The sequence below is a fragment of the Bradyrhizobium erythrophlei genome, assembly GCF_900129505.1.
GTDB lineage: Bacteria > Pseudomonadota > Alphaproteobacteria > Rhizobiales > Xanthobacteraceae > Bradyrhizobium > Bradyrhizobium erythrophlei_D.
Genome location: NZ_LT670818.1, coordinates 6352277 through 6805210 on the forward strand (window position 1 = coordinate 6352277; position 452934 = coordinate 6805210).

Genomic DNA, 452934 nt, shown 5'->3' on the forward strand with positions numbered 1-452934 from the left:
ATCGGCGAGGCGGTCTTGATCTGATTATTCGCGTCCTCTGCGCGAACACCTGGCGAAAGTGCAAGGGTCGCAAGCGAAACGCCGAGCAGCCCAAACCTGCGCGCAAGCGCTGTTTTCAACATGGCTTTCTCCTGTTGGATTTTGGAAGTGACGACAACAGGAGCGTTCTTATGCGGCGACGATGACGGGCATTTACCGATTGCGTGACATATCCGGAAACATTCGCAGCGTGAGGCCGCCGCCGAGCATCAGACTGTATGTTCGCCTGGCGAAATTGGCGCGGTTTCAGATCGTCATTTCAGCGCCTTGAGCCAGAGGCCGATTTCACACGCCGCGACATTGGCCTGCTGCAGCAGCTTGCCCATGGTGAAGAAGCCGTGGAACTGGCCGGGAAAATGCCGGTACGTCACGGCGACGCCGGCTTCCTTCAGCCGATCGGCGTATTCGTCGCATTCGTCGCGCAGGGGATCGGCGCCCGCGGTCAGCACACAGGCCGGCGGCAGGCCGATCGGCGTCGCGGCGCGCGCGGGCGAGGCGCGCCAGTCCTGCACGTCGGCGGTGCCGTTGAGATAATGGTCGCGGAACCACTTTATGACGGTATGCGTGAGCAGGATGCTCGTCTCCGGCTCGCTGTGCGAGGGATGCGTCATGGCAAAATCGATCGCCGGATAGATCAGCACCTGGCCGGAGATCGCTGGCCCGTTGCCGTCGCGCGCGGCGATCGCCACCACGGCGGCGAGATTGCCGCCGGCGCTGTCGCCGCCGACCGTAAGACGCCCGGCATCGATGCCGAGCTCATTCGCATTTTCGGCGATCCACTTGGTCGCGGCGATGGCGTCGTCGACGGCGGCAGGGAATTTGTGCTCGGGCGCCAGGCGATAGTCGACGGAAATGACAATGAGCTCGCCTTCGTCGGCGAGTTTGCGGCACACCACGTCGTGGGAATCGAGATCGCCGATCACCCAGCCGCCGCCGTGAAAGAACACCAGGCACGGCGCGAGGCCGCCCGATAACCGCGGCGCTTGCGGGGTGTAGACCCGCGCCGGGATGGATCCGTGCGGCGCGGGGATCGAAAGCGGTTCGACCGATTTCAGTTCGGGCGGCTCGGGATTGGTGACGGGCCGGCCGGCCAGATAGAACTCGCGGGCTTCCTGCGGCGTCAGCGTTTCGTAAGGCGGGCGGCCGGCTTCCTGAAATGCCTTGAACACGGCGGCGGCATCGGGATCGAGGGTCACGGGCATGATGGGAAGACCTGTTTGTTGATACATTCTTGTCATTCGGGGCGCGCATTGGCGCGGACTTCGATGTGCAATTGCACATCGGAGAATCTCGCGCTGATAAGCTCTGGATTCCGGGTTCGACGCTTTCGCGTCGCCCCGGAATGACATTCCTTTAGCCAGCGGTCCTCGCGCCATCGACGGTGTAGGCGGAGCCCGAGACATAGCTGGAATCGTCGGAGGCGAGGAACGCCACGATAGAGGCGACCTCGGAGGGCTGTCCGAGCCGGCGCGCCGGGATCCGCTCCACGATCCTGTCGTTCGGGACCGGCGCGTTGCCGGGATTGCGGCCCTGGATGATCGAACTCAGCATCCGGCTGTCGATCAGGCCGGGGCAGACGCAGTTCACCCGCACGTCCGTGCCGGCGCATTCCAGCGCAGCACTCTTGGTGAGCCCGATCACGGCATGCTTGCTGGCGCTGTAGACCGCGATATCGGGCGAGCCGATCAGTCCCGCGATCGATGCGGTGTTGATGATGGAGCCCTTGTTCTGCTTCAGCATCACCGGCAGCACGTGCTTCAGCCCCAGGAACACGCCGACCACGTTGACGTCGATCACCTTGCGAAACGCTTCGAGCGGATATTGTGTGATCGGCCTGATGTCGCCCTCGACGCCGGCATTGTTGTAGAACACGTCGATGGCGCCGAATTTGTCCGTAGCCGCGCGGACATAGTCGGCGACCTCGTCCTCGCTGGTGACGTCGGCCGCAATCGGCAGCGCCTGCGCCGAGGCCGGCAAATCCCTGATCGCGGCTTGGAGGTCGGCTTCCCTGCGGTCGACGGCAACGATGCGCGCGCCGCGTTCGGCCAAGAGCCGAATGGTCGCGGTTCCGATGACGCCGGCCGCGCCGGTGACGACGGCGACCTTGCCATCCAGACGAATTCGATCGGGCATGGGTTTCCTCTTGGCTCGTCCGGTTTGGTCCGGATTTTTTGGGATTCGGCGGGGGGCGCGCAAACCTTGATCGGCGCCGACTATTTCATCCCCGGCGAGGCCTGACCAGTGGTTCGGGGAGGCCAAAACCCGCCCTTTCCCCGCCGTATTCGCCGTGTTAACCGGGTGGCCTGGGAGCGGCGCATAAGCCTGTACTCTGTCGCGAGCCCGATTCGCCTGCTAAAGCCGCGAGATGTTTCGAACCATTACGCTAGCCGGTTTTGCGGTCCTTCTGGCCGCCACCTCGATCTCGCTTGCGCCACCGGCGCGCGCGCAGATTGGCAATATCTTTTCGGATCCGGCGCCGCGTCCGCCCGGGAATGTTCCCCGCGGCAACCAGCAGCAGCAGCAGGCGCCCGACGACGAAGAGGAAGTGCCGGAATTGCCGCAGGGAAGGGTGCTGCCCGCGCCCAACCGGCCGCTGCCGGGGCAGAACGTGCCGCCGCCCGGATCGGTGCAGTCGCAACCGCTGGCGCCGCCCCCCGGCACGTCAGTCGTTCCCCAGAACGTCCCGCCGGGCATCGCCGTGGCGCCGCCGCAGCCCAACCAGGGCGTCGCCGTCGCCCCTCCCGGCGCCAATCCGTTGCCGGGCCAGAAGCAGCCCAAGAGCGTGCCGCAGGCGCCGGCCACCCTGCAGCCGGGCGACGAGGTCGTCACCGAGCCGCCGGCGCAGAAGATCGTCAACAAGAAGGCGAGCTTTTCGGGGCTGGACAAGATTACCGGCCGCATCATCAATTTCGACGAGGATATCGGCGAGACCGTCCAGTTCGGCGCGTTGCGGGTGAAGACGGACGCCTGCTACACGCGCCCCGCCACCGAGGCCGCCAACACCGACGCGTTCGTCGAGGTCGACGAGATCACGCTGCAGGGCGAGGTGAAGCGGATTTTTTCGGGCTGGATGTTCGCGGCGAGTCCCGGCCTGCACGGCGTCGAGCATCCGATCTATGACATCTGGCTGACCGACTGCAAAATCCCCGACACCACCATCGTCACTGCGGCGCCGACCGAGCCGCCGAAGCCGGCATCGGCGCCGCCGCCGCCCGCGCAGAAGCGCGCCGCACCGAAGCAGGCCCCGCGTCCGCCGGCGCCGTTGCCGCAGCAACAGACCCAGCAGCAGCCGCCCCCGCCGCCGCAACCCCCGCCGCAGCAGCCCGGCGGCCTGTTCGGGATTTTCAGGTAGCCGAAGCCGCCAGAGCACCCCGCTTCGGCGCGGGATAGCCAGTGCGCCGGATTTGCCGCAGCCTGCGTTTGAGGAAGATCAACCCGGCGGCTTGCAAGACTGTCTTGGATGCCTGCTATCCTTTCAACCGATCCCGGACGTTTCCGGAAGAAGGCCGCCTGAGGCATCACGCAACGTTCCGAATCCTTTGCTGCACAATTCTGACGAACCCCTCGGGGTTATCTGGAGTTATGACAACAGCTCTAAATATGCCGCCTCGTTTTCTTACCAAGACATATTGAGCAAACGGTCGATTCATTAAATGGAGAGATGGCACGATCCATAGTCTGGCGAAGGAAATAATACTTATACCAGCCTTCAGAAGGGCTGACCGATGATGGCCCAGTCGCGGGCCGCGATCGAGGTGATGCGCCCGGTTTCGGCGAGAAGTTTTCGCCAGGCGTCTTGGCAGGCGTCGAGGATATCGGTGTAGGACGCGAACACGCGGTTGGCGAGATAGGTCTGTCGCAGATACTGCCAGATGTTCTCGGCTGCGTTGAGCTCCGGACAGGCGGGTGGCAGCGGCACGAGGGTGACATTGGCAGGTGGCTTTAGTTTGCGCGTCGTGTGCCATCCGGCCTTGTCGAGGATCAGCAGCGCATGCGCGCCGGGCGCGACGGCCTTGCCGATGGCGTCGAGATGCGCCTGCATGGCCTCGGTGTCGGCTTGCGGCATGATGAGGGCGACGCCGGTGTCGCGGCTCGCACAGACGGCGCCGAACACATAGGCGTTCTCGTAGCGCTGATCCTTGGGCTGCCGCGGCCGTGATCCCTTCTTGGCCCATTGGTAGACGAGGCTGTTCTTCTGGCCGACCCGCATCTCGTCCTGGAACCAGACCTCAATCGGCGTTTCCGGGGCGAGTTTGGTCACGATCGCCGCGACCTGCGTAGGAAAGTTTTTTTAAATGCCGCGATCGTCTCCGGATCCTGCACGGGATGGCGCGGCCGGGCGCTGATGTGCGAGAAGCCGAGCTTCTTGAGCGCGCGCCCCAGGCTCACCTCCGACAGATCGACACCGAAACGCTGTCCGAGAACACGCTTCAGGTCGACGCAGCGCCAGCGTACGACCCCATCCTTCTCCGGGTCGGGGCCGGTCTCGACGAGCTGCTTCAATGCATCTTTCTGCTCGTCGGAGAGCTTCGACGGCCGCCCGGTCGGCTTGATGTCGATCAGACCGTCAGGCCCGTACTGGTTGAAGCGGTGCGGCCAGTCCCGCAGCGTCTGCCGGTCCATGCCGCCGATCCGGGCCGCCTCGGTGCGGTTCATCCCGTCGCGAATCGCCGCCAGCGCCAGCAGCCGTCGCGCCTGCGCGGCATCCTTCACCTTCGCCGCGAGCCGACGCAGCTCATCCGCCTCGAAATCCTCCCGTAGACCGACCGCCGCGCCCATCGCCGACCTCCCGAATCAATCCAGTCGGTCATAAATGAATCACGCCGGCGCCAGCTTTTCAAAAAAGAGTCAGACCTTCCGAAGGCTGGTATTATATCCGAGATATCGTCGAACGAGGATTTCCAGACGCGGAAACATCCGAACAGTGTGTACTCTATCGAATCGCCCGTAATTCTGTATTTCCCAAGAAGAGGTCCGGCAAGCTGGCTGCTGCCCAAAACGATTACCAGCAAGGCGAGGATGGCAAGAATAACTTGGCCGGTCGTTGTCATTTTTGGAGCGCCGGAAACACGGTAGAGTTTATTGGATGCGTTGAGACTGACACTCCGCCGCCGCCGACGCGAGTAAAAAGCGAAAGTGGCTTTTATGATCGCTCCTGACCAAGATGCGCTGCACCGCGTCCGCAGTACGATGCTGTTCACTCGCGCGTGGCAACAATCCCCAGGGCCCGTTCGCCGCTGATGGGCGGATCGAACGGCAATCTGCAAAAATCCGCTTCGCCCATGATCGCGCGGTCGAGCAGGGCGGTGTAGCGGCGGCGCGGGATCTCGATCGCGCCAAAGCTGCGCAGATGCTCGGTGACATATTGCGTGTCCAGGAGTTCGAAACCGCCGGCGATCAGCCGCGCCACCAGATGGACCAGCGCCACTTTCGAGGCGTCGCGGACGCGATGAAACATGCTCTCGCCGAAGAAGGCGCGGCCGAGGCTGACGCCGTAGAGTCCGCCGGCAAGATCGTCGTCCTGCCAGACCTCGACGCTGTGGGCGTGGCCGAGTTCGTGCAGACCGACATAGAGATCCCGGATGCGCTTGTTGATCCAGGTGTCGTCGCGGCCCGTTTGCGGCGCGGCGCAGCCGGAGATCACCGCCTTGAACGCCTTGTTGATGGTGACGGTGAAGGCATCGGAACGCACGGTGCGCTTCAGCCGCGAGGAGACGCGAAAACTGTCGAGCGGTATCACGCCGCGCAATTCCGGCTCGACCCAGAACAGGGTCGGATCGTCGGCGCTCTCGGCCATCGGGAAGATGCCGCAGGCGTAAGCGCGCAGCAGGACTTCGGGCGTGATCTCGGAGGCGGCGGAGTCGCGTGACGTCATGGCCGGCAGAATAGCAGGGGGAGGGCCGCTCCGGCTAGCTCGCCGAGCTGCAGCCGGGTTGCGGCGCTGGCTTGCTGATCCGGCGGAACCGCAGCACGATCCGGGTGCCGGCATGGTCCGGATCGCGTTCGACGCTGGCCTCCAGCTTGGAGGCCATGGCGCTGACGATGCGCTGGCCCATCCCTGTCGAACGCGGATCGATCTTGACGTTGAGGCCGACGCCCTCGTCGGCAATCGACATCACGATATCGTCGCCCTGCGCGGTGAGGTCGACGTGAATAGGCCCCGCGCCGTCGGGATAGGCGTATTTGACGGCGTTCATTACGAGCTCATTGACGATGATGCCGATCGCGACCGCCCGGTCCGGATCGATCTCGACCGGCTCGGCCTTCAAGGTCAGCCGCGACATCCGGTTGCCCTCGGCGGAGCGCCGAAGATCCTCGAGCAGGGCATCGAGATACTGGTTGAGCAGCACGTTCTTAAGGTCGTGGGAGGTATAGAGCCGGCGGTGAACCTGCGCCACCGCGGCGACCCGCCCCATGGCGTTGGTGAGCGCCGCCTTGACGTCCTCCTGGGTGGTCGAATTGGCCTGCAGATGCAGCAGCGAGGCGATGATCTGGAGCGAGTTGCCGACGCGGTGGTTGACCTCGCGCAGCAGCACCTCGCGCTCGGCAGCGAGCGCGGCATAGCGGTCGCGCGAAGCGTGGACCTCGGCCTCCGCCTCGTCCCGCGCTCTTTGAATCTGCGCCTGGCGCAGCGCGCCCTCGACCGCGACCTGCAGCAGCGGGATGAAGTCGCCCTGCGCGTCCTTGACCAGATAATCGGCGGCGCCGGCCTTCAGCGCGGTGACAGCGATCGAGGAATCCTGCGCGGCCGTGACGAACACCACCGGCGGCGCATTGGGGATCGCCATGATCCGCTCCAGCGTTTCCAGCCCGTCGAGGCCGGGCATGAATTGATCGAGCGCGACGACGTCGATGCCGCCCTGCTGCAGGCGCTCCAGGCCCTCCGCGCCGTCCCGGGCATGCACCACCTTGAAGCCGAGCCGCATCAGGCCGCGGTCGACCAGCCGGGCGAGCCCCGCATCGTCGTCGATATACAGCAGAGTTGGGATCGGAGTTGTCATGTGGCGGCTGACGGAACCTGGATGACGGAGAAGAACAGGCCGAGCTGGCGAATGGCGTTGGCAAAACTCTCGTAGTTCACCGGCTTGGTGATGTAGACGTTGCAGCCGAGTTCATAGCAGCGCTTGATTTCCTGGGAATCGTCTGTGGTGGTGAGCACCACGACGGGGGCGCACTTCAGATATTTATTCTCCTTGACCCGCCGCAAGATGTCGATGCCGGTCATATCGGGCAGATTGAGGTCGAGCAGGATCAGAAGCGCCTTGCCCTTGTGATCGATCCCAGAGCCGTCGCTGCCGAACAGATAGCTCACGGCCGCCGTGCCGTTGGTGAACGGCAGGATGTCGTTGTTGACGCCGGACCGGCGGATGTTCCGCTCGATCAGCCTTGCGTGGCCCTCGTCGTCCTCGATCATGATGATGACAACTGGTTTGTTCATGTATCTCTATTCCGGTTACTGGCTGCCCATTGGATAGGCAGCGTGATCGTGAAGGTGCTGCCGTTGTTAAGCTCCGATTCTACCGACATGGTTCCACCGAGGCGACGCACCAGGGCGCGAACATGGGCCAGCCCGATGCCCTGTCCCGGCCTGTCCTGGGTACCAGCGCGACGAAACAGGTCGAAAATGCGCTGGTGGTCCTTGGGGTCGATGCCGCGTCCATTATCCGCGATCTCGAAGATTGCAAATCCCAGCTTGGTGCGGCCGCGGATCGTGATGTCGCCGGGCACGCCCGGCCTGAGGTACTTTAGCGCGTTGTCGATCAGATTGGAGAATATCTGTTCCAGCGCGAGGCGGTCGGAGACGATGTCGGGCAGCGGCTCGATGCGAATCTGGGCCTCGGCCTCGGCGGCCTGATGCGCCACCGTCGTGACGATGGCTTCGATCAGTTCGCGGGTATCAATCCGCACCGGCTCGAACTCGCGCCGGCCCTCGCGGGTGAGGTTGAGGATCGCCGATATCAGCCGGTCCATCTTGGCGATCGAGGATTTGATGAAGCCCAGAGCTTCGGAGAAATCCTGCGAGAGCTGCTTGTCTTCTGCCTCGAGCGCCGGCTCGGCGTCGCCCGTAAGCACCGGCACGGGGGCTGCGCCCGCAGCATGGCCGAGCGCGGCGATCCGCCTGAAGATGTCGGTGCGCAATTCATCGAGCTCGCTGGTGAAGCCCATGATGTTGACCAGCGGCGAGCGCAGATCGTGGCTCACGATATAGGCGAAGCGCTGGATCTCGTTATTGGCCTCGCGGAGGTCGGCGGTGCGCTCGTCGACGGTTGCCTCCAGATTGAGGTTATTGTCGCGCAACAGGGTCTCGGCCTCGTCGCGCGCGCGCGCCGAACGGCGCACCAGGAAGATCGAGATGGCGGCGAGCGCGATCACCAGCGCCGAGCCTGCGATGGTCACCAGCGAGGCCAAAGTCTGCGTTCTATCGGCGTTGGCGGTGCGCCGTGCGAACAGCCGCTCCTCTTCGGCGCGCATGGCTATCGCAACGTCGCGAATTGATCCGGAGGTGTCGCCCACGGCGGCCTCGCGCACCAGCGCCACCGCGCCGGCGGGCTGGCCCTGTTTGACGAATTCTAACTCTTTGGCGAACTGGCTGAGCCGGTCCTGGACGGCCGTCCGCAATTTGCCGACATTTTCGACCTGAACCGGATTGTCGCTGGTCAACTGCCCGAGCTTGTCGACGTCGGGAATGATGCCCGCCACCGCCGCGTGGTGGTCGCTCAAGAACTCCGGCCCGAGCGTCAGCAGGTAGCCGCGCGCGGCGCTTTCGGCCCGGCGAATTTCCAGGAGCACGGCGTTGATCTGGTTTTCCACCTCGATCGTGTGCACCACGAGGCCGTTGTCTTCGCGCGCCTGGTTGACCAGAACGACGGAGGTCGTGCTGATCGCGACCAGCACCAAAAATCCCGCTGCAAGCAGCAGGATTTGCCCAATGGCGCGCCGGCGCGCAGCGTCAGCCGTCACAACAATCTCGCGTCACGAGCTCACGGAATTCAAGCAGTCCCCCGGATGGGAAAGGCCCTCCCAACCGCCTAAACGCCGGTCCGGGCAATGGGTTCCAGCCCCCTGGGCTATTTTTCCGTGATTACGGCTTGGCCTCCGCCTGGCCGGCCAGATACTGCTCGAGCCAGTGGATATGGTAGTCGCCGTCGATGATGGCGGGCTCGCGGACCAGCGCCCGGAACAGCGGCAGCGTGGTCTCAATACCCTCCACCACCATCTCGTCGAGCGCCCGGCGCAGCCGCATCAGGCACTCCTGGCGGGTCTTGCCATGGACGATCAGCTTGCCGACCAGCGAATCATAGTAGGGCGGGATGACATAGCCCTGATAGACCGCCGAATCGATCCGCACGCCGAGTCCGCCAGGCGGGTGGTATTGCTGGATCTTGCCGGGCGAGGGCCGGAAGCTGACGGGGTTTTCGGCGTTGACGCGGCATTCGATGGAGTGGCCGTTGATGACGACCTCTTCCTGCGTCACCGGCAGGTCGCCGCCGGCGGCGATGCGGATCTGCTCCAGCACGAGGTCGATGTCGGTGATCATCTCGGTGACGGGATGCTCGACCTGGATGCGGGTGTTCATCTCGATGAAGTAGAATTCGCCGTCCTCGTAGAGGAATTCCACGGTGCCGACGCCGAGATATTTCATCTCCTGCATCGCCTTGGCGCAGGTCGCGCCGATCTTCTGGCGCGCCGCGGCATCGAGCGCGGGCGAGGGGCCTTCTTCCCAGACCTTCTGGTGCCGCCGCTGCAGCGAGCAGTCGCGCTCGCCGAGATGGATTGCGCCGCCGCGGCCGTCGCCGAGCACCTGGATCTCGATGTGGCGCGGCTTCTGCAGGTATTTTTCCAGATAGACCGAGGCGTCGCCGAAGGCCGACTTGGCTTCGTTGGAGGCGGTCGACAGCGCCAGCATCAGGTCCTCTTCGGTCTGCGCTACCTTCATGCCGCGTCCCCCGCCGCCCGAGGCCGCCTTGACCAATACCGGGAAGCCGATGGTCTTCGCGATCGCCATGGCGTCGTCGTCGGGGCCGACCGCGCCGTCCGAGCCCGGCACCACGGGTATGCCGAGCTTCCTGGCGGTCTTCTTGGCCTCGATCTTGTCGCCCATCAGGCGGATGTGTGCGGCCTTGGGTCCGATGAAATGCAGATTGTGCTCGGCGAGGATCTCGGCGAAGCGGGCGTTTTCCGACAGAAAGCCGTAGCCGGGATGCACCGCATCCGCGCCGGTGATCTCGCAGGCCGCCAATAGCGCGGGCACGTTGAGATAGCTGTCCTTCGACGGCGGCGGCCCGATGCAGACGCTCTCGTCGGCCAGGCGCACATGCATGGCGTCGGCGTCGGCGGTGGAATGCACCGCGACGGTGGCGATGCCGAGCTCCTTGCACGCGCGCAGCACGCGCAGGGCAATCTCGCCGCGATTGGCTATGAGAATCTTGTCGAACATGGCATCCCAAGTGGCGAGTAGCGAATGGCGAATGGCGGGAGCAGGATTATTCGCTATTCGCTACTCGCCATTCGCGCTCTTACTCAATAATCACCAGCGGCTCGCCGAATTCGACCGGCTGGCCGTCCTCGACGAGAATCTGCGTCACGGTGCCCGCGCGCGGTGACGGAATCTGGTTCATCGTCTTCATCGCTTCGATGATCAGCAGCGTCTGTCCGACCGTCACCTTGGTGCCGACTTCGATGAAAGGCTTGGCGCCGGGCTCCGACGCCCAATAGGCGGTGCCGACCATGGGCGAGGGCACCACGCCCGGGTGCTTGGCGAGGTCGGCCACGGCGGCAGGCGTTACGGCCGCTGCCGCCGGTCCGGCCGCGGCGGGCAGATAGCCCACAGGCACCGACGCCGCGATGCTGACGTTGCGCGCGACCCGCACCCGCAGGCCGGCACGCTCGATCTCGATCTCCGTGAGACTGGTTTCGTCCAGCAGCAAAGCGAGTTCGCGGATGAGCGCGCTGTCGTCGCTCCTGGCGTCGCTCTTTGGTTTTGCGGCTGTCTTGTCGTCAGGCTGGCGCGCCATGATCTGGATCCGGAACTTTCTTGACGGGGATTGGGGGCGGAGATGTCAGGCTTTTGCCTTGGCGCCGATCTTGGCGGCAAGACCAGAGATCGCGAGGCGGTAGCCGTCGATGCCGAAGCCGCACAGCGTCGCGAACGCGGCGCGCGCGGTGAAGGAATGGTGACGGAAACTCTCGCGGGCGTAAATGTTGCTGACGTGCACTTCGACGGTGGGAATCTTCACCGCCACCAGCGCGTCATGCAGCGCGATCGAGGTGTGCGAATAGCCGCCGGCATTGATGACGATCCCGGCGGCCCTCTTGGCATGGGCCTCGTGGATGAAATCGATCAGTTCGCCCTCGCGGTTGGACTGCCGGCAATCCGCCTTCAGCCCGAACTGCGCCGAGGTGTCGGCGCACAGCTTCTCGACATCGGCGAGCGTCGCATGGCCGTAGGTCTCGGGCTCACGGGTCCCCAGCAGATTGAGGTTCGGGCCGTTAAGCACGTAGATCGTCTCGGCAGGGCTCTTGTCGGCAAGGCTTTTGGCCATTCAAATCCCGGCAATGTGGGCTGTGGGTGGCCGGGGTTATAGGTAACAACCGGTCCAAGGGGAAGCCTTTAGGGCGTCCTGGGCCACCCTCAAATGCCTCATCCAATTCATAAAAACCTGTGCAGAACCTGCGGAAATCGCTGGTTAACCAAGGTTAAAAGCAGGCCGGGCCTGCCCCAGGCTCGTGGTCGCCGCCGATTTCCCGAACCGCTGCGCGAAACGAAAAGGAACGGGGCAGGCATTGTTGCCCGCCCCGAACTTGTCGCAGCGGCTGGATTTAGGCTTCCAGCACGGCCACGATCTCGAGCGTGCGGGGGTTCACCACGATGATCTGATCGCGGACCAGGAAGAATTCGTAACCGCGCCACTCCGGATAAACCGTCACGACTTCGGCCGGAAGCGGGTGGAACGATACGTCGCGTGGCACGCGGCCGCCGATCGAGATCGAGAAGTTGACGTTGTTGACGGGCGCGACGTGCTGGTCACGGATCACGGTGGTGATCTTGGTGCGCTGCTCGGTCGACAGCTTCGCGCCGGCGCCGGCCTGACCGGTGGTGGTCTGCGACCTGGTTTCGCTGCCCTTCGTTTCCGCATTCATCCTGCTGTTGCGGTCTTCGCGGCCCTCGGCCTTCATGTTGCCGCCGCGGTCCTCACGGCCTTCGGCCTTCATGTCCTTGGCGCGATCGTTATCCGAGCTCATGCTCTTCGACTTCTGCATGTCCTCGGCGCGATCGTTCTTGGTACCAGAAGGCGATTTCTGCTCGGACTGGGTGGCCTTCATGCCCGACGCAGACCTGGTCGCGTCAGGGGATTTCGATTCCGTGGATTCGTGGCTCATCTGGCCCGCGGAAGAACCGGCGGAAGACGGCCCCGACGACGGCGCGCTCTGCTGCATGGTGGAACCACCCGACGATCCCTCGCGGTTCATTCCGGTTCCCTGCGCATTGGCGAAGCCGGTGCCGGCGATCAGTGCCAGCGCGGCGACCGAAATCATAAAGCGATTACTCATTTGAATTTCTCCTCACGTGTTTGCATTGCCCACGCTGACAACGAAGTGAGTTGTGTCCCGTTCCGCACTATTGGCGGTTCCTTCACGTTTGTTTCTTGAACGCGTGATGAACGGGTTCGCCGCAGATGTGCGCAAACAAAAAGGCCGGCTGAAACAGCCGGCCTTCAATCTGAGAGTCTCAGCTGAGTTATAATCGCTCAGCAGGTCGCCTTGCCGCAGCGGGCGAGGCCGATCTTTTCCTTCAGGCCGTCGAGGCCGACCGCGCCGACCACGATCTGCTTGCCGATCACGTAGCTCGGCGTGCCGTTCATGCCCATCGCCTCGGCGAGCTTGAAGTTTTCCTCGATGGTGGCGCGCACTTCCGGGCTCGCCATGTCCTTCTCGATCCTGGCCGTGTCGAGGCCCGCGTCCTTGGCGGCCGCCATCGCGCGCGCCTTGTCGGCCGGACCACGGCCGCCGAGCAGCTTCTGGTGGAAATCGAGATATTTCTTGCCCGAGGGATCCTGCATGCGCACGGCGACCGCGACCTTGGCGGCCTCGACCGAACCTTCGCTGAGCACCGGGAATTCCTTCAGCACGACCTTGAGCTTGGGGTCGGTCTTCATGAGATCGAGCATGTCGGCCATGGCGCGTTTGCAGTAGCCGCAATTGTAGTCGAAGAACTCGACGAAGGTGACATCGCCGTCCTTGTTGCCGAGCACGACGCCGCGCGGGGAGTTGAAGATCGTCTCGGCGTTGGCGGTGACGCTGGCTTCATGCTTCTCGGCATCGGCGGCGGCCTGGCGCTTGTTGAGTTCGGCCATCGCCTCTTCCAGTACCTCCGGATGCGCTATCAGGTAATTCCGGACGATGGTCTCGATGTCGCCGCGCTGGGTATCGGAAAAACTCTGCGCGGAAGCGGCCACCGGCAAGGCGCCGAGGGCGAGCGCGAGCAGCGCGGGAACGAGCAAGCGGAACGAAGGCATTGGCAAAATCCTCTTTCGTGACAGCCGGCTTCGAAACCGAAAGCGGCCTGGTGTGTCTCTAGTTGCTCTTCTGGCCGGGCAGCGGCTTTGCTGCGACGATGTCGTCGGCCTTGACCCATCCGGGTGTGCCGACGGCGAAACGGGTCTTGGCGCGCGCGGCGAGTTCGCGCGCGGTCTTGTTGTCGCCGCGAAGGAAAGCGGCCTGCGCCGAGGCGAGGTCAGCCTCTGCGTAATCTCCCTTTCGGCCATAGGCCATGGCGAGCTGCATATACCCCAGCGGCGCCTCGGTCTCCCGTGCCACCGCCGCACGCAGAATCCCGATCGCTTCGTCAGTATAGGCTTTATTATCGGTGGCCACGAGCGCCTGCCCAAGTAACATCTCGATGAGCGGTGAGTGGTTCGAGAGCGCGACCGCCTTGCGCAGGGGAGCGACGGCCTCGCCGGGCTTGCCGCCTTCCAGGAGCGCCTGGCCGCGCAATTCATAGAAATAGGGATTGTTCGGCTGCAGCTGGATCAGCCCGTCGATCTGGGCAAGCGCGGTGCGCAGGTCGCCGTGCAAATAGGTCGAGATCGCGTGCGCGTAGCGCGCGGGCAGGCTGTCGTTCGACATCGGATAGCGCCGATAGACGGTGTCCTGGCGTTCCATGAAGGCCGAGATCTTGGCCCGCACCATGTCATGGCGCATTTGCTGGGCAGGATCGTCCTTCTTGTCCCAATAGGGACTCGAGCGCGCCAGTTCCTCGAGGCCCGCGACGCGGTCGGCAGGCATCGGGTGCGACTGCAAATAGGGGTCGGCGCCGTGGGCGGCGAACAGGCTGTCATTGGCAAAGCGCTTGAAGGTTTCGTACATGCCCTTGGGGGACTGCCCGGTCGCGGTCAGAAACTTCACCCCGGCGCGGTCGGCGTTTTCCTCCTGCGCGCGCACATAGGAGATCAGATTGCGCTGGATCATTGATTGCGGCCCGGCGATCGCAGCGGCCCCGGCATTGGCCATGCCGTTGCTGCTGCCGCTTCTCGCGCCCGCCACCATCGCACCGGCGCCGAGCAGCATGGCGATGATCATCTGGGTCTGGGCCTGCGCCATCTGCTCGCGCATCTTGGCGAGATGGCCGCCGGCCAAATGCCCGGTTTCATGCGCCAGCACCCCGATCAGCTGGTTGGGGGTCTCGGACTGCATGATGGCGCCGTAATTCACGAAGATACGGCGCCCGTCGGCGACGAAAGCGTTGAACGCACCGTCGTTGATGATCACCGCCTGGATGTTCTGTTTTTCCAGACCCGCGACGCGCAGGATCGGGCGGGTGTAGTCGCGCAGCAACTGCTCGGCCTCGGTGTCGCGGAGCACCGGCGGGGCTTTTTCCTGCTGCGCCAGCGCCGCGGACATCGGCGCGAAAGCCAGCGCCGCCGCGGTCACGATCGCGGTCAACTTGGAGCTTTTTTGGCGTGGCGCGAGGCTGAGCAACATGACGATCTTTAAAACGATTGGCGGCGGCCCGGATACGGGTTATGCCCTACCAAACCGTGGAATACGGCTAGTCTGGGGCACGGGGCTCATTAGCAGATATCGATGCTTGAAGCGACACTGGGAGACCGCGCAAGGAACCTGGTGACGGCGTCCGGGCGCAGCGATGTCCCGCCGTTCATGGTGATGGACGTGATGGCGGCCGCAGTCCGTATCGAGGCCGCCGGCGGCCATGTCATTCATATGGAGGTCGGCCAGCCCTGGGCTCCGGCACCGAAGGCGGCGATTGCAGCCGCCCATGCCGCACTGGATAGCGCGCGGATCGATTATACCTCCGCGCTCGGTATTGCCTCGCTGCGCGAGCGCATCGCCCGGCATTACCGCGAGACCTACGGCTGCGCGGTGGATTCGTCGCGAATCATTGTCGCCACTGGATCCTCGGGCGCGTTCATCCTGGCCTTTCTGGCCATGTTCGAGCCGGGCGACCGGGTTGCGGTCACCGTGCCCGGCTATCCGCCGTACCGTCACATTCTCACCGCGCTCGGCTGCGAACCGGTGTTGATCCAGACATCGAGCGAAAATCGCCATGCGCTGACCGGCGAAGCCTTGCTCGCGGCGCACCGCAAGACGCCGCTGAAGGGCGTGTTGGTCGGAAGTCCGGCCAATCCCACGGGCACGATGATGTCCCGGGAAGCGTTGAGCGGCCTGATCAACGCGGCGGAAAGCGCGGGCATCCGCTTCATATCCGATGAAATCTACCACGGTCTCGACTATGCGTTTGCCGCGGTGACGGCGGCCGAACTCTCGCCGCATGCGCTGGTGATCAACTCGTTCTCGAAATATTTTTGCATGACCGGCTGGCGGGTCGGCTGGATGGTGGTGCCGGAGCCATTGGTCCGCCCGATTGAGCGGCTGCAGCAGAATCTCGCGATTTCGGTGCCGACGCTGTCGCAGATCGCCGCGGAAGCGGCGTTCGAGGGAATTGGAGAGATGGAGGCCGTGAAGCACGGCTACCAGGAGAACCGCCGCATCCTGATCGATGGCCTGCCGCACGCCGGCCTCACCAAATTCCTGCCGGCCGACGGCGCGTTCTACCTTTACGCCGATGTCTCGGCGTTCACCTCCGACAGTTTCGAATTCGCCAAGCAGATGCTGGAACAGGCCCATGTCGCGGCAACCCCTGGCATCGACTTCGATCCCATTCATGGCCATCAGTTCATCCGCTTTTCCTACGCGCGTTCGGCCGAGGACATGCGGGAGGCGGTCGCGCGGATCGCGCGGTGGCTCGGTCGCCGCGGTTAAAATCGGCTGCGATCTTGACGCTCGTCATTGACTCCGCCGAACCAATTGATCTCAGCTGTGGGCGAGTAACGGCCATTTGCGCCAAAGCGGGGCCGATCCAAAAGCTTGCAGGGGAGTAACGTCATGTCGGCAACAATCGCAACCGCGGTATCAGCGCCCGCGGCAAAACCCTGGTACCGGGTGCTTTATGTTCAGGTGCTGATCGGGATCGTGCTCGGCGCCCTGGTCGGCTGGCTATGGCCCGGCCTGGCGACCGATGACTGGATCAAGGCGCTCGGCGACGGCTTCATCAAGCTGATCAAGATGGTGATCGCGCCGATCATCTTCTGTACCGTGGTATCAGGCATAGCGCATATCCAAGATGCCAAGAAAGTCGGTCGCATCGGCGTCAAGGCGCTGGTCTATTTCGAGGTCGTCTCAACCTTCGCGCTTGTCATCGGGCTCTTGGTTGGAAATCTGGCGCGTCCGGGCGCGGGCTTCGGTGGCTCGATGGCCAATGCGCAGGCGGTAGCCGGTTTTGCCAAGCAGGCCGAGGCCCAGAAGAGCGTCGATTTCTTCCTGCACATCATTCCCGATACCGTCGTCGGCGCCTTCGCTGCGGGCGAGATCCTGCAGGTTCTGTTGTTTTCAATTCTTTTCGGCTTTGCCGTGATGAGTCTTGGCGAACGCGGCAAAAACCTGCGCATATTTGTCGATGAGACGGCGCACGGGGTTTTCGGCGTCATCTCTATCATCATGAAGGCTGCGCCGATCGGCGCTTTCGGGGCCATGGCCTACACGATCGGCAAGTTCGGCACCGGCGCCATCCTGAATTTGATCGGTCTTATCGCGACGTTCTATCTCGCGGCCGGGCTTTTCGTGTTTGTGGTACTGGGCATCATCGCGCGCATGGTCGGCTTTTCGATCTTCAAGTTCCTTGCCTACATCAAGGACGAATTGCTGATCGTACTCGGTACCTCGTCGTCGGAAAGCGCGCTTCCGTCATTGATGGAGAAGCTGGAACGGCTCGGTTGTTCCAAGTCGGTCGTGGGTCTGGTGGTGCCGACCGGATATTCGTTCAATCTCGACGGCACGAATATCTACATGACGCTCGCTACCCTGTTTATCGCACAAGCGCTCGGTTTTGATCTCACGCTTGGTCAGCAGATCACGATCCTGGTGGTCGCGATGCTGACCTCGAAGGGAGCATCCGGCGTCACCGGCGCCGGCTTTATCACGCTCGCGGCGACGCTCGCCGTCGTCGACCCGCGCCTCGTGCCCGGCATGGCTATCGTTCTGGGCATCGACAAGTTCATGAGCGAATGTCGTGCTCTCACGAACCTTTGCGGCAACGGCGTTGCTTGCGTCGTGGTCTCGGCGTGGGAAGGTGAACTCGATCGCGAAAAGCTGCGCGCCCGTCTCGACAGGCAGATCGATCCGTCCGACATGGAGACCGCTGTTACGACGGACTAGCTTCGGGTGGAATCGATAACTCGGTGAAATCCGTCACGCCGCAGTGAAGGTCCGAACCTTGTTGAAACTAGAGAATTAGCCATCGCATCGTCGTCGTCGGGAGCGGAAAATGGCTCTCCTAAAACGAGAATTGTATCGTCAGTTGAGAGGCCCAGAGGTTACCCACGCGGATCGTTCGACGCTTGTCTTCGACACCGACAAGAAAAGTTTATATGTCGAGCGCGAGGTGACGCATTTGGAGGTGAAGATTGGAGGTACAGTCGAGTATCAGGCAGACACAATGGATATCTCGGATTACCTGAAGCAGGGCGGGCAAACCGCGGGCCATCGTGAGCTTTGGCGCTTGCTAAGAACAATCTTCGACGAGCGCGCCGATCCCGACGAGTGATCGAATAAGGTTGGGCATCCAAGGGTAGGTTTGCGTGGCAAGCCCTTGATGCAGATCAAGCGAGCTGCAACTTGATATGCTATAGAGCCACCGCGTCATTTTGTATGGGGAGTGCTGATCATGACCCATATTCTGTCTGTAGAATGGTTGCCCGCTTCAATTGCGCCAACTGACGACGACCTTGAAGTCTGTGTCATGGACTATGATGGTATCGTCCTCGCGCTACCGTATCCGTGCCACAAAAAGGGAGCCGAGTGGGTCGATGCTTCAAACAAGAAGCACATCGACATTCAGCCGACGCTTTGGCGCAAATGGGCTGAGAGCCGCTAGATCGAGAGCCCAAGCTTCCGTTCTCAGGTTTGCGTTTTCCGCTTGAAATGCGGGCTTCCAAGGGGGCACCAGCGGGATCGCCTTACGACCGCTGGCGCCCAAAACGATGGCGCTCCGGGTGCCCGCGACTTTTTTCGACGACGGACATTGAGGTCGCGACCTCGCCTCAACCCCGCTTGATCAGCCGGAAAGCCTCCTCGAGCAGATGCGGGGTATGCTTTCCCGGCGAAAACCGGCAGGCGCGGTCGAAGTAATCCTTCAGCGCCGGCCGGAACGAAGGATCGGCCACCTTGTCGATGATGATCGCGGCCCGCTGCTTCGGCGCCAGGCCGCGCAGGTCGGCAAGCCCGTGCTCGGTCACGATGATCTGCACGTCGTGTTCGGTATGATCGACATGGGTCACCATCGGCACGATGGCTGAAACGGCTCCAGCCTTGGCGGTCGAGGGCGTCATGAAGATCGAGAGATAGGCGTTGCGGGCGAAATCGCCGGAGCCGCCGATACCGTTCATGATGGAAGTGCCGCGGATATGGGTCGAGTTGATGTTGCCGTAGATATCGGCCTCGATCAGCCCGTTCATGGCGATCACCCCCAGCCGCCGGATTACCTCGGGATGGTTGGAGATTTCCTGCGTGCGCAGCACGATTCTGTTCCTGAGGCTGTCTAGTTCGCGGTTGAACAGGATCGCCGCCTCCGAACTGAGCGACAGCGCGGTAGCGGACGCGAGCGCCATCTTGCCCGAGCGGATCAGGTTCAGCATGCCGTCCTGCAGCACCTCGGTATAGGCGGTCAGCCCGGTGAACGGACCGTCTTCGAGTCCCGCCATCACGGCGTTGGCGACGTTGCCGACCCCGGACTGAATCGGCAGCAATTCGGCCGGCAGCCGGCCGCGGCGAACCTCGTGGCCGAGAAATTCGAGAATATGTCCGGCGATCGCCTTCGAGGTCGCATCGGGCGCGGAGAAGGTGGTGTTGCGATCCGGTGCATTGGTCTCGACCACCGCGATCACCTTGGCGGGGTCGCAGCGAAAATGGGTCTCGCCGATCCGGTCGCCGGGCCCAAGGATGGGGATTGGCTTGCGGTGCGGCGGCAGCCTGGTGCCGTAATAGATGTCGTGCATGCCCTGCAGCGCCGGGTTCATCCCCGAATTGACCTCGAGAATGATCTTGTCGGCCTGATCCAGCCAGGTCTTGTTGTTGCCGATGGACGTCGAGGGCACCAGGCTGCCGTCCGGCAGGATGGCGGTGACCTCGACCAGGGCGACATCCAGATGCCCGAGAAAACCGAACCAGACGAACTGCGCGACATGGCTGAGGTGGATGTCGATATATTCCATCGCGCCGGCATTGATGCGCTCGCGTGTAATCGGATCGGACTGGTAGGGCAGGCGCAGTTCGATGCCGTTGACCTTGGCCAGCGCACCGTCCAGTTCGGGCGCGGTCGAAGCACCGGTCCAGACGCCGATCCGGAAGGTTTCGCCGCGCGCGTGGGCGGCCTCGATCCGGCGCGCCAGCGCCAGCGGAACGGCCTTCGGATAACCCGATCCGGTAAAGCCGCTCATGCCCACATTCGCGCCATGCGGCACCAGCGCCGCGGCGTCCTCGGCCGACATGATCTTGGAGCGAAGTTCGGCCGACATGATCCGCGAACGATCGATCGTCATGAAAATCCTTGAGATGGACAAGAGATGGCTTCGCTCGCTTGACGAACTTGCGCATCCCTGGCCTCGCTGGCAAGGCGGCCGTTTGACGGATATCAACGCGGTTCGCGACGCTGTTGGGACGAGGCGTCAGCCCTCTGCCGGAGCGAGCGCGTCCCCGCGGTCGGCTTCCGGGCTTTCGCTTGGCGCCGATTCGCCGGCGGCCCGAAAGGCATAGACGTCCATTCGCAGGATCGAGTAGGTCGCACTTGCGTGCAGCCGTTCGGCGCGCGCTCTCTCTCCGCCGGCGCCCAGCACCGCGTATAACGGCAAAAGGTGCTCTTCGCTCGGATGGTTCTTGACCGCGAACGGCGCCTGTCGCCGGTAGTCGAGCAGATCCTCGGTTCGACCCGTGGTCAGTGCGGAATGGAACCAGTCGGCGAAAGCGTTGACCCAATCCGGGGCCGGATCGTTCGGCCCGTGGCCGCGAAATTCCGACAGGTCGTGCGTCAGGCTGCCGCTGCCGATGATCAGCACTCCCTCCTGGCGCAGCGGCGCCAGGGCGCGCCCCACGCGAAGATGGTGCAGGGGTCCGAGATGCGGCTGCACCGAAAGTTGCAAAACCGGAATGTCGGCCTGCGGATACATTAGCAGCAGCGGCACCCAGGCCCCGTGATCGAGGCCGCGGCTGCGGTCGATCCGGGAGTCGATACCGGATCCGCGCAGCAGGTCGGAGACTCCTGCGGCAACCGCCGGCGAGCCGGGGGCCGGATACTGCAGCTCGTAGAGCGCCCGTGGAAAACCGCCGAAATCGTGGATGGTGTCATTGCGATCGGCGGCGCTGATCGTCGGAACCTGTGTCTCCCAATGCGCCGAGATCACGAGGATCGCCTTGGGACGCGTCAGCATCCCGCCGAGCTCGCCCAGGAACGACCGCGCCGGCGTGTCGGTGAGTGGCAGGGTCGGTGCACCGTGCGACACGAACAGGCTTGGCAATGGCAAGGTCATGACGGTTCCTCGAGCGGCGCAGGGCAGGGATACCGGCCCCGTTGTGCTCAATGTGGGTGTGCGCCGGTGAGTTTACCGAGGGGATTATCGGCGCCGGAGAAGCGCAGCGCAAAAGCGCCGTCGCCGAGCAATGCCTGGACGATCAGCGCGATACTCCAGAACGCCGGATATTCCCAGCCGCCGTGGGGGTTGGTGAAGAAGAAGCCGGCCGCGCCGTGCACCGTGAAGATGGCGCCGAGCAGGATCGGCAGGACGACAATCGCTGCGATGCGGGTCCACAGCCCGAGGATCAGCGCGATGCCGCCAAGCACCTCGACGGCGATGGTGAGATAGGCCAGTGCGGGCGGCAGCCCGACGCTGTCGAAGAATTTCGCTGTGCCGGCCGGGGTGAAGACGAAGAACTTCAGGCCGGCATGCGCCAGAAAGAGAACTCCCAGGCTGAGGCGCAGCAGGAGCGTCGCGTAGGGGGCGGTTCGGGAATCAATCATGGCTGTCTCCAAGTTAGGTCGGCCCATATGATCTATTCCTGATGGGGTGATAACCTGGTAATATGGAATGATAGATCACCCTGACAGAGTGAAGTAATCCATGTTGGACCGGCTGACGGGCCTTGAGGTCTTCGCCCGGGTGGCCGGCGCCGGCAGCCTTTCCGCCGCCGCGCGGGCGCTCGGCATGTCGCAGACCATGGTCACCAAACACATCGCCGCGCTCGAGGGCCGGCTGGGCGTCAAGCTCTTCCACCGCACGACGCGGCGGCTTTCGATCACCGAGGCCGGGCGCAACTACCTGGAATCCTCCGCGCGCATCCTGGCGGAACTCGAAGCCGCCGATGCCGCGGTCGCGGCGGATCGGGTCGAGCCGAGGGGATTGCTGCGGCTCAATGCACCGGTCTCGTTCGGCACGCGGCAGATCGCGCCGCTGCTCGCGGAATTTGCGGCGCGCCATCCGCGCGTCACCGTCGAGCTTGGCCTCAACGACCGGCTGGTGGACCTCGTGGAGGAGGGCTGGGACCTCGCGATCCGCATCGGCAATCTCTCCAGTTCAAGCCTGATTGCGCGGCGAATTGCACCGTGCCGTATCGCGGTATGCGCGGCGCCGTCTTATCTCAAATCGCGCGGCACCCCGCGCACGGTGGCGAGCCTCGCGGATCATAATTGTCTGGGTTATACGCTGTCGCAACGGACTCCCATCGATCGATGGGTGTTCGGCGCCGGCGCCGATTTCAGCGTCCAGATCTCGGGTAATCTGCGCGCGAACAATGGCGATGCGCTGCGGGCGGCCGCGATCGCGGGACAGGGGATCATCCACCAGCCGACCTTCATCGTGGCGGACGATCTGCGCGCTGGCCGACTGGTTGCGCTCACTTTGGACCAGCCGAATGTCGAACTGGGCGGCATCTATGCCGTGTTCCTGCCGGATCGCCATCCGCCGGCGAGGGTGCGCGCGTTCATCGACTTCATCGCGGGCCGGTTTGCGCCGGAACCCCCGTGGGATCGTGAGCTTGCTTCGCCACGCGGACGCGGCCGTGCGACGGGATGAGATTTGCGCAACGGAGCAGGGGGCGTCACAGGCCCCACTCCGATCTTTGCGGCAAGAACCGCCCGGACTTGCCGGGCGGCCTTGTTCATTTCACGCGGGCGGCGACTATTCGCCCTCAGTGCCGATCGCATAGGCGGTTTCGCCGTGAACCGCGTCGTCACCCACTTTCAGGGTGGCCTCGTCCATGCGCAGCGGCACGATGAAGCCGATCACCTTGAGGATGATGAAGGTCGCGATCGCGTTGTAGACGATGATGAAGGCGGCGCCTTCCGCCTGCAGTACCAGCTGCTGGGCGTTGCCATAGAGCAACCCGGTGATGTTGACGCCGGGCGCTTCCTTGTCGGTGCCGATATACATCAGCATATCCGGATTGGCGAAGATACCGGTCAGCAGGCCGCCGGTGAGGCCCGCTACGCCGTGGGTCGAGAACACGCTGAGCGTATCGTCCACCTTCATCATGAAGCGGGTCTTCTGCAGCTTGTTCATGGCGAGCCAGGGAATGATGCCGGCGATGACGCCGATGCTGATCGCTCCCATGCCGTCGACATAGCCGGCGGCGGGCGTGATCGCGACCAGCCCCGCGATCATGCCGTTGACCGCACCCAGCACCGATGGTTTGCCGTAGGCGATCTTGTCCAACACGGTCCAGACCAGCAGCGCCACCGCGGTGCAGGTGTTGGTGTTGAGCACCGCCGCCCCGGCGTCGGCATTGGCGAAATAGGGATCGCCGCCGTTAAAACCGTTCCAGCCGAGCCACAGGATTCCGGCGCCGACCAGCGTCATCAGCAGGCTGTTGGGCGGGAAATGGTCGCGGTCCGCCTGTAGCCGCGGACCGATCACCCAGGCAGCGACGAAGCCCGATGTGCCGGCGGCAAGATGGATGACATAACCGCCCGAGAAATCCGCGACCCCCATGCCGGCGAGCCAGCCGCCACCCCACAGGCTGAACGCGCCGACCGTATAGACCAGCGTCATCCACACCGGGCAGAAGATCATCCACGCGGTGAAGTTCATGCGGCCGAGCACCGAACCGGCGAGGATGATGACGGTGATGGCGGCGAACACGAACTGGAAGAAGATCAGCGTCGCCATCGGGAAGGTCAGCGCCGGCATGCCGGCGGCGGCCGCCGGAACGCTTGCCTGACCGGTGATAAAGGCCGCCGATGTCGCAAGCCCCGGCGTGCCGAGGAACGGGAATAATTGCGGCCCGAACGCCATGTTGTAGTCGAAGAGAATCCAGACGACCAAGACGGAAGCAAACGCGTAGATCGCCATGAAGGCGGAGTTGATCGCCCATTTCTTCTTGACGATGCCGCCATAGAGAACCGTCAGTCCGGGAATACTTTGCAGACCGACGAAGGTTGCAGCTGCGAGCTGCCAGGCGTTATTTCCAGTGTCGAGCCATTGTGGTGATGGTACGAGTGCCATGAGCGTTCCCCAATTTTTGAACGAAGCTCAGTCCGTGCAACCGGCCGCACGGACCAGCACATAAAAAAACGCAAGGATTATACCATCTGTCGCAGGCGCACCTTGACGTTGAGTGATATGAGTTTTCCAGTGTGCGCCTTGCCGGACGCGCCGCTGAATTGATTAATAAATGTGCATTTGAACAACGGATAGGCAAACAAGCGCGAGGGGGCGATCGATGGTGCTGACCCGGCTGGCGGCGGCAATTGGCGTATCGGCGGTGGCGATGATGGCTGCCGCGCTCGGCGGCGCTGCGGCGCAGCACGGCGAAGCCGCCACGACCTGCACCAATGTCGCAAGCGGCACCAATTGGCAGATCAGGATCGACTACGACCGAGCTACCGTCGACTCCAATCCGGCCCGCATCAGCGACGCGCAGATTTCGTGGCGCGACGCCGGCGACGGCGGCAATTACACGCTTGACCGCAAATCCGGAAAATTGACCGTCATCCTCGCGTCGAGCACCGGCGGCTCTTTCTTCTATCACCGCTGCAAGCTGGAGAATTGAGGTCGCGCGGCTGTCGCGGAAATGGGAGCGGCGGCAATGGCTCAGCGGGTTTCCGGCGTCAAGGCAAGTGTCGGCTTCGTTTCGGAGACCGGGCCGCGCAAACGCAATGAAGATTTCGCCGGTGCCGTTTTCGGCTCCGAACTGCCCGAGCCGCGCCGCGACGTGGTGGCGGCGCTATCGGATGGCATCGGCAGCACCAAAGGCGGACGCGAGGCGGCCGAGATCGCGGTGCGCGGTTTCCTGGACGGATTTTGCGATTTGCCGGAGACGATGGAGGTGCGGCGCGCCGCCGCCATCGTGCTGAATGCGCTCAACGGCTGGATCTATTCGCAAGCGCATCGCGATCCCGAATTGTCGGGGATGGGATGCACTTTCACCGCGCTGGTGCTGCGCGGGCGCGTCGCGCATGTGCTGCATGTCGGCGACAGCCGCGCCTACCGGCTGAGCCGCGATCGCCTGACCTGCCTCACGTCGGACCATGTTCGCCAGGGCGGAAAAGGCGGCGGCCGGTCGAACGTCCTTACCCGCGCGCTGGGCGTCGAGACCGAACTGCGGCTGGACTACGGCACGCAGCCGGTGGCGCAGCACGATCGCTTCCTGCTTTGCAGCGATGGCGTGCACGGCTATCTCGCCGATGAGTTCATCGCCGGGATCATGCAGGAGCGCGTCTCCTCCGAGGATACCGCGCGAGCCCTGGTCGCGGCCGCGCTCGATGCCGGCAGCGCCGACAATTGCACCGCTCTGGTGCTCGACGTGGTTGGACTCGCAACCGCCGAGACGGCCGACATCGGCGCCAACATCGCGCAGCTGCCGCTGGTCCCGGTACCGCAGGGCGGCGAGACCATCGATGGCTTCGTGCTCAAGGTGCTGCTGTCCGACGGTCGCTACACCCGTCTATTCGGCGCGGAGGACGAGGTCGAGGGCGGCGAGGTGGCGTTGAAATTCCCCAAGCCGATGGTGGCCGGCGTGGACGCCTATCGCGCGGCTTTCATTCGCGAGGCGTGGGTGGGTGCGCGGGTGAACAGTCCCTGGCTCGGCCACGTCATCGAACTTCCGCCGGGACGGCAGAGCTGCCTCTACACGGTGATGCCGCTCTATCAGGGCGAGCTGCTGGAGACCCGGATCGCGCGCCGGCCCGCGCTCGGTCTGGAGGAAGGACGCCAGATTGCGATCAAGCTGGCGCGGGCGGCGGCGGCGCTGCACCGCGTGGGCATCGTGCATCGCGACATCAAGCCCGACAACGTCATCCTCGAAAGCGGGGGATCGCTCAAGCTGATCGATCTCGGCGTGGTGCGCGTCCCCGGCATGGAGGACGCCCCGCCCGAGGACATTCCGGGCACGCCCGCTTATATGGCGCCGGAAATGTTCGACGGTGAAGCCGGCAACGAGGCCACCGACATTTACGCGCTGGGCGTCACCATGTTCCGCGCCTTCACCGGCGAATTTCCTTATGGCAATCCGGACGCCACCAGCCGGCCGCGCCGGGACCGGCCGGCACACCTTTCCGCTTTGCGCCCGGACCTGCCGGCCTGGCTTCAAGCCGCGATTGGCCGCGCCATCGCCAGGGATCCCGCGGATCGTTTTCGCGACATGGCCGAGTTTGCCGTGGAGATCGAGGCGGGGCCGGCGCGCGCGCCGGTCGCGGTCCACAGGCCCCGGACGCTGTACGAACGCGAACCGCTTCGATTCTGGCAGGGCGTGGCCGCGCTGCTTGCGCTCGCGCTGCTGCTGTCGCTATGGCGGCGTTGACGGCATGATGCGCCGCAACAACGACTTGCTGCTCAATATGACCGGCTGCGGATTGTGTGCACGTTTAGTTGCCATTTGGTCCGGGCGGGCAGATGCTCTGGGCCGCGGGCACAATGGAGAGCAACATGAGCAAGGCCAGTCTCGACAATCGTCACCGCAACAAGGATGGCGAAATCAGCCACAAGCACGGAAACACCCTTGTGGGCACGTTGCGCAAGATTTACGGGCAGGGCTTCGCAGCCGGTTATCCCGAATCCGAGAAGTTGAGCGCAGTTCTGCTGCAGCTGAACGAGACCTCGCTGAGCCAGCTCCGTCGCGATCACGAGACCGGCCATCTCGAGCACAAGATCGCGCACGCCACGAAGTAGCGCGTGATCGAAATGGCGAGGACCCTGCTTTCGATAGAGGATTTGCAGGTACGTGCACTTGCCGAACTCCGGAAGCAGCCTGGCTGCGCAGGGGTTCGCGTGATCGCGATCAACCGCGTCGCGGACAAGCGGGCTGAAAACAACTGGTCGATGTGCGTGTTGTCGGCGGGCGCCGCCGATGCCAACACGGCAGCAGGCGCAGCGCTCCATGTCCAGCGCGCCTTGCGCCGCGACTACGATCTGACGGCGGATTAGGAACCCCGACGCGCCCGGCGATCAGTCATTGAGTGCGATCAGTCATTGAGATGGAAATGCCGCCGCTTCTCGCGCAGCACGCAATTGATGGCGCGATCGGCGGTTTTCTTGTCGGCTTTGCCGTACAGGGTTACCCGCACCGAAAAACTGCCGGGCGCATTGTCCCGGATGATCTGGATGCCGCCAATGGTCTCGCAGCCGGGCCACTGCCTAACGGCCTCGAGGCACTCCTTTCGGAGAGCGCCGTAGCTCAGTCCGAGCGTTGCCGACTTTACCAATGATGCGCCCCACAGCGGACATGGCCAAGCGTTATCAGCTCATTAGATTTGCACGTACGCACGCCGGTTCAATATTCGACATGCAAAAACCGCCCGGTTTGGCCGGGCGGTTCTTGCATTTTTTAAAACCGGAGAGGCCGGTCGTCTTATTCGCCGTTGCCGAAGCGCCGCGACCACCACCCGGCGCGTCGCGGCTGGGTCTCCGCGGCCGTCTCGGCGGCCGGCTGAGCCGGCGGCGGGACGGGGGCAGGGGCCGGCACCGGTTCGGCGGGCTGGCTGTGGCTGACGGACGCCGGCGCCGCCGGCTGCGCATCGACCAGGAAGCTGACCTTCTCGCGCACGGTGGAACGTCGCCGTGCCGCGGCCCTTTCGGCTTCCTGGGCGGTCTCCGCCTCGGTGGCCGTCGGGACCGGCTCCTGGTGGCCACGGTCCGCCGGCGGGTGCTCGGAAGAAGGTGCAATGGATTCGGATTCGGGCTGCATCACCGGCAGGGTTGGCTGATATGAACCGCCACCGTCGAAATCGGCCACGGCGCTCGAGGCTTCCGGCGGCGATGCCGGCCCGAGTTCGTCCGCGATCGATCCGGCGAGACCATCCTCGGGCCCGCCGCGCCGGCGGCGTCCACCACGGCGTCCGCGACGGCGGGGCCGCCGCTCGCCATTCGGCGCCTGATCGGTGCGGGCCTGGCCGGGCTGCTCGTCGGATTCCTCGTCGTCGGTTTCGCCGTCTTCGGCAATGACGTCGGGGACCGCAGCGGCTTCGAACGGGATGCGCGCGGCTTCATTGTCATCGCGGGCAGGTCCGCCCTCGCGCGGCTCGCCGGGACGGCCGCGCCGCCGTCGCCGCCGCTTGCGCCTCGGACCGCCATCGCCCGCCTCGGCTTCGCTGCCACCCTCGTCGCCGGAGGCAGCCTCGTCGGTCAGGCCTTCGGACTCGTCGGTTTCCACTTCCGATTCGGTTTCGATGTCGAACGGCTCTTCGTCGTCATAGGCTTCCTCGACCTGCGCCGGATAGGCCGCGACCTGCGCCGCCAGCAGCGCCTTGGCGGCTTCCAGCGTGTGAACCTGTTCGCCGCGATCGATGATGAACGACTGCTGGCCGCTGACGGTCGGATCGGCGATCACCGACAGCGTCACCTTGAAGCTGCTTTCGAGATCGCGCAGATGGCCGCGCTTGTGGTTGAGGACGTAGAGCGCCACGTCGGTCCGGGTGCGCACCACGAGATTGTGGGTGGCGCCCTTCATCAGGATCTCTTCGAGCCCGCGCAACAGCTGCAGCGCCACCGAGGATACCGAGCGCACATGGCCGCTGCCACCGCATTGCGGGCAGGGCTCGGTCGAGCTCTCCAGCACGCTGGCGCGGATGCGCTGGCGCGACATTTCCAGCAGGCCGAAATGCGAGATCCGTCCGACCTGGATCCGCGCGCGGTCCTGCCGCAGGCAGTCCGAAAGCTTGCGCTCGACCGAACGGTTGTTGCGCTTCTCGTCCATGTCGATGAAGTCGATGACGATCAGGCCTGCGAGGTCGCGCAGACGGAGCTGCCGCGCGACTTCCTCCGCCGCCTCGAGATTGGTCTTGAGCGCGGTATCCTCGATGTGATGTTCGCGGGTCGAGCGGCCGGAGTTGACGTCGATCGAGACCAGCGCCTCGGTCTGGTTGATCACGATGTAGCCGCCGGAACGCAATTGCACGGTCGGGGAGAACATGGCGTCGAGCTGGCTCTCCACGCCCATCCGCGAGAACAGCGGCTGGCCGTCGCGATACTGCTTCACCGCGCGCACGTTCGAGGGCATCAGCATCTTCATGAAATCGCGGGCTTCCTGATAGCCGGCTTCGCCGGCCACCAGGATCTCGTCGATTTCCTTGTTGTAGAGATCGCGCAGCGAACGCTTGATCAGCGAGCCTTCCTCGTAGACCAGCGTCGGCGCCTGCGACTTCAGGGTCATGTCGCGCACGGTTTCCCACATGCGGATCAGATATTCGAAGTCGCGCTTGATCTCGGGCTTGGTGCGGGACGCGCCGGCGGTACGCAGGATGATGCCCATGCCCTCGGGCACGTCGAGATCCTGCACCACTTCCTTCAGGCGCGAGCGGTCCTGGGCGGATGTGATCTTGCGGCTGATGCCGCCGCCGCGCGCGGTGTTGGGCATCAACACTGCGTAGCGGCCGGCCAGCGACAGGTAGGTGGTCAGCGCGGCGCCCTTGTTGCCGCGTTCTTCCTTGACCACCTGCACCAGCATCACCTGGCGGCGCTTGATGACTTCCTGGATCTTGTACTGACGGCGCGGGCGGAAGGCGCGGTCCGGCACTTCTTCCATGACGTCGTCGCCACCGACGGATTCGACGACTTCTTCCTCGGCCTCGTCGCCTTCGTCCTCATCGTCGTGGTTGTCGTCGCCATGCGGCGCTTCGGCGTGGTCCGCCGCAGCGGCTTGGCCGTCCGCGTGTTCGCCAGCCTGTTCGGCGCGGGCGTCGTCGGCATAAGCTGCGTTTTCGAGCGCGTGCGCTTCATGATGTTCATGATGCGCGTTTTCTTCTTCCTCTTCCTCGCGCGCTTCAGCCACGGACGCCTCGACGGCGGCCGTATCGGGCAGGGTCACCGCCGCCAGCGTCTCGCTCGGATGGGTTTCGGTGCCCTGGTCATCGGCGTGACCGTGCTCGTCGTGCGCATGCTCGTGATCATGATGGTCATGGTCGTGATGGTGATGGTGATCATCATGATGCTCGGCATCATCCTGATGTTCGGCGTCGGCATGGTGATGCTCGGCGTCGTGGACGTGACCGTTTTCGGCGTACGGGCTTTCGGCGTGCAAGCCCTGGTGTTCGTGACCTTCCTGGCCTTCATGCGGCTGGGCGGTCTGCGACGGCTCGCGGCTCGCGTTCTCGACGATCTCGCTCTGGATGCGCTCGCCACTGCCGCGGCGGCGCGAATTGCGGTGGCGCGGGCGGCGGCCCCGGCTGGAGCGGTTCTCGCTCTCCTCTTCGGCCTCGCGATGGGCGCGCTCGTCGGCCTCGATCAGCGCCTGACGGTCGGCGACCGGTATTTGATAATAGTCAGGATGGATTTCGCTGAAGGCGAGGAAGCCGTGGCGGTTGCCGCCATATTCGATGAAGGCCGCCTGCAGCGACGGCTCGACGCGCGTGACCTTGGCGAGGTAGATATTGCCGCGCAGTTGTTTGCGCTGGGCGGTCTCGAAATCAAATTCTTCGACGCGATTGCCGCGGACCACGACAACCCGGGTCTCTTCCGGGTGGGTAGCATCGATCAACATTTTGTTGGGCATTTTGGAGCTCATGACGGCGGCGGGCGCGTATCACGGTAAGCGCGTATCGCGCCGCCGGGTGACGCGACGGTCCACCTGATTCGGGGGTGAGGGGAAGGCCAAAACGCAACCCGGGGCGCCCGTCCGAACCGGATCCGTGCGGAGCAAGGCGACGCGCGGAGCTTTCGCTCCGCGTCGGCGCGGTTCTTCCGTGGATCCTGGTCGGCAACACAGTCTGGCGCATCAAGCGTCGGCCCGTCTAAACGTGGGCGGCAAAGCGCCGCCTTATTCTGTCGCTGAAAGCCCGGCGTGGCGCCAAAGCGCTCGCCGGCTGTTCGCATATCCAGCCGTTTCAGGCCCGGATAATCGGTTCTGCCGCATCTCGAAGCCGTCCCTGGAACAAGATGGTAACCTGGGACCGGACGCCGCTCGGGCTCGAAACCGCCGCTCCTTGTCAGCCGCGCGCTGCGCCGGCTTCGGAGGGATCGGAAAGACGCTGGAATTCTCAAATGCGAGAGTTCCGGCGCTGCACCGGGAGGCTGAACACGACACAACCGGGAGTTTTAGCCGTCAGCCCCCTGTACATACGTGGATTGGGTCCCACGTGCAAGGGAAGCCTCTTGCGGCGTCGCGGTGCGGCAACACTCTGCCCTATTCCGCAAAATTGCGTTAAGCTTCGATTAACCCTGTAGTTCTATTGCGGTAAGAGGCTGCTCGGAGGAACGGAATCGTTGGCGGGCCGCGTAAATCATGGTGTTTTGCTGGGGTGCACGTTATTGTGCGCCGCAGCATTGCTGTGTTCCGGCGGAACGATTCGCGTCGCCAAAGGGGCGTCGTCCAGCCCCATCGGAACGGCCGGTGTTCCGGTTGCCTCGGACGCCCGGCTGGCCGGTGACGCCAAACAGACCCGTTTCGTTCTCGATCTCGACAGGACCATTCAGTTCCGTGCCTTCGCGCTGGCCGATCCGTATCGGGTGGTTGTGGATATTCCCGAGGTCAGCTTTCGCCTCCCCGCCGGGGTCGGCGCCGCCGGGCGTGGGCTGATCAAGGCCTTCCGCTACGGCTTGGTCATGCCCGGCGGTTCGCGGATCGTGTTCGACCTGACCGGCCCGGCCCGGATCGCAAACTCCTACGTGCTGGATGCCGCCAACGGCCAGCCGCCGCGGCTGGTACTTGAGTTCGAAGAGGTCGATCGCACCACCTTCGTTCAATCGCTGGCGCCGGAAAGCCGTCCCGAACTGAAGCCCGCCATCGCGGATGCCGCCGCTTCCGTCGCTTCCGTCGCCGCACCGGTGGAAGCCGCCGCCCCGGCCAAGCCCATTGCCGGTGCGGATTCGCGGCCGGTGATCGTGATCGACGCCGGCCATGGCGGCCTCGACAACGGCACGCAGGCCTCGGGCGAAAGCGAGAAGAACCTCGTGCTCGGATTTGCGCTCGCGCTGCGCGACCGCATCGAAAAGAACGGCAAATACCGGGTCGTCATGACGCGCACCGACGATACCTTCATCCCGCTCGACGACCGCGTCAAAATCGCACGCAATCAGTCGGCATCGCTGTTTGTTTCGATCCATGCCGACGCGCTGCCGCGCGGCGAGGGCGATGCCCAGGGTGCAACCATCTATACGCTGTCCGACAAGGCCTCCGACGCCGAGGCTGAACGGCTGGCGGAGGCGGAAAACAGGGCCGACGCTATCGGCGGGGTCAATCTGACCGAAGAGCCGACCGACGTCGCCGACATCCTGATCGACCTGGCGCAGCGCGAAACCCGCACATTTTCAAACCGGTTCGCGCGTCTGTTGATGAGCGAGATGAAGAACACGGTGCGGATGCACAAGCATCCGCTGAAATCGGCCGGCTTTCGGGTGTTGAAGGCGCCCGATATTCCCTCGGTGCTGGTCGAGCTCGGCTATGTCTCCAACAAAGGCGACCTCGAGCATCTGGTGTCGGACAGCTGGAGGTCCCGCACCGTCGGATCGATGGCGCAGGCCATCGACGTTTTCCTGGCCAAGCGCGTCGCCAGGGCGGGAGCCACGAACTGATGGCCACCAACTGAAAAGGACATCAAGGGGCGTGGCGAAAAGCCCTAGTTTGGCCACAGCGACCGTCCTATAAAAAATCGTCGAGACGTTCCGGGAATCGTTCAAAAACCACTCCCGGACGAGATATCATGTGCTTCCCGGCGGAATGGTCGATCGTTCCACCGCAGATGCTGAAGAAATGCCGGTCGTCACGGCGCACGGGCTGAACGGATAGTCGACAATGCGCTTGCTGGTGCGGTTCTTGGGTTTCCTGTTCGCAGCCGGAACTGTCGTGTTCCTGGTGGGCGTCGCCGCTACCGCCGGGCTGATCTGGCATTTCTCCAAGGACTTGCCGGATTACTCGCAGCTTCAGGATTATGAGCCGCCGGTGATGACGCGTGTTCACGCGTCGGACGGCGCGCTGCTCGGGGAATATTCCAAGGAACGGCGGCTGTATTTGCCGATCCAGGCGGTTCCAAAGCTGGTGATCAACGCGTTCCTGGCGGCCGAGGACAAGAATTTCTACGAGCATGGCGGCATCGACTATTCCGGCATGGCGCGCGCGGCCGTGCTGTACGCGCAAAATTACGGCTCCAACCGCCGTCCGCAGGGCGCCTCCACCATCACCCAGCAGGTCGCCAAGAACTTCCTCCTGACCAACGAAGTGTCGTTCAGCCGCAAGATCAAGGAAGCCTTGCTGGCGATGCGGATCGAGCGCGCCTACTCGAAGGACAAGATTCTCGAGCTCTATCTCAATGAAATCTATCTGGGGCTGGGCGCTTACGGCGTCGCCGCCGCGTCGCTGGTCTATTTCGACAAATCCGTGAACGAACTCACCGTGGCGGAGGCGGCCTATCTCGCCGCGATGCCGAAGGCGCCGGGCGCGCTGCATCCCGTGCGCAACCACGACCGCGCCGTCGAGCGCCGCAACTATGTGATCGACCGCCTGCTCGAAAACGGCTGGATCAAGCAGGCTGATGCCGACAAGGCGCGCAAGGATCCGCTGATTGTCACCAGCCGCACCAACGGCGCTCACATTTTCGCCGGCGAATATTTTGCCGAGGAGGTCCGCCGCGACATCTTCGAGCGCTATGGCGAAAAGAAGCTGTACGAGGGCGGCCTGTCGGTGCACACCACGCTCGATCCGAAGATCCAGATAGAGGCGCGCAAGACCATGGTGGCGGGCCTCGTCACCTATGACGAGGCGCAGGGCTGGCGGGGCGCGCTCAGCAAGCTCGATATCACCGGCGACTGGGGCGTCAGGCTTGCCGACCTCAAATCGCTGTCGGATGTCGCGCCGTGGCGGATGGCGGTGGTGCTGGAAACCAGTGACCAGTCGGCCCGGATCGGTTTCCAGCCGGGCCGGGAACTGGGCGGTGCGGTCGCGAAGGAACGGCAAACCGGCATCGTCACGCTCGATGGCGTCAGATGGGCCAAGGCCGCATCGGGACCGGCGAAGGGCAAGACGCCGAACGCGGTGTCGCAGGTGCTTTCGCCGGGCGATATCATCTATGCCGATCCTTTGATCGGAAAAGACGGCAATCCGGTCGACGGCCAGTACCGGCTGCGGCAGTTGCCGGAAGTTTCCGGCGCGATGGTGGTGATGGATCCCTGGACCGGCCGCGTACTGGCGATGGTCGGCGGATTCTCGTTCGACCAGAGCCAGTTCAATCGCGCGACACAGGCCTATCGGCAGCCGGGCTCCTCGTTCAAGCCGATCGTCTACTCGTCGGCACTCGACAACGGCTATACGCCGTCGACGGTGGTCGTCGACGCGCCGATCGAGATCGACCAGGGACAGGGCGCCGGTGTCTGGCGTCCAGAGAATTATTCGGCCGGCAAATACCAGGGGCCGACGACGCTGCGTAACGCGCTGCGGCTGTCGCTCAATACCGTGACGGTGCGGCTGGCGCAGGACATCGGCATGCCGCTGATTGGCGAATACGCCAAGCGTTTCGGCGTCTATGACGAACTGCCGAATTATCTGTCCTATGCGCTCGGCGCCGGCGAAACCACGGTCATGCGGATGGTCACGGCCTATTCGATGTTCGACAATGGCGGCCGGCGCGTGAAGCCCACCTTGATCGACCGGATTCAGGACCGCTACGGCCACACCATCTTCAAGCACGATGCCCGCGAATGCCGCGGCTGCGACGCGCCCGGCGGTTGGAAGAACCAGCCCGAGCCGCAACTCGTCGACCGCCGCGAGCAGGTGCTGGATCCGATGACGGCCTACCAGATCACCTCGATGATGGAGGGCGTGGTGCAGGCCGGCACCGCGACGGTGGTGAAGGAAGTCGGCAAGCCGATCGCCGGCAAGACCGGCACCACCAACGATCAAAAGGACGCCTGGTTCGTCGGTTTCTCGCCGGACATCGTGGTCGGCATCTATATGGGCTACGACAAGCCGCGCAACCTCGGCAGAACCGCGACCGGCGGCCACCTGGCCGCGCCGATCGCCCGCGACTTCCTGAAACTCGCGCTCGCAGACAAGCCGGCGGTTCCGTTCAAGGTGCCCGCCGGCATCAAGCTGATCCGCGTCGACTCCAAGACCGGCATGCGCGCCGGCCCGGGCGACAGCGGCAGGACCATTCTGGAGGCCTTCAAGCCCGGCACCGCGCCGCCGGATAATTACTCGGTCATCGGCGTCGCCGATGCCGACGGCCGGTTGCAGCAGCCTTCGCCGGACGCAGATCGCAGCCTGTTCCGTCCCGGCACCGGCGGTCTCTATTAAAGTACAATCCGCACGATCGGAACCTCTGGCGCGTCGATAGCCGCGCGGAGGAGAGCGCCGGTCGCACCCAGGGTTAAACGGATATTCACTGATGCGCTTCCTCGTACGGTTCTTGGGTTTCCTTTTCGCCGCCGGAACCGTCGTGTTCCTGGTGGGCGTCGCCGCTACCGCCGGGCTGATCTGGCATTTCTCCAAGGACTTGCCCGATTACTCCCAGCTTCAGGATTATGAGCCGCCGGTGATGACGCGCGTCCATGCGGCGGACGGCGCGCTGCTCGGGGAATATTCCAAGGAACGGCGGCTGTATTTGCCGATCCAGGCGGTTCCCAAACTCGTCATCAACGCGTTCCTGGCGGCCGAGGACAAGAATTTCTACGAGCATGGCGGCATCGACTATTCCGGCATGGCGCGGGCCGCATTGCTCTATGCGCAAAATTTTGGCTCCAACCGCCGGCCGCAGGGCGCCTCGACCATCACCCAGCAGGTCGCCAAGAACTTCCTCCTGACCAACGAGGTATCCTTCACCCGCAAGATCAAGGAAGCCTTGCTGGCGATGCGGATCGAGCGCGCCTACTCCAAGGACAAGATCCTCGAACTCTATCTCAACGAAATCTATCTCGGCCTTGGCGCCTACGGCATCGCCGCCGCATCGCTGGTCTATTTCGACAAATCCGTGAATGAGCTCACCGTCGCGGAGGCGTCCTATCTCGCCTCGCTGCCGAAAGCGCCGGCGGCGCTGCATCCGGTCAAAAATCACGCCCGCGCCATCGAGCGCCGCAACTATGTGATCGATCGTCTGCTGGAGAATGGCTGGATCAAGCCGGCCGAGGCCGAGATTGCCCGCAAGGATCCGCTGATCGTCACCAACCGCACCAACGGCGCGCACATTTTCGCTGGCGAGTACTTCGCCGAGGAGGTCCGCCGCGACATCTTCGAGCGCTATGGCGAGAAGAAACTGTACGAAGGCGGTCTGTCGGTACGAACTACGCTGGATCCGAAGCTTCAGGTGATGGCGCGCAAGACCATGGCTGCCGGCCTGGTCAATTTCGACGAGGCGCAGGGCTGGCGAGGCGCGTCCAGCAAACTCGACATATCAGGCGATTGGGGCGTCAAGCTTGCCGACGTCAAATCGCTGTCGGATGTCGCGCCGTGGCGGATGGCGGTGGTGCTGGAAACCAGTGACCAGTCGGCCCGGATCGGTTTTCAGCCGGGCCGGGAGCTCGGCGGCGCGGTCGCGAAGGACCGTCAAACCGGCAACATCACGCTGGATGGGGTGAGATGGGCGAGGGCGGTATCGGGCCCGGCGCGGGGCAAGACCCCCACCACGGTTTCGCAGGTGCTTTCGCCGGGCGATATCATCTACGCCGACCCGTTGATCGGCAAGGACGGCAATGCGGTCGAGGGCCAGTACCGGCTGCGACAGTTGCCGGAGATTTCCGGCGCCATGGTTGCGATGGATCCGTTGACCGGCCGCGTGCTGGCGATGGTCGGCGGGTTCTCGTTCGACCAGAGTCAGTTCAATCGCGCGACGCAGGCCTATCGTCAGCCGGGCTCGACCATAAAGCCGATCGTCTATTCGGCCGCGATCGACAACGGCTATACGCCGTCGGCCATGGAGGCCGATGCTCCGATCGAGATCGATCAGGGACAGGGCGGCGGTGTCTGGCGTCCGGAAAACTTTTCGGTCGGCCATTATTTCGGACCGACGACGCTGCGGAATGCGCTGAAGCATTCCCTGAACACCGTGACGGTGCGGCTGGCGCAGGACATCGGCATGCCGCTGATCGGCGAATACGCCAAGCGCTTCGGCGTCTATGATGAATTGCCGAACTATCTGTCCTATGCGCTCGGCGCCGGCGAAACCACCGTGATGCGCATGGTGACGGCCTATTCGATGATCGCCAATGGCGGGCGTCGCGTGAAGGCGACCCTGATCGACCGCATCCAGGACCGTTATGGCCACACCATCTTCAAGCACGATGCCCGCGAATGTCGTGGCTGCGATGCCCCCGAGGGATGGAAGAACCAGCCCGAGCCGCAACTCGTCGACCGCAGGGAGCAGGTGCTGGACGTGATGACGGCCTACCAGATGACCTCGATGATGGAAGGCGTCGTCCAGGGCGGAACGGCGACGGTGATGCGCGAAGTGGGCAAGCCGATAGCCGGCAAGACCGGAACCTCCAACGAAGCAAAGGATCTCTGGTTCGTCGGCTTCTCGCCGGATCTCGTGGTCGGTCTCTATCTGGGCTATGACAAGCCTCGCAGTCTGGGCAGAACCGCGCAAGCAGGTCATACCGCCGCTCCCATTGCCCGGGATTTCATGAAGCTTGCGCTCGCCGACAAGCCGGCAATCCCGTTCAAGATTCCGGCCGGCATCAAGCTGATCCGGGTCGATTCCATGACCGGGATGCGTGCGGGCCCGGGCGCCAGCGGCAAGACCATCCTCGAAGCCTTCAAGCCCGGTACCGGGCCGCCAGACAACTACGCGGCGATCGGCGTCGCCGATACCGACGGCTTGCAGCCTTCTCCCGACGCGGACCGCAGCCTGTTCCGTCCCGGGACCGGCGGGCTCTATTGAAGGACGAGGGCATAAGCCGGTTCGCGCCAGGAAAACGCGCGAGCCGATTGCGCTTTGCGGCGTCCGCCGCTACATCCCCAGATCAATCAATTGGCGGCCCGAGGGCCGCAGATCAGAGAAACCATGCGCGCCGAAGTCGAACGTCTAGTCGAAGAGATCAAGCAGTCAGTCGGGCTGCTGAGGAGGCATCTTTGACGTCGATGCATCCACGGCACGTCTGGCCGAGCTGAACAAGCTCGCCGAAGACCCCAATCTCTGGAACGATCCCCAGAAGGCGCAAAAACTGATGCAGGAGCGGACCTCTCTGGAGGATTCGCTGCAGGGCATCGGCAAGGTCGAGCGCGAGCTCGAGGACAATGTCGGCATGATCGAACTCGGCGAAGCCGAGAACGATTCCGGCGTCGTCGCGGAAGCCGAGACCGCGCTGAAGAACCTCAAAAAGGAAGTCGCGCGCCGCGAGCTGGAGGCGTTGCTTTCGGGCGAAGCCGACCGCTTCGATTCCTATCTCGAGGTTCACGCCGGGGCCGGCGGCACCGAGAGCCAGGACTGGGCCGAGATGCTGCTGCGCATGTATACGCGCTGGGCCGAAAAGCACGGCTTCAAGGTCGAATATCTCGAGGAGACCCAGGGCGAGGAGGCCGGCATCAAGTCCGCCACCATCCAGATCTCGGGCCACAACGCCTATGGCTGGCTGAAGACCGAGGGCGGCGTGCACCGGCTGGTGCGGATATCGCCGTACGATTCGAACGCGCGCCGCCACACCTCGTTCTCCAGCGTCGCGGTGTTTCCGGTGGTCGACGACAGCATCAAGATCGACATCAAGGAGTCCGACGTGCGCACCGACACCATGCGCTCGGGCGGCGCCGGCGGCCAGCACGTCAACAAGACCGAATCCGCTGTGAGACTGACGCACATCCCGACCGGGGTCGCCGTGGTCTGCCAGGCCGGACGCTCGCAGCACAAGAACAAGGCGCAGGCCTGGGACATGTTGCGCGCGCGGCTCTACGAGATCGAACTGAAGAAGCGCGAGGCGCAGGCCGCCGCCGACCAGGCCGCCAAGACCGAAATCGGCTGGGGCCACCAGATCCGCTCCTACGTGCTGCAGCCCTATCAGATGGTGAAGGATCTGCGCACCGGCGTGCAGACCTCGGACACCTCGGGCGTGCTCGACGGCGACCTCGACGAATTCATGGCAGCGACTTTGGCGCAGCGTGCGTTCGGCACCTCGCCGGGCGCGGTCGAGGATGTGGATTAGCACATGCCGGCGCCAGAGACGGAGGACCGGATGAAGCGGGTCGCGTTTATCGGCCTCGGGCGCATGGGCCACGGCATGGCGGGTCGCTATCTCGATGCCGGGTTTGACGTCGCGGTGTGGAATCGGAGTAAGGCCAAAGCGGAGGATTTGATCGCCCGCGGCGCGCGCTGGGCGACCTCGCCGGAGGATGCCGCCATCGATGCCGATGCGGTCGTGACCATGGTTGCCGACGACGCGGCCTCGCGCGCGGTGTGGTTGACCAAGGACGGCGCCGCGGCGACCATGAAGGCCGGAAGCATCGCGATCGAGTGTTCCACTGTTTCCCATGAACACGCGCTTTATCTCGCCCGCGAGCTTCGCAGCCGGGGCCTGATCTATATCGATTGTCCGGTCACCGGACTGCCGGACGCGGCGGCGAGCGGAAAACTGACGCTGCTGGTCGGTGCCGAGCCCGCCGACCTCGAACGCGCGCGGCCCTTCCTGGTGCCGCTCTCGAGCACGATCCGGCATTTCGGCGCGATCGGCACCGGCACGGTCTACAAGCTCATCAACAATTTGATGGGCGCGATCCAGATCGCCGGCATCGCCGAGGGCCTTGCGATCGCCGAGCAGGCGGGCCTCGACATGAAGCTGGTGCTGGAGGCGGTCGAGACCGGCGTCGCCGCCAGTCCGCAGGTGATCCGTCATTCCCGGCGGATGGCGGCGCGCGATTTCGCAGGCGCGACCTTCACGGCGGCGCTGCGCCACAAGGATGCCGCCTACGCGGTGGCGCTCGCGGAGAGCCTGTTGTCCGGCGCGCCGCTGATGGGACGCGCCGCGGTCGAGGCCTACGCGCGGGCCAAAGCCTATGCGCCCGATGACGACGAAGCAAAGATGATCGAGATCGTGTCGCGCCCGAAATAGACACGCGGAAATCGGGTGGCGGGACGCGCCGCTTCCGGTTAGGGGTGACCCCGATCTCGAACCCATGAGCCGACATTGAAACCCAGCGATCATCGGATTGACGGCCGGGATTGGGGGCTGCTCGGGATCCTGTCGGTGCTCTGGGGCGGCTCGTTCTTTTTCAACGGCGTTGCGCTGAAAGAGCTGCCGCCGCTGACGCTGGTGTTTCTTCGCGTGGCGCTCGCGGCGCTGATCCTGCTGCCGGTGCTGTGGGCCTATCGGATCGATTTCCCCCGCGGGTTCTCGGGCTGGCAACCGTTTTTCGGCATCGCGCTGCTCAACAATGTGCTGCCCTTCTCGCTGATCGTGATGGGACAGACCTATATCCCGAGTGGCCTCGCCTCGATCCTGAACGCGACGACGCCGCTGTTCACCGTGCTGGTGATGGCCGCCAGCGGCGACGAGAAGCTCCTGATGCGGTGCGTCGCCGGCGTGCTCGCCGGCCTTATCGGCGTGATCATCCTTCACGGGCAGGACCTCGACTTTGCCAACAGCCAGGGTGTCGGCATTCTGCTCTGCCTGGCTGCGGCCTTTTCTTACGGACTGTCCGCGCTCTATGCGCGCCGCAAATTATCGAATTCGCCGCCGCTGGCGGCGGCGACGTTCCAGCTGCTGGCATCGAGCCTGATGATGGCGATCGTGGCTGGCCTGGTCGAGCGTCCCTGGCAATTGTCGATGCCGGGCGCAACCACATGGCTGGCGATGGCCGGCCTTGCGGCTTTGTCGACCGCGCTCGCCTATATCGTGTTTCTTTCAGATCCTGAGACGGTCGGGCTCGAGCAACGTCATGCTGGTGACGCTGCTGATCCCGGTGACGGCCCTGCTGCTCGGTTATCTCGTGCTGGGCGAAAGCATTTCCAGGCGCGAGATCGTCGGTGCCGTCGTAATCGGCAGCGCGCTGCTCCTGATCGACGGCCGCATTCTCGATTTCGTTCGGCGCCCGCTCGCCGTTCGATAGCGTCCACCGCGGCGCAACCCGCGGAGCCGCCCCAGGTAGCGCCGTCGCCGGCGTTATTGTTCGTAGGTGCGCACGCCGGCGGCACCGGAGTCTGTCCGGATTATGCGCCCCTTCTTGCCATCGGCGGCCACGAAGACGTCCCAGTGCGCCGTGCCGCCCGGTTGACCATCGCCCTCCATCCTCGCTAAGCAGCAGACGACGGGATTGCAGCGGGAGTAGGCCGGTCACCGGCGGTCGCCGCGAAGCCTGCCGTCATGCATCAATCATCATTAGCGGCAAGCAACGCCGGCCGTTTCGTCAGGCGGAATAAGCCGATGCTTGCATGCGCGCGGCCGACTTGCGAAGCTCCCAAAAAAAATCAAGACCTCAAGGGGAGAGAACGATGCCGGCTCGTAAGCGACGCCTGATGGCGATGGCGGTGGTTGCCGCCGCTGCCGCTGCAATGACCGCCACCGCCGCGACCGCGCAAAAGAAATACGATCCGGGCGCCAGCGATACCGAGATCAAGATCGGCAATATCATGCCCTATAGCGGCCCCGCGTCATCGTATGCCGTGATCGGCAAGACGGAGGCTGCCTATTTCGACAAGATCAACGCCGAGGGCGGCATCAACGGCCGCAAGATCAAGTTCATCAGCTATGACGATGCCTATAGCCCGCCCAAGGCGATCGAACAGGCGCGCAAGTTGGTGGAAAGCGACGAGGTGTTGCTGATTTTCCAGCCGCTGGGAACGCCATCCAACGCGGCGATCCAGAAATACATGAATGCCAGGAAGGTGCCTCAGCTCTTCGTCGCCTCCGGCGCCACCAAATGGGGCGATCCGAAAAACTTTCCGTGGACCATGGGCTGGCAGCCCAACTACCAGAGTGAGGGGCGCATCTACGCCAGATACATCCTCGACCATTTTCCGAACGGCAAGATCGTGGTGTTCTGGCAGAACGACGACGCCGGCAAGGATCAGGTCAAGGGCTTGCGCGACGGTCTCGGCGACAAGGCTGCCATGATCATCGCCGACAAATCCTATGAGGTCAGCGATCCCTCGATCGATTCGCAGATCGTCGCGCTGCACGATTCGGGTGCCGACATCTTCTTCTCCTGGGCCGCGCCGAAGGGATCGGCGCAGGCGATCAGGAAAGTCGGCGAACTCGGCTGGAAGCCGAAATTCTTTCTCGCCAATACTGCGACCTCGGTGGCCGCGGTGCTGAAGCCGGCCGGGCTCGAATTCGCCAAGGATATTATTTCAACCGCCTATCTGAAGGATCCGACCGATCCTGCCTGGAAGGACGATCCGGGCGTCAAGACGTGGCAGACCTTTATGGACAAGTATTATCCCGACGGCGACAAATTGAACGCCAACAACGTCTACGGCTACGTGCTGGCGCAGAACATGGCGCAGGTGCTCAAGCAATGCGGCGACGATCTGACGCGCGAGAACGTCATGAAGCAGGCGGCCAACCTGAAGGATTTCTCGACCGACATGATGCTGCCGGGCATCAAGGCCAATACCAGCCCGAGCGATTTCTTTCCGATCGAGCAGATGCAGCTGATGCAGTTCGATGGCCAGGCCTGGCGGCTGTTCGGCGACGTCATCAACGGCGAGGTTGGACACTAGCGGGCGGGTACGGCCGTCTAGCCCGCGGCCAGCCGCACGCCGGCGCGTAGGAATTTCTGCGGATCGACCGCTTCGCCGTCGATCCTGGTTTCGTAATGCAGATGCGGTCCGGTCGATCTTCCGGTCGAGCCGACTTCGCCGATCACCTGGCCGATCTTGATGGGGTCGCCGACCTTGACGCCGATTTCGGACAGATGGCCGTAGCGGGTCGACAGGCCGTTGCCGTGACTGATCTCGATCATGCGGCCATAGCCGCCGCTCCATCCTGCCGACACCACTTTGCCGTTGGCGGTGGCGCGCACGGGATCGCCCATGGCGGCGCGGAAGTCGAGGCCGGTATGCATGGCCGGGCGGCCGAGGAACGGATCGCTGCGGATCCCGAATCCACTGGTGAATTCGACCTCGCCGATCACCGGCTTGCGATAGGGCACCAAAGCGAGCGTCCGGTTGAGATGCTCGACCTGGGCGCGGTTGATGTTGATTCGGTAAAGCTGGCGCTCGAAGGCGCCGGCATTGGCCGCAAGCTTGACCGGAACGAAGGGGCCGCCCATCGGCGCGCGCGGCGTCGCGGCTTCCAGTTGCGCCAAATCCAGGCCGAGATCGCTGAAGACGCCGCGCATCCGGCGCATCCGCGAATCCATGCCGTCTTCGACCGCGTTGAGTGCCGCCATCTGGCGGCTCTCGACCTTGTCGAGCGAGGTCTGCAGGCGAACCAGAACGTTATCCACACCCTGGACCTGGGCGAACTGGTTCGGTGGGATGGCAGGCGCGACCGGCGCGCGCGATTCCAGCCGCGCCTCGCGGTCCGGCGGCGCCACGAAGGTCACGGTATCTGAGATAGGCGACGGTTTCGGCGTGCCCGAAGGTGCCGGATCATTGGCCGCGGGGCCCCGCGCCGTTGGCTTGATCGATCCGGTTACGGCGACGTCGGGGATGGCGCCGAGCGCCGTGGCGCGCGATTCCAGCGCGGTCTGGCGCCGCATGATCTGGTCGAGTTTCTGGTCGAATTGTTCCTGGTCGAGCAACTGGCGGCTGGTGGTGCGGTCGACCTTGGTGCGCAACTCCGCGATGCGGTCCTCGTAGGCGTATTGCATCTCCGCCTGGCGGGCGATCAGCCGCGTCAAGACATCGTCGCGGAAAGCAAAATAGGTCGCGGTCGCTGCCGACCAGATGCCGAGCACGGTCACCGTGCCGACCACAATCCAGAACACCACCGGCCCGAACCGGACCTGTTTGCCAGCGTGCACCAGCGTATAGCCATCCTGCGCCGGCGCGACAGCAACGGTAGCCGCGGGAACCGCGGCATGGCCCGGCACGTGACGGCGGGCGGATGCCTTTCCGTGGTCATGGGAGTGGTGGTGAGGGTACTCGGAATAGTGACCGGAACGGTACGACATCAGCACTCCCGCGCCGGTCGGATATGAGTTCCGTACGGCCTGATCTGCGGAGGCGATTTGACCTTCTCATGGTTAATTTTTAGCGAATGGAACCCTTCAAATATTATGACCCTCGTGCCGCCGCGAGCACCTCGTCGGCATGGCCGTCGACCCTCACGTTACGCCAGACCTTGAGGATCCGGCCATCCCTGCCGACCAGAACCGTGGTTCGAAGAATACCCAGGAAGGTCCTGCCGTACATGGATTTTTCGCCCCAGACCCCGTACGCCTCCAGCATCTGATGCTGCTCATCCGATGCAAGAGGTGTGGCGAGTTCATGCTTGTCCCGGAACGCCTCCTGCGCCTTCGGCGGGTCGGCGGAGACGCCGAGGAGGGCGGTTTCGGCCTCGGCAAAGGCGGCCGACAAGCGGGTGAAGTCGATGGCCTCCTTGGTGCAGCCCGGGGTGTCCGCCCGTGGGTAGAAAAACAGCACAAGCTTCTTGCCGGCATAGTCGGACAGCGAGACGGTGCCGCCGCCATCGCGCGGCAAATGGAAGGCGGGCGCCTTGGCCCCCTCGACCAGACCGGATTTTCCGGCGGCCGGTGTAGCGATGGCTTGTGCCGGCGGCTTGCTCGCAGCCGGACTGGCGGCCTTGGCTTTGATTGGCGCCGCTTTCGCCGCCGCGAGAGCTCTCGGCGCGGGAGCTGTCTTTGGTGCAGGCGTATTTGCTGCGGAGATCTTGGGCGCAGGAGGCTTGGAGCCGGCGGATTTTAATGCTTTTAAGGGCGCCTTCTGCGATGCTGTCCGGGTCGCGTCGCCTGTTTTCTTTATTGCTTTCTTGGTCGATTCGCTCGCCTTGACCTGCCGGCTCTTGGTTCTCTGTGTTTTCGCCGATTTCGCCGATTGCGCGCGGGCGGCTTTCCCGGAGGCCGCCTTTTGCGGGGCCGCCTTGGGAGATTTCTTGCGCGTTTTCTTGGACATACGCCTTCCTTTCGTCGCTTTCGGCGGATCAATCATGGGCTATTACGGGTCTTGCCTTGGCGAACCGGAATCAGGTCGGCTGCTGGGCAAGTCTGATGGCCTCGGAATAGGGTTACAAGGAACTCGACGCAACACCCGTCCGCTCGTTGACCGCGCCGCTTGGGCCGGATGACGAGTAACAGTATTAATCGAGGATTGGCAGCGATGCCGGCACAAGAGCGCTCGTTGGGGATCGACGGGCGAGGCCTTGGCAGGGATCAATGTCACACTCAGTGCCAGCACCGAGAGGCAATGGCTAGCAATTCGTCGCCCCAAGGTTCCAGTCCGCGTGCTGACGTCCCGCCCTCGCAATGGGATGATGCCGGTTGGGATCAGGACCATGACGAGGCGGCGTGTCATCGCGCACGCCGGCTGCTGTCGCGATCGAATTCCGGTCTGCATCGGCTCGGTGATGTCCTCGCAGCGGTGCGACGCTGGCTCGCCGGCGAACGCTGGGTGAAGCGCCTCGCCGCCGTGATCGCGGCCTTGGTAGTGATCTTCGCAGGCTGCTTCGGCGCGCTTTGGTGGCGGCTCGGTGCCGGCCCGATCAACCTCGAAATGGCCACGCCATGGCTGGCGACGGCGATCGAGGAAAATATCGGCCACGGCAACACCGTCGAGGTGGGTGGCACGCAAATCGAGCGGGCGGGGCGGATTCGCATCGCGGTTCGCATCCGCGACATCATTGTCCGGGATCGCGACCACGCCATCGTGGCGAGCGCGCCGAAAGCCGAGGTGAGGCTGTCGGGCGCCGCGCTGCTGATGGGACGGCTTCGCGCCGAAAGCCTCAATCTGGTGGATGCCGTGCTTGCGGTGCGTATTACGCCGGATGGCAACGTGACCGTTTCCGCCGGCGACAACGCCAAGCCGCTGGCCACCGGCGTTGCCTCGAAAAAACAGGCTGGCCTTGCGCCGACCTTTCCGCGTCAGACGCCGGTCCCGCCGCCGGGCGCCGCCGCTCCCTCGTCACCCCAGGCGCAATCCGTTCCTGCCGCTCCCGCCGCGCCAGCTCCCGACAACGCGCAAAGCGGCCTGCTGGCCGGCCTCGATTGGCTCGACAGTTTGAGCCTGACCGGACTGGACGGGCAGAACCTCAACGAGATCGGCCTGAAGAACGGCAGCCTGATCATCGACGATCAGCAGCGCGGCAATAAGTGGAATTTCGAAAACATCTCCTTGAGTCTTCGCCGGCCGAGCACCGGCGGCGTCGCGTTGAGCCTCGGCGAGGAAGGCAGCCGCGCCTGGTCGCTTCGCGTTGCGGTGGGAGCGCCCGAGAACGGTGTGCGCTCGATCGACATTCGCGCCGACAAGCTCTCCACCAGCAATATCCTGCTGGCTCTGCGGATGAAGGACCTGACCTACAGCGCGGATTTGCCGCTCACCGGCGAGTTGAAGGGCGAACTCGGCCGCGACGGCCTGCCGACCTATTTCAGCGGCAAGCTTACCGCAGGCGCGGGCACCATCATCGATAGCGACACGCCCGATTATCCAATGGCGATTGATTCGGCGGAGGTCAGCGTCGAATGGGATTCCGGACGTCGGGTGCTGGTCGCGCCGTTCAAGATCATTTCCGGCGCCAACCGGATCACGCTGCTCGCCCATCTCGAGCCGCCCAATGACAGCGTTACCGATTGGCATCTCGGATTTTCCGGCGGCACCATTGTGCTCGCCGAAATCGACCCCGACCAACCACCGCTGATTTTCAACCGCATCGCGATCGGCATGCGCTTCGACACCGACAAGCGGCGCGTGCTCCTGACCCAGGCCGACATCAGCAACGGCGAGATCGGCATCGCCGGAACTGGCAGCATCGACTATTCCGGAGAGCCGCGCCTGACGCTCGGTTTCGCAGGCACGCCAATGTCGGCATCCGCGCTGAAGCGGATCTGGCCGACCCTGATCGTTCCGGAGGTGCGGCAATGGGTCATCGAGCGCATCGAACGCGGTTCGCTTCAGCGCATCGAGGTTGGCGTCAACTCGCCGGTCCGCAACCTTTCGCGGCGCGGGCCGCCGATCCCCGATGACGGGCTTGCCGTCAACATCGCCGCCAGCGGCGTCACCGTGCACCCCGTGGACGAAATGCCGTCGGTGCACGACGCGGATATGAAAGCGCATGTGACCGGCCGAACCGCGACCGTGACGATCGGACAGGGAGTGGCCGATACACCGGCGGGGCGTAAGCTCAACATTTCGGATTTCGTGTTCGAGGTGCCGGACATGGCGCCGAAGCCTTCGCCGGCCAAGATCAAATTCCGGGTTGACGGTCCGGTGCCGGCGGCGGCTGAAATTCTCGCCTCCGACCGTCTCAGCGATCTCTCCGGCACCCTGGTCGATCCCAATTCCAGCAAGGGCACCGTTTCGGCTGCCATCACGCTCGGTTTGCCGGTCAAGGGCGAACTGACCAAGGCCGACACCAATTATGCCGTGTCGGCCGATCTCAACGGATTTGCCGCCGACAGACTGGTGATGAATCAAAAGCTCGAAGCCAGCGCACTCAAGGTCGTCGCCAACAACGCGGGATATCAGGTCAAGGGCGACGTCAAGATCAACGGGCAGCCGGCCTCGCTAGACTACCGCAAGCTGGCCGAGGGCGATGCGGATATCAAGCTGCAGGCCACGCTCGATGACGCCAGCCGGGCCAAGCTTGGAATGGATCTCGGCCCCGCCGTCAGCGGCGCGCTGCCGGTCAAGCTGACCGGCAAGATCGGCTCCGACAGCCGCCTCGGCGTTGAAGCCGACCTCACTGCCTTGAAGCTCGACAACATCCTGCCGGGCTGGGTCAAATTGCCGGGCAAGACCAGCCGGGCCGTTTTCAACGTGGTGCAGAAGCCGCAATCGACCCGTTTCGAGGATATCGTCGTCGACGGCGGCGGGCTATCGATCAAGGGATCGCTCGAGGTCGACCAGAACGGTGACCTCCTCAACGCGAACTTCCCGACCTATTCGCCGTCCGAGGGCGACAAGACCACGCTGAAGGCCGAACGCGGTCCCGACGGCGTGGTGAAGGTGATGATGCGCGGCGATGTGTTCGACGGCCGCGGCTTCCTCAAGTCCGCCATTTCGGGCAAGGAAGGCGACACCAAGGGCAAGGCTAAGAGCGTCGATTTCGATGTCGACCTCAAACTGGGGGCGGTCGCCGGCTATTTTGGCGAGGCACTGCGCAGCGTCGACTGCAAGATGTCGAGACGCAACGGTGTCACCAAATCCTTCACACTGACCGGCAAGCTTGGACGCGATACGCCGCTCACGGCGGATTTACGCAGCCGCCCGCAGGGCAAGGACGTGATCTATCTCGAGACCAATGACGCCGGCGCCTTCTTCCGCTTCACCGACACCTATTCCAAGGCGATTGGCGGCCAGCTTCAACTGGCCATGGACCCTCCGTCAGTCGAACCCAGCACAAAAGAGGGACTGATCAGCGTCCGCGATTTCTCCGTCAAAGGTGAGGCTTCGCTCGACAGGGTGGCCGCGGGCGGCCAGACCGGCCTGCAGAACGGCGTTACCTTCTCGCGGCTGCGCGCGGAATTCACCCGGCAAAACGGCCAGCTCACGATCCGCGAGGGCGTCGTCAAGGGCCCGATGATCGGCGGGACCATCGAAGGCAGCATCGACTACCCCGGCAATCAGGTGCGCATGAGCGGCACCTTCGTGCCGATGTACGGGCTGAACAACATGTTCGGCCAGATTCCGATCGTCGGACTGTTTCTCGGCGGCGGCAGCAACGAGGGGTTGATCGGCGTAACCTACGAGATCGTCGGCACGCCCGGCCAGCCGGTGCTCCGGGTCAATCCGATTTCGGCAATGGCCCCCGGCGTGCTCAGGAAGATCTTTGAGTTCGGCACCGGCAAGCAGAGCACCCCGACCGAATTCCCGCCCACCACCAACAACTGATCTGCACGTCGTCGTTGAAGCCGTTGAAGATCGATTTTGCGCTATTTCCGATCGTTGGGCGAATCGACAACCACGCCTTCGCAAACGATGTCGCCCGCGATCAGCCTGAATTCGAGCCGGTCATATTCGCGGCGTGTCGCGCCCGGCTGCAACGGCAGCAATTCGGCGCTTCCCTGAATATTCAGCGCGCCCAGTCCGGCCCACATCTTTATTCCGGTCTCCGCCCAGCGTCGCCGGATCAGCCGTTCACGCGCGGACAGGCTACACGCCGGCGCAAGCGGAGCTTCCGCAGACATGGCGGACGCCATAACAGGCGGCTCGGATGCTTCGCTCGGATCCGGGGCTTCGTCGGCAATCGCATGGGCTTCGTCAGTGATCCCAGGGGTTTCCTCGGTTACCTCGGGGGCTTCGTCAACAATCTCACGGACGCCGTCAGTGACCCCAGCAGGGGCTTCGTCGGTAGCGTCGGGGGCCGCGTCAGCAACTCCAGGAATTTCGTCGGTGATCCCAGGGGCTTCGGCAGCAACCGCAGGGGCTTCGTCGATAATCTCGGGGATTTCACCTGCGACATCCGGGACATCGCCGACAAACTCGTTGACGAGCGGTTCGTCGCTCTTTCTTCTGCCTCGCAGCAATGTAGCAAACCGAACAAACGCCTTCCGCACCGGCGCAATGTTGCGCAGTACGGCTGCAAGCTTCGCTAGGAGCGGGAAGGGCCTCGACAGGTATTCAGCGTTCGACATTGCATGGACTCAAGGGACGCAACAAGCCGCCCATGGTTAAACATCGCGCTGATTCGGTCTACTGCAGCGATGCTGCCGTTTTCCTTGCATTCGCACCGGCCTGTGAGAATATCGCCCCGCATCGACCGCGGCAAGACGGTTGGGCGAGACAGGGAAGGGTCAAGAATGTTCACGGCGATGGCATGCGCCACTGTGGCGCTGGTTGTTTTGATCGAACGACGACGCCAGGGTTTCAGCGGCAGTCCGGTCAGCGCGGTAAGCACATCTCGCGAACGGTCGCGATTTGCTTACTACGTACCCCTTGCGATCCTGGTCGCGTTCGGCCTCGTCACGGATCGGATACCCTGGTAACCCATCCCGGCCCGAAGGCCCGTCGGCCTCCGATGCGATTCAACTAAATCAGACGACGGACTGGTCGTCTTGTTGGTGCATGACCGGCGGGCGGACACGGCGCTTGTCCCGACAACATGCCTCCTTAAGCCGCGCGCACGCCAGCCAGGAAGACGTTGACCTCGCCGGACAGCTGTTCGGCCTGCTTGGAGAGATTGGAGGCCGCGGTGAGGACGAGGCCGGCGGCGCCGCCGGTTTCGTTAGCCGCGGCACTGACCCCGCCGATATTCGTCGTCACATCCTGCGTCGCTTTTGCCGTCTGCGTGACGTTGCGCGCGATCTCCGCGGTCGCCGCGCCCTGTTCCTCGATCGCCGAACCAATCGCGGTCGCGATCACGCTGACTTCCTCGATCGTGGCGGTGATGCCCTGGATCGCCTCGACGGCTTCCTTGGTCGCGCTCTGGATCTGGCTGATGCGGGTGCCGATCTCCTTGGTGGCTTCGGCGGTCTGGCTTGCCAGGTCCTTGACCTCGGCGGCGACCACCGCGAAACCCCGGCCGGCCTCGCCGGCGCGCGCGGCTTCGATGGTGGCATTGAGCGCGAGCAGGTTGGTCTGTCCGGCGATATTCGAAATCAGCTCGGCCACATGCTCGATCTGCTGGGCGCCGTCGGCGAGCGCGCGCACGATGGTGTCGGTGCGGCGTGCGTTGTCGACCGCGCGGGTGGTGATATTGGCGGACTGCGCGACCTGACGGCTGATCTCGGAGATCGAGGAGGATAATTCCTCCGCGGCGGCGGCGACCGTCTGCACGCGGTCGGAGGCTTCCGTGGCTGCGGTCGAGACAATCGTCGCCTGCTGGTTGGTGCGCGCCGCCGTGCCGGTCATGGATTGCGCGGTGGATTCCAGTTCGGTCGATCCTGACGCCATCAGTCCGACCAGCCGGCCCACGGAAGCGTCAAAGCGGTTGGCGAGCGCGATCAGGGCTTCGCGCTTCTCGTTTTCGGCCTGCTGCTTGCTTGCGACCTGCTCGGATTCCAGTGTCCGCGCCGTCATGGCGGTCTGTCGCAGCATCTCCAGCGTTTCGGCCATGCGCCCGATCTCGTCGCCGCGTTCGGTCTCCTCGACGGCCTGGTCCAGCGATCCGCCGGCAATGCTTTGCATCCGGTTCTTCTGCCGGTCCAGCGCTCCCAGGATGTCACGGGCGATCAGCCACGACAGCAACGCCATCAGTGCCAGGACGGCGCCGCCGATTGCGCCAAGCCGCATCAGCAATGCATTCACGTCGGCATCAAGATCATCCACATAGAGCCCATAGCTCATGATGACGTTCCACGGCGCAAAGTGGCGGACAAAGACCATTTTCGGAACCGGGACAGTCTGGCCGGGGCGGGGGTACAGATAAGAGGTGGTTCCGCCGTCGGGGCTGCTGCGGGCGGCTTTGATTTGGGCGTCCGCGATCACCACGCCGTTGGAGTCGATGGCGCCGGTGATTTTGCCCTCGAGCTGGGGATTGGCGCCATTGAGCAGCAGCGAGGTGTCGGCGTTATAGACGACGGGATAGGCCTGGCCGTTGCCGAACGTCATCTTCCTCGCGCGCTGGCGAAACTGGGCCTGCGCCTCGGGGAGCGTCATCTTTCCGGCGGTGACCTCGTCCTGCAGTGTCTGGGCGAGGCCGAACAGCATATCGACCCCGGTGTGCAGTTGGGCGATGCGGTCCTCGCGCATGCGGCTCTGGCTCAGCGAAGCCGCCAGCGCGACGATCGCGCAAACCGCCAGCGCCGCCAGGATCACCATGCTCGCGAGCTTGGTACGGATCTTCAATCGGCTCAGCAGATTCATTTTTCGCCCCAGGATCTGTTTCCAAAGGGGATATCAGGTAGTCTTTTACCAAACATGAATGGGGGCTGCGGTTCGGGCCCAAGCGGTTGATGTCACGCGCCAACCGAGGCGACGGGCGTATCTAGCGCCGCAGCGCCGGCACCACCAAGAACGGGATCATGCCCAGCAGCACGCTCGCCAGCGAAAATGCGATCAGCGGATTATAGCTGTGGGCCCAGTCGTGGATCAGGCCGCCGCCCCAGGAACCGAAGGCCGATCCCAGCCCGCTGCCGAACGAAATGGCGCCGTAGATCGTGCCGATGTGTTTGCCGCGAAAGATCTTCATGGCGGTGGCGCTCAGAAGCGGACCGCGCGAGCCGATCATGCTGCCGAAACAGATGACAAAGCCCGACAGCAGCCAGAAGTTCGGATACCATTGCAGCAGCCACAGCATCACGATGCCGGCGATCGAGACGGCATAGCTGAACAGCACTGACGGCCTGCGGCCGATGATGCCGTCGAGCCAGGAGACGCCGAGCATGCCGAACAGCAGCACGATGCCGGAAAAGCCCCAGGCGGTCGCTGCCTGCAGCGGCGGGAAGCCGGCCTCGATCAGATAGGCCACGACCTGCGGCGAAATCGCGTACATGCCGATGGCGGTGAAGAAGAAGGTCGAGAACAGCGCCCAGAACGCGTGGTGGCGCATCGCGCTCAGAAGCGTCCAGCCTTCGTCGGCGACGTCGGCGGCGGCGCTCCTGGCCAGATGCGGCGCGCCGGTGGAGAACAGCCGCCACGGCAACAGCAACAGCGGCACCAGCAGGAGCAGCGAGGCGATGCCGAAAATCTGATAGGCGTCGCGCCATCCGAGATGCTCGATCAGGAGTTGCGACGCCGGCAGCAGGATCAGGACACCCGCGCCGGTGGCGGAATAGACCACGGCCATCGCGGTCGGCAGACGCGGCCCGAACCAGCGGCCGAGCAGGATCGAATTCGGAACATTGCCGATGAAGGCGATGCCGGTGCCGACGCAAAGCCCGAGGCTCACCTGGAACTGCCAGAGATGTTGCGAATGGGCGGCGACCAGGAACGCGCCGCCGAGCAGCAGCAGTCCGAGCGAATAGACCGATCGGGGTCCCGAGCGGTCGAACAGCCGGCCGATCAATGGCGCTGCGAGGCCGCCGGCAAGCGCGGTCAGCGAGTATACCGAGACCACCTCGGCGCGGTCCCAGCCGAAACTCTCCGAGATCGGCTTCAGGAATACGGTGAAACTCTCGCCGAGGCCGCGGCCAAACACCGACAGCGTGAAACACAGCGCCAGTACGTTGAGCGCCACGCGCGCCGGCTTTGCCGGCTTGGCGGCGATTTCCTCCACGGACGTCTTATCCATGCGTGCAAGGAGCGCGTTTCCGCGTCCACGAGCAAGCGTCAAAAGCGAATGCGGCTATGCAGGCTTGAGCAGGACGTGACGCTTCTTGCCAAGCGACAGCTTGATCACGCCTTCCGGTGTCAGATCGGCGGTCTTGAGGACCATCTTCTCGTCGGTCACGGCGACGTCGTTGGCGCGCAAACCTCCACCCTTGATCTGCCGCCGTGCCTCGCCGTTCGAGGCGACGAGGCCCGCTTTGACGAACGCCGCCAGCACGCCCAATCCGGCTTCGAGTTCGCCGCGCGGAATTTCCACGGAGGGAAGATTTTCTGCGACGGCGCCTTCCTCAAATGTTTGCCGGGCGGTCTCGGAGGCCGTGTTCGCGGCGTCGCGGCCGTGCAGCAGAGCGGTCGCCTCCGTCGCCAGCACCTTCTTGGCCTCGTTGATCTCGGAGCCTCCGAGTGCTGCCAGCCGCGCGATCTCGTCCATCGGCAGGATCGTGAACAGTTTTAGAAACTTGACCACGTCGGCGTCTTCGACGTTTCGCCAGTATTGCCAGAAATCGTAGGGACTGAACTGGTCGGCGTTGAGCCAGACCGCGCCCTTGGCGGTCTTGCCCATCTTGTCGCCCGAGGCCGTCGTCAACAGCGGCGTCGTCAGCGCGAACAGTTGCGGCGTCCCCATGCGGCGGCCGAGGTCGACGCCGTTGACGATGTTGCCCCACTGATCCGAGCCGCCCATCTGCAATCGGCAACCGACCCGGCGCGACAGCTCGACGAAGTCGTAGGCCTGGCAGACCATGTAGTTGAACTCGATGAAGCTCATCTCCTGCTCGCGTTCGAGGCGCAGGCGCACTGAGTCCATCGTCAACATGCGATTGACCGAAAAATGCCGGCCGATATCGCGCAGCATCTCGATCCAGTTCAGCCTGGTCAGCCATTCGGCATTGTCCAGCATGACCGCATCGCTGGTGCCGGAGCCGTAGCGCAGCACCTTGGCGAAGACGCCGCGAATGCTCGCCTTGTTGGCTTCGATCTCCGCGACCGAGCGCAGCGCGCGGGATTCGTCCTTGCCGGAGGGATCGCCGACCATGGTGGTGCCGCCGCCCATCAGCGTGATCGGCTTGTTGCCGCTCTGCTGCAGCCAGTGCAGCATCATCATCGTCAGGTAATTGCCGATGTGCAGCGAGGGCGCGGTGCAATCATAGCCGACATAGGCGATCGCCTCGCCCTTGGCAGCGAGCGCGTCGAGGCCTTCAAAATCGGAACATTGATGGATGAAGCCGCGTTCCTGCAGCACATTGAGAAAATCCGATTTAAAAGCAGTCATTTGTGTGCGACTCTGATCATTCTAATTTCAGGGTATTTTCGGGGTTTTGCGGAACCCTGAGGATACAGGCTGCCGCTGGGACGCGCGCTGTGGCATTATAAGAAGTGCTTGTTTGACGCAAGCAGGGCGTCAGGGCAGCAGGAAGCTTGCGAAGGCACCATGGCGACAATGTTGACGGCAATCGGTCTGATGAGCGGCACCTCGCTCGACGGGGTCGACGTCGCCTTGATCGAGACCGACGGCAGGCGGGTCAAGGCGTTCGGACCGTCCGGCTACCGGCCTTATACCGACAGGGAACGCAGCCTGTTGCGCGAGGCCCTGACGGAGGCCGTCAACCTGAGCCAGCGCGACGCGCGGCCGGGGGTCCTGCGCGAGGCCGAGCGCGCGGTCACGGTTGCCCATGCCGAAGCCATTGCCGCCTTTACCGCGCAGAACCGGATCGACTCCGGGGATATCGATATTGTCGGCTTTCACGGCCAGACCGTGCTGCACCGCCCGCAGCAGAAAATGACGGTACAGATCGGCGACGCCGCGGCGCTCGCCAAGGCGATCCATATCCCGGTCATGCATGATTTCCGCGCCGCCGACGTCGCCGCCGGTGGGCAGGGCGCCCCCTTCGTGCCGGTCTATCACCGGGCGCTCGCCCAATCGCTCGATCGCGAGGGCCCGATGGTCGTGGTCAATATCGGCGGCGTCTCCAACATTACCTATATCGACGGCGCCGACACTCTGATCGCCTGCGATACCGGCCCCGGCAACGCCCTGCTCGACGACTTCATGCTCCGCACCATGAGCCAGCCGTTCGATTGCGAGGGCCGCACCGCCGCGCAAGGTGCGGTGGACGTGGCATGGGTCGTTCGCGCCATGGAGCACGGGTTTTTCGCGCTGCCGCCGCCGAAGTCGCTCGACCGCAACGATTTTGCCTCGCTGAAGCTGCCGCCGATGTCTCCGGCCGACGGCGCGGCGACGCTGACCGCCTTCACCGCCGAAGCCATCGCCCGGATCGCGCCGTTATTGCCGAAGGAGCCGCTGAGCTGGATCGTGGCCGGCGGCGGCGCCCGCAACCTCACCTTGCTGCGGATGCTGCGGGAGCGGCTGGCCCCCGCCACCGTCGAGGCGGCCGAAGCGCTCGGCTGGTCGGCCGACGCCATCGAGGCGCAGGCCTTTGGGTTTCTGGCCGCGCGCGGCCTGAAAGGCCTGCCCCTGAGCTATCCCGCCACGACAGGGGTGCCGATCCCGATGACCGGCGGGGTGATCGCAAGGCCGTGATCAATTGCCGTTGATGCCGGTACCACGCGCTTGACGGATTCATGCAGATGCATTTAATTAAATGCATCTGCATGAACAGCGAGATCCACCATGGCCGCGCCGTTAAAACTGATCAGCCATAAGCTCTGTCCCTATGTGCAGCGCGCGGTGATCGCGCTGACCGAGAAGGGCGTGGCCTTCGAGCGGGTCGATATCGATCTTGCCAACAAGCCGGACTGGTTTTTGGCGATTTCGCCGCTCGGCAAGACGCCGGTGCTTCAGGTCGGCGATATCCCGATCTTCGAGTCCGCGGTGATCCTGGAATATCTGGAAGAGACCCAGCCAAACCCCTTGCATCCGGCCGATCCGCTGCGCCGCGCGGAGCATCGCGGCTGGATCGAATTCGGCTCGACGGTACTCGCGGATATCGCGGGCTTCTACGCGGCACCTGACGAAGCGACATTCACCGCCAAGACGTCGCAACTCGAGCAGCGCTTTGCGCGACTGGAGGCGCGTGTCGCCGCCGCGCCGTGGTTCGACGGCGAACACTTCTCGCTGGTCGACGCCGTGTTCGGTCCGGCGTTCCGCTATTTCGATGTATTCGATGCCATCGGTGATTTTGGGATTCTCTCTGACAAGCCGACGCTGGCGCGCTGGCGCAAATCGCTCGCGGCGCGGCCATCGGTGCGCTCGGCCGTCAGCGCCGATTATCCAGCGTTGCTGCGCGCCTTCATCGAGCGAAGGAATTCGTGGCTGTCAGCGTTGCAGGCGCGCGCCGCGGCCTGACTGCAAAGCCGGAATCGTGTCGCGGGAGCGAACCACCAGTGTCATCGCCCGGCTGGCCGGGCGACCCAATATTCCACACACGATGGTGACTAGCCGAAAGGCCGCAGCGTACTGGATCACCCGCCTTCGCGGGTGACGACGGCGTGAATTCTACCCGACGCTCACCGAACGTTGGCGAGCCGCATGTCGAGATAGCCGGTCACCGTTTCCATCAGCGGCTCAAGCTTGCCGTCGAAGAAATGGTTGGCGCCGGGGATGATCTGCTGGTCGATCACGATGCCCTTCTGGGTCTTGAGCTTCTCGACCAGCGTGTTGACGTCCTTCGGCGGCACCACGGCATCCTTCTCGCCATGCACGATCAGGCCTGAGGACGGGCAGGGCGCGAGGAAGGAGAAGTCGTAGAGATTGGCGGGCGGCGCGATCGAGATGAAGCCTTCGACCTCCGGCCGGCGCATCAGAAGCTGCATGCCGATCCAGGCGCCGAACGAGAAGCCGGCGACCCAGCAGGCGCGCGCTTCCGGGTTGATGGTCTGCGCCCAGTCGAGCGCGGAAGCCGCGTCGGATAGCTCGCCGGTGCCGTGATCGAACGATCCCTGGCTGCGGCCGACGCCACGGAAATTGAAACGCAGTACGGAAAATCCGCGATGCGCGAACGCGTAGTAGCACTGGTAGACGATCTGGTGATTCATCGTGCCGTGAAACTGCGGATGCGGGTGCAGGATCATCGCGATCGGCGCGTTCTTCTGTTTCGCCGGGTGGTAGCGGCCTTCGAGGCGGCCTGCGGGGCCGGTGAAAATGACTTCAGGCATTGGTGGTCCTTGGCAAGATCAACCGACTTTTGCGGGCCCCATCTGCGGACGAAACCTCGCGGAAGATGAAGGGGTTGATCAGACGTCGTTGGGCGTTGCGCGAACGGCGCCTGGTGAACTGGAGGCCGCGTTCTAGCATGAGGCGAGGGGCAAAAAGCAAGGCTTTTGTGCACCGGGCGCCTTGCGCGGCGGCGCGGCGACCCAGGATTAACGTTTTGCGCCGGCGGGAGAATTTCCCGCGGCCCGGTGTCCGGGCGGCCAGCCGCCGCAGCCGGCGCCGCTAGCGGCGTGCCGCGTTTGTGCTTGCTACCGGCGCGGGATCGGCGGCGAGCGCTTCGATCGAAGCGACCGCGTGGCGGTAGCGGCGGCTGCCGGAAATAGCTTCACCCGTATCGAGCATCAGTTCGAAGTCTCCGTTCGGGCCGGCCTTAAGCCCGGTCACGCGGGAAAGGTTAACCAGCCGCGTCCGGTGCACCCGCACGATGTTGAATTTTGTCAGCCGCGCTTCCTCAGCCGCAAGCGTTCCCCGCACCAGGTGGGTGCGGCTGTCGGCCATGCAATATTCCACATAGTTTCCCGCCGAGCCGATCGTCACGACGTCGCGCGGTTCGATGCGGATGCGCGACGACCCATCGCGGAGCCAAACCATGTCTGCCGCCACGGATGCAGAGTCCGCTTGCGGTGTTGTGACGACCGACCGGGCTTGCGGAGCTGCGCGGCGGCTATCGATCAGCCACAGCGCGCCCCCGATCAACAGGCAGGTCATGACGTCCTTGCGGAATTCATAGATCAGGGTCGCCAGCGAGAAGTGAAAATCGTAAGTGCCACCGGCCAGGAACATCACCGCCTTGCGAAGGCCGACCATGCCGGCGATGTGCAGGCTCGAGAAGGCAATAATCGCGGCCACCGCAAGGCCGAGGCGAAGCGGCCATCGCGACACGTCGCGCATCCGCCGCACCGCGAAGAACAGTACCGGCGCGACCGCGATGATCGTGACGATGCTCGACATCTCCCAGAATAGCGGCGTGCGGAAATTATAGACGGCGCCGCGCCAGGCGGCGTCTTGCGCCGCGGACAACGCATTGACGACCCCGATACCCAGCGAGATCGCGGCAACCACGCCATAGAACAGCCAGTCGACGCCGGATATCGCGCGAAGCCCGCCACCGGTCACAGCGGGACTGACCTCGTCCTGGCTGGTTCGGTTCTGGTCCCAAAACGGACCGGCGCTGGACCTTTCCCGCGCATGCTTGACATCACTCATGCTGTTCATCACGCGTTCGGGGAGCGGCCTATGGAGCGATGGATTATATCACGTTCGCTCGGCAATGCTCCGAACGAGAGGCCCGCCTGTCCTGGAAGTTCCATATCGGGGATCGCACATCAAGTGTGTGGCGTCCGGCCCGTGCAATCGGCACCATGATTTGCGGTTCAAGGAAAAGTGCTAAGACGGCCCATGCCCGATTGCGTCTATCTCGACTGGAATGCGACGACCCCGCTTCGTCCCGAAGCGCGGGGGGCGATGGCTGCGGCTTGGGATCTCCCGGGCAATCCGTCCTCTGTTCATGAAGAGGGCCGAAAGGCCCGCCGGCTGGTGGAGGATGCCCGCGCGGCGGTCGCCGGCGCCGTCGGCGCGCTGCCGCGCGATGTGGTGTTCACCTCGGGTGGAACCGAGGCCAACGCGCTGGCGCTGACGCCAGGGCTGCGGCGGAAGTCCGGGCTTGCCGTCCAGCGGCTGGTGGTATCGGCAATCGAGCACGCCTCGGTGCTCGCCGGCGGGCGGTTTGCGTCCGAGGCGATCACTGCGGTCGGCGTATCCGATTCCGGCCTTCTGCATCTCGATCGTCTGCGCGAGGCCCTTGCGGGCGGTCCGCCGGCGCTGGTTTCGGTGATGCTGGCCAACAATGAAACCGGTGCGGTGCAGCCGATCGCTGAGGCGGCGGAGATCGTGCACGCCGCAGGCGGTGTGCTGCATGTCGATGCGATACAAGGGTTCGGAAAAATACCATTTGATATCAGTGTATTGAACGCTGACCTTGTGACGGTTTCGGCGCACAAGATCGGTGGTCCGAAGGGGGTGGGTGCCCTGGTTTGGGCCGAGGGCGTGCAGGGGCTTGAACCACTGCTGCGCGGCGGCGGCCAGGAGCGCGGCCATCGGGCCGGAACCGAGAACGTCGCGGGAATTGCGGGTTTCGGCGCGGCGGTGACGGCGGCCGTCGCCGCCTTGGAAAAGGATGCCATCCGCCTCGAAAGCCTGCGGAATCGGCTGGAAACCGGCCTGCGCCAGACCCCGGGTGCCCTGATCTTCTCGCGGGGCGTTCGACGGTTACCTAATACCACCTTGTTCACGGTTCCTGGCCTTCGGGCCGAGACCGCCGTGATTGGCTTCGACCTTGGGGGGATTGCGGTTTCCTCAGGCTCCGCCTGCTCCTCGGGCAAGGTACAGCCGTCGCATGTGCTGGAAGCCATGGGTTTTGGCCGAGAATTGGCGCAGGGAGCGGTGCGGCTCAGTCTTGGCTGGTCTACGTGCGAAGCGGATATAGATCGCTGCCTGGAGGCTTGGCGAAAGCTCGCGGGGACCTTAACTAAGAGGGGCGACGAAACACTGCTTGAACGATTCTAAGCAGGTGATTTCCTCCAAGAAACATCGTAATAGACTTTTTGAAGTATCCACCGCGGTCCTTGAAACCGCGAGCGGAGGATGGAATGGCGGCCGTACAAGAGACCGTCGATCGGGTGCGCCGGATCGACGTCGATCAATATCGATATGGATTTGAGACCGTAATCGAGTCCGACAAGGCCCCCAAGGGGCTATCGGAAGATACCGTCCGCTTCATCTCGGCGAAAAAGAACGAACCGGCCTGGATGCTGGAGTGGCGGTTGGAGGCGTATCGCCGCTGGCTGACCATGACCGAGCCCAAATGGGCGCGCGTCGACTATCCCAGGATCGATTACCAGGATCTCTATTACTACTCGGCGCCAAAGCCGAAGAAGCAGGTCGCGTCGCTGGACGAGATCGATCCGGAAATCCTCAAGACCTACGAGAAGCTCGGTATTCCCCTGCGCGAAGTGGAAGTGCTGGAAGGCGTGGTGCGCCCCGAAGGCGAGCGGCGCATCGCGGTCGATGCCGTGTTCGATTCGGTGTCGGTTGCGACCACCTTCCAGAAGGAGCTCAAGCAGGCCGGCGTGATCTTCATGCCGATCTCGGAGGCAATCCGCGAGCACCCCGAACTCGTGAAGAAGTATCTCGGCACCGTGGTGCCGACCTCCGACAATTATTTCGCGACGCTGAATTCGGCTGTCTTCTCCGACGGCTCGTTTGTCTACGTGCCGCCGGGCGTGCGTTGCCCGATGGAGCTGTCGACCTATTTCCGCATCAACGAACGCAACACCGGCCAGTTCGAGCGCACGCTGATCATCGCCGACAAGGGCGCTTATGTCAGCTATCTCGAAGGCTGCACGGCGCCGCAGCGCGACGAGAACCAGCTGCACGCTGCCGTGGTCGAACTGGTGACGCTGGACGACGCCGAGATCAAATATTCGACCGTGCAGAACTGGTACCCCGGCAATTCCGAAGGCGTCGGCGGCATCTACAATTTCGTCACCAAACGCGGCGACTGCCGCGGCAACAACTCCAAGATCTCCTGGACCCAGGTCGAGACGGGATCGGCGATCACCTGGAAATATCCGAGCTGCATCCTGCGCGGCGACAATTCGCGCGGCGAGTTCTACTCGATCGCGATCTCGAACGGTCACCAGCAGGTCGACAGCGGCACCAAGATGATCCATCTCGGCAAGAACACGACGAGCCGGATCATTTCCAAGGGCATCGCCGCCGGCGTGTCGCAAAACACCTATCGCGGCCTCGTCACCGCGCACCGCAAGGCCACCGGCGCCCGCAATTTTACCGCCTGCGACTCGCTGCTGATCGGCGACAAATGCGGCGCCCACACCGTGCCCTATATCGAGGCGAAGAATTCCTCGGCGCTGTTCGAGCACGAGGCAACGACGTCGAAAATTTCCGAGGACGTGCTGTTCTATTGCGTGCAGCGCGGGCTGAGCCAGGAAGAGGCGGTCGGCCTCGTGGTCAACGGTTTTGTGAAAGACGTGCTGCAGCAACTGCCGATGGAGTTCGCGGTGGAAGCGCAGAAGCTGATCTCGATCAGCTTGGAAGGCTCGGTTGGATAGGACCTCACCCTGAGGAGGGCGCGAGAGCGCCCGTCTCGAAGGGTGAGAGGAAAGATTGTCGGCCATGTCCTTCGAGACGCGCCTTCGGCGCTCCTCAGGACGAGGGAAAACGGAAGAGCATAATGCCCCTACTCGAAGTCAAAAACCTGCAGGTCCGTGTCGAGGAGCGTGAGATTCTCCATGGGCTTTCGCTCACGGTGAACAAGGGCGAGGTACACGCCATCATGGGGCCGAACGGCTCCGGCAAGTCGACGCTGAGCCATGTCATCGCGGGCAAGCCGGGCTATGAGGTCACCGGCGGCGAGATCCTCTTCAATGGCGAGGACCTGCTGGAGATGTCGCCCGACGCGCGTGCCGCCAAGGGCGTGTTCCTCGCGTTCCAGTATCCGGTGGAAATTCCCGGCGTCGCCACCATGACCTTCCTGCGCACGGCGTTGAATGCGCAGCGCAAGGCGCGCGGCGAGGGCGAGTACTCCACGCCAGACTTCCTGAAGAAGGTTCGCGAGGTCGCCGCAAAACTCAACATTCCGCAGGAAATGCTGCGCCGCGGCGTCAATGTCGGGTTCTCCGGCGGCGAGAAGAAGCGCAACGAGATTCTGCAGATGGCGCTGTTCGAACCGAGTCTGTGCATCCTCGACGAGATGGATTCCGGCCTCGACATCGACGCGCTCCGAATCGCGGCCGACGGCGTCAATGCGCTGCGCTCGCCGGACCGCGCCATGGTGGTGATCACGCATTATCAGCGGCTGTTGAATTACATCCTGCCGGATTTCGTGCACGTGATGTCGAAGGGCCGCGTGGTAAAGAGCGGGAATAAGGAACTGGCGCTGGAGCTCGAGGCTTCCGGCTACGCCCAGTTCGAAGACGCAGCCTGACGCGCTCAAGACGGATTTCTGTGATGAATGTTGCACTGGCAAAGACCGAGATCGGACGCGCGCTAAGCGATGCTTTCGCTGTCGCGCAGGGCCGGCTGCCGGGTGCCGGCAAGGTCGCCGAGGCGCGCCAACGAGCGTTCGAGGCTTACGAGCGCGCCGGCCTGCCGCACCGGCGGATCGAGGACTGGAAATACACGGATTTGCGCGTGTTGATGCGCGAGGTGCTGCCGCTTGCGGCTACGCCGGATGCGGCGGCGCTGAAGCGGGCGGCTGCGGCGCTGAAACTGCATGTGGTCGCCGGCGCGCGCCGGCTGGTGCTGGTGGACGGGGTGTTTGCGCCCAACCTCTCGGAGACTGCGAGCCTCGAAAAGGGAGTCGCGGTCCGCACGCTGCGCGAGGCGCTGGAGGCCGGCGATACCAATCTGCAGGTGCAGCTGCTCGGGCCGGAAAATCCGGATACCATGGTGGCGCTGAACAGCGCCATGATGACCGATGGCGTCGTGATCGAGGTCGCCGACGGTGCCGCGCTGGCGCAGCCTTTGCACATCGTCCATATCGCCAGCGGGGCAACGCCTTCGGCGATGTTCACGCGCTCGCTGTTGAAGCTCGGCAAGGCCGCGAGCGCCACGCTAGTGGAGAGTTATATCGCTGCCGACGGCGCGAAAACCTATCAGGTGCACGACTCCCTGATCGTGTCCATCGGCGACGGGGCGCGTCTCGACCAGGTTCGTTTGGTCGAGGACAGCCGCGAGGCCTTCAACATCACCTCGAGCCAGGTGACGCTGGGCGCCAGGGCGCATTACAATACGTTTGGACTCACCAGCGGATCGCTTGTGAGCCGCTACCAGGCAACCATCGCTTTTGCCGGCGAGCATTCCCGCGTCGAGACCAATGGCGTCAATCTGCTCAACGGCCGCCAGCATGCGGACTCGACGTTGTTTCTCGATCACGCGGTGCCGAACTGCGAGAGCCGCGAGATCTTCCGCTCGGTGGTCGACGACCGCGGCCATTCGGTATTCCAGGGGCGCATCATCGTTCGCCCCGACGCGCAGAAGACCGACGCCAAGATGATGACTCGGGCGCTGCTGCTTTCCGACGAGGCGGAAGCCGTCAACAAGCCGGAACTGGAAATCTTTGCCGACGACGTCACCTGCGGCCATGGCGCCACCACCGGCGCACTCGACGAGAGCCTGCTGTTCTATCTGCGCGCGCGCGGCCTTCCCGAGAAGGAAGCGCAGTCGCTCTTGATCCAGGCCTTTGTCGGCGAGGCCATCGAATCCATCGCCAATGATAATTTACGCGAACTCGCAGTCTCGGCGGCGCAGCGCTGGCTGGCGGCACGGGGATGAGCATGCATCCGGCAGTCCTGAATGGTTCATACGACGTGGCGCGGGTGCGGGAGGATTTTCCCGCGCTGGCGCTCGAGGTCTACGGCAAGCCGCTGGTCTATCTCGACAACGCGGCATCCGCGCAGAAGCCCAACGCGGTGCTCGAGCGCATGACGGAGGCCTACAAATCCGAATACGCCAACGTGCACCGCGGCCTGCATTACCTCGCCAATGCGGCGACGGAGGCCTATGAGGGCGGCCGCGCCAAGGTGGCGACATTCCTCAATGCCGCGCGCACCGAGGAGATCATCTTCACCCGCAACGCCACCGAGGCGATCAACCTGGTGGCGTCGTCCTGGGGCGAGCCCAACATCGGGGAAGGCGACGAGATCGTGCTCTCGATCATGGAGCACCATTCCAACATCGTGCCCTGGCATTTCCTCAGGGAGCGCCACGGCGCCGTCATCAAATGGGTCGACGTCGATGACGAAGGCAATTTCCTGATCGAGGAATTCGAGAAGGCGCTGACGTCGCGCACCAAACTGGTGGCGATCACGCAGATGTCGAACGCGCTCGGCACCATCGTCCCGGTCAAGGACGTCGTGAAAATCGCGCATTCTCGCGGTATTCCGGTGCTGATCGACGGCAGCCAGGCCGCCGTGCATCTTGCGATCGACGTGCAAGATATCGACGCCGATTTCTACGTCTGCACCGGTCACAAGCTGTACGGCCCGACCGGCATCGGCGTGCTCTATGCCAAGCATCAGCACCTGGTGGCGATGCGCCCCTATAATGGCGGCGGCGAGATGATCCGCGAAGTCGCGCGCGACTGGGTCACCTATGGCGATCCGCCGCACAAATTCGAGGCAGGCACCCCGGCGATCGTCGAGGCGATCGGGCTGGGGGCTGCGATCGACTACATCAATTCGATCGGCAAGGAGCGCATCGCCGCCCACGAGCAGGATCTGTTGACCTATGCGCAGGATCGCCTGCGGGAAATCAATTCGCTGCGCCTGATCGGGACCGCTCGGGCCAAGGGACCGGTGATCTCGTTCGAGATGAAGGGCGCCCATCCCCACGATGTCGCCACCGTCATCGACCGCCAGGGGATCGCGGTGCGCGCCGGCACCCATTGCGTGATGCCGCTTTTAGAGCGGTTCAACGTGACGGCGACGTGCCGCGCCTCGTTCGGGATGTATAATACGCGCGAAGAAGTCGACCATCTGGCACAGGCGCTGATCAAGGCGCGGGAATTGTTTTCATGACGGACACAGCCGAAGCCAAGAATCTCGAAGTCAAAACCGCCAATATGGAGACGCTTTCGGCGTTGCCGCCGGAGGAGACCGAACGGCTCGGCGGCGAGATCGTCTCCGCGCTGAAGACGGTGTTCGATCCGGAAATTCCGGCCGACATCTATGAACTCGGCCTGATCTACAAGGTCGACATCAAGGACGATCGCAGCGTCGATATCATGATGACGCTGACGACGCCGAATTGTCCGGCGGCCGGTGAATTGCCGACGATGGTGGAGAACGCGGTCGCCAGCGTTCCCGGCGTCGGCATGGTCAACGTCAATCTGGTCTGGGATCCGGCCTGGACGCCGGACCGGATGACCGACGAGGCGCGCCTCGTCCTCAATATGTGGTGAAGCGTCAGAGCATGATCCGAAACAGTGGAAACCGTTTTTCGAAGAGATCATGCTCAAAACTAAAGTGGCGTGGGTTTTGCCTGTTCGAGGGAAATAGCGGCATTGATTTGCCATTGGGACTGACCACATGACTGACATGACACCCGCTTCAACGACACCCGCCTCCAAGCCGAAGCCGCGTCCCCGCCCGCAGGTCATGAAGCTGACGGAAGCTGCCGCCCAGCGTGTCGCGGAACTGACGAGACGCGCCGATTCCGAGATCGTCGGCCTGCGCGTTGGCATCAAGAACGGCGGCTGCGCCGGGCAATCCTATACGGTCGAATATGCCCACGACATTCGTCCCACCGACGAAGTGGTGGAGGACAAGGGCGTGAAGATCCTGGTCGACCCCAAGGCGGTGCTGTTCCTGCTGGGGACCGAGATGGACTACAAGGCCGACAAGATGTCGGCGCAGTTCATCTTCAACAACCCGAACCAGACCGGCGCCTGCGGCTGCGGCGAGTCGGTGCAGCTCACGGCTGCGAAAGTGGATGGCTAGCGCGGATCCAATCTCCGCGTCGTCCCGGTCTTGAGCCGGGACCCATGACCACCGGCGCTTGATTTTGCGCGAAGTCGTCGATCATAATGCGGTAACGAGAGGCCTCGGTGTGTGGGTCCCGGCTCAAGGCCGGGACGACGTACGAAGCATGAGCGACGCCATGGACCGCGACTTCCTGATCGATCTGTTCTCGGATTTCGGACCGGTCACGATCCGCCCGATGTTCTCGGGCTTCGGCATTTCGGCCGACGGCATCAACTTCGCGCTGGCGCTCCGAGCCGGCCTGTATTTCCGTGCCGATGAAGCGACCATTTCGCAATTCGAGGCGGAGGGTTCAAAGCCGTTTCAGTATCAGACGCGAGCCAGGACCGTCACGGTGAACTCGTACTGGCAGCTGCCGGCCCGGCTGTTTGACGAGCCGGAAGAGCTGACTGGCTGGGCGAGGGCGGCACTGGCCGCGGCGCAACGCGCCGCGATCCGCAAGCGTCCGAAGGCGCGCAAGGCGGCGAAGAAGGTCGCAGCTAAGGGCGTCTTGGGCAGCAAAGCGGCGCCTAAGAGGCCTGCTGCAAGGAAGAAAAAGAGGACGCCAGGAAAAAGGTCCTCATACTGAGGAGGCGCGAAGCGCCGTCTCGAAGGATGGCCGCAAACGAGATCGTTGCCTGATGGTTCGAGGCGCGCGAAGACGCGCTCCTCACCATGAGGGAGCGGAGCGGGTTTCGCGTTGTAAGACTCAGGCGACCTGGGTGTGATTCTCGGCGGTATATTCCGGATCGACTTCGCAGATGACGCGGTTGCGGCCGTTGCGCTTGGCGGCGTAGAGGCAGGCGTCGGCGCGCTCGATCAGCGAGTCCGTGTCGTCACCCGGCTTCAGCATGGAAACGCCGACCGAGATGGTGACGCGACCGAGAATTTCGCCTGTGGATTTCTTTTTCAATTCCTTCGACATCACAGCGCGGCGGATGTGATCGGCGACCGTCAACGCCTGGCGCAGCGCGGTATTGGGCAGCACGACCGCGAATTCCTCGCCGCCATAACGGGCGGTGATGTCCTGGCCCTTGATGGTCTGCTTCAGCGACATGCCGACCAGCCGCAACACCTGATCGCCGGTGAGATGGCCGTAGGAGTCGTTGAACGATTTGAAGTGGTCGATGTCGAACATCAGAAGCGACAGCGGCTCGCCGCTGGCTTGCGCGCTCTCCACGGCGCTCTCGATCGAGCGATCGAAATATTTGCGGTTGCCGAGCCCGGTGAGCGGATCGGTCAGGCTCTCGGCCCGGATGGCTTCGAGGCTATGCTGCAGATTGCTGATCTCGTTTTTCGACAACGACAGCCGCTCTTCCAGCGCCTTGTTGGTAACACGCATCTCGTGGGTGGATTTCACCAGGGTTTCGACGATCGTTTTGACCTGATCGGGTTTCTGGCTGGCCGAAAGATTCCGGCTCGCGCCGCTCAGGGTAGCGTCGTAATTCGCCGACATTGCGAGCGCTTCGCCGATCAGCGTCATCACCTCGTCGATTTCGCCGATCACCCGCGCGCCCACCTTGTCGATGCGGTCGCTGGTCTTGATCTGCGACAGATAGGTCTCGTAGATCTGCTCGAGATCGGATTCCGTCAGCTTGCCGTTGCGGGCCAGCGTCTCGTTGATGATCTTGTTGAGGGGCGAATTGTAGCCGGTCGCGTAGACGTACCAGATTTCATAATTGCGCGGGATGGCGGTCTGCCGGAGGGACTTGATCTGGCCCAACGCGACTTCGGCGAAGGCCAACGTGCGTTCGTGGTCGTCGAGCACCTTGATCACAGATCTCGTCCCCGAAATTGCGGACAGCGCGGCCCGCTTTAGGCAGCAATAATTTTATCATTATCGCCGCCAAGTTAAGGGAGGAGAATGAACGACCGGTAAACGAGTTCCCGCTGCCGTTTAACGAAGGCTTCAAACCCTGGCGCGAACGGGACGCAGCAGGAAGGCCGGCAGATGCGAGTGGTCGGCGGGTTCGGAAGCGGCATCGCGCGGCGCCTGCGGCGCTTCGGCGCGGCCGATCGAGGGCGCGCGTGAGGGCGCTGGCGCGGCTGGTGGCGTGAACGCGGCGGCCGGCGCCTGCGGCTTCGGGCCGGAATGGCGGCCGCCGCCGGAGCGGCCGGGCTCGCGTTCCCGCCGCGGCTTGCGGCCGCCGCGCGAACCTTCGCGTGATCCTTCCCTTGCGCCGTCGTGCGCGCCTTCGCGGCCACGGTGATGACGTGGCCGTTCGGTTTCGCCGCCGGACGATGCGGCTGCACCGTCGGCCACCGGGCTCTCGGCGTGACCCTCGACGCGGGGAATGGCTTGTCCGATCAGCCTTTCGATCGCCGCCATCGATTTGTAGTCGAGCGGGGAGACGATGGAGATCGCGGTGCCGGCGCGCCCGGCGCGGCCGGTACGGCCGATACGGTGCACATAGTCGTCGGCGTGATGGGGGACGTCGAAATTGAAGACGTGGCTCACGGCCGGAATGTCGAGGCCGCGGGCGGCGACGTCGGAGGCGACCAGGAGCGGGATTTCACCTTTGCGGAATTGATCGAGTGCTGCGGTGCGCGCCGACTGATCCATGTCGCCGTGCAGGGCGCCGACGCTGAAGCCGTGCTTCTGCAGCGACTTGTGCAACAGTGCCACTTCGCGCTTGCGGTTGCAGAAGATGATTGCGTTGTTGAGATCCTTGGCTTCGCGCAACAGGCGGCGCAGGATATCGCGCTTTTCGTGCGGCTCCCGGCTGACCGGAACCTGAAACTGTGACACGCCCACGGCGGTCGTCGCCGGCCTGGAAACTTCGATTTTGACGGGATTGTGCAGGAAGGTTTCGGTGATGCGGGCGATTTCGGGCGGCATCGTCGCGGTGAAGAACAGCGTCTGCCGCGTGAACGGGATCATCTTGCAGATGCGTTCGATGTCGGGAATGAAGCCCATGTCCAGCATGCGGTCGGCTTCGTCGATCACCAGGAGTTCGACGCCGGTGAGCAAGAGCCCGCCGCGTTCGGTGTGGTCGAGCAGCCGGCCCGGGGTTGCGATCAGCACGTCGACGCCGCGGGTCAGCTTGGTGTCCTGGTCGCCGAACGAGACGCCGCCGATCAGGAGCGCGACGTTGAGTTTCTGGCCGGCGCCGTATTTGTCGAACTGTTCCTTGACCTGGGCCGCGAGTTCGCGGGTCGGCTCCAGGATCAGGGTGCGGGGCATTCGGGCCCGGGCGCGGCCCTTTTCCAGCAGAGTGAGCATCGGAAGGACGAAGGCAGCGGTCTTGCCGGTGCCGGTCTGGGCGATGCCGAGGACGTCCCGGCGGGCCAGAACATGGGGGATCGCCTGTTCCTGAATGGGGGTGGGGGTGGTGTAGCCGGTGGCCGCAACTGCGGCGAGCACCTTGTCGGAAAGACCGAGATGGGAAAAAGACATTGAGCCTCTAGTCGACACCGCCGTTCGGAATCGAGGGTAATAGGCTGTCGCGTTCAACCCCGAAACGGCGCGCTTTAAGAAGCTGGGGGTTCTGACTTACGCAGACGAGCGGCTAACCCAGGGGAATCGCGTTTCGATCCGGGGCCGCGTTAAGGCGAAACATAGGGTCGAAATAGCCAAAGTCAATCTGCGAACGACCAAATAGCCGAAAAAGCTTAATGTTTTCGCTCAAATAACCGGCGCACTCGTCATTTCGCGGTCAAATGACAAGTGATCGCCACAGCTCTCACCACGCATGACAGATGACATCCCAAGCCGGTCGCACCCGGCTGATCGCCACCGTCGGCCATCACCCGCATCTGGAGCATCGCGATCATCTGCGCTACCGGCAGCTCTCGGCGATGTTGCTGATCGTCTCGTCGCTGCTGGCGATTGCGCTTATTTTTGCCACGTGCGGGTGGCGCTACGGGCGCTGAATTTCGCGGCGCCGATGATTAACGTGTGGTGCAAGCGGGCGGGGCGTCGGATTGAACCGGCGGCACGCCTTTGCCGACCAAGCCAATGGTTCGCACGAACCCGAGCTGATCGTGCAAGGCGGGGAATACCGATGAAGAACTGGCTGTCGTTACGGGCCGTCCTGGCGTTGGGCTTCGCCGCGTCGTTACTGGCGTTCGCCGCGCCCGCGCATGCCGAAAAGCGCGTCGCGCTGGTGATCGGCAATAACGACTACAAGAACGTTCCAAAACTGCAGAAGGCGGTCAACGACGCCCGCACCATGGGCGACACCTTGAAGCAGCTCGGCTTCTCCGTGATGGTGGCGGAGAACCAAACCCGGCAGGCGTTCAGCGAAACGCTGCTGGCGTTCGACAAGGCGGTCGAGCCGGGCGATACCGCCTTCTTCTTCTATGCCGGCCACGGCTTTGAGATCGCGGGTCAGAATTTCCTGCTGCCGACCGACGTGCCGGCGGCGACCGAGGGCCAGGAAGAGCTGGTGCGCGACGCCTCCATCCTCGCCGACCGCGTCATCGAACGGCTGCAGAACAAGAAGGTGCGCACCGCCATCCTGGTGTTCGATGCCTGCCGCAACAATCCGTTCGAGCGGTCAGGCACGCGCGCGGTGGCCGGCGGCGGCGGCCTCGCGCCGATGACGCAATTGCCGGAAGGCGTGTTCTCGGTGTTTTCGGCGGGGCCGCGGCAGACCGCGCTCGATCGGCTCTCCAACAACGACGACAATCCCAATTCCGTGTTCACGCGAACATTTTCGAAAGAGCTGCTGCAGCCCGGCGAGAACCTGGTCCAGGTCGCGCAGCACACCCGCCGGATCGTCAGCGAGATGGCGGAGACCGTGAGCCACAAGCAGATCCCGGTTTATTTCGACCAGATGGTCGACGACGTGTTCCTCAATGGCGCGGCCAAGAACGCGCCCGAGATTGCGAAGGACACGGCAAAACCGGCCGCGCCGCCGCAGCAGGTCGCGGCATTGCCGCCGGTGTCGGTGCCGCGCATCGCGCCGCCCGCGAACGACAGCGTCAATGCGCCGATCGCGATGTTCTCCCGTCACAATGGCGGCTGGACGGTGGTGTTCTCGATCCTCGATCCGACGCTCGGAATTTCATGGCGGATGGGCGATGCCGGTGAATTCCGCGAGACCGGTTTTCTCGACACGCTTGATCCGCGCACCCGCAAGCGGATGCCTAATCCGTCGATCGAGCTTGCCGCCGACGCACCGGCGGCGACTATCCAGGTCCGCTATGTCGACACGTCAGGCGAGTTGCAGGGACCGTTTCCAATAAAGTTCGATCCTGAAGCTGCACTGATCCACGATCAGCGCAAGATTCTCGACATGACCGCGACCAGCTGGTTGTCATTTCGCGAATTCAACGGTTTGCTCGTCTACTACACGCATCTGATGTCGTATCGCTGCGCGATCCGCGAAGTGCGCGTCGGCATCGACAGCGCGGTGCCGGACAAGGTCCTGAAAATGCCGCCCTGCGACCCCAGGGATCCCAGCGTCATTCCGCACGACGCACAGCCTTATCTCAAGCTCGCGCCGTCAACGCAATTTGTGTCGGTCGAACTGACCTATCGCGACGGCAGCGTGTCCGAGATCAGGAGTTTTCGGCGCTAGATTTCCGCTTCGATAAAACGGAACTGTCGATGCTCGATTTGACGTGATTTCTCGATACGACTGGGGCCGCCGTCGCGGCGAAAACGCCGTAGCGCGTCGAGCGCCTCAACTGATCCCAAATTAACCATAAGCCGCAAATTGGCGGGCGGCGCTTGCGCGTGTTGGCGCCGCGCCCGCGTTCGTCGACGAATTGGCAAGGACTCCGCGCTACGCAGCTATCGGGGAAGATATTTCTTGGGGGATGAAAGATGATCCGGTCAAAATTCGTTGCCGCGCTGGCACTCGTCACGCTCGGCGCAGGCGCTGCTTCCGCCGCGGACCTCGCGCCATTTCCTTACGCCAAGGCGCCGCCGCTGGCTTATGCGGTCTACGACTGGTCCGGCTTCTATGTCGGCGGTCATATCGGTGGTTCCTGGAGCAACCAGGTTTGGACGAATACCGCGAACACCACGTTGTTCGGGGATCTCGTTCCGCGCGAAGGTTTCGGCCAGCACGGCGCCGGCGTCTTTGGCGGCGCCCAGATCGGTTACAACTGGCAAGCCAGCAACTACGTGGCCGGCCTTGAAGGCACGATCTCGGGGTTGGACAATAGCGGTACCCTGTCCAACACCGTTTTCGGCGCGCGCGACGATGTGTTCAGCTGGCACAACAACTGGATGGCGACCATCACGGGTCGCGCCGGCATCACCGCGAATAACAACCTGTTTTACGTCAAGGGCGGCTATGCCGGCGTGAACAGCCACCTCGCAGTCTCCGATGTGGTTCCGCCAGCAATCGGCTCGGGCTCGGATAATCATTGGCACAACGGCTGGACCGTTGGCGCGGGCTGGGAATACGGAATCACCCAGAACTGGATTTTCGGTCTCGAATATGACTATGCGGCCTTCGGGACCCGGGCCTATCAGCTCGGCACCAATTTTGGCGTGTACAGCTTCGACGTCAAGCCGCGCGATATTCAGTCCGCCGTCGCCCGGGTGAGCTACAAGTTCAACGGACCTCTGGTCGCGAAATACTGACCGCAGCGAAGCTTCGGCAGATAGAAACTTCGACAAACAAAAGCCCCGGCATCGTCCGGGGCTTTTTGTTGAGTGCGTCGCTCGTGAGAGCCGCTCCGCGCGCTTGAAGACTTTTGACCGGAAGGCCGGCGACGCGGGGTGCTCGCTGCTGTGGCGCTAACCCATGATGGAATAGCCGCCATCGACGGGAATCGCGGTGCCGGTGACGAAGTCGGACGCGGCTGAAGCGAGAAACACCGCGATCCCGGCGAAATCGGCCGAGGCACCCCATCGGGACGCCGGCGTACGCGCCAGAACCCGGTCATGGAGGCCGTCGATCTGCTCGCGGGCGCGCCTGGTCAAGTCGGTGTCGATCCAGCCGGGAAGCACCGCATTGACCTGGATATTGTCGGCGGCCCAGGCGCAGGCACAGGAGCGCGTGAACTGCACGATGCCGCCCTTGCTCGCGGCATAGGCGGGCGCGAAGCTGGCGCCGAAGATCGACATCATCGAGCCGATGTTGATGATCTTGCCGCCGCCGGTTTCCTTCATGGCGCCGTAGGCCGCCTGTGAGCACAGAAACGCGCTGGTGAGGTTGGTGCTGATCACGCTGTCCCATTCCGCGATATCGAGCGCGTCGGGTGGTTTGCGGATATTGATGCCGGCGTTATTGACGAGAATGTCGATGCGGCCGAGCTCGCGCACCGTCCGCCCGGTCATGGCGGCGACGGCGGCCTTGTCGGTGACATCCGTGGCAATCGAGATCGCCCTGACACCGCGGGCCCTGAGTTCGGCGACCGCAGCGCTCGACTTCGTTTCATTGCGTCCGACGACGGCGATATCCGCACCGGCGTCGGCCAGTCCCTGCGCCATGCCGAGACCAATGCCGCCATTGCCGCCGGTGACGATCGCCACCTTGCCCCTGAGATCGAATGGTCCCGAACTCATTGCTGGATTCTCCTCATCACGCCGGTCGTCGTCCGCCCCTGGAAACGTGCTTTAGCGCTTGCTCTGCCAGATCAGGACCAAGCCCAGCGCGGCCAGCGCCGCGCCGTAGCCGGCCCACTGGATCTGTTTGATCATGAAGCTCGATGGCGGCCAATTGATCACGCCCAGGCCCTGGCCGATCCAGAGCAGGCCGACGGCGAGCGCGAGCAGGCCGAGGATCAGAAGCAATTGGCGCATGGAAATCCTCGTCCGCGCTAGTTGCGCGGCCATCGCGCAACGGCCACCAGAGTGACGCGCGGGCTGCCTCGGAGCAAGGGTACGGTTGGCTGATCCGATCCGTCCTGCAACCACGATCAGCAAGGCACAAAAAAGCCCCGGACCATGCCGGGGCTTTTGAGGCTCTGATTTAGCTCAGATCAGTACTTGGCGACGACCGGGCCGCTCCAGTTGAAGCGGTAAACCAGCGAGGTCGAGATGGTCTGGGTCCAAGTATTGAACCTGATATCGCGCCCGACCAGTGCATTGGTGCCGTCGGCCAGCTCATTGACGCTCTTCGCGTTATAGAAGGCCGAGCGATACTCGGTCTTCATGAACCAGCCAGGCGCGGTGATGCCAAAAATGTTCAGGTTGTTCTCGACACCGCCGCCGATGAACCAGCCATTGCGGTTGAACGAATTGGTATGATCACCCACCGGGAAACCGCTGATCGTGCTCAAGAATGTCGTCCCAGACCAGTGCGAACCGGAATAGCCGCCGTTGACGTAGGAGAGGACATTCGGCGCCACGAGATAACCGACGCGCGCACCGGCCGCCCAAGCGTCCTGCATTTTCGCAGTTGCGGTCCAGCCTACCGTCGGATCCTGGATGGTGCCCTTCAGGCTGCCGAACTGACCGTCCGCGAAGATGCCGGCGACCCAGGAGCCGTTGAATTGCCAATCGTAGCCGGCGCCGACAGTACCGAACCAGCCGGAGCCACCCTGACGCTGATCGATGCTGAGGGGCAGGGCGCCTGCCGTGGTCTGGACGTGCTGATCAGCCGCCCACAGACCGCCGCCGCCGCCGCCAAAGATGTAGAAACCGGTCCAGCTCGGCGCGACCGGCATCGGCGGGGGAGCCTTGGTGTAGCGGGGCGCCATATCGGCCGCCATGGCGGATCCGGTGAAAGCCGCCAGCGCGGTCAGAGCGAGCACTAATTTCTTCATCTTTATCCCCAGTAGCTGAACGTTCGGTCCGGATCGCGTGCCGGTGAGCGTGGAATCTCAAAACCTGATAGCCGGACTATAGCCGTTTCAACCAAAAATGCTGTTGCAGGGTAGGCACACCCACCGGAAAACGGTCCGGGGTATTCCGGGGGTTAGACCGCCAGACGAGCCGCGAATGGCCTAAATCGGCGTGAAAATCGCGGAATCGCCCTCCGCGACCGTCGGCAACCCGCTCCTTGAGGCCTAGACGTCCAGCAGATCCTCGCTGGCATACGGGGCCTTGTCGGAGATGAAGGCGAATCGCGCCTCCGCCTTGGTGCCCATCAGCCGCTCGACCGAATCGGCGGTGCCCTCGCGGTCGTCGGCCAGCAGCACCACCCGCAGCATGCTGCGCTTGGCCGGGTCCATGGTGGTTTCCTTCAGCTGCGCCGGCATCATTTCGCCCAGCCCCTTGAAGCGGCCGACTTCGACCTTCGCATTGGCGTTGAACTCGCTCTTCAACAGCGTGTCTTTGTGGGCCTCGTCGCGGGCGTACACCGTCTTGCTGCCATGAGTGAGGCGGTAGAGCGGCGGCACGGCGAGATAAAGATGACCTTCGTCGATCAGCCGCGGCATCTGCCGGTAGAAAAAGGTGATCAGGAGCGAAGCGATATGCGCGCCGTCGACATCGGCGTCGGTCATGATGATGATGCGGCTGTAGCGCAGATCTTCCTCGCGATATTGGGGCCCGGTACCGCAGCCGATCGCCTGGACCAGATCGGCGAGCTGGGCGTTGGCCGTCAGCTTGTCCTTGGTGGCGGAGGCGACGTTGAGGATTTTGCCGCGCAAAGGAAGAATCGCCTGAGTCTTGCGGTCGCGCGCCTGCTTGGCGCTGCCGCCGGCCGAGTCGCCCTCGACGATGAACAGCTCGCTGCCTTCGCCAGCCGTATTGGTGCAATCGGCGAGCTTGCCGGGCAGGCGGGCCTTCTTCCCTGCGGTCTTGCGGGAGATCTCCTTCTCGGCGCGGCGGCGCAGCCGCTCGTCGGCGCGCTCGACGACGAAATCCAGGAGCTTGTTGGCCTGCAGCGGATTGCCGGACAGCCAGTGGTCGAACGGGTCCTTGATGGCCTGTTCGACGATGCGCTGGGCTTCGGCGGTGGCAAGGCGGTCCTTGGTCTGGCCCTGGAATTCCGGCTCGCGCACGAACACGCTGAGCATCACGGCAGCACCCACCATGACGTCTTCCGAGGTGACGCTGGCGGCGCGCTTGCCCTGGCCGACGCGCTCGGCGTGATCTTTCAGGCCGCGCAGCAGCGCGCTGCGCATGCCGGATTCGTGGGTGCCGCCATCGGGCGTCGGCACCGTGTTGCAGTAGGAGGAGAGAAAGCCGTCGGCGTCGGCTGTCCAGGCCACGGCCCATTCGCAGCCGCCGTGACCGCCGGTGCGACCCGATTTTCCGGAGAAGATATCCGGATGCACCAGGGTGTCGTTATGGATCGCGGCGGCCAGATAGTCCTTCAGGCCGCCCGGGAAATGAAAACTGTCCTCGGCGGGCACATCCTCGAGGCCCTTCAACAGCGTGGGGTCGCAGCGCCAGCGAATCTCGACGCCGCCGAACAGATAGGCTTTGGAGCGCGCCATCTTGAACAGGCGCTGCGGCTTGAAGACGGCCTTGCCGCCGAAAATCTCGCTGTCCGGCTTGAAGCGGATCCGGGTGCCGCGGCGATTGTTGATCTTGCCGAGGTCTTCCAGCTTGCCCTGGGGTTGGCCGCGCTCGAACGCCATGCGGTAGAGTTTTTGGCCGCGGGCGACCTCGACCTCGAGCCGCGAGGACAGCGCGTTGACGACGGACACGCCGACGCCGTGCAGGCCGCCCGAGGTTTCGTAAACCTTGGAGTCGAATTTGCCGCCGGAATGCAGCGTGCACATGATGACTTCGAGCGCTGATTTTTTCGGGAATTTCGGATGCGGATCGACCGGAATGCCGCGCCCGTTGTCGGTGACGGTCAAAAATCCGTCGGCGCCGAGTTCCACCTCGATGAAAGTAGCATGCCCCGCGAGCGCCTCGTCCATGGAATTGTCGATGACTTCGGCGAACAGATGATGCAACGCCTTTTCGTCGGTGCCGCCGATATACATGCCAGGCCGGCGCCGCACCGGCTCGAGGCCTTCCAGCACCTCGATATCCGCGGCGGTATAGCCGGCTTCGGCGCTGGAGCCGCGCGAAGCGACCTTGAGCGCGGCCTTGCCTTTCGGTTCCGAGGCTCCGAACAGGTCGGAGGTAGACTTGGTTTTAGGAGGTGATTTCAATGGCTTGTTCATACTTTTTCATGTGTTGCGCGCAAGTTGGGCGCGGCGAATCGGTTCCCCTGACTATGCCACGGATGAGCTTAAAAAGTGACGGCAGGACGAGGCCCCCAAGCCGGCTCCGAGGAGGCGCGGTATAGAATCGGGCGCGCGGCGTCCGCAATACCACGGCGCCGGCAACACGGAGCGGGCACCCGCTGCGCCTGCGCCCAGCGCGCATCATCGATGATCCTTACGGCATCCGCCTTTTGCTAGGTTCCTATTGGGGTTGCAACAGTTTTGGCTGGTCGGAACTCACGCTGGGTCCCCGTCTTTGTGACTTGATGTCGCCGACCGGGCTCGCTTACCTGATCTTAGGGATGGAACCCTAGGAACGTTCAAACACGACAACCGCCGGGGAGGGCGTTTTCGGAATGGAAGATTTTGGGCGCGCCCTGGCCGACTTCGTGCGCGAACATCAGGCCTGGGCCGCCCCGATCGTTCTGTTGCTGGCGTTCGGCGAGTCCCTCGCCTTCATTTCGCTGCTGATTCCGGCCTGGGGGGCGTTGGTGGCGATCGGCGCGCTGATCGGTGCCAGCGGCATCAGCTTCTGGCCGGTGTGGATCGCCGGCGGGATCGGCGCGGCGCTCGGCGATTGGGTCTCCTACTGGTTCGGCTTCAAATACAAGGAACACGTCGCGCAGATGTGGCCGCTGTCGCGCTACCCCGAGATCCTGCCGCGGGGCGAGGCGTTTGTCAGGAACTGGGGCGTGCCCAGCATCTTCATCGGGCGCTTCTTCGGACCGCTGCGGGCCTCGGTGCCGCTCGCCGCGGGTATCTTCGAGATGCCCTATTGGAGCTTCCAGATCGCCAATTTCGTATCGGCGCTGGTCTGGTCGGCGGCTCTCCTGTTGTTCGGCGACGTGATCGCGCAGATCGCCGAATGGCTGTGGCGCACGGTTTAGGGCGCTAATGGAATAGACCGGGGGTCGGGGATGTTGATCTCCTCGAACCGCCTCGCGGTGTGGTCGCATCGCTGTCGCGCCGGGGTGCGAACGCTGCTAAAATTCACCGCTGGACACGTCCAGGAAGCGGGGAATCCCGTCCGGAAGTCATGATCTCAAGGGGAGGACAATCGCAATGGAACTGACACGACGTCACGCACTCAGTGGAGCTGCGGCGATCGCGGCCACGCCGCTGTTGCCGTCGATGACCGCGAGGGCCGCAGCACCGGTCGCGGACAAGCAGGCGCCGAGCTTCTACCGCTACAAGGTCGGCGACATCCAGGTCACCGTGGTTTCCGACGGCCGAAACACCTTCGCGCTGGAGGATTCCTTCATCGTCAACGCGAAGAAGGAGGAGGTCAACGCCGCGCTCGAGAAGGCATTTCTGCCGCGCGATATCTTCACGATCTACTTCGCGCCGCTGGTGATCAACACCGGCGGCAAGCTGGTCGTGATCGATACCGGCAACGGCCCGGTCGCGAAGGTCAACAGCAAGGGCGCCAACGGACTGTTCGCCGACAACATGGCCGCGGCCGGCTTCGATCCCAAGGCGGTCGACATGGTGGTGATCTCGCACTTCCACACTGACCACGTGAACGGTCTCTTGACGGCCGAAGGCAGTCCGGCATTTCCGAACGCCGAACTGCTGGTGCCCGCGACCGAGTGGAAATTCTGGATGGACGATGGCGAGATGAGCCGCGCGCCCGCCGGGCGCATGCAGGGCCTGTTCAAGAACAACCGCAATATCTTCGACGCGGCGCTCAAGCGGAAGGTGACGCCTTACGAGTGGGGCAAGGAAGTCGCGCCCGGCCTGCTCGCGGTCGAAAGCGTCGGTCATACGCCCGGCCATACCTCCTACGTCTTATCGTCGGGTTCCGGCAAGGTGTTCATCCAGTCGGATGTGACCAACAATCCCAATCCGTTCGCGACCAATCCGGGCTGGCATGCGTTCTTCGACCAGGACGCGGAGGTGGCGGAAAAGACCCGCCGCCGGGTGTACGACATGGTGGTGGCCGAGAAGCTGATGGTGCAGGGCTTCCATTATCCGTTCCCGGGGCTGGGCCATGTCGTCAAGGACGGGGATGGCTACCGGGTGGTGCCGGCGCCGTGGAATCCGGCGATTTGATACTCGTCGTTCCCGGGCGATGCGAAGCATCGAACTCCGATGTGCAATTGCGCATCGGAGAATCTCGGGATTCCCGATGTGCGACAGCACAATTGAGGTTCGCTCGCATTGCTCGCGCCGGAATGACGGTGGTTTATCTTGACGCCGAGCGGACGCGGCCTTATAGCCACGCCCATGACCAACGCTTCGACCATGCTCATCGTTCGCCGCCGCCGCGCCATCGCGGTATCGGCGGTCGTCTGCGTTTAGGATCATCGCCTCTGCCGCCGGATACAGTCCGCGGCTCTTTCCCTTCAAGAAACGCGGTTTGATCAGGCGGCTCCTACGTCAAGCAGGAGTTTGAAATGTATACGCCTCCGATGTTCAAGCCCGACCGCGCCGCGAGCCTTGCGTTTGCGCAAGCGCGCGGCTTTGGCCTCGTCTGCGCGTGGGACGGCGTCCGGCCGATCGCCTCGTCGCTGCCGTTCTATCTCACCTTTGCCGACGACGGCACGCCGCGCGCCGCGTTTCATGTTGCGCGTCACAATCCGCTGGTGAAGTTCGCCGGCGGGACCACGTCCTGGTTGCTGGCCGTGAACGGGGCGGATGCCTATGTGTCACCCGACTGGTACGTCTCGCCGGATCAGGTGCCGACCTGGCTCTATCAGGTCGTGCACCTGACGGGCACGGTGCGGACCTTGTCTGACGACGAGCTTGCCGAGCAGATCGATACACTGAGCGCCAAGTTCGAAGACTGGCTCTTGCCCAAGAAGCCATGGGCATCTTCGAAGATGACAGTGGCGCGGCTGGACACTTTGAAGAAAGCCATCGTGGGTCTGGTGATGACGGTTGAAGAGGTCGAAGGCAGCTTCAAGCTTAATCAGCACAAGTCCGACGCCGATCATGCCGCGATTGCCTCGGCACTGGTGGGGCGTCCCGACGAAGCCGCGCAGACGATCGGAAACCAGATGGTCGCGCTGCGGCCGCAGTTGGACTACAAATCGTCAACGCCCGTCAGTGTAGCCGCGGATTGAAGGAACACGCCATGACCCTCTCCGACACCAAGCAGCCGAAAGGCCAATCCCTGACCGGCGGCGCGTCTGCGCGGCCCACCGTATTCGTCGACGGTGCGGCCGGAACGACCGGCCTCGGCATTCGCGAACGCCTCGGCCTGCAGAACGACGTCGTGCTCAAGAGCATTGCCGAGGAAAAGCGCAAGGATGCGCAGGCAAAGCGGGCGCTGATGGAGGAAGTGGACCTCGTCATCCTTTGCCTGCCGGACGAAGCCGCGCGCGAGACGGTCGCGCTGATTGACGGCATGGGAGCCGCGGCGCCCAAGGTGCTGGACGCATCGACGGCCTTTCGCGTCGCGCCCGACTGGGCCTACGGTTTTCCGGAACTTGCGCCGGATCAGGCCGACAAGATACGCGCGGCGCGGAAAGTCTCGAATCCAGGCTGCTATCCGACCGGCGCGATCGCGCTGCTGCGGCCGCTCGTGGATGCCGGGCTGGTGCCGGCGGACTATCCCATCACCATCAACGCGGTGAGCGGCTATTCGGGCGGCGGCAAGTCCATGATCGAGAGTTTCGAAGACGGCACGGCGCCGGCCTTCGAACTCTATGGCCTCGGCTTCGAGCACAAGCATTTGCCGGAGACACAGCTTTACTCAAAACTCACGCGGCGGCCGATCTTCGTTCCGTCGGTCGGCGACTACCGGCAGGGCATGCTGGTGTCGGTGCCTTTGCATCTCGACACGCTTGCGGGCAAGCCGGATGCTGCCGACCTGCACGCGGCGCTGGCGAAGCGCTACGCCGGGAGCAAATACGTCTCGGTCATGCCGCTCGACAACGCGGCGACGCGTATCGAACCCGAGGCGCTCAACGAGACCAACATGCTCGAGCTCCACGTCTTTGCGAGCCCCAAATACCCTCAGGCGGTTCTGGTTGCGCGTCTCGACAATCTGGGCAAGGGCGCCTCGGGTGCGGCGGTGCAGAACATGCGGCTGATGCTGGGCTTTGCCGACACATAAAGCTCAAAGCCCGCGAGTTCGCGTGACCCCGCTTCTCCCGGCCCGATCTGAGCGGCCCTCACGACATCAAAACAAAACCCCGGCAGAGCCGGGGTTTTTCGATCCTGCCTCGCGGCGTCAGCGAGTTCTCAAACGATCTTGAAAATCGCCAGCGCCAGCACGGCCTGCGCCAGGAAGCCGACGGTGAAGGCCAGCGTGCGGAATACCGGCAGGCCCAGGGTGTAGACGATGAGGTGCGCGACGCGGGTCCAGAAATAAACCGCGCAGGCGAGCGCCGTCCATTTCGTCGAATAATCAATTTCCGCCAGGATCAGCACCAGCGGCGCGAAGATGACGAGATTCTCGACCGCGTTATCATGCGCGAACATCAGCCGCGTGGCCCATTCCGCAAGCGGCTTGTCGCCACGCACCGGATTGGCCATCGCGCCGGATAGGCCGCGAACCTGACAGCGGTTGAGCACGTAGGGGACCCACAGCAACCCGGTCAGAATGACGGTCAGCGTCAGCCAGAACAATTCGCGCGTCATTTTTCTTTCCCCTCAATTCGAGTTTTTGAGTCTCGTCCCGGCGGGACGGCCGGTTATAGCCCAGAGTCTGGATTGGGCTGCGTTGAATCCGACTCCGGCGGCATCTTTATATTCAAGCTGGGTCCGTGGGCAAACGCTTCGCATGCGTCCGCAGGGAAAACCGGTTCCAACTGTGCCGGATCATGCTAAAGCGCGCGGTCGCTACGCGCGGACCCGGACATAGCTGCCGGGTGCGTCCTCGATCGCGGGCAGCGCCTCGGTGCCGGCCGCGCGCGCCGGCACCTGTTCGGCGTCGATGCTTTCGAGCCACCCGCGCCAGTCGGGCCACCACGATCCCTTGTGTTCCTGCGCGCCCTTGAGCCAGTCCGGAAGCGTCACGTCCCTGATATTGTCGTTGGTCCAGAACTGGTACTTGTCCGACGCCGGCGGGTTGACCACGCCGGCGATATGCCCGGAGGCGGACAATACATATTTCACCGGGCCGCCGAAAAACTGCGAGCCGTACAGCACGGAATCGGCGGGCGCGATGTGATCCTCGCGCGTCGCCAGATTGTAGACGGGAACCTTGACCTTCGAGAGGTCGAGCAGCGTGTTGTCGAGCACCATGCTGCCGGCGGAGAGCCGGTTCTCCAGGTAGCAATTGCGCAGGTAGTAGGAGTGGTTCGCCGAGGGCATCCGCGTCGCATCCGAATTCCAGTGCAGGAGGTCGAATGACGATGGCGGCTGTCCCTTCAGGTAATTGCTGACGACATACGACCAGATCAGGTCGTTTGAGCGCAGCATGTTGAAGGCCATCGCCATTCTTGAGCCCTCGAGGACGCCGGATTCCTTCATGTCGCGCTCGAGCGCAGAGATCTGGTCTTCGTCGACGAACACCAGGAGATCGCCGGCATGGGTGAAATCGACCTGCGCCGCCAGGAACGTCGCCGAGGTGACGCGGACCCGGCGCTTCTCCGCAAGCCAGGCCAGCGTGGTGGCGAGCAGGGTGCCGCCGACGCAGTAGCCCATGGTATGGACTTTCATCTCGCCGGTGGCGCGCTCGATCGCGTCCATTGCCGCCAGCGGGCCTTCCTTCATGTAGTCTTCCCAGGTCTTCGTCCCCAGGTTCTTGTCCGGGTTGACCCACGAAATCACGAACACCGTGAGGCCCTGATCGACGCACCACTTGATGAGGGATTTTTCCGGCTTGAGGTCGAGGATGTAGAATTTGTTGATCCAGGGCGGCACGATCAGGAGCGGCGTGCGCAGCACGTTCTCGGTCGACGGCGTGTACTGGATCAACTGCATCAGATCGTTCTGGAAGATCACCTTGCCCGGCGTCGTCGCCATGTTGACGCCGACGATCAGGTTGGCCGGGTCGGACTGGCGAATGCGCAGGGTGCCGCCGCCGGCCTCGATATCCTCCGCCAGCATCTTCATGCCGCGCACAAGGTTGTCGCCGTTGGACGCCAGCGTCTCGCGCAGCACTTCCGGATTGGTGAGCACGAAATTCGACGGCGCCAGCGCGTTGGCGATCTGCTGGACGTAGAACTCGGCCTTCTTGCGGGTATGCGCGTCGAGGCCGTCGGCGTTGCGCACGAGATCCTGCGCCCACTGCGTCGAGAGCAGATAGGCCTGCAACAGGAAATCGAAAAACTGATTCGACTTCCATTCGGGATCGCTGAAGCGCTTGTCGCGCGGCGACGGCTCGATCACAGGCGTCGGCTGTTCTCCGGCAAGCCGCCGCATCGACGAGCCCCACAGATCGAGATAGGTCTTGGCCAGCTTCTTCTGCAGCTCCGCCGAACGGTCGGTGTCCGACATCCAATATTCCGCCACCGCCGTGAAGGTCTTGATCACCTCGGTAAGTTCGCTCGGCGGCTTGTCCATCACTTCGCCGCTCTCGCGCGGCTTGAGAAAGGCGGCGAGGGCCTGGCCGCTGGTCTCCATCGCCCGCGCGAGATTCATCGCGAAAGATTCGGGGTCGAACTTCTTTGCGGCCTGGGTTTTGATGGTGACGTCGCTCATGTAGGCAACATTATAGGTTCATTTCCGGTTCGTCACCGCGTTGATCAATCATGCAGCTTCGAAGTTAATTGCTGACGCGGGCGTGCTGCACTGCGACAAAGTTCCTTGGTTCGGTCATATTGAAGCCTCAGCGCTCCGATTTCCTCTTTGGGCTTTGATCGTTTCGCGCGACAATGGTTTGAGCTGCGGCAAAAGTTGATGAAATAAGCGTCATGTTGCCCCAAGGCTAAACGGGACGAAGTCAGGACTTTCTTAAAGCGATATGTCGGTGGATCGAAATAAGAGGGCGCTGGTCGTGGGAGCGCTGCTGCTGTCGGCGCTTGCGCTGGGCGGCTGCTCGAGTTCGATCGCGGACCTGCCGCTAGTCGGCACGCCCGCCGACGCGCCTGCGCGTCCAAAGGATCCCAGCGCCTACCTTCCGGTTCATGATTTGCCGCCGGATCGCGAACAGGCGGTGATCCCGCCGGCGGAGCGGGCCAAGATCGAGGCAGAACTGGCCGCGGCGCGCGACCGTCAGGCGTCGGTAGCGGCCAAGGACGCCGCCGCAAAGTGACCTGACAACACTGGCGCGGCCGGACGTCCGTGGTAAAAGAACCCCAATTCAACCGCAAATCAGGGCGAAGTCAGTCATTTTGCGCCTGAACTCACCCTAAACCATTGATTTAGCGTGATTTCTGGACGAATCCGAATTTCGTTTCGAATCTGCACGAATTCGGCGATTCTGCTCTGCCGGTTGCCGTAGCGAGGTCCCATGGAAGAATTCTACCGCATCCGCCGTTTGCCGCCTTACGTGTTCGAGCAGGTCAATCGCGCCAAGGCGGCCGCACGGAATGCCGGCGCCGACATCATCGACCTCGGCATGGGCAATCCGGACTTGCCGACGCCGCCCCACGTGATCGAGAAACTCAAGGAAACCCTTGGCAAGCCGCGGACCGACCGCTATTCGGCGTCGCGCGGCATTACCGGCCTGCGCAAGGCTCAGGCCGCCTATTACAGCCGGCGTTTCGGGGTCAAACTCAACCCGGAAACCCAGATCGTGGCAACGCTGGGCTCGAAGGAGGGCTTTGCCAACGTGGCGCAGGCGATCACCGCGCCGGGCGACGTGATCCTGTGTCCGAATCCGAGCTACCCGATCCACGCCTTCGGATTCCTGATGGCCGGCGGCGTGATTCGTTCGGTGCCATCGGAACCCACCCCGCAATTCTTCGAGGCGGTGGAGCGCGCCATCATCCATTCGATCCCGAAGCCGTTGGCGCTTGTGGTCTGCTATCCCTCGAATCCGACCGCCTATGTCGCGAGCCTCGATTTCTACCGGGATCTGGTGGCGTTCGCGAAGAAGCACGAGATCTTCATCCTGTCGGATCTGGCCTATGCGGAGGTCTATTTCGACGACAACAACCCGCCGCCCTCGGTGCTGCAGGTTCCCGGCGCGATCGACGTGGCCGTGGAATTCACCTCGATGTCGAAGACGTTTTCGATGGCCGGCTGGCGCATGGGCTTTGCGGTCGGCAACGAGCGCATCATCGCTGCACTGGCGCGGGTGAAATCCTACCTCGATTACGGCGCCTTCACGCCGATCCAGGTCGCAGCGACCGCGGCGCTGAACGGTCCGGACGACTGCATCCGCGAGATGCGCGATACCTACCGCAAGCGTCGCGACGCGCTGGTCGAATCGTTCGGCCGGGCGGGGTGGGAGATTCCGCCGCCGCAGGCCTCGATGTTCGCCTGGGCGCCGCTGCCCGAAGCCTTCCGCGGCGTCGGCAGCATGCAGTTCGCGACCCTGATGGTCGAGAAGTCGGGCGTCGTGGTCTCGCCCGGGGTCGCCTTCGGCGAGCATGGTGAGGGCTTTGTTCGCATCGCCATGGTGGAAAACGAGCAACGTATCCGCCAGGCCGCCCGCGGCGTGCGGCGCTTCCTTGAAAGCGGCATTGAAACGTTGCACAACGTGGTTCCTCTCGCCAACCGGCGTTAGGCATGATCCCGAAAAGCATGTCTGCGGGCTTGACCCGGAGATGGAGACGGTTTCCGGATCAGGTCATGCCTATTCATCTTTTTCTTTTTCGTCTTTCCGGCAGGTCTTTTGCGTCATGGTCGCACCCCTGAAAGTGGGTATTGCGGGGCTCGGCACGGTTGGCGCCGAAGTAGTCCGTGTCATCGAGCAGCAGGGCGGCGTTTTGTCGGCGCGTTGCGGCCGCGCCGTGCGCATCGTCGCCGTCACCGCGCGTTCGAAGGTGAAAAAGCGCAGCCTCGATCTGCGCGGTATCGACTGGGCGAAGAGCCCGCTCGCGCTGGCCGGCGATCCCGGCATCGATTGTTTCGTCGAATTGATGGGTGGCTCCGGCGAACCCGCGCTGTCGGCGATCGAGGCGGCGCTGAAATCCGGCAAATCGGTCGTTACAGCCAACAAGGCGCTGATCGCCAAACATGGAATCCGGCTGGCCAAGCTCGCCGAGAAGCATGGCGGCGCGCTGAATTACGAGGCGGCGGTGGGAGCGGCTATCCCGGTGGTCAAGACCCTGCGCGAGGGCCTGGCGGGCACCGACATCAATCGCGTCTACGGCATCCTGAACGGCACCTGCAATTACATCCTGACCCGGATGGAGCAGGAGGGATTGTCGTTCGCCGAATGCCTGAAGGACGCCCAGCGCCTCGGTTACGCCGAGGCCAACCCGTCCTTCGATGTCGACGGCCACGACACCGCGCAGAAGCTTGCCATCCTTGCCAGCCTCGCCTTCGGCACCAAGGTCGCGCAAAGCGCCATCTACGTCGAAGGCATCTCCTCGATCGCGCCGGAGGATTTGCGCGCCGCTGAAGAGCTCGGCTACCGCGTCAAACTGCTGGGGGTCGCGGTGCGCACCGCCAAGGGCATCGAACAGCGCGTGCATCCGACCATGGTGCCGAAATCGTCCTCGATCGCCCAGGTGATGGGCGTCACCAATGCCGTGACCATCGACGGCGACGGCATCCCGCCGATCACGCTGGTCGGCCCCGGGGCAGGGGGAGCTGCGACCGCATCGGCGGTGGTTGCCGATATCGCCGATGTGGCGCGCGGCATCCGCGCCAGACCGTTCGGGCGTCCAGTGGACAGGTTGCGCGATACCAAGAAAGCCCCGATGGAGCGCCATGAGGGCGGCTATTATATACGCCTGATGGCGCGCGATTTGGCAGGAACTGCCGCTACGATCGCCACCCGGCTGGCGGAACAGAAGATTTCCATTGAATCGATCGTGCAGCGCCATCCCGATGGCGTTGACGCGGCGGGCGGGAAAGGAAAAGCTTCGCCGGTGCCGGTCATCCTGATTACCTATGCGACCAGCGAGGACGCGGTCTATCGGGCGCTCCAGGCGGTGCAGCACGACAAGGTGATCTCCGGCCGGCCGCAGGTGATACGGATCGAAAAGAACTAGCGCGCGATCCTAACGGCTCACGCGCCAAACGATTGAATGCGGGCTGCAATACCCGTTGTGAAGGCTTAAGGAGTTTGACGATGTCGACCCATATTTCGGTTCCGCCGCAGCTGTTGCTGGAGCGCATTCTGACGCTGGAAATCGTGCGGGTGACCGAGCGCGCGGCGGTGTCGGCGGCGCGGCTGCGCGGCCACGGCAACGAAAAGGCCGCCGACCAGGCCGCGGTCGACGCCATGCGCCGCGAGCTCAACAAGCTGCCGATCGAAGGCACCGTCGTCATCGGCGAGGGCGAACGCGACGAAGCGCCGATGCTGTTCATCGGCGAGAAGGTCGGGCTCAATGCCGGGCCGCAGGTCGATATCGCCGTCGATCCGCTCGAGGGCACCACGTTGTGCGCCAAGAACATGCCGGGCGCGATCGCGACCATGGCGATGGCCGATGGCGGCACGCTGCTGCACGCGCCCGACGTCTACATGCAGAAGATCGCGGTCGGTCCCGGCTACAAGAAGGGCGTGGTCGAGCTCGACGCTTCGCCTGCCGACAATGTGCGCCGGCTGGCCAAGGCCAAGGGGGTCGACGCTTCCGCGATCACGGTGCTGGTGCTCGATCGTCCGCGCCATTCGGACATCATCCAGGGCGTGCGCTCGACCGGGGCTGCGGTCCGTCTCATCACCGACGGCGACGTTGCCGGCGTCATCCACTGCGCCGATCCCGATAACACCGGGGTCGACATGTATATCGGTACCGGCGGCGCGCCCGAGGGCGTGCTGGCGGCGGCGGCGCTTCGCTGCATCGGCGGCCAGATGCAGTGCCGGCTGATCCTCGACAGCGAGGAGAAACGCGCGCGCGCCGCCAAGATGGGCGTCACCGATCCCCGCATGATCTACGGCATCGAGGACATGGCGAGGGGCGATTGTCTGTTTGCGGCGACCGGCGTCACCACGGGTTCGCTGCTCTCAGGCGTCAAATTCCGCAAGGACGTGATCGAGACCGAGACCGTGGTGATGCGCTCGGTCACCGGCACGGTGCGCTACATCAAGGCCGAACATCGTCAGCTCGAAAAATTCCACCTCGACTGAGGTCGCTGAACCCTGAGGTCACGGACATGGCTGGCCAAATCGTCATCCGGCCCGTCGGTGAGGACGAGCGCGCAGCCTGGGAAGTGCTGTGGAACGGCTATCTGGCCTTCTACAAGGCGACGCTCGCGCCCGGTGCCAGCGATGTCGCCTGGCAGCGCTTTCACGATCCCGCCGAGCCGATGTTTCTGCTCGGCGGCTACGTCGACGGCAAGCTGACCGGCATCGTGCAGTATCTGTTTCACCGCTCGAGCTGGACCGTGGGCAATTACTGCTATCTGCAGGATCTGTTCGTCAGCGAGAGCGCGCGCGGTCTCGGCCTGGGGCGGGCGCTGATCGAGGCGGTCTATGAGAAGGCCAGGGCGGCCGGCGCCAGCCGGGTGCACTGGCTCACACAAACCACCAACACGCAGGCGCGCATTCTCTACGATCAGGTCGCCGACAATTCTGGTTTCATGCAGTACCGCAAGATTTTTTAAATTGTCATTCCGGGGCGCGCGAAGCGCGAGCCCGGGATCTCGAGATTCCGGGCTCGATGCTTTCGCATCGCCTCGGAATGACAACGATAAAGAGGGGAATGGGACATGTCCGATATTTCCGCAGTCAAGGCGCTGGTGTTCGACGTGTTCGGCACCGTGGTCGACTGGCGCACCAGCCTGATCGCGGATTTCTCCCAATGGGGCGAGAAGCGCGGCATCAAGGCCGACTGGACCGCTTTGGTCGACGGCTGGCGCGCGGTCTATGCGGCGTCGATGGACGACGTGCGCAAGCATCCCGAGCGCGGCTATGTCATCCTCGACGTGCTGCACCGCCGCTCGCTGGAAAAGCTGGTCGCCCAGCTTTCGATTTCCGGCTTGACCGACGCCGACCTGCATCATCTCACCATGGGCTGGCACCGCCTCCATCCCTGGGCCGACAGCGTCTCGGGCCTGACGCGGCTCAAGACAAAATACATCATCGGCCCGCTCTCGAATGGCAACGTCGCGCTGCTGACCGAGATGGCCAAACACGCAGGGCTGCCCTGGGACCTGATCCTGTCGGCGGAACTGTTCGAGCATTACAAGCCCGATCCCGAAACCTATCTCGGCGCGGCAAAGCTGCTCTGCCTAAAGCCGGAGCAGGTGATGATGGTCGCCGCCCATAATCACGACCTCAAGGCCGCCCAGAAGCTCGGATTGAAAACCGCCTTTGTCGCGCGCCCGACCGAATATGGTCCCTTGCAGAAATACGATTTCGAGGCGACCGGCGACTGGGACATCGTCGCGAAGGATTTCGGCGCCGTCGCCGAGCGGATGGGCTGCTAGAGAGCCGTTTCGACAGAATCGAAACGGGCTCTGGATTTTTAATTTGACGCGTTTTCATAATGCGAACCGGACACCACTTCGCTTGAAAACGCTCTAATATCTGAGCGTCGTAGTCACCCCGAATACGGCGGCGTCGCTGATCCGCGAGAGACCGCTTGGGTCATTCGGATTGGGAATGCCGCCGGAGGGGCGAAACACATATTGAAAATAGGGTGCCAGCAACCATCCCGGCTTAATATGGGCCTCGCAGATCAGCTCGATCAGGCTCTTATTGCTCCGCGACTATTGAGGTAGCTGTGCCGCCGGCAACACGGGCGGCCGCTCCGTCCGATCCTCAGTAGCGTTCCGGCACGTACATTTCGGCGGGAACCGGGGTGCGGTGATATTCCGGGTTGTGGACGCGCGGCGGAAGGATCACTGCATCGCGTACGATCTCGCGGTACCGGATCTGCTCGAGCAGGTGCGCGATACAGTTCAGCCGCGCTTTCTTCTTGTCGACGGCCCGCACCACGTGCCAGGGAGCCTCGGCGATGTGCGTATGTTCCAGCATGGCTTCCTTGGCCTTGGTGTAGGTCTCCCATCGGGTTCGGGCCTCGACGTCCATCGGGCTGAGCTTCCACTGTTTCAGGGGATCGTGGATCCGCATGGTGAAGCGCAAATGCTGTTCCTCATCGGTGATCGAGAACCAGTATTTGATCAGCACGATGCCGGAACGCACCAGCATGCGCTCGAATTCCGGCACCGAACGGAAGAACTCCTCGACGTCCTCGTCGGTGCAGAATCCCATCACCCGTTCGACGCCGGCACGGTTGTACCAGCTGCGGTCGAACAGCACGACTTCGCCACCCGCGGGGAGATGCGAGACATAGCGCTGGAAATACCACTGGGTGCGCTCACGCTCGCTCGGGGCGGGCAGGGCGGCAACGCGGCAGACCCGCGGGTTGAGCCGCTGCGTGATCCGCTTGATGACGCCGCCCTTGCCGGCGGAATCACGTCCCTCGAAGATCACCACCACCTTGAGCTTGTTGTGCTGCACCCAGTCCTGTAATTTCACCAGCTCGCCCTGCAGACGGAACAGTTCCTTGAAATAGAACCGCCGGTCGACGGTCTCACCGGCTGTATGGTCGGAGAACTCATTGGCCAGCGCATTGAGGCGATCGTCGTCGATCTCGAGTTCCAACTCTTCATCGAAGCTGTCAAGCATTTCCGCGTGAACTCGGTCGTGAATGGATCGCGCCGTTTCGGCGGGTTTTTCGGTCATGGAAGGTTCCAGCTCCGAGAAACGAGGAGGTTCTCCCGTAATGTGCAAATCCAGATGTCAGTGGTGTGACAAGGCCCGGCGTGTTTCGCTTGCCGTCGCAGGTCAATTCGGGAATGTTTGTCGCCGGCTGTTTCCGATATCCGCTTCTGTCATTTGCAGGTAACTGCAATGTCCTCATCAGACGATTCCGGCGGAACACGAGCCGTGTCACCGCGGGTCCGCAAAAGCAAAATCTCTTCGTGGCTGCTACTGGCCATGGGGTTATTGTTTTTTGCTGCCGGCTCCGGCGCCTTGTATTTGGTGCTGCGGCCGGTGACGCTGCGAATTGCGGTCGGACCGCCGGGAAGCGACGACCAGAAGCTCATACGGGCGCTGGCGCAGGCCTTTGCCCGCGAAGGGAGCGCGGTCCGGCTCGCGCCGATCGCCACCGAAGGGACGGTCGAAAGCATTGCGCTGCTTGCCGCTTCGAAGACCGATCTGGCCGTCGCGCGCGGCGACCTGGAATTGCCCGCCGATGCCGAATCCGTAGCGATCCTGCGCAAGAATGTCGTCGTGCTGTGGTCGCCTTCCGGCCATTCGCCGAAAGGCTCCAGGAAACAGCCGGCGTCGAAAATCAAGGAAATCGGCGAGCTCGCGGGCCATCGGGTTGGCGTCATCGGCAAAACCCAGGCGAACGTCACATTGCTGCGTGTCATCCTGACTGAATCGGGCGTCAATCCGGACAAGGTGGCGGTTACCCAGTTCGGTACCGACCAGATTGCCGAGTTGGCGCGCGATCCGGCCATCGACGCGTTCATGGCGGTGGGCCCGCTGGACAGCAAGATCACCTCGGACGCGATCACCGCGACCGCACTTGCCAGGGGCGAGCCGAAATTTCTTGCGGTTGATGTTTCGGAGGCGATCGCGCAAAGACACCCGCTCTATGAATCCGAGGAAATTCCGGGCAGCACCTTTAGTTCGTCGCCCGCCAGACCGGATGACAAGATTGAAACCGTCAGCGTCAATCATCTGATCATCGCGCCCAAAGCCTTGTCCGAAACGGCGGTCGGCGCATTCGTCCGGCAATTGTTTGCGGTTCGTTCCTTGGTTGCCAGGGAGCTTCCCAATGCTGCAAAAATCGAGAAACCGGATACCGACAAGGATGCCGCGCTTCCCGCTCATGAGGGGGCAGCCGCCTTCATCGATGGCACCGAACGCACCTTTCTCGAAAAGTACAGCGACTATCTATGGGGCGGGATCCTGCTGCTTTCGGTGCTTGGGTCCACCGGCGCGGGTTTGCGCCACTACCTGAAACGGGACGAACGGCGGCAGAATACGATGCATCGGGACAACCTGGTCGACATGATTGGCAAGGTGCGCCAGGCGCAATCGCTGGAACAATTGGCGGCGATGCAGTGCGAGGTGGACGGCATCCTGCGGGAGACGCTCGATGGCTACGATGACGGTGCCATCGAGGAACGCGACTTGTCGGCCATTGGCCTGGTCTTGAACGAATTCCATCACGCCGTCGTGGATCGGCGCGCCGTCATTGGCCTCATCGCGCATGATCTGCCCGGCAGGCGGGCCCGGTGAGAGAGTTTCGCGAGCGCCGAAACGAAAAGGGGCCGCGCTTGCATGCGACCCCTCGTTCTCGAGACCGGCCGTCAGCCGATAGAAGTCACGCCGCCGAAACACCACGGGCGGCTGTTTCGCCTTGCTCCGTCCGATGCGGCAGGCTCCAGTTCGGCCGAATGAAGTGACAGGTGTAGCCGTCCGGATATTTCTCCAGGTAATCCTGATGCTCGGGCTCGGCCTCCCAGAACGGTCCGGCGGGTGAAACCTCGGTGACGACCTTGCCCGGCCAAAGGCCGGAAGCATCGACGTCGGCGATGGTGTCCAGTGCGATCCGCTTCTGCTCCTCGGTGGTGTAGAAGATCGCCGACCGGTAGCTCGCTCCGCGGTCATTGCCCTGGCGGTTCAACGTCGAGGGATCGTGGATCTGGAAGAAGAATTCCAGGAGCTTTCGATAGCTGATGGTCTGCGGGTCGAAGATGATCTCGATGGCTTCGGCGTGGCTGCCGTGGTTGCGATAGGTCGCGTTCGGCACCTCGCCGCCGGTGTAGCCCACCCTGGTTGAAATCACGCCCGGATACCGGCGGATCAGATCCTGAACGCCCCAGAAACAGCCGCCGGCAAGAACCGCGCGCTCCGTCGAAACTGTCATGTCCGTCCTCCTGCGGTTCGCCGCGAGCGTCGCTCCCGCAGCTTTATCAAGGCCCCATCATGGGGCCGAATGATGCCAAAGCCCAGATATGCACGAAACTAGCCTGGCGCCAGCGGCGCCGTCCGTCCGATCAAGGCTCGCCTCGATGATGCCCGGGAGGCGAGGGAGATGTTCTAGTCGGAACGCGACCGGACGACGGATTGCGGCAGAGACGCGAGGAACAACACGGCACATACGCACAGCAGGACGACGTCCTTGAACAGGAACTCGCCGGTCAAATTCCAGGCGATCGGATCGGTCGACAAGCTCCATTTGACCACGCCCGGCGTCGTGAAGAAGAACGACCATGTGACCGCAAAGGTGACGATCCCCATCAGCGCACCCGCCGCCGACAGGATCGGGCTGAAGGCGCCCGCCGCCAGAAGCACGGCGATGCCAAGCTCGGCGGCGCCGAGGACATAGGCTTCTCCCCTGATGCCGAACACGGACAGCCACGAAATGAACGGACTGTTGCTGATGAACTGGACAATACCCTCGGCCGATTGTGGGGTGAATTTCTGGATGCCGAACGACAGGAAGACCACGACCATCACCCAGCGGAGAATGGCCAGAGGACGATAGGATCCGGCCCCGTTTTCAGCAACGTTGAAAGATATTTTCATGCGGTGACTTCGTCCCTTCCTCGGGAATGCAATTGCCGCGTTGAGGCGCGATCCTGACGTTTCGTACGCACGCGCGGCGCCGTCGTTACGTTCGTCGGCGGTTCCGTTTTTCACGATCACGTGTAGTCGGCGGCCGCGATAATCTCGCGGCGCGACCGTAGGGCGGCGCCGCGTGCGCGCTGGTACTGCTCGCGTGTGCGCTCTACATTGACTGCCAATGACCAGCGCTCTTCACCTTTCCTGCGATGCCGCCACCGCGCGCGCTGCCGGCGGGACATCTTCACCGGTGTTCCCCCAACTCGTTATTGCGACGACGATCCTGGCATCGAGTCTGGCCTTGATCGATAGTTCGGTCGTGAATGTCGGGCTGCCGGCGATCGGTCGGAGCTTTGACGCGGACGCCGCCGGCCTGCAGTGGGTCGTCAACGCCTATTTGCTTCCCCTGAGCGCGCTGCTCCTGCTGGGAGGCGCGGCGGGAGACCGGTTCGGCCGCCGTCGTCTCCTGATCGCGGGGGTTCTGCTGTTCGCCATCGCTTCGCTTGCCTGCGCGGTGGCGCCGACCATTCTCTCGTTGCTGCTCGCTCGCTTCGTTCAGGGCGGGGCTGCCGCCGTGCTGATGCCAAACAGCCTGGCGATCCTCGGTCAGAGTTTTTCCGGGGAGGCCAAAGGCCGCGCGATCGGCATCTGGGCGGCGACCGGAGCCGCCGCGGGCGCTGTTGGACCTGTCCTCGGGGGATGGCTGATAGATGTCGCCAGTTGGCGCTTCGCGTTCCTCATCAACCTTCCGCTGTCCGCAGCCGCGATCGTGTTGGCGTACCTTTACGTCGACAAGGACGTCGATGACACCACGAGCGTTCTCGACTGGTCGGGTGGAGCGCTTGTCACGGTTGGTTTGGGCCTTGCGACCTGGGCCTTGACCGAAGGATCCGGTCGGGCCTGGTCGCTTTCAGCCTTCGTCGCGCTTGGAGCGGGCTTGATCTTCTCTGGCCTGTTCCTGCTCGTGGAGCGGCGACACGGCGACAAAGCCATGATGCCGCTCGCGCTGTTCGGGTCCCGGAGCTTTGTCGGGCTCACGCTTTTGACGTTCCTGCTGTACGGCGCCCTGGGCGGATTGTTCGTCCTGGTGCCCTACGTGCTGATCCAGGCGGGCGGATACACTGCGACGCAGGCCGGCGCCGCGCTCCTGCCGCTGCCGCTCGTCATCGCGGTGGCATCGCCCGGCGCCGGCGCGCTGGCGGCAAGGGTCGGTCCGCGTTGGCCGTTGATCGCTGGACCGGTCATCGTCGCGGCCGGCTTTCTCCTCCTTGTGCGGATCGGATCCAACCCGAGCTACTGGCTCGGCGTCTTTCCTGCGATGGCCGTCATTGCGCTGGGAATGGCTGGCGCGGTTGCTCCGCTCACGACGGCGGTGCTGATGTCCGTCGATAGCCGTCACACCGGTGCCGCATCCGGGCTCAACAGCGCAGTGGCGCGTACCGGTGGCTTGGTTGTTACGGCTATCATCGGCCCGGTGATAGCCTCGTCCGGACCTGCTTTGCTTTCCGCCTTTGATATCGCTGCGGCGGCCGGCGCGTTGATTTGCGTTGCGGCGGCTGCAAGTGCGGCTCTGTTTGATGGTCCCGGTGGGTAAAATCCCCCACCGGGGCGACAGCCACGACGCTGGCCCACCCATGTCCTGACCCATGTCCTGACCCAAGTCCCGAAGACGGTCGCGAAGCTGTGGTTCAGCAATGGCCGTTGCGCTCGAATTAGTGAGGCGGGGAGGGGTGGCGGATGATCGGTCCTTCCGTCTACCATCCATTCAGCGCCGGTTGTCATCCGGGAAATATCTGCAGGGATCGTCGATGCCCACGCTCGCGAATGCTTTGCTTGAAGGCCTTAGGGATCACGGTGCCCGGGAGATTTTCGGCATCCCCGGCGATTTCGTGCTGCCGTTCTTCAAGACCATCGAGGAAAGCAACATCCTTCCTTATTTCACGTTGAGCCACGAACCCGCGGTGGGCTTTGCGGCCGACGCGGCGGCGCGCTACCACGGTGGCGTCGGCGTCGCGGTGGTCACCTACGGAGCCGGCGCCTTCAATCTGGTGAACTCGATCGCCGGCGCCTATGCGGAACGCTCGCCGGTCGTGGTGATTGCAGGTGCTCCCGGCGCCCGCGAGCGCGCCGGCGGATACCTGCTGCATCACCAGGTGCGCACGGTCGATACCCAGCTGGCCGTGTTCAGGGAATTCACCTGCGATCAGGCCGTGCTGACGGATGCGGCGACCGCACCGGCCGAAATCGCCCGTGTCCTGCGCAACGCGCTGGAAATGTCGCTACCTGTCTATATCGAGTTTCCGCGCGACATGGTGGACGCGCGGGTCGAGCCGGTACCGCTTCTGCCGCGACGCGCGGCCGATCCGGAAGCGCTTGCCGAATGCGCGGAGGAAGTCCTGGCGCGGATCGCCAACGCCGCCTCGCCGGTGCTGATGGTCGATGTGGAAATTCGCCGCTACGGGATCGAGGAGCAGGTCGCGGCACTGGCGCGCAAGCTTGGCTTGCCGGTGGTCACGACGTTCATGGGACGGGGACTGTTGGAAGCGGCGGGCGACGTCTTTGCCGGAACCTACCTTGGCGCGGCCGGCGATCCGGCGGTGACCCGGCTGGTCGAGGATGCCGACCTCCTGCTTTTGTTCGGGGTCATCCTGTCCGACACCAATTTTGCACTGTCGAACCGCGTGACTGACCCACGTCGCACCATTTTTGCCGCCGGCCGCGAGGTACAGATCGGCCATCACATCTACCGCGATTTGCCGCTGGCTGATCTGATCGCCGGCCTCGATGCCCGCGCCAAGCACCGGGCGCCGCGGCAAAGCAGGGCGGGGGCGGGGATTGTCTACCCGCGCGGGCTCCCCGCCGATGATCAGCCGATCGCACCGTCGGATATCGCTTGCGCCATCAACGATTTGTTCGACCGCCACGGCAAGATGCCGATGACCGCCGATATCGGCGATTGCCTGTTCACGGCCATGGAAATCGACAACACCGCGCTCGCAGCACCCGGCTATTATGCCGGAATGGGTTTTGGGGTGCCGGCCGGCTTCGGCGTTGCCGCGACCGGCCTTCGCCCGCTGGTGCTGGTGGGCGACGGCGCGTTCCAGATGACGGGGTGGGAGCTGGGCAATTGCCGCCGCTACGGGCTTGATCCGATCGTCGTGCTTTTCAACAATTGCAGCTGGGAAATGCTGCGCGTGTTCCAGCCCGAATCGCGCTTCAACGATCTCGACGACTGGCATTTCGCCGACATCGCCCATTCGCTCGGCGGCATTGGCGAGCGGGTGACGACGCGGCGGCAGCTCGCCGCCGCTCTCGATCGCGCCGTCGCCCAGCGCGGGCAATTTTCGCTGATCGAAGTCATGCTGCCGCGCGGGGCGACCTCCGACACCCTGGCGCGCTTCGTCACCGGCTTCAAGGCGGCCCGCGAACGCATGGCGAAGTCGTGAGTTATTGAGCGCCCGCGCTCGCGCCGATTTTCGCCAACAAACTCGCACACACAAGAGACGTTCGGCTGTGCGCTTCACAAATTCGTGCGGATCAGGTTGGGCGACCATAAAAGTAAATTTACTTGAGACGATCGCATTTGATTGCGATGTTGGATCGGCGTCTATCGTCGGGGCATGCAGACCCCCGGCATTCTAAGACGGTTCGCCGTCCAAGTTCTGCTCACCACTCGAGGTCGATGGACCTCGGGGGTTGAGCGTTTGGACAAGGCATATGAGCCGCATTTCTCCAAAATGTCCCGCTAGTTTCCGCTGCTTCCGTCGGGACGCGCTTGGCGCGGTGAAACCGGCTGAGGCGTCACAATGAGCCTGGTGTCGTTTGCATTGCGACGACCGATCTCGCTTTTGACGATGGTCATAGCCGTTGCATTGGTGGGACTTCTGGCGGTCGACCGCATGTCTCGGGACATTTTCCCGGATCTCGGGGTGCCCGTCCTGTATGTGGCCCAGCCGTACGGCGGCATGGACCCGGCGCAGATGGAAGGGTTCATCGTCAACTATTACGAGTACCACTTCCTTTACATCACCGGCATCGAGCATGTCGAAAGCAAATCGATCCAGGGCGTGGGGCTGATCAAGCTCCAATTCCATCCTGGCACCAACATGGCGCAGGCCACGGCGGAGACGGTCGCCTACGTCGACCGCGCCCGCGCCTTCATGCCGGCGGGAACCGTGCCGCCTTTCGTGATGCGGTTCGACGGGGGCAGCGTTCCTGTCGGCGACCTCGTCTTCTCCAGCAAGACGAAGACAGTCGCCGAGCTTCAGGATGCGGCGCTCTTCAAGGTGCGCCCGTTGTTCGCGACCTTGCCAGGCGTGTCGGCACCGCCGCCCTTCGGCTCAAGCCAACGCACCATCCTCGTTCGCCTGGATCCCGAAAAGCTGCGTTCTTACAACATGTCGCCGGATGAGGTGGTACAGGCGTTGGGTGCCGGCAATACGGTCAGCCCGTCGGGTAACGTCCGCATCGGCGACCTCATGCCAATGGTTCCGGTCAACTCCGTTGTCGGAGATTTCAAGGGCCTGAACAACATTCCCATCCGCTCGCACGGAACGCAGACGATCTTCATACGCGACGTCGGATCAGTCGAAGACGGCGCCGACATCCAGACCGGCTACGCGCTGGTGAATGGACGCCGCACGGTCTACATCCCCGTAACCAAACGAGCGGACGCCTCGACACTCGCAGTCGTCCAAGCCGTCAAAGCCAACTTGCCTCACTTCCAAGCCGTACTGCCTGATGACGTTGAGGTCAGTTACCAGTTCGACCAATCCCCCTACGTAACGCGCGCCATCCAGGGCCTGTTCGTCGAAGGCGTTCTCGGCGCGGTGCTCACTGGCCTCATGGTGCTGCTGTTTCTGCGGGATTGGCGCAGTTCGCTCGTCGTGGTCTTGAACATTCCGCTCGCGATCCTCGCATCGGTGACGGCGCTCTGGGTATCGGGGCAGACGATCAACATCATGACTTTGGGCGGGCTGGCGTTGGCTGTCGGCATCCTGGTCGACGAGGCGACAGTCACCATCGAGAACATCCACACCCGTCTCGCTGATGGTCGTAGCCTTGCCCGGGCCGCGAGCGAGGCCACGGCCGAGACGACGATGCCCCGGTTCGTGGCCATGCTCTGCATTCTGGCGGTGTTCATTCCCGCTTTCTTCATGACCGGCGCCGCGCAAAACCTGTTCGTCCCGCTGGCCCTGGCGGTCGGATTCTCGATGGTGGGGTCGTATCTGCTTTCCAGTACCTTTGTGCCGGTGCTGTCGGTCTGGATGCTGCGCAATGCGAGCACACACCACGAGCCGCAAGAGACGTCGTTCGATCGGCTGCGGGCAAGGTACGATCGGTTCGCGCGCGCCGTCATGAAACGACGGCGCATCGTCGTGCTTTCCTATCTCGTCATCGCCGGCGCAATCATTTTCCTGGTCGGAAGCTCTCTCGGCACCGAGATTTTTCCGATCGTGGATACCGGCCAGCTCCAATTGCATCTTAAGGCTCCCGCGGGAACGCGCATCGAGCGCACCGAGCAGATCGCGCTGCAGACACTCGACGTGATCAAGCGCGAGGTCGGACCGGATAACGTGGACATCAGCCTCGGTTTTGTCGGCACGCAGCCGCCCAATTATCCGATCAATACGATTTATCTCTGGAGTTCAGGCTCCGAGGAAGCGGTGCTGCAGGTGCAGCTCAAGCCCGGCACCGGGATCGGCATCGAGGATTTGAAGGAGCGGCTGCGTCAGAAATTGCCCCGGGAATTGCCGGGTGTGCGCTTCTCATTCGAGCCGAGCGACATCGTCAGCCGGGTGATGAGCTTCGGCGCGCCGACACCGATCGAAGTAGCGGTGAGCGGGCCGAACCTCGCCGATAGCCGCCAATACGCCGACAAGCTGCGAGCGAAATTGGCCCAGGTGCCGACGCTGCGAGACCTGGGATTCGAGCAGGAACTCGATTACCCGATCGTAAAGGTCAATGTAGACCGCGAGCGAGCGGGCGTTCTGGGGGTGACGGCGGATGATGTGGCAAAATCGGTCGTCGCGGGCACGTCATCCAGTCGCTACACCTCCGCGAATTATTGGCCCGATCCCAAGAGCGGCATTGGTTATCAGGTGCAGGTGGAGATCCCCGAGCACCGGATGAATTCCCTGGAGGAGGTGAAGAACCTCCCCATCGCTCGCCGGACCGGCGGACAGATCGACCTCCGCAACGTGGCCGGCGTCACCGACGGCGCGGCGCTCGGCGAATATGACCGCTACAACATGCAGCGCATGCTGACACTCAGCGCCAACATCTACGGCGAGGATGTGGGACGCGCGGCAGCCCGCGTGCAGCAGGCGATCAACGATACGGGAAAGCCGCCCGATCGAGTAAACGTGACCGTGCGCGGGCAAGTCCAGCCGATGGTGGAGATGTTCGGAGGCCTGCGTCTGGGACTCTTGATGGCGGTGGGTGTCATCCTCCTGCTGCTGACCGCCAACTTCCAATCGTTCCGGCTTTCCCTGGCGGTGGGGTCGACGATTCCCGCCGTCATCGCCGGGGTCGTGCTTATGCTGTGGCTCACCCGGACCACGCTCAACATTCAATCCTTCATGGGCGCGATCATGGCGATCGGCGTGGCCGTGGCAAACGCCATCCTGCTTGTGACTTTCGCGGAGCGCAGCCGGATCGAGGGCCGCGAACCATGGGAGGCTGCAATCAAAGGCGCACGAAGCCGTCTGCGTCCGATCCTGATGACAAGTTTCGCGATGCTGGCTGGGATGATGCCAATGGCGCTGGGCCTGGGCGAAGGCGGAGAGCAAAGTGCTCCGCTTGGGCGGGCGGTGATCGGCGGTCTTCTCGGCGCAACGTGCGCCACGCTCATCATCCTGCCGGCGATCTTGGCCACGCTGCAGTCGCGGCATGCCCCGGTTTCCGCGTCGCTCGATCCAGACGATCCTCATAGCCGCTATTTCGAGCCGGAGCCGCGGCTCGGGTCGGTGGCGGATCGCGGCGACGGACACGCCGTACTCCATGCTCGGGCGGCGGAATGAGCGGAACAGCCAAAACGGAATTTAAGGCGTAGCACCATGAAGTTCACGAATAGAACGGGTATCAAGGTCTTGGTCGTCGTGGTAAGCGTCGCCGCGGCAGGCATTGTTGCCGATTGGCGTCTGGCGGCATCGCCGTCGCTCGTGAGTCCGTGGAAGCCGGATAACCTGCCACGGATCGAAGTTGTGCGTCCGCGCCGTGTCACGGTGGCCCAGCGTCTCCAGACCAACGCCACGCTCGAAGCTTTTGAGGACACAGATCTCTTCGCCAAGGTCTCCGGATACCTGTCCGATGTTCGCGTCGATATCGGCGATCACGTCAAGGCAGGTCAAGTGCTCGCGGTGATCGATGTTCCCGAAATGAAGCAGGAGCTTGCCGAAGCCAAGGCCCAACTCGCATCCAAGCAAAGTTCACTGGAGAGCGCCCGCCGCCAGCTGGACCACAACAAGGCGGACCTGACGCTTCAGAGCGCCTTGGCGAAAGACCGGGACCAGTTGGGCGAGGGACGGGGCTTTATCAGCGATCGGACGCTCGATCAGGTGCACGCCAATGCGGAGATCGCCAAGGCGGATCTCGGTGTTGCGGAGGCGAACCGCGACCTCGCTGCCAACCAGGTTGACGTCGCCGCTGCGACCGTAGAGAAGATCAAGACGCTGCTCGCCTATACGCAGATCGTGGCGCCTTTCGATGGCGTGGTGGCGCGGCGCCAGGTGAACCGGGGCGATCTGGTCCAGGCAGCGACGGCCACGCGGACGACGCCGTCCGCGGGATCGCTGTTCACGGTGCAGCGGATCGACATCATCCGGGTGTTTTGCGACGTTCCGGAGAACGACGTACCTCACCTTCACGTCGGCGACCCGGCCATCGTCAAGCCGTCTGGCTTCGACGGTAAGCCGTTCATCGGCAAGGTAACCCGCTTCTCCCTACGTCTCGATCCCGAGACCCGCAACATGCGCACCGAGATCGACCTGCCCAACCCCGATGAACGGCTTTATCCCGGTACGTATGCGGAGGTCTCACTGGAAATGAACCGGCGCCCCGATGCGCTTACCCTACCCAGCGCGGCGGTAGGCTCGGATGGCGACGGCAGCTTCGTGTACACCATCATCGATAATCGCATCACGCGCCTTGCCGTCATGACTGGTCTCACCGATAGTGGTCGTATCGAGGTGACCGCGGGCCTATCGGAACAGACAGTGGTGGTAGCGAGCACCAAGGGAGTGCCGCCACCGAGAACTGCGGTTCACCCACAGATGGTCCGCCAGGACTCGTAGTTCCCGTTGTAAAATCGCACCGCGCCCGACACCATAGGAGGACCCACACACTCTTCGGAATGCTGTAACCGGCTTCAAGGCGGCCCGCGAACGCATGGCGAAGTCGTGAGTTATTGAGCCCCGCGAACGTTGTTAGCGAATTTCCGGGATGAAGAGAACTCCATATCAACGAGCCCCTGCGTCGCAATTTGGCGCATTCGGACGTCGGCTTTTTGATGAACGCGCGCTTTGCATCAGAACCAGGGCATCCCCGAAGTCAGCATGGGACCCCGACGATCAGTGCGCCAGAGCCGACCCGTCGCTGTTGACCTCATGGTGCTGTAAGGCCGCATTTGCGCAGGCGAGCCGGCGAACGTAGCGGACTGCGGACTTCGACGCCCCGGTCAGGCCGGGTGTTGCCCGGAGCGCTGCGGCAGCAGCAGGATCAGCAGGACCATCGCTGCTGCCAATGAGGCCGATGCCGAGTATCGGCTAAGCGCCAGGCCGCCATGGTCGAGCGGCTTGTCGAGGAAATCGCCCACCGTGGCGCCGAGCGGCCGGGTGAGCACGAAAGTGATCCAGAACAGCACCGTGCGCGAGACGTTGGTCCGCCAATAGGCTGCGGCAACGGCCGCAAGCCCGGCGGCGAAAACCAGCGCGCCGCCGGCATAGCCAAGCCCGGTTGAATCGGCCATCCAGTCGCCGAGCGCGGTACCGAGGGTCTGCGAAAACAGGATTGTGATCCAGTAGAAGGCCTCCGCCGGTTTCGAATGGATGGAGCTGATCGAGACCGTTCCGAGCGTCCGATGCCAGATTGCCAGCGACGCGACGAGCAGCGCAGCGAGTAGCGAGGAGCCGCCGACATATCCGATCCCCAGCGAGCGGTCGACGAAGTCGGCCAGCGTGGTCCCGACCGTGGTCGTGGCAACAATCACGGTCCAGTAGAGCAGCGGATGGAAACGTCTTGTGTTTGTCTGCGCGCCCACGGCGATGGCGAAGAGCGTTGCAAAGATCGCCGTTCCCACCAAATAGCCGAGATTCATCGACATGGTCACGGCGTCGCCGCCGGTCTCGCCGAGCGTCGTCGCAAGTATCTTGATGATCCAGAATGCCAGGGTGACTTCAGGAACTTTGGTTGGGTGCTCGATGAACACCGTCTCTTTGTAATATTGATTCATGCTGTTTCACTTCCGACTTGCGACAGCGGCGATCCGTGTTGGTGCCGTCGCCCACACGTTGATTATCTCCGAGGCCAAACTTGCGAGCGTCAGGGTTTCCCAACGGAGTTCATCACCGACAACAGATCCGCTACCGTCTGCTTGCATGCGGCGGGATCGGGCGCGTTGGCACGAAGCGCTTCGAGCGCCCGGTCGATCGCCTTGTCGACGGTGTGCCAGTCGGCGGCGGCGCGCGGCTTCAAGCCTGCCTCCGCTTCGTCCCACCGGGTCTCAAGATCCTTGATGCGCGTCTTGGCGCCGGCGAGGTCGCCTTTGTCTATCAGGGCCGAGACATCGACGACGATGCTGCGGAACGGCGTCAGGTCGCCGAGCTTCGACGACATCGCCGCTTCCGCGCGCGGCATGAACGCAATTCCGCCTGTTGTGTCCAGACCTGGTTCGTCAGCTGAAATCGCGAGAAGGCCGACGGCCAGTGCCAACATCGTTTTGTTCATATGCAGCCTCCTAGTGGTTCCTGTCGGCACGTGCGCGCCGAGCTTCGAGTTGCTCGTGGGAATGGAGTCAGGAGGTCATCGCACTGGCGCCGGCTTGGCGGGTTTACCTTCAAAGGTCACCCAGGCGACGAGCACGATGATGAAGGCCAAAAATCCGAGGCTGGTATAGATCGTGCCAAGACCGGCGCCGCCATATTCTCGGGCTTGCGACAGCAGGTCGCCAAGCGACGCGCCGAGCGGGCGCGTGAGGATGTAGGCCAGCCAGAAGGTGAGAACCGGGTTGGCGCCGAGATAATAGGCCAATGAGATGAGCGCGATCATCGCGCCGAACGCGACGACGCCGAGCTGGAAGCCAAGGCCGAGCGCTTCCGTCGCCAGATCGCCGGCGGCCGTTCCCAGCGCAAAGGTGAACAGGATCGCCGCCCAGTAGAAGAGCTCGCGCCGCGTGGTGATGATGGTGTGAATTGAAAGCGTCCGCTCGACGCCGTACCAGACGGCAAAGATCGTGGCCAAAATCGCTGCGAACGCCGCCGTGCTGACATAAAGGCTGATCTCCAGCCGGTCGGTCAGCCAATCGGTGATTTGCGTGCCGACGATACTTACGAGAACGACCGTCAGCCAATAGATCCAGGGAACATAGCTGCGGGCCTGAAGCTGCAGGGTCAACGCGGAAACAAGGAAGCTGACCATGATGGCGGTGGTCGCGCTGGTACCGAGACCGACATGCACGGCGAGATAGTCGGCGCCGGTTTCGCCGACGGTGGTCGACAGGATCTTGATGATCCAGAAGGTGACCGCGACTTCGGGGACCTTGTTGAGCAGCCTTGGCGCGTTCACCGGTGCTGGCACGACATTTCTCCTGGAAGGAAGTGCGGTGATTCGAAGCGATGCGTCACCATGGCGGCGCCAACTTAGGTGCGGCTTAGAACCAAGAGGGTTTTGGCCGTGCAGGGCGCCGCTGATCCTAAGTCTGCGCTAATTCAGGCGATGGAGAAGGGGTATGATGGGCGCGTGGATAGCGTGCGGCGTCTCGGATAGGGATCGAGGATGCGGGTTCTGCTCATCGAAGATGACAAGATGATCGGCGCCGCTGTGCAACAGGCGCTCAGGGACGCGGCTTACGCCGTCGACTGGGTGATGGATGGCGAGACCGCGATCCAGGCCGTGGAGAACGAGGACTATGACGTGGCGTTGCTCGATCTCGGGCTGCCGGCGGCTGACGGCCGCGAGGTGCTGCGCCGTTTTCGTAGCCGCGGCCGCAGGCTCCCGGTGATCATCGTGACCGCGCGGGATGGCGTTGACGACCGCATCGACGGCCTCGATCTTGGTGCGGACGACTATCTGGTAAAGCCGTTCGAGATTCGCGAATTGCTGGCGCGCATGCGCGCGGTACTTCGCCGCGAAGGCAGCGGCTCACCGCCGATTCTCACCAACGGCGTGCTCCATCTCGACCCCACCACGCGCCAGGCCAGCTTCGCGGGCGAGACGTCGCTGCTGACCGCCCGCGAGTTCGCCCTATTGCAGGGGCTGTTGGCGCGGCCGGGCGCGATCATGTCCCGCAGCGAGCTGGAACGGCAGATCTACGGGTGGAACGAGGAAGTCGAGAGCAACGCGATCGAGTTTCTGATCCATACGATCCGGAAGAAACTTGGAGCCGCGGCCATCCGCAACGTACGTGGCGTCGGGTGGATGGTGGATGGTCCGCTGTGACAAGATCCCTGCGCGCGCGCCTTTTTGTCGGGTTAACTGCGGTCATCCTGCTGGCGGGCTGTCTGGGTGGCGTGCTGACCTACCTTTGGGCGTTCGACGAAGCGATCGAGATGCAGGACTCGACGCTGATACAGATCGGCAGCCTGTTGCAGAACGGCGACGTCAAGAGCGATGCGTCGCTTCATGGCATCGACGCGGACGCCGAGGTCGATGTCATCGAATTGGGCACGGTGCCGCATGGCCCTGCGGAGGAGCGTCAACTCTGGAGCCTGCAGGATGGCCTGCGCGCCGCGACGTTCAGGGGGCAACCGGTGCGGATATTGTTGCGGAGCCGCCCCGATGGAAGCCGCTTTGCCATCACCCAGCCGACCGACGTCAGGGATGATATCGCCGGCAACATGGCGTTTCGAACGCTGCTCCCGATCGCCGCCCTCATACCGTGCCTGCTGCTGGTTACGGCCCTGGTCGTCGCGGGCTCGCTGGGCCCGATGGTCCATCTGGCCGGCGATCTCGACTTGAGGCGTGCCGACGACATGACGCCGCTTCCGTTGGCCGGCATGCCGAACGAGCTCCATCCATTCATCGTATCGATCAACGGCCTATTGGAACGAATGAAGCTGATGATGGATCAGCAGCGGCGCTTTGTCGCCGATGCCGCGCATGAACTGCGAACGCCCATCACCGCGCTTGGCCTGCAAGCGGAAAACCTCGATACGGTGGAGCTTCCCGACCCAGCGCGCGAGCGTCTGGCCGCGCTCAGGCAGGGCATGCGACGTACCAACCACCTGCTGGAACAGTTGCTTGCACTGGCCCGCCACGAGACCGCGCCGTCCGGTGAAGCGGCCCTGGTGGAACTGGATCGCCTTGTGAAGGATTCGGTCGCCGATTTGCTGCCGGAAGCCGCGCGCAAGGAGATCGACGTTGGCTTCGAGATGATCGAGCCGATCGCGATCAGGGGCGAGCCGGTCATGGTTTCGACCATGATCCGCAACCTGCTCGACAATGCCGTGCGCTATACGCCGTGCGGCGGCCGCGTCGACATCGGGGTCTATCGGGACGCCGGTGCAGCGGTCGTGCAGGTCGAAGACACCGGACCAGGTATTCCGCCTGGCGAGATGGATCGAATATTCGAGCCGTTCTTCCGCGGCAGCCGGCCGATGGAGCATGGAACCGGACTCGGCCTGTCGATCGTCAAGCGCATCGTCGATCGACTAGGCGGCTCGATCGTGCTGGAGAATTTTTCCGGTCCGTCCGGAAACGGCCTTCGCGCCACCGTCCGCTTGCCGTTCGAATGACCTTGCCGTCGGGCCCTAGGTTGCGAACGCCTTTTCCGGTCTTGCGGATTCTTTCCACGCCAAGAGCAGGATGACGAACACGATACCCGTCACAGCCGTGCTCATCGGCAAGCCCAGCATGTTTCGGCCGGCCAGGGTGTCGCCGACCGCGGTCCCTGCAGCCCGGATCGCAACGACCGTCGCCCAATAGAACGGCAGCCAGCGAAGCGGCCCTCGCCAGCCGGCCCATAGCAGCACGAGCACGACAGGGGAGAGCAGGATCGCCGCCCCGGCATCGCCGAGGTGCAAATTGTGGGAGCAAAAATCCCCCATAACCGTTCCCAGCGTTCCCGCGATGAACATGGATATCCAATAGCCGAGGTCGGCCCGCAGCACGCTGTCGCTTTTGACTGAGCGGCGCCGCCAGACGAATTCCCAGCTTAGCCATACGGCGACAACGAGAAGGATGAGCAGCGCCGCCATCACCCACAGCCTCGGCAGTTTCATATCGCCGGCCGCGAAATCTGCAAAATTCGTGGCGGCTGTTCTCACGATGATGATGGCAATCCAGTAATAGCTCTGGTGCTGCATCCGGTCGAAGCGCTCGACGATCATCACGAGCGCCAGCGCGATCGCGAGAAACGGCAGGCCGGCCACATGGCCCAGGCCAAGGTTGCGCGCGCAGAGATCGCCCATATTGGCGCCGAATATACTGGCAAGGCACAGCGCGCTCCAGTAGCGCGCGTTCAGCATGGGCAGGTGCTTCGACTGCATCAGGATCGTCCTTTGCCTCAAACGGGATTGGGATGTGATTTATCAGGTGGGAGTCTGCGCGTCGCACGCGCGCCAGGTGGTAGGATCGCCGACGTATGGAACGCAGAACGTGAACGGAAATCGCGGAGCGCGAGTTCCCGTCGCACTTTGCTAATAGGTGAACAGAACCGATGCATACCACGCCCAACTTCCGGTCTGAGAGACGTTTTCCAGGCCGCGCGCGACATAGCCCAGCAGGTGGTAGTGGTCGTCGAGATCATATCGCGCGCCGATTCCCAGCGTAGTCGAAGGCGGAGCACCATTTCCATCCGATGTCTGATGAAACACCTCGACACCCAGCTGAAGGTCGTTGAAGACCTGACGGGTAACGGTGGCGCCGTAGAGGCAGAAATTTTTGGCAGCGTCGTGAAGCGAAAACTGGCAGCCGCCGCCGCCAAAGGCCGAGGTCGAGCCCCAGTCTTTCTGAAGCCAGATGGGTACGAGGATCGAGGCGTAGGGATCGCCCGTCTGCGATGGGCTCGGCAGGAAGACACGGGGGAATACGCTCACGTCCAACCCGAGTGTGTCCTGGTGAATGAGCTTGTATTTTGCCGCAAGCTCGACATTGCCCGGTCCGAAGGCGGAAGGGCCATCCGATGGAGCATCATAGCCAAACGGCACGACAGCGGTGAGTTGGAGGTCGGGAGCAGCGCCGTAGTTGAAATCGAGACCCGATGCGCTGCTCGATCCCGAACGGCCAAACGCCCCCTTGTCGAACGAGTAGATCTCGAAATGTCCGAAATCCGTGGGCTCCGGATCGTCCGATTGGTATGGCGGTCCCGCCACCGCCGGTCCAATTCCTGCCGCCAGGACCAGCATGCTCATCGCATGCGATAGCCATCCCGAGTGTGCCATGCGAATCCCTATTGAGCCAAGTCTTGTTCGACCTGACTTAGGGGATGCTTAGGAGGACGTTGGGACCACGCAATCGCGCTGCATCGATAGTCTGCTTTGCGCCCAGAATCAGACGTCGATGACCATCATGCGCTCTTAGGATAACGGGAATGTGCTCCAATTGCCGGTTAACCCGCATGTCGAAGAGGAGGTTTTAACGCGCTACGGCCTCGGTTAGTGTGCGCGCGATGAAAAAAGGGGAATAACATGAGCTTCTCGGGCATTTTCGCTCGGCTGGTCGCGTTGATCGGCGCCGCCGCGCTGTTTTGGCGCCGGTTGCAGGGCGTCGCGCCTGAGCCGGCCTGGGGCAGCGCGCCGGTGGTTCCAACGGCAAAGCCACAGGGCAGTATCCCGACGCTCAAGATGCCGACGGCGAAGGGGTGGAGCGGCGGGCAGAAGCCCGTGGCGGCGCCGGGGCTCAAGGTCAATGCGTTCGCGACCGGCCTGAAGCATCCCCGCTGGATCAACGTGCTGCCCAATGGCGACGTCCTCATTGCGGAATCGAACCAGGTCGCGGGTCCCGCCAGGAGCGTGTTCAGCTACGCGATGCAGGCGACGATGCGACGTGCCAGGGCGCTCGGCGACAGCGCCAACCGGATCACGCTGTTGCGCGACATCGACGGCGACGGCATCGCCGAACGGCGCGAAACTTTCATGGAGGGTTTGAGCCAGCCGTTCGGCATGGCGCTGCTCGGCGACACCTTTTATGTCGGCAACACTGACGGGGTGGTGGCCTTCCCGTATGTTGCGGGCGCCGACCGCATCACCGCTGCCGGGCGGAAAGTCATCAGCTTCAAGCCAAGTGGCCATTGGACGCGGAGCCTGCTGCCGAGCCCGGATGGCCGCAAACTCTATGCCGGGGTGGGCTCTCTCACCAATATCGCCGACGACGGCATGGAAGTGGAGCAGGGCCGGGCTGCCGTCTACGAGCTCGATCTGGCCGACGGCACGAGCCGCATCTTTGCCGGCGGCCTGCGCAACCCGGTGGGCCTGGCATGGGAGCCGCAGACCGGCGTGCTCTGGACGGTCGTCAACGAGCGCGACGGCCTCGGGGACGAGACACCTCCGGACTATCTGACCTCGGTCCGCGACGGCGGTTTTTATGGCTGGCCCTATTGCTATTGGGGGCAGACGGTGGACGATCGCGTGCCGCAGGATCCGGCCGCGGTCGCCAAGGCCATCACGCCGGACTACGCGCTGGGCGGGCACACCGCCTCGCTCGGCCTATGCTGGCTACCGGCCGGCACGTTGCCGGGCTTTCCCGACGGCATGGCCATCGGGCAGCACGGCTCCTGGAACCGCTCTACGCTGAGCGGCTACAAGGTCGTGTTCGTGCCGTTCGCAAACGGGCGCCCCGTTGGTCCCCCGCGGGATATTCTGTCGGGCTTCCTCGCACCGGACGAGCGGGAGTCCTACGGACGGCCGGTTGGGGTGACGCTCGGTCCCGACGGCTCGCTTCTGGTGGCCGACGATGTCGGCGATGTGATCTGGCGCGTCACGGGCGAGGGCTGAGCGACACTCTTACCAGAGCGTTTTCAAGCGAAGTGGAGACCGGTTCGCGTTAAGATAACGCGTCAAAGCAGGAATCTAAACACCCAGGCGATCGCGAATTCGGCCGTAGAGCACGACGCTCCTCACAGCCACCGGCCACAAGGCATGGAAGCGAATTGGCTTGATGGTCGTGATCGGCATGTCGAACTCGGCCGCATCCCCTTCGGTCAACCGTCGTGCCAGTTGCGCTCCCATCGCGGTCGCGAGCGCAACGCCGCGGCCGTTGCAGCCGAGATAGACCAGCGCTCCCGGTGCCGGCTCATGCACATGCGGATAATGATCGGCCGTCATCGCGAGGCGGCTGTTCCAGCCGTGAGTCCAGCGAATGCCCCGAAGCGCCGGCCATAGCCGGACGGCGTAGCGCATCAGATAGGCGACGGCGGATGGATCGCTTATCCACTGCATCGGACCGCGACCGCCCATCAGCAGGCGGTTCGACGAATCGATGCGATAATAAACCGTGATGTGCCCGCTTTCGTACAATACCGATCGCGTCGGCATGATCGCTCGCGCGACGTCGTCGGGCAGCGGCTCGGTTGCGGCGATGGAGCTGAACACCGGCACGATGGTGCGGCGCAGGCCCGGCCAGAGATCGTCCGTGAAGCCGTTGGTGGCGATCAGGATCTTGTCGGCCCGGATCACCGCGCGCGGGGTCTCGACGCGCCATCGTCCGGCTTCCCGTCGTAGCGACAGCGCCGGCGTCTGGCCGTGAACGGCCACGCCGGCGGCAATCGCCGCATGCGCCAGGCCGCGCGCATAGCTCAAAGGCTGTACATCGCCGCCACGCCGGTCCAGCATGGCGCGGGCGTATCGATCCGTACCCGTTGCCTGTCGGAGGGCGTCGCGGTCGAGCACGCTGACCGGCATGCCGCGCCGCAAGCATTGCTCCGCGGTGGCCTCGATGGCAGCCGCGTTGGTTTCGTGATAGGCGGCGCGCAGCGTGCCGTTCTGCCGCGCCTCGCAGGCGATCTGATGACGGCGGATCAGGTCGAGCGTGAAGGTCGGCGTATTCCAGGCAAACGCGATCATGCGCCGGCCGAGGTCGGCGCCGAACGTCGCCTCGACCGTGTCGGGATCGAGCTTGAGCCCCGGATTGAGCTGGCCGCCGTTGTTGCCGGAGGCGCCCCAGCCCGGCTCCTGCACTTCCAGAACGACCGCGTCGGTCCCGCGCTCGGCCAGATGCAGCGCGGTCGAAAGTCCGGCAAACCCGCCGCCAATGATCGCGACCGACACGGTCCTGTCGGAATCGAGCGCAGGTGTTGAGACAGGCGGGACTGCCGTGTCCGCATAAAGGCTCGGCGGCAACGCAAGCGGAGGGTGGGTTGGCATCAGGCGATCCGGCAAGTTCATGTCACAGGGGATGCAGCACGCGGCGGAGGAAATCCTGCGTCCGCGGGTGCTGCGGTTGATTGAGCACGGATTTCGCCGCGCCTTGTTCGACGATGACGCCGCCATCGATGAACAGCACCCGATCCGCCACGTCCCGGGCAAATGCCATCTCGTGCGTGACGACGACCATCGTCATGCCGTCATCGGCGAGGGCGCGCATGACGCCGAGCACGTCGCCGACGAGTTCGGGGTCGAGCGCGGAAGTCGGCTCGTCGAACAGGATCGCCTTCGGAGTCATCGCCAGCGCGCGGGCGATGGCGACACGCTGTTGCTGGCCACCCGAAAGCTCTGCCGGATAGGCCGTGGCCTTTTCGGCAAGGCCCACGCGCGCCAGCAAAGCGCGGCCGCGCTCGAACGCCTCGGTGCGCGGCTGCTTCTTCACGTAGATCGGTCCCTCGACGACGTTCTCGAGTGCCGTGCGGTGCGGAAACAGGTTGAAGCGCTGGAACACCATCGATACCTGGGTGCGGATCGCCACGATCGACGGCGCATTGTTCTCGACCCGGGCACCGTCCACCAGAATGGCGCCGGCATCATAGCTTTCGAGGCCGTTGATGCAGCGCAGGATGGTCGACTTGCCGGAGCCCGACGGGCCGATGATGCAGACGACCTCGCTTTTCTCGACTGACGCGGTAATGCCCTTGAGCACCTCGACCGGACCGAAGCTCTTGTGGACGTCGCGCAGTTCGATCATCGCCGGTTCGCTCTCTTTTCCAGATGCAGAACCAGCAGGATCAGCGGGATGCTCATGGTGAGATACATCAGCGCGACGAGCGTGAAGACATTGGTGTTCTTGAACGTCGAGGAGGCGATCAGCTTGCCCTGCATGGCGAGCTCGGCAACCGTGATGGTCGAAGCCTGCGAGGAATCCTTCAAAAGCATGATCATGATGTTGCCGTAGGGCGGCAGCACGATGCGCACCGCCTGCGGAAGCACGACGCGCCGCATGGTCAGCCACCAACCCATGCCGATGGTTTGCGCGGCCTCGATCTGTCCCTTGTCGATCGCTTCGATGCCGGCGCGGAAATTCTCCGCCTGATAGGCCGAATAGGCGATGCCGAGCCCGAGAATCGCCGCCTGCAGCGCGGTCATCGTGATTCCGAAGTCCGGCATCACGAAGTAGAAGTAGAACAGCAGCACGATGATCGGGATGCCGCGGATCACGTTGATCAGGCCGGCACTTGAGCCCTGCAGGACGCGCAGGCCGGAAACCCGCATCAACGCCCAGAGCAGCCCGAGAACGGTCGACAGCAGCAGCGAGCCGACGGTGACGACGATCGTCAGCCGGACGCCCTGCAGCAGGATCGGCATGAAGTCGGTGGCGTCACGCAGAAAGTTCTGCATCTGTCCGGATCACGCGTGCTCTTTGTGGGTTTGAATCACGATCGCGCCTCGTTGCTTCGGCTCGGCCCGATTTCGGTGGACGCCGATATCCGAGTTGCCGCGGGACAGGGGCGCCTAGGCCTTGAGCCCCCATTTGTCGAGAATCTTGTCCACCGTGCCGTTCGCCTTGAGCTTGGCGAGCGAAGCGTTGATCTTCGTGAGCAGGTCAGTATCGGACTTGCGGACTCCGATGGCGACGTTGCCGACCACGGTCGGCTTGTAGGAAGCAACCAGCCGCGCTTCCGGAAAGCCGCCCTGCTTGAGGTTGTAGGCGAGGATCGGATAGTCGGCGAAGCCGGCCTTGAGACGGCCGGTGTTCACGTCGCGCAGAATATCCGGGATGGTGTCGTACGCCTTGACCTCGCTGAACAATCCCGTCTTTTTCAGCGCGTCGACGAAGGCGGTGCCGACCTGGGCGCCGACGATCTCGCCTTTCAGATCCTCCAGCGTGGTATAGTCCTTCGTGTCGGTCTTCGGCACGACGAGACCCTCGCCATAGGTGTAGACGGGATCCGAAAAGTCGATCACCTCCTTGCGCGCCGCCGTGGCGAACATCGCCGCCGAGATGATGTCGATCTTGTTCGACGTCAGCGAGGCAATCAGCGCGGAGAACTGCATCGGCTCGATCTGGACCTGGAAGCCGGCATCCTTGCCGATTTCAGTGATGAGATCGACCATCACGCCCTGAATACTGTTGGTCTTGGTGTCGAGGAACGTGAAGGGAATGCCGGTCGGGGTCGAGCCCACCTTGAGCACCTGCTGCGCCGAGGCCGGTGCCGCGGCAACCAGCGCGAGCGCCGCGGCGGCGGCCTGAACGAGACGTTTGAAAAGCATCGTACCCCTATCGAGTTCGGGCACCGGCCGGCGCATTCAAGTCTGCAGCAACACCCCGTTGCAGGTTTCGCCGTCCTGGCCTATTTTCACAATCGTGAAATTATGGGCACAGTGCCCGCAGGCTTGCAAGAGATTTTCATGCAGATGAAGGAAAGCTCCCCGGCGTGAGCGGCGGCAAGCGAATGAGCAAGCGGGCGGCCAAGGCCGTGCCGACGATGGATGTCGCGGTCGGGCAACGGATCCGTGATTTGCGGCGAACCCGCGCCATGTCGCTCGAGACGGTCGCTGTCCGCGCCGATCTGTCGATCGGTTTTCTCAGCCAGGTCGAGCGCGGGCTGTCCTCGCCGTCGCTGCGGGTGCTGGCGACGCTCGCGGACGTGCTGGGCGTGGGCATCGCCGGATTGTTCGGCGCCAGGGAAGACGCCAGTGCCGTACCGGATGCCGTCGTCACCCGCGAGCGCCAGCGCCCCGAGCTGAACCTGTGGCGCACCGGCATCTCCAAGCAGCTGCTCAGTCCGGCCGGATCGGATGGCCGCCTCAATCTGTTCCTCGTCCATATCGAGCCCGGCGGAAGCACCGGCGACGAACTCTATACGCATGACGGCGAGGAAGCGGGCCTGGTGATCGAGGGCGAGATGAAGCTCACCGTCGATGCCGAAAGCTGGACCCTCACGTCCGGCGACAGCTTCCGCTTCGCCAGCCGCCGCCCGCACCGCTTCAGCAATCCGTCGCGCGACGCCAGGGCCGTCGTGCTCTGGGTGAACTGCATCTCGGCGGCGTCCTGAGCCGGCTGGCCCGCGAACTCAGACGACCCGCCGCGTGCCCCGCAACGAAGCTGTGTGCCGACGTGCGTCTAGCGCAATCTGACAGCCGAGCACGATCCGCGAGCATGCCGCGGATCAGCCGCCACCCCGTCTGGATGGATCGTCGTAGCTTGGGGTCTGGTCCTCGAGCACCGGCGGAAACCGCGGATCCACAGGCTGGCTGGGACGAGTGATGACATGTCGCGGTTTGGAGTGATGCACCCTTGCGGCGTTGGCGGAAGCACAGAGGGCGATCAAAACGCCCAAGGCCAAAACAGAACGCATCGCATTTGCTCCAGTCGGCGACCGCGTTTTCATCTGGTGCGCGGCTCGCACCGCCGCAATCCGTACCAGCTTCGAGAGATCGGTCGAATTGGACATGCCGTGGACCATCCAGGACACTTGCGGTCGGGTTCCGTACGCAGGCTGCTACCGCACCAACGATGGAGCCGGGCTTTCGAATAATCGTTGCTTCCCGGAACGCTCACCGGCGTACGGAGCGATCGCGCTGCGACGGTCTCTCGAGGAAATACACGTGCTGGCGACCATGATGGTCCCCATCCATCGGTTCGGCGGCATCGAAACTTTGCGGTACGAGGACGTCGAACTTTTGCTGCCGGGTGCTACGCGGGTTATCTGATAACCAGACCTGCCTTCGACGCCCGGCATTCCGGCACACGTCAGCTTATTTTCGATACGGGATCACGGTTACGCGATCAGGACGTGGAGGTTTCGATTTTCGGGCCGCATTGCTGGAAATGATTTAGGTTTCCGCGGGTGCTGACTCTCGCGTTTGAGGCGTTCGCACGATCGCGAATGGGAGCCTTTGCATGAAACCCCTCAGCCGGAGGCGGACGATCACGCTCGTATCCTCGTATCTCGCAACCGTACCTCTGCTCGGCGGTGCAAGCCGGGCACAGCCTGCATCCCCCACCGGGGCGGCCGTTTTCGAAATGGCGAGTTTCCTGGGCCCGGGCGTCGATGCCGATGCCGCCTTCGCCAAGGCGCTCGCGGCGATTTCCAAGGCGGCCGGCGATGCCGCCAAGGGCGGCGGGCCGGTCCATATCGTCTTCAATCTGGGCAAGAACGCCACCTACCGGATTAATCGCCCGCTCGCCTTCAAAGGGCTCCACGGCTTTGAACTCAACGGCAACGGCGCGCAATTGATCAACACCACGCGGGGATCGACGATGACGATCTCCGGTTCCAGCCATGTCACCGTTCGCGATCTCACCATCGACTATGACCCGCTGCCGTTCACGCAGGGAACCATCGCCGCGTTCGACAAACCCGCGCTCCAGATCACCGTCAAGGTCGACGCCGGCTATCCCGACGATCCCGCCTTCCTCGCCACCGTCACCGACGGTTTTTTCAAGGTCATGGACCGCCGCACCAAGGCGCTGAAACCGGGCGCGCGGGATTTCCTCACCCCCGCCAAGGTCGAACGGATTTCGCCGGGACTGATCAAGGTTCATTTGCGCTGGAGCGCGAACGACTGCTTCCCAAGCCAGCTGCCGGTTGCGGTCGGCGATACGGTCACGATCGCCAATGGCTCCGCCCATGCGATCGTCGTCGACGGCAGCATGGCTACAAGCTTCATCGACCTCAAACTGCTGGCTTCGCCCGGCATGGGGATCCTGGAAAACGGCGGCCCAGGCTCGATGTTGCTGCAGAAGGTGTCCGTCGTTCCCGGGCCGCGGCCGAAGGGTGCGGCGACGGACCGGCTGATCTCCACCAATTCGGACGGCTCGCACTTCATCACCGTCGAGCAGGGACCGACGATAGAGGACTGCAGCTTCGCCAACACCTCCGACGATGCCGTGAACGTGCACGGCTTTTATTATTACGTCGTCGAGAAGCCGGCGCCGCGGCGCTATTTGCTCACCCCCAAATGGGATATTGGCTTGGGCGCCGGAGACGAGATCGAAAGCTGCGATCACGCGACTTTCCGCTCGCTGGGTAGAACCAGGATCGAGCAGTTCAGCAAGCGCCACGCGCCCGAACTCAAGGGCAAGATTGCGCCGATCTGGAAGAACAAGAGCCCGACCACCCAGCCGGACCTGATCTACGACGTCGTTCTGCAGCAGGATCTTTCGCTCAAGGTCGGGGATTCCATCACCTCGCTGAGCCGGATCGGCGCCGGCATCGCGATCCGGCGCTGTACGTTTCACGCCTGCGGCCGTGTCCTCGTCAAGGCGCCGAACGCGGTCGTCGAAGACTGCCAATTCGCCTATTCCTCGGCGAATGCGCTGCAGGCCGGCAGCGACATCGGCTTCTGGTCGGAGTCAGGCTTTGCCGAGAACCTCGTGCTCCGAAACAATCGCTTTACCCACAGCATCACCGGAGCCAACGCGCTGACCGCCGGCAGCGGCGCGCTCGGCAGCATCTATATCGGCATGTCATTTCCCGAAGGCGCAAAGGGCTTTCAAAATAATATTCAGAACCGCAACGTGACGATCGAGGGCAACCACATCGACGACTCTTATATCTACGCGATTTTCGTCAGTAACGCCGACGGCGTCAAAATCATCGGCAATACCATTGGCCAGAGTTTCATTCGCGGCACCGCATACGACGCCGGCCAGCTCTATGGCATCAAGCCCAGCAGCGCGATCTATATAGGAAGGTCGAGGAACGTGGTGATCGACAACAACACGGCGGCACGGGGAAAGGTGGCGAAGACCGCGGTCGCCGTGGACACGACCTGCGACAAGGTTACGGTGCGTGTGGGGAATAACCGGCTGACGTGAGCGCTCAAATCTCGACGGTCAACAAGTGTCGGTCTCGGTGGAAACCTGCCCGGCCCAAGCACGCGGGCAAACCCACTCGCCCCCTATTTGGCTTTCCTTACAGGAAGCTTACAAAGGGCGCGACATTTGGGCACCGCCGGCTCGGCAATAGATATTTAACATTTCCCGCTATTCTCTTTCGGTGCCGTTCTCAGCGGCGCGCACGATCCTTACAGAGAGAAACCCCGCTGGCTGCCTCCGGCGGGGTTTTTCGTTCAGACGGCGAAATTGAAAGCACCTTCGCCACCGCATCGACCCGTTACACCAAGTGAAAAGCGTGCAGATCGACAGCCGGGTTATGGATTGACGAGATGTCTTCGTGCACCTCGAGGCTATGTCCTGCGGGGAGCGCGGCGGCAGAGAGGTGGGAGAACATATCTGCAAATGGAGCGCCTGGCCGACCGAAGGACAGGTCGTCGTGGTTACCGGTGCTGCCCCCGTTGCCGCCTGTTGCAAATACGAAACCGTCCTTGCCGACCTGGACCGAAGCGTCATTGCCTTGGTACGCCGTCGGGCCTGGATCAGCGACGAACTCGGCCCCGTGTGCGCTGCCGAACTTGAAGCCTGGCGCATTGGCCGCGGAGACGAGCGCCGTGAACTGACCGGTCAAGGGGTCGACCACGCGGAACGCGTTGCCGACCGAGGCGTAGTAGTCATTGCTGTTGAGGCCGGTGGCGTGGACCGCAAGCACGCGATTGTCCGCCGTGTCCGACAGATAGAATGTCCCCGCGCTGGCATCGACCTTGATGACATCGTCGAGCCCGGCGCCGGCCGGCACGCCCTGTATCTGCGTGAACGCGACCGATTGATGCGAGGTGCCGGCATCGTGCACATCGATGATGGTCTGGTCGGCGCCGCCGGAGAACAACAGGTCGCCGTTCGGCGCCAGCTTGAGCGAGTCCGGATCGGTCTGGGGAATGACCTCGATCTTGCCGGTTTCCAGATTGGTACCGGTATCTCCGAGCGCCAGAATCGGCTTGACCGTGAGCGGACCATGATCCGGGTCGTTGCCGCTGGTCAATTGCACCAGGGTCGGATCGCCGGGGTTTGCCGGATTGGTATAGCTCATGAACACCTTGCCATGCGTGAACACGACATCGTCATAGCCACTGGTCGAGGACGGAACGGCGTAGGACAAGGGCTTGCCGACCGTGTGATCTTCGGGATCGATGATGCTCAGCGTCGAATTGCCGTCCTGGTTCTGCAACGCCCAGATCTCGCCAGTGACCGGATCGAACTTCAGCCCATCGACATAACCGCTGATCTGATAGGTGTGGTCGATTTTGCCGGAATGATCATATTCAACGATGGTGCTGTGGCCCGACAAACCCGTGGAGTCGGCGCCGTTGGTATAGGCTACCCAGATGTCACCATTCGCCAGCGTGATGGAGTCCGGCGCCGAGCTGCCAGTGGGCGCTACAGCCAGTGTCGAAATATGATCGACTTCGGCAGTTTCGGAGTTGTGATCCGCGACGAATTCAGCACCGTGTGCGCTGCCGAACTTGAAGCCTGGCGCATTGGCCGCGGAGACGAGCGCCGTGAACTGACCGGTCAAGGGGTCGACCACGCCGAACGCGTCGCCGACCGAGGCGTAGTAGTCATTGCTGTTGAGGCCGGTGGCGTGGACCGCAAGCACGCGATTGTCAGCCGTGTCCGAAAGATAGAATGTCCCCGCGCTGGCATCGACCTTGATGACATCGTCGAGCCCGGCGCCGGCTGGCACACCCTGTATCTGCGTGAACGCGACCGATTGATGCGAGGTGCCGGCATCGTGCACATCGATGATGGTCTGGTCGGCGCCGCCGGAAAACAATAGATCGCCGTTCGGCGCCAGCTTGAGCGAGTCCGGATCGGTCTGGGGAATGACCTCGGTCTTGCCGGTTTCCAGATTGGTACCGGTATCTCCGAGCGCCAGAATCGGCTTGACCGTGAGCGGACCATGATCCGGGTCGTTGCCGCTAGTCAATTGCACCAGGGTCGGATCGCCGGGGTTCATCGGATTGGTATAGCTCATGAACACCTTGCCATGCGTGAACACGACATCGTCATAGCCGCTGGTCGAGGACGGAACGGCGTAGGACAAGGGCTTGCTTACCGTGTGATCTTCGGGATCGATGATGCTCAGCGTCGAATTGCCGTCCTGGTTCTGCAGCGCCCAGATTTCGCCGGTGACCGGATCGAACTTCAGGCCATCGACATAACCGCTGATCTGATAGGTGTGGTCGATTTTGCCGGAATGATCATATTCAACGATGGTGCTGTGGCCCGACAAACCCGTGGAGTCGGCGCCGTTGGTATAGGCTACCCAGATGTCGCCATTCGCCAGCGTGATGGAATCCGGCGCCGAGCTGCCAGCGGGCGCTACAGTCAATGTGGAAATATGATCGATTTGTGTCATGACAAAGCTCCTGCGTTAGGCGTGAGCGTGATGCGGTCGAGAGGCAATCACGCCGATGTAACGGCTATGCGACAGGTTGGATTTTGGTGATCCAAGGAACCTCGCGCCAGCGTCGATAAGAACGCCATTAATGTCCGGTTCGGGTCGATCGCGTCGATTTGAGCATGGACCAGCCACTTCCGGTCTCCCCCAATAACGGACATCATCAGACCGGCCCGGTTGGTTGCGATAAGTGGATTCCGTTGTGCCGCTTGCCCGAGGTCTGCTTTACCCCATAGCCGATATCGCCACTGGCGGACTCAACGGGCGTGGCACTCGACCCGACGGGCAAATCAGCGGCGCTGTTTGGCGATGGCCTGTCCAGTCCCTTTCAAAAAAATATTCTGATTTTCCGAAGATGCAAATCACCTTATAAATCCCGGCGTCCTGTCCTCTCGGAGAGGGGCGTTGGCCATCGTCACGAACGTTGGGGTGGGATGCGGTGGCCGCGTTGGCGCTTTTGACGAGCAGCGCAGATGCGGACGGCAAAATCGTGTGGTTCTGACGCCTCGACGCTGGTGTCAAGTTCGCGAAAACAAGTTTTCGCGGGCGACGGTGACAAAAAAGCCCGATCGCCGGGAAGAGCACGAAGTAAGCCGTAAAACCATTGCGCGGGGAATGCCGGGTGTTTTGCCGGTGTGACCTGACTAACGCGTGTGCGTTCTACCACTACCCCTGCACACGCGGCTATCGGGCGCATCGGACGCCCGGCATTCCCTGCGCCCTCTTTGGGCGGAAGTTCTTGCAAGACTCGGGCGCAACGCGCCGCGGGATCGCGAAAGTGTATTCAGCCGTCATTGCGAGGAGCGAAGCGACGAAGCAATCCATCGTTCAACAAGCAAGAAAGCTGGATTGCTTCGCGGAGCCTGTCATCGGGCGCGCATACGCGTGACCCGTTGGCTCGCAATAACGCCAGGAGCGCTGTACCGCTTCACGGAGCCTGCCATATGGCCCAACGGGCGACAAACGCCCCGGCTTTCCCGGGGGATGACGGGTATAAGTCGAGGCTGGCGCGCACGAATCATTGAACCCGGGGCGATCTGGCCTATTTGCTGCAGGTATCATGACGCTTCCCGCATCCGCATTGCCCATTGAAGCGCCGCCAGCGTTCCTCGGCGTATCGCATTCCGCGACCGGAAAGCTGTGGCGCGACCGGCTCGATGCGCGCGGCGCGGTGCGGGCGCTGGCGATCGCGCAGCGCTATCAATTGCCGGAAATGCTGGCGCGGGTGCTGGCGGGGCGTGACGTCGCGATCGACGCGGTCGAGGATTTTCTCGACCCGACCATTCGCAAATTGATGCCGGATCCGTACACCGTGACGCAGATGGAAGCGGCCGCAAAGCGCATCGCCGATGCGGCGACGCGCGGCGAGAAGGTCGCAATCTTCGGCGACTACGACGTCGACGGCGCGACGTCCGCGGCGCTGCTCGCCTGGCACCTGCGCCATTGCGGACTCGATGCGCTGATCCACATTCCCGATCGCATCTTCGAAGGCTACGGACCGAACGTCGAGGCGATCCGCATGCTCGCGGAAAAAGGTGCCAAGCTGCTGGTGACGGTCGATTGCGGTACCACCAGCCTCGAGCCGTTGGCGGAAGCGCGCCGGCTCGGGATGTCGGTTGTCGTGATCGATCATCATCAATGCGGCGATGAATTGCCCGAAGTCGAGGCGCTCGTAAATCCCAACCGGCTGGATGACCTTTCCGGCCTCGGCCATCTCGCCGCCGTCGGCCTTGTTCTGGTCACGCTGGTCGCGGTCAATCGCGAACTGCGCGCGCGGGGATTCTGGACCCCCGAGCGGCCGGAGCCGGATCTTCTGGGCATGCTGCATCACGTCGCGCTCGGCACCGTCGCCGACGTCGCGCCACTGATCGGGCTCAACAGGGCATTCGTGGCAAAAGGTTTGATCGCGATGCGGCGCCGCGACCATGTCGGCCATACCGCGCTGATGGATGTGTCGCGGCTGAATGGCCCGCCGGAGGCCTGGCATCTCGGCTTCATGCTGGGGCCGCGGATCAATGCTGGCGGCCGGATCGGGCGCGCCGATCTCGGCGTGCGGCTGTTATTGGAAGGCGATGTCTCGGAAGCGGCGCGGATCGCCGCCGAGCTTGATCGCCTCAACACCGAGCGCCGCGTCATCGAACAGATGGCGGAGGCGCAGGCCGAAGCCGAGGCGCTGGCGTCGCTCGGGCTGGAAGACAAGGGCTCGGTGATCGTCACGGCGTCCGAAGGCTGGCATCCCGGCGTGGTCGGCCTCGTCGCCTCGCGGCTGAAGGAAAAATTCTCGCGGCCCGCCTTTGCCATCGCGCTGGAGCCCGGCGGCATCGGCACCGGCTCGGGCCGCTCGATCGGCGGCGTCGATCTCGGCAAGGCGGTGCGGCAGGCGGTGAAGGACGGGCTGTTGCTGAAAGGCGGCGGGCATGCCATGGCGGCCGGCGTCACCCTGCGCAAGGAGAAGCTGGCGGAATTCCGTGCCTATATGGAAAGCGCGCTGGCCGCCGACGTCGCGGCCTCGCGCCATGTCAACGAGCTCTTCATCGACGGCGCCGTCAGCGCGCGCGCGGTGACGCCGGAACTGGCGGCGACGCTCAATCGCGCCGGCCCGTTCGGCAGCGGCAATCCGGAGCCGGTCATCGCGCTGCCGTCGCATCAGCTGGTCTATGCCGATGAAGTGGGGCAGGCGCATCTGCGCGTCCGCTTCAAATCCGGCGACGGCTCAATCGTCAACGGCATCGCTTTTCGCGCGATCGGCCAAAAACTCGGCAATGCGCTGGTGGCCAATCGCGGCCAGCCCTTGCATGTCGCGGGATCGCTCGCGGTCGATCGCTGGCAGGGCACCGAGCGGGTGCAATTGCGCGTGCTCGATGTCGCCATGCCCGACCAAGGGCCGGCGATCATCAGGTAAAACCTTCAACAGCAATAAACGGTCGGGAGCGGAAATGACGGGGCAGGTTCAGGGCAAGGTCGCATTGGTCACCGGCGGCGCATCGGGCATTGGGGCAGCGTGTGCCGAGCTGTTGGCGCGCGAGGGCGCGTCGGTGGCGGTCACCGATATCGACGAACTCAGAGGGCCGGAGTTGGTCGCAGGAATTAACAAGGCTGGCCATCGTGCGGTATTCCTGCATCAGGACGTCACCAGCGAGGCCCGCTGGGTCGAAGTGGTGACTGAAGTTGAAAAACGCTTCGGCCGGCTCGATATCCTGGTGTCGAACGCGGGTATCGGCATATCGGTGCCGTCGATCACGGACATGTCGCTGGAAGACTGGCGCCGGCAGACCGCGATCAATTTGGACGGTGTATTTCTTTCAGTAAAGCACTGCCTGCCGGCGATGCGCCGGAGCGGCGGTGGCGGTTCGATCATCATGGTGTCGTCGCTGGCGGGCCTGCGCGGCGCGCCCGGCCTTTCCGGCTATTGCGCGACCAAGGGAGGCGTGCGGCTGTTTGCGAAAGCGATCGCGATGGAGTGCGCTTCCGTCGGCGACGGCATCCGCGTCAATTCCGTTCATCCCGGCATCATCGACACGCCGATCTGGGGCAAGATCCCGACGGAAGCCGCGGGACGCGGACAAAACGCGCCGATCGATCCCGAGGAACGCGCGAAACTCGCAACCCCGCTCGCGCGCGCCGGCCACGCTTCGGAGATTGCGCAAGGCGTGCTGTTTCTGGCGTCCGATGCGTCGAGCTACGTGACCGGCACTGAGTTGGTGATCGACGGCGGCATGAACGCGGGCGGGGCAGTGCGCCGACCCGTTGGCTCGTAATGACGGTGAATTAACTGCCTTGCCGCAATCGCGCCAGCACCTTCAGCCCGCCATAGCCGTCCGCCGGCAACAGGCCCATCTTGACCTGATAATCCTTGATCGCCTGCATGGTGTCGTTGCCGACGCGCCCGTCGGTGCCGCCGGTATCGAAACCGGCTTTTGTCAACCGGACCTGCATCTCCTGCACTTCGGCAAGCGTCAGCGCGCGCTCGGAACCCGGGAACGGCTGAAGGAAGGGTGGTGCGCCCAGAATGCGGTCGCCGAGATGGCAGATCGCCAGCGCGTAGTTCATCGACGGGTTGTAGCTGCGCACCGAATAGAAATTCGGACCCAACAAAAAGGCCGGACCGCCCGGCACGGGGATCCACAGTTGCGCGGAGGCGTTCGGCTGCGGAAAAGGCTGGCCGTCGGCGCGGGAGACGCCGGCGCTCGCCCATGCCGCGTAGCTGCGGTTGCCGCCGGCAGCGCCGCCGGGCGCGCGGACCTCATAGCCCCAATGTTCGCCGCGGTGATATTTGCCGCGATTGACAAGATAGCGCGCGGTGGAACCGAGCGCATCGTCGGGCTTGCCGAACGGCGATACCCGGCCGTCATGATCGTAATCGATGCCGACATTGAGCCAGACTTCCGGCATCCACTGGGTGTGGCCCATCGCGCCGGCCCACGACCCCCGCATCTCCTCCGGCGTGCTCCAGCCGCGATCGACGATCCGCAAGGCGTTGATCAACTCGGTCTCCCAATAAGCCTTGCGGCGCGGCTCGTTCCAGGCGAGCGCCGCCAGCGACGGAAATACCGGGCGCATGTGGTTCTGCTGCACCAGCGGATCGCCGAATGCGGATTCTACGCCCCACAGCGCCAGCAGCGTGCCGCGCTCGACGCCATACTCCTGCTCGATGCGCGCAAACAGCGCCTCGTTCTTTTTCAGCGCTTCCTTGCCGGCGATGATGCGCCAGTCCGAGACGCGCCGGTTGATGTATTGCCAGATCTGCTCGTTGAACTCCGGCTGGTTCCGCATTTGCTTGAACACGGTCATGTCCGGCTCGATGCGTCCCATGACGCGGGTCCAGGTCGCCTCCGAAATGCCCTTTGCCAGCGCGCGTGCGCGAAAACTGTCGCGCCATTGATCGAAACCGGGCGGGGCCGCTGCCAACGCGGCGAGGGGATGCGCGAGCAGGGCGCCGGCCGCCAGAGCGGATTGCAACACGGCGCGGCGCGTCGGAGCGTTCGGGGAATCAGGCTGTGTCATCGGAACAGTCTACCGGCGCAAGCGAGGGCGCGGCAGTGGCCGCTCCCCAGGGAATTAGCCATCCTGCGGCAGCTCTGCGGCGATTTTGGACAACCAGCGCCGCACCGTGAGCTCGCCAGTAGCGCATCATATAAGTGCTATTATAGCTTATCAGACCACATGTAACATGAGGTGATGAACGTGTCACATGCCCGCAGCGAATATGAAGACTTCAAGGCGCTGGCGCCGGACGCCTACGATAGCGTTCTGGCGCTAGGCAGAATCGCCGCCAAGGCCGGCATCGACAGGCAGTTGCTGGAACTGATCAAGCTGCGCGCGTCGCAGATCAATGGCTGCGCCTTCTGCGTGCAGCATCATATTCTTGAAAGCGAGAGGCTCGGCATTTCCGCCGACAAGCTCAACCTCGTCGTGGTCTGGCGCGAGGCGCCGCTGTTTTCCGCGCGCGAGCGTGCGGCGCTGGCCTGGACCGAGGCGCTTACGTTGTTGCCCGGCGGCGTCAGCGACGAGGTCTATGCGGCGGCGGCTGCGGAATTTTCCGAGAAGGAGCTGCTGTATCTGACTTCCGCGATCGCCTCGATCAATGTCTGGAACCGGTTCGGCGCGGGCTATCGCTGGACTCCGGCAACGAGGCAGAAGGCGGTTCACGTTGCGGCGTCATAGATGGCGATCAGTTGTCGCCACCTTCCATCGTGCTGTGGGGGACGACGTCCTCCGGCAGCGCATGCGCGACGGCCGGCTGCGCGGCGACTTCGGGCCCGATCTCGCGGCCGCGTCCGCGGAGCAAGCGCTCATAGGCCGAGATCAGGGTGACGTAGGGATTGACCCAGATCCAGCCGTCGCGCGTGAACACCTGGACGTCGAAATGCAGATGCAGGCTGGTGCCGTTGGGGTGGTCGAGATAGTTCGAAACCACGCCGATCTTCTCGCCCTCGTCCACGCTGCGGCCGTTCAGCATGCCGCTGGCGTCGAGCGCGAACGGATTCATGTGCATATAGCGAAACCGAGCATGTTCGTTGCGGGTGTTGACTTGCAGCGTCACCGCCTGCTGCTTCGGCGCGCGGATCACGACGGCGTCGCGGACCGCGACCACCGCCTGCTGCCTGGGGTTGCAGCGATCGCCGCCTTCGACGTTCAGCGGACAGGGTGCGGGACGGATGTCCTCGCCCTGATGGCCAAAACCGCTCGGGCATTGTCCGACATTGAAACTGCGGGCTTCGCAAAAATTGTCCCGCCAGGGATAACTAGTATTTCCGCCGGAAAGCTCGTGGAGCGGTCTGTCGCTCGACCGGCGGGCCCTGAATTCCTGCGAATGAACGAATGCGATCGGCTTTTCCAGCGGGAATCGAATTTGGGAATAGGCGATCGAATCGGGGCGGCCGCCTTGCCTGCGCAAGCCCGAGTTGGCGATGATGTCGCCGCTCGGGCGATAGGTGAAGTCGGGCGTGCGATCCAAAGGCCGCTCGGCTGTTCCCGGCGAAATATCCATGCGCGGCCGCGACGGCAGGCCGCCGACGACATGCAGGGCCTTGAGAAAGCGCTCCGCGACGGGATAGGCCTCGCGGCAGGCCAGCCGGCGTTCGCGCGGGGCCGAATCCAGACACTGGATCGACACCACATAGGGAACGCCGAACCGCGTGAAGGCATAGCGCACGTAGCCTTCCCGGATGAAGCGGCGCAGGTCGGGGAATTGGGCCGCCAGCGCCTGGACCGGTTCGCCCTTGCCGCCGACGGGATCGTCGATGTCGTAGACCAGGATCGAGCCAGTGATCTGGACTTCGACGGGCCTGGCAAAGGTTCGCTGCGGCATGCCGCCGCCGGCGCCGGGCTCCAGCGAAAACACCGCGTCATAGCCAGCGGGGCCGGCGTCAAACAGGTCGACTGGACGAAAATCGACCTGATAACGGGAGAACGAGAGGCTGGCGGGCGCGCCGTTCAGCCGGGCCTCGAGAAAGGCCGCGGTATCGAAGGGCAGCAGCACCGGCACCGGACTGCGTCCGATGCCGGTGAAGATCGGCGAAGTAACCCCATTCAATTGCACCAGCGTCGGCATCGAGCGCGGATCGGACGCAGGCAGCCGGTAGCGGCGGGTCAACGTGAACGCGGACGCCACCGCGGGGTGGCTATTGATCTCCGACCGGAGCTGGTCGAGCGCGGCGCGCCAATCGACCCGGACCGCCGAGACCGCGGGCGTCCTGAATTCATCGGCGGTGAGGGCTGCGGTGCCGGCGATGAGCAAGGACAGGGATGCCAGCAGAAGAGCGACGGACCGGACAGCTTTTGTACCCAATGCGTCGCCCCCCGGCGCCAAATCGTGCCGTCCAGTCTAATCCTTTGCGCGCTCGACGTAAGAGCCGTCTTCGGTCATGATCACGATCCGCGTCCCGACGCCGATATGCGGCGGCACGGCGGTGCGCACGCCGTTGGAGAGAATCGCGGGCTTGTAGGAAGACGATGCGGTTTGGCCCTTGGTGACCGGCTCGGTGTCCACGACTTCGAGCGTCGCGCGCTGCGGCATCTGGATGGCCACCGGAAGAAGGCCGTGAAGCGACAGCTTGACCTGCATGTTTTCCTGCAAATAGGGCGCGGCCGAACCGATGACATCCTTGGCGACCATCACCTGATCGTAGGTCTCGGTGTTCATGAAATGGAAGCCGTCGGCGTCCTCGTAGAGATAGTTGAAATTGTGGTCCTCGATCGTCGCCTTCTCGACCTGGTCGGTGGTCTTGTAGCGCTCCGAAATCTTGACCCCGTCGCTGATGCGGCGCATTTCGATCTGGCTGACCGGAGTTCCCTTGCCGGGATGGATATTCTCGGCGGTCAGGACCACGTAAAGCTTGCCGTCTTGCTCGATGACGTTGCCCTTGCGAATAGAACTGGCGATGACTTTCAAGGCTGTTTTTCCTGATGTTCTGGCCCGGGACCGATCAGGACATGGGCATCCCGAGGCCAGCGAAGCGGTTTCGGGCTGCAACATACTGATTTTGCCATTGGATGCCAGCTTTTTACGGACCTTTCGGGGGGCCCGGCCGATGGCCTAAAACAACCGGATTTCTGCGGATGCAGCCGTCCGTAAAGACCTCAAGAGCTGACCGGCAAGCCGGCCCCGTTGAGGCGTCACTGCGAGGCCGGGGAAGGCGTCTTGATCGCCTTGGCGTTGTTCTCGGCAAAATCAGGGGGGACCGAAAACGTCGCCGTTTTCAGATCGTAGACGCAGCGCCAGCCTTCGATCCACGGCAGCGGCTTCTCCTCGCCCTGGGCGTCGAACGACAGGCTGATCACGATGTAACGGCTGTTCGGCCAATGCTCGCCGAGCCAGGCGTAGTTGTCGTCCATGCCCTTGAGCAGGATGGCCTGCGCGTGGTCGAGCGAATCCCGGTCCTTCGGGTCCCGATGGGTCGCTTTTGATGCCGGTGAATTGAAGAAATAATCCCAGGCCAGCTCACCAAGGGGCTTGGTTGTCGCGGGCAGGAATTGATACCCCTTCCTGTGATATAAAAAGAGTGTGGAGTAACCAGCCCCAAGCTTTTGCATTCGTACCAGCCATTGGCTGTCCGGGCTAAATCGAAATCCAGCCGGGTAACCCGCCCGATCGACGCCCTCGGCGGGATTCAGAAGAAACGCATGCCGACGATCCCTGTCGAAGGTCCAGAATTGTAGAGGAATCCGTCATCCTTCATATCCTTGGAATACTGTTCCACCCGCAGCGCGCGGTTAGGCGATATGGACGCGTCTTCGGCGCGGAGCTTGGAACCGGCCCCGGGGCCTTCGGCGCAAGCCGGCGTCGCCGCGGCGACTCCAAGCAACAGCGAAATCGATATTCCGGACGATCTGTAGTCAAACATGGCTTGATTCCAGCTTCACGGTTGGTCATCGAAGCAGTGCCGATGGTTCAGACCGACAGGCGGATGACCTGACAACAGAAATGGCAGAGATGACCGAGGATTCCCGCGTCGAAGTTGCTGACGCACGGTCGCCATGGTGGGCGCCAGCCCGGCATGCCGACATCAGGCCGTTTCTGTTGGCACGGGGCGCGATTACCAAGGCCCTCAGGGGGTGGTTCGACGAACAGGGTTTCGTCGAGGTCGAAACCGGGATTTTGCAGGTTTCGCCGGGGAATGAGATCCACCTGCATGCACCGTGCACCGAACTCAGGCGCGCCGACGGCAGCCGCGTGACGCGCTATTTGCGGACTTCGCCGGAATTCGCAGCCAAGAAACTGCTGGCCGCGGGCGAGCCGCAAATTTTCGAATTCGCGCGGGTGTTTCGCGACCGTGAGCGCGGCGACCTGCATCTGCCCGAATTCACCATGCTGGAATGGTACCGCGCCAATTCGGGCTATGACGCCGTCATGGCCGACACCGTCGTCATCATTGCCCATGCCGCGCAGGCCACCGGCATCGGGCAATTTTCATTTCGCGGCCGGATTGCCGATCCCTTTGCCGAGCCGGAGCTGTTGACGGTGGCAAGCGCCTTCGAGCGTTTTGCCGGCATTGAGCTGCTAAGCACGGTTGCGGACGGCAAAGGCGATCGCGCGCGGCTTGCCGCGGCCGCGGGGCAAATCGTGCGGATCAGCGATGACGACACCTGGTCGGACATTTTCAGCAAGGTGCTGGTCGAGCATGTCGAACCAAGGCTGGGGCAGGGGCGCTTGACCATCCTGTTCGAATATCCGGTTCCCGAAGCGGCGCTGGCGCGCGCGAAACCGTCCGACCCTCGCGTGGCCGAACGCTTCGAGGTCTATGCCTGCGGCGTCGAGCTCGCCAACGGGTTTGGCGAACTGACCGACGCGCGCGAACAGCGGCTTCGCTTCGTGAAGGCGATGGACGAAAAACAGCGGCGCTATCACGAGCGCTACCCGCTCGACGAGGAATTTCTCGCCGCGGTTGCGGCAATGCCGCAGGCCAGCGGCGTCGCGCTAGGCTTCGACCGGCTGGTGATGCTGGCCAGCGGCGCAATCAGGATCGATCAGGTGGTGTGGACGCCGCCCGCAGGTGATGCATGAGCAATATCGATTTCAACAAGAGCCCCGTCAATTTCAAGCCGACCGCGGCGTTGCGTGATCCCACCGAACTGGTCGCCCACGGTCTCGCATCCGTCGCGGATCTTCCCGATCTCGAAAAGGTCGCGGCGCGCTACGCGATCGCGGTGACGCCGGCCATCGCCGCGCTGATCGACCCCGATGATCCCAACGATCCGATCGCGCGGCAGTTCATTCCGAGCGGCGAGGAATTGGTGACCGGGGAGGGCGAGACCGCCGATCCGATCGGCGATTACCCGCATTCGCCGGTCTCCGGCATCGTGCACCGCTATCCCGATCGGGTGCTGTTCAAGCTGGTGCACGTCTGCGCGGTCTACTGCCGGTTCTGCTTCCGCCGAGAGATGGTCGGTCCGGGCAAGGGGACCGCGCTCTCGCAGGGCGCATACGATAACGCCCTGGCTTACATCCGCGCGCATCCGGAGATCTGGGAAGTCATCCTGACCGGCGGCGATCCCCTGATGCTGTCGCCGCGTCGGCTCGCCGAGATCATGGCCGACCTCGCCGGCATCGATCACGTCAGGATCATCCGGATTCACACCCGTGTGCCGGTCGCCGAGCCCCAGCGTATCAGCGCCGAGATGATCGCCGCATTGAAGGTCGAGGGCGCAACCACCTGGGTTGCGCTGCACGCCAACCATGCCCGGGAATTGACCGGCAAGGCCCGCGCCGCCTGCGCCGACATCATCGACGCCGGCATCCCGATGGTCAGCCAGTCGGTGCTTTTGCGCGGTGTCAATGACAATGCGGTGGCGCTGGAAGCGTTGATGCGGGCCTTTGTCGAATGCCGTATCAAGCCCTATTATCTGCATCATGGCGATCTGGCGCCCGGAACAGCCCATTTGCGGACCACGCTCGAGCAAGGCCAGGAGCTGATGCGAGACTTGCGGGGGCGGGTCTCCGGATTATGCCAGCCGGATTACGTCCTCGACATTCCCGGCGGCCACGGCAAGTCGCCGGTCGGTCCGGTCTATGTGTCGCCGGCAAATTCTTTTTCGGGAGAACGTGAACGGGAAGCGGAAACGCGCTATCGTATTACCGACTACTGCGGTGACGTTCATCTCTATCCTCCGAAGTCATGATCGAGTGATGCCGGAGGGTGAGGTCGCGCCAGAGCCGCCGGAGGAGGATGGCAACCGAAACCTCGAGAACGTGACGATGCTTGGTTTCCTTGTCGTACTGGTGGCCGCCGGAATCTGGTGGCTTGGCACGATGGCGGACGTTCGAAAGGCTCAGGACTGCGCGGCAGCGCATGATCCGCCGAAGTGCAAGCGGTCTGGCCAAAAGATCGTGCGCTCTTGATATAATATATTTAGAGCGCGATCGGACGCAAAACCGGATACCATTTTTGCTCATCGCGCTCTGGACGCCGCAACTGGGCGACGATCGAAATGCCCGACCGGGCGCGATAGACGCATTTCTCTGAAATGGGAGAAACAAGATGAAGAAAATACCCAAGAAAAAGATGCAAAAAATGCAGAACAAGATCGCGACAAACCTGATCGCGGCGACAGCTTTCATGGTCCTGCTCGGCGGCCCGGCGGCCATTGCGCAGACCGGTGGAGGCGCCGGATCGCAGGGAGCGGCAGGTCAGAGCCCGGTCGGCCGCGAAGCCCCGGTCGGCCACCGTCAGCCGCGGGCCGACCAGGTGCCGTCGGAAAAAAACCTCAGCGATCCGAACAATCCCGCCAACAAGGAGGACCTGGCCCTCGACCGCAAGATCAAGAGCATTTGCCGCGGTTGCTAGCAGCACCGCGGGCGGCGAGGCGCGAACACGATACGCCTGCCGCGCGGTCGGTATGGCGAGCCTAGGCCGAACGCTCCCGGAATGCGCGGCGTTGCCCGTCCCGTCTTGCCGCAACGGCGTCGGCGAGCAGGGTCAGTGCCGGCACCGTGGTTTCCCAGTCGATGCAGCCATCGGTAATGCTCTGCCCGTAGGTCAGCGGCGTGCCCGGCACCACATCCTGGCGGCCCGCGACCAGATTGCTCTCGATCATGACGCCCATGATGCGCTGCTCGCCGGCCGATATCTGGCGGGCGATATCGGCCACCACCAGCGGTTGGTTCTCGGGCTTCTTGCCGCTGTTGGCGTGACTGGCATCGATCATGAGCCGCTGGATCACGCCTGAACGGGCGAGTTCGGCCGCGGCGGCATCAACGCTCGAATGGTCATAGTTCGGCTGGCCGCCGCCGCGCAGAATGATGTGGCAATCCGCGTTGCCGGTCGTCGCCGCGATCGCCGAGCGTCCGCCCTTGGTCACCGCCATGAAATGGTGGGCATGCGATGCCGACTTCACTGCATCGGCGGCGATGCGCACGTTGCCGTCGGTCCCGTTCTTGAAGCCGACCGGGCTGGACAGTCCGGAAGCGAGCTCACGATGAATCTGGCTCTCGGTCGTGCGCGCGCCGATCGCCGCCCATGTCACCAGATCGGCGATGTATTGCGGCGTCGTGAGATCGAGAAACTCGGTGCCGGCCGGCAGACCGAGATTGTTCACGGCCGACAGAACGTTCCGGGCGAGCCGCAGTCCCTTGTTGATGTTGAAGCTGCCGTCGAGGTCTGGATCGTTGATCAGGCCCTTCCATCCCACCGTGGTGCGCGGTTTCTCGAAATAGACGCGCATGACGATCTCGAGCCGGTCGGCCAGCCGTTCACGCATGGTGGCGAGGCGTTCGGCGTACGCCACCGCCGCGACGGGATCGTGGACCGAACAGGGACCGACGATGACGAGGAGGCGATCATCGGTTCCGTTGAGGATGGATTTGATGGCGTTACGCGCCGCCAAGACGACGCGCGTTGCGGTCAGGGTACGCGGGATCTCGCGCATCACCTCTTCCGGAGTATTGAGTTCTTTTATTTCCTGGATTCGAAGGTCGTCGGTCGTACTCAACACGGCTGTGGCTCCTGTTTTTGAGAAACCCGCCGGCCAAATAAAAAAGCCGCCAGGTCTGACGGCTGTTCGGACTTCCTGCTGCAATTTTTCAGATTGAGCGCGATCCTCCCACCGCCAGCGAGCTGTCGAAGCTAAAATACCAAAAATAGCTGGTGGCGATGGTGATCATGGCGGCTCTATAGCCCGATCATTCGGGCTTGTCATCCCCCAAATTGAACCATCCGGCTGGTTCAGGTTTTGCGTGCCGCGAGCGCCACGCCGATCAGCGAGGCGCCGCCGAACAAGAGATTGATGCCTACCAAAAGGCCGATCGCCCATTCCGCCGAGCCGGGCAGCCCGGTGATGATCATCGCCGAGATCAGGATGTCCAGGACGCCGGAGAACAGCATCCAGGTCCAGCGCTCGGACAATTCGCGGCGGTGCTCGAGCGCATACATGATGGTCGCGACGCCTTCGGCGAGAAAATAGGCGCCGATCACGATCGTGAGCGTCAGGACGCCCTGCGCCGGCCTGGTCAGCAGGATGAGGCCAGCGCCGATGGCGAGCACGGCCGAGAGCAGCGACCACCAGAAGCCCGGCATTTGCCGCGCCCAGAACGTCATGGCCAGTCCAGCCGCGCCCGAGATCAGAAACATCCAACCAAGGAAGATCGTGAAGGCTAGGCTCGCGATCAGCGGCGCAATCATCGCCGCGAGGCCGAGGACGGCGAGCAGAATGCCTTCGATCAAGAACGCCTTCCAGTGCTCGTGCACCGCGGAGCGCATTTCGGATTGCAGCCTGGTGATGTCCTGGGGAAGGGTCATAGCAAGTCTCCTGATCTGGCTACGCAGCAACATGACGCCCGAATGTGACGCCGCAATATAGCCTGGGCCAACTCCGCCGGGGCAACTTTGTTCGAAGCCCTAGCCCCGACTCGACGTGGACGAAAAACCCGTGGCCGCGGTGCGGATCCGGTTGCGGCCGAGGATGTAGATCGCCGTGGTCACCACCAACAGCGCGCTGCCGACCAGGATGGAGGTCAGGCCGATCGGAACGAGGACGAGCGCGACATTGCGCTCGGGATTGACCAGCCAATGGTGGATGGAGGTCAGTACGAATGTGAGCCCGATAAATCCGGCGCCGCCGCCGGCCACAAGGAGGGCCCACATCCGCCGCAGCTGGCTCAGCCGCTCACGGGCGATTTCGGTGCGCGGGGCCTGATGGCGGCCGACGCGCCGCACCAGGCGAAAGGCGAAGCCGATCGATGAGAATCCGATCAGCACGCTGGCCATTCCCAGCATCAGCCTCATGGTTGGACTGATATCGGCATTCTGCTGCAGCGTCAGCAGCGGGAAATCAAAAGCGGAATGCAGCGCTACCGGTGCAAACAGCATCAGAACGCGGCTCGAGATCCGCGCCCAGTCGCGGTGATGGCGGTGCGCGCCGAGCGCGGTCCCGGATCGGCCGAGCGCGAGATAGGCGCCGGCGATGATGCCGAGCGCGCCGTGGAAAGGTACTGTCAGGACGCTGCGCAACGCGGCCAGCGATCGCCACATCTCCGCGTGCTGCACGAGATAGGCGAGGTTTTCGTAGGCTGCGAAGCCGAGCCCCGCTGCTGCACCATAAACCACCGTGTCCATCGGGTCGGCGAACGCCCGCCGCCGTGCCGAGACCGCGACGATGACGAGAATCTTGACCGCTTCCTCGGGCAGGGCGACCCCGAACACGGAATGCAGGACCTGCGCAACCCAGGGGTTTTCGGGAGCAGCGAGGATTTTCGCGAACGGCGCACGCGCCAGCCCGAGCAGCGAAATGCTGGCGGCGCCGAGAAAAAACGCGGTCCAGACCTTGGCCGGCGGACCGGGGCGTTCGCCCGCCGCGATCACGAGCCACAGGATCAGCAGCGCGGGCGCCACCGCGGCCGTTCCGATAGCGGTCGGAAGGGATGCAAGCATGTTCATCGGGACCCCAGATATGCCATTTTTCTCGGTAGTCCACCGCTCGAAAAGCGCAACGTGCGGCTGCAAGTCACGGGCCAGCCCAGTGTCTGGCCGCATGCGCCGGTCAGCAACCCCAGCAGATATATTTCGACCACGCGCGCGCGTCCTCGGCGTCGATCGAACCCCATACGTTTTGTGCCGTCGCCCGCGGCCTTGGATACCGGGACGGCGCGCTATGGCCGCGGCGCGGCAGTCGCGGGCGTAGCGGCCGGTGGCGCGGCCTTGTCATACGAGCCTCGCGTCCGGGTTCGAGATGGGCTTGCAGTCCGGCGTCTGCGCGGTGGCGCTCTGGCACAGCGTGCAAATCGCAGTGGAAAGGAATTCGTTCCGGCCCCTTAATGCGTTGGTGGAGCCGGACGGGCAACGTGGATATTCTGGATTACCAAGTCAAATCAACGAGATTGCTAGATTTATTGAGGCAAACTGCACGCAATCGCAGGGCATGTCTATCGCTCGTTCCGTAGCCGGCCGCATGCAGCGGAGGCGGGCACCGGTGGCCACGTGATAGTTTGTGGTATCGACGAGGTGGAGGCGCGCCGGGTGGTTCTATTTCGTGGAGCAGAGACGCACGCACGGTCGGTTCTCAAGGCCATCAGTTGGCGCGCCCTCGGGACGCTCGATACCTTCGCGATCAGCTGGCTCTTGACGGGCAGGGTCGAGATCGCCGGCTCGATTGCTGGCCTCGAGATCGTCACCAAGATCGCCTGGTATTATCTGCACGAGCGTGTCTGGGCGGCAATCCATTGGGGTCGGCGTCAAAATTGAGACGAAGTCGCGCGTCCTTCATCCCGCCAGCAGCCGCCGGCAGGCCTCGACAAAGACCCGAGCACCCGTGACGATATCGGCGTCGTCGGTGTTCTCATGCCAGTGATGACTGATGCCGCCGATCGACGGCACGAACAGCATGCCGGCGGGCATGATGGAGGCGAGAACCTGGGCGTCGTGACCGGCGCCGCTGGGCATGCGGATCGAGCTGCCGTCGGCAAAGATGGCGCCCGCCGCTTCGATGGCCCGCTGGAACCCGGCGTCCATGATGGCCGGCGCGCCGGTGCGAAGACACTCGAGCGCGACACTGCAGCGGCCATGTGCGGTGACTTCGGCGGCCATGCTCCGCAGCAGCCCTTCCAGGCGCTCGATCACGGCGGGGTCATCGTCGCGAATCTGGAACAGCATTTCCGCGGCTCCCGGAATGATGCTCGGCGCACCCGGATCGAGCGTGATCCGGCCGGTGGTCCAGACCGTGCGCGGCCCGCATTGTGCCGGGAAGTTGTCGTCGATGGCGACGCAAAACCTCGCCAGCGCCAAGCCGGCGTCCTTGCGAACGTCCATGCGGGTCGTGCCGGCGTGATTCTGTTCGCCGCTGAATGTGATCCGGTATTGCCAGATGCCGACGATGGAGGTGACGACGCCGATCTTCAGGCCGCCGCTTTCGAGCGTCTCGCCTTGCTCGATATGTGCCTCGATATATCCGGCATGCCGCCCGGGTTCGGCCCGCGCCCGCGGCCGTCCCGCCAGACCCACATCTCGCAGCGCATCCCGCATGCTGCGGCCGCTGCTGCGGTCGCGCGCGGCGTCAATGTCCGCTTCAGTCACGCCGCCGACGTAAGACCGGCTGCCAAGGAAACTTCCAAAATGCCCTTCCTCGTCGCACCATGCCGCGACTTCAACGGCCCCTTTCGCGTTCGGGTCGGAGTTGATCACGCGCGCGGCCTCGAGCGCATAGACGACGCCGAGCGGCCCATCGAGCCAACCCGCAAAATTCTGGCTCTCCAGATGCGAGCCGGCCAAGAGCTTTGGTCCGGGTTTTGCGCTGGTGCCCAGCACGTTGCCGATGCCGTCGATATCGGCAACGAGGCCCGCCTCGGGGAGCCGCTGCGCCAGCCACTGCAGCGAGCGCATATGTGGTTCGGAGAAAGTCGGCTTGTGAACCCCGGTCTTGTAGGCGCCAATGGCACGCAGCGCATTGAGATCCGCAAGGACGCGGGCGCCGTCGACGTCGGAGCGATGGTTGGGCATGGAGCGTCCCTCAGAATGAGGCTTGTGATCATTGTCGAAGCCAGGGCGTTGGTTGTGATTTCAATCCCGACCATCGTTAGCAGTTTTCTTATGACCGCCGGCCGAGATAATCTTTGACAAGATCGGCGCTGCTCTGGCGGGCCGTTCAATCGGTGACCCATCGGGTCGCTTTATTGACCCGGGCACACCTCAAAATCACCACAGATGTACTGGAACAACTTTCGTCAAGTTTTATTGAGTACGGATTTCCTGAGGCGTGGAGTTTGTCATGGGTAGGTCCAGCCGGGCGCCCGCTTTGTCCGTGGTGAAAGACGCGCCCCGGCACATGCAATCTCCTGCAGCCGCCAGCACACCACCTTCTCCCGAGCCTCTCGAGCGAAAGCCAGAATTATCCGGCCTGCTCGAGCGTGCCGCGATCGCTGCAAAGCAAATGAGGTACTTTGGGTTGGTCGCTCAGAGGTCGTCTTTCGATGAACTGGTGCCATCTGCGGAGCGTGCGGGGTTCGCTTTGTTCAATGAGGTTACCAACCGGAAACAAGCCAAGTTTCGGTGGGCCGCAGGCGAACCCGATTTTATCTTTGACGTTTCGTTCGAGCATCCGGACAGAGCTTCGGTCATCGCAGAGTCGTGCCGAGATATTTTCGGTATTGTTTTAGTGAGCGACTCGCGCAGTCCTAATATTTCGGTCGAAACGAAGCCTTGGCTGGGAAACGAAGAGCTGGGCCGTAACGCACTGCTTTTTCGGGATGTATTGCTGATGTTCCCGGACTTCGATGGAACGCCGGCGTGGGCAAAATATTGAGAAAAGTGCGGAATCCATGCGGCGGTTCGACGCTCGCCTGAGGCTGATCCGCACTAACATCGTCGGGCCGCCGGACGCGTCGGAAATCAGCGCCTCCATCGCCGGTCGCCATTCCGTGGCTTCGTGCTCGGTCTTCGAAAGCTTCAAGATGTAGTTTGGCGCGTCCTCCGGCACGACAGGCTGGCGGCCGGGGGGCAACGGGGAGCTTCGAAGGCGCGGACCCACGACACTCGCTCATTCACCTTCGCTGCATGCACGCGATCACGAATTGACGCAGCCCGCCGCCGTGTCCCTCGGTTGATCCCATTTGCCGACCGTCCGCCGCGCGCGCTTCGCGATCGGCCCTGGATGCCGCGCACGAGGAAAGGCAAACCTTTTTCGGAATCGCACGCGGCGCGGCTATTGGTGCGGTGCACAACCTTCAATTGGCCCGAATCGTTTGCTGGAACCTAGGTTCCTTGCGGAGCGTTAGTTGCTTCGAGTCCTCGAGAATCAGATAAGAGGAGATGCGCGATGACCGTCGCGTTGGAAGTAAACTTTGCGCTCTGGATCATGATCGGCTGCGCGACCGTGAAAGCCATTCAATACCTGATTTAGGCCAACCGCATTTAGGCCAACCGCCCGTTTTAGGCCAGCAGCCATTTTGCAACCGCGACGGTGATCCAACCGAACGCGCACAGCCAACCGACCATTGCGACGCCGGTTGCGGTCAAATAGCAGACCGTGAACAGCCGTTCCTTCACCGTGACCTTCGCGATGGCGCTCGCCTCCATGGGCATATTTTCCGTGAGGCTGTTCATTGCACCCCTCCCGTAAAACTACGCACGTATGAGACGCTCATCATAACGAAATGGTTCAACACCGCCGTGACAAACCACGCCATCGTCAACTTAGGTCAGACTGCAGGCGCAGTCTGTGGGCAAGCGGACCCAGGAAACGGCGCCAGCGGGGCTGGATCGTCGGAGGAGGAGGCGCCATCCTGAGTCGGAAAGGTTCTAGCCCGTGCGATATGCGTCGAATGCGTGGGCTACGAAAACACCGATACTGAGGAAGGCCAGCAGCGCTGTTACCATATCGATCACAGGCACACTCCCTTGGTCGTTACCATGCCAAGGACGGCGGCCTTGAGGACTTCGCGGTAAATCGCATTAAGTAAGGTTGCCATAGTCGCACCCCGTTGTTTGACCGAAGGGAACGCTAGGCCGCCTCTGTTTCCGGAGTGCTTCGCGGGGCGCTTAAAATGGTTTCACGGAAAGTCGGCGGACACCGAAGGGAGAAGGAGAGCTAACCAATTGAAATCATTGGCGCTCCCTAGCGGAATCGAACCGCTCTCTCCACCGTGAAAGGGGCCGCACTGCACCATGTGATACCTCATGACACTCCATTAGAGTCTTGATTTACAAACGTTTTCCCGCATCTACTATCAGCGGATATCAGGCGGTTTCAGCAGGCACAAAACAACGAAACCGACAACGAATCTCGAAAGTGGATTGCCATGGCCCGCCGCCGAAGTGTCTTGTCTAGCCGAACCAGCCGCGCCGCGCTGCCGGCGTCTGACGCCCCTGAATGGGAGATTACCGGGCCGGGCGTCCGCCTTGGGTACCGCCGCGGACGAGGGACGCACGGTCGCGGTGGGACATGGCTCGCAGCCACACGCTGCATCGATGGTGTCCGTGTCCAGACGCGTCTCGGCCGAGCCGACGATCTGGTGGCCACCGATGGCACGCTTACACACGAGCAAGCCAAAGATGCGGCCCGGGCCTGGGCTCGATCATTGAGAACAGGCGGCCCCGTGAGCCGGCAGCTCACCGTCGACGACGTCCTGAACAAATACCTTTCGATGAAAGAAAACGAGGGGGCCAGGAGCGACGTCCGGTCGGCCTTTAACGCTCATATCAGCCCTATGCTCGGAAAGTTGCGGGTTGCGGATCTCACCACGGATCGGCTCCGCAATTGGCGAGATGTTCTTTCGAAAAAGCCGAAGAGATTCCGGACCGGCAAAAGTTCGGTGCAAAATAGGATCGTGGTCGTCGACCCGGCAGACGAAGAAGGCATGAGACGTCGGCGAGATTCGACAAATCGCATCCTGACGGTTCTGAAGGCGGCACTTAATTGGGCGTATCATCAACGCCTGGTGACGGACGACACGGCCTGGCGGCTCGTCAAGCCATTCAAAGGCACAACCGCCGCCCGCATTCGGTTTTTGGATACGGCCGAGCAGAACACGTTGCTCCTCGCGTCGAGCGGTGCTTTGCGGCGCTTGATTGCGGCCGGCCTCATGACTGGCGCCAGATTTGGGGAACTCGCACGGCTGCGGGTCAGCGATTTCGATCGCGTGAATGGCTCGATATTCATCGCAAAAAGTAAGAGCGGAAAGCCGCGGCATGTCCCACTCACCGACGGTGGCACCGAACTTTTTTCGACGCTTGCGGCCGATCGCGGGACGAACGAATTTCTCCTAACCCGGGATAACGGCAAGCAGTGGAAGTCTGGCGAATATCGCGAGCAATATAAATCCGCGCTGGCGTTCGCGAATCTTGAGCATATGACCTTCCATGAACTCCGGCATTCTTACGCCAGTACGATGGTACGAGCGGGCGCAGGGTTGATCGTCGTGGCCGAAGCTCTAGGTCATAGCGACGTTCGCATGGTGACAAAACATTACGCGCATCTCGCACCCTCGTTCGTCGCCGAAACAGTAAGGCGGACGGCGCCGAATTTGTCGGCGGTTTGGTGATCGAACCCGTCAGGTGAACTGGCACTTCGTCAACAGTGAAAAAGGCGAGTGGTCGCGCGCGTTGACGGATTCAGGCTGGGCCGTGAACCATAAATGTGGCGGACGGACGGCCTGCCAGAGTCCGCTATTCCCCCGATAGCCGACGTATTGTTGCATAGCAGCGAAACGACGCTATGTGCCATGAAGCGACATTGCGCCGCTTCATTCGATAACCTCGTTCGCGCGTAGGGCGCCCTGGGGTGGCGGAGAGGTTCGTAGTACCGCTGAAGCCGGGTAATGCCGGTGGAGGGAAGGGACCTCAGTTCAAGACAGACGCAATACGTAGCGAAGGACCTGGAGATTGGGCAACCTATCAACTCCGAAGAGTGTTCAGAAACTGCAGACGGCGTTGCACGCGAAAGCGAAGGCGTGAAGTCTTGTCCGAGAGCCGGATGCGGGAGATCTGCCTGTCCGGTTCGATGAGCGTTGCGCCTTGCAAGCGCGTTGAAGTCTGCCGTCTGCGATGACGGCCGCGGCAAAGCCTAGCGAGCAGCCGCGAACCGAGTCTGGCGTGGCGTCCGGTAACGGCCGCTGCGAAGCGTAGACAGGGAGGTTGTAGGCCGGAATGAAGTGAACGGGAACATAGCCCCGAAATCGAACGTGATCGGAGTAGCCGACCCTGTCGCTCAAAGGGGAAGGCGGAATCGCAGGCCGCGACAACGCGAGCGGTCTGAGGTGCTCCCGGGGTTCGGTACCGCCAGCATGCAACCAAAGGGAGCAACGTGAACAAGGGAGATCCATCCGGTTCAGGCGCAAGCCTGTAGGACCTGCCAAGCCGAAGTGGTGAGAAGGGTCTGATGACCGGGTGGAAGTCAGACTGACTGATAGTACTCTGCGGTCGGGAGAGCCGGCTACTTGGGGAAGCGGTCAGCGGTAGTTGAATTGTTCTTGGGCAACATGGGCTCCATTCAACGGGAGTTACGGCCTTCTACTCAGTGAGAAGATCAGCTGACCATGGAAACGAAACTTGAACAGATAGCAGTGAAAGCTGTGAACCAACTGCCGAAGAGCGTGGTGCGGGAAATCCGCACGCCACGTTCTGTGGGAGCGTGCAGCGAAGCTAGCTGCCATTGCAGCGGGTGGAAGTCCCGCCGACATAGGAGTCCAATCGATGTCGTAGTTATATCCAGCGACGGTAAGGGTGACCGCTCCGTCGAAAGCCTGGACGTAAAAGCCTCCTGTGGCTGGAAGCGTGTTCCGGTCAGATCCGTCCGGGGAGGCGAGCAACCTGTCAGGCTGTAGCAGTTGTGAACCGTGCAGCCCCGAAATGAACGCCTACGTGAAACGGATTGTGGAGATATCGGGAGTGTCGAGCCAGTGTTCCCATGGCGAAGACCATGTCGGCATCGTGAATTTGGACGATACGATGTTCGAACTCCCCGGGGTCGGAGAGGGCGGCATGACAGGAAGCAATGTGCAGCGAAAGCTCGGAACCACTCGTGGGTCGCCTAGGCGCTCCCGCACAGCGAAGACATCGCGTATAAGCTGCCGTGCAGTGAAATCGCGATGTGCCCACAAGTGGGGCGGATGGGGTCGATTAAGTGATGACGGCTCGAGACAACATAACTCGAGCAAGAGCGAGGACCCCTGGGGAAGTGGTAATCCCACTTCATGGCGGTGCACGATCGAGTCGACGACCCGACACTGTGCGGGATAACTGTTGGACCACGAGGTGTACGAAGGGTGGATGCAAACTGGCCAACGCGCCGCGGATGTCGGGAGCAGACTTAAGCTCGCGTGGAAGCCGGGAAGGCCCCATCTGAAAGCCAGCCTTCCAGCCGTATCGAGGAAAACCCGCCGTACGGAATGATAGGGGGGATCGAGGAAACGTCGGCATCATGCGAAGCCCGGTCCGCGCCTCGATCCTACCCGACCGGGGGCGGGCGACCGCCTCCGGCGACCCGGTGGGTGTGGAAACGGAGTCACGGCTGAACCACTAAGGCACCGCCAGACGAAACAGGCGGCAACAGATATGTTCTACCTAAAGCCACCGCGCCACATCTCGACTCTACCCAAACGCGAAATACTCGCCGCGAGCAGATGTCTTCCGCTTTACTCCCGGAAGCGGACGTCGCCCCGTTCGTTCGGCAGGTCCGGTTCGTGCCCAAAACCTGACCTAGCGCACGGGCACCGGCGGCCGCGGCGCCGGTTCGGCCTGCGGCTGAGCCGTGGCTTGCGGTTGTGGTTCAGGTTGCTGAGGCACGAAAGCGGCTTGCGGCAACGTGGGAGTTGCTGCGGCTTGCGGGGGCGGAAATGGCGGCATCGGCTTGCGAGCCGGCGCTGCGGCCGACCGCGGCGGAGGCGCTGATGCCTTGGGCCGCAGGTTCTGCTCAGAAGCCTTGGCAATGTCGCGGGACATTTGTTCTTGGCTCGCCTTGAGCTGTTTGATGCTGGCTTTGAGCTGCTCGACCTCTTGCCCGACGGTTGCGAGATCGCCCGCCATCGACTGGAGCAGCTGCGGCTCTCCTGGAGTGGCGGCAGTAGTCGGCGCGACGCCTTCCGGGGCGGTCTGAGCCGGAGGCGCCGGTTGTGGAGGTGCTGTCTCCGCTTCGGCCGCCTGAACGGTATGTGGGCTCGGCTGAGCGGGGAGCCGCGGTTTATCCAGCGGCAGCAATGAAGTCAGCATGAACTGCGGCGCCCACTTCGCGATAATCTGTTTGGCCAGATTGCCGGAGGTCTGCCAGGCGATGGCAGCGACACCGATACACGCTGCCAGCAGGAAGCCGGTGAAGGCGCGTACCGCCGACTTGCCAATCGACGGTCGGTCGCCTGGCACTTGGACATTGTTGACGACAGCAGGGCGTAACGTCGTATCGACCGGTGGAACCGGTGGGAAGTCGGATCCCGTGCGGGTCTGCGGATTCGAAGAACGGCGCGCGGCCTCTTGCAACAGCTTGGCCAGCTTGGAAAGCTCTTCATCCGCGGGCACGACCCGAACGACATTGGGCGCGACAACAACGAAATCGTCCGGATCATCAGTTGGTCTCGGGATCAGCGTGGAATGCATTGGCGCTCCGTACATAGTCCAATGTTAACCCGCGCAAGGCGCTCGGCGGATTTACATTGGGGTCGACGACCTCTGCCCCGCCCACACTCCAGTCCGGTTTGACCAAAGCAAGGCGATACGATGGAAAGCATAGGGCCGCCAATAGCGGCAGCCTTTCGGGAACTCGGCTCAGGGAGAGCGCCAACGGCCTAGAAGAAAAGTGCTCGGCGGCATTCGATAGCGGGAATAGGTCCGATCCTGTCGCGTGACGGATTAGATCCTGTCCGCTCCGACAGTCCGCTTTGCCTCAATGAGCTGACATCGCCAGCAAGAAGCGCTTATGTCTAAAAAGTTCCAACCCAGACGCACGGCACAGAGGTTTTGACTGGTTGGATGTGAGCTATCAAGACAGGCAAGTCTTCTATCGACGAGGCTTTGACGGCCTCCGAGAACCGGGGAGGGGATGGCAGTCAGACCACCGGCAAGGAAGACGTTGCCGAGTTCCTGACCGAAGTTTTGGCAGCCGGTCCGGTTGATGTCCTAGAGGTGGAACGCCAAGCCCGGCTGGCTGGGTTGCTCGGCGACAACAAGCGAATCCGTGAAAACAAATCCTTCCGTGCTGCTCGCAAGCACCTCGGTATTCTGTCCAAGCACGACGGTTTCGGGTCGCGCTACGTCCTGAGCCCTCTTATCTGACCGGGCCCGGTGCGTCGCCCATCCGGTGCGCGCCGGCTGGGACCCGAGAAGATGTTCGATGCGATAAGGGCGGCCGGGCTCAAGCTGCGGCTTGAAGCGGATCCGGAACAGCTCGAAAAGATGCAAAAACAGATCGCGGAAAACTGTCGGCCGAGGCAGGCAAATCAGGCACGGATGAGTAATCAGGCCAACATTGATCAGCGGACTGTCGGTCGCGTGCTGATCTATCTGACGACGAAAAGAGGAGGCCTTGCCAGGCTCCGCGCTGCGGTGAAAGAAGCCCGATCAAATTGGGCGCGGCATGCGGCGAGGGCGCAACACGCCAAGGCCAAGCAGCATTTCGGAAACATATCATTCATCGGCGCCGTTCGCACGTTGCCGCCACCTGAAAACCGGACCGCGCTCGATTCCCGCGCCGAAGAAGAGGCCACCGCGGCATGACCGACCTTTCGGGTCACCAATGATGCAGGTGTGTCGCCACGTCGATCAACCCGATCATGATCAGCGTCAGCGCCACAAGCGGCCAAATAGGTCCGCGATAGCCGCTGTCGGCTTGCCGCGGCAAGCCAAAGTTTCTGGACATTGAAATTCCCTTCTGCACAACGGCCCCACTTTGCAGGTGGACCTGCCAAACATCCAGAGCATGTCCCAAAGCAAGTTGTGGAAATTGCGTTGGCAGCTTGGTTTCCGCGTGACGATAAATCGGCAGCTTTGGCTCAGTGCGTTGCGAGCGATTCCCCATCCCCGATGATCTCCGCATTGCCCGCCCGGAAAGCGCGGCGACGCGATCACCTATCCCGCGTCAGCTTGCGCTTGCCCCAATGCGTGTCTTTCCGATCGGGATTGAACTCGCGCTCGACGTGGCGGTTCAACGCTCGCAGCATACCGACGCGCGCATGCAGCAACGGGCCGCGATCTTCCGCCGCCATGATTAGGGCCTCGGTTGCCGCCTGCCACTCAGGGAGGTTCTGCTCGGCCTTCGGCAGCTTCATGATGTAGGCGGCAGCCTCATCGAGGGTGAGAAGTTGCCTGCCTTTTGGCAGCGCGATTGGATCCTCGAACGCCCGCGACCATGGCATCAGGCAAACAGCTCGGCGCCGGCGGGTGTGAACTTCACGTAGGTGCCACTCTCGTGCTTCCAGAGCCAGCCCAAGGCGATCGCGCTTTGCGAGCAAGTCTCAGTGCTTGTTGGCCGCCGCTTCCATGAAGGCGAGAACCGCCTCTGGCACCTCGTCGTATTCAACAAATCGGCGGCGTAGCTCATCGGCGATGTCCACAGTGACGTCACGGGACCAGCCCTCGGTGGTATTGAAGGCGACGATGCGGACCGGATTTTCATATTGCCCGTCGAGCAAGTTTCGGACAAGCGTCGCGCGATGGGCTCCAGCTTCATCGGTCTCACGCCATGCCCTACCGAGAGAGCCAAAATCGTCCAATACAATGTAAGTATCTTGCTCAGGCCCATGGGGCGCAATCGACGGCGAGGTACGCATAACACAAACTCCCGTTTGCAATAAATTCGTCCCCCTCTCGGCTGCTATCCTAGCACGGGCGGCCGGCTTTGTGAGATGGCTAACTGCTCCGCAGTCCTAATGACGCCAGCCCTTTTTGTCGAACTCCGTTTTGAAGCCGTCCGGCAGCCGCGGCTCTTCGTCCTTCTCGGGCAGATTGCACCACGGACATGGCATGCCGGCGCCCCCACAGGTGCAGGCATCCTTGCCTTCCCACGGTCGATCATGATGGCTTTCGCAGACCCAGCCGCAGTCCTCGCAAAGTGTGCATTTCATGACCGCGTTCAGATAGGTGGCGCGGTAAAAAATGCGACCTGGCGGTCGCATCACGATATGGCGACCTGACCCGGGGCTTGTACGGGCAGACCCGGGAGCGGGAGCGGATCCTCGAAGCGGCGCGACCAGCTCATGCGGCCATGTGGGCAGCGTAGACATGCTGATCCACGCCAGCGATATCGATCGGCTCACCGCAGAAGCACCGTGACCGGCCGTCTGTCGATTGCGTCGGCATCCTGCAGCCTTTGCCCCACATGCGATATTTCCAAGCGGTCCGCGCTCGCTCGCGGCGGTATTCCTCGAAATCGGCCTCCGAGCACTTCGGGAGATATTCTCTCCAGGCAGCCTCGAAATCGGCCCGGGCCTGTTCGAAGGTTTCGGCCGTGCCGTCGACGTGGCGACCGTGGTGCGACGGCGGATAAAAGCCGCAGTCCCAACCCCACCGGTCGACATCGACCGGAACACCGGCGCGGATCGCGATTGTGCCCACATGCACGTCGCCGTAATAGACGTGCCAGCAGTCCTGGCGTTCAGGATATCGGCGGCGGGTGAGAGCGGGCATGCGCCATTGAAGCGCGGCCGCGCGGTTAGAACAATCCGCTACTGGTTGGGGCTCGCGTGCCCCCGGTGCACATGATCAAGCTGAGTAAGGCGCGCGGATCTCAGGTTAGCACCCGCAAGACGAAACTAGGACCTGCAAATTGTTAGCTTTGGTAATCCGCAATTTAGTCTGCAGCCAATGCCGGACTACGTCGACATCATTATCCGATGACGTTCCATACGTCACTAAATCGGAATGAGCTTGATCGTCGATGTTGGGGGTGAAAGCCGTATCACTTAGTATGTTACCAAAGTTGTAACGAACCTCACGCGCGGTTGCGCTTGCAACGGCGACGAATTTGATTTTGCTTGGAAGTCCTTTGCCGCGAAGCGCGAATTTCTTCTTAATGCTCTCAATTCGGGCGTTGCCATCAGCTTCTATTTTAGATGCATCGCCCGCGAGGCAGAGTGCGCGACCGGATAATTCATGGTCCCATTTCATGCCCGGTTCAGCTGGGCCGAACTGTCCACCCTTCAGCGCCTGATAATGCAGTGTTCCGCCGCGCGTGAGATGATCTTCGTTGGTCAACACGCGAAACCAGCACGCATCGTCGTGCAGTGGCTGATCTTTGTGGAGGTTACTCCCATCGCACATGACTGACTAAGACGCGAAAATTTCGTGCAGCAGTTGGCGAGCGGCAGTCTCGACACGCGTCGTGTCAAATTGCGTTGTCTTGCCATTCTCATCGATCCGACGCGCAAAAACTCGGCCTCCCGGACCGACGTCGATCAAAATACGAACCGGCGCACCGGACACGCCAAGGCGCCACTCAAATCCGATTGTCCCATCCGCTCCTGGCGCGATGTCGGCTGGAGGAGTGTTCTGATCGAAGAGACGTTTAAAACTTCGCGCTGCTCTAACTGTGTCCGCGGTTATCGGTTGAGCGCCGTAGCCGTCCCAATCCTCGATGTCGTAGGATTCAAACGAGGTAAATTCGTCGCTCGCGGGCGCACCCGCAGTGTACCAGCCGCCGCCGACAGCTTTAATCGAAGAATCAAGAAGCATTCGTTTAGGGCCGGTCGTCGCGGAAACGGGCGCAGCTTGAAAGGCGAGGATTGATCTCACTTTATACCTTCCAGCAGGGTGATCTGCTCATCGAGCCATTTGTGAAGTCTTTTGGCCGTTACTAGGTCAAGGTAGGCAGACACCTCGACGTGACGGATCACGCCTGTGCGCGATTCGATGCGACTCGGCGTTGCCGCCGCTTCGTCGAACATCACTTCCTCCCCAGGCGTACCATTAATCGCATATTCGACCACGCGCGGTATTGGAAACCGCTCGGAGAACAGAGACATCCAAATTACTTTTTGCGGCGTCGGACCGCCTAACGCGCCATGACATGCTATCTCGCGGTAGTCAGGCGATTTGATGTAGTGAAATTGAATGTTGGTAGCGGTTTCCGCCGGGAGCACTTCTTCAGCCATGGTGGCCTCTTAGCACGCTTGCTTCCAGTTTGCGAAGGTATGAAGCCATTTGGCGTCCTGTAGGCTGCAATATCAGACCCGATTCTCGGTTAATATTCACCTACTAATCGCGGGTCCGATGGCAGCTTGGCACAATATAGGGTGAACTTCGGCCGAATTTCCACTAAAATGCGGGGCCGGCCGTACGTGTACCAGAGCAGATCAGGTGCCCGGCGGCCGCGGTCCCTCAAACTGGATCCCGCATTTCTTGGCAATTGAAGCTTGCTCGACCGCAACCATCTGCCCCTTCATCTCGGCAAGTTCGGCCGCCGTTTGCTTGTGCGCCCGACAGTGTCGCCGCCCTGGTCGAGATGGCCTGAGCCTCCATCGCCAGCTGCTGGCAGGTGTAGCTTTGATAAGCCACCGGCGAGACATAAGCCGGTGAAATGTCCGCCGCGGATGACGCGCAGCCGCCCAACGCAGCGCACAGCGCCACGAATCCCAAAGTTCGCATGATGATTGCCCCCCAGACCCGGTGGCATACAAGCGCAACTTGCGGTGGAGGGCAAGGGTAGGCGCGCGAAGGCCGTCCGTGAGGGCTTGGCAAATCAGGCTTTAGGTGCTGACCGCTTCCGGGGCTTTTTTGAGAAGGAAAATTCGCGATTGGATGGCTCCCATGGAGCGTTTCATTTTTTGGGCGATCAGCCGCGGCTTCATTCCCGAAGTTACTAGCTTGCGCAGCATATCGTCGTCCGTAAGCGTCCACGGTCGGCCTGCTGGACGAGGTCCCGTCATTTTCCCTTCGCGTTTAGCCCGATCTCGACGAGCCGGCGTTTGTTCAAGATGGTCCTTCGCTTGCGTATGGCTGGCACCGTACGTTTTAATTCCCAGGCGATCACAGCTATTTCCATTTTCGAGTCGAGCAGCGCCAATTGCGCGTCCTCCGCGAGCGTCCATGCTCGGCCAGCTGGGCGCAGGTTCATTTTGCTTTTACCCTTCAGCGCCAGCTCGACCAGGCGCCGGATGGACCCGTCGGCGCGATGAGCAATCCAGTGCTTTGTGGCTGTGCCTGGCGCTCATTCATGCCGTGCTTGGTACGGTCGCCCTCGCAGCCGGCCAGCGACAGTGCGAGAGCCAGGATTGCTAAAACGCGCATCTGAAACCTCCCTCAGTGTGTTCGGTCGATCATCTCTTCACCTTCAGCAGCCCGATCTCGACAAGCCGGCGACGTCGGCGGAGCCGGTCGCGCAACGGGAGGCGGCGGCGGCGATGTCTCGTGGCATGGATCCGCTCGCGCAATCTCATTGCTATTTCACCTTCGCCTTCAGTCGCCAATCTCTGCCTTTTGTTCACCACGTATCACTGTTCCTTTTTTTGATTTCTTCTTGTCGCTGGCGATGAGACGATCGGGCTTGCTTTCGAGATTCGCCGTAAGCTTTTCCATTATGGCACCTCGAGTTTTTTTGCTTTTCAGGGAATATCGGTGAATGATTATGGTCAGCTTGTCCTTGCCCGCATCATAGTCGTGCTCGATCTTTGGCTTTTTGGACATTTCACTCTCCTCCCGGCGCTAGGTAGATCAGCGTTTCGGCTTCGGCAGATCTGACCCGATCCTCCCGAAATTCAGAAGGCCCCTTACTCAGTCGGTGCTTGCTCACACGTCGGCATCACCAAAAACGTTTGATGGCATTCCGGCTCGTGACCATCTGGTAGCCGTCCGCAAATTCGACTAAGCAGCTATTCATCGTGCCGCGCGCCAGCACATTGCAGGGCTGGCCTTTGCGCCCTTGGCGGTCCCATCGGTAGATGTATTTCCGCTTCAGTTCGTTCTGTCGAACGAGACGCAATCGCTCAAGCTCCTCTGGGTTCATCTCTGGAGGACGGCGCAAGAAGTCTTCAAGAAAACCTTGCTGTCTCTTCTTCGCCTTCAGCCCGAGCTCGACCAGGTGGCGGATGGCATTCATCAATACGTCAGAGGTAGCACTCGTTGCAAAATGGCACCGAGGCAGATGAGGACCACGAGCAATTTGAGCAGATTCGATAGTCGGCGGTCGTTGGCAAACTTGTCGATGGCCCAAAAGCAGATTGCGCCGACGACGACAATAATCAAAACGCCGATCAAAACCGAAATCATAATCATCCCCTTCGCCGTTGATTGTAGCGACCATCAACACCGTAGCGCAGCCGGCCGACGCGCGAAAGCCGCCCCGAAGGGGCTTGGCGATCGTCAACTCGGATTCCCTATAAGGCGCACGGTTGGGTTAGCCCGCTACTTCGGCCAGCTTCAGCCATTCCGCAGCCATCTCTCTGAGGATGGTGCGCGATTCGCGAACGGCCGGAACCTTCGCCAACTGTAGGCAATGTGTAGCAAAGGCTACGTACCGTTCTCGTTCGTCGATTGATTGGTCTGCCATCGGTAAGATGCCACAAGGTTGATATCTGGTCCTAGCCCCTCTGGTGACCGACCGACCCCGATCGGTCCGTCAAGCGCATGCGAGCACGATTTCCCCCGAAGGGGAATTGGTAATTGAAAATTCAGCAAATCAGGTGCAGCTTGTTCACTGGGTTTGATCACCCGGACCAGTGACTGCCCCGAAATCCATCTAAGGATCATGCACTCGATTGGCGTCGAGGGCCGCGGGACATGAAATGCCGCTATTGCGGTATTTCGACGGACGCGCTTGGCGGCGCGGCTCCGAACGGCCAGATAATGGCCGGGGGCGAGCGTGCTGTCCAGAGGGCTTCGGCCCTTAAAAGCGTCTCGACCAGTCTCACTGGCTGGTGATCAACCCCCGGCTGCTCGGTCTGACACCGAGCGACGGCTTTGATCAGCCGAAATCAGTGAGCAAACCACCATGACCCTCGAACGTCCCATGTTTCCGCCCGTCGACCCGACGCGGCGGCGGTTTTTATCAGTTGCGGCCGCCGGCGCAGTTGCCGCTTTGCCCTTCGCTTGCGCTGCGACGGCGGAGCCGGCCCCGGATCCAATCTACGCGGCGATCGAAGCACATCGTCAGGCCCATGCGGCATCGTGCGCGGCTTCGGCCGAAGTCAGACGGCTCCGCGAGCTCGCGGACAAAATAGCTGGACCGCGCAAGATCGACGTTCCCAGCATGATCGAACCGGGCAAGATCATAAGCGCCGGCCTTTGGGGTGATATTGAGCAGGCCATTCCGCGCGCACAATTCCCCGAGCAATACGCGCATTATGCCGCGCTTCTCGACGAGCGCTGCGCCGCTCGTTTCGCCGTAACGGGCGATACAGACCCAATTGGCGACGACGCTTACGGGGCCGAGTGGGACGCGCTTGATGAATTCGCTGAGACCGCGCCAACCACGCTTGCCGGCTTTTGAGCGATGATAATTTACGCCGCGGAGTGCCGCGAGAAAGAGCCCGACGCATTCGCCGATCGCGATTGCGTATTGATCGAAACCCTTGCGACCACGGCCAAGGCCCTGATCGGGGGGCAGGCATGAGCAACATCGTCGACTTCCCGGCGGTCGAGCGCGACGTTAGTGAGCGCGAGGTCAACGACCGACATGCCGAAGCATTCCGCGATCTTGAGGGCAAAATCTCTGATTGCACGATCATGGCGATTATCGCCGTGCAGATGGCCGAGCCCTTCATAAACACCCGGAACGATGAGGCCGAACGGGCACTGTTTGCGGTGTGCCACGTCTATGAAATGTTGAAGAAGCTCAGTGCGGACTATCAAGCCGCTTTTTACGGCGAGCAGCGGGCTGGGTCATGAAGCGGCGGCGCCGAGCGGCCAGGAAGCGAAACCGGCAGCGGCTCGCCGCTCACGCAAGGCGGTTGAGGCGAGCGTAACTCAATGTTAACCACCGAAGCTCAGGGTTATATTGACCTGCTGGTGGTCACGAGTAGAAGCCGTCGCTGACCTCAAGCCAGCGGCGGCTTTTTCATAAGCGGAGGCCGGCGTGACGGGCTCTGAGCTAAAGCAGCTGCGTGAGGATCTTGGCAAAGCGATCGGCCGGCCCCTGAGTGTTGGCGACATCGCTAAGCTTTGCGGCCTGCCTCCGGAAACCGGTCCGGACACGATCGCCGGATGGGAAGCAGGCGCGGGTCCGGATGGTCCGGTCGCGGCACTTTTGTCCTTCCTAGCGGTCGGCTGTGATCACTACCCACTCGGCGAGGAGATAATCAGCGCGGGCGATGCGGAGCTTTTTCGCGCAATGATGAGGTCTGGCGTTATTCGAAGGCTCGGCTGATTGGCGCGGGCTCAGGTCCGCGCCTCTGACTTTTAGATCGGCTTGCCAAAGGCGGCCGGCCTCATCTTTTTGGCCTTCCAGTCGAAGAAATCATACATGCCCGCCCATGCGTGGACTTCGGCCTTGCAGTCCTCGCATTTGAAACTGCCGTAATGCTTGTCCGGATGTTGCTCCTGCGTAGCCTCATAGAAGGCGCCGCACTTCGGGCAGGAAAATATCACCGCGATCTGAGTTCCGCTGGCCATACCCGAAATATGCACCCCCACTCACGAATTCGCCAGCAGGGAAATGTGCCCTGGTCAATAGACCCACCGGCCGACAAGCACTGCTGACTAGACCCTCGCTGGCGCCGAGCCAACTGAGGCGTCTGTCATTCTAAAACGCGCGCCTCTTTCTACGGGACTTCCGCCGCTCTCTTCGGGCCGACAGTCGTGCTTTCCTGACCAGGTCGCGAGCCTGGTCCAATTCGCGTATGTGAGCATTGAGGGCAGCTATCGCGTCGGTGACGCCTGAAAGGCACCGCTGAAGAGTACTCATTTGAGACCCCCCTACAGCTACGGGCACAATTGCCCTAAACGTAGGTCATCGTGGCGCACTGGCCTCCACGGCTTTGCCGCCGTGCGGAGCAAGCAGCGCGGGCAGTCCCGTGGCGGGCGGGACCTATCGGCACCAAAGACACCCCCCCCCAAATTCCGGACTTACCAGGTGGCTTCCTGGAGTCATGGCGGGGCATCGCACGCGCACCCTCTATATAGGCGCGCTTTACCGCTCAATTCCACGCGGCGAGGGTGGAAGTTCAAATTCCTGGAACGCGATGACCGCCACCGGTTCGCATTCGTCGCAAAGGAAAAATCCAGAGTCGGTCTCGATCGTCGCGCAAGCAATCTGGCAGGCGTCGCAAACCCTATATCGCATGATCATCAGCAAATCCGGTCACAGTGCTCTAAATGGCTAACGCATTGCGCGTACGCAGGTTCAAACTCACGGCAATCGATTTGCAGACACGGCCGGTCTGGGGGATTTTAGGTTTATTCGCTAAGCGATTGATTTGGTTGGCTCCCCGGGCTGGACCCGCACCAGCGACTCTTCCTAGAGTCAGGGAGAGGCATCCCAATTGGGTCTCAGTGTGCTTTTGGCTGCGGACCGGATGGCGACCCGGCCGCGTGGGTCGTCGGCGGCATGTTGGCGACCGATCGCTGCAGGGCGTCGAGCCTCTCGGTTAGGGCGGCGATCTGCTCAGAGAGCTTTTTCATTTCCGCCTGCTGAGCGACAAGCTGATCTTGAACGACTTGCAATTGGTCGACAGCCTGCTGCTGGGTGACCTGGAGACCCTTGGTGGTCTCCAGAAGCTCGTCCGAAGGCCGCCGGCTACCTGCTGAAGCAGTGGGAGCGTGCGGCGCCGTTGCGACCGCGGAATTACCGCCTGCGGCCCACAAGGTTATCCAGCCGCCGCCAATGAGCACTACTGCGGCGACCAAAGTGATCACCATGCGCCGGCGCATAGCCTGCGCGGCTTGCTGCCGGCCCTGAGGAGAAAGCGCCTCGTCGGCCATCAAAACGCTCCCGCTGGTTTCCCGCTCCCGAATAAGCCAGACCCGTTGATTCCCGTGGCCTCAAGCTTGGACCCAAACGGGAAAGAACGAAATAGAACAGACGAACGGGCGAGGGGTCGGGAAGGCCCTTAAATCCTACACAACCGCACATCCCGATACTGGACGTAACGGCGCCCGTCGTCTTTCAAGACCGGTCCGCTACACTCGGCGATCCTCATGGTAGCGCATACTAAGGATGAAATGTCAGAAGACGATGCCGACAGGTTCCGTAAGCAGGCTGAGGAAGCCCGCCGGCAAGCGGAACAGTCGATAAGCCAGCTCGACAAGGAAGCTTGGCTTAAGATTGCCGTGGAATGGCTCAAGCTGGCGCAATCGGTCGATGACCGGCGCGACAAGCGCTAAATTCCAAATCGGGGCGCGAGGCTGGGTAAGATTTCCCGTCCGAGCCGATGACGCGGTCAGGTGTGTCACCTGACACGCCTGCGTTTTGACGCGCGCGGTGGACAGTCTTGTTTCCGACACCCAACGCCTCCGCTACTTGCCTGGTCGACTTGCCGGGATTGGCCGCGTCGTATGCGGCGATGCGTTGACTCTTCGACACCACCGCCGCCCCGCAATTACAGCCGGCATCCACCCCCGCAGGCCGAGGACTTGTACTCGCTACGGCCCTGCTTCGGTGGAACGAACCGGCCTCATCGAGCTTGTTCATTCTTGAGTTCCGATGGTGAGTATTTCGTAGTGTGTAAATCCCCGTCGATCGTGCCGGGCAGCGAGCCGGCCGTCTATTTCGTTATGGACGATCTAGGCAAGTTCGGCCGCGTCTGGCGAGAGGCTGACGTGGATACTACGGATTATGAAACTGTCATCCGGGATCTGTTGAGCGGCCAATACAGTCCGTCCCAGGTCATCAGCTTCAATATTGAGGAAGACTGGTCGCGCGACGTCTCCAGCGAGGTGGCTGAGGACCTGATCCAGCGATGTTATCTTGAGAAGCGGGAACTTCCTACGAGCCTGCAGGCATTCGTTGAAAGCCACGCTAAGAAGACGGCATAGAGATTCGCAAAATCAGTGAGGTTAGGGCGAAGCGAAAAACAGGTGGGGCGTGCGCCCCACCTGATCGCGTCACGGCAAGTTCACTGCCAGGCATCGGGCCGGTCGGCCGCGGCGCAAAGTGAGGATGCTCTCGCACCATTGCAGAGAGCGCGACGAAACCTGGCAGCCGCGACGAAAGACCGCGCAGTGGCGAGGCGCATCGCCGCCATGGTCGGGACCTCAATCGAAGGCTAACGAAATCGTTCCGCTTGCACCTTCCAGCCCTCAGGGGCGCGACAGCCATCCGCAGCAAGACGAGCGCAGGGTCAAATCAGCGGCGACGCCTGGCAATTTTTCTCAATGGAAGCCCCAGTGCGCTTGCCCTGCGACGTACCGCAAAAGTGGTCCGGTTCAGGGCCTTGGCAATATTCTCAGCGCTGCTCGCACTGAAGACTAGCTCTCGGAGCTCTTTATCCCTTTCGGGCGTCCAAGGCCGTCGAGGCGTCATTGTCATGTTCCCGTCGTCTTCAGCCCATCTGCAATTGCCTCAGCCTGATTTTCCTCAAGATTACCTGCAGCCGTCTGGCACGTGAACGGACGGCAGTTTCGGTCCGGTTCATCCGGATACCGATCGCTCTTGAACTGAGTCCCGTGAGCGCCAACTTCCGCAACTTATCATCGTCGGCCTGCGTCCATGGTTGAGAGAGTAGCGCTGTCTCTGTCATTTCCACCCGAGTCTCCGATTGGCGTGAGGACGGTGCGAAGCGGATGCGCTTGGCGGCGCGGCTCACTTCGTATTGGAAAGCAGCAGGTGAACGCGCGAAAGCCGCCCATCAGGGTTTGGCAGCTCAGCAATTCCGCGGCTGCCGGCGACAAAATGATGGGCTTCCGACTGATCGACCGGACCAAGGTATGGCCCCAAGTAGACCGCGCCGAACGCGAGAAGCATCCCCAGCACGACGGCTAACACCGTTGGAATTACAAAATTCAGCGTGATCACTATATGGGTCATCGCGGAGCTCGCTTTGACCTACCCCACAGCAAAATGCCACCTTCTGCTGAGTCGGGGAATTGGAAAACTAAGCTAAGCGCAACGCCCAACTCATATTCGCGTAATGGCCGCTTAACGGTCTGTGCGGGGATTTCAACAAAACCGCTCTTCACCCCTTCGCCTTCAGCCCAGCGCATCTTGGGTTCGGCGGAATAGTCGCACACGCTCAATTCTGTCGCACCGCCCACATCGATATTGAATGATGTCTATACCGTCATCGTCGGGAGAGCTTTTCTCGATCTTCATTGCCTGACTACATACGATGCAGTTCAGCAGATCGATGAGCGGGCTTTTGTCGTCGTTGGAATAGTGATGGCGGTTTCTCATTTCTTCACCTTCGGCTGATCTACCCGATCCTCCCGAAATTCTGAAGGCCCCTTAGTCAGTCTGTGCTTCCGTTGAGCAGGTTCTTCGGGCGGCGCAGCGGGATCGATCATCTTCTCGATCGCGCCACCCCAGACGCGTTCTGCGAGACGCTGGTCCGTATTGAACGCATCGGCTCATGCCGACGGCTCGTTTTCGCCGTACCGACCACGGCATGCCCGGAAGGCCCGCGAGGGCAGTTGTAGCAAAGCTGGTGGTCTCGGCCGAACTCATGGCCGAACTCGCTCAGATGATCGCGGCCGATCGTCCCGAGCTTGGCGCCGCCTTCGCTCGCCTTCCCATCGACGCCGTTGCGCATTGAGTAGGGATGGTGTGATGAAAATTGAAACGTGGCACCGGCGACAGGGCCCTAATGCTCGCAAGCCAGCTAACGCCCTAGCCGTGCTGGATTGCGTTAGAGAGTTGGTCGCGACATTCCTGCAGTCGGACACGCCAGAGCCCGCCAAGGCGCCCGTGGTAACGCTCATTCGGCCACGGCCGGACCTGTGCGCGTAAACGAGACAGCCCGCCGGTTCACGCCGGCGGGTTAACCTTCCGCAGAGGCAGACTTCAGACCCGCCGACTCAACCCGGCGGGTTTTTCTTTGGCTTTGCTGCGCGCGGCGCAATGTTGACGGCGGGCCTTTCAATCCGACGTTTCTTTGGTAAGGCCGGGATTACCAGCGAACCATACCGAGCAGCCCATCGCTGCTCGAAGCGTCTTTGAAGGTGAAGAGGAATAGCACTCATGGCTGAGGCTCCCGTTCCGGATCGCCCCAACATTCATCCCCTTAAGTTGGAATCAATGCGGCCTCGCGCAAGGGTTGCCGATCATAAAATTACTGCTATTTCAATAGGTTAACCCAATGTAATTTCGGTTACAGAGCACCATCCGGACGAGGAGGTAAGGTCGCCCTTTCACGCCGGCGGGATTTATTTTCGGCGCCTGATCGCGCCATTGCGAATTCCGGCAGGATTGGTGAGGACAGCGTTTAATGTATCCGAGCCGGTCCGTCGTTGCCCATGAAAACGCATTTTACCTCGCCGGGCTTTAGATGGAGCTCGTCAAATATCTTCCGCGTCATCTCGCCATCGACTTCGACAACGCGCTCACCTGAAGCCTCTCTCGCGGCTGCCATCGCTTCGTCGCGATTTCGAATTGCGACGGCGTATCCGCGGACGCTGTCCCTGTAGCCGTCGCCCGTGACGTCGACCTTAATCATCCAACCGATCGCCATGGCGGCCTCCTCACCTGGGTGTCCGGCGCGTCGCCGACGAATTGTTAATTCGTAGGCTTCTTACGCCTTCGCCATGATCGAACCTACTTCGAACAACGTACAGCGTCACTCGGGCATCCGGACGATGAGAGGTGAGGGCGCCGCAGTTGTCGGAAGAAACGGCGGCGCTCCACTTACGTCAGGATGCCTTTCGAGTTGGCGAGCACCATGTAGCGAACCTCAAACGTCAATCGTTGTATTTCGGTCCGCCATGATAGCGGTACGCATCGGGCTCGTCGGTTTGCGTTGCTGTCGTGGAATCGAAAGCATCAAAGGTGGAAGCCGCTTGCCGGTCCGAGGGCCCGGTCGTTTCGGACCAATCCCTCGCGTTCTGCGCGGCGGTTTTCGCAAACGCCTGTCCTGAGATTGCAACCAGCATCATGACCGATGCGGCTAAAGCGAGATTTTTCATAACTATGTTTCCTTACGGTCAGAAATGCCCCATCGCCCGGAAATGCGCATCGCGCCATATCGAACGCCGAGGCTGATGACGGTGATATAGGTTCGCAATCCGCCGATCCCATTAAATCCTGCTTTAGAAAGAGAACATCGGCGTGAGGGTGCGAAGCGTTCACGGCGATGAGAGGTGAGGGCGCCGGTTCACGCCAGGCCGGCTCTCTTTTGAACCTTTTCCGTCCCAGCGCATCATAGTTCTATCAGAAGCAGCGACACCCGGCGCGAAGTGCATGGGACGAGCTTTAGAAATCGTAGCAACATTATTCGCCGTGATCGCCGTTGCATGGATAGTGATTGCACGGCGGATAGGCATCTGGCGCGGGCTGCGGGAAGCAAAGCGAAGGCCAGACCGCTCTAAGCACCGCCCGTTTTGATCGTTTGACCGTTCTCGCAGGGTGGCGGCTTCGGTTTCGGCGATGCCGTCAGGATCGAAGCCGGGCTTGGTCACAGATCCCTTTTTAATTTCCGCTTTCCCCAATGCATGTCTTTGCGTGATGGATCGAAAACCCGCTCGACGTGGCGATTGATCGCCTGCAGCGTGGCGATGCGCGCGAACTCGACCGTGCCGTGTTCGGCCGCTTGCGTCAGAAGGTCGGACGCCGCCAGGACCTCCAGCATGTCGCCTTCGGGTTTGGGGGTGATCTGGGCGAGGTGCCTGATTGCGTCGCGCAGCGTCGCGAGTTTGCTGCCATCCTCCAGCAAGATCGGCTCGGCAAAACGTATGGACCAGGACACAACGCCGACTCCGCAACCGAACCGGGATTCAAGCGCATGCCGACCGATTCGTTCCGGATCCTACCTGACCGAACCATACATGAGCGGCCCTGTTTTGTTTTCGGCCGGGAACCTGGAAGGCCGTTGACGGTTTTAACGGGCGCAAATTTCACTGAACGCCCTGCCTTCAGGACATCAGGGAGCGACCCAATGACCGACAAAATCACGATTGAACAGAAGTGGCATCAGCAATCGGAAGCCGCCAAAAACGAGGCCGAACAACTTCCCCAGGGTAAGGAGCGCGATGCTCTTGTGAGAAAGGCACGGCAATTAAGGACCGCCTCGCAAATCAATGGATGGCTCTCATCGCCAGGGCTACAGCCGCCGAAGTAACCCGCCGTTGCGGACTCGGCCACGATCCGGACGATGAGAGGTGAGGTACCCGGGTCAGGCTGGCGGGTTTTCTTTTGTGTGCGTCTGGGGCGCCTCCGGGTTACTACGACGACAAGGTCTAAGTAGCGAAGCTTGTGCTTTGAACCAGCCGGGGTCCACGCTGGCTAGCTTTTTGGTACTGGCCGAAATAGGACATTCGCCATTCAAGCTCGGCCACTCGCTTAGGGACAGTCGGGGCGACCTTGATGGTTTCGGAGACAGGATCCGATGGCCAGCCGGTCGAACAGGGCTTGCAGTTCGGGCCGTAGCCCGTCGCCGCAAAAGAGCCGCGATAGAGTGAAATTTGCGCATGTCACACGCCTGTGTGTTTTGGGCACGATAGGAGTTGGCGGGCTGCGAACCACCCGATTACCGACTTAGACTACACAACGGCATTGGGCGCATCCGGACGAGGAGCGGTGAGGGCGGCCAGTTTTAGCAACCGCGGCAAATGCCCTTGGTCAAGCCTGCCACTACAGCAGACGAACTATCGAAGCTAAAGAAGGAGCTGTCCGCCACGCGCGACCGCCGGGCGCCCAAGGGCGAGGCTAGTGGAGGCGCTGGACAGCCCGTCAAGCCGCGGCATGTCCCGCTCGCAGATGCCGGCGTCGATTTTTTCACCTGCCGACCGTGCCACGAACTCGCATCTTTTGACTCCCGACAACGGCAAGCAGTGGAAGTCGGGTGAGTACCTCGAGCAATATAAATCCGCTCTCGCGCTCGCAGGTACCGAGCACATGACGTTCCACGAGCTCAGGCATTCCTATGCAAGCACGATGGTTCGGGCAGGGGCGGGCCTGATCGTCGTGGCGGAGGCTCTCGGTCACAGTGACGTCCGGATGGTGACAAAGCACTACGCGCATCTCGCGCCATCGTTCGTCGCGGAAACGGTTGGACGAACGGTGCCGAATTTGTTGGCGACTTGGTGACCGAGTCGGCCGCGTCTAGTTCGTCAGCCCTGAGTCGCCCGCGAAGCCCATGCGCCCAACCGCGCCCAAGGTGTTCGAGAGAAGCCTTTGTATATGGGGATTGCGCGAACATAGCGGATACTATCACAGCGTGCTCTCGCTTCTGTCCGAAAAATAAATATTCGGTGCCAAGCTGGCGCCGTGGCGATTGCAGAAAGCCGCGCTGCAAGCCTACCTTTTGAGTTCGCTTGTATGTCGCTTGTATGTCACGCAGTATCATGTAGTCGCTGCGAGGTCGCTTGACGCTGCCTGCGAGTTGCCTGTTCTCTACTCGAACGGCAACCGACGGAGCGCGTAGAAATGTCCAAACCAAGTTTTCCAATTCCCTCTGCAGCTCTGACTGTCGACGAGGCGGCCGATTATCTTCGGGTCTCCCGCGCTACCATTTGGCGGCTGTTAAGAAACAAGTCGTTGGCCCGCGCTCGCATTGGAGGAAGAACGGTCGTTCGCCGTGTCGATGCCGAAGCGTTTTTGGCGCGCGCAGTCGACGTCGCGTGAGCGCCGCCGCAAACCCAGATCCAGCGTCGCCCGCTCGATCGCCAGCCGATCATACTCAGACGAGAGACACGAACATGCCAGCTATCGCAGATCAAGTTGCAACGCTAGAAGACGATCACGCCACCGCCATGGCGTCGATCGACGCGCAAAACGCCACGATAGAGAAGTTGAAGTTGTCGCTCGCCGCGATGACGAAAGAGAAGCTGGCGCTCGAAGCGCGAGTTGCAGAGTATCAGAAGCACAAAGACGAGACGATCGCCGCCGTCGAAGCCTTGGCGAGCTCGACGCTCGACATGCTGCGAACCGTGCAGCGTCCCGCCGGCATGCCGGCCGCTGTCGTCCCGTTTGCACCAAAGGGGAAGACCGCTACGGGCCTGCCAATTGTGGCTTCTGCCGGCTTCGACGACGTTCTTATCACAGAAGACATGCTGAAACCCGAGCCGCCTCAGCCGTCCGTCGCTGCAGTCGGGACGCATCTTGGCGACGAAATTGACACTCGCATTCTTGCCACGGATAGGGCGCCCGTAGTCACCGCGCCGCGGCCCGGGCCGACATCCGCCGTCGACCGCATAAAGCGACACTTTCTGCCAGCACTGACGTCCACGCGGCGGCCCGGCGACTCGGCGATGCGCGTGGACCCCGGCGAACTGCCGATGTTCCTGCGACGCGACACGGTCTTTGCCCGTACGGCGGATGCAGCATGAGCGCCGCCGGGATGCCGACGCCGCGTACGATCGATCTCGATCTTCTGCTGAAGCGGCTCGGCGGGTTTCCGATCATAGGCCTGGCGCACGCTGGCTCCGCTGAAAAGCAAGCCCGGTGGGCGCGCGACGATCTCAAAGCAAGAAACATTCTGCTTCGCGGACACAGGTCAGCGATCGACGCCCTCGTCGCATTCGAAATCGCTCACAAGAAATCGCAGCTTCAGATGTACGACGAGTTCGTCGATAATCTCCTGCTTTGCCGAACTGACGGCCGACCGAACAAACACTCCGCATTGCGCGACCTCCTGATTTTCACCCAACAGTTTTTTCTTCAGTCGGTCGGGCGGCTCGAGATACGGGACGCCCGCAAACGCACGGCGCAGATGCTCGGATTAACTTGCGACACTAAATTCGTTCGCACGCGGCGGCTGTCAATCGATCAAGTAAAATGGGCCGAAGAGCGAACGATCGCCAGGTTTAGACTGCTGGAAAGGTGGCGGGGCGATCAGCTTCTAAGTTCGGCCTGGCTGAAAGCCGTTTATGTGCTCGGCTTTTACATCGCCGAAATGAACGGCGCGCCGCTCGACCCGGAGGCGTTCTGCACGGATGCGACGTGTTTAGTCTCAGTCTGCCGCACGCTTGAGGCCGTCGAACGGCTGGACCGGATTGAGAAGAGCGCCGCCCGCAAAGCCGGAAAGCGCATGATGGGCCAACGCGGCAATGCTCGCCCGGAGCTGAGCGTGAACTAGGTTGTTTTCAATCACTATTTCCGCTGTCGGCGCCACCGTAGTTTTAAAAATGCATGCTGAACTGTGGCAGAGGATAGACCTTGGCACATCCCATCCCAAAAGCGGCCTTAGATGACCGGCTGGCGTTTGTCGGCACTGCCGGCAGCGGTAAGACCTACAATGCCGGCAGTTGCGTCGAGCGTTTGCTGAGCGCTAAGGCGCGCGCGGTAGTGATTGATCCTCTTGGGGTCTGGTGGGGCTTGCGCCTCATGGCTGATGGCGCGACGGAATCGTCGTTCAACATCCCGATCTTCGGAGGCGATCACGGCGATCTCGCCCTGACGGAGCATGCGGGCGCGCTAATCGGCGAAACGGTTGCCGGTATGGCCGAGAGCTGCATCCTCGACTTGAGCCAAATCGGTACCAAGGCTGGCGAACGCCGGTTCATGTTTGCATTCCTCACCGCGCTTTATCGAGGCGTGAACGGCTCGCCGGTACATCTGGTGATCGACGAGGCCGATATGTGGGCGCCGCAGCGCCTGCTCGATAAGGAAGGCGAAGCCGCGAAGCTCCTGGGTATGATGGAGACTATTGTCCGGCGTGGCCGGGTGAAAGGCTTCATACCGTGGCTCATCACACAGCGCCCCGCCGTGCTGTCCAAGGACGTGCTTAGCCAAGCTGACGGCATGATAGCGTTCAAGCTGACCGCCTCGCAGGACCGAGACGCGATCGGCGCGTGGATCGAGGGACAGGCCGACAAGCAGGAGGGCAAGAATATCTTGGCCGCCCTGCCCAGCCTGGAGCGCGGCAGGGGCTTCGTCTGGATCCCCACTCGCGGCATTCTCGAAACTGCCGCTTTCCCACTCAAGGTCACGTTCGATTCCTCCCGCGCCCCCAAGCGCGGCGAGAAGAAAAATGATGCCGTTCTGCGCCCGCTTGATCTCGGTAAGCTGATGGACCGGCTTTCCAAGGTTGAGGCCGAAACCAAGGCGAACGATCCAAAGGCATTGAAAGCCGAGATTGCAGGTCTGAAACGGGAATTGGCGATCGCCGGGAAACCCCCGGCCAATGATCCAAAGGCGGTAGATGACGCCTATCAGAACGGGCTTGCCGCGGGACTGGCGCGTGGTGAGACCCGGGCTAGGGCAGCGCTGGCGGCGGTCGAGAGCCGCCTGAAGGACGCGCTGGCCGTGGCTGGCGCCTCGATAGAGTCGCTAGATAGCCCCATGCCGGCGCCGCTACCGCGGCGGCAAGTCGCTGCGCCGCCGGTTCGGGCCGCCCGACCAGCCGCTCCGTTGGTCAAAGCGAACGGTCAATTCAATCGTTCCCAGCATCGCATCCTGCGGTCGCTGGCGATGTGGAAGGCGTTGGGCCATGACAGCCCGTCGCGGGAGATGGTCGCGGCTGCGTCCGGCTACAGCCCGTCGTCTGGCGGCTTCAATAACCTGCTGGGTGGCCTCGCAACGGCCGGCGCAATCGGCAAGCCGATGCCTGGACATCTTAACCTGTTGATGGCTGTCGATGACATGACCGCCGACGAAGGGCGGGACATGCTGCTGGGCTATTTGAGCAACCCGCAGCGTAAGTTGGTCGATGCCATGAATGGCGCTGGCGATCTCTCGCGCGACGACCTCGGAAACCGCACCGATTATTCGTCATCCAGCGGCGGCTTCAACAATCTGATCGGTTCGCTGTCAACGCTCGGCCTGATTACAAAGCCGTCGGCTGGCTATGTTGCGCTCGCCGGTTGGGCGCAAGAACTGATCGCGGCCTGACGTTGCCGGAAGAGGAGAGAACAGCCATGCGAACGGCAGACGAAAATAATTGGCGTGATGGCGTCTTCGTGACGCCCGCTAAGGCTGCATCGATTCTCGGCTATTCGATCGGGACCGTCCGCAATCTGCTTTTCAACGAAGGGCTCAGGGCGGTTCGCCAGGCTCGGGGCGGTCCAATGTTTGTGACCGTCGAAAGCCTCATCGAATTGATCGACGGTGCTGAGCCGGTTTCAAAAGCCGAGCTGGCGCGCCTCGCGCGCGCTGCGAACCATTCTGCGCCGCTCGCTTTGATTCAGGGCGGTCGGAAATAAGAAACGGCGCCGCCGGTTGGAGCCGACAGCGCCGTGAACAGAAAGCTTTGTGCATGAACAATCTAGCATCTTGGACGCGCGTCATCAAGGCGCGAGTCTCTCCGCTGTCGGAAATCGACGCGTTCGGCGAGCCGCGCGGATGAATGCTGCCCCAAATTTAAGCCCGACAACGTTCGCCGGCTTCTACGCGCTCGGATACCAGCGCTTGACCCCCGTGGTCCCCCACGACGCGGCGATCAGCGAAAAGTCATCGCTGGCGTTGCGCGTCGGGACCGATGCAGATAGTCGCGGCAAGGCCGTCGGCGTGCGCGGTGCCGACGGGAGATGGCATGGCTTCGATTGGGTGCCATACGAATCAGACGAACGCGACTGCCAGCGCTGGCAAGCGATGGGCGCCGGCATCGGCATCAAGACCGGGCAGGGCATAGTCGCGATCGACGCGGATACAACAAATCTGGAATGGGCGAGCCTGATCCAGCTGGAATTTTTCAAGCGTTTTGGCGCAACCCCATGTCGCATAGGCCGATTCCCCAAAGCGCTGTACTTGGTGGCGATCTCGTCACCGATGAAATACACGCGGGTTGAGTTCGGGGAGCTCGACGCCAAGGGTCGGCTCAAAGACCGTGTCGAGATCCTTAGCGACGGCCGTCAGTTTGTCGCGCACGGCATCCACCCCGACACCAAGGCGCCGTACACCTGGACGCGCCCGCTTGTTGCGCGTGACCAGCTTCCAACGTTCTCGCCCGCGGAAATCGTCGCGTTCCTTGAAGAGCTGCGCACGCTGTTGCCGGCTGCAAAGCCGCTGATAACGGAAGGTGCCACGACTGACATCAGCCAGGCCTCGCTAAGGGGCCCGATCGATATGGTGCGCAGAGCCGTGGCCGCTACGCCGAACACGTCAGCGGCATTCGGGACGCGCGAAGCGTACCGGGACTATGGCTATGCGATCCGTGCCGCGCTGCCCGACAACGAGCCGGCCGCCTTTGAGATTTTCTCCGAATGGTGCGGGAGATGGGAAGACGGCGTTAATGCCGAGAAAATCGTGAGGTCTGATTGGTCGCGCTTCAAACCACCATTCAGGCGGGGCGCCTCGTGGCTGTATGAACTCGCCGAACAGCACGCGCCCGAGCAGTTCAGGAAGGTAGACGTGTTCTTCGACGTCATTCCCGAGCCGGAAGCGTCGGTGGGCCAAAGCCAAACACCCCACGCTCTCGAGCCCAGCCTTTACACTTTTCCTAGTCCTGCGAGCATCCCGCGTCGCCAATGGGTTTACGGGGACCATTATATCCGCGGTTTTGTTTCGGCCACCGTCGCGCCCGGGGGCCTCGGGAAATCATCGCTCACAATCGCTGAGGCGCTCGCCATGGCATCCGGCAAACCGCTGCTCGGGGTTAAATCCCGCGGGCAGTTTCGGGTCTGGCTCTGGAACGGCGAAGATCCGCGCGACGAGCTCGACCGACGAATCTCTGCAGCGATGCAGCATTACGGCCTGACCTCAGGCGACGTTGGCGATCGGCTGCTCGTCGACAGCGGCATGGAGCAGGAAATCGTTCTGGCTCGGGAAACTCGCAATGGGGCCCTAATCGTCGAGCCCGTAGCCGGTGCTCTGATTTCGGCGCTCCAGCGTAAGAACATCGACGTGTTCGCCGCCGATCCTTTTGTGAGCTCGCATAAAGTCAGCGAGAATGACAATGGCGCGATCGACCTCGTCGTGAAGCGTTGGGCCAAGATCGCTTTTATCACCAACTCATCGATTGAGCTCGTGCATCACGTACGAAAGACGAATGGCGAAGAGGTGACGGTAGAAGACGCCCGCGGCGCATCCGCGCTGGTAAACGGAACTCGGGTCACCCGGGCCCTGACGCGCATGACCGCGAAGGAAGGCCAATCCATGGGGGTCGCCGAGCCCTGGCGGTATTTCCGCTCGGGCGGGGTCGCTAAGAACAATCTGGCGCCTTCGGCCGGCTCGCCTGCGGACAAGGCCGAGTGGTTCACTTTGAAATCTGAGATGCTCGGGAACGGCCCGGGCCACGGTGTGGAGGCATTAATGACAGGCGATGCAGTTGGCGTGGTCACCCGCGCGGAGCTAACGGCGATGGCCGATACACACGACCCCGACCAGGCCGCGAGGGCCTTCCAGCTTATTCGCGCCGGCAACTGGCGTTCTGACGTGCGCGCTGGAGATGCATGGGTCGGTCATCCCATAGCGCAAGCTTTTGGGCTCGACGCTTCTGACGGCGGCGACAGGACGAGAATACAAGGTATGCTAAAACAGTGGCGGCGCGAACGGCGCATATGCGACGAGGCCGGCAGGGACGGTGCACGCCACGTCAGGCAATTTGTCCGCGTGATCCCGGTATCCGACGCGCCGCCGACCTGTCCCGCCGACGAGGGTGTCTTCGCGTGAGAATCGCAGAAACCCTTGGTACCATTGCGTTTGCGACAGTGCGACAGTCGTTTTTTAACTGTCGCACGCGATTCATCTGCGACAGTCGCATAAATGCCGGATCGAAGGTTTATCGACTGTCGCGCGAGAAACCCTTGGTACTACTGCGTTTGCGACAGTGCGACAGTTCGGAAATGACTGTCGCAAATCAACTGTCGCATGTATGCCTGCGACAGTGCGACAGTCCCGTATTATATAGGGACTGTTGCGCTGACCGTCGCAGCGCCGCAGTGGCGCGGCGGGGAGTGACGCAACCAATCTGGGTACCTCATGATCGCTTTGCCCTAGGATGGCGCGAATGAAGCGGGCGAGGCCGACACCCCGCCGGCTCGGGTGGTCGCAATCGGCGCAATTCCGGCAGATCGGCCGGGACGCGATAAGGCAGTGGAACGCCAAGCGCGATCTGATGCCAAGATGCGACGCAGTTAGCAAAAGCTCTGGCGGGCGATGCCGGCAGTGGCCGATGCAAAACGGGCGGTGCCATTGGCACGGCGGCCGGACTGGCAGGGGGGCGCTTTGGCATCTGCCGCAATATGCCGATTGCAGCACGGTCGCGGGCGAGGCCAAATTCAATCGAAAACTGCGCGACCAGAAAAGGTATGCCGACAAGCGGGCGGCAAGACTGGCAACCATGACGCCCGAACAGCGGGCCAAGCATGACGCCTGGCATCGTGCCCACGCGCCTGGCGCCGCGGCCCCCAGGAGAGCCAATCGCGAGCGGACGCGCCAGAGTGCCGAAGGCAGGCTATTACTCGCCCAGGCGCCTCGCCAGCGGCCCTCAGACCCCGAATCGACGCGGATCAAGAAGGCGCTTGCGGCCGCGAGCGCCGAGCTGGCGCGTTTAGAGGCCCGGTCCGCCGAACCGACCGAAGAGGACGAAGGGATTTTTGCATGAACGACATCAGCAGCGAAGACGACGGATTCGACGAGGATTTTGACGAAGCCGGAGTGCGCGACGAGCTCACCCACAAAATGCGGACCGAAGGGGCGTTGATCGCGTATCGAACCGCGGTCAAGATTTGTCGAGATCCGAAGGCAACCGCTGCCGCAAAGGCATCCGCCGTAAACTCGCTATTCCGCGCCGGCGGCTTTTTCGCCAACCAGGAGTCCGGCGATCGGGAGAAAGACCTTTCCGAAATGACGCCTGCCGAGCTCAAAGCCGCGTTGCGCAAAGCCGAGACGTCGCTGAAAAGCAGGAAGGATGAAATCAGCAAACCGAAAGGTGGCCTATTCGATTGACCGCGGGACGCGGCGCGGGACCTTAGAGTTTGTAGAGCATTATCCCGGCAAGGACGATCAGCAACAAGCATTGGCAGATTTGAAAGACGAGGCCGAACCACTGCCGCTCGTCCATGATATTTAGGCGGTGTTCGAGGTTAAGATGTTTTAGGTCCATGCGGTCCTCGAAAAGCAAGTGTGTCCGACAAGCGATGGTCAGCGGTTCGATCCGCGCGTTTTCAACGCTTCTAAGATGCGCGCAACCCTACGCTTAACAGCCTTGGCATGTAGTCGTCTGGCCATCTTCTCCTTAGCTCTTCGGGCCTGCAAGGCTTTAAATTCGATTGTACCTGGCGCCGGCGGAATCTTGGCGAGAGCGGCTAGGCGCTTTTGCTCGAAAAACTCGGTTAGGTCGGCCTCGTCGATCAGCGGTGGCCGGCCAACAATGTACGGAACACGTCCGCGCAAACAGAGGTATCGGATTTGCCGTGCGGAGCGTTCGAACTTGATCGCCGCTTCAGCGATAGTCAATAGAACGAAGGGCTTTGCCACTGCACCCGCGCTCACATATTCGAACGTTTCCGATTCTCCTTTTGCCCGAGCTTTCCGCCGCGCTTTGAGCTCTTGCTTTCGCAAAACCCGTCGTTGTTTTGCCCCCGCGACATAAATTTCCAAATCTTTTTCGTCTATCGTGGCCGGCCGGCCCAGGATGTATCCCAGCTTCCGTTCAAGTCGAAGTCGCTTAACGTGACCGCGCGAACGCCGCAGCAGCGCCGCGGCTTCGGCTTCAAGCAACAGTTTTGGCAAGCGAATATTAGCGGGCGCGTCGCTCATTCGGCGATGAAGCCGCCGGCGCGGTGCGTATGTCAAATTGCGGATTTGTATCTCGGCGTAGTGAGGCAACAATTACGTTCCCTACACGCGTTTCGTTCCGTATTGTTTTTGCGAGGGACTAGAAACCCCATGTGCAACAGGAGTAAATCTTCAAAATCCGGGGTCTCCGCGTGCATGTCCAGGGCGAAAGCCTAAAGACGCGCGAGGGCCATCTGTAGCTGGCGTTTCTAGCCCCGGAAGACAGCAACGCCACCGCCTTGAAACGCGGTCAGAAAAGGAAGCTACAGATGACAAGCACCAACCTGAAAACTCGCGACACTGAAACGGTCACCAACATCGAAAAGGATTTGGTCGCCGCGCGGCGGGACGGCCGATTCGAGGATGCGCTGCACCACCTGGACGAAATCTTCGTGTTTCACAAGCACACCGAAAGCGCGCTGATCAGAGCGCGTTGCGCGGTGTTGCTTGCAGCGCCAGAGCTACAGGAAGCCGCCTAAAACGCGGCTAGCAAGGAAGCTACGGTGAAAAACAGTGAATCAACGAAGGTCCTTGAGCTGCTCGCAGCAAACGTAAAGGATTTGAAGGCCGCAGTCAGCGAAGGCCGATTTGAGGATGCCCTATCCCAACTTGGCAAAATCGCGTCGGTCCGCGCGACTACTGAAAACGATGCGCTAACGGTGCGACGAGAGACATAGACGTCTGCGAAGCGAAGCGAATGGGGCGCCGATGGCGCCCTTTTTCGTTTCGATCAATTACGCCTGCAGGCGTTCCCGCAGACGCGAGACCGCCTTGGCGGTCCATTCGCCGCGTCCGCTCGGCGTGGGCACGCCCTCAGCCGCGAGCAGGGCCGCAACGGTGCGCAGAGAGCCGGCGCCGGCGGGATCGATGCGCGCGAGAATGGGTGCAAGCGCGTCGGCCTGTGCGTCAGCGGCCGATGATCGCGCCGCTCGCGCCTTGGCGAGATCCGCCGCCGTTCCCGCCCGTCCACGAAATCCACCTAGCTTCTTGCCGCGGGCTTTCGACGCTGCGAGCGCCGCCTTTGTGCGTGCTGAAATCATGCCGGCCTCGAGCTCGGCGACTGACATCATGCTCTGAAGCAGGAAGCGTCCTGTCGGCCCCTCGATCTGCGGAAGGTCGCAGAAGCGGACGTCGACGCCCGCCTCCAAAATTCGGGATAGGAAGCCCTGCGAACGAGCTAGGCGATCGACTTTGGCGACAACCAGCGCCGCGCGGTGTGCTTTGCACAGAGCGAGCGCCTTTGCCAGCTCTGGCCTGTTGTCTGAGCGCTTGCCTGATTCAATCTCGACGAATTCCTTGATCAGCGTCCACTTGCCGCCGTTCAGATAGGTTTCGACGGCCAGGCGCTGCGCCTCGACGCCCAGTCCTGATCGACCTTGCCCCGCGGTCGAGACACGCAAATACGAAATGAAGCGGCCTTGTGCCATGGAATTTGTCCCTGTGTCATTCAATGCAACGACCGTTGCACACAGCGACACGGAGCACAATCGCCAATTCGGCTATTTCAAACGCGTCTGAACGCGAGCACGTTGCCTCGCGGTTGCGGCGCCGCGGGTTGATTTACCGAGCCAACCATTGCGCCGGCGCGCCGCAGGTCTTCGGCAAGCGTAGCGGCAGCTCGGGACGCGCTGGCGATGAGAGTGGACAGCGCTCGCCGGTTGGCGGGCGAGTCGGGATTTTGCAGTTCGTCTTTGATAACGCCAAGGGTCGCCGCGACGTAGCGGGCTTGCATGTCGGGTTCAGTGAGCATGGTCAGTGCGTCCTGGTGGTCACAATGCGGGGATAGCGATCGATACCGCCGTGACGGTCAACAATCCTCTAACTTCCCGGGGTCGTCGCCCCAGGTCGACAGGCCGAACGCGCGGCGTCCGGCGCCAGCCCGGCGAAGATTGGCCTGACGCTAATGCAAGTGAGAAGCATTCGTAACTGAACGCCCTCGACGCCCTCGTGGCTTGTGGCATGCCAGCGGAACCCGGGCCCTGCCCCCTGGGGACGGTTTGGCGATCGTGTCCGCGGCCTCGTCGGGCGCCCATACAAAAATTTTCCCGCGCCGAACTTTTGACCGGCGCCACGCCGTCTCGCTCGCGCAAACCCTACCGGTTTCGAGCCCTGTAACCGCTCAGTTTCCGCACGTAGCCTTCAACCACTGTAACGGGATTGAGGGCGCGAAATGCGATCGGCGGCACAGGCATCGGACCCGGCGCAACAGACGCGTCCGGAAAACGCTCTCGACCTAACCGTCGGCGGCGTGCTGGCCAGTTTGGAGCAAGCCGCCCGCGGAGATCACACCGCCTGGGCGCTTTCAAACGCGATGGAAAGCGTAGAAGCCCATTATCGCGACGCGAAGACTGGGCCGATTTCGACCGCGCAATGCGACGAGTTGTTGTCGGCGGTGATCCGGGCGCAGCTAGGCGCCATCAAACATCTTCCGGAATCGTATCGCCGAGAGCAGATCGACGCCGGCATGCAGGCTTTAGCGGGTCAAGTGATGCTGTGGGCTGAAACCCGCGAAAGATCAAAGCAACGAACGTGGCACGCGCTTGCCGATCTCGGCGCCTATGCGCGCATGTTTCGAAACGATCTGCACAACATTTCGCTTGTCGAAGAGGTCGAGCGCCGAGCTTGGCAGCGGCGCGACGCCGAAATTCAAAAGCTTATGAGGCCGGACGGCCGCAGCGAAGCAGCAGGGGCCTGAAATGTCACGGCTTGCAAAATCTGAAATCACGGTCCCCGCAATCGCGGCTAGCAGTAGCGTCGAACGATGCATCGCATTGCTGGATACAGCGGCGCGAGGCGAGAACGTCGCAACCGCGATGTTCGAAGCTGTAGTGATGATCCAGCGCGGTCGCGAGGATCGAGTAACAGACGGTTCGATTGACCCTGAACAGCGGGGCATGCTGCTGATGGCCTCGGTCCGAGCGCAGACGGGCGCAGCGACGCATCTACCAACCGATTACGACCGAGCGTCCCTCAACATCGGAATGTGGGCGATGGCCTATCAAATCACGATGTGGGCAGAGAGCCTCGATAAGACATCGCGTCGAAATTCCGACGATGTTCTGGATTTTCACGACGGTGCTCGCGTTTTGCAAAACGAGCTGGAAAATATCGTGTTGCGTGAAAAGATTGCAGAGCGGGCGCGTAGTCGCCTCGCTCGGAATCTGCCGTCACACGTGCCTGTTTACAGCGTTTAGACCGGCGGGACCCAATGCCGTATCCCTCTCTCTACAGCATCACTTACAGCTACATGGGCTTTCAGCAGTCGCAGGGCAACAACGCGTTCCCTGGCACGCAGATCGACGCCGATCTGGATGGGCTGGCGGCGAGCGTCACCAATCTTTCCGCGTTCATGAAGACGGCCATTCGGTCAGACGGCCAACTGAACAACGGCCTAGTCACATTCGATACCTTATCTCCGAGCGTGCAGACGGCTGGGCTTGCGCCGGCAAACGCGTGGATGACGGCGACGCTGTATCTCCTGAACGCGAGCACCATTCAAGCAGGCACCCTTTATCGCTCGACTGTCGACCACACGTCCGGCGTTTTCGCGACCGATCTGGCCGCAGGAAAGTGGGTTTTTGTCGCCGCGCTCACGGCCGCATTTACGCCTGGCGCGAATCTGCAACTTGTCGGTCCTGTATTTTCCGTCATCCCGTCGCCTGCTTTTACCGCGCCTACCGCGTCGACAGCGGCTCCCGGCACCAATTCTACGCAGCTCGCGACGACCGCGTACCTGGACTCGAAACTCGCTGCAGCGAATGGTGTCGCAACGCTAGATGGTGCCGGCAAGCTAACTGCGGCGCAGATCCCGGCCGCGCTCGTTGGAGCCGTTCAGTATCAGGGGACGTGGAACGCCAGCACGAACAGCCCGGCGCTTGCGTCAGGCGTTGGCACTAAGGGCTTTTACTACAAGGTCAGTGTGGCTGGCGCGACGACGATCGACACTATCAGCCAGTGGAACATTGGTGACACGATAATATTCGACGGCACGACGTGGGATAAGATCGACGGTATCGCGAGCGAAGTCGTCTCGGTCGCCGGTCGAACCGGCGTCGTAACGCTGGCATTCACCGATATTTCCAGTCAAGCGACGTTAGCACAACTGCCAACGCTGGCCGCGAATACAGTGCTCGGCAGCATCGCTGGCGGTGCGCCGATTGCGCTCACGACCGCGCAGCACACGTCGCTTGTCAACGCGTTCACGACCACGCTTAACGGGTTGGTTCCGAATCCGGGCACTGTGGCAAGTAAATTTCTACGCGACGACGGGAGCTGGCAGGCTGTCGCGGGCGCCGGCACGGTCACTAACGTTGCGACTGGCGTCGGCCTTAAAGGTGGGCCGATCACAGCGGGGGGTACGCTTTCGATCGATGCGTCGTATATGCGCGGCCGCATTTCGGGCTTGACGCTTTCGACGGCGGGCGCGTCAACAGCGTTCGGGATTGCCGCTGGCGTTGCAACTGATGGCACCAATGCCGATATGATGTTGTTCGCGTCGGCTTACACCAAGACGACCGCAGCGTGGGCGGTTGGCAGTGCTACCGGCTCGTTTGACGGTACGGGGTCGGCACCAAGCGCCACGGCAGGATGGTATCACGTCCATCTAATCAAGCGCCCGGACACCGGCGTTGTTGACATTCTAACTTCACTCTCTGCCGCCGCACCGACGCTGCCGGCGAATTACACGCTGTTCCGTCGTATCGGTTCGATGAAAACCAACGGGTCGTTCCAGTGGATTAAGTTTTTGCAACAGGGAGACAGATATATTTGGGACGCGCCTGTTGGGGACGTGAACGCCTTCGCCCTGTCGACCACTTCGACCTTGCTTCCTCTTACGGTGCCACCCGGAATTTCGGTGGAGGTCACATTCCTCGGGTTTTGGACTGCAGGCACTGCCACCGCTGAGATGACGTTTCAGTCGCCGTTGACTAGCACCCAGGCATCGAATAGCCCACTTGGCAACGTATCACTGATAAACAGCGCTGCTAGTTCCAATGCCTCTGGGCAATTTACCTTTCAAACTGACACTTCTCAAAACATAAGAGCAGTTGCGGCGGGGGCCTACACTGGCCCCGCCCTATATGTTGTAACGCAAAGCTGGCTGGATACGAGAGGGCGCTTCCTGTGACGATGGTTTTTGTCTCGCGTGATCCTGTCACCAAGGCGATCAATGGCGTTCTGGCGAACCGCGCTGACTGCGCGCCCGAAGCTCTCGACGACGCCACTCCCGAAGTGGTCGCCTTCCTCAATCCTCCGAAACCGCAAGAGGTTCTTTCGCAAGACCTGATGGCGCAATTCACTGCGGCCGACGCGGCGGCAATTCAGTCGGCTATCGCTGGCAATGTGCAGTTCTGGCTACTGTGGTCCGCGATGGTGGCGCAGAAAGACCCGATGTTCGTTACCAACGCGCGCTTTCTCGCGGGCTGGGCTGCGCTGATTCAGGTGCTCGGCCAACCGCGCATGGATGCGATCGCAGCCGCGCTCGGCGTGACGGTGCATTAAACTGCGGGCGTCAATGCTTTCTGGAATCGATCAAGGTGACAAAGCAAGGGAGGTCAAATTCGGCGCGGGAGAGTATCAGTTCGCCGCGACCAACAACAATCGCAAAGGTGTCATTGTCGCGACGTTGAAGATCGGGAACGCCGCTGGCGGTGGGGCCTCCGAAAAATAGCTGCTGGTCGATTGTGATAGTCGCCATGATTTGCCTCTCCTGCCGGGGCGGCAAGCCACCCCACGGCGTAAAGCCCCGCCGGGGTAGCTTTCGCAGTCGAACAGAGGGCTGCGTAGCGATCTTCAACGGCAGATGGAGCGCTGTGGGGGAGTGGCGAATCGAGTTGCGCGAGGCCGAGCTCGGCGGGGTTGTTCTCAAAGCGTGCGCGGCGGTATCCGCCTCGATCAAGTCATACATTGAAGATCGAGAGGATCACGACAAGGTGCGGAGTGAGATAACGCGCCTGGCCGACGACGTGATCGACCAAGCCGCGGCGGGTGACAAGGCGGTGCAAGACGAGGTCAAATCCTTGGTGCGCACTTTGATCAACAGCAAAAGCGTGAACTGACCCCGGGTATCAGGTAATTTGATTGGTTCCTCGAAGCGGCGAGCCCAGCCGCGCTCTGCGGTCACGCGGCTGCCTGATCTTCCTTGTCGACGCCCCGAGCGACAATCTTCAGCGCGTCGTCGGGCAACGGCCGTTGCAAGGCCTTGGCTTCGTCCCACGGCGCGCGCATCCAAACGTCGCGTTCCTCTTCCGTTGTCAGGATCACCGGCATAGCCTTGGGGTGTATGGGTTCAATGATCGCGTTCGGCGCCGTGGTCAGGAAGCCGTAGACGAGGTGAGGGCCGGGGATCGGCTTGGACTTCGTGCCCCGGTCGCCCTTGAATTCGGTCCATATCCCGCCGAAGGCGAACAGAGGTCGATCGTCATTGAGCGCAAACCACACGACGTCTTTCTTTCCGGTCGCGGGGTTGGGCTCGGGCGCATACTCTGCGAAGCTGTTCGCCGGCACTAGGCATCGGCTTTCCGCCTTCAGCCAGCCTCGCCAGTGCGGCGAAGTGGTGTTGCGGATATTAGTGACGGGATAACCGCCGGCGCGCGGGGGAGGCGGCATTCCCCAACGCATCATGGTCAGTTCGCGCTCGGCGCCAGCGTTGCGCACGACCGGTGCCGGGTAGTCAGGAAAGACGCCTGGCATCGGCGGGAGATTGCCGACGTAGCGGTTCATCACTCGAAAAAGAGCAATGATGGCCGCCTGGTTCGTCGTGATGCTGTAAAGGTTGCACACCGGTTCACCCTCTCGCTTTTCTCGGATCGAGCTTCGGCCAATTCTTGGCCGGCTTCATTCGTGCCCTTGACGGGATGTCGCGCTCCTGGCGCAAGTTGTGGTACGCTTAGCGGAAAGCAGGAGCTCCGATGATGCTGCCGCCCAACGCTATATTCCGCGACCTAACCGCGCCGGTGAATAAACGGGTAGAGTACTTGCGTCGAGTTGTTCAAAATCTCGAAAGTTACGGGCCGCACCGCGAAATCATTTCTGTTCGAATGGGGGTCGCTGGTCGCGGAATCTCGCCTCACTATAAGTTCGAAACGCCTGTTGAATACTCGATAACAAATGTGGGGATCAAAGCGGCGTTCCCTGAGGCGTTTATCGTCTATCACGGCGCCAGCCATGAACAGATGACCGCCTTTGACCTAAGAGACATCAGAGATGAACACTGGAGTTCAAAAACGATGTCATATCAAGATGTCCGTAACATCCTTGGTGAAGTGCGCGCCGAACGAAAGGGTATCTGATCCCGCTGAAGCAAAGCGCGCTGAACGCCCCAGCGCACTTGACTCCATAAGAACAAAATGAGAACATCCCGGGCGTCCAGTCAACTCGGAACACGTCATGCCGCAGAGCGCCGCGCCAAATTCGCAGGGCGACGCCGACCGGCTTGAAGCCGCAACGGACCAGGCGATTGCGATCTGCGGTGGCGACGTGCGCGCCGCGCTTAAGGCGATGATCGTCGCGAACGAGTTTCTGGAATCGGAAGTGTGCGAGCTGATGCAGGCTGTTTCGCACGCCTACGCGCGTGGAAGATTCAAAACCTATACGGGCTAAAGCGATGGACAGCGGAAAGAACCAGGACGGTTCGAACGTGCATTACCTCAAGCGCACCAAGCGCATTCTGAGCCGCACGCGCTTGGTGATGGGCTTGCTATTGATCGTCGCCATTCCGATTTTCATCGGCCTCGCCAACAAGGCGGTACGCGAAAACGCGGAATCAATTCGACAGGGTTTCGGTCGGTAGGGAGCGCGGAAATGGCCGAAGTGACCTACTACGTTGCGTTGCCATTCGTCGCCAGCGATGAGGGCGTGGCGGCTGGCGAGCCTACGGAATGCTTCAATCCAAACGCCGCGGTGATGCGCGCTGAAGCACTCTCGCGCAAAGAGGGACACGTCGGCGCGGTCGCCTTTAGCCGCACGGGTGATCCTGCCACCGGGGATTTCAGCGACGCCAAGGTGATCAGGAAGTTCGGCGAGGTGCCGGACGATCTAAGCACGTTGTGACGAAGGCGTCCTCAGGCATCGAACCGATGCCCCGCGGATTAATAAGATCGGTGGATACTTTTCTGTCCGCAGCTCAGGCCCGCCCTGAGCCTGCTACGCTGAGTTTTTCACCTCAGCGAGACGTCGATCGGATGACAAAGTGTCCTCGCCCGAAGGCCTTCAAAGATCAGATGTTCATGCCGAGCGATGCCGTGCTGAGGGCGGTAGGCCGCGTGGCCGCGGTGTCCGCTGGCATCGAAGATGAGCTCCACGCAATTTACTGGAAGTTGCTCTCGGTTACGGACGCTGTTGGTGTCGTGATTACGGGCGACATGCGCGTGAGCCGCCTTTGCGAGGATCTACTGAAACTTGCGAAGGCAACAAAGGTGCCGCCGCGGATTTACGACGATCTGGCGGATGTAATCGCTGATCTCAAAAGCAAGAACCAAAAGCGCAACGAGGTCATCCATTGGATATGGGATAAGGGCGGGGTCGCTCCTCCCGCCTACAAAGCCGGACGACAGAACGTCAAGTATACGGCAAAAATCGTGAATGAGCTTGCGGACGACCTCATCTGGATCGAGGCGAGACTTACGTCTCACGCGCTTACGGACAAGGGTCTACAAGACGCAAGAGCAAAGCTCGGTAGTAACGCAGACCTGTATGCACCGGCACCTTGGTTAGTGTCCTGACGCTCACGTCCGGGAGTGGCGCTTATCGGGCGCCAAAATCGCGCCCAGTCATTCTCGCCTAGGCGTACCGAGCGGGCGGCAGATCAGTCGCTATGTTTTTGGCGTTGAAGACGAAGTCCGTGCGGTACCGCGTTCGCTTCCGTAGGCGAGGCCATAGCATCGGAAGCCAACTCCAAAAAGTACGCGGACCGTTGTACGCCGCCGACACCGTCAGGTCGATATCCTTCAGTTTGTCGTCATCAGAATGCAGATCATTCAGGCCCAGGCGGAAAAGATAGATCAGTTGCCCCGGCGCCATTTGATGGATCGGATGGCCGAATATCTCACCCCATTTTAAGAACCCGCGGCGGCTGAATTGGTCGCCGACCGTCAGCGTGATCGTCTCTGCTCGTCGGCTCCCGATATTCACCACAAAGAACGAAATGAAAATGTCCTGGTGCCGGTGCTCCGATGCCGAAACCTTCACACCCTTCAAAAGTTGGCGCTCGGGAAGGTGCTGTACCGGGCCGAAATCGTTGTGGACTTCAAAATAAAATTCGAGTTCCGGCCGGCTCCTTTGAACAGCGACGTTTAGACCCACGCGCAGCGCGTTGGCCGCCGCTGATGCTGCAGCAAATTCCACGGTTGGCCTCGAAATGCTCGAATCGGTGTCAGCATAGAGGCTCGGCTAGGGCTGAGATTCGAGCAACGTCCAAATGCTCACCTGGCCGGTTATTCACACGGCAACGGCGGGAATCGATCGGGACGGCCGCCTCCGCGAAGCAGATCAAATCCGCTACTCGCTGGCAAACAAAGAGCGTAAGCCTTGCAGCCGTTTTGACCTAAAGCACTCGGGGTCATCGACCGGTTCGTACAGACATCCCAACCTTAGAGGCGTCGCCAAGACGTAGCCGTTTCGCTTCATACAAGCTGTCAGTAAAGTGGATCGGCCAAGCCACGCGGATCGGCAGCCCAGTTGGTTGACACCCGTGGCGCACTCGTTGAATTTTACTCTTGTGACCCCGTCCATATTGAGTTGCCTCAAGAGCAGCGTCGGTTCGATATCGGCCGCACACGCTTCGAGTTGTTCATTCGCAGAACAACCCGCGAGCATCGCGGCTACGCTGACAAGAACGAGACTGCGTCGAAAGCGTCCAACAACGGCCGACGCCCAAGCTACAAAATTAATCTTCTGCATATTTCCCCCTTTCCCGAAAACCCGCGAGCTTAAATCGAGTGCGGCCGTGAGGATAGCGGTCGAAAGGCTTGCGTGGTGCTGTGGCCCTCCACATCTGCAAATCCAGACAGAGTTAGGAGTCGCGCATGCCCCGGAGAGACGGACCGACGACGATCAGCAACCGCAGTGCCCATGACCTCGGCTTCGATTACCGGCCGCGTTCAGGCAAGCAGATGAATGCTGACGTTCAGGACCGGCATGCCGCCGAAGAGCTTCGCCGGATGGTGCAGCAAAACCCCGACTACGGCCCCAGAATCGGGCGGCTGCGAAAGCTGCCGGCTCGCGAAATTCTTCGGATCGTACGGGACGAAGAGCAGCAGAACTGACGGTTTCTGATCATCAATTTTCCGTGGGCTTACGTTCCCGCCACAGGTGCCCGTTGTGTGAGACGCCACTGTGGGAAAACCCGGGGAGGGCGCAGAAACCCTTTAAAAATGGTGGACGCACAAGGGATCGAACCTTGGACCTCTCCCGTGTGAAGGGCGTCGCAAGGCCTCGCGGCTAAGCTGCTCGGTCAGCACGGTTTGCTGCGACGCTGACGAACATAAAGAGCCGCGGCTTCACTGCGTTTCCATTCAGTCTTTCGACGAACCCTTCGACAACGCCCTGTTTGATCCATCGAAGAAACGCAACAGCTTGCAGACGATTTACATAACCAACTAGTTTCGAGTCTGCTTCAACACGAACTGCGTCCGGATCCCATTTGTTCGATGGCTCAGCGACGAATTGAAGGCGCTGACCGACGGACAAAGGCTCTTTGAGGACACCGGCATAATGTCGATATCCAGCGACCTCTAGCAAGAACTCGCAAGGGCCACACAGGTCTGTCAAAGGGTTAACAATCGAAAAGCCGTCGCTCGGTAACTTTGCCTCGGTATAGGCCAGCAACGCGAAGTCCGACATGACCAAACCAGACTTCAGGCGAAATTGCGCTCGATACGCGTCGAAGTCTACGCGGGACCGAGGTGGCAACCGCCGCATGAATGCAGCGAGTACGCCTTTGCGATGTTCAGCTTGGCCAATATCGAAGGCCGGGTAGCCTGAAAATCCGAGCGCTCGCGCACGATCGACTTCGGCGCCAGCTAAATAGCGTAGCGTGCATTCGCCAGCTGAAAGTAGCAGCTCGCCGACCGCGAAGCGGGTCCTCTCTCCGTCAGGGTCGGAACCCTGCCACGCCAAGAGCAAACGCTGCGGTTCGCAAATTGTTTGTATCCAATGTTCCACTGCCTAAACCTTGATGATCGCAGTTAAAGCTGTGCGCCGGGCTTCGATAAGCTTTATCAGATAGTCGGCGCGTTCTTGGGAACAAACACCTTCGGGTAACCGAAAAGCGCAACATTCGTTCAAAACATTCTTAACGCCGTCGATCGAGAGCGTAGTCATTCCCGCAACGGCCGCCTTCGCGGAAGCGCTCGTCTCAGCCACGATTTGGCACAGATCAAAATGGCCTCGAATTGCTTGCTGCCCGGAAAAACGAAGATGATGGGTCCCACGAGCGACATGCTTGCTTATACTAGCGGATGTCGATTCGCGCGCTAGATCACTTTCTCTAACCTGATAGGCTAGGCTCGTTCCATGATCGAAGGCTGGCGCCATCGTGAAATTTAGGTCGTTCGTACCGGGAACTAGATGCGCGAGCACACCCCAATTCTCCGAATGACGATCAGTGTTGCCGATCAATGCATCAAACGCCAGCAATCTGGCCCAGAAGGATACTGGATCCTGAATTTGAAAAGCGTCACAGATCAGCTGAACATTCTGCCAAGTGTGCGTGCCGTCTGTGTCAGAATCGAAGTCCTCAAAAGCCCGTCGCATCAGATCGGCGCCCGCAAGAAAACGCGCAGGAACCCCAGATTGAGGATGGCCATAAAAAAATTCGACCACAACGCCCACCTCGTTGGACTTACTATCCCACGCAATAAAGCACGGTGCACAGGCCGGTCCACCAGTGATTTGCGAGATCTGGAACGAGATCACCTCGGACCAATGCTGAAATATGCGCCAACCCGTCGAGACCTTGAACATGTACCGGTGCCCCCCGATCAGGAATGGATAGGGGCTTGGCGCCGGGCAGAATAGCGCTCGTTTTGGCTTTGAGCCGACCGGGAAGATCGCGAAATCCTCATCCCGGGTCCAATCCGCGACATCGATAAGCTCAGCCGACGTTTGCATCGTTTCTACTAACCGTTGCGACTGCAGGGAGGTGACTTGCCATTATGGGTTGCTTTGCGGAGTCGGGCGCTTTCCCGATTCAACCGATTCGGGGAGGAAATCATCAACAGATTTCGAAATGCGTGGGCAACGAAATCGACAACGAAACCCAAATCCAGGAAGAAGTTAAAATTGGCTTCTCGCCGGTTTTTCGTTGATTTGTCAGGAGCTTAGATTGGCGCTCCCTAGCGGAATCGAACCGCTCTCTCCACCGTGAAAGGGTGGCGTCCTAACCGATAGACGAAGGGAGCGAAGACGCTGTCCCGCCACGACCCACCGGTCGCGGCATTGCCGTTTCGCTTTGGTCATAAACTGCCGGCAGATCAACGCCTTGAGGTAATCGTGGCGCCGTGCCGTACCCGGACCCCAGTGAAGCGGTCCGAAAGCCGGCGGGCGAACGTATAGTGGCGTTTGCGCGGCCGGGCAAGCCACCGGGAAAGGCGTTTTTCGGGCCCGTTTTGCGCCCGTTTGCCCGGCGCAAACATCGTTGATTCCCAGGACTTATCAACGGTTTCTAAAGGCCTGTTGGGATACCGCCGGGGGCTCAAGGAGCACCTCGAATGGTCGCCGCCCAAAAGAAGCGTGAAACGCGCAAATCGCTGCAGCAGCCCGGATGGATCACGCTGGAAGGCGGCTTTGCGGCGCGCCCCTGCGTGGTGCGGGATATGTCCACAACGGGCGCCAAGATCACGATCGACGATCCCAATTCGCTACCCGGCAAATTGCGGCTGGCATTATCGCGCGACGCCCGGACGGGGCGGAGTTGCGAAGTCGTCTGGCGCCGCGGCAAGGCGGTTGGCGTCAGGTTCGTCCGGTAGCGCGAGCCGGTGGCACGCGTTAAAAGGCGGGATGAGAACCGTCCTCCTAGCCATGCTGCTGCTCGCTCTGCCGGCCTCCGCGGCGCCGGCCCAGCAGTCCAGCCCCCATAAACCCGACAAACCCGCGCCGCCAGACAAGTTGCTGCCGCTGAAACGAACGGCCAGCGGCAATTCCTGCGCCGCCTTCGGTCCCGGCTTCGTCAAGGTCGAGGGCTCGGGCACCTGCGTCAAGATCGGCGGCGCGACCAGCATCGGCGTCGCCGGCGGGCGTTGACCTCACGACATTGGCGGCGCGACGAATTGCGCAAATCCCGGCCGGTCCGCAAATTGCGCGAACCAGCGTTCGAGATGCGGCAGTTTCGGCTTTTCGATGCCTTCGACCCCGAACCAGCGCCGCGCATAGGCGCCGAGCGCGATATCGGCGATCGTGAAATCATCGCCCTCGATGAAGCGCCGCGACGAAAGCTGCGCTTCGGCGACTTGCCAGACCTCGGCTTCGGCCTCGGCGTCTTTCTGTATCCTCGCCATGTCGCGCTGCTCGACGGGCGTTCGCACCAAGGCCCAGAACACGGGTCGATCGACCGGCTGCATGGTCGAGAGCGTCCAGTCCAGCCAGCGGTCGACGCCGGCGCGCCGCTTCGGCGCCTCGGGATAGACCGGCGAACCCTTGCCATAGGCGAGCACGAGATAGCGCATGATCGAATTGGATTCCCACAGCACGAAATCGCCGTCCACCAGCGTCGGCACCCGCGCATTGGGGTTCATTGCGAGATAATCGGCATCGTGGTTTCTGCCGAATGCCATGCCCGCGTCGATGCGCCGAAAGGCGAGATCGAGTTCGCGCAGGCACCAAAGCACTTTCTGGACATTGACCGAATTGGCCCGGCCCCAAACGGTCAGCCGTCCCTGATTGTCGTTGGCCACGCTGTTTCGCTCCCGATGATCCGCTCTGAGCGGGTCATATATCGGAAAACGCGTGAAAAAGCCCGCGCTGCGTTCCGATTTCAACAACGGCGCCCGCAAAAAAGCCCCGCCAAATGGCGGAGCCTGATTTTGCGCCGAGTGCGCAATCGCCGATATCAGCGGCCGAAGAGACCGGTGCCGAGAGATCAGCCGAAGGCCGGCTCGCGTGGCTGTTCGCGCGCTTCCATCAACTCGGCATAGCGGCTGTATTCTCCGGCCATCTCCAGGAGCTTCTCGCGCACTTCCGAATCCGTGACCTGGCGGGCCAGACGTTTGGCTTGCTCGGCCTGAAATTTGTAGTGCTGGCTTTGGCTCATGGGGTGCCTCAGATTCTACGTCGAGTCTGAAGGCAAAAGGTTCACCGATCGTGAACGATAATCGTGCACGCCTCAGGCGCGCCGTCACGTTCGACGGTCTTGCGCATTTCGGCATTGAGGTCGAAGGCCCGGCGGCTGCGCGTGTTGGTCCACTCGTCCCCGGATGCGCCTGATGGAAACGGCGCATCCGCTGGCTGTTACCAGCCGGCAGGCGGGATGCCGGCGCTGCACGAAGAATTCGTATGTGCCGGGTTCGCGCGGCCTTACCAGTGGCCGGTATTCGGCATCGAGGTCCACGGCTCCGCCGGCGGCTTGGCGTCGCCCTTCTGCAAGAGCTCGATCGAATGCAGGTCCGGCGAGCGTACAAAGGCCATCTGGCCGTCGCGCGGCGGGCGGTTGATGGTGATGCCCATCTTCATCAGCCGGTCGCAGGTGGCGTAGATGTCGTCAACCTCATAGGCGAGGTGGCCGAAATAGCGGTCCTCGCCGTATTTCTCCTCGTCCCAATTATAGGTGAGCTCGACCAGCGGCGCACCGCGGCCCTTGGACGCCTTCAGGATGCCTTCGTCCTCGGGCGCGCACAGGAACACCAGCGTGAACTTGGCCTTGTCATTGTCGACGCGGCGGACTTCCTTCAGTCCCAGCGCGTCCTGATAAAACTTCAGCGCGGCATCGAGATTGCGCACGCGCAGCATGGTGTGGAGGTAACGCATGTTTCCTGGCTCCCTTGAGGTATTGCAGAGATGGCGGTTGTTTTCCGCAGGTTCAATAGCAGCAAATTGGCGGTGGGGGCAGGGGCAAGCCGCAGGAACGCGAATCGGGCCAGGACCGACAGACATATCTGGAAATCGTCATTGCCAGGTGCCGCATGAACATTCGCAAGACCATCGCCATCGTCCTTCTCGCAAGCAGCCTTGCCGGCTGTGGCGTGGTGGACCTGATTTCGAAGGGGCTGTCGTACTCGAATGCGGTCGCGGCCGATCTCGAGCGCGACATCGGGTTGAAGCCGGAGGTCGGCTTCAACTGGCACAATGGCAATCTGCAATCGGTGACTTTTCCGAAGGTCTATGTCGGCAAGCCGCTCGATGAACTGGCCAACTCCGTGCGCGAGGTCGTCGTCAAGGAGTTCAAGCAGACGCCCGATACGATCGTGCTGGCGTTCGCGTTGGCGAAATAGCGCGGCGGCGAACTAGGTCTAGGTCTCCCCATTCCGCAGATTTCGCGTCGCCACGGAAGGCCTGGGCTCAAGCTGCGCGATCCTGGCGTCGTATTCGGCCGCGAGTTCCAATAGCCTTTTCTGGGTGAAGGGGTCGGCATGCCCGGCGAGACGACGGCAGCGTTCTGCTTGTTCTTTTAGGGTCGTGATATCCATCTTGTTTCATCGGCTCGCATTCAAGAAGAGATAATTCCTTAGTGTCTCAAAGATTTTGGTCCGTTTTTTGACATGGAAAATTGGGTTCCATTCGGCTGTCGCATGGCTGCCTGCCTGCACATTTCAAGTTCCGGCGCGTTGTCCTCCGCGGAAGGGAGAGCACCATGCCGACCTATCGGGCCTTTCTGATCAATGGAGACAACCGCGTTTCCTCGTACCGCGCGGTCGACGCTGAGACCGACGCGGAGGCCTTGAAGGCTGCGCGCCAGTTCGTCGATGGCTGCGATGTGGAAGTCTGGTATCTCGATCGCAAGATCGGGCGGATCGAGGGCGGGAAGAGATCGTGATGCAATTCACAGCAGCAGCCGTCTGCGGCGGAGTTTGAGCGGCCTTGCGTGTTCCGGCGCTGGAACGCACACGCGGCGGCGCGGTCAACGCGACCACATCACAAGTTTGAAATGACACCGAGATACCGGAACGATGGGTCAATGGTGAGGTTCTGCTCAACGAGGTTCTGCTCAATATGCTCTATAATGGAGAAGTAGCCATGTCGAAGCTTGGTATTTTGGGGGCGACAGCCCTGTCTCTCACGCTGGCAGTTGCAGCGCCCGCTTTCGCCGCAGGACGAGGCGGTGGCGGAGGAGGCGGCATGCACGGCGGCGGTGGGGGGATGCACGGCGGCGGCATGGGAGGCGGAATGCATGCTGGCGGCGGCGCTCCTGCGTTCCGCGGCGCCCAGGCGAGCATGGGTCCGGGCGCCGGCGCGGTGGATCGCGGTGCTTTCAATGGTGGTAATTTCGCCGGTCGTGGCGGCGCGCAGGTCGCGCAGGGCGAATATCGCGGCGGTTTCCGCGGGGATCGCGACCATGATCGCTTCGGCCGCGGCTTCGGCTTTGCCGCCGGCTTAGCGGCCGGCAGCGCGCTGGGTTACGGCTACGGCGGCTACTACGGCGATCCCTACCATGACGATGACTACGCTTACAACGATAACTACGACAACGGCTATCCCGGCTATGTCGGAGACTCCGGCTACGTGGTGTCGGGCGGCGCAGATCCCTCTTATTGCGCGCAGCGTTACAAGTCGTATGACCCGGCGACCGGCACCTATCTCGGCTACGATGGTCTCCGCCATCCCTGTGGACAGTAACCGTAGCGACCCGACAACCAAAGAGCGCCTCCGACGAGCCGCTCTTTTTTTTGCGTCATGTTTTCCCCGCGGAATGGCCAAGTCTTCGCGTTTTGCGTGGAGAGCAAAACCCCTGACCGCGCGCAAGAAGTCAGGTTCCATCCGCAACCAATAAAGGTGCTCTGCGTTATTGCGGGGACACACGATGGAGGAGACCCTCATGCAGAAAACCCTGGCTGTCCTCGCCACCGTTGGCGCGCTTGCCGCGACCACTGTGGCCGCGCCTGCACCGGCGGAAGCCCGCGGCATCGGCCCGGGCCTCGCGTTCGGCCTCGCCGTGGGGGCGCTTGCCGCAGGCGCATACGGCGCGTACGGACCTTACTATGGTTACGGATACGGTCCCGGCTACGGCTATTACGGTCCCCGTTACTACGGACCGGCTTATTACGGCGGGCCTTACGCCTATTACGGCGGGCCGTATTATCGGCACCGCTACTACCGTTCCTGGTAACTAGATCAACAAAAAAGCCCGGAGAGTGCTCCGGGCTTTTTCTCGATCGGTGCGCGTCACGACCAGAATGGCGGGCGCTCGAATGGGCGGCGGGCATGTTCGGAGTGCCGCGCATTTTCCAGCGTCGTAACGCAATACTCTTCGCGTTCGCGCCTAAACCTTTCCTGTGTCGCCTTGAAGCGCGCGACGTGGGCGGCGATTTCCTGCCGTTCGGAAGCGGCGTTGTCTTGGTCGGTCATGCCCATCTCTTGATTCTCGGCCCGTGCAGATTGGGCGGCGTGATTGGGGCGTGAATGCGGACATAGCGTTGCAGGATTGTGGAGGTTGCGCGCTCACGTTTTTCAACGTTCGACGTTCGCGGTGGATAAGCGCGCCGCTCTGCTTGTGGCTTTCGCGCCTTCCCGGTGGCCAAAAGCAAATGGGAGGCTGGCATGGCAAAGAACGATCTGGATTCGCTGAGCATCGAGGAACTCGCCGCGTTGCGCGAGAATGCAACTGACAAGCTGCTGGAGAAAGTCTCCGCGCGTCGTGCCGAACTCGAGGCTGAGCTGGAAAAACTGGCACCGTACGACCGGCTCGCGAAGAAATCCCAGGCGGCTCCGGTCGCCAAGGCCAAAAAGAGCGGCGAGAAGAACAGCGACCAGGCCAGGGAGCCGGTCGCCAAGGCGGCTTGAGGGAGTGCATAAGATGGCGGCGCGAGAACGGCGCCGGCCACCCTACGCGGCATTGATGCCGCCATCCGACCGGCCATGCTATAACCGGCATGGCCAGATCCATCGGATGAAACGCACGTGATTGCACAAGATCTTCGCAGCGGCGTGGAACAGCTCGGCGACATGATCGCCGCGGCCTCCACGATCGTTCCCTTTACCGGCGCCGGCATTTCGACCGAATCCGGAATTCCCGATTTCCGCTCGCCCGGCGGATTGTGGACCCGCAACCGCCCGATCCCGTTCGACGAATTCGTCGCCAGTCCTGACGCGCGGACCGAAGCGTGGCGCCGGCGCTTTGCGATGGAGCCGACCTTTGCCGCGGCGAAGCCCGGCCGAGGTCACCGCGCGCTCGCGTCACTCTACCGGGCGGGCAAGATTCCGGCGATCGTCACCCAGAACATCGACAATCTGCATCAGCTGTCGGGGTTCGCCGGCGAACACGTAGTCGAACTGCACGGCAATACCACCTACGCCCGCTGCATCGGCTGCGGCCGCCCCTATGATCTTGCATGGGTGAAGCGGAGTTTCGAAACCATCGGCGGCGCGCCCGACTGCACCGTCTGCGAAGAGCCGGTCAAGACTGCGACCATCTCGTTCGGACAGGCGATGCCGGAAGACGCGATGCGCCGCGCCACAGAACTCGCCCAGCGTTGCGACCTGTTCCTTGCGATCGGATCGTCGCTGGTGGTCTGGCCGGCCGCCGGCTTTCCGCTGATGGCCAAGAACTGCGGGGCCAAACTGGTGATCATCAACAACGAGCCCACCGACCAGGACGAGATCGCCGATCTGGTGATCCGCCACGATATCGGGGAAACGCTCGGGCCGTTCGTAGGTAATTGACGCCGAATCGATTCGCGGCTGTGCAAGACTGTTCATAGGTTCCGGTTGATTTGTTTTTTATCTATGCGCGGCACGCGGGAGTGTTATCTTTTGATTCGAGAGATTCGCGTGGCGTCATGATCGAGAATCATGGATCGGCGCGTATTCCGGCGCCGTCGCGTGAAGTGGCGGGCCGCAATCGATGTGTGGGGTCCGGGGTCATGGGGTCGGACGGATTTGAGTCCAAAAAGCTCGGGAGCCTTCCAGGCGGGGCGGGACCGAGCAGGCTTGCGCCGAGCGGGATTGGGCCTGGGGAATTCGCAGGTGGCGGCGGGCACGATCCTGCGATGGACGCGCTGTCGGGGCTTGGCGATAGCGCCGCCAATCTCGTCGAGATCTCCGGCGTCATCAAATGGTTCGACGCATCCAAGGGCTACGGTTTCATCGTTCCCGACAATGGTTGGCCCGATGTGCTTCTGCACGTTACTGTGCTTAGGCGTGACGGCTATCAAACCGCTTACGAAGGTGCGCGGCTGATCGTCGAATGTGTGCAGCGCGCCAAGGGGTATCAGGCGTTCCGCATCCTTTCGATGGACGAGTCGACTGCGATCCACCCGGCGCAGATGTTGCCGGCGCGGACCCATGTCAGCGTCACCCCGACCTCCGGTCTGGAGCGGGCACAGGTCAAGTGGTTCAACCGGCTGCGCGGGTTCGGCTTCCTGACCTGCGGCGAGGGCACGCCCGACATCTTCGTGCATATGGAAACCCTGCGCCGCTTCGGGATGACCGAACTGCGTCCCGGCCAGTATGTGCTGGTGCGGTTCGGGCCCGGTTCCAAGGGCATGATGGCTGCCGAAATCCAGCCGGAAAACGGTGCGCCCGGATTGTCGTCGCACTAAGCGACACGGCCATCCGCGCGACCGGCCAGAATCCGCCATCCCATTACCAAAAATGACAAGCGCCGCGGTGCCTGGGTCTGGTATTTGCCACGATCCTCGGGCTACGGTCGCGCGCAATCATGTTCGGCCAAGGTAAGCGTTAGTCATGAATGTCCATCGAGATACGGTTTGGCGTCGCCTGCGTGCGCGGTTCTGGCTGCCCATCGCTGCTGCGATGGTCGCGTTTTTCGCGCTCGCGGCTCCAGCCGCGCAGGCGGCGACCTTCGAGCCGCTCGAGATCGTCACCAAGAGCGGTGTGCAGGTGTTCTCGGTCGAGATGGCGACGACCGAACAGGAGAAGGAAACCGGCCTGATGTACCGGAAGGAGGTACCTGACGGGAAGGGCATGCTGTTCGACTTCTCGCCGCCGCAGGAAGTGTCGATGTGGATGAAGAACACCTACGTTTCGCTCGACATGATCTTCATCCGCGCCGACGGCCGGATCCTGCGCATCGCCGAGAATACCGAGCCGATGTCGACCAAGATCATTTCTTCGCAGGGACCGGCGAAGGGGGTGCTGGAGGTGGTGGCGGGGACGGCCAAAAAATACGGCATTGAACCCGGCGACCACGTCGGACATCCGCTCTTCAACGGCCGGTGAAGGCCCGCCAGCCTCCTTGCTGGTAGCCCATGAAGCGTGTATCGACGTCGTTTCCCAGTTGATCGGGGTATAGCGCAGCCTGGTAGCGCGGCAGTTTTGGGTACTGCAGGTCGTTGGTTCGAATCCAGCTGCCCCGACCAAAAACGCCTTGATTCCCTTACCCTTTTTCCTTCCTGATTCTGACGCGGGGTTCGTGCGCTGTTCCGTCATGCCCCCGCAAGGTCGCCCCCCGCGCGGTGCCGGTGAAGCGATGCTCACGCGGGCCTTTGGGACTCCAGGACTCCGCAGCCCATCGGTTTTCGCCGGCTTGAGCGTTCAGCCATATTGCTTCGATCAGTTCGCGCCCGCTGAGGAAACGCCCGGCATGGGCTACCGATAGCTGCAGCACGTCGAAGGATTTTGCCGCGAAGCGGACGTCGACTGCTACATGGTGACCAATTGAACCGGGGTTGTTAACAATGGGCCATTCGGGGCCCCTTCGATGAAGGACGTGGCGATGGTCAGCAGTACGGCATCCGTGGCGGAACCATGGAGGGTAGGTGTCCTGTTCTCCCGCACAGGGCTGACGGCCATTACCGAAACCGAGCACTTTCTTGGTACGGCACTGGCGATCCAGGAAATCAATCAGGCCGGAGGCATCCTCGGGCGCGAGATCGAAGTCGTCGCCTACGATCCGGAATCCGATCCCGAGACCTATCGCCGCCTGGCGGACCGGCTTCTGACAGAGGACGGTATTTCCGTGATCTTCGGTTGCAGTTCGTCGGCGCAACGCAAGGCGGTGCTGCCGGCGATCGAACGCCGCAACGGACTGTTGTGGTATCCGTCGCTCTATGAAGGCTTCGAATATTCACCCAACGTGATCTACACCGGCGCGTCGCCAAATCAGAACAGCTTTCCGCTCGCCGAATATCTCGTCCGCAACCATGGGCGCCGGGTACTTCTGGCAGGTTCCGACTACATCTATCCGCGCGAATCGAACCGCATCATGCGCGATCTCGTCGAATCCTACGGCGGCAAGATCGTCGATGAAGTCTATGTTCCGATGGCGGCATCGGAGCAGCGCCTGCGCGAAATCGTGGCGCGGGCCAAGGAGTTGGCGCCGGATGTGGTGTTCTCGACCATTGTCGGACGCGCCGCGCAGATGTTTTACCGGCTCTACCGCGAGGCCGGTCTCGATCCGGCATCGATGCCGATCGCCAGCCTGACCATGGCCGAGGGCGAGGTGCGCGAGATCGGCGCGGCGCTGTGCGAGGGACATATCACGGCGGCGACCCATTTCGGGTCGCTGCGCAGCTCCAGCAATCGCCGGTTCGCCGAAAAGTTTCATCGCGCCTTCGGCGCCGACAAGCCCATCAGCATGTGGAGCGCGGGCGCCTATGCGCAGGTGAATCTTTTTGCTCTGGCACTGGAGCGGGCCGGAACGCTCGACACCCAGCGGCTGGTCGAGGCGGCGCTCGGCCTTTCGTTCGAGGCGCCGGAGGGCACGGTCCAGATCGATCCCGACAACAATCATACCTGGTTGACGCCGCGGATCGGCCGGGTTCGGCGCGACGGCGGCTTCGATGTGGTCTGGCAAGCCAAGGCGGCGGTGAAGCCCGATCCCTATCTGGCGGTATCGCCGCTCGGCGGGCGCTGGATCGGGGAGGAGATATCGGTCGCATGAAGCCGGGCATCCGCCGTCTTATCGAGGAACTGCGCGGCGCGCGCGTCCTGGTCGTGCATCCGCGCGACGCAGAGGGCGACGCGCTGCTCGATCAGTTGAAACGCATCGGCTGCAACGTGCGCGGCATATGGCCACCGCCGGTCGAATTGCCCAACGATATCGATACGGTGTTTCAACTGGTGGAGACCGCGGAGACGCCGGCCTTCGTCGCTTCTGCCTCCGACGACGGACCGACCTTCGTGGCAATCGTCGACTACGAGAATCCGACGGTGCTGCGGCGGCTGCTCGACAGCAACGCCCACGGCGTCATCAACAAGCCGATCCGCCCGTTCGGCATCCTGTCTTCGCTCGTGCTTGCCCGCTCGCTGCGCGGCTATACAAGGCGCCTGGAGAGCAAGGTGCAGAAACTCGAAGAGACCCTGAAGGCGCGCCGCGATGTCGACAAGGCGGTGAAGATCCTGGTGACACTGAAGAAGATCGGCGAGGCCGAAGCCTATGAACTGCTCCGCGCGCAGGCGACGCAGAAGCGATTGTCGATGGCGCAGATCGCCACCACCATCATCGGAGCGCAGGATGTGATGGCAGGCCTGGGTCTGATCGACGAACTCTGAGAGGCCGCCCCGTTTGCGCAACCAGGTCGTTTGCACAATACGTCATCATCGCTGCCGATAATTCGATCCCGCGGCACGATTGACATCGGGATCGCGTTACTGCTGTAATTCGAATGTTGGCGGTGTTCGACCCTTGCGGTCGAGATCGTCACGGCGGCCGGTCGGCCGCTTCAACATCTGGCTATGTAGCCCTCGATTGGTGCCTGACGGCGCTATCGGGGGTTTTTTGTTTTATTCGCACCAGGGAGTTTGGCGCGATGACCCCGCACGTCTCTACCTCACCAGTGGCCGGATCGATCAGGGTGGCCTGTATTCAGATGCAACCGGTGTTCGGCAACGTCGCCGCCAATGTCGCGCACAGCCTCGAACTGATCGATCGTGCGGCATCCCAAGGCGCCGACCTCGTCGTGCTGCCGGAATTGTCCAATACCGGTTACATGTTTGCCTCGCGCGAGGAAGCATTCGGCCTTGCCGAGCAGATTCCGGGCGGCCCGTCGGTTGAAGCCTGGGCCGAGCGCGCAGCGCGGCACGGCATGCATATCGTGGCGGGGATTACCGAACGTTCCGGGCCTGACCTCTACAACAGCGCCGTTGTGATTGGTCCCGAAGGCTACATCGGCACGTTCAGGAAAGTGCATCTCTGGAACGAGGAGAACCTGTTCTTTGAGCCAGGCAATCTCGGCTTTCCCGTGTTCCACACGCCGATCGGCCGCATCGGAGTTGCGATCTGTTACGACGGCTGGTTCCCGGAGACGTTCAGGCTTTGCGCCCTGCAGGGTGCAGATATCGTCTGCGTGCCGACCAACTGGGTTCCTATTCCCGGGCAAGCCGAAGGACGCGAAGCCATGGCGAACATTCTCGCCATGGCCGCGGCGCATTCGAATTCGATCTTCATCGCCTGCGCCGATCGCGTCGGCGTCGAGCGAGGGCAGCCCTTCGAGGGCCAGAGCCTGATCGTGAGTTACACCGGCTGGCCTGTCGTCGGGCCGGCCAGCCGGGAGACGGAAGATATCCTCATCGCCGAGGTCGATCTCGGCGAGGCCCGGCGCAAACGCAATTGGAATGCCTTCAACCAGGTTCTGCGTGATCGCCGCGCCGACGTCTATGACGAGATGCTCGGCTCCGGCGCGAAGCGCGGCTGGTACTGATCCCCTTGGTCTCACATCCCGTACGTTTCACTAAACCCAGGAGTATTGATTCCATGACACTCACTCGCTCATTCTCGAATTTGCTTGCCGCCGCGGCCTGCACCACGCTCCTTGCGGCTCCCTCGCTTGCCGCGGAACCGATCAAGATCGGCGTGCCGGTCGGCCTGTCCGGCGCCAACAGCGTCGTCGCGCCCTCGGTGGTGCAGTCGGCCCAACTCGCTGTCGAGGAGATCAACGCCAAGGGCGGCGTGCTCGGCCGTCAACTGGCGCTGGAAGTCGCCGATGACGCCTCGGGCGCGGCCGGCGCCCAGAAGGCGTTCGACAGCCTCGTATTTCAAAAGAAGGTCGACGTGCTGATCTCGATGGAGACGAGCGCGGCGCGCAACGCGGCGCTCCCGATCGTGACGCGCGGAAAGGTGCCTTACATCTACACCTCGTTCTACGAAGGCAAGTCCTGCAGCCCGTTCATGTATGTCAATGCCTGGGTGCCGGAGCAGCAGGTGCCGCCGATCGTCGACTATTTCAACAAGGAAAAGGGCGCCAAGAAGTTCTTCCTGATCGGCTCGGACTACGCGTTCGGCCGCGGCATGCTGGCTTTCACCAAGGCCTATATCGAAAAGACCGGCGGCAAGGTGGTCGGCGAGGAATATCTGCCGATGGACGGCAGCGACTGGACGTCGATCATCTCGAAACTGAAGAGCGCGGCGCCGGATGCCCTGATCACATCGACGGCCGGCGGAGCGCCGAATGTCACTCTGACCAAGCAACTTCGCGCCGCCGGCGTCGCGCTGCCCTATGGGAACCTCGCGGTCGACGAGGGCACCGCCAAGGGCATGGGAACCGACGCCGAAGGCATCTACCTCTCGGCCTCCTATGTGACGGGCATCGACAGCGCCGCCAACAAGAGCTTTATGGCCGCCATGCAGAAGAAATTCGGGGCCGAACTGAAGACCCCGAACGACCTTTCGGTGCCCGAATATGAAGCGGTCTATGCCTACAAGGCCGCGGCGGAAAAGGCCGGCAGCACCGAACAGGCCAAGGTCCTGAAGGCGCTCGGCGAGGTTTCGGTGGAAGGCCCGCGCGGCAAGATCGACATGTCGAAGCAGCATCACGCGCCGTTGACCATGTATCTCGGCCAGGTGCAGGCCGACGGTTCGGTGAAGGTCATCAAGAGCTTTCCCAATGTCGATCCGGGCGCGCAGTGCCCGAACCTGAAGTCTTGATGTCGAAGGCCGGCGGCGGGAGGAGGGTACTGCCTTCTTCCGCCCCGGCTAAATCCGGTTCGCCCGCATGATCACGCTCGCCCTCGACATTGTCACTACCGCCGCGATCCTCTTCATCGTCTCCGCCGGTCTGTTGATCGTGTTCGGCGTGATGAAGATCATCAATTTCGCGCACGCGTCCTTTATCACGGTCGGGGCCTATGCCGCGCTGGTGACCTCCCGCCTCGGGCTGCCGGCGGTGCTGGCGCCTGCGCTGGCTTTCCTCGCCGGCGGGCTGATTGGGGCTGCAGCCGAGCGTGTCGTGGTGCGGCGGCTCTATGGCCGGCCGCTGGATGCGATCCTCGCGACCTGGGGCCTGAGCATCGTGATCGGCCAGTTGGTGACGCTCGGTTTCGGCCGCGAAGTGCAGTTCGTGCCGGCTCCGATCTCGGGCACAGTGATGATCCTGGGCGAGGACTATTCGGGCTATCGTCTGTTGATGGTGGCGGCGGCGATCGTGATCGCCGCTCTGTTCACCGGGCTCCTCAACGGCACGCGGCTCGGCCTTTCCACGCGCGCGGTGATCATGAACGAGACGCTGGCGCAAGGGCTGGGTATCGACAGCACGCGGGTCCGCCTGATCACCTTCGGCATCGGTTGCGGCCTCGCCGCGATCGCCGGCGCCCTGATCACGCCGCTGGCGAGCGTCGATCCCAATATGGGGCTGTCCTGGCTGATCGGTGCCTTCATGCTGGTGATGATTTCAGGCGGCTCGCTGCTGACGCTCGGGCTGTCGTGCTTCGTGCTCGGCGGCCTGCAGGTGCTGGCCTCTACCTTCATCAGCCCGATCCTCGGCGGGCTGACCATCGCGGTGCTGGCCGCCGTGGCGCTGCGCCTCAGGCCGGAAGGATTTGCCCGTGCCTGATCGCGACTCTGCGCTGCGACCGACGGTGCGGGCCTCGCTGCCGGGCGTGCCGCACTGGCTGGTCCGTGTCGGATTTCCCGCCATCATCGCGATGGTTCTGGTGATCGCCGGACCCTGGATCCTCGATACCTATACGCTGAACATTCTGGTCCGCGCCTTGTTCGTCGCCATCGCGGCGATCACGGTCGACGTGCTGTGGGGGTTCAGCGGTACGCTGACATTCGGGCAGTCCGCCTTCTTCGGCATCGGCGCCTATGCCCTGGCGATCGTCTTCACCCAATTCGGCTTTGGTCCGTGGCAATCGCTGCTGGCGCTCGCGGCCGCGGTAGTAGTGGCTGCCGCCGTGGCAGGCTTTGTCGGCTGGCTGTCGTTCTACCCGGGTTCCACGCCGCTCTATGCTTCCGTGATCTCGCTGGTGCTGCCTATCGTCGTGGTGCAGCTGCTTTATTCCGGCGGTTCGTTCACCGGTTCTTCCAGCGGGCTGGTCGGCTTCGAAAGTTTCGATCTGTCGCTCGAGGGCTGGTTCCGCCTGGCCGGAGCCGCGGTCGTCGCCGCCCTGGTCGTGGCCTCGGTCGCGCTCTCCAGCGACGCCGGCCGGGTGCTGAGCGCGATGCGGGACAATGACGAGCGCTGCAGCTATCTCGGGATCGACACTTCGCTGGTGCGCATCGGCCTGACGGTGGTCGCCGGCGTGGTCGCGGCACTGGCCGGTTTCGGCTATGTCGGCTTCAGCGGCGTCGCCGCGCCGGAGAATGCCGGCTTCGTGTTCGGCACCCAGCTCGTGGTCATGGTGGCGCTCGGCGGTCGTGGCTCCCTGATCGGCGCGGTGGTGGGCGCCGTGGTGATCGAAGTTGCCAGCGCCTATCTCTCCAGCAGTCTTCCTTTCGTCTGGGAACTAATCGTCGGCATAGCCTTTGTCGTGGTCATCGTCTTGCTGCCCGGCGGGCTGTTCGGCAGGCTGCGCGACGCCGCAGCCGCGCTGCGCGGCCGCAGTGGCATCGGCGCAGCGCGGGCCAATTCGCAGGTGACGCTGGCGACGCTGGAGCGCGTCGCGGTGGCGCCCGACCGCGGTGATGTCGTGGTCGAGGCCGACGGCGTCTCCAGGCATTTCGGCAGCCTCTCGGTGCTGTCGGGCGTCTCGTTCACCGCGCGGCAGGGTGAACTCGTCAGCATTGTCGGGCCGAACGGTGCCGGCAAGACCACCTTGATCCGCTGTCTCGCCGACGGCCGCGAGCGTTCGGAAGGAACGGTGCGAATTGCGGGCCACACCATCGCCCGTCTGGCGCCGGACCGCATCGTGGGTCTCGGCCTGGGACGCAAGTTCCAGGCGGCCTCGGTGTTCGAGACGTTGAGCGTGGCCGATTGCCTGCGCATTGCCCGCACCAAGAGCGAGCCGCCGTCCTTCCTTCGCGCCTCGCCGGTTCTGGCTTTGCCGGCCGCCGCGCGCGCCGTGGTGGAAAGCTCGGGTCTGGCCGAGCGGCTCGGCGAGGAGGCGCGCTTCCTCAGCCACGGCCTGAAACAGGCACTTGAACTTGCGATGGTCCTGGCGCTCGAGCCGCAGGTGCTGCTGCTGGATGAGCCGACCGCGGGGCTGACACGCGCCGAGCGTCAGGGCTTTGCCGGGGTCCTCACCGACCTCGTGGCCCGCGAGCGGCTGTGCGTCCTGATCATCGAGCATGATCTGGATTTCGTCCGGCAGATCTCCTCGCGCATCATCCTTTTGCACCAGGGACGGGTCGCGCTCGACGGCCCGGTCGCCGACGTGGTCGACGATCCCCTGATCCGCGAGATCTACACCGGAAACAATCGTCCGAAACAGGCGAGCTGACGCATGACCGCCGCCCTCGAACTCGTCAACCTGACCAGCGGCTATGGCAGCTCGACCGTCGTGCACGGAGTTTCGCTCGAGATCGCTTCTGGCGAGATCCTGGCTTTGGTCGGGAAGAACGGCATGGGCAAATCGTCGTTATTGAAGACGATCCTTTCGTTTCTGCCGGCGTGGGACGGCGCGGTCCGCATCGACGGACGCGACGTGACGCGGCTCGCGCCGTTTCGCAAGCGCGCCCTTGGCCTCGCCTATTCGCCGCAGGAACAGGCATTGTTCCAGGATCTGAGCGTCCGCGATAACCTCAGGCTCGGGCTTGGCGACGATCGCGGCTTCGAGGCAAGCCTCTCCGACATCAGTGGCTGGTTTCCCGTGCTCACCGCGCGGCTGTCCCAGCGCGCCGGAACTTTGTCGGGAGGCGAACAGAAAATGCTGATCGTGGCCCGCGGACTGATCGCCAAACCGCGTCTGCTGCTGCTCGACGAAGTGACGGAAGGGCTGCAGCCGTCGGTGGTGGATCGGCTCGCCGAAGTGCTGGCCGCGACGCGGCGCGATCGCGGCACGGCGATGCTGGTGGTCGAGCAGCATCTGTCCTTTGTGCTCGGGCTTGCGGACCGCTTTGCCGTGCTCAAGCGCGGCGAAGTGGTGGATACCGGGTCGGTCGATGCCGGTTCAGCCGCGCGGATCGATGAACATATGCGGTTATGAGCGGGAGGATAAAAAAATCGGATGCCTCGGGCGTACCCGAGGGAATCCGAAAGGCTGAAAGCGGTTGAATCCGGGAATGGAACATCCGCATGCGTCATAAAAGGCTGATTCAAAACCGGGGTCTTTGAGCTGGATCAATCGCCAACGCCGCGCATTGGCGGCGCGATCGGCGTCAGCATCCGGGCGGTCAGGCCTGCCGCAGCAACGTTTCGATCTTGAAGTGCTTCCTGGCATAGGCGACGATCTCGCGATCGCTGGGATGGTCGACTGCTTCCACCGCGACGATCCGCTCGCCGATCTTCGGGTGCTGCTCGCGCAGATATTTGGCAAGTTCAGTCTTGGCGCCGGCCGGGCCGATGATCAGGATTTCGCCGGCGTCGCTGACCGCGTTCATCACCTGCGCGAAGAACTCCTTGGCATGGCCGCTGCGAATTGAATTGGCCTTGTGGTGAATGTGTCGGGTGGCCAGATGGGGATGCAGGTCAATCTCGTCCTGGCCCGACAGTCCGATATGGAAAACCTTGGCCTGCGAATGGTCGATCCAGACAATCGCATGGAAGTGGGTCGGCATGGTCAGTGTCCTTCTTCAGCTGCGATCTAGCGGCGTCACGCCCGGTTCAACCGGACGCGTGAGCGTCAACGTTTTACCGGATAGGAGTACCGCGGGCGCGCATCGGCCGATTGATATGGGTCAATCCGACGCTCCGATGTCGGAGCGGCTTAAGTGGGCTCGGATCGGCGTAGGCGCAAGAAAGGCGCGGCCGCCCGGTCGCTAATCCTCGGCTTCCGGTTTGCCGCCGCGGCCGAGCGCAAATTGGCCGACCGGGCCCTCGACGTGGAAATCGATTCCGGTCATCTTTTCGAACAGATCGATATTATTGGTGCCGATCGCGCAGCCGCCGAGGCCCATGTCGGTCGCCATCAAATAGAACGTCTGCAGCAAGACGCCGACATCCTTCAGGATCAGCGAATAGGCCACGGAGCTGTACTTCCAGGATACCCGGCCAAAGCGCGCGGCGATCGTGATCAGGACCTGGGGCGCGGCAGGCGCGCCCATGGCAAATTCGGCTCCCGCCAGCAGCGCGTCGAGTTCCGGTGCGCGTACGGTGATCGGCACCAGCGCGTGCCGGTCGGCGTCGTAGTGGTAGAAGCCGCGCGCAAGCCCCGCACAATTGGCAACGGCGAGATAGAGCTCGAGTTCGTAGGCGCCGCCTCCGGCCGGATAGGGCCTCGCAGCGTATTCAACCATGGGACCGCCGTCGCCGAGGTCGGCCCTGCTTTTCCATTTCGAGTGGATTCGCGCCGTGGCGGCGAGAAAACGCGCAAGCTCGTCGAGCGTGATCGGCTGCGGGTCGTCGAAATCCCGTATCGAGTGACGCTCATGCAGAAGCCTGGCGAACGGCGAGACGGTCTCCGACGGCACGTCCGAAAGTTCGCGCAGATCGATTGTCTTTCCCGGCCAGCGCGGTCGCACCGCCGGTGGCGGCGGGATCAGGCCCGCGTAGGGATAAAGGCCGCCGAGCGGATTGGCCTGCCGGCCTTCCGTCGAGTGGGTGTGAAACAGCAGATCGTGAAAGTCCCAGAGCACGAGGTTGTCGTCGCCCTCGGCGGGCCGAAGGCCATCGGAGTGGGCGGCGTCGAGCTTGAAAAGGATCTGGCAGTCGACCAGGAGGCCGAGCAACTCCATACCGGGAAAACTGTCCTGCCGCCGCAACCGGCTGATCTTTTGCGGGGTGGCGAGGGTAGCAAGGATGCCAGCGATCTGGGGATCGCCAATCCTGAACAACGCGCCGGCGCGCGGCGATTCCAGCACCATCTCGTTGCCGCGTCGTCGCAGATACGCAAAGCGCGACAGCACGACGGTCTCGGTCGCGGCGAGTTTTGCAATTTTCGGCCAGTAATCGGGAAGCTGCGGCTCAATGACGACCTGATCCCTGTCGCCGCGCAAGTCCCCGAGGCGGTATTCGACCAGACCGCTCCGCGCCAGGCGGCGGACCAGGAGATCGATCTCCTTGTCGATCGCGCTGCCGCCAGGCTCAAACGAACCAAGCGGCAGACCGGCGCGCAGATCCTGCGCTCGCTTCGCCGCAGCAGCGCTGAATTTTCCGAAGCTGATGGAATGGTCATCGAAGCGGCCGAGGATGGTGCCGTCCGCCCGGGGCTCCAGCCGGATGTGGCCGCTGAGCCGGGCGAAAATGGCTGGCCGCGCGGTCCGCTGGCGTTTCTTCTTCGCGGGAGCGCGCAAGGCTTCAGCCTTCAGGTGTGCGGCAGGAACGACGTGAGTTCGTTTTCCGGCAGCGGTCGGTCCAACAGTCCGAGCTTGATCGGAACATCGTAAAGCCGTCCCGGCGCGAAGCGACGATAGAAATGCCGCAAGCCCGGCACGATGACCCTGACGACGTTGACGCCGACGTCGGGCCGCGTCTGGTTGAGAACGAGGAAATCGTGGCCGGCGCGCGCGGCGATCCCGACGCAGGCGTCGACCTGCTCGCGCGTGTTGTGGAGCGGCACGGGCTTGTTTGTCTCGAGCTGGATCGGCTTGCCGCCCGGAATCAGGAACGGATGTTCGCTCAGCCGCAACGGATTGATGCCGTCGAGGCTTGCTTTCTCGCCGGTTCCGCCGCCCATCAGGCCGATCGACAGGAACTGGTTCAGTTCCGTCAGCGCGCGCAGTAACGCAATGCGCTTGTCGAAATGCGCGCCGGAGCCGAACTCGATATTTTCCTGGCCGTTCTGCATCCAGTGCAGGATCGCCACATAGGTGGGAACGCCGAGGTCGCTGGTGATGTCGAGCACCCAGAGCTTTCGGCCGGTTTCGGCAAGCTGGGTCTGCAGATCGCGAACGTAGGAATCGTCGAACTGGCTGAGGTCCACTTCCGTCCGCTGTGATCGGTTGTACCACCAGATCGCATAGGAATCCCGCTCCACCAGCTCGAGAAAGCCCTGGACGATGGCTTCCTCCAGCGTGTTGCCGGCGGCGCAGCCGTTGGAATCCGCCTGGAAGGCGGCGGGGCCGCCATAGAAGAAATAGAGCAGGCTGGTCGGAAGATATTTGAAGCGCTGGTCGCGCAACGACCACACCGGCGACCATTCGATCCTGGCGGCGGGATCGAATGGCGGCGGGGCCAGTTGCGTCTCATGCGAATCCTCACTCGACGTTTGGTCGGCCACCGTCTGCGCGTCGCTGAAGAGGAGGACGTCGTTGGGAAGGATGGCATCGCCCGGCGGGAAATCCGTAAACCGCCGCGTCATCCTGATTTCGTCGCCCTGGAAAATCCCGGAATAGCGTTCGATCGCCTCCATCAGCGCGCTGGCTTCGCCCTGTTCGGCGGTAGAGCCTTTGCCGAAGCTGCCGCCGGTCAGTCCCGCCCTGAGCTGGTTGACGTTCTGGGCTGGGGCCGAAAAATTATGCGCGGCATAGAAGTTGGTGTTCATCGGCAGATCCGCTTCGATCCGCTCGAGCCGCGTGACCACGCCGGTGAGCGGACTCACATGCTTGCGGAAACGGGCGACCGTGGTGCGCGACGCCACCGTTCGGTATCCGCCGCTGGTCATCACCAGTTTGTCGCCGGCGCCAAGCGCGATCGGCTCCGGCGCCCGACGCGGATCGAGCAGTTTCTTGCGGCCGCAGGTCGGACATTGCGGCCGGGCCGCCACGTAATGCTTGGCGATGGTCGAGCCCAACAAGTCGAGGCTGACGATGTGATCGCCCAATTCGGTCCGGAAGTCGGTAGCGACAGCCTTTGCGATCTCGATCGCGGCAAGCTGGATCGCACTTTGCCCGACCGCGTTGCGCGCCAGCGGCGAAGCGGCGACTGCGCGAGCCGGTCCGCGGTCGAGGAATCCCTTGACCTCGCGGTTGCGGATCATGCGATCGAAGAGGCAGGTCCAGCAGGCGCTTTCGCCTGGAGTGAACACGGGTCCGACCAGCGGGAAGGCGCCGGAGGGCTGCACCAGCAGCCAGCGCGAACCTTCCGTCACACGTTGCTGGTTCAACTCCGCCAGCCGCCGTTCGAGATAATCGTTCACCAGCGTGACCGTCAGGTCGGGAGAGCGCGTGACGATGCGAACGCCGAGTTCGCTCAGGGCGGCGGTGAGTTCGCGCCCACCCTTCACGTCAATCGCCTGAACGCGCACCCGGCAATTGTCGAGATTTTGCTCGGCCATTCCAGGCGGCAGGCCAAGGCTCGCCCAAAAGCCGGCGACGGGGGTGGCGGAGGCGGGCGATGCCGGGACGATGTAGCGGCGCTCCATCAGCCGCTTGAAGCCTTCCTCGATCTTGTTGGACGGAAAGCTCCTCTCGAGTTCGCCCGTGAGCTCGCGGAAACTTTTTCCGCCCTTGGCGATCGCGGAGGCGATGGCGCAATAGAGTTCGCCGTGCAGAAAGAATTTCCGGTCCTCGGAGTACAGGCATACGACGTCGGGCGGCAGTACATAGACAGTGAAATTCGGCGCGAATTGCGGAACGTTCTTGCCGGCCTGACGCGCAGAGGTTGTCTTGCGATTGGCTGTCATGAGGTTAGCACGCGCACCCTGTCGATGACCGCGGTTCGCCGGCGCAAGGCGCATTGTTGGACCACTGCAATTCCCTCGTCCAGCTCACGCGCTGGCAAGTCTCGATGATATGGCAGACCCGTCCAGCCGTCACCTGCGGGCTTACGCAGCTGCGAAGCACTTGCGACAAACATCAATAGGCCGGGCCGATTGTATCGGACCCGGCCATGACGACCTCTGATTGTCAATGTAGTCGAAGCGTGATCCGCCTTAGCACCAGCGGCAAGCTCCCCAGGATGCGCAGCAGCCACCAACAGCGCAGCCTCCGCAGCCGACGCCGCATCGGCAACCCCGGCAGGCTCTGCAGCCCCCGCACCCGCGGCACCCGCGGCACCCGCCGCAGCCGCGCCAGGCTACTTGTACGCCGCTTTTGGCCGCCTCGTTGTTTTCCTTGTCGAACACGTAGAACGTCGCCAGGCTGACATCGGCGATTTCCTCTTCACCGAGCGTGATCGCCTGACCCGGTGCAAGGTTCGGGGTCCGCGGCTGATCCTGGTTTGGCGCGACCGCTGCGGATGCACCCCCCACTAGTGAAAAAGTCAATCCGGCGGCGCCCAACACCGGTACGGTTTTCGTCACACGCTTGCGTTTCGAAGCTTGCTTCACCCGTGGCATACTTGCATTCCTCCATACCTTGTCGCGATGTTCAGAGTCCCGCGCCGAAACTCTACGCTGCGTGGATGCGCCACGCAAGACTGGTTGCGCATGCCCACGTTGACGTGACGGTGAGCGCATCGAATTGTCATGTTGATGAACGATTTGTTCATGAATGTGGAACGTCGCTACAGAATCACAGGACGCATCGTCTGTTAAACAACTCAAATTGTATCGATGCCGCCAAGCCTGGTCGCTGGAAAATGGACGTGTCCGTGCTTGCAAATAAAAGCCAACCCGACTCAATGCTGCGCTGCGATTGTCTGTTGGCTTGAGTGGAGAAACCGACATGGTCCGTCGTCCCGGAGGATTTGCCTGGTACGAACTGATGACGACCGACGTGGCCGCCGCCCGGGCGTTCTACAGCAGCGTCGTGGGTTGGGACACGCGCGACGCGTCGACAACGGAACTGACCTACACCGTGTTCATCGCTGGAAATGATCCAGTCAGCGCGCTCATGGCCCTGCCGGAGGAGGCAACCCGAATGGGCGCGACGCCGAGGTGGATGGGGTATGTCGACGTCGACAATGCGGACGCGACCGCGGAGCGGATCAAACGTCTTGGCGGCGCCGTCCATGTTCCGCCGACCGACAGCAATATCGGCCGTATTTCAGTCGTGGCCGACCCTCAGACGGCGGTCCTGGGGCTGGTCGAGGGGCTGAAAACCGATTCATCGCAGGCCGGCGGGCTCGACCAGCCGGGCCACGTCGGCTGGCACGAATTGCTCGCCGCAGATTGGGCAAAGGCATTTGGATGCTACGCCGATCTGTTCGGCTGGCAGAAGGTGGACACCGAAAGTGGTCCGCTCGATGCCTATCAGCTGTTCTCGGCTGGCGGGCAGACTATCGGCGGCATCTTCACCAAGCGTCCGGTCGAGCCGATCCCATACTGGCTATTTTATTTTAACGTGGGCGACATCGACGCGGTCACGGAACGCGTAAGGCGCGGCGGCGGCCAGGTGTTCGAAGGACCGTTCGCCGTGCCGGAAGGCAGCTGGATCGTTCGGTGCATCGACCCTCAGGGCGCCGTCTTCGCGCTGCAGGGAAAACGCAGCCGGGACGCGATCGCAAAAGACGCGGCCCCGGAAGTGGGCTGGTCAGCCGAATGGAACGGGATTTCATCGCGAGGCAAATTGACCACCGAGCCGCGCAAGTAAGGGACGATGGTCCTTGCACCGGGAGCGCCGATGCGAAAGCAACACAGCTACGTTCTCGGCCTCAATACCTACGATCATGATGTGAGCGCCTGCCTGCTGCGCGACGGTGCCATCGCATTCGCGATCGCTTGACGTGTGGACCAACGGGAAATCCTGATGCCTTCCGGCCGGAACTAGCCGGCCTTGGCCGGCGCGACCTTGAGCGGTTTGTCCTGCCGCTTCGACCAGGAGATGTAGTAGGCGACGATGGTCATGATGGCGATGCCGGTAATGCTGACGAAAACCTGCGCGAACAGCGAGCCCGAACTCATCATCAGTTCGAAATGCCCGACAAAGGACAGGAACACACCGACGCAGAACACCGCCAGCGACTGCTGGCCGCAGACGATCACAGGATCGAACACCCGCCATTCCAGCCCGGGCCAGTCCTTGGGCACGAAGCGGATCACCATGATCACGATCACCGCGAAATGGATGAAGCGATAGGGCGCAAGGTTGGTCTTGTCGTTGGGGTTGAAGGCCGAATACAGCCAGTCCGGGAACATCGCTCCGAAATCCGGGAATTTGCCGGCCATGGTCATCACCAGCCCGAAGATGAGATAGGCGATGCAAAAATAGAGGGTGAGGGGCGCATTGATGAACGACGTCGCCTTGCGGGCGCCGCCGAGCGCGCACCACGAGCCGAACACGAACAGCACCTGCCAGCAGAACGGGTTGAAGTACCAGGTCCCGGCGGGATAGGCGGTGAGATTCCAGCCGAAATGCCGGGCGGCGAGCCACAGCAGGATGGAGGCCAGCATGGTCCAATTGGGCTGCCGCAGCATGATCCACAGGATCGGCGGGAACAGGCCCATCAGGACGATATAGAGCGGAAGCACGTCGAGGTTGACCGGCTTGAACCGGAGGATCAGGCCCTGGCGCAGCGTCTCGGTGGCATGGTCGACTAGGCCCGCGACATTGAACTCGTTGATGATCTCGGAATCGCCGAACCGCAGCGCCAGATAGCTGATCGAGGCGATGTAGATCACGAACAGGATGATATGGGCGACATAGAGCTGCCAGACCCGCTTGGTCAGGCGGGTGGCGCCGACGATGAAGCCGCGATCGAGCATCATCCGCGCGTAGACGAAGGAGGCGGTGTATCCGGAGATGAAGACGAACAGGTCGGCGGCGTCGCTGAAGCCGTAATTCCGCGTGGTGATCCAGTTCACCACATTGTCGGGGATGTGGTCGAGGAAAATCGCCCAGTTCGCGACCCCGCGAAACAGGTCGAGCCTGAGATCGCGGCCTTTTTCGGGGAGGGTTGCGTTGATTTTCATGGGCGCCGTTTCGAACTGATACTTTCGAGAGGATCGGGCGGCAGGACAGGGGTGTCAGCCGCGCATGCGGCAAAGATTGTCACACCCCAGCATAATGACTATACCCGTTGTGGAAAAGGCAACATCCAGGGGTGGGAATCACCGATCAAAATCCTCAAAGGTGTTTCTATACTATCCCGGCCGTTTCCACCACGCGCTTTCATGCCGCAAATCTCACGGGGCCCGATCATCCATGACCGCACGCATCTTTAAGCCCGCCAAAAACGCGATGCAATCGGGGACCGCCAAGACCAGGGAATGGCAGCTCGATTACGAGCCCGAGCAGCCCCGCGCGATCGAGCCCCTGATGGGCTGGACCTCCTCGGCCGACATGAAGCAGCAGCTCACCATCCGCTTCCATACCAAGGAGGAGGCGGTGGCCTATTGCGAACGCAAGGGTATTGCCTACCAGGTGATCGAGCCCAAGGAGCCGGCCCGCCGGCAGGCCGCCTATGCCGACAATTTTGCCTTCCGGCGCGCCGAACCCTGGACCCATTAGGCTGACGATCCCGAAAGCCCTCCCGATCCCCCGGGACCGAGAGTTATGGGTTGTCCAAGTTCTTTGTTGCCCAAGCCGGCGGCGCAATGACACCATGGCGCCTGCCCCGATGCGCAAATTGCGGCGCACCATAAACTGCAGAAGGCCATGCCGCTTCATTCCACGATCGACCCCACATCGTCCGATTTTGCCCGCAACGCGGAAGCCATGCGCGCGCTGGTCGCGGAACTCCGGCAAAAACTCGACCAAGTTGCCGGCGGCGGTGGCGAGGCCTCCCGCGTCAGGCATACGTCCCGCGGCAAGATGCTGGCGCGCCAGCGCGTCGATCTCCTGATCGATCCGGGAACGGCGTTTCTCGAGCTGTCGCCGCTGGCGGCCAACGACCTCTATGGCGGCGACGTCCACTCGGCCAGCGTCATCACCGGGGTGGGACGGATCTCGGGCCGCGAATGCGTGATCGTCGCCAACGATGCGACGATCAAGGGCGGCACCTACTATCCGATGACCGTGAAAAAGCATCTTCGCGCCCAGGACATCGCGCGGCAGAACAATCTGCCCTGCGTCTACATGGTGGATTCCGGCGGCGCCTTCCTGCCACAGCAGGACGAGATTTTCCCGGATGAACGGCATTTCGGCCGCATCTTCTACAATCAGGCGCAGATGTCGGGGCAAGGCATTCCGCAGATTGCCATTGTGATGGGTTCCTGCACCGCGGGCGGGGCCTATGTTCCAGCGATGTCGGACGAGAGCATCATCGTGCGCAACCAGGGCACGATTTTTCTCGGCGGACCGCCGCTGGTGAAGGCGGCGACCGGGGAAGTGGTGACGGCCGAGGAACTCGGCGGCGCCGACGTGCACTCCCGGCAATCCGGCGTCACCGACCACTACGCCCAGAACGACAGCCATGCGATCGGCATCGCGCGGCGCATCATCGCTACCCTGAAGCCGCCCACCCGCGTCGCCCTGAACATGCGCGCGCCGCGCGAGCCGCTGTTTGCGCCGGAGGAAATTTACGGCGTGGTCTCCGCCGACGGCCGCAAGCCGTTCGACGTCCATGACATCATTGCGCGCCTGGTCGACGGCTCCGAATTCGACGAATTCAAGAAGCTGTACGGCCAGACCCTGATCTGCGGTTTTGCGCATCTCTGGGGTTTTCCGGTCGGCATCATCGCCAATAACGGCATCCTGTTCAGCGAGAGCTCGCTGAAGGGCGCGCATTTCATCGAGCTGTGCTGCCAGCGCCAGATCCCGCTGGTGTTCCTGCAGAACATCACGGGCTTCATGGTCGGCAAGAAATACGAGGCCGGCGGCATCGCGCGCGACGGCGCCAAGCTGGTGACGGCGGTGGCGACCGCGAGCGTGCCCAAGTTCACTGTCGTGATCGGCGGCTCCTACGGCGCCGGCAATTACGGCATGTGCGGGCGCGCCTACAGCCCGCGTTTCCTCTGGATGTGGCCGAATGCCCGGATCTCCGTGATGGGCGGCGAACAGGCCTCGATGGTGCTGAGCCAGGTCCGCCGCGACAACATCGAGGCCAGAGGCGAGACCTGGTCGGCGGAAGAGGAAGAGAAGTTCCGCAGCCCCATTCGCGCCCAGTATGAGAGCCAGGGCAGCCCCTATTATGCCACCGCGCGGTTGTGGGACGACGGCGTGATCGATCCCGCCGATACGCGGCTGGTGCTTGGCCTCGGACTGTCGGCGGCGTCGAACGCGCCGATCGAGCCGACCAAATTCGGCCTGTTCAGGATGTGACGATGCAACGCGCAAAGCTTTATCGGCGGTTTCGTACCCTCCTGATCGCCAACCGCGGTGAGATCGCCTGCCGTGTCATTCGCAGCGCGCGTGCGATGGGCCTGCGCACGGTCGCGGTCTATTCCGAAGCCGACCGCGACGCCATGCACGTCGCCATGGCCGATGAGGCGGTGCTGCTCGGCCCTGCGCGGGCGCGCGACAGCTATCTCAATATCGAGCGCGTGATCGAGGCGGCGAAAAAGAGCGGCGCCGAAGCCGTGCATCCCGGCTACGGCTTTTTGTCGGAGAATGCCGAATTCGCGCAGGCCTGCCTCGATGCGGGGCTGGTCTTCGTCGGCCCGACCGCGGCCATGATGACGGCGATGGGATCGAAATCGGGTTCGAAATTCCTGATGGAGCAGGCCGGGGTGCCACTGGTGCCCGGCTATCACGGCGAGGCCCAGGACGAGGCGACACTTTCGGAAGCCGCCGACAAAATAGGGTTTCCCGTGCTGGTCAAGGCGTCAGCGGGCGGCGGCGGACGCGGCATGCGCATCGTGCGTTCGGACGCCGAACTTGCCGCCGCGATTACCAGCGCCAAGCGCGAGGCCAAGGCCGCCTTCGGCAACGATCGCATGCTGATCGAAAAATTCGTCCAGAATCCGCGCCACATCGAGGTGCAGGTGATCGGCGACAGCCACGGCAACCTGCTGTCGCTATTTGAGCGCGAATGCACCCTGCAGCGGCGGCATCAGAAGGTGATCGAGGAAGCGCCGTCGCCGACGCTTGACGCCACCCAGCGTGAAACGGTCTGCGCCGCCGCGCGCAAGGCGGCCGCCGCGGTCGACTATGTCGGCGCCGGCACCATCGAATTCGTTTCCGACGGCAAGGACGTGTTCTTCATCGAGATGAACACCCGCCTGCAGGTCGAGCATCCCGTGACCGAGCTGATCACGGGCATCGACCTCGTCGAATGGCAGTTGCGGGTCGCCTTCGGCGAAGCGCTGCCGCTCAAGCAGGATGAAATCAAACTAAACGGCCACGCCATCGAGGCGCGGGTCTATGCGGAAAATCCGCACAAGAATTTCATGCCTTCGGTAGGCCAGATCCGGACCTGGCGCATGCCGGAGGCCCTCGACGGCCTGCGCATCGATGCCGGCTACCGCGAGGGTGATGCGGTCTCGCCGCATTACGACGCGATGCTGGCCAAGGTGATCGCGTGGGCGCCAACTCGGAACGAAGCGATCGACCGGCTCAATCGCGGACTCGAGCAGGCCGACGTCCGCGGCATCGTCACCAACATTCCGTTCCTGTCGGCGCTGGTGACACACCGCGACGTGCGCGCCAACGCCATCGACACCGGCTTTATCGAACGCGAATTGACGAACCTGACGCCCGCACCTGCGGCGCCTCACGATCTCGAGCTCTGTGCCGCCGTGGCGGCTATCCTCGGAGAGGAAGCGAAGGCCGCGGGCGCGGAGGCTCTGTCACCGTGGCGAACGGCTGGCTGGATGCCGGTGGGCAGGCGGCAGCGGGGATTCACCTTCAGGGACAGGCAGGGCGCCGAACACCAGATAACCCTGACCTACGGCAATGGCCCCGCCACGCTCTCGATCGGCGAGCGCGAACTCGCCTTCGCATCTTCGGCTGGCACGGCCGGCGGTTTCGATCTCCGGGTCCACGGCATGAAATCCCATGTCGTCGCCGTGATCGAAGGCCATGAGCTTTATTTGCGGACCCGCAACGGCCGCTTCGATCTGCATTGGGTCGATCCGTTCGGCGGCGAGACCGAGGAACAGGTCGGCGAGGACAAGATCGTGGCGCCGCTGCCCGGTACCGTGGTGGCGCTGTTGGCGGAGGTCGGCGCCACCCTGGAGAAGGGCGCGCCAATTCTCACGCTGGAAGTGATGAAGATGGAGCAGACCCTGCGTGCGCCGTTCGCCGGCGTGCTGAAAGCGATAAAATGCAAGGTCGGTGACATCGTCGGCGAAGGCGTCGAACTCGCCGAGGTCGAGCCGGTAGCGGCGTGAGAACAGGCATGAGCGATTCCGTGCGCATCGTCGAGGTCGGCCCGCGCGACGGCCTGCAGAACGAAAAGACGCCGATCGGCGTCGCCGACCGCATTGCCTTCATCGAGCAGCTCATCGCCGCGGGACTCCACACCGTCGAGGTCGGTGCCTTCGTGTCGCCGAAGGCGATCCCGCAGATGGTGAATTCGGACCAGGTGCTGCGCGGTGTCGATCATCACCCCGACAGCGAATTCCACGTCCTCGTTCCCAACGAAAAGGGCTATGAGGCCGCGCGCGCCGCCGGCGCCAAAGTGATCGCGGTGTTCGCGTCGGCGTCCGAGGGATTTTCGCGCGCCAATATCAACTGCTCGGTTGCCGAATCCATCGAGCGGTTCAAGCCGGTCGTCGAGCGCGCCAGGGCCGACGGCGTCAACGTGCGCGGCTATATCTCCTGCGTGCTCGGCTGCCCCTTCGACGGCGAGGTGAAGCCGTCCGCTGTCGTGAATGTTGCGGACATGCTGTGGGAGCTCGGCTGCTACGAAATTTCGCTCGGCGACACCATCGGCGTCGGCACGCCGCTGAAAGCCAAGGCGCTGTTGCGCGCGGTGGCCGGCACCGTGCCGATCGCTGGTTTGGCGATGCATTTCCACGATACCTACGGCCAGGCGCTGGCCAATCTCTATGCCGGCATGGAGGAGGGCGTCCGCGTGATCGATTCCGCCGCCGGCGGTCTCGGCGGCTGCCCCTACGCGCCCGGCGCCACCGGCAATGTCGCGACCGAGGACGTCGTCTACATGCTCGAGGGCATGGGCATCGCGACCGGGGTCGACATGGCAAAACTGGTGGCGGCGACCAACGCGGTGAGCAAGTTAATCGGGCGCGCGCCGGTGAGCCGTGTGGCAACCGCGTTGAACGCGAAGAGGCGAGTGGCGAACTAAAGATCCGCCGTCATTGCGAGCGAAGCGAAGCAATCCATAAGGCCAAAAAGAAAACTGGATTGCTTCGTCGCTAACGCTCCTCGCAATGACGAGGATGAGCTGCCTGCTCAGCGTCCCCCGTCCGGCCCCATCACGAGGTCGGGCAGCGCCGTCGAAATCCCCGGCACGAAGCACAGCACCACGACCGCCAGCATCATCAACAGCACGAAGGGCAGCGTGCCCCAGATCACCTCGCTCAGCGGGATATCAGGCGCTACGTTGCGGATGACGAAAATGTTCAGGCCGACCGGCGGGTGAATGAGCCCCATCTCCATCACGATGGTCATGACGATGCCGAACCAGATGATGTCGAAATTGGCCGCGCGCAGCGGCGGCAGGATGATCGGGGCGGTCATCAGGATGATCGAGACCGGCGGCAGGAAGAAGCCGAGCACGACCACCATGACCAGGATTGCCGCCAGCAATTCCCAGCGCGGCAAATGCATCGCGACGATCCCCTCCGCCACCGATTGCGAGATGTGCAGATAGCTCATCACGTAGGAATACAAGAGCGACATGCCGATGATCATCATCAGCATGGTGGATTCGCGGATCGTCGATTGCAGGATCGGAGCCAGATCGGATGGCCGCCAGACGCTGTAGATCAGCGCGATCAGCGCCAGTGCGAGCAGCCCGCCAAGCCCCGCGGTTTCCGACGGCGTCGCAAAGCCGCCATAGAGCGCGATCATCACGCCGGTAAGCAGTAAGACGAACGGCAACACCCGCGGCAGCACGTTGAAGCGCTCGGCCATGGTGAACTCGTCGCGCTGCAGGATCGCCGATTGCGCTCCGGTCTTGGCGTAGAGCGCGCTGGCGGCGGCATATTCCTTGCGGAAGCGGATCACCGCGTAGACGCCGAACAGCGTGACCAGCAACAGCCCCGGCCCGATGCCGGCGAGGAACAGCCTGCCCAGCGATTTTTCCGCCGCCACGGCGAACAGGATCATGGTGATCGAGGGCGGCAAGAGAATCCCGAGCGTACCGCCGGCCGCGATGATGCCGGCGGCGAATCCGCCGGAATAGCCGCGCTTGCGCATTTCGGGGATGCCGGCCGAGCCGATCGCCGAACAGGTGGCGGGCGAAGATCCCGCCATCGCCGCGAACAGCGCGCAGGCAAACACATTGGCGACGCCGAGCCCGCCGGGCACCCGGTGCAGCCAGGCGTGCAGCGCCGAATACAAATCCTGGCCTGCGCGCGATTTGCCGATCGCGGCCCCCTTCAGGATGAAGAGTGGGATCGACAGCAGCGTGATCGAGGCCATTTCCTCGTAGACGTTTTGCGTGACGGTATCGAGCGATGCCGCCGGCATGTAGATGGCCATGAACACGACCGCGACCGCGCCCAGCGCGAACGCGATAGGCATCCCCGAAAACATCGCAACCAGCGTGGCCAGCCCGTAGCTGATGCCAATTCCAACCACGGTCATCGGCGCGCCGTACCCGTGAGGGGAGCGACGATCTGCACCAGGATCTGCACGCACAGCAGAGTCATGCCGGTCGCCATCAGGCCATAGGGGATCGCCAGCGGCGGCGACCACATCGAGTTCGACACCTGGCCGTCGACCCAGGCTTCATGCGCGAGGGTCCAGGATTTCCAGGTAAAGAAAGCGCAGAACAAAAAGCTCGCGACGTCGACCAGCCAGAGCCTGATGCGGTTGGCCATGGGCGACAACAGCCCGACAAAGGCCTCGATGCCGATATGGCCGCGCCGGCTCTGCACATAGCCCGCCGTCATGAAGGTCGCGCCGACCAGGAGAAACACCGCGGCCTCGTCCTGCCAGTAATTAGCGCTGTGGAACAGCGCGCGGCTCAGCACGCTGTAGCTGAGGATGGCGCAGGCCGCGATCAGCGCCAGCGCGGCGAGGGCGACGATGAGGATGTTGCAGACGTCGAGCCCGCGTTCAACCGCCGCCACGAGCGGGTTGCCCGTAACGGCCGTCGAGCGGTCATGCCGATCCCCCAGCGGACCGTGCATCACGCGACTTCGGAAGCGAGCTTCAGCAAGTTGGCCGCGGTCGCGGTCTTTGCACCGTAGTCCTTCCAGGCGGTGTCGCGGGCGATGTCGCGCCATTTGCCGACGGTGGCGAGATCAAGCGCGCTGACCTTGGCGCCGGCCTTTTCATAGACCTTGGCCACTTCGACATCGTCGTCCTGCGCGCCCTTCTTGCCGAAGGCCTCGAGCTCGGTGCCGACCGCGAGGATGATGTCCTGATGCTTCTTGGGCAGGCTGTCGAAAATCGTCTTCGACATCATCAGGGGCTCCAGCATGAACCAGTAGGACGCACCGGCGCCGGAGGTCAGGGCCTTGGAAACTTCCTCGAGCCGGAACGAGATCAGGCTGGTGGAGGAGGTGATGCCGGCGTCGCACGCGCCGGTCTGCATCGCGGCGTAGATTTCGTTGGAAGGTACCGACAGCACGGAGGCGCCCGCGGTCTGCAGCACCATGTCCATTTCGCGCGAGCCGCCGCGGACCTTCATGCCCTTGGCGTCTTCCGGTGCTACGATCGCCTTGGAGCGGCTGGCGACGCCGCCGGCCTGCCAGACCCAGGTCAGCAGGATGATGCCCTTGTCGGCCAGAAAGTCCGTCAGCGCCTTGCCGATCGGATTTTTCTTCCAGGCCAGGCCCTGATCGTAAGTCGCGACCAGGCCGGGCATCAGGCCGATATTGGTCTCCGGCAATTCGCCGCCGGCATAGGGCATCGGATAGAGGCTGATATCGAGCGCGCCTTTGCGCATCGCCGAGAACTGCGCGTTGGTCTTGATCAACGACGAGTTCGGATAGATCTCGGCGGTAATCTCTCCGCCGCTGCGCTTTGCCACCTCGGCGGCGAACACCCGGCACAGCCGGTCGCGGAAGTCGCCCTTGTCGACGGTGCCGCCGGGAAACTGGTGCGAGATCTTCAGCGTGGTGGCGGCATGCGCCGTGCCGGTGCCGAAGCGCAGGATCACGGGCGCGGCAAGCGTCGAGGCGAGGATGTGGCGGCGTGTAAGCATGGGAGTCCCCTTGGGCGATTGTGGCTAGGAATGGTTCGAGCGACCCGGCAGCATATTAGCCTGCCTTGGCCCGGAATTTCTCTAGTCTGATAGTTCGAAGCTGGGACGTAAGGAAACCTGCGCCCGTGCTGCGGCGCACATTTGCGGACAGATGCGACAGAAACAAGACGAAATAGTGCGTTTTAGCTGGCGCGCCTTCCATTAACCAAAGTCTCCAGCGGCCCCCGGCCGAAAATTTTTCAACGACCCGGTAACAAACGAGGTCGCGGGTCCGTCCTGAACCTTAGCGGCATCCGTCGCTCCAACCGTTTCAAAGGGAAGACCATCCAATGACCATCAGCACCCGTATCGCGCTTGGCGTCTCTGCCGCCGTTCTATCGCTCAGCCTGGCGTTCGCTCCGGCTGCCTTCGCCCAGGACAAGATGGGCAAGGATGACGGCATGAAGAAGGACACCATGTCGAAGGATTCGATGAAGAAGGACTCGATGTCCAAGGACTCGATGAAGAAAGATGACGGAATGCACAAGGACGGCATGAAGAAAGACGACGGAATGAAGAAGAACTAAGCAGTTCGCTTCGTTTTCGCGCGGGCTCGCCCCGATCGGGGCGGGCCTGCCGGCTTCGCTATCACGCCATCCGGCTTGGGCGCGCCGCTGTCCGAAACGGCTCGCTATCTCTTCTTCTTTTTCCGCGCGGCATAGCGGGCGTCGCGCGCGGCCTTGCGTTCGGCTTCGAGCGCCGCTTCGCGGGCTTCAGCCTCTTCCTTCTCGCGCGCGAGAAGGGCTGCCGCGGCAGCGGCGGCTTCCTCTTCGAGGCGCTTCTGTTCGGCCTTGGCAGCCTCGCGCGCCTCCTTGGCCTTGGCGCGCGCGATGGCCTGCGCCTCGCGCTCGGCCTGCCGCTGCTTGACCGCGGGATCGTCCGGGCCGGGTTGGCTTTTAAACTTGTTCAGGATGTCCTGCCTGGCCTGTTGTGCCGCCTTCTGCCGGTCCGCAAAGCTAGGTTCCTTGAATCCACTCATTGAGATGGCCTTGTCGCTTTCTTGTTCGTTGTGAGGTGACCGGCTCTCCGCCGAACCACATTCGGGCAGGCGGGGCTGCCCGCGCGACCGTGAGCGGTGTACATCCGCCCGCACCGGGATGCCATCGAAATAGGGGCAGAATGGCGGGCCGGCGGCAATTTTTTCGTGCGGATTCATGGCAAAAGGGAGCGGGCTTGGTTCGCAAACCAACATCTTGAAGCCGCGATCATGATATCAATGATCGGTACGGCTGCGATATCCCGATCCCACGCAATTGTTTCCGGACCTTTCTGGCGATGACCGATCCCGAACAAGGCGGCAACCGGCGCGGCGCCATCGCGGGCCTCGCAATCGCGGTGGTGCTGCTGGTGGTGGGAGTGTGGCTCGCCCACGAACTGACCGGGGCGAGCAAGATGCAGGATTGTCTGATGTCGGGACGCACCAACTGCAACGTCATTCCCGCGCAGTGAGCGGCGGGCGGCACCCGGCGCCATGGGGGTTTTTTGCCGTGCATTGCGGCGCCTGCTGCCGGCTGCGTGGCGCGCGGTTGCCCCACAGGTGACACAAATCGCCTCGATCTTACCGATTTTTAACGAGACAAATTGTCCGGGGCTGATCAGCAATAGCGCTGACGGCGTGAATCAACGCAAGTACTGAGCCGTGCACTTGGGTGTCACGGCACAACGAACAATGGGGTGTGCGAAATGAACGCATTCAGCCGGTCCAAGCTGATCCTTCCACTGGTTTCCGTATTCGCGCTGTCGGCGTTTTCGGCGCTAGCGGAAGAACCTCCGCAACAGCCTGCGGGCCGGGGGGCGGTTCAGGGGAGCAAACCTCCGGGGGGCGCGGCTCAAGCGTCCAAGCCGGTCCAGGGGCATCCGGCCGGCCGAGGGCCGCAGGATGGCCATCGCGGACCGCCGGATGCGCACATGGCCCGCGGCATGCCGGCACGCAATTTCGGCGGACATCCTTATCGCGGCCACCTCGCCTGGGAGGGCGGACGCTGGCATCACGAAGTCCATGATGGACGTGACGGCTGGTGGTGGGATGTCGGCGGCGTCTGGTATTATTACCCGCAGCCGATGGAAGGTCCGCCGACTTACGTCTCGGAGGATTATGCCGACGATATCGGCGGACCTTACGGCCCGCCGGTCGCCGACGGTTATGCTCCGCCACCTCCCGGCGCCTACGCCCCGCCGCCGCCACCCCCGCCTGATCCGGCCGCAAGCGCCGTCGGCGGCGCCATCGTGGGCGGGCTGCTCGGCGGCCTTCTGACGGGACACGCCAGCGGCGCCGCTGCCGGTGCGATTGCGGGCGGTGCAACCGGCGCGATCGTCGGCGCGCAGGCCGCGTCACGGCCCGGCTATTACCTGGCGCAAGGCAATTGCTATTATCGCTATCCGTCGGGACAGTACGTGCAGGCCGATCCGCGCGCCTGCTACTGAGACGTAATATTCCGGACGAAGCGTGCCGCTGCGCGCTTATCGTCAGGTCAAAACCCGTCGGTTCGCGCCGGCGGGTTTTTTGTTGCGAGCGTGTCACTTCGTGCCTTTAATGCCGAAGGGTAGGAAACTTCGGGCGAGAGGGAGCGATAATGAAAAGGATTGCGGTGGCTGTCGTCGTCGGTTTGGCATTGACTCTTGTGGCCTGTGGCAGGGATCCGGGACCCGCCGGCCCGAAGGGCGAGCCCGGCGCGCAGGGGCCAGCCGGACCTCAGGGCGCGCAGGGTGCGCAGGGTGTCCCCGGGGCGCAGGGACAGTCCGGCCCGCAAGGACCGCAGGGGCCGCAGGGCGCGCCCGGGGCCAAGGGTGACAAGGGCGACGCCGGACCGGCCGGTGCTTCCTCCGCCGTTCGATCGGTACAGGCCGACGGTGCGGTCAGTTGCGACGGCGACGAGACGCTGGTGTCGGTGTTCTGTCCCTCCGGAGGCCCGGCGGATGGCGCGAAGTGCGGCACAACGCCGACCATCGGGCTTTGCCTGAGAAAACCGTAAACGCCGCGCAGGGGGACTATCGACGATCCGTCGCAAGGCCACCGGCATTGCCGGCGCCTTGGCGAAGGTGCGTGCCGGTCGATCCGCAAATCCCGCCATTGCTGCGTCAAAGTACCATCGGCCGAAGCGCGTCGGTTCGCGTTTCGGCTGCGCACGGATTATCCGCTCCTGATTGATAGTCTGTTCCTGTTTTGGCGCATTATTCGATCCTCCGTCCGTTGCTATCTCCGCGACACGTAAAACGCGACGCCTGGGGCGTCGCGGCGAGCGTCCAATGAAACGATGGAGACGACCATGCGAAAGACTATCCTGACGATTCTGGCGGCGTCACTGATGACGGCATCGACGGCGCAGATTGCCGCGGCCGGGGGACATCACCACGTCCGCAAGGCTCCAACGGCGAGCCCGCAATTCCGCAACGCCAACAATGCCGTCGCCTGGCCGGCGCAGCCTGGCGGGGTTTCGGACTACAGCGAAGGCCATGTGATCTCGGCGCCAGCCGGTCACTGACCGGAGGCTCGATAAGCAAAAGAGGCTCCGGCATCGCCGGGGCCTTTTTCTATCGGCGCGTCGTTTTTTTCGCGGCGCTGCGAAAATTCCTTGGGTCCGCCATCTTTTCGAACGGGGTGCCTGCCAAAATACTATCTTGGGTTGTTCGGGTGTTGCGGGGAGTAGGGTGATGACCGATCTTCAGACCAAAGCGGAGAAATACGAGGCCAAGGCCAGCCAGTGCGAGGAGTGGGCTCGGCAGGCGCCTGACGGACCTCAGCGCAACTTCTTCGAGGGGCTTGCGCATTACTATAGCAAGCTGGCAACGGATTTTCGGCAAGTCATCGAAAAGCGGAAGGTCGCGTAGCCGCCAGCGGAACGAACCGTCTGGGGGAAGCCGTAGCCGCGCGATTTGAAACTACTTTTCAACTATCGTCCGCTATTCTGGCCCATGGGGACTAGGCCTTGCCATGAGGGAAAAGCAGCAGGGAAAAGCAGCGGTGAGGGCGCCTGACCGGCGCTCCGCCCTTCTGGATGTCTGGCTCGAGCTTCTTGAGAAGATTGAGGGTCCGAAGCGGAGGCGCGCCGCGGAATTCCGGCGCCGCCGGGTCAATCCCATGCGCCGCGCTCCGAATCGGAACTCCCAGCTCCGGGCTTTTGGAGCACTTCGCTAAACGGGCCTCTGGCAAGTCCGCCCCCGGTTTCGCATTAGAGCCAACGGTTGACTTCAAGGTCGATGGCGTACCGCTGAAAGGGCGCGCTCGGCCTGCGACCGGAGATCTACCATGCGACGCACATTTGGCGGCCTCACGCCGCTGAACTTGACGCAAGCGCAAATGGAACCATCCCCGTGGCGCTTGATTGTCTCGTCGAGAGTGAGGAGCCTGGCGATGGTTTACCGGCTAACCCGCAATCGATTATATCGGATCCTGGCCGGCGCGGCATCGGCGCTGGTTATTTGTGGCCTCGCAGTCTTCGCAGCCGCGCGTCATTTCGCCGTTTGATCGCGCTCCGCGATGGCTCCCGACGGGCCATTTATGGAATTCTCACCTTTCGAGCGTACTTCGACCCGATGAATGAGCATCGGATTGCGCCGCGGCGCCGTGTTCTGAAGGCCGGGTCGATTGCGTTCGGCGGCGGCGCGATCGACTGCACCGTTCGCAACCTTTCCGAGACCGGGGCGGCGCTTGAAGTCGTAACTCCGCTCTTTATCCCGGACCGCTTTATCCTGGTCGTGCCGAGCGACCAGCTGAAACGCCCCTGCCACGTCGCCTGGCGCAAGGACAGGCGTATCGGCGTCGCATTCGATCCGCAGGCGTAAAGCCGTCTTGGCGATCCCAGCAGGATTTGAACCTGCAACCCACTGAACAGAGGGAGGTTCGGCGGGTGGAAATCGGAGCAGGTAAGGTTGTGGGTTTCGCTGGAAGGCCCGACCAACTGCCAGAGGAATGTTCGGCGAATGAATGCGACGACGTGTGTACTAGGCGATTGCGTCAGCGCCGGCGTTTGTGAGCACCGGTATATCGTTGCGGATTTCGACAAGTCCCATGTCGGTCAAGTCTCGCAGGTCAGGCTGATTCACGGGAGATAACCTCAGCCGATTGGCTTTGATATCCCGTAGCACCCAGCGGAGCATGATGGCGCGCTCGCGATCAGCCGGAGCCGTATCGATGTCCGGTTCAACGAGCGCCTTCAGGAGAGGCGACATCGGGAGGGCAGGCGACATCCGGGCCGCCTGAATGGCTGCAGGAACCGCAGCGTGGGTATAGGTCTGCAGATCGGCAGCGATAGTACCCGCTTTTGGCGCCTCAGGGATGTCGGATGGCGGGGGTGCTATCGGGTTGTTAACGGCTACCTGAACACTGCGAATGCTGACCGCCCGAATGCCTTCAGAACCCGACTTTCCGCGATCGCCCTCAAGAACCTCCAGCAGATTGCCGAGCAAAGGCGATACCTCGCTTTCGCCACGCATGGGACGCTCGGGGCTCAGTTGCCTCGCCTCCTGCAGCGTCCAACTCACCAGATCCAAATCGCTCATAGTATGGATGCTCCACGCAACAAATCTGACCGGAAAGCCCGATAGTGCCACAAATCGTTCCGATGCACATCGTCAGACACTTATGTAGAACTTTGGCCTGTCAGGGAACTTCGTATCGCCGACGGCCCTCACAAGCTGTGATTGCGGCGGCGGGGGGCGGGTTTTCGCCACGAATCAATCGCTACCTCATGGCGCCCGCGTCGCGTATGGGTCGAGTAGCCGGGCACCGTCCTTTCACCTACCCCAAAAGGTGCGAACGCTCGGCTACTTCGTTGATTGCTTCCTGGGCGGGGAAACGCACCGGGGGAGCCTCGTCGCTGGCAGCGCGGGACTATTCATCGCGCCATTGACCTTTTCTCACGTCCCATTGATGACCGGCCGCGTGATGCTTCCGCATTTTTGCCAGGAGCGCCTTGTTTGCCCGACGTTGCTGCCATTCCTGAAGGTAAGGGTAGACAATAACTGCAATATACAGGCCGATTAGAAATCCCCACATGCGGCCCTCCGGTTGGAAGAACCTTGAAGTGGTCCGACGCAAGGTCTACCGGGAAAGTGCGCCGGGCCGACTTTCCACTATAGGAGGTTTCTGAGGTCGCTGCGATGCCCGGCTTGAAAAAAAGCAACCGCCGTGCCGAAAAAGCCGCAAATTCTTTGCTCTGTAGGTGGATTTTAACCTCCGAGGCTTTCGGAGGAACAGGAAACATCGACGGGTCGTTTGCTCCCGATTGAATTTGGCGGAGAGGAAATTGGGTTCGAAACGAGTTCCAGCCGCGAAAACGCGCGGCCGTTTAGTCTCGCACAAAGTGCTCCGCCGAAAGATGTCGGAGGTAATTTCACTACGCGAACGAGTGAAACAGGCCGAACTCCTCGTCGGCGTCCCGATTAGACCTCAGCGATCGCGCGCGAGCTTGCGGCGTCCCCAACGTTGATCCTCCGCCGTTCCTCGGAGCTAGAGGAAGCCGGGGTTCAAATCGAGGCCGTAAGCGGCCAGAAGAAACGATGCCGCAAGGCCGGCGCCGCAAAACAAGCGGATCGCCTTGAGGGAATCGAAGTCAAATCGAGCTTCGGAAAAATCACACGAGAGAATTCTTGCGACCGCATTCATCTGCAATCTCCCAAATAGAACGGCCCACTTTGTAGCCCAGGAAAAATAGCTTCGCCGGTGAAGCCAACCCAATAAACTACGTATTGGCGGGCCGCATGTTTGATTGCGTCGGGTCCAACCGAACAGCACTGGAAGGTCTTACGATTCGAAGCTTCGCCCGGCGACTCTCAGGGGATTCAGGTGGTGGCGTTTCAAAGGCCACTCCGGCAACGTAATCGTCGCGCCAGATAGCTCTGCAAACGTATGAAGTTCGGAAGTGATCCAGGCTAAATTCGAACTCGTCCGGCAATTGCTCGGCTTCAAAGGGAAGTTCGATACAAACACCAGCGTCGGTGAAATTATGAACAGTGCAATGGTGAATAGTCGAGCCGTCGACCAGGATCCTTGCCGGGTGGTAAGTCTTGGTGCGCTTTGATCGCCGATCTTCCATTTGACCTTCCCTAATTTTAAGGGGGCGGCTCTCAGAATCCAGTTTAATGGTCTCGAAAAACCGCAGTTGCCGGTTGTGTTCTAGCGAGACGTTGCTGGAATTTTGCTTACAGGGCAGGAGCCGTTTGGTCGTATCGTTTCGAATTGACGAACGCGGCTGCTAAAATTTTATTTCTGGGGATATCCATTTCGCCCCGCAGCCTTCAAATCGGTTGCCTGGCGATCGTGTGATGCATGGGAAGGCTTTGGATCAACCCGCTTGATACGCCACGTGGAGATACTCGAACACGGTTTCCGCTCCAGCCCGATTATGGTTAATTGGACAAGTATATTGTCTTTTAAAACCGGAGATAATTTGCAAGTTTTCAATTTGCGGCCTTTACCGAGACCGATTCCTCGGCGGAGGCAACCGTTTGTATCCGTGGCTGGAACGGAGCGAGCTGATGCGGGTCGCGCTGATCGTTGTATCGATGTTGGTGGTGACTACGCCGTCACAAGCTTCGAAGTCCTGTATGAGCAAGGCCGAAGCGCGTCAGAATTTGGGCTCGGTGCATATCTATTGGCACGGCAAGGATCATTGCTGGGACGCGACTGGGACGCGGAGATTGGTCCATAATGTTCGACCAAGACGTCAGATCCAGGAAGTTCGGCGAACCGTTGATCAGCCGAAGTGGCAGGAATCGATGTCTCAAATGTTGGCAGATGACGAACCCGCGCAGACGAATCCGCAGACGCTGTGGATAAATCGCTGGGTGGAAATTGACCCACCACGGCCGACGGCGGACGCGCGGCAGGTCGATATTGCTGCGGTCGTCCTGCCCTCTATCGAGAGCACGCCCGCGCCGATGGTCTCGCCACACGTCATATTATTGGTCTTCATCACCATCGTTATTGCGCTGACACTTGCGACGATTGAGTTCATGTTCCGCAGAGCAGTTTATTAGTCAGCTTTATAATCGAGGGCAGCAGCGGGGTCACGTATCGCGATTATCGAGCCCGCCCGCACGGCGTCTGCCGCGGATGTGGCGTCTTTACTTCACGGAAATTCTCGGATCAGCCGACAATGTCGAATTCTAACAGAGATACCGAGGCGTCCCAACCAATAAGGTTACCCAACGGATTTCCGGATCTTCCGCGAGCTTCGGCGGTTCAGAAAGGCGCAGATGGCCCGCCGGCGGCCGACGGGGCGACAATTGATGCAAATTATTTACGGCTAGCCGAAAAATCAGTCGCGCAATTGATCCTGCAATCGTGCGACTGGCGACGTTCTTCCGCCATCCATAAGGTAAAGCTTATTAAAATAATTACTGTCGCAACAAGCTTAGCCAAAACGCTTTCGTTCACCCATCCAGCCCCCACTAGTCACTGATCAGCCACTGGGGAACAATAGCAGCACATTTGGCCGGGGACGGGAATTGCTTTTTATGGAGTCGCGAACCAAGCTAACGCTGGACTAGTCGCCCGGAAGGCCCGCCTGCTGGCGGCACCGCAGGCGAGATTGAGATTGCTCCTCCGGGATTCATCGACCACACGCCAGCTTCCGGCATCCCTGGTCGGAATCGATTGGTCGAGATCAAACACCCGGTTCAACGGCCGCATGACGCGATGCGCACAAGCGTGGCCTGTTCAACCCGGCGCATCAACGAAATCGCATCGAATAGCGCCAGACCCCATTCAGTCTGCCCTTTGCTGCGCCCGTTACGATCATCGAAGGCACTTTGCTTGCGTCGTCCGCATCAGTCGCCAAATCGCTGAATGAGGGGACATCAGCGTCACGCGCGCGCTGCGCGACCTCTTCCTCGACCATGCGTACTGCTTCTTCCAACGCCAGTTGCTCGCGCCTGACTTCGGCTTCGGTGAACGGTGGGCTCACGGCGCGCAATTGGTCTAACAGCGCGGCGCGCGCTCGCTCATAAAGAGCCAGCCTGGTTTCGTCGGGCGCGTCGATTGCGAGGCCCGCGACGGCTTTACTGATTACCGGGTAATAGTCGGACATTTTCCAACGTCAATGTTGCTGTCGCCAAAGCTGGTTATTGATAACATAAATGAGTGTTGCAAGTGACGCGAGAGTGTCCGAATTTTGCCGGAGGGCGTGCTATTCAGCACACCGCCTCTGGCAGAGCGGGGGCAGCTTTGGCCAAATCCGGCTGCAGGATCGATGAAGTCACGTCGATCCTTGGCCACGAGGCAAGGAGAGGTCACCTAGGCGAATAAGCGGGTGAGACACCTACAAACCCATTGAGTTATAACGCCCTTCCTGACGGTGACAGTTCATTCCGGAGACCGGGGCGGCGCTTGAAGTTGTGACCCCGCTCTTTATCATCCCGGACCGCTTTACCCGGGTCGTACCGAGCGACCAGTTGAAACGCCCCTGCCATGTCGCCTGGCGCAAGGAAAGGCGTATCGGCGTCGCGTTCGATCCGCAGCTTTGAAGCCTCGCTGCCCACCCTGAGAGAAGGGTGACACCCACGTATCCGGAACGGACCCCGCTAAAGTGGCGATCCCAGCAGAACTAATACATCGAAGAACTTCAAGCGCTTAGACTGGCAAACCTACCTAAACGCATTCATTGATCCAAAAGGCGCATTTGGAGCGTTGGCAAATCCGGGGCGCGGAATGGAGCGACCTCCTGATCCCCGATGCCCTGCGCGGTCTAACCGCCATGTCGAACAAAAATTCGAACAGCCCGAGAGCACTATTTTAGCTTGCGAAGTACCGCATCTTCGTCGAGCAGAAGCCGCAGGGATCGGCGGATCCTACGTCGCCTCAACCGCCGAGCCACCAGGCGTCACGGGCGGGATCATGCGGAGCGAGGCCGCTGCTGAGGCGGGTGCACTCCTCGAATGATCACAAGCACGAAGCGCGTCGACTTCTTCAAGCGGAAGCTGAAGTGGCTCGACGTCCCGAGCGTTGCCGTCGGTAGAGTTCACTTCACCGCGCACGTCGCGATGGTCATCGGCTACCATATGACCAGCGGCACATCTGGAGATTGAACGATGCCGTCCCGACGCGACGGCCAGATGGTGCCGCTGGATTTTGATCTCGCCAAAGCGGAATTGGCGGTGGAATGGCTGCCCAGCCCGGAAAAGGAGTTTCGCCTAGCCCGCAAGCGTTGGACCAAATTCGTCAGGAGCTCAAACTTGCTGACTGGCGCTCAGCGGCAGGTCGGCCTGGCGATCGCCGAGCTGCACATCAACCGTATGCCCGGCCATCGTTGGTTCAATTGGGCCTGGCCTAGCCATCAAACCCTGGCTGACGAAACCGGGCTGACCCGCCGGACAGTGCTTTCTGCTGTTAAGCGCCTTGCGGATTTAGGTCTGCTGAAAATTGCCCATGGGGGCGGCAGCAAGGGGCGAGGGGGGCGAACGGACCGTTACACGTTGCGGATGGCTGGTCTCGCTTACCTGGGAGCGCAAGCCGATCAGATTCGCCAGGGGAAAGACGTGAAAACGCTTCGCACCTTTCAGGGGCGCGATATCATTGAAAATTGCGAAAGCGGTGAAATCTGTGCTCGAAAGGTACGAAATCCGCGGCAAGAAGATGTGAAGGAATTGCCCCCGATTCTATTAGAAACCATAAAGGACTCCCTTACCTCGTCGTCGACTTCGAGCGCTGGCGAGGAAAGAAAGTGGCTTAGCAATGTAAGTAAGAAGAAGCCCGTCGATGACGTGACGTCAAGCGACCATTCCAAATTGGCTGTGTGTGTAGGAAATGGTGACGTTGCAAACGGATGGGAGAGGTTGCAGCACCTTTCGGTGGGAGAGGTTGACGGATTGGCCCTGCGGCTTCGGAAGGAGCCATCCAATGCCGAAGCCATCAGGTTGCAGGTCCAGGCGCTGTCGCTTTCGAGGAAAGACAGTTAGCCCATGTTTTTCGTTGAAGGCGCCTGGGGGCAATAGCGAGGTTCCTCCGGTCGGCGGCTTCGGGCCCGGCCCTCGAGCCGGCTCAATTCAACTCCAATGATGGTCCAGCTGTAGACTGCGCGCCGCATTAGCGGCACGCAAGACGATCGAAAGGATGATCGAGATCGGCCTTTTGCAACGATCTAGGCGGCACGATGCCAAGGCGGTCGAGAGCGCGCTCGACGTCTTGGTGGATCGATAAATGAACGCAACGCAGATCCTGGATAGCTGGTTTCGGTGCTCCTCTCGCCGGATTTTTTGTGCTGCATCTGTCCCAGCTCCGTTCGACTGTTCCAAGCCACCAGCGGGATAGTGAGTGAGACGCGATGAGGCCCGTTCCAGCCGAGGCCCGCTCATTCTAGCCGGGAGAGCGGGTGCGAAGCAGTGAGGACGGCCACAGAGGATTCCCCACCGCGTGCGCTGTACCGCGAACGCTTACATTTCCGTCCCAAAGTCACGATTTGATTCGGTACGTGAGACAGTGAGACAGCAATTGCGGTCGGCTCGGCGACGGCGCAGCGCTCGCGGCGGATCCCGGTTCGGAACTGGTGGCAAAACCGTTCCCCGCCTATCCCCCACTCGTCGCCTCCTATGAGATGCCCATCAGGCCTTGTGACGGACGGCTTGCAGGCCATCGACCGGCGTCAGAATGCCCTCGTAACGCTACCTTCAGCTGCAGGGGTGTCCTGTCAACCCCATTGAAATTGCTCATGCTTTTTGGCTTCTAAAAAGCAAAGCCACGGTTCCAGCTACGGGGGATGAAAGAGCAGGGCAGGCCGTGCCGCCGCGCCGTGAGCTGCGCTGCGTACTGGCCCTGCCGATCTACACGCTCGCCCTGATCCTCGACGTCGCGGCAGCAGTGCTCGGTCGCCTCGCCGCCCTGGTCGCCGGCGACGACTGGCCGGAATAGCCCTTTACCGGCTCCAGGAAGGCCGCTGTGAGTCGGGCTTCGGTGGGCTTTCATGGTGCCGGCCGATCGGCGCCGGCGCACGGGCGGATTCGGTCGGGCCGTTATTCGGTGCCAACGAACAGATTGGAACAAATCCGGCGGAGTAACGTCGATTCTAGGCTTCCGGGAGGGTTCGCGCCCACCCCGGGAGAAAACCTGCCTCCAGGTTGGCGGCTCCAGCGTTCCTCTATGGCGCTGGGGCCGTTTTTTATTGGCCCCACCGCCCCGCTGGCTGGTCCGCAAGGAGCATAGACGCGGGCTACGCGATATGGTTGCGTCCGCCCGCAAATAAAACCAACAGGGGGACGGGAATGAAAAAGCTGATGCTCGCCGGCGCGCTGGTGCTGATCGCCACTGCTGCCCAGGCACAATACTATGGGACTGGGACAAACCCGAACACGCACACATCCTCGGGCTACACGACCAACCGCGGGACCTATGTGGCGCCCTACGTCGCGACAAATCCGAACCCCACTCAGCGCGACAACTTCACCGCCACTGGAAACGTCAACCCCTACACCGGCGCGGTCGGCACGCGGAACCCGCGGTATTGAGGCACGGCGCAACGTGGCGACCATCCTCACGCTGATCTGGTGGCTTTACGGTTATCGGCTTTGGAAGCAAGCCCGCCGTGAAGGCAACTTCGCGCTAATCTAAAGGGGGTGGTCCAAAGCCGCTGCCGGAGTCTGGCAAGCCCGCCGGTTCGGGCCCGGCTCGTGTTACATCGGCGAATTAGGGGCCTCAATCAACCAGGGATCTTGACCTCTTGCCCGTCGCACGTTCACCGCTCTAATCTCACGCATGGCAACAAAAACGACTTTTGTGTTCGATTGCTGCTTCCGGGAAGCAGACAACAACCTGGGATGGGCTCACGTCCACCTAAACGGCGCCGACGGCGGCAAGCAACTCATGCCCGACGATGATCGAGATCTTTGCGAAATCTGCTGGAGTCCACTCCAGACTTTGATGAAGAAGGTCCATGACGAGGCCCGAGCGAAGCGCGCTGGCAAAGGACAAAGTGGCGAGCAATGAAAACCCCGCTGGAGGCAGCCCAGCGGGGTTTCGTGGAAGGTATGCGCCACTGAGGAATGGAGCAGGACGTTCATAGGCCGAAAGTCTTAAATGGCCCTTTCCAGTTAATAAACAATCGAACCGGTTCGCGGGCGCCTTGGCGCCTGGTGCCGCTTCTTGCGCCGATTTGGAACGATTTCCGTTGTGTGATGTTCGGCGGCGGTGACGGTTTCCGCGACCGCCACCCCAAGAACGAGGTCTAAGTGCATTTGCCCACGCTGGGGCCTTGTCTCTCGGAATCCTGCGCGTGCAGTCAGGGCTTCTGGGGCTGTCTGGAGCCCGCGCCAGATTTAGCCTTGGGCGCCTGGTGGTCGCGGGTGGCGGACAGATCTTTCTTTAGCTTCAACTGTTCATCGGCCGTCATGGCAGGTTTCTCGGGCCTCGGCGGCACGTCTTCCACGGCCGGATAATCTGTCGTTTTCGGGCGCCCCGGCTGCTCAGCGCGCGCGCCCAGTGGTCCAAGCGAGACGACGGACAGCAGTATCGCTGACGCAGCCAACAATCCAATCTTCGACATCGGCGATCCTACGCACTCGGGGCAGCCCATTGAGCCAGGATGCCAGATTAGTCCTTCCCTACTCTAGGAAGACCGCTGATGAGGGTTTGGTTCCGGGGCTGGGATGGGCCGGCCGATCGACGCCATCGCACGGCGTGCTACCGCCGATTCGTGGAGACGGCAGTTTAGATGGATCTTTAAAGGCCCGCGCGCGTTGAGGCTTTCAACCCCGGGGGGCGACAGCAAACCCGGAACCTTAGTGATGAGCAATATTCCCCTGGACCTTGAAAGAAGGTGCGAACAGCGGTGGGCTGCCCGATTTTGTCGGCCGACCTCGCTAGCGGCGCCCCAAAGCCAGCCTCAACAACAACAGCAGCTTTCCGAACCCGCCAAAGCCAAAAGAAAAACCCGCCGGATTAAAGCGGCGGGCTTGAGGTTTGCACCGGCGGCGTGAGCGCGGGACCGGAGCCCGCGCCAACGAAACGTGAGGTTTGGGCACCTTGTAGTCGAATCTCCCCGCTACCATGAATTGTGAGAGGGGGTGTCCCAACTCGGGAGATCCATCATGCGAAAGCTGATCGCGACGATAGCGTTGCTGGCCGTGATCGATACTTCGGTGGCGGTTGCGCAAACGGTTGGTTTGGGAAATTCATCCCCACCACCTCCTCAATCGACGAACCCGGACAGCCGATTGCTGCCGGCACCAGTCGGCCACCGCCAACCACGGGTCGATCAAGTGCCCGACGAGAAGAACCTGGGTGATCCGAACGATCCCATCAATCGCGAGAACGCGGCGCTTGACCGAATGGTCAAAGGCATTTGCCGCGGTTGCTGAATAAAGAAAAACCCGCCGGGTTTAGTCGGCGGGCTCGAGACTTTTATCGGCGGTGTGAGCGCGGGACCGAAGCTCCGCGCCCCTATCTCAACAATAATATCCTGCTCATTCCAGTGACTGGACCGGCGGCGCGGTGGAAGCCGTGGTGGTGGTGGTGGTGGACGGCCGCGCTGGGGCGGCCGCTTGAGGAGCTGCTTGATCTTTGGGCGCAGACTGATTGGGCACGGGTTGACTGTCGCCTGAAGGGACACGAGCGTCCGGGCTTGCGGCTCTCCGCGCATGGCGCGACGCGCTCGAGCGGTTGAGGCCCCACGAATGCGAAATCGACGGGCCGGCCGTATACCCGATGACAGCTCCGGCGACGGCGCCGATCGGCCCGAGCACCACGGCACCCGATAAGGCCCCCAACGCAGCGTCGCCTCCACGCTCCTCGGCCATCGCTGTCGAAGACATCAGCGCTAGAGAGAGCGCCAGACTCGCGATTGTCTTATTCATTCGAGTTTCCCCGCTTTGCCGCACAAAACAAATCCAATTCTGGCGGCTCACTCCGCTGATCGAGTATGACCCGCCTAGGGGCCAAATGATGTCACCAGGCCGGATTTTTGAAAACAGAGGCGCGGCTGCAACACTATTGGAACTATCCGAGCAGAGGCGCAATCGCGCGAAAAAACCCCGCCGACGTAGGAGCGCCGGCGGGCCTTGATTTGATTCTACCTTCGCAACCTTGTGGCGTGAGCGGCCAGTTGCTGGCGGTTGCGCTCCTGATCGATCGGCGCCAGCGCAGGGGGCGCCTTGGCCACCTGTACCAGGCGGTGGCGCGGCCATAACGCGGTACTGGCCCCTTTCCATCCCCTGACAAGGTGAATGGTTCCTTTTGATTTTAGAGTGGCCGTTTTTGCTTAAACTACGGTCTGCTGCGTGCGGCAATCCGGTCTAGTATGGGGGATGACTAGTAGCCCCAACGACCATTTCGTCGTTACCTACCAGCAAGGTGAGCGCCCCGATCGCTGGAGCTGGGAGATACGCCGCAAGAGCAAACCGTTGGGTATTAAGATGACTGGAGACGGATACCAATCCGACTCGGCCGCGAGATTTGCGGGCAAACAGACGCTGGCGGATTTTCTGTCCGATTTATTGAAAGAAGAAAAACGGAAGTAAGGCCGCCTCAGTTGGCGCGTGGCAATAAGTACCGGATCGTCATCCCTGCACCATTGGTCTGGTCAAGAAGCAGCGTATCTCCCATCTTGAACTCTTCTTGCATTGCGTCACAGCAAGAACCGTGGCCGGAACCGTCCCTAGCAGTGGAGCGACAGAGTTCTCCCGAATTGATGAGAATATCTATGCGCCCCCGTGTTGCTGCGCGGCCCAACTGGGCGAGCAACTCTTGTCGGAAGTGATCGGTCGAAACCATCTGCGGCCTCCAATCCGTCTGCAGCCTCCAATGCGACTACGCGCCTAATGCGCGCCGATAGCGAGAAGTTAAATCGCTATGTCAAAACCGGGCACTTGGTTCCGGCTCGATCCGGCACCCTGCCGGGTTCCGCCCCTTGGTTTTGCTTTGCGGAATTGACTCGCTTTTTGGAGCGATAAGAGCTCACAGTTAAATCATCACCGCACCGTAACGGCCACCCATCGGTGACTGAGAGTGTTGCGCTCCCGCCTAGTATATGGGGCGGTGCTTATGGCCGGCTCGCGAAAACGACCTATTTGTCCCGGATGCCAGCGTGCAATGACGTTGGAGCTGCAACCCGGCGGAAAATCACCCCGCACCTATCAGTGTCTCGACTGTGATCGGCCTGACCCGCTTAAATCAGATGCGCTACGTTGGCTTTCTGGTGAACTAGGCCGGGACGAGTAAGGGCGCCTCAGTTGGCGGCCTCTTTCATTAGATGCCCCTGCATGACTCTAGGAAGGCCGCTGGTGAGCCCGGCTTCTGCTGGCCTCACGTTGGTTCAGCCGATCAGCGCTAGCGCACGGGCGGATTCGCGTGGCCGTTTATTCGATCTGCTCGGGAACCCCTCATATCGCCGTCGGTTAGATCGGTGTGTCGCGACGCCACAACACGACACACCCCCGACAGCCTCAGCAGCTCCCCAAGCGCTGGGGCCGTTTCTTTGGATGGCCTTTCTCGGCAGTCGTGCGCGCCGGGGGGAGGGGGCGGCTGGCTGGCTCCCGGCGCCACGTAGTCACCGGCAACTGAGCGGAAGGCTATAGGCCGCCCGTCGCCCATATTCTGGCGCCGGCCAAGACGAGCACCAGCGCAACGAAGACAACCGCCTCAATCTTTGACAGTGTCCAGGTAGTGGGCATTGTGGATAACTCCGATACCCCCCGCAAGAATAGCTTAGGCTCTTTAAGGGGTTATCTTAAGCGCTTATTTTAAGCATGCCTGTGAACAAATCAGAGCGCGGTCGCCGCTGACTGCCTAGGCGTCGAAATGACCGAGTACGTAATCAAGGAAATTGGACCGCATCAATGGCTCGTGTTTGCGGATCGGCAAAGCATCGCTTTGCGCGCCGACGAAAACGAGGCTGTGAAGGCGATGAACGAACATAGCGCCCGCAGCCGTCGACCGGGTAACCTTGTAGATTGTTGTCCAGCGCAAAACCCGCAGGCGTGAACCGGCGGCCTTCCTTAATATGATCAGGCGGCCCGCTGCGATTGCCCGGTTATCTTGGCCAGCGATGCAACGACAGTGCGGAAGGCCGTTTCGCGCCAAGCCGTTTCACCGAGCGTCGGCCTATCCGAGTAAGCCGCGCGTCATATTAATCGCGAAAGCAACCGGCACCCCAACGAGCAGACCGAAAACTCCGTAGCCGAGGCCGGCTAGGATCGCGCCCAACGTGCTCGAGCTGAGTAAAATTCCATACAGCGCGCCGCCACAGCAACATCCCAACGTGGTGACTAACAGCGTGTGGTCGTTGCGATCCTCGGCGCGAAGCCGCCGGAGTTCCTTTTTGCTGTGAACGTAGGGCCCCGACGGTTCGGTAGACCCGCAGTGCGGGCAGCTTACCGCACTAAAGGAAACCGGCCGCCGACAGTCACGGCAATCGATCAATTCTGGTCGCGCTTGGCTCATGGGCCAACCTATAGCGCGCTCAACTGCGGCGGGAAAGCCGCCGGTGGCTGACGCGAAGACACGGGGAACGAATCCGGTGATCGCAGCTTGAATCTCAAGTTGTTTGGAGTTGAGTCGTGACCTGGGAACGCCCGTTCGATCAGCCCGTCCCGTTGCCGGAGGGACCGCCGGCACGTACGCTCCGCGATGCCGCCAATTATATCAAGAAGCTCCCCGATTCGGAGCGCAACACGCCGGAATGTCGGTTGGCGATCCAGATGCTGATCGATGCTGCCGAAGATCTCGGACCAATGTTGTTCGCGAAAATGGGGATTCTGCGCGCCTTCCACGGACCAACGCAGCGCATGCCCTATCCGAAAGCCTCGAACATTGGTCGGCGGAAGTTGCGACGCAATAGATGATGGGGCAGAACAAAGACGATGCTTCCCGCGAAAATCCTTTAAGCAGCGTCATGCCGCGGCGCGATCTTCTTTGTCGACGCCCCGTGCCACGATCCGCAAGGAATCGTCTGGCAACGGCCGCTGCAACGTCTTGGCTTCATCCCACGGCGCTCTCATCCACACGTCCCGTTCCCCTTCAGTCGTAAGGATCACCGGCATTGCCTTGGGATGTATCGGCTCGACGATCGCGTTGGGCGCCGTCGTCAGAAAGCCGTAGACCAGGTGCGGGCCAGGTACGGGCTTGGACTTAGTGCCACGGTCGCCTTTGAACTCGGTCCAGATCCCTGCGAACGCAACCAGCGGCCGATCGTCGTTCACCGCGAACCAAACGACGTCCTTCTTCTTGGTCTCTGGGTTCGGCTCTGGCGCATATTCGGCGAAGCTGTTGAACGGTACCAGACACCGGTTTTCCGGCTTCAGCCAGCTCCGCCAGTGGGGGGACGACGTGTTCCGGATGTTGGTGACAGGCGGCCCGCCGAATTTCGGCGGTGGCGGCATGCCCACCGCATCAAGACCATTTCAACGCTCGGTGCCGGCATCGCGCACCACGGGAGCCGGATAGTCGGGGAACACCCCTGGCATTGGCGGAAGGTTGCCGACGTATTGGTTGACGACCCGAAACAGCGCGGCGATGGCCGTCTGGTTGGTCGTGATCGAGTAAAGATTGCACATCGGCTGACCGGTTGTTCCAGATTTGGGGTTTCGATAACATACCTCGTACCGGGCCGGGCCGGGCGTCGAAGCCGATGGTCAACTCCCTCGTCGTACGCAAGTCCACGAGTATTGCGAAGCGCGACAAGGCGCTGCGGGCGGCTCAATACGTCCGGATGTCTACACACGATCAGCGCTATTCGATTCAAAATCAGGCCGCAACGATCGCGGTCTATGCACAACAGAACAGCCTAACAATCGTTCGAACCTACGTCGACGAGGGCCGCAGCGGCCTTAGGATCAAAAACCGGGCCGGCCTAACGAAGCTAATAGAAGATGTCAGCTCTGGCCACGCGGATTTTGACCACATCCTGATCTACGACGTCAGCCGCTGGGGAAGGTTTCAGGACGTCGACGAGAGCGCATATTACGAATTTATCTGCAAGAAAAACGGCTTCAAGGTCGTGTATTGCGCGGAACAGTTCAGCAACGACGGAAGTCTGCTGTCCAACATTGCCAAGAATATCAAGCGTGCGATGGCCGGCGAATGGAGCCGGGAACTAGGGGTCAAGGTGCATGCCGGGCAGGCCCGGATCGCCAGTCTCGGCTATCGAGTAGGTGGACCGGTCGGCTTTGGGCTGCGGCGAGAATTAATCGATGAAACGCATAAGTCGAGAGGCCAACTATCGAAAGGGCAACACAAGGCGTTAAAGACGGACCGAGTCAAGCTCGTTCTCGGTTCGGATGAAGAGAGGGCCATCGTCGGCTGGATATTTCACGCATTCACGACCGATCGGCTGTCCTTCACTGAGATCGCCCGCCGGCTTAATCGGAACCGGGTGCCTTGCGGGGATAAAGGTCGATGGACCGATGGAAAGGTGCGGACGATTCTCGCAAACGAGAACTATGTCGGAAATCTCGTCTACAACAGGACGTCACGGCGGCTTGGACAAAAGCTGATCGCCAATCCGTCCAATCAGTGGGTTCGGCGCAATGGCGTTATCGAAGCCGTCGTCGATTCCAACTTGTTCGCGCGTGCGCAGAAGATGTTGACGGAACGGCGCCTGGAGCTTTCCGAAGACGAGATGCTGCGCCGGTTGCGACTGTTACTGCATCGCAAGGGCAGGCTTTGCAGAAGCCTCATCGATGACACTCCAGGGATGCCCTCGGTGTCGGCGCTGGTTATGCACTTCGGAACGCTAAGGGCCGCTTTCGAGCGGATCGGCTATGTCACGAAGCGCGACTGCAACTGGATCGACAGCCGGGACGCATGGGCCGAGGTGACCAGAAAGCACGCCGCCTATGTCGCGGAAGTGCTGGCATCGAAGGGCGCGGCGCATGCGCCGGACATCGCAGCGATCGACCACACTGTGAAAGCGAACGGGAAGCCAAAGATAACGTTTTTGGTGGCTCGCCAAGCGAAGAAGCGGAAGCCCGGCCACGCCGCGCAGTGGCGTGTCTACCGGCGGCACAAACTGGCGGCCGACGTACTGGCAGTACTGAGACTGGACGCCGCCAACTGCGAAATTGCCGACTGCGTGCTGGTCCCGTCCTCGCTGATGAAGAAGCGTTATCTTCGGTTTACTAGCGTTGTCGATTTTCCTGCGGTGCGGATCGAGACGGTGGCCGAGTTGGTTCAAACGCTGAAAATGCGTTTGATGAATCTGAAGGTGTACGAACGGCAGCTTTGACGCGATTTCCACGCGCGAACGCGTCTTCGTGATCGAATGAGATCATTCACCGCGCTCTTTTTTCGATTTCTGCGGCAACACCATCACGATGGGAATTTCGCGTTTAAGAATGCCCGCAGCGATAGTGGAGATATGGAGGGCAAACGTGTCCTCGATCTCTGCCGCTCGATATTCGTCAGCGGCGTAAACATAGAGAACAGCACCATCAAATTCGTCGAACTGGATGCCCCGGAAAAGACGATCAAAATTATCCGCCCCAACAATTAGAGCCATCCGAGCAGCTATTGCATGATCTTGGACGAGTGAGATTTTCGTCACTTACGGCTCGCCTCTTGCGGCTCCGGGCTCGGCCGCGCGTACAGCTGATTGAACACTTCCTTTGTGCGCACGCGAGACCGATTCCTATTGATGATCAAAAACACTGGCAACACTAATGCGCGCATAGGCTGTCCCCATCCCAGGCGTCTCCAAAGGTGGCATACAATTCTTGCTTGCATCAAGCAGGAGCGGAGAACAGAGACGGCTACCGTTCGCGCACCAGCTTCCGACGCCCCCAATGCGGATCTTTGCGGCCGGAATTGACGCGCCCAACGTGCCGATTCAATGCCCGCATGACGCCGATCAGGGCGAACATCGTCGGCCCGTCGTTTTCTGCCACCAGCAACAGCGCCTCCATCGCGGCCTGCCATTCCGGGGCATCGTGTTCCGCCTTGGGTAGTACATCGCAGCGTCTCTCAACGTCTCCAATTCCCGGCCGTTCGTCAGCGGGATTGGATCGTCAAAGCGTGCGGACCAGGGCATCAGGTGTTAAAGGCTTGCCGTTACTTGCGGGACCGCGTTTTGCGCAGACCCGGATTGGCATAATATGGATTGACCACGCACTCGCCGCCGCGGCCCGATGCCGACATGTTGCACTGCGGCAGCGACGTGTATCTGCATTCGTAATAGCCCCCGAATTTGTACACGTGCAGGCAAACCGGATAGGCCGGATCGTACGTCTGGGCCAGAGTCGGCATTGCCGTCAAAACCGTCGCGATTGTCAAAATTGCCAAAGCTAGAATGCGCATCAGGGTTTCCCTTTGCTTTCATAGCCGCTGCCACCCCTCGTCAGGCATCAGGCGAACAGCTCGGCGCCGGATTGCGTGAAACGCACATATGTTCCCGACTCGTGGAGCAACAGCCAACCGTTGGCGATCGCTGCTTTGAGGCCGGCGCTGTATTCGGCCGGGCTGCCACCGGCGGCGAGGAATGGCGCGTTGACGTGTTCGATGTAAAGCCGGCCATCCTGCACGGGCTCGATTGTGCTGGCGATCTCGATCAGCTTTCGCGCGGCATTGTCGGGGTCAGCATAGGGACGGTCTGCGATTAATTTGATCAAGCCATTTCCATGTGAGCCGCGTAGACATGCTGAGCGGAGCCAGCGATATCGATCGTTTCACCGCAGAAGCACTGTGACCGGCCATCGGTCGATTGCGTCGGCATCCTGCAGCCCTTGTCCCACATGGCATATTTCCAGGCGGTCCGCGCTCGCTCGCGGCGATGTTCTTCGAAATCGGCCTCCGAGCACTTCGGAAGGTACTCTTTCCAGGCAGCTTCGAAATCGACTCGGGCCTGTTCGAAGGTCTCTGCCGTGCCGTTGGTCTGGCGGCCGTGGTGCGAGGGCGGATAAAAGCCGCAGTCCCAACCCCATTGGTCGACATCAACTGGCACGCCGGCGCGGATCGCGATCGTTCCCACATGCACGTCGCCATAGTAGACGTGCCAGCAGTCCTGGCGTTCGGGATATCGGCGGCGGGTGAGAGCGGGCATGCCCCATGATCCCGCGGATTTGAGCGATCGTGAAGCCACTACGGCTTGGGGCCGTGGCGGCCCGTGCGCACATGATCAACTGATAACCCTATGCGATACTCGCCTGGAGCAATGCGATGCGATATCTTCTAGCCTTATGCCTTTTGGTCACTTTAAGTGCTTCCGCCAACGCCGCGCACCGCCATCACAGGGGCTATGGAAACAACGGCGACGCATCCGCGCACGGCGGATCGGTCGCCACACATCCGTAGGCTGCCCCAAGGCAATAGAGAGCCGCGCTGGGTACTCGCTCGCGACAAGCTTGGCGGCCGCGGCAGACTGCCGTTGATGCCGTCTGGCGGCCCCCCAAGAGCGGCCCGCGCCTGCGTGCCGGCCGCTCAACCGGGTGATGAATAGCGGCGGCGGGTGAGTGTGGGCATCTACCGAGCTCCTACGACAAGCCTAGATAGTCCGACAAATTGGAACGGCTATTTAAGACTTTCGGCCTATGAACGCCCTGCGCCATTCCTCAGCGGCGCATACCTTCCACGAAACCCCGCCGGGCCTGCCTCCGGCGGGGTTTTTCGTTGTGCTGCGGCCAAAGAAACGGCCCCAGCGGGGGCAAGCTGGGGCCGCAGACTTAAGAAGTGCCGATGGGGGACTAGGATCGGCACGGTTCTGATGTGGGTTCGCACCGGGCGGATTCCCATTAAATTCCGTGTGAGGCGCGCGTGAAGAGTGGCCTACTTTGAATCTGCGAGTGGCCTATTTCGGCCAGTACCAAGCCGGCCGTGAGGGCTTAGGAAAGCAAATTAGGTCCCCGGCGGCCGCGGCCCCTCAAACTGGATCCCGCATTTCTTGGCAATTGAGGCTTGCTCAACCGCGACCATCTGCCCCTTCATCTGGGCGAGCTCGGCCGCCGTTTGCTTATCGCCGCCGACGAAGAAGGCCGCCGGCCAGAAGATGACGATCGCAGCCGCCGTCGCCACGCCGTCATTGGTGCGCTGTTTGTCCTGCGCGCCCGACAGCGTCGCCGCCCTGGTCGAGATCGCCTGAGCTTCCATCGCCAGCTGCTGGCAGGTGTAGCTCTGATAGGCTACCGGCGAGACGTAAGCCGGTGAAATGTCCGCCGCGGATGACGCGCAGCCGCCCAACGCGGCGCATAGCGCCACGATTCCCAACGTTCTCATGATGGTTGCCCCCTAGACCCGAGTCCATCCAAGCGCAACTTGCGGTGGAGGGCAAGGGCGACCAACTGCTAACCTGATCTTGCCGCGCTGCACTTGGGGGGTGGCAGCACCCAAAGCAAACGGCCTCACCGCTGGGGACGTCTGAGGCCGTTGGGGGCATTGTCTCCTGGAGGTCTACAGAGACAGACCAACGATACAATGCCTTGCGCTTGCCCCCAAGCTACCCATTCGGGTGTGCAAGGCGGCGGATGGCGTTCATTAATACGTTCCCGTCAACGGTAGCACTCGTTGCAGAATGGCGCCAAGGCAGATGAGCACCACGAGCAATTTGAGCAGATTCGATAGTCGGCGGTCGTTGGCAAACTTGTCGATGGCCCAAAAGCAGATTGCGCCGATGACGACAATAATCAAAACGCCGATCAAAACCGAAATCATAACCATCCCCCGCCGTTGATTGCAGCCGCCACCACACTAGCGTAGGCGACCGATGCGCGAAAGCCGCTCCGAAGGGCTTCGCAATCGCAAAGAGAAACGGCTCCAGCCCGGGGGAAGCTGGAGCCGCAGTCTTGAGAAGTGCCGGTGGGGATGAGTCCGACACAATCTTGATATGGGCGAAGGGCGGACGATTCCCACCTATATTATGGTTCAGGAAGCAGCATCATTGGTATGTAACCGCCACCGCGCCGGGCTGCCCTCATTGGTCCGCGGCATGCCGCTACCGGATGCTGCGCTCGATATCTCGCAGCATGCTCCGCGCTCCGTCCGAGAGGATGCCATTGTTGTAATTGACGTCCCAAATACAAACGACGCCGAGAACGATCAGAAAAGCCAAAAGCATTCGCATGTCTACCCCCGTAGCGTCGTTTGAACAAAAGGGACCGTCGGAAGTTTCGCGCCGCCCGCGCGGCCGAGGATGCGCTCACGGTAGGCCGGCACTTCGGCAGCTCCGACACTGAAAAGGCACCGACGGTGCTCCTGCGCGGCGGCGCGGGCCACCCGTGAGAGTCTCAACTTATTTCGGCATCACCGGCGGATGATCTCAGGATCCTGATCGACATGGGCCTCGTGGAAATGCGGGGCGATGTCCCTGCAGTCACGCCCGGGCTGACCGGTATTATTTCCGTGGGCTTGCTTTTTATGTTGCACTTGCCAGTCTTGAGCTCAAGGACGCCGTTCGCCTTCGCTGGACGTTGTGCGCGGTCACATCCAGCCTACCTAACTACCGGCACTGGCGCCGCCGCCCATCCAACGTCGTGTACGTCCCGGATACCGGATCGAACGAGCGGAACTGCGTGCAGCCAGCGGGGCCGATAGTCGGTTTGCGCTGGTCAAGCTCGGCTCGCCTTGCAGGAACCGGAATTGCCCCAACCCGATCGGCAGGCTCAATAGGCGGGCTTTCGGTCGCGCGTGGGGCGCCGTCCAGTTGTTTTGCCGCGGCCGGATTTTCCAAGGTGGAAGTAGGGTTCTCGTCTTTACGAACCGGCTTCTCTTCCGGGGCCGCTGGTGTGGTCTCCGCAGCAGGGGGCTTTTCTTCAGCGCCAATGGATTCTTTGCTGGACGGTCCCACAATTTCGGCACGTGATATCTTGAGATTTTCCAGGGCTGTCGCGAGATTATCTAGACGTGCGCCAAGCCCGCTCAGCTGTTCCATCAATATCTTCCGCTCCGCCTGCTGGCCAGATAGAAGAGCGGCTATAGCCTGTTTTGTTTCGTCCTGTGGTGCGGGCGCCGGCTCGTGTTTTGACTGCAAGTTAGATAGAGACCAATAAGTTTTAGCCGGGTTGTTCGCCCAGAAGAAAGCCCCGACAAGGCCTCCGATAACAATAACCAAGAGCCACGGAAGCACACGGCGCGGTCGCGCCGCCTGTGGCAGATGGGTGGCAGCGATATTAGTGGCAATCGCCGCTTCGGGATCTCCCGCGCGAGCCACATGCTCGCTCTCGCCGCGCGTGCCCTTATCCGCGCCGTTTGTAGCTATCGTCTTTTCAACTTCCGAAGCGAGGGCGTTCAAGTGTTGGGCTGTCTTGGCGAAAACTTCCCGTTTTCCATCGCCGACAAGGGTACTTACTAAGAGACACTCGGCCGCGTCCGAGCGGATTTTATCCAAGTGGGCTTGAATGTCCTTCATGGAACCATCGTGTCCATAGAATTGGGCAGACACGGGAGCATGAACCGGAAGATTGCGGTTCATTTATGAAACCGTTGGCGAGCTGCAGCGCCTAAACTGGATCGCTGGAGTGCGAGGGTGTAAGAGCGCGTCGTGCAACTCGATGTCCTGATGCCCAGGATCATGAGAGGCTGGTCTGAACCCGACTCATGGTAGCATCCGCGAACATACTAGCGGGCTGCGAGAGGGGGGCTCCAGATGGCGACGAGCGCTCAACCCTACAATTTTAAGTGTCCAAACCTAAACTGCGGGGCTGAATACGTGGCCGTCCAGCGGTCGCAGGGGCCGCAGCGCGCGCCGCGCTGCATCGAATGCGCCACGCCGTTTCTGGCGAAAGAGAAGGGCCTGCATATTCATTACGAGGCCGCGTGGCCGGTTACGCCAAGTCTTCCGGAATTGTCCAGCGGCGCGGCCTGACGAGCCTTGGGCCGTTTGAGATGCGGGTCTAAGCAGCTGGGTCGTCGACCTATCGGACAGCACGTGCATCTGTTTCGCAGGGGATTGTCCATCGGCACAGTTGCCGAGCGGTGGCCCGAAGATGCTTCGGAAGATATCGCCCGCGAGATCGTGCATCGTTCGATCTCGCGGGGGACAAATTGCCGTCCTCGCTTGAAGGGGTTGTGGAACGACACCCTTGGCCCGGAACGCCAGCTCACGTTGCGGCTGGCTTAGCGGCTATTCGGCCTTTGCCGAGACACTCAAGGCATTTGGCCGGATATATTTTGCGGCCCGGCTGGGTTGGCTGTTTGACCTTTTGAAAGCCTGAGCCATCACAGGCGGGGCAAATAGCTTCGGCCACACTCTCACGCGGTTTTTTCATTTGAGCGATGATAGCGCCTTGCTGCAACCGCGCAATGTGACTCCCTCCTTAACCTAACCGGTCAACGTTACCAGCGCGCCGAAGAGGGCATGTGTCGTCAAAAGAAGGGGCGGACCTGCGGTTCAATTTTGACTGTGCAGTTCCCCGCCGCTCTTGCTTTGGGAGGACCGCGCGCTGGATTTCTCGATGCTATCCGTGATTATAGGAGCCTTGATGGTGTTTAGCATCGGCATCCTCATCGCCCACGCAATGGACGCCTTCCGGTCTTAGTCACCGCCGACAATTATCAGCGTGGGATAGGTCGTTTCTTCGGCAAAGGAATATGGCCGGTGATGGTTGGCTTATCTGCAGAAGCCTGCGCATTCGGTTGTTGCTTTAGGATGGCCTGAGCGGCTTGCAGGAAATCGTCTGCTCTTTCCTCTGCTCTTGAGCGGTCAATGTTAGCCGGAATGCCCGTGCGCTACTCCGGCGATTTTTCCGGCAATTGGGCCGGCACAGTACCCAGCGGGGGCGCTGCGACAAAATAGGTGAAACATCCTGCCAAAGCGGCGGCGACTACGATGGCCGGAACAGCGAGGCGCCAAGCGATCATTTGTTGCAACTTTCAGCGCGGGCTGCCAGCCGCGCTTTCCGCGCCCAGGCACCACTGAAAGGGAGCGCCGAGGTTCGGCGCTACGCTTCCATGTATTTGTAGTATCACAAGTGCGTATGTTGCTGTCCCAAAGTGACGATTTGATTCGGGAAGTGAGACAGTGAAACAACATCCGGCTGGTTCGCCGGTGGCGCGAGCGTTCGCGGGGTACCGGGTCCGGAAGCGGTAGCGTTCCCCAACTATCCCCCACTAGTAGCTCCAAGGAGACAGGAAATGCACCGGCGGATGTCCCTTATTGGGAGAACAGCGGAAGACATTTGCGAAGCGCCGGGAGACCGGCAAGGAGTAGAGAGTGCAAGTCTCTTACGATGAGGGAGTAGCGATCCACATCGGCCCCGAGTCATGCGCAGTTGCCCGCGAGGGTTTCGGCGAAGCGTTGACAGGGGAGCGCATAGGCCAGCCATCGAGCCGCGAAAGATTCCTATTCTGGGTGCCGACACCGTGCAGATCGTGGAAGGCAATACGTCTGGGCGCGTCATCGCGAGCGCCAGGACGACCCGGCGTGGTCAGAGACCCTGGCATGTGCAGACGCTCCTTGCGCGGGAACCGGGAGATCTCGCGATCGACCGTTCGGCAACAGCCGCCGGTCCGCATCGGGAAGGTGAGGAGCCGTAGCCGATGATGCACGGTCGTGAGAAGTCAGACTCTGCCATAGTAGCTGTGAAGCCGACGAACAAAGCGGTCCCGACCGCAGCGGAGCCGGTGGAGCCAAGGGCGGGGGCCAAGGGGAACGCGCGCCGGCAAAGCACGCACCGGACACAGGGACGGGAGCGCGTGGCACAGGCGCTGGAGCGCGTACGGCAAGCCGCAAGGCAACGGAAGAAGGGGAAGCTCACTGCACTCCTCCACCACATCAGTATCGACTGCCTGCGGATAGCGTTCTTCGCGCTCAAACGCGATGCCGCCTCTGGGGTGGATGGACTGACGTGGCCGACCTACGAAGCAGACCTTGACCGAAACCTCACTGATCTGCATGAGCGGGTTCATCGGGGAGCATACCGGGCACTGCCATCACGCCGGACATACATACCGAAGGCTGATGGGAAACAGCGTCCGTTGGCGGTTGCGGCACTCGAGGACAAGATCGTCCAGAGAGCGACCGCAGCTGTGTTGAACGCCATCTACGAGGAAGACTTCCTCGGGTTCAGCTACGGGTTCCGACCCAAGCGAGGTCAGCACAATGCGCTGGATGCGCTGGTTGTCGGGATCACGAGCAGGCGAGTGAACTTCATTTTTGACGCAGATGTGGCCTCCTTTTTCGACTCAGTCAGCAAAGACTGGCTGGTGCGATTCGTGGAGCACCGCATCGGCGATCTGCGCATTATCCGCCTGATCCAGAAGTGGTTGAAGGCGGGTGTCCTAGAGAACGGGGTTGTCACGGTCAGTGAAAAGGGAACGGGGCAGGGATCGGTAATCTCACCGCTGCTCGCCAACGTCTACCTGCATTACGTGTTCGACCTCTGGGCCGAGCGCTGGCGACGGCACGAGGCCACGGGCGACATGATCCTCATGCGGTATGCTGATGACATTGTCGTCGGCTTCGAGCACGAGGGGGACGCCCGGCGCTTCTGGGACGATATGCGCAAGCGGTTCGAGGAGTTCTCGCTGTCGCTCAATCCGGACAAGACTCGCCTGATCGAGTTCGGCCGCTTTGCGGCGGAACGACGCGCTCATCGCGGGCTCGGAAAACCGGAGACCTTCAACTTTCTTGGCTTTACCTTCATCTGTGAACGCAACAGCCGTGGACAGTTCCTTGTCAAAAGAACAACACGGCGCGATCGCATGCAGGCAACGCTCAGGAGGATCAAGGAGGAATTGCGACGGCGCATGCACGAGCCTATCCCCGAGCAAGGGGCTTGGCTCAAGCAGGTGGTCAGAGGCTTCTTCGCTTATCATGCCGTGCCGACCAACGGCCCTGCACTGAGAGCATTCTACTATTATGTGAAGCGCATCTGGTTGCGCACGCTGCGGCGGCGTAGCCAGAAGGACCGCTTCTCGTGGCAGCGAATGCATGGGCTAGCCGCCGACTGGCTCCCCCAACCGCGCATCCTTCACCCATATCCCGATAGGCGTTTTGCCGTCATGCACCCAAGGTAGGAGCCGTGTGCGGGAATCCCGCCTGCACGGATTTGGGCGGGGGGCGGTCAGCAATGATCGTCCCTACCGCGCTTCAATTCGAGTTCTTCCGGTTTTGACGAGTCGCCCGAGGGACTTTCACCCTCGGGCGCTCCCAGAACCGGACGTGAACCTCTCGATTCATACGGCTCCCGATGTTCGGCCGTTGCCGTGGCATAGTGGCCAATGGGCAAAGAGTGCTGGATTCGCGCGGCGCAGCCGATCAAACCAGTCTCTCGCGCCCTTGGTCCAATGGACCATCCGCTTGTATTTGCGGCGAGCCCATCGAATGACATAGGCATCGATCCTTTGCAGAGTTGGACGCAACTGCGTCGGATAGAAGTGGCTGTAGTAGTTGATCCAACCCCGGATGCACGGATTGTACATCGTGGCCAGATCGCTGAGGGACTTGTCGCTGCGGTGATGAAGCGCCTAGTGCCGGATCTCCCGGCTGATGCGCGTCAATGCCTTTGGACTGGCAGCAGGCATGAAGCTGTGTGCGAAGATGCGCCTATCCGGCTTGACCCACATCGTCTTTCGGGCTCGGAACTGGTAGCCCAGAAAATCAAAGTGGATATCCGGATGGTCGCCGCGCCGGTTCACATCCTTGCAGTAGACGATCCTCGTCTTCTCCGGATGGAGAACCAGCTTGCAGGCCGCAAAGCAGTCGGCAATCGCACGCCAGAGGGCCCGTGCGTCTTCCTCGGTTCTGCAGTGACAGATCACGTCGTCCGCATAACGCTCGAAGGGGATGTGTGGAAATTCCCGCGCCATCCATTTGTCGAGCGCGTAGTGCTGGAACAGGTTCGACAGCAGCGGCGAGATCACCCCGCCCTGTGGCGTTCCCGCCTGTCGCGGTACGACGCTGCCATCTTCCATCTGCACGGACGCCTTCAGCCAGCGCTCGATGTAAAGCAGCACCCAAGCACAGTCCGTATGTTGGCGGACCGCCTTGAGCATCGTTAAACGTTTGCTGCTATTTCAGGTTTTGGAAGAAGTCGGGCTGAGCACGTGGAGCAATTGTTCGTTTCTTCAATCTCGACGAGCGAGACGGCTGAGGAGGTCGATGCCGGCAGCCAGATGAATCAGCGGGTGCGTGGAGGGGTGTCGATACCAGGGGCCAAGCCGGGGGCGACGTTCTCTGGCGAAGGTATTGCGGGCTCCCTTGAATAAGGAATCGTCTCTGCTTCAGGACGCGATATGGACGTGCTCTGCAGGCAATCCGGGCGCGGCGGGCGCCCGCCGCTGAACAGATCGGATATCGGCTCCACGAGATTTGCGCGGACGAGGTCGAACCAGGTTTGGCGATCACTGTCGGCAGGCTGCCGGATCGTCACCGTCGCCGTCATACCGGTGAGGAGAGGTACTTCCGGCGGCACCGTGTCGATGGCAATACGAACCGGCACGCGCTGCGCGAGGCGAACCCAAGTATAGATTGGATCGACATTGGGCAATCCCTGCGTGCCCGCAGTGGCGTTGGAGACGCTGATGCCGCGGGTAATGGTTTTCACATGTCCGAGGATCGGCCGCGTATATCCCATCAACTGGGCCTCGGCGCGATCGCCGACGCATACACGGGCCATTCTTGTCTCTTCGAAATAGCCGTCGATCCAGAAGCTGTTGGAATCGATCACGGAAATATTGCTGACGCCAGCGACCGCATAATCTCCAACGCGCAACAGGAGGTTGGTGACATAGCCATCCACAGGACTGACGACACTGGTCCGCTTCAGGTTCACCTCTGCCTGGGCAAGCTGGTGTACCGCCGACTGATACGCGGCTTTCGCCTGCGCTGCGTTGCCGGCGTAAATCTGCTGCTGCTCGGGCGTCGTAGCGAGGTCGGACAAATGCTGACGCCGTTCCGATTCGGCTTGCTTGATTTCGACATCTGCGGCCTGCCGTTCAACCAGCGACTTGTTCACGCCAACGGTCACTTCGAAGTCGAATGGATCGATGACATAGAGAACGTCGCCCTTGTGGACGAATTGATTGTCCGCCACGCGAAGCTCGACAATCTTGCCCGAAATTTGCGGCGCGACGTTTGCAACTTGAGCGCGGACGGTGCCGTTCCGCGTCCAGGGTGCGGTGACATAGTGCTGCCATGTCAGAAGCGAGATCAGGATGGCGACCAGCGCGATGGCGAGCGTCAAAAGGCGGTTTCCGACCGCAAGGCCGAGACGGCCGGCGGCGGCGCGCCATGCCCTCGTTGAGGGCGTCGGTCCAGAGGGGGCCTCGCCAACTTCCGCCGGGTTGCCGTCCCGTGCCGCGGGCCCGGACGGGATGGAGCGTTGGGTGACATCGTCGATGTCGGTCCGCGCTTCAGCACGCCGTTCACGGTGAAGAAGGACTTGGTCTTGAGGTCCGGCGGCGTCCACGATTCCTCGCTAGAACAGTAGTGTGAGCAGCCCGAAGATCGAGATGTAGAGGCTGAGCTGGGCGACGGCTGGATTGCTGAAAAACCTAGAAAATCCCACAAGATGCAACAAAGGGCGCAGCAGCAGGAAGATCAGCAGCGCCGTTGCCGCATAAGAGACGATGGGCGCGACCAGGACGCCATCAATGACAAGCTCCCGATAGGTGTTTGTCATGGCTGCTCACTATTGGCGGATCGGGGCGCGGACTGGGCAGGCGCAAAGGCGACACTTGCCAGAGCGAGCGCGGCGCAAGCCGAATCGGCGGTCAGGCCGTGTTGTGCAGCGGCCTTGCGCAGCGCTTCGGCGGCCCTCAAAATCACGCTTCTATCCCGCTGGGCGAGCGCCCTTCGTGCGGTATACGCCGCACCTGCCAGCGGACCAGTCGCCAGCCGGTCCAGCTCGGCATAGCCTTGTCGAAGCGACGCTGCTCGGTCGAAGCAGTCCATGGCTTCGTCAACGACCTGACTGTACGATAGAGACGCGCCACTTGCCGTCACGATCTGCTCAATCCGTGTGGCATCGTGAAACGCAGCCTCTTCCGGCGTGGCATGCGGATGTGGCTGAGCATCGAGATTACTGAGGTCGCGGCGCGTTTCATCCAGCAGTAGCTGAAGCCGGCGATCGTTCGACAGAGGCGGGATCAGCAGGTGAGCTGCAAATGCTAGAATTGCCGCAAGACAAGCAAGGAAAGATGTGACCAGATAGACCCGTGGGTCGTAGTTCTGCGGGTTAGCCGCGTCAAAGACGGTCAAGGTGAAGATGAGGATGAGCCGGCCAAGCCATGAACGGCTTGGCACCGTCATCAGGAGTGCCGAGCCGATGACGACCGGCGCGAGGCCGATTGCCAGCAGCGGAAACCCCGACACTCCGTTGAAAACAAAATATTTCAGGACACCAGCCAGCAGGCAGGCGATCGGCATGGCGGCGATCGCCACCGCCGTGAGCATGCGTGCGTCAGGTGCTATGGAGCTCAAGGCGATGATGAAAGCCGCGAAATAAAGAGATATCTCGGTTGCCGGCCAGCCCGCCATCACAAACAGGATCGCGATCAACGTGAAATGGATCGCAGCCCTGACGCCACTTTCCGCTGCGATGCGACGCGAACGATGCAAAGGCGCACGCCATTGGCGGAGAGGGTACGTTCCGGCCCGCAGAGCATCGAGGCTGCCAAGCACGTCTGCATTCTTTCCGATGAGCTCTTTCCGGAGCCACGAACGGCAAATCGTCATCAGCCCGGATGAGCCGTCCGGATCGCGCGCGGGTGCGGCGGCGACGCGTAACGCCGCCAGTGCGCGGGCCAGGAACAATTCGGTGACGAGGCCTACTATCGCGGTGCGCGCCGCCGCGCTTCTTGCGTTTCCACTGCTCGATTCCGTGGCAAGACTCGCTATCTCCGAACGCACGGCCGCGATATCGCGCAACAGACCCACTGCCGCGCGTGCGGACGTCGCCTCGCCGCGAACAACGCCCTCGACATAGCTCATGACCTGACGATGCAGTTCTTCGAGGCGGGCGGATAGTACCGGATAGTAGTCGGGGACGGCCAGGACATCGTTAACCAACGCGACCACGACAACGCCAACGGCGATGGCGGCCCCCCGTGCCATGGCGGTCTGGAACACCAGCTGGGGACTATCGATTTGCTGGATGGCGACCAACGCCACAGTGACGGAGCAGAGCGCCGCCGCAAAGGCGCGGTTCCCATCCAGCATGCGCGCCGCGTACACGCAGAGCCCGATCCAGACGCCGAATACTGCCAGCAGGAGGCCACTGGTTTGGGAGAAGAAGCCAGCGATGACGATTGATGCTGCGACACCAAGGATAGTTGCGAGCAGCAGGAAACCGGCCTTTTCCATGCCTTGAGCCCGCGTGGGCATCGCCACGATCGCTATCGCGACCGCGGCCGACGATGGCGCGTCAAGCTCGAGCCAGAAGCCCGCATAGAGCGCCATGATGACAGCGAGCCAAATTCGGAGCGCTAATGCCCAGGAACTCGCCGGTAGTCCCGCGAAGCGAGCAAACAACCCGTGGCTATCGGCTCTCACCATCTTCTTAGTTTGAGTAGCGGGCAACATCGCCGCACCGATGGCGCCCGTGCTCTTGATGATCGTCCGCCGCGGTAGATCGGTCATGCGTCATTTCCCTGACTGTTTCCGATGCTGCAGGTTCCGATGGCAACTGGCTGCGCTGACTCGGCCGGGGCAATGGAGGCTTTGCTGGCCGTCATCGTCTGAAGTTTGGCGTAAGGGCGCGCCTCAAGGAAGGCGCGGGCGCTGTCGGCCATGATCAGCAGGCCGCCGGCCAGCAACATGACGTCCTTCAGCACGAGCCGCCCGCCGCCTGACAGATAAGGGAAGCCGTGCTGCGCATCGCCAAGCGCAGAGACCCACGCGTCCGGCGTCGTGATCAGGAAAGACAACGTCACGAACGGCGTGAGGAACGAGAGCGTCGCGCCCAGAATGCCCCATCGGCGCGAGAACACGCCCAGCAAGGTCAGCAGGCCAATCGTTATCTCCAATGTTCCGAGCCCATCGGAAAAGCCATAGGTATTATTCGAGGTCTGCCAGGCCCGCTCGGCCGGCTTCAACTCGCCCTCGCGGGTGAGGTGCGCCTTGTATTCGGCCGGATGCTCGTAGAAAAACGACATAAACGGGCTGTTAGCGACGAAGGGCGTGATGCTGTCGGCTTCATAGGGCGCGAATTTGAGCGCGCCGATCCACAGGAAGACGATCGCGATGGCGACGCGCATCAGCGGGATACCGACCCGATCGGAATGAGCGATCCAGGAAAGCGGCAGACGAAGATAACCGATCATGAGTTCTCCTCAGGCGTTGGGATTGATTTCGGCGGCGGCATCGAATGCGTCGGGGCCGCTGCAGTATGCACCGTGATGCAGCCGTCGCGGTGCAGCCGTGAACGGGATAACCCAGGGCCAGCAAGGGCGCCGCGGATGAATGTTTTCTTCATCGCGTATTTGTGATCGTTGTGCTTCTGAACTGCCAGGCACGCGCATTACATTCTCCTCATTCATTCGATGCTTTGAGAAATCGGTGCGAACGGGGAATTGGCGATGCTTTCGCGGCGCAAAACCTATGCCGGCCGGATCAAACATCCAGACGACGCGACTGAGCCGGCTACTCTCGACCCGCTCAGTGCGATTGCTCCCCTGTTCCGGGCGCGCCCGGAAATTCAGGATGTGTGCCGATTTGCCTTGCAATGGGAGGTCGTGCACGAAGCGGAGCCGGCGGGCTTTGCTCAATTTCACATCGTGACCAATGGAAATTGCCTGCTGGAGCGGTATTCCGGGGAAACGTTCAAGCTGGAAGCCGGCAGCATCCTACTGCTCCCGCAGGGCGACTCCCACGTCGTGCGATCGGCGAGCCGTGGCGGAAGCACCGGAGCGCCGATCAGAACCGAATACAACAACGCGATCAGGATCAAGACCAACACCCGCGGCGCGAGCGACACCGAGCTGATCTGCGGCCGGCTGCGGTTGGATGGGGCCATGTATAGCCTCGTCACTGCCGCATTGCCAAAGGCGATCGTGCTCAGCATCGGCAGGGGGGAGCTGTTCGACCGGATGCGGATGCTGGTGCAGGCGATCGATGAGGAACTGCAGGCCGCGCGTCCGGGCGCAGCGACGATTGCCACCGAGCTCGCCACCGCTCTCTTCGTGATGATGCTTCGCCTGCATTTCGAACAGTCCGCGTCGTCGAGCGGCATATTACGGCTGCTCGCATCGTCGTCTTCGGCCAGAGCCGTCACCGCCATGTTGAGAGCTCCCGCGCATCCCTGGACGCTGGACGAGCTTGCGGCCGAAGCGCATGTTTCGCGCGCGACCCTGGTTCGGATCTTCCGCAGGGAGGGGGATATTCCGCCGCTCGGCTTGCTGAGCCAGTTGCGGCTTGGTCTGGCACGCCATCGCCTCGGCTCGACAACTGAAACCCTGGCGCAGGTGGCGGCAGCCGTCGGCTACGACAACGAGAGCGCATTCGCGCGCGCGTTTCGGAAACGTTACGGGATTTCGCCCGGTGGACTGCGCGCCCGTCATGAGGGGCGATCTCGCGAAGAAAACTCACCCGATTCCATAATCGGCGGCGTGACGCTCGGCTTGTCGTCGGCTGCGCGTGCGCAGCAGGCTGACATCGAAGCGTCATAGCTGCTGCAACTGCGGCCGCACGCACAGCAGCGGTGCCGGACCGCTCAAAGTATCGACCGACCGCACAGGGATCACGCTACCCGCTCCACATTGATCCGCTGAGCCGCTCGAATGAGCCGTTCGGACATGGGACGCCTCCTATAACGAGGCCATCTGCGAGGCATAGACGTCGGGTCAAAGGAATATCTGAAGATCAATCCGAATGGTCGGATTCCGACCCTGGTTGATGATGATCTCGATGTCAGCCGCCCAAACCAAAGGAGAGAAGTCATGGATTCCATTTCACGCCGCCAGATGCTGGCAGTGACCGCTGCCGGAGGCCTCCTGGCGACAACCACAATTGTGAATGCGCAAACCGGGCCGTTCCAGTCCAAGCTGGGGGACGGGGGAGTTGCGCGAGCAGCGACGGAGCTGCCTCCCGGTGAGAAAGTCGCCTACCACAATCCCAAAGACGTGGCAGACATGCCCGACTTTCACTTCTCGCTCGATGCCAGTCGCCCGAAGGTAACGTCGGGCGGCTGGGCGAAGGAAGCTACCGTCCACCAGTTCCCCATCAGCAAGGGGATGGCGGGCGTCCACATGTTCCTCGATCCGGGCGCCGCACGCGAGCTGCACTGGCACGCCATCGCAGCCGAATGGGCCTATGTCATCGATGGCCGCTGCCAGACGGTGGTTCTCGACCCGTCAGGGGCGAGCGAAATCAACAACTACGGGCCGGGCGATCTATGGTTCTTCCCCAAGGGCCACGGTCACGCGATCCAGACCATCGGCGACAAGCCCTGCCACTTCGTCCTCTCCTTCGACAACGGCGGCTTTTCCGAGCACAGCACCTTCTCGATCACGGACTGGATCGACGTGACGCCCAAGGACATGCTGGCGCTCAACTTCGGCGTGCCGAAGGACGTCTTCGACGCCTTCCCGAAGGGCGAGGTCTACATCCAGGCGGGCCCGGTGCTGCCGGCGTCGGAAGCCCTCGACGCACCCTGGCCCAAGGAGTCGACGCACAAATTCAGCCTGCTGCACGACAACCGGGCCGTGCGCGACTTCGAGGGCGGCACGTTCCGCCTCGCGACGGTCGACGAGTGGCCCATCTCCAAGAGCATGTCAGGCGGCGTGATGACCATCAAGCCGGGCGCCATGCGAAACCTGCATTGGAACGTGAACGCGAACGAGTGGCACTACTATCTGCGCGGCAAGGGGCAAGTGGCGCTCTTCGGCTCGGGTGGGCGCGGAAAGGTGGCCGAGTTCAAGCCGGGCGACGTCGCCTATATTCCGCAAGGCTTCGGGCACGCGATCAAGAACGTCGGCGATGAAGATCTTGAGATCGTGCAGACTTGGGACAACGGCAAGTTCGAAGAGACCGACCTCGACAAGTGGGTGAAGTCCAGCCCGCGTTACCTGTTGGCCAACAACTTTGCCGAGGTACCCGAAACAACGATTACCAGGCTTAAGCTGGCATAAGTGGCGCCGGCATGCTGTCCTGAAATGGTGGGGCCGGCGCGTAGCCGGCCTCGGATTGGCAGCCCGAACAGCCGTTTGCAGTCTCAATTGAAATCACCGATCTGATTCGGTACAAGAGACAGTGAGGCAACGGTCCCTCCAAAAGGGCAGGGTGCTATTCGATTTCTTTTACCGGACTTCGCAAAAAGGTGGGCCTGGGTCTCGTGGACCGTAGTTTTGGACTGTAGCTTTTCAGAAACCGATCAAAAAAAACAAATACAATCAATTCAGTGTGGAGGAGATGATCTCCGCCAAGCACCCGTCGCGGGACTATTGCGGTCGCTTGAGGACCAAGGCTCTTCTTGCGGGCCGATGCGCGAATTGGCGGCGGCAGCAGTACAAGCGATACGGGTCAGCAAGCCGCGCTGGAAACCAGTGCAGCTGTCGCAACATCGTCCCGACGCAACGCCTTCCTGAGAAACAGACGGTAGCCAGCCGTTAACTTTCTAGGCAGACAGCCGTCGCTGTATCGCAACAGCGACGGCTTTTTGCCACCGAGTCGCCACCAGTTTGTCTGACGAATCACGTTCGTTTGATCAGTTTCTTTTGGAGGAGATACTGAAGTGGCGACAGGTATTGTGAAGTGGTTCAACGCGACCAAGGGCTATGGATTTATTCAACCCGATAACGGCGGCAAGGATGTCTTCGTGCACATTTCGGCCGTGGAAAGAGCCGGCCTGAGCAGCCTTAACGAGGGTGCCAAGGTGAGCTTCGAAGAAACGGAAAACCGGGGCAAAACGTCCGCGGAAAATCTAAGAGTCGGCTAAAGGCGCTGATGTGCATTGAGCCTGCCGGTTCGCGCCGGCGGGTTTTAAACGTCCCAGCAATGAAACATCCGTTTTTCGCCGGTTTCTTTGGCCGATCCTGCCTCATTGCGCCGCTAAAAGCGGCACCATGAGAATCTTGATCGTCGTTTTTGTTTTGGCGTTGATCTCGATCGCCTTCGAAGTCTATTCGGATGCGGCAATGACGAGCGCGGAAATCTCTCGCGCGGCTCCCGATCCTGCCACTACGGCCATCGTCCACGGGCTCAAACGAGGTTGAGCTCATGGGTTCGCGAGCGGCCTAAAACAGCCCCACGGAAGGCGGGGCGAGTCCGCCAGCGGGAAGGCGCCGATCGGCCGGCCCCATGGCGGCCCGCAAAAGCCGGACTCGCCAGCGACTCTCTCAAGCCCGGCGAACAGCCTTCGCAAGTTCTGGTAGTGCGTCAGGTTGATTGTGGCAGACTTATACCAGCCTTCAGAAGGGCTGACCGATGATGGCCCAGTCGCGGGCCGCGATCGAGGTGATGCGCCCGGTTTCGGCGAGAAGTTTTCGCCAGGCGTCTTGGCAGGCGTCGAGGATATCGGTGTAGGACGCGAACACACGGTTGGCGAGATAGGTCCTGTCGCAGATACTGCCAGATGTTCTCGGCTGCGTTGAGCTCCGGACAGGCGGGTGGCAGCGGCACGAGGGTGACATTGGCAGGTGGCTTTAGTTTGCGCGTCGTGTGCCATCCGGCCTTGTCGAGGATCAGCAGCGCATGCGCGCCGGGCGCGACGGCCTTGCCGATGGCGTCGAGATGCGCCTGCATGGCCTCGGTGTCGGCTTGCGGCATGATGAGGGCGACGCCGGTGTCGCGGCTCGCACAGACGGCGCCGAACACATAGGCGTTCTCGTAGCGCTGATCCTTGGGCTGCCGCGGCCGTGATCCCTTCTTGGCCCATTGGTAGACGAGGCTGTTCTTCTGGCCGACCCGCATCTCGTCCTGGAACCAGACCTCAATCGGCGTTTCCGGGGCGAGTTTGGTCACGATCGCCGCGACCTGCGTAGGAAAGTTTTTTTAAATGCCGCGATCGTCTCCGGATCCTGCACGGGATGGCGCGGCCGGGCGCTGATGTGCGAGAAGCCGAGCTTCTTGAGCGCGCGCCCCAGGCTCACCTCCGACAGATCGACACCGAAACGCTGTCCGAGAACACGCTTCAGGTCGACGCAGCGCCAGCGTACGACCCCATCCTTCTCCGGGTCGGGGCCGGTCTCGACGAGCTGCTTCAATGCATCTTTCTGCTCGTCGGAGAGCTTCGACGGCCGCCCGGTCGGCTTGATGTCGATCAGACCGTCAGGCCCGTACTGGTTGAAGCGGTGCGCCCAGTCCCGCAGCGTCTGCCGGTCCATGCCGCCGATCCGGGCCGCCTCGGTGCGGTTCATCCCGTCGCAAATCGCCGCCAGCGCCAGCAGCCGTCGCGCCTGCGCGGCATCCTTCACCTTCGCCGCGAGCCGACGCAGCTCATCCGCCTCGAAATCCTCCCGTAGACCGACCGCCGCGCCCATCGCCGACCTCCCGAATCAATCCAGTCGGTCATAAATGAATCACGCCGGCGCCAGCTTTTCAAAAAAGAGTCAGACCTTCCGAAGGCTGGTATTACTGACTGGAAAACGTGCGAGCCAGGCGCATATTGGGGCATGGATCAAATTCTGCCCCCAGAGCTAAATGATTTGGAATTTGAGGCCCTGCGGCAGCTGGCGGCGCATCCGACCACCCATCACATTCCGTCCTGCATTCAATCCCGACTCAAGGATATCGGCTACGCGAACGAAGTCTTAGGTGGCATCGTCCTGACTAAGGACGGCCTACAGCGGATTTCGGAAGGCAAATGAACAAGTACCCCCCAATCCCACACGCACCAGCGGCCTTCTTTGAAATCGTGCAAGTATACTCAAACCTTGGACGTTAGCGCGAGGTTCATTGACCGGCCCCCGCGGCGTGCACAGGCGTTATCCCGATCTCAACCCTTGCAGCCAAACCCCTGACGTTGAATAATGGCTGAACAACAATCGAGGAGCGAGCTATGCGCTTACTGCCTTTCGGAGCCGCAGCACTACTAGCCATTTCGCCGGCGATGGCGTTCGACTGCTCTCCCCTGAAACCGCAACCGGCCAAAGATACCGCCCAGACTTTCACAGGGAAGTTAGACGCGTCCGTAGACGGCCTTTTCGCGAAGCTCGCGTCAGTTGGCACGAAGGTGGAAGGTACTTACAGCGAGATAGAGAAGAATGTACTCATGCAATTTCCCGGTGCGAACAAGCTTTACATGTGGGAGCGCGTGTTATTCCTGCAGTGTGGGCTGCTAAACGAAGCCAAGGACATGTCGAGCAAAGAGAAGCTACAGCAAGTGGGCGAACTTTATCAGAAATTCGACAGCCCGCCTCCCGCAAGCCAATCGCTGACGAACACAGGGAACAATAGCCAAATTAACCAGGGCATTGGTAATTCAATTACCACCACGAAATGATCAATCGATGCCCATGCACATCACCAACCGCCGCCTTCGCGTTATCTGGCGGATGCTTGCACTGGTAGGTTTTTCGGTCTGCGCGTGCGCGATAACGGCGCTGTGTCAGACGATAAACAACACTGGGTTCTGCAATATCATAAATCAAGGAAGCAACAACAAGGGTATCTACATACAGTATTGCAATGCATCTGGCGTGCCAAAAGTTGATTTGCTTGATCCTCCTCTCCTCTGGCTTGGTATGGATATTCCCACGCTCATGTCTTTTGTGGGAGCGAGAAACCCGACGGTGCTCAAAGATGGAGGTCTCACAACAATCGTAGCTAACGGAACGCTATTTGGTCTTTCAGGAAATACCAAGTACGGGTTTGATGCACAGGGCAAGCTGGCGTCGATGTCCGTTGAAAACCAATGCACTGAGACCCGCGACGACTATCTCCTCAAGACGCAACCACCGGATCTGCATCCAAGTTGGCTGGAGTGGAGAAATAGCCCGGACTACCGTCTTTCATACGAGAAGACGACGCAATGCTCTCAGATTTTCGAAGTCTCCAAGACCCTAGTGAAATTGTTTGGCTCCCCTGCAGAGGACAAAACGATTTCCCACGTCGGTCGCGTGCCCTCGACAAGTGAAATTTGCGCGGGAATTACGAGTGCGCCTCAGCAGCCTTGCAGCAACACGGGGGCGCTTCGCTCAACCTACATACAAAACTTCATAGGCCCCGATCGTCTCACAGGGATAGGTGTCGTGACGCGTGAGCTAATGATGCACGGTGAAGTGCAAAAAGGAAGTTACTATCCGCGTGTTTGGCGGCGGGAAATCGTTGGTGTCGTATCAGTCTGGGGGCCCGCGGGGCGACCCGAGCCGACCCCAAGTGTATACGGCGCTTTTCGCTTTTATCTTGGTGCAGAGCTTCCCTGATCTTGGAATCCGGCCAGGTTCGTGCCATTCGGCTATCGTGAGCAAGGGCGACGGCTGCGGCAAACCCAAGAAATACGGCGTCTTTACAAGGGTCTTCGATTTCGACAAATGGATCGAGACGCACGCCAAATGAACGGGCTAAGACGTACCCAACTGCCGAATCGATCTGGAAGCTCGAGGTCGCGCTGAAATGCCGGTCGTGCCGCAAAGGCCGCTTCGCGCCGCCGGAGCGCGGCAACGATACCGCCGCGCCGCCGAGGTCGTGATCAGATCACGGTGGATGTCGCGGTGAGAGCTATTTTTGTCCCGATCAAAGACGCTCTTTTCGCGGTTCCGTGAGATGGACTTAATTCCATCCCATAGAGTAAATTCAACACTGTTTGGCTGAGGGGGTGCATAAAGTTGTGCCCGCGAAAAACGGGGTTTAGCCGCCTGGAGCGCGGGCTTGAAAACCCTTCGGTTGCAGTCCTTGAAAAGCTCGCAAGAGCGCTGAAGGCATCCATTCCGGATCTGTTCGTCGCGCCCGCAAAGGGGAAGCGCCACCGCGGCCGCTCAAAGCTGGCCGTCGCCCGAGGAAGTGACCGCAGCGTCAACTCCTGCCTCAGCGCCTAGGGAGAAACGCAGGCGCCGATGACTTCCGATCTTCCCCCATAAGCAGACCTTTTCAGATCCGATGGGCATGTCTCAAATGTGCCAAAGCACGAAATCGCTGCGCGATAGCCCGCTGCGCGGGTAGCCCAACCGCGAGTGCGGTAACCGGAGGCAAGATCGTCAAAACACGTTGAGGCGGTGCGGCCTGTCTGCGAGCATGGTGGTCGCGGATAGAACGGTCCGCAATTCCGCGCCCGAGATGCGGAAGGCTACTTCTGCATCGTCAAGAATTTGAATGACGGACACCGTGCAATCGGAAAAGCGGAGATCATCTTGACGAGTATATTTATTTTTACTTGCGGCCGGGGCAGCGCGACTGGATTGCTGGCTATGAACGAACCGCGTCGCAGCTTAGACGACGAACCATTGCGCAAGGGCGAGGAGCGTTGGCGCCGCTTGGTCGAGGCGTTGCCGCAACTTGTCTGGTCTGCTACGCCGGACGGCGCGTGCGACTATTTTAGCGCGCAATGGACGCAGTACACCGGGGTCGCCGAGAGTGAGTTGCTCGGTTGGCGCTGGATGGACGTTCTCCATCCCGATGATCGGCATAGTACGCGGCGAGTTTGGACGGATTCGGTCGCGGAGCGACACGCCTATGATGTGGAATACCGCGTTCGGCGGCGCGACGGAGTTTACCGCTGGTTCAAGACGCGCGGCGTGCCGATCCGTGACAGCAAGGGTGGCATTGTCAATTGGTTCGGGTCCTGCACGGATATCACCGACGCAAAGCACACCGAGGAAGCGCTATGCCATGCCAGGCTTGAGCTCGAAAAAAAGGTGGCCGAACGGACCACCGAATTACGCCGGAACGAAATCTATTTAGCTGAAGCGCAGAGGCTGACCCGAACGGGCAGTTGGGCATTGAATGTCGCTTCGAGAGAATTCGTCTATCTATCGGATCAATATTATCAGATTTACGGCCTCGATCCGGATAAGGGGATGCCGTCACTCCAAGCAATTCGCCAGCGCCTCCATCCCGAGGATCGGGCTCACGCGGATGCAATTCGTGAGAAAGCACTCTCTGAAGGAAAATCTTACGAACTGGACTACCGAATTGTTCGTCCGGATGGCATCGTCAAGTTTATTCACTCGGTGGCGCGCCCAGTCTTTAATGCATCCTCCAACAGTCCTGTTGAATATGTCGGCACTGTGATGGATGTTACGAAGCGCAAGCAGGCCGAGGAGGCGCTTCGAGAGAGCGAACAGCGATTCCGCGATTTTACCGAGTCGGCTTCCGATTGGTACTGGGAGACCGGGCCGGACCACCGTTTCATCAGTGTATCCGACCAGCTCAACCCCCTTGGGATGCCGACCCGCCGGATAGGCACGAAGCGAGGGGATTTGGCTAGCGATCTCGAGGAGGAGCCAGAAAAGTGGCGCCGTCACATGGCTGATCTCGATGCGCACAAGCCATTTCGCGATTTCAGGTACAAAGCCACCAACTGGGACGGTTCCGAAGTCTACATCGCGACGAGCGGCAAGCCGCTATTTGATCCGCAAGGACGTTTTCTCGGTTACCGGGGCGTGGGCAGCGACTTAACCGCGGCGGTGCGCGCGGGGCAGCTAGAGGAAGCTCTGCAGGAGGCGAAGGTTGTAGGCGACAATATCGCGCATGACCTGCGCACGCCGCTCACCCGCGTGCGGATACGTCTCGAACGCGGCCGCGAGCACGCCTCAACGCTAGAGGAATCCCGCGCTGTTGCCGATCAGGCGATCGCTGGTCTCGACCAATTGTTGACCACGATCACGGCGCTGTTGCGCATTACGGAAATCGAGCATAGCCGACGGCGCGAAAGGTTTGGCGAGGTCCAACTCGCCCCTCTGATTCGCGATGTGGGCGATCTCTACGGTCCGATCGCCGAGGACAAGGGTGTCACCCTTTGGGCCGAAGCTCCCGATGGGGCGACGGTGCAGGGCGACCGCGATCTTCTGTTCGAGGCCGTTGTCAATCTGGTCGACAACGCAGTGAAGTTCACCCCCGAAGGCGGACGCGTGGAGCTCGTACTGCTTTGCAAGGAAGGCGAGACCGTCATCCGGGTGATTGACACCGGCCCCGGCATCCCCGAGATCGAACGAGAAGCGGTGACCCAGCGCTTTTATCGCTCAGACAAAAGTCGAAACACCAAAGGCCTGGGTCTGGGGCTGAGCATGGTCGCCGCGATCATCAAATTGCATGACTTCCGTTTTAGGATTTCGGCCGGCCCGGGTTGCACTGCGGAAATTGCCCGCCCAAACTTGGACTGAACGCTCGTGCGAGAGCGCAAGGTCCAATTCGATCATTTGCGCGTCGCATCGGGAGGATCGCTCCCACGACATCTGGCAATCGGTGCTGGCCGACGCACTTACGCCGCGCGCGTTTGCGACTTGGGTCGCTACCCGATACCAAACCGACACCTCGCGAATTCGCGAAGGCGCACGGTCCTCCACTCATCGTACTCCCAGGGCAGCCACGAGTCGCGTCCCGGCGTGCGGGGGGCAGTCTTTTCCCGATAGCCGACGGAGACGACATTCTCCTAGTAGTACCGCACAGTGATTATGATTCATTGGGCGAGGGCGTTTTAGAGCCTTCCGAGGGATAGGCACGGCCCATTTTGGCGCGGGCTTTCTCGGTTGTGAACATCCATTTGATGCGGGCGCGTGAAGCGTTGCGCTGCCGCTCCCAGGCGGCGATCTCGGATACGAGTTGTTGCCGGTTGTCGATGCGTCTGTCCAGACACTGACTGCGCAGCACGCCAATCTCGATCTCCACCATATTCAGCCAGCTGGCGTGCTTGGGGACGTAGTGGAACTCCAGCCGGCGCAAGATGCGTCGCGCCTCGGCCGGCGGGAAGGCTTGGTAAAGCGCGCCGACTGAGTGGGTCGATAGATTGTCCAACACGACCCGGATGCGCTCTGCCTTTGGGAAGTGAACATTGGCGAGTTCGCGCATGCAGGCGGCGAAGTCGACCGCAGCGCGGCTGTCAGTGACTTTGACCTTGCGCCAGGGCCGGTGCACGTCGAGGAAGATGAACAGGTTGACCGTGCCATTGCGCTTGTACTCACAATCGTAGCGCTCAAGTTGGCCCGGCGCGGCTGGGATCGGCTGGCGGACTTCGCCGATGAGCTGGGTTGGGCTCTCGTCGAAGCAGACCACCGGGCGCTTCGAATCGGGCTGTTCGGCATAAAGGTCGAGCACATCCTCCATGCGGGCGACGTACTCGCCGTCACCTGCGGAATGCACCACATGTCCTTGCGCCAGGGCTTGAGGTCGTTTTCAGCCAGGCGCCGGCGCACAGTCTCTCGGGAGATGTCGTCGTGCTCGGTGAGCCTGACCAACTCGCCCGCCAGGAGTTCCAGGGTCCAACGCGCCCGGCCTTTGGGTGGGCTCGAACAGGCCGTCGCAACCAGCAGGGCTTCCTCCTTCCCTGAGAGCTTGCGGGCCGCTCCGGGGCGCGGCTCCTCGCTCAGCGCCGCCTCCAGGTTGCCGAGCACGAAGCGGCGCTTGGTCCGGTAGATAGTCGAGCCGCTTGCGCCGACACCGGTGGCGATTGCTTCGTCGCTCGCGCCTGCATCGGCAGCCAGTAAAATCTGCGCTCGCTTGAGCTTGCGCGCGGCGTGCTTGCCGCCACTCAAAAGCGCTGTGAGTTCTGCCCGCTCGGTTTGGCTCAGTTCGACCCGATAGCGTACATTCATCCCTGCCTCCTCGCTCGTGTGAGGCTTGGACGAACAGCTGAATCGGATGGCCGGCGTGAGTCCCGCTGCAAAAAACTTCACGCCCAAGCAAGGGCAGTATCTGGCGTTTACCCGCCAGTACCGAACTCTTCCACACCGATCGGGAGCGGAGCTTAGCTCCCGGGCAGTTTGTGGCAGTGCAAGAGTAAGAGCATCGACCAGGCGACGCCGCCAAGGCTGCGTTAGAACCTTGACGGGGCAGGCGACCACGACCGCGGCCGGCCCTAGGAGCCCCCGGCGAGCTATTGGAAGGGTTGGATGGGCGCCCGGGACGGCCGCCCTGCAACAAGGGGGGATAAATGTCGTTTGACATTGACATTGGCGTGGGGCGACAGCACACAATGTCAGGTGACATTGGGGGCGAGCGTGGCTGAAGAAGAAGCAATCGGGTGGTTTTTCAATCACCTTTTTGAACCCTTGTTCAGTCACGCTGAAGTGCTGGCGCTTGTTGACGAGCTGACTCACGATACGTTGCAAAATTGGGCTAATCGAAAATACGTCACGCCAAAGCTAGTAAAAGGAAAACGCAGGTACAACGCGCTGGAAGTCGCGACCGTATCCTTGGCTCAACCACTTGTTTGGAACCTGGGTATGGACCCTTCGGCTGCGACACTGGCCGTGGTATCGGCAATGTTGTATTTCCACCGTAAATTGAAGGCCAAAGAAGTTTCGGCAACGCAAGTACGACACCAAATGCTTGCCTACACCAAGTCAGTGGCCGAAGCAGAAGTGTTCGACGCGCGAAGGATTCCCCCCGACTTTTTCGAAAAGTACGAGGCTTTTACCGTTCTGGCGGTAGGGCGATTGCTGAACGACCTTGCGCGGAAGCAAAGGGACTTCGTCGAAGCTCGGCGGGCAAATTGATGTCTCGCGGCTCGCAAACCTTCAAACAAGTCGACCTGACGAAGGCCCTTAAGGGCGCGGCAAACGCAGGTATAAAGGTGAGGCGCATCGAGATCGACAAGAAGACAGGGAACATCGTTCTCTATGCCGGCCAAGCCGACGACCCGCAGGCACCAAAAAACGAATGGGATGATGTGCGGTGAAACGGAAGAATCCGAAATTCACGCATGAATTTATCGACCACGACGGGAAGCCGCGGTTCTATCTGCGCGTGCCGGGCCGCAAGCGGGTCCCGCTACCAGGACTACCATGGTCGCCAGAGTTCATGGAGGCGCGTGAGAAGGCCCTCGCGGGCGATTGGAACGCTTCCCCGATTGGAGCCAACCGAACGAAAGCCGGCACCGTCAATGCCGCCATCATCAGCTATTACCAGTCGACGGCATTCACCGAAGGCTTGGCCGAGAGCACCAGAACATCGCGCCGAGCGATCCTAGAGCGGTTCCGCAACGAGCATGGCGACAAGCGGATTGCGCTCCTGCACAAGTCGGCCTTGCAGGCGATCCTGAACAAGAGGTCGGCGGCCGCCGCCAAGAACTGGAAGAAGGCCCTGCGCGGGTTTCTCGACCATTGCCTGTCGCTCGACATGATGGCCGCGGATCCTCTGGTCGGCATCAAGCTGACCAAGACAAAATCGAAGCCGCATAGGCGTTGGACGCCAGCGGATATCGAGCAATACGAGAGATCCTTCGCGCGTGGAACGAAGGCTCGGCTTGCTCTTGAATTGATCCTGTCGACGGGGCAGGCGCGATGCGACGTTGTCAGGATAGGCCGCCAGTTCATCCGAGACGAAACCCTTTCGATGAGCCGCCAAAAGACCGGCGTTCCGTTCGATATCCCAGTGTTGCCTTCCCTTCGCGCCGAACTCGATTTGCAGCCGCAAGGCGAGCGACACTTGACCTTCCTCGTGACAGAGCAGGGCAAGTCGTTCACGGCGGCGGGGTTCGGCAACTGGTTCGCCGACCGATGCAGGGAGGCCGGTGTTCCGGGTCGAGCGCATGGCCTGCGTTCGGCAGCGGCAACCCGTCTCGCCGATCATGGCGCGACAGCGCATCAGCTTATGTCGTGGTTCGGCTGGCGCACGCTGAGCGAGGCCGAACGCTACACCAAGGAAGCTGACCGAAAGCGACTCGCGAAAGAGGCGGGGAAGCTCATTGCAGGAACAAGAATTGGCAAACCAGAAACCGAATTTGCCAAAAACGACGATAAGTCATTGAAAGGAAAGACGGCAAAAACATGAGTGGCGATCCCAGCAGGATTCGAACCTGCAACCCACGGAGTAGAAATCCGTTACTCTATCCAGTTGAGCTATGGGACCGTCGCCGGGCTTATACCACTGCCAATATGAAAAATCCGCTGTCCCGCCAAGCCCGTTCCGAACCGTTTTCCCACGCCTTGCGACAAAGTCTCAACGGTGGACCGTCGGTCCGCCCCTACGCCATGCCGTCCGACGCCGTTGGGCGGCATAGCCCTCGGCGGCCCTCGACAAATGTTGCATGCGACCTTTTCGCCGGTTTTTTCACCCGCCATGAGTCCGTCACCTTTTGGCGCCCTTCTGTTCGATATGCGGCGTTTATCCGCTGCCCTAGGAGCTCCCCATGATTGGTTTGGTTCGCGCCGCAACACTTTGCGCAGCGCTGGTGCTTGGCCTGGTCTCGGCGCAAGCGGCGGATAAGGCCTTCAAGCGCGACGATCTGGCCGATTCCGCGATCAAGCTGGAAGCCCAGATCAAGAGCGAGGCGGGTCCGGTCGCCAAGACCACGGCGACCCTGAAGACCGACGCTGACGCAGCCTTCAGGCGCAGCGACTTTCGTTCGGGCCTGCAGATCCTCGGCCAGATCGCGGCGGTGGCGCCGGAGGACAGCGGCAACTGGCTGCGGCTGGCGCGGGTGATCTTCCAGATCGTGCCGAAGAACTCCAGCGAACAGACCTTCCTTTTCGAGCGCGCCTCGACCGCGGCCTATATCGCCTATCAGCGCGCCGGCAATGCCGGCGAGGAGGCCGACGCGCTCGCCGTGCTCGGCCGTTCGATGTCCGAGCGCAAGCTGTGGCGGCCGGCGCTCGATGCCTTGAGGCTCTCGCTCGACCTGCGCGAGGTCGCCGATGTCCGCGGCCAGTATGAAAAACTGCGCGACGAGCACGGCTTTCGGCTGCTGGATTACAGCGTCGATTCCGATTCCGCCTCGCCACGGGCCTGTTTCCAGTTCTCGGAAGAACTCGCAAAACGCACCGATTTCGCGCCGTATCTGGCGCTGGCCGGCAACGACAAGCCGGCGCTGACCTCGGAGGGCAAGCAGCTTTGCGTCGACGGGCTCACGCATGGCGAGCGCTACAACATCAATCTACGCGCGGGCCTGCCGTCGAGCGTCAAGGAAGGTCTGCCGAAATCGGCCGAATTCAACATCTATGTGCGCGACCGCAAGCCGTTCGTGCATTTCACCGGACGCGCCTATGTGCTGCCGCGCACCGGCCAGCGCGGCATTCCCGTGGTTAGTGTCAATACGCCTTCGGTGAAGGTCGACGTTTTCAGGATCGGCGACCGCAACCTGATCAACACCGTGATCGACAGCGATTTCCAGCGAGCGTTAAGCCGCTTTGAACTTTCCAGCCTCGGCGACGAGCGCGGCGTCAAGGTTTGGTCGGGGGAACTTGCGACCGCGACCACGCTGAACCAGGACGTCACCACCGCATTTCCGGTCGATCAGGCGCTGGGCGACCTGCAGCCGGGCGTCTATGTCATGACGGCGGCGCCCAAGAGCCCCGGCAGCGACGACGATGGTTCGCTGGCGACGCAATGGTTCATCGTGTCCGACCTCGGCGTCACCGCGTTTTCCGGCAACGACGGCATCCATGTCTTCGTCAATTCGCTGGCCTCGACGGACGTGGTCGCCAAGGCGGAGGTGCGGCTGGTCGCGCGCAATAACGAGATTCTGGCCACCCGCAAGACCGACGAGTCCGGCCATGTGCTGTTCGAGGCGGGACTGGCGCGCGGCGAGGGCGGCCTGTCGCCGGCCATGCTGACGGTGAGCGGTGAGAAGACCGACTACGCCTTCCTCAGCCTGAAGACCAACGCCTTCGACCTCTCGGACCGTGGCGTAGCGGGCCGGGAAGTGCCTGATGGCTCCGACGCCTTCGTCTATGCCGAGCGCGGCGTCTATCGCTCCAACGAGACGGTCTATCTGACAGCCCTGCTGCGCGACGGCCAGGGCAACGCCGTGACCGGCGGCCCGCTGACGTTGGTGATCGAGCGTCCCGACGGCGTCGAATTCCGCCGCGCCCTGTTGCCCGACCAGGGCGCGGGCGGCCGCAGCATGGCGTTGACCCTCAATTCGGCGGTTCCGGCCGGGACCTGGCGGGTTAAGGCGTTCACCGATCCCAAAGGCTCCGCGGTCGGGCAAACCACCTTCATGGTCGAGGATTATATTCCGGAGCGGCTGGAATTCGACTTGTCCGCCAAAGACAAGCTGATCAAAGCTGACGCTCCCGTGGAGCTTAAGGTCGACGGTCACTTCCTTTACGGCGCGCCCGCTACCGGGCTGCAGCTCGAAGGCGACATGCTGGTCGCGCCGGCTTCGGAACGGCCGGGATTTGCCGGCTACCAGTTCGGCGTCGCCGACGAGGAGACCACCAGCAACGAGCGTACCGCGATCGAAAGCCTGCCCGAGACCGACGACAAGGGTGTCGCGACCTTCCCGGTCAGCCTGGCAAAGCCGCCGACCTCGACCCGCCCGCAGGAAGCCCAGATCTTCGTCCGCATGGCGGAGGCCGGCGGCCGCGCGGTCGAGCGCAAGCTGGTGCTGCCGGTAGCGCCGGCGGCGGCCCTGATCGGCGTCAAGCCGCTGTTCGGCGACAAGAGCGTCGCCGAAGGCGACAAGGCCGGTTTCGACGTCGTGTTCGTGTCGCCCGAGGGCAAGCCTTTGGCGCGCGACGGCCTGCGCTATGAGCTGTTGAAGATCGAATCCCGCTATCAATGGTATCGCCAGAGCTCATCCTGGGAATACGAGCCGGTCAAAACGACCAGCCGCGTCGCCGATAGCGATCTGACCATCGCCGCCGACAAGCCGTCGCGGATTACGCTGTTGCCGCAGCCCGGCCGCTACCGCCTCGACGTCAAATCGACCGAGGCCGACGGACCGCTGACGTCGGTGCTGTTCGATGTCGGCTGGTACTCCGACGGCAGCGCCGATACGCCCGATCTCCTGGAAACCTCGATCGACAAGCCGGAATACCAGTCCGGCGACACCATGGTGGTGTCGGTCAATGCGCGCTCGGCCGGCAAGCTGACCGTCAACGTGCTGGGCGACCGGCTGCTGACGACGCAGACCATTGATGTCAAGGAAGGCACCGCGCAGGTCAAAATTCCCGTCGGCAAGGATTGGGGTACCGGCGCCTACGTGGTCACGACGCTGCGCCGCCCGCTCGATGTCGCGGCACAGCGGATGCCGAGCCGCGCCATCGGCCTGAAGTGGTTGAGCATCGACAAGAATAACCGCACGCTCCAGGTGAGCTTGTCGCCGCCGGCCTTGGTGCGTCCGAACTCCACGCTGAGGCTGCCGGTTAAGCTCGGCGGCCTCAACCCCGGTGAAGACGCCAAGATCGTCGTCGCGGCGGTCGATGTCGGCATTCTCAATCTGACCAATTACAAGCCGCCGGCGCCGGACGATTACTATCTCGGCCAGCGCCAGATGACCGCGGAAATCCGCGACCTCTATGGGCAATTGATCGACGGCATGCAGGGCACCCGCGGCCAGCTCAAGACCGGCGGCGATGCCGCCGGCGCCGAGCTGCAGGGCAGTCCGCCGACGCAAAAACCGCTGGCGCTCTACTCAGGGATCGTCACGGTGGCCGCCGACGGCACCGCTGAAATCAGTTTCGACGTTCCGGAATTCGCCGGCACCGCGCGCGTCATGGCCGTGGCGTGGACCGCGACCAAGCTCGGCCGCGCCACGACCGATGTCACCGTGCGCGATCCCGTGGTGCTGACGGCCACCTTGCCGCGCTTCCTGCTCAATGGCGACCACGGCACCATGAGTTTTGATCTCGACAATGTCGAAGGCGCACCCGGCGACTACACCATCAGTGTCAAGGCCTCGGGGCCGGTGAAGGTATCCGGCAATCCTGCCACGACGCTAAAACTCGCCGCCAGGCAGCGCAGCTCGATGTCGCTGGCGCTGGATGCCGGCGGCGCCGGCACCGCGAACTTCGATGTCGATATCGAGGGACCGAACGGGCTGGCGCTGGCTCGGCATTATGCGCTCGACGTCAAGCCGGCCACGCAGATCCTGGCGCGGCGCTCGATCCGGACCTTGGCGAAAGGCGAGAGCCTGACGCTGACGTCCGACATGTTCTCGGATCTGGTGTCGGGCACCGGCGGCGTCTCGCTGTCGGTCAGCCAGTCGACGGCACTGGACGCCGCGACCATTCTCAAGGCGCTGGATCGTTATCCCTATGGCTGTTCGGAACAGATTACGAGCCGCGCCATGCCGCTGCTTTACGTCAACGATCTGGCGGCCGGCGCCCATCTCGCAATGGATACCGAGGTCGATCAGCGCATCAAGGATGCCATCGACCGGCTGCTGGCACGGCAAGGCTCGAACGGTTCCTTCGGCCTGTGGTCGGCCGGTGGCGACGATGCCTGGCTCGACGCCTATGTGACGGACTTCCTGACCCGTGCCCGCGAAAAGGGTTTTGCGGTGCCCGATGTCTTGTTCAAGAGCGCGCTCGATCGCATCCGCAATTCCGTGGTGAACGCCAACGAGCCGGAAAAGGACGGCGGCCGCGATCTCGCTTACGGGCTCTATGTGCTCGCGCGAAACGGCGCGGCGCCGATCGGCGACCTGCGTTATCTCGCCGACACCAAGCTGAACAATCTGGCCACGTCCATTGCAAAATCGCAACTGGCGGCGGCGCTGGCGCTGGTCGGCGACAAAGCGAGGGCGGAGCGGGTCTACGCCGCGGCGCTGGACAGCCTCGCGCCAAAGCCGGTGCTGGAATTCGGCCGGGTCGATTACGGCAGCGCCCTGCGCGATGCGGCCGCGCTGGTGTCGCTGGCGAGCGAAGGCAACGCCCCGAAGGCGACGCTGACGCAGGCGGTGGCCCGTGTCGAAGTCGCCCGTGGGCTGACGCCCTACACCTCGACCCAGGAGAACGCCTGGCTGGTGCTGGCCTCGCGCGCGCTGGCCAAGGAGAGCATGAGCCTCGATCTCAGTGGCTCGGCCTTCAAGGCTGCGCTGTATCGCAGCTACAAGGCCGACGAGATGGCGGGCACGCCGATCAAGATCACCAATACCGGAGACGCACCGGTGCAGGTGGTGGTCTCGGTCAGCGGCGCGCCGGTCACGCCGGAGCCGGCGGCATCAAACGGCTTCAAGATCGAGCGCAATTACTTCACGCTCGACGGCAAACCGGTCGATATCGCAAAGGCCAGGCAGAACGACCGCTTCGCCGTGGTGCTGAAGATCACCGAAGCCAAGCCGGAATACGGACACATCATGGTGTCGGATTATCTCCCGGCGGGGCTGGAGATCGATAACCCGCATCTGGTATCATCAGCTGATACCGGCACGCTGGACTGGATCGAGGACGGCGAGGAGCCGGAGAATACCGAATTCCGCGACGACCGCTTCACGGCGGCCATCGACCGCGCCGCCGATGCCAAGGCGGTGTTCACGGTGGCCTATGTGGTGCGCGCGGTATCGGCCGGCAAATATGTGCTGCCGCAGGCTTATGTCGAGGACATGTACAACCCCTCGCGCTACGGCCGCAGCGGCACCGGATCGGTCGAGGTGCTTGCGGCGAAATGAGTACGACGCCAAACCAGCAATCTTCGCCATGCCCGGGCAAAAGCGCGAAGCGCGTCTTCGCGCAGATGTCCCGGGCATCCACGACTTTTACTTCCAAAAAGGAAGACGTGGATGGCCGGGGCAAGCCCGGCCACGACGGTGTTGGTAAAGGGCGCATCGTTCGGATCGCTGGAATTGCATTCGCGTTCGTCTTCCTGGCCGTCGCGGCCTTCTCGGCCTGGGTGATCTCTCTGGGTCCGTTGCCGCTGGCCCAAACGCGGCAGGTCTCCACCACGATCGTCGATCGCAACGGCAAGCTGTTGCGCGCTTACGCCATGGCCGACGGCCGCTGGCGGCTGCCGGTCGCTGCCAGGACCAGCGTCGATCCCGGCTATCTCAAGCTGTTGCTGGCCTACGAAGACCGACGTTTCTATTCCCATGCCGGCGTCGATCCGCTCGCGCTCGGCCGCGCCGCGTTCCTGCTGGCCACCCGAGGCCACATCGTCTCCGGAGGCTCCACCATCACCATGCAACTGGCGCGGCTTTTGGAGCCGCGGCGCGAGCGATCGGTTTACGCCAAACTGCGCCAGATGGTCCGCGCGTTCGAACTCGAGGGGAAACTGACAAAGGACCAGATCCTCGATCTCTATCTGACGCTGGCGCCGTATGGCGGCAATCTCGAGGGCATTCGCGCCGCATCGATCGCCTATTTCGGCAAGGAGCCGAAGCGATTGTCGCTGGCGGAAGCGGCGCTGCTGGTGGCGCTGCCGCAGTCGCCGGAGACCCGCAGGCTCGATCGCCATCCCGATGCGGCGCGCGCAGGCCGCGACCGCGTGCTCGACCGCATGGTCGAAGAGCATCAGATCTCGGCGGAAGATGCCGCGCAGGCCAGGGCGCTGCCGGTGCCGCGGCTGCGCAAACCGATGCCGATCCTCGCGCCGCATTCCGCCGATGCCGCCATGGCGACCGTGAAGGACACCGAAATCATCAGGCTGACGCTGGATTCGAGCCTGCAAAAGGTGCTGGAAGCGCTGGCGCGCGACCGCGCGCAGGCCCTGGATCCGAACGTTTCCGTCGGCATCCTCGCGGTGGACAATGCCAGCGGTGAGGTGCTGGCGCGGGTCGGCTCGCCGGATTATTTCGACGACAGACGGGCTGGGCAGGTCGACATGACTCGCGCGTTGCGCTCGCCGGGATCGACGCTGAAGCCGTTCATCTATGGCCTCGCCTTTGAAGACGGTTTTGTGCACCCGGAAAGCCTGATCGACGACCGGCCGATCCGCTTCGGCTCCTACGCGCCGGAAAATTTCGACATGACCTTTCAGGGTACGGTGCCGGTGCGCAAGGCACTGCAACTTTCCCTGAACGTGCCCGCCATCGTCTTGCTCGACCGCGTCGGCGCCAGCCGCCTGACGTCGCGCCTCAAGCAGGCCGGCACCAATCTGGTGCTGCCGAAAGACGAGGCACCCGGGCTCGCGATGGGTCTCGGCGGCGTCGGCATCACCCTGCAGGATCTGGTGCAGCTCTATTGCGGGTTGGCGCGGCTCGGCAACACCAAGCCGCTGCGCGAGATCGGAAGCGACCCGGAGCGCGAATCCCTGAGGCTGATGGACCAGGTCGCGGCCTGGCAGGTCGGCAATGTGCTGATGGGCACGCCGCCGCCGGAAAACGCCCCCCACAACCGGATCGCGTTCAAGACCGGTACCAGCTACGGCTATCGCGATGCCTGGTCGATCGGTTTCGACGGCCGCATGACCATCGGCGTCTGGGTCGGACGTCCCGACGGCGCGCCGGTGGCGGGGCTGGTCGGACGGACCGCGGCGGCGCCGATCCTGTTCGATGCGTTCGCCCGTACCGGCAAACTGCCGGTGCCGCTGCCGAAGCCTCCCAGGGGGACACTGGTGGCAAGCAATGTCAGGCTCCCGCTGCCACTGCAGCGGTTCCGGCCAGTCGGGGAACTCGTTCGCACCGGCGGCGCGCGGGCACCCCATATCCAGTTCCCCCTGAACGGCTCGCGGATCGAAATCGGCGGTTCCGGTGGCCCCCAGGCGTCCGCGATGCCGGTCAAGGTCGCCGGCGGTGTGGTTCCGATGACAATGCTGGTGAATGGGGTCTCGGTTGGGGAAATCGACGGCCGGCGCCAGCGCCTGATCGATCCGCCCGGCCCGGGCTTTACCCGATTGACGGTCATCGACGCTACGGGCGCTGCGGACACAGTTGTCATCAGAGTTCAATAAAAGGCCGCTAAGCGGTTGTCGGGATGGTGGTTTCAGCGTATGCGGAAACCAATGGTCGAGACCTATGCCCGCCCCCGATTTGGAGAGCCGCGCGAGCCGAAGAACCGGGTAAATCCGGGTAGCAGGTTTGTCGGGGCGATCGACTTTGCCGCGGGAAGCCACCTGCGCGCCGTCATCTTCCTGCTGTTGTGCGGCCTCGTGCTGTTTCTCCCGGGATTCTTCAACATCCCGCCGATTGATCGCGATGAGGCGCGGTTCGCGCAGGCGACCAAGCAAATGGTCGAAACCGGCGATTTCGTCGATATCCGTTTCCAGGACGACGTGCGCTACAAGAAGCCGGTGGGGATCTATTGGCTGCAGGCGGCGAGCGTCGAGGCCGCTTCCGCATTGGGGCTGCCGCGGGCACAGCTTCGCATCTGGTTGTATCGCGTCCCTTCGCTGATCGGCGCGATTGGCGCGGTGCTGCTGACCTACTGGACAGCGCTCGCCTTCGTCACCCGGCGCGGAGCCATCTTCGCCGGTCTCATCCTGTGCAGTTCGGTACTGCTCGGCGTCGAGGCGCGGCTCGCCAAGACCGACGCCATGCTGCTCCTGACCGTGGTCGCGGCGATGGGCGCGCTGGCGCGGGTCTACCTGTCCTGGCAGCGCGGCGAGGATCCCGAGCGCCCGCCGTGGTCGTGGCCCTTGATCTTCTGGACCGCATTGGCCGGCGGCATCCTGCTCAAGGGACCGCTGATCCTGATGTTTGTCGCGCTGACGATCGCGACACTGGCGATCCTCGACCGTTCGGCCGCCTGGCTCTGGCGGCTGCGCCCGGTATTGGGGCTGATGTGGATGCTGGTTCTGGTGCTGCCCTGGTTCATCGCGATCTTCTGGCGCGCCGGGGACGCATTCTTCGCGGATTCGATCGGCGGCGACATGCTGAGCAAGCTGGCGGCGCAGGAATCCCACGGCGCGCCGCCCGGTCTCTATTTGCTGCTGTTCTGGGTGACGTTCTGGCCGGGCGCGGCGCTCGCCGGAATGGCAGCGCCCGCGGTCTGGCGGGCGCGGCGCGAGCCTGGCGCGCAGTTTCTGTTGGCTTGGCTGATCCCGTCCTGGATCGTGTTCGAACTGGTGCTGACAAAACTGCCGCATTACGTGCTGCCGCTCTATCCGGCGATCGCGATCCTCACCGTCGGCGCGCTGGAGCGCCGCGTGCTGTCGCGCTCATGGCTGCGGCGCGGCGCCGCCTGGTGGTTCGTGATCCCGGCTGGGGCCTCGGTCATCGCGGTGATCGGCGCCATCACGCTGACGCGTCAGCCGGTGTTTCTGGCATGGCCGTTCGTGGGGGCAGCGATGATCTTCGGACTGTTCGCCTGGTGGCTCTATGACGACAACCGCGCCGAACGCTCGCTGCTCAACGCCGTGGCCGCGGCGATGTTCCTGGCCATGGCGGTCTACGGCGTCGTGGTACCGGCGTTGACGCCGGTGTTTCCCAGCGCGGAGATCGCACGCGCGCTGCGCAACGTCGTCTGCGTCGGGCCGAAAGCCGCCGCGGCCGGCTTCCACGAGCCGAGCCTGGTGTTCATGAACGGCAGCGAAACGCTGCTGACGGACGGTTCGGGTGCTGCGGATTTCCTGGGTCAGGGCAGTTGCCGGTTCGCGCTGGTGGAGCAGCGCTCCGAACGCGGTTTTGCCGCGCGCGCCGAAGCGATCGGGCTGCGTTACAACGTCGCCACCCGCATCGACGGCTACAACATCTCGCAAGGGCGAGCGATCTCAATTGCGATCTTCCGTTCCGAAGGCACGGAATAACGTGTCCGTCCCGGCCGGCATCGGCGATTCCCCAAGCTATTCTGCAGGCCTGTTCGCGCTGGCGCGACTGTCGCTCTGGCAAATCGTGCGTCCGCCGTCGCATTCGCGGCGCGCCGAGGCGGCGCGCAGACTGGCCCGGCACAGCCTGCTGATCACAGCGATCCTTGCTGCTGCGATCATTGCGCTGATGGTTTGGCTCGATGCACGAGAGATCGGCTGGATGCCGGCGCGCGGCACGCCGGGCCTTTGGCCGGTTCGAATCCTGACCGATTTCGGCAAGGACGCCTATGTGCTGTGGGTCCTGGCGGCGATGTTGCTGGTCGTAACACTAGTTGCCGCGGGCTTGCGGGGAACTTCGCGGGCGCAATGGCTCGTCTTCGGGCTGCGATTGCAATTTGTATTTTTCGCGCTGTTGCTATCGCTGCTGGCCGGCGAATTGATAAAATGGGTCGTCGGACGGGGCCGGCCGTTCGTCGGGGGCCACGCCAATCCCTACAACTTTGCACCCTTTGCCGGAACCGAGGCCTATGCCAGCTTTCCGTCGGCGCACGTCATCACGGCCGCTGCGCTGGCCTTCGCGGTGTCCGCGGTTTGGCCGCGCGTCCGGGTCGCGATGATCGTCTATGCGCTGTTGATCGCCGCAACCCGCCTGGTGCTGCTCGCCCATCATCCCAGCGACGTGGTCGCGGGCGCCCTGATCGGCGTGGTCGGCGCCATGGCCGTGCGGTATTGGTTCGCCGCGCGCCGCCTCGGCTTCGCCATCCATCGCAATGGCGAAATCGTGCCGCTGCGGAGCCTTTCCGGGCAGCGCAAAAGGGTTGCCCGCGAGGCCCCGGCCCCATAAGAAGCGGACGCCAAAACCGGCGGACGGCAGGCGTCACCGGTGATAGCCCATTCAAACGGTGAGCGTGGATTTGCCTCTTTCTGACATAGCCGCGGTGGCCGTTTCCATCGTCGTTCCCGTGCGCAACGAGGCCGAGAATATCAGCCCGCTGATCGCCGAAATCGCCACCGCGCTGGACGGCCGATGGGTATATGAAATCATCTATGTCAATGACGGCTCGACGGATGCGACCGCGGCCCGGCTTGCGGCCGAGATGAAGAGCCGCGGCAATCTGCGCCAGATCCGTCACGCGGCATCCGCGGGCCAGTCGGCGGCGGTGCGCAGCGGGGTGGGCGCCGCGCGCGGCGCCATCGTGGCGACGCTCGACGGCGACGGCCAGAACAATCCGGCATTCCTCCCCGAACTGATCGCGGCGATCGAAAAGGGCGGCGAGCGTGTCGGCCTCGTTGCCGGCCAACGGATTGGCCGCAAGGATACCGGTTTCAAGAAGCTCCAGTCGCGCATCGCCAACGGTATCCGCAACGCCATCCTGCACGACGGCACCCGCGACACCGGCTGCGGCCTGAAGGCGTTCCGGCGCGAGGTGTTTCTGATGATGCCTTATTTCGACGGGCTGCATCGCTTCCTGCCGGCGCTGATGCGCCGCGAGGGCTACGAGATCGCCTATGTCGACGTGATCGACCGGCCGCGCCATTCCGGCGTGTCAAACTATGGTTTCTTCGACCGGCTATGGATCGGAATCATGGATCTCGCCGGCGTGTGGTGGCTGATCCGCCGCAAGAAACCGACACCTGTTGCGACCGAGGTAACCTCATGAGCGAACTATTCAATAACCTCGCCAGCTACCTGCACGATGTCTTCGTCATCAAATTCGATGCCTGGGTGATCCTGGGGTTCGTGGCGCAGGGATTTTTCACCATGCGATTCGTGGTGCAGTGGATCGCTTCGGAGCGCGCACGCAAGAGTGTGATGCCGGTGGCGTTCTGGTTCTTCTCGATCGGCGGCGGCGCACTGCTGCTGGTCTATGCGCTGTATCGCAGGGATCCGGTGTTCATCGCCGGCCAGGCGCTCGGGCTCGTGGTCTACATTCGCAACCTGTATTTCATCATCGTCAACGGACGGCAGGCCTCCGCCAGCAATTGATTCCAGCTAGCGCGGCAGGGGCTGCGCGGTCGCAGGCATGGCCGCCTCGCTTTCGGCCTTGCGGTGCGCCGGCAATTCCCCGGCGGCGTCGAGCACGGGATAGGCCACCGAGCAGATATGGGAGTGGATTCGCCGGAGGTCGCGCAGCACGTCGAGATGCAGCGAGGTGGTCTCGATGGTCTCGGGCCGGCCCTCGCGCAGACGGTCCAGATGCCGTTCGGTGGCGGCAAGCTCGGCGTTGCGCAGCAGCGCTTTCTCGGCAAGCAGTTTGCGCGCCTCATTGACGTCGCCCGACATGAAGACCCCGAACGCGATCCGGAGCGAATCCGCCGTTCGCTTGTGGAATGCCGACAGTTCTTCGGCGCCTTCCGGCGAAAACTGGAACCGCCGCTTTATCTTTTTGGTGGCGAGTTCGCTCAGGTTCTTGTCGATGATATCGCCGATGTGCTCGAGATTGATGGCGAAGGAGATGATTTCCATCGCCCGCTGCCCTTCGCGCTCATCCAGACTGCCGCGGGTCAATTTGGTCACGTAGAGCTTGATTGCCTCGTCGAGACCGTCGACCGCATTGTCCATCCGCGACACCTGATCGACCAGGGCACGGTCGTTGGTCATCATCGCCGCCATCACCTTGCGCAGCATAATCTCGACGTGGTCACCCATATGCAGGGTTTCGCGCGCGGCGTCCGCCAGAGCGAGCGAAGGGGTTTCCAGCGCGCTCTCGTCGAGGTAGCGCGGCCGCGACGGATCGGTCTCCTGGACACGGTCCGGAAGCAGCTTCTTGAGCAGCGTCGCCAGGCCGTCGAGCAGGCCGATGAAGATGATTGCGGTCGCGACATTGAATGCGATGTGAAATTCCGCCGTCAGCTTGGCGAGGTCAGGCTGCCAGGCCAGCAACAATTCGGTGATCGGACGTAGGAACGGTGCGATCAGCAGCACGCCGGCCAGCCGATTGATGAGATTGCCGAGCGGCAGCCGGTAGCTTGCGGGGTTGTCGCGGCGCGCGCCCTCGATCAGCGGATTGATCGCGCTGCCGAGATTGGCGCCGAGCACCAGAGCCAGTCCTGCGGCCGGCGAGATGAACTGCGCATAGGCCAGCGACATCACGAGGAGCACGCTGGCCACGCTGGAATGCACGATCCAGGTGACGATCGCCCCAATGACGATACAAAGCACGGGATCGCCGGTGATCGCATTCATGAACACGCGCACGCCGGGCGCGTTCTCGGCCGGCGCCAGCGTGTCGAGCAGAATATGCAGCGCCAGCAGCATCAGGCCGAGACCGATCGAGACGCGGCCGATGTCCTTGATGCGCGAGCGCGGGCCGGTGCGAAACGCGACCAGGCCCACAATGAAGAGCACCGGTGCTGCTGCGGCGATGTTGAACGACAGGATCTGGACGATCAGCGTGGTGCCGACATTGGCGCCGAGCATGATCGCGAGCGCCGGAACCAGGCCGACCAGCCCTTCGGCGGTGAACGAACTCGTGATCAGCGCGGTCGCGGTGCTGCTCTGGAGCAGCGCCGTCAGGCCGATGCCCGCCGCAAAGGCGGTGAAGCGGTTGTTCAGGGCTTTCGCCAGCAGCCGGCGGAGATCGGGCCCGAACGCGCGCAGAACCCCGCTGTGGACCATGTGCAGGCCCCACAGCAGCAGCGCCACGCCGCCCATCAGGTCGAGAAGAACCAGGCTTCCCATGATCGTCCGCCGTCTCCAATTCCGGTCGAAAGTTCAGGCTATCGGCAAATGACGGCGGATCAATCCTTTATTTTCGGCGGGGAGTGCGGAAAAAAAACGGCGTCGCGCGACAGGGTGATCACGGGCCGGCGCGGTTGAACCCGCTGGAACACCTGGGCGACCAACCGGTCCGTGGCGCATTTGGGAAGAATGAAGATGAGGTCTCCGTTCGGGCCGTTGATTACAGCCTTGATCTGCATCGCCGGTCTTGGTCTTGCGGCTGAACCAAGCCAGGCGGAGATGCGAAAACCTACGGCAAAAGAGACTGCCGCGATCCGCGATTGCGCGGCCAGGAACGCCGATGATCTCGATGCAGGCGAGCGGCAGTGTCTGTTCGATCTCGTCGTCGATCCCTGCGCCAACAGCAAATCGTCAGATGCCGGCAAGGCGGTCGTGGTGGAATGTTATCTCGTGGAGAATTCGATCTGGGACGCATTGCTCAACGAAAACTACAAGAGCCTGCTTGAGACGGTGGATGACGGCCAGACCGCCAAGGCGCGCGCCATGCAGCGCGCATGGAGCGCTTATCGCGACACGACCTGCCAGTTCTATGACGACAAGATCCAGGGATCGATGTCGGTCACCATGCATGCCGCCTGCGTGACCCGCGAGTCGGCGCAGCGGGCGATGCCGCTCAAATTCTTCAGCCGGTTGTGAAAGCCAAGGCCCGGTATTCAAGGCTCGGTAATTTCCGGGCACGAACAGGCTCAACTCCGCCGGCGCCAAACAAAAACGCGTCAGGGTTACCAACCCGCGCGCCGTCGTAACCGTGCCGGGCGACGACGAAGCCGATCGCCGGTGGTTTACCCGGCGATTTGCCGCTTTTGGCGGTGGTTCGGCAATTGGCGGCGAAACTCGGTAAAAGGAACTCAAACAGAACAGATACATTGCAAGAGGTCACGCTAGGCAAATTCCAATGAGTCTTCTGTAAAAAGCAATCTGGGAACCCCGATGGACCATTATCGAGCAAGGGGAAGGATCGACATGCTGGCAAATCGTCGTAGAAGCGAACGTCTATCGTGCAGGCGGCTCGCAAAAATTCAGTTCGGAACGGGCGGGCTGCCGCGCGACTGCACCATCACGGATATATCGGACGGCGGCGTCAAGGTCGTCGCCGAACATCTCGATATTCCCGCCGAGTTCACCATCATCCTGTCGGAAGGTCGCCCGCGCCAATGCAAGCTGGCGTGGCGGATCGGCTGCGAATTCGGCGCTCAATTCGTCGATTAGATCGAAAATCCCCCGCAGGACATCGAGGCCGGCTGAAGCTTTCGGTCGGCCGCCGCGGAATCAACTTCAGCGAATTCGTTCGGCGCGTCCGCGAGGCAAGCCGGGCATAGCGGGCGGTTAACGGGAATTTAGGGTTAACCGGTGCATCTGTGGTCGGTCGCCGACCTCAGGTCCCAGGTAAATGCTCCGGCAGTCGCTCCAGTCATACGGCTCCGCGAGACATCTCGCCTCGGTTCTATCGGCCGCGATGCTGGCGATGGGGCTGTGCAGCTGCCAGATCGATGGAGCCCCTGACATCACGGGCTCGCTCGGTGAGCAAGCCGAGGCAAGTCGTGCTGCCGACCCGCGCCGTGACGTCGATTCGTATGGCGAGCGCTTTCGCGCCAACCCCGGGGATGCCGAGGCGGCGCTGCAATATGCAAAGGCGCTGCGCGCCACGGGGCAGCGCGCCCAGGCAGTCGCCGTGCTCGAGCAGGCCACGCTGGCCCGACCGGACAACAAGGCGCTGCTGGCCGGATACGGGCGGGCGCTGGCGGATAACGGCAATTTCGAGCAGGCCTTCGGCGTGCTCGGCCGCGCCCACAGCCCCGACAATCCCGATTGGCGGATCCTCTCGGTTCAAGGCGCCGTGCTCGATCAACTCGGTCGCTATGAGGAAGCGCGGCAATATTATGCGAGCGCGCTGAAGATCGCGCCGGATGAACCTTCGGTGCTGTCCAATCTCGGCCTTTCCTACATGCTCTCGAAGGACCTGCCCAAAGCGGAGGAGACCTTGCGCCACGCCTCTGGCCGCGCCGGCGCCAGCCCGCGCGTGCGGCAGAATTTGGCGCTGGTGGTCGGCTTGCAGGGCCGCCTGGCCGAAGCTGAAACCATCGTGAAGGCCGATCAGCCGGCCGGGGAGGCGGAGGCGAACGTCGCTTTCCTCAACCGGCTATTGTCCCGCAAGGATGGCGCGCGCGCCGAGGCCGATAGCGCGAAAGCGACCGCGCGCTAGCTTGCTTTCAAGCAAAGTGGATCAATCCGGCGCTCCGGTTCTGATTCAGTCAGAACCGATCATGCCCTAGGCCCGCAACTTCCTGAGAATCGGCGACAGGAACGAGCGCCGCGGCTTCTTGATCTCGCTGCGGCCCGTCATCCGGTGCGCGATCTGCAGGAACAAATCGGTGGTGCGATGGCGCGCGGAGATTTCCGCGATCATCTGGCCGTTATTGGCGGCGGTTCCGAATAATTTCGGATCGAACGGTATGGAGGCGATCGGCTTGCTCTCGATGGTCTTGGCAAACCCCTTCGCGTCGATCTCCGGTCGCTTCGGCATGCCAACCTGATTGAGACAATAGAGCGGCGCGTGGTCGTTGGGCCGCGCCGCTTTCAGCAGGCTCAGCATGTTCTTGGCGTTGCGCAGGTTGGCGAGGTCAGGCTCAGCCACGATCAGGATATCGTCTGCGCTGACCAGCGCGCGCCGGGCCCATCCCGACCACTGATGCGGGACGTCCAGCACGATGCATGGCGTCGTCATGCGCAAGGTATCGAAGATCGCATCGAAGGCCTGTTCGCCCAGATCGTAGACGCGCTCAAGCGTCGCCGGCGCCGCCAGCAACGAGAGGCGGTCGGTGCACTTCGCCATCAGCCGTTCGATCAGTGCGGTATCGGGCCGGTCCGGCGAGAACACCGCATTGGCGATGCCCTGCACCGGATCCTTGTTGTAGTCGAGACTGGCGGTTCCGAAGGCGAGGTCGAGATCGATCACCACGGAATCCAGCGCCAGATCGCGCGCGATCGCCCAGGCCACGTTGTGCGCGACGGTGGAGGCACCGACGCCGCCTTTTGCCCCGACGACGGCGATGATGCGGCCGACGGCGATCGCTTCCGATGCCGAGAACAGGCTGCAAATCGAGCGGACGACGTCGAGCGGCCCGACCGGTCCGATGACGTAGTCGTTGACGCCGCGCCGTACCAGTTCGCGATACGGTGCGACGTCGTTGGCGCCGCCGATTACGACGACACGGGTTCCGGGATCGCAGACCGTCGCGAGCTCATCGAGGCCGGCCAGGATATCGTTGTTGGCTTCGGTCTCCAGGATGATCACGTTCGGGGTCGGCTGGGTGTGATAGGTCTCGATGGCGGCTGCGATGCCGCCCATCTTGACCGTGAGATGCACCTTGGCAAGGCGGCGGTCGTCGCCTGCTGCTTGCGCTGCAGCGGCGGTTTCCGCGGTCGAGCAAAAGGCCTGCACCGACACCCGAGGCGCCGGAGAGATGTAGTCGTTCGCGGTCGGGGCCGGGAAGTCCGGCTCTTCTTCTGGGATTTGGCGTGCGCTGATCATTTGCCTGTATCGCTAAGTTTAGCCTTGTCGCTTTCGGGATAGTTGGTCGTGGTCGTCTCGCCCTTGCGATATTTCTCGAACGCAGTCGTGCGCCGCACCGTGTAGGCGGCGGTCTCGGACCGGGGTTGCTCGAGGTCGGCCGGGTTGTCGATCATCGCAGCGAGGTCGCGCTGGGAAGCGCAACCGAAATTGTAGTAATCCTTGTTCTGGGAATAGCCGTTATTCAGGAGCGTCGGCCCGAGATCGTCCGGCCACAGCCCGCAGGGTCCGGCGACCGCGGCGATCCGGGGATAACTCAGCCTGATCGTCGCCAGCGTTCGAGGATCGGCGGGATGGTAGTTGCGCATCGTAATGGCGCGGGGAGGCACGCCGCCCGCCGCGAGCAGCGAGCGAATTTCCGCGTAGGCGCTGGCCGCGGCGCGCGCGTTCGGCGTGTCGAGCGGCACGTCGGCCACGATGGTGCCGGTTCCTTCGCGGACCCACGTCTGAGCCAGTCCGAGGACGTCGGCGCGCTGGGGAGCGGACAGCCCGCCGCGCGCATGACCGACGAAGACAACGATCGAGCGGTCGGCTTCCTGCACCGCGATGGGATGACGCAGGCGATAGTCGTCGGGGACGCTCGCCGTCACGAGCTCGCCGCCGGTGTAGTTGCATGCGCCCAGCGCGACGGAAAGACCGGCGAGTGCGCCCAGGTGGCGCAGGGTCCGATGGCGATCGGCCGCTGTCATGTTTGTCATCGTTCCGTCCTCGTCCCGCATGGGTCAGGCAGTTGCGTCTCAGTCGATGATGAAACCGAAATTGGGCTGGTAGTTGCCGACCGGCTCGACGCGGGCGGCGACACCGTAGATGCGATTGATCTGGCCCAGCAGCGCCGATTGCGCATCGGTCGCCGGTGCAAAGCCGTCATCGGGACGCGACAACTCCTTCTGGGCCACCGCCCGAACGATATAGGGCGTGACGATGACCATCAGTTCGGTCTGGTGGTTGACGTAGTCCTGGCTCCGGAACAGCTGTCCAAAAATCGGCACCTCGTCGATGCCGGGCAATCCATTGACGGCCTGCTTGGTCTGCTCCTGGATCAGGCCTGCCATCGCTACCGACCCGCCGGAGGGAATCTCCAGCGTGGTTTCGGCGCGGCGGGTCTTGATCGACGGAATCGTGGTCCCACCAGCGCCGCCGGTCAGGGCGTTTTCGGCCGAGACTTCCGACACCTCGGTCATCACCCGCAGGCTGATCCGGCCCTCCGCCAGCACCACCGGCGTGAAGTTGAGCGAGATGCCGAATTTCTTGAAGCTGACGGTCTGGACGCAATTTCCGATCGCACCGTTCGTCGTCGTCTGGCAGGTCACGCCGGTCGGAATCGGAAATTCGCCGCCTGAAATGAAGGTCGCGGACTCTCCGGAGATCGCCGTCAGGTTGGGCTCCGCCAACGTCCGTACCACGCCCGCGCTTTCCATCGCGCGCAGGGTTGCGGTGACCGACGGCAGGCCGGCCTTGGTCAAGGCCGACGCGCTCAAGCCGTTGTTGGAGACGAGCGGCCCATTGTTCGCGGTGAACGGGTTGCTGTTGTTGAATTGCACGACCGCGGTGCCGTAGTTCATGCTCGCCGAGAGATCGATGCCCAACTGCTTGATGATCGAGCGCTGGACCTCGGCGACCGTGACTTTCAACATCACCTGGTCGCGTCCACGCACGACGACCGAGTTGACGACCTTGTCGGCACCGCCGACCAGCCGTGCCGCGATATCGCCAGCCTGCTGCGCCTCCACCGGGCTCGCTACCGAGCCGGTCAGAACCACGCCGTCGCCGACGCCCTCGATCTGGATTCCCGGCAGGCTCTGCTGCAAGGCCGCGCGCACGCCGTTGAGATCGCGCTTGACGGCGATGTCATAGGACGCGACCTGCTGACCGTCGGAATCGAAGAACACGACGTTGGTCTGGCCAACCGTCTCACCAATGATGTAGGCGCGCTGCGGCGAGCGGACGACGGCGTTGGCGATCTTGGGATCGGCGACCAGCACATCCTTGATATCGCGCGGCAAATCGACAACCACCGATTTGCCGATGCCCAGCGCAAGAAAATGTGTCTTGGTTGGCCCGCCCGCGGCGGCCGAGATTGTCTTGGAGTCGGCGGCTATCACTGGCGTCAGAGCCGGGCTAAGCGCAAGCGCGGCGACGGCCGAAAACGACAGGGCGCGGACCAGGAAGTCACGCACCATCTGCTGATGTCCAGCGCATTTCATGTCGGACGTCCTTTCGATCACTTCTGTGTCGTCGTCGAACTTGGGACGCCGTAGCGAACCACGTTGACGCTATCGCCCCGCTTCGGGGACTGATCCTGGTCGGGTTTGTTCTCGGCGATGTTGATGTCGGCGATGCTGCGCAGCGCCAGCGACAGGGTGCCGGTCTGGCGTGCGCGGGCGAGTGCTTCCGCCTGTTCGGGTTTCAGCTCGAGCGTGACGGTCTTGCCGAGCACGTTGTTCTGGCCGTCTTTTTCCTTCGGCGCCTGATCGATCGCGAGAACGCGAACGTTTGGCAGAATGATTTCCGAAACGACGACGTCAGGCGAGCTCGGATGGGCCGCATCTTTCTGGCGCTTCGAAAGGATGACGTCGACGCGGTCGTTGGGAAGAATAAAGCCGCCGGCGCCGGTTTCCGGCGAGATTTCGGTCGAGACGGCCCGCATGCCCGTGGGCAGGATCGCGGCCATGAAGCCGGAGCCGTTGGCCTTGACCAGTTTCGCCTCCCGGATCGGCTCGCCGGCGACGAAGGGCGAACGCGCGATCGAGCCGGCGATCTCGTTGGTCGCCCCGGCGCGGTCGGTGCGGCGGATGAAATTGTTGCTTGAGGCTCCGGCCGGCCAGCTTTGCCACTGCAGATTCTCTGGATTGACGGTCTGGCCGAGGCCGATGTCGGACTTTGCGACCAGAACGTCGACGGTCTGCAGGTTCGCGGTCGGGGCGGCCAGGGCGGGCTTGCCGTTGTCCGACCCGCTCGCGAGATAGGCTGCAACGCCGCCCGCACAGAGAGCGATGGTCAGGACGACAATACGTGCGATATTCATACGCTTACTGATTACTCTTACGCTGGGATACTTGAACTCACTGCTGGTAGCAGCCCACCAGCGATGACTAAGCGGTAAAAGTATAAGTGAACTTGCAGCGGGCGCGCGTTTACCGAAACGAAGTCAGGGATTTGTCCTCATGGTGAACGCGGAGTTATCGCTCCAAGGGCGAATCCGTAGATCTCCGGAGCCGTCCGTTGACGGCGCGCGACCTTGAGACTGATGGCGCGTTCGCCCGCGTGACGAAGGAGCGTTCACCGCCGCGATAACGGACTGGGTTCGGGGGGAGGGGGTCTCGCGCGTCGATGCCGTTACGCCGCGTTGAAGGCTTCAAATCCGCGCGCGAGGTCGGCCTTGAGATCCTCGATATTTTCCAGGCCGATATGGAGACGCAAGGTGGGACCGCCTGGCGCCCACGGGGTGGCGGTGCGATATCCCGCGCAGTCGAACGGAATGACCAGGCTCTCGAAGCCGCCCCATGAATAACCCATGCCGAACAACTCGACGGCGTCGAGCAAGGCATCGACGGCCTTTTGCGGCGCGGGCTTCAGAACGATGCTGAACAGGCCGGAGGCGCCGGTAAAATCCCGTTTCCAGATCGCATGGCCTGGATCGCCTTCAAGTGCAGGGTGCAAAACCCGGACGACCTCCGGCCGCGCCGCAAGCCATCGCGCCATCTCGAGCCCGGAACGATGATGCTGCGCCAGCCGCACCGCCAGCGTGCGCAAACCGCGGATCGCCAGGAATACGTCATCCGGCCCGGCACAGACGCCGAGTTGGTGGATCGCCTCGGCCACCAGCGGCCAGGCCCTGGCGTTGGCTGAAATCGTGCCGAACATGATGTCGGAGTGGCCGCCGATATATTTGGTGGCGGCCTGTATGCTGATGTCGACGCCATGCTCCAGCGAGCGGTGAAACAGCGGAGTCGCCCAGGTATTGTCGTCGATGACGAGCGCGCCGTGCGCATGGGCTGCCGAAGCGATCGCGGGGATGTCGGGCATTTCGAAGGATTGCGAGCCCGGCGCTTCGACCAGCACCGCCTTGGTGTTCGGCTTGAACAATCCGGAGATCGCGCCGCCGATCAGGGGATCGAAATAACTGGTCTCGACGCCAAAGCGGGCGAGCAGCCCGCTGCAGAAATTTCGCGTCGGGCGGTAGGCATTGTCGCAGACCAAAAGGTGATCCCCGGCCTTGAGCACCGCGAGCAAGGTCGTAGTGATCGCGGCGAGGCCCGAGGGCGCAAGACCGACGCCGACGCATTGCGGGCCTTCGAGCGCCATCAGCGCCTGCTGCAAGGCCTTGGTGGTTGGCGTCCCGCGGCGGCCATACTGGAACTCGCCGCGATGGGCGTGCAGATCATCCGCGGTCGGATAAAGCACGGTAGAGCCGTGGACGACCGCCGGATTGACAAATCCCTTTTGCGCCCCGGTGTCGCGCCCGGCAGTCACCAGCGTGGTTTCCGCCCTTCGCCGCTTCGATACTCCATCATTTCCCGAGGATTTCATGCGTTTGCTACCAAAGAACTATTGCCGCAGCCACGACGCCGGCGTGTCGCGTACCCGCCAGGCGGCGGAATGGGCCGGGTTTGTTAGTAACAGGACACAGAAGATGGCCGTCAACCCCTTGACCCGGATCGCCAGTCGTTCTGTGATGTGGTGGAGCTATTCAGTCGCTGCACGTTGAGGGGCCTGCCGCGATCTTCGATCCATCGTTTGACCGGACTGCGCGCTAAACTGCCTATCAAACTGGCATTTTGCGCAATGGATCACGGGTTTGGCCCATCGGCGTACGCGACGGCGAGTAAACGTTCCCGCACGACCCTTGAAAGGCTTTGCCATGAAACGCGTATCCCTGGTTTTCACCCTAGTTTTCGCCGCGGCTTTCTCGACCCAGGCCGCAACAGCGCAAACGCTCAAGACGGTCAAGGACCGGGGCATGCTGTCCTGCGGCGTCAGCCAGGGCTTGCCGGGCTTTTCCTCACCCGATGACAAGGGTAACTGGACCGGCCTCGACGTCGATGTCTGCCGCGCGCTCGCCGCCGTCATCTTCGACGACCCCACCAAGATCAAGTTCGTGCCGTTGTCGGCCAAGGATCGCTTCACCGCCCTGCAATCCGGCGAAATCGACGTGCTCTCGCGCAACACGACCTGGACGCTTTCCCGCGATACCTCGCTCGGCGCCAATTTCACCGGGGTGACCTATTACGACGGCCAGGGGTTCCTGGTGAAAAAATCCCTCAAGGTCAATTCCGCCCTGGAGCTGAACAGCGCATCGGTTTGCGTCCAGACCGGCACCACCACCGAGCAGAATCTCGCCGACTACTTCAAGAGCAACAACATGAAGTATGAGGTGATTGCTTTCGCGACCGCGGACGAGACCATCAAGGCCTATGAATCCGGACGTTGTGACGTCTACACGACGGATGTTTCGGGACTTTATGCCGAGCGCCTGAAGCTTGCCAACCCGGCCGATCACGCCGTGCTTCCGGAAGTGATCTCGAAGGAGCCGCTCGGCCCGATGGTGCGCCATGGTGACGACCAGTGGTTCGACCTCGTGAAGTGGACGCTGTTTGCGATGGTCGATGCCGAGGAACTCGGCATTACCCAGAAGAACGTCGACGAGATGGCGAAATCCGACAAGCCGGAGCTCAAGCGCGTGTTCGGCACCGACGGCAATCTCGGCGAATCGCTCGGCGTCACCAAGGACTGGGTGTCGCGGATCGTGAAGGCCGTCGGCAATTACGGCGAATCCTTCGATCGTAACGTCGGCGCCGGCTCCAAGCTCGGCATCGCCCGCGGACTCAACCAGCTCTGGAACAAGGGCGGGATCCAGTACGCGCCGCCGATCCGCTGATCGCCGGCCGGGCCGCCGCGGCGATGAGCATCGAGTCCCGACTACCGCCCTCGCAGTTTGCCGCTAGACTGCGGTACGCCGTCGGCGGCCGCGCGGGCTGGAGGGGGTTTGCCCTGCAGGTCGTGTTCGTCGCCGCCCTGGTCTGGATCGGCTACGAGATCGCCGCCAACGCCCGCGCCAATCTGGAGGCGCAGCGGATCACGTCGGGTTTCGGCTTTCTGGAGCACACGGCGGGTTTTGACGTCAGCCAGAACCTGATTCCGTATACGGGCTCCGACACCTATACCCGCGTGTTCTTCGTGGGTCTGCTCAACACGCTCCTGGTCTCGGTCATCGGCATCTTCTTTGCCACCCTGATCGGATTTCTCGTGGCATTGGGCCGGTTGTCGCCGAACTGGCTGTTGTCGCGGATTTCCGGGGGCTATGTCGAGGCGATCCGCAATGTGCCGCTGCTGTTCCAGATCCTGTTCTGGTATCTCGCCGTGCTCGGCGCGCTGCCGAACCCCCGGCAGAGCATCTCGCTGTTCGGCAGTTTCTTCCTCAGCAATCGCGGACTAGTCATTCCAAAGCCGATCGGCAATCCCGGCTTCGATCCCTTTGTAGTGGCGCTCCTGATCGCGATCGTCGCCGCCGTCGGGTTGTGGCGCTATGCGCGCCGGCAATTGTTTGACAGCGGCAGGGTGATCAGGGTCTGGCCCTATGTACTCGGTCTCCTGATCGGCTTGCCGCTTTTGTCCGCGCTGATCTTCGGCGCGCCGGTGACGTTTGAAGTGCCGGTTCTCAAAGGCTTCAATTTTTCCGGCGGCTCGCGCGTCATTCCGGAGTTCGTCGCGCTGACGCTGGCGCTGTCGACCTATACCGCGGCCTTCATCGCCGAGATCGTGCGCGCCGGCATTCTGTCGGTCCACAAGGGGCAGATGGAGGCCGGATCGTCGCTCGGCCTGCATCGGGGAGCGGTGCTGCGGCTGATCGTGATCCCGCAGGCGATGCGGGTGATCCTGCCCCCGCTCACCAATCAATATCTCAACCTGACCAAGAACTCGTCTCTGGCGGTGGGCATCGGCTATCCCGACCTGGTCTCGGTCTTTGCGGGCACCACGCTGAGCCAGACCGGGCAGGCGATCGAGATCATCGGCATCACCATGGGCGTCTATCTCCTGATCTCGCTGGTGACGAGCGCGATCATGAGTTTCTACGGTTGGCGGATCGGCCGGAGCATGGGCGGATGAGCGACATCACGGCATCCAATTTCGTCCGCGCGGCGCTCATTCCCGAGCGCACGGCGCCGATCAAGACCACCGGCTTTGTCGGCTTCCTGCGTACCCGGCTGTTCAATTCGCCGACCAACATCCTGCTCACGATCGTGAGCGCGCTGCTGCTGTGGTTCGTTGCGGTTCCCGCGCTGAGATTCCTGCTGGTTGACGCGGTCTGGAGCGGCACCGACCGCAACGCGTGCCTCACCGAAAATGCCGGACATCCGGTCGGCGCATGCTGGCCCTTCATCAAGGCGAAGTTCCCCCAGCTGATGTACGGCTTTTATCCGGAGCCGGAGCGTTGGCGGGTCAACTTGACGTATCTGCTTGCTGCAATCCTGTTGTTGCCGCTGTTGATTCCGCGGCTGCCCGCCAAGGGCCTCAACGCCGGGCTGTTTTTCTTCGCTTTTCCGGTTGTCGCGTTTTTCCTGCTGCATGGGGGCGGACTGCAGGGTTTCGGTATCAGCTGGACGGCTGGAATCCTGTCGGGCCTTGACGACAGCCTCGGTGATGCCGGCCGCCAGCTCGCCAATGCCGGCCAGAGCATCGCGGTCATCGGCCCGCTGTTGTGGGCGCTCGGCAAGCTGGTCGTCGTGCTCAGTACAGCCATCTCCTATCTGATTTGGCCGCTGACCTGGCTGCGCGACCAGATCGGGATGTCGGGTCAGCCGGTCTGGCTCGACTTTGCGCTGACCGCCGCCATCATCTCTGCCCTGGTATTCTGGCTGGTCGGCGGCACGCGGTCCGGCTGGCGTCCCCTGATCGACAGCCTCGCGGTTTTTGTCGGCGCCGGGCTTGTGATCGCGGTGATGGGACTGGACCGCGGCGGATTGCCCGTCGTCGATACGCGGCTGTGGGGCGGCCTCCTGGTAACGCTGGTGCTGTCCGTCACTGGCATCGTCGCATCGATGCCGGTCGGCATCGCACTCGCGCTCGGTCGGCGTTCGACGATTCCGCTGATCCGGATCTTCTCCATCATCTTCATCGAATTCTGGCGCGGCGTCCCGCTGATCACCGTGCTGTTTTTCGCAACCTACATGTTGCCGTTGTTCGTGCCGACCGGCTTCACCGTCGACGGGCTGATGCGCGCTTTGATTGGCATCGCGCTGTTCGCCGGCGCCTACCAGGCCGAGGTCATCCGCGGTGGCCTGCAGGCGATCCCGCGCGGGCAGGGCGAGGCAGCGAGCGCGCTCGGCCTGTCCTGGGGCAAGACGACGGCGCTGATCGTGATGCCGCAGGCGCTGCGCCACGTCATCCCCGGTCTCGTCAACAGCTTCATCGCGCTGTTCAAGGACACGTCGCTGGTACTGATCGTCGCCTTGTTCGATCTCCTGGGCCAATTGCGCGCCGCGTTCTCCGATCCGGTCTGGGCGACGCCAACGACGCTGTTTACCGGCTTCGCGTTCACTGGGATGATCTACTTCGTCTTCTGTTTTGGCATGTCGCGTTATTCGTTGTTCGTCGAGCATCGGCTGAACGCACATCGGCGCAATTGAGAAAATCACCATGACCGACAACTCAATCGTCAACATTAACAGCCTCAACAAATGGTACGGCGATTTTCACGTGCTGCGCGACATCAATCTCGATGTCGCCAAGAGCGAGCGCATCGTGATCTGCGGTCCGTCCGGCTCGGGCAAATCCACGCTGATCCGCTGCATCAATGCGCTGGAGGAGTTTCAGGAGGGCGAGATCGTCGTCGATGGGATCGATTTGGGGCCGAACTTGCGGCGGGTCGACGAGGTCCGGCGCGAGGTCGGCATGGTGTTCCAGAGTTTCAACCTTTTCCCGCATCTGACCGTGCTTGAAAACTGCACGCTGGCGCCGATCTGGGTGCGCAACATGCCGAAGAAGGATGCCGAAGCGGCCGCCATGAAATATCTGGAGCGGGTGAAGATCCCGCATCAGGCCAATAAATATCCGGGCCAGATGTCCGGGGGCCAGCAGCAGCGCGTCGCGATCGCCCGCGCGCTGACCATGAACCCGAAGGTCATGCTGTTCGACGAGCCTACTTCGGCGCTCGATCCCGAAATGGTCAAGGAAGTGCTCGACACCATGGTCGACCTCGCCAAGGAAGGCATGACCATGCTGGTCGTCACCCACGAAATGGGATTCGCCCGCGAAGTCGCCAACCGCATCGTCTTCATGGATGCCGGCCAGATCATCGAGTCGGACACGCCGGCGAACTTCTTCGCCAATCCGCAGCATGCGCGGACCAAGCTGTTCCTCAGCCAGATCCTGCGCTGACCTCATCGATTTTGCAGCGTGGATTCCGAATTCATTTGAATCCAATTTTAAATATTCTCGTAAACCATTGGAAACCATAGGCATTGAGTTCGGCCGCGTTCATCCAGCCGAAAGCAATATGTGCGCAACTGATCCGAAAAGGGTGCGCCAATGCTGGGTTTTCTGTTCGGTTTCTATGCCCGTCTCGGACGGCTGCATTATTTCCTGGCCACCATCGCGCTCGCGGTGGTGATGACCGCGATCTGTTTCAGCATTGCGACTTCTTATATTCAGTCCACCCCGCGCGGCATGGTCTCGCCCGAAAGCATGATGAAATCCTGGCCGATCATCGCCGCGATCGTGTTCTTCGGCGCGATGACCTTCACGCTGCAGTCGATGCGCATCCGGGATATCGGATGGGATCCGGTCTGCGTGATACCGGCGTGGATCGCGATCGTGATCATCGACAAGCTCATCGCCGGCAAGATCCCCGCTTGGTCGCTCGGGCAGGATCACAACGGCACCGTCGTCGGCGCGCTGGTCAATTTGGCGCTGGTGCTGGCGCTGACGTTCTGGCCTGGCGGCGACAATGAAAACCCGACCTTCGGCCATACCCCGCAACCGCCAGACCGGACGTCGTCGAGGAGTGGCGCCGGTCCGGTCACCGCCGACCGTATCGCGCGCGCGACCGGAGCGAATTTCGGCCGCCGGGCATTTTGAGGGATCCGGCTCGCATCGCTGACGCGGCTGGCTGCGCTCACACTTTCTCGAACGGCAGGTCGATCTTGCCGCGCTTCCTTTCGAGCCATGCCGGCACCGGCAGGTTCTTCGAGCGCATGAAGTCCGGATTGAACAGCTTCGACTGATAGCGATATCCGGAATCGCAAAGAATGGTCACGATGGTATGGCCCGGCCCGAGTTGCCTGGCCAGCCGGATCGCACCGGCGACATTGATGCCGGTGGAGCCGCCGAGGCAGAGACCTTCGTGTTCGAGCAGCTCATAGATGATCGAAACGGCTTCCTCGTCCGGAATGAGGAAGGCATCATCCACTTTCGCGGTTTCGATGACGGGCGTGACACGGCCAAGTCCGATGCCTTCGGTGATCGATCCGCCCGGCGTCGACTTGACCTGGCCGTGCTTGAACAGTTCGTACATCGCGTACCCGTGCGGATCGGCGCAGGCGGTGACGATGTCCTTGTTCTTTTCCTTCAGGTAGGCGCTGATGCCGGCCAGCGTGCCGCCGGTCCCGACTGAGCAGATGAAGCCGTCGACCTTGCCGTCGGTCTGCTGCCAGATTTCGGGTCCGGTCGATTCGTAATGCGCCTTGGGATTATCAAGGTTGTTCCACTGATCGGCGAACAGGACGCCGTTCGGCTCGGTCTTGCGCAGCTCCTCGGCGAGCCTCTTGCCGACATGCTGGTAATTGTTCGGATTTGAAAACGGCAGCGCCGGCACTTCGATCAGCTCGGCGCCGCACAGCCGCAGCGTGTCTTTCTTTTCCTGGCTCTGCGTTTCCGGGATCAGGATCAAGGTCCGGTAACCGCGCGCGTTCGCCACGACCGCAAGGCCGATACCGGTATTGCCCGCGGTCGCTTCGACCACCAGGCCGCCGGGCTTGAGATCGCCGCGCTTCTCGGCTTCGAGGATCATCCATTTGCCGGCGCGGTCCTTGACCGACTGGCCGGGATTCATGAATTCGGCCTTGCCAAGAATATTGCAGCCGGTGGCTTCGGAAGCCCGCACCAGCCTGATGAGCGGCGTGTTGCCGATCGCTTCGACGACGTCGTTGTTGAATCTCATGTCCGGAAAAATGCCAGTCCGTTGCCAAATCTGGCAACGACCCTAGAGCGCGTTGGTTCAAAGTGGAAGCCGGTTCTGTGGTGATTTCCGCAGTGCAGCTATTTCGACTTCGCGAACACCACCTGGCGCACGTCGATGTTTCCCGACAGGAAGCCGGCCTCGCAATAAGCGAGGTAGTATTCCCACAGTCGCCGGAACCGGTCGTCAAAGCCTGATGGCGTCAGGTTCGGCCAGGCCGCGCGGAAATTACTTCGCCAGATCGCGAGGGTCTTGGCATAATCTTGCCCAAAAATGCGTTCGCGGATGACGGGAACGCCGAACCGCTCGCCGAGCGATTTCAGCACCTGCGGCGAGGGCAGCATGCCGCCGGGAAATACATAGCGCTGGATGAAATCGACCTCGCGGCGATAGGTATGGAACAGGCTGTCCTGGATGGTGATGGCCTGGATGCCGGCCAGCCCGCCGGGCAACAGCCGGTCGCGCAGCTGCGAGAAATATTTCGGCCAGAACTGCTCGCCGACCGCCTCGATCATCTCGATCGAGGCGATCCGGTCGTAACGGTCGCGCTCGTCGCGATAATCCCGCAGGCGGATCTCGACCTGCTCGGAGAGGCCGGCCTTTTGAATTCGGGCCTGCGCGAAATCGCGCTGCTCCTTGCTGATCGTGAGCCCGACCACCTTGGCGCCAAACGTCTTGGCGGCATATTCCGCAAAGCCGCCCCAGCCGCAGCCGATCTCCAACAGCTTCTGGCCGGGCTGCAGATCGATCGCTTCGGCGAGCCTGTGGTATTTGTTGTTCTGCGCGGCCGCGAGATCGGGAGTGTGATCCTCGAACAGGGCCGAGGAGTAGGTCATGCTTGGATCGAGCCATGCCGAGTAGAATGCGTTGCCGATGTCGTAATGGGCATAGATGTTGCGTCGCGCCTGGCGCCTGGTGTTGCGGTTGAACCAGTGCCGGACGATCTGGACGAAGCGTATCAGCGGCTTGTCGCCGAGCATCGCCTGGATCAGGTCGTGATTGACGCAGAACAGATAGAGGAACTGGGTCAGGTCGGGCGTATCCCATTCCCCGTTCAGATAGGCCTCGGCGATGCCGATGTCGCCGCCGTTCAGAAGCCGCGAGGCGAAGCCGAAATGGTAGAGCGTCATGGCCGCGGACGGGCCGGGCTCCAGGCCGCCCAGCCTGATGATGCGGCCGTCGGGCAGCGTCACCTCGAGCGTGCCGCGCCGCAGCCGCGAGCCGAAACCGAGCGCCAGCCGGACCATGCGCGGCAGATCGGAAAGCACCGTCTCCACATTGTCGGGGGTTACAGAGATCAACGCAGGCATGTACAGACCCATCGAGTGATATGGCTCTGCGTCCGAGTTTGGCGCGTGGGCTGATTTAACCCGGATCCGCCGCTCAATGGACCAGAGCGCTGTCCGGCTTCCTCCTGGCCGCCGCAGGCAATACAGCTCCAGTATAGTCATTGCGTTTGCCTGCCGCCAAGATGGTATTCGCGGCGGCGGCAGCAGGACGGTTAACCAGCCGCGCGCCCTTGAGCCACAGCCGCAGGGCTTCCCAATGGATCGCCACGACGATCTTGAAGGTGACGAGCGGCAGCGCGCTTTTCCTGATAGGCGTTGATATCGCCAGAGGTGTTAAGGATGAGCCGTCGCGTGCGCCGTGATCGCTTCGTCGAAGCTGTAGAGCGCCGCCCGGTTGACGCCGAACAGCGCCGACTGCCGGTCCGCCGCGTCCAGCCGGTCGAGATCGATCAAACAGGCTCATGACGCGATAGCTGAAGCGGCGGCTCATCGGCTCGAGGCTGACGTGCATCGCCTCGCCGCGGCCCGAAGCCACATGAAATGTTGGTAAGCTTGCTGCGTCCCGGGACTGCCTTAATTTGCGAAAAGCCCGATGGAATGCGGATAAGTCTGCGGTTCCTGATGCCGGACGACATCCTCAACGCAGGGGACAGCGCGTGGCACAGGCCTGTCCGCGCCATGATCGCCCGGCTAGAATACCGGACAGGTTCCCAAAGGAAGCATCACCCCGTGGACGCACGGCAACCAGCCGCCCACCAGCATTATCGGCGAATCGGTCTGGCGGTTGTCGCTATGCCGCGCGCCGGGCATAGGCCCGGCGGAGGGCTGACGTGAGCCAGGGATTGCCGAATCTTGCCGCCGCGCGCCTGCCCGCAGCCATTCGTGGTCTCGGTCGGCCGGCGGCATTGCTTGCGGCGCTTTGTATCGTGGCGAGCTCAGTGGGCTGTGTGCTGACCCAGGACGTGCCCGATCCGGCCCTCGACATTCCCAACACCTACGAGGCCGCGCGACCGCACGATGCCGACGCGCCGCCGACGCTGGATTGGTGGCGCGGCTTCCGTTCGCGGGAAATGACCGACCTGATGGAGGAAGCCCAGACGGTCAATCTGGACATCGCCGCGGCCGTGGCGCGCTTCAAGCAGGCCGATGCGCAGGCGCGCATCGCGGGCGCGGCGCTGCTGCCGAGCCTGAGCGGCTCCGGTTCGGAGGCCTATTCCCGTACCTCGGGCTCGAGCGCCAGCGGATTGAGCATTGGCGGACGTGAGGTGGTCAACTATTCGGCCTCGCTCAGCGCCAGCTACCAGCTCGATTTCTGGGGCCAGAACCGCGATGCGTTGCAGGCGGCGGAGGAAACCGCGATCGGCAGCCGCTTCGATCGCGACGTGGTGGCGTTGACGACGCTGACCAGCGTCGCGACCGCCTATTTCCAGGTGCTGGCCTCGCAGGACCGCATTCGCACCGCCGAGCAAAATATCGCCAGCGCGACACGCGTCCTCGATGCGATCAAGCAGCGGTTCAAATCCGGAACAGGGACCGACCTCGACGTTGCGCAACAGGAAGCCGTTCTCGGCAATCAGAAGGCCGCCGTGCCGCCGCTGCGGCAAACCCTGGACCAGAACATCAACGCGCTGGCGCTATTGGTATCGCGGCCGCGGGAAAGCGTGCGCGTCACCGGTGGTTCGATGAAACAGATTGCCTTGCCGCGCGTCACGCCGGGCCTGCCGTCCGAACTGTTGACGCAGCGGCCGGATATCCGGCGCCAGGAAGCGCAGCTCGCATCCGCCACCGCCAATGTCGGCAGCGCCCGCGCGCAGTTCTTTCCCACGATCCAGCTCACCGGGCAGGGCGGGTACCAGAGTTCGGCGCTGGTATCGCTGTTCCAGCCGCACGCCACGTTCTTCAGCCTGGTCGGCGGCCTGACCCAGCCGATCTTTGATGGCGGCAAGATCCTCGGCAATTTTGAGTTCAACCAGGCCAAGCAGGATGAGTTGCTGCAGACTTACCGCAAGACGGTGATTTCGGCATTTACCGATGTCGACAACGCGCTCTATTCGATCAAGGAAACCACGGTGAAACTGCAGCTGCAGCGCGAGGTGGTGGCGGCCTCGCGGCGGGCCTTTCAATTGTCCGAGCAGCAGCTTCGGGCCGGGACCGCTGACATCGTAACTGTGCTAAATACGCAGGTGACGCTGTTTCAGGCGGAGGATGTGCTGTGGCAGGCGCAGCTTGCCCAGCTATTGGCGTTCGTAAGCCTCTACCAGGCGCTGGGGGGCGGCTGGGAGCCGAAGATGGAGAAACCGGTCAATGCTCTTTAAGCCGGATTTGAACGAGACCGCGAAGGCGGGGCGCGACGGCGTCGTCCGCGTTGCTTCGCGCGCGCGCCGCCGCATCGTTTCGATTACGATCACGCTGTTGATCCTCGGCGGCCTCGGCTACATCGCCTGGACCTCACTGCAGCAGAAGCAGGCCGCCGACCGCAACGCGCGTCCTGATCTCCCGGTGCCGGTGCTGGCGGCAACGCCGCAGATCAAGGATGTGCCGGTCTATCTCGACGGCGTCGGCGCGGTGCGCGCGCTCAACACCGTGACCGTGCGCTCCCAGGTCGACGGCAAACTGATCGCCGTCAATTTTGTCGAAGGCCAGGACGTCAAGAAGGGCGACGTGGTCGGCGAGATCGATCCCGTCATCTACAAGGCGCAGTATGATCAGGCCGTCGCCAAGAAGGCCCAGGATGAGGCGCAGCTTGCCAACCAGCGCCTCGATCTGATCCGCTATCAGCAATTGGCCGCTTCCAATGCCGGCTCCAAGCAGCAATACGATACCCAAAAGGCCGTCATCGCCCAGCAGGAAGCGCTGGTGAATTCCGATCAGGCGGCGATCGACAACGCGGCGGCGACGCTCGGCTATACCAAGATCATCGCGCCCTTGTCGGGCCGGACCGGGCTGCGGCAGGTCGACCAGGGCAACATCATCCACGCCGCCGATATCACCGGGCTCGTCATCATCACCCAGCTGCAGCCGATCGCGGTGCAGTTCAGCCTGCCGCAGCAGCAGATCGTGCGGGTCAATGCGGCCTCCGGCAAAGGCGAACTGGCAGTCGACGTGTTCGGCAATGACGGCACGACGGTGGTCGATACCGGCGCGCTGAAAGGCATCGACAACCAGGTCGATCCGACCACCGGTACGCTGAAACTGAAGGCCGAATTTCCCAACACCAATTTCCAGCTATGGCCCGGGCAATTCGTCAATGTGCGGCTCAAGGTCGATACGCTTTCGAAGGCCATCGTGGTGCCGACCTCGGCGGTACAGCGCGGCCCGGCGGGCACGTTCAGCTACATCATCGGCGACGGCGACATCGTCACGGCAAAACCGGTCGTGGTGACGCAGCAGAACGAGACCGAAGCGGTGATCGCCAGCGGCGTCTCGCCTTCCGATCGCGTGGTGACGACGGGCTTTGCCAATCTCTCCGATGGCGCCAAGGTCATCGTCGGCAAGGACGAGCAGACGCCGACCGCCGATCTGGCGCCGCGCAAGAAGCGCGGCAGCAGGGACGTCCAGGCGAAAGACGGCCAAGCCAAAGACGGTCAGGCCAAGGACGGCCAGGGCGAGCGCCGCGGCAAGAAAGGCGGCAGCGGCGAGGGCGGAGCCGCGCAGGGAGGCGAGCAGTCGGGCGGCGCAGCGAAGTCGCAGCCATGACCCCAACCATCGTGATCTGATGTCCGACTTCGCAAGCATGAGCGCGTGAGCCATGAGCGTCTCTGAACCGTTCATTCGCCGGCCGATTGCGACCTCGCTGTTGGGGGTAGCGCTCTTGATCGGCGGCGTGCTCGGCTACTGGGCGCTGCCGGTGTCGGCGCTGCCGCAGGTCGATTTCCCGACCGTGCAGGTGACGACCCAGTTGCCCGGCGCCAGTCCCGATGTAATCGCCTCCCTGATCACCGCGCCGCTGGAGCGTCAGCTCGGGCAGATTCCCTCGCTGTCGTCGATGCAGTCGACCAGTTCGTTCGGCGTCAGCCAGATTTCGCTGCAATTCGATCTCAACCGCGACATCGACGGCGCCACTCAGGATGTGCAGGCCGCGATCAACGCCGCCGCCGGCGTGCTGCCCAAAACCCTGCCGTATCCGCCGACCTATGCCAAGGTGAACCCGGCAGACGCCCCGGTTCTGACGCTGGCGCTGCGCTCGGACACGGTGTCGCTGCGCACCATGAGCGATCTCGCCGACACCATTTTGGCGCAACGGTTGAGCCAGATTTCCGGGGTAGGGCGCGTGTCGGTGCTGGGCGGCTTGAAGCCGGCGGTGCGGGTGCAGGCGGATCTGGCGCGGCTCGCCGCCTACGGCATCGCGATGGAGGATCTGCGCAACGCGATCGCGGGCGCCAACGTCTCCGGGCCGAAGGGATCGCTCGACGGCCCGCAACAGGCCTACACCATTGCCGCCAACGATCAGATCGCGGTGGCCGACGCCTACAAGCCGATCATCATCGCCTACCGCAACGGCTCTCCGGTCACCATCGGCGACGTCGCCATCATCGTCGACGGGCTGGAGAACGATCGTACCGGCGGCTGGTACCAGGGCACGCCGGCCGTCATCATCGACATCCAGCGGCAGCCCGGCGCCAACGTGATCGACGTGGTCAGCCAGATCGGCGCGGAAATCCCGAAACTGCAGCGCGCGATCCCCGCCGGCGTGAACCTGACCGTGGTCAGCGACCGGACCGTGACCATCCGCGCCTCCGTGCATGACGTGCAGTTCACACTGGTTCTCAGCGTCGTGCTGGTGACCCTCGTGGTACTTCTGTTCCTGCGTTCGCTGCGCGCGACCCTGATCGCCGGCGTTGCGCTGCCGCTGTCGCTGATCACCTCTTTCGGCGTCATGTATTTTTCCGGCTTCAGCCTCGACAACCTGTCGCTGATGGCGCTGACGATCGGCACCGGCTTCGTGGTCGACGACGCCATCGTGATGATCGAGAACATCGTCCGCCACATGGAGAACGGCGAATCCGGGATGGAAGCCTCGCTGCGCGGCGCCCGCGAAATCGGCTTCACCGTGATTTCGCTGACGGTGTCGCTGATCGCGGTGTTCATCCCGCTGTTGTTCATGTCGGGACTGGTCGGCCGCATGTTCCGCGAATTCGCGCTGACGCTGACGATCGCGGTCGTGACCTCGGCGATCGTGTCGCTGACCCTGACGCCGATGATGTGCTCGCGGCTGCTCAAGCACGCCGGCGAGGAGATGGCGGTACCGGGGCTCGCCGCGGTCAACCGATTCATCGACCGCATGGTCGATTTCTATCATCGCACGCTGTTGTGGGTGCTGCAGCACCAGCGCGCGACGCTGGTGGTCACCTTCGCCACGCTGGCTGCGACCCTGATCCTGTATGTGGTGGCGCCCAAGGGTTTTCTGCCGCTGCAGGATACGGCTTCCATCACCGCGGTAACCGAGGTCGGCGCCGACGTTTCCTTTGCCGAAATGCAGAGCCGGCAGACCCAGGCCGCGGACGCGATCAAGGCCGATCCCGATGTGACCGGGGTCGTTTCCGTGATCGGGGCGGGCTCGGTCAATCCGACCACCAATGTCGGCCGGCTGGTGATGACGCTGAAACCGCGCGGCGAGCGGCGCGATGACGTGTCCGTGGTGGTCGCGCGCCTGAAGGAACGGGTCGCGTCGATCCCGGGCATGACGATCTATTTCCAGCCGGTGCAGGATGTGCAGATTTCGACGCAATCCAGCCGGTCGCAATATCAGTACACGCTGACCGGAACGAACGCGGCACTGGTGGCGGAGTGGGGCAACAAACTGGTTGCCGAGCTGCGCCGCGATCCCCTGTTCCGCGACGTCTCGTCGGAAGCCCAGGAGGGCGGCTTGCGCGCCTCGCTCGACATCAACCGCCAGCGCGCCGGCCAGCTCGGCGTCAGCCTGCAGGGGGTGACCGACACCCTGAACGACGCCTTCGCGCAACGGCAGATTTCGACCATCTACGGGCAGGCCAACCAGTACCGGGTGGTGCTGGAAGCTCTGCCGATGTATCAGCGCGATCCCTCGATCCTGTCAAAACTCTATCTGCCCGGCGCGCTCGGCGCGCAGGTGCCGCTGTCGGCGGTGGCGACCCTGACGCGCACCACCGCGCCGCTGGCGATTTCGCACCAGGCGCAGTTCCCGGCCGTTTCGCTCAGCTTCAATCTGGCGCCGGGCGCAGCGCTCGGCGACGCCGTCGATGCCGTCAAATCGATCGAAACGCGCATCGGCATGCCCGGCAGCATCGTCGGCAACTATGCCGGCGACGCCGCCGAATTCTCGAAATCGCTGGCCGGGCAACCATGGCTGATCCTGGCCGCGCTCGTCACCATCTACATCGTGCTCGGTGTGCTCTATGAGAGCTACATCCATCCCATCACCATTCTCTCGACGCTGCCCTCGGCCGGCGTCGGCGCCATCCTGGCGCTGATGCTGTTCGGACAGGACCTGTCGGTGATCGGCCTGATCGGCATCATCCTGTTGATGGGCATCGTCAAGAAGAACGCGATCATGATGATCGACTTCGCGCTGGAGGCGGAGCGGCATCAGGGCATGTCGGCGATGGACGCGATCGTGCAGGCCTGCCTGTTGCGCTTCCGCCCGATCATGATGACGACGCTGGCCGCTTTGTTCGGCGCGCTGCCTCTGGCGGTGGAAAGCGGCACCGGCGCCGAGCTGCGGTTTCCGCTGGGTATCTCGATCATCGGCGGACTGTTGCTGAGCCAGTTGCTGACGCTCTACACGACGCCCGTGATCTACCTCGCGCTCGACCGGATCAACCGCTCAATCGAGAAGGCGGTGCCGCCGGTAGGCCCCGAACTGCCATCGCCGCCGGTCGCGGGAGCCACCGAGGGGATGCAGTAATGGCCTCGGTGTCGATCTCGGAGCCGTTCATCCGCCGCCCGGTCGGCACCACGCTGCTGGCGATCGGACTGTTCCTGATCGGGGTGGTGGCCTACCAGTTTCTTCCGGTGGCCCCGGTCCCCAATGTCGATTTTCCCTCGATCCGGGTCAACGCCACGCGTCCGGGCGCCGATCCCTCGGTGATGGCGTCGACCGTCGCCGCCCCGCTGGAACGGCGGCTCGGCCAAATCGCGGGCATCGACCAGATCACCTCGACCAGCGGGCTCGGCAGCACCAGCATCCAGCTGCAGTTTGCGATCGGCCGCGATATCGACCGTGCGGCGCGCGACGTGCAGGCCGCGATCAACGCCTCGCTGGCCGACCTGCCGACGGACTTGCCGACCCTGCCGAACTTCCGCAAGGCCAATACAGCGGCGGCGCCGGTATTCGTGCTGGCGCTGACGTCGAAGACGATCCCGTCCAGCGCGCTCTACGACGTCGCCGACACAGTGATCGCGCAGCGTATTTCGCAGGTGCCCGGCGTCGGCGAAGTCACCGTCAGCGGCGCCGATCAGCCCGCGGTCCGCATCGCGCTCAACCCGGTCGCGCTTTCCAATGCCGGAATTGCCACTGACGACGTCAGGCTCGCGATCATCAACGCCAACCCGCTGGGCCCGGTCGGCATCTTCAATGGAGGCCGCCAGAGCGAGACGTTGTCGATCAACAAGCAGATGCGATCGGCGGCGGAATTCCGAGATGTCCTGATCAAGAGCTCGAACGGCAATTTCGTGCGGCTCGGCGATGTCGCCGAGGTCGAGGATTCCGTGCGCAATACCCGTTCGATCGCCTGGTTCAACAAGCAGCCGGCGGTGCTGATCCAGATCACCAAGCAGGGCGACGCCAATGTCATCGATACGGTTGACCGTGTCCGGGCGCTGCTCCCGGAACTGAAGAAATGGATTCCGGGTGGGGTGGACATTTCGACCCTGGTCGATCGCACCACCACCATCCGCGCCAGCGTCCGGGACATGCAGTTTACGCTGCTGGCGACCGCGATCCTCGTCATGGTGGTGGTGTTCGTGTTCCTGCGCCGGGTCACGCCGACGATCGCGGCCGGGGTCTCGGTGCCGCTGGCGCTGGCTGGCACTTGCGCCGGCATGTGGCTTGCCGGGTTCTCGATCGACAATCTGTCGCTGATGGCGCTGGCGATCTCGGTCGGCTTCGTGGTCGACGACGCCATCGTCATGATCGAGAACATGTACCGCAACCTCGAACATGGCATGCGGCCCTACCAGGCGGCGCTCGAAGGCGCCAAGCAGATCGGTTTCACAGTGCTGTCGATCAGCCTGTCGCTGATCGCGGCCTTCACGCCGCTGATCTTCATGGACGGCATCGTCGGCCGGCTGCTGCGGGAATTTTCCCTCACCCTGACCTTCGCCATCGTGGTCTCCACCGTGGTGTCGCTGACGATCACGCCGATGATTTGCGCCCATTACATCAAGGAGGCGACCTCCCACAACGCCACCTGGTTCGACCGCGTTGTCGAAGGCAGCCTGTCGCGGATCGTGACGTTCTACACGCGCACGCTGCGCGTGGTGCTGGGTTTTCCATTTTTGACGCTGCTGGTGTTCTTCGCCACCATCGCGTTGACGGTCACGCTCTACATCAAGACCCCGAAGGGATATTTCCCGATCGACGATTCCGGCTTCGTGTTCGGGGCGACGCGGGCATCGGCAGATATCTCGTTCCAGTCGATGCTCGGGCTGCAGCAGCAACTCGCCGACATCGTGATCGCCGATCCAGCGGTCGCGGGCATCGGTTCGATACTAGGCACCGGCGGCCCCGGCGGCGGGGGCTCCAATCGGGGGATCATCCTCATCAGCCTCAAGCCGCCCGAGGAGCGGGGCGGATTGACCACCCTCCAGGTCATCGATCGGTTGCGCAAAAGTCTCTACCGGGTGGCGGGCATCCGCTTGTTCCTATTCGCGGTGCAGGATGTGCGCGCCGGCGGACGTCCGACCGATTCCGGTGACTACCAATACTCGCTGTTGAGCACCGATCTCGACCTGTTGCAGAAGTGGGCGCCTATCGTCGCCAAGCGAATGGAAACGGTCGACGGCATTACCGATGTTTCCAGCGACCGCGACCCCGGAGGCTTGCAATTAACGCTGTCGATCGATCGGCAAAAGGCCTCGAGCCTTGGCGTCCGCGTCCAGGACATCGACAACGCGCTCAACAACGCGTTTTCGCAGCGGCAGATTTCGATCGTCTACACCCAGCGCAACCAGTACATGGTCGTGCTGGAGATCGATCCAAGATTCCAGAGCGATCCCGCCAACCTCGAACGCATATTTATCGCCGGGGCCAACGGTGCGCAGGTGCCGTTGTCCACTGTTGTTCACTACCAGCGCGATCTGTCGCCCCTTGCGGTGTTTCATTCGCAATCGGTTCCGTCCTCGACAATGTCATTTAATCTGTTGCCTGATGTGCCGCTCTCGGTCGCCACTGCCAATATCCAGCGCGCGGTGGACGAATTGCACATGCCGGAGGGCATTCGCGGCAGCTTCGACGGCAACGCCGGCGATTTCAACAAATCGAGCGGGCATATGCCCTTACTGATCCTCGGAGCGCTGGTGGCGATGTATATCGTGCTGGGGGTGCTCTACGAGAGCCTCGCCCATCCCCTGACCATCATTTCAACCCTGCCATCGGCCGGGCTGGGGGCGTTGCTGGCGCTGCAGGTCACCAACACGCCGCTGACGGTGATCGCCTTTGTCGGCATCATCCTCTTGATCGGGATCGTCAAGAAGAACGGCATCATGATGGTCGACTTCGCGCTCGACGCCGAACGCAACCGCGGCCTGTCCTCGGCGGACGCCATTTTCGAGGCCTGCAGCGCCCGGTTCCGCCCGATCCTGATGACGACCATGGCGGCGCTGTTCGCAGGGGTCCCGCTGGTGATCGCCACCGGTCCCGGCACCGAACTGCGCCGGCCGCTCGGCATCACCATCATCGGCGGTCTGTTGGTCTCGCAGATCTTGACGCTGTACACGACGCCGGTGATCTATCTGCTGATCGACCGGATGCGGCGGCGGCCACAGCTTGCCGCGATCGCCGCACCCGCAGAATAGCTTTGAACCGCAGGCTCGCGCGGCGTATAGCGGGCACATGTCAAAATCATCCGAGCTAGAGGCAGGCGCCGCCGTCGCGGAGGCGATCCCGGACTGTCCGCGCTGCCATAAGCCGTTGCCGTTGTGCATCTGCGACAGCATCACGCCGATCGAGAACCGCATCTCGCTTCTGATCCTGCAGCATCCGCAGGAGCAGGACCGGGCGCTGGGCACGGCGCGGCTGACCGCCCTGCATTTCAGGGACGCGGTGGTCAAGATCGGGTTGTCGTGGCCGAGCCTGTCCAAGGCGCTGGGGCGGCCGGTCGCCGATCCCTCGCGCTGGGCGGTGCTCTATCTCGGCTCGGCCAAGGTCGCTGATCTCGACACCGACAGCGAGATCGTCGCCATCAACCGCAAGGGTGAAGCCGAGGATCATCAGCGCGCCATCCTGAAGGAGATCGAGGGCATCGTGCTGCTCGACGGCACCTGGAGCCAGGCCAAGGCGCTGTGGTGGCGCAATGCGTGGATGCTGAAATGCCAGCGCGTCATCCTCGGGCCGAAGCATCCGTCGCGCTATGGAAAACTGCGCCGCGAACCGCGCCGCGACGGCCTGTCGACCGTCGAGTCGGCTGCGATGCTGCTCTCGGCGCTGGAGAGGCGGCCGGATATCGCCGATACCCTCAACGCAAGTTTCGAACGGATGCTGGCGAAATACCGCGTGGCGCAGGTCGAGCTGCCGGAACTTGCGCCCAAGCCGCGGCCAAAGCGTGATTACCGCAGGCGCAAGCGGGGCTGATCTGGATCGGGCCGCCTCGTCGAATTGATGCTTCCGATCCAGCCGTTTCGGATTTTCAAATCGAGGCGCAAAGGGGTGAGGGCGGTTGCCTAAGGCGGTGATGCCTAGTAATGATCCGCCCCAAGGGGCCACGTGGCGGAGTGGTTACGCAACGGTCTGCAAAACCGTGTACACCAGTTCAATTCTGGTCGTGGCCTCCAACTCCACCTCATTGACTTCACAGTATTATTTTATTCCCCGCGGGTTCCCATAGGCGGGCTTGCCGTCGCCGGAGCGTGCGGCTGCCGCGGGATCGTTTTTCAACCTCGGGCGTTAGCGGACCGCCAAACCGGGGGCCGCGATGATCGAGTTGTTTGAAGTTACTGTTGTGATTTGCACACCGGTTGGATCATCGTGTCGGCGATCATACGGTGGCAGCAGCGGTGATCGGAATGGGTGCCTTGGGAGTGCGGCCGACGTTGATGCAGTCCGTGACGCGCGCGCTTGCCTTGGTCTTGACGGTTTGCACCCGTAGTTGGCGGCATTGTCTGGACGTGGGGATCGCCTATGCCAAGAAAGGGAATCACCGGGCACGACGGCTGGGTCATCACCGAAGCCCTGGCAACCGCGCTGGTCGCGCTGGAGCAGCTTCCGCCGAAACACCAGCCGCAGACGCATATGGAAGATATCAGGAAGCTGTTGGCGGCAGGCTCAGCGCCCGCGAGCGTCAACCTGCATCTGGCGCAGGCCAAGTGCCGGTTATTCCCCGAGATTGACCCTGAGGCGATCTATCTCGAATACGGGCTCGGCGACGGGCAGGGCTGAGAGCGGCCCGCTACAATCCAACCAATGACTTGGGTTGACGTTCGGTGAGCCCGGGAGAGGCTCCGAGCCCCGATCAGCAGGAGGCGTACCAGCCCTCTGGAAACGGAATCAGCGGCCAGGCCTGCCGGTTGTCGTTGGCGGCCTCCTGCGGCTCATCATGCACAGGCAGCTTAGCCAAGAAGTGTTCCTGCGGCGCGGGTTCGATCGCCATTTGTACGGCCTCCAGCAATCGGTCGTATTCAGCTTCGCTCATCGCGGCCTCCGGTTCTCCGAAGGCGCAAGGTCTCAAAACTCTTCTGTTTCCGGGTTGAATGGATCGCTCAAATTTTACCGATCGAGCGATCGCGGCCAGGTTGGTTACTGAAGTGTTGATCCCCTGCGAAGATGTAGACCGGCCTGGCGCGGCCAAATGTGAGAAAAATCACATTTGGCCGACAATCTTTACGCTACTTGCCAGCATGACGCCGGCGCCGTCGTGGCGCCGGCACTCCGCAAGGGGATGCTGTCATGACGGTAAGGTTTCCCGGAGTTTCCGCTGGCGCCGGCCGCGCCCATCTTGCCGCGGCGTTCGGTCTGTTGCTTGTGCAGTTCGCCGCCGGTTCGGCGTCCGCGGATATCGCCACGCCGGAACAGAAGCGGGCCTGCACACCCGACGCCTATCGCCTTTGCGCGGGCGAAATCCCCAACGTGCGGGCGATCACCAGCTGCCTGCGGCGGCGGAAGGCCCGCCTCAGCGACGCCTGAAGGCGATGTTCGAGCAGTGACGATTCGCTTCGATGCCCCGGCCGCTGCACCGTAATCGCCCGGAGTATGAGCCGATTCGAAACTCGACTATGGATTTCCCGCGCTCGCGCCAAGACGCGCGCTCCCGTTTCCAGCCCTGCGGGGGCGGACTGGTCACGAGGCCCGGACTCCTAGGCACGCCGGGCCTCGTGTTCTTCCGGAACGGAAAACCCCGGCCTTGAGGCCGGGGTTTTTTGCTTCCGCCCGTCGCGTGGCGGCGGGTTTTGCTGCCGTCCAACTCCTATCGTCCGCCCGGAGGCGGGGTCAGCGTCGATCCGCTGGGCGAGGGGTTGATCAGACTATTGCCGGACGGGTTCAAGTTACTGTTCGCCCCGCCTGTTGCGCTGCCGGCTCCCGTTGTCATTCCATTATTCAGGCCGCCGCCGGTTGTCGTTCCCGGCGAAGTTCCCATGGTCGTTCCGTTCATGGACGAGCCGGTCGTGGTTCCACCCGCGGCCGCGCCGCCCGCAGAGCCGGTGCCGGTTTGGGCGAAAGCAGCACCGCTTGAAAGGGCGAGCAGAGCCGCCAGCCCGATGCTGGTCAGTTTCATGATAATCTTCCTCTTGCTGTGAAAGGGAAGAACCGAAGGCGCCGGAATACGTTCCGGTTCGCGCGCATCAACTGAACGTGGTTCGCCAGATCCGGAACCGCTTCGCTGGCGTTCACGAATTGGTGCGCGGCGCGGCCTCGTTTACGTTCGGTTATCCCTGTCGGCGCCGTATCGGGAACGCCAGTCGCGACGGTGCGTTTTCTTCGCTCCGGAGACGGAGCGGTCCGATGGATGAATTTGCAAAAATCGACAGGGCGCTCGACGAACTTCTGGTCAACCTCGGAGCCATGGTGCTCCGGCTGTCGAGTCCGGAAGTCTCAAAAACCGTTGAAGAGCGCAATGCCCTCGCGCGATCCGTCAATCAGTATGCGGCCTGCGCACGCCGCTCGACCGATCCACGCGTGCAGCGGCTGAATGATGACCTTGCGGAAACGCTGCGGCCCCGGCTGCGGATCGTCTCCAGCAGCTAGCCTTGCGTATCGGCCCCCAGGCCGAGGATAGCGGTTTGCCGGTGCGGTGTTGCTGGTTCTGATCAGCAGCTCCGACAGATCGACCCGATTGATTTGTCGACCTTGGCTTCTTCGCGGTCGATGGCAGGATTGGTGCCGAGCGGTGGTCCTTTCTGCGGGCTGCCAATGCCGCTGGACGAGAGCGCCGTACCCAACGAGTTGGTTCCGGGAGCGGCAGGGCTCGTGCCGGAGGCGCCACCGGTGACGGGGATGCCTCCAGACGAATGGTGCGAACCCATGCCACCGCCCCGGGCAAACGCCGCCGGGATCGAAAGGCCGACGCAAAGGGAGACGCAGAGGACCGAAAGGGTTTTCATGCCGAAACTCCCTCTGACACGCGCGTTAACGCAACCATTTGAGATGGGTTCGGCGCTAAATCGAATTGTACGCGTGCAGGCTTTCACGATTTGGCGGGCTGTGGAATGAGCTGGCCCAAGCGGCCGGTCGGCCGGCGGCATGACAGCTCGATCAATTATTCAGGCGAGGATCTGATTGAATTGGCTCCCCGGGCTGGATTCGAACCAGCGACCATTCGATTAACAGTCGAATGCTCTACCGCTGAGCTACCGAGGAATAGGGCGAAAACCGTGTTCGCACGCGGCAGCGTATAACAAAGCCGTTACGGCTTGCAAAGGACGAAATATCCGCCTCCGGCGCGACATCAAGAGGGCGGGGGAACTGCCTGCGCCACAAGGGTTTGTTACCCCTGACGGCCGAACCGGACCTTTGCCTCGGCGCCGCTCGGGGCGCACCAGCAGCCCCGCCGCAGCGTCAAGGTGGCGCCAAAAAGTCGCATTCCGCGACGAATACTGATACCGCCGGGTTTCACCACGGAAGTGATTCGATGCGAAACTCTCAGACCGATTATACAAGGCGGACGCCTTCGATCGTCCCAAGCGAGATACCCGCTGGGAAATCCGCGATGAGCGACGACGAATGCGTGATGCGGCTTAAGAAAGCCGTCGAGGAGCATGATTCGGCGGATCTGGACGAGGTCGCAAGGCTGATCGCACGGCTCGCGGTGACGATCGAATAGGCCCGTATTTGCGAACGGCAGGCAGCTTTGCAGGGTAGCGGATTGCAGCCTTTGCCGCCGCGATCGGCGTTGCGTTTTGGCGAAGTTTGTACCAGAGATGACGCGGTTCTTAACGCTTTCCCGCGGGCGATGTCCGCAACTCACCCCAGGGTCCGCCAATGTCCGGTTTTGCGACCGCGCGCCAGAAAATGGTCGATGGCCAGGTGCGCCCCAACGACGTCACCGATGTCCGAATTCTCGATGCCATGCTGGCGGTGCCGCGCGAGGCCTTCGTGCCGCCAAACCAGCGCGCGCTGGCTTATCTCGACCTCGATCTGGACGTTAGCGAAGGCGGCGCCGCCAGGCGCGTCCTGATCAAGCCGCAGGTGCTGGCGAAGATGCTGCAGGCCGCCAAGATCAAGCAAACCGACAAGGTCCTGGTGGCGGGTTCGGCCGCCGGATATGCGGCGGCCGTGGTGGCGCGACTCGCGGGGCAGGTGGTGGCGACCGAAAGCGACCCGGCCCAGGTGGCCAAGGCCAACGATGTGCTGGCCCAGCTCGGGCTCGCCAACGTCACATTCAAGGCCGCCGCCGTCGCCGACGGGGATCCGGCGGACGCGCCATTCGACGTGATCGTTCTCGACGGTGCCACGGAGGTGACGCCGGAGCGGCTGTACGGGCAGCTTCGGAACGGCGGCCGGCTGGTCGGGGTTTTCGCCACGACCAAGCCGCCGCGGGCCATGATCGTGACACACTCCCACGGCGATTTCGGGAACCGGGTGCTTTTCGACGCGTCGGTTCCAGTCCTGCCCGGCCTGGAACGGCTCCCGGCGTTCGTTTTCTAGCCGGTTCCAGCCTGTCGCCGCTGTTAAAATCCCGTTCTGAATCAGAAGTGTGGCCCGGATGCTGCACGTGCAGAGTTTCCACCTGCTTTCGCCGGGCCGGGGTTCCGTCGCGCTCGCGCCGGGCATAAGGTGTGGACGGAATACTGACTCGAAGTGAAGCGATAAGCCGATTCGGGTGCACTCGGATTGGCGAAGGTCATGATTGGATTACTTGGGATGCGTGGGGCGAAGTTGGTTACCGGAGCCGCGGCTGCGGTCCTGCTGATGGCATATATGGGCCCGATGCCCGCTCTGGCCGATACGATCGAGGCCGCGCTGGTGCGCGCCTATCAGAGCAACCCGCAGCTCAACGCGCAGCGCGCCCAGGTTCGGTCCACCGACGAGAACGTGCCGCAGGCTTTGTCGGGATATCGCCCCAAGGTCGCTGTCACCGCCAGTGCCGGCTATCAATATACCGACACCCTCCTCAACTCGCCCGGCACCAATCCTGTAACCTTGGGTCCCAACGTCCTCTCAACCATCAACCACGGCACCAATGCTCCGCGCAGCGCCGGCCTCACGGTCTCGCAGACCGTCTACAACGGGCAGCAGACCGCCAACAAGACCCGCGCCGCGGAGAGCCAGGTCTCCGGCGCGCGCGAAGGCTTGCGGGTGCTTGAACAGAGCGTTCTGCTGTCGGCCGCGACGATCTATATGGACTACTTGCGCGACGCGGCCATTGTCGAGGTTCAGAAGAGCAACGTGCGTGTGCTCGAACAGACGCTGAAGCAGACCCGCGACCGATTCAATGTCGGCGAAGTGACGCGCACCGACGTCGCCCAATCGGAGGCGCAACTCGCCGCCGGCAATACCCAGCTCCTGGCCGCGCAAGCAACGCTGACGACGACGAAGGCGAATTTCCGCCGCATCATCGGCAACGAGCCGGAGGCGCTGGCGCCGGGTTCGCCGGTCGATCGCTTCCTGCCGGGAACGCTGCCCGGCGCGGTCGAACTCAGCCTGATCGAGAATCCGAACGTCACCGCGGCGATGTTCGGCATCGACGTCAATTATCTGACGGTCAAGGTCAACGAAGGCGCGCTGCTGCCCACGGTAAGCTTTCAGGCCTCGGTGCAGCAATCCTATGAACAGACCCTGACGATCTTCCGGTCGTTCGGCGCTTCCGCCATCGCGCAGGTTTCGGTGCCGGTGTATCAGGGCGGCGCCGAATATGCGCTGATCCGCCAGTCCAAGGAAAACCTGGCGCAGCAGCGCCTCGTTCTCGAGCAGACCCGCGACCAGACCCGCGCCAACACGGTGACGGCATGGGGCCAGCTGGTGGCCGGCAAGGCGCAGGTCGCTTCTGCCCAGGCCCAGGTGACGGCGTCCGAGATCGCGCTCAACGGCGTCCGGGAAGAGGCCAAGGCCGGCCAGCGCACCACACTCGACGTGTTGAACGCCCAGCAGGCGCTGGTCAACGCGCGCGTCGCGCTGGTCACCGCGCAGCACGATCGCGTTGTCGCGTCCTATGCCGTCTTGAACGCGGTGGGACGGCTGTCGCCGCAGGTGCTCAATCTGTCCACCGTTGTCTATGATCCGAGCGTGCATTATCAGCAGGTTCGCGACAGCTGGATCGGCGTCCGCACGCCGGACGGCCGCTGATCGCCTGAGTGGTCGGCGCTTGCGTCGAGACTGCGGTCGCGCTCACGCAGGTTCGATCGGCGAAACCCAAGCACGGTTTTTACGTCCGCGTCGCGCTCTCGTTCCTGAAGCGCGCGCGAGGTCGCGTCGATGGATCGCGCACACGCGAGAACCCTTTGGCGCGAAGGCGCGCACTTCTCGCTAACGGCAAGCTTTGGCGGTCCGTGTCTCCAGCGTTGCTTGCAATCAAATGTTGCCGTGACATACCTTTGCCTCAGGCAACAGAGCGATTCGCGCCGCATCCGGCGTCCTTGGCCGTGACGCTTCGGTGCCCTGAGCAGGAGCGGGATGCCGCACGTATGTCGTGCGGTGTTTGATCTGGGGACAAGTCAGGCTTGTGTGATGAAAATCCCGGCCTGCATATCCGGAACCGGCAAATCCCGTCGGGCTTGGTGTAAAACGCATGCGAGGGCGTTGATGATGTGGAGTCGGAAATGACGCAGCCCGCAAAGGCCCAAGAACCCTCGATGGAGGAGATTCTGGCGTCGATCCGTCGCATCATTGCCGACGACGAAGCCAAGCCGCCGGCTGCCGAAAAACCCGCCAGCGCGGCGGCCCCGGCCAAGCCGGAGAAACCTGTGGCGGCCCCAGCGGCCAAAGCCCCCGCAATGAATGTTCCTCCGACGGCCATTCCTGCGCCGCAAGCGGCCGTCGCCAGGGCAGCGCCGCCGCCCGCCAAGCCTGCGCCACCCCCTCCTGCGCCGCCGCCCGCGCCGGCTGTAAGCAACAGCCAGGATGACATCGACGCACTTCTGAACGGCCTCGATGAGACGACCACTGCGGAGGAGATACGGCCGGCAGCGCCCGAGGCCGACGTGTTCGAACTTACCGACGATATGGCGGTGGCCGAGCCCGAGCCGCCGCAGCCGTCATTTCGGAAGGTCGAACCGCCGGACGATCTCGAATTCGCGGAATCGGCGGCTGCGCGCGCGCTGCACCGGCAGCCCGCCTTCGAACCGCCACCGCTGGAAAGCAGTCCGCCGGCCCGGCCGATCCTGTCGCACTCGACCGTGTCGGCGGTCGAATCCGCGTTCAACTCGCTTGCCCATACCGTGCTCAGCAACAATGCACGGACGCTGGAAGATCTGGTCAAGGAAATGCTGCGGCCGATGCTGAAATCCTGGCTCGACGATAATCTGCCCGGCCTGGTGGAGCGGATCGTCAAGGCGGAAATCGAGCGGGTTTCGCGCGGGCGCCAATAGGCCGTTCGCCGCAAGGCTTCAAAGCCTCGATTCAGCCACTACATCCGGGTTTGTGCCGCTTTTGGCACGACCTGTCGTGTTGACTTGGCGCGCGCGTGCAGCTTTCTAGGGCATGATCCGCCAAACGCATGCCCTCGGGCTTGACCCGAGGGTTGGCAACAGGTTTTCCGAAAAGATCATGCCTAACCAGATAGATAGCGCTGGAGTCTGATTTAACTCCGGTTCAAACGGACAGCGCGTTCCACAGCCAGATTGCTCCGCCATGATCGAGAAGAACTACCAGCCTGCCGATATCGAAGGCCGCATGTCCCTGGTCTGGGAGGATAGCCGCGCGTTTTCTGCCGGACGCCCCGAGCGCCGCGACGCCAGGCCGTTCACGATCGTGATCCCGCCGCCGAACGTGACCGGCTCCCTGCATATGGGGCACGCGCTCAACAACACCCTGCAGGACATTCTCTGCCGCTTCGAGCGCATGCGCGGCCGCGACGTGCTCTGGCAGCCGGGCACCGATCACGCCGGCATCGCTACCCAGATGGTGGTCGAGCGGCAATTGATGGAGCGCCAGCAGCCGGGCCGGCGCGAGATGGGCCGCGCCAAATTCCTCGAGCGCGTCTGGCAGTGGAAGGCCGAGAGCGGCGGCGTCATCATCAACCAGTTGAAGCGGCTAGGCGCCTCCTGCGACTGGTCGCGCGAACGCTTCACCATGGACGAGGGCCTGTCGCGCGCGGTTGTAAAGGTGTTCGTCGAACTGCACCGCGAGGGCCTGATCTACAAGGACAAGCGGCTGGTGAACTGGGATCCCAAGCTGTTGACGGCGATCTCCGATCTCGAGGTGCAGCAGGTCGAGATCAAGGGCCACCTCTGGTATCTGCGCTATCCGCTGGAAGGCAAGACATTCAATCCCGACGATCCCGCGACCTACATCGTCGTCGCCACCACGCGCCCCGAGACGATGCTCGGTGACAGCGCGGTCGCGGTGCATCCGGACGACGAGCGCTACGCCCGTCTGGTCGGCAAGGACGTGATCCTGCCGCTGGTCGGACGCCGGATTCCGATTGTCGCCGACGAATATTCCGATCCCGAAAAGGGCTCGGGCGCCGTCAAGATCACGCCGGCGCACGACTTCAACGATTTCGAGGTCGGCCGCCGCCATAACCTGCCGCAGATCAGCGTGCTCGATCAGGAGGGCCGCCTCGCGTTGGTCGGCAACGAGGATTACCTGCGCGGCTTGCCGGAAGGCGCGGTCCAGTTTGCCGACGAATTGGACGGCGTTGACCGCTTCGCCGCGCGCAAGCAGATCCTTTCGCGGCTGGAGGATTTCGGCTTCCTGGAGCGGACCGAGCCGAACACCCACACAGTGCCGCATGGCGACCGCTCCGGCGTCGTCATCGAGCCCTATCTGACCGACCAGTGGTACGTCGACGCCAAGACGCTGGCGCAGCCCGCCATCGCGGCGGTGCGCTCCGGCGCGACCACCTTCGTGCCGAAGAACTGGGAAAAAACCTATTTCGAGTGGATGGAGAACATCCAGCCCTGGTGCATCTCCCGCCAGCTCTGGTGGGGTCATCAGATTCCGGCCTGGTACGGCCCGGACGGCAAGGTGTTCGTCGCCGAGACCGAGGAAGAAGCGGTCGGCAACGCGCTCGGCTATTACGTCGAGCAGGAAGTCATCACGCCGGAGCAGGGGCGGGAGATGGCGCTCGACAGCAACAAGCGCGAAGGCTTCATCACCCGCGACGAGGACGTGCTCGACACCTGGTTCTCTTCGGCGTTGTGGCCGTTCTCGACGCTGGGCTGGCCCGACGATACGCCGGAAGTGAAGCGCTATTATCCCACCGACGTGCTGGTGACGGGCTGGGACATCATCTTCTTCTGGGTCGCGCGGATGATGATGATGGGCATCCACTTCATGAAGGAGCCGCCGTTCTCGACGGTCTATATCCATCGCCTGGTTCGCGACGAGAAGGGCGCGAAGATGTCGAAGTCGAAAGGCAACGTCATCGACCCCCTCGGCGTCATCGACGATTACGGCGCCGACGCCCTGCGCTTCGCGCTGGCGCGCGGGGCCGCACATAGCCACGACATCAAGCTGTCGCCGCAGCTGGTGGAGACCAACCGCAACTTCGCGACCAAGCTGTGGAATGCCTGCCGCTTCGCCGAGATGAACGACTGCGCGATTTCGGACGGCTTCGACCCGACCGAGGCGAAGCAGACGCTGAACCGCTGGATCGCGCACGAGACCGCGCGCGCCACCCGCGAGGTGACCGAAGCCATCGAGGCCTACCGCTTCAACGACGCCGCCAATGCGTGCTACCGCTTCGTCTGGAACGTCTATTGCGACTGGTATCTCGAGCTCGCAAAGCCCGTGCTGATGGGCGAGGAGGGCGGTGCGAAGAAAGAGACCCGCGCCATGGTGGCGTGGGCGCGCGACGAAATCCTCAAGCTGCTGCATCCGTTCATGCCCTTCATCACCGAAGAGCTGTGGACCGTGACGGCCAGGCGCGACGGCCTGCTGGCGCTGGCGCCATGGTCGCGCAAGCCGGGCCCGACGCCGGAACAACTGGCGATGATGTCGGCCACGACCATCAACGATCCCCTGATGCCGCCGCTGCTGCTGGCGTTCGAGCCGGCCGAATTCACCGATCCTGCCGCCGAGGCCGAGATCGGCTGGGTGGTCGATCTCGTCACCGCGATCCGCTCGCTGCGCGCCGAGATGAACATCGCGCCGGCGACGCTGACGCCGCTGGTGCTGGTCGACGCGTCGGCCGAGACCAAAGAGCGCGCGCCGCGCTGGAGCGACGTGATCAGGCGGATGGCCCGGCTGTCGGACATTTCGTTTGCCGACCGTGCGCCGGAGGGTGCTGCGCAGTTGCTGGTGCGCGGCGAGGTCGCGGCGTTGCCGCTCAAGGGCGTGATCGACTTCTCGACCGAGAAAGCCCGCCTCGACAAGGAACTGACAAAAGCCGAGGCCGACATCAAGCGCGTCGACGCCAAGCTCGGCAACGAGAAATTCGTCGCCAACGCGCCGGAAGAAATCGTCGAAGAGGAAAAGGAAAAGCGCGAGGCGGCCGAAGCGCGCAAGTCCAAAATCCTCGAAGCGCTGGAGCGGCTCAAACAGGCCATTTAGCGGATTGTCGGTTTGGTGGCTTCATCCTTCGAGACGGCCGCCTTGCGGCCTCCTCAGGATGAGGTCACCTGGTTCAGGACAAGGTCTTGGACCCTCATGGTGAGGAGTGCGTCTTCGCGCGTCTCGAACCATGAGGCCCCGGAATAAGCGGCGAAATGGGCTGGGATCGATGCTGGATCACGTTTCCATCACCGTATCGGATATAGCAGCTGCCGAGCCCTTCTACGATGCGATCATGAACGTGCTGGGCATTGTAAAAGTCGGCCGCCGCGACGACTGGCTCGGCTATGGCGAACGGGCGCGGCTTGCGCCACTATCACGCGTCCTGCTACGCGGCATTCTTGAGGGATCCCGACGGCAACCGGCTAGAAGCGGTTTGCCATCACCCGGTTTGAGGAGGCGACACCTTGCGCGCCGGCGAGCCAAGTCATACCGCGCGCCGCGCGGCAGCCTATCGCGCCGTTCACCAGATGCTGGAAGGCGGCGCCATCTTCCATGATCCCTTCGCGATACGGATTCTCGATGACAAGACGCGGGCGGGTCTCGACGACGTCGCGGCTGACGCATCGCTGCGGCCGATGCGCCTGTTCATCGCCGCGCGCAGCCGGTTTTCGGAAGGCTCGCTGGCGGCCTGCGCGGCGCGCGGCGTGCGCCAGGTCGTCGTGCTCGGCGCGGGCCTCGACACGTTTTCGCTGCGCAACCCGTACGCCGGACTTGGAGTCCGCGTGTTCGAGGTCGATCATCCCGCCACGCAGGACTGGAAGCGCGAGCGGCTGAAACAGGCGGACCTCGCCGTTCCAGCCTCGCTCACCTTCGCGCCCGTCGATTTCGAGCGGCAAAGCTTGGTGGACGGACTCGCGGCCGCGGGCTTTGCGGCCGATCGCCCGGCATTCTTCCAATGGCTGGGCGTGGTCCCGTATCTGACCCGCGATGCGGTTTCGCTGACCCTGGACTTCATCGCGGCCGTGCCGGATTCCGAAGTCGTGTTCGACTATGCCGAGCCGTTCGAAAACTATCCCGAAGAACGTCGGGCCGATGTGATGGCCATCGCCGAAAGAGCGGCGGCGCGCGGCGAGCCCTGGCTCAGCCTGTTCGATCCGGCCGAACTTGCCGAGATGCTGCACGACAAGGGTTTTGGCACGGTCGAGGATCTCGGCATGGCCGCCATCGCCGACCGCTTCTACAGCGATTTGAAGGAGAGTATCGCGATCGGTCCGGGCGCGCACATGGTTCGCGCGAAGCGAACCCGCGAGGGCGCGTCTGGCCCACGTGGCGAGGCGTAGCGGTTAGCGAAGCAGCGGCCGCAAATTCGAATTCTCGGCCGGAGGCCGCCCCGCGGCTTTGCGCGTAAAATCTAATTTCCTGAACCGGATCAAGCTGTTTCTACCTGTCCAGTCCCATCCGAAAAAATATTCTGGTTTTCCGAAACCCCAAATCACTTTTATAACTCCGCCGTCCACCCCACTCGAGGGGCGTATCGCGATCGTCACGGACGCGGGGTTGGATGCGATGGACGCAAGCGGCGCTAAAGACGAGAGCGCTCAACTTGCGGACGGAGAAGTCGTGTGGTCCTGACGCCTCGACGCCGGCGTCAAGTTGGCAGCTAACGCTGCTGGCGACGGTGACAAAAAAGCCCGATCACCGGGGAGAGTACGAAGGAAGCCGTTAAAACCATCGCGTGCGGGAATGCCGGGTGTTCGGCGTATCCGTGGTGACTAACGCGCGTGCTTGCTACACTACACGCGCGGCTGCGGGTGCGCTGGCACCCGGCATTCCCCACGCCCTCTTTTGGGCGGAAATTACAGGGACAACCCGGGCGCGTCGCGCCGCGGGGGTGCGCAGTCGTATCTTGCAACCGGAATCCGCTGGAGCAGGCCTGATCGGCCGGCGCGGATCGAGGACGCGGCTTTCCGGGGTACGCGACATCCGCCCGATTTCGAGTAGCGGCTGGAACCTGAATCCTGTACCGTAAAGCCGGTCGAAAGATACGCGCCAAGTATCATAAAGTGCTGTCATGACCGAGCTTGCGGAAGGACCCACCCATATCGGAGCGAAGGGTAGCCTGGCGTATTGGAATCGAGAATTTCAGAGGATCCACTCGCCGACCCTGCGCTATGGCTTCTCGGTCGTCTCCGTCGCGATCGCACTGGGAATCGCGTTCATATTGCAGCACTACGGATTCCGGGACGTTGAAGTGCCGGTCCTTACGGTGGCCATCGCTTTCGCCACCTGGTACGCGGGAATCGGGCCCTCGGTTTTGTCCGTTCTGCTGTCCTTGCTCTTCTTCGACTATTTCTTTCTCGAGCCGTATTACTCCTTCGACATCTCGGCCAGGGATCTCCCATACTTTTTCATCTTTGTCGGATGGGCGGCCATCGTCGCCTCGTTCAGCGCTGTCCGGCGAAGGATCGAGGACAACCTTCGTCAAACCCGTGACCACCTTCAGGTCGAAGTGGTGGAGCGCAGGCAGCGCGAGGACGAGATTCGCAAACTCAATCTGGAGCTCGGCAAGCGGGCCGTGGAGCTCGAGGCCAGCAACAAGGAATTGGAGTCGTTTGCCTACTCCGTCTCCCACGACCTGCGGGCGCCGCTCCGCCACATGGTTGGATTCTCCGAACTGCTGCAGCGGCAGGCAACCTCGGCGCTCGACGAGAAGAGCCAGCGATTCATACGAACGATCCTCGACTCGGCGAAAAGAATGGGCGACCTGATCGACGACCTGCTGGCGTTTTCCAGGATCGGGCGGGCCGAGACCAGAAAAACGCAAGTCGATCTGGGAGAGCTCGTCAAGGAGGTCGTCGCTGAAATCGGGCAGGACACCAAGGGCAGGGACATTGCCTGGAAGATCGGCGCGCTTCCCGTTTGTTACGGAGACCGCTCTATGCTGAGGCTGGTCGTCCTCAACCTGGTTTCCAACGCGGCCAAGTTCACGCGCATGCGCGAGCCGGCGGAAATCGAGATCGGCGCGGTCGACCGCAACGACAACGACGTCGAGCTGTTCGTGAGGGACAACGGCGCCGGTTTTGACATGCAGTATGTCGACAAGCTGTTTGGCGTCTTCCAACGCCTGCATCTGCCCGAACAGTTCGAAGGCACCGGAATAGGCTTGGCGACCGTCCAGCGCATCATCCACCGCCATGGCGGGCAGGTGCGGGGCGAGGGGGCGATAGATCAGGGCGCGACCTTCTATTTCTCGCTTCCCAAGCCACAGCTTGCAGGGGAAAGGACAGCAAACGCATCATGACCGGACTGGGACGCATTTTGATCGTCGAGGACGATCCGAACGACGTGGAACTGACCATGACGGCGCTGACCGACTATAACCTGGCGAACGAGGTGGTGATCACCCGCGACGGACAACAAGCTCTGGATTATCTCTATTGCCGGGGTGAATTCAGCACCCGCCCCGCCGGCAATCCCGCGGTCATGCTGCTCGACCTCAAGCTGCCGAAGATCGGCGGGTTGGAGGTCCTCCAGCAGATAAAGTCCGACGAGCGCCTGAAGTTGATTCCCGTGGTGGTGCTGACGTCCTCCAACGAGGAAAAAGACATGATGCGGAGCTACAAGCTCGGGGTGAACGCCTATGTCGTGAAGCCGGTCGATTTTCATGAGTTCGTCAACGCGGTGAAGGAGCTCGGCGTGTTCTGGGCGGTGATCAACGAGCCGCCGCCGGGCAGCGTGCAGAAGTGAAATCTGCTCTTCGGATTCTGCTGCTGGAGGACAACAACCATGACGCGGAGCTCATCCAGGAACTCCTTGAAGCCGATCAATTCGTCTGTGAAATAACCCGCGCCCAAACACGCGGCGAGTTCGTCGCCGGGCTCGAGGACGCGGGGCTCGACCTCATTCTCGCGGACTACAAACTTCCCTCCTTCGACGGCCTTTCGGCCTTGCAGCTCGCGCTGGATGCCCGCGCCGATCTGCCCTTCATCTTCGTTTCCGGCTCGCTCGGCGAGGAAGTGGCGATCGAGGCGGTCAAGATCGGGGCCACGGATTATGTCGTGAAGTCGCGGCTGTCTCGGCTCGTGCCCTCCGTGCAGCGCGCGCTGCGCGAAACCCGGGAGCGCGCCGAACGCAAGAAGGCGGAGAAGGCGTTTCGCCGGAGCGAGATGTATCTGGCGGAGGCTCAGCGATTGAGCCACACCGGAAGCTTCGGCTGGGATCTGGCGAGCGGGGAAATCTACTGGTCCGAGGAGACGTATCGGATATTCGAATACGAGCCCGCGAGCGCTCCGTCCCTCCAGCTGGTGCTTGACCGAACTCATCCGGACGACCGGACGCATCTGCAGCGGATCCTGGACCGCGCCTTGATCGAGAGGACCGAGTTTACCGTGGAGCATCGCCTGCTGATGGCCGATGGCTCCGTCAAATATGTCCGGGCCGTGGCTCATCCCTCGGCTGGCGAAGATCCCGGCAGTTTCGTCTTCGTCGGGGCGGTCATGGATATCACTGAACGCAAGCGCGCCGAGGAAGAGCGCGAGAGATTGCGCCAGCTCGAGGCGGATCTCGCCTATATCAACCGCGTCACCATGATGGGAGAGCTGGCCGCCTCGCTGGCTCACGAAATCAAGCAGCCGGTTACTGCTGCGGCCATCAACGCCCAGGCCTGCTCGCAATGGCTGCGCCGTGATCCGCCGGACCCGCCGAAGGCATCGGAGGCCGCCGCGGCCATGGTCGCGGCCTTGACGCGGACCGCTGACATCATTGACCGGGTCAGCTCGCTCTACAGGCGGGGTAAGCCGGAGCGGGAATTGGTCGACCTCAACGAGGTCGTTCGGGAGATGAGCGTGCTGCTGGCCGACAAGGCCACTCGGAGCGCCGTTTCGATCCGCACCGACCTCGATCCGGCGCTTCCGGCGTCGACAGCGGATCGGGTCCAGCTGCAGCAGGTTTTGATGAACCTCATGCTCAACGGCGTCGAGGCGATGCAGGATAAAGGTGGTGAACTGACCGTCGCCTCAAAGAGGACCGAGGATGGTCAACTATTGATCTCGGTGAGCGATACCGGCATTGGGTTTTCGAGCGATGCGGCCGCGCGCATTTTCGACGCGTTCTTCACCACGAAACCGCAAGGCACCGGCATGGGACTGTCCATCAGCCGCCGGATCATTGCGGCGCATGGCGGCCGTTTGTGGGAGAGCTCCACTACGGGACAGGGGGCGACCTTTCAGTTCACACTGCCCGTCGGGGCGACGGCATCCTGAGCGGTGAGCACCTGGCGCAGGGTCGATCGTCAAAACGGCTTGCTGAGGAATTTCGAGGCCTTCAGGCCGTATCGCCACGGCAGTGCGGCCGCCTTGGTAATTCCGATCCGCACGCCTGCGACGATCTCGGGTTTCTCCACGCGCGCATACAGCGCCATCGGCGGGGCGTCGAGCGCGAGGCCATTATGCGCGCTCGTGATGCCGAGCGCTTCGGTCAGCTTGCCAGGTCCGGAGCACAGCGCCCGCTCGTCGTCCAGGTGCCGCCGGCGGCGCATGGCGGCAATGCCGTGGGTCGGCTCAAGGGCGCGGATCAGCACGGCGCTTGCCGAACCCGCTTTCTCGCAGACGAAATTGATGCACCAGTGGATGCCGTAGGAGCGATAGACATAGGCAAAGCCGGGCGGGCCGAACATCACCTGGTTGCGCGGCGTCGGCCCGCGGTACGAATGCGCGGCCGGTTCGGTGTGATGATAGGCCTCGACCTCGACAATGATGCCGCCGACGCCGTTCACCAGCAGCGTCGCGCCGATCAGATCGGGAGCGACCTCGTGCACGCTGCGGCCGAAGAAGGCGCGCCTGAGCGGCTTGCCCAGATCGGGTGCGGCGTAATTTCGGGAAATGCGGCTTTTAGCCATTCAAAACGGGGCCGGGAGGGCGAAAAATGCGCTGGCAATGGCAATATGCTAAAGCGTCGGAGCGAACAAGCCGGGCGGTTGCGATTCCCCTTCAAGCGGATTAGCTAAGCGTTTCAGGGATATGGATATTCCATGGTCGTCGTCGTTGATACAATCTCCGCCAATCCGGTGCGCCCGCGCCATCCGGAAAAGGTGAACCGGCCGGACTCCTTGTCGCCGCCGAAGCCGGACTGGATCCGCGTCCGCGCCCCGACCACGCGCGGCTATGCGGATACCCGCAACATCATCAAGGAAAACGGCCTCGTCACGGTGTGCGAGGAGGCGGGCTGCCCGAATATCGGCGAATGCTGGGACAAGAAGCACGCGACCTTCATGATCATGGGCGACACCTGCACCCGCGCCTGCGCGTTCTGCAACGTCAAGACCGGCATGCCCGGGGCGCTCGATGCGAGCGAGCCGGAGCACGTCGCGGAAGCGACCTTCAAGCTCGGGCTCAATCATCTCGTGGTCACCTCGGTCGACCGCGACGATCTCGCCGATGGGGGCGCCGAGCATTTTGCAAAAACCATCCGCGCGATCCGCGCGCGCTGTCCGGCCACCACGATCGAAATTCTCACCCCCGACTTCCTGCGCAAGCAAGGTGCGCTCGATATCGTGGTCGCGGCAAAACCCGACGTGTTCAACCACAATCTGGAAACGGTGCCATCGCGTTATCTCAGCGTCCGGCCGGGCGCGCGCTATTTCCATTCGATCAGGTTGCTGCAGCGGGTCAAGGAAATCGATCCCGCGATCTTCACCAAATCCGGCATCATGGTCGGATTCGGCGAGGAGCGTCACGAAGTCCTGCAGGTGATGGACGATCTGCGCTCGGCGGACGTGGATTTCCTGACCATCGGGCAGTACCTGCAGCCGACCCGCAAACACCACGCCGTGATGGGCTATGTGACTCCGGAGGAATTCGCCGGCTATGAGAAGATCGCCTACGCCAAGGGCTTCCTGATGGTGTCGGCGAGCCCGCTGACCCGCTCGTCGCATCACGCCGGCGATGATTTTGCCCGGCTGAAGGCGGCGCGCGCCGCAAAATCTGGCTAAAGCGTTATTTCGATGCCGAAATTCAACTCCAGGCGGCTGGTCAACCACAGCGCGGCGCGAATGTTCGATCTGGTCGCCGACGTCGAGCGCTATCCCGAATTCGTGCCGCTGTGCAGCGCGCTCAAGGTGCGGCAGCGCACGCCGAAACCCGACGGCACCGAGATCGTGGTCTGCGAGATGACGGTCTCGTTCAAACTGGTGCGGGAGACCTTTACCACCCGCGTCACGCTCGACCGCGCCAATCTGAAGATCCTGGTCGAATATCTGCGGGGGCCGTTCTCCAATCTCGAGAACCGCTGGACCTTCGAGCCGAAGTCGGACACGTCCTGCGATGTCGGGTTCTATCTCGCCTACGAATTCAAGAGCCGCATGCTGGCGATGCTGATGGGCACCATGTTCGACACCGCGTTTCAGCGCTTTGCGTCCGCGTTCGAAAAGCGCGCGGATAAGATTTACGGCAGGCCGGGAATTGCGAACCGGGGTTGAACGAGCTTTGCGTCGATCACGCCCGCGGCGGCCGGCGCCTTTTGACGGCGCTGCGACGCGGCGAACGCGCCACCCGCAGACGCAAGCGGCTGGCGGCTTCGCGGCGCGGTTTTGTCACCGCCTGCGGTCCACGCGCCAGTTCCATCAGCATCCGCAACGCCTCGACCACGGAGCGGGCGCGCACCGCGCTGCGTCCGATCGCCCCGAACCGGCATTCGCGATGCAGGATGCGGCCGTCGCGGGCGGCGACTGCGAAATGCACGAGGCCGACCGGCTTGCCCGGCACAGCCCCGCCTGGACCTGCGATGCCGGTGATGGCGACGGCGAGGTCGACGCCGGCGCGCTCCAGCGCGCCGACCGCCATCGCGGTCGCGGTCTCCTTGCTGACCGCGCCAAAACTCTCGAGCGTCGAGGCCTTGACGCCCAGCATCGCCCGCTTGGCCTCATTGGAATAGGTCACAAAACCGCGGTCGATGACGTCGGAGGAGCCGGGAATATCGGTGAGCGCGCCCGCGACCAGGCCGCCGGTGCATGATTCCGCGGTCGCGATGGTCAGCTTGCGCATCCGGCAAAGATCGAGCAGCGAGCGGGAGAGGGCGCGGGCGTCGCTGCCGCTCATGTCAGTCGCTCCAGCCTTTGTTGTCCCAGGCCTTGTTGTCCCAGGGCAGGCGGATGGTGGCGCTCGCGGTCGCGGCGATGCCTTCCTCGCGGCCGGTGAAGCCAAGGCGTTCGCTGGTGGTCGCCTTCACGGCGACGCGCGAGACGTTCACGCCCGTGATCTCGGCGATGCGGGTGCGCATGGTGTCGCGGAGCGGTCCGATCTTCGGCCGCTCGCAGATCAGCGTGACTTCCAGATTGGCGATGCGGCCGCCGCGCGCGGTGACCCGGTCGACCGCGTATTTCAGGAACTGGTCGGAGGACGCGCCCTTCCACTTGAGATCGCTGGGCGGGAAATGCGAACCGATATCGCCGTCCGCCAGCGCGCCGAGGATGGCGTCGACCAGCGCATGGAGGCCGACATCGCCGTCGGAATGGGCGAGAAAGCCGCGCGTGTGCGGCACGCGGATGCCGCAAATCATGACGTGATCGCCGTCACCAAATGCGTGCACGTCGTAGCCGGTCCCGGTTCGGATATCGCCGAGCAGGCTGGCGAGGCGGGCTTCCTCGCGGACAAAATCTTCCGGTGTCGTCAGCTTCATGTTCGCAGGATCGCCTTCAAAGGTCGCTACCGTCAATCCCGCCCATTCGGCGAGAGCGGCATCATCGGTGAAATCGCCGCGGCCCTCGCGCACCGCGCGGCGGTGGGCGTCGAGGATCACGTCGAATCGGAACGCTTGCGGCGTTTGCGCGATGCGCAGCCGCGCGCGCTCCGGCGTGGCTTCGACGTTCCCGTTTCCGTCGATCAGCTTGACGGTATCGGCGACGGGAATCGCAGGGATAGCCGCTCTGGTGCGACCGGCGGCATCGATCGCGCGCGAGATCAGCGCCGCCGAGACAAATGGCCGTGCGGCGTCGTGAATCAGGACGATGTCCGGCTTCTGGCCGGCAAGAGCTTCCAGTCCCGCGTGCACCGAGGCCTGCCGCGTCGCCCCGCCCCTGGCGGGCGGCTCGTGCGTCAACGTGCTGACGGCGGCATTGAACATGGCGGCGTCATCGGGATTGAGCACCGGCTGCACGGCGCACACTTCCGGATGGCGGCAAAACGGTTCCATTGCGCGGAAAATCACGGTCTGCCCACCGATCGAGCGATATTGTTTCGGGCCCCCGGAACCGGCCCGAAGGCCGCGTCCGGCAGCGACAAGAATAGCGGCGGTCCGCACAGATTTCGGCATTGCACTCAATTACTGGCGTTTCAGGGTTGACGAGGGAGCAAGGACTGGCCCGGCGCACAGCCCATATCATGCCGAAGGCCTAAAAACAGAGCGATTCCAACAGCTGTGGGAAAAGCATATTTTGTTGCAGTGCACTTGCACAATTTACAGAACTGTCTAAACTGTAGGCATGAAGCTTGACTGCACAAGATTTGTGCGCAAAATGGATCCCGACAGTCGCGATGAGGCGCCTGCGAGAGAAACGAGAAGTCTGTGACCGGCTCGGAAACATTTCGCTCTAAGCCGTTGAAAATAGGCGGTATTACTATCGCCAGTCCGGTTCTTCTCGCGCCGATGTCGGGCATAACTGATGCGCCTTTCCGACGTCTGACGGCGGCACTCGGGGCAGGACTCGTCGTTTCCGAAATGACAGCCAGCGATGATCTCGTCAATGGCCGGCCGATGTCGCTGCTGCGATGCGAGGCAACCGGAATAGGACCCCACGTCGTCCAGCTCGCGGGGTGCCAGACCAAATGGATGGCGGAAGGCGCGCGGGTCGCCGAGGCCAATGGCGCCGAAATCATCGATATCAATATGGGCTGCCCCGCCCGCCATGTGACAGGCGGCCAGTCCGGTTCGGCGCTGATGCGCGATCTCGATCACGCCTTGAAGCTGATAGAGGCGACGATCGCGGCCGTGAAAGTGCCTGTGACACTGAAGATGCGACTGGGCTGGGACGAGCGCTCGCTTAATGCACCCGACCTGGCACGCCGCGCGCAGGCCGCAGGCGTGCAAATGATTACGGTGCACGGCCGCACCCGCTGCCAGTTCTACAAGGGTGTTGCCGACTGGAGCGCGGTGCGCGCCGTCAAGCATGCGATCAGCATTCCGCTCGTCGTCAACGGCGACATCACTTCTTACGAGGACGCAGTTTCCGCGCTCGAACAATCCGGCGCCGACGCCGTCATGGTCGGCCGCGGCGCCCAGGGCCAGCCGTGGTTGCCGGGTCAGATCGCGCGCCGGCTCGAGACCGGCGTCGTCGAGGCGCCGCCGCCGCTCGCCGAGCAGCTCAATCATATCCGCGCGCTTTATGCAGAGGTTTGCAATCACTACGGCTTGCGGGTCGGCCTTCGCCACGCACGCAAGCATCTCGGCTGGGCGCTGGAGGTTGCGGGGCGCTGCAGCCGCGCGCCGGCGGCCACGCTCAAGACCTGGCGCGCGAAGATTCTGACGTCCGAAGATCCCGCGGGCGTGGACAGATCTCTTCAGGATGCGTTTGACGACTTTGCATGGAGCGCTGCAGCATGACTTCAGCCGCAGAACATCGCAGGCCGATGCCCTCCGATGGCGACGCCATCCTCAATGCCTTGCCCAATCCGGTGCTGCTGGTTGCGCCGGACGGCAGGATTGTCGACGCCAACATGGCCGCCGAATCGTTTTTCGAAATCTCGACGCAATTCCTGCAGCGCCAATCGCTCAAGGAACTGGTGCCTTTCGGCAGCCCGCTGCTGGCGCTGATCGATCAGGTGCGCTCCAGCGGTTCGCCGGTCAACGAGTACAAGGTCGATCTCGGTACGCCGCGGATCGGCGGCGACCGCCAGGTCGATCTGCACGTCGCGCCGCTGACCGAGCGGCCCGGCCATATCGTCGTGATGCTGCAGGAGCGCACCATCGCCGACAAGATGGACCGGCAACTGACGCATCGAAGTGCGGCGCGTTCGGTAATCGCGCTGGCCGCCATGCTGGCGCATGAAATCAAGAACCCACTGTCGGGCATCCGCGGCGCGGCGCAACTTCTGGAGCAGGCCGCATCCTCGGAAGACCGCATGCTGACCCGGCTGATCTGCGACGAGGCCGACCGTATTGTCACGCTGGTCGATCGCATGGAAGTATTCGGCGACGACCGGCCGGTGGCACGCGGCCCGGTCAACATCCACAGCGTACTCGATCACGTCAAGCGGCTGGCGCAATCCGGCTTCGCCCGCAACATCCGCTTCGTCGAAGACTACGATCCCTCGCTGCCGCCTGTGCTGGCCAATCAGGACCAACTGATTCAGGTATTCTTGAACCTGGTGAAGAACGCCGCCGAGGCGGTGGCCGATCTCGGCAGCGACGCGGAGATTCAGCTCACCACCGCGTTCCGTCCCGGCGTTCGCCTCTCGGTGCCCGGAAAGAAATCGCGCGTATCCCTGCCGCTCGAATTCTGCGTCAAGGACAACGGTCCCGGCGTGCCGGAGGACCTGTTGCCCAATCTGTTCGATCCGTTCGTCACCACCAAGCCGACCGGCAGCGGGCTTGGCCTTGCGCTGGTCGCCAAGATCGTCGGCGATCACGGCGGCATCATCGAATGCGAATCCCAGCCGCGGAAAACCATCTTCCGGGTGCTGCTCCCCATGTTCAACACAGCCAAGCATCTCGACCAAAGCAACCGCGACGACGTTTCGGGGACGCCGTTGCATGCCTCACAGGACTCAAGATGAGGAACAAGAACTATGCCCGCAGGTAGCATACTTGTCGCCGATGATGACACGGCGATCCGTACGGTTCTGAATCAGGCTCTTTCACGCGCCGGATACGAGGTGCGGCTGACAGGGAACGCGGCCACGCTGTGGCGCTGGGTCAGCCAGGGCGAGGGCGATCTGGTTATCACCGACGTGGTGATGCCCGACGAGAACGCGTTCGACCTGTTGCCGCGGATCAAGAAGATGCGGCCGAATCTTCCCGTCATCGTGATGAGCGCGCAAAATACCTTCATGACCGCGATCCGCGCGTCTGAACGCGGCGCCTATGAATATCTGCCGAAGCCGTTCGACCTCAAGGAGCTGATCGCCATCGTCGGCCGCGCGCTGGCCGAGCCGAAGGAGCGGGTGGCCAACCAGGTCGATGAATCCGAGTTCGATTCGATACCGCTGGTCGGACGGTCGCCGGCGATGCAGGAAATCTACCGGGTGCTGGCGCGGCTGATGCAGACCGACCTCACGGTGATGATTTCCGGCGAGTCCGGCACCGGCAAGGAGCTGGTCGCGCGCGCGTTGCACGACTACGGCAAGCGCCGCAACGGTCCATTCGTCGCTGTCAACATGGCCGCGATCCCGCGCGATCTCATCGAATCGGAACTGTTTGGCCACGAGCGCGGCGCGTTCACCGGCGCCAATACCCGCGCCTCCGGCCGCTTCGAGCAGGCCGAAGGCGGCACGCTGTTTCTCGACGAAATCGGCGACATGCCGATGGAGGCGCAGACCCGCCTGTTGCGGGTATTGCAGCAGGGCGAATACACCACGGTCGGCGGCCGTACCCCGATCAAGACCGACGTGCGCATCGTCGCCGCCAGCAACAAGGATCTGCGGATCCTGATCCAGCAGGGCCTGTTCCGCGAGGATCTGTTTTTCCGCCTGAATGTGGTGCCGCTGCGCCTGCCGCCGTTGCGCGAGCGGATCGAGGATTTGCCCGATCTGATCCGGCACTTCTTCGCGTTGGCCGAGAAGGACGGATTGCCTCCGAAGAAGCTGGATACGCTGGCTCTGGAGCGCATGAAGCAGCACCGCTGGCCGGGCAATGTGCGCGAACTCGAAAATCTCGCGCGCCGGCTGGCCGCGCTATATCCCCAGGACGTGATCACCGGCTCGGTCATCGACGGCGAACTGGCGCCGCCGGCGGTCACCTCGGGCGGCAGCGTCCAGCACGGCGTCGACAATCTCGGCGGCGCGGTCGAGGCCTATCTGTCGTCGCACTTCTCCGGGTTCCCCAACGGCGTGCCGCCGCCGGGGCTCTATCACCGGATTCTGAAGGAAATCGAGGTGCCGTTGCTCACGGCCGCGCTGGCGGCGACCCGGGGCAACCAGATTCGCGCTGCCGACCTGCTCGGGCTCAACCGCAACACCCTGCGCAAGAAGATTCGCGATCTGGACATCCAAGTCTACCGCAGCGGCAGCTGACGGCCTCCAAGCGTGTGAAAGGTGCAGGGTATCCTGTGGCGCGAAGCCGCGGGCAACAAATGCACGTGGAAGCCGTACGCTGCGCCGCGGAATTGTCGCAATTCGGCAACATTGTGATATGAATGCATCAGTCCGCTACCGGCGGACGTAAAGCCTTCAGCGCACCCCTTGCCGGAATGACCAGCGCAGACACCTCCGCCGCATCGTTCGCACCCTCATTTGCCGAATCCAAGGGGCGCTCCCTCTGGAGGTTCGTGGCGCCGTTTGTGGTCGCCATCGCGCTGTTGTCGGCGCTGCTTACCTTCGTGGTGCTCACCGGCCTGACCCGGATCGAGCCGACCCGCGACGTCGTCATTTCCTTCATGCTGATCAATGCAGCGATCATCCTGCTGCTGGTCGGCATCATCGTCCGCGAGCTCTGGCAGGTGGTGCAGGCCCGTCGCCGGGGCCGGGCGGCCGCGCGGCTGCACGTCCAGATCGTCGGGCTGTTCTCCGTGATTGCGGTTTTGCCCGCCGTGCTGGTGGCGATCGTCGCCAATGTGACCATCGACCGGGGCTTCGATCGGCTGTTTTCAGGCCCGACGCGCGAGGTGATCCAGAACTCGCTGACTGTCGCACGGGCATATCTCTACGAGCATGCGGAACTCATTCGCGGCGATATCCTGGGAATGGCCAACGATATCTCGCACGCCCGGCCGCTATACGATCAGGATCGGGGCACGTTTCGCGAGCTTTTGACGACGAGCGCTGCCTCGCGCAACCTGCCGGGCGCGATGCTGATCGACAAGGACCGCCATATTCTTGAGTCGGCGCAGACCGGCATCAAACAGGACTTCACGGTCCCGCCGCAGGACTTCCTGAGCAACGTCAAGGAAACCGAGCCCGAAATCTCCGTGTTTCCCGAAGGCAATTACGTCGCCGCCGTGATCCGGCTGCGGGCCTTCAACGACACCTTCCTCTACGTCGCGCGCCTGCTCGATCCGCACGTGGTCGCGCAGGTCAACGAGACGCAGGCCAGCGTCGCCGAATATGCCGAACTGGAGTCGCGCCGCCTCGGCATGCAGGTATCGCTCGCCCTGATGTTTGCCGTGATCGGACTGACCATCCTGATGGCCTCCGTTCTGATCGGCCTGAACTTTGCCAATTGGCTGGTTACGCCGATCCGGCGGCTGATGAGCGCGGCCAATATCGTGTCGACCGGCGATCTGCATGTGCAGGTGCCGGTGCACAAGTCGGAGGGAGATCTCGCCCAGCTCGGCGAGACCTTCAACAAGATGACGCAGGAGTTGCGCTCGCAGCGCGACGAACTGGTCAACGCCAGCGACCTGATCGACAGCCGGCGCCGCTTCATCGAGGCCGTGCTGTCGTCGGCGAGCGCAGGCATCATCGGCGTTGATGCCTCGGGAAGCGTCGGCATCCTCAACCGGTCCGCCGAAAAGCTGATTGGGCACGCCGAATCGGAGACGCTGGGTCATCCGCTGTCGGACGTGTTGCCCGAGCTCGACGACATGATGAAGACGGCGCGCGAGGGCACGCAGCGGCTGGTGCAGGGCCAGATCACGATTCTCCGCGACGGCCACGAGCGAAATCTTTCGGTGCGCGTCAGCGCCGAGCAGACCAGCCAGTCGCGCGACAGCTACATCATCACGCTCGACGACATTACCGACCTGGTGTCGGCGCAGCGCACCTCGGCGTGGGCCGACGTTGCCCGCCGCATCGCGCACGAGATCAAGAATCCGCTGACCCCGATTCAACTGTCGGCTGAACGTATTCGCCGCAAATTCGGCAAGGTGATCACCGAGGACAAGGCCATTTTCGAGCAATGTACGGACACCATCGTGCGGCAGGTTGACGATATCAGGCGGATGGTTGATGAATTCTCGCGCTTTGCGCGGATGCCGAAACCCGTGATCGAAGGCGAAGACGTCGCCGACACCGTGCGCCAGGCGGTATTCCTGATGCGGGTCGGCCATCCCGACATCGACATCGAAGCCGAAATCAAGCAAGACCCGTTGCGGGCGCAGTTCGACCGGCGGCTGATTTCGCAGGCGCTGACCAACATCATCAAGAACGCCGCGGAGGCCATCGAAGCGGTGCCGGCGGAGGAGTTGGAGAAGGGTCGCATCGATGTCATCGCGACCCGCGAGAACGATGACATCCTGATCGACGTCGTCGACAACGGGATCGGCCTGCCGAAGGTGAGCCGGGCGCGTCTGCTTGAACCCTATGTCACGACGCGTGAAAAAGGCACCGGCCTTGGATTGGCGATCGTTGGCCGCGTGCTGGAAGACCATGGCGGCCGGATCGAACTGCATGATGCCGCCGACATCAGGCCGGGCCAGCGCGGCGCCTGGATGCGGCTGCGCTTTGCGGTATCGGGCCACGCGAAGGCCGATAGCAAGGAAGCCGGGCCCGAAACAAAAATGCCGGTTGCCGAAACCACGGGCTCCCCTGACGCGACTAATCCAGACGGGACATCAGGCGCGACCAGCAATGAAACAAAAATCGAAGCCGCAAGCGGCAACTGACATGACAGGCGTGACCCATGGCAAGTGATATTCTGATTGTCGATGACGAGGCAGATATTCGCGATCTGGTCGCGGGCATTCTTGACGATGAGGGATTCACCACCCGGACCGCGCGCGACAGCGATTCGGCGCTGGCCGAAATCGCCAACCGCCGCCCGCATCTGGTATTTCTCGATATCTGGCTGCAGGGCAGCAAGCTCGATGGCTTGCAGTTGCTGGAGCAGATCAAGCGTGAGCATCCCGATCTGCCGGTCGTGATGATCTCGGGACACGGCAATATCGAGACCGCGGTCGCCGCCATCAAGCGGGGCGCCTACGACTTCATCGAAAAGCCGTTCAAATCCGACCGGCTGATTCTGGTGGCGACGCGGGCACTGGAGACCTCGCGGCTGAAGCGCGAGGTGAAGGAACTCAAGCAATTGGCGCCGGCGGCGAGCATCCTGACCGGGCGCTCCGCCTGCATGAATCAGTTGCGCCAGACCATCGAGCGGGCCGCCAAGGCCAATAGCCGTATCCTGATCGTCGGTCCTTCCGGAGCGGGCAAGGAGCTGGCGGCGCGTACGCTGCACAATCTGTCGAGCCGCGCCGAGGGCCCCTTTGTCGTCATCAACGCCGCGGCGATCACGCCGGAGCGCATGGAAGTCGAGCTGTTTGGCGTCGAACAGTCCAATGGCGAGCACCAACGCAAGGCCGGTGCGCTGGAAGAAGCCCATAGCGGCACCCTTTTCATCGACGAAATCGGCGATATGCCGCGCGATACCCAGAACAAGATCCTGCGGGTTCTGGTCGATCAGACCTTCCAGCGCTCCGGCGGCACCGCCAAGGTCAATGTCGACGTTCGCATCATCTCCTCGACGGCGCGCAATCTGGAGGACGAGATCGCAGAAGGGCGGTTCCGCGAGGACCTCTATCACCGGCTGTCGGTCGTACCGATTCGCGTTCCGCCGCTCTCGGAGCGCCGCGAGGACATTCCCGAACTGATCGACTATTTCATGGATCAGATTTCAGCCGCTACCGGGTTACCGAGACGCCAGATCGGTCAGGACGCAATGGCGGTATTGCAGTCCCACGTTTGGCCGGGAAACGTCCGGCAGCTTCGCAACAATGTCGAGCGCGTCATGATTTTGGCCGGCGGAGGTCCCGAAGTGATCATCACTGCGGATATGCTGCCGCAGGATGTCGGCTCCATGGTGCCGGCGATGCCGACCAGCAACAGCGGGGAGCATATTATGGGCTTGCCGCTGCGTGAGGCGCGAGAGGTGTTCGAGCGGGACTACCTGATCGCCCAGATCAGCCGCTTCTCGGGCAACATCTCGCGGACGGCGGAATTCGTCGGCATGGAGCGTTCGGCGCTGCATCGCAAGCTCAAGGCGCTCGGGGTGGGGTGAGCCGGTTTCGCCGACATATTCATGCCCGTGCATGTGAAAATTGACGCTTTTCTGGGCTTTTCCCGGGAATTACGCCCGTGTTCCGCGAACCGACTTGCCTAAAAACCGCACCTGCCTTCTAATCAAGCCGCCGCGCCTCCCGGAGGGGGATCTCAGGGGAGTGCCGGCAACTGGGGGACGTTCCGAAAGAGAGCAGCAACCGGTTCAATAAAAAAGAAACCAACAAGACTGCGGGATAAAAACAATGGCGGCTGACCGCGCACAAAACCTACAGGACACCTTCCTTAATCACGTTCGCAAAACCAAAACGCCACTGACGATCTTTCTGGTCAATGGAGTGAAGCTGCAGGGCATTGTCACCTGGTTCGACAATTTCTGTCTGCTGTTGCGGCGCGACGGTCATTCGCAGCTTGTATACAAGCATGCGATCTCGACCATCATGCCGGGCGCTCCGATCCAGTTGTTCGAGGGCGGCGAGGATGCGCCGGCTTGAGAGTGATCTGATTGGAACCCCGAGAGATCGAAGGGGGTGCCGACCGTCCGCGGTCGGCGGGGGGTAAAGCTACCGGGCGGGTGATCGTCATCGGCCCTTATTTGCGGATGCGCCGCGGCGATGCCGAGACGCAGACGGATCAGCACATCCTCCGCGATACCCACATCCTGCGCGATACGGAGGCGCGGCTCGAGGAAGCCGTCGGTTTGGCGCGCGCCATCGATCTGACCATCGCGGATGCGGTGATTGCGCCTGTCAGTCAGATCAGGCCCGCGACCTATCTCGGCAAGGGCAAGGTCGAGGAGATCGTCGGCCTCGTCACCGGCCACGACATCGAATTGGTGGTGATGGATTGTGCGTTGTCGCCGATCCAGCAGCGCAATCTCGAGAAGGCCTGGAGCACCAAGGTTCTCGACCGCACCGGGCTGATACTCGAAATCTTCGGCCGCCGCGCCAAAACCAAGGAGGGCGCGCTGCAGGTCGAATTGGCGCATCTGAATTATCAGCGCTCGCGCCTGGTGCGATCATGGACCCATCTGGAACGCCAGCGCGGCGGCTTTGGGTTCATGGGGGGTCCCGGCGAAACCCAGATCGAGGCCGATCGCCGCCTGATCGGCGAGCGCATCACGCGTCTTGAGAACGAGATCAAGAAGGTTCAGGCCACGCGGCGGCTGCATCGTGCCGGCCGGCAGCGCGTGCCGTATCGGGTGGTGGCGCTGGTTGGCTACACCAATGCCGGCAAATCGACGCTGTTCAACCGCTTGACCCGGGCCGAGGTGCAGGCCGCCGACATGCTGTTCGCAACGCTCGACCCGACCTTGCGCGCGCTAAAACTCCCGCACGGCGGCAAGGCCATGCTGTCGGACACCGTCGGGTTTATTTCCAACCTGCCAACACAGCTGGTTGCGGCGTTTCGCGCGACGCTGGAGGAAGTGCTGGAGGCCGACGTCATTCTCCACGTCCGCGACATCTCGCATATGGACACCGAAGCGCAGCAGCGCGACGTCGACACCGTGCTGCGCCAGCTCGGCATCGATCCGGATGCCGGACAGCGGATTCTCGAAATCTGGAACAAGATCGACCGCTTCGACGCCGACGACCGCGAGAACCTGGCCAATATCGCCGCCCGCCGCCCGCCGGAGCGCCCATGTTTTCTGGTGTCAGCCGAGACCGGGGAGGGGATCGACGACCTGCTCGCCGCGATCGAACGGCGGCTGGCGGCTACACGCACAACGCTTGACCTTTCGATCGACGCTTCCGACGGCGCCGGCATCAGCTGGCTGCATCGCAATTCGGAAGTGCTGAACAAGGAGCTGCACGACGGCCGCTTCGACATGACCGTCCGCGTCGACGAAACCAAGCGGGACATCGTGGTCAACCGTTTTGATGCCGTGCCGCACGCGGTTTAGTCGTGCCCCTCGCGCGGGAGCGACGTGCTGAAAGCGCTTACTCCTTCGCTTTCGCCTCGTTCCACAGCGCGTCCATCTCGGCGAGCGACGCACCCTCCAGCGTACGCCCCTGCGATTCGAGCGCGCGCTCGATATGCGCAAAGCGGCGCTCGAATTTGGCGTTGGTGCCGCGCAAAGCGGCTTCCGGATCGGCGCCGACGTGGCGCGCCAGATTGACCAGCGCGAACAGGAGATCGCCGGTTTCGCCGGCAAGTTCTTGCCTGTCGCCGCCTTCGAGCGCGGCCTCGATCTCGTCAGCTTCCTCGCGGATCTTGTGCAGCACTGCGCGCGGGTCGTTCCAGTCGAAGCCGACGCTGGAGGCCTTCCGCTGCAACTCCATCGCACGCGTCAGCGCGGGTTGTCCGGCCTTCACGCCGGACAGCAACGATTTGGGCGCGGTTTCCTCGGGCGGACGCCGCGCTGTGCGTTCGGCCTTTTCTTCGGCCTTGATGCGCTCCCACGCTTCCTTGACATGGGACGGCGTCAGATTTCCGTCCGCGTCGGCGAAGACGTGCGGATGCCGCCGGATCATCTTGCGCGTGATCGCCTCGACCACGTCGCCGAACGAAAACGCACGTTGCTCCTCGGCCATACGGGCGTGAAACACCACCTGCAGCAGGAGATCACCGAGTTCCTCCCTGAGATCGTCGAGGTCGCCGCGCGCGATGGCGTCCACGACCTCATAGGCTTCCTCGATGGTGTAGGGCGCGATGCTCGCAAAATCCTGTTCGAGATCCCAGGGGCAGCCGGTGCCGGGTGTTCGCAGCGCCGCCATGATCTCGAGCAGGCGTGAAATGTCGCGGGAAGGGGTCATGGCGCACCGGGGCTAACGGGAGATCGGACCTATATGCCGCAAGATGCCCCACGGTCCCAGCGAAACGAGCCGATGGGGCCGGTATTTCCACCGATTGGCTCAATGATTGGCCTGGGCAGCGATGAATGCTAATGGGCAGGCTATGAATGAACGACCGTCATCCGAAACCGCGCTGGTGCTGTTCTCCGGCGGACAGGATTCCGCCACCTGCCTTGCCTGGGCGCTGGAGCGCTTTGCGCGCGTCGAAATGCTCGGCTTTGATTACGGGCAACGCCATGCCATCGAACTTGAATGCCGCGAGCGGCTGCTCGATGGCTTCAAATCGCAGCGGACCGATTGGGCCGCAAAACTCGGCGAAAGCCACACCCTGAAGATTCCGACCCTGGCCGAGATTTCCGACACCGCCCTGACGCGCGATGTCGCTATCGCGATCGGCGCGGATGGCCTGCCCAACACCTTTGTCCCCGGCCGCAATCTGGTGTTCTTGACGTTTGCCGCTGCGCTGGCCTACCGGCGCGGCATCGATCACATCATCGGCGGCATGTGCGAGACCGATTATTCCGGTTATCCCGATTGCCGCGACGAGACCATCCGCGCGCTGCAGACAGCGCTCAATCTCGGCATGAACAAGGAATTCCAATTGCACACGCCGCTGATGTGGCTGGACAAGGCCTCGACCTGGAAGCTCGCCAACGAACTCGGCGGGGCAGGGCTGGTCGATTTGATCCGCGAACACTCCCACACCTGTTATCTCGGCGAACGCGGCGCCCGGCACGACTGGGGCTATGGCTGCGGCGAATGCCCGGCCTGCGCGTTGCGCGCCAAGGGCTGGCGGGAATATGCGGCGGCGGCTGCCTAACCGGCAAAATCCGCTGGTTGCAACACGATCGGCGAACCGTGTGGCGTGCGATCGGCGGCGTGGTCCCAGGCGTCGCGGTAGCGGTGCAGGGTTTCGGAAGACGCCACGCCCTTCGCTGCGACCAGCTTTTCGAGCGTAGCCAGCCAATGCCGGTAATAGGTCTCGCCGCTGTCGGGATCTCCAACTGCCTGTGCGCGCTTGATTTCGTCGGCGAGCGCTTGGGCCCATTCGTTCCAGCTGAACAATCCTCGCCCGTGCAGCGCCAGCGCCATGGCAAAGGCCTGCGCTTCCCAGGGCTCGCGAAACACCGGGCCGTCGGCGTCATGGGGGATGCCGGGCACAGCGCGGGTCGCCGCGTGAGCGGCTTGCGGATCAAGCGCCATCAGGTGCGCCCCAGATAGGGTTCCCAAGCGTCGACCGAGACCTTCAGGTTCGGATCGGACGCCTCGCCCCACAATTCGCGACCGCCAAACGTCACCGTGTACAGCCATTGCGGGTCTTCGCCGGCACCGGTGGAGTTGCTGTCGGGAAAGACATGACAGCCGAGCACGCGTTCCACGACGCCGATATGCCCGCGCACATAGTGGGGAAGCCGCGTATGCGTCGGCGGATGGATGTCCCTGGCGCGAATGCGATCGCCAGCGGCGAAGCGAGCGGGACTGCCGGCCTCGCGTTCGGTCGGTCCGCCCCGATGCAGCATCGCCGCGACGCCGTCACGGGTCAGCGTCTTCGCGACCGGTTTGGCCGGATGTAGCGCTTTGGCAGCCTCGATTTCGTCCGACGCGACGAGGCCACGCTCCAGCATCAGCCGCTCGAGACCCGCAAGCCAGATCTGGTAATAGCTCATGCCGAGATAGTCTGCGGGCGGACGGTCCTCGCGGGCGAAACGCGACATGTCGATGTTCCAGCCGCCGGGCATCGCCATCGCCAGCGTCAGCGCGAAGGCGCGCCGCTCCCATGGTGCGTGAAACACCGGCTCGTTCGGTTCCGGCTGCACCGGAACCGACCAGGCGACACCGCCCATATCATGCGCGCCGTCCATCAGGCGACCTCGTGCGGTTGTTTCGGTAATCCCGTGCCGATCATGCTGTCGCGGGTGACCAGGGAGGCCAAGCGTTCCTCGTTCCAGCCCTCGGTGCCGGCGGGTCGCATCGGCAGCACGAGATAACGGATTTCGGCGGTCGAATCCCAGACGCGGATCTCGGTGCCCGCGGGCAGCTCGTAGCCGAAATCGCGCAGCACGCCGCGCGGGTCCTTTACCGCCTTGGAGCGATAGGGCGCCGACTTGTACCAGACGGGCGGCAGCCCCAGCACCGGCCACGGATAGCAGGAACACAGCGTGCACACGACCATGTTGTGAGTCTCAGGGGTGTTCTCGACCGCCACGATGTGCTCGCCCTGACGCCCGGCATAGCCGAGTTCCGCTATCGCCGGCGTCGCTTCCTTGATGAGACGCGCGCGATAGGCCGGATCGGTCCAGGCGCGCGCCACCACCCGCGCGCCATTGCGTGGCCCGACCTTGGTTTCGTAGGTCTCGATCAGAAGATCGAGCGCGGCGGGGTCGACATAACCCTTTTCGGTCAGGATGGTTTCGAGCGCACGCACCCGCAATTCGGTATCGGACAGTTCCGAATGGTCGTGGTCGTGATGATGGTGGTCGTGATCGGTCATGCGCCAAGGATAGGCGAATTATTCCGGCAATGTCGAGATGTTCCCTGCGGGTTTCGGATAATCGGGATTTGAAAGCGGCTTCAGCGATATCGCCACCGTCTTGAGGAACAATCGCGGCGCCCAACCCACCGCCCGGCTTTCATTTCCGAAAGCCGTGGGTAAAGGTCGGCCAATCATTCGAGGAAGATCGATGCCCACAATATCCAAAGGTCGCACGCCCGTGACGCTGATCAACGTTTTCACGGTAACGCCGGAAAAGCAGGACGAGTTGATCGAGCTGTTGATCGATGTCAGCGAGCACAATGTCCGCCATCACAAAGGCTTTATCTCGGCAAGCCTGCATCGCGGCATCGATGGCAAGAAAGTAGCGATGTACGCGCAATGGGCGAGCGTCGAAGACTATGAAGCCATGCGTCAAAATCCCGGCCCCGCACCGGCGCTCGAGAAAGCGCTGAAGATAGCGACGTTCGATCCAGGGATGTACGAGGTCGTGGAAATCTTTCTTCCTGAAAGGTGATAGACGGCGTTTGTGCGGTATCGTTGCCGGGAACAGGTTCTGAGAGCGCGGACTCTGGGAGCGCGGACAGTGGCGGACTTCGTGACGATCGAAAAGGGCCAGGGGCCCGAGGGGCGCATCGCCGTGGTTCGCTTCGACCGCGGCGACGGCATCAACGCGCTGTCGCCGGAAGCGCTGCGCCAGCTCACCGATGCCGCGCGCAGCTTCGAAGACGATGCCGGCACCTCGGTCGTGGTGCTGACCGGCGGCAAGGATGCCTTCAGCGCGGGCTTTGACCTCAAGGATCCTGAGGGCCGCGCGCGTCGGGACATGGATCTCGGCACCTTGCGCCGGCATCTCAAGCTCGGGCCGCGGCTGACCCACGCCTGGCACGAGATGGAGCAGATCACGATCGGCGCCATCGAAGGCTTTTGCGTCGGCGGCGGGGTGGCGCTGGCGGTAGCGCTGGACTTTCGCGTCATGGGCCGAGACGCGCATCTGCGGGTACCCGAGATCGGGCTTGGCATGAACATGAGCTGGCAGAGCATCCCGCGCATGCTGCATCTGATCGGACCGGCGCGCACCAAGCAGGCGGTGATCCTAGCCGACCAGCGCATCTCGGCCGACAAGGCCTATGAATGGGGCCTGGTGGAAGAGGTGGCCGATCCCGGCCATGCCTTCGATGCCGCGATGGCGCTCGCCGCGAAGGTCGCGGCGCAACCGCCGCTGTCGGTCGCCATGACCAAACTGACCGTCAACCGGCTGGCGCACGCGCTTGACGACCTCGCCAGCCACATGGACCTCGACCAATTCGCGCTGGCAAGCTTCAGCGAGGACCACAAAGAGGGCGTCGCGGCATTCCTCGGCCGCCGCAAGCCGCGCTTCAAGGAACGCTAGCATACCGAGCACGCGCGATCGTCGACCTCGTCTACGAGATGGGCTGCCCCTGCGTCCAGATCGAGCGGATCGTGTGAGCGACCGCTCGGTAGCCTCGGCGGTGCGGACGCTACGCCGGTCGTCGTTGGGTTCCCGCACGTTACAGGTGTAACGCGATAACCGTTTCCGGCAATCCTCCCGCAACGCTGACGGATCTTACTCGGCCTCGAAGCCGGAGGCGCGCCAAACGCGCGACCGCGCGTGCAACCCCCTTTGGTACCAAGAACTGATGGAGAGCTTCGCTATGATTCATCCGGCCGGTCGAATCGAGAAACCGAATCATGGCCCGCTGCAGACCGCGCGGGAAGGGCAAGAGAACGCAGGCCGATTACAAAGCGATGTGCGCGCGGAGGGCAGCGGGCGTTACGGAAGGCCAGTGCTGCCGGACAGCCTTAGCGTAAGCCGGCGTGGTCCGGTGACGCTGTTGCGGTTGTCGCGCCCCGCCAAGAGAAATGCGCTGGATGAAGCGACGATCAACGGCATCGAATCCTTCTTCAGCGATCCGCCGCGTGAGACCCGCGCCATCATCGTATACGGAGAGGGAAAGCATTTTTCGGCTGGCGCGGATCTTTCCGCGTCCGTGGAGGACCACGCATTGGCCAGGGTTCGCTATTCACGTGCCTGGCACCGCGCATTCGACTGGATCGAGAATGGCGGTTTGCCGGTGATCGCTGCACTGCATGGCGCGGTCATCGGAGGCGGTCTGGAGCTTGCGGCCTCCGCACATATTCGCGTCGCCGAACGCAGCGCGTATTATGCTCTACCCGAGAGCGCGCGCGGCATATTCGTTGGCGGCGGCGGTGCCGTGCGCATCCCGCGCCTGATCGGCACCAGCCGGATGATCGACATGATGCTGACCGGCCGTACCTACAGCGCCGCGGAAGGGGCATCGCTTGGCTTTTCGCAATACGTTGTCGATGACGGAGAGGGACTGACCAAAGCCATCGAACTGGCCGAGCGAATTGCGACAAACACCACGCTGAGCAATTTCGCCATCGTGCAGGCCTTGCCGCGGATCGCACGTTCCGGTCCGGACGGCGGATTTCTGACGGAAAGCCTGATGGCCTCGATCACTCTGGACGATGGCGAAGCCAAGGCCAGGATCAATGCCTTTCTCGAAAAGCGCGGCCCGAAAACCGGCCCTCTCTCGGCGGAGGGCCAGCCATGCTGAAGTCGGAAATCCGGCCGGCGCCGGTGGCGCCGGGAAATGTGACCATCCAATCCCTTCCGGACGGCAGCCTGCGCGTGCGCAATGCGGCGGCGCCGGGCCCCTGTCCCGACCGCTTGACGGAGCAACTGGAGCACTGGGCGGCGGTCGCTCCCGATCGCGTGTTTCTCGCTGGCCGCGACGGCGAGGGCTGGCGGAGCGTGACCTACCGCGAAGCCCTCAACGCGGCGCGCGCGATTGGCCAGGCCCTGCTCGATCGCGGTCTCTCCGCCTCGCGGCTCGTCCTGATCCTGTCAGGCAACGGAATCGAACACGGCCTGCTGTCGCTCGGATGTCTGCACGTGGGCATCCCGTTCGTGCCACTGTCGACGGCCTACTCGTTGGTTTCGACCGATTTCGCCAGGCTGCGGGAGATTGTCGCTCAAGTGGACCCGGGCCTCGTGTTCGCAGATGACGGCGACCTTTATGCGGCTGCGCTTCTTGCCAGCACCCCAGCGGATGCCGAGGTCGTGATCGTGCGTGGCAATCCCGGCCGTGACGCGACGCCTTTCGATGCCTTGCTCGCGACCGCTCCGACCGATGCCTTGGAGGCGGCTGCCCTGGCCGTCAATCCCGACACCCTAGCCAAACTGCTGTTCACCTCCGGCTCAACCGGAATTCCGAAGGGCGTCATCAGCACGCACCGGATGTGGTGCGGCGTCATGCCGATCGCATTGGCGTTATACCCCGCGCTTGCGGAGGAGCCTCCTGTGCTCGTCGACTGGCTGCCCTGGAACCACGTCTTCGGCGGTACCGTCAGTTTTGGTCTCGCACTGTTCAACGGCGGAAGTCTGTATATCGATGATGGCAAGCCGCTGCCGGGTCAAATCGAGAAGACGGTTCGCAACTTGCGCGAGGTTGCGCCGCTGCTCTACTCGAATGTGCCGAAAGGTTACGAGGAGTTGCTTCCCTGGTTGCGCCGCGATCGCGCGCTGCGGGAAAATTTCTTCAGCCGCGTTCGGTTCATGCAATATTCCGGGGCCAGCATCGCCCAGCATGTCTGCGACGCTTTCGATGAACTTGCACGCGAGACGATTGGCGTCCCCATTCCGTGGATGACGCTGCTGGGCTCGACCGAGGCCGGCATGATCACGGCCCACCGCCATTCGGATGCGACGCGTGCCGGCTGTGTCGGCCTGCCGCCACCAGGCGTCACGCTGAAGCTCGCGCCAGTCGACGGCAAGCTGGAAGTGCGGGTTCAAGGCCCAACCGTAACGCCGGGCTATTGGCGCCGCGACGATCTCACCCGCGGCGCCTTCGACGAGGATGGATTCTTGCGCACCGGTGACGCGCTCGACTGGGCGGAACCCGGAAACCGGCAAGCCGGCTTGCGCTACGGCGGCCGCCTTGCCGAGGACTTCAAGCTGGCCACCGGCACGTGGGTCCGCGTCGGCGCCCTCAGGGCGCATCTCCTGCAACATCTGACGCCCGAGCTGCGCGATGTGGTGATCGCCGGGGAAAACCGGGATTACATCGCCGTCCTGGGGCTTCCATCCACGCCGGAGATTGCGGAGGACAAGGCGGTGCGGGAACGGTTGCGCGCCAAATTGGCGGTCCTGAAAGCGGAAGCCGGCGGAAGCGCCCAGCGTGTGCTGCGTTTCGCTTTCCTGACGGAAAAGCTCTCCATCGACACCGGCGAACTGACGGACAAGGGCGTCATCAGTCAACGCAACATTCTGCGGCGCCACGCGGGGTTGATCGAGTGGCTCTACGCACACGACGCGGGGGATCAGGTGATCTGCCTGAAGGCGGACGCATAACAATAAGATGAGGCGCCTGCGTAATTGGCAGGCACTCCCGTTTCGGCCGCCCCATCCGTGGCGATCGAAGCAAGATGACGCCGCTCGAATGCACGTTGGTTAGCCGGCGGCTCCAGCTGCAGTATCATCAACTCTATTCAAATAATTGCCGCGCCGCGCTCGCGTATATGTGTTCTGCAGTGCGGAATAGGGTGCTCTATATCTCCGTAAGGGGGGCCGGAGAAACGGGATGATGGCTGAAAGGACCGCGACGAATCGTGGAGGCCAGGCCGCGCGGGGTGAACTGAACGGGCATGGGAGAAACGGCGTCGAAACTCTTGGCCGGTCAGAGCAAGACCTCACCACCGAACGCAGCCAGCCCACGTGCCTGGTCGTAGAAGACGACCGCACCATGCGGCACCTCGTCGTCAGTTACCTTGAAGAACACGACATCCGTGCCATCTCGGCGTCCGGGCGAGGAGAGGTGGCTGGTCTGCTCGCCGATGAGGGGCCCAGCGTCGTGATACTCGATCTGCGGCTTGGCCAGGAGGATGGTCTCGATCTGCTCCGCGAAATCCGGTCGCACTCCGATGTTCCCGTGATCATTACCACCGGTCATCGGCGTGACGAAATCGACAGGGTGGTGGGCCTCGAACTCGGCGCCGATGATTACATCACCAAGCCTTTCGGTTTGAGGGAGCTTCTGGCGCGCATCCGGGCGGTCCTGCGCCGGCGGGAAGCTGGACAAACGTTGGTCCAGCGGGATCCGGAAAGAGGCCGCAGCCGATTTGGGAACTGGCAGCTCGATCGGCGCAGCCGGCGCCTCAGTGATTCCAGCGGCGTCCCGGTCGCGCTAACGAAGGGTGAATATGCGCTGCTGATTGCCTTTCTCGATGCGCCGCAACGGCCACTCTCTCGTGAATACCTGCTGCAGGCGACGCGCATCCACGAAGATGTATTCGACCGCAGCATTGACGTGCAGGTGTTGCGCCTGCGCCGCAAACTGGAGACCGATCCCAGCGCCCCGAGCGTCATCCTGACTGAACGCGGCGTCGGCTACGTGTTTGCGCTGCCCGTCGAGACGCTTTGAGGATGGTGGGCCGGGCAGAACGGCAATCGGTTGCCCCGCGTGTTTTGCGCACTGCAGGGGTGCCCGGCTCCCGAAAACGCAAGCCGCGGCACTCCATTACAATCGTAGCCTCAATTTCCCGCGTTGGAATGATACGGCAACATGCCCACGGCAAAGTCTCCCGAGCCAACTATTTTTGGGAGAGGCCAATGCATTTCGAAAAGCAGTTATCCGACGCGCTGTCGCCGCTTTTGTTCACCGGGCAACGAGACGCGAGGACGATATCGCCGTCACCGGGCTTATCGTTGTCGACTACGGGCCCAGCTTTCGTCAAGCGATACCGGGGCGTGCGGCCGCATGTTTATTCGTTCCATCAGATCGACCTGCGCCGAGGTGAAAGCCATCGCACAAGCGGGGGCGCACCGATCCGAGCGAGGCCGGAGCAGGATGCGCCGAGGCGCGTGATCCCTGCCGCGATTTTCCGTGGCGGCGCCTGGGTTATCGGGGCGCTTGCGGCGACCGGTGAAATCGTATTTTCGAGATTCCTGCTCGCGTTCATGTCCTGGACGATGGGGGAGGTGCTGGCGGGCTGTGCTGCCTATGCCCAAGCGATGTACCCCTGCTATGTCGAGGACGAGCTTGTCGGGCAGGGGGACGTCGGTCAGGGGGAAAGTGGCAATCCGTCGGGCGTGAAGCCCGTCCTGCGGTCGCCATCGCGTCGGACCGAGTCCACCGTAATGGTCCCTGTTGCGGTCGAACGCGCTGCGCGATCGGAGGCGCCGGGAGTTGCTTCGCCGGGCTGTAGCGCGTCGCTCACGTCGTTGGCAGGAAAATTGTGGTCGCGCCTCCGCGCCATGCGCGACAGGCGCCTGGCGGTGGCGGAGTTGCGATCCCTCGACGATCGCGCTTTGCGCGACATCGGGATCTGTCGCTTCGACATTGAATGTTTTGCTGGGCATGGAGATCGCCGCGAATGATCCGATCGTGGTCGCCGGCCTTGTGCCGGCGGCACCGTCTGGAAATGGTGTTTGCGTGCGGGCCGGTAGTACCGGCCTTTCTGCGCGCCCGCCCGTGGTCGCTCTGGATCTGTCTGGCGCTGCTGCTCCCGCTGGGAAGCGCTGCGGGGCAGGTTCCCGATACCCAGGCGGCCGCCAAGCCTTCGCCCGATCAGGAACCGATCACCCCGATTCCGCCGCCGCCGGCGGCGGACCCGCTGAAGCTCAAGCTCGGAGAAAGTCTGTTCGGCGACCCGCGTCTGTCCAGAGACGGCCAGCTCGCGTGCTCCTCCTGTCACGACTTGCGAACAAATGGTGCCAGCAGTGGCCGAAGGACGTTTGCCCATGACGGATCGAAGGCGCCGTTCGAGATTCTCACGGTTTTCAACGCGGCGCTCAGTTTTCGACTGAACTGGGAGGGTAACTTCCGGGCCCTCGGCGCGCAGGCCGAGTCGTCGCTGGAAAACCCGGCCAACATGCACACCAGCGTCGAGGAAGTGCTGGGGAAGCTCAATGCCGATCCGGAGATGGTGAAGCGATTCCGCGCCGCTTACGGGCACCCACCGGATCGCGCGAGCTTCCTTGACGCGCTTGTGACCTTCGAGAACTCGCTGCTCACACCGGGCAGCCGCTTCGACCGCTGGCTTGGTGGTGATGCGTCGGCGCTATCGGCCGAAGAGGAGGGCGGCTATCAGTTGTTCAAGTCGCTTGGCTGCAGTTCGTGCCATCAGGGTGTAAATGTCGGAGGCAATCTCTTCGAGCGACAGGGGATCTTTCGGCCGCTGGTCGCGGCCAAGCCCGAGATCGTGCGGGTGCCGAGCCTGCGCAACGTCGCGACGACGCCGCCCTATTTTCATGACGGCAACACGCCGACCCTCAAAGAGGCCGTCCGCAAGATGGCCGCGGCGCAGCTGGATCGAACGCTGTCGGATCAGCAGGTCGATTCCATCGTTGCCTTCCTGCAAACGCTGACCGGAACATATCGCGGCGCACCCGTGGTGGGAGCGGCGCCATGAAACTGACACCCGTTGTAGCGGTCGTTTCCCTGCTCGTTGTGCTGCTCACCTGGCTGTCGCTGCGCGCGATCAATCCGGAGGCGGAGTTGTTCGACCATGCGCTTGCGGAGATCGACCGTTTCGCGACCGTCGAAAATGCGTTGTACCGCGACGTCTTCACCGCGCGCGCCGGCACCTTGCGCAACTACGATCCGCTGGTTCGGGAGATCAACGCGTTGCGCAATTCGCTCGATCGATTGCGCGCAACTGCCGTCATCGATGCCGAGACGGCGGCGGCCGTCGAACGGCTCGCGACCTCCGTTGACCGGCAGGAAGAGCTGGTCGAGAAGTTCAAGAGCGACAATGCCCTGCTGCACAATTCGCTTTCGTTTTTCGGACGGTTCAGCGTGCGTCCGGTTTCTTCGGAGCTGGAGCCGGCAATCGGCTCGGCCGCCGCTGCGATGCTGCATCTGACGCTGGATACTTCATCGGCGGCTGCGGGCGAGGTTCGGGATCGGCTGGATGCAGTGGCCAGACAGACGCCTGCCTCCGATAGCGATTCCGTTGCACCGCTGCTGGCGCATGGGCGGCTGCTCCATGACCTTCTGCCTGCAGTTGACAATACCCTGAAAGCGATGCGTGCGGTGCCGCGAAAGCCGGACCAGGACGCTCTCCGGTCGATGATCCTGATGCGCCAGATGGCATCGCGGACGACGGCACGGCAGTTTCGCCGGGTGCTTTACGGGACATCGCTGCTTCTGGTCGGGTTCCTGGTTTATCTTGGTCTGCAGCTGCGCTCGCGCGCAAAGGCGCTGCAGCGCCGCGCCGCGTTCGAGCATGTGATCGCGGGTATCTCGATGCGCTTCATCAACGCGCAGCCGCAGAATGTCGATGCCGAGATCGAAAGGGCGCTCGACGACATGGCGCGGTGCATCGGCTCGGACCGTGCCTATTTTGTGCGGTCAGGCCCCGCGCCGCGGTCGTATGTCTGGTGCAAAGCCGGCAAGAGCTTTCCGCGGGGCTGGCCGGAGAACGCGCCGGCGCTCGCGGCTCGGTTCGATCCCGTGTTCGATGGGATCGTCCATGTCGGCAGCGTCGATCGGATGCCGGCGGGAGAAAAAAAGGACGCATGCATCGCCCTGGGCCTGGGGGGATGGGGGTGCGCGACGAATGTCAGCCCGGACGGCGACAGCTTCGTTCTGGGTTTTGATGCGATCGGCCGCCCGTGTCACATTACGACACCGGGCGAACTCAGTCTGCTGCGGATGGCTCTCGATACCATCGTCTATGCGGTCGGGCGGCAAGCCATGGAAAACGAGCGCGCACGGCTGGAGACGCGCCTGCGGCAGGCTCGCCGCCTTGAAGCGGTCGGTACTTTCACCAGCGGTATTGCGCACAACTTCAACAATATTCTGGGTGGCATTCTCGGCCATTCCGAGGTGCTGGAAGATCGCCTCGGTTCCGACGCCCGACTGCTTCGCAATCTCAGTGCGATTCGCCGCGGCGCGGAGCGGGCACGCGACCTCGTCGATCAGATGCTTGCCTTCGGACGCCGCCGCGACGCGCGGCGCTGTCCCGTCAGCGTGCGGGCTTTGGTTGCCGAGGCCGAGTCGCTCTTGAACGTGTCGCTGCCGCCGGGAATCGAGCTTTCAATCCAGGAACCGCCGGCAGCCGCCGTCGTTTCCGGCGAATCGGCGCAATTGCAGCAGGTGATCTTCAATCTCTGCAACAACGCGGGTCAGGCCATGGAGAATGCCGGGCAAATCGAGCTCGACGCGGAACTGCTCGAACTGACCGGCGCTCGCTCGCTCAGCCACGGCGAGCTTCAACCGGGACGCTATGTACTCCTTGCGGTGAGCGACTCCGGCCGCGGCATGGACGGGGCAACCCTGGCGCGGATCTTCGAACCTTTCTTCACCACCCGTTCGGCCGGCAACGGCCTCGGACTGTCAACGGTACGTGAAATCGTGCGTGAGCATGGCGGAACGATGAACGTGACGAGTACACCGGGCGAAGGCACACGTTTCGAGGTCTGGTTGCCGGCTCTGGCGACGAGCGGGGCGGCACTGCAGCTGGATGCGGCGGCGGTCCCGCTCGGCCGCGGCGAAACGATATTGATGGTTGCCAACGAAAGCGCGCGCTTATTAAGGGACGAAGAGACCCTGGCGGCACTCGGCTACGAACCGGTCGGCTTCACGGACGGACAGGTGGCGCTGGCCGCGTGCCGGGACAGACCGGAGCGGTTTGATGCGCTGGTCGTCGGCCATCTCGGATCGGCCAGTGCATCTCTCGGACTTGCGGCGGCGTTGCATCAGGCTGCGCCCCGCCTGCCAATCGTGTTGGCAACGAAATCCACCGAAGAAATCGGCGCCGATAGCCTGGTGATCGCCGGTGTCACCGACGTTGTGCGCTGGCCGATCGCTGCCGCGGAAATCGCAGCGGCACTCGATCGCTGTTCGCAGCAGACGAAGCTCGAAATGAAGGCGCCGCCGGGCGCGGCGCGCGAGAGTTGTTCCCTGGAAGGTTGAGTCGGATTCATGCCTTTTTTGTTGCCAAAGCAACTATTTTGTGGGAGGCTTCGGTTCAAAGGGGGCTGAGAGCAAGTACAACTGCCGTGCCCGTCGGGGAGGGAAGATGTCTCACAACTCAGGCGCGCCTGGGCGTTACGAGGGACCGATGGCCGTGATCGGTCAACGCGGTATCGCGGGATTGCGACAAGACCCATGGACAGCGAACATTTCACGGCCGGCCGCCGGCTCAGGGCTCGGTTTGACTGGTCACGGCGCCGAGGTTGGCGTGGACGCGCCGGAGCAAATCAATCAGGATTTCCCGCTCCTCCTTTCGAAGACAGGACAGCAACCGGCGCTCGCGCTCCAGCGCCGCGACAATCACTTCGTCGTGGATGGCTCGTCCTTTAGGCGTCAGCGAAACCGAGTGGCTGCGTCCGTCGCGCGGATCGGTCTCGATCGCGATCAGGTCGCGGGCTTGCATCATGGTCAGGGTGCGGCTGACCGGCCCCTTGTCAAAGCCGATGACGTGACAGATGCGCGAGGCGGTAATGCCCGGTTCGATCGCGAGCAACGACATGATCCGCCATTCCGTGACATTGATGCCGAAGTGCTTCTGGTAAAACACCGTGGCGCTGCGCGACAGCTTATTGGCGATGAAGGTGACAAAGGCAGGCACGTAGCGCTCGAGATCGAGCGTCGGGCCTGCTTTGGCGCGGCCGATTCGTGCCGCCTTTCGGGGCGTGTGGGTCGATCCGTTCTTGCCCATCGCTCGCATCATCCTCGCAAACACGCGCTCGAGAAATAGAGACTTAAGCCGCAGCTTTACAAGACTCAACTTCGGGAGGCTCGCATGGTCGCAACAGGTTTGGCTGGGAATAACGGGGCAGGCGCACACGAAGCGGCTGGCCGGTCGCTCTCGGGGATTCCGGCCCTCGATATTGACCCGTTTGCCATCGAATATTTCGACGATCCCTTTCCGGTGCAGGAGGCGCTGCGCGAGGCGGGGCCAGTGGTGCATCTCGGCAAATGGAATGTCTACGGGGTGGCGCGCTACGCGGAAGTCTATGGCGTCCTTAACGACCCCGCTACGTTCTGCTCCAGCCGCGGTGTCGGCTTGAGCGATTTTGCCAAGGAAAAGCCGTGGCGGCCGCCGAGCCTCATTCTAGAGGCGGATCCGCCCGCCCATACCCGCACCCGCGCCGTGCTCAGCAAGGTGTTGTCGCCGGCGGTAATGAAACAAATTCGCGATCGTTTCGCCGCGGCAGCGGAAGCAAAGGTCGACGATCTCTTGGCAAAAGGCAGCTTCGATGCCGTGACCGATCTCGCCGAGGCGTATCCCCTGTCGGTATTTCCCGACGCGGTCGGCCTCAAGCAGGAGGGACGTGAGCATCTGATTCCCTATGCGGGCCTGGTATTCAACGCCTTCGGCCCGCCGAACGAACTGCGCCAGACCGCCATCGAGCGCTCCGCCCCGCACCAGGCCTATGTCGGGGAGCAATGCCAACGGGAAAACCTGGCGCCCGGAGGTTTTGGGGCCTGCATCCATGCCCGTGTCGATACCGGGGACATTACGGCAACCGAAGCCCCGCTGCTGGTTCGTTCCCTGCTCAGCGCGGGCCTCGATACCACCGTCTACGGCATCGGCGCGGCGATCTATTGCCTCGCGCGTTTTCCGGACGAATGGGAGCGGCTGCGCCGCGACCCGGCTCTTCTGGCGCGCAATGCATTCGAGGAAGCGGTCCGCTTCGAGAGCCCGGTGCAGACATTCTTCCGTACCACCACGCGGGACGTCGAGATCGGCGGTTGCAAGATCGGCGAGGGCGAGAAAGTCCTGATGTTCCTGGGGGCAGCCAACCGCGATCCCAGGCGATGGGCTGATCCCGACCGCTACGACATCACCCGCAAGACTTCAGGCCATGTCGGCTTCGGCGCCGGCATCCACATGTGCGTGGGACAGCTGGTTGCGCGGCTGGAAGGTGAGGTGATACTGGCGGCGCTGGCGCGCAAGGTCGCCGCCATCGCGATCACCGGAGCCGTGAAGCGGCGTTACAACAACACGCTGCGCGGTCTCGACAGTCTTCCCATTACCCTGACGCCAGCCTGAGCGAGCCTTCCATGCCGACCATCACTTTCATTCATCCGGACGGCTGCGCCGAGTCTGTTGAAGCCGAACTCGGCGACAGTGCGATGCGCGCCGCGATCGTGCACGGCATTGACGGCATCGTCGCCGAATGCGGCGGCAGCCTGGTCTGCGCCACCTGCCACGTCTATGTCGATGACGCGTGGATCGGCCGGGTAGGGCCGGTTGGAGACGACGAGGACGAGCTGCTCGCCGGCGCCGCAGCCGAGCGCCGCGCCGGCAGCCGCCTGTCCTGCCAGATCAAGATCACGCCGGAGCTTGACGGACTGGTGCTGCGGCTGCCGGAACGGCAGGTCTGATTCGCGGCAGGTCTGATTCAAAGACCGCGCCGCCAACGCCCGCCGATCCGGCATTCGGCCGGCGGCCCGATGGCGCAGCTGCCGATCTGTTAGGTCAGCATCGGCCCGGGCTTCGATCGAGAACAAAAGGCTCAGATCGAATGGTTTGGTTCGGTCCAGATATCCTCAATTCGCATAAGGTATATTATGGAATATTTTATATACAATTAGATCAGTTACTTACTGGAACGTCCTCATCTGCACCTGACCGAACGGGATTGGTTCCATCGCACTGCTGCGGCTGCCCGCGTTGTTGCGAGCCCCGGTGTTGCCGTCGTCTGCGGACACTGCAATAAGCCGCCTCGCAAGATGGCGGATGACCCAGCGGCGTCAGGTCCGTAAGGTGCCATCTCCACAAGAACAAGAATCCCAAGGGAGAGATTTAGATGAGCTTTTCACGACGCGCGCTACTCAGGGCTTCCGCTGCCTCGGTGGTTCTGGGCGGCATTGGCGCACCGTTTGTGGCGCGCGCGCAGACCGCCGAATTCACCTACAAATATGCCAACAATCTTCCCGATGCCCATCCCATGAACGTCCGCGCCAAGGAGATGGCGGCGGCAATCAAGGCCGAGACCAATGGCCGGGTCGATTTGCAGATTTTTCCGAACAACCAACTCGGTTCCGACACCGACATGCTGAGTCAGATCCGCTCCGGCGGCGTCGAATTCTTCACGCTGTCGGGTCTGATCCTGGCCACGCTGGTTCCGGCGGCCTCGATCAACGGCATCGGCTTCGCGTTCCCGGATTACGACACGGTCTGGAAGGCCATGGACGGCGATCTCGGCGGCTATGTGCGGGGCGAGATCAACAAGGCGGGCCTCGTCGTCATGGACAAGATCTGGGACAATGGTTTCCGCCAGACCACGTCCTCGAGCAAGCCGATCAACGGTCCCGACGATTTCAAGGGCTTCAAGATTCGCGTCCCGGTTTCGCCGCTGTGGACCTCGATGTTCAAGGCCTTCGACGCGGCGCCGGCCTCGATCAATTTCAGCGAGGTTTACTCCGCGCTGCAGACCAAGATCGTCGAGGGCCAGGAAAATCCACTGGCCATCATCTCGACCGCAAAGCTCTACGAAGTGCAGAAATATTGCTCGCTGACTAACCACATGTGGGACGGCTTCTGGTTCCTGGCCAACCGCCGGGCGTGGGAAGCGATGCCGGCCGACGTGCGCGCCATCGTCGCCAAGAACATTAACGCGGCCGCGGTCAACGAGCGTGCGGATGTCGCCAAGCTGAATGCCGGCCTGCAGCAGGAACTGGCTGGCAAGGGCCTGGTCTTCAACAAGCCGGATGCGGCTCCGTTCCGCGACAAGCTGCGCGCGGCCGGGTTCTATGCCGAGTGGAAGGGCAAATACGGCGAGCAGGCCTGGGCGCTGCTGGAGAAGGCCGCGGGCAAGCTGTCGTAACGCTTTTTCGCCAGGGAACCGTCATGGCTGCTCACGCCGAAGGCTCCATCGCGGCGGCCGGCGAGGCGATGTCCCCTCGCCGCCGTTCGCTCGCCGCATCGCTGGAATCGGCGCTCGGGATGGTGGTCGAGATCCCCGCGGCGCTGTTGGTCGTCGCCGAGATCGTCATCCTGTTCGCCGGCGTGGTCGCGCGTTACGGCCTGCGCAGCCCGCTGATCTGGTCGGACGAACTGGCTTCGATCCTGTTCCTGTGGCTGGCGATGCTGGGCGCTGCGGTCGCGTTCCGCCGTTCCGAGCACATGCGGATGACCGCCATTGTCGCCGGCGCCGGCCCTGCGATGCGGGCTTATCTCGACACGGTCGCGACCTGCGCCGCGCTGGCCTTTCTGCTCCTGATCGCCTGGCCTTCCTACGAATACGCCTACGAGGAAAGTTTCATCACCACGCCGGCGCTGCAGATCGCAAACATCTGGCGCGCTGCGGCGCTCCCGGTCGGCATCGGCCTGATGGCGCTGTTTGCGGTGCTGCGGCTGATGCGGGCCGGCGATATCAAGATCCTGCTGAGCGCCGTACTGTCGGTTGCACTGGTGATCGGGATATTCTGGCTGGCGCAGCCGTGGTTGCGTCCGCTCGGCAACATCAATTTGATCATCTTCTTTGTCGGCGTGGCCGGCTTCTGCGTCTTTTCGGGGGTGCCGATTGCGTTTGGCTTCGGCCTCGCAATCTTCGGCTATCTGGCGCTGACGACGCGGACGCCGCTGATGGTGCTGGTCGGCCGCATGGACGAGGGCATGAGCCACCTTATCCTGCTGTCGGTGCCGCTGTTCGTGTTCCTCGGGCTCTTGATCGAGATGACCGGCATGGCGCGCGCCATGGTGGCGTTTCTGGCGAGCCTGCTCGGCCATGTCCGCGGCGGCCTGCATTACGTGCTCGTTGGCGCGATGTACCTGGTCTCCGGCATCTCCGGCTCCAAGGCCGCAGACATGGCCGCGGTCGCGCCGGTGCTGTTTCCGGAAATGAAGGCCCGCGGGGCAAAACCCGGCGATCTCGTCGCCTTGCTGGCCGCCACCGGCGCCCAGACCGAAACCATTCCGCCGAGCCTCGTGCTGATCACCATCGGCTCGGTGACCGGCGTTTCGATCTCGGCACTGTTCACCGGCGGCCTGCTGCCGGGCGTGGTGCTGGCGGTCACGCTGTCGACGCTGGTGTGGTGGCGTTACCGCAGCGAGGATTTGAGCCACGTCAAGCGCGCCGGGGCCGGCGAGGTTACCCGCTCGTTCGTCGTCGCCCTGCCCGCGCTGGCACTGCCGTTCGTGATCCGCGCCGCCGTGGTCGAGGGCGTCGCCACCGCGACCGAAGTCTCCACCATCGGCATCGTCTATGGGCTGGTCATTGGGCTCGTGGTCTATCGCCAATTCGACTGGCGGCGCCTCGGACCGATGCTGGTCGAGACTGCGTGCCTGTCGGGCGCGATCCTGATGATCATCGGCACCGCGACAGGTATGGCATGGGGGCTGACCCAGTCCGGTTTCTCGCGGGCGCTGGCGGCCGCCATGACCGGCCTGCCCGGCGGCTCGGCGGCCTTCATCGCGGTATCGATCGTGGCCTTTACGATCCTGGGCAGCGTGCTCGAGGGCATTCCGGCGATCGTGCTGTTCGGCCCGCTGTTGTTTCCGATTGCCCGCGCGGTCGGCGTGCACGAGGTCCATTACGCGATGATCATCATTCTTGCGATGGGCATCGGATTGTTCGCCCCGCTGTTCGGAGTGGGCTATTATGCCGCCTGCGCCATCGGGCGCGTCGATCCGGCCGAGGGGATCAGACCGATCTGGGGCTATCTGCTGGCACTGTTGATAGGCCTGATCGTGGTGGCGATCTTTCCGTGGATATCGATCGGATTCCTGTAAGCGCAGTCAAATGGGAGGTGGCCGATGAGTGGGAAAGAGAACCAATACAATATCGGATTGGACAAGACGCCCGCCAATTACGTGCCGCTGACGCCCTTGAGTTTCCTGGCGCGCAGCGCCGTCGTCTACCCCGACCATCTCAGCGCCGTCTACGAGGGCCGCAGCTTTACGTGGTCCGAAACCTATGCGCGCTGCCGGCGCTTTGCGTCATATCTCGCGGGTCACGGCATCGGCACCGGTGACACGGTCGCCGCGATGCTGCCGAATATCCCTGCGATGAACGAAGTCCATTTCGCGGTGCCGATGGCGGGCGCCGTGCTCAACGCGCTCAACATCCGGCTCGACGCTCCCTCCATTGCCTTCCAGCTCGATCACGGCGGCGCCAAGATCATTCTGGTCGATCCGGAATTCACCGGCGTGATTTCGGAAGCGTTGACACTGATGAAAGGCCCAAAACCGCTCGTCATCGACGTCGACGATGCGGCTTTCCCAGGCGGCAAGCGGATCGGCGCGATCGAATATGAGCACACGCTCTCGCAAGGCGATGAAGGCTTCGTTGCGAAATTGCCGGAAGACGAATGGGACGCCATCGCGCTCGGCTACACTTCGGGCACCACGGGTAATCCCAAAGGCGTGGTGACACACCACCGGGGCGCCTACCTCAACGCCGTGAGCAATATCCTAGCCGCCAATCTCGGCCAGCATCCGGTCTATCTCTGGACCCTGCCGATGTTCCATTGCAACGGCTGGTGCTTCCCTTGGACCATCGCGGCGTCGGCGGGCGTCAATGTCTGCCTGCGCAAGGTCGACCCCGGCAAGATCTTCGAGCTGATCAAAAAGCACGGCGTCACCCACATGGCCGGCGCGCCGATCGTCTACAACACCCTGATCAATGCGCCGGATGCGCCGAAAGGCGGCGCCGCACGGCGCGTCGTCGGATTGATCGCCGGCGCCGCACCCCCGGTCGCCGTGCTCGAAGGCGCCGAAAGCATCGGTATCAAGCTCACCCATGTCTACGGACTGACCGAGGTGTATGGACCGGCGTCGGTCTGTGCGGAGCAGCCGGGCTGGGACGATCTGCCCGCCGATCAACGCGCGCGGCTGAAACGCCGGCAGGGGGTGCCCTACCCGCTGCAGGAAGCCGTCACCGTGATCGATTCCGAGACCATGCAGGAGGTGCCGCGCGACAGCGAGACCATCGGCGAGGTGATGTTCCGCGGCAATATCGTGATGAAGGGGTATTTGAAGAACGAGAAGGCCACCCGGGAAGCCTTCGCCGGCGGCTGGTTTCACACCGGCGACCTCGGCGTGCTCGACGAGCACGGCTATGTCATCATCAAGGACCGCTCCAAGGACATCATCATTTCCGGCGGCGAAAACATCTCTTCTGTCGAGGTCGAGGACGTACTCTACAAGCATCCCGCCGTGCTCTTCGCGGCGGTGGTGGCAAAGCCGGACGGCAAATGGGGCGAGGTGCCGTGCGCGTTCGTCGAACTAAAGGAAGGCGCGCAGACGACCGAAGCCGAGATCATCGCCTTCTGCCGCAACCAGATGTCGGGGTTCAAGACGCCGAAGGCGGTGGTATTCGGGCCTATTCCGAAGACATCGACCGGCAAAATTCAAAAATTCATCCTGCGCAACCAGGTGGATTCGGCGAAGGCGATCTCGGCTTGAGGGCCAGTCGAGCACGACTTCGTCAACCTCCTTCCTGAATTTTGGCCCTATTTATGCATCAAAGGGGAACGTTGAGGGCAAATCACAAGGAGAAGTCCTATGAAGTGGACATTTCTGATCCTTTGTGCCGGTTTTTTCATCACCACCCTCGTGCTCGTCCTTGAGGATTACCAGATCAGCGCCGGTGTGGAGCGGCTCTCCGAGATGAGGGTATCGACCGACTCGTCGCTCACCGCCGACCCCAATCTGCGATTGGTTTCCGAGCACAGCCCGTACATGCGGGACGAACGCTAGGCGCGAGCGACGGGGAGCACGGTACCGCGCATGTTGAAAATCATCGGCGCTTGTGTGGATCGTCCACCCTGTGCCGCAGACGCGCGTCTGAACGCCGACCAGGTTCGTCATTGGCACCAATTTGCCGGCCGATCGCGATAACGGCGTTCGAACAGCCTGCTCTTCAATTCATCAATTAACCTGCGATCGGCTGTGGATCAATCCGACGCGCGCCAGCGCAGCCGCATCGCATTCTTACGCTTGTAACAGAACACGGGCAAACCTCGGGGCGATCGCCGCATGGCTCATATTGCCGGCGAAAACTGGGAGGTATTCTCGATGAATGTTGCAGGATCGCGCGTTTACTACTGGCCGCCGGCTTTTCGGACGGGTTTGGCCGTCACACTCTTCTTGTCGGGCGTTTTTGGCACCGCGGGCGCCTTTGCAGATGATGACGGCATCGGCTTCAGACCGGGAAATAGTTTCGAATCGGGAAATCTGCTGATCAGTCGCTCCGTCTACGACAACAATCCGACGAATGTTGTTGCGGGCGCGACGCTGCTGCCGCCCAATTGCATCGCTCCCAATTGTGTGACCGCGACGGATTCCGGCGCCTATCCGTTTGTCTTTAATAACGTTCTCACCGATGGCAGTTTCGGCATCACGTCAAAGATCGTGCTGGATCAACTCAAGCCGTCGGGAAAGTTTGTGAGCTCGCTCGAGGTAAAAGTGCCGCATAGCGGCGATGACCGGGACGACCCGACCAAGGAGCGCGTCGTCACCAGCTTTCCCTCCAAATCCGAAATCGCGCTCAATCTGTCGACCGACGGCCGTGTTGTGACATTCATGGGTTACCTCGCGCCCGTCAACGCGCTCGATGTCTCGAATTCCAATACACCGGGCGTGGTCGACCCCACCAACCCCGTCCCCGGGAGCTACTACCGCGTGGTCGCGGAAGTTGACGCGTTCGGCAGTTTTCATTTCACGAAGACCAATGCGTACAGCGGCAACAATGGCCGCGCCGCGGTCCTGAACAACAAGAACGGCGCTAACATCGTTTACACCGTCGGAAATGCCGGCAACGGGGGAAATCCCCAGCCGAACGGAATCATCATAGGTGCGGGCGCACAAATCCTGACCGCCGAACGAACGCCGCTCGCCGCGCAGACTCCCGGCTTGCCCACACCGGTGGGCAGCTTCAACATCACGCAACTCGGACTAAAGGCCGACAAGACCGGCAAGGACACCAACTTCCGCGGCCTCACGGTCTCCAACAACGTCATCTATGTCACCAAGGGCAGCGGCAGCAACGGCGTCAACACCGTATATTTCATCGATGCGACTGGGTTCGATGGCAACGGCAAGCCGCTGGCGTGCCCGAGCGGCGTCGGTCTGCCGGGAGCAACTGCGACCCTTCCCGCGGCACCTATCCCCTACGACGCCACCAAGTTGCAGACGTTGGGGGTCGTTCCCTATAACATGTGCATCCTGAAGGGCTTCCCGACGACACTGGCCAAAACGGCGACGTCGTTCCCGTTCGGGGTCTGGTTCGCCGACGCCAAGACACTTTATGTCACCGACGAGGGCGACGGCACCAACACCTATGACCCGTCGACAGGCAAGTATACGACGGCCGCCGCGCAAACCGGAGCGGGATTGCAGAAGTGGGTGTTCGATTCCACCCTCGGCGCATGGAAACGCGCTTACGTGCTGCAGTCCGGCCTTAACCTCGGCGTACCCTATGCGGTCGGTGGTTATCCGACCGGGCTAAATCCCAAGACCAGCCTGCCGTGGGCGCCCGCCGCAGACGGCCTTCGCAACATCACTGGTCGCGTCAATCGCGATGGCACCGCGACAATCTGGGCCATCACCTCGACCGTCAGCGGAAACGGCGACCAGGGCGCCGATCCGAACCAGTTGGTTATGATAACCGACAATCTTGCGGCAACCAGCGTTCCCGCGGGCGAGAGCTTTGCGGCTATCCGGACGGCACGATTCGGCGAAGTCCTCCGCGGAGTTTCGTTCACTCCGGGGACCGATCGCGACCGGATTGTGGACGCCGACGACCATCGCGGCGACGACCATCACTAGACCATTCTGCGATTAGTCAGCCGGCGCCAACAGCGCCGGCTGACTTTTGACGTCGATCGTTGCCAGTTTGGCAACATGGTCCAGACGTCTTCAACGCGCCTGCTCCAGCGTCAGCCGTATGCCGTCATAGGCCGGTATGACATTCGGCGGCAGGCTTTGGCGCAACACCTCATAATCCAGATCGGAATGCATGTTCGTGATGACGGCGCGGCGCGGCTTGAAGCGGTCGATCCAGGACAGCGCGTCGTTGACGCTGAAATGGCTGGGGTGGGCGGCATAGCGCAACCCGTCGATGATCCAGAGATCGAGGTTTTCCAGGAAGCGCCAACTCTCAGGCGGGATGTCGCTGACGTCAGGCGTGTAGACGGCGTCGCCGATGCGGTAACCGAGCGCCGGAATGTTGCCGTGTTGCATGATGAAGGCCGACAGCGCCACCGCACCGCCCTTCCCTTCGATCACGCGGTTTTCGCCTGCCTCGATCGAGTGATGGTCGAGGATCGGCGGATAGTCGCTGCCCGGCGGCGACACGAAGCAATAGGAAAACCGCAGCAGGACATCCTTTGCAGTCGACTGATTGAGATACACCGGGATGCGCCGGCGCTGATGCAGCACGACCGAACGGAGATCGTCGATGCCATGGGTCTGATCGGCATGTTCGTGGGTCAGGAACACCGCGTCGAGATGTTCGACATTGGCGTCGATCAACTGCTCCCGCAGGTCGGGCGACGTGTCGATCAGGACCCGTGTCGTGCCGCGGTCGGACGTCCGCTCCGCCAGCAGCGAACACCGGCGGCGGCGGTTCTTCGGATTCTTGGGATCGCTGGCGCCCCAGCCGAGCGCCGGACGGGGAACACCGGCCGAGGACCCGCAGCCGAGAATTGTCAGCGTCAGCGTCATGACGCCGCTTCCGCTGGCGGCACCTTGGAGAACAGCCGGAAGAAATTCTCCGTGGTCTGGCGCGAAATCTCCTCGAGCGAGACGCCCCGCGTCTCCGCCAGCACTTTTGCAATTTCGACGACGTAAGCCGGCTCGTTGCGCTTGCCGCGGAATTTGCCGGGCGCCAGATACGGCGCGTCGGTCTCCACCATGATGCGGTCGGCAGGCAAGTCGGCGGCGAGGTCGCGCAGACCTTGCGATTTCTTGAAGGTCAGGATACCCGTGAACGAAATCGAGAGCCCGAGGGCGATTGCCTTCATCGCCAGTTCGCGCCCGCCGGTGTAGCAATGCAGCACGGCGCGGAACGATCCCTTTGCCATTTCGTCTTCGAGGATGCAGGCGCAGGACTCGTCGGCCTCACGGGTATGGATCACGAGCGGCAGGCCGGTCGCGCGGGCTGCCGCGATATGGGCGCGGAAGCCGCGTTCCTGCGCTTCGGGCGAGCCGTTGTCATAGAAATTATCCAGCCCCGCCTCGCCCAGCGCCACCACCTTGGGATGGCGCGTGAGTTCGATCAGCTCGGAAGCTGCAATGCCGTCTTCTTCGTCGGCGTGATGCGGATGGGTGCCGACGGAGCAATAGACGTTCGGAAATCGCTCGGCGATCTCGAGCAGCGTGGCAAGCCGCCTCACCCGCGTTGAGATCGTGACCATGCGGCCGATACCGGCGGCCGCGGCCCGCGCCACGATCCCGTCGAGGTCATCGGCGAAATCGGGAAAGTCGAGATGGCAGTGGCTATCGACCAGCATCGGCTCGGACCGCTCACGCCGCCGGTTCGATGTAACGCGGAAATACCGGCGCCGGCGCCGGCAACACGGTGCCCGGTTTGATCCGCGTGGCGAGCGCCGCAAAATCGCGCGACGTCGCTTCATCCGAAATGCCGAGGATGTCGAGCATTTTCGAAGATGCCGCGGGCATTGCGAACTGCGCCATGATCGCGATCTGGCGTACGACTTCGGCCGTCACGTACATTACGGTGGCCTGGCGTTTCGGATCGGTCTTGGCCAGCGCCCACGGCGCTTCGCCCGCGAAATAGCGGTTGGCTTCCGCCACCACGGCCCAGATCGCATTGAGCGCGTGGTGAATCTGCTGGGTCGCCATCGCGCTCCTTGCTAGCGCGATCATGCCGTCGGCCTGCGCCAGGATCGCCTTGTCGTTATCGCTGAAATCACTCGGCTCCGGCAGCACGCCCTGGTACTGCTTGCCGATCATCGACAGCGAACGCTGCGCCAGATTGCCGAGATCGTTGGCGAGATCGGCATTGATACGCGCGACAATGGCCTCGTGATTGTAGCTGCCGTCCTGCCCGAACGGCACCTCGCGCAGGAAGAAGTAGCGCATCTGGTCGACGCCGTACTGGTCGGCGAGGTTGAAGGGGTCGACGACGTTGCCGACCGATTTCGACATCTTCTCGCCGCGGTTGAACAGGAAGCCGTGGGCGAAGACGCGCTTCTGCACGGGGATGCCCGCCGACATCAGGAAGGCGGGCCAGTACACGGCGTGAAAGCGGATGATATCCTTGCCGATGATGTGCACGTCGGCCGGCCAATAGTGCCAGTCCGGATCGTTCTCATCGGGAAAGCCGATGCCGGTGATGTAGTTGGTGAGCGCGTCGACCCAGACATACATGACGTGCTCGGGATCGGTGGGAACCCTGACGCCCCAGTCGAAGGTGGTGCGCGAAATCGACAGGTCGCGCAGCCCGCTTTTGACAAAGCTGACTACTTCGTTCCTGCGCGATTCCGGCCCAATGAAGTCGGGCTGGCTTTCATAGAGCGCCAGCAGCCTGTCCTGATAGGCGGACAGCTTGAAAAAATAGCTCTTCTCTTCTACCCATTCGACCGGCGTGCCCTGCGGGCCGCGGCGCACGTCGTCCTCGCCGACCACGGTCTCGTCCTCGGCGTAATAGGCCTCGTCGCGCACCGAATACCAGCCGGCATAGCTGTCGAGATAGATGTCGCCATTCGCGGCCATGCGCTTCCAGATTTCCTGGACCGAACGATGGTGCTGCTCTTCGGAGGTCCGGATGAAGCGATCGAACGAGATGTTCAGCCGCTCATCCATTTCCCTGAACTGGGCGGCATTGCGCGCGGCGAGCTCTGCAGGGGTCATGTTCTCCTTTTGCGCAGTCTGGATCATCTTCAAGCCGTGCTCGTCGGTGCCGGTCAGGAAGAACACATCCTTGCCGTCGAGCCGCTGGAAGCGTGCCAGCGCATCGGTCGCGATCGCCTCATAGGCATGCCCGATATGCGGCGCCCCGTTCGGGTACGAGATCGCGGTCGTAATGTAGAAGGAATTCCCGGCGACCGCTGTCGATGGCTTTGCGACGTCCGGGGCCACCTTGGTTGTGGCGCCAACCTTGGCTTTTTCCTTGGTAGCTGTCTCAGCGGTCTGCTTGACGCGTTCCTTAACGCCCTTCCCGGTAACCGGCGTCGTGCCGGCAACGCGGGCCTTAGTCTTGCGCGATGTCGAGCCGCGCCTTGCAGATTTTGCCTTGTTGGCGGATTTCGTCGATGACTTCTTCGCAGCCTTCTTGGCGGCCGATTTTTTGCCGGCGACCGTCTCGGCCTTCTTCACCGTGCGCTTGGCTTTCTTGGTGCGCTTCTTCCGAGCCGGCGTTTTGGCGGCGCGCTTCGATTTGCCGGTTTGCTTACGGCCCTTCTTCTTGGCAACTTTCTTCTTGGCCTTCGCCACCACAAATTCCTTTATTGCTCAAACCAGATTGTCGGGAATGACCGCTGGCGGGGCGCCTAGCGCGTCGCTTCCGCAAGCAGCCCGAACACCGAGAAAACCAGCGGTTTTCGCTCGAGATTGTAATCCGCGGTGTCGCGCGCGGCGCGGTTGATCTTTTCCCACACCTCCGCCAGCCGTGCAAGGCGCGGCAGGTTCGCGTTGGCATTGGCCTCGTCGGCATGGAGGCGGTCGTTGACCCAGCGATCGATGCTGTCGATAAAGGCCGCGAGCGCCACCCGGTCGCTGCCGCCGAGCGCATCGCCGAGCGCATGCAGTTCGCGCGGATCGACGCGTGGCAGGGTCGAAAGCAGCGCCGCGGTCCGCTGCTGTAGTTTCAAGGCATCGCCACCGAGCAAGGTCAGCGCGCGCGCCACGCTCCCCTCCGCCGCTTCCGCAGCCTCCGACAGCGCGGGATCGTCGGCCGCGATGCCGGTGGCTTGCGCTGCCGCGCGGATGACGTCGTCAGTCCCGAGCGGACGCAACAACAGTTTTCGGCAGCGCGACAGGATCGTCGGCAATACCCGCGCCGGCGCGTGACTGACCAGCAGAAACAGCGATTGCTGCGGCGGCTCCTCAAGCACCTTGAGCAGCGCGTTGGCGGCATTCGGATTGAGCTCGTCGACGGTATCGACGACGCAGACCCGCCAGCCCTCGACCGCTGCGGTTGAGCCGAAAAACGAAATCGTCTCGCGCGTTTCGTCCACCGTGATCACGGTTCGCATCACGCCCTTGTCGTTGAGCGTCCGTTCCAGCGTCAGCAGGCCGCCATGGGCACCTGCCGCGACCTGGCGCGCGACCGGATCGGACGGATCGACCCATAGCGTCTCGGCGCGCTGCACATCGGGGCCAAGCGGATTACGATGCGCGAGCACGAACCGCGCCATCCGATAGGCCAGCGTCGCCTTGCCGATGCCGGCCGCCCCGCCGATCAGCCAGGCATGCGGAATCCGCCCGCTGCGATAGGCATTCAATAAAGCAAGTTCGGCATCGTGATGCCCGAACAGCGCGGTGGTCTCGCGCGGATGGACCGCCGATATCTGGGTTTCGACCTGACGCGCGCTCATGCTGAACTGGCCACATTGTCGGTGCTGGCGGCAAAGAAACGATCGCGCAAGGCAGCCCATATGTTGGCGGCGATGGCACCGGGCTCGGCGGTCGCGTCGATCAGCACGCAGCGTTGCGGCTCGCTGGCGGCGATCTGCAGGTACGCCTCGCGCAATTCCTGATGAAACCTGACGTCTTCCGCCTCGAACCGGTCGGGCGCTCCGCCGCCGCGGCGGGCGGCCGCCCGTTTCATGCCGACCTCGACCGGGACATCGAGAATAATGGTCAGATCGGGCTTGAGATCACCGATGGTGACGCGCTCCATCGCGTTGAGCACGGCCGGCGAGACCTTGCCCAGGCTGCCCTGATAGGCGCGCGTCGAGTCCGAAAAGCGGTCGCACAGTACCCAAATTCCCTGACTTAGCGCGGGCTGGATGACCGATCGGACATGGTCGTCGCGCGCGGCGGCAAACAACAGCGTCTCGGCTTCCGCGCCGAGCAGCTTGCCCATCCCCGACAATACGAGATGCCGGATGATCTCGGCGCCGGGCGATCCCCCAGGCTCGCGGGTAACGACGGTACGCACCTTGGCCGCGTTCAGCCGATCCGCCAGCGTCTTGATTTGCGTGGATTTGCCGGATCCCTCACCGCCTTCAAAGGTGATGAATCGCCCGCGCCCCGGCGCTCGCTTGACTGGTGTCTCTGCCATCTCAGAGCTTCTCGACGCCGAGGCGAAACATTCCGATGACGAGCTCGCTCGCGCCATCGATCGCCCGCCGCATCGTCGATCCCACGCCAACGGATTCGGCCGCATAGACCGGCGTCTCCATGGCGATGTTGGCACCGCGCCAGACCCGGACCACGCCGATCTGCTGACCGGCCTCGACCGGGGCGCGGACCGGCCCGTTATAGACCACGCGCGCGATCAGCTTGTCGGTGCCGTTCTTCTGAACCATGACCTCGACCGTTTTGGGGCTGACCAGCTTGACCGAGCGGCTGTCGCCGCCGAACACCTTGGCATAGCCGATTGGCTGCTGTGCCGCGAACAGCGGCCGCGACTCGAAATTGCGATATCCCCATTCCAGCATCTTCTTGGCTTCGGTCGCGCGATCGTCGGGGTCCTCCAGGCCGTTGACGACGACGATCAGCCGCATGCCATTTTGCACGGCGGAGCCGACCATGCCATAGCCGCCCTCCTTGGTGTAACCGGTCTTCAGCCCGTCGGCGCCCTCGAGCGAGTTCAACAGCGGATTGCGGTTCTGCTGCCGGATCTTGTTCCAGGTGAATTCCTTCTCGCCGAACAGTTTGTAGAACTCCGGGTAGGTCTGGATGACGTAGCGGGCCAGGATCGAAAGCTCACGCACCGTCATCTTGTTGCCGGGATCGGGCAGCCCGTTGGAGTTGGCGAAGGTTGACTTCGCCATGCCGAGTTCGCGCGCCCGCTTGGTCAGCATATCCGCAAAGGCGCGCTCGCTGCCGGCCATGCCCTCCGCCAGCACGATGCAGGCGTCGTTGCCGCTCGGAATGATGGCGCCGTGCAGGAGATCGTCGATGGCAATCTTGCTGTGGATGGCCGCAAACATGGTCGAAGTGCCGGAAGGCGCACCGCCCTTGCGCCAGGCGTTTTCGCTGACGTGATATTCGTCGGTCGGTTTGAGGTCGCCCTGCTTGATGGCGCGAAAAATCGTTTCGACCGTCATCAGCTTCATCATGCTGGACGGCGCTCGCAACTCGTCGGCGTTCTTTTCGAACAGCACGCTGCCGCTGGTGGCTTCGATCAGGATCGCGGTCGGCGCGTCGCCATCGAAGCCGCCCTCCTCCTTCTTGGCGCCCTGCACACTCTGGTTGGCGGCGTAGGCCATGCCGCCGCAGCCGACCGCGGTGGCGACCACAGCCGCGATCAGGGCGCGCCAGAATCGTGCAGGCGCGGACTGACCCTTGCGGGAGGTTGATATTTCGAATGCCATCGGCGGTGCCTTGAAGCCGGCGTTCTAACAGTTGGAAGTAGCGCAAACAACACGGGTTTCAACCGATGTCGCGGAGCCGATTCGATTGCGGCGTCGCTCAAACAATCCTATCGTGACACGCTGCCGGTCCCCCCTACAAAATCTCGCGAACAAGGCGGAAAAGCGATGCCACCTTCCCGCATGATCTCCGCCAACGGGATCGACATTTTTCTGCTCGAACAGGGCGAAGGTCCGCTGGTTCTGCTTTGCCACGGCTGGCCGGAACTCTCCTACTCCTGGCGGCATCAAATCCCGGCGATTGCCGCGGCCGGTTTCCATGTCGTGGCGCCGGATATGCGAGGTTTCGGCCGAACCAGCGCTCCAGCGGACATCAACGCGTACAGCATCTTCGACACCGTGGGCGACTTGGTCGCGCTGGTTGCCGCGCTGGACCAAAAGCAGGCCGTCATTATCGGCCACGATTGGGGGGCGCCCGTCGCCTGGCACGCGGCGCTGTTCCGGCCCGACGTTTTCACGGCGGTCGCGGGGTTGAGCGTTCCCCCGCCGTTCCGCGGGCGAGCCCGGCCGCTCGACACCTTGCGCGAAAGCGGGATTACCAATTTCTACTGGCAATATTTTCAGACTCCAGGCGTCGCCGAAGCCGAGTTCGAGCGCGATATCGGTTTGACGATGCGGACCCTGCTCGGGCGCGGATTTTCAGACCCCTCGGCCTCGCTGTTCATCCAGGATGGCAAGGGATTTTTGGGCGATGCGCGGCCCAATCGGCCGCTGCCGGACTGGCTCGGAGCAGGCGACCTCGCCTACTTCACCGAGGCCTACAGCAAGTCCGGCTTCCGCGGCGGGCTGAACTGGTACCGCAACATCGATCGCAACTGGGACCTGACCGCGCCGTGGCAGGGCGCGCAGATCCACCAGCCTTCGCTGTTCATCGCGGGATCGAAGGATTCCGTCATCACCGGCCTGATCGGCGCCAAGCGCGTCACCGAGCTGGAGCGGGTGGTGCCGAACCTGAAGAAAAAGCTGATCGTCGACGGCGCCGGCCACTGGGTCCAGCAGGAACGCGCCGAGGAAGTCAACGCGGCCTTGATCGGTTTCCTGAAGAAAACTCAGTAGAGCCCGCGGCCGGCCAGCAATTCGCTGGGGCCACGCGGGTCGATCGGCGCATAGGCGGAAACCGGGCTGACGGGGGATGCGTAGCTGCCGTCATTTTCGTAGACGACCGAGCGCGGATTTTCGAGCACACGCCCAGCCGAACGTGGGCGGGCGGAGGCGGACATTTCCGACGTCGCGTTGATCGAGGCCACGTCAGCTGGCGTATTGCCGAGGCTATAGGGCCGCTCATCCGGCATCGGAACCTCGCCCCGGATCGGACGGCCATGAGGCGGGACTTCGGGAACGAACGGACGGGCGGACGCCACCCGGACCAGTGAAGGCGACGGCGCTGGTATCCCCGTGCGCAAGGTCGCCATCAATTGGCGGTCGTCGGAGCCTTCCAGGGGCGCCCGAGCGACGTATTCGACCCGGACCCGCGCCACGCCATTGCCTTTGAATTCAAGCAGTTCCGCGGCCTTATTCGAGACGTCGATGAGCCGGTTGCCGTGGTAGGGTCCGCGGTCATTGACACGGACGATCAGCGATTTGCCGTTGGAGAGGTTGGTCACCCGCGCATAGCACGGCATCGGCAAGGTCGGATGCGCCGCGGTCAGCGAATCCATGTCGAAAACTTCGCCATTGGCGGTCTGCCGGCCGTGGAAATCATCGCCGTACCAGGAGGCTAACCCCTCCTCGCGATAATTGACATCCTCTTCCGGCACATAAACCCGGCCACCCACGGTATAGGGCTTTCCGACACGGTAAGTGCCGCCGCCCTTCGGCACGGGGTCGCCGAACGCCACCACCCGCGGACTCGAGGAAACGCCGTATTTGGGATCGACTCGGCTGGCGAACTTTCCCGAAGAAGCGCAGTTGGCAAGAACGAGGCATGCGGCCACGGCCGCGGCACTACGCGCCATCAGGAACGTCTGATCTGGCCGTCGAATCCCCATCTGCCCCATTACCATTCCACCGCGCGCGTGCCCACCCCAGGACGCCCGGCGTTCAACACTCCGATGCGGCCCACCTCCGCATCAAGCCACGACGATATCGCATCGGGAACGCGGCGGAAATGGGGAGAGGTTCGGCGTGGTGAATCAATGGTTGCGATTGCGGGCCGGGTCGATTCCCAGGACGAGGTTTGCCCGAGCCACAACGGCGAGAAGCCCGCAAGGCGGATGTCGGCAGGCAGCAACCCGCGCAAGCAAGGGGCGAAGTTCAGCCGCTGGCCCATCACGGTTTGGACGCCGTCGAGCGCCTTGGCCCGATTTGAACACCCGACGGCCTAATTCAATCTCGCGTTGGCCCAATTTGGAACCCAACCGCGTGAGTATTGTTGGTGTCCGTCAACCTCAAGGGAGAGGCGTATGCGAGACTATCGTGCCTATATTCTCGGGACCGAGGGCCATCGTTTTATTCGGGCCGAGGATTTTCTGAGCGATCATCCCGACGATGCAGCTGCACTAGCCACGGCCAAAAAGCTCAGCGATAAGCACGATGTTGAACTTTGGGACGGTGCCAGATTCGTTGCTCGATTTTCTCCAGACGGGAAAATAAGTTCACCCGAGTTGGCACCATTTTTCCTTGAGGCTGTAGATACGGCCTCATCGACGAAAGTGACCTGATCTGAGGACGTCAAAAGCCGACTGTTTTCAAATTCGTGACGATGTCTTCACGGCTCGCAACCGCCGCCGTGGCGATGAGACGGCGCTGATGATTCTGCGTGAACTCGCATCCGTTCGCCAGGCTATCGCCAGCGGAAGGCTGGTGACGGATATTTGCCGCAAGGATCTGCCAGCGACCTGTTTTAGCTGAAGAACCCGTTTTAGCTGAAGAAGAAGCACAAAGCCTTGTTGCCGGCTGAGATACGGCGCGGGGAGCAGCCTGGACGCCGATTTTTTTCTGGGCCGTTCTCCCCGGGCACTATCGTCATGATAACAATCGCCGCTGCTTCGGTTGATAAAAGCTTCACTGCTCTGGAGGGTTGAGTGGACGGATCACAATCAGTGGAGCCCATTGGGAGTAGATATTGCCTTCCAGATCGAGAATGACGGCGACAGGCCTGCCATCCTTCATTGTCGCTTCGCCGCGCCAAATTCCGCGATTGTCTTTTTGCAATCCGGAAACATTCGAATATCCTTTCGCCTCAATTCGCAGTTTCGCCTGATCTTCGTTGAGGCTGTCAGCCCCCTGCAAGTTTTGTCCATCTGTCCTGCTGGGAACATCGGCCGGCGCGATCGCTGAGTAAGCCGGATACATGTTACCCGTGTAACAAGGACTGGTAGGATTGAACGATGAATAACAAGGATTGATAGCGGCAGTTGGAAATGCAGAGGGAGGTGTCGGTGCAGTTGCATAGGCAGACGGACGCGTGGGCTGCGTCTGCGCGAATGCCGGCCCGGTCATCGACACCACAACACCCGCCACGATAAGAATTCGCATGGCCATCCTTTCGAAGGAAGCTTCCCATCCCCTTTCCTGCTCACGCGTAGTATCCCTGCTCGAGTGTTTCCGCGACGTTTTTAGCGCCGACTCCCAGCATCGGGTTTATCGCAATGGTCTGATCACGCGCTCACCACTGCGTAAATCTAGAATGTGAGAGGCCAGATTTCACGCGGTCTGCGGCAGATTCCACAGCGTAGCGCATCTGCGCGTCACAGTGGGCTCAGCCGCAAGGGGCTTCACTCTCCGGCTGAGCTGCCGCGGCTTGCCAGGCCCGACAGACGACGCAACGCAAGCGCGAAAAATTTAGTGACACATCGTCACATTATGCCAACGCCTACCCCGCCACACCGCCTGGCGACAGCACCCGGCACGGCACCCGTAGTAGCCAAAGGGCGCAATAAGGGGGGCCGGCGGGTAATTACCATCATAATAGGGATAATCACCCCAATAAAAGGGAAATGTCCCCAAAAAGCCAGCACCCAACGTCTCGGCGGCAGCTGTCGATTGCGAGGAAAATGCCATCACGAACAGCAAAGCGACGGCGGAGAACTGAGCACGGATTTTCATAAGGATTCCCCCCAACAAAAGACTCAAACAGGTTAACACCCCGGATGAGCGCTGCAAGAACGAATTGACCCTTTGGTGTCGCACAGGCTTGCCGATAGCGACTTCATTCGAACAGTGGTTCCAGAATTAACCCGCCGCGCCGGTATCAAGCTTAATTCGCGACTTCCATTGCGCCAATCAGGCTCCAAGGGCAAAGCCGTCGGGCGATCATATTCCGCTCAACGGCTTTGTTCGTTTGAACCCGAGGACGTTTCGTCGCGACACCGGGTTAATTCAATATCTGGAGACCCGCCTTGAACAGCAACCGAGATCAATCACCGAGGCCGAAAGACGTGATCGAGACGTCGGGCCGGAAGCCGCTGCATGTACAGTATGCGGAGCTTTTGCGTCTGCGCAAGGCCGTGCAAGAAGCAACGGCGGCCGAGTCTGCGAAGCGAGGACGCGGATCGAACATCCCAAATTAACGTGGAGATCTTCAACGACCCTTGCCGCAACCGCTCGCGGAGGGTCAGGTAGCTGTGGCCTGTCGCATGATTGGCCGTGACTGGCGTCATCACCATAAGCTGGCCGTTCGCCATAGGTTGGCCCGCCGTCGAGTTCGTTTGATGGCTTGCTGACTAGGGCATCAAATAGAAGAACTGAACTGCTTCCATCGCCGCGCACACAATAATGCCCCACAGGGCCAAGCTAATCTCAACCGCGACCAGCATTTCAACTCTCCCCGCCTCGCCGGACTGTCGCCGACGTTTCGTCCACCAATAAAGAAACCGCGAGCTGATTTCTAGTTCAAGTTCTGGGCATCCGAATTGCCGTTAGAATTGCGGTGCAGCAATTTGCGTCGGGTATGGCGACCTGGAAGCGAAGCATCGATGCTGCAGAACGCGTTGCGCCGTGCAACGACATCGCATGTGCTCGACCATGCGGGCGTTGATCAGGCACCCAGCCGTGCGATAATCGTGCTGACGATTTCAGAGACGGCCGGGCGGCCAATTGATCGACGCGAAGTGGGGTCGGTGTATTTGTTTGGGCCGTCCACGAAGGAAGTCCCGTCGGACCTCCAAGAGGAGGAATTCGACCGAACAAGACGGTAGCGTTGGCGATCTCACCACTATCATCCGAACCTACACCAACGGGCCTGCTGGGCTCTCAGCAACCGGTAAACCGGGGATCTCGTCCCTCGTGCATCTCCGTCAAATATGCCAAACCGTACGTTGCCAGCTGTTGCGCATCGCTCTGGCCGGCCGAAGCCAGGCTTTCGATGTAGCGCGTAATTCTAAGTCTCGAATCTAAAAGCCGGGCGGGATCAAGCGGTCGCGTCGAGGCGTAGATACTCAATATCCGATCAACAACGTCTTTCATGGCGAACTCCGAAACAAGTGCACCGCAATAGCCGCACTGCAGCATTCCGGGGCTGCCTGGTCAATCCCGTTCTTGGCGTGTCGATGTTGTCGAGAGTCCTCTTGGCCCTCCTGGGTTACCCCCGCGCCGCAGCGAGCCGGCGATGCGGTGGCCCAACCTTGCCAGGCGCAAACGGAAATCGCGGTGGACAATTCGGTTTCCGCTGTCCTTGACGCGCTGGCGGCTGGGTTCTTGGGTGGCTATGCTTCGGAAGGAAGGGGGCGACAATGGACCGACTTATCATCCTCGCGATGGCCATCGTGATGGCAGGTGCGCTTAGTGGCGCTAGCGGCGGCCTCTATTCCATTGCAGGAACCGGAACTGGAACGTCGGTGGTCATCAATCGGTTCACTGCCAAGGCATGGACCTGCAACGTTCTTTTTTGCGAGCCTTTGGCGTTTCGGAATTCAAAATGACGCACTTTGGGATTAAATTCGCTCGCCTTCGCGTTGCGTTCGGAAATACCCTGCGCTAAGCGGTTGATATTGTTGGTTTGGAAGGGTGGCCGAGCGGTTTAAGGCACCGGTCTTGAAAACCGGCGTGCCTGCAAGGGCACCGTGGGTTCGAATCCCACCCCTTCCGCCAATATTCAATGATTTCAATAGGTTTGCCACTGTCTCGGGCGGTAGGTTTGCCACTTCGTGTTCAGGACTCGTTCCCTTCACGCAACGGCTATTCGTATCCTTCGCGAGCTTTGTCGCTTACGTGGCGATTCACAAGCTGAGCGATCCCCATAGCTTCCGTCTCCAGCTGAATTAGATGGTGTCGGAGCGCTTCCATTGATTGCGCTGTATAGGCGTAGGTCGGAAGTGCCGATGAGTCGTAGGCGCGGCCCTTGTAGTGAGACGGAAGTAAGAAGTACCCCGTAGTGTCGCCCGGATCATGCGGGAGCCGCCAATTAGCCCAACCGCGATCGCGGACGATACCATGGGCCACATCGTGACGCCTTGCCGCGAAGTCGTTCACCTTTATCAGGAAGCAATCAAGCTTTCCCTCAACCTCTTGATTTGGGAGTCTTACAAAGAGGTTCGATATAGCCGCTTTAAGGATGTTGAAGCGTCCGAGAAATGCGCGTCCCTCGCCGTATTCCAAAAGCGCCCACCAGTCGCCGAGCCTTCCAACCGCCGCAGTATATACATAGCCCAGCTGTATCTCTACACCTTCCCATTGGCTCAAGACGCGACCGACAGAGAAGTATGTGTGATTAGGGTCCGGGTCGCCCTCCCGAACAAGACTAGGACGTTCCCAAGGTTGTCGCATGGCAAACTCCAAGAAAGCACCAAGGCCAGAGGTTGAACTGCGCCCCGACGCGTGGGCGCGCTTTAAGCGCGCCGCAGAGGTGGGTGGCGAAAAGCCCGCCGCAGCATCGGCCTTTCGAGCTTGGGTGCTGGCCCTCTATCCTGCAATTAAGTCGAATGGTCTCTTTTGCTTTCAAGGAGTGGTCCCTTTTGTAGTTTATACCCGCGTCCGCAAAATGGAGCGGATCGATGAGGAAACAGATTGTTGTTCGGTTCCTGAACGAGACAGAGGGTGCACTACGGTATCGCGAAATCGATAGCGCTGGAACCTACATTCACAATGACCAAGAGGGATCACACCTAGGGGATATTTACGTGCGCAAAGCAGTGATGCCGGATAAACATCCCGAACAAATTCGAGTAACCATCGAATATTGAGGCCGCCTCAGTTGGCCCCTCCTCGTTGCAATCAGCGTCCACTTTTCGAGACTTCCCAAAGCTTCATTCCATCCGCGGCCATCACCTTGCGCCTCGCCTGCTGAATGTACTTGCGGGCTTCGTCGTCGGTCAGATGCCCTAGGATTGATTTGATCTGCTCAAGCGTCGCGCCAGCTTCCGCCAGTGCCGCGCCGGCCAGGTGCCGCAGTCCATGCGGCGAATATCCCGGGAAACCGAAATCCGCGCATTGATTGCAGATCATCGTCGTTAGGCTTGTCGCTCGGAACCGATCGCCGCGAGTGCTGGAAAGCAGATAGCGGCCTTCAATGCCGTCCGCGTTGAAATGGTCGCGCAAAATCCGGTGGCAGGGGATCCAAACATAGGTGCCGGTTTTCTCCTGCACCACTTCGATAGCCGTGCCGTCGAAATGCTTCCGCTCCATCATGACGACATCCGAGCGGCGTTGTCCCGTGTAGCGCAAGAGATAGTAGGCGCGGCGCAATCGAGGATTTTCTATCGCCTCGAATTTTGCGCACAGCTCTTCCGGCCAAGCTGGCGCAGATTCGTGTTCCTTGTGGATTGTCGCAACTTCTGCCGCCGGGTTCGGCCCGATATCTTCCATATCCAGGTGTTCTTTGGCGAACAGCCAAAGCCGCCCGATCATATCAACCGTAGCGTCCGCGACCGAGGGCCGATCCTTGAGATTGTTGCGAATGCGGCGAACGCCCTTCTCTGTGAAGGTCGCAAGGTCCGCCCTGCCGTATTTCGATTGCAGATAATCCAGGCGCCGATTGTAAATCTCGCGGCTCGCAGGCTTGAGTTTCGCCCATTGCGCCGATTCCGCTTTGTACTTTTCGACAACCCAATCAAGCGTTCCCTCAAGCGGGCCGTTGCCCCTGCCCTGCCGAATGATCGCCGATCGCGGCGCGTGTTCGGCAAGCAAGGCGTTGTACTCTTCCGAAAACGTTGGCGAATCCGGCGCCGGCAACGGGTAACGCTTCCCTTTGATACGGAAATAGTGCCGCATCTTCCCGTGACGGTCGGGGAACGCGCTATAATATTTCAGCTCCGCAGTGCCCATTTGCTATGGTGTGCCACTCGCCGCTTCGGATTCCAACATATCAGCGAGGGATTTACGCCCGGGTGCAAGCCGTTTTTTCCGCTCGCTCATGCTATCCACCGCCGCGTCAAGGTCTTGACGATCCCACCGAGGCAACCCGCCAACATCCCGGGGCGCGGGCCACACGCTAGTCGAAACGCCCTCAAGGAATTTAGTTTTCGAGATATCGAGATAAGCTGCCGCGCGGTCCGCGTTCATCATCCTGGGGGGATAGGCGCAACCGTCCTGAAATTTGCCGGCCATCACTCGCCCCCTATCGGCGGGGAAGATTGCGGGCGAACCCGCCAAACCGTGGCAGTCATCCCGCTTTCGTTTTTGCGTCGCGCGCCGGTCTGCTGAATTTCGCCATTGCGGTTCAGCTCACTAACCCGTGGGCGAACGCTCAGGACCAAGAGATTTAGATCCTTTGCGATTTCATCCGCCGTCGCGCCGCCGGGATATTGCGCGATCTGCGCAAGCACCGCTGCTCGCATCTTGTTTGCGCTCCCGGTTATGGCTTTCGCCGCTTGTTCCGATGGTCCAGCAACCTTGAAGCCGGGCGCGTCGGGATAGACGAGCTCTGACATCCTGCTCAAAACGAACGCTCCTCTAATCGGATTGCTTCGTTGCTGTCGTTTCGATTTTGGAAATTGCGCCGTTCCAGCCACGCCGACGCTCGCGCGATCTGCCTTGCGTTGTCGGCCGGGTTTGCCGCGCAGTAATCATCAATCGCCTGGAGGGCCGCCGGCCATTCGTCTATGTGGCGATAAGCGGCTTTCCAGCGTTCAAGCGTATCGGCGCCGATCTTGATTGCGGGGCCGATGAATGCGGGCGCATCGTTTATGCTGCGTCCGGTTAGCTTGGATTGCAGCGCCTGGCTAATTTGAAAATTCATGCTGCACCTTTGGAATTAGAAACCGGAGTTAGGATCAAGTGCGGGGGAACAAGGCAGCCGGGCTCGCCGGGCTTGGCGCCCCATTCATCAAGCCACTTGTCGGCATCCTGAAAATATTTCAGCCGCCGTCGCCAGCCATCATCATCAAATGTTCGCGGATTGATTGGAGCGGGCGCGGGTTCGCCGCCGCCTTCCGGTTCATCGTCATAGCCGCCGGCATTGAGCCAAGAGGCCGGATACGGGATGAACTTCCTGCGGTCTTTCGGTTCGTTCGCCCACGTCGCAGCGAAGGCGCGGGTTCTTTCCATCAAGACGGGCAGAGCAATCAGGCCGGACGCCAGAGCCTTAGCGAACGCTTTTTTCGCCGCCTGGGGTGCCTTCTTTCGCGGATAGATCGCATACCATTCATCGAACCCCGGAGGGCTTGGAGGGGGTAGTATCTTGTTTTTAATGTTTATAATGTTTTCTTCTTCTGGCCCATTGCCGGCCCTTTGCTGGCCCATTGCCGGCCCGTTTGCTGGCCCCGTGAGGGCGCCACCGTTCTGAAAAACCCCGTAATTACAAATGGAAATGACGGTTTGAAGCTGGCCCGTTAGGAGGTCCACCATTGACTCTCTCTCAAGCCGGTTTAGGAATGTCCTAACCCGCTTCTCGGAGGTCCACCGCCAAGCCTTCTGCAAAAATGATCGGGAAAACGAAAGTTGCCCGCGGTCTAGATTGAGCATTTCGGCGGCCCGTCCGTTGCGAACCAGGATCTGCATCGGGCGCCAAGCGGCGTTGGAAATCAGCCAAAGCCATGCCTCCCGTTCGGAAAGCGGTTTACCATCGTCGAACATTGGGTGATCGAAAATCGAGCGGGCTACGTTGATATGTCCTGCGCTCCTCATTGCTCGCCCCCCGGATCGCGGACGGCATTGCAGGCGATATCGCAGAACAGATGCACCGTGCCCGTCGGGCCGTTGCGCTGCTTTGCAACGATGGCCTCTAGCTGATCTTTGACATCTATTAGCCGATCAATTCGGGATGCCTCTTTGTCGGGGGTTTCGGCCTGGGCACGTTCCAGATAATAGGCCTGGCGAAAAACAAAAATGATTGCGTCCGCGTCCTGTTCGATGGAACCACTATCGCGCAAGTCCGCCATGTTCGGGCGCTTCTCATCGCGGTTTTCTACTTGCCGCGAGAGCTGCGCCAGCGCGATAACAGGAACGTCTAAATCTTTGGCGAGCCCCTTCAATGCGGCGGAAATTTCGCCAACCTCATTGACACGCGCCCCCGAATATCGGTTAGAGGGCCTTACAATATGCATGTGATCCACAATGACGGGACCGAGCCGCAACCCTTGACGTTCCAAGACTTGTTTATGTCTGCGAGCCCGCGCCGCGATCTGTGAAACGGTCAGTCCCGGGGCCGGATCGATCTTGAGCGGCAATTCGCGCTGAAGCCTTGCGGCCTCGATAACGCGCATAGCTTGTGCGTCGTTTAGGTTGCCATTCGCAATGTCATAGTAGGTAATCGGTCGCGCTCTCTCGAAAGCCGCATCGGCGAGATTGCGATCGGATAGGCTAACGGCCCCCATTTCGAGGGACTGAAAATATGTTGGTTCGTTCGCCTGCGCTGTTAGTCTGGCCACGCAAAGCGCGAGCGCCGTTTTTCCCATGCCTGGGCGCCCGGCCAGAACAAGCATTTCGCCGCGCTTGAGGCCGCCCGTCATCTTGTCGAGAGTGCGGAGGCCCCAACTGATCCCGGCGAGTTTGCCCGGGTTCTGCATTGCCCATTCCATCCGCGCTAGCGACTGGTCGTTAGCCTCTCGCAAACTGACTTGCGGCGTTGCGCCCGCCGATGCCTGCATTGCGATATCGTCTAACAGCTCGATACCGGCGCCAGCGATATCCGCCGCCGGCTGATTGGCCTGAATTGCGCTGGTCATCGTTTCCGCCATCACCAAGATTCTGCGGCGGTTGGAAAATTCGCGGATTTGTTTTGCGTATGCTTGCGCTTGTGGCAGCGTGCAGCCGACTGCCGCGAGGCGCGCAATATACTGCCCGCGCGTCATTCCATCCATGATGATTTGACTGGCGTCGCCGCCGATCGACGCGATGATAAGCGCGGGTGTGATGGTCCCGTGAGCGTCGCGGGCGCGGCCGAATGCTTCAAAGATTTCAGAATGCAAGGGCTCGAAAAAGTCGGCCGCCGAAACCTCACGCTCGATTATCTCAAGCGCGGAATTGTGAACCAGCACCGTGCCCAGAGCCTCTTGCTCAAGAACAATATTATGCAGTACCGCGTCATCAATCCTTGCGAGGGCGTTCATGCGCGCCCCCGTGGTTTGCGGAACGGGATAACGTTGCTCGCTGGTCGCTCATTGGCTACCGGGTCAAACTCTGCAAGAGCCCTTGCAAATTCGGGGTCGTCGCCCGCTGGATAACAACGCGAGTTGGCGTAAGCGCGTTGCACCCTTTCGCACAATTCGGATTCCAATGCCGTGTTGCTCATGCAACACCGCTTTCCACGAGCCGGCAAAACTCATCATAAACACGCCAAGTAAGCGTGTTGGCGAGGAACCGTACATCCTCGGGCGAGAAGCGGTTGATGATGGATTGCGCCTTGGCCTGATCTTCTGCCTTCTCTAACTCCTGTTGGGCGAGCCATGCCTCACGCTTGGCTGCCGCTCCGGCCCTTGCTCCCCTGGCTTTCGACCGGCGGGCTGCAGCCTTGGCTTCAAGCTTCGCGTTGCGCTTGGTTTGCCGGTCGTCCGAGATCATCTCCTTGACGGCGGACTCGGGCAAGATGTCGCCGGAGCCGGCGCGCGCGATGACCTTCTCCACGATCTCCGGCGACGTTGACTTGGCGGCCAGCATGCGCACGGTGGACGGCGGCAAAAGCGAAATGGTCTCGTTTTTGCCCTCCGCCAACCTGGACATCTGCATGTACATCTGGACCGTGCGGATGCCGATGCCGATCTCGTGCTCGACCCAGACCGTGAATTGACCGTGTTCAAGTCGATCCTTGATCGCAAGCAGATCGCGGCCGACCTGGATCATGTCTGCGGTCGATTTGGCTATCAGCCCGCGCAACTTGTTGGCGTGCTCACGCAAGCTCGCGGCGTCCGCCGGAGCGAGGCAGTTGTAGTCAAATGTCGATCTGATGATGCTGATGCCGGTCATGCGGCCCTCAGCTATCGGAGCTTCAATCTCTCCCCGAGCAATCTGGGGATGACAAATTGTTGGCGCGTTGCTATATCCGGGCACGTTCGAAAGACCTTGTGAAATCCAACCCGGTGCGCTCGCTGATCCCGCCAAGGAGTCGAGCCGCTGGGTTTTTCATTGGGTTTGATGAATTGAGGGTCACGCGGCAAAGTTCTTCGCGGCATACGGCGGGCAGGACCTTCGCCAGGCCTCGCCAGCGTCCCAAAAAATTATGGTTCGCCGACCAACCTTCGCCGCCGCCAACCTACCTTCATTAATTTCTTTGTAGACTGTCGTTTCGCTCAAGCCGTGATCAGCGGCGAAAGTAGCAACATCGACACCGAGCTTATCGCGCATGCTTCAAGTTCCCTTGGTTTTGTCGCCAAGGCCTGGATCAGCGCGCGGACGCCCGCTGAAGCACGCCTTGTCTTGAGCGGGAACTTATGATTTGGGGCAATGGAGCAGCAACGTAGCGCAAATAGCGCGGTCTAAAATCGTGATCTATTTGCGGCGCGCTATTGGGGATCGGAGATTTTCTTTTGGCCTGCTGTACGGTTTTCGTACTTTCCCCGCAGCTTTAAAATTTTCCTTACGGGATAGCCGTTGGCTTTTGCCCATACCTTGTCCTCAGCGATGGTAGGCCTGTAATCGTCTGCCCGCCGACTGGCATAAGATCTTTCCGCCTGAGGCTCGGAATAGCGCTTTGGATTGCGCTCGGACTTCGTCGAAGCTGGCGATTCCTTCGCGATTAATGTGGATTGCGGCTCTTCGAGCCACGGTGCTACAGGCCAGCGTCTCTCCTGGAATAAATTCAGCAACGAAACGCGCGGCACCCAAAGCCGTTTGATCAATGCAAGCAGCATTCGCTTGTCGTTACTGGCGCCTAGAAGATCACTCCGGGTAAACCGCGAGATGGCATGTTCCGGGTGGGCATCCTCTATTATGCACCAAGGAAGTTCATTGCTGCCGAGCTGAAACTTTGTGAAAATGTCTCTTCCGCAGAACGCGTTCCATATTTCAGCGGTAAACAGCAAAGCCTTGCCGTTGTCGGGCGCAGTGCGTTCGCCCCGCGAGTTGAACGATGCAAGCCAATCGATTACTGTACGCAATGGTACCCAACGACGTTGCCGCTTTTGCTTCTCTTTAAACCTAAAAAGCTGATCGGCTTTCTTTCTCCTTCTTGCCAAAACGCGCGCTATAGCGGCGTCGTGGTCGAAGTCGTCCGGCTCACGTTTAGGCTCCGCCTCAATTTCGCTATTCAAAATAGCACCTCCGCAAAGTGCCTCCGCAAGATAATGGCGACGGCGGTCCAATGCGGATTGGATTTTCGGGGATCAGCCTAGCCGCGCCACTCAGAATCTAAGTGTTTCGCGGTTGCTCCGCTAGCGGTGTTCCCCTTGTTCCACACTCTGTTGAAAACTCGATTCAGTTGGGTGAGACACTGAGACAGGTGCTTTCTGGTCTAAGGCTGGATCGCGCAACGGAGCGCACGAGCGCGCTTTGGTAGAATTGGCTTGAAACTACAGGATAGAAACAGCGAATGAGCATCAAACTCGCTGAATTGATTCGGTATATGAGACAGTGGAACAGCCAGCCTCCAAGTCGGGGCAAGCGGTGGAGCAGGGGATGAGACAGTTGGGTGAGTGATTCTGAGCCAAATCACCCGCTTGGTTATCAGCTCGAGATCGGTACCGAACCGATTTCCCACGGATCTAGAACTCGGAGCTTTGTGTTAAGTTAATGCCTATCCCGGACCACACAAAAGCAACGTACGCAGCAAAGGAAGAAACATTCGTACCGATTTCTCGGCATCGGGTCGAAGTGTCTCATTGTCGACCGACGATTTGATTCGCGAACTGAGACACTGAGACACCCCGCTAGCTAGGACTTTCGCCAGCGGAAGCGGCGGTGGGCCGTATGGGCCATGACGTTCGTCTTTGCCGTAACGGCAGGCGTTGGCTTTGCAAGCACCCACATTGCGGATGTCACGCTTGCGCGTGCGTCAGGCGAGACGCCAGCCGTCGCAGCGGCGCAGGCCGCGTTGAGTGACGCGATGTCGGCGCGGGATCGCGAGTGCAAAGGCGGTGTCGGCAAGTTCTGCCGCGAACGCGAACTGGCGGTTAATGAAAGACGGCAGGCCCTCGACACTGCCATGCAAGCGGTCGGACAGACGGCGGACCCGCGCGGCGATCCGGATCGTGGCATGGGCAACCCATGGGGCGCTACAACCCACCGGCAATGACTTCGCAATGCTCCGGCTTGTCTTGCTGGCGCTGCTGCCGCAGATCGGCGGCATACTGCTCATGGTCGGGCGAATAAGCCCCGCCCCTGGTCCATCTCAAGCCCGGCAGATTCGGCCGGTCCAAGCGAGGCGGCTCGAGTTTGAAGCGTTCATTCTTCTTATCTTGCATTGACGCCGCCTTTGCTGTCTCAACCTGCCTCAATTCCAAATCCGTCTCGATTCAGTGCATGAGACAGTGGAACAGCAAGCCTTCCAAGTCGCGGGAACACTGCGTTAAGACGACCAACATTCGTTGAGGGTGTTCAGTTCGGAAGCGGTGCCGAACCCGTTCCGCACCAGTACCGAACTCCTCCCCACCAAATGGGAGCGCAGCCGTGGATAGTCTGAAAGCGCTTGACCCCAGACCGCCGATTAGAGAAGCGGACATGGACACGAATACTCAAAGCAGCCCTGCCCCCGCGTGATCCTTGAACAACTCGGCATCCCGGACGTAGCCCCGCAGGGTGTCCACTGACTTGTGGCGCGAAACATCCATCATCTTGAAGATTGACGCTCCCCTGCCCGCCGCCGACGTAAGGAAACCGGCCCGCAGGGAGTGACCGGAAAACGTGCTGGCGTCGAAACCGGCGCGCCCAGCATATGCCTTGACGATATTGGCGACGGATCGATCCGTAAGCCTAGATGGCCGCACCGTACCCGCCTTGTCGATCGGCCGGAAGATCGGACCGGACTCGATGCCTGACGCTTCCAGCCACTCCCGTAGCGCCTTGGCGGGGCAAGCGATGTCACCCTTCGCAATCGCGATAGTCGCGCCCGCGCGTTCCTGATCGGTCTTGCTGCCGCGGATGGTGACTAGCAGTCCGGTTTCGGATTCCTGGATATCCTCCGCATCAAGCGCGACGAGCTCCGACCGGCGCAGAGCGCCGCCGAACCCGATCAAGAGCAATGCCCGGTCCCTCAGCCCCGCGAGCTTGTCTGGGGCCGTGGCGACCATACCCAGCATCTTGCCGGCTACTGCGGGCGCCTTGCGCACCGTAGCGCTACCATAGGTTCGGCGAATACCCCGCATGGTAGCCTTGACGCCTTCTGCATCGGTCGGGAGGGCGAGGCCCGCCAGCTTATGGGCATAGCGGATCGCGGCAACGCGCCGGCCAAGCGTTGATGCCCTCGAGCTTGCAGCATGGGCCGCCAGATAGGCCGCCACCGTCTCAGGGGCCGCCGGTAGGGCAGCAACGCCCCTCGCCTCGCACCACGCCTTGAATATCCGGAAGTCTGTCCCGTAGGCCTTGCGTGTGCTGGAGGCCTTCTCTGCTTTCGCCAAGTCCACCGCCGCCGCGAGGTCCGGACCAAGAGCCGCTGGCAGGTTTGAGCCGTCCGAAATAACGCTAAGGGCTGTTGACATTAGCCGGGTTCCTTTACTTCCGAGAAGAAACATTATCGGAAGTAAACAGCATTTTGTGCGATTGTGCAATCACATAATAGAGCAATCGGAGTTTCGAGCTGTCAGTATTGCAAGTTTGAATCAGTCGCCGCCACGGCATAGGGTTTTGATTGTTTGATAGTCAATCAGTCGGGGCAGCCATGGGACGCAAACCGAAGACTACCGGGCCGCGTGCCCGCGATCCTGGCGCCTTCAAATCTGTTCTGGTTCGCATAAATGCCGATGGCTGGCGGGCGCTGAAAATGCTGGCGATCGAAAGCGACACCACGCTAAATGCCCTCGCGGTCGAAGCCTTCAATGATTTGCTGAAAAAGCGCGGGAAAAGGACGACTGTTGAAAATCCGCTGCTCGATTAGCCGCGTCCTACGTCCAGCGTGTCTTGGCTCGCACGGGCTTCAGCCTCACCGCATCCGCACGTTCAAGCTCTCGACCGACCCCTCAGTTCTCGGCCAAGGTGCGCGACATGTCACGAATGCGACGCCGGCCGAACTGTGCTGTTTCATCCAACTTAACGTTCTGATTCGGATCGTGGGACAGTGAAACAGTATACCTTGCCCGCCTCAGGGAAGGGTCGCAAGGACGGCTACATTGTTGCTGGTGCTCAGTTCGGAAGCGGTGCCGAGCTATCCCCAACCGGCAGGGATCTCATTGCCCACACTACCGAACTGATTCTCTACGAGTACGGTACCAGGAGCTTATCAGAGTCAGGCTCTCGGACCACCCCTCGTCACTCGCGAACGATACTTAGGCGGAGGCCCGCCCACGTGATCAATAATTCACTGTCCCGCGGAAGCCCGGCCTTAGCCGCTCGTCGGTAAAGCACCGGCCGCCCCCGCTGCCAACCGGCGTAAATCGGAGCACGATGCCGTCCTTGACATAGAACATGTTGTTGCAGGTTGGCATCGAGCTCGTGCAACTCATGGACTGGCTGTAATTGACCCCGGCCGGGATGGCGCTGTAGCCGGGCGGCTTGAACCCGGGCGTCACCGTGCCGCCGCCGCCGCAGTTCACTGCCTGCTTCGAGTTGACGTAGTTCCTGATCTCGGTGCCATCGGCCGCCACCGAGCGCGTCATCGTCATGGTCGCAAAGACGGGATGCAGATTAAGCTCCGACACCGGCCGCCCGCCCAGGCATCCAAGTCCTCCTGCCTGACCGAGACGCACCCGGCCAAGAGCATCAAAAACACAATGACGAACTGGCGCCGCATTTGCCCCTCCATCGCGCGCTATATCCCTTCAGTAGGTTTTCCTGTTTGATTTTCACGACATGAATGCCGAATAACCGAAAGAGAGACAGCGAGGTTAGAAGGCGCTCTGTATTGGCGGGGAAGACCGCTAGTTCGCGCCAGTCTTCATGACGCGGTTGAAACAGTCATAATGCTCGGCAGCAGCTGAACAGGTCGCATTCGCACGGGCCTTTCGTTTCGTATACTCGATACGATCGATACCGAGTTCTTCTGCCTCCTTCAGATCGCGAATTTCACGGCTGACTGCACGCCGTTCCTGCTCGGTAGGATCTACGCCCAACAGGCGGTATGACTCCAGTTCCTTGAGGGTCAACATTCGAACTGCTTCGGGCTCAACGGCTAGCATGTCGGTAGCCAACCTGGTGGGGACGTTCATCTCACGCAGGTAAGATTTGATCTGAGCCAAATAGCCAGAATAGGTCGCAGCGATTTCCGCAGAGGTCGCGGTTCTGCCGCTTGCCAGATATGGTCGATGAATACCGACCACATTGTCCCCTGAGACCTGTCTGTCGACCGCTCCAGCCAGAATCAACACGCACGAGCTTATGCAGTGCCCCTCGACGCCGAGCGAAGCGCTTTCCTTTCGAAACAGCCTGCCTATGGCCATTGCAGCGCTGACATCACCACCATAGCTGTTTATGTCAAAGTGCGTACCGAAAGCAGACAGGTCATTCTTATCAGAGCTAGTGCGAGTGCAGGAGCGCTTGTCTCCTTGCTCGGCCGCATGAAAAGCCGTAAATAGCTTTCCGACGTCCTGCGCTGTTTTCATCGTTATCTCGCCGTTGATGGTGATCGAAAGGCCGACTGCCCCCGTTCCGTTGCAGGCTACATCGCCAGAGACCCCCGCGGGCGCAGGCTGCGGCGGCTTTACCTCGTCGCCGAACGAAGAAAGATCATCCCCAGGAGCATTACGATTGGGCCGCGCGGCGCTGGGAACTGCTGTTCGGGGGGGTTCTCTCGAGTGTATCTCCTCTAACAATCTCGTGAGATTCTCCTTCGCCAAGAGGTCGAACTGAGTAACCGCTCCTAAGCGTGCCGCTCGCTCAGCGACTGCTTTCGATTGCGCAACGTCGTTGCTCCTAAGCAGCGCCTCCGCTTTGTGGGCAAGGCAGAGCAGATTCTTGAGATTGCTCTGAAGGCATCTATTTGCGACGCCCGTTGCCTCAGAGAACTGCCGTTGGTCTATCAAAGCGGATGCGAGACTATCGAGATGCATCTCGTAGGCATCTCCATCGAGGAACTCTCGACACCAGGTGAGATACTGACGTTCCGACGATACGATCTGCTTGCTGCTCCTAGCTGCCAGCGCCGACGATGTTTGCTGAAGCAGCGCACTGCACTGCTCGTCTGATGCTTGAGCTTGTGCTCGGGCCGAGAGGCACACAGAAACAACGACCACGAACGCGAACGTGCACCGCAGCGCCGCGAAAGCGGCGCATCTCTCGCGCAGACCGTTAAACATTGAGCGCCCCTGCAATTACCCGAGTGGGGACAGCTTAACGCGCGCTATACACTTTGTTCAATATATCGAGGTGCACATTTTAAACAGATCGTTTCGCTTCTCGCATGGACCTGCGAGAGGTGTTTGCGACCAATTTGCGCCGGCTGCGGCACGCCAAAGGGCTTTCGCAGGATGATCTTGCATACGAAGCTGAGGTGAGCCGAAGTTATCTGAGCCAGCTTGAAAAGGGCGCGTTTTACGCCAGCCTCAAGATCGTTGGCAAGCTCGCCGATGTCCTTCAGGTGGAGCCTGCCGAGCTGTTGAAACTCCCGCATGACAGAAGTGCTCGCCCCAAGCGACGCTAATGCCTTCTGTCGGCTAAGCACTGGCTTAGGTGTTAGGGCAGCTGCTAGGGCATCATTCGTGCCTACAAAGAAATATTAGCATTTACAGTATCGTATAGTCGTAATATGGAGGAGAGAGTCCGCCCAAGATCACCACTTTATCTAGTTGAAACAATGGCTTAACCTCCACGGCCGATCTTGAACCGCGGGGGCTGTTTTCGGGATCCACCCCCTTCGCGCGGGCCCGCCACGTCCAAACGGCCGACCCTGCCCGGGCCTTTTGCAGGATTCCCACGGTCAAGCCCCTTGCAGCTGACATTGGCAGCTTCCGGCAAGCAGCGGGTTCGCCTAGAAGTTGATAATGAGCGAATCCGCCTTCCATCCCGAGGACAGGGCGCGGTCTTTGATTGACCGGCGGCTTGTCGCGTGTGGGTGGCTGATCCAGTCCAAGGCGGACATGAACCTTGGCGCCGGGCTTGGCGTGGCGGTGCGAGAGTTCCAGACGGCCTCCGGGCCAGTCGATTATGGCTTGTTCGTCGGCCGCAGGCTCTGCGGTGTGATCGAGGCCAAGGCGGAGGGCACCACGCTGTCAGGCTACTCCGAGCAGGCGGCTCGCTACATCGCGGATGTGCCGAAGCATCTCCTTCGCGAGGAAGGCCAGGTCCGGTTCGAATATGTAGCTTCGGGCACGGAGACGCTGTTTCGCGACCACGCCGACCCTGATCCGGTGTCGCGCCGCGTCTTTTCCTTTCATCGTCCGGAGACGCTGGAACGTGAGCTAAGGGAGCCTCTCACTTTGCGCGGCCGGCTTTGGGCCATGCCGCCGTTCATCACTGACGGCCTGCGCGCCTGCCAGATCGACGCCGTGTCGGCGCTCGAAATTTCCATGGCTCAGAACCGTCCCCGGGCGCTGGTGCAAATGGCGACCGGCGCCGGCAAGACTTTCACCGCCTGCACGTTGAGTTACCGGCTGTTGGCACACGCCGGATTCAAGCGCATCCTGTTCCTGGCCGATCGCGCCAACCTCGTCCGCCAGACGCGTGACGAATATCTGGCCTACCGGCCGCCCGGAACCGGCCGTTCGTTCTCCGAAATCTACAACGTCCAAAAGCTCGGCGCGGCCGGCCTCGACAAGGAGGCGCAGGTCGTGATCGCCACTATCCAGCGGGTCTATTCGGTCCTGACCGGCAAGGAGTTGTCGGAGGAAGAGGAAGAGGCATCGTCCTTTGAACTATCTAGGGCCGACACAGAGCGCCTCGTTTCATACAATCCGTCGATCCCCATTGAGAGTTTCGACCTCGTCATAACAGACGAATGCCATCGCTCGATCTATGGCACCTGGCGGCAGGTGCTGGAATATTTCGATGCCTTCACGGTGGGGCTGACCGCAACGCCCTCACTGCACACGCTCGGTTTCTTCGGAAAGAACCTTGTCGCGCAATATCCCTATGAGCGTTCGGTGGTCGATGGCGTCAACGTCGGCTTTGAGATATTCCGGATCCGCACCGAGATTGGTGAGCGAGGCGCAACGGTGAAGGCGGGTTACGACCTGCCGGTGCGCGACAAGCGCACCAGGGCGGAACGCTACGAAACCTTGGAAGCCGATTTCAGCTACACGCCGGACCAGATCGACCGGTCAGTGCTGGTGCCAAACCAGATTCGCACCGTGCTCGAAACCTACCGCGGCTCGCTGTTCACCGAATTGTTTCCCGGCCGTATCGAGGTGCCGAAAACGCTGATTTTCGCCAAGGATGATCACCACGCTGAAGAGATCACGACCCTCGTCCGCGAGGTGTTCGGCAAGGGCAACGACTTTGCCAAGAAGATCACCTACAAGACCGATGGTGCCGACCCCGAGTCTCTCATCCGGTCGTTCCGCAACGACTACAACCCTCGCATCGCAGTCACCGTCGATATGATCGCCACCGGCACCGACGTCAAACCGCTGGAAGTGCTGATCTTCATGCGTGACGTCAGGTCCGAACTCTATTTCGAGCAGATGAAAGGCCGGGGCGCGCGCACCATCTCTGCGGAAAAGCTGCGCGAGGTGACGCCGGATGCCGAGGCAAAAACCCGGTTCGTGCTGATCGACGCGGTCGGGGTGTCGGAAAGCCTGAAAACCGTTTCGCAGCCGCTGGAGCGCGACCGCGTCATCTCCTTCGACCGGCTGATCGATGAAATCGCCGCCGGCCGGCGGGATGACGACGCCTTCGCAACGCTCGCGGCCCGCCTGGCGGCACTCGACCGGCGCATCTGCGACAAAGATCGCGCGGCGATCGTCAAGGCCTCGGGTGGTGTCGATCTTTCCGGCCTCGCCTCGCGCCTGCTGAATGCCGTCGATCCGGACGCGTTGGCGAACTGCGTGCCGAAGGAGGCGTCGGAAGCCGAGCAGAAGAAGACGCGCGAGGCGGCGAAGGATGCGGCGGCGACCATCTTTGACGATCCGACACTGCGGCAGTTGCTGAAGGACGTTAAGGCCGCAGCGGATATCCGCATTGATACGATTTCCACAGACGCCGTAGTCTCGTCAGGCTGGGACGAGAAGAAGGCCACCGACACAGTAGAGCGCTTCAAGCGCTTTCTGGAGGAGCGCCGCGACGAAATTTCCGCCCTGCAAATCCTCTACCGTCTGCCCTATGCGCAACGGCGGCTAACCTATGAGGCGGTGGATGATCTCAAGGAGGCGCTGAAGCGCCCACCTTGGCTCCTCGAACCTATCGATATCTGGCGAGCTTACAAGCGGCTGTCATCGGACAAGGTACGCGGCAATCCGGCCGGCACGCTGGCTGACATCGTCATGCTGGTACGCTATGCGATTGGAGACAGTGAGTCGCTGGAACCTTTGCCCTCGATTGTCGCTGGACGTTTTAATCTCTGGCTCGGCCGCGAGGAGAAGGCGGGCCGCGCCTATTCCGAAGAACAAAGAGCCTGGCTGATGGCGATCCGCGATCATCTCGCGGTCAATATAGAGATCAGGCCAGAAGACATGATGGACGCGCCGGAATTTTCCGGGCGCGGCGGCATCGTCAAGGCTCGCGCGCTGTTCGGCTCGCGGCTGCCGACGCTGCTCGATGAACTTAATGAAGTGCTGGTGGCGTAATGGCAGGTGGCGTGGCGTTGGCGGCGAAAGTTGACGAATCGGCAGAAGTCGAGGGGCCGTGGCCGCTGCCAGCCGGGTGGAAATGGACGGCGCTCGGAGCGCTGGGCACATGGATGGGCGGCGGCACACCATCCAAGGCCAATGCAGCATTCTGGACCAATGGAACCGTCCCCTGGGTTTCCCCGAAAGACATGAAGGTCGCGGTCATCGGCGAGACCGAAGACAAAGTTACCTCCGCGGCGGTTGAAGGGTCGTCGGCGAAGTACGTGCCTGAAGGGTCAGTCCTGATGGTGATGCGTTCCGGCATCCTGAAACATTCATTTCCCGTTGCCATCACCGACCGGATCGTGACGCTCAACCAGGACCTGCGCGCGCTCACGTCGCATGACGGCATCAGTCCGAACTACATCGCTCGCTATCTCGCGCTGGCGGAAAACCGCGTGCTCAACGATTGTTCGAAAGATGGGACGACGGTTAACAGCGTCGAGGTCTCGGCGTTGGAGCGGGTTCCCGTCCCTCTGGCGCCAGTCGCCGAACAGCGCCGGATCGTGGCGCGGGTGGATGCGCTGTTTGCCGAGGTCGCGGAGGGTGAGGCGGCACTGGCGGAGGCGCGAAAAGGGCTTAGCACTTTCCGCCGCGCTCTGCTCAAAGCCGCAATCACCGGTGAGCTGACCAAGGACTGGCGCGCAGCAAACCCCGTTACCGAAACCGGCCGCGAACTCCTGGCACGCATCGCTAGGGACCGCGCCAGCAAAAGTATCCCAGCGGCCCGCAGCCGCCGCGCCGTGGACGCCCGGCTGCTCGACACCTCCATCTTGCCACAACTTCCTCCGGGCTGGGCGTGGGCGACCGTCAATGAAGTGAAGGCCGGCGATCAACGCAACGGTATCTCAATCTCGGGTTCGCCATCGCCGCCCGGGGTAAAGGCAATGCGCCTCGATGCCCTAACCGCTCGGGGCCTAAACCTTGACGCGGTTCGGTATATCCCCTTGCCGGAGGACCGCATCCAGAACTATCGCGTGAATAATGGCGATCTGCTGATCTCGCGTGCAAATGGATCGCCCGAGTTCGTTGGTCGCGCGGTTTACGTCGCGGACATCGGCGAGACGGTGGTCTTTCCTGACACCATGATTCGCTATCCGTTGGGTGCCGATCAACAAATTGGGTTGTGGATTGAATTGGCCTGGAACAGCCCAATTGGTAGGAGCCAAATACGACGGCTCGCCAAAACCACCGCCGGAATTTTGAAGATTTCCCAAGAGGACATTGCGCAAATCGCACTTCCCATCCCACCGCCCGCAGAAGCCGCAGAAATCCTTCGCCGTGTCTCGGACGCACTTACCGCCGCCGCGGACACCTTGGCGATGCTAGACGCAGAAGCCGCCGATGCCGCGCGGCTGAAGCAATCCATTCTCAAGGCAGCCTTCGAGGGCCGCCTTGTCTCCCAGGACCCCACCGACGAACCCGCCGGCGCTCTGTTAGCGCGCTTTGCCGCAAGCCCTGCCGTCGCACCCGCCCGGCGTGGGCGAGTCAGAAAGTCTGAAGTATGAATGCCCAAACCCTCGTCGCAAAAGTCTGGAACTTCGCGCACGTGCTGCGCGATCAGGGTGTTTCCTATCAGGCCTATATCAGCCAGATTTCTTATCTGCTCTTCCTCAAGATGGACGAGGAACGCGTCACCCAGATCGGCGAGGCGTCCATGCTCCCTGACGGCGCACGCTGGGGCAACATCAAGGATCTTTCCGGCGAGGCGCTGAATGCGACCTATGTGAAGCTGCTCGACAAGCTCTCGAAACAGAGCGGCATCATCGGCGCGATCTTCCTCAAGGCCCAAAACGAGATTCAGGACCCGGCCAAGCTCAAGCGTTTGGTCGGCTTGATTGACAGCGAGGTCTGGCTCGGCCTGCCGGTGGACGTGAAGGGCAACATCTACGAAGGCTTGCTCGCCCGAAACGCAGAGGACGTGAAATCGGGCGCAGGTCAATACTTCACGCCGCGCTCGGTGATCGAGGCGATGGTGCGAGTGGTGGATCCAAAACCGCATAAAACGGTCCATGATCCAGCCTGCGGGACCGCGGGCTTTCTGCTCGCCGCCTGGGAACATATGAAACAACACCCTAAGGCGCGCGATCGAGCAGTCTATTCGGCGATGAAGGGCAAGTTCTCGGGCGTCGATATCGTGCCGGAGGTCGTGCGTCTCGCGGCGATGAACCTATATCTGCACGGCATTACCGGCGTTGATTCAATCGTCGAAGCCAAGGACGCGCTGCTCGGCGCGGGTGGCAAGACCTACGACGTCATCCTCACCAACCCGCCATTCGGCAAGAAACAGAGCTACCGCATCGTCCGGGATGATGGCGAGATCGACAGCGAGCGCGAGGACTACGACCGTCAGGACTTCTTCGTCACCACCTCAAACAAGCAGTTGAACTTCTTGCAGCACATCATGACAGTGCTGGCGCCGAACGGCGAAGCCGCCGTCGTTCTTCCGGACAACGTCCTGTTCGAAGGTGGCGCCGGCGAGACCATCCGTCGCCGGCTGTTGAAGAATTTCGATTTCCACACGCTGCTGCGGCTGCCGACGGGCATCTTTTACAAACAGGGCGTTAAGGCCAACGTGTTGTTCTTCGACAAGAAGCCGCCCTCTGAAACCGCTGCAACAAAGGATCTTTGGATTTACGACCTGCGTACCAACCAGCGCTTCACATTGAAAGAGCGCCCCATGGTACGGGCCGATCTGCAGGGCTTCATCGCCTGCTACCAGTCTGGCCACCGCTCCAAGCGCGAGGAGTCGGAAAAATTCAAGCGGTTCCCACTGGAGACCTTGCTGGCGCGTGACAAGGTCAATCTCGATATCTTCTGGGTAAAAGATCACGCGCTCGACGATCCCGATTTGCTGCCGCCCCCTGACGAAGTCGCGGCAGAAATCGTCGAAAGTCTGGAGACGGCACTCGACCGCTTCCGCAATGTGGCCAAGGCGCTCGGCGAGGGGCCCCAATCAGCGACATAAATTCTCGGCGTCGGTACCGGCACGGTTCATGAACAGTCCGGCACCACAAGTTGTGTTGCTGCGGATCAGCCGCTAACTTTGTCAGGATAAAATATGGTCCGCGGCGCCTGCATCTTTTCAAATGGTACTTCGACCGCTGGCGCCACTCTTCATGTTCTCGGCGGGCCTCTTCCTGGCGTAGCCGTTTATCGTCCCAACTGAGATTCAAAGCCGACTTTCTTGATGGGACCAAAGCTTGATGCAATGGTGGCGCCCTCACCTTTGGTCCGTTTTGTTGTGCCGGATCGTGACCAGCAGCCCTGTCTCATTTTCTGAGTTCAAGCGTGCGATCCGCCGGTTCGAGGCGACCGCCGACCAGGCCGATATCGGACCTATTAGTGAGCTAAATCACTTCCGATAAGTTTTTCTCGGAAACTAAAATCACCCCTTCCCGCGCCAGTTCGCGCTGGCGGTTTTTTGTTCCTGCGCCGATCGAAATAACATGACAACGCAAATCGATCGGTTCTCGCTCGTTACCGTTCCGCTCAGGTTGCAACCAAACAACGCCCTGCCTTGCCTGACGGGGTATTTGTCCGAGATCTCCCGGATGCCGCGTCACGTCAAACTTCCGCGTGACGTGCTGCGGGTCTCTTGCCGGCGCTGCGAGCGGACCGTCGAAATCCAGACCGTCGATGCGGTCCGCCTCTATGGCAGCAACGCCATCTGGAAAGACGTCGCGCAGCGGCTTCTGGACGATACGTGCCAGCAACGCACCGGGAGACACGAAGAAGACGGCTGCTGGCCAACGCTCGAGAAACCTCATTGATCGGCAAAAGTCGGACGCTGGCGCCATTGCTCGCGGCGCGGGGGCCCCCATCTCTCTCGGGCACGGCAATCCCCTCCAGTCAGGAAACCTTTCATGGCCAAGCTCGACGGCAAGATCGCTCTCATCAGCGGAGGCACCAGCGGTATCGGTGCAGAGACCGCCAAACTCTTTCAATCGGAAGGCGCGACGGTGGTCGTTACCGGCTCCAGCGAGCGCTCGGTGGAAGCCGCCAAGGCGGCGCTGCCCGGGATCGAGGTGCTGGTCTCGGACGCCGGCAACGTGGCCGCCACCAAGGTCCTGGTCGACCAGGTCAAGGCCAAACACGGCCGCATTGACGTCCTGTTCGTCAACGCCGGCATCGCCAAGTTCGCGCCGATCGCGCAGGTCGATGAGGCCTTTTACGACAGCCACTTCAATGTCAACGTCAAGGGCGCATTCTTCCTGGTCAAGCACGCCATCCCGGTCATTCCGGATGGCGGCGCGATCATTCTGACCGCTTCGGTGGCCGGCGCGAACGGCGGCCTGGGAGGCAGCACAATCTACGGCTCGACCAAGGCGGCGCTGCGTTCGTTCGGCCGCACGATCGCCAAGGAGCTGACGCCGCGCGGCATCCGGGTCAACACCATCAGCCCGGGTCCGATCATCACCCCAATCCTCGACAAAGGCGGCCTCACACCGGCTCAGAAGGACAACTTCATCGAGGGGGCCAAGACCCGCATTCCGCTCGGCCGCACCGGCACCGCAGCCGAAGTCGCTGCCGCAGCCCTCTACCTCGCCGCCGATGCTACCTACACCACCGGCGCCGAACTGTTCGTCGACGGCGGCTTGATCGACCTATAGGGACCTAGGGCCGTCAGGGCTGTCGATTCGATTTTTCTGCGCTTGGATGTCCGGATGGCCCCGAAGCATCACCCTACGCCCCTATCGGGCGGCGACCGCAAGGCTCTGAATAAGGAGCTCGGTAAGGCGCGTGCGATGGCCAACATCCTGGCCTCGCAGTCCGCGGAGATGCGGGCCAAGGGCGAAGCGATGATCCAGCAGGCCGACAAGCTGCTTTGCGAGAGCTGGAACGAACGAATGTGGAGCGACGGCGAGCCGATCGATCCGTCGCCCACCATCGACCAGGCCGTCAATGGCGCATCGCGCTGTTCCGCGTAGTCAATCGATACGTCGGCAACCTCCCTCCGATGCGCGGCGTGTTTCCGGACTACAAGGCGCCGATCTTGCGCAACGGTGCCGGGGGCTGCGAGCTGGCCACGGCGCGTTGGGGAAGTTGAGGTGAAGAACTTCAGGCATCATGGTCGTATTCTTTCCCTCCATCAATCTCCGATTGGGCGTTTGTCGCTTCTTGGATAATTAGGCTCAACGTCCCATGGGCTTTTTCCAAAAGCTCCCGCACTTCTTGCAGATTGTCGCTTTTCGACGCCATTGCCAAACAGCCACGCAGACTATCACCAAGAAGGAAAATCGAACCCGGAAGTGCTTCGGTAGCGGTCGCCATGGTCATTACTCCCTATAACTTCGGATTTACGAGTTTCAGTCGCGCGCCGGTTGATGGCTCAGTTGGCGCGGCGGCTATTCCAAACAGCAGGCTGTTAAGCTCTCGCTCCGGAAGGCAGAGCCGGTCCGCCAACCGCGAGAGCGAGATTCCCTGGCGCCATAGGTCGGTTAGAATTTTGCTCCAAACTTGCGAAGTTTCCTGCGACATCGGGCGCGGTTCGACGTTCCGGCCCAGCTTTCCTAAGGCGATGCAGTAACCGCGATAGTGCCAATCGGAAATTTTACCCATTTTGTGAAGCGTGTAAGCGAGTGCAGCCGTCGAGACGCCCCAACGCTGCTTTTTTATGACAAGGTCATCCAGTGATCGTACCCAACGAATTTCTGCCATCACGTCTTCGGGCGGCATCAAGAAGGCCGATGCAAATTCATCCGCTTCGCTCTCCCCTTTGGGATGCGATGACCCTGTGTGCCTGTGAAGGATAAGATGGCCCAATTCGTGAGCTGCGTCGAAGCGACTACGTTCCGCTGTTTTTAGCGTGTTCAAGAAAATGTAAGGCTTGTCATTTCTCCATAGCGAATAAGCATCGAGATGGCGCGTTTCTTCAACCAGCGAGAAGACGCGCAAACCGCGAGACTCCAAAAGATTGATCATATTACCGATGGGTCGATTGCCGATTCCCCATTGGGCTCGCAAAAGCATGGCGGCTTGCGCGGGCGGAGCTTCGCGCACTGGCGCAAGCGCGTGATGCGGCAACTCGTAGTGCCCCGTAATCCAATCATCCAATTCAAAGGCCAAAGCCCCCGCCGCTATCGCAGCATTACGGGAACTCGCAGTCAACGAACGAAGCGACCGGAAGCTTACGCCCATAGGATTTGGATATTCGGGAGAGCCCTTTTCGAAGAAGGTCTCCGGGTATCCGGATATTTCCAGCAGCCGATCCCGACAAGCCCGCGGAAGATCTGCTTCCTTGCCCTCGAAACGCTGCAAGGCCTTTCGATCAACGCCAAGCTGTTCGGCGAATCCTATTTTTGTCAGTCCTAGGCGAAGCCGGACCAACTCAACCCGCTCAGGATTAAACATCACTATTTCCGTTTGACAGCGATGTCGATTATTTCGGTCGGGCCGCCACGATCCATCTTTGAGTCGGCGGCCGGCGAATTGTCCTCGGAGCCATTCAAGAGAATGAGGCGTGTTTCAAACCGGGTGTAGCGTCCAGATGTAAATGCTTTCGGTCGGGAAAGTTCGGCGCGAAGACCGCCCTCCGCATCCGAGTATGAGCCCAATACAAAAGTAGAATACCCGCTGCCGTCTTCGCATTCAGTCGGGTCCGGAAGACCTGGAATCCAAGCGGTCGCATTGCAGCGGACCTTCTTGTTCGACGCCCAACCCTTCTCGGCGAGATTGGTAGGGTCAACAAGTCGATTTCCGGCGTTTTGATCAAAGTTGCAGGGGATCACGCGAATTTTCAGGACGGGGTTCCTGATCCCCGGCTGGTTATCCGTTTCGTCGCTCTCCCAACGCTGGCCACAAAACATTTCACGCAAGCCACGCGCGACCTTTGCGTTCATGGTGATGAGGTCGAAGCCTTTCGGGTCGTTTGCAGTACAAAACCCCCGCTCTCTGTCAGCGTAACGCACGACCTCAACAAGCTTATCAAATTCCAGCTCTATTCCGGAAAGAAACGGAACTATCTCTACTTGCTCAGCCAGAATCGCCATGATCATTTGTCCCAAATTTCGTCATCAAATGATGCAGGAAAATGGGACAGTCGTCAACTTCTCATTTGCCCCATCGGGTTTTCGCTGCCTTTTTGGCAATCTCCTTGCGCCGCTTGGCCGTCATCCCCTCCGCTCGGGCCTTTCCGCCCTTGCAATCAGGGCACACCCATTTCCTATGGCGGGATGCGTCGCGGGAATTGTCCCGACGCAATCAGCGGCGCGTTTAGATCATCATAGACAGACCCTGATCAGTCGTTTGGATGGGGGCATTGGCTGCAAGCGTCGCGCAAGCGGAGCCGAATCCTGAATCGAGTCGGAGCAGTGGCGGTCGTCGCCATCGGCGTTTCACAGTCGAAGAGAGCAGGTTTTGAGTCGCGCTGCCCTTGCCCTCCACCGCGGGTTGCGCTTGTATGCCGCCGGGTCTGGGGAGATTATTGGCATGCGTAATTTGGGGATCGTGGCGCTGTGCGCTGCGTTGGGCGGCTGCGCGTCATCCGCGGCGGACATTTCACCGGCTTATGTCTCGCCGGTCGCCTATCAATCGTACACCTGCCAGCAACTGGCGATGGAGGCTCAGGCCATATCGACCAGGGCCACAACGTTGTCAGGCGCACAGGACAAGCAGCGCACCAATGACGGTCTGGCCACCGCGGCGGCCGTCGTGATCTTCTGGCCGGCGGCCTTCTTCGTCGGAGGAGACAAGCAGACGGCGGCCGAACTTGCCCAGATGAAGGGGCAGATGGTCGCCGTTGAGCAGGCTTCAAATGCGAAGAAGTGCGGGATTCAGTTCCAGGGACCGCGGCCGCCAGGGACATGATTTGGCCGATTTGACAATTCCCCGCTCGGGGAAACCTGCTCAGCCCCGCCGTGGCCAGGGGCCAACCATTCCCACGACGTCTTTTGCGTCCGTCAACTTCGACCATGCGTCTGTCGCGAGTAAATCGAGCAATTCGTGGTTGTCGCTCTGATAGCGACGGATCGCGGTGTATGCTGGATTGTCGTCGTCAGGCTCGTGCAGAACGCGAATTTTTAAGCCGTGCTCGCTACACGCTTCCTTTATATCTCCGACGCGGCCGCACGCGAACGCCTGCTTCGCCGTCACCTTCCGGGTCTTTGAGAGGACCGCGGCAATAGCGGCAACGCAGCAGATATGCGAACCGGCGAAAAACTCCAACCAGCTGGCAGACAGATAGCCCTCGTCTTTGGGGAAGAGCTCGAAAGCTTGGGGAAAAATACCCCTAATTGCGCCCGTGACATCGTCGCGGTCGATCTGCTGATAACTAACATGCCGAACAGCATGATGATCGTCAGATAAGGAGCTTATCGCCATCGCGGAAAAGGTGATCCGGTTCGTAGGGATGGATGACGTCGGGGATGCGATAGATCTTGGTCTTTCCCGCGCCGCTTTCCCGCATGTCGCCCACAGCACGCGACAGCACCCACCTGACATCGTCGTTCGCAAGACTCTCGATCACAATGCGATCGTCGAGCCTGCTCCACGAAGCCAGAAAATGGCCTTTGGCCGACAGGCCGAGGCCGGGCCGCTTTGTCGGATGCAAATAGATTATCATTCGCAAGAACGTTGAAAACGACTGCTCCGACGGCAACGCGAAGTCGTCGTCCCATTCTTCCGGGTCCATCAGGGAATCCAGCTTGGCAAAAAGCCGGGTACGCCAATCGGGATCCAGGTACATGCCCACGGAGGCCGCCACCCGTTTGAATGCTGCGCGCTTTTCTGCCAGCTGCCCCTCGATTGTATCGTTCTGGGCAGCCACATTCTGAACGCCGGATATCTTTTGGCCGGCGCCTGTCAGCAACCGACGCATGGCAGCCAGCCGCGCGGTCGCACCCTCGGCATCGATGCCGACGCCTTGCGACGGAGGCATGGTATAAATTCTAAGGTCTTCCGAAAACGAAGAAACCTTGAGCGCCTCGGATCTCATCATGACGAAAAAAGCTCTCTGGACAAGTCTGTGATGGAGGCTTCAAAAATGCGGTTCTTGTGGAGACGGATTTGGTCGATCAAGGCCCAGAGGTCATCGTCACTCCGGGGAAGGTTACCCTGTTGGCTAATGTCGATGTCGAGCAAAAAAGACACGGTGCGGATTAGGGGACTCGGTGTCGATCCCGCGTTCAATATGAGCTTAAACGGGCTGTTTGCAATGTCCATGGCTCCATTTATGGCAAAACTCTCAACGCTCTGCCAGCCCTCGAACTCGGGAAATACAGGCCTGAACACGAGGTAATCGTCAATCGGTACGGGCCTTTCGTCAGGATTCGGAACATCGATGCGGTTAATATATCGCACTCCGATTCGAGAGACCTCGCGCCAGCCCGCGACTTTCCGCCAGACAGCCCAATTCCGCCTGGCGTATGCGATAAACTCTTCCCAGCCGCTATATGGGGCGAGACGAGAGGCTGACACATTCTGGGGCCCGATGATGGCAACGTTTATCGCGTCTGCGGAGGACAATCGATAGCCGGCAAATTCCACCTGAGCGCGATTATTTTGGTCGCCCGGGCCCGCGGTGAACGAGATGTTCTGCAAGAGCTGCGGAGGAACGGGATAATCACCCGTCAGGCGGTCCCTAATCTTTTCGACTTCGTCGATCCCGATCGGATCAGCAAGGCGCAGCTCCACGACCGCTTCGGTGATCGGCGGGCGTCTATACGGGCTGCTGCTCATCGGGGTCGCCTTCATGAGAGCAAATTACGGCAAATTCTTAAAGATTCGCCCCATGGGCCGCAACGTGCAAAATCCCCTTGCGCTGGCCGAAACTGGACAATCGCCCAGACGTCGCGCTTCAATGGCGCATGCCCGCCTCACCCGCCGCCGCATAGCTATCTCTTGGACTCAAGATAGGTGGTCCATACGGCGCTGGCCAAAGGCTGCGACGTTTGCTGAGCGCACGTCTTCTCGACTTGGGCCGCTATCGCCGCCACGTCAATTTTCGCCTGTGTTTGATCGCTTGCTGCAGCAACATAATTGAGCCCCGTCCAGAAACCGTAGATCCAGATGGTGCCCTCTAATCGATGCGCTTGCGTAGACTGCCAGTGGGCGCAACTCATGCGCCCTATACCGATCATGTCGACGGAGACCTTGGCATCCTGCGCTGAGACCCGGCACGCCGGAGCGACAAAGACCAGCGCCGCAATCAAAGCTCGTTTTATCATGCGCCAAATCCGGCCGCCCCCCAACAACATCACTACAAATCAGGCCGCAGCATGACGGCTGAGCGCGGCTGGAAGCGATCGTTCGACGATCCGATTTCCCTGCCGCGCGGTCGCCAGCTCGTCACCCTCGAAGATGCCGGCAACTACATCACGAAGCTTCCGAAGGCCGAGCACGAGGCGCCAGAATGGCAGGCCGCGTCATCCGGGCTGACCGGTATTATTTCCGTGCGCTTGCTTTTTATGTCGCACAACGTCCAGCGAAGGCGAACAGCGTCCTTGAGTTCAAGACCGGCAAGGCCTGTCTTTGGTTCCGTCATCAGCTCGACGGAAAAAGCTTGTCGGTTGCTTTGTCCAAACGCTTCTTCTCGCCGCGCGCATCCAGCAAATGACCAACTAGGTCGCCATTCAACTTGTAAATGCTCGAACCCTTAAGATCGTAAAGGTTTTGACCTTTAAGGCCGAAGACCGCGTCGTCCATGACCACGCCGACATGAACGCCTTTGCTGTTGATTATATAGCCGTTCACGACCGACCTCCTATCGAGGCCCCGCAGTGGAGGCTGCGCCTGTTGGGCGGCGATAGCGAGACAAATCGCGCGCTCGAACTATTTCCCCTTAGCCTTTAGCCCAGCTCATCTCGGGTTCGGCGGAATAGTCGCACACGCTCAATTCTGTCGCACCGCCCGCACCGATATTGAATGACGTCCATACCGTCAGCGTCGGGGAAGCTTTTCTCGATCTTCATTGTCTGACTACATACGATGCAGTTCAGCAGGTCGATGAGGGGGCTTTTGTCGTCGTTGGAATAGTGTTGGCGGTTCCTCACTTCTTCGCCTTGAGCCCTAGCTCGACCAGGCGGCGGATGGCTTCGGGGCGATCTAGTTTCTCGCCCTGACGCGCGATCCACTCGTCGACTGACTGCATTTCGTACTCAGTCCACTGTGGGTTTGGATTTGGGGATAGAGCTTTTTGAGCCATCGCTTTTGCGATCGCAACGGATGCGGTGATTTTGGCTTGGGTGGTTTCTTTCATCGGACCTTCGCCTTTTTGGCCGGTTTGTCGCTCCGGTCTTTCGATAGGATATGCAGGATCGTCTCCATCATGGCCCGTAACCGCCGCGGCTGGCTGCTCACGCAAGACGGCTGAAGCGCTAACGGGCCAACAAAGGGGCGCCAACTGAGGCGGCCTTACTTCCGTTTTTCTTCTTTCAATAAATCGAACAGAAAATCCGCCAGCGCTTCCTTGCCCGCAAATCTCGCGGCCGAGTCGGACTGGTATCCGTCTCCGGTCATCTTAATACCCAACGGTTTGCTCTTGCGGCGTATCTCCCAGCTCCAGCGATCGGGGCGCTCACCTTGCTGGTAGGTAATGACGAAATAGTCGTTGGGGCTACTGGTCATCCACCATACTAGACCGGATTGCCGCACCGCAGCAGACCGTAGTTTAAGCAAAGAGGCCGCGCGAAAGGGGCCGCTACCGCGTTATGGCCGCACTCCTGCTTGGCACAGGTAGCCAATGCGCCCGCGTCCTGCGCTGGCGCCGCCGGGCCGGCACATTGGAGCCCGCAGAAATCGGACTCACCAGCGACTCTCTCTGGCTCGGCGATCGGCCTTCTGGAGTTCTGGTAGTGGGTCAGTTTGATTGTGGCAGACTTACGCACTGGAAAACGTAGCATCGACGGCGCATATTTAGGGAATGAACGACCTTCCCTTCAAGGCGCTCGTTTCTGACCTGATCTTTTCAGGCTCTATTTGGGGTGCCTACTGGCTCGATAGCCGGCTGATCCTCAAGGCAAAGGGGCGAAGATGACAGAAAAGCACCCCAAACGCCCTAGGGACCGCAACCAACTCGCAAAATCGATTTGCTGACGGGAGCTATGCCCGACATCCCGGACTCCAGCGGCGTTCCTAGACTCGTGCAGGGTCTATCCGATAGATCGGCGGTAGCTTCCGTCCGGATTAGGCAATTACGAGAGCCACCAGGCCAGTGCAAAGAAGGACAAGACCCGCAACGGTCACAGCGAGGAAGCTGTAAGAAGCAAATTCATCACGCATGGTACATCACCTATCGTGCGCCCCTGCTCGAACGGAATAACTGTCCCGTCGCACAGTCAAAAGGATTCGCTTCCGACGTTCATTTGCGCGATACGCGTCAACCGCATGAGCAAGAAATACGCTGGCGCTAAACAAACCGAGAATTGCAGCAACTGCTTCAATCATTTGACGCACCCTAATCGGCCCTTGTTTCACGGCCGCTCATTGACGGCCTCAGCTGGGGGGAGCTGAGGCCGTCGTGGGGTTGTGCCGAGGGGCTGATGAAACGGCACGATTTTGATGTGGGTTTGTGATCGGCCTCCGCCAATTAACTTTTGTGTTAGTGTGGCGTTTTCGATTCCGGGAGCGGTTCGCCGGCCTCAGGCCAGTGCCGGCAAGGGAGCGGGCGAGCCCTGCGCTGGCGCCGATCGCCGTAACGAAAGAGGCCGCCTGTTGGAGGACGGCCTCTCGTCAGGCTAGGGGCTGGTCAGCCCAACTACCGTAACAGCGCCCCCGGGCAGGAGGGCCGCTCGGTATTAGCCATACTATACGAGCCTTGAGTTTTGTCGGTCCGGTCTCCGACCCGGCCTGAAATGGTTTCACGGAACGAGAGGCGAGTCCGCCCGTGCGCTGGCGCCGATCGACCGGCACCAGACAGCCCGCAGTAGCCGGACTCACCAGCGACTCTCTAAAGCCCGGCGAACGGCCTTCGCAAGTTCTGGTAGTCACGTTGATTGTGGCAGACTTACTGACTGGAAAACGTGCGAGCCGGGCGCATATTGGGGGCATGGATCAAATTCTGCCCCCAGAGCTAAATGATTTGGAAATTGAGGCCCTGCGGCAGCTCGCGGTGCATCCGACCACCCATCACGTTCCGCCCCGCATTCAATCCCGGCTCAAGGATATCGGCTACGCGAAGGAAGTCTTGGGTGGCCTCGTCCTGACCAAGGACGGCCGGCGGCGGATTTCGGAAGGCAAATGACGCAAGCATCCCCCAATCCGGGCTCACCAGCGGCCTTCGTAGCGGTTCACCAAAAATGGCTTGACGGAACGCAGGGCGAATCCGCCCATGGGCTGGCGCCGATCGGCTGGGACAGGACAGCCCGCAAGCCGGACCCGCACTGGCGGGCATTTCCCATAGCTGTTCAAATCGTTTTCTAAGGCGCCTTGGGACCTGTTGCAGCTTTGCCTGCCAAACATCCGGCCAATAGCCCAAACGCACGAGCGGGGCGCGCTGAGTCATCTAGGGCCTATTCGAGATCGGGGTCGCGGGCAGCTGCGGCTACCCCGCCTTCTGGCTGGCCGCGACCTTGCGGCATTTCTTTCGCAGATTGCGAAAGTATTCGTTCGGTTATCTTGATCCACTCTGCGATATTGTCATCGCGCTCCAACTTCTCGCGGTGCGAATCCGCTGCGGGATCGCCATTTGGACGTTTCAGGTTTGTAGATCGCCGGGAAAAACGTCGGTCTTGCGGCCTCATTTTGGGCAGTGGTATTGGAGCGCAAGGGCTGCCGCGACGGAGATGTTCGCCGACTCCGAAAAGAACTGCTTCGCCTGCGCTGGTGGTGAACCCTGCTTGTTTGACACTTGAGCGATCTCTCTCAATTTTCTCACAAAAACCGAAACCGCTTCTTCGCCAGTAAGACTCCCAGGAAGGCAGAGCGTGTCGCTCATTTCTGCATGCAACTGAGCCCCATGAACGAAGCCCGTGATGTAGATACAGCCTGTCTTTTGGACCTGATTTTCGCTCAAGCAATATTCTAACAGATCGCGACCACTATTGCTAAACTGCAATCAAGACGGCTATCACCGCGAATATTTTCCCTGCACGCGATGCGCCCATTGCCATTCCTTGCGGAACAAAGAAAAGTCCTTTTTAGCACCCTCTCGTTCCGCGTCCACCCGTGAGACCAGATCGACAGTCCCAACAGCACCGCCCCTCCGCGAAGCCGTTAGCGAGTCAGGGGCTCGTTATTCTCGCTCCGACCTGGCCTGTGCGGGAAATAGACCAAAACGCACCAGCGGCCATTTCTGAGTCACCGAAGGGCACCGTGGGTTTGGAGGACAGTCTGGGATTCGAACTACAGTCGGCCCGCTAGGGTTTGCCACCGCCGCAAAAACATCAAACAATTCAGCGGTACACTACGGGCCAAGGTTTGCCAGTCCGCTGGAAATTACCCAACGAAATCAACAAACGAGCAAATCCCACCCCTTCCGCCAAAAATATCAAATAAACTACTGAAAACACGAGATTTTTGTTTCGCGTCGATCCGAAATGTACAAAGAACAATTAGCCGCGGCGCCCTCCTCGTCCTGATTGCCGTTGCCGCGATTGCCGCACTTGTTCTGATCGGAATGTGGTCGGTCGTCGATCATGATGACCCGGCAGCGAAATGCTCGCTACGTTTCGCAATCTTGCGGGATTGTGTTTGGCCCCTAAGGAAACGGCCCCAGCGCGATGGGGCGCGCCGGAGCCGCCAACCTAGGTTTGCTTCCGGGGGGCTGGGGGGCACGAAGCCCGGAAGCCTAGAGTCGACTCCTTCGCGGCGGGATTAGTTCCAGAAGAACCCGCCTGCCACGATCGGCAGACAGGCGGGGGCCGCGAATGTCAGGCGACGATGGGGATCAGCCAAATTGATCGCACAGCTGCTCGGCCGGCTCGCGCCCGACGATAAGGTACGGGTCGCGAAGCTGGTAACAGCGGTCGACTTGGATTTGGATATGCTAAATCTGAAGCGAAATATCTTCGAATTGGTCGGAGGAATTCAAGAAGCCAATGCCTAGAATCCCTTTTGGCCCTATTGCCTTGTTGTTCGACCGGTGCTTGGGCCGCTCTTACTTAGCTAATTTGCCGCTGGGAGGCTCGCCGTCTGCCAAGAACTTCAGCGTTGTTTGTGCCCGCCAAAACTGACCCGCGCTATCCCGAAATGCTTCGGCGCTCGTTTTCAGGTCACCGAGAGAGGTGCCTGTCGCCGCAGTCAGGGCAACTTCTATCTTTACAACAAACCCAAATATTGCTTCGACGAAATCGAGCAGGTGGTGACCCCAAAGCTCGTCTGTGGGCTCCTTCCAGGGAATGAGACTGTGCGCGATCTGCATGTTGCGCAGGCCAAATAGCGACTTTACGAGATCGTATTCGCCATATGCCGCGTTCATCTTGACTCCCGCGAATTCAGCGTAGAGGCCATCGATCGCTTTTGCGTCGAGCAACGCCCCATCTTTGATCAGCTTCACAGGCTAGCAATTGACGCGGTTACTCCCATCTTGCCCCCCTCGTTGGGATTCTCGAGAAGGCGACACATTGCCAGCGCGAGACAACGCGTGAGTGTTCGCCTGAGCAGAATGGCAACGTCGTAAAGATATTTGGTTTTCACCTCATTGGGTACATTGCCCACCACCGGTATAGCCAAATGAGCAGTGACTCGCGCCTCAAATGCGTCGTCATAGACCAGCTGTCGGCATTCTCGAAATCTCTGGTTCATCTGGCGCCGTTCGACGAAAGCTAAAAAATGAGAATGAGCCTTCTCGCTCTCAAAGTGGAAGGACATACAGCCGCCGTGAAATTTCCACGAACCGGTCGGACCATTGGTGCCGGTCCGATAGGCTCGCGGAATCGTGCGGTAATTGGTCACACAGGATCGGGTGCTATCGCCACAACCTGGGCGCGATTTCGTGTTAGCGCAGCCAAATGGAACCCATCCGGTCAGTGGCTTTGATTGCGCTTCCATACCTTATCGGCTTCGCAGCGGGGTATGCTGTTCGGGCTGCAATTTCAGCGGCAAGGCGACGAAGAGCGCAGCGATGGACCTTAAATCGTTAGGGGGCCCAATACACCACCATTTCTCGCGGGAGCCACTTACTCAACCGGGGCGAGAGGTGCGGCGCCGCAAGCAGCGTCGAGGTTGGACCTCTGCATTCCCGGTCTGCTACCAAGAAGCAAAGCTAGACATTCAGCGGAAAAATTTATGAGCACCGCGTATCGCATCCTAGTGGCAATCGACTTGAAACCCGGAACTGACCGCTTGCTTGCGGAAGCACAGCGCTATGCCAAAGCGCTCGATGCAATCGTCGACATTATTCACGTTGCCGACCCCGATCCGGATTTTGTCGGTTATATCAAGAGCGCGCAACCGGCGGAAACTGGTGGCCACGCGCCGATAAATTACGACCAAACGTTGCGGGACGACCGAGCAAAACAATTTCGTTTGGAACATCAGCAAGCCCAAGCTGTTGCCGATCAAATGCGCGCTGCTGGCATTCGAGTGGACCAGGCGCTGACGGTTCAGGGGCCAACTCTAGAAACGATCATGGAAGAGGCGCGCAAATTTGGTGCGGATTTGCTTATCCTCGGCTCCCATCAGCACGGCGCCCTCTATCGCCTCTGGTATGGAGATATTGCAATCGACGCCGCTAAGGAGGCGCCGTGCGCGCTACTTGTGGTGCCAATTGTAACCGATGTCGCCGCCGCCTGATCCTAAGGTGGCAGTACAGGAACCGGCAGCCGAGACGATCTGATACTGCACCATGAAATTGTTGAAGGTGAAGGGGAGCGCGCTTCCGCGAACCCGCTCCCAGCGGTGGGGCCCGAACCGGTGGTTACCTCAATCGCAACGAAGAAATCATTGGCGTTTGATGTCATGATAATCGGATCGCCACTGGCTGCGACATTCGGCACTGAGGTGTTCGGATCAAACGGGCTCAATATTCACACCCGATTTTCGCGCTGGCGCTGCTCGGCAGCCACGATACGGTAACCGATCGGCGGCAGCGAGCCGTTCCAAAAACCCTGCCGTGCATTCTCCTTCAAGGCCCGCAGCAGATGCTTGGCGTTCTCCTTGGATTGGTACTCGTCGAACAGCGCCATGATCTGGCGCATCATCACGTGCATATGATCGCGCCGCTACGCACCACGACCACGTTTAGCGCCCACTCGAGCACGTCCGGCGGCAGGAACATGTCGTTCAGCCAGGCCGCCCGGACGGCCGGGTCGGCGTTGTGGGCCAACATCGCGCCTGGCAGCGATAGCACCCCATCGCTGACCACCAGCACGTCAATCTCGCCGACCCGCAGCGCGTAGCGCGACGGAACCAACTCGTCGGGCCCCGGTCTACCGGGGTGTGAGGTGTTGTCCAAGCTCATGTTTGTCTCCTGCTGTGGTTGCCGTAACAATCACTGTGCGGGCACGAGCGCCGGGGCGCCCTTGTCCTTGATCAAGAGCACCAGGAATTTCGCCGGCTGGGTGCCGCTTGCGTTCCGGTCGACGACATGAACATCATCAGGGCCTTCATAGAAGGACTGTCCAGGTTTCAGTGTCACCTGTTGTCCACCCTTCAGCTGCATCACGACGGAGCCCTCCAGCACGTAAACAAACGCATGTGCGTTGTGTCGGTGGATAGCGCTCGACCCGCCGGGCGCATGCTCGACTGTGATCATCAGAGCTTCCCTGCCGGGATTCTCCGGAAGATCCTTAGACATGAGTGACGTGACCTTAGGCTCCTGAGCCACCGCTGTGCCGGTCATGAGGCACAGAAGAACCAACGCAACGAGTTTGATCGTCATAGTCGCCTCTTTCGTTCGTTGCCCGGGACCCGCTCGGACAGACTGGGCGTACCTCCGATGCGGGATCAGGCTGCTGCCTGTGAGCGGCGGAGCCATTCGTCGAAACCGATGCGGCCGAGGCGCGCCTCGCCCAACGGCACGAGCGAGTGCTCGTCAACCCGGCCGCCCCAGTATCGGGCCTCGGGATCGCTCACTACCTCGCGCGGGTCGCCGACCGCCTTCAGATAGCGGGCGACGATTTCGTTGAACGGCGCTCGTTCCGGGCCGGCGATCTCAACGATGCCATTGTGCGGCGGCGCGAGCGCCACATCGGCAACGCTGGCAGCAACGTCGTCCGAAGCGATGGGCTGGAACCGGACGGGCGGGAGCCTGACCAGGTTTCCATCCGCACTTGAATCGGCGATGCCGCCGAGGAATTCCAGGAACTGGGTCGAGCGGACGATGGTGTATGGGATGCCGGAGGTCTTGATCAGTTTCTCTTGGGCGACCTTGGCGCGGAAATAGCCATTGTCTGTCCGATCGATTGCGACGATAGAGAGCGCGACATGGTGTCGGACACCCGTTGCGGCCTCCGCCGCGAGAAGGTTGCGGCCGGAGGTCTCGAAGAATTCCAGCACCGCCTTGTCTTCAAATGAGGGCGAATTGGCGAGGTCGATCACGACCTGCGCGCCGGCCAGGGCCTGTCTGAGCCCCTCGCCGGTGATGGTGTTGACGCCGCTGTTGGGCGAGGCGGCGAGGACCTCGTGGCCACCCTGGCGCAGAATGGCGACGGTCTTCGAGCCGATCAGGCCGGTACCGCCGATCACAACGATCTTCATGGTTGACCTCCCTTATCGATGGCTGGAGATCCTAGATGATTGGAGGTCCTTAAATGAGTTCGAGAAGACGGTTCGAATGCTGCTGAGACAAAATGTCGCCAGCATAATCAGCATAACATGCCGCGCGGCTTCTCAGACGTCGTCGACTGGTCAGCACTACTGATCGATTTGTGGAGGCACCTGTATGGCTCATGTCCGAGTTCGGTCATTCGCGTCGTTTTGGCGCCTTGCCTTCGACTTCCGGACCACACCCAGAAACGGACATGGCACCGATTTCTAGGATTGTTTGGCGCCCTGTCCATCGGGCCTCATAGGGACGACCGCGACATCTGAAACGGCCCCCTTGTGGGCGCAGCGCCAGATCGTAGGCAGACGTATATTCTCCGGTTCCGGCGCGCTATGGGCTCCGGGATCATAGGGCTACGGCGAAGCAATATTGCTCATCATCGTCGTTCGTGGCCCGCCACTCTTCAATGATTTCAATCGATTGAACACTCTCCCGGAGGGTGAAGATTACCGTGCGTTCCATTTGCGCAGAAACACCATCCGGCTAGGAATCATCCTCGCAAGTCGAACTGAAAACGCAATCGGTTTGCGATTTCCTCAACGCGTCGTTGAAAGAAAATCTTATCACCGGGACACGAATTTACCGTTGGCTGCCACCCAAAGGCATGGTCGTTGCGAATGCTGATTTCGACTCCGTTAACGCCGAGCGCCGACACGATCATGTCGGATAGCTCTTGAGCGGTCCTAAGTTCCTTTGCCATGGTTGCCTGCCGACCACCGGAGAACCCCCTCTATTCTGCGCCAACAACGAGATTCTTGCCAACCCAAATCGGGAGGCTCCCAGGGCCGCATCCATCTCTATCTGGCCACCGTCTTGGACATCTACAGCTGCTATCGGAGGAAGATCACTGCGCGCTTCACAGGATTGTCTCCCGACGGTGGGTCGCCCCCTGCACCTCCTCTCTGCCACCCCTTCGCCGCCACAATTGCGCGCCGCGATCGCCGTATTATGGTGACATCAGGACCGCGATGAGATGAATCGTCCCTTCCAAAAGATCACGTCAGCCCTGCTCTGCCTCGCCAGCCTGCTGCTGTCGGCCTGCGCCGGCAGAACCGCGGGCGAGCACATTGCCGACATGCCACACTGGATGGGTGGCGAGCCCGAAGGCGTGCCGCCGCGGCCGGGCACGCCGGAATACGATGCCTGGATGGCCGCCCGCGCCACGGAAGCGGCACGGCCCAAAAATGATCAGTCCAAGACCGATCAGCCAAAGACCGATCAGCCAAAGACCGATCCATCGAAGTAGCCGCTTGTGTTCGACCGTGGCCGCCAGCGACCCGGCACTTCGCCTGTGCACAGTTCATCCGAGCCTATTGCGCGCGACTGCAGGTTGCGGAACACTTTGCCTCGTGGCGTTGCGCGCGGGGGCGTGAAATGCGTAAGCAGGATCTGGGCTTCGACTATCACCGCTATCGGCAATTACTTGCCGAAGCGGTCGACGAGAAAAAGCGGCTGGCACTCATCGACGTGCTGATCGAGGAGCGAGCCAGGGAGCGCCTGGAAGCGCAACGCGCCTCCGATCGGGCTGCCATGACCGCCAATGTCATCGCCATCGTGCTTCGTACTTCGAGGGGTTGATTATCGACGGTATCCAGTGCCGCGCGGGCGGATGAATCCGCAATCGCATTGCGATTCGATTAACGATGCGTCTCAATCGGCCATAAACATCTTGCGACTAGAACCTCGTGGGCCCGATGTATTTCAGGGCCAACAGCAGAGGGTTCTTATGAGCATGATTTCTGTCGCTTCTATGAATTCAATTAGTGCGGCGCGCGCGGGCGATCCTTCGGCCAAGTCGGTCGCATTGTTTTGCTGCGTCGGGCTGGTGGTGTCGCTGTGCTTGATCGCCTCCGGTATCGACCTCGGCGCTGGCTGGGTCTAGCCGGTTCGAGCTGTCCTGGTTCTTTTGTGTGGCGGGCCCTTGCGGCCCGCCATTGCTGTCGGGGTCTTTTCAAGCTCGCGGACGGCCTCCCTGCTGCGCGCGGTGATGCGTTTTTCGAGGCTGTCCATTTGATCGCCATCTGCCGCATCGCTGGCCGCCTCGATCCTGGCGCGCTGCATCGCCGATAGCGAGAGGCACAAGGCGCGATGTCGTTCGAGGACCTGGGTCAGAAGCTCAGATCGCTGCTCAAACGCCAGCCTCTTCGCTTTCCTTGGGCTGCTGCAGCGGTTGCCGTGGTTGCGGCGCTGCAACGAAGCTGACGCCGATGCGGTTTCTCTGGATCCATGCAATACTGCATTCGCGGACCGAGGAGTCCCTCGCCATCACCAGGCGGAAATGCGCGGGAACAAAGGCCGGGTTCGCAACATCGATCGCCGCGCCTTCGAACGAGATATTCCGCACCACGCAGCTCATGACGGAGCCGCCCGCCGACACAAAGGCGGGTTCATTTATTTCGGTCCGTGGGTATTTTCGTCTCTCTTCCATGGGCTTCTGCCTTGCCTGGCGTGCGCAGGCAACCAAGGTACCGCAAATCCTTAAACAAATTGGACCGGTCTTGCCGCCCCGCACAATTCACGCTGGCGACGGTGACGGGTTTCAACCAACTCGGCGGGAATTCGACACGCTTTGCAATCTGCGGTAGATCGCCTTCGGCGTTCTCGCGATTTGAAAATTCGCGCCCTTCCGTTCGCCGCGCTGACAGCGTAGCATTCCAGATATCGGCGGTGCGCAGGCGCGACGCCCGCTGAAAAAACGAATATGCGCCAAGGGGAAAACGCCATGTTCGAGATACTCGATCGCCGCACGAGTCTGTCCGGCAACCAGATCAAGATCCTTGCGGCAGCCATCATCGGCGACGCGCTTGAATTCTTCGATTACTTCCTGATCGGCTTCGTGCTCGCCTTCCTGATCGGGCCGTGGAAGCTCACTTTCGGCCAGTCCGCCACTGTACTGATGAGTTCCGGGATCGGGGCCATCCTGGGGGCCTACGCCTGGGGCTGGCTTGCTGACCGGATCGGCCGCCGCAAGGTCTTTATCGGCACCGTGCTGAATTTCTCCATCGCCACCGGCCTTCTGTATTTCACGCCGGACAATGGCTGGATCTACCTTTCCGTGATGCGCTTCTTCGTCGGCGTCGGCGTCGGCGGGCTCTATTGCGTGGACCTGCCGCTGGTGCAGGAGTTCATGCCCTCCTCCAAACGCGGCTGGGTCGGCGGTCTCGTGACCTGCGTGATACCGTTGGGAACAGGTCTTGGCGCCGTGCTCGGCGCCTCCATAGGCAGTGGCGATTGGCGGCTGTTGTTTGCGCTCGGTGTGCTGCCGGCGTTGCTGGTGCTCCTGGTCCGGCTCTGGGTACCGGAATCGCCGCGCTGGCTGTGCCGCCAGGGACGCTATGAGGAAGCACGCCAGTCGCTCGCCTGGGCGCTGCAGATGGAGCCATCGGCGCTGCCGTTGCCGACGGCCGCGGATGCCGGTCCGATCGTCAAGAGCAACTGGCTTGACCTCTTCAAATACCCACGCAGTTTGATCGTCTCCTGGCTCGGCAACGCCGGCGCACAGACCGGCGTCTACGGCCTCACATTGTGGGTACCTTCGCTGTTCGTGCTGCTCTTGAAGGTGACGCCACAGGAAGCCGCAAAGATGATGATCCTCTTGACGGTCTTCGGCTTCGTCGGCCGTCTCTCCTTCGCCTTCTTCTCGGAACTGATGGGACGGCGCAACGCCGGCGGCCTGTTGGGCTTCGGGGCCGGCGTCCTGACGATCGTGGCCGGCTACAACTACGATTCCATGATCATGGGCGTATCGGCGTTCTGGCTGATCCTGGCCGTCACGTACTTTTTCGCCGATGGCGGCTTCGCCATTGTCGGGCCCTATGCGGCCGAGATCTGGCCGTCGCATCTGCGAACCACCGGCATGGGGTCCGCCTATGGTTTCGGCGGCATCGGGAAGATCCTTGGGCCGGTAGGGCTCGCCTTGATCGTCGGCTCCGGCAACTACCTCAAGCCGGATGTGCCGTTGCCGCAGATACCGCTAGCCTTTGTCTATCTCGGTTGCTGGTTCCTGATGGCCGGGGCGGTGTACTATTTCCTCGGCATTGAGACCCGGGGCAAGTCGATCGAACAGATCGACCGGGAGTTGGCCTTCACGGCCAACATGCCCGCAGCCACGGCTTCCATGCGGCAGGCGTGACCTTGGACACGCTGTTTGCGACTTCCGCCGATCTTGCCGGCGACCGGGCCGTGATCGCGTGTGCGGAGGCGGTGCGCTCCGCCGTGGCGGCGGCTTCCGGCGAAATCGAGAGCACGCGCCGGCTGCCGCCGGCACTGCTCGACAAATTGCACGAGGCGGGCCTGTTCCGCCTCCTGCTGCCGCGTTCTTCGAACGGGATCGAGACCGATCCCCTCACCTTCTTCCATGTCATCGAGACCATCGCGCGCGCCGACGCCTCGACCGCGTGGTGCCTGAGCCAGGCCGGCGGCTGCGCCATGTCGGCGGCCTATCTCGATTTGTCCGTGGCGCGCGCCATCTTCGGCGACGACCCGCGCGCGGTGCTGGCCTGGGGTCCCGGTCCGAAGGTCAGGGCGATCGAGTGCGACGGCGGCTACAAGGTTACCGGAGTGTGGGCCTTTGCCTCCGGCGGCCGCCACGCGACCTGGCTCGGCGCGCATTGTCCGATCTATCAGGCCGACGGCTCGCCCAAGCTCGATGCTGGCGGCGTGCAGCAGGAACGTACCATGCTGGTGCGCGCCGAGGACGTCGCCTGGACCGATATCTGGAACACCGTCGGGCTGCGCGGCACCGCCAGCGATCAGTTCGCGCTCGCGGATTTCTTCGTTCGCGCCGACCATTCGATCACGCGGGAATTCGACCGCGAGTGCCGCGAGAGCGGGCCCCTCTACCGCATGGGCTCCGGCACCTGCTATCAGGTCGGTTTCGCGGGCGTCGCCTGCGGCATCGCCCGCGGTGCGCTCGACAGTTTTGTCGATATCGCACGCAACAAGGTACCGCGCGGCTTCAAGAGCCCGCTGCGCGACAATGCGGTGATCCAGTCCAACCTGGCGCAGGCCGAGGTCAACCTCCGCGCGGCGCGCGGCTTTGTGCTGCAGTCGATGGCCGACATCTGGAAAGATCTCAGTGCCGGCGCCACCATCACCGTCGAGCAGCGCATTACCGTGCGCATGGCTGCCACCCATGCCATTCACAAGGCACGCGAGGCGGTCGACTTCGCCTATCACGCGGCGGGCGCCACCGCGATCTTCGAGAACCATCCGCTGGAGCGGCGCTTCCGGGATATCCACACCGTGACCCAGCAATTGCAGGGCCGGTTCAGCCATTTCGAAACCGTCGGCGCCTGGATGATGGGCGCCGACGCCGACCTCACCTTTGTCTGATTTGTCCAAGGAGAAAAACGATGCCACTAGGCACTCTGCAACATTACACCATCGAGCCCTCCGATCTGGAAAAGACCAAGGATTTCTATTGCGACGTGCTGGGGCTGGAGAACGGCGACCGTCCGCCGCTCGATTTCCCGGGCTACTGGCTCTATTCCGGCGGCATCGCCACGGTCCATCTGATGGGTACGCGCAAGCCGCGCGACGGCATCGTGGTACGCGGCACCGATAAGAAATATGACGATACCGGCCGTCTCGACCATATTGCCTTTGCCGCGACCGATGTTGACGGCGTCCGCAAGCGCCTGCAATCCAGGAACGTCAAATTCCGCGAAAGCATCGTGCCGCGCACCGGCGATACGCAATTCTTCCTCTACGATCCCGACGGGGTCGGCGTGGAGCTGAACTTCCCCAAGGCGTAAGCCGCCGTTAGCTTCGAAGGTCCGTGATCACCGCGCCCTTCGGGCGATGCCTGACCCGTGTGCGGATTGTGGTCCAAAGAGCACATCGGCCAACATTGTTCACGGATTTCGCGAGTAACCGCCCAGTTCCCGAAGAGGCCATAAGCCCGCCATCTCTCGGGCACGAAGCGGCCAGCGTTTCCTCAATTTTGAGTGAGGAATAGAAGGGCCGCGCCGCTGCGGCAGGATAGCCGGGTGCTGGGCCTTCCACCTACCCCAGGGCACACGTACCCGGCTATTCGCGGCGCCGATGCACGTGCATCGGCGGACGCTGCTGAGCGAGTCGGAGCCTAGTCGAGCCCGCGCTCGTGACTGAGGCGAACCATTTCCTCGATAAAGAGCTGCTTTTGCTTGTCGCTGAGGCTTGCGAACAACGGCTCCGCCGCATCGGCGACGTTGCGCTGGTCGACCGCGCGGTCGTTGAGGAACTGGGCTTCATTGCGCATCTGCTCGATGATGTCGTCGGGCGGATCGCGCTTGGCACGCGCAATTCGCAAGTTGAGACGGTCGGCGCCATTGTGGCCGAGATAGTGCATCGCGCTGCTGAAGCCGGCCCAGTTCTTTTCCTGCTCGGGTGTGAGATTGAGCTCGGCCTTGATCCGGTCGATATTCTGATCGCTGTTGGCGACGATCTGTTCGGCCGTCAGCTGCGGCTGGCCCTGCTCCTGGGTCAGCACGGCTGCCTGCTTCGTGCCCTTTCCGCCCTTGGCGGCTTTCGCATTTTTCGACCCGCTGCCCTGCTTGGTAGCATCGGGGCCACTTGCCGCAGGCGCGGCCTGCTCGTTCTTGCCGACACCAAGCACACCAGTGAAGACGCCGACCACACCGCCGATCGCGCCGCCGAGCACGCCGCCCACGGGTCCGGCAGCCTTGTTGCCAGCTGCCGCTCCCTGCTGAACGCCTTGAACCACCTGCGCGTCGCCCAGGGAAGGCGCACCGAAAAGCATGACGACAACGGCCCCGAACACAAGGCGCCATGTCGAACGCGCTCGCGCTGTCGGTGTCAGGCTGATCATTTATTTAGTCTCCATAGTCAATTCTGATCTGCTGGCGAAGCTTTCGGAAGGTGACAAGAATCCTGCCACCCTATCTCGACACTATCGTTTTCGGACCGCACGAGTCCACCGTGCCCCGCCCTCGCCGCACAGGGGAAAATGTTGCCGCGAGAGCCAGTTACGCGAAACTCTAAACAGGACTGCGGCGGTATCGCGCAGCCATCTTCACTGCTAGCCGATTCATCGCCAGCCGACATCGATGTGTGCGCCGCAATATTCGAATTGCCGCCTCATGGATGCATCACGCCCGGGAACCGCCGCCGCCGCTCCCGGACTCAACGTTAGTTCTAGAGTCCCGCACCCGCTGATTTCTCGACAGACGCCGGCAATTCTGATCTGATCGTCGCAGCGAAATCTTCGCGACCCCGCAATTTTCGGCACCGGGCCAGACGAAGAAATAAGAACAACAATCACATTATTGCCTCACCACGATTGGCTCACCAGGGAGGGAACGCCATGTCACGGAGGAAGCTTTCTCGACGGCAATTCGTAACGGCTACCGCGCTGACGTCCGCGGCACTTATCACCGCGCCCTATGTTCGGGGCGCGTATGCGGCCGGCAAACTGACGATGGGCTTCTGGGATCATTGGGTGCCCAACGCCAACAAGGCCTCCACCGACCTCGTCAACGAGTGGGCTGCCAAGGAAAAGGTCGAGGTTTCCATCGACTACATCACGAGCCAGGGCAACAAGGACCTCTTGACCATCGCAGCCGAAGCGCAAGCGAAGTCAGGCCACGATATCCTCAGGATGCCGACCTGGTGGCCGCACGCCAATTCTGACCTGCTGGAGCCCGTGAACGACATCATGGACCCGATTATCAGGGAGAACGGCGCCGTGAACGGCACCGTCACCTATCTCGGCCAGTTGGACGGCAAGTGGATGGGCGTTCCCTCCTGCATCGGCAGCCAGATCAAGGGTCCCTGCTCCCGCATCGACCTGATGAAGAAATACGCCAACATCGACGTGCAGGCGATGTATCCGGCGGGCGCGGAGCCCAAAGCGGACAATTGGACATTGGATACCTTCCTCAAGGCGGCTGAAGCCTGCCACAAGGGCGGCTTTCCCTTCGGCATCGGACTCGGCGAGACCACTGACTCGGTCGATACCGCCGGCGCGATCTTCGAGTCGTTCGGTGCCAGGCTCGTCGATGCCAAGGGCAACGTGACGGTCAAGACGGACGAGGTGCGGCAGGCGCTGGAATTCTACAAGAAGCTGATTGCCTTCCTGCCGCCGGATGTGGCGGCCTGGGACGACGCCTCAAACAACAAGTGGCTGATCTCCGGCAAGGGCGCGATGATCATGAATCCGCCGAGCGCGTGGGCGGTGGCCAAGCGCGACGCGCCGCTGGTCGCCGAGCAGTGCTGGACGCACGGCTTCCCCTCCGGGCCAAAGGGCCGTTTCGCACCGTTCCTGCCCAATTTTTGGACGATATGGAATTTCTCCAAGAACAAGGAAGCCGCAAAGAGCTTGCTCGTGCACCTCTCGAAACCTTCATCGATCGAGAAACTGGTTGAGGCCAGCGGCGGCTATGACCTGCCCGCGTTCGAAAAGCTGACCACACTGAAGACCTGGGCGGAGGCAGAGCCGCCGAAGGGTACCCTCTATCACTACCCCAATCCGTACAACCATCAGAAGCTGTCGATCGCGGCTTCGCCGGCGCCGCCCAAGGTGGCGCAGCAGATCTACGCGCAGGCAACGCTGACCAAGATGTGCCTCCGTTATTACCAGGGCGAAGCGATGGAAAACACGCTGGCCTGGGCGGAAGGCGAGTGCGAAGGCTTCATGCGGAGCTGAGGATCAAGGAGTTCGCTGCAGCGTCCGTGCCAATCGCCGGCCGCTGCAGCGGATCCGCCATATCACATAAGAAGAGCGGGAGCCGGCATGACCACCGGCTACTCGACCTGAGATCAAACCCGCGAGGAAGATGCTCATGGTTGATGTCGCATTTCAGCCGACAAGTGTTACCCGCGTTGCGGGCACGCACAAGCGCTCCAGTTTGCACACTGCGCTGAAGCGGAAATCGACTGCGGCATTCCTGATGACGCTGCCGCTGATATTGTTGATCGTAATTCTGGTGCTATACCCGGCGTTCTATTCGCTGCATCTGGCGACGCTGAACAAGTCGATGCAGCGCTTCGTCGGCCTCGGCAATTTCGAATTCCTGTTCAAGCGCGACACCTTCTGGCTGGTGGTGAAGCAGTCCTGCATCTTCGCCATCACGGCCGTCGTCTTCAAGGCGCTGATCGGTTTCATCGTCGCGCATTTCGTTCACAACATTCCCGCCAAGGGCCAGCGCAAGTGGCGCGGCATGCTGCTGGTGCCGTGGGTGATTCCGCCGGCGATGAGCACGCTGGCGTGGCTGTGGCTGTTCGATCCCTCCTACAGTGCCTTCAACTATACCCTGTCATTTTTCGGCATCGGACCGATCCCCTGGACCGGCGACCCCGGCTGGGCCCGCTTCTCGGTCATTCTGGTCAACATCTGGTACGGCGCGCCGTTCTTCATGATCATGTACCTGGCCTCGCTGAAATCGGTGCCCGAACAGCTCTATGAGGCCGCCGCGATCGACGGCGCCAACTGGTGGCAGCGCATCTGGTACGTGACCTTGCCGATGATGCGCAACATCATCGCAATCACCACGCTGTTCTCCCTCATCGTCACCTTCGCCAATTTCGACATCGTGCGAATTCTGACCGCCGGCGGGCCGCTCGATCACACCCATATCTTCGCGACCTGGGCTTTCCGGGTAGGCATCGAGGGCAGCGACATCCCGCTCGGCGCCAGCGTCTCGCTGTTCATGGTGCCGATCCTCGCCGTCGCGGCGATCTTCATCCTGCGCGATGTCAACAAACGCGGGAACGAAGCCTGATGACAAGCACAATCGTAATCGACAAGGCCGCGCCCTCCCGTAACGTGAAATATGGCAGCATGAGCCGCGACCGCACCTGGGCGCTGCGGTGGTCCTACTTCTTTCTCACGCTGTTTGCGATCTTCTCGCTGGTGCCGCCGCTCTACATGCTGATCACCTCGCTCAAGGGCAGCGCGGAGATTTCGGCGGCGACCAATCCGTGGTGGGTGTTCCATCCGACCCTGTCCAACTACGCCGAACTGCTGACGTCGAACCAGTATTTGCGGTTCTTCCTGAACTCCGCGATGGTTTCGATCTTCGTCGTGACCATCACGATGCTGATCAGTGTGCCGGCCGCGTTCGCGCTGGCCAGGATGCGGTTTTGGGGCTCGGCGACGCTGGCGACCGGCGTTTTCCTCACTTACCTCATTCCCGACAGCCTGCTGTTCATTCCGCTGTTCAAGATGTTCGCCGTCATCGGCGACTGGACCGGAATCCAGCTGATCAACAGGTGGTACGTCCTGTTGTTCATCTATCCCACCCTCACGGTGCCATTCTGCACCTGGATCATGATCGGCTATTTCGCCTCGATCCCGAAGGAGCTCGACGAGGCCGCCATCATCGATGGCGCGTCTTGGTTCCAAACCCTGACGCGGATCTTCATTCCGGTGGCGCTGCCGGGCCTGATCGCCGCCACCATCTTCGCCTTCACGGTGTCCTGGGCGCAATTCCTCTATCCCCTGGTGTTTACGACATCGACCGATCAGCAGGTGCTGCCCGTCGGCATCATCACCACCTTGATCAAGGGCGACGTCTTCAACTGGGGACAGATCATGACGGGCGCCTTGCTCGGCGCAGCACCTCCTCTCATCATCTACGCATTCCTGATGGACTACTACATTGCCGGGCTGACTGCCGGCGCCACAAAGGGTTGATGCTCATGGCTGACGTGACGTTGCGTAAGGTTATCAAGCGCTACGACGAGGTAGAGGCGGTGCGCGGCATCGATCTCGACATTGCCGACCATGAGTTCGTGGTGCTGGTCGGGCCGTCTGGTTGCGGCAAGTCGACCACGCTGCGAATGATCGCAGGGCTCGAGGACATCACCGACGGCGACATCATGATCGGCGGCGACGTCGTTAACGACGTGCCGCCGAAGGACCGCGACATCGCCATGGTGTTCCAGAACTACGCACTTTATCCGCATATGACGGTCGCGGAGAACATGTCGTTCGGCCTGCGGCTGAAGCATTATCCGAAAGCCGAGATCACGAGCCGGGTCACCGAAGCCGCCCGCATGCTCGACATCACCGACCTGATCGACCGCAAGCCGAAGCAGTTGTCCGGCGGCCAGCGCCAGCGGGTGGCGATGGGGCGCGCCATCGTACGCAACCCGAAAGTGTTTCTGTTTGACGAACCGCTATCCAACCTCGACGCCAAGCTTCGCGTCCAGATGCGGATCGAGATCAAGAAGGTGCACCAGAAGGTCCGCACCACGACGGTCTATGTCACCCACGACCAGGTCGAGGCGATGACGCTCGCCGACCGGGTCGTGGTGATGAACCATGGCCGCATCGAGCAGATCGGAACGCCCAACGATCTATATCACCACCCGGCGACGCGCTTTGTGGCCGGCTTCATCGGCTCGCCGGCGATGAATTTCGTCCCCTGCCGGCTCGAAGAGGCCGGCGGCAAACTGAACATCCGCCTGACCGACCGGATCGCGTTCCCGCTGCCGCCGGCTCGCGCGGCGCGATATCAGAACATTGCGCGAAACGAGAAATTGCTGCTGGGCCTGCGGCCGGAGCATATCAGCGAAGCCAAAATGCATCCCGAGCCCGGGGTGGAAGCCTTCGACGCGGTACTGGATGTCACCGAGCCGATGGGGATGGAGACGCTGATCTATTTCACGCTCGAAGGCGCGCAGATCTGCGGGCGGGTCAATCCCAATGCCGGTGCACGCGACGGCGGCCCGCTTCGATTGGCAGTAGACCTCAACAATATGCACCTGCTAAACGAGGGCACCGGCGTCGTCCTTTGACGGCCGCACAACAAGAAAAGCCAGGGGCTGGGCAGGACTGAATGACGACCAACAAGAAGAAAATTTTCGTCACCGAATCGATGTCGCAGCAAGGGCGGGTTCTGTTGAAGGCGCGGGACGACATCGAACTCGTTGAATTCCCCAACATGATCTCGGCCAGGGATTTCGAGGCCCTGCTGCGGGAGCAGGCGCCGGTCCATGGCGTGGCGCTCGGCGCCACTCGTTTCGGTGAACCCGAACTCGAGGCTTCCAGGGACATGAAGGTGGTGACCCGGATCGGCGTCGGCTACGACGCCGTCGACGTCCCTGCCCTGAGCCGCCGCAAGATCCCGCTGATGGTGGCGGGCGCCGCCAATTCGCCGTCGGTCGCCGAGCAGGCGCTGTTCATGATGCTGACGCTGGCCAAGCGCGCCGTGGAAATGCATTCGATCGTCAAGAACGGCAAATGGGCGCATCGTTTGGGCATGCTGCCCTACGATCTCTTCGGCAAGACGGTGCTGATCATCGGCTTCGGCCGCATTGGCACCCGCACCGCCAAGCGCTGTCTTGCCATGGAAATGAACGTCCTGATCTACGATCCCTACAAATCTGCCGCCGAGATCAAGGCGGCGGGCTGCGAGGGGATCGGCGATCTCGACGCGGCGCTGCCGCGCGCCGACTTCGTCAGCATCCACTGCCCGAAGACGCCGGAGACGGTCGGGATGTTCAATGCGGCGCGATTGAAGCGCATGAAACCCACCGCCTATCTAATCAACACCGCGCGCGGCGGGATCGTCGACGAGAAAGCGCTCTACGAAGCGCTGGTGTCGGGGCAACTGGCGGGCGCGGGCCTCGACGTGTTCGAGCAGGAGCCGCCGCCGGCGGGCCACTCCCTGTTCGAACTCCCCAACGTGATCATGGCTCCGCATGTCGCCGGCGTCACGCGGGAGGCGGTCGACCGGATGAGCGAGCAGACCGCGCGCAACATCCTTAGCGCGCTCGACGGCGAGCCGATCAGGCAGAACGTCATCAATCAGGACGTGCTCGGCTGATTGCTTTTTGAGTTTTCGCCGCTAACTTCGCCGGCTTCGGGGCTTCGGGGCGGCAGGTACGAATATGGCTTTCAAGGAATATGGCAATTACGACGCGGTCGGGCTCGCCGAACTCGTCCGCAACAAGCAGGTCAGTCCTGGGGAATTGCTGGACGAAGCCGTCGCCCGCACCGCCAAGGTCGATCCGCAGATCAATGCGGTGGTCGTAAAGCACTATGATTATGCGGAGCGGCAAATCGAAAAGGGACTTCCGGACGGTCCCTTCACCGGCGTGCCGTTTTTGCTGAAGGATCTCGATCTGCTCGAGGGCACGCGAACCACTTTCGGCGCCAGCATCTACAAGGACGATGTCGCCGACCACACCGGTACCCTGGCCGGACGGTTCCTCAGGGCCGGCGTCACCATCTTCGGCAAGAGCGCCAGTCCGGAATTCGGCCTCATGCCGACCACGGAGTCGCGCCTGCATGGTCCGACCCGCAATCCCTGGAATCCCGCGCACTCCTCGGGCGGGTCGTCGGGCGGCGCGGCCGCGGCCGTGGCGGCGCGCATTCTGCCCGTCGCGCACGCCAGTGACGGCGGCGGCTCGATCCGGATTCCGGCATCCGCTTCCGGCGTGTTCGGATTGAAGCCGACCCGCGCCCGCAATCCGCTCGGCCCGGACCGTGGCGAAGGCTGGGGCGGCTTTTCCTGCGGCCATGTCGTGAGCATCAGCGTGCGCGACAGCGCGGCGATGCTCGACGCGGTCCACGGGCCGGAGCCGTCGAGCCCCTATGTCGCGCCACGGCCAGAGCGGCCGTTCCTCGATGAAGTCGGGCGCGATCCCGGCCGCCTGCGTATCGCATTTACCGACAAGTCGCCCTATGGCGACGCCATCGACCCCGAGATCGCGGCCGCGACGCGGGAAATCGCGGCCCTGCTTTCGGGCCTCGGCCATCATGTCGAGGAACGCGCGCCAGTGCTCGCTGCCGATCCATCCATGGTGATGGCGACTATCGTCTCGGCCAACACCGGCTTGAGTGTGCGGATGGCGGAGGCTCGTTTTGGCCGCGCCATGACCGACCGCGATTTCGAGACGCTGACGCTGGCAAGCGCCTACAACGCGCAAAAGCAGACCGCGACCGACTACGTGGCCGCGCAACTCAGCGCGTTCCAGATCTCACGTGCGCTCGCGACGTTCTTCGAGAACTGCGACGTGCTGCTGTGCCCGACGCTTTGCGCACCACCTTTGCGGATCGGCGAACTCGACACCATGGCGCAGGACTTGTCGGATATTGGTCCCATCTTGCGGCGCTATATGCCGGCAACCGCCATGTTCAATATGTCCGGCCAGCCGGCGATGTCGGTCCCGCTGGCGTGGAACCGCGCCGGACTCCCCCTCGGCATGATGTTCTCGGCGCGATTCGGCGATGAGGCAACGTTGCTGCGCCTGGCGGGGCAGTTCGAACAGGAGCGCCCCTGGAAGACTAGATTACCGCCCATTTGCGCCTAAATCGACCAAACTCGGCCTTATTCGGCAGCGACGGATAGAATATTGTTGCAAGACCCGGCGTTCATTTTTGCCGGTCTGTTGCGTATTTTTTTGGAGGCGGGAATTTGACCCAAAGCGATCCGACCGATAACGCGCTGGCAGCCATCGCCAGCATTCTCGATCACCCGGAATCTCACCGCGGGCCGGAAAAATCCGCGACCGACGATACGTCGATCGCGCCCGAGCAAAGCGCGGCCGATGGCTATTCCAGGCTTGGTCCCGGCCCTATGGCGGCGATCCGTTTCAAATGGACGGTGCGCCGAGCCGGCGATGACGAATATTACGTCGACGAGACCATCGGCGAAAACTCCGCGGCCGTGGTCACCGGCCCGATGTCGGGAGATGGCGCCGTGAAGCTCGTGAACGAGCGCGAGAGCGAAGCGCGGCAGCGCTTTGAGGCGCTCAGAAGCGAAATGACCGGCCGCAGCGCGGCGGCGAACCTGGTCCGCAAGGACGACGATATCTAGCGCTGGTCACCCCGAACGGATTATCGGCTATCCGGGAATTATTTCGGCGTTCCCAGAAAATCCTTCTTGGCGAGATCGACGCCGCAATGGCGCAGGATGTCGTAGGCCGTCGTAACGTGGAAGAAGAACTGCGGGACGCTGAACGTCAGCAGCAGCGAATGGCCGGTGAACTCCCGTGTCGCGCCGTTTTTGAAGGTGAAGACCACTTTCCTGTCGCCGGCTTCGTCGATCGCCGCCGGCTGCAGCCCTCGCATGAAGACGACCACGGTCGCGATGCGCGCCTTCAATTCGGCAATGTCTGGCTGGGTATCCGGAAATACCGGCGGCTCCACGCTGGCCAGCAGCGCACAGGCAAGAACCGCATGGCGGTTGGCTTCCCCCACCTGACGCGTGAGATTGTACATCGTAGGGGCGAGCCGCGCATCGAGCAGAATCGCGGGATCGATCTTTTTCGCCTCGGCGTAAGCGGCAGCGTGGTCAAGCAGATCGGACAGGTTGCCAAGAAACTGCGTAAAGACATCAACTGACAACTGGTGCAGTGAAATGCTCACCTTGCGATCCTCTTCCCGCCGCGAAGCCCGTGGGGATTGGAATAGCAGTCAACCCCCACCTTTCGCAACGAGGCATGGCCTTGCGGCCGACGGTGCGGTTTTGAAACCGGGCATTGCCGCGATATGATGCGGAAACGCACGCTGTGGCCCGCGGATTCCTCCGATGCCGCCTAGTGTATCCGGAGCATTCGCGATGGTTCGAATTCTGTCCTGTCTTACCGCTGCCTTGCTGTTGCTGGCGGCCTCGGCACAGGCCCAGCAAGCCTCCCGCCTCGACGACATCATCAAGCGGGGCAGCCTGCGCGTGGGTCTGACCGGCGACTATTTGCCGTTCAGTTCGCTGGACAAGGAAACCTCGAAGTTCCGCGGGTTCGACGTCGATATGGCGGAGGCGCTCGGCAAGGCGCTGGGTGTCAGGATCGAATATGTCCACACCGCCTGGCCGCAAATGACCAAGGATTTCGAAGCCGACAACTTCGATATCGCGATGGGCGGCGTCTCGATCACGCTCGACCGGCAGAAGAAGGGCCTGTTCTCCACGCCTATCATGCGCGAGGGCAAGACGCCGATCGCGCGCTGCGCCGACAAGACCAAATACGAGACCATCGCCGAGATCGACAAGCCCGGCACGCGCGTTATCGTCAATCCCGGCGGCACCAACGAACGCTTTGCCAGGGCCAACGTCAGGAACGCCGAAATCAAAGTCTGGAATGACAACGTCACGATCTTCGACGAGATCGCCAAGGGCGACGCGGACCTCATGATGACCGACGCGTCGGAGACCCGGTATCAGCAGAAGCTTCACCCCGGCGTGCTCTGCGCGCTGCATCCGGACAAGCCGTTCGATTTCGCCGAAAAGGCCTATTGGATGCAGCGCGACCCCGCGCTGAACGCCTTCGTCGACCAGTGGCTGCACATCGCCATGGAAGATGGCAGTTTCAGCAAGATCTACGCCGCCTGGTTTGAATAAATCGACTTTTCTCCAGCAATTGACCGCATTTGCGGCCCTCCATTAGACTGGGCTGCGAAGCCGTTGAACCAAAATCGCTAATCGACGACTCATATTCTGAAAGTGATGTAGGTCACGTTGCGTCGGATTGCCAAAGCGTAAGGTCGGATAGGGATTCCACCTGCTCAGGAGGTCATGATGAAGAAGCTGCTTGCTATCGCCGCGTTTCTGCTGGCGAGCACCGCTGCGCAGGCTCAGTACAGCTTCGAATATGGCGGGCGCACGATTCGCATCGATCCGGATCGCGGTACGGTTTCGATTCCGGGCGTCTACGACAACACTGGACGGCGAACCAAGCGCTCGCATAGCGATCAGGACGGCGATCGCCCGCGCAAGCAGACCCCGCAGCAGGCCAAGGTCGATCCGCAGGCGCCCGCCGCGGACCCGGCCGCGACCGAACAGGCGCCTGCGCCAACGAACACGCAAGGCCCGGCCTCAACGGCCACGGCGACCGTCACACCTGCAGATACCTCCACGACGACCGCTCCCCAGGCCATGCAACCTGCGGCCAGTGCACCCGCGCCCCAGGTTCAGCAGGACGCCGCTCCCGCCGCCAGACCGGCAGCCCCCGAGATGGTCGCCACGACCGCGCCGGCACCAACGCCGCCGGCATCAGCGGTTCAAGCGGCCAATTCGCCGCTCGGCGTGTGGCTGACCGAAGAAAAGGAAGGCAGGGTCAGGATCGAGCAATGCGGCGCCAACCTCTGCGGCTATTCCGTCGATTCCAATTCGAACCAGAACGGCGAGCAGGTCCTGATCAACATGAAGCCCGGCAAGGACTCCAAATGGAGTGGCCGAATTCTCGATCCCAATTCCGGCAGCACGTATGATTCGACGATCGCGCTGAAGGGGCCTGATACGCTTCGCGTTCAGGGCTGCGCCTTCGGCGGCATGTTCTGCGGCGGCCAGACCTGGAGCCGCGTGAACTGAGACTTCAGTTCTGATGGGATTGGAACCGAAGCTCTCTCTATCTCATGCTTGACGTGTTTTCTTTGGGCGAACCGGTGTATCCACCTCGCATCGAGTGCGGGGCAGGCTTTCACACGAGAAACGCCGTGGCCGAGGCAAGCGGCGCTACTACCCAACCTTCGCCGAATATTCCGCGTCGGTAACGGGCTCCATCCAGTCTGCGTAATTTCCGTCCAGCGATTCCTGCATCGCGATGTGGACCATGCCGGTGGTCGGCGCCCCGCCATGCCAGTGCTTTTCCCCCGGCGGAATCCAGACGACGTCGCCGGGCCGGATTTCGCGCACCGGTTCGCCGTGGGTCTGAACCCGGCCGACGCCCAAGATGACGTACAGCGTCTGGCCGAGCGGGTGCGAATGCCAATTCGTCCGCGCTCCCGGTTCGAACGCCACCCGGTTCGCGACCAGGCGCGCCGGCGCCGTGGCCGCGACGATCGGATCCTGCAGGACTGTGCCGGTGAAATATTCCTTAGGCGCCCGGCGGGTCGGCCGCGAGCCTGCGAGATGGATATCCATGGAGTTCCTCCTGCTGTGACGGACGCTGTTTCGCTTACGTCCTGATTATTTTTTCGACGCCGCGTAGCGCGCCTTGGTCTCGGCATTCATGGGATAGAGACCCGGCAGCACCGCGCCGGCCTTCACCTCGTCGACGATCCAGGCCTCCATGCGCTCCTGTTCGGCGCCTTCGGCCAGAACCAGATCGAGGAACGCCTGCGGGATCACCACGGCGCCATCCTGATCGGCGACGATGACGTCGTTCGGGAAGATCGCGACGCCGCCGCAGCCGATCGGTTCGCCCCAGCCGACGAAGGTCAGTCCGGCGACCGACGGCGGCGCCGCATAACCGTCGCACCACACCGGCAGCCCGGTGCCGAGCACGCCTTCGAGATCGCGCACCACGCCATCGGTTACCAAAGCGGCCACCCCGCGCTTGACCATGCGCGCGCACAGAATGTCGCCGAAGATGCCGGCGTCGGTGATGCCCATGGCGTCGACCACGGCGATGCAGCCCTCCGGCATGGCCTCGATCGCGGTCCTCGTCGAAATCGGCGACGACCAGGATTCCGGCGTCGCCAGATCCTCGCGCGCCGGCACGAAGCGCAGCGTGAAGGCCTGCCCGACCAGCCGCTTCTGTCCCGGCCGCAGCGGCCGCGCGCCCCGCATCCAGACGTTTCGCAGGCCCTTTTTGAGCAGGACCGTGGTGATGGTGGCGGTAGTTACACCGGACAACGTCTTGATCGCTTCTGGGGTCAGGGACATCGAAAACAGAACTCCGCTTAAGGGGAATGGTCGGGCCGGCGCATCTTGCGGGGCGCGGGCATCGCGTCAAGAGGCGTTGCCGGGCCTGGCCCGACGGGCTGCATTGCAATTGCGCATCAGCCCAATTTATCGCCGGCATGTCGATTAATTTATTGAACTTGCAGGCCCATTTGGTTCAGACGAATTCCACTTCGAAGCAAAACCGGCTAGTGTGGCAAGCCATGGCCGCGACGCTCTCCCCGCCCCGTATTCTGCCAAGTGGCGACAGCGCCATCACGGTCGAATTCAGCCGCAACATCGACGATGCCGCCAACCAGCGGGTATTGGCGCTCGACCGTACGCTGGCGAATGAGCCGGTCGCGGGTGTCACAGAGACGGTGCCGACCTATCGGTCGCTGCTGGTGCATTACGATCCCGGAGCGATCGATTTCGATACGCTCGGCGAGCAGCTTGTCGCGCTCGCGCAGCGGCCGGTTCCGCCGGCGACCAAGACGCGGCGCTGGCGCATCCCTGTCGTCTATGGCGGCGAGCACGGCATCGATCTGGAGGATGTCGCCAAGGCGCTTCGGACCACCCCGGACGATATCGTGGCGCGGCACGTCGCCGGCGACTACCGCGTCGCCATGATCGGCTTCACGCCCGGCTGGTCCTATCTCAGCGGGCTCGAGAAGTTCCTGCATATGCCACGCCGGCAAAATCCGCGGCTGTTGACCCCAGCCGGCACGATCTCGATCGGCGGCGTGCAGACCGGCGTGCAATGCCTGGCCGGTCCCAGCGGCTGGCATCTCCTGGGACGGACCGCGGTGAGGACCTATTTGCTGCATCGCGATCCGATCTTCCTGCTGGAGCCCGGCGACCGCGTGAAATTCTCTCCCGTGGACGTCAAGACATTTGCCGAACAAGACCGCGCCGCGGCGGGCGGCGAGATCGTCGCCGAGTTGATGGCGTCATGAGCAGACTTGTTGTTTCAACCATCGGACCGGCGAGTTCGGTGCAGGACGGCGGCCGCCACGGCGCCCAGCGCTACGGCCTGACGCCGAGCGGCGCGATGGACCCGCTCGCGCTCGTTGCCGCCAATACGCTGGCCGGAAACGCGGCCTTCGCCGCCGCGATCGAAATTGGTCCCTTCGGCGCCGCCTTTACGGCCCGCGAAGGCGCGGTGCGGGTTGCGCTCTCGGGAGCGCCGCGCGGCGCCGACATCGCGGGCCGCACGGTCGCCTCGGATACATCCATGACGCTTTCGGACGGCGAAACCCTGACGCTGGGTTTTGCCCGCGGCGGTGCGTTCAGCTATCTCGCGATCGAAGGCGGCATCGCGGGCGAGGCGATGTTCGGCAGCCTCGCGGTGAATGCCCGCGCCGGCCTCGGCAGCCCCTACCCGCGTCCGCTTCAGGCCGGCGACGAATTGCAGACGCAGGCTGCCAGAGGAGCCACTGAGCGGCGGATTGAGCTTCCCACCGTCGCGGACGGTCCGATCCGCGTGGTGTGGGGTCCGCAGGACGATGAATTCGGCGAGGAAGCCAGGGCCCTCTTTCTGGACAGCGAATGGAAGATCTCGGCGACCAGCGATCGCATGGGTTATCGCCTGGAAGGTCCGGCGATCAAACATCTGCACGGCCACAACATCGTCTCCGACGGCACGGTGAACGGCAGTATCCAGGTGCCCGGCAACGGTGCGCCGATCGTGCTGATGCCGGACCGCGGCACCAGCGGTGGCTATCCCAAGATCGCGACCTTGATCACGGCCGATCTCGGGCGGTTCGCGCAGACTCCAGCCGGCAAAGGCTTTCGGTTCAAGGCCGTGAGCATGGCGGAGGCGCAAGGCGAGGCGCGGAAGTTTGCGAAACTGCTGCGCACCCTGCCCGACCGGCTCCGCGCCATCGATAATTTCGATCTCAACATCGAGGCCCTCAGAGATGCTAACGTCGCGGGCAGCGCCGTCAGCGCGGTCGACGCCCGAACCTGGCAGGCGCCTTCCGCGGACGCGCTGGCGCAAGAATAACTGACAAGAATAACTGAAGCGACTAACGGAAGATCCACTCGCGCAAGGGGACAGACATGACCACCATCGATCTCAATTGCGATCTCGGCGAAAGTTTCGGGCCATGGGAAATGGGCAATGACGCCGCCATGATCGAACTCGCCACCTCCGTCAACATCGCCTGCGGCTATCATGCCGGCGATGCCGACATCATGCGCAAGACCGTGGAGCTTGCGAAGGCGCGCGGCGTCTCGATCGGCGCCCACCCCGGCTACCGCGATTTGCACGGGTTCGGCCGCCGGCCTTTTCCAGGCATGAAGCCATCCGAAATCGAGAACCTCGTCGCCTACCAGATCGGTGCGCTGCAGGCGATCGCGATTGCGGCCGGCCACAAGGTCACCCACGTCAAGGCGCACGGCGCGCTGTCGAACGTCGCCTGCGAGGACGACATGACCGCGAAGGCCATCGCCTCCGCCATCAAGGCAGTCGATCCCAATCTGGTGTTCGTCGTGCTCGCCAATTCGAAGCTGGTGCAGGCCGGCGAAGCCGCCAACTTGCCGATGGTGCACGAAGTGTTCGCCGACCGCGCTTACGAAGACGACGGTTCGCTGGTGTCGCGCCGCAAGCCCGGCGCGGTGCTGCACGACGCAAACAAGATCGCCGACCGTGTGGTGCGGATGGTGCAAGACGGCGCTGTCGTTTCAGTCACAGGAAAAGTGATAAAGATGCGCACCGACACCGTGTGCATTCATGGCGACACGCCGGGCGCGGTCGATATCGCCCGCGACCTTCGGCGGGCATTGAAGAATGCCGGCATTGACGTGGCACCGTTCAAGAAAGCGAATTAGCCGATCTACGTCAGAACGGGTGAATCGACAGGGAGCCAAACACCACGGCCGCGATGAGCGCGAACGCGCCGTACAGCGCAGCCGCATGGAACCCGTTTCCGGTTCGCTTGGACAGGGAACGCGCATAAAGATGCAAGCGGGCTTCCGCCGATAGTCCGCGCATGGCTGTTCTCCAACGTCCCATCAGCGATATTGGAATACGCTTCGGGGCCGGGCGCAAGACAACCCTGCAAATAGCGATATGAAAGCTTCGTGAGAGGCCAACCGGACTCAAAAATTCCCCAGAATGGATTCACGCAAGAATATTATTCGGCCCGATTTGATCCAACTGGAACCCGATCAATAGACATCCAGCTGGAACCGGCCCTTCTTCTTGAGTTCCCCGACAAACAGCACCGCCTCGTCGGTGGTCCGCGCGCCGAATTGCGCGACAATATCGACCAGCGCGCGCTCGACATCCTTCGCCATCCGCTTGGCGTCGCCGCAGACATAGATGTTGGCGCCTTCGGCCAGCCAGTTCCACAATTCGCGGCCGACCTCGCGCATGCGATCCTGCACGTAGAATTTCTTGTCGCCGTCGCGCGACCATGCCAGCGACAACCGTGTCAGCAGACCTGACGTCTTCAGCGCATTCAGTTCGTCTGAGTAGAAAAAGTCACATTCGCTGCGCTGATGGCCGAAGAACAGCCAGTTCTTGCCGGGCGCGCCGGTCGCCTTGCGGTCGAGCAGAAAGGCGCGGAACGGCGCGATGCCGGTACCGGGTCCGATCATGATGATCGGCACCTTCGCATCCTGCGGCAACGCGAAGCCGTGTGCCTTCTGCACATAGACCTTGAGCTGATCGCCAGGCTTGATGCGCTCGGCCAGGAAGGTCGAGGCCAGCCCCAGCCGTTTGCGCTTACCCACCACGTAGCGCACGCAATCGACGGTCAGCGACAATTTACCGGGCGTGGCATTGTGCGACGACGAGATCGAATAGAGCCGCGGCTGCAGCGGCTCCAGCGCTTCGACAAAAGCTTCGGGATGCGGGCGCACGCCGGAAAATTTCTGCAACGCGGCCATCACGTCCAGCGTCGCGGCATCGCCGTCGGGATCCTCGCCCTGCGCCAGCGCGCGCGCCTTCTCACGCTGCGCGCCACCGGTGATGAAGGAGATGAGTTCGAACAATGAATCCGGCGCGGGCGCCAGCGACACGTCTGATGTCAACGCTTCGCGCAGCGTCTTGCCTCTTACTTCGGTCAAATGCGACGCGCCGAGCAGCGCGATGATCTGATCGACATGGCCGAGATTGTTTTGCGCAAAAATGCCGAAGGAGTCGCCGACGACATAGTCGAGGCCACAGCCCGAGAGATCGAAATCGATGTGCCAGGTTTCCTTTTCCGATCCGGGCCTATTCAGGAGGCGGCGCGACAGGAACGTCGCCGCGACCGGATTGTCGCGCGATCGCCCGGGCTCCGCGGTGACTACCGGCGAGGCGGCGGCGGGCGCGAGCGCCGGGCTGGACGACGCGACCGGCGTCTTCTCCAGCTCCTCGTGCAGCGTCTTCAGCATCCGCGCGGTTTCCTTGCCGCCGGGAACGCAGAGATTGAGCCGCGCTTCTGCCTTGCTGGCGATCGCCTCGGAATAATCGTGGCAATTGTAGCCGCACTGGCCGCAATCCTGCTGCGCCATCGCCGCCATCATCCGCCTTCGCATGGGGCGGCCTTCCGCGAGCTTCATGCGCTCGGCGATCGGCATGGTCTGGTCGTGCCAGGGCGCTTCGCCGTCATCGCCATCGCTGCCCGAGCCTTGCAGCAAATTGGCGCCCTGCTCCGCCGACAAGGCCACGGGACCGTCGGTCGACAAAAGGCCGGCAAAGAACCCGTTGAGCCAGGAGCGCTGCGCTTCCGAAAACGGCGCGCTTGGAGGAATGATTTCGATCCTGGGCGGAGGCGTCATCTGGTTCATGTGGAAGCCTCTGCTTCTGCGAGTTGGCGCAAAGTTTCGCCGTCGTGGCGGCGCGCGAAGGTGAGAAAGGTTTCGTCCGGGGAAGCGCGATGTGCGAGATAAGCCTTCAACAGCTTCTCCACCGTCTTCGGCGCGTCCTCGGCCCTGAGGTCGTGATAGACCTCCTGCCCAACATCGGCATTCGGACCGAAGCCGCCGCCGGCGAACAGATGGTAGCCCTCGACGGTATCGTCCTCTTCGCCGACCGGGACCTTGGCGCCGATCAGGCCGATATCGCTGATGTAGTGCTGCGCGCAGGAATGGTGGCAGCCGGTGAGATGGATGTTGAGCGGCGTATTGATCTCGACGCGCGGCTCGCACCAGTCGCCGATCGCGGCGGCATGGCGCTTGGTGTCGGACGCTGCGAACTTGCAGCCAGCGTTCCCCGTGCAGGCAATCAGCCCGGCGCGGATTTGCGATGCGTTGGTTGAAAGCCCGATGGCTTCAATGGCCGCAACCGCCAATCCAACATTTTCATCGCGCACGCCCGGAATCAGGAGGTTCTGCCACACGGTCAATCGGATATCGCCGTCACCGAGATCGTGCGCGATCTTCGCCAGTCCATGCATTTGCTCACACGTCACCTTGCCGAGCGGCAGCGCGACGCCGATCCAGTTCAGGCCTTCCTGCTTCTGCTGGTGCACGCCGATATGCGCCATGCGGTCGAAGGCCGGGCGCGGCGCGAGCGCTTCGCCGGGCACGCGGGTCAGGGCCTGGCCGAGTTTTTCCTCGACGAGGGTGAGGAATTTTTCCATGCCCATGCCGTCGATGACGTATTTCAGCCGCGCCTTGAGCCGGTTGGTACGGTCGCCGAGATCAATGAACACACGCACGATGGCATCCGCGACCTTGGTCGCGTCCGCCGGCCGGACGATGATGCCGGTTTCCCTGGCAAAATCTTTGTGGCCAGTAATGCCGCCGATCCCCAGCCGGAACCAGATGCCGGGCTCGACGCCGAAGCCGTCATTCACCTCGATCGCGGCAAAGGCGATGTCGTTGGTATCCTCGAGCACGGCGATCTTGCCGGCGCCGTCGAAGGCGACGTTGAACTTGCGCGGCAGTCCCGTCAGCGAGCGGTCGTTGAGAATGTGATAGTGCCATTCGCGGGCGTATTCGCGGGTGTCGAGCAGTTCCTGCGGATCGATCCCGGCGGTCGGCGTGCCCGTGACATTGCGGATGTTGTCGGCGCCGGAGCCGCGCGAGCACAGGCCGAGATCCTGGATGCCCTCGATCAGAGCCACCGCATGCTTCGGCGGAATTTCGCGCACCTGCAGGTTGGCGCGGGTGGTGACGTGGCTAAACGGTCCGCACAGCCGCTCGGCGAGATCGGCCATGCCCGACAACTGCCAGTGCTTGAGGATACCGTTCGGGATCCTTAAGCGGCACATATAGGAATCCTGCGCCGGCGCGACATAGAACAGGCCGTAATAGCGCCAGCGGAAATTGTCCGCCGGTGACGGCGGCGCGTTGTCATGCGCCTGCTCTTTCAGCCGCGAATAGGCGTCGAACGGATGCTCGTCGCGTTTGAATTTTTCCTGGTCGGCGAGTTTCTTGCCGGAAGCCAAGACCTTGTCCTGCGCCTTGATATGCGCGGCCTCAGGTCCGCTCGGCTCGGCATTGCCTTTGCCGGCGCTGGCGCCGCCGAGGCCCCGCCCGACCTTGCTGATCTGCAAGCCCGTGGCGAACCCTTCGAGGTAGCGCTTTTGCTCGTCGCTAAAGTCGACTGAGAGTGGTTCGATTTTCATGTTGGGCGACGAAGCTCCTGCGGCCACGATCGGTGGCTTCAACGGGAAAGGGAAAGTGACCGCGTGGAAATCGATTCGGCGCCAAACGCCGGCTCAATTTTCCAAGGCGCGGTCCGACCAGCCTCGTTGCTGCGGAAATCCATCTCGGACATAAGCCAGCGGGCATCTGCGACGGCTGGCTGCACCGCAACATTCAAGTTGCGTGCCACACACCCGTCTAGGACATATCTTGATAATTCAAAGAGTTACGGCGGGATGCAGGAACCCCGACCGGGATCGGTGCTGCTGATTTCGAGCAGGTAGCCTAAAAAATAGCCCATCGGGATTCCTGCCCGGAAATGCCCCAACCGCCTCAGGACAGCCGGCGTCCGATGGCGAACGCCGCCAGATGGCCGCCAATGTCGTTGGCATCGAACGGCGGGCCGGCGAAGGCACCGATCGTCTCGGGCACGTCAGCACCCTTCCCGTCGCGTCCAAGTGCCGCATCGTAGAGGTCAGGCCTGAACACCGCCTCGGCGGTCGCAAGCGCCTCGGGGCTGAAGGGGGTCTGTCCCCAGCGCACCATCTGCGCATAGAGCCAGGCGGCCTGCACGGGATCGGGGCGCGCCGCGTTTTCCCGTGCCACCAGCAGATAGCGGCTGCTTTCGCGCATGACTCCGTCGGGCGAAATCTTGAGCCGGCCGTCGAGGGTCCGCTGGATCACGTCTGGATCGACCCCGATCCGCTCCGGTGCGCCGAGGATGCGCGCCGCCTCGGCGCGGTTCTCGGGCTGCTCGATGAATTCGGCGGCGCGGAATGCGGCCCGGATCAGGGCGGCGACGAGTTGCGGGTTCTTCTCCGACCAGTTCTGCCTGACCGCGAGCACCTTCTCCGCCGCGCGCACCAGGATGTCCGAGACGAAATGCAGGATGCGGCCGATGCCGAGATCGACCGCGACCGAATTCCAGGGGGCGCCGACGCAAAACGCATCGACGTGACCATTGGCAAGGCTGTCCACCATATAAGGCGGCGGCAGCACCACAAGACGCACGTCCTCATCGGGATCGACGCCGCCGGCCGCCATCCAGAATCGCAGCTGGTAATTGTGGGTGGAGAACGGAAAGGTCATGCCGAAGGTCAGCGGTTCCGCGCCGCTTCTGCGACGCGTGGCGACCACCCGCGACAGCGCCAGCGCGGTCGCCATCGGATCAAAGCGGTCCCCATCGAGCTCCGCCATGATCGCGGCATGCAGCGCCGGCGATACCGTAATGGCGTTGCCGTTGAGGCCGAGATTAAAGGGCGCGGCGATCGGTACCTTGACATGTCCGAGCCCGAGGCTGGAGGCGATCGCGACCGGCGCCAAAAGATGGGCAGCGTCGAACAGGCCGATGTTGAGCTTGTCGCGGACGTTCGACCATGACACTTCCCGCACCAGGGTGACGTCGAGCCCCTCTGCCGCGGCAAATCCCTTGTCGACGGCGACGATCAGCGCTGCGGCGTCGACCAGCGGAATGAATCCTATGCGAAGCGGATGGGTCATTTCAGCAACTCCGACGCGGTCAGGATCGACTGGGCGATCTCGCCGATCTTCTTTTTCTCGCGCATGGCGGTCGACCGCAGCAGCACATAGGCCTCGTCTTCGGTGAGGCCCTTCAGCTTCATCAGGATTCCCTTGGCGCGGTCGATCACCTTGCGGTCCTCCAGCGCGGACTTGGCCCGATCGAGTTCGCCCTGCAGTTTCGCGAAGGCGTTGAAACGGGAGATGCAGAGGTCGAGGATCGGCTTGATCCGCTCCTTTTTCAGCCCGTCGACGATGTAGGCGGAGACGCCGGCGTCGACGGAAGCCTGAATCGACGCCGCGTCGCTCTGGTCGACGAACATCGCGATCGGCCGCCGAACCGCGCGGCTGACCTGGAACATCTGTTCCAGCACGTCGCGGCTGGGGTTTTCCAGGTCGATCAGGATGACGTCGGGGTCGAGCGCGTAGATGCGAGCCAAAAGACTTTGCATTTCGCTGATATGGACCACGCCGGTAAAACCTGCTTCCCGCAGCCCCTCCTCGAGGATCGCTGCGCGGATCGGGCTTTCGTCCACAATGACGATCTTAGGTGAAGACTCGGCGCCCATCGATGACTCGCGTTCCGGCGACTTATCAATAGCACGCCGCAAGCCGGCTCAAAGCCTTGTAATTATGAGCAATTGGGACTAGCTCCTGCCCTTCAACGGACAGATCAGACATGCCACAGGCCGCCGCGCCCAAAGTCAGCTTTGTTTCACTGGGATGCCCCAAGGCGCTGGTGGATTCCGAGCGCATCATCACGCGGCTGCGCGCCGAGGGCTACGAGCTGGCGCGCAAGCATGACGGCGCCGACCTCGTCATCGTCAATACCTGCGGCTTCCTCGACAGCGCCAAACAGGAATCGCTCGGCGCCATCGGCGAGGCCATGGCCGAGAACGGCAAGGTCATCGTCACCGGCTGCATGGGCGCGGAACCCGAGCAGATCGAGGCCGCCTATCCGGGCGTGCTCTCGATCACGGGACCGCAGCAATATGAGAGCGTGCTCGATGCCGTGCACCGCGCGCTGCCGCCGGTGCACAATCCGCATCTCGATCTGGTGCCACCGCAGGGCATCAAGCTGACGCCGCGGCACTACGCCTATTTGAAGATTTCCGAGGGCTGCAACAACCGCTGCAGCTTCTGCATCATCCCGAAGCTGCGCGGCGATCTGGTGTCGCGGCCCGCGGGCGACGTGCTGCGCGAGGCGGAGAAACTGGTAGCCGCCGGGGTCAAGGAGTTGCTGGTGATCTCGCAGGACACCTCCGCCTATGGCGTCGATATCAAATATGCCGAGAGCCCATGGAAGGACCGCGCGGTGCGCGCCAAATTCTTCGACCTCGCCAAAGAGCTCGGCGAATTCGGCGCCTGGGTGCGGCTGCAATATGTCTACCCCTACCCGCATGTCGACGAGGTCATCGGCCTGATGACGGAAGGCAAAATCCTGCCTTACCTCGATATTCCCTTCCAGCATGCGAGCCCCGAGATCCTTAAGGCCATGAAGCGCCCGGCGGCGCAGGACAAGACGCTGGGGCGGATCAAAAAGTGGCGCGAGCAATGTCCTGACCTCACCCTGCGCTCCACCTTCATCGTCGGTTTTCCCGGCGAGACCGATTCCGACTTTGCCTATCTGCTCGACTGGCTCGATCAGGCCGACATCGACCGCGTCGGCTGCTTCAAATACGAGCCGGTGGCGGGCGCCTCGTCGAACGCGCTTCCCAATGCCGTGCCCGACGAGATCAAGCAGGAACGCTGGAACGCGCTGATGGCGCGGCAGCAGAAGATTTCCGCCCGTCGCCTGAAGCGCAAGGTCGGCACGCGGCAGCAGATCGTCATCGACGAAGTCGGCCCGACCGTTGCGAAAGGCCGCTCGAAATCGGACGCGCCAGAGATCGACGGCGCGGTCTATCTTTCGAGCCGGCGTCCCCTGAAAGTCGGCGAGATCGTCACCGCCAGGATCGAACGATCGGATGAGTACGACCTGCACGGCAGCGTCGCCGGCTTCTAGGCGCGCTTGACAGACCACACCCTTCGGCTGTATGGGCCTGTTCCATGATCTTCACCCGGACCCAACTCCGCGCCGCCTGCCGTCGTCACGCCCGTGACGATGATCGTGCGCGCCATGTCCGACGACAACGCTGAACACCTGAGATCAGCACCGTTTTCGAGAAGGCCGCCCCCCAAAGTGCGGCCTTCTTCCGTTTTGGCCTGCCTTTCCATTTCAACCCCAGGAGTTTGCCATGAACATCGCCACCCATCCGTTTGACGCATTGATGAATATCACTGCGCGGCCGCCGGTCGTCTTCGTCCGCGGCGAAGGCGCGTTTCTGTGGGACGACCATGGCAAGCGCTATCTCGATTTCATGCTGGGCTGGGCAGTCAATTGCCTCGGCCACTCCCCGGCTATCGTCGCGGAAGCGCTGGCTGCGCAGGCCAAACAGCTGCTGACGCCGAGCCCGGCTTTTTACAACGAGCCTAGCCTGAAACTGGCAAAACTGCTCACCGATCAAAGCTCTTTCGACCAGGTCTTCTTCGCTAACTCAGGCGCCGAAGCCAATGAAGGCGCGATAAAACTCGCCCGCAAATACGGCGCGCTGCACAAGGGCGGCGCGTACGAGATCATCACCTTCGAGGGCGGGTTTCACGGCCGGACGCTGGCGACGATGTCGGCCTCGAGCAAGAAGGCGTTCGAGCCGTTGTTCGAACCCAAGGTATCGGGCTTTCCGAAGGCCCAACTGAACGATCTCGCCTCGGTACAGCGCCTGATCACGGACAAGACCGTCGCCGTGATGCTGGAACCGATCCAGGGCGAATCAGGCGTCTGGCCGGCGACGGATCAATTCCTGCGCGATCTGCGGGAACTGACCAAGGCGCATGGCCTGCTGCTGATCGTCGACGAGATCCAGACCGGCATGGGCCGCACCGGAAAGCTGTTCCATTATGAACATGCCGATATCGAGCCCGACATCATGACGCTCGGCAAAGGCATCGGCGGCGGCGTTCCGCTGGCCGCACTGCTGGCGACGCGGGCGGCCGCCTGCTTCGAACATGGCGACCAGGGCGGGACGTTCAACGGCAACCCGCTGATGTGCGCGGCGGGGCTCGCCGTCCTGCGGCACGTCGCCGAACCCGCTTTCCTGAAATCGGTCACTGACACCAGCCTCTATCTGGAAAGCGAACTGCAGCGAATTTCCGCGCGCCACGGCCTCGGCGAGGTCCGCGGCCGTGGGCTGTTGCTCGCGCTCGACCTGAAGATTCCGATCGCCGCGTCGGTCGTCGCACAAGCCTTTGAGGACGGCGTTCTGCTCAACGCGCCGCGGCCGGATGCGCTGCGCTTCATGCCGGCGCTCAACGTCACGCGCGCGGAAATCGCGCTGATGACCGATTGCCTGGACGCGATCCTCGCCAGGATCGGCGCTGCGAGGCTGGTCGCATAGGTATTTCGCTCGTCATTGCGAGGAGCGAAGCGACGAAGCAATCCATCTGTCGCAGCATGGATTGCTTCGCTGCGCTCGCAATGACGAGGCCATAAATCGCACTGGTTGAAGCACTACGGCTTCAGGATCGACGCACCCGTCGTGGCCCGGCTTTCCAGGTCGATATGCGCCTTGGCGGCATCCTTGAGCGCGTAGGCGTGGTTGATCGGCACGTGCAGCTTGCCGTTGATGACGGCGGCGAACAGGGTGTCGGCGCCTTCCAGCAGTTCCGAGCGCTTGCCGATGTAGTCGTTGAGCTTCGGCCGCGTTGCAAACACCGAGCCGTGATTGTTGAGTTCGGCGATCGAGAACGGCGGCACCGGGCCCGACGCGTTGCCGAAGCTCACGAACAGCCCGCGCGGCCTCAGGCAGGAGAGCGAGCCCGGAAACGTGGTCTTGCCGACGCCGTCATAGACGACGTCGCAGAGTTCGTTGCGGCTGATCTGCTTGACGCGCGCCACGAAATCCTCGTCGTTGTAGAGGATGACGTGATCGCAGCCATTGGCGAGCGCAAGGTCCGCCTTCGCCTTGGAGCCGACGGTGCCGATGACATGCGCGCCGAGCGCCCTCGCCCACTGGCAGGCCAATAGGCCGATGCCGCCGGCGGCGGCGTGGATCAGCACGCGATGGTGCGGTTCGACCTTGAAGGTCTTGTGCAGCAGGTACCACACCGTCAGCCCCTTCAGCATCAACACCGCGCCCTGCTCATAGGTGATGTGGTCGGGCAGCTTGACCAGCTTTTCCGCCGGGATGTTGCGCTCGCTGGCATAGCCGCCGAGGTTGAAATAATAGGCGACGCGGTCGCCGGGATGAAAATTGGTCACGCCGGGCCCGACCGACAGCACCTCGCCCGCCGCCTCATTGCCGACGACGAATGGCAGTCCGGGCGCCTTGTAGAGGCCGGTGCGGAAGTAGACGTCGATGAAGTTCAATCCGACGGCGTGCTGGCGGATACGAACCTCGCCCTGTCCCGGCGCGGGCACGTCCACGGCCTCGTAAACCAGGGCTTCGGGACCCCCTACCTTGTGCACCCGCACAGCCTTGGTCATCTCAGGTTCTCCCTCGGCGTTTCCTCAGGGATCAACGGAAAGCCATCGACGCTGCGTTGTCAACTCAATGGTCGTATGGAGGTCCCGCCGGCTAGTTAATCGCCTTCTTGCGGTTGCGCCTGGCCAATACATTGAAGAACTCGACCGCCGCCGAGAACGCGATGGCGAAGTAGATGTAGCTCCGCGGAATATGAAACTTGAATCCGTCGGCGACCAACGCCACTCCGATCAGCACCAGGAACGCCAGTGCCAGCATTTTCGTGGTCGGATGCTCGGCCACGAATCGCGCGACCGGGCCGGACGAGACATACATGATGATGCAGGCAATGACGACGGCGGCGATCATGATTTCGAGGTCCTGCGCCATGCCGATTGCGGTGATGATGGAATCCAGCGAGAACACGATGTCGATGATGATGATCTGGACGATCACCCAGAAGAACGCTCCGCCCCCCGTGGCGCCGGCATTCTCGTCATCCGCCGCTTCGACCTCGGCGTGGATTTCGTGGGTGGCCTTTGCGATCAGGAACAGCCCGCCACCGATCAGGATGATGTCGCGCCAGGAAAAGCCGATGCCCCGCAGCGTGAAGACGTCCCGGGTCAGGCCGATCAGCCACACCAGCAGGCTGAGCACGAGAATACGAAATACCAGCGCCAGCGCCAACCCGATTTGACGCGCACGCTTCGCCTGCTTCGCCGGTATGCGCGAGACGATGACCGACAGGAAGATCACGTTGTCGATGCCGAGAACGATCTCGAGCGCCGTCAGGGTCAACAATGCCGCCCAGGCCTCAGGGCTGGTCCACAATTCGATCATGTGTGAAACGATCTCACCAGGCGGATCGCGGCATCGCTCGCCACGACATAGGCCGCAATCGCGCACAGCGCGATGGTGACGGGCGCGCCGACGTCGAAATCGCTCGCCACGGTGAAGATCATGAGCGCCGCCCAGAGGGCGATCAGCGACAAGGTGAGCCAGCGCAGCCGTCGCACGCGGACCGGATGCACGACGTGGAAGGGAAGAAAAGTCGCGACGATCAACACGACGACCCCGAGGCTGGCGAGCGCCGGCGACGGATGCAGCAGGAACAGGTAGAATGCCGCGACATTCCACAGGCCCGGAAATCCGCGAAAATGGTTGTCGGGGCTCTTCATGCGCCGGTCCGCAAAATACAGCGCCCCGGTGACCGTTATTCCTATGCCGAGCAGCGGCGCCGCCAGCGGCAGCAGCAGCCCGCTCGCGGTGATGGCGTAGGCCGGCACGAAGACGTAGGTGACGAAATCGACCACGAGGTCGAGCACTTCGCCCGACCAGTTCGGCAGCACGCGCACGACATCCAGCCGGCGCGCGATCGGGCCGTCGAGCGCGTCGACGACGAGAGCCACGCCGAGCCAGGCAAACATCGCTGCCCAGTGCTCGCGCACGGCCTCCAGCAGCGCGAGCAAGGCGAGGCCGGCGCCAAAAGCCGTGAGTACATGTACGGAAAACGCGGCCGCACGTGCTCCCGCTGGCGCGGATGGGGAATCCTGCTGGCTAATCCGGTCCATTTGGCCAGCAGGACTATCAGGAATCCTCCTGGTTTGCACATCCGCGGTTGCGGCGATCAGCCGCGTAAATAGTTGGAACCTTGGCGACCGATGCGGGCTTGAAAATGCCGCCGGGAACGTCAATTGTCCCGATATGAACGATGCTCCAGCCATCTTTGACATCGCCGTGGTCGGCGGCGGTCCTGCCGGACTTGGCACCGCAATCGCATTGGCCGAGAGCGGCGCGAAGACGGCCCTGATCGCCCGCCGCGCGCCCTACGCCGACAATCGGACCACGGCGCTGTTGGGTGGCTCGGTCGATTTCCTGCAAACCCTGGATGTCTGGCCGCGCTGCAAGGACAACGCGGCGGCGTTACAGGCGATGCGGCTGGTCGACGATACCGGCCGGCTGATCCGTGCGCCCGAGGTACGGTTTTCGGCCAGCGAAATCGGGCTCGACGAATTCGGCTACAACATCGAAAATCGCCTGCTGATGGCTGCGCTGGAACAGCGCGCGGCCGAGCTTGCGGCGCTGACGCGGTTCGACGACGAGGCTGACACCGTCAGCCCTGGCGACGCCGATGTGGCCATCCGCACGGCGCAGGGAGGCTCCCTCGCCGCGCGGCTGGTGGCCGGCGCCGATGGCCGGCAATCGCTCTGCCGCGAGGCCGCCGGCATCGAGGTCAGGCGACGCGAACTCAATCAGTCGGCGCTGACGTTCAACGTCAGCCATTCGCGGCCGCACCGAAATATCTCGACGGAGTTTCATACCCCGCAGGGACCCTGCGTATTCGTGCCGCTGCCCGGCGACCGCTCCAGTATCGTATGGGTCGCAGCGCCGAAGGAGGCCGAACGGCTGCTCGCGCTTTCCGACGACGAATTGTCCGAGGCTGCTGAGGCCCAATCGCATTCGATCCTCGGCCAGCTGCGGGTCGAACCGGGACGCCATCTGTTTCCGCTGGCGATCGAGCGACCGGGGCAGTTCGCGCGCCATCGCATTGCACTGGTCGGCGAGGCCGCGCATGTGATCCCGCCGATCGGCGCTCAGGGCCTGAACATGGGACTGCGCGACGCCGCCGATCTTGCCGAGCTCGTGCGCGAGGCGATGCTCGCGGGCGAAGACCCCGGTTCGCCGCAGGTCATGAAACGCTACGATTTAGCGCGGCGCGCCGATGTACTGAGCCGCACCTTCGCCATCGATATTGCCAACCGCTCCTTGCTCAGCGATTTCCTGCCCATGCAAAGCCTGCGCGCAGCCGGCCTGCATCTGATGGACTCATTCGGTCCGCTGCGGCGCCTCGCCATGAGAGAGGGCCTGGCGCCGTCCTGGCGGCCGACACGGCGGGTTAGTTAGGGAAATACCAGCCGCCCCGTCTGCAACACCCACATCACGCTGGTGAGGGTGACGACGGAAGCAAAGGTCCCGATCAGCACGGCGACGGAGGCCGGCTCGATCCAGGTGTCGTTCTGCCGCGCGATCACGAATACATTGAGCGCCGGCGGCAGCGACGCCATCAAAACTGCGGTAGCCGCCCAGGGTTGTGCGAACGGCCCCAACAGCAGCATCAGGGCGAATACCACCAGCGGATGGATCAACAACTTGATCGCGATCACGCCGGGCACTTCCCAGGGCACGCGGCCGAACGGGCGTAGCGCCACCGTCACGCCGAGCACGAACAGCGCCGTCGGCGCCGCGGCGTTTTGGAGAAAAAATACCGTGCTATCGACCGCGACCGGCAGATGGAGGTGCAGCGCGGCGGCAAGTGCTCCGAGGCAGGCCGACATGATCAGCGGATTGAGCACGATCTGGCGCAGCACGACTCCGAGCGTGTGCCACAGCGACGGATGCTTGCGGTCGGTGAGCGCGATCAACAGCGGCACGATCGTGAACAGGAAGATGCTGTCGCAGCAGAAGATCAGCGCGGTCGGTGCGGCGGCCTTGGAGCCGAGCACGGCCAGCGCGAGACCCGGGCCCATATAGCCGATATTGCCGTAGGCTCCGGAGAGGCCGGCCAGCGTCGCCTCGCGCAACGGCAGGCGGCCGATCATGCGGCCGGCGAACAGCGCAAGGAAAAACGCGGTGGTGGTGCCGAGCGTTGTCGCGATCAGGAACGGCGGATTGTTGAGCTCCTCAAACGGCGTCTTCGACATGATGCCGAACAGCAGCGCCGGCAGCGAAACATAGAGCAGGAAAGAAATTCATCCAGGCGAGGCCCTGCTCCGGCAGCCCCTTCGCCTTGCCGCAGGCGAAGCCGATGAAGATCAGGCCGAAATACGGCAGTGCCAGATTGAGGATATCGACCATCGAGAGGCGTCTTTTTCATCGTTATTGGTCCCGATCGGCACTTGGGGCAGACCAGCTACGCAAAGGTTAATTCGCCGCTTTGCCTCTAGCATCGGCCACAATCATGGTCTATTCGACGAGGTATGATTAAAGCGCGGACCGCCAAGTTTCAGATCGGGCAGATCGTGCGCCACCGGATCTTTTCGTTCCGGGGCGTGATCTTCGATATCGATCCGGAATTCAACAATACCGAGGAATGGTGGTTGTCGATTCCAGAGGACGTCCGGCCTCACAAGGATCAGCCATTCTATCACCTGCTCGCCGAAAATTCTGAATCGGAATACGTCGCCTACGTCTCCGAGCAGAACCTTTTGCCAGACGATTCCGGCGAGCCGATCCGCCATTCGCAGGTCGCCGAGATTTTCGTCAAGGACAAATCGGGCGGCTATCGCCCGCGCAATCCCTCGCTGAACTAGGCGACACCATTTGATTTATAGTCGTAGCCCGGATGGAGCGGAGCGCAATCCGGGGCCGGCATAACGGGGATTCCCGGATGGCGCTCCGCTCCATCCGGGCTAAAAGTCACTTTCACCCAACAAAAAAAGGCGCCCGATCCGGGCGCCTTTTCATTGATCAGTAGCGCAAGCCGCCGGCGCGTTACTTTGCGGCCCCGGTGGCCGAAGCCGCGCCATTAGCGGGCTGTGTGGCCTCGAGCTTCTTGCGCGCTTCGTCAGCGCGCTTCTGCAACTCTTCCTGCAGCTTCTTCTGGGTTTCCTCGAACACCTTCGGGTCGGTCGGCGGACCGTCATAGGCCTTGGCGAATTCGGCCAGCGGCAGCGGCAGCGTGAGCGGCGCGCCGTTGGAGTTGATCGCCTGCACCACCAGGTTCTGCCCCTTCTTCATGTTGGCGAGCAGTTCCGGGGTTACTTCGTAATCCGACATGCAGCCGTTGGCGAAGCAGATTACGTACGGACTCTGCATCGGGGCGTTGGTGTCGACGATCACGCGGGTACCGTGCACCAGCTGCATGCCGAGCGGCAGGGTGACGCGCAGGATCTTCTTCGGCTCGCCTTCCGGTTCGATGATGACGGCGGCGATCACGGGCTGGCCGGACTCGATGCGGCCATCCTTGCCGGTGAAGCAGACCTGCTTGGCGTTGGCATCCTGGCCCTTCAGGCAGAACTTGGTCCAGGGCGCGTAGATCAGCTGAACTTGCTGATCCTGAGGCTGTCCACCCGCGGCAGGGGCTCCGGCGGCCGGCGGCGGGGCCGCCTGTTGCGCGGCCGGTCCAGGCGCTGCGGGAGCGGCTTTCGGGGCAGCCTTGGGCGCCGCCTTGGCCTTTGGCGCCGCAGCGGGGGCGCCAGGGGCCGGAGCGGGCGTTTGCGCCTGGGCGCCGGGCGCCAGCCAAGTCGCGGTCAGTGCCGTCGCCGCCAACAGGGCCAAAACCCGCCCACGTGGCCGAACCGACGCGGCCAAGATACGGAAATTCATTGCGGAAAACCCTTTCTGAACGGGAGCGCCCGAAACCGCTTGTAGGCACCGACACCTAGCCGCTTGGGGCGGCTGTCTCCTTGCCAAATGAGGCGGATACGTGACAGGCCCTGCGGTCTTGGTCAATTGCACGCCTTCATACAGCGGCAGACGAAAAGATCAATGCCGACAAGCATATTTCATATTGGCACGGGGCGCGGCCGGATGCTGTCGGCTATGGTAAAAGTGAGTGGTGAGCAACGCCGAATCACATCAGCATGTCGTGTTGCGAATTTCATGGCGCAGCACATGGATTCGAGCCGTTGTCGGCACGGCGTTCGGCCTCTCGCTGGCGTTGAATCCCGGCAAGCCATTGGCGAGCGAGAGTTACGCCATCGCCATGCACGGCGGGCCTGCCCTGCCGCCCGATTTCACCCACATGCCCTATGCCGATCCCGATGCGCCGAAAGGCGGCCGGCTGGTACAGGGCATTCTCGGCTCCTTCGACAGCCTCAATCCACTGATCGTCAGGGGCCTCGCCGTCCAGCAAATCAGGGGCTATGTGGTCGAGAGCCTGATGGCGCGCGGCAATGACGAGGCGTTCACGCTCTACGGCCTTTTGGCCAGGAGCGTGGAGACGGATGACGCCAGAAGCTATGTCACCTTCCATCTCGATCCCAGGGCGCGCTTCTCCGACGGGCAGCCGGTGACCGCCGAGGACGTGGTGTTTTCCTGGGCCTTGCTGCGCGATCACGGGCGCCCCAATCACCGCCAGTACTATTCCAAGGTTGTCAAGGCCGAGGCCATCGACCCGCTCGTGGTGCGGTTCGATTTCGGGGCGGCCGGCGACCGCGAACTGCCGCTGATCCTCGGCCTGATGCCGGTATTGCCCAAGCACGCCGTCAATGTCGCGACCTTCGAGGAAACCACCATGACGGCGCCGATCGGCTCCGGCCCCTATCGCGTCAGCGCGGTAAAGCCCGGCGCGAGCGTGACGCTGACGCGCAATCCCGACTATTGGGGCCGCAACCTGCCCATCAACCGCGGCCTGTGGAATTTCGACGAGATCAGGCTTGATTTCTATCGCGAGGCCAACGGTCACTTCGAAGCGTTCAAACGCGGCCTCTACGATTTTCGCGTCGAAACCGAGCCGCTGCGCTGGAATGACGGCTACGATTTTCCGGCCGCCCGCGACGGCGAGGTGATCCGCGACACCATCAGGACCGGAATGCCGCAGCCGTCGGAGTTCCTGGTGTTCAATACCCGCCGTCCGATGTTTGCCGATCTCCGCGTGCGCCAGGCGTTGACGCTGTTGTTCGATTTCGACTGGATCAACCGGAATTACTTCTTCGGGCTCTATGGCCGCTCGGCGAGCTACTTCGCGGGCTCCGAGCTGTCGGCCTATGGCCTGCTCGCGGACGACCGCGAGCGCGAACTGCTAAAACCCTTCGCATCGCATCTCACGCCTGACATTCTCGACGGCAGCTACCGTCTTCCCGTCAGCGACGGCTCGGGCCGCGATCGCACCGCGCTGCGCGGCGCACTGACGCTGCTATCGCAGGCAGGCTACGATCTCGACGGCACGGTGCTGCGGCAGCGTTCGACCAAAGCGCCCCTCAGCTTCGAAATCCTGGTGACGACGCGCGATCAGGAGCGCATTGCGCTGGCGTATCTGCGCGACCTGAAGCGCGCCGGCATCGAGGCCACGGTGCGCGCGGTCGACCCGGTTCAATTCGATCAGCGCCGGCTCGCTTTCGACTTCGACATGATCCAGAACCGCTGGGATCAGTCGCTGTCGCCGGGCAATGAGCAGTATTTCTATTGGGGCAGCGAGGCGGCGGGCGTCCAGGGCACAAGAAACTACATGGGCGCCAGGGATCCCGCCATCGACGCCATGATCGCGGCCATGCTGGAGGCGCGCGCCCATCCCGCTTTTGTCTCGGCGGTGCGGGCGCTGGACCGGGCGTTGATGTCCGGCTTTTACGCTATTCCGGTGTTTAACGTGCAGGAGCAATGGATCGCGCGGTGGAATCGGATAGAACGGCCTAAGGTCACCGCCTTGTCGGGCTATCTCCCGGAAACCTGGTGGCAGCGGCCGGAGCGGCAACCGAAGTGATCCCGTGATCCAGAACAACGCATCGCCGACGCTTGACGTATTGTTTCGCCGGGTCCTGGCGCGAAAGCCGGACGCGCTGGCGCTGCTCGATCCCCTCAACAAGGCGCGCGTCACGGCGCAACCGCCCAAGCGGCTGACCTTCGCCGGGGCCGACCGCGCGATCTCCGCGCTCGCGGCGCACTTCATCGAAGCGGGCTTGCCGAACAATTCCGTGATCGCGGTGCAACTTCCGAATACCGTCGAGTTCGTGCTGACGGTGCTGGCCGCGCACCGGGCCGGCCTCGTGGTCGCGCTGTTTCCGCTGTTGTGGCGGCAGGCCGAGCTGACGGTCGCGCTCAACCGCACCGGGGCGCGCGCGATCGTGACATCGAGCAAGATCGACGGTGTCAATCATGCCGATCTTGCGATGAACGCCGCCGCCGAAGCGTTCTCGATCCGTCATGTCTGCGGCTTCGGCACGGACCTGCCTGAGGGCATGGCCTCACTCGATCTGGCGATCGAAAACCAATCCTCCACCACCCGCCCCGTCGTGGAGGACGGCCGCAAGGCCGCGATCATTTCGTTCGACGTGACGGTTGAGGGCTTCCGTCCGGTACCGCGGACGCATCTGCATCTGATTGCCGGCGGGCTCGCCTTGTCGCTCGAAAGCGACCTGCCGCAAGGCACGACGCTCACGTCGGCGTTCGCGCTGAGCTCGTTCGCGGGTCTTGCTTCCTCGCTGGCGGTCTGGCTGCTGACGGGCGGCACGCTGGCGCTGCACCATCCGTTCGATAGCGAGGTAATGGAGCAGCAGATCAACGAGCAATTCTGCGATACGCTGATCGCACCGGCGCAACTGGCGTTGCGGCTGGGCGAAACCGACATGCCCTCGCGGCTGCCGACCCTGCGCAATGTGCTCGGCCTTTGGCGCGCGCCCGAACAAGTGGCCTCGAGCCCGCTCTGGCCGGCGCAGCAAGCTGTCCTGACGGATGTCTATCTGTTCGGTGAGGCCGGCCTGTTCGGCGCCCGCCGCGGCGAGGGCGGCGCGCCGGCAGCGATCACGCCGGGAAAGCAGGGCGCGCCCCGCGAGGCTCCGGGCTCGTCGATCGCGGGCGAGATCTTCCTGACGCCGAAGGGCACGCTGGCCTTGCGCGGACCGATGGTGACGCCCGCGTCCTACGCCCCTCCCCGGCCCCCAAGCGACTCGCTGGTGGCGGAGCCGCCGCGCGATTTCGTCGACACCGACTATGCCGCGCGGATCGACCGTTCCAGCGGCGCGATCTGCATCACCGCGCCGCCCTCGGGCATCATGGCGGTCGGCGGCTACCGGTTCCTGTCGCAGGACCTGCAGGAATGGGCGCGACGGCTCGGACAGGGCGCGCTGTTGACGGCGCTGCCCGACCGGCTCAGCGGCCATCGCCTGGCCGGACGCGCCCATGACAATGCCCGCGCCCGCGAGGCGCTCAGCGAACTCGGCCTTAACCCGCTGATGGTGGAAGCGTTTCGCGATCGGACCAATCAGCTTTAGCGTCGAAAGTGCGCGTTGACGCGCCATTAAGGCCGGCAAACTAGCATCGCGCGCGCCATTCGATCGCGCCGGTCCGAGTTTTAGATGTCCCAGCAAGGCCCTATCATTGTCGTGTCGCGTGCGAAGCGGCCGCCTTTTGCCAGCGCGCTCGACGACGCAAAGCTGTTTCCGGTCATCGACGCCAACTGGGCCGACGCGTCGCACGCGGTGGCGCAATTGGCGCCGGCCGCGGTTCTGGTCGCCTCGACGGACGCCGTCGACCCCGGCCTCGACGCGCTCGCCGGGCAGATCGCCGCGACAAAACCCTATCTTCCGCTGATCGCCGTCGATCCCGCGGGCCCACTGCCCGACAACGCCATTCCCTTCGCGCAAAGCGGCGGCAATTTCGATCGCCTGTTGGCGCGGCTGCGCGCCGCACTTCGGGTGCGCACGCTGCATGCGACCGTTCTGCGCCGGCTTGACGGTGATCCGCCGGCGCGCGCAGCGCTCGACGACACCGATCCCGCGCGTGACGCCACGGTGCTGCTGATCGGCCGCGGCGGGAATTACCCGTCGCTGTCGGTTGCGCTCGGCGAGCGGATGGGCGTGGTCGGCGCACTCTCGCTCGAAGCTGCCGCAAAACACCTCAACATCCGCGACATCGACGGCATCGTGCTCGGCGAAGGCTTTACGCCGCGCGTGGAAGATGCGTTCCTCACCGTGCTGGCCGAAGATGCGCGCTTCCGCAACCTGCCTGTGGTGCTGACGTCGGGCGCGCTGGCGCCGGCGTATGATCTGCCGAATCTGGAAGTCATCTCCTGCGAGCCCGATCGCATCGCCGCCAACGCGCTGCCGCTGATCCGCCAGCACGCCTTCGAAACCTATCTCGGCCGCATGCTGAAATCGATGGAGGCCGGCGGCCTGCTTGATCCCAGGACCGGCCTTTTGACGCCGTCCGCCTTCAATCGCGATTTTGTCACCGCGATATCGCAGACACTGTCGCATGGCGGCGGGCTGTCGGTCGCCCGCTTTGCCTTCGATGCGGGCCATCCGCGCGCGCAGCTCGACGGTGGCCGGATTCTCAGCCGGCTGATGCGGCAAATGGATTTCGGCGCGGCGCAGGACGACGGCTCCGTCCTCGTGGTGTTCGCCGAAACCGATCTGCGTACCGCGCATTCGATCGCACGGCGGCTTTCGAGCGTGATGCGCCACACCAGCCACGGCAAGCGCGAGGCGCAGTCGGAGCCTGTGGTGACGGTCGCTACCTTGCTGCCGTCGGACACCGCGAAATCGCTGCTGGCGCGACTCACCGAAGAAGCGCGACGCGCGGCGTGCTAGAATCATCACGCCGCCTTGCGGTTCTCGGCGAGGTTGGCGAGCTGGCGCATGATTTCGGTGGTGCCGGCCAGCCGCTCCTCGGGCGTCTCCCAGACCTGGAAGAACACCACCTTCATGTCGGGCCGCACCCGCGCCGCCTGGCCGTGCTGCCGGATGAAATAGACCAGCCGGTCCGGCTGCGCGAACTTGTTGTCGCGGAAGCTGATGACCGCGCCCTTCGGCCCGGCGTCGACCTTCTCCACATTGGCCCGGCGGCAATAGTTCTTGATCGCGGCGATCTTGAAGAGATAGCGCACCTCGTCCGGCAGCACGCCGAAACGGTCGCGCAGTTCGGCGGCGAAATTGTCGATCTCGTCGTCGGTCTCCAGATCCGCCAGCCGCCGGTAAAGCGACAGCCGCACCGAGAGGTCGGCGACATAGTCTTCCGGGATCAGCACGGGCATGCCGACGGTGATCTGCGGCGACCAGCGGTCGGCGGCCGGTTCGACCACGCCGGCCTTGAGGTTGAGGATCGCCTCCTCCAGCATCGACTGGTACAGCTCGAAGCCGACTTCCTTGATATGGCCGGACTGCTCCTCGCCGAGCAGATTGCCGGCGCCGCGGATATCCAGATCGTGAGACGCGAGCTGGAATCCGGCGCCCAGGTTTTCCAGCGACTGCAGCACCTTCAGCCGCCGCTCGGCCTGCGCGGTGATCTTCTGCTGCGCCGGCAGCGTGAGCAGCGCATAGGCGCGCAGCTTCGAGCGCCCCACCCGGCCGCGCAACTGATAGAGCTGCGCCAGCCCGAACATGTCGGCGCGGTGCACGATCAGCGTGTTGGCGTTGGGGATATCGAGGCCGGATTCGATGATGGTGGTCGAGAGCAGGATGTCGTATTTGCCGTCATAGAACGCCGACATGATGTCCTCGATCGCGGTCGGCGCCATCTGGCCGTTGGCGACCGCGACCTTCATCTCCGGCACGTTCTTGTCGAGGAAATCCTTCACCCCGGCGAGATCTTCGATCCGCGGCACGACGTAGAAGGCCTGGCCGCCGCGGTAGCGTTCGCGCAGCAGCGCCTCGCGGATCATCAGCGGATCGTGCGGCGCCACGAAGGTGCGGACCGCGAGCCGATCGACCGGGGGCGAAGCGATGATCGAGAGTTCGCGCACGCCGGTCAGCGCCAGTTGCAGCGTGCGCGGGATCGGGGTTGCCGAGAGCGTCAGCACGTGCACCTCGGCGCGCAGCTGCTTCAGCCGTTCCTTGTGGCTGACGCCGAAATGCTGCTCCTCGTCGACGATCAGTAGGCCGAGATCCCTGAACTTGATCGACTTGCCGAGCAGCGCATGGGTGCCGACCACGATATCGACGGAGCCGTCGGTGAGGCCCTTCTTGACCTGGTTCAGCTCCTTGGCCGGGATCAGGCGCGACGCCTGGGCGACGTTGACGGGGAAGCCCCGGAAACGTTCGGCGAAATTCCTGGTGTGCTGGCGCGCCAGCAAGGTCGTCGGCACCACGACCGCGACTTGCTTGCCGTCGAGGGCGACCGCAAAGGCGGCGCGCAGCGCCACCTCGGTCTTGCCGAAGCCGACGTCGCCGCAGATCAGCCGGTCCATCGGCCGGCCGCTTTCGAGGTCCTTCAGGGTCGCCTGGATCGCGCCGAGCTGGTCCTCGGTTTCCTCATACGGGAAGCGTGCACAGAATTCGTCATACACACCGGGCTGCACCGGGAGTTTCGGCGCTTCGTGCAGATGCCGCTCGGCCGCGATTTTTATCAATTCACCGGCGATCTCGCGAATTCGGTTTTTCAGTTTGGCCTTGCGCGTCTGCCAGCCGCTGCCGCCGAGCCGGTCGAGCTCGACATTGGCGTGGTCGGAGCCGTAGCGCGACAACAGTTCGATGTTCTCGACCGGCAGGAACAGTTTGGTCTCCGCCGCATAATGCAGCTCGAGGCAGTCATGCGGCGCGCCGGCAACTTCCAGCGTCTGCAGGCCGACGAAACGACCGATGCCGTGCTCGACATGGACCACGAGATCGCCACTGGCGAGGCTCGTGATTTCCGAGATGAAATTGTCGAGCTTGCGGCTCGCCTTGCGCGGCCGCACCAGCCGGTCGCCGAGAATGTCCTGCTCGCTGATGACGGCGACATGCTCGGTCTCGAAGCCGGATTCCATGCCGACCACGGCCAGCATCGCCTCGTTGCGCGGCGTCGCCTGCACCGTGCGCCAGGTGTTGACGCTGGTGACATGCGAAAGCTTGTGGTCCCGCAGCATGCTGGCCATGCGGTCGCGCGAGCCCTCGCTCCACAGCGCGATCACGACTTTCTTGCGGTTCGCCTGCAGCGCTACGACATGGGCGACCACGGCTTCGAACACGTTGACCGAGCCGTCGGTGCGCTCCGGCGCGAAATTGCGGCCCTGCCGCGCGCCGGCGTCGACCACGTTGGCGCTGCCGTCGGGCACGGCGAACGGCGTCAGCCGCGCCAGCGTCGACTCTTCCAGCCGCTTGGTCCATTCGGCGTCGGCGAGGTAGAGCCGGTCGGGCGGCAAGGGCTTGTAGATCGCGCCGCCGCCGGGATGCTCCAGGGCCTCGCGCCGCGCGTCATAGTAATCGGCGATCTGCTTGAAGCGTTCCCGCGCCGCGTCCTCGCTTTGCGGCTCGATCGCCACCGGCGTGCCGTCGAGATAGTCGAACAGCGTGTCCATCCGCTCGTGAAACAGCGGCAGCCAGTGTTCCATGCCGGGATGGCGGCGGCCTTCGCTGACCGCCTCGTACAGCGGATCGTCGCGCTCCGGCGCGCCGAAGGTCGCGACATAGCCCATGCGAAAGCGGCGGATGGTCTCGGTGACGAGCTGGAATTCCGAGATCGGGACCAGGTCGAGCGAGCGCATGTCCAGTAGCGTGCGCTGGGTTTCCGCGTCAAACGTGCGGATCGATTCCAGGCTGTCGCCGAAAAAATCAAAACGGACGGGCTGGTCGAGCCCGGCCGGGAACAAATCGAGGATGCCGCCGCGCACGGCGTATTCGCCGGGTTCGCGCACGGTCGAGGAACGGCCATAGCCGTTGTGCTCCAGCCATGAGACGATGGAATCCATCGGCACGACGTGGCCGGGCGCGACCGATAGCGCCTGTGCTGCGACCGTCTCGCGTGCGGGCACCCGTTGCACGATGGCGTTGACGGTGGTGAGCACGATCAGCGGCTTGTCGCTGCCGGCGAGCCGCGACAGCCGCGCCAGCGTGGTCATGCGCTGCGCCAGGATGCCGCCATGCGGCGAAACCCGGTCGTAGGGCTGGCAATCCCAGGCCGGAAACTGCAGCACCGGCAGATCGGGCGCGAAGAATTCCAGCGCCCGGGCCAGTTGCTGCATGCGCGGACCGTCGCGGCAGACCACGGCAAGGCTGACCGCCGGCGGTTTCGGACGTGCCGCGACGGCGCGCGCGAGATCCGAGACGACCAGGCCTTCCGCGCCCTCCGCGACATTCGCAAAGGTCAGCGGCCGGCCGGGCGACAGCAATTCGGCGGGCGAACGGGACGGCGCCTTCATGCGCCGGATTCCTTAGGGAATGACCTGATGCGGTCGAACAGCCCGGTGGCGTATTCAGCCGGCAGCGCCACGCTGTCGCTCACAGCGGCATAGAGATCCTGGTCGGGCACCTCGATCAGGTGCTCGAGCTGGGAGAGTTCATCGTCGCTGAGGCTTGCGATCTCGGCATCGGCAAAGCGGCCGAGAATCAGATCCATCTCGCGGGTGCCGCGATGCCAGCAGCGGAACAAGAGCCGCTTGCGGCGGTCGTCGAGGCCGCCGCTCGACCGTGTCGTTCCCGTCATTTTTCCGATTCCAATGCCAAAAGCCCGGACGTGCTGCCGGGCGGGGCTGATATAACGTCGGGATCGGGGAATGTCAGTAGTCATAGGTGCGCAAATCACAAATGTCATTCCGGTCCGAAAAACGTCATTCCGGGGCGCGAGTGAAACGAGCGAACCCGGAATCTCGAGATTCCGGGTTCGATGCTGCGCATCGCCCCGGAATGACAGAAACTCGCAATGCGGGAGCGGCTGTCGCAGACCCACGATGAGCATGCTCGCACACGCCAATCTCAGACACACCTCCGCGATCTCGCCGCGCGTTTCGCGCGAGGTCTGGCCTGCTCGTTCCGCCCTCTGCAGTCAGAGGGCGCAGGGAATGCCGGGCGTCCGATGCGCCCGATAGCCGCGTGTGCAATGGTAGTGGTAGAACGCACACGCGTTAGTCAGGTCACACCGGCAAACACCCGGCATTCCCCACGCAATGGTTTACGGCTTACTCCGTGCTCTTCCCGGCGATCGGGCTTTTTTGTCACCGTCACCGGCGAAAACTTGTTTTCGCCGACTTGACGCCAGCGTCGAGGCGTCAGAACCACACGACTTGGCCGTCCGCATCGAGTGCTCTCGTCAGCAGCACTGTCGGCGTCCACCGCATCCCGCCCCGCGTCCGTGACGACCGCGATACGCCCCTCGGGTGGGACGAGACGATGCGGATTGTTAAACTGATTTGCCATTTCGGAAAACCAGAATATTTTTGCAAAAGGGGCTGGACAGGCAAATCGGCAGACGACCCGACGGGCAAATCAGCGGTCTCGCCGAGGCGCAAGTTGTAGCGCCTATCGCGCGTTCTTCTATTCGAACGAACGCGGCGAGCCGCCGCATATCCATGTCCGTGCTGGGGATTTCGAAGCCAAGTTTTGGCTTCACGACCTCTCGGTTGCGGTCAATGCGGGATTTCCGGCCCATGAAATCGGCGCTATTGTCCGCCACCTGCGATCGCAGCGCGATGTCCTCGAAGGCAAATGGCAATGAGCACTTTGGAAATTGACGTCGGCGATATCAGGCCAGTCTCGGTGGCCTTCACCGCTGATGAACTGGTGGTGACGCTGGCGGACGCCGCAGGATAGCCACCCCGCTGAAGTGGTATCCGCGGCTACGCGACGCCAGTCCGGTAGCGCGGGGGCATTTCGAGCTGATGCCGATGGGCATCCACTGGCCCGAGCTCGACGAGGACCTCGGGATCGCCGGGATGCTGCAGGGCCGGCCGGCCGCCTGACGTCCCGCGCCGGGTCAACCCGATGCCTTTTTCAGATCAAAAAAACCGTGGATGCCCGGCATAAAGCCGGGCATGAGGAGCGGGAACGGTCTTAGGCTTTCCCGATGCGCCCTGCCCTGCTCAATCCATTGTTTGCGCCGATCACTGGCCTTGCTGGTGTCGGCCCGAAGCAGAACAAATTGTTCCGCTATCTGCTCGGCCGCAGCGAGACGCCGCGCATCGTCGATCTCCTGCTGCATCTGCCGGCCAGCGTCATCGACCGCCGTGCGCGGCCGAAAATCCGCGATGCCGTGCCGGGGACCGTGGCCACGCTGGAGGTGACGGTCGACCGTCACCGGCCGACGCCGTCGCGCAACGCACGCGCGCCGCATCTTGTCTATGCCAGCGACGAGACCGGCGACGTGGTGCTGACCTATTTCAGGGCGCAGCCGGGCTATGTCGAAAAACTGCTCCCGGTCGGCGCCAAGCGCTACGTCTCCGGCACCGTGCAGATGTATGACGGCACGCTGCAGATCACCCATCCCGACCGCGTGGTGGACGAAGAGGGTTTTGCAAAGCTGTCGGGCATCGATCCCGTCTATCCGCTCACGGAGGGTCTTGCCATCGGCTCGGTGCGGCGCGCGGTAGCGCAGGCGCTGCAGAAGCTGCCGGCGTTACCCGAATGGATCAGCCCGGAAGTCATCCGCCGCTGCAAGTTTCCGCCCATCGCCGAAGCGTTGAACCGCGTGCATGTGCCGGTCGAACTTACGGATATCCTGCCCGACGGCCCCTTTTGGTCGCGGCTTGCCTTCGACGAACTCCTGGCCGGTCAACTGGCGCTGGCGCTGGTGCGCGCGCAACTCCGCCGCCCCGCGGGCGACCGCCATGCCGGCGACGGCCATCTGCGCAGCCGGATTATCGACGCGCTGCCCTACGCGCTGACGGGCTCGCAGCGCGAGGCGGCCGCGGCGATTACCGAGGATCTGCGCCAGCCGGTCCGCATGTTGCGGCTGCTGCAGGGCGACGTCGGATCGGGCAAGACCGTGGTGGCGCTGCTGGCGGCGGCGGCGGTCGCCGAGGTCGGCAAGCAGGCCGCGCTGATGGCGCCGACGGAAATCCTCGCGCGCCAGCACATCAAGACCATTGCGCCTTTGGCCGAACGCGCCGGCATGCGGGTCGCGATCCTCACCGGCCGCGAAAAGGGCAAAGAACGCCGCGAACTGCTGGCGCGGTTGGCGGACGGTGACGTCGATTTTTTGGTCGGCACCCACGCGCTGATCCAGGACGATGTGGTCTTCAAGGCGCTCGCGCTGGCCGTGGTCGACGAACAACACCGATTCGGCGTGCGCGAACGGCTGGCGCTCACCGCCAAGGGCGAGGCCGTCGACGTGCTGGTGCTGAGCGCGACGCCCATTCCACGCACGCTGGTGCTGACCTATTTCGGCGACATGGACGTCTCGGAATTGCGCGAGAAGCCGGCGGGCCGGCAGCCGATCGACACCCGCGCGATGCCGAACAGCCGGCTCAGCGAGGTGATCGACGGCGTCGGCCGCGCGCTATCGGCGGGCAAGCAAGTGTACTGGATCTGTCCGCTGGTGGAGGAATCCGAGGCCGAGGCCATTGGACACTTGACCAACGCCACCGAACGCTTCGAGAGCCTGCAGAAGCGTTTCGGCGACCGCGTCGGTCTCGTGCACGGCCAGATGAGGGGCACCGACAAGGATCGCGTGATGGCGCAGTTCGCCACGGGCGAGATCGGGCTGTTGGTGGCGACCACTGTGGTCGAAGTCGGCGTCGATGTTCCCGCCGCTTCCATCATGGTGATCGAAAATGCCGAGCGCTTCGGGCTCGCCCAATTGCACCAGCTGCGCGGGCGGATCGGCCGCGGCTCCGAGGCCTCGACCTGCCTGCTGCTCTACACCGAGCCGCTGAACGAGATGTCGAAGGCGCGGCTGAAGGTGATCCGTGAAACCACCGACGGTTTCCGGATCGCCGAGGAGGATTTGCGGCTGCGCGGCGAAGGCGACGTGCTCGGCGTCCGCCAGAGCGGCCTGCCCGGCTACCGTATCGCCCGCTCCGAGGTCCATGCCCAGCTCATCACGCAGGCGCGTGACGAAGCGCTGCGCATCATGAAGGACAATCCGAAGCTTTCGGGCGACCGCGGCGAGGCGCTGCGCTGCCTGCTCTATCTGTTCGAGCGCGACGAGGCGATCCCGCTGATCGGGGCGGGATAAGGCTCAAGCGGAAATCCGGCCTGTTGCCATCCGCGGCAACCGCCCCGGATGACGGAAACATCGCTAAAACCCATTTCAAGAAGAGCGCTTGCCGAGAGCGTCGCTTTTCCGCCACCGCCACAGGTCAGGATGATTTTCTGCTGGCGATCCTGCAAAGCCGGATCGCGACGCTTCTCTTCGGTGTCCGCCTTGATTTCGAGTTCGCCTCGCGTGATGTTGCGGGCCCCCGCAATCGTTCCCCGCTCGCGGAGTTGCCATTCTTCGCCGACGTCGATCAGGACGACGACGCCGCGGTCGAGAAACTGCCTGGCTTGCTCGGGAGAGATCATGGGAACATGCATGCGGGCGTCGTGCACGCGTTCGCGAAAGGTTTTCCCCTTGCGCATTCCAAGCGTCCTCGGCCTACTCCACCTTCGCCGGTTCCGGCTGCAGCGAGGCTGAATTGGCGACCCGCGCGGCGTTCGCCATGCCGGCGAGTGCGGCGATCTTCTTCTGGCCGTCAGAGCCGGGCTGCACCACGCCGCAGGACATGATCAGGGTAGCGGCGTCCTCGGTGCTCATCTCGACTTCGATGATCTTGCTCTTCGGCACATAGAAGAAGAACCCGGTGGTCGGGTTCGGCGCGCAGGGCAGGAACACCGAGATGTGCTCCTCCTCGCCGGGAAGACTGCTGGCCACTTCCATGCTCGGCGCCTGCGATATCAGCACGATCGACCACATCCCGGGAGAAGGGAATTCGACCAGGCCGACCCGGCGAAAGCTCGATCCCTTGCCCGAGAACAACGTCTCGAACACCTGTTTCAGGCTGCGATAGATTGCGCGTACCACCGGCATACGCCCGAGCAGCCGTTCGCCGAGATCGACCAGCGTCCGCCCGATCAGATTGGCGGTCAGAAACCCGAGGAGGGTCAGCGCGACCACGGCGACGATAAGCCCGGAGCCGGGTAGCCCGAACGGCAGATAGGTTTCCGGCCGGTAAGCGATCGGCACGAACGGCCGGACGATGCCGTCGACCCAGGTTACGAACCACCAGGTCAGGTAGAACGTGATGGCGATCGGGCCGGCCACGATCAGGCCGGTGAGAAAATAGTTCCGGAATCGGGCCATCAAACCGCTGTGGACGTCCGCCGGGGTTTCGGCCGGGGGCGCGGGCGGTGTCGGGTCGTCGCGGTTCATTAGGGTTCCAGGTCGGTCCAGGCGGCCATCACAGGATGTCAGCTAGGATCTCTTAGCAGATTTTTGAAGACCTGAAGTGCCGAAGCGGCCCCTTGACGCGGCCTATTCGACGGTCACCGATTTCGCGAGGTTGCGCGGCTGGTCGACGTCGGTGCCCATGATCACGGCAGTGTGGTAGGCCAAAAGCTGCACCGGGACGGCATAAACCATCGGCGTGAAGGTTGACGCCATGTCCGGCAGCACGATCGTCACCAGCGATTCGATGGTCGCCTCCGCCGCCCCCCTGGCGTCCGTCATCAGGATGATGTTGCCGCCGCGGGCGGCGACCTCCTGCATGTTGGAGACGGTTTTCTCGAATACCGCGTCGAACGGGGCGATCACCACCACCGGCATGTTCTCGTCGATCAGCGCGATCGGTCCGTGCTTGAGCTCGCCGGCGGCGTAGCCTTCGGCGTGGATGTAGGAAATTTCCTTCAGTTTCAGCGCGCCCTCCAGCGCCAGCGGGTAGCTGGTGCCGCGGCCGAGATAGAGCACGTCCTTGGACTTGGCGATTTCGCGCGCCAGTTTTTCGATCTGCGGCTCGGTGGCAAGTGCTGCCGCCATCAGCCGCGGAATTTCGATCAGGCCATGGACCAGCCCGGCCTCGTCGGCATCGGACAATTCGCTGCGGGCCTTGCCGGCGGCGATCGCGATGGCGGCCAGCACCATCAGCTGGCAGGTGAAGGCCTTGGTCGAGGCGACGCCGATCTCCGGACCGGCCAGCGTCGGCAGCACGGTCTCGCTCTCGCGCGCAATCGTCGAGTTCGGCACGTTGACGACGGAGAGCGTATGCACGCCTTGCGTCTTCGCATAGCGCAGCGCGGCCAGCGTATCGGCGGTCTCGCCGGACTGCGAAATGAAGATCGCAAGGTCGCCCTTCCGCAACGGCGCCTCGCGGTAGCGGAATTCGGAGGCAACATCGAGTTCGACCGGCAGACGGCTCAAGCGTTCGAACCAGTATTTGGCGACGTAGCCGGCATAACTGGCGGTACCGCAGGCTACGATCGAGATGCGCTGGATATCCTTGAAGTCGAACGGCAGCTTTGCGGGCAGCGCCACCCGCTCGGCCGCCATGTCGACGAAGCGTGCCAGCGTGTGGCCGACCACTTCCGGCTGCTCGTGAATTTCCTTGGCCATGAAGTGGCGATAATTGGCCTTGTCGACCAGCGAGGTAGCGGCGCCGTGCTTGACCACATCGCGGCGAACGGTCGTGTTGTTCTTGTCGTAGATCACGGCGCCGTCGCGGGTCAGCACGACCCAGTCGCCGTCCTCGAGATAAGCGATCGAGTCGGTGAACGGGCCGAGCGCGATGGCGTCGGAGCCGAGATACATTTCGCCCTCGCCATAGCCGATGGCGAGCGGCGGCCCGTTGCGCGCGCCGATCATCAGATTGTCGTCGCTTGCGAAAATAAATCCGAGCGCGAACGCGCCCCGAAGCTGCGACAACGTCGCCTTGACCGCATCGACCGGCTTGAAACCCTGGCCGAGGAAGTCATCGACCAGATTCAGGATGATCTCGGTGTCGGTTTCGGTCTTAAAAACCGTGCCCTTCTTCTGCAGGGCTTCGCGCAGTTCGCGGAAATTCTCGATGATGCCGTTGTGAACCACGGCGACGCGGGCGGTCGCATGCGGATGCGCGTTGTTCTCGGTCGGCTTGCCGTGGGTGGCCCAGCGGGTGTGCCCGATGCCAGTATGGCCGGCCAGCGGCTCGGCCCTCAACCGCGTCTCGAGATTCCTGAGTTTGCCCTCGGCGCGCCGGCGGTCGAGATGGTGGCCTTCCAGCGTGGCGACGCCGGCGGAATCGTAGCCGCGATATTCGAGGCGCTTGAGCGAATCCACGATCTGATCCGCAACCGGGCCGCGCCCCAAAATGCCGACAATGCCGCACATACGGATCAATATTCCCCAAATTGTCGAAAGATCATCAAAACCGCAGGAATCTCTTAACGAGATTCAAGCGGAATGAGGTACTCAATAATTATTGCGAATTGAGACAGGGTGAAGCGTAAGGCTTAACAAGTCGCTTAGCGCCGCCAAGACACATACACCCCTGCTCCAGCCGTTTGAAGCGCCTTTGCGCAGCGATCATTTTCAATCAGCCCGCGGGGCGCTCAAGCCTTCGGCGTCTTGCCCTTTGTCTTCAGCTCGCGATAGCGCGCCGCGCCGCCCTCGCGGATGGTCTGCGGGCTGCGCTCGACGGCAAGCGCATCGTCGGGCACGTCTTTGGTGATCACGGAACCCGAACCGATATAGGCGCCGTTGCCAATCTTCACCGGCGCCACCAGCGACGAGTTGGTACCGACGAAGGCGCCCTTGCCGATCTCGGTCTTGTGCTTGCCGAAACCGTCATAGTTGCAGGTGATGGTGCCGGCGCCGATGTTGGCGTTCGCGCCGACATGGGCGTCGCCGATATAGCTGAGATGGTTGACCTTGACGCCCGCCTCCAGCGTCGCGGCCTTGGTCTCGACGAAATTGCCGATCCTGGCGCCGTCGCCGAGCGAGGTGCCCGGCCTCAAGCGTGCATAGGGGCCGACGGAGGCATTTTTGCCGATCGAGGCCTGCACGATGTGCGAAAACGAGTGGATCACCGCGCCGTCCGCGATCGAGACGCCGGGGCCGATCACCACGAACGGCTCGATCGTGACGTCGTTGCCGAAGCTGGTATCGGCGGCGAGATAAACCGTATCCGGCGCAATCAGGGTGACGCCGGCGTCCAGCGCCGCCTTGCGCAGCCGCGCCTGCATCACCGCTTCGGCTTCGGCGAGCTGGGCC

Annotated in this window: 441 protein-coding genes, 6 tRNA genes and 9 pseudogenes (2 of these 456 only partly in view); 248 read left to right on the top strand and 208 right to left on the bottom strand. The window is 62.3% G+C overall.

The features are described 5' to 3' along the window. The 3 genes from B5525_RS29465 to B5525_RS29475 all read right to left on the bottom strand — a co-directional run. Positions 1-122 carry the 5' portion of an alkaline phosphatase family protein gene (locus B5525_RS29465; RefSeq protein WP_079569142.1) on the bottom strand. It extends 1774 nt beyond the left edge of the window, so only the first 122 of its 1896 coding nucleotides appear in the window; the start codon lies at positions 120-122; its stop codon lies beyond the left edge, outside the window. 171 nt (positions 123-293) lie between these two features. Then, positions 294-1241: an alpha/beta hydrolase gene (locus tag B5525_RS29470; RefSeq protein WP_079569143.1), complete on the bottom strand. Its 948-nt coding sequence runs from the start codon at positions 1239-1241 to the stop codon at positions 294-296. Positions 1242-1392: 151 nt separating this feature from the next. Beyond that, positions 1393-2172: an SDR family NAD(P)-dependent oxidoreductase gene (locus B5525_RS29475; RefSeq protein WP_079569144.1), complete on the bottom strand. Its 780-nt coding sequence runs from the start codon at positions 2170-2172 to the stop codon at positions 1393-1395. Between the two features lie 232 nt (positions 2173-2404). Here B5525_RS29475 and B5525_RS29480 point away from each other — a divergent pair, with 232 nt between their 5' ends. After that, positions 2405-3391, top strand: coding sequence for a DUF2155 domain-containing protein (locus B5525_RS29480; protein WP_079569145.1), 987 nt, complete (start codon positions 2405-2407; stop codon positions 3389-3391). A gap of 357 nt (positions 3392-3748) precedes the next feature. On the opposite strand, the gene B5525_RS29485 is transcribed toward B5525_RS29480, so the two are convergent. From B5525_RS29485 to B5525_RS29535, 11 genes are all read right to left on the bottom strand, one after another. Next, a protein-coding gene (locus B5525_RS29485; protein WP_154073507.1) for an IS630 family transposase occupies positions 3749-4818 on the bottom strand; the annotation gives its coding sequence in 2 pieces (ribosomal slippage) (positions 3749-4332 and positions 4332-4818; 1071 coding nt in all). Positions 4819-5236: 418 nt separating this feature from the next. After that, positions 5237-5914 carry a leucyl/phenylalanyl-tRNA--protein transferase gene (aat, locus tag B5525_RS29490; RefSeq protein WP_079569146.1) on the bottom strand — a complete coding sequence of 226 codons (678 nt, stop codon included), beginning with the start codon at positions 5912-5914 and terminating at the stop codon, positions 5237-5239. A 34-nt stretch (positions 5915-5948) separates the two neighbouring features. Next, the gene (locus B5525_RS29495) at positions 5949-7040 is read right to left on the bottom strand and encodes a sensor histidine kinase (protein WP_079569147.1); all 1092 of its coding nucleotides are present in this window, start codon (positions 7038-7040) and stop codon (positions 5949-5951) included. Next, positions 7037-7477: a response regulator gene (locus B5525_RS29500; RefSeq protein ID WP_079569148.1), complete on the bottom strand. Its 441-nt coding sequence runs from the start codon at positions 7475-7477 to the stop codon at positions 7037-7039. Before B5525_RS29500 ends, B5525_RS29495 begins: the two co-directional genes overlap by 4 nt. After that, positions 7474-9000 (bottom strand): sensor histidine kinase, encoded by a 1527-nt coding sequence (locus B5525_RS29505; RefSeq protein ID WP_079569149.1) that lies wholly within the window; start codon positions 8998-9000, stop codon positions 7474-7476. The genes B5525_RS29500 and B5525_RS29505 overlap by 4 nt, the downstream gene beginning before the upstream one ends. Before the next feature lie 121 nt (positions 9001-9121). Beyond that, positions 9122-10477, bottom strand: a complete 1356-nt coding sequence (gene accC / locus B5525_RS29510) for an acetyl-CoA carboxylase biotin carboxylase subunit (RefSeq protein WP_079569150.1) — start codon at positions 10475-10477, stop codon at positions 9122-9124. A gap of 79 nt (positions 10478-10556) precedes the next feature. Next, a complete protein-coding gene (gene accB / locus B5525_RS29515; protein WP_079569151.1) occupies positions 10557-11054 on the bottom strand; it encodes an acetyl-CoA carboxylase biotin carboxyl carrier protein in 498 nt (165 codons plus the stop codon). Between the two features lie 45 nt (positions 11055-11099). Next, the gene (gene aroQ, locus B5525_RS29520; protein ID WP_079569152.1) at positions 11100-11582 is read right to left on the bottom strand and encodes a type II 3-dehydroquinate dehydratase; all 483 of its coding nucleotides are present in this window, start codon (positions 11580-11582) and stop codon (positions 11100-11102) included. A 277-nt stretch (positions 11583-11859) separates the two neighbouring features. Next, a complete protein-coding gene (locus B5525_RS29525; protein WP_079569153.1) occupies positions 11860-12591 on the bottom strand; it encodes a DUF1236 domain-containing protein in 732 nt (243 codons plus the stop codon). Positions 12592-12788: 197 nt separating this feature from the next. After that, on the bottom strand, positions 12789-13556 hold the full coding sequence (locus B5525_RS29530) for a DsbA family protein (RefSeq protein WP_079569154.1): 768 nt from the start codon (positions 13554-13556) through the stop codon (positions 12789-12791). Positions 13557-13614: 58 nt separating this feature from the next. Further along, positions 13615-15021 (bottom strand): M48 family metalloprotease, encoded by a 1407-nt coding sequence (locus B5525_RS29535; RefSeq protein WP_079569155.1) that lies wholly within the window; start codon positions 15019-15021, stop codon positions 13615-13617. Positions 15022-15123: 102 nt separating this feature from the next. On the opposite strand from B5525_RS29535, the gene B5525_RS29540 reads away from it, so the two are divergent. From B5525_RS29540 to B5525_RS29555, 4 genes are all read left to right on the top strand, one after another. After that, complete coding sequence (locus tag B5525_RS29540) at positions 15124-16320, top strand: pyridoxal phosphate-dependent aminotransferase (protein WP_079569156.1); 1197 nt, start codon at positions 15124-15126, stop codon at positions 16318-16320. Positions 16321-16443: 123 nt separating this feature from the next. Further along, positions 16444-17772, top strand: a complete 1329-nt coding sequence (locus tag B5525_RS29545) for a dicarboxylate/amino acid:cation symporter (protein ID WP_079569157.1) — start codon at positions 16444-16446, stop codon at positions 17770-17772. A 109-nt stretch (positions 17773-17881) separates the two neighbouring features. Next, entirely contained in the window at positions 17882-18160 is a 279-nt protein-coding gene (locus B5525_RS29550) for a hypothetical protein (RefSeq protein ID WP_079569158.1), read from the top strand. A 120-nt stretch (positions 18161-18280) separates the two neighbouring features. Further along, complete coding sequence (locus B5525_RS29555) at positions 18281-18490, top strand: hypothetical protein (protein ID WP_079573951.1); 210 nt, start codon at positions 18281-18283, stop codon at positions 18488-18490. Positions 18491-18656: 166 nt separating this feature from the next. On the opposite strand, the gene B5525_RS29560 is transcribed toward B5525_RS29555, so the two are convergent. The 3 genes from B5525_RS29560 to B5525_RS29570 form a co-directional block, all read right to left on the bottom strand. Continuing rightward, positions 18657-20153, bottom strand: a complete 1497-nt coding sequence (locus B5525_RS29560; protein WP_079569159.1) for an acetyl-CoA hydrolase/transferase family protein — start codon at positions 20151-20153, stop codon at positions 18657-18659. A gap of 126 nt (positions 20154-20279) precedes the next feature. Then, positions 20280-21137 (bottom strand): DODA-type extradiol aromatic ring-opening family dioxygenase, encoded by an 858-nt coding sequence (locus B5525_RS29565; RefSeq protein ID WP_425305219.1) that lies wholly within the window; start codon positions 21135-21137, stop codon positions 20280-20282. 47 nt (positions 21138-21184) lie between these two features. Continuing rightward, the gene (locus B5525_RS29570; protein WP_079569160.1) at positions 21185-21625 is read right to left on the bottom strand and encodes a DoxX family protein; all 441 of its coding nucleotides are present in this window, start codon (positions 21623-21625) and stop codon (positions 21185-21187) included. Between the two features lie 100 nt (positions 21626-21725). Here B5525_RS29570 and B5525_RS29575 point away from each other — a divergent pair, with 100 nt between their 5' ends. After that, the gene (locus tag B5525_RS29575) at positions 21726-22676 is read left to right on the top strand and encodes a LysR family transcriptional regulator (protein ID WP_079569161.1); all 951 of its coding nucleotides are present in this window, start codon (positions 21726-21728) and stop codon (positions 22674-22676) included. 105 nt (positions 22677-22781) lie between these two features. On the opposite strand, the gene B5525_RS29580 is transcribed toward B5525_RS29575, so the two are convergent. Next, positions 22782-24104, bottom strand: a complete 1323-nt coding sequence (locus B5525_RS29580) for an ammonium transporter (RefSeq protein WP_079569162.1) — start codon at positions 24102-24104, stop codon at positions 22782-22784. A gap of 217 nt (positions 24105-24321) precedes the next feature. Between B5525_RS29580 and B5525_RS29585 the strand changes: the two genes are divergently transcribed. The 4 genes from B5525_RS29585 (at position 24322) to B5525_RS29600 (ending at position 27023) form a co-directional block, all read left to right on the top strand. Next, the gene (locus B5525_RS29585) at positions 24322-24651 is read left to right on the top strand and encodes a hypothetical protein (protein WP_079569163.1); all 330 of its coding nucleotides are present in this window, start codon (positions 24322-24324) and stop codon (positions 24649-24651) included. Positions 24652-24687: 36 nt separating this feature from the next. Continuing rightward, positions 24688-26400, top strand: coding sequence for a bifunctional protein-serine/threonine kinase/phosphatase (locus B5525_RS29590; protein WP_079569164.1), 1713 nt, complete (start codon positions 24688-24690; stop codon positions 26398-26400). Between the two features lie 125 nt (positions 26401-26525). Further along, positions 26526-26768, top strand: a complete 243-nt coding sequence (locus B5525_RS29595; protein WP_079573955.1) for a hypothetical protein — start codon at positions 26526-26528, stop codon at positions 26766-26768. Between the two features lie 3 nt (positions 26769-26771). After that, the gene (locus tag B5525_RS29600; RefSeq protein WP_079569165.1) at positions 26772-27023 is read left to right on the top strand and encodes a hypothetical protein; all 252 of its coding nucleotides are present in this window, start codon (positions 26772-26774) and stop codon (positions 27021-27023) included. 38 nt (positions 27024-27061) lie between these two features. Here the strand turns inward: B5525_RS29600 and B5525_RS29605 are convergent, their stop codons facing one another. Next, positions 27062-27301, bottom strand: a complete 240-nt coding sequence (locus B5525_RS29605) for a hypothetical protein (RefSeq protein WP_079569166.1) — start codon at positions 27299-27301, stop codon at positions 27062-27064. Between the two features lie 146 nt (positions 27302-27447). After that, complete coding sequence (locus B5525_RS29610; RefSeq protein WP_079573957.1) at positions 27448-30585, bottom strand: Rne/Rng family ribonuclease; 3138 nt, start codon at positions 30583-30585, stop codon at positions 27448-27450. 710 nt (positions 30586-31295) lie between these two features. Here B5525_RS29610 and B5525_RS29615 point away from each other — a divergent pair. The 7 genes and pseudogenes from B5525_RS29615 to B5525_RS29645 all read left to right on the top strand — a co-directional run bounded on the left by B5525_RS29615 (position 31296) and on the right by B5525_RS29645 (position 42661). After that, complete coding sequence (locus B5525_RS29615; protein WP_079569167.1) at positions 31296-32603, top strand: N-acetylmuramoyl-L-alanine amidase; 1308 nt, start codon at positions 31296-31298, stop codon at positions 32601-32603. A gap of 220 nt (positions 32604-32823) precedes the next feature. Beyond that, a complete protein-coding gene (locus tag B5525_RS29620; protein ID WP_079569168.1) occupies positions 32824-35316 on the top strand; it encodes a penicillin-binding protein 1A in 2493 nt (830 codons plus the stop codon). 91 nt (positions 35317-35407) lie between these two features. Beyond that, entirely contained in the window at positions 35408-37894 is a 2487-nt protein-coding gene (locus B5525_RS29625; protein WP_079569169.1) for a penicillin-binding protein 1A, read from the top strand. A 123-nt stretch (positions 37895-38017) separates the two neighbouring features. Then, positions 38018-39149 (top strand): peptide chain release factor 2 gene (prfB, locus tag B5525_RS29630; RefSeq protein ID WP_154073508.1). Its coding sequence is split into 2 segments (ribosomal slippage): positions 38018-38086 and positions 38088-39149, totalling 1131 coding nucleotides; the frame shifts between segments, so codons are not numbered across the junction. 30 nt (positions 39150-39179) lie between these two features. After that, a complete protein-coding gene (locus B5525_RS29635) occupies positions 39180-40052 on the top strand; it encodes an NAD(P)-dependent oxidoreductase (protein ID WP_079569171.1) in 873 nt (290 codons plus the stop codon). A 75-nt stretch (positions 40053-40127) separates the two neighbouring features. Beyond that, positions 40128-41049 (top strand): annotated as a pseudogene (locus B5525_RS29640) (DMT family transporter). A 382-nt stretch (positions 41050-41431) separates the two neighbouring features. Further along, complete coding sequence (locus B5525_RS29645) at positions 41432-42661, top strand: ABC transporter substrate-binding protein (RefSeq protein ID WP_079569172.1); 1230 nt, start codon at positions 41432-41434, stop codon at positions 42659-42661. A 17-nt stretch (positions 42662-42678) separates the two neighbouring features. On the opposite strand, the gene B5525_RS29650 is transcribed toward B5525_RS29645, so the two are convergent. After that, on the bottom strand, positions 42679-44058 hold the full coding sequence (locus B5525_RS29650; protein WP_079569173.1) for a peptidoglycan DD-metalloendopeptidase family protein: 1380 nt from the start codon (positions 44056-44058) through the stop codon (positions 42679-42681). Positions 44059-44161: 103 nt separating this feature from the next. Beyond that, the gene (locus tag B5525_RS29655; protein ID WP_079573959.1) at positions 44162-45019 is read right to left on the bottom strand and encodes a peroxiredoxin family protein; all 858 of its coding nucleotides are present in this window, start codon (positions 45017-45019) and stop codon (positions 44162-44164) included. Positions 45020-45223: 204 nt separating this feature from the next. Between B5525_RS29655 and B5525_RS29660 the strand changes: the two genes are divergently transcribed. Then, positions 45224-48949: a DUF3971 domain-containing protein gene (locus B5525_RS29660; RefSeq protein WP_079569174.1), complete on the top strand. Its 3726-nt coding sequence runs from the start codon at positions 45224-45226 to the stop codon at positions 48947-48949. A gap of 41 nt (positions 48950-48990) precedes the next feature. Here B5525_RS29660 and B5525_RS44585 read toward each other — a convergent pair whose 3' ends face one another. The 4 genes from B5525_RS44585 to tyrS form a co-directional block, all read right to left on the bottom strand. Then, positions 48991-49692 carry a hypothetical protein gene (locus B5525_RS44585; RefSeq protein WP_154073510.1) on the bottom strand — a complete coding sequence of 234 codons (702 nt, stop codon included), beginning with the start codon at positions 49690-49692 and terminating at the stop codon, positions 48991-48993. 475 nt (positions 49693-50167) lie between these two features. Then, positions 50168-51862, bottom strand: coding sequence for a methyl-accepting chemotaxis protein (locus B5525_RS29675; RefSeq protein WP_079569177.1), 1695 nt, complete (start codon positions 51860-51862; stop codon positions 50168-50170). Positions 51863-51983: 121 nt separating this feature from the next. Beyond that, positions 51984-53228: an MFS transporter gene (locus tag B5525_RS29680; RefSeq protein ID WP_079569178.1), complete on the bottom strand. Its 1245-nt coding sequence runs from the start codon at positions 53226-53228 to the stop codon at positions 51984-51986. 54 nt (positions 53229-53282) lie between these two features. Further along, entirely contained in the window at positions 53283-54536 is a 1254-nt protein-coding gene (gene tyrS / locus B5525_RS29685; RefSeq protein ID WP_079569179.1) for a tyrosine--tRNA ligase, read from the bottom strand. Positions 54537-54704: 168 nt separating this feature from the next. Between tyrS and B5525_RS29690 the strand changes: the two genes are divergently transcribed. Next, on the top strand, positions 54705-55805 hold the full coding sequence (locus B5525_RS29690) for an anhydro-N-acetylmuramic acid kinase (protein WP_079569180.1): 1101 nt from the start codon (positions 54705-54707) through the stop codon (positions 55803-55805). A 90-nt stretch (positions 55806-55895) separates the two neighbouring features. Beyond that, positions 55896-56570 (top strand): glutathione S-transferase family protein, encoded by a 675-nt coding sequence (locus tag B5525_RS29695; protein ID WP_079569181.1) that lies wholly within the window; start codon positions 55896-55898, stop codon positions 56568-56570. Between the two features lie 161 nt (positions 56571-56731). On the opposite strand, the gene B5525_RS29700 is transcribed toward B5525_RS29695, so the two are convergent. Both B5525_RS29700 and B5525_RS29705 read right to left on the bottom strand, forming a co-directional pair. Further along, positions 56732-57379, bottom strand: a complete 648-nt coding sequence (locus B5525_RS29700; RefSeq protein WP_025589847.1) for an alpha/beta hydrolase — start codon at positions 57377-57379, stop codon at positions 56732-56734. Between the two features lie 280 nt (positions 57380-57659). After that, positions 57660-58643 (bottom strand): LytTR family DNA-binding domain-containing protein, encoded by a 984-nt coding sequence (locus B5525_RS29705; RefSeq protein ID WP_079573961.1) that lies wholly within the window; start codon positions 58641-58643, stop codon positions 57660-57662. A gap of 192 nt (positions 58644-58835) precedes the next feature. Here B5525_RS29705 and B5525_RS29710 point away from each other — a divergent pair, with 192 nt between their 5' ends. From B5525_RS29710 to B5525_RS29745, 8 genes are all read left to right on the top strand, one after another. Continuing rightward, entirely contained in the window at positions 58836-60002 is a 1167-nt protein-coding gene (locus tag B5525_RS29710; RefSeq protein ID WP_079569182.1) for a cysteine desulfurase family protein, read from the top strand. An 83-nt stretch (positions 60003-60085) separates the two neighbouring features. Continuing rightward, positions 60086-61567, top strand: coding sequence for a Fe-S cluster assembly protein SufB (sufB, locus tag B5525_RS29715; RefSeq protein ID WP_079569183.1), 1482 nt, complete (start codon positions 60086-60088; stop codon positions 61565-61567). Positions 61568-61689: 122 nt separating this feature from the next. Next, positions 61690-62442: a Fe-S cluster assembly ATPase SufC gene (gene sufC, locus B5525_RS29720; protein ID WP_079569184.1), complete on the top strand. Its 753-nt coding sequence runs from the start codon at positions 61690-61692 to the stop codon at positions 62440-62442. Positions 62443-62465: 23 nt separating this feature from the next. Further along, complete coding sequence (gene sufD, locus B5525_RS29725; RefSeq protein WP_079569185.1) at positions 62466-63791, top strand: Fe-S cluster assembly protein SufD; 1326 nt, start codon at positions 62466-62468, stop codon at positions 63789-63791. After that, positions 63788-65035, top strand: a complete 1248-nt coding sequence (locus B5525_RS29730; RefSeq protein WP_079569186.1) for a cysteine desulfurase — start codon at positions 63788-63790, stop codon at positions 65033-65035. Before sufD ends, B5525_RS29730 begins: the two co-directional genes overlap by 4 nt. Further along, complete coding sequence (locus tag B5525_RS29735; RefSeq protein WP_079569187.1) at positions 65032-65418, top strand: SUF system Fe-S cluster assembly protein; 387 nt, start codon at positions 65032-65034, stop codon at positions 65416-65418. Before B5525_RS29730 ends, B5525_RS29735 begins: the two co-directional genes overlap by 4 nt. 127 nt (positions 65419-65545) lie before the next feature. Then, positions 65546-65956 carry a HesB/IscA family protein gene (locus B5525_RS29740; RefSeq protein WP_079569188.1) on the top strand — a complete coding sequence of 137 codons (411 nt, stop codon included), beginning with the start codon at positions 65546-65548 and terminating at the stop codon, positions 65954-65956. 160 nt (positions 65957-66116) lie between these two features. Beyond that, entirely contained in the window at positions 66117-66566 is a 450-nt protein-coding gene (locus B5525_RS29745) for a TfoX/Sxy family protein (protein ID WP_079573963.1), read from the top strand. Positions 66567-66686: 120 nt separating this feature from the next. On the opposite strand, the gene B5525_RS29750 is transcribed toward B5525_RS29745, so the two are convergent. After that, positions 66687-67754 carry a GGDEF domain-containing protein gene (locus B5525_RS29750; RefSeq protein ID WP_079569189.1) on the bottom strand — a complete coding sequence of 356 codons (1068 nt, stop codon included), beginning with the start codon at positions 67752-67754 and terminating at the stop codon, positions 66687-66689. 132 nt (positions 67755-67886) lie between these two features. Next, positions 67887-69374, bottom strand: a complete 1488-nt coding sequence (locus tag B5525_RS29755) for a DEAD/DEAH box helicase (RefSeq protein WP_079569190.1) — start codon at positions 69372-69374, stop codon at positions 67887-67889. Between the two features lie 302 nt (positions 69375-69676). On the opposite strand from B5525_RS29755, the gene B5525_RS44590 reads away from it, so the two are divergent. The 3 genes from B5525_RS44590 (at position 69677) to B5525_RS29765 (ending at position 72518) form a co-directional block, all read left to right on the top strand. Then, positions 69677-69850, top strand: coding sequence for a hypothetical protein (locus tag B5525_RS44590; RefSeq protein ID WP_154073512.1), 174 nt, complete (start codon positions 69677-69679; stop codon positions 69848-69850). A 131-nt stretch (positions 69851-69981) separates the two neighbouring features. After that, on the top strand, positions 69982-71502 hold the full coding sequence (locus B5525_RS29760; RefSeq protein WP_079569191.1) for a caspase family protein: 1521 nt from the start codon (positions 69982-69984) through the stop codon (positions 71500-71502). Positions 71503-71750: 248 nt separating this feature from the next. Beyond that, the gene (locus B5525_RS29765) at positions 71751-72518 is read left to right on the top strand and encodes an outer membrane protein (RefSeq protein ID WP_338075231.1); all 768 of its coding nucleotides are present in this window, start codon (positions 71751-71753) and stop codon (positions 72516-72518) included. 156 nt (positions 72519-72674) lie between these two features. Here the strand turns inward: B5525_RS29765 and B5525_RS29770 are convergent, their stop codons facing one another. The 4 genes from B5525_RS29770 to parE all read right to left on the bottom strand — a co-directional run bounded on the left by B5525_RS29770 (position 72675) and on the right by parE (position 76948). Further along, the gene (locus tag B5525_RS29770; RefSeq protein WP_079569192.1) at positions 72675-73445 is read right to left on the bottom strand and encodes a glucose 1-dehydrogenase; all 771 of its coding nucleotides are present in this window, start codon (positions 73443-73445) and stop codon (positions 72675-72677) included. A gap of 51 nt (positions 73446-73496) precedes the next feature. After that, positions 73497-73682 (bottom strand): hypothetical protein, encoded by a 186-nt coding sequence (locus B5525_RS29775; RefSeq protein ID WP_079569193.1) that lies wholly within the window; start codon positions 73680-73682, stop codon positions 73497-73499. A gap of 179 nt (positions 73683-73861) precedes the next feature. Continuing rightward, positions 73862-74647, bottom strand: a complete 786-nt coding sequence (locus B5525_RS29780) for an outer membrane protein (protein ID WP_079569194.1) — start codon at positions 74645-74647, stop codon at positions 73862-73864. Positions 74648-74890: 243 nt separating this feature from the next. Then, positions 74891-76948 (bottom strand): DNA topoisomerase IV subunit B, encoded by a 2058-nt coding sequence (gene parE, locus B5525_RS29785; RefSeq protein ID WP_079569195.1) that lies wholly within the window; start codon positions 76946-76948, stop codon positions 74891-74893. Positions 76949-77346: 398 nt separating this feature from the next. On the opposite strand from parE, the gene B5525_RS29790 reads away from it, so the two are divergent. The 4 genes from B5525_RS29790 to argC all read left to right on the top strand — a co-directional run bounded on the left by B5525_RS29790 (position 77347) and on the right by argC (position 81050). Further along, the gene (locus tag B5525_RS29790) at positions 77347-77877 is read left to right on the top strand and encodes a DedA family protein (protein WP_079569196.1); all 531 of its coding nucleotides are present in this window, start codon (positions 77347-77349) and stop codon (positions 77875-77877) included. A 175-nt stretch (positions 77878-78052) separates the two neighbouring features. Beyond that, entirely contained in the window at positions 78053-79042 is a 990-nt protein-coding gene (locus B5525_RS29795) for an MBL fold metallo-hydrolase (protein WP_079569197.1), read from the top strand. A gap of 344 nt (positions 79043-79386) precedes the next feature. After that, entirely contained in the window at positions 79387-80055 is a 669-nt protein-coding gene (locus tag B5525_RS29800; protein ID WP_079569198.1) for an FMN-binding negative transcriptional regulator, read from the top strand. A gap of 11 nt (positions 80056-80066) precedes the next feature. Further along, positions 80067-81050, top strand: coding sequence for an N-acetyl-gamma-glutamyl-phosphate reductase (argC, locus tag B5525_RS29805; protein ID WP_079573967.1), 984 nt, complete (start codon positions 80067-80069; stop codon positions 81048-81050). Positions 81051-81178: 128 nt separating this feature from the next. Here argC and B5525_RS29810 read toward each other — a convergent pair whose 3' ends face one another. Further along, entirely contained in the window at positions 81179-81577 is a 399-nt protein-coding gene (locus tag B5525_RS29810) for an MAPEG family protein (protein WP_079569199.1), read from the bottom strand. A gap of 201 nt (positions 81578-81778) precedes the next feature. After that, positions 81779-83584 (bottom strand): PHA/PHB synthase family protein, encoded by a 1806-nt coding sequence (locus B5525_RS29815; RefSeq protein WP_079569200.1) that lies wholly within the window; start codon positions 83582-83584, stop codon positions 81779-81781. A gap of 262 nt (positions 83585-83846) precedes the next feature. Between B5525_RS29815 and B5525_RS29820 the strand changes: the two genes are divergently transcribed. The 6 genes from B5525_RS29820 to B5525_RS29845 all read left to right on the top strand — a co-directional run bounded on the left by B5525_RS29820 (position 83847) and on the right by B5525_RS29845 (position 89371). Further along, on the top strand, positions 83847-84137 hold the full coding sequence (locus B5525_RS29820) for a hypothetical protein (protein ID WP_079569201.1): 291 nt from the start codon (positions 83847-83849) through the stop codon (positions 84135-84137). Positions 84138-84335: 198 nt separating this feature from the next. Further along, on the top strand, positions 84336-85556 hold the full coding sequence (locus tag B5525_RS29825; RefSeq protein WP_079569202.1) for an LL-diaminopimelate aminotransferase: 1221 nt from the start codon (positions 84336-84338) through the stop codon (positions 85554-85556). 115 nt (positions 85557-85671) lie between these two features. Further along, positions 85672-86991, top strand: a complete 1320-nt coding sequence (locus B5525_RS29830; protein ID WP_079569203.1) for a homoserine dehydrogenase — start codon at positions 85672-85674, stop codon at positions 86989-86991. Between the two features lie 80 nt (positions 86992-87071). Continuing rightward, positions 87072-88070, top strand: coding sequence for a class II fructose-bisphosphatase (glpX, locus tag B5525_RS29835; protein WP_079569204.1), 999 nt, complete (start codon positions 87072-87074; stop codon positions 88068-88070). A gap of 26 nt (positions 88071-88096) precedes the next feature. Beyond that, on the top strand, positions 88097-88546 hold the full coding sequence (locus B5525_RS29840; protein ID WP_079569205.1) for a GNAT family N-acetyltransferase: 450 nt from the start codon (positions 88097-88099) through the stop codon (positions 88544-88546). A 105-nt stretch (positions 88547-88651) separates the two neighbouring features. Further along, on the top strand, positions 88652-89371 hold the full coding sequence (locus tag B5525_RS29845; RefSeq protein ID WP_079569206.1) for a haloacid dehalogenase type II: 720 nt from the start codon (positions 88652-88654) through the stop codon (positions 89369-89371). Positions 89372-89464: 93 nt separating this feature from the next. Here the strand turns inward: B5525_RS29845 and B5525_RS29850 are convergent, their stop codons facing one another. Then, entirely contained in the window at positions 89465-89593 is a 129-nt protein-coding gene (locus tag B5525_RS29850; protein ID WP_244567632.1) for a carbohydrate porin, read from the bottom strand. Between the two features lie 112 nt (positions 89594-89705). Further along, on the bottom strand, positions 89706-90632 hold the full coding sequence (gene ppk2 / locus B5525_RS29855; protein WP_079569207.1) for a polyphosphate kinase 2: 927 nt from the start codon (positions 90630-90632) through the stop codon (positions 89706-89708). Positions 90633-90887: 255 nt separating this feature from the next. Here ppk2 and B5525_RS29860 point away from each other — a divergent pair, with 255 nt between their 5' ends. Further along, a complete protein-coding gene (locus tag B5525_RS29860; RefSeq protein ID WP_244567633.1) occupies positions 90888-92204 on the top strand; it encodes a TAXI family TRAP transporter solute-binding subunit in 1317 nt (438 codons plus the stop codon). 85 nt (positions 92205-92289) lie between these two features. Here B5525_RS29860 and msrA read toward each other — a convergent pair whose 3' ends face one another. Both msrA and B5525_RS29870 read right to left on the bottom strand, forming a co-directional pair. Continuing rightward, positions 92290-92835, bottom strand: coding sequence for a peptide-methionine (S)-S-oxide reductase MsrA (msrA, locus tag B5525_RS29865; protein WP_079569209.1), 546 nt, complete (start codon positions 92833-92835; stop codon positions 92290-92292). Positions 92836-93008: 173 nt separating this feature from the next. Continuing rightward, positions 93009-93497, bottom strand: coding sequence for a YkgB family protein (locus tag B5525_RS29870; RefSeq protein ID WP_079569210.1), 489 nt, complete (start codon positions 93495-93497; stop codon positions 93009-93011). Between the two features lie 217 nt (positions 93498-93714). Here B5525_RS29870 and B5525_RS29875 point away from each other — a divergent pair, with 217 nt between their 5' ends. From B5525_RS29875 to B5525_RS29890, 4 genes are all read left to right on the top strand, one after another. Beyond that, positions 93715-95127 carry a DHA2 family efflux MFS transporter permease subunit gene (locus tag B5525_RS29875; protein ID WP_079569211.1) on the top strand — a complete coding sequence of 471 codons (1413 nt, stop codon included), beginning with the start codon at positions 93715-93717 and terminating at the stop codon, positions 95125-95127. 214 nt (positions 95128-95341) lie between these two features. Beyond that, positions 95342-96979 carry an indolepyruvate/phenylpyruvate decarboxylase gene (gene ipdC / locus B5525_RS29880; protein WP_079569212.1) on the top strand — a complete coding sequence of 546 codons (1638 nt, stop codon included), beginning with the start codon at positions 95342-95344 and terminating at the stop codon, positions 96977-96979. A 360-nt stretch (positions 96980-97339) separates the two neighbouring features. Beyond that, entirely contained in the window at positions 97340-100555 is a 3216-nt protein-coding gene (locus tag B5525_RS29885) for an efflux RND transporter permease subunit (RefSeq protein ID WP_079569213.1), read from the top strand. Between the two features lie 36 nt (positions 100556-100591). Next, positions 100592-101827: an efflux RND transporter periplasmic adaptor subunit gene (locus tag B5525_RS29890; protein ID WP_079569214.1), complete on the top strand. Its 1236-nt coding sequence runs from the start codon at positions 100592-100594 to the stop codon at positions 101825-101827. Positions 101828-102210: 383 nt separating this feature from the next. Here B5525_RS29890 and B5525_RS29895 read toward each other — a convergent pair whose 3' ends face one another. From B5525_RS29895 to B5525_RS29905, 3 genes are all read right to left on the bottom strand, one after another. After that, a complete protein-coding gene (locus B5525_RS29895) occupies positions 102211-102984 on the bottom strand; it encodes a hypothetical protein (protein ID WP_079569215.1) in 774 nt (257 codons plus the stop codon). Positions 102985-103073: 89 nt separating this feature from the next. Further along, positions 103074-103478, bottom strand: a complete 405-nt coding sequence (locus tag B5525_RS29900; protein WP_154073513.1) for a hypothetical protein — start codon at positions 103476-103478, stop codon at positions 103074-103076. 75 nt (positions 103479-103553) lie between these two features. Beyond that, positions 103554-104327: a hypothetical protein gene (locus B5525_RS29905; RefSeq protein WP_244567634.1), complete on the bottom strand. Its 774-nt coding sequence runs from the start codon at positions 104325-104327 to the stop codon at positions 103554-103556. Positions 104328-104525: 198 nt separating this feature from the next. Here B5525_RS29905 and B5525_RS29910 point away from each other — a divergent pair, with 198 nt between their 5' ends. Both B5525_RS29910 and B5525_RS29915 read left to right on the top strand, forming a co-directional pair. Further along, positions 104526-105188 carry a response regulator transcription factor gene (locus B5525_RS29910; protein WP_079569216.1) on the top strand — a complete coding sequence of 221 codons (663 nt, stop codon included), beginning with the start codon at positions 104526-104528 and terminating at the stop codon, positions 105186-105188. Next, on the top strand, positions 105185-106483 hold the full coding sequence (locus B5525_RS29915) for a sensor histidine kinase (protein WP_244567635.1): 1299 nt from the start codon (positions 105185-105187) through the stop codon (positions 106481-106483). The genes B5525_RS29910 and B5525_RS29915 overlap by 4 nt, the downstream gene beginning before the upstream one ends. 15 nt (positions 106484-106498) lie before the next feature. On the opposite strand, the gene B5525_RS29920 is transcribed toward B5525_RS29915, so the two are convergent. Both B5525_RS29920 and B5525_RS29925 read right to left on the bottom strand, forming a co-directional pair. Further along, positions 106499-107236: a hypothetical protein gene (locus B5525_RS29920; RefSeq protein WP_079569218.1), complete on the bottom strand. Its 738-nt coding sequence runs from the start codon at positions 107234-107236 to the stop codon at positions 106499-106501. 150 nt (positions 107237-107386) lie between these two features. Next, positions 107387-108100 (bottom strand): hypothetical protein, encoded by a 714-nt coding sequence (locus tag B5525_RS29925; RefSeq protein ID WP_244567636.1) that lies wholly within the window; start codon positions 108098-108100, stop codon positions 107387-107389. Between the two features lie 276 nt (positions 108101-108376). On the opposite strand from B5525_RS29925, the gene B5525_RS29930 reads away from it, so the two are divergent. Continuing rightward, on the top strand, positions 108377-109681 hold the full coding sequence (locus B5525_RS29930) for a PQQ-dependent sugar dehydrogenase (RefSeq protein ID WP_079569219.1): 1305 nt from the start codon (positions 108377-108379) through the stop codon (positions 109679-109681). Between the two features lie 75 nt (positions 109682-109756). Here the strand turns inward: B5525_RS29930 and B5525_RS29935 are convergent, their stop codons facing one another. From B5525_RS29935 to B5525_RS29950, 4 genes are all read right to left on the bottom strand, one after another. Then, the gene (locus B5525_RS29935; protein ID WP_079573973.1) at positions 109757-111049 is read right to left on the bottom strand and encodes an NAD(P)/FAD-dependent oxidoreductase; all 1293 of its coding nucleotides are present in this window, start codon (positions 111047-111049) and stop codon (positions 109757-109759) included. Between the two features lie 22 nt (positions 111050-111071). Beyond that, positions 111072-111803: an amino acid ABC transporter ATP-binding protein gene (locus B5525_RS29940; protein WP_079569220.1), complete on the bottom strand. Its 732-nt coding sequence runs from the start codon at positions 111801-111803 to the stop codon at positions 111072-111074. Next, positions 111800-112453, bottom strand: coding sequence for an amino acid ABC transporter permease (locus B5525_RS29945; RefSeq protein ID WP_079569221.1), 654 nt, complete (start codon positions 112451-112453; stop codon positions 111800-111802). Before B5525_RS29945 ends, B5525_RS29940 begins: the two co-directional genes overlap by 4 nt. A 114-nt stretch (positions 112454-112567) precedes the next feature. Then, positions 112568-113326 (bottom strand): ABC transporter substrate-binding protein, encoded by a 759-nt coding sequence (locus tag B5525_RS29950; RefSeq protein ID WP_079569222.1) that lies wholly within the window; start codon positions 113324-113326, stop codon positions 112568-112570. Positions 113327-113508: 182 nt separating this feature from the next. On the opposite strand from B5525_RS29950, the gene B5525_RS29955 reads away from it, so the two are divergent. The 3 genes from B5525_RS29955 (at position 113509) to B5525_RS29965 (ending at position 116879) form a co-directional block, all read left to right on the top strand. Further along, complete coding sequence (locus B5525_RS29955; protein ID WP_154073514.1) at positions 113509-114111, top strand: cupin domain-containing protein; 603 nt, start codon at positions 113509-113511, stop codon at positions 114109-114111. 250 nt (positions 114112-114361) lie between these two features. Next, complete coding sequence (locus B5525_RS29960) at positions 114362-114769, top strand: hypothetical protein (protein ID WP_079569223.1); 408 nt, start codon at positions 114362-114364, stop codon at positions 114767-114769. 190 nt (positions 114770-114959) lie between these two features. Continuing rightward, a complete protein-coding gene (locus B5525_RS29965) occupies positions 114960-116879 on the top strand; it encodes a right-handed parallel beta-helix repeat-containing protein (RefSeq protein ID WP_079569224.1) in 1920 nt (639 codons plus the stop codon). A 298-nt stretch (positions 116880-117177) separates the two neighbouring features. Here B5525_RS29965 and B5525_RS29970 read toward each other — a convergent pair whose 3' ends face one another. Then, positions 117178-119316, bottom strand: coding sequence for a hypothetical protein (locus B5525_RS29970; protein ID WP_079569225.1), 2139 nt, complete (start codon positions 119314-119316; stop codon positions 117178-117180). 447 nt (positions 119317-119763) lie between these two features. On the opposite strand from B5525_RS29970, the gene B5525_RS44595 reads away from it, so the two are divergent. From B5525_RS44595 to B5525_RS29980, 3 genes are all read left to right on the top strand, one after another. After that, positions 119764-119997 (top strand): hypothetical protein, encoded by a 234-nt coding sequence (locus B5525_RS44595; RefSeq protein ID WP_154073515.1) that lies wholly within the window; start codon positions 119764-119766, stop codon positions 119995-119997. A gap of 421 nt (positions 119998-120418) precedes the next feature. Then, a complete protein-coding gene (recJ, locus tag B5525_RS29975; RefSeq protein ID WP_079569226.1) occupies positions 120419-122260 on the top strand; it encodes a single-stranded-DNA-specific exonuclease RecJ in 1842 nt (613 codons plus the stop codon). Between the two features lie 34 nt (positions 122261-122294). Beyond that, complete coding sequence (locus B5525_RS29980) at positions 122295-123116, top strand: SDR family NAD(P)-dependent oxidoreductase (protein ID WP_079569227.1); 822 nt, start codon at positions 122295-122297, stop codon at positions 123114-123116. A 10-nt stretch (positions 123117-123126) separates the two neighbouring features. On the opposite strand, the gene B5525_RS29985 is transcribed toward B5525_RS29980, so the two are convergent. Next, positions 123127-124362 carry a lytic murein transglycosylase gene (locus B5525_RS29985; RefSeq protein WP_079569228.1) on the bottom strand — a complete coding sequence of 412 codons (1236 nt, stop codon included), beginning with the start codon at positions 124360-124362 and terminating at the stop codon, positions 123127-123129. Between the two features lie 180 nt (positions 124363-124542). Here B5525_RS29985 and B5525_RS29990 point away from each other — a divergent pair, with 180 nt between their 5' ends. Further along, the gene (locus tag B5525_RS29990; protein WP_079573977.1) at positions 124543-125022 is read left to right on the top strand and encodes a carboxymuconolactone decarboxylase family protein; all 480 of its coding nucleotides are present in this window, start codon (positions 124543-124545) and stop codon (positions 125020-125022) included. A gap of 7 nt (positions 125023-125029) precedes the next feature. On the opposite strand, the gene B5525_RS29995 is transcribed toward B5525_RS29990, so the two are convergent. The 4 genes from B5525_RS29995 to B5525_RS30010 all read right to left on the bottom strand — a co-directional run bounded on the left by B5525_RS29995 (position 125030) and on the right by B5525_RS30010 (position 128204). After that, positions 125030-126670 (bottom strand): peptidoglycan DD-metalloendopeptidase family protein, encoded by a 1641-nt coding sequence (locus B5525_RS29995; protein WP_079569229.1) that lies wholly within the window; start codon positions 126668-126670, stop codon positions 125030-125032. A gap of 15 nt (positions 126671-126685) precedes the next feature. Beyond that, positions 126686-127252: an elongation factor P gene (gene efp / locus B5525_RS30000; RefSeq protein ID WP_079569230.1), complete on the bottom strand. Its 567-nt coding sequence runs from the start codon at positions 127250-127252 to the stop codon at positions 126686-126688. Between the two features lie 224 nt (positions 127253-127476). Further along, positions 127477-127893, bottom strand: coding sequence for a hypothetical protein (locus B5525_RS30005; RefSeq protein ID WP_079569231.1), 417 nt, complete (start codon positions 127891-127893; stop codon positions 127477-127479). 77 nt (positions 127894-127970) lie between these two features. Continuing rightward, positions 127971-128204 (bottom strand): hypothetical protein, encoded by a 234-nt coding sequence (locus B5525_RS30010; RefSeq protein WP_079569232.1) that lies wholly within the window; start codon positions 128202-128204, stop codon positions 127971-127973. A gap of 89 nt (positions 128205-128293) precedes the next feature. Here B5525_RS30010 and epmA point away from each other — a divergent pair, with 89 nt between their 5' ends. The 3 genes from epmA to B5525_RS30030 all read left to right on the top strand — a co-directional run bounded on the left by epmA (position 128294) and on the right by B5525_RS30030 (position 131144). Further along, positions 128294-129364 (top strand): EF-P lysine aminoacylase EpmA, encoded by a 1071-nt coding sequence (epmA, locus tag B5525_RS30015; protein ID WP_079569233.1) that lies wholly within the window; start codon positions 128294-128296, stop codon positions 129362-129364. Further along, positions 129361-130479: a lysine-2,3-aminomutase-like protein gene (locus tag B5525_RS30020; protein ID WP_079569234.1), complete on the top strand. Its 1119-nt coding sequence runs from the start codon at positions 129361-129363 to the stop codon at positions 130477-130479. The genes epmA and B5525_RS30020 overlap by 4 nt, the downstream gene beginning before the upstream one ends. Before the next feature lie 359 nt (positions 130480-130838). Continuing rightward, positions 130839-131144, top strand: a complete 306-nt coding sequence (locus B5525_RS30030) for a hypothetical protein (protein WP_244567637.1) — start codon at positions 130839-130841, stop codon at positions 131142-131144. Positions 131145-131205: 61 nt separating this feature from the next. Here the strand turns inward: B5525_RS30030 and B5525_RS30035 are convergent, their stop codons facing one another. The 3 genes from B5525_RS30035 to B5525_RS30045 all read right to left on the bottom strand — a co-directional run bounded on the left by B5525_RS30035 (position 131206) and on the right by B5525_RS30045 (position 134231). After that, entirely contained in the window at positions 131206-132291 is a 1086-nt protein-coding gene (locus tag B5525_RS30035) for a 3-deoxy-7-phosphoheptulonate synthase (protein WP_079569236.1), read from the bottom strand. Between the two features lie 230 nt (positions 132292-132521). After that, a complete protein-coding gene (locus B5525_RS30040) occupies positions 132522-133094 on the bottom strand; it encodes an HdeD family acid-resistance protein (protein ID WP_079569237.1) in 573 nt (190 codons plus the stop codon). 99 nt (positions 133095-133193) lie between these two features. Beyond that, positions 133194-134231 (bottom strand): PrsW family glutamic-type intramembrane protease, encoded by a 1038-nt coding sequence (locus B5525_RS30045; protein WP_079569238.1) that lies wholly within the window; start codon positions 134229-134231, stop codon positions 133194-133196. Between the two features lie 579 nt (positions 134232-134810). Between B5525_RS30045 and B5525_RS30050 the strand changes: the two genes are divergently transcribed. Beyond that, positions 134811-135035 (top strand): DUF2061 domain-containing protein, encoded by a 225-nt coding sequence (locus B5525_RS30050; RefSeq protein WP_079573981.1) that lies wholly within the window; start codon positions 134811-134813, stop codon positions 135033-135035. 18 nt (positions 135036-135053) lie between these two features. Here the strand turns inward: B5525_RS30050 and B5525_RS30055 are convergent, their stop codons facing one another. After that, the gene (locus B5525_RS30055) at positions 135054-136286 is read right to left on the bottom strand and encodes a Zn-dependent hydrolase (protein WP_079569239.1); all 1233 of its coding nucleotides are present in this window, start codon (positions 136284-136286) and stop codon (positions 135054-135056) included. A gap of 268 nt (positions 136287-136554) precedes the next feature. Here B5525_RS30055 and B5525_RS30060 point away from each other — a divergent pair, with 268 nt between their 5' ends. After that, positions 136555-137088: a hypothetical protein gene (locus tag B5525_RS30060; RefSeq protein WP_079569240.1), complete on the top strand. Its 534-nt coding sequence runs from the start codon at positions 136555-136557 to the stop codon at positions 137086-137088. A 626-nt stretch (positions 137089-137714) separates the two neighbouring features. On the opposite strand, the gene B5525_RS44600 is transcribed toward B5525_RS30060, so the two are convergent. Further along, positions 137715-137888, bottom strand: a complete 174-nt coding sequence (locus B5525_RS44600; RefSeq protein WP_154073516.1) for a hypothetical protein — start codon at positions 137886-137888, stop codon at positions 137715-137717. Positions 137889-138880: 992 nt separating this feature from the next. On the opposite strand from B5525_RS44600, the gene B5525_RS30065 reads away from it, so the two are divergent. Next, on the top strand, positions 138881-139825 hold the full coding sequence (locus B5525_RS30065; RefSeq protein WP_244567638.1) for a tyrosine-type recombinase/integrase: 945 nt from the start codon (positions 138881-138883) through the stop codon (positions 139823-139825). 2155 nt (positions 139826-141980) lie between these two features. Here B5525_RS30065 and B5525_RS30070 read toward each other — a convergent pair. Then, positions 141981-142871, bottom strand: a complete 891-nt coding sequence (locus tag B5525_RS30070; protein WP_079569242.1) for a hypothetical protein — start codon at positions 142869-142871, stop codon at positions 141981-141983. A 414-nt stretch (positions 142872-143285) separates the two neighbouring features. Between B5525_RS30070 and B5525_RS30075 the strand changes: the two genes are divergently transcribed. Next, positions 143286-143546 carry a hypothetical protein gene (locus tag B5525_RS30075; protein ID WP_079569243.1) on the top strand — a complete coding sequence of 87 codons (261 nt, stop codon included), beginning with the start codon at positions 143286-143288 and terminating at the stop codon, positions 143544-143546. A gap of 51 nt (positions 143547-143597) precedes the next feature. Next, the gene (locus tag B5525_RS30080) at positions 143598-143987 is read left to right on the top strand and encodes a hypothetical protein (protein WP_079569244.1); all 390 of its coding nucleotides are present in this window, start codon (positions 143598-143600) and stop codon (positions 143985-143987) included. A 13-nt stretch (positions 143988-144000) separates the two neighbouring features. Here B5525_RS30080 and B5525_RS44605 read toward each other — a convergent pair whose 3' ends face one another. From B5525_RS44605 to B5525_RS44625, 12 genes are all read right to left on the bottom strand, one after another. After that, complete coding sequence (locus B5525_RS44605; protein ID WP_154073517.1) at positions 144001-144288, bottom strand: hypothetical protein; 288 nt, start codon at positions 144286-144288, stop codon at positions 144001-144003. 46 nt (positions 144289-144334) lie between these two features. Further along, positions 144335-144625, bottom strand: coding sequence for a hypothetical protein (locus tag B5525_RS30085; RefSeq protein WP_079569245.1), 291 nt, complete (start codon positions 144623-144625; stop codon positions 144335-144337). Positions 144626-144724: 99 nt separating this feature from the next. Beyond that, a complete protein-coding gene (locus B5525_RS30090) occupies positions 144725-145039 on the bottom strand; it encodes a hypothetical protein (RefSeq protein ID WP_079569246.1) in 315 nt (104 codons plus the stop codon). Positions 145040-145463: 424 nt separating this feature from the next. After that, positions 145464-145895: a hypothetical protein gene (locus B5525_RS30100; RefSeq protein ID WP_079569248.1), complete on the bottom strand. Its 432-nt coding sequence runs from the start codon at positions 145893-145895 to the stop codon at positions 145464-145466. 105 nt (positions 145896-146000) lie between these two features. Then, positions 146001-146462 carry a hypothetical protein gene (locus tag B5525_RS44610; RefSeq protein WP_154073518.1) on the bottom strand — a complete coding sequence of 154 codons (462 nt, stop codon included), beginning with the start codon at positions 146460-146462 and terminating at the stop codon, positions 146001-146003. A 72-nt stretch (positions 146463-146534) separates the two neighbouring features. Beyond that, the gene (locus B5525_RS30105; protein WP_154073519.1) at positions 146535-146999 is read right to left on the bottom strand and encodes a hypothetical protein; all 465 of its coding nucleotides are present in this window, start codon (positions 146997-146999) and stop codon (positions 146535-146537) included. Then, a complete protein-coding gene (locus tag B5525_RS30110; protein ID WP_079569250.1) occupies positions 146996-147358 on the bottom strand; it encodes a hypothetical protein in 363 nt (120 codons plus the stop codon). Before B5525_RS30110 ends, B5525_RS30105 begins: the two co-directional genes overlap by 4 nt. Positions 147359-147952: 594 nt before the next feature. Further along, positions 147953-148081 (bottom strand): hypothetical protein, encoded by a 129-nt coding sequence (locus B5525_RS47325; RefSeq protein ID WP_276328808.1) that lies wholly within the window; start codon positions 148079-148081, stop codon positions 147953-147955. Between the two features lie 47 nt (positions 148082-148128). Next, positions 148129-148320: a hypothetical protein gene (locus B5525_RS44615; RefSeq protein ID WP_154073520.1), complete on the bottom strand. Its 192-nt coding sequence runs from the start codon at positions 148318-148320 to the stop codon at positions 148129-148131. Between the two features lie 14 nt (positions 148321-148334). Continuing rightward, the gene (locus tag B5525_RS44620) at positions 148335-148493 is read right to left on the bottom strand and encodes a hypothetical protein (protein ID WP_154073521.1); all 159 of its coding nucleotides are present in this window, start codon (positions 148491-148493) and stop codon (positions 148335-148337) included. Positions 148494-148661: 168 nt separating this feature from the next. After that, a complete protein-coding gene (locus tag B5525_RS30120) occupies positions 148662-148889 on the bottom strand; it encodes a hypothetical protein (RefSeq protein ID WP_079569251.1) in 228 nt (75 codons plus the stop codon). Between the two features lie 115 nt (positions 148890-149004). After that, a complete protein-coding gene (locus B5525_RS44625; protein ID WP_154073522.1) occupies positions 149005-149568 on the bottom strand; it encodes a hypothetical protein in 564 nt (187 codons plus the stop codon). Positions 149569-150450: 882 nt separating this feature from the next. Here B5525_RS44625 and B5525_RS44630 point away from each other — a divergent pair. From B5525_RS44630 to B5525_RS30140, 3 genes are all read left to right on the top strand, one after another. Next, positions 150451-150690 carry a hypothetical protein gene (locus tag B5525_RS44630; RefSeq protein ID WP_154073523.1) on the top strand — a complete coding sequence of 80 codons (240 nt, stop codon included), beginning with the start codon at positions 150451-150453 and terminating at the stop codon, positions 150688-150690. 119 nt (positions 150691-150809) lie between these two features. Continuing rightward, entirely contained in the window at positions 150810-151088 is a 279-nt protein-coding gene (locus B5525_RS30135) for a hypothetical protein (RefSeq protein WP_079569254.1), read from the top strand. Between the two features lie 187 nt (positions 151089-151275). Next, positions 151276-151566 carry a hypothetical protein gene (locus B5525_RS30140; protein ID WP_079569255.1) on the top strand — a complete coding sequence of 97 codons (291 nt, stop codon included), beginning with the start codon at positions 151276-151278 and terminating at the stop codon, positions 151564-151566. Between the two features lie 32 nt (positions 151567-151598). Here the strand turns inward: B5525_RS30140 and B5525_RS30145 are convergent, their stop codons facing one another. Both B5525_RS30145 and B5525_RS30150 read right to left on the bottom strand, forming a co-directional pair. Further along, entirely contained in the window at positions 151599-151811 is a 213-nt protein-coding gene (locus tag B5525_RS30145) for a hypothetical protein (RefSeq protein WP_079569256.1), read from the bottom strand. 876 nt (positions 151812-152687) lie between these two features. Then, positions 152688-153119 carry a hypothetical protein gene (locus B5525_RS30150; RefSeq protein WP_079569257.1) on the bottom strand — a complete coding sequence of 144 codons (432 nt, stop codon included), beginning with the start codon at positions 153117-153119 and terminating at the stop codon, positions 152688-152690. Between the two features lie 216 nt (positions 153120-153335). Here B5525_RS30150 and B5525_RS30155 point away from each other — a divergent pair, with 216 nt between their 5' ends. Continuing rightward, a complete protein-coding gene (locus tag B5525_RS30155) occupies positions 153336-153521 on the top strand; it encodes a hypothetical protein (protein ID WP_079569258.1) in 186 nt (61 codons plus the stop codon). A gap of 309 nt (positions 153522-153830) precedes the next feature. Then, on the top strand, positions 153831-154172 hold the full coding sequence (locus tag B5525_RS30160) for a hypothetical protein (RefSeq protein ID WP_244567639.1): 342 nt from the start codon (positions 153831-153833) through the stop codon (positions 154170-154172). A gap of 766 nt (positions 154173-154938) precedes the next feature. On the opposite strand, the gene B5525_RS30170 is transcribed toward B5525_RS30160, so the two are convergent. Continuing rightward, complete coding sequence (locus B5525_RS30170; protein ID WP_079569261.1) at positions 154939-155163, bottom strand: hypothetical protein; 225 nt, start codon at positions 155161-155163, stop codon at positions 154939-154941. Positions 155164-155704: 541 nt separating this feature from the next. On the opposite strand from B5525_RS30170, the gene B5525_RS44635 reads away from it, so the two are divergent. After that, positions 155705-155887, top strand: a complete 183-nt coding sequence (locus tag B5525_RS44635; RefSeq protein ID WP_154073524.1) for a hypothetical protein — start codon at positions 155705-155707, stop codon at positions 155885-155887. A 669-nt stretch (positions 155888-156556) separates the two neighbouring features. Here B5525_RS44635 and B5525_RS30180 read toward each other — a convergent pair. From B5525_RS30180 to B5525_RS30190, 3 genes are all read right to left on the bottom strand, one after another. Then, complete coding sequence (locus B5525_RS30180; protein ID WP_154073525.1) at positions 156557-156802, bottom strand: hypothetical protein; 246 nt, start codon at positions 156800-156802, stop codon at positions 156557-156559. Between the two features lie 226 nt (positions 156803-157028). Beyond that, entirely contained in the window at positions 157029-157253 is a 225-nt protein-coding gene (locus tag B5525_RS30185; RefSeq protein ID WP_079569264.1) for a hypothetical protein, read from the bottom strand. 488 nt (positions 157254-157741) lie between these two features. Continuing rightward, entirely contained in the window at positions 157742-158032 is a 291-nt protein-coding gene (locus B5525_RS30190; protein WP_079569265.1) for a hypothetical protein, read from the bottom strand. Between the two features lie 189 nt (positions 158033-158221). Between B5525_RS30190 and B5525_RS30195 the strand changes: the two genes are divergently transcribed. From B5525_RS30195 to B5525_RS30215, 5 genes are all read left to right on the top strand, one after another. Beyond that, the gene (locus tag B5525_RS30195) at positions 158222-158404 is read left to right on the top strand and encodes a hypothetical protein (protein WP_079569266.1); all 183 of its coding nucleotides are present in this window, start codon (positions 158222-158224) and stop codon (positions 158402-158404) included. Positions 158405-159027: 623 nt separating this feature from the next. Continuing rightward, positions 159028-159372: a tyrosine-type recombinase/integrase gene (locus B5525_RS30200; RefSeq protein ID WP_154073526.1), complete on the top strand. Its 345-nt coding sequence runs from the start codon at positions 159028-159030 to the stop codon at positions 159370-159372. A gap of 339 nt (positions 159373-159711) precedes the next feature. Then, entirely contained in the window at positions 159712-159909 is a 198-nt protein-coding gene (locus B5525_RS30205) for a helix-turn-helix domain-containing protein (protein ID WP_079569268.1), read from the top strand. A 74-nt stretch (positions 159910-159983) separates the two neighbouring features. Continuing rightward, positions 159984-160613 carry a DUF4200 domain-containing protein gene (locus B5525_RS30210; RefSeq protein ID WP_079569269.1) on the top strand — a complete coding sequence of 210 codons (630 nt, stop codon included), beginning with the start codon at positions 159984-159986 and terminating at the stop codon, positions 160611-160613. Then, the gene (locus B5525_RS30215; RefSeq protein ID WP_079569270.1) at positions 160610-161362 is read left to right on the top strand and encodes a hypothetical protein; all 753 of its coding nucleotides are present in this window, start codon (positions 160610-160612) and stop codon (positions 161360-161362) included. Before B5525_RS30210 ends, B5525_RS30215 begins: the two co-directional genes overlap by 4 nt. A gap of 107 nt (positions 161363-161469) precedes the next feature. Here B5525_RS30215 and B5525_RS44640 read toward each other — a convergent pair whose 3' ends face one another. After that, complete coding sequence (locus B5525_RS44640) at positions 161470-161691, bottom strand: hypothetical protein (RefSeq protein WP_154073527.1); 222 nt, start codon at positions 161689-161691, stop codon at positions 161470-161472. Positions 161692-161844: 153 nt separating this feature from the next. On the opposite strand from B5525_RS44640, the gene B5525_RS30220 reads away from it, so the two are divergent. The 5 genes from B5525_RS30220 (at position 161845) to B5525_RS30240 (ending at position 167112) form a co-directional block, all read left to right on the top strand. Further along, positions 161845-163116 carry a hypothetical protein gene (locus B5525_RS30220; protein WP_154073528.1) on the top strand — a complete coding sequence of 424 codons (1272 nt, stop codon included), beginning with the start codon at positions 161845-161847 and terminating at the stop codon, positions 163114-163116. A 2-nt stretch (positions 163117-163118) separates the two neighbouring features. Next, the gene (locus tag B5525_RS30225; protein WP_154073529.1) at positions 163119-163427 is read left to right on the top strand and encodes a hypothetical protein; all 309 of its coding nucleotides are present in this window, start codon (positions 163119-163121) and stop codon (positions 163425-163427) included. 139 nt (positions 163428-163566) lie between these two features. Then, positions 163567-165834: an AAA family ATPase gene (locus B5525_RS30230; RefSeq protein WP_079569273.1), complete on the top strand. Its 2268-nt coding sequence runs from the start codon at positions 163567-163569 to the stop codon at positions 165832-165834. A 502-nt stretch (positions 165835-166336) separates the two neighbouring features. After that, positions 166337-166768: a hypothetical protein gene (locus B5525_RS30235; protein ID WP_079569274.1), complete on the top strand. Its 432-nt coding sequence runs from the start codon at positions 166337-166339 to the stop codon at positions 166766-166768. Continuing rightward, positions 166765-167112 carry a hypothetical protein gene (locus tag B5525_RS30240; RefSeq protein WP_079569275.1) on the top strand — a complete coding sequence of 116 codons (348 nt, stop codon included), beginning with the start codon at positions 166765-166767 and terminating at the stop codon, positions 167110-167112. The genes B5525_RS30235 and B5525_RS30240 overlap by 4 nt, the downstream gene beginning before the upstream one ends. A gap of 195 nt (positions 167113-167307) precedes the next feature. Here the strand turns inward: B5525_RS30240 and B5525_RS30245 are convergent, their stop codons facing one another. After that, positions 167308-167925, bottom strand: coding sequence for a hypothetical protein (locus B5525_RS30245; RefSeq protein ID WP_079569276.1), 618 nt, complete (start codon positions 167923-167925; stop codon positions 167308-167310). A 287-nt stretch (positions 167926-168212) separates the two neighbouring features. Between B5525_RS30245 and B5525_RS30250 the strand changes: the two genes are divergently transcribed. Then, positions 168213-168422: a hypothetical protein gene (locus B5525_RS30250; RefSeq protein WP_079569277.1), complete on the top strand. Its 210-nt coding sequence runs from the start codon at positions 168213-168215 to the stop codon at positions 168420-168422. A 255-nt stretch (positions 168423-168677) separates the two neighbouring features. Here B5525_RS30250 and B5525_RS30255 read toward each other — a convergent pair whose 3' ends face one another. Then, entirely contained in the window at positions 168678-169370 is a 693-nt protein-coding gene (locus B5525_RS30255) for a recombinase family protein (protein WP_079569278.1), read from the bottom strand. A gap of 77 nt (positions 169371-169447) precedes the next feature. Then, complete coding sequence (locus tag B5525_RS30260; protein ID WP_079569279.1) at positions 169448-169693, bottom strand: hypothetical protein; 246 nt, start codon at positions 169691-169693, stop codon at positions 169448-169450. A gap of 420 nt (positions 169694-170113) precedes the next feature. Between B5525_RS30260 and B5525_RS45540 the strand changes: the two genes are divergently transcribed. The 4 genes from B5525_RS45540 to B5525_RS30280 are packed head-to-tail and all read left to right on the top strand — an operon-like array spanning position 170114 to position 173445. Next, a complete protein-coding gene (locus B5525_RS45540) occupies positions 170114-170638 on the top strand; it encodes a hypothetical protein (protein ID WP_079569280.1) in 525 nt (174 codons plus the stop codon). 1 nt (position 170639) lies between these two features. Further along, positions 170640-171137, top strand: a complete 498-nt coding sequence (locus B5525_RS30270) for a hypothetical protein (protein WP_154073531.1) — start codon at positions 170640-170642, stop codon at positions 171135-171137. 14 nt (positions 171138-171151) lie between these two features. Further along, positions 171152-173071 (top strand): hypothetical protein, encoded by a 1920-nt coding sequence (locus tag B5525_RS30275; protein WP_079569282.1) that lies wholly within the window; start codon positions 171152-171154, stop codon positions 173069-173071. Next, positions 173068-173445, top strand: a complete 378-nt coding sequence (locus tag B5525_RS30280; RefSeq protein WP_154073532.1) for a hypothetical protein — start codon at positions 173068-173070, stop codon at positions 173443-173445. Before B5525_RS30275 ends, B5525_RS30280 begins: the two co-directional genes overlap by 4 nt. 10 nt (positions 173446-173455) lie before the next feature. Here the strand turns inward: B5525_RS30280 and B5525_RS30285 are convergent, their stop codons facing one another. After that, entirely contained in the window at positions 173456-173641 is a 186-nt protein-coding gene (locus B5525_RS30285) for a hypothetical protein (RefSeq protein WP_079569284.1), read from the bottom strand. Positions 173642-173777: 136 nt separating this feature from the next. On the opposite strand from B5525_RS30285, the gene B5525_RS30290 reads away from it, so the two are divergent. Beyond that, positions 173778-174002 carry a hypothetical protein gene (locus tag B5525_RS30290; RefSeq protein WP_079569285.1) on the top strand — a complete coding sequence of 75 codons (225 nt, stop codon included), beginning with the start codon at positions 173778-173780 and terminating at the stop codon, positions 174000-174002. 61 nt (positions 174003-174063) lie between these two features. On the opposite strand, the gene B5525_RS30295 is transcribed toward B5525_RS30290, so the two are convergent. Next, positions 174064-174726: an SOS response-associated peptidase gene (locus tag B5525_RS30295; protein ID WP_079569286.1), complete on the bottom strand. Its 663-nt coding sequence runs from the start codon at positions 174724-174726 to the stop codon at positions 174064-174066. Between the two features lie 128 nt (positions 174727-174854). On the opposite strand from B5525_RS30295, the gene B5525_RS30300 reads away from it, so the two are divergent. From B5525_RS30300 to B5525_RS30320, 5 genes are all read left to right on the top strand, one after another. Further along, positions 174855-175235: a hypothetical protein gene (locus B5525_RS30300; protein ID WP_154073534.1), complete on the top strand. Its 381-nt coding sequence runs from the start codon at positions 174855-174857 to the stop codon at positions 175233-175235. 97 nt (positions 175236-175332) lie between these two features. Next, the gene (locus B5525_RS30305) at positions 175333-175545 is read left to right on the top strand and encodes a hypothetical protein (RefSeq protein WP_079569288.1); all 213 of its coding nucleotides are present in this window, start codon (positions 175333-175335) and stop codon (positions 175543-175545) included. 4 nt (positions 175546-175549) lie between these two features. Further along, positions 175550-175735 (top strand): hypothetical protein, encoded by a 186-nt coding sequence (locus B5525_RS30310; protein ID WP_079569289.1) that lies wholly within the window; start codon positions 175550-175552, stop codon positions 175733-175735. 11 nt (positions 175736-175746) lie between these two features. After that, on the top strand, positions 175747-175995 hold the full coding sequence (locus B5525_RS30315; protein ID WP_079569290.1) for a hypothetical protein: 249 nt from the start codon (positions 175747-175749) through the stop codon (positions 175993-175995). Positions 175996-176045: 50 nt separating this feature from the next. After that, on the top strand, positions 176046-176666 hold the full coding sequence (locus tag B5525_RS30320; protein WP_154073535.1) for a hypothetical protein: 621 nt from the start codon (positions 176046-176048) through the stop codon (positions 176664-176666). Positions 176667-176724: 58 nt separating this feature from the next. Here B5525_RS30320 and B5525_RS30325 read toward each other — a convergent pair whose 3' ends face one another. Continuing rightward, the gene (locus B5525_RS30325; RefSeq protein ID WP_079569292.1) at positions 176725-177288 is read right to left on the bottom strand and encodes a hypothetical protein; all 564 of its coding nucleotides are present in this window, start codon (positions 177286-177288) and stop codon (positions 176725-176727) included. A 680-nt stretch (positions 177289-177968) separates the two neighbouring features. Here B5525_RS30325 and B5525_RS30330 point away from each other — a divergent pair. Beyond that, the gene (locus B5525_RS30330; RefSeq protein WP_079569293.1) at positions 177969-178208 is read left to right on the top strand and encodes a hypothetical protein; all 240 of its coding nucleotides are present in this window, start codon (positions 177969-177971) and stop codon (positions 178206-178208) included. Between the two features lie 175 nt (positions 178209-178383). Here B5525_RS30330 and B5525_RS30335 read toward each other — a convergent pair whose 3' ends face one another. The 3 genes from B5525_RS30335 to B5525_RS30345 all read right to left on the bottom strand — a co-directional run bounded on the left by B5525_RS30335 (position 178384) and on the right by B5525_RS30345 (position 180344). Beyond that, positions 178384-179106: an HIRAN domain-containing protein gene (locus B5525_RS30335; RefSeq protein WP_154073536.1), complete on the bottom strand. Its 723-nt coding sequence runs from the start codon at positions 179104-179106 to the stop codon at positions 178384-178386. Between the two features lie 3 nt (positions 179107-179109). Then, the gene (locus B5525_RS30340; RefSeq protein ID WP_172899999.1) at positions 179110-179907 is read right to left on the bottom strand and encodes a HipA domain-containing protein; all 798 of its coding nucleotides are present in this window, start codon (positions 179905-179907) and stop codon (positions 179110-179112) included. A 362-nt stretch (positions 179908-180269) separates the two neighbouring features. Beyond that, a tRNA-Glu gene (locus B5525_RS30345) sits at positions 180270-180344 on the bottom strand. A 309-nt stretch (positions 180345-180653) separates the two neighbouring features. Between B5525_RS30345 and B5525_RS30350 the strand changes: the two genes are divergently transcribed. Beyond that, positions 180654-180911 (top strand): PilZ domain-containing protein, encoded by a 258-nt coding sequence (locus B5525_RS30350; RefSeq protein ID WP_079569296.1) that lies wholly within the window; start codon positions 180654-180656, stop codon positions 180909-180911. Between the two features lie 31 nt (positions 180912-180942). After that, positions 180943-181185, top strand: a complete 243-nt coding sequence (locus B5525_RS30355) for a hypothetical protein (RefSeq protein ID WP_079569297.1) — start codon at positions 180943-180945, stop codon at positions 181183-181185. Positions 181186-181187: 2 nt separating this feature from the next. Here the strand turns inward: B5525_RS30355 and B5525_RS30360 are convergent, their stop codons facing one another. The 3 genes from B5525_RS30360 to B5525_RS30365 all read right to left on the bottom strand — a co-directional run bounded on the left by B5525_RS30360 (position 181188) and on the right by B5525_RS30365 (position 182904). Beyond that, entirely contained in the window at positions 181188-181835 is a 648-nt protein-coding gene (locus B5525_RS30360; RefSeq protein WP_079573983.1) for a glutathione S-transferase family protein, read from the bottom strand. A gap of 185 nt (positions 181836-182020) precedes the next feature. Continuing rightward, on the bottom strand, positions 182021-182191 hold the full coding sequence (locus B5525_RS45545; RefSeq protein WP_172900000.1) for a hypothetical protein: 171 nt from the start codon (positions 182189-182191) through the stop codon (positions 182021-182023). Positions 182192-182454: 263 nt separating this feature from the next. Continuing rightward, the gene (locus B5525_RS30365) at positions 182455-182904 is read right to left on the bottom strand and encodes a VOC family protein (RefSeq protein WP_079569298.1); all 450 of its coding nucleotides are present in this window, start codon (positions 182902-182904) and stop codon (positions 182455-182457) included. 155 nt (positions 182905-183059) lie between these two features. Between B5525_RS30365 and B5525_RS30370 the strand changes: the two genes are divergently transcribed. Then, positions 183060-183368 carry a hypothetical protein gene (locus B5525_RS30370; RefSeq protein ID WP_244567640.1) on the top strand — a complete coding sequence of 103 codons (309 nt, stop codon included), beginning with the start codon at positions 183060-183062 and terminating at the stop codon, positions 183366-183368. An 18-nt stretch (positions 183369-183386) separates the two neighbouring features. Here the strand turns inward: B5525_RS30370 and B5525_RS45550 are convergent, their stop codons facing one another. Further along, entirely contained in the window at positions 183387-183563 is a 177-nt protein-coding gene (locus B5525_RS45550) for a hypothetical protein (protein ID WP_172900001.1), read from the bottom strand. A 164-nt stretch (positions 183564-183727) separates the two neighbouring features. Here B5525_RS45550 and B5525_RS30375 point away from each other — a divergent pair, with 164 nt between their 5' ends. The 3 genes from B5525_RS30375 to B5525_RS30385 all read left to right on the top strand — a co-directional run bounded on the left by B5525_RS30375 (position 183728) and on the right by B5525_RS30385 (position 185200). Further along, positions 183728-183910, top strand: a complete 183-nt coding sequence (locus B5525_RS30375) for a hypothetical protein (RefSeq protein WP_154073537.1) — start codon at positions 183728-183730, stop codon at positions 183908-183910. Between the two features lie 200 nt (positions 183911-184110). Further along, on the top strand, positions 184111-184710 hold the full coding sequence (locus B5525_RS30380) for a BA14K family protein (protein ID WP_079569300.1): 600 nt from the start codon (positions 184111-184113) through the stop codon (positions 184708-184710). Positions 184711-184909: 199 nt separating this feature from the next. Further along, positions 184910-185200: a hypothetical protein gene (locus B5525_RS30385; protein WP_079573987.1), complete on the top strand. Its 291-nt coding sequence runs from the start codon at positions 184910-184912 to the stop codon at positions 185198-185200. Between the two features lie 56 nt (positions 185201-185256). On the opposite strand, the gene B5525_RS30390 is transcribed toward B5525_RS30385, so the two are convergent. Further along, on the bottom strand, positions 185257-185439 hold the full coding sequence (locus B5525_RS30390; RefSeq protein ID WP_079573989.1) for a hypothetical protein: 183 nt from the start codon (positions 185437-185439) through the stop codon (positions 185257-185259). A gap of 192 nt (positions 185440-185631) precedes the next feature. On the opposite strand from B5525_RS30390, the gene B5525_RS30395 reads away from it, so the two are divergent. The 12 genes from B5525_RS30395 to B5525_RS30450 all read left to right on the top strand — a co-directional run bounded on the left by B5525_RS30395 (position 185632) and on the right by B5525_RS30450 (position 196353). Next, complete coding sequence (locus B5525_RS30395; protein WP_079569301.1) at positions 185632-185874, top strand: hypothetical protein; 243 nt, start codon at positions 185632-185634, stop codon at positions 185872-185874. A 117-nt stretch (positions 185875-185991) separates the two neighbouring features. Continuing rightward, positions 185992-186753 (top strand): SIR2 family NAD-dependent protein deacylase, encoded by a 762-nt coding sequence (locus B5525_RS30400; protein WP_079569302.1) that lies wholly within the window; start codon positions 185992-185994, stop codon positions 186751-186753. 200 nt (positions 186754-186953) lie between these two features. Continuing rightward, entirely contained in the window at positions 186954-187631 is a 678-nt protein-coding gene (locus B5525_RS30405) for a cold-shock protein (RefSeq protein ID WP_079569303.1), read from the top strand. Positions 187632-187776: 145 nt separating this feature from the next. Continuing rightward, the gene (locus B5525_RS30410; RefSeq protein ID WP_079569304.1) at positions 187777-188271 is read left to right on the top strand and encodes a DUF192 domain-containing protein; all 495 of its coding nucleotides are present in this window, start codon (positions 187777-187779) and stop codon (positions 188269-188271) included. A gap of 63 nt (positions 188272-188334) precedes the next feature. Further along, a tRNA-Pro gene (locus tag B5525_RS30415) sits at positions 188335-188411 on the top strand. Between the two features lie 356 nt (positions 188412-188767). After that, the gene (locus B5525_RS30420; RefSeq protein WP_197687857.1) at positions 188768-189934 is read left to right on the top strand and encodes a transporter substrate-binding domain-containing protein; all 1167 of its coding nucleotides are present in this window, start codon (positions 188768-188770) and stop codon (positions 189932-189934) included. After that, entirely contained in the window at positions 189931-190545 is a 615-nt protein-coding gene (locus B5525_RS30425; RefSeq protein WP_079569306.1) for an ANTAR domain-containing response regulator, read from the top strand. The genes B5525_RS30420 and B5525_RS30425 overlap by 4 nt, the downstream gene beginning before the upstream one ends. 317 nt (positions 190546-190862) lie before the next feature. Further along, positions 190863-191693 (top strand): nitrilase family protein, encoded by an 831-nt coding sequence (locus B5525_RS30430; RefSeq protein WP_244568096.1) that lies wholly within the window; start codon positions 190863-190865, stop codon positions 191691-191693. 53 nt (positions 191694-191746) lie between these two features. Beyond that, entirely contained in the window at positions 191747-192916 is a 1170-nt protein-coding gene (locus tag B5525_RS30435) for a substrate-binding protein (protein WP_079569308.1), read from the top strand. Positions 192917-192983: 67 nt separating this feature from the next. Continuing rightward, the gene (locus tag B5525_RS30440) at positions 192984-193820 is read left to right on the top strand and encodes a branched-chain amino acid ABC transporter permease (RefSeq protein ID WP_079569309.1); all 837 of its coding nucleotides are present in this window, start codon (positions 192984-192986) and stop codon (positions 193818-193820) included. Beyond that, positions 193807-195648 carry a branched-chain amino acid ABC transporter ATP-binding protein/permease gene (locus B5525_RS30445; protein WP_425305220.1) on the top strand — a complete coding sequence of 614 codons (1842 nt, stop codon included), beginning with the start codon at positions 193807-193809 and terminating at the stop codon, positions 195646-195648. Before B5525_RS30440 ends, B5525_RS30445 begins: the two co-directional genes overlap by 14 nt. A 3-nt stretch (positions 195649-195651) precedes the next feature. After that, positions 195652-196353, top strand: a complete 702-nt coding sequence (locus B5525_RS30450; protein WP_079569310.1) for an ABC transporter ATP-binding protein — start codon at positions 195652-195654, stop codon at positions 196351-196353. 187 nt (positions 196354-196540) lie between these two features. Here B5525_RS30450 and B5525_RS30455 read toward each other — a convergent pair whose 3' ends face one another. From B5525_RS30455 to B5525_RS30465, 3 genes are all read right to left on the bottom strand, one after another. Beyond that, complete coding sequence (locus tag B5525_RS30455; RefSeq protein WP_079569311.1) at positions 196541-196924, bottom strand: translational machinery protein; 384 nt, start codon at positions 196922-196924, stop codon at positions 196541-196543. 201 nt (positions 196925-197125) lie between these two features. Next, complete coding sequence (locus B5525_RS30460; protein ID WP_079569312.1) at positions 197126-198598, bottom strand: SagB/ThcOx family dehydrogenase; 1473 nt, start codon at positions 198596-198598, stop codon at positions 197126-197128. 11 nt (positions 198599-198609) lie between these two features. Next, positions 198610-200868, bottom strand: a complete 2259-nt coding sequence (locus B5525_RS30465) for a TOMM precursor leader peptide-binding protein (RefSeq protein ID WP_079573993.1) — start codon at positions 200866-200868, stop codon at positions 198610-198612. Between the two features lie 1033 nt (positions 200869-201901). Here B5525_RS30465 and B5525_RS30470 point away from each other — a divergent pair. Continuing rightward, the gene (locus B5525_RS30470) at positions 201902-202717 is read left to right on the top strand and encodes a VOC family protein (RefSeq protein WP_244567641.1); all 816 of its coding nucleotides are present in this window, start codon (positions 201902-201904) and stop codon (positions 202715-202717) included. 173 nt (positions 202718-202890) lie between these two features. Here B5525_RS30470 and B5525_RS30475 read toward each other — a convergent pair whose 3' ends face one another. Beyond that, positions 202891-204036 carry an OpgC domain-containing protein gene (locus tag B5525_RS30475; protein ID WP_079569314.1) on the bottom strand — a complete coding sequence of 382 codons (1146 nt, stop codon included), beginning with the start codon at positions 204034-204036 and terminating at the stop codon, positions 202891-202893. Positions 204037-204268: 232 nt separating this feature from the next. On the opposite strand from B5525_RS30475, the gene B5525_RS30480 reads away from it, so the two are divergent. From B5525_RS30480 to B5525_RS30495, 4 genes are all read left to right on the top strand, one after another. Beyond that, on the top strand, positions 204269-204574 hold the full coding sequence (locus B5525_RS30480; RefSeq protein ID WP_079569315.1) for an ETC complex I subunit: 306 nt from the start codon (positions 204269-204271) through the stop codon (positions 204572-204574). A gap of 147 nt (positions 204575-204721) precedes the next feature. After that, positions 204722-206326 (top strand): carboxyl transferase domain-containing protein, encoded by a 1605-nt coding sequence (locus tag B5525_RS30485; protein WP_079569316.1) that lies wholly within the window; start codon positions 204722-204724, stop codon positions 206324-206326. 2 nt (positions 206327-206328) lie between these two features. Beyond that, positions 206329-208335 carry an acetyl/propionyl/methylcrotonyl-CoA carboxylase subunit alpha gene (locus B5525_RS30490; protein ID WP_079569317.1) on the top strand — a complete coding sequence of 669 codons (2007 nt, stop codon included), beginning with the start codon at positions 206329-206331 and terminating at the stop codon, positions 208333-208335. A gap of 8 nt (positions 208336-208343) precedes the next feature. Then, positions 208344-209252: a hydroxymethylglutaryl-CoA lyase gene (locus B5525_RS30495; protein ID WP_079569318.1), complete on the top strand. Its 909-nt coding sequence runs from the start codon at positions 208344-208346 to the stop codon at positions 209250-209252. 107 nt (positions 209253-209359) lie between these two features. Here B5525_RS30495 and B5525_RS30500 read toward each other — a convergent pair whose 3' ends face one another. From B5525_RS30500 to dctP, 3 genes are read right to left on the bottom strand one after another with little or no spacing between them, the layout of a single operon-like run. Next, positions 209360-210718, bottom strand: coding sequence for a TRAP transporter large permease (locus tag B5525_RS30500; RefSeq protein ID WP_079569319.1), 1359 nt, complete (start codon positions 210716-210718; stop codon positions 209360-209362). Next, positions 210715-211269, bottom strand: a complete 555-nt coding sequence (locus B5525_RS30505) for a TRAP transporter small permease (protein ID WP_154073539.1) — start codon at positions 211267-211269, stop codon at positions 210715-210717. Before B5525_RS30505 ends, B5525_RS30500 begins: the two co-directional genes overlap by 4 nt. Beyond that, the gene (dctP, locus tag B5525_RS30510) at positions 211266-212285 is read right to left on the bottom strand and encodes a TRAP transporter substrate-binding protein DctP (protein WP_079569321.1); all 1020 of its coding nucleotides are present in this window, start codon (positions 212283-212285) and stop codon (positions 211266-211268) included. The genes B5525_RS30505 and dctP overlap by 4 nt, the downstream gene beginning before the upstream one ends. Before the next feature lie 329 nt (positions 212286-212614). Here dctP and B5525_RS30515 point away from each other — a divergent pair, with 329 nt between their 5' ends. Continuing rightward, positions 212615-212851 carry a pentapeptide MXKDX repeat protein gene (locus B5525_RS30515; protein ID WP_079569322.1) on the top strand — a complete coding sequence of 79 codons (237 nt, stop codon included), beginning with the start codon at positions 212615-212617 and terminating at the stop codon, positions 212849-212851. A gap of 104 nt (positions 212852-212955) precedes the next feature. Here B5525_RS30515 and B5525_RS30520 read toward each other — a convergent pair whose 3' ends face one another. Further along, positions 212956-213303: a DUF6481 family protein gene (locus tag B5525_RS30520; RefSeq protein ID WP_079573995.1), complete on the bottom strand. Its 348-nt coding sequence runs from the start codon at positions 213301-213303 to the stop codon at positions 212956-212958. 296 nt (positions 213304-213599) lie between these two features. Between B5525_RS30520 and B5525_RS45555 the strand changes: the two genes are divergently transcribed. From B5525_RS45555 to B5525_RS30545, 6 genes are all read left to right on the top strand, one after another. Beyond that, positions 213600-213773 carry a hypothetical protein gene (locus B5525_RS45555; protein WP_172900002.1) on the top strand — a complete coding sequence of 58 codons (174 nt, stop codon included), beginning with the start codon at positions 213600-213602 and terminating at the stop codon, positions 213771-213773. A gap of 234 nt (positions 213774-214007) precedes the next feature. After that, entirely contained in the window at positions 214008-214748 is a 741-nt protein-coding gene (locus B5525_RS30525) for a hypothetical protein (protein WP_079569323.1), read from the top strand. Between the two features lie 149 nt (positions 214749-214897). Next, positions 214898-215296 carry a hypothetical protein gene (locus B5525_RS47330; RefSeq protein ID WP_079569324.1) on the top strand — a complete coding sequence of 133 codons (399 nt, stop codon included), beginning with the start codon at positions 214898-214900 and terminating at the stop codon, positions 215294-215296. 294 nt (positions 215297-215590) lie between these two features. Beyond that, complete coding sequence (locus tag B5525_RS30535) at positions 215591-215806, top strand: hypothetical protein (RefSeq protein WP_079573997.1); 216 nt, start codon at positions 215591-215593, stop codon at positions 215804-215806. 169 nt (positions 215807-215975) lie between these two features. Continuing rightward, a complete protein-coding gene (locus B5525_RS44650; RefSeq protein ID WP_154073540.1) occupies positions 215976-216152 on the top strand; it encodes a hypothetical protein in 177 nt (58 codons plus the stop codon). A gap of 705 nt (positions 216153-216857) precedes the next feature. Continuing rightward, entirely contained in the window at positions 216858-217106 is a 249-nt protein-coding gene (locus tag B5525_RS30545) for a PilZ domain-containing protein (protein WP_079569326.1), read from the top strand. Between the two features lie 159 nt (positions 217107-217265). Here the strand turns inward: B5525_RS30545 and B5525_RS46685 are convergent, their stop codons facing one another. From B5525_RS46685 to B5525_RS44655, 3 genes are all read right to left on the bottom strand, one after another. Continuing rightward, positions 217266-217823, bottom strand: coding sequence for a hypothetical protein (locus B5525_RS46685; protein ID WP_244568138.1), 558 nt, complete (start codon positions 217821-217823; stop codon positions 217266-217268). 949 nt (positions 217824-218772) lie between these two features. Then, the gene (locus tag B5525_RS45560; RefSeq protein WP_172900003.1) at positions 218773-218928 is read right to left on the bottom strand and encodes a hypothetical protein; all 156 of its coding nucleotides are present in this window, start codon (positions 218926-218928) and stop codon (positions 218773-218775) included. Between the two features lie 76 nt (positions 218929-219004). Continuing rightward, complete coding sequence (locus B5525_RS44655; RefSeq protein WP_154073541.1) at positions 219005-219358, bottom strand: PilZ domain-containing protein; 354 nt, start codon at positions 219356-219358, stop codon at positions 219005-219007. A 442-nt stretch (positions 219359-219800) separates the two neighbouring features. Here B5525_RS44655 and B5525_RS30555 point away from each other — a divergent pair, with 442 nt between their 5' ends. After that, entirely contained in the window at positions 219801-220301 is a 501-nt protein-coding gene (locus tag B5525_RS30555) for a hypothetical protein (protein ID WP_154073542.1), read from the top strand. Between the two features lie 695 nt (positions 220302-220996). Here the strand turns inward: B5525_RS30555 and B5525_RS47980 are convergent. Next, positions 220997-221353 (bottom strand): hypothetical protein, encoded by a 357-nt coding sequence (locus B5525_RS47980; RefSeq protein WP_079569328.1) that lies wholly within the window; start codon positions 221351-221353, stop codon positions 220997-220999. A gap of 307 nt (positions 221354-221660) precedes the next feature. Here B5525_RS47980 and B5525_RS47335 point away from each other — a divergent pair, with 307 nt between their 5' ends. The 5 genes from B5525_RS47335 to B5525_RS30570 all read left to right on the top strand — a co-directional run bounded on the left by B5525_RS47335 (position 221661) and on the right by B5525_RS30570 (position 224762). Continuing rightward, complete coding sequence (locus B5525_RS47335) at positions 221661-221789, top strand: hypothetical protein (RefSeq protein WP_276328809.1); 129 nt, start codon at positions 221661-221663, stop codon at positions 221787-221789. 411 nt (positions 221790-222200) lie between these two features. After that, positions 222201-222350, top strand: a complete 150-nt coding sequence (locus tag B5525_RS44660; RefSeq protein WP_154073543.1) for a hypothetical protein — start codon at positions 222201-222203, stop codon at positions 222348-222350. A 3-nt stretch (positions 222351-222353) separates the two neighbouring features. Next, the gene (locus B5525_RS30565) at positions 222354-223220 is read left to right on the top strand and encodes a helix-turn-helix domain-containing protein (RefSeq protein WP_079569329.1); all 867 of its coding nucleotides are present in this window, start codon (positions 222354-222356) and stop codon (positions 223218-223220) included. 817 nt (positions 223221-224037) lie between these two features. After that, positions 224038-224169, top strand: coding sequence for a hypothetical protein (locus B5525_RS47340; protein WP_276328810.1), 132 nt, complete (start codon positions 224038-224040; stop codon positions 224167-224169). Positions 224170-224519: 350 nt separating this feature from the next. After that, positions 224520-224762, top strand: a complete 243-nt coding sequence (locus B5525_RS30570) for a hypothetical protein (RefSeq protein WP_079569330.1) — start codon at positions 224520-224522, stop codon at positions 224760-224762. Positions 224763-225532: 770 nt separating this feature from the next. On the opposite strand, the gene B5525_RS30575 is transcribed toward B5525_RS30570, so the two are convergent. Beyond that, the gene (locus B5525_RS30575) at positions 225533-225796 is read right to left on the bottom strand and encodes a hypothetical protein (protein ID WP_079569331.1); all 264 of its coding nucleotides are present in this window, start codon (positions 225794-225796) and stop codon (positions 225533-225535) included. 544 nt (positions 225797-226340) lie between these two features. On the opposite strand from B5525_RS30575, the gene B5525_RS30580 reads away from it, so the two are divergent. Beyond that, entirely contained in the window at positions 226341-226610 is a 270-nt protein-coding gene (locus B5525_RS30580) for a hypothetical protein (RefSeq protein WP_079569332.1), read from the top strand. Between the two features lie 105 nt (positions 226611-226715). Here B5525_RS30580 and B5525_RS30585 read toward each other — a convergent pair whose 3' ends face one another. Then, positions 226716-227105, bottom strand: coding sequence for a hypothetical protein (locus B5525_RS30585; protein ID WP_079569333.1), 390 nt, complete (start codon positions 227103-227105; stop codon positions 226716-226718). Between the two features lie 450 nt (positions 227106-227555). On the opposite strand from B5525_RS30585, the gene B5525_RS30590 reads away from it, so the two are divergent. Next, positions 227556-227768, top strand: coding sequence for a DUF3622 domain-containing protein (locus B5525_RS30590; protein WP_079569334.1), 213 nt, complete (start codon positions 227556-227558; stop codon positions 227766-227768). A 7-nt stretch (positions 227769-227775) separates the two neighbouring features. Here B5525_RS30590 and B5525_RS30595 read toward each other — a convergent pair whose 3' ends face one another. Then, positions 227776-228021 (bottom strand): hypothetical protein, encoded by a 246-nt coding sequence (locus B5525_RS30595; protein ID WP_079569335.1) that lies wholly within the window; start codon positions 228019-228021, stop codon positions 227776-227778. 1026 nt (positions 228022-229047) lie between these two features. Here B5525_RS30595 and B5525_RS44665 point away from each other — a divergent pair. Further along, the gene (locus B5525_RS44665) at positions 229048-229230 is read left to right on the top strand and encodes a hypothetical protein (RefSeq protein ID WP_154073544.1); all 183 of its coding nucleotides are present in this window, start codon (positions 229048-229050) and stop codon (positions 229228-229230) included. Between the two features lie 575 nt (positions 229231-229805). Beyond that, positions 229806-230090 (top strand): hypothetical protein, encoded by a 285-nt coding sequence (locus B5525_RS30605; RefSeq protein WP_079569337.1) that lies wholly within the window; start codon positions 229806-229808, stop codon positions 230088-230090. 48 nt (positions 230091-230138) lie between these two features. Here B5525_RS30605 and B5525_RS30610 read toward each other — a convergent pair. Then, a pseudogene (locus tag B5525_RS30610) lies at positions 230139-230801 on the bottom strand (SOS response-associated peptidase). 74 nt (positions 230802-230875) lie between these two features. Here B5525_RS30610 and B5525_RS30615 point away from each other — a divergent pair. Further along, positions 230876-232471 (top strand): recombinase family protein, encoded by a 1596-nt coding sequence (locus B5525_RS30615; RefSeq protein WP_079569339.1) that lies wholly within the window; start codon positions 230876-230878, stop codon positions 232469-232471. A 42-nt stretch (positions 232472-232513) separates the two neighbouring features. Here B5525_RS30615 and B5525_RS30620 read toward each other — a convergent pair whose 3' ends face one another. The 8 genes from B5525_RS30620 to B5525_RS47605 all read right to left on the bottom strand — a co-directional run bounded on the left by B5525_RS30620 (position 232514) and on the right by B5525_RS47605 (position 237577). Beyond that, positions 232514-232789 (bottom strand): hypothetical protein, encoded by a 276-nt coding sequence (locus B5525_RS30620; RefSeq protein WP_079569341.1) that lies wholly within the window; start codon positions 232787-232789, stop codon positions 232514-232516. A 205-nt stretch (positions 232790-232994) separates the two neighbouring features. After that, on the bottom strand, positions 232995-233147 hold the full coding sequence (locus B5525_RS47600; RefSeq protein ID WP_338075232.1) for a hypothetical protein: 153 nt from the start codon (positions 233145-233147) through the stop codon (positions 232995-232997). A 145-nt stretch (positions 233148-233292) separates the two neighbouring features. Next, positions 233293-233538: a DUF3551 domain-containing protein gene (locus tag B5525_RS30630; protein WP_079569342.1), complete on the bottom strand. Its 246-nt coding sequence runs from the start codon at positions 233536-233538 to the stop codon at positions 233293-233295. Between the two features lie 47 nt (positions 233539-233585). Next, positions 233586-233849: a hypothetical protein gene (locus B5525_RS30635; RefSeq protein ID WP_338075233.1), complete on the bottom strand. Its 264-nt coding sequence runs from the start codon at positions 233847-233849 to the stop codon at positions 233586-233588. After that, positions 233846-234280, bottom strand: a complete 435-nt coding sequence (locus B5525_RS30640) for a hypothetical protein (protein ID WP_079569344.1) — start codon at positions 234278-234280, stop codon at positions 233846-233848. The genes B5525_RS30635 and B5525_RS30640 overlap by 4 nt, the downstream gene beginning before the upstream one ends. Before the next feature lie 791 nt (positions 234281-235071). Continuing rightward, positions 235072-235449, bottom strand: a complete 378-nt coding sequence (locus B5525_RS30645; protein WP_079569345.1) for a hypothetical protein — start codon at positions 235447-235449, stop codon at positions 235072-235074. 258 nt (positions 235450-235707) lie between these two features. Continuing rightward, entirely contained in the window at positions 235708-235884 is a 177-nt protein-coding gene (locus tag B5525_RS44670) for a hypothetical protein (RefSeq protein WP_154073155.1), read from the bottom strand. A 784-nt stretch (positions 235885-236668) separates the two neighbouring features. Continuing rightward, on the bottom strand, positions 236669-237577 hold the full coding sequence (locus tag B5525_RS47605; RefSeq protein WP_079569347.1) for a BA14K family protein: 909 nt from the start codon (positions 237575-237577) through the stop codon (positions 236669-236671). 300 nt (positions 237578-237877) lie between these two features. Between B5525_RS47605 and B5525_RS44675 the strand changes: the two genes are divergently transcribed. Together B5525_RS44675 and ltrA are read left to right on the top strand one after the other, a co-directional pair. After that, complete coding sequence (locus B5525_RS44675) at positions 237878-238033, top strand: hypothetical protein (protein WP_154073545.1); 156 nt, start codon at positions 237878-237880, stop codon at positions 238031-238033. Between the two features lie 1829 nt (positions 238034-239862). Further along, positions 239863-241185 (top strand): group II intron reverse transcriptase/maturase, encoded by a 1323-nt coding sequence (gene ltrA / locus B5525_RS30660; RefSeq protein ID WP_425305221.1) that lies wholly within the window; start codon positions 239863-239865, stop codon positions 241183-241185. Between the two features lie 159 nt (positions 241186-241344). Here ltrA and B5525_RS46700 read toward each other — a convergent pair whose 3' ends face one another. The 6 genes from B5525_RS46700 to rclC form a co-directional block, all read right to left on the bottom strand. Next, on the bottom strand, positions 241345-241590 hold the full coding sequence (locus tag B5525_RS46700; RefSeq protein WP_244567642.1) for a group II intron maturase-specific domain-containing protein: 246 nt from the start codon (positions 241588-241590) through the stop codon (positions 241345-241347). A 45-nt stretch (positions 241591-241635) separates the two neighbouring features. Next, complete coding sequence (locus B5525_RS46705; RefSeq protein WP_244567643.1) at positions 241636-242163, bottom strand: reverse transcriptase domain-containing protein; 528 nt, start codon at positions 242161-242163, stop codon at positions 241636-241638. 125 nt (positions 242164-242288) lie between these two features. After that, positions 242289-243353: a biotin/lipoyl-binding protein gene (locus B5525_RS30670; protein ID WP_425305222.1), complete on the bottom strand. Its 1065-nt coding sequence runs from the start codon at positions 243351-243353 to the stop codon at positions 242289-242291. A gap of 234 nt (positions 243354-243587) precedes the next feature. Further along, positions 243588-243791, bottom strand: coding sequence for a DUF1656 domain-containing protein (locus tag B5525_RS30675; protein WP_079569350.1), 204 nt, complete (start codon positions 243789-243791; stop codon positions 243588-243590). Then, positions 243788-245749 carry an FUSC family protein gene (locus tag B5525_RS30680; protein WP_338075234.1) on the bottom strand — a complete coding sequence of 654 codons (1962 nt, stop codon included), beginning with the start codon at positions 245747-245749 and terminating at the stop codon, positions 243788-243790. The genes B5525_RS30675 and B5525_RS30680 overlap by 4 nt, the downstream gene beginning before the upstream one ends. Next, complete coding sequence (gene rclC / locus B5525_RS30685) at positions 245746-246366, bottom strand: reactive chlorine resistance membrane protein RclC (protein WP_425305223.1); 621 nt, start codon at positions 246364-246366, stop codon at positions 245746-245748. The genes B5525_RS30680 and rclC overlap by 4 nt, the downstream gene beginning before the upstream one ends. A gap of 321 nt (positions 246367-246687) precedes the next feature. On the opposite strand from rclC, the gene B5525_RS30690 reads away from it, so the two are divergent. From B5525_RS30690 to B5525_RS45565, 4 genes are all read left to right on the top strand, one after another. Further along, positions 246688-247776 (top strand): cupin domain-containing protein, encoded by a 1089-nt coding sequence (locus B5525_RS30690; RefSeq protein ID WP_079569353.1) that lies wholly within the window; start codon positions 246688-246690, stop codon positions 247774-247776. Positions 247777-248046: 270 nt separating this feature from the next. Further along, complete coding sequence (locus B5525_RS30695) at positions 248047-249237, top strand: cupin domain-containing protein (RefSeq protein ID WP_244567644.1); 1191 nt, start codon at positions 248047-248049, stop codon at positions 249235-249237. 602 nt (positions 249238-249839) lie between these two features. Further along, positions 249840-250043 (top strand): cold-shock protein, encoded by a 204-nt coding sequence (locus tag B5525_RS30700; RefSeq protein WP_079569354.1) that lies wholly within the window; start codon positions 249840-249842, stop codon positions 250041-250043. A gap of 136 nt (positions 250044-250179) precedes the next feature. Further along, entirely contained in the window at positions 250180-250320 is a 141-nt protein-coding gene (locus B5525_RS45565) for a hypothetical protein (RefSeq protein WP_172900004.1), read from the top strand. Between the two features lie 195 nt (positions 250321-250515). Here B5525_RS45565 and B5525_RS30705 read toward each other — a convergent pair. Continuing rightward, positions 250516-251586, bottom strand: a pseudogene (locus B5525_RS30705) (IS630 family transposase). Positions 251587-251718: 132 nt separating this feature from the next. On the opposite strand from B5525_RS30705, the gene B5525_RS44680 reads away from it, so the two are divergent. The 4 genes from B5525_RS44680 to B5525_RS30715 all read left to right on the top strand — a co-directional run bounded on the left by B5525_RS44680 (position 251719) and on the right by B5525_RS30715 (position 256365). Next, complete coding sequence (locus tag B5525_RS44680; protein WP_154073546.1) at positions 251719-251913, top strand: hypothetical protein; 195 nt, start codon at positions 251719-251721, stop codon at positions 251911-251913. Positions 251914-252104: 191 nt separating this feature from the next. Next, complete coding sequence (locus B5525_RS30710) at positions 252105-252548, top strand: hypothetical protein (RefSeq protein WP_079569356.1); 444 nt, start codon at positions 252105-252107, stop codon at positions 252546-252548. Positions 252549-252555: 7 nt separating this feature from the next. Continuing rightward, the gene (locus B5525_RS44685) at positions 252556-253470 is read left to right on the top strand and encodes a hypothetical protein (protein ID WP_154073547.1); all 915 of its coding nucleotides are present in this window, start codon (positions 252556-252558) and stop codon (positions 253468-253470) included. 981 nt (positions 253471-254451) lie between these two features. Continuing rightward, positions 254452-256365: a PAS domain-containing sensor histidine kinase gene (locus B5525_RS30715; protein ID WP_079569357.1), complete on the top strand. Its 1914-nt coding sequence runs from the start codon at positions 254452-254454 to the stop codon at positions 256363-256365. Positions 256366-256654: 289 nt separating this feature from the next. Here B5525_RS30715 and B5525_RS30720 read toward each other — a convergent pair. Beyond that, positions 256655-257793, bottom strand: a protein-coding gene (locus B5525_RS30720) for an IS630 family transposase (protein WP_244568098.1) whose coding sequence is annotated in 2 segments (ribosomal slippage) — positions 256655-257325 and positions 257325-257793 — 1140 coding nt in all. Because the reading frame shifts where the segments join, the coding sequence is not laid out codon by codon here. 297 nt (positions 257794-258090) lie between these two features. On the opposite strand from B5525_RS30720, the gene B5525_RS30725 reads away from it, so the two are divergent. The 3 genes from B5525_RS30725 to B5525_RS30735 all read left to right on the top strand — a co-directional run bounded on the left by B5525_RS30725 (position 258091) and on the right by B5525_RS30735 (position 259972). After that, positions 258091-258696 carry a hypothetical protein gene (locus B5525_RS30725; protein WP_154073548.1) on the top strand — a complete coding sequence of 202 codons (606 nt, stop codon included), beginning with the start codon at positions 258091-258093 and terminating at the stop codon, positions 258694-258696. Then, a complete protein-coding gene (locus B5525_RS30730; RefSeq protein ID WP_079569360.1) occupies positions 258696-258878 on the top strand; it encodes a hypothetical protein in 183 nt (60 codons plus the stop codon). The genes B5525_RS30725 and B5525_RS30730 overlap by 1 nt, the downstream gene beginning before the upstream one ends. 347 nt (positions 258879-259225) lie before the next feature. Then, positions 259226-259972 carry a tyrosine-type recombinase/integrase gene (locus B5525_RS30735; protein WP_172900005.1) on the top strand — a complete coding sequence of 249 codons (747 nt, stop codon included), beginning with the start codon at positions 259226-259228 and terminating at the stop codon, positions 259970-259972. Position 259973: 1 nt separating this feature from the next. On the opposite strand, the gene B5525_RS30740 is transcribed toward B5525_RS30735, so the two are convergent. After that, positions 259974-260050 (bottom strand) — tRNA-Arg (locus B5525_RS30740). A 280-nt stretch (positions 260051-260330) separates the two neighbouring features. Between B5525_RS30740 and B5525_RS30745 the strand changes: the two genes are divergently transcribed. The 6 genes from B5525_RS30745 (at position 260331) to B5525_RS30770 (ending at position 271532) form a co-directional block, all read left to right on the top strand. Beyond that, positions 260331-265535, top strand: coding sequence for an alpha-2-macroglobulin family protein (locus B5525_RS30745; protein ID WP_079569363.1), 5205 nt, complete (start codon positions 260331-260333; stop codon positions 265533-265535). Between the two features lie 107 nt (positions 265536-265642). Continuing rightward, the gene (gene pbpC / locus B5525_RS30750; RefSeq protein WP_425305224.1) at positions 265643-267751 is read left to right on the top strand and encodes a penicillin-binding protein 1C; all 2109 of its coding nucleotides are present in this window, start codon (positions 265643-265645) and stop codon (positions 267749-267751) included. Between the two features lie 51 nt (positions 267752-267802). Further along, positions 267803-269545, top strand: coding sequence for an ArnT family glycosyltransferase (locus B5525_RS30755; protein ID WP_079569365.1), 1743 nt, complete (start codon positions 267803-267805; stop codon positions 269543-269545). A 1-nt stretch (position 269546) separates the two neighbouring features. Next, on the top strand, positions 269547-270389 hold the full coding sequence (locus B5525_RS30760; protein ID WP_079569366.1) for a phosphatase PAP2 family protein: 843 nt from the start codon (positions 269547-269549) through the stop codon (positions 270387-270389). Between the two features lie 70 nt (positions 270390-270459). Continuing rightward, positions 270460-271206: a glycosyltransferase family 2 protein gene (locus B5525_RS30765; protein ID WP_244567645.1), complete on the top strand. Its 747-nt coding sequence runs from the start codon at positions 270460-270462 to the stop codon at positions 271204-271206. After that, positions 271203-271532, top strand: coding sequence for a lipid-A-disaccharide synthase N-terminal domain-containing protein (locus B5525_RS30770; protein ID WP_079569369.1), 330 nt, complete (start codon positions 271203-271205; stop codon positions 271530-271532). Before B5525_RS30765 ends, B5525_RS30770 begins: the two co-directional genes overlap by 4 nt. Before the next feature lie 6 nt (positions 271533-271538). Here B5525_RS30770 and B5525_RS30775 read toward each other — a convergent pair whose 3' ends face one another. Together B5525_RS30775 and B5525_RS45570 are read right to left on the bottom strand one after the other, a co-directional pair. Continuing rightward, positions 271539-273227 carry a Na/Pi cotransporter family protein gene (locus B5525_RS30775; RefSeq protein WP_079569371.1) on the bottom strand — a complete coding sequence of 563 codons (1689 nt, stop codon included), beginning with the start codon at positions 273225-273227 and terminating at the stop codon, positions 271539-271541. Between the two features lie 59 nt (positions 273228-273286). Then, positions 273287-273466 carry a hypothetical protein gene (locus B5525_RS45570; protein WP_172900006.1) on the bottom strand — a complete coding sequence of 60 codons (180 nt, stop codon included), beginning with the start codon at positions 273464-273466 and terminating at the stop codon, positions 273287-273289. Positions 273467-273506: 40 nt separating this feature from the next. Between B5525_RS45570 and B5525_RS30780 the strand changes: the two genes are divergently transcribed. Continuing rightward, positions 273507-273923 carry a lysozyme inhibitor LprI family protein gene (locus tag B5525_RS30780; protein WP_172900007.1) on the top strand — a complete coding sequence of 139 codons (417 nt, stop codon included), beginning with the start codon at positions 273507-273509 and terminating at the stop codon, positions 273921-273923. Here the strand turns inward: B5525_RS30780 and B5525_RS44690 are convergent. Next, complete coding sequence (locus tag B5525_RS44690; protein ID WP_154073549.1) at positions 273910-274167, bottom strand: hypothetical protein; 258 nt, start codon at positions 274165-274167, stop codon at positions 273910-273912. The genes B5525_RS30780 and B5525_RS44690 overlap by 14 nt on opposite strands. A gap of 83 nt (positions 274168-274250) precedes the next feature. Between B5525_RS44690 and B5525_RS30785 the strand changes: the two genes are divergently transcribed. Together B5525_RS30785 and B5525_RS30790 are read left to right on the top strand one after the other, a co-directional pair. Then, positions 274251-274496, top strand: a complete 246-nt coding sequence (locus B5525_RS30785) for a PilZ domain-containing protein (protein WP_079574008.1) — start codon at positions 274251-274253, stop codon at positions 274494-274496. Between the two features lie 181 nt (positions 274497-274677). After that, a complete protein-coding gene (locus tag B5525_RS30790; protein ID WP_079569374.1) occupies positions 274678-275490 on the top strand; it encodes a tetratricopeptide repeat protein in 813 nt (270 codons plus the stop codon). A gap of 66 nt (positions 275491-275556) precedes the next feature. On the opposite strand, the gene B5525_RS30795 is transcribed toward B5525_RS30790, so the two are convergent. The 5 genes from B5525_RS30795 to metC form a co-directional block, all read right to left on the bottom strand. Next, positions 275557-276819 (bottom strand): AAA family ATPase, encoded by a 1263-nt coding sequence (locus B5525_RS30795; protein ID WP_079569375.1) that lies wholly within the window; start codon positions 276817-276819, stop codon positions 275557-275559. Then, entirely contained in the window at positions 276816-277556 is a 741-nt protein-coding gene (locus B5525_RS30800; RefSeq protein WP_079574010.1) for a CpaD family pilus assembly protein, read from the bottom strand. Before B5525_RS30800 ends, B5525_RS30795 begins: the two co-directional genes overlap by 4 nt. 39 nt (positions 277557-277595) lie before the next feature. Continuing rightward, positions 277596-279062 (bottom strand): type II and III secretion system protein family protein, encoded by a 1467-nt coding sequence (locus B5525_RS30805; protein WP_079574012.1) that lies wholly within the window; start codon positions 279060-279062, stop codon positions 277596-277598. A 17-nt stretch (positions 279063-279079) separates the two neighbouring features. Beyond that, positions 279080-279883 carry a Flp pilus assembly protein CpaB gene (gene cpaB, locus B5525_RS30810; RefSeq protein WP_079569377.1) on the bottom strand — a complete coding sequence of 268 codons (804 nt, stop codon included), beginning with the start codon at positions 279881-279883 and terminating at the stop codon, positions 279080-279082. 311 nt (positions 279884-280194) lie between these two features. Then, entirely contained in the window at positions 280195-281388 is a 1194-nt protein-coding gene (metC, locus tag B5525_RS30815) for a cystathionine beta-lyase (protein WP_079569379.1), read from the bottom strand. A gap of 331 nt (positions 281389-281719) precedes the next feature. On the opposite strand from metC, the gene B5525_RS30820 reads away from it, so the two are divergent. The 5 genes from B5525_RS30820 to B5525_RS30840 all read left to right on the top strand — a co-directional run bounded on the left by B5525_RS30820 (position 281720) and on the right by B5525_RS30840 (position 286935). Further along, entirely contained in the window at positions 281720-282736 is a 1017-nt protein-coding gene (locus tag B5525_RS30820) for an amino acid ABC transporter substrate-binding protein (protein WP_079569380.1), read from the top strand. Positions 282737-282759: 23 nt separating this feature from the next. Then, a complete protein-coding gene (locus B5525_RS30825; RefSeq protein WP_079569381.1) occupies positions 282760-283965 on the top strand; it encodes an amino acid ABC transporter permease in 1206 nt (401 codons plus the stop codon). Next, complete coding sequence (locus tag B5525_RS30830; RefSeq protein ID WP_079569383.1) at positions 283962-285485, top strand: amino acid ABC transporter permease; 1524 nt, start codon at positions 283962-283964, stop codon at positions 285483-285485. Before B5525_RS30825 ends, B5525_RS30830 begins: the two co-directional genes overlap by 4 nt. Positions 285486-285495: 10 nt before the next feature. Further along, the gene (locus tag B5525_RS30835) at positions 285496-286236 is read left to right on the top strand and encodes an amino acid ABC transporter ATP-binding protein (protein ID WP_079569384.1); all 741 of its coding nucleotides are present in this window, start codon (positions 285496-285498) and stop codon (positions 286234-286236) included. Positions 286237-286386: 150 nt separating this feature from the next. Continuing rightward, positions 286387-286935, top strand: coding sequence for a DUF805 domain-containing protein (locus B5525_RS30840; RefSeq protein ID WP_079569385.1), 549 nt, complete (start codon positions 286387-286389; stop codon positions 286933-286935). 37 nt (positions 286936-286972) lie between these two features. On the opposite strand, the gene B5525_RS30845 is transcribed toward B5525_RS30840, so the two are convergent. From B5525_RS30845 to B5525_RS47985, 3 genes are all read right to left on the bottom strand, one after another. Then, positions 286973-288016, bottom strand: coding sequence for a cysteine synthase A (locus B5525_RS30845; RefSeq protein ID WP_079569387.1), 1044 nt, complete (start codon positions 288014-288016; stop codon positions 286973-286975). A gap of 98 nt (positions 288017-288114) precedes the next feature. Beyond that, positions 288115-289344, bottom strand: coding sequence for an SAM-dependent methyltransferase (locus B5525_RS30850; RefSeq protein WP_079574014.1), 1230 nt, complete (start codon positions 289342-289344; stop codon positions 288115-288117). Positions 289345-289417: 73 nt separating this feature from the next. Further along, positions 289418-289591 carry a hypothetical protein gene (locus B5525_RS47985; protein ID WP_425305329.1) on the bottom strand — a complete coding sequence of 58 codons (174 nt, stop codon included), beginning with the start codon at positions 289589-289591 and terminating at the stop codon, positions 289418-289420. Positions 289592-290201: 610 nt separating this feature from the next. On the opposite strand from B5525_RS47985, the gene B5525_RS30865 reads away from it, so the two are divergent. The 7 genes from B5525_RS30865 to B5525_RS30895 all read left to right on the top strand — a co-directional run bounded on the left by B5525_RS30865 (position 290202) and on the right by B5525_RS30895 (position 300895). Continuing rightward, positions 290202-291638: an efflux transporter outer membrane subunit gene (locus B5525_RS30865; protein WP_425305330.1), complete on the top strand. Its 1437-nt coding sequence runs from the start codon at positions 290202-290204 to the stop codon at positions 291636-291638. Further along, positions 291628-293019, top strand: a complete 1392-nt coding sequence (locus tag B5525_RS30870) for an efflux RND transporter periplasmic adaptor subunit (RefSeq protein ID WP_079569392.1) — start codon at positions 291628-291630, stop codon at positions 293017-293019. Before B5525_RS30865 ends, B5525_RS30870 begins: the two co-directional genes overlap by 11 nt. Before the next feature lie 52 nt (positions 293020-293071). Continuing rightward, positions 293072-296206, top strand: coding sequence for an efflux RND transporter permease subunit (locus B5525_RS30875; RefSeq protein WP_079569393.1), 3135 nt, complete (start codon positions 293072-293074; stop codon positions 296204-296206). Continuing rightward, on the top strand, positions 296206-299316 hold the full coding sequence (locus B5525_RS30880) for an efflux RND transporter permease subunit (protein WP_079569395.1): 3111 nt from the start codon (positions 296206-296208) through the stop codon (positions 299314-299316). Before B5525_RS30875 ends, B5525_RS30880 begins: the two co-directional genes overlap by 1 nt. 37 nt (positions 299317-299353) lie before the next feature. Then, positions 299354-300091, top strand: coding sequence for a tRNA-uridine aminocarboxypropyltransferase (locus B5525_RS30885; RefSeq protein WP_079569396.1), 738 nt, complete (start codon positions 299354-299356; stop codon positions 300089-300091). 126 nt (positions 300092-300217) lie between these two features. Further along, a tRNA-Cys gene (locus B5525_RS30890) sits at positions 300218-300291 on the top strand. Positions 300292-300637: 346 nt separating this feature from the next. After that, a complete protein-coding gene (locus B5525_RS30895; protein ID WP_079569398.1) occupies positions 300638-300895 on the top strand; it encodes a hypothetical protein in 258 nt (85 codons plus the stop codon). Positions 300896-300968: 73 nt separating this feature from the next. Here B5525_RS30895 and B5525_RS30900 read toward each other — a convergent pair whose 3' ends face one another. Beyond that, positions 300969-301148: a hypothetical protein gene (locus B5525_RS30900; RefSeq protein WP_079569400.1), complete on the bottom strand. Its 180-nt coding sequence runs from the start codon at positions 301146-301148 to the stop codon at positions 300969-300971. Positions 301149-301402: 254 nt separating this feature from the next. Here B5525_RS30900 and B5525_RS30905 point away from each other — a divergent pair, with 254 nt between their 5' ends. Beyond that, positions 301403-301639, top strand: coding sequence for a hypothetical protein (locus tag B5525_RS30905; protein ID WP_079569401.1), 237 nt, complete (start codon positions 301403-301405; stop codon positions 301637-301639). Positions 301640-301919: 280 nt separating this feature from the next. Here the strand turns inward: B5525_RS30905 and B5525_RS44695 are convergent, their stop codons facing one another. Then, positions 301920-302228, bottom strand: a complete 309-nt coding sequence (locus B5525_RS44695) for a hypothetical protein (RefSeq protein ID WP_154073550.1) — start codon at positions 302226-302228, stop codon at positions 301920-301922. Between the two features lie 227 nt (positions 302229-302455). Here B5525_RS44695 and B5525_RS30915 point away from each other — a divergent pair, with 227 nt between their 5' ends. After that, positions 302456-302698, top strand: coding sequence for a hypothetical protein (locus B5525_RS30915; RefSeq protein WP_079569404.1), 243 nt, complete (start codon positions 302456-302458; stop codon positions 302696-302698). Between the two features lie 62 nt (positions 302699-302760). On the opposite strand, the gene B5525_RS30920 is transcribed toward B5525_RS30915, so the two are convergent. Together B5525_RS30920 and B5525_RS30925 are read right to left on the bottom strand one after the other, a co-directional pair. Beyond that, positions 302761-303054, bottom strand: coding sequence for a hypothetical protein (locus B5525_RS30920; protein ID WP_079569406.1), 294 nt, complete (start codon positions 303052-303054; stop codon positions 302761-302763). Positions 303055-303235: 181 nt separating this feature from the next. Beyond that, positions 303236-303310 (bottom strand) — tRNA-Asn (locus B5525_RS30925). A gap of 621 nt (positions 303311-303931) precedes the next feature. Here B5525_RS30925 and B5525_RS30935 point away from each other — a divergent pair. The 8 genes from B5525_RS30935 (at position 303932) to B5525_RS30980 (ending at position 315807) form a co-directional block, all read left to right on the top strand. After that, positions 303932-304597, top strand: a complete 666-nt coding sequence (locus tag B5525_RS30935) for a protein-L-isoaspartate O-methyltransferase family protein (protein ID WP_079569409.1) — start codon at positions 303932-303934, stop codon at positions 304595-304597. 216 nt (positions 304598-304813) lie between these two features. Continuing rightward, entirely contained in the window at positions 304814-306235 is a 1422-nt protein-coding gene (locus B5525_RS30940; RefSeq protein WP_079569410.1) for a TolC family outer membrane protein, read from the top strand. A gap of 473 nt (positions 306236-306708) precedes the next feature. Next, a complete protein-coding gene (locus B5525_RS30945) occupies positions 306709-307476 on the top strand; it encodes a PopZ family protein (RefSeq protein ID WP_079569412.1) in 768 nt (255 codons plus the stop codon). 262 nt (positions 307477-307738) lie between these two features. Beyond that, entirely contained in the window at positions 307739-310603 is a 2865-nt protein-coding gene (locus B5525_RS30950) for a valine--tRNA ligase (protein ID WP_079569413.1), read from the top strand. Between the two features lie 407 nt (positions 310604-311010). Beyond that, positions 311011-311886 (top strand): class I SAM-dependent methyltransferase, encoded by an 876-nt coding sequence (locus B5525_RS30960; RefSeq protein WP_079569415.1) that lies wholly within the window; start codon positions 311011-311013, stop codon positions 311884-311886. A gap of 731 nt (positions 311887-312617) precedes the next feature. Continuing rightward, entirely contained in the window at positions 312618-313847 is a 1230-nt protein-coding gene (locus tag B5525_RS30970) for a sensor histidine kinase (protein ID WP_079569418.1), read from the top strand. Beyond that, positions 313844-314293 carry a response regulator gene (locus B5525_RS30975; RefSeq protein WP_079569419.1) on the top strand — a complete coding sequence of 150 codons (450 nt, stop codon included), beginning with the start codon at positions 313844-313846 and terminating at the stop codon, positions 314291-314293. Before B5525_RS30970 ends, B5525_RS30975 begins: the two co-directional genes overlap by 4 nt. After that, complete coding sequence (locus B5525_RS30980; RefSeq protein ID WP_079569421.1) at positions 314290-315807, top strand: hybrid sensor histidine kinase/response regulator; 1518 nt, start codon at positions 314290-314292, stop codon at positions 315805-315807. Before B5525_RS30975 ends, B5525_RS30980 begins: the two co-directional genes overlap by 4 nt. 29 nt (positions 315808-315836) lie before the next feature. On the opposite strand, the gene B5525_RS30985 is transcribed toward B5525_RS30980, so the two are convergent. After that, positions 315837-316442, bottom strand: a complete 606-nt coding sequence (locus tag B5525_RS30985; protein ID WP_079569422.1) for a DNA-3-methyladenine glycosylase — start codon at positions 316440-316442, stop codon at positions 315837-315839. Positions 316443-316574: 132 nt separating this feature from the next. Between B5525_RS30985 and lipA the strand changes: the two genes are divergently transcribed. After that, positions 316575-317534: a lipoyl synthase gene (lipA, locus tag B5525_RS30990; protein ID WP_079569424.1), complete on the top strand. Its 960-nt coding sequence runs from the start codon at positions 316575-316577 to the stop codon at positions 317532-317534. 12 nt (positions 317535-317546) lie between these two features. Further along, positions 317547-318020: a type II toxin-antitoxin system RatA family toxin gene (locus B5525_RS30995; protein WP_079569425.1), complete on the top strand. Its 474-nt coding sequence runs from the start codon at positions 317547-317549 to the stop codon at positions 318018-318020. Between the two features lie 16 nt (positions 318021-318036). Here B5525_RS30995 and B5525_RS31000 read toward each other — a convergent pair whose 3' ends face one another. Both B5525_RS31000 and B5525_RS31005 read right to left on the bottom strand, forming a co-directional pair. Continuing rightward, a complete protein-coding gene (locus B5525_RS31000; RefSeq protein WP_079569427.1) occupies positions 318037-318639 on the bottom strand; it encodes a CinA family protein in 603 nt (200 codons plus the stop codon). A 1-nt stretch (position 318640) separates the two neighbouring features. Further along, positions 318641-319852 (bottom strand): bifunctional 2-C-methyl-D-erythritol 4-phosphate cytidylyltransferase/2-C-methyl-D-erythritol 2,4-cyclodiphosphate synthase, encoded by a 1212-nt coding sequence (locus B5525_RS31005; RefSeq protein ID WP_079569428.1) that lies wholly within the window; start codon positions 319850-319852, stop codon positions 318641-318643. A gap of 285 nt (positions 319853-320137) precedes the next feature. Between B5525_RS31005 and dusB the strand changes: the two genes are divergently transcribed. From dusB to hflX, 7 genes are all read left to right on the top strand, one after another. Beyond that, positions 320138-321139: a tRNA dihydrouridine synthase DusB gene (gene dusB, locus B5525_RS31010; protein ID WP_079569430.1), complete on the top strand. Its 1002-nt coding sequence runs from the start codon at positions 320138-320140 to the stop codon at positions 321137-321139. Next, on the top strand, positions 321136-322311 hold the full coding sequence (locus B5525_RS31015) for a two-component system sensor histidine kinase NtrB (protein WP_079574016.1): 1176 nt from the start codon (positions 321136-321138) through the stop codon (positions 322309-322311). The genes dusB and B5525_RS31015 overlap by 4 nt, the downstream gene beginning before the upstream one ends. A gap of 12 nt (positions 322312-322323) precedes the next feature. Continuing rightward, positions 322324-323766, top strand: a complete 1443-nt coding sequence (ntrC, locus tag B5525_RS31020) for a nitrogen regulation protein NR(I) (protein ID WP_079569431.1) — start codon at positions 322324-322326, stop codon at positions 323764-323766. Positions 323767-323942: 176 nt separating this feature from the next. Beyond that, the gene (locus B5525_RS31025; RefSeq protein WP_079569433.1) at positions 323943-326294 is read left to right on the top strand and encodes a sensor histidine kinase NtrY-like; all 2352 of its coding nucleotides are present in this window, start codon (positions 323943-323945) and stop codon (positions 326292-326294) included. A 17-nt stretch (positions 326295-326311) separates the two neighbouring features. Beyond that, positions 326312-327682 (top strand): sigma-54-dependent transcriptional regulator, encoded by a 1371-nt coding sequence (locus B5525_RS31030; protein WP_079569434.1) that lies wholly within the window; start codon positions 326312-326314, stop codon positions 327680-327682. A 244-nt stretch (positions 327683-327926) separates the two neighbouring features. Continuing rightward, positions 327927-328175, top strand: coding sequence for an RNA chaperone Hfq (gene hfq, locus B5525_RS31035; RefSeq protein ID WP_006020546.1), 249 nt, complete (start codon positions 327927-327929; stop codon positions 328173-328175). An 11-nt stretch (positions 328176-328186) separates the two neighbouring features. Then, positions 328187-329584, top strand: coding sequence for a GTPase HflX (gene hflX / locus B5525_RS31040; protein ID WP_079569436.1), 1398 nt, complete (start codon positions 328187-328189; stop codon positions 329582-329584). Between the two features lie 37 nt (positions 329585-329621). On the opposite strand, the gene mazG is transcribed toward hflX, so the two are convergent. Beyond that, complete coding sequence (gene mazG / locus B5525_RS31045; protein WP_079569438.1) at positions 329622-330437, bottom strand: nucleoside triphosphate pyrophosphohydrolase; 816 nt, start codon at positions 330435-330437, stop codon at positions 329622-329624. Between the two features lie 142 nt (positions 330438-330579). Here mazG and queC point away from each other — a divergent pair, with 142 nt between their 5' ends. Beyond that, on the top strand, positions 330580-331296 hold the full coding sequence (gene queC / locus B5525_RS31050) for a 7-cyano-7-deazaguanine synthase QueC (protein ID WP_079569439.1): 717 nt from the start codon (positions 330580-330582) through the stop codon (positions 331294-331296). Here queC and B5525_RS31055 read toward each other — a convergent pair. Genes B5525_RS31055 through nthA form a run of 3 tightly spaced genes read right to left on the bottom strand, consistent with a single transcriptional unit; the run spans position 331293 to position 332967 of the window. Continuing rightward, positions 331293-331679: a nitrile hydratase accessory protein gene (locus B5525_RS31055; RefSeq protein WP_079569441.1), complete on the bottom strand. Its 387-nt coding sequence runs from the start codon at positions 331677-331679 to the stop codon at positions 331293-331295. The two genes, queC and B5525_RS31055, sit on opposite strands and share 4 nt — an antisense overlap. Further along, positions 331679-332338, bottom strand: a complete 660-nt coding sequence (gene nthB, locus B5525_RS31060; RefSeq protein ID WP_079569442.1) for a nitrile hydratase subunit beta — start codon at positions 332336-332338, stop codon at positions 331679-331681. The genes B5525_RS31055 and nthB overlap by 1 nt, the downstream gene beginning before the upstream one ends. Further along, a complete protein-coding gene (nthA, locus tag B5525_RS31065) occupies positions 332338-332967 on the bottom strand; it encodes a nitrile hydratase subunit alpha (RefSeq protein WP_079569444.1) in 630 nt (209 codons plus the stop codon). The genes nthB and nthA overlap by 1 nt, the downstream gene beginning before the upstream one ends. A gap of 220 nt (positions 332968-333187) precedes the next feature. On the opposite strand from nthA, the gene B5525_RS31070 reads away from it, so the two are divergent. From B5525_RS31070 to B5525_RS31105, 8 genes are all read left to right on the top strand, one after another. After that, positions 333188-333484 (top strand): antibiotic biosynthesis monooxygenase family protein, encoded by a 297-nt coding sequence (locus B5525_RS31070; protein ID WP_244567646.1) that lies wholly within the window; start codon positions 333188-333190, stop codon positions 333482-333484. Positions 333485-333553: 69 nt separating this feature from the next. Then, on the top strand, positions 333554-334360 hold the full coding sequence (locus B5525_RS31075; protein WP_079569447.1) for an enoyl-CoA hydratase/isomerase family protein: 807 nt from the start codon (positions 333554-333556) through the stop codon (positions 334358-334360). Between the two features lie 415 nt (positions 334361-334775). After that, positions 334776-335570: a crotonase/enoyl-CoA hydratase family protein gene (locus B5525_RS31080; RefSeq protein ID WP_244567647.1), complete on the top strand. Its 795-nt coding sequence runs from the start codon at positions 334776-334778 to the stop codon at positions 335568-335570. Continuing rightward, positions 335564-337366: a feruloyl-CoA synthase gene (locus B5525_RS31085; protein WP_079569449.1), complete on the top strand. Its 1803-nt coding sequence runs from the start codon at positions 335564-335566 to the stop codon at positions 337364-337366. The genes B5525_RS31080 and B5525_RS31085 overlap by 7 nt, the downstream gene beginning before the upstream one ends. A gap of 391 nt (positions 337367-337757) precedes the next feature. Further along, entirely contained in the window at positions 337758-338435 is a 678-nt protein-coding gene (locus tag B5525_RS31090) for a response regulator (protein WP_244568101.1), read from the top strand. A gap of 188 nt (positions 338436-338623) precedes the next feature. Then, entirely contained in the window at positions 338624-339391 is a 768-nt protein-coding gene (locus tag B5525_RS46715; protein ID WP_244567648.1) for a DUF1127 domain-containing protein, read from the top strand. Then, entirely contained in the window at positions 339388-340425 is a 1038-nt protein-coding gene (locus B5525_RS31100; RefSeq protein WP_244567649.1) for a cytochrome-c peroxidase, read from the top strand. Before B5525_RS46715 ends, B5525_RS31100 begins: the two co-directional genes overlap by 4 nt. After that, the gene (locus B5525_RS31105; protein ID WP_079569452.1) at positions 340422-342932 is read left to right on the top strand and encodes a two-component system VirA-like sensor kinase; all 2511 of its coding nucleotides are present in this window, start codon (positions 340422-340424) and stop codon (positions 342930-342932) included. The genes B5525_RS31100 and B5525_RS31105 overlap by 4 nt, the downstream gene beginning before the upstream one ends. Before the next feature lie 229 nt (positions 342933-343161). Here B5525_RS31105 and B5525_RS31110 read toward each other — a convergent pair whose 3' ends face one another. Next, on the bottom strand, positions 343162-343680 hold the full coding sequence (locus tag B5525_RS31110; protein WP_079569453.1) for a MarR family winged helix-turn-helix transcriptional regulator: 519 nt from the start codon (positions 343678-343680) through the stop codon (positions 343162-343164). Positions 343681-343764: 84 nt separating this feature from the next. Between B5525_RS31110 and B5525_RS31115 the strand changes: the two genes are divergently transcribed. The 7 genes from B5525_RS31115 to B5525_RS31145 all read left to right on the top strand — a co-directional run bounded on the left by B5525_RS31115 (position 343765) and on the right by B5525_RS31145 (position 352743). After that, the gene (locus B5525_RS31115) at positions 343765-345018 is read left to right on the top strand and encodes a cytochrome P450 (RefSeq protein WP_079569455.1); all 1254 of its coding nucleotides are present in this window, start codon (positions 343765-343767) and stop codon (positions 345016-345018) included. Between the two features lie 11 nt (positions 345019-345029). Then, positions 345030-345353, top strand: a complete 324-nt coding sequence (locus B5525_RS31120) for a 2Fe-2S iron-sulfur cluster-binding protein (protein WP_079569456.1) — start codon at positions 345030-345032, stop codon at positions 345351-345353. 425 nt (positions 345354-345778) lie between these two features. Further along, on the top strand, positions 345779-346798 hold the full coding sequence (locus B5525_RS31125) for a TRAP transporter substrate-binding protein (protein WP_079569458.1): 1020 nt from the start codon (positions 345779-345781) through the stop codon (positions 346796-346798). Positions 346799-346821: 23 nt separating this feature from the next. Then, on the top strand, positions 346822-348705 hold the full coding sequence (locus tag B5525_RS31130; RefSeq protein WP_079569459.1) for a TRAP transporter large permease subunit: 1884 nt from the start codon (positions 346822-346824) through the stop codon (positions 348703-348705). 24 nt (positions 348706-348729) lie between these two features. Continuing rightward, entirely contained in the window at positions 348730-350379 is a 1650-nt protein-coding gene (locus B5525_RS31135; protein WP_079569461.1) for an acyl-CoA synthetase, read from the top strand. Between the two features lie 99 nt (positions 350380-350478). Further along, positions 350479-350673, top strand: a complete 195-nt coding sequence (locus B5525_RS31140; protein ID WP_079569462.1) for a hypothetical protein — start codon at positions 350479-350481, stop codon at positions 350671-350673. Between the two features lie 279 nt (positions 350674-350952). Beyond that, on the top strand, positions 350953-352743 hold the full coding sequence (locus B5525_RS31145) for a hypothetical protein (protein WP_154073551.1): 1791 nt from the start codon (positions 350953-350955) through the stop codon (positions 352741-352743). Positions 352744-352833: 90 nt separating this feature from the next. Here the strand turns inward: B5525_RS31145 and B5525_RS31150 are convergent, their stop codons facing one another. Genes B5525_RS31150 through B5525_RS31175 form a run of 6 tightly spaced genes read right to left on the bottom strand, consistent with a single transcriptional unit; the run spans position 352834 to position 359423 of the window. After that, complete coding sequence (locus B5525_RS31150; RefSeq protein WP_079569464.1) at positions 352834-353640, bottom strand: MBL fold metallo-hydrolase; 807 nt, start codon at positions 353638-353640, stop codon at positions 352834-352836. Then, positions 353637-354428, bottom strand: coding sequence for a TatD family hydrolase (locus B5525_RS31155; protein WP_079569465.1), 792 nt, complete (start codon positions 354426-354428; stop codon positions 353637-353639). The genes B5525_RS31150 and B5525_RS31155 overlap by 4 nt, the downstream gene beginning before the upstream one ends. Before the next feature lie 13 nt (positions 354429-354441). Beyond that, positions 354442-356373, bottom strand: a complete 1932-nt coding sequence (gene metG / locus B5525_RS31160; RefSeq protein ID WP_079574025.1) for a methionine--tRNA ligase — start codon at positions 356371-356373, stop codon at positions 354442-354444. 56 nt (positions 356374-356429) lie between these two features. Further along, a complete protein-coding gene (locus B5525_RS31165) occupies positions 356430-357476 on the bottom strand; it encodes a DNA polymerase III subunit delta' (RefSeq protein ID WP_079569466.1) in 1047 nt (348 codons plus the stop codon). Further along, positions 357473-358165 carry a dTMP kinase gene (gene tmk / locus B5525_RS31170; protein WP_079569467.1) on the bottom strand — a complete coding sequence of 231 codons (693 nt, stop codon included), beginning with the start codon at positions 358163-358165 and terminating at the stop codon, positions 357473-357475. Before tmk ends, B5525_RS31165 begins: the two co-directional genes overlap by 4 nt. Position 358166: 1 nt before the next feature. Next, complete coding sequence (locus B5525_RS31175; RefSeq protein WP_079569469.1) at positions 358167-359423, bottom strand: D-alanyl-D-alanine carboxypeptidase family protein; 1257 nt, start codon at positions 359421-359423, stop codon at positions 358167-358169. A 165-nt stretch (positions 359424-359588) separates the two neighbouring features. Here B5525_RS31175 and B5525_RS31180 point away from each other — a divergent pair, with 165 nt between their 5' ends. Beyond that, positions 359589-360536, top strand: a complete 948-nt coding sequence (locus tag B5525_RS31180; RefSeq protein WP_079569470.1) for an alpha/beta fold hydrolase — start codon at positions 359589-359591, stop codon at positions 360534-360536. On the opposite strand, the gene B5525_RS31185 is transcribed toward B5525_RS31180, so the two are convergent. Beyond that, positions 360530-361468, bottom strand: a complete 939-nt coding sequence (locus tag B5525_RS31185; protein WP_079574027.1) for a septal ring lytic transglycosylase RlpA family protein — start codon at positions 361466-361468, stop codon at positions 360530-360532. The two genes, B5525_RS31180 and B5525_RS31185, sit on opposite strands and share 7 nt — an antisense overlap. A gap of 414 nt (positions 361469-361882) precedes the next feature. On the opposite strand from B5525_RS31185, the gene B5525_RS31195 reads away from it, so the two are divergent. Further along, positions 361883-362140 carry a hypothetical protein gene (locus B5525_RS31195; protein ID WP_197687858.1) on the top strand — a complete coding sequence of 86 codons (258 nt, stop codon included), beginning with the start codon at positions 361883-361885 and terminating at the stop codon, positions 362138-362140. Between the two features lie 343 nt (positions 362141-362483). Here the strand turns inward: B5525_RS31195 and B5525_RS31200 are convergent, their stop codons facing one another. Then, the gene (locus B5525_RS31200) at positions 362484-362957 is read right to left on the bottom strand and encodes a PepSY domain-containing protein (protein WP_172900008.1); all 474 of its coding nucleotides are present in this window, start codon (positions 362955-362957) and stop codon (positions 362484-362486) included. A gap of 1716 nt (positions 362958-364673) precedes the next feature. Beyond that, positions 364674-364886, bottom strand: a complete 213-nt coding sequence (locus B5525_RS31215) for a hypothetical protein (protein WP_079574029.1) — start codon at positions 364884-364886, stop codon at positions 364674-364676. 266 nt (positions 364887-365152) lie between these two features. Here B5525_RS31215 and B5525_RS44705 point away from each other — a divergent pair, with 266 nt between their 5' ends. Then, positions 365153-365341 carry a hypothetical protein gene (locus tag B5525_RS44705; RefSeq protein WP_154073552.1) on the top strand — a complete coding sequence of 63 codons (189 nt, stop codon included), beginning with the start codon at positions 365153-365155 and terminating at the stop codon, positions 365339-365341. Positions 365342-365420: 79 nt separating this feature from the next. Continuing rightward, positions 365421-365510, top strand: a tRNA-Ser gene (locus tag B5525_RS31220). Positions 365511-366632: 1122 nt separating this feature from the next. Here B5525_RS31220 and B5525_RS31230 read toward each other — a convergent pair. The 8 genes from B5525_RS31230 to B5525_RS31270 form a co-directional block, all read right to left on the bottom strand. After that, a complete protein-coding gene (locus tag B5525_RS31230; RefSeq protein ID WP_172900009.1) occupies positions 366633-367628 on the bottom strand; it encodes a tyrosine-type recombinase/integrase in 996 nt (331 codons plus the stop codon). A gap of 335 nt (positions 367629-367963) precedes the next feature. Continuing rightward, positions 367964-368287 (bottom strand): hypothetical protein, encoded by a 324-nt coding sequence (locus tag B5525_RS31240; RefSeq protein ID WP_079569482.1) that lies wholly within the window; start codon positions 368285-368287, stop codon positions 367964-367966. 5 nt (positions 368288-368292) lie between these two features. Continuing rightward, the gene (locus tag B5525_RS31245) at positions 368293-368595 is read right to left on the bottom strand and encodes a hypothetical protein (protein WP_079569483.1); all 303 of its coding nucleotides are present in this window, start codon (positions 368593-368595) and stop codon (positions 368293-368295) included. Further along, positions 368592-369431 carry a hypothetical protein gene (locus B5525_RS31250; RefSeq protein WP_154073553.1) on the bottom strand — a complete coding sequence of 280 codons (840 nt, stop codon included), beginning with the start codon at positions 369429-369431 and terminating at the stop codon, positions 368592-368594. Before B5525_RS31250 ends, B5525_RS31245 begins: the two co-directional genes overlap by 4 nt. A gap of 47 nt (positions 369432-369478) precedes the next feature. Further along, positions 369479-370906 carry a replicative DNA helicase gene (locus B5525_RS31255; RefSeq protein ID WP_079569487.1) on the bottom strand — a complete coding sequence of 476 codons (1428 nt, stop codon included), beginning with the start codon at positions 370904-370906 and terminating at the stop codon, positions 369479-369481. A 178-nt stretch (positions 370907-371084) separates the two neighbouring features. Beyond that, entirely contained in the window at positions 371085-371894 is an 810-nt protein-coding gene (locus B5525_RS31260; RefSeq protein WP_154073554.1) for a hypothetical protein, read from the bottom strand. Between the two features lie 45 nt (positions 371895-371939). Further along, the gene (locus tag B5525_RS31265) at positions 371940-372137 is read right to left on the bottom strand and encodes a helix-turn-helix domain-containing protein (protein WP_079569490.1); all 198 of its coding nucleotides are present in this window, start codon (positions 372135-372137) and stop codon (positions 371940-371942) included. A gap of 158 nt (positions 372138-372295) precedes the next feature. Further along, a complete protein-coding gene (locus tag B5525_RS31270) occupies positions 372296-373042 on the bottom strand; it encodes a hypothetical protein (protein ID WP_079569492.1) in 747 nt (248 codons plus the stop codon). A 662-nt stretch (positions 373043-373704) separates the two neighbouring features. Between B5525_RS31270 and B5525_RS31275 the strand changes: the two genes are divergently transcribed. After that, entirely contained in the window at positions 373705-374022 is a 318-nt protein-coding gene (locus tag B5525_RS31275) for a hypothetical protein (RefSeq protein WP_244567651.1), read from the top strand. A 439-nt stretch (positions 374023-374461) separates the two neighbouring features. On the opposite strand, the gene B5525_RS31280 is transcribed toward B5525_RS31275, so the two are convergent. Beyond that, positions 374462-375424: a site-specific integrase gene (locus B5525_RS31280; protein WP_079574031.1), complete on the bottom strand. Its 963-nt coding sequence runs from the start codon at positions 375422-375424 to the stop codon at positions 374462-374464. A gap of 149 nt (positions 375425-375573) precedes the next feature. On the opposite strand from B5525_RS31280, the gene B5525_RS31285 reads away from it, so the two are divergent. Next, positions 375574-375819 carry a ribbon-helix-helix domain-containing protein gene (locus tag B5525_RS31285; RefSeq protein ID WP_244567652.1) on the top strand — a complete coding sequence of 82 codons (246 nt, stop codon included), beginning with the start codon at positions 375574-375576 and terminating at the stop codon, positions 375817-375819. Positions 375820-376231: 412 nt separating this feature from the next. Here the strand turns inward: B5525_RS31285 and B5525_RS31290 are convergent, their stop codons facing one another. Further along, positions 376232-376579 (bottom strand): hypothetical protein, encoded by a 348-nt coding sequence (locus tag B5525_RS31290; RefSeq protein WP_079569495.1) that lies wholly within the window; start codon positions 376577-376579, stop codon positions 376232-376234. 219 nt (positions 376580-376798) lie between these two features. After that, entirely contained in the window at positions 376799-378172 is a 1374-nt protein-coding gene (locus B5525_RS31295) for a hypothetical protein (protein WP_079569496.1), read from the bottom strand. Positions 378173-378276: 104 nt separating this feature from the next. On the opposite strand from B5525_RS31295, the gene B5525_RS31300 reads away from it, so the two are divergent. From B5525_RS31300 to B5525_RS46725, 8 genes and pseudogenes are all read left to right on the top strand, one after another. Continuing rightward, positions 378277-378516 carry a helix-turn-helix domain-containing protein gene (locus tag B5525_RS31300; protein ID WP_079569498.1) on the top strand — a complete coding sequence of 80 codons (240 nt, stop codon included), beginning with the start codon at positions 378277-378279 and terminating at the stop codon, positions 378514-378516. A 340-nt stretch (positions 378517-378856) separates the two neighbouring features. Then, positions 378857-381595 (top strand): DEAD/DEAH box helicase family protein, encoded by a 2739-nt coding sequence (locus tag B5525_RS31305; RefSeq protein WP_079569499.1) that lies wholly within the window; start codon positions 378857-378859, stop codon positions 381593-381595. Between the two features lie 17 nt (positions 381596-381612). After that, on the top strand, positions 381613-383145 hold the full coding sequence (locus B5525_RS31310; protein ID WP_172900010.1) for a restriction endonuclease subunit S: 1533 nt from the start codon (positions 381613-381615) through the stop codon (positions 383143-383145). A gap of 41 nt (positions 383146-383186) precedes the next feature. Continuing rightward, complete coding sequence (locus B5525_RS31315) at positions 383187-384605, top strand: HsdM family class I SAM-dependent methyltransferase (protein WP_244567653.1); 1419 nt, start codon at positions 383187-383189, stop codon at positions 384603-384605. Positions 384606-385215: 610 nt separating this feature from the next. After that, positions 385216-385410 (top strand): annotated as a pseudogene (locus B5525_RS47990) (hypothetical protein); the annotation flags it as partial. A 93-nt stretch (positions 385411-385503) separates the two neighbouring features. Continuing rightward, positions 385504-386250: an SDR family oxidoreductase gene (locus B5525_RS31325; protein ID WP_079569506.1), complete on the top strand. Its 747-nt coding sequence runs from the start codon at positions 385504-385506 to the stop codon at positions 386248-386250. 54 nt (positions 386251-386304) lie between these two features. Further along, positions 386305-386547, top strand: a pseudogene (locus tag B5525_RS31330) (hypothetical protein); the annotation flags it as partial. Between the two features lie 2 nt (positions 386548-386549). Continuing rightward, positions 386550-386681 (top strand): annotated as a pseudogene (locus tag B5525_RS46725) (SOS response-associated peptidase); the annotation flags it as partial. Between the two features lie 17 nt (positions 386682-386698). Here the strand turns inward: B5525_RS46725 and B5525_RS31340 are convergent. The 3 genes from B5525_RS31340 to B5525_RS31350 are packed head-to-tail and all read right to left on the bottom strand — an operon-like array spanning position 386699 to position 388629. Beyond that, on the bottom strand, positions 386699-386911 hold the full coding sequence (locus tag B5525_RS31340) for a hypothetical protein (protein ID WP_154073556.1): 213 nt from the start codon (positions 386909-386911) through the stop codon (positions 386699-386701). Positions 386912-386923: 12 nt separating this feature from the next. Continuing rightward, a complete protein-coding gene (locus B5525_RS31345; protein WP_079569509.1) occupies positions 386924-387991 on the bottom strand; it encodes an ImmA/IrrE family metallo-endopeptidase in 1068 nt (355 codons plus the stop codon). Positions 387992-387993: 2 nt separating this feature from the next. Further along, positions 387994-388629: a hypothetical protein gene (locus B5525_RS31350; RefSeq protein ID WP_154073557.1), complete on the bottom strand. Its 636-nt coding sequence runs from the start codon at positions 388627-388629 to the stop codon at positions 387994-387996. Between the two features lie 439 nt (positions 388630-389068). Between B5525_RS31350 and B5525_RS31360 the strand changes: the two genes are divergently transcribed. After that, on the top strand, positions 389069-389446 hold the full coding sequence (locus B5525_RS31360) for a hypothetical protein (protein ID WP_079574033.1): 378 nt from the start codon (positions 389069-389071) through the stop codon (positions 389444-389446). Positions 389447-389485: 39 nt separating this feature from the next. Here the strand turns inward: B5525_RS31360 and B5525_RS31365 are convergent, their stop codons facing one another. From B5525_RS31365 to B5525_RS31400, 7 genes are all read right to left on the bottom strand, one after another. Beyond that, complete coding sequence (locus B5525_RS31365) at positions 389486-389959, bottom strand: hypothetical protein (RefSeq protein ID WP_079569512.1); 474 nt, start codon at positions 389957-389959, stop codon at positions 389486-389488. Continuing rightward, positions 389937-390455, bottom strand: a complete 519-nt coding sequence (locus B5525_RS31370) for a hypothetical protein (protein WP_154073558.1) — start codon at positions 390453-390455, stop codon at positions 389937-389939. Before B5525_RS31370 ends, B5525_RS31365 begins: the two co-directional genes overlap by 23 nt. Positions 390456-390571: 116 nt before the next feature. Beyond that, positions 390572-391315, bottom strand: coding sequence for a TIGR04255 family protein (locus B5525_RS31375; protein ID WP_172900011.1), 744 nt, complete (start codon positions 391313-391315; stop codon positions 390572-390574). Between the two features lie 155 nt (positions 391316-391470). Then, the gene (locus B5525_RS31380) at positions 391471-391803 is read right to left on the bottom strand and encodes a hypothetical protein (protein WP_154073559.1); all 333 of its coding nucleotides are present in this window, start codon (positions 391801-391803) and stop codon (positions 391471-391473) included. A 316-nt stretch (positions 391804-392119) separates the two neighbouring features. Next, on the bottom strand, positions 392120-392329 hold the full coding sequence (locus tag B5525_RS31385) for a hypothetical protein (protein ID WP_079569518.1): 210 nt from the start codon (positions 392327-392329) through the stop codon (positions 392120-392122). Positions 392330-392624: 295 nt separating this feature from the next. Beyond that, positions 392625-392834, bottom strand: coding sequence for a hypothetical protein (locus tag B5525_RS31395; RefSeq protein ID WP_079569521.1), 210 nt, complete (start codon positions 392832-392834; stop codon positions 392625-392627). Positions 392835-392989: 155 nt separating this feature from the next. After that, positions 392990-393202: a hypothetical protein gene (locus B5525_RS31400; protein WP_079569522.1), complete on the bottom strand. Its 213-nt coding sequence runs from the start codon at positions 393200-393202 to the stop codon at positions 392990-392992. 1258 nt (positions 393203-394460) lie between these two features. Between B5525_RS31400 and B5525_RS45575 the strand changes: the two genes are divergently transcribed. Next, positions 394461-394817, top strand: a complete 357-nt coding sequence (locus B5525_RS45575) for a hypothetical protein (protein ID WP_172900012.1) — start codon at positions 394461-394463, stop codon at positions 394815-394817. 495 nt (positions 394818-395312) lie between these two features. Here the strand turns inward: B5525_RS45575 and B5525_RS31405 are convergent, their stop codons facing one another. Continuing rightward, the gene (locus B5525_RS31405) at positions 395313-395588 is read right to left on the bottom strand and encodes a hypothetical protein (protein WP_079569524.1); all 276 of its coding nucleotides are present in this window, start codon (positions 395586-395588) and stop codon (positions 395313-395315) included. A gap of 882 nt (positions 395589-396470) precedes the next feature. On the opposite strand from B5525_RS31405, the gene B5525_RS44720 reads away from it, so the two are divergent. Continuing rightward, the gene (locus B5525_RS44720; RefSeq protein WP_154073561.1) at positions 396471-396620 is read left to right on the top strand and encodes a hypothetical protein; all 150 of its coding nucleotides are present in this window, start codon (positions 396471-396473) and stop codon (positions 396618-396620) included. A 51-nt stretch (positions 396621-396671) separates the two neighbouring features. Here B5525_RS44720 and B5525_RS31410 read toward each other — a convergent pair whose 3' ends face one another. Continuing rightward, positions 396672-397070 carry a hypothetical protein gene (locus B5525_RS31410; RefSeq protein ID WP_079569525.1) on the bottom strand — a complete coding sequence of 133 codons (399 nt, stop codon included), beginning with the start codon at positions 397068-397070 and terminating at the stop codon, positions 396672-396674. Further along, positions 397067-397468: a hypothetical protein gene (locus B5525_RS31415; protein ID WP_154073562.1), complete on the bottom strand. Its 402-nt coding sequence runs from the start codon at positions 397466-397468 to the stop codon at positions 397067-397069. The genes B5525_RS31410 and B5525_RS31415 overlap by 4 nt, the downstream gene beginning before the upstream one ends. Before the next feature lie 333 nt (positions 397469-397801). Between B5525_RS31415 and B5525_RS31420 the strand changes: the two genes are divergently transcribed. Further along, a complete protein-coding gene (locus tag B5525_RS31420) occupies positions 397802-398308 on the top strand; it encodes a universal stress protein (RefSeq protein WP_079569528.1) in 507 nt (168 codons plus the stop codon). Between the two features lie 254 nt (positions 398309-398562). Here the strand turns inward: B5525_RS31420 and B5525_RS31425 are convergent. The 4 genes and pseudogenes from B5525_RS31425 to B5525_RS31440 form a co-directional block, all read right to left on the bottom strand. Next, positions 398563-398730, bottom strand: a pseudogene (locus tag B5525_RS31425) (recombinase family protein); the annotation flags it as partial. A 2-nt stretch (positions 398731-398732) separates the two neighbouring features. Further along, positions 398733-398975: pseudogene (locus B5525_RS31430) on the bottom strand (MBL fold metallo-hydrolase); the annotation flags it as partial. A gap of 30 nt (positions 398976-399005) precedes the next feature. Further along, entirely contained in the window at positions 399006-399395 is a 390-nt protein-coding gene (locus B5525_RS31435) for a cupin domain-containing protein (protein ID WP_079574035.1), read from the bottom strand. A 65-nt stretch (positions 399396-399460) separates the two neighbouring features. Further along, positions 399461-400213, bottom strand: coding sequence for an SDR family oxidoreductase (locus tag B5525_RS31440; protein ID WP_079569531.1), 753 nt, complete (start codon positions 400211-400213; stop codon positions 399461-399463). A 1040-nt stretch (positions 400214-401253) separates the two neighbouring features. On the opposite strand from B5525_RS31440, the gene B5525_RS31450 reads away from it, so the two are divergent. From B5525_RS31450 to B5525_RS45580, 3 genes are all read left to right on the top strand, one after another. Beyond that, positions 401254-401526 (top strand): hypothetical protein, encoded by a 273-nt coding sequence (locus tag B5525_RS31450; RefSeq protein WP_079569534.1) that lies wholly within the window; start codon positions 401254-401256, stop codon positions 401524-401526. Between the two features lie 128 nt (positions 401527-401654). Then, a complete protein-coding gene (locus B5525_RS31455) occupies positions 401655-401858 on the top strand; it encodes a hypothetical protein (protein ID WP_079569536.1) in 204 nt (67 codons plus the stop codon). Positions 401859-402006: 148 nt separating this feature from the next. Beyond that, positions 402007-402162: a hypothetical protein gene (locus B5525_RS45580; protein ID WP_172900013.1), complete on the top strand. Its 156-nt coding sequence runs from the start codon at positions 402007-402009 to the stop codon at positions 402160-402162. Positions 402163-402408: 246 nt separating this feature from the next. On the opposite strand, the gene B5525_RS31465 is transcribed toward B5525_RS45580, so the two are convergent. Continuing rightward, positions 402409-402744, bottom strand: coding sequence for a PilZ domain-containing protein (locus B5525_RS31465; RefSeq protein WP_244567654.1), 336 nt, complete (start codon positions 402742-402744; stop codon positions 402409-402411). A gap of 258 nt (positions 402745-403002) precedes the next feature. On the opposite strand from B5525_RS31465, the gene B5525_RS31470 reads away from it, so the two are divergent. From B5525_RS31470 to B5525_RS31480, 3 genes are read left to right on the top strand one after another with little or no spacing between them, the layout of a single operon-like run. Continuing rightward, a complete protein-coding gene (locus B5525_RS31470; RefSeq protein WP_079569540.1) occupies positions 403003-404412 on the top strand; it encodes an MFS transporter in 1410 nt (469 codons plus the stop codon). Between the two features lie 2 nt (positions 404413-404414). Then, positions 404415-405614, top strand: a complete 1200-nt coding sequence (locus tag B5525_RS31475) for an acyl-CoA dehydrogenase family protein (RefSeq protein WP_172900014.1) — start codon at positions 404415-404417, stop codon at positions 405612-405614. Between the two features lie 20 nt (positions 405615-405634). Next, positions 405635-406036, top strand: coding sequence for a VOC family protein (locus tag B5525_RS31480; RefSeq protein WP_079569544.1), 402 nt, complete (start codon positions 405635-405637; stop codon positions 406034-406036). 329 nt (positions 406037-406365) lie between these two features. Here the strand turns inward: B5525_RS31480 and B5525_RS31485 are convergent, their stop codons facing one another. Next, entirely contained in the window at positions 406366-407091 is a 726-nt protein-coding gene (locus B5525_RS31485) for a Spy/CpxP family protein refolding chaperone (protein WP_079569545.1), read from the bottom strand. Between the two features lie 495 nt (positions 407092-407586). On the opposite strand from B5525_RS31485, the gene B5525_RS31490 reads away from it, so the two are divergent. From B5525_RS31490 to B5525_RS31520, 7 genes are all read left to right on the top strand, one after another. Further along, a complete protein-coding gene (locus B5525_RS31490) occupies positions 407587-408927 on the top strand; it encodes an ABC transporter substrate-binding protein (protein ID WP_079569547.1) in 1341 nt (446 codons plus the stop codon). Between the two features lie 136 nt (positions 408928-409063). Continuing rightward, positions 409064-410002 (top strand): carbohydrate ABC transporter permease, encoded by a 939-nt coding sequence (locus tag B5525_RS31495; protein ID WP_079574037.1) that lies wholly within the window; start codon positions 409064-409066, stop codon positions 410000-410002. Continuing rightward, complete coding sequence (locus B5525_RS31500) at positions 410002-410916, top strand: carbohydrate ABC transporter permease (RefSeq protein WP_079569548.1); 915 nt, start codon at positions 410002-410004, stop codon at positions 410914-410916. Before B5525_RS31495 ends, B5525_RS31500 begins: the two co-directional genes overlap by 1 nt. 5 nt (positions 410917-410921) lie before the next feature. Then, a complete protein-coding gene (locus tag B5525_RS31505) occupies positions 410922-412022 on the top strand; it encodes an ABC transporter ATP-binding protein (protein WP_079574039.1) in 1101 nt (366 codons plus the stop codon). 41 nt (positions 412023-412063) lie between these two features. Further along, positions 412064-413053: a hydroxyacid dehydrogenase gene (locus tag B5525_RS31510; protein WP_079569550.1), complete on the top strand. Its 990-nt coding sequence runs from the start codon at positions 412064-412066 to the stop codon at positions 413051-413053. A 64-nt stretch (positions 413054-413117) separates the two neighbouring features. Beyond that, positions 413118-414542 carry an amidase gene (locus B5525_RS31515; RefSeq protein ID WP_079569551.1) on the top strand — a complete coding sequence of 475 codons (1425 nt, stop codon included), beginning with the start codon at positions 413118-413120 and terminating at the stop codon, positions 414540-414542. Positions 414543-414646: 104 nt separating this feature from the next. Continuing rightward, positions 414647-415048 (top strand): hypothetical protein, encoded by a 402-nt coding sequence (locus tag B5525_RS31520; RefSeq protein ID WP_079569553.1) that lies wholly within the window; start codon positions 414647-414649, stop codon positions 415046-415048. A 38-nt stretch (positions 415049-415086) separates the two neighbouring features. On the opposite strand, the gene B5525_RS31525 is transcribed toward B5525_RS31520, so the two are convergent. After that, positions 415087-415599, bottom strand: a complete 513-nt coding sequence (locus tag B5525_RS31525) for a DUF1993 domain-containing protein (protein WP_244567655.1) — start codon at positions 415597-415599, stop codon at positions 415087-415089. A gap of 193 nt (positions 415600-415792) precedes the next feature. On the opposite strand from B5525_RS31525, the gene B5525_RS31530 reads away from it, so the two are divergent. Both B5525_RS31530 and B5525_RS31535 read left to right on the top strand, forming a co-directional pair. Next, positions 415793-416569, top strand: a complete 777-nt coding sequence (locus B5525_RS31530; protein ID WP_244567656.1) for a transporter substrate-binding domain-containing protein — start codon at positions 415793-415795, stop codon at positions 416567-416569. 177 nt (positions 416570-416746) lie between these two features. After that, positions 416747-417538, top strand: coding sequence for a DUF2147 domain-containing protein (locus B5525_RS31535; RefSeq protein ID WP_079574043.1), 792 nt, complete (start codon positions 416747-416749; stop codon positions 417536-417538). Positions 417539-417685: 147 nt separating this feature from the next. On the opposite strand, the gene B5525_RS31540 is transcribed toward B5525_RS31535, so the two are convergent. Together B5525_RS31540 and B5525_RS31545 are read right to left on the bottom strand one after the other, a co-directional pair. Further along, complete coding sequence (locus B5525_RS31540) at positions 417686-418090, bottom strand: (R)-mandelonitrile lyase (protein WP_079569556.1); 405 nt, start codon at positions 418088-418090, stop codon at positions 417686-417688. 45 nt (positions 418091-418135) lie between these two features. After that, positions 418136-418834, bottom strand: a complete 699-nt coding sequence (locus B5525_RS31545) for a ribonuclease activity regulator RraA (protein WP_079569557.1) — start codon at positions 418832-418834, stop codon at positions 418136-418138. A gap of 221 nt (positions 418835-419055) precedes the next feature. Here B5525_RS31545 and pxpB point away from each other — a divergent pair, with 221 nt between their 5' ends. From pxpB to B5525_RS31560, 3 genes are read left to right on the top strand one after another with little or no spacing between them, the layout of a single operon-like run. Next, complete coding sequence (pxpB, locus tag B5525_RS31550; RefSeq protein ID WP_079569559.1) at positions 419056-419787, top strand: 5-oxoprolinase subunit PxpB; 732 nt, start codon at positions 419056-419058, stop codon at positions 419785-419787. Next, entirely contained in the window at positions 419784-420836 is a 1053-nt protein-coding gene (locus B5525_RS31555; RefSeq protein WP_079569560.1) for a biotin-dependent carboxyltransferase family protein, read from the top strand. The genes pxpB and B5525_RS31555 overlap by 4 nt, the downstream gene beginning before the upstream one ends. Positions 420837-420892: 56 nt before the next feature. After that, a complete protein-coding gene (locus B5525_RS31560; protein ID WP_079569562.1) occupies positions 420893-421663 on the top strand; it encodes a LamB/YcsF family protein in 771 nt (256 codons plus the stop codon). Positions 421664-421673: 10 nt separating this feature from the next. Here B5525_RS31560 and B5525_RS45585 read toward each other — a convergent pair whose 3' ends face one another. The 5 genes from B5525_RS45585 to B5525_RS31580 form a co-directional block, all read right to left on the bottom strand. Next, positions 421674-421826 carry a hypothetical protein gene (locus B5525_RS45585; protein WP_172900015.1) on the bottom strand — a complete coding sequence of 51 codons (153 nt, stop codon included), beginning with the start codon at positions 421824-421826 and terminating at the stop codon, positions 421674-421676. Between the two features lie 176 nt (positions 421827-422002). Continuing rightward, positions 422003-423610 carry a sulfite reductase subunit alpha gene (locus tag B5525_RS31565; RefSeq protein WP_079569563.1) on the bottom strand — a complete coding sequence of 536 codons (1608 nt, stop codon included), beginning with the start codon at positions 423608-423610 and terminating at the stop codon, positions 422003-422005. Then, entirely contained in the window at positions 423607-425394 is a 1788-nt protein-coding gene (locus B5525_RS31570; protein ID WP_079569565.1) for a NirA family protein, read from the bottom strand. Before B5525_RS31570 ends, B5525_RS31565 begins: the two co-directional genes overlap by 4 nt. Positions 425395-425746: 352 nt before the next feature. After that, complete coding sequence (locus B5525_RS31575; protein WP_079569567.1) at positions 425747-426913, bottom strand: CmpA/NrtA family ABC transporter substrate-binding protein; 1167 nt, start codon at positions 426911-426913, stop codon at positions 425747-425749. Next, entirely contained in the window at positions 426910-427500 is a 591-nt protein-coding gene (locus tag B5525_RS31580; protein ID WP_079569568.1) for an ANTAR domain-containing response regulator, read from the bottom strand. Before B5525_RS31580 ends, B5525_RS31575 begins: the two co-directional genes overlap by 4 nt. 110 nt (positions 427501-427610) lie before the next feature. Between B5525_RS31580 and rimO the strand changes: the two genes are divergently transcribed. Together rimO and B5525_RS31595 are read left to right on the top strand one after the other, a co-directional pair. Further along, positions 427611-428936 (top strand): 30S ribosomal protein S12 methylthiotransferase RimO, encoded by a 1326-nt coding sequence (gene rimO / locus B5525_RS31585; RefSeq protein WP_079569570.1) that lies wholly within the window; start codon positions 427611-427613, stop codon positions 428934-428936. 232 nt (positions 428937-429168) lie between these two features. After that, positions 429169-430365 (top strand): acetylornithine transaminase, encoded by a 1197-nt coding sequence (locus B5525_RS31595; protein WP_079569573.1) that lies wholly within the window; start codon positions 429169-429171, stop codon positions 430363-430365. 113 nt (positions 430366-430478) lie between these two features. On the opposite strand, the gene B5525_RS31600 is transcribed toward B5525_RS31595, so the two are convergent. The 3 genes from B5525_RS31600 to pcsA form a co-directional block, all read right to left on the bottom strand. Then, positions 430479-431453, bottom strand: coding sequence for a quinone oxidoreductase family protein (locus tag B5525_RS31600; protein ID WP_079569575.1), 975 nt, complete (start codon positions 431451-431453; stop codon positions 430479-430481). A gap of 91 nt (positions 431454-431544) precedes the next feature. Then, the gene (locus B5525_RS31605; protein WP_079569576.1) at positions 431545-432270 is read right to left on the bottom strand and encodes a TerC family protein; all 726 of its coding nucleotides are present in this window, start codon (positions 432268-432270) and stop codon (positions 431545-431547) included. Then, complete coding sequence (gene pcsA, locus B5525_RS31610; protein ID WP_079569578.1) at positions 432267-433001, bottom strand: phosphatidylcholine synthase; 735 nt, start codon at positions 432999-433001, stop codon at positions 432267-432269. Before pcsA ends, B5525_RS31605 begins: the two co-directional genes overlap by 4 nt. A gap of 133 nt (positions 433002-433134) precedes the next feature. Here pcsA and B5525_RS31615 point away from each other — a divergent pair, with 133 nt between their 5' ends. Further along, on the top strand, positions 433135-434334 hold the full coding sequence (locus B5525_RS31615) for a UbiH/UbiF family hydroxylase (RefSeq protein ID WP_079569579.1): 1200 nt from the start codon (positions 433135-433137) through the stop codon (positions 434332-434334). Here B5525_RS31615 and B5525_RS31620 read toward each other — a convergent pair. After that, positions 434331-435285: pseudogene (locus tag B5525_RS31620) on the bottom strand (AEC family transporter). The gene B5525_RS31615 and the pseudogene B5525_RS31620 sit on opposite strands and share 4 nt — an antisense overlap. 122 nt (positions 435286-435407) lie before the next feature. Between B5525_RS31620 and hspQ the strand changes: the two are divergent. Further along, on the top strand, positions 435408-435740 hold the full coding sequence (hspQ, locus tag B5525_RS31625; RefSeq protein WP_079569580.1) for a heat shock protein HspQ: 333 nt from the start codon (positions 435408-435410) through the stop codon (positions 435738-435740). Positions 435741-435921: 181 nt separating this feature from the next. Here hspQ and B5525_RS31630 read toward each other — a convergent pair whose 3' ends face one another. Continuing rightward, positions 435922-436755: an invasion associated locus B family protein gene (locus B5525_RS31630; protein WP_079569582.1), complete on the bottom strand. Its 834-nt coding sequence runs from the start codon at positions 436753-436755 to the stop codon at positions 435922-435924. A gap of 328 nt (positions 436756-437083) precedes the next feature. On the opposite strand from B5525_RS31630, the gene B5525_RS31635 reads away from it, so the two are divergent. From B5525_RS31635 to B5525_RS31645, 3 genes are all read left to right on the top strand, one after another. After that, positions 437084-438850 (top strand): extracellular solute-binding protein, encoded by a 1767-nt coding sequence (locus tag B5525_RS31635; protein ID WP_244568102.1) that lies wholly within the window; start codon positions 437084-437086, stop codon positions 438848-438850. Between the two features lie 4 nt (positions 438851-438854). After that, positions 438855-440357 carry a class I adenylate-forming enzyme family protein gene (locus B5525_RS31640; RefSeq protein WP_079569583.1) on the top strand — a complete coding sequence of 501 codons (1503 nt, stop codon included), beginning with the start codon at positions 438855-438857 and terminating at the stop codon, positions 440355-440357. A gap of 84 nt (positions 440358-440441) precedes the next feature. Further along, positions 440442-441674, top strand: a complete 1233-nt coding sequence (locus tag B5525_RS31645; RefSeq protein ID WP_079569585.1) for a hypothetical protein — start codon at positions 440442-440444, stop codon at positions 441672-441674. 5 nt (positions 441675-441679) lie between these two features. On the opposite strand, the gene mfd is transcribed toward B5525_RS31645, so the two are convergent. Together mfd and B5525_RS31655 are read right to left on the bottom strand one after the other, a co-directional pair. Beyond that, positions 441680-445198, bottom strand: a complete 3519-nt coding sequence (gene mfd / locus B5525_RS31650; protein WP_079569586.1) for a transcription-repair coupling factor — start codon at positions 445196-445198, stop codon at positions 441680-441682. Next, positions 445195-445482: a succinate dehydrogenase assembly factor 2 gene (locus B5525_RS31655; protein WP_079569588.1), complete on the bottom strand. Its 288-nt coding sequence runs from the start codon at positions 445480-445482 to the stop codon at positions 445195-445197. Before B5525_RS31655 ends, mfd begins: the two co-directional genes overlap by 4 nt. 858 nt (positions 445483-446340) lie before the next feature. On the opposite strand from B5525_RS31655, the gene B5525_RS46730 reads away from it, so the two are divergent. The 3 genes from B5525_RS46730 (at position 446341) to recG (ending at position 448947) form a co-directional block, all read left to right on the top strand. Next, a complete protein-coding gene (locus B5525_RS46730) occupies positions 446341-446490 on the top strand; it encodes a DUF4160 domain-containing protein (protein ID WP_244568103.1) in 150 nt (49 codons plus the stop codon). Positions 446491-446593: 103 nt separating this feature from the next. Beyond that, entirely contained in the window at positions 446594-446734 is a 141-nt protein-coding gene (locus B5525_RS46735) for a DUF2442 domain-containing protein (protein ID WP_244568104.1), read from the top strand. A 104-nt stretch (positions 446735-446838) separates the two neighbouring features. Beyond that, positions 446839-448947: an ATP-dependent DNA helicase RecG gene (gene recG, locus B5525_RS31670; RefSeq protein WP_079569589.1), complete on the top strand. Its 2109-nt coding sequence runs from the start codon at positions 446839-446841 to the stop codon at positions 448945-448947. Here the strand turns inward: recG and B5525_RS31675 are convergent. The 4 genes from B5525_RS31675 to glmU all read right to left on the bottom strand — a co-directional run. Further along, positions 448899-449333, bottom strand: coding sequence for a rhodanese-like domain-containing protein (locus B5525_RS31675; RefSeq protein ID WP_079569591.1), 435 nt, complete (start codon positions 449331-449333; stop codon positions 448899-448901). The two genes, recG and B5525_RS31675, sit on opposite strands and share 49 nt — an antisense overlap. A gap of 16 nt (positions 449334-449349) precedes the next feature. Continuing rightward, positions 449350-450123, bottom strand: a complete 774-nt coding sequence (locus B5525_RS31680; protein WP_079569592.1) for a DUF502 domain-containing protein — start codon at positions 450121-450123, stop codon at positions 449350-449352. A 102-nt stretch (positions 450124-450225) separates the two neighbouring features. Beyond that, the gene (glmS, locus tag B5525_RS31685; RefSeq protein ID WP_079569594.1) at positions 450226-452052 is read right to left on the bottom strand and encodes a glutamine--fructose-6-phosphate transaminase (isomerizing); all 1827 of its coding nucleotides are present in this window, start codon (positions 452050-452052) and stop codon (positions 450226-450228) included. Positions 452053-452273: 221 nt separating this feature from the next. Next, positions 452274-452934: the 3' portion of a bifunctional UDP-N-acetylglucosamine diphosphorylase/glucosamine-1-phosphate N-acetyltransferase GlmU gene (glmU, locus tag B5525_RS31690; RefSeq protein WP_079569595.1), read on the bottom strand. The gene runs 695 nt beyond the window's last position; only the last 661 of its 1356 coding nucleotides appear in the window; the start codon falls outside the window, past its right edge — the gene reads right to left on this strand; it ends in the stop codon at positions 452274-452276.

Bases quoted from the DNA above. Each gene is read 5' to 3' on its own strand.
- B5525_RS29470 (WP_079569143.1), bottom strand. From the start codon at position 1,241: ATGCCCGTGACCCTCGATCCCGATGCCGCCGCCGTGTTCAAGGCATTT.
- B5525_RS29475 (WP_079569144.1), bottom strand. From the start codon at position 2,172: ATGCCCGATCGAATTCGTCTGGATGGCAAGGTCGCCGTCGTCACCGGC.
- B5525_RS29480 (WP_079569145.1), top strand. From the start codon at position 2,405: ATGTTTCGAACCATTACGCTAGCCGGTTTTGCGGTCCTTCTGGCCGCC.
- aat (WP_079569146.1), bottom strand. From the start codon at position 5,914: ATGACGTCACGCGACTCCGCCGCCTCCGAGATCACGCCCGAAGTCCTG.
- B5525_RS29495 (WP_079569147.1), bottom strand. From the start codon at position 7,040: ATGACAACTCCGATCCCAACTCTGCTGTATATCGACGACGATGCGGGG.
- B5525_RS29500 (WP_079569148.1), bottom strand. From the start codon at position 7,477: ATGAACAAACCAGTTGTCATCATCATGATCGAGGACGACGAGGGCCAC.
- accC (WP_079569150.1), bottom strand. From the start codon at position 10,477: ATGTTCGACAAGATTCTCATAGCCAATCGCGGCGAGATTGCCCTGCGC.
- accB (WP_079569151.1), bottom strand. From the start codon at position 11,054: ATGGCGCGCCAGCCTGACGACAAGACAGCCGCAAAACCAAAGAGCGAC.
- aroQ (WP_079569152.1), bottom strand. From the start codon at position 11,582: ATGGCCAAAAGCCTTGCCGACAAGAGCCCTGCCGAGACGATCTACGTG.
- B5525_RS29525 (WP_079569153.1), bottom strand. From the start codon at position 12,591: ATGAGTAATCGCTTTATGATTTCGGTCGCCGCGCTGGCACTGATCGCC.
- B5525_RS29530 (WP_079569154.1), bottom strand. From the start codon at position 13,556: ATGCCTTCGTTCCGCTTGCTCGTTCCCGCGCTGCTCGCGCTCGCCCTC.
- B5525_RS29535 (WP_079569155.1), bottom strand. From the start codon at position 15,021: ATGTTGCTCAGCCTCGCGCCACGCCAAAAAAGCTCCAAGTTGACCGCG.
- B5525_RS29540 (WP_079569156.1), top strand. From the start codon at position 15,124: ATGCTTGAAGCGACACTGGGAGACCGCGCAAGGAACCTGGTGACGGCG.
- B5525_RS29545 (WP_079569157.1), top strand. From the start codon at position 16,444: ATGTCGGCAACAATCGCAACCGCGGTATCAGCGCCCGCGGCAAAACCC.
- B5525_RS29550 (WP_079569158.1), top strand. From the start codon at position 17,882: ATGGCTCTCCTAAAACGAGAATTGTATCGTCAGTTGAGAGGCCCAGAG.
- B5525_RS29555 (WP_079573951.1), top strand. From the start codon at position 18,281: ATGACCCATATTCTGTCTGTAGAATGGTTGCCCGCTTCAATTGCGCCA.
- B5525_RS29560 (WP_079569159.1), bottom strand. From the start codon at position 20,153: ATGACGATCGATCGTTCGCGGATCATGTCGGCCGAACTTCGCTCCAAG.
- B5525_RS29565 (WP_425305219.1), bottom strand. From the start codon at position 21,137: ATGACCTTGCCATTGCCAAGCCTGTTCGTGTCGCACGGTGCACCGACC.
- B5525_RS29570 (WP_079569160.1), bottom strand. From the start codon at position 21,625: ATGATTGATTCCCGAACCGCCCCCTACGCGACGCTCCTGCTGCGCCTC.
- B5525_RS29575 (WP_079569161.1), top strand. From the start codon at position 21,726: ATGTTGGACCGGCTGACGGGCCTTGAGGTCTTCGCCCGGGTGGCCGGC.
- B5525_RS29580 (WP_079569162.1), bottom strand. From the start codon at position 24,104: ATGGCACTCGTACCATCACCACAATGGCTCGACACTGGAAATAACGCC.
- B5525_RS29585 (WP_079569163.1), top strand. From the start codon at position 24,322: ATGGTGCTGACCCGGCTGGCGGCGGCAATTGGCGTATCGGCGGTGGCG.
- B5525_RS29590 (WP_079569164.1), top strand. From the start codon at position 24,688: ATGGCTCAGCGGGTTTCCGGCGTCAAGGCAAGTGTCGGCTTCGTTTCG.
- B5525_RS29595 (WP_079573955.1), top strand. From the start codon at position 26,526: ATGAGCAAGGCCAGTCTCGACAATCGTCACCGCAACAAGGATGGCGAA.
- B5525_RS29610 (WP_079573957.1), bottom strand. From the start codon at position 30,585: ATGCCCAACAAAATGTTGATCGATGCTACCCACCCGGAAGAGACCCGG.
- B5525_RS29620 (WP_079569168.1), top strand. From the start codon at position 32,824: ATGCGCTTGCTGGTGCGGTTCTTGGGTTTCCTGTTCGCAGCCGGAACT.
- B5525_RS29625 (WP_079569169.1), top strand. From the start codon at position 35,408: ATGCGCTTCCTCGTACGGTTCTTGGGTTTCCTTTTCGCCGCCGGAACC.
- B5525_RS29635 (WP_079569171.1), top strand. From the start codon at position 39,180: ATGAAGCGGGTCGCGTTTATCGGCCTCGGGCGCATGGGCCACGGCATG.
- B5525_RS29645 (WP_079569172.1), top strand. From the start codon at position 41,432: ATGCCGGCTCGTAAGCGACGCCTGATGGCGATGGCGGTGGTTGCCGCC.
- B5525_RS29650 (WP_079569173.1), bottom strand. From the start codon at position 44,058: ATGTCGTACCGTTCCGGTCACTATTCCGAGTACCCTCACCACCACTCC.
- B5525_RS29655 (WP_079573959.1), bottom strand. From the start codon at position 45,019: ATGTCCAAGAAAACGCGCAAGAAATCTCCCAAGGCGGCCCCGCAAAAG.
- B5525_RS29660 (WP_079569174.1), top strand. From the start codon at position 45,224: ATGCCGGCACAAGAGCGCTCGTTGGGGATCGACGGGCGAGGCCTTGGC.
- B5525_RS44585 (WP_154073510.1), bottom strand. From the start codon at position 49,692: ATGTCGAACGCTGAATACCTGTCGAGGCCCTTCCCGCTCCTAGCGAAG.
- B5525_RS29675 (WP_079569177.1), bottom strand. From the start codon at position 51,862: ATGAATCTGCTGAGCCGATTGAAGATCCGTACCAAGCTCGCGAGCATG.
- B5525_RS29680 (WP_079569178.1), bottom strand. From the start codon at position 53,228: ATGGATAAGACGTCCGTGGAGGAAATCGCCGCCAAGCCGGCAAAGCCG.
- tyrS (WP_079569179.1), bottom strand. From the start codon at position 54,536: ATGACTGCTTTTAAATCGGATTTTCTCAATGTGCTGCAGGAACGCGGC.
- B5525_RS29690 (WP_079569180.1), top strand. From the start codon at position 54,705: ATGTTGACGGCAATCGGTCTGATGAGCGGCACCTCGCTCGACGGGGTC.
- B5525_RS29695 (WP_079569181.1), top strand. From the start codon at position 55,896: ATGGCCGCGCCGTTAAAACTGATCAGCCATAAGCTCTGTCCCTATGTG.
- B5525_RS29700 (WP_025589847.1), bottom strand. From the start codon at position 57,379: ATGCCTGAAGTCATTTTCACCGGCCCCGCAGGCCGCCTCGAAGGCCGC.
- B5525_RS29705 (WP_079573961.1), bottom strand. From the start codon at position 58,643: ATGAGTGATGTCAAGCATGCGCGGGAAAGGTCCAGCGCCGGTCCGTTT.
- B5525_RS29710 (WP_079569182.1), top strand. From the start codon at position 58,836: ATGCCCGATTGCGTCTATCTCGACTGGAATGCGACGACCCCGCTTCGT.
- sufB (WP_079569183.1), top strand. From the start codon at position 60,086: ATGGCGGCCGTACAAGAGACCGTCGATCGGGTGCGCCGGATCGACGTC.
- sufC (WP_079569184.1), top strand. From the start codon at position 61,690: ATGCCCCTACTCGAAGTCAAAAACCTGCAGGTCCGTGTCGAGGAGCGT.
- sufD (WP_079569185.1), top strand. From the start codon at position 62,466: ATGAATGTTGCACTGGCAAAGACCGAGATCGGACGCGCGCTAAGCGAT.
- B5525_RS29730 (WP_079569186.1), top strand. From the start codon at position 63,788: ATGAGCATGCATCCGGCAGTCCTGAATGGTTCATACGACGTGGCGCGG.
- B5525_RS29735 (WP_079569187.1), top strand. From the start codon at position 65,032: ATGACGGACACAGCCGAAGCCAAGAATCTCGAAGTCAAAACCGCCAAT.
- B5525_RS29740 (WP_079569188.1), top strand. From the start codon at position 65,546: ATGACTGACATGACACCCGCTTCAACGACACCCGCCTCCAAGCCGAAG.
- B5525_RS29745 (WP_079573963.1), top strand. From the start codon at position 66,117: ATGGACCGCGACTTCCTGATCGATCTGTTCTCGGATTTCGGACCGGTC.
- B5525_RS29755 (WP_079569190.1), bottom strand. From the start codon at position 69,374: ATGTCTTTTTCCCATCTCGGTCTTTCCGACAAGGTGCTCGCCGCAGTT.
- B5525_RS44590 (WP_154073512.1), top strand. From the start codon at position 69,677: ATGACATCCCAAGCCGGTCGCACCCGGCTGATCGCCACCGTCGGCCAT.
- B5525_RS29760 (WP_079569191.1), top strand. From the start codon at position 69,982: ATGAAGAACTGGCTGTCGTTACGGGCCGTCCTGGCGTTGGGCTTCGCC.
- B5525_RS29765 (WP_338075231.1), top strand. From the start codon at position 71,751: ATGATCCGGTCAAAATTCGTTGCCGCGCTGGCACTCGTCACGCTCGGC.
- B5525_RS29770 (WP_079569192.1), bottom strand. From the start codon at position 73,445: ATGAGTTCGGGACCATTCGATCTCAGGGGCAAGGTGGCGATCGTCACC.
- B5525_RS29775 (WP_079569193.1), bottom strand. From the start codon at position 73,682: ATGCGCCAATTGCTTCTGATCCTCGGCCTGCTCGCGCTCGCCGTCGGC.
- B5525_RS29780 (WP_079569194.1), bottom strand. From the start codon at position 74,647: ATGAAGAAATTAGTGCTCGCTCTGACCGCGCTGGCGGCTTTCACCGGA.
- parE (WP_079569195.1), bottom strand. From the start codon at position 76,948: ATGAACAAGCCATTGAAATCACCTCCTAAAACCAAGTCTACCTCCGAC.
- B5525_RS29790 (WP_079569196.1), top strand. From the start codon at position 77,347: ATGGAAGATTTTGGGCGCGCCCTGGCCGACTTCGTGCGCGAACATCAG.
- B5525_RS29795 (WP_079569197.1), top strand. From the start codon at position 78,053: ATGGAACTGACACGACGTCACGCACTCAGTGGAGCTGCGGCGATCGCG.
- B5525_RS29800 (WP_079569198.1), top strand. From the start codon at position 79,387: ATGTATACGCCTCCGATGTTCAAGCCCGACCGCGCCGCGAGCCTTGCG.
- argC (WP_079573967.1), top strand. From the start codon at position 80,067: ATGACCCTCTCCGACACCAAGCAGCCGAAAGGCCAATCCCTGACCGGC.
- B5525_RS29810 (WP_079569199.1), bottom strand. From the start codon at position 81,577: ATGACGCGCGAATTGTTCTGGCTGACGCTGACCGTCATTCTGACCGGG.
- B5525_RS29815 (WP_079569200.1), bottom strand. From the start codon at position 83,584: ATGAGCGACGTCACCATCAAAACCCAGGCCGCAAAGAAGTTCGACCCC.
- B5525_RS29820 (WP_079569201.1), top strand. From the start codon at position 83,847: ATGTCGGTGGATCGAAATAAGAGGGCGCTGGTCGTGGGAGCGCTGCTG.
- B5525_RS29825 (WP_079569202.1), top strand. From the start codon at position 84,336: ATGGAAGAATTCTACCGCATCCGCCGTTTGCCGCCTTACGTGTTCGAG.
- B5525_RS29830 (WP_079569203.1), top strand. From the start codon at position 85,672: ATGGTCGCACCCCTGAAAGTGGGTATTGCGGGGCTCGGCACGGTTGGC.
- glpX (WP_079569204.1), top strand. From the start codon at position 87,072: ATGTCGACCCATATTTCGGTTCCGCCGCAGCTGTTGCTGGAGCGCATT.
- B5525_RS29840 (WP_079569205.1), top strand. From the start codon at position 88,097: ATGGCTGGCCAAATCGTCATCCGGCCCGTCGGTGAGGACGAGCGCGCA.
- B5525_RS29845 (WP_079569206.1), top strand. From the start codon at position 88,652: ATGTCCGATATTTCCGCAGTCAAGGCGCTGGTGTTCGACGTGTTCGGC.
- ppk2 (WP_079569207.1), bottom strand. From the start codon at position 90,632: ATGACCGAAAAACCCGCCGAAACGGCGCGATCCATTCACGACCGAGTT.
- B5525_RS29860 (WP_244567633.1), top strand. From the start codon at position 90,888: ATGGGGTTATTGTTTTTTGCTGCCGGCTCCGGCGCCTTGTATTTGGTG.
- msrA (WP_079569209.1), bottom strand. From the start codon at position 92,835: ATGACAGTTTCGACGGAGCGCGCGGTTCTTGCCGGCGGCTGTTTCTGG.
- B5525_RS29870 (WP_079569210.1), bottom strand. From the start codon at position 93,497: ATGAAAATATCTTTCAACGTTGCTGAAAACGGGGCCGGATCCTATCGT.
- B5525_RS29875 (WP_079569211.1), top strand. From the start codon at position 93,715: ATGACCAGCGCTCTTCACCTTTCCTGCGATGCCGCCACCGCGCGCGCT.
- ipdC (WP_079569212.1), top strand. From the start codon at position 95,342: ATGCCCACGCTCGCGAATGCTTTGCTTGAAGGCCTTAGGGATCACGGT.
- B5525_RS29885 (WP_079569213.1), top strand. From the start codon at position 97,340: ATGAGCCTGGTGTCGTTTGCATTGCGACGACCGATCTCGCTTTTGACG.
- B5525_RS29890 (WP_079569214.1), top strand. From the start codon at position 100,592: ATGAAGTTCACGAATAGAACGGGTATCAAGGTCTTGGTCGTCGTGGTA.
- B5525_RS29895 (WP_079569215.1), bottom strand. From the start codon at position 102,984: ATGAATCAATATTACAAAGAGACGGTGTTCATCGAGCACCCAACCAAA.
- B5525_RS29900 (WP_154073513.1), bottom strand. From the start codon at position 103,478: ATGAACAAAACGATGTTGGCACTGGCCGTCGGCCTTCTCGCGATTTCA.
- B5525_RS29910 (WP_079569216.1), top strand. From the start codon at position 104,526: ATGCGGGTTCTGCTCATCGAAGATGACAAGATGATCGGCGCCGCTGTG.
- B5525_RS29920 (WP_079569218.1), bottom strand. From the start codon at position 107,236: ATGCAGTCGAAGCACCTGCCCATGCTGAACGCGCGCTACTGGAGCGCG.
- B5525_RS29925 (WP_244567636.1), bottom strand. From the start codon at position 108,100: ATGAGCATGCTGGTCCTGGCGGCAGGAATTGGACCGGCGGTGGCGGGA.
- B5525_RS29930 (WP_079569219.1), top strand. From the start codon at position 108,377: ATGAGCTTCTCGGGCATTTTCGCTCGGCTGGTCGCGTTGATCGGCGCC.
- B5525_RS29935 (WP_079573973.1), bottom strand. From the start codon at position 111,049: ATGCCAACCCACCCTCCGCTTGCGTTGCCGCCGAGCCTTTATGCGGAC.
- B5525_RS29940 (WP_079569220.1), bottom strand. From the start codon at position 111,803: ATGATCGAACTGCGCGACGTCCACAAGAGCTTCGGTCCGGTCGAGGTG.
- B5525_RS29945 (WP_079569221.1), bottom strand. From the start codon at position 112,453: ATGCAGAACTTTCTGCGTGACGCCACCGACTTCATGCCGATCCTGCTG.
- B5525_RS29950 (WP_079569222.1), bottom strand. From the start codon at position 113,326: ATGCTTTTCAAACGTCTCGTTCAGGCCGCCGCCGCGGCGCTCGCGCTG.
- B5525_RS29955 (WP_154073514.1), top strand. From the start codon at position 113,509: ATGAGCAAGCGGGCGGCCAAGGCCGTGCCGACGATGGATGTCGCGGTC.
- B5525_RS29965 (WP_079569224.1), top strand. From the start codon at position 114,960: ATGAAACCCCTCAGCCGGAGGCGGACGATCACGCTCGTATCCTCGTAT.
- B5525_RS29970 (WP_079569225.1), bottom strand. From the start codon at position 119,316: ATGACACAAATCGATCATATTTCCACATTGACTGTAGCGCCCGCTGGC.
- recJ (WP_079569226.1), top strand. From the start codon at position 120,419: ATGACGCTTCCCGCATCCGCATTGCCCATTGAAGCGCCGCCAGCGTTC.
- B5525_RS29980 (WP_079569227.1), top strand. From the start codon at position 122,295: ATGACGGGGCAGGTTCAGGGCAAGGTCGCATTGGTCACCGGCGGCGCA.
- B5525_RS29985 (WP_079569228.1), bottom strand. From the start codon at position 124,362: ATGACACAGCCTGATTCCCCGAACGCTCCGACGCGCCGCGCCGTGTTG.
- B5525_RS30005 (WP_079569231.1), bottom strand. From the start codon at position 127,893: ATGCAAAAGCTTGGGGCTGGTTACTCCACACTCTTTTTATATCACAGG.
- B5525_RS30010 (WP_079569232.1), bottom strand. From the start codon at position 128,204: ATGTTTGACTACAGATCGTCCGGAATATCGATTTCGCTGTTGCTTGGA.
- epmA (WP_079569233.1), top strand. From the start codon at position 128,294: ATGACCGAGGATTCCCGCGTCGAAGTTGCTGACGCACGGTCGCCATGG.
- B5525_RS30020 (WP_079569234.1), top strand. From the start codon at position 129,361: ATGAGCAATATCGATTTCAACAAGAGCCCCGTCAATTTCAAGCCGACC.
- B5525_RS30030 (WP_244567637.1), top strand. From the start codon at position 130,839: ATGAAGAAAATACCCAAGAAAAAGATGCAAAAAATGCAGAACAAGATC.
- B5525_RS30040 (WP_079569237.1), bottom strand. From the start codon at position 133,094: ATGACCCTTCCCCAGGACATCACCAGGCTGCAATCCGAAATGCGCTCC.
- B5525_RS30045 (WP_079569238.1), bottom strand. From the start codon at position 134,231: ATGAACATGCTTGCATCCCTTCCGACCGCTATCGGAACGGCCGCGGTG.
- B5525_RS30055 (WP_079569239.1), bottom strand. From the start codon at position 136,286: ATGCCCAACCATCGCTCCGACGTCGACGGCGCCCGCGTCCTTGCGGAT.
- B5525_RS30060 (WP_079569240.1), top strand. From the start codon at position 136,555: ATGGGTAGGTCCAGCCGGGCGCCCGCTTTGTCCGTGGTGAAAGACGCG.
- B5525_RS44600 (WP_154073516.1), bottom strand. From the start codon at position 137,888: ATGAACAGCCTCACGGAAAATATGCCCATGGAGGCGAGCGCCATCGCG.
- B5525_RS30070 (WP_079569242.1), bottom strand. From the start codon at position 142,871: ATGCATTCCACGCTGATCCCGAGACCAACTGATGATCCGGACGATTTC.
- B5525_RS30080 (WP_079569244.1), top strand. From the start codon at position 143,598: ATGTTCGATGCGATAAGGGCGGCCGGGCTCAAGCTGCGGCTTGAAGCG.
- B5525_RS44605 (WP_154073517.1), bottom strand. From the start codon at position 144,288: ATGGGGAATCGCTCGCAACGCACTGAGCCAAAGCTGCCGATTTATCGT.
- B5525_RS30085 (WP_079569245.1), bottom strand. From the start codon at position 144,625: ATGCCATGGTCGCGGGCGTTCGAGGATCCAATCGCGCTGCCAAAAGGC.
- B5525_RS30090 (WP_079569246.1), bottom strand. From the start codon at position 145,039: ATGCGTACCTCGCCGTCGATTGCGCCCCATGGGCCTGAGCAAGATACT.
- B5525_RS30100 (WP_079569248.1), bottom strand. From the start codon at position 145,895: ATGCCCGCTCTCACCCGCCGCCGATATCCTGAACGCCAGGACTGCTGG.
- B5525_RS30110 (WP_079569250.1), bottom strand. From the start codon at position 147,358: ATGGCTGAAGAAGTGCTCCCGGCGGAAACCGCTACCAACATTCAATTT.
- B5525_RS47325 (WP_276328808.1), bottom strand. From the start codon at position 148,081: ATGCTGCGCAAGCTAGTAACTTCGGGAATGAAGCCGCGGCTGATCGCC.
- B5525_RS44615 (WP_154073520.1), bottom strand. From the start codon at position 148,320: ATGAACCTGCGCCCAGCTGGCCGAGCATGGACGCTCGCGGAGGACGCG.
- B5525_RS44620 (WP_154073521.1), bottom strand. From the start codon at position 148,493: ATGCGCGTTTTAGCAATCCTGGCTCTCGCACTGTCGCTGGCCGGCTGC.
- B5525_RS30120 (WP_079569251.1), bottom strand. From the start codon at position 148,889: ATGTCCAAAAAGCCAAAGATCGAGCACGACTATGATGCGGGCAAGGAC.
- B5525_RS44630 (WP_154073523.1), top strand. From the start codon at position 150,451: ATGATCGAACCGGGCAAGATCATAAGCGCCGGCCTTTGGGGTGATATT.
- B5525_RS30135 (WP_079569254.1), top strand. From the start codon at position 150,810: ATGAGCAACATCGTCGACTTCCCGGCGGTCGAGCGCGACGTTAGTGAG.
- B5525_RS30145 (WP_079569256.1), bottom strand. From the start codon at position 151,811: ATGGCCAGCGGAACTCAGATCGCGGTGATATTTTCCTGCCCGAAGTGC.
- B5525_RS30150 (WP_079569257.1), bottom strand. From the start codon at position 153,119: ATGGCCGACGAGGCGCTTTCTCCTCAGGGCCGGCAGCAAGCCGCGCAG.
- B5525_RS30155 (WP_079569258.1), top strand. From the start codon at position 153,336: ATGGTAGCGCATACTAAGGATGAAATGTCAGAAGACGATGCCGACAGG.
- B5525_RS30170 (WP_079569261.1), bottom strand. From the start codon at position 155,163: ATGACCCATATAGTGATCACGCTGAATTTTGTAATTCCAACGGTGTTA.
- B5525_RS44635 (WP_154073524.1), top strand. From the start codon at position 155,705: ATGCCGACGGCTCGTTTTCGCCGTACCGACCACGGCATGCCCGGAAGG.
- B5525_RS30180 (WP_154073525.1), bottom strand. From the start codon at position 156,802: ATGGCGATCGGTTGGATGATTAAGGTCGACGTCACGGGCGACGGCTAC.
- B5525_RS30185 (WP_079569264.1), bottom strand. From the start codon at position 157,253: ATGAAAAATCTCGCTTTAGCCGCATCGGTCATGATGCTGGTTGCAATC.
- B5525_RS30195 (WP_079569266.1), top strand. From the start codon at position 158,222: ATGACCGACAAAATCACGATTGAACAGAAGTGGCATCAGCAATCGGAA.
- B5525_RS30200 (WP_154073526.1), top strand. From the start codon at position 159,028: ATGTCCCGCTCGCAGATGCCGGCGTCGATTTTTTCACCTGCCGACCGT.
- B5525_RS30205 (WP_079569268.1), top strand. From the start codon at position 159,712: ATGTCCAAACCAAGTTTTCCAATTCCCTCTGCAGCTCTGACTGTCGAC.
- B5525_RS30210 (WP_079569269.1), top strand. From the start codon at position 159,984: ATGCCAGCTATCGCAGATCAAGTTGCAACGCTAGAAGACGATCACGCC.
- B5525_RS30215 (WP_079569270.1), top strand. From the start codon at position 160,610: ATGAGCGCCGCCGGGATGCCGACGCCGCGTACGATCGATCTCGATCTT.
- B5525_RS44640 (WP_154073527.1), bottom strand. From the start codon at position 161,691: ATGCTCCGTCAGGGCGAGATCGCCGTGATCGCCTCCGAAGATCGGGAT.
- B5525_RS30230 (WP_079569273.1), top strand. From the start codon at position 163,567: ATGAATGCTGCCCCAAATTTAAGCCCGACAACGTTCGCCGGCTTCTAC.
- B5525_RS30235 (WP_079569274.1), top strand. From the start codon at position 166,337: ATGCAAAACGGGCGGTGCCATTGGCACGGCGGCCGGACTGGCAGGGGG.
- B5525_RS30240 (WP_079569275.1), top strand. From the start codon at position 166,765: ATGAACGACATCAGCAGCGAAGACGACGGATTCGACGAGGATTTTGAC.
- B5525_RS30245 (WP_079569276.1), bottom strand. From the start codon at position 167,925: ATGAGCGACGCGCCCGCTAATATTCGCTTGCCAAAACTGTTGCTTGAA.
- B5525_RS30250 (WP_079569277.1), top strand. From the start codon at position 168,213: ATGACAAGCACCAACCTGAAAACTCGCGACACTGAAACGGTCACCAAC.
- B5525_RS30255 (WP_079569278.1), bottom strand. From the start codon at position 169,370: ATGGCACAAGGCCGCTTCATTTCGTATTTGCGTGTCTCGACCGCGGGG.
- B5525_RS30260 (WP_079569279.1), bottom strand. From the start codon at position 169,693: ATGCTCACTGAACCCGACATGCAAGCCCGCTACGTCGCGGCGACCCTT.
- B5525_RS45540 (WP_079569280.1), top strand. From the start codon at position 170,114: ATGCGATCGGCGGCACAGGCATCGGACCCGGCGCAACAGACGCGTCCG.
- B5525_RS30270 (WP_154073531.1), top strand. From the start codon at position 170,640: ATGTCACGGCTTGCAAAATCTGAAATCACGGTCCCCGCAATCGCGGCT.
- B5525_RS30275 (WP_079569282.1), top strand. From the start codon at position 171,152: ATGCCGTATCCCTCTCTCTACAGCATCACTTACAGCTACATGGGCTTT.
- B5525_RS30285 (WP_079569284.1), bottom strand. From the start codon at position 173,641: ATGGCGACTATCACAATCGACCAGCAGCTATTTTTCGGAGGCCCCACC.
- B5525_RS30300 (WP_154073534.1), top strand. From the start codon at position 174,855: ATGATGCTGCCGCCCAACGCTATATTCCGCGACCTAACCGCGCCGGTG.
- B5525_RS30305 (WP_079569288.1), top strand. From the start codon at position 175,333: ATGCCGCAGAGCGCCGCGCCAAATTCGCAGGGCGACGCCGACCGGCTT.
- B5525_RS30310 (WP_079569289.1), top strand. From the start codon at position 175,550: ATGGACAGCGGAAAGAACCAGGACGGTTCGAACGTGCATTACCTCAAG.
- B5525_RS30315 (WP_079569290.1), top strand. From the start codon at position 175,747: ATGGCCGAAGTGACCTACTACGTTGCGTTGCCATTCGTCGCCAGCGAT.
- B5525_RS30330 (WP_079569293.1), top strand. From the start codon at position 177,969: ATGCCCCGGAGAGACGGACCGACGACGATCAGCAACCGCAGTGCCCAT.
- B5525_RS30340 (WP_172899999.1), bottom strand. From the start codon at position 179,907: ATGTTCAAGGTCTCGACGGGTTGGCGCATATTTCAGCATTGGTCCGAG.
- B5525_RS30350 (WP_079569296.1), top strand. From the start codon at position 180,654: ATGGTCGCCGCCCAAAAGAAGCGTGAAACGCGCAAATCGCTGCAGCAG.
- B5525_RS30355 (WP_079569297.1), top strand. From the start codon at position 180,943: ATGAGAACCGTCCTCCTAGCCATGCTGCTGCTCGCTCTGCCGGCCTCC.
- B5525_RS45545 (WP_172900000.1), bottom strand. From the start codon at position 182,191: ATGAGCCAAAGCCAGCACTACAAATTTCAGGCCGAGCAAGCCAAACGT.
- B5525_RS30365 (WP_079569298.1), bottom strand. From the start codon at position 182,904: ATGCGTTACCTCCACACCATGCTGCGCGTGCGCAATCTCGATGCCGCG.
- B5525_RS30370 (WP_244567640.1), top strand. From the start codon at position 183,060: ATGAACATTCGCAAGACCATCGCCATCGTCCTTCTCGCAAGCAGCCTT.
- B5525_RS45550 (WP_172900001.1), bottom strand. From the start codon at position 183,563: ATGGATATCACGACCCTAAAAGAACAAGCAGAACGCTGCCGTCGTCTC.
- B5525_RS30375 (WP_154073537.1), top strand. From the start codon at position 183,728: ATGCCGACCTATCGGGCCTTTCTGATCAATGGAGACAACCGCGTTTCC.
- B5525_RS30380 (WP_079569300.1), top strand. From the start codon at position 184,111: ATGTCGAAGCTTGGTATTTTGGGGGCGACAGCCCTGTCTCTCACGCTG.
- B5525_RS30385 (WP_079573987.1), top strand. From the start codon at position 184,910: ATGCAGAAAACCCTGGCTGTCCTCGCCACCGTTGGCGCGCTTGCCGCG.
- B5525_RS30390 (WP_079573989.1), bottom strand. From the start codon at position 185,439: ATGACCGACCAAGACAACGCCGCTTCCGAACGGCAGGAAATCGCCGCC.
- B5525_RS30395 (WP_079569301.1), top strand. From the start codon at position 185,632: ATGGCAAAGAACGATCTGGATTCGCTGAGCATCGAGGAACTCGCCGCG.
- B5525_RS30405 (WP_079569303.1), top strand. From the start codon at position 186,954: ATGGGGTCGGACGGATTTGAGTCCAAAAAGCTCGGGAGCCTTCCAGGC.
- B5525_RS30410 (WP_079569304.1), top strand. From the start codon at position 187,777: ATGAATGTCCATCGAGATACGGTTTGGCGTCGCCTGCGTGCGCGGTTC.
- B5525_RS30420 (WP_197687857.1), top strand. From the start codon at position 188,768: ATGGTCAGCAGTACGGCATCCGTGGCGGAACCATGGAGGGTAGGTGTC.
- B5525_RS30425 (WP_079569306.1), top strand. From the start codon at position 189,931: ATGAAGCCGGGCATCCGCCGTCTTATCGAGGAACTGCGCGGCGCGCGC.
- B5525_RS30430 (WP_244568096.1), top strand. From the start codon at position 190,863: ATGCAACCGGTGTTCGGCAACGTCGCCGCCAATGTCGCGCACAGCCTC.
- B5525_RS30435 (WP_079569308.1), top strand. From the start codon at position 191,747: ATGACACTCACTCGCTCATTCTCGAATTTGCTTGCCGCCGCGGCCTGC.
- B5525_RS30440 (WP_079569309.1), top strand. From the start codon at position 192,984: ATGATCACGCTCGCCCTCGACATTGTCACTACCGCCGCGATCCTCTTC.
- B5525_RS30450 (WP_079569310.1), top strand. From the start codon at position 195,652: ATGACCGCCGCCCTCGAACTCGTCAACCTGACCAGCGGCTATGGCAGC.
- B5525_RS30455 (WP_079569311.1), bottom strand. From the start codon at position 196,924: ATGCCGACCCACTTCCATGCGATTGTCTGGATCGACCATTCGCAGGCC.
- B5525_RS30465 (WP_079573993.1), bottom strand. From the start codon at position 200,868: ATGACAGCCAATCGCAAGACAACCTCTGCGCGTCAGGCCGGCAAGAAC.
- B5525_RS30475 (WP_079569314.1), bottom strand. From the start codon at position 204,036: ATGAAAATCAACGCAACCCTCCCCGAAAAAGGCCGCGATCTCAGGCTC.
- B5525_RS30480 (WP_079569315.1), top strand. From the start codon at position 204,269: ATGACCGCACGCATCTTTAAGCCCGCCAAAAACGCGATGCAATCGGGG.
- B5525_RS30485 (WP_079569316.1), top strand. From the start codon at position 204,722: ATGCCGCTTCATTCCACGATCGACCCCACATCGTCCGATTTTGCCCGC.
- B5525_RS30490 (WP_079569317.1), top strand. From the start codon at position 206,329: ATGCAACGCGCAAAGCTTTATCGGCGGTTTCGTACCCTCCTGATCGCC.
- B5525_RS30495 (WP_079569318.1), top strand. From the start codon at position 208,344: ATGAGCGATTCCGTGCGCATCGTCGAGGTCGGCCCGCGCGACGGCCTG.
- B5525_RS30500 (WP_079569319.1), bottom strand. From the start codon at position 210,718: ATGACCGTGGTTGGAATTGGCATCAGCTACGGGCTGGCCACGCTGGTT.
- dctP (WP_079569321.1), bottom strand. From the start codon at position 212,285: ATGCTTACACGCCGCCACATCCTCGCCTCGACGCTTGCCGCGCCCGTG.
- B5525_RS30515 (WP_079569322.1), top strand. From the start codon at position 212,615: ATGACCATCAGCACCCGTATCGCGCTTGGCGTCTCTGCCGCCGTTCTA.
- B5525_RS30520 (WP_079573995.1), bottom strand. From the start codon at position 213,303: ATGAGTGGATTCAAGGAACCTAGCTTTGCGGACCGGCAGAAGGCGGCA.
- B5525_RS45555 (WP_172900002.1), top strand. From the start codon at position 213,600: ATGACCGATCCCGAACAAGGCGGCAACCGGCGCGGCGCCATCGCGGGC.
- B5525_RS30525 (WP_079569323.1), top strand. From the start codon at position 214,008: ATGAACGCATTCAGCCGGTCCAAGCTGATCCTTCCACTGGTTTCCGTA.
- B5525_RS47330 (WP_079569324.1), top strand. From the start codon at position 214,898: ATGAAAAGGATTGCGGTGGCTGTCGTCGTCGGTTTGGCATTGACTCTT.
- B5525_RS30535 (WP_079573997.1), top strand. From the start codon at position 215,591: ATGCGAAAGACTATCCTGACGATTCTGGCGGCGTCACTGATGACGGCA.
- B5525_RS44650 (WP_154073540.1), top strand. From the start codon at position 215,976: ATGACCGATCTTCAGACCAAAGCGGAGAAATACGAGGCCAAGGCCAGC.
- B5525_RS30545 (WP_079569326.1), top strand. From the start codon at position 216,858: ATGAATGAGCATCGGATTGCGCCGCGGCGCCGTGTTCTGAAGGCCGGG.
- B5525_RS46685 (WP_244568138.1), bottom strand. From the start codon at position 217,823: ATGAGCGATTTGGATCTGGTGAGTTGGACGCTGCAGGAGGCGAGGCAA.
- B5525_RS45560 (WP_172900003.1), bottom strand. From the start codon at position 218,928: ATGAATGCGGTCGCAAGAATTCTCTCGTGTGATTTTTCCGAAGCTCGA.
- B5525_RS44655 (WP_154073541.1), bottom strand. From the start codon at position 219,358: ATGGAAGATCGGCGATCAAAGCGCACCAAGACTTACCACCCGGCAAGG.
- B5525_RS30555 (WP_154073542.1), top strand. From the start codon at position 219,801: ATGCGGGTCGCGCTGATCGTTGTATCGATGTTGGTGGTGACTACGCCG.
- B5525_RS47980 (WP_079569328.1), bottom strand. From the start codon at position 221,353: ATGTCCGACTATTACCCGGTAATCAGTAAAGCCGTCGCGGGCCTCGCA.
- B5525_RS44660 (WP_154073543.1), top strand. From the start codon at position 222,201: ATGATCACAAGCACGAAGCGCGTCGACTTCTTCAAGCGGAAGCTGAAG.
- B5525_RS30565 (WP_079569329.1), top strand. From the start codon at position 222,354: ATGCCGTCCCGACGCGACGGCCAGATGGTGCCGCTGGATTTTGATCTC.
- B5525_RS30570 (WP_079569330.1), top strand. From the start codon at position 224,520: ATGAAAAAGCTGATGCTCGCCGGCGCGCTGGTGCTGATCGCCACTGCT.
- B5525_RS30575 (WP_079569331.1), bottom strand. From the start codon at position 225,796: ATGTCGAAGATTGGATTGTTGGCTGCGTCAGCGATACTGCTGTCCGTC.
- B5525_RS30580 (WP_079569332.1), top strand. From the start codon at position 226,341: ATGCGAAAGCTGATCGCGACGATAGCGTTGCTGGCCGTGATCGATACT.
- B5525_RS30585 (WP_079569333.1), bottom strand. From the start codon at position 227,105: ATGAATAAGACAATCGCGAGTCTGGCGCTCTCTCTAGCGCTGATGTCT.
- B5525_RS30590 (WP_079569334.1), top strand. From the start codon at position 227,556: ATGACTAGTAGCCCCAACGACCATTTCGTCGTTACCTACCAGCAAGGT.
- B5525_RS30595 (WP_079569335.1), bottom strand. From the start codon at position 228,021: ATGGTTTCGACCGATCACTTCCGACAAGAGTTGCTCGCCCAGTTGGGC.
- B5525_RS44665 (WP_154073544.1), top strand. From the start codon at position 229,048: ATGACCGAGTACGTAATCAAGGAAATTGGACCGCATCAATGGCTCGTG.
- B5525_RS30615 (WP_079569339.1), top strand. From the start codon at position 230,876: ATGGTCAACTCCCTCGTCGTACGCAAGTCCACGAGTATTGCGAAGCGC.
- B5525_RS47600 (WP_338075232.1), bottom strand. From the start codon at position 233,147: ATGGAGGCGCTGTTGCTGGTGGCAGAAAACGACGGGCCGACGATGTTC.
- B5525_RS30630 (WP_079569342.1), bottom strand. From the start codon at position 233,538: ATGCGCATTCTAGCTTTGGCAATTTTGACAATCGCGACGGTTTTGACG.
- B5525_RS30640 (WP_079569344.1), bottom strand. From the start codon at position 234,280: ATGCCCGCTCTCACCCGCCGCCGATATCCCGAACGCCAGGACTGCTGG.
- B5525_RS30645 (WP_079569345.1), bottom strand. From the start codon at position 235,449: ATGAGAACGTTGGGAATCGTGGCGCTATGCGCCGCGTTGGGCGGCTGC.
- B5525_RS44670 (WP_154073155.1), bottom strand. From the start codon at position 235,884: ATGATTTCGGTTTTGATCGGCGTTTTGATTATTGTCGTCATCGGCGCA.
- B5525_RS47605 (WP_079569347.1), bottom strand. From the start codon at position 237,577: ATGAAGGACATTCAAGCCCACTTGGATAAAATCCGCTCGGACGCGGCC.
- B5525_RS46700 (WP_244567642.1), bottom strand. From the start codon at position 241,590: ATGTACAATCCGTGCATCCGGGGTTGGATCAACTACTACAGCCACTTC.
- B5525_RS46705 (WP_244567643.1), bottom strand. From the start codon at position 242,163: ATGCTCAAGGCGGTCCGCCAACATACGGACTGTGCTTGGGTGCTGCTT.
- B5525_RS30675 (WP_079569350.1), bottom strand. From the start codon at position 243,791: ATGACAAACACCTATCGGGAGCTTGTCATTGATGGCGTCCTGGTCGCG.
- B5525_RS30680 (WP_338075234.1), bottom strand. From the start codon at position 245,749: ATGACCGATCTACCGCGGCGGACGATCATCAAGAGCACGGGCGCCATC.
- rclC (WP_425305223.1), bottom strand. From the start codon at position 246,366: ATGCGCGTCGCCATCGCGATCGTCTTCCTGTGGATCGGCGCGCTCAAA.
- B5525_RS30690 (WP_079569353.1), top strand. From the start codon at position 246,688: ATGCTTTCGCGGCGCAAAACCTATGCCGGCCGGATCAAACATCCAGAC.
- B5525_RS30695 (WP_244567644.1), top strand. From the start codon at position 248,047: ATGGATTCCATTTCACGCCGCCAGATGCTGGCAGTGACCGCTGCCGGA.
- B5525_RS44680 (WP_154073546.1), top strand. From the start codon at position 251,719: ATGGATCAAATTCTGCCCCCAGAGCTAAATGATTTGGAATTTGAGGCC.
- B5525_RS30710 (WP_079569356.1), top strand. From the start codon at position 252,105: ATGCGCTTACTGCCTTTCGGAGCCGCAGCACTACTAGCCATTTCGCCG.
- B5525_RS44685 (WP_154073547.1), top strand. From the start codon at position 252,556: ATGCCCATGCACATCACCAACCGCCGCCTTCGCGTTATCTGGCGGATG.
- B5525_RS30715 (WP_079569357.1), top strand. From the start codon at position 254,452: ATGAACGAACCGCGTCGCAGCTTAGACGACGAACCATTGCGCAAGGGC.
- B5525_RS30725 (WP_154073548.1), top strand. From the start codon at position 258,091: ATGGGCGCCCGGGACGGCCGCCCTGCAACAAGGGGGGATAAATGTCGT.
- B5525_RS30730 (WP_079569360.1), top strand. From the start codon at position 258,696: ATGTCTCGCGGCTCGCAAACCTTCAAACAAGTCGACCTGACGAAGGCC.
- B5525_RS30745 (WP_079569363.1), top strand. From the start codon at position 260,331: ATGATTGGTTTGGTTCGCGCCGCAACACTTTGCGCAGCGCTGGTGCTT.
- B5525_RS30755 (WP_079569365.1), top strand. From the start codon at position 267,803: ATGGTCGAGACCTATGCCCGCCCCCGATTTGGAGAGCCGCGCGAGCCG.
- B5525_RS30770 (WP_079569369.1), top strand. From the start codon at position 271,203: ATGAGCGAACTATTCAATAACCTCGCCAGCTACCTGCACGATGTCTTC.
- B5525_RS30775 (WP_079569371.1), bottom strand. From the start codon at position 273,227: ATGGGAAGCCTGGTTCTTCTCGACCTGATGGGCGGCGTGGCGCTGCTG.
- B5525_RS45570 (WP_172900006.1), bottom strand. From the start codon at position 273,466: ATGCAGATCAAGGCTGTAATCAACGGCCCGAACGGAGACCTCATCTTC.
- B5525_RS30780 (WP_172900007.1), top strand. From the start codon at position 273,507: ATGCGAAAACCTACGGCAAAAGAGACTGCCGCGATCCGCGATTGCGCG.
- B5525_RS30785 (WP_079574008.1), top strand. From the start codon at position 274,251: ATGCTGGCAAATCGTCGTAGAAGCGAACGTCTATCGTGCAGGCGGCTC.
- B5525_RS30790 (WP_079569374.1), top strand. From the start codon at position 274,678: ATGCTCCGGCAGTCGCTCCAGTCATACGGCTCCGCGAGACATCTCGCC.
- B5525_RS30795 (WP_079569375.1), bottom strand. From the start codon at position 276,819: ATGATCAGCGCACGCCAAATCCCAGAAGAAGAGCCGGACTTCCCGGCC.
- B5525_RS30800 (WP_079574010.1), bottom strand. From the start codon at position 277,556: ATGACAAACATGACAGCGGCCGATCGCCATCGGACCCTGCGCCACCTG.
- B5525_RS30805 (WP_079574012.1), bottom strand. From the start codon at position 279,062: ATGAAATGCGCTGGACATCAGCAGATGGTGCGTGACTTCCTGGTCCGC.
- cpaB (WP_079569377.1), bottom strand. From the start codon at position 279,883: ATGAATATCGCACGTATTGTCGTCCTGACCATCGCTCTCTGTGCGGGC.
- metC (WP_079569379.1), bottom strand. From the start codon at position 281,388: ATGAAATCCTCGGGAAATGATGGAGTATCGAAGCGGCGAAGGGCGGAA.
- B5525_RS30820 (WP_079569380.1), top strand. From the start codon at position 281,720: ATGAAACGCGTATCCCTGGTTTTCACCCTAGTTTTCGCCGCGGCTTTC.
- B5525_RS30825 (WP_079569381.1), top strand. From the start codon at position 282,760: ATGAGCATCGAGTCCCGACTACCGCCCTCGCAGTTTGCCGCTAGACTG.
- B5525_RS30830 (WP_079569383.1), top strand. From the start codon at position 283,962: ATGAGCGACATCACGGCATCCAATTTCGTCCGCGCGGCGCTCATTCCC.
- B5525_RS30835 (WP_079569384.1), top strand. From the start codon at position 285,496: ATGACCGACAACTCAATCGTCAACATTAACAGCCTCAACAAATGGTAC.
- B5525_RS30840 (WP_079569385.1), top strand. From the start codon at position 286,387: ATGCTGGGTTTTCTGTTCGGTTTCTATGCCCGTCTCGGACGGCTGCAT.
- B5525_RS30845 (WP_079569387.1), bottom strand. From the start codon at position 288,016: ATGAGATTCAACAACGACGTCGTCGAAGCGATCGGCAACACGCCGCTC.
- B5525_RS30850 (WP_079574014.1), bottom strand. From the start codon at position 289,344: ATGCCTGCGTTGATCTCTGTAACCCCCGACAATGTGGAGACGGTGCTT.
- B5525_RS30870 (WP_079569392.1), top strand. From the start codon at position 291,628: ATGCTCTTTAAGCCGGATTTGAACGAGACCGCGAAGGCGGGGCGCGAC.
- B5525_RS30875 (WP_079569393.1), top strand. From the start codon at position 293,072: ATGAGCGTCTCTGAACCGTTCATTCGCCGGCCGATTGCGACCTCGCTG.
- B5525_RS30880 (WP_079569395.1), top strand. From the start codon at position 296,206: ATGGCCTCGGTGTCGATCTCGGAGCCGTTCATCCGCCGCCCGGTCGGC.
- B5525_RS30885 (WP_079569396.1), top strand. From the start codon at position 299,354: ATGTCAAAATCATCCGAGCTAGAGGCAGGCGCCGCCGTCGCGGAGGCG.
- B5525_RS30895 (WP_079569398.1), top strand. From the start codon at position 300,638: ATGCCAAGAAAGGGAATCACCGGGCACGACGGCTGGGTCATCACCGAA.
- B5525_RS30900 (WP_079569400.1), bottom strand. From the start codon at position 301,148: ATGAGCGAAGCTGAATACGACCGATTGCTGGAGGCCGTACAAATGGCG.
- B5525_RS30905 (WP_079569401.1), top strand. From the start codon at position 301,403: ATGACGGTAAGGTTTCCCGGAGTTTCCGCTGGCGCCGGCCGCGCCCAT.
- B5525_RS44695 (WP_154073550.1), bottom strand. From the start codon at position 302,228: ATGAAACTGACCAGCATCGGGCTGGCGGCTCTGCTCGCCCTTTCAAGC.
- B5525_RS30915 (WP_079569404.1), top strand. From the start codon at position 302,456: ATGGATGAATTTGCAAAAATCGACAGGGCGCTCGACGAACTTCTGGTC.
- B5525_RS30920 (WP_079569406.1), bottom strand. From the start codon at position 303,054: ATGAAAACCCTTTCGGTCCTCTGCGTCTCCCTTTGCGTCGGCCTTTCG.
- B5525_RS30935 (WP_079569409.1), top strand. From the start codon at position 303,932: ATGTCCGGTTTTGCGACCGCGCGCCAGAAAATGGTCGATGGCCAGGTG.
- B5525_RS30940 (WP_079569410.1), top strand. From the start codon at position 304,814: ATGCGTGGGGCGAAGTTGGTTACCGGAGCCGCGGCTGCGGTCCTGCTG.
- B5525_RS30945 (WP_079569412.1), top strand. From the start codon at position 306,709: ATGACGCAGCCCGCAAAGGCCCAAGAACCCTCGATGGAGGAGATTCTG.
- B5525_RS30950 (WP_079569413.1), top strand. From the start codon at position 307,739: ATGATCGAGAAGAACTACCAGCCTGCCGATATCGAAGGCCGCATGTCC.
- B5525_RS30970 (WP_079569418.1), top strand. From the start codon at position 312,618: ATGACCGAGCTTGCGGAAGGACCCACCCATATCGGAGCGAAGGGTAGC.
- B5525_RS30975 (WP_079569419.1), top strand. From the start codon at position 313,844: ATGACCGGACTGGGACGCATTTTGATCGTCGAGGACGATCCGAACGAC.
- B5525_RS30985 (WP_079569422.1), bottom strand. From the start codon at position 316,442: ATGGCTAAAAGCCGCATTTCCCGAAATTACGCCGCACCCGATCTGGGC.
- lipA (WP_079569424.1), top strand. From the start codon at position 316,575: ATGGTCGTCGTCGTTGATACAATCTCCGCCAATCCGGTGCGCCCGCGC.
- B5525_RS30995 (WP_079569425.1), top strand. From the start codon at position 317,547: ATGCCGAAATTCAACTCCAGGCGGCTGGTCAACCACAGCGCGGCGCGA.
- B5525_RS31000 (WP_079569427.1), bottom strand. From the start codon at position 318,639: ATGAGCGGCAGCGACGCCCGCGCCCTCTCCCGCTCGCTGCTCGATCTT.
- B5525_RS31005 (WP_079569428.1), bottom strand. From the start codon at position 319,852: ATGCCGAAATCTGTGCGGACCGCCGCTATTCTTGTCGCTGCCGGACGC.
- B5525_RS31015 (WP_079574016.1), top strand. From the start codon at position 321,136: ATGACTTCAGCCGCAGAACATCGCAGGCCGATGCCCTCCGATGGCGAC.
- ntrC (WP_079569431.1), top strand. From the start codon at position 322,324: ATGCCCGCAGGTAGCATACTTGTCGCCGATGATGACACGGCGATCCGT.
- B5525_RS31025 (WP_079569433.1), top strand. From the start codon at position 323,943: ATGACCAGCGCAGACACCTCCGCCGCATCGTTCGCACCCTCATTTGCC.
- B5525_RS31030 (WP_079569434.1), top strand. From the start codon at position 326,312: ATGGCAAGTGATATTCTGATTGTCGATGACGAGGCAGATATTCGCGAT.
- hfq (WP_006020546.1), top strand. From the start codon at position 327,927: ATGGCGGCTGACCGCGCACAAAACCTACAGGACACCTTCCTTAATCAC.
- mazG (WP_079569438.1), bottom strand. From the start codon at position 330,437: ATGACCCCTTCCCGCGACATTTCACGCCTGCTCGAGATCATGGCGGCG.
- queC (WP_079569439.1), top strand. From the start codon at position 330,580: ATGAATGAACGACCGTCATCCGAAACCGCGCTGGTGCTGTTCTCCGGC.
- B5525_RS31055 (WP_079569441.1), bottom strand. From the start codon at position 331,679: ATGGCGCTTGATCCGCAAGCCGCTCACGCGGCGACCCGCGCTGTGCCC.
- nthB (WP_079569442.1), bottom strand. From the start codon at position 332,338: ATGGACGGCGCGCATGATATGGGCGGTGTCGCCTGGTCGGTTCCGGTG.
- nthA (WP_079569444.1), bottom strand. From the start codon at position 332,967: ATGACCGATCACGACCACCATCATCACGACCACGACCATTCGGAACTG.
- B5525_RS31085 (WP_079569449.1), top strand. From the start codon at position 335,564: ATGCTGAAGTCGGAAATCCGGCCGGCGCCGGTGGCGCCGGGAAATGTG.
- B5525_RS31090 (WP_244568101.1), top strand. From the start codon at position 337,758: ATGCGGCACCTCGTCGTCAGTTACCTTGAAGAACACGACATCCGTGCC.
- B5525_RS46715 (WP_244567648.1), top strand. From the start codon at position 338,624: ATGCATTTCGAAAAGCAGTTATCCGACGCGCTGTCGCCGCTTTTGTTC.
- B5525_RS31100 (WP_244567649.1), top strand. From the start codon at position 339,388: ATGATCCGATCGTGGTCGCCGGCCTTGTGCCGGCGGCACCGTCTGGAA.
- B5525_RS31105 (WP_079569452.1), top strand. From the start codon at position 340,422: ATGAAACTGACACCCGTTGTAGCGGTCGTTTCCCTGCTCGTTGTGCTG.
- B5525_RS31110 (WP_079569453.1), bottom strand. From the start codon at position 343,680: ATGGGCAAGAACGGATCGACCCACACGCCCCGAAAGGCGGCACGAATC.
- B5525_RS31115 (WP_079569455.1), top strand. From the start codon at position 343,765: ATGGTCGCAACAGGTTTGGCTGGGAATAACGGGGCAGGCGCACACGAA.
- B5525_RS31120 (WP_079569456.1), top strand. From the start codon at position 345,030: ATGCCGACCATCACTTTCATTCATCCGGACGGCTGCGCCGAGTCTGTT.
- B5525_RS31125 (WP_079569458.1), top strand. From the start codon at position 345,779: ATGAGCTTTTCACGACGCGCGCTACTCAGGGCTTCCGCTGCCTCGGTG.
- B5525_RS31130 (WP_079569459.1), top strand. From the start codon at position 346,822: ATGGCTGCTCACGCCGAAGGCTCCATCGCGGCGGCCGGCGAGGCGATG.
- B5525_RS31135 (WP_079569461.1), top strand. From the start codon at position 348,730: ATGAGTGGGAAAGAGAACCAATACAATATCGGATTGGACAAGACGCCC.
- B5525_RS31140 (WP_079569462.1), top strand. From the start codon at position 350,479: ATGAAGTGGACATTTCTGATCCTTTGTGCCGGTTTTTTCATCACCACC.
- B5525_RS31145 (WP_154073551.1), top strand. From the start codon at position 350,953: ATGGCTCATATTGCCGGCGAAAACTGGGAGGTATTCTCGATGAATGTT.
- B5525_RS31150 (WP_079569464.1), bottom strand. From the start codon at position 353,640: ATGACGCTGACGCTGACAATTCTCGGCTGCGGGTCCTCGGCCGGTGTT.
- B5525_RS31155 (WP_079569465.1), bottom strand. From the start codon at position 354,428: ATGCTGGTCGATAGCCACTGCCATCTCGACTTTCCCGATTTCGCCGAT.
- B5525_RS31165 (WP_079569466.1), bottom strand. From the start codon at position 357,476: ATGAGCGCGCGTCAGGTCGAAACCCAGATATCGGCGGTCCATCCGCGC.
- tmk (WP_079569467.1), bottom strand. From the start codon at position 358,165: ATGGCAGAGACACCAGTCAAGCGAGCGCCGGGGCGCGGGCGATTCATC.
- B5525_RS31175 (WP_079569469.1), bottom strand. From the start codon at position 359,423: ATGGCATTCGAAATATCAACCTCCCGCAAGGGTCAGTCCGCGCCTGCA.
- B5525_RS31180 (WP_079569470.1), top strand. From the start codon at position 359,589: ATGCCACCTTCCCGCATGATCTCCGCCAACGGGATCGACATTTTTCTG.
- B5525_RS31185 (WP_079574027.1), bottom strand. From the start codon at position 361,468: ATGGGGATTCGACGGCCAGATCAGACGTTCCTGATGGCGCGTAGTGCC.
- B5525_RS31195 (WP_197687858.1), top strand. From the start codon at position 361,883: ATGCGAGACTATCGTGCCTATATTCTCGGGACCGAGGGCCATCGTTTT.
- B5525_RS31200 (WP_172900008.1), bottom strand. From the start codon at position 362,957: ATGCGAATTCTTATCGTGGCGGGTGTTGTGGTGTCGATGACCGGGCCG.
- B5525_RS31215 (WP_079574029.1), bottom strand. From the start codon at position 364,886: ATGAAAGACGTTGTTGATCGGATATTGAGTATCTACGCCTCGACGCGA.
- B5525_RS44705 (WP_154073552.1), top strand. From the start codon at position 365,153: ATGGACCGACTTATCATCCTCGCGATGGCCATCGTGATGGCAGGTGCG.
- B5525_RS31230 (WP_172900009.1), bottom strand. From the start codon at position 367,628: ATGCGGCACTATTTCCGTATCAAAGGGAAGCGTTACCCGTTGCCGGCG.
- B5525_RS31240 (WP_079569482.1), bottom strand. From the start codon at position 368,287: ATGTCAGAGCTCGTCTATCCCGACGCGCCCGGCTTCAAGGTTGCTGGA.
- B5525_RS31245 (WP_079569483.1), bottom strand. From the start codon at position 368,595: ATGAATTTTCAAATTAGCCAGGCGCTGCAATCCAAGCTAACCGGACGC.
- B5525_RS31250 (WP_154073553.1), bottom strand. From the start codon at position 369,431: ATGTTCGACGATGGTAAACCGCTTTCCGAACGGGAGGCATGGCTTTGG.
- B5525_RS31255 (WP_079569487.1), bottom strand. From the start codon at position 370,906: ATGAACGCCCTCGCAAGGATTGATGACGCGGTACTGCATAATATTGTT.
- B5525_RS31265 (WP_079569490.1), bottom strand. From the start codon at position 372,137: ATGCGCGATAAGCTCGGTGTCGATGTTGCTACTTTCGCCGCTGATCAC.
- B5525_RS31275 (WP_244567651.1), top strand. From the start codon at position 373,705: ATGACGTTCGTCTTTGCCGTAACGGCAGGCGTTGGCTTTGCAAGCACC.
- B5525_RS31280 (WP_079574031.1), bottom strand. From the start codon at position 375,424: ATGTCAACAGCCCTTAGCGTTATTTCGGACGGCTCAAACCTGCCAGCG.
- B5525_RS31295 (WP_079569496.1), bottom strand. From the start codon at position 378,172: ATGTTTAACGGTCTGCGCGAGAGATGCGCCGCTTTCGCGGCGCTGCGG.
- B5525_RS31300 (WP_079569498.1), top strand. From the start codon at position 378,277: ATGGACCTGCGAGAGGTGTTTGCGACCAATTTGCGCCGGCTGCGGCAC.
- B5525_RS31305 (WP_079569499.1), top strand. From the start codon at position 378,857: ATGAGCGAATCCGCCTTCCATCCCGAGGACAGGGCGCGGTCTTTGATT.
- B5525_RS31325 (WP_079569506.1), top strand. From the start codon at position 385,504: ATGGCCAAGCTCGACGGCAAGATCGCTCTCATCAGCGGAGGCACCAGC.
- B5525_RS31340 (WP_154073556.1), bottom strand. From the start codon at position 386,911: ATGGCGACCGCTACCGAAGCACTTCCGGGTTCGATTTTCCTTCTTGGT.
- B5525_RS31345 (WP_079569509.1), bottom strand. From the start codon at position 387,991: ATGTTTAATCCTGAGCGGGTTGAGTTGGTCCGGCTTCGCCTAGGACTG.
- B5525_RS31350 (WP_154073557.1), bottom strand. From the start codon at position 388,629: ATGGCGATTCTGGCTGAGCAAGTAGAGATAGTTCCGTTTCTTTCCGGA.
- B5525_RS31360 (WP_079574033.1), top strand. From the start codon at position 389,069: ATGCGTAATTTGGGGATCGTGGCGCTGTGCGCTGCGTTGGGCGGCTGC.
- B5525_RS31365 (WP_079569512.1), bottom strand. From the start codon at position 389,959: ATGGCGATAAGCTCCTTATCTGACGATCATCATGCTGTTCGGCATGTT.
- B5525_RS31370 (WP_154073558.1), bottom strand. From the start codon at position 390,455: ATGCGTCGGTTGCTGACAGGCGCCGGCCAAAAGATATCCGGCGTTCAG.
- B5525_RS31375 (WP_172900011.1), bottom strand. From the start codon at position 391,315: ATGAGCAGCAGCCCGTATAGACGCCCGCCGATCACCGAAGCGGTCGTG.
- B5525_RS31380 (WP_154073559.1), bottom strand. From the start codon at position 391,803: ATGATAAAACGAGCTTTGATTGCGGCGCTGGTCTTTGTCGCTCCGGCG.
- B5525_RS31395 (WP_079569521.1), bottom strand. From the start codon at position 392,834: ATGAAAGAAACCACCCAAGCCAAAATCACCGCATCCGTTGCGATCGCA.
- B5525_RS31400 (WP_079569522.1), bottom strand. From the start codon at position 393,202: ATGACCAGTAGCCCCAACGACTATTTCGTCATTACCTACCAGCAAGGT.
- B5525_RS31420 (WP_079569528.1), top strand. From the start codon at position 397,802: ATGAGCACCGCGTATCGCATCCTAGTGGCAATCGACTTGAAACCCGGA.
- B5525_RS31435 (WP_079574035.1), bottom strand. From the start codon at position 399,395: ATGACGATCAAACTCGTTGCGTTGGTTCTTCTGTGCCTCATGACCGGC.
- B5525_RS31440 (WP_079569531.1), bottom strand. From the start codon at position 400,213: ATGAAGATCGTTGTGATCGGCGGTACCGGCCTGATCGGCTCGAAGACC.
- B5525_RS31450 (WP_079569534.1), top strand. From the start codon at position 401,254: ATGAATCGTCCCTTCCAAAAGATCACGTCAGCCCTGCTCTGCCTCGCC.
- B5525_RS31455 (WP_079569536.1), top strand. From the start codon at position 401,655: ATGCGTAAGCAGGATCTGGGCTTCGACTATCACCGCTATCGGCAATTA.
- B5525_RS45580 (WP_172900013.1), top strand. From the start codon at position 402,007: ATGAGCATGATTTCTGTCGCTTCTATGAATTCAATTAGTGCGGCGCGC.
- B5525_RS31470 (WP_079569540.1), top strand. From the start codon at position 403,003: ATGTTCGAGATACTCGATCGCCGCACGAGTCTGTCCGGCAACCAGATC.
- B5525_RS31480 (WP_079569544.1), top strand. From the start codon at position 405,635: ATGCCACTAGGCACTCTGCAACATTACACCATCGAGCCCTCCGATCTG.
- B5525_RS31485 (WP_079569545.1), bottom strand. From the start codon at position 407,091: ATGATCAGCCTGACACCGACAGCGCGAGCGCGTTCGACATGGCGCCTT.
- B5525_RS31490 (WP_079569547.1), top strand. From the start codon at position 407,587: ATGTCACGGAGGAAGCTTTCTCGACGGCAATTCGTAACGGCTACCGCG.
- B5525_RS31495 (WP_079574037.1), top strand. From the start codon at position 409,064: ATGGTTGATGTCGCATTTCAGCCGACAAGTGTTACCCGCGTTGCGGGC.
- B5525_RS31500 (WP_079569548.1), top strand. From the start codon at position 410,002: ATGACAAGCACAATCGTAATCGACAAGGCCGCGCCCTCCCGTAACGTG.
- B5525_RS31505 (WP_079574039.1), top strand. From the start codon at position 410,922: ATGGCTGACGTGACGTTGCGTAAGGTTATCAAGCGCTACGACGAGGTA.
- B5525_RS31510 (WP_079569550.1), top strand. From the start codon at position 412,064: ATGACGACCAACAAGAAGAAAATTTTCGTCACCGAATCGATGTCGCAG.
- B5525_RS31515 (WP_079569551.1), top strand. From the start codon at position 413,118: ATGGCTTTCAAGGAATATGGCAATTACGACGCGGTCGGGCTCGCCGAA.
- B5525_RS31530 (WP_244567656.1), top strand. From the start codon at position 415,793: ATGGTTCGAATTCTGTCCTGTCTTACCGCTGCCTTGCTGTTGCTGGCG.
- B5525_RS31535 (WP_079574043.1), top strand. From the start codon at position 416,747: ATGAAGAAGCTGCTTGCTATCGCCGCGTTTCTGCTGGCGAGCACCGCT.
- B5525_RS31540 (WP_079569556.1), bottom strand. From the start codon at position 418,090: ATGGATATCCATCTCGCAGGCTCGCGGCCGACCCGCCGGGCGCCTAAG.
- B5525_RS31545 (WP_079569557.1), bottom strand. From the start codon at position 418,834: ATGTCCCTGACCCCAGAAGCGATCAAGACGTTGTCCGGTGTAACTACC.
- pxpB (WP_079569559.1), top strand. From the start codon at position 419,056: ATGGCCGCGACGCTCTCCCCGCCCCGTATTCTGCCAAGTGGCGACAGC.
- B5525_RS31555 (WP_079569560.1), top strand. From the start codon at position 419,784: ATGAGCAGACTTGTTGTTTCAACCATCGGACCGGCGAGTTCGGTGCAG.
- B5525_RS31560 (WP_079569562.1), top strand. From the start codon at position 420,893: ATGACCACCATCGATCTCAATTGCGATCTCGGCGAAAGTTTCGGGCCA.
- B5525_RS45585 (WP_172900015.1), bottom strand. From the start codon at position 421,826: ATGCGCGGACTATCGGCGGAAGCCCGCTTGCATCTTTATGCGCGTTCC.
- B5525_RS31565 (WP_079569563.1), bottom strand. From the start codon at position 423,610: ATGAACCAGATGACGCCTCCGCCCAGGATCGAAATCATTCCTCCAAGC.
- B5525_RS31570 (WP_079569565.1), bottom strand. From the start codon at position 425,394: ATGAAAATCGAACCACTCTCAGTCGACTTTAGCGACGAGCAAAAGCGC.
- B5525_RS31575 (WP_079569567.1), bottom strand. From the start codon at position 426,913: ATGACCCATCCGCTTCGCATAGGATTCATTCCGCTGGTCGACGCCGCA.
- B5525_RS31580 (WP_079569568.1), bottom strand. From the start codon at position 427,500: ATGGGCGCCGAGTCTTCACCTAAGATCGTCATTGTGGACGAAAGCCCG.
- rimO (WP_079569570.1), top strand. From the start codon at position 427,611: ATGCCACAGGCCGCCGCGCCCAAAGTCAGCTTTGTTTCACTGGGATGC.
- B5525_RS31595 (WP_079569573.1), top strand. From the start codon at position 429,169: ATGAACATCGCCACCCATCCGTTTGACGCATTGATGAATATCACTGCG.
- B5525_RS31600 (WP_079569575.1), bottom strand. From the start codon at position 431,453: ATGACCAAGGCTGTGCGGGTGCACAAGGTAGGGGGTCCCGAAGCCCTG.
- B5525_RS31605 (WP_079569576.1), bottom strand. From the start codon at position 432,270: ATGATCGAATTGTGGACCAGCCCTGAGGCCTGGGCGGCATTGTTGACC.
- pcsA (WP_079569578.1), bottom strand. From the start codon at position 433,001: ATGGACCGGATTAGCCAGCAGGATTCCCCATCCGCGCCAGCGGGAGCA.
- B5525_RS31615 (WP_079569579.1), top strand. From the start codon at position 433,135: ATGAACGATGCTCCAGCCATCTTTGACATCGCCGTGGTCGGCGGCGGT.
- hspQ (WP_079569580.1), top strand. From the start codon at position 435,408: ATGATTAAAGCGCGGACCGCCAAGTTTCAGATCGGGCAGATCGTGCGC.
- B5525_RS31630 (WP_079569582.1), bottom strand. From the start codon at position 436,755: ATGAATTTCCGTATCTTGGCCGCGTCGGTTCGGCCACGTGGGCGGGTT.
- B5525_RS31645 (WP_079569585.1), top strand. From the start codon at position 440,442: ATGTCCCAGCAAGGCCCTATCATTGTCGTGTCGCGTGCGAAGCGGCCG.
- mfd (WP_079569586.1), bottom strand. From the start codon at position 445,198: ATGAAGGCGCCGTCCCGTTCGCCCGCCGAATTGCTGTCGCCCGGCCGG.
- B5525_RS31655 (WP_079569588.1), bottom strand. From the start codon at position 445,482: ATGACGGGAACGACACGGTCGAGCGGCGGCCTCGACGACCGCCGCAAG.
- recG (WP_079569589.1), top strand. From the start codon at position 446,839: ATGCGCCCTGCCCTGCTCAATCCATTGTTTGCGCCGATCACTGGCCTT.
- B5525_RS31675 (WP_079569591.1), bottom strand. From the start codon at position 449,333: ATGCGCAAGGGGAAAACCTTTCGCGAACGCGTGCACGACGCCCGCATG.
- B5525_RS31680 (WP_079569592.1), bottom strand. From the start codon at position 450,123: ATGAACCGCGACGACCCGACACCGCCCGCGCCCCCGGCCGAAACCCCG.
- glmS (WP_079569594.1), bottom strand. From the start codon at position 452,052: ATGTGCGGCATTGTCGGCATTTTGGGGCGCGGCCCGGTTGCGGATCAG.